Raw genomic sequence first — 343,404 nt, forward strand, 5'->3', positions numbered from 1 at the left:
ATCTTGGTGGCGACCGGCCCGACCACCGCATAGGACAGGAAGATGCCGAGGAAGGTTCCGACAAGGGCAGCGCCGATCAGGCCGCCGAGGATTTCGGGCGACTGGTCGAGCGCGCCCATCGCCTTGACCACGCCGAGCACGGCGGCGACGATGCCGAGCGCCGGCAGACCATCGCCCACCGCCACCAGCGCATGGTAAGCCTTCATCTTGTCGGACTTGATGGTCTGGATTTCCTCGTCCATCAGCGCCTCGATCTCATGCGAGCGGGCATTGCCGATGATGATGATGCGGCAGTAGTCGCAGATGAAATTCGTCAGGTCGTGGTTCTTGAGCACGGTCGGGAACGCCTGGAAGATTGCCGACTCCTCCGGATTGTCGATATGCGCCTCGACCTCGCTGCGCGACTTCGAGCGCAGTTCGCGCATCAGGCTGTGCAGCACGCCCAGCGTCTCCAGATAGTCGCGCTCTTTCGGCACCGCCTGCTTGAACGCTTCGAGGATACCCCTGCCGGTGTCCTTGACCGTCTTCATCGGGTTGGCGACGAGAAAGGTTCCAAGTGCGGCGCCACAGATGACCACCGCTTCCCAAGGCTGCATCAGCACATGCAGATGGCCGCCCATCGCCATGAAGCCGCCGAGAACACAGCCGAGCGTCACCACAAGTCCGATCAGAATGCCCACGCCAGATCCTTCCGCATCACGTCAGGCCTAACCGATAGCCCCCGTGCCTTGTGTGAGGCTTGAATCATGCAAGGTGAGGCGATTCAGCCTCGCGCAAGCAAGTCCGCATAGTCTTGCTTTTGAAGCTGCGACCGGAGGCATGTCGTGTTGAGCACTTTTACCAGCTACCAGCTCATCGCCAGGGACATCCCCAAGGCGATCGACCGCATCGAGGCGGAGCCGATCACCAAGCGCGACACCGACTACTATCTCGCGAACATCGGCAGCGTGAAATCGATCGACGATTTCGTCAAGAACGACCGGCTGTTCAAATATGCCATGAAAGCCTTCGGTCTCGGCGACATGGCTTACGCCAAGGCCTTCATGGTCAAAGCCCTGAAGGAAGGGGTGTCGGATTCCGACAGCTTCGCCAACAAACTGAGCGACAAGCGTTATGCCGAGTTCGTGTCGGCCTTCAATTTCGCCGCACTTGGCGCTAATGCCACGAGCTACAATTCGGCACAGCAGGGCGTGACCAACAATTATGGTCTCCAGGTCTCGGTCGGCCCTTCGCAGAACGGCTTCACCTACTACAAGGGCGAAACCTCGTACTACCTGAGCAACATTTCCAACGTAAAATCGATCGACGACCTGATGGGCAACGATCGCCTGCTCACCTATGCGATGGCCGCGTTCGGCCTGGACGCCGACGCCGAGCCGGCTGCGACCGTGCGGGCCATGCTGGAAGGCGGCGTCACCGACCCGAACAGCCCCGCAAACACGTCGACAAACAAGGGCTATGCGGCTTTCGTCGCGGCTTTCGACTTTGCCCAATATGGCGACCAGGCTACGGCGCGCGACGCCGTCCAGCAGGCGGTGCCGAAGGCTGTGATCGGCGGAACCGGACTGTTGCTCGTCAAGCCGACCGCGCAATACATCAAGGGCGAGGCCGACTACTACGCAGCCAACATCTCCAAGGTGAAGTCCATCGAAGACCTGCTGAAGGACAAGCGCCTGCTGACCTTCGCCATGGCTGCCTATGGGCTTGATGCATCGACCCAGACGACGAAGCAGATCCGCACCATGGTCAATGGCGGCGTCACCGATCCGTTGAGTCCCGCCAACCTGTTGACCGACAAGAGCTACGCCAACTTCGTCAGCGCCTTTGATTTTGCCCAGTATGGCGATCAGACGATCACGCGCGACGCGGTGCTGAAGACCACGCCGAAGCTCTACACGACCGAGTCCAGTCTTGGCCTCATCAAGCCGAATGCGGACGCCGTCCAGGCCGAGACCAGCTACTACCTCGCCAACATCACCAAGGTGAAATCGGTCGACGACCTGATGGCCGACAGCCGCCTTTATAACTATGCTCTGTCCGCAAGCGGGCTCGATCCGGCGACCACCAACAAGGATCTCGTCCGTGATGTCCTTGAGGGCGGTGTCCGCGATCCCGCCAGTGTCGCCAACAAGCTCTCCAACAAGGCCTATGCCAGGCTCGCCACCTCGTTGAATTTCGAGGCCTACGGCGAAGCGGCAACGACCCGCAGCCCGTCGCAGCAGCCGGTGGTCGACAAATACATGCGCCAGACCCTGGAAGAAGACGCCGGCAAGACCAATGAGGGCGTGCGGTTGGCGCTCTATTTCGAGCGCAAGGCCTCGACCATCACCAACTGGTACGACGTGCTGGCCGACACGGCCCTGGCCAGCGTGGTACGCACCGCCATCGGCCTGCCCGATTCCTTCGCTGCCGCAGATATCGACAAGCAGGCGCAGGCCTTCGACGCAAAGCTCGACCTCACCGATTTCACCGACCCGGCCAAGCTCGAGAAATTCCTCACCCGCTTCACCAGCCTTTGGGAAATCAATCATCCGACCTCGACCGCCCAGACATCGATCGGTGTGCTGTTTGCGCAGCCGACCACCGTCGGCATCTCGACCGATCTGATGATGGCCATGCAGAAACTGAGATTCTGAGAACACCATGCAGGACAGCCTTTACGTCGCCCTTTCCTCGCAGATCGCGCTTGAGCGCCGTCTCGACACCATCGCCGATAATGTCGCCAACGCCTCGACCATCGGCTTTCGCGCCACCGGCGTGAAGTTCGAGGATGTCGTCTCCGGCAGCGGCCCCAAATCGGTGTCCTTCGCCTCCTCCGGCAAGACCTATTTGTCCGGCGCGCATGGCGCGATGACGCAGACCGGCAACCCGTTCGACTTCGCCGTCCAGGGCGATGCCTGGTTCGGCATCGACACCCCGGCCGGCACCGTGATGACGCGCGACGGACGCTTTTCGATGAACGAGAACGGCGAGTTGATGTCGCTCGAAGGCCATCCGGTGCTCGACGCCGGCGGTGCGCCGATCCAGCTCGACCCGCGCGACGGCCCACCCAAGGCGGGCGCCGACGGCTCGCTGCGCCAGGGCGACAAGCTCGTCGGCGCCATCGGCCTGTTCAATTTCGATCCCGGCCCGAATTTCGTCCGCTACGGCAATTCTGGCATCGTGCCCGCGCGTGCGCCGGAGCCGGTCACCGACCGTTCCGATCTCGGCGTCGCGCAGGGCTATGTCGAGGAATCCAACGTCAATCCGGTGCTGGAGATGACGCGCCTGATCATGGTCCAGCGCGCCTTCGAGAACACGGCGGCGCTGATGCGCCAGACCGATGCCTCGACCGACGACGCCATCAAGACGCTCGGCTCCAAGTCGTAGCAGCATGTCGAGCAGCAAATCATCGATACGCGCGCTTGAACGGCAACCGGAGACAGCACCGGAAAACCGGCTGGCTGCGCTGGAGCGGATCTGGCGCCGCTTCGATGACACCGAGACGTTGCTGCGGCGCGGCGGCCGTGTTTCGGAGGTTTCGCCAACGCATTACAAGGTGCGCGGCCTGTCTGAAGTCGCCAGGCTTGGCGACCTCGTCGAACAGCGCGGCAATGCCGGCACGCGCCGCGGCGAGATCGTCAGGATCGGCCGCGACGAAGTCGTCATCGCCCCTTTCGAACGCAGCGCCGACGCCGGCATCGGCGACGCCGTGTTTCGCCGCGGCCCGCTGACGGTAACGCCGCATGCTTCGTGGCGTGGGCGCGCCATCGACGCGCTGACCCGCGTCATCGACGGCGGCCCGCCGCTGATCAGGATCGGCGAGGCTGCGAGCGGCGACGGCACAACGCCCGGCGCCATGGCGCGGCAGCGCGTCGGCACCGCCTTCACGACCGGGGTCAAGGTCATCGACATCTTCACGCCGCTCTGCCTCGGCCAGCGCCTCGGCGTCTTTGCCGGTTCCGGCGTCGGCAAGTCGACGCTGCTCGCCATGCTGGCCGGCGCCGACGCCTTCGACACCGTGGTCGTGGCGCTGATCGGCGAGCGCGGCCGCGAGGTACGCGAATTCCTCGAAGACACGATCGGCGCAGAGAGCATGGCCAAGACGGTCGCCGTCGTCGCTACCAGCGACGAGAGCGCCATGATGCGCCGGCGCGCGCCGGATACCGCCATGCGCGTTGCCGAACATTTTCGCGACCAGGGCCATCGCGTGCTGCTGGTGCTGGATTCGATTACCCGCTTTGCCCATGCGCTGCGCGAGGTAGCGACCGGCACCGGCGAGCCGCCGGTCGCCCGCGGCTATCCCGCTTCGGTTTTCACCGACCTGCCCAAGCTGCTCGAACGCGCAGGCCCGGGCGCTGAAGGCCCCGGTATCAAAGGACAGGGATCAATCACTGCCATCATCTCGGTGCTGGTCGACGGCGACGACCACAACGACCCGGTCGCCGATTCGGTACGCGGCATTCTCGACGGCCATGTCGTGCTCGACCGCGCCATTGCCGAACAGGGCCGCTACCCCCCGGTCAATCCGCTGTCGTCGATCTCGCGCCTCGCCGACAAGGCATGGAGCCCCGAGCAACGCATGCTGGTGACCAGGCTGAAGTCGATGATCTCGCGCTTCGAGGACACGCGCGACATCCGCCTGCTCGGCGCCTATCAGGGCGGCGCCGATGCCGAGCTCGATATTGCCGTGCGCCAGGTGCCGCTGATCTACGAGGCGCTGACGCAGTCGCCCAGGGATCGCGCCTCGAGCGACGCATTCTCCGACCTCGCCCGTCATCTGAAAGGCAAGCAAAGTGTCGATGCAGGAGACTGAGCTTCAGTACACCGAGCGGCTTTTGCGCGAGATGATCGCAGAGGCCAGTGCCGCCGAGGAAGCCCGGGCCAACGAAGCGAGAGCTGTCAGGGCAAAGGCCGATCTCGACAAGGCCGCCAAGGCTGAGGCCATTCTGGCCAGGGCCGCCAGGCCATTCTTGCCCAGGGTAGCCAGCGTAGTCGAGTCCACTGTGCCTCGCTTGGCCGAGCCTGCCTTGCCCAGCGTCGTCAAGCCTGAATTGCCAAGGACCCCTCGCGCCGGCCCCAAAGAAGCGATCGAGACCAGTCGTGACTCGCTTCTCGACGGGCTGTTCCCGGTCACCGAATGGCCGCAGCCGCCAAGGCCGCAATATCCCAGGCTCGACAAGAAATCCGACCGCCGCAGCGATATCGTCTTTGCCGCGCTCGGCATCACGCTTGGCCTGATCTGCGCGCTGTTTCCCTGGTATATCTTCTTCAATCAGGACCAGTTCGGCGTGCAGGCGATCAAGTTCGGCGGCAGCGGCACCAATGCAGGGCGGGTCAGCGGCGGCTCGCAGATGGAGAACAGCGGTCAGCCGCTGACGGCAAACGATGTTCCCGATGTCGACCTGTTCGCCACCGGCACGCTGCAGGACCCCGAGGACAAGACCCAGCCTCCCGGCGTCGACGAGCAGCCCTTCCCGGCGGACGCCAAATTTCGCATGGTTCATGTCGCCAATGGCCGCGCCATGATCGAGGACGATGCCGGCCTGTGGATCGTCCAGCGCGGCTCGAAGCTGCCCGATACCAGCGTCGTCTCGTCGATCGAGCAACGGGGCGGCAAGTGGGTCATGGTCACCAGCACCGACCAGGTGATCGAACTCTCCAAATAGCGGCACACCGGATTTACCCCCGAGCCGCGCAAGGTCCGCGCAAGACTGGCAGCCTAGTCTTGTACGTACCAGCCCGGAGATCCCCATGGAGCCCGTCAATCTTTTCGATCTCGCCGCCAAGCAGTCGCAATGGCTGTCGGTGCGCCAGTCGGCCATTGCCGGCAACATCGCCAACGTCAACACGCCGGGCTACACCGCCGGCGATGTCGAGCCGTTTGAGAAGGTGCTCGACCGCACGGCAGTGTCGCTGACCGCCACCCAGGCAGGCCACCTCGGCACTGCCGCCACTAATGCCGGCTTCACGGTCAAGCCAGAAGAGACGACCGGCGCCATCATGCCCTCGAAGAACACGGTCGTGGTCGAGAACGAACTGATGAAGGCCGGCGAGGTCCGCCGCTCGTTTGAACTCAACACCGCGATCGTCAAGGCCTTCCATTCGATGATGATGATGGCGGTGAAGAGCTGACCATGGACGCCTTGACCTCAGCCCTCAAGATCGCCGCGTCCGGCCTCAGCGCCCAGTCGGACCGCTTGCGCGTCGTCTCGGAAAATCTCGCCAACGCGCAGTCGACCGGCAACACCCCGGGCGCTGACCCCTATCGCCGCAAGACCATCAGTTTCGTCTCGGAACTCGACCGTGCCTCCGGTGGCACGACAGTTGAGGTCAACTCCATCGACCGCGACCCCAGCGACTTTCCCGTCGAATTCCAGCCCGGCAACGAGGCCGCCGACGACAAGGGCTACGTCAAGATGCCCAATGTCAACGTGCTGGTCGAGATGGCCGACATGAGCGAGGCCAACCGCTCCTACGAAGCCAACCTTCAGGTCATCAAGCAGGCGCGTGATCTGATCTCCATGACCATCGACCTGATGAGGAACCAGTAATGATCAGCGGCATTGGCGGTATCGGATCGCTTCCCCTCAAGCCGGAGATCGGTGGCGCCGATACCACGACCGACCTGTTCCAGGGCACCAGGGCGCCGATGGCCGGCAGCGAAATCGGCGCCACCTTCGCCGAAGCGCTGAGCCAGGCTGCTTCAAAGACCGTCAACACCTTGCACAACGCCGAGCAGGTCTCGATCCAGGCGCTCAAGGGCGACGCCGATACCCGTCAGGTCGTCGACGCCGTCATGAGCGCCCAGCAGGCCCTGCAGACCACGATCGCCATCCGCGACAAGGTCGTCTCCGCCTATCTCGAAATCAGCCGTATGGGCATCTGAGGAGACTTGCCGTGAAAGCACTCGCCATCGCAGCGACCGGCATGAATGCCCAGCAGACCAATCTGGAAGTGATCGCCAACAACATCGCCAACATCAACACCACCGGCTACAAGCGCGCGCGCGCCGAATTCTCCGACCTGCTCTACCAGGTCGACCGCACGCAGGGCGTGCCCAACCGCTCCAATTCATCGCTGGTGCCGGAAGGCGTGTCGATTGGCCTTGGCGTCAAGACGACGGCGGTGCGCAACGTCCATACCCAGGGCGAACTGACCTCGACCGGCAACAGTTTCGACATGGCGCTGACCGGCCGAGGCTGGTTCCAGATCGAGGGCGCCGACGGCGGCACACTCTACAGCCGCGCCGGCGCCTTCAACACCAACGCCACCGGCCAGCTGGTGACCGTCGACGGCGCCAATGTCATCCCGGCCATCACCGTGCCGACCGATGCCATCGAAGTCGTGGTCAACAAGACCGGCCAGGTCTTTGCCCGCATCGACGGCCAGACCGACCTCCAGCTGCTCGGCCAGCTGCAACTCGCCAACTTCGCCAATGAAGCCGGCCTGGCGCCGCTCGGCGATAATCTGTTCCAGGAAACGCCGGCCTCGGGCCCGGCCAATGTCGGCGTGCCCGGCGATCCCGGCTTCGCCTCGGTCGAGCAGGGTTATCTCGAGGCCTCCAACGTCGATCCTGTCAAGGAAATCACCGAGCTGATCTCGGCGCAGCGCGCCTATGAGATGAACTCCAAGGTCATCCAGGCCGCCGACGACATGGCCTCCGTCGTGTCCAAGAACATCAGGTAAGGTTTGATGCTCTCTCCGGCCTCCCGCTCCGCGCTTTGCCGCACCGCGCTGATGCTCGCGCTGGTAGCCGGCGGTGTGCCGGCGTTTGCCCAGGAGAGCGCAGACCAGCAGACCAGCACCCACGTCGCGAGCAGTCAGGCAACCGGCGAGATCGTTCTGATCCCCAACCGGGTCATTTATCCCGGCGAGATGATCGACACCGGCGTGCTGAAACCGGTGACGCTGCTCCCCGGAAAGCACAGGCCGGATGCGGTCGCCACGCAGGCCATGGAACTCCAGGGCAAGGTCGCCAAGCGCACGCTGCTGCCCGGCCGCTACATCCCGGCCGCCGCCATCCGCGACGCCTGGCTGGTCGAACAGGGCGCCGCCGTGCAGGTCTATTTCATCGCCGGCGACCTCACCATTTCGGCTACGGCGGTGTCGCTGCAGCCGGGTGCCGCCGGCGATTTGATCAAGGTCCGCAACACAGACAGCGGCAAGATCTTTTCCGGCACGGTGATGGCGGACGGCACCGTCCGGGTCAGCGCGTCATGAGACGCGGAGCTGCCCTTCTGCTCGCGACCGTTGTCGGCCTGCAGCCGGCGCTGGCCGACGGTCTTACGCCGAAGCAAAAGCGCGATCTTGCCGGCCAGAATGGCGGCGCCTTTGTCGATCCCGAATATGATCCGGCCACCACCAACCGCATGTTCAGGGTCTCCAACGGCCCAAGCTCTCTGCCACCCGGCCAGGTCGCATCGCGCATCAAGGACATTGCGCAGCTGCAGGCTTCGCGCGACAACCAGCTCGTCGGCTACGGCCTCGTCATCGGCCTCGCCGGATCGGGCGACAGCCTGCGCAATTCGCCCTTCACCGAACAGTCGATCCGCGCCATGCTCGAAAATCTCGGCATCGCCACCGAAGGCGGCAGCGCGCGGGCCAAGAACGTCGCCGCCGTCATCGTCACCGCCAACATGCCGCCTTACGTGCAGTCGGGCGCCCGCATCGACATCGACGTCTCCTCGATGGGCGACGCCACATCGCTTGCCGGCGGCACGCTGATAATGACGCCACTGAAGGCGGCCGATGGCGAAATCTATGCTGTCGGGCAAGGCTCGGTCATCGTTTCCGGCTTCACTGCCCAGGGCGATGCCGAAAAGCTGACGCAGGGCGTGCCGACGGCCGGCCGCGTGCCCAACGGCGCCATCGTCGAGCGCACGGTGCGCGCCGAATTCGAGGACCAGGCGCTGCTCACCTTGCAATTGCGCAACCCCGATTTCTCCACTGCCGTTCGCATCGCCGACGCCATCAACGGCTACACCTCGCAACGCTTCGGCATGCGCGTGGCGGCGGAGCGCGATGCACGTACCGTGCAGATCAGGCGGCCGAAGAATGTTTCGGCGGCGCGCTTCTACGCCGAGATCGAGAATTTGGTGGTCGAGACCGACACGCCGGCACGCGTCGTCATCGACGAACGCACCGGCACCATCGTCATCGGCAACGAGGTCAAGATCTCGCGGGTGGCGATCAGCCACGGCACGCTCACCGTGCGCATCACCGAACAGCCGAAGATCGTCCAGCCGGAACCGTTCTCCAAGGGCGTGACAGCGGAGGAACCCTTCACCACCATCGATGCCACGCGGCCTGACGCCCGCGTCAATGTGCTCGACGGACCGAACCTCGAAACGCTGGTGTCGGGCCTCAACCGTCTCGGCGTCAAGCCGGACGGCATCATTGCCATTTTGCAAGGCATCAAGTCGGCCGGCGCTTTGCAGGCCGATCTGGTTCTCCAATAGGCCATGCCGATGATCGATTTCTTTTCCCAAAAGCAGCACCGCCGAAGCGCGGCCTTGGCAGCTTGCGTCATCGCCGCCACCGTCCTTGCCGGCGGCACTGTCCGCGCGGAAGAAGCGGTGCGGCAGGTTCTGCCTGGCGGGCAACAGCCGGCGGCAATGCAGCAGCTGGTCCGCGAGAAGGTGCCCGATGAAAGCGAGATCCAGCGCTTCTGCTCCAACATCGCCGACGCCGCCCGCGACCGCCGTTACGCGCTGCAGGCCGAAGAGTTGAAGCAGTTGCAGGCTGGCATCGACCAGCGCATGAAGGCGCTGGACGACAAGCGCGCCGAATACGAGCAATGGCTGAAGCGGCGTGAAGTTTTCCTGGCCCGCGCCGAGGATGGCGTCGTCAAGATCTATGCCGGCATGAAACCGGATGCCGCGGCCGAGCGCCTGGCCATGGTCAACACTGATCTCGCCGCCGCCATCCTGATGAAACTCGATTCGCGCAAGGCCGGCGTCATTCTCAACGAAATGGACCAGAAGGCGGCAGCCACGCTCACCGGCATTATGGCCAGCGCGGCGCGAAGGGTAGACCCGTCATGAAGTCGCATATACTCGCCCTGGTCGCCACCGCTTCACTTGCCGGCTGCGCCTCCGACCCCAGGGAGATCGGCAGGGAGCCGGCGCTGTCGCCGGTTGGCGCCGGCATTACCGGCAGCGTCAATGCGCCCTACTCCTATCCCGAAACGCCACCCGCGCCAGTGAAGAAATTCTCGCTGTGGGATGATCGCCAGAGCCGGTTGTTCACCGACCCACGCGCGCTGCGCGATGGCGACATCCTCACCGTCAGGATCAAGCTCAACGACAAGGCCAACTTCAAGAACCAGAACGACCGCAGCCGCACCGCCGGGCGCAAGCTCGGCTATGACGTCAACCTCGGATGGGAAGGTGCCACCACCAGCGGCAAGGGCGACGCGGGGCTGAGCTCCACCACCGAAACCAATGCGGACGGCGAAATCAAGCGCTCGGAGAACCTCGAGCTCAACGTCGCCGCCGTCGTCACCGAAGTCCTGCCCAACGGCAATCTGATGATCCGGGGCTCACAGGAGGTGCGCGTCAATTACGAGCTCAGGGTGCTGACCATCGCCGGCATGGTGCGTCCATCCGATATCGGCGCTGAAAACACCATCTCTTATGAACGCATCGCCGAGGCGCGCATCTCCTATGGCGGCCGCGGCCGCGTCAGCGAAATCCAGCAGCCCGCTTACGGTCAGCAGATCCTCGACCAAGTCCTCCCCTTTTAGGACTGGAGAACGGCGCCGTGGCAAATGTCGAACAGGTTCAGCAAAAAAAGGGCCCGTCGCTTGTCATCCAGCTTGCGATGCTGCTGGCGATGACGGGCGCCGCGATCGGCATGGGCTGGATGTCCGGCGGCTATCTGAAGGGCGTCGGGGGACCGGTGCCGGTGCCCGCCGCGCCCGAGAACCAGTCCAACGCCGAGCAACCGAGCAAGGCGGCCGAACATGCGCCCGGCACCGGGCCGACGCTTGTCCAGCTGGCGCCGATCACCACCAATCTGGCTTCGCCTGCCGACACCTGGATAAGGCTGGAAGCGTCGGTGGTCTACGATGCGCCGCAGCCGCCGGAACTTACCGAAAGCATTCACCAGGACCTGCTTGCCATGGTCCGCACCCTGAAGATGCATCAGATCGAAGGCGCCAGCGGCTACCAGCATTTGAAAGCCGACCTCGAGGAGCGCGCCGCAATCCGCAGCGGTGGCCATGCCAAACAGGTTCTGATCAGGACATTGCTGCTCGAATGAGAAAACTCGTCCTCGCCGCCGCGATCGTCGTCGCCGCNTCAGACGTGTGCTCTTCCGATCTGCCACCGTCGGCTATATCATCCAGATGTTCGGTCTGATCACCGTGCTGTCGGTGGCGCCGGGCCTGTTGATCATGGTGACGAGCTTCACCCGCTTCGTCATCGCCTTCTCGATCCTGCGCGCCGGCATCGGCCTGCAGTCGACGCCGGCCAATCTGATCCTGATCTCGCTGTCGCTGTTCATGACCTTCTACGTCATGGCGCCGACCTTCGACCAGGCCTGGAACACCGGCGTCAAGCCGCTGATGGACAACCAGATCAGCCAGACCGAGGCGTTCGAAAAGATTTCGGACCCGTTCCGCACCTTCATGCTGCACAATGTCCGCGACAAGGACTTCGACCTGTTCGCCGATCTCGCCCGCGAACGCGGCCAGGTCGTTGCCAGGGACACCGTCGACCTGCGCATCCTGGTGCCGGCCTTCATGATCTCCGAAATCCGCCGCGGCTTCGAGATCGGCTTCCTGATCGTGCTGCCGTTCCTCGTCATCGACCTGATCGTCGCCACCATCACCATGGCCATGGGCATGATGATGCTGCCGCCGACCGTCGTTTCGCTGCCCTTCAAGATCCTGTTCTTCGTCCTCATCGACGGCTGGAACCTGCTTGTCGGCAGCCTGGTGCGCTCCTTCACCTGACCGTCCGCGCGCCGTTGGCGCCTTGCTAAAGTTTTATGCAATATATTTCCGGTTAACCGTCCCGTTTAGCCCTTTGGTAGGGACTTGCCCGCATATTGCTCGCAGATGGCGGGTGATCGGGTCTCACGATCATTGGCATGATGCCGCTCCGTCATACCGGAAAAGCCGGTATGTCAAAAACACCCTGTAAAAATCAAGGTACGAGTAGCCATGTCCAGTATCATGACGAACGCCTCGGCGCTGACCGCGCTGCAGAGCCTGAACAACACCAACAAATCCCTCGAGCAGACGCAGGCCCGCATCTCGACCGGCTACCGCGTTGCCACCGCTTCCGACAACGCCGCTTACTGGTCGATCGCGACCTCGATGAAGTCCGACAACAAGGCCAACTCGGCCGTGCAGGACGCCCTCGGCCTCGGCGCCGGCAAGGTTGACACCGCCTACACCGCCATCAACGACGTCAAGGACCAGGTCGACCTGATCAAGACCAAGCTGGTCACTGCCCGTAGCGCCTCGAAGGAAGACCAGCAGAAGATCGCGACCGAAATCAACGCCATCCAGGCGCAGATCAAGTCCTCGGTCGCCAACGCCAACTTCGCCGGCTCGAACCTGCTGCAGAACGACGCTGCCGCTGCGTCCGACCTGAAGATCGTTGCGGCTTACAACCGTACCGGCGCGACCGTCACCATCGACACCATCGACGTCAAGGCAGCCGATACGCAGGTTCTCGATGTCGCCGGCACGGGCGGCATCGTCGGCGGCCTGCTCGCCGCTGCCTTCTTCGACCCGAGCACCACGGCGGTTACCCCCGCCGCCATCGACACCGCGCTCGGCACTGTTGAAACCGCGCTTGCCAAGCTGTCCACCGGCGCTGCCTCGCTCGGCGCCGCCAAGTCGCGCATTGACACCCAGAAGAGCTTCCTGTCGAACCTGTCGGACTCGATCGACAAGGGCGTCGGCGCGCTGGTCGACGCCGACATGAACAAGGAATCGACGCGGCTGCAGGCCCTGCAGGTCCAGCAGCAGCTCGGCATCCAGGCGCTGTCGATCGCCAACGGCAACTCGCAGTCGATCCTGTCGCTCTTCCGCGGCTGATCTCTCGACATTACGACTGACACCATCCGTCGGGCCGCGCCAACAGCGCGGCCCGATTTCTTTTGCGGCTGTTGATTGTCTTGCTGAATGGCTGCCGATTTTTGCTCTTGGCCAGCGCCCTGAATGGCTTGGTTTAACAGGCCGTTAACCATATCCCGGTAGTCATGGTTAACCATTCCATGGCGGGCAGACCATACGGTCGATGGGCTTATGCCTACCCCCTTGATGAAGTTGATCCGGCGTGTTCGGGACACGCCAGTGTTTGAAAAGGGGTAAATATCTTGGCTAGCATCATGACGAACGCTTCGGCTCTGACCGCGCTGCAGAGCCTGAACAACACCAACAAGCAGCTTGAAACCACCCAGTCACGCATTTCGACCGGCTACCGCGTCGCCACCGCCAGCGACAACGCCGCCTACTGGTCGATCGCCACCACGATGAAGTCCGACAACAAGGCGCTTTCGGCCGTTCAGGACGCGCTTGGCCTCGGCGCCGGCAAGGTCGATACCGCCTACACCGCCATCACCGACATCAAGGACCAGGTCGACCTGATCAAGGCCAAGCTGGTCACTGCACGCAGCGCCAGCAAGGACGACCAGCAGAAGATCGCGACCGAAATCAAGGCCATCCAGGACCAGATCAAGTCGTCGGTCACCAACGCCTCCTATGCCGGCTCGAACCTGCTGCAGAACGACGCTGCTGCGACCTCCGACCTGAAGATCGTCGCGTCCTATAACCGCACCGGCACGACCGTCGCCATCGACACCATCGACGTCAAGGCGGCCGACACGCAGGTTCTCGATCTTCCTGGCACTGGCGGCATCGTCGGCGCTCTGCTGGCGACGACCTTCTTCGATCCCAGCACCACCCAGGTCCTCCCGGCGGCCATCGACACCGCACTCGGCGCCGTTGAAACGGCGCTTGCCAAGCTGTCCACGGGTGCCGCCTATCTCGGCGCCGCCAAGTCGCGCATCGACACCCAGAAGAGCTTCCTGTCGAACCTCTCGGACTCCATCGACAAGGGCGTCGGCGCGCTGGTCGACGCCGACATGAACAAGGAATCCACGCGGCTGCAGGCCCTCCAGGTCCAGCAGCAGCTCGGCATCCAGTCGCTGTCGATCGCCAACGGCAACTCGCAGTCGATCCTGGCGCTGTTCAAGCAGTAAGCCTGACCCGGCTTTCTCTTCCTTGAATAGGCCGCGCCAACAGCGCGGCCCTTTCCTGTATGGGTGTGTTTTGACGCATGTCGTTGACCCGGAACCGCTGCACACTTCCGGGCGACATGCTCTATCATCTTCGCACAAGCTTCGCGGTCTAGTGTTCCCACGGAATATCATGCTGGGAGCGCTTGAATCGTGCCGCAACAGATCCAGAGCATCATCTCGAATCTCAGGGCATTTGGCGTCAGGCGCCTTGCCATGCTGGCCGGCATTGCCGCATTGGTGATGGCCGTCATCGGCATCGGCTCGGTCTATCTCAACCGCCCGGCCTATGAGACGCTCTATGTCGGGCTCGATCGCTCCGACGTGAACCAGATCGGCCTGGTGCTCGGCGAAGCCGGCATCGGCTTCGACGTCGGCTCCGACGGCACCTCCGTGCTGGTGCCGGCCGGCACCACCGCGCAGGCGCGCATGCTGCTCGCCGAAAAGGGCCTGCCGACCAGCGCCAATGCCGGCTACGAACTGTTCGACAATGTCGGTTCTCTTGGCCTGACCTCCTTCATGCAGCAGATCACCCGCGTGCGCGCGCTGGAAGGCGAGATCGCCCGCACCATCCAGTCGATATCCGGCATCAAGGCCGCCCGCGTTCACATCGTCATGTCCGAGCGCGCCAATTTCCGCCGCGACGAACAGCAACCCTCCGCCTCGGTGGTCATCCGCTATTCCGGCATCGACGCCGAAAAGAGCGCCATGTCGATCCGCCATCTCGTCGCCGCCGCCGTGCCGGGCCTGTCGGCCGACAAGGTTACCGTGCTCGATTCCAACGGCAACCTTCTCGCCGCCGGCGACGATCCCTCCAACACAAGTGCTGCCCGCACGCTCGGCGTCGAGCAGACCGTCGAGGCGCAGATCGGCGACAACATCCGCCGCGCGCTGACGCCTTATCTCGGCCCCGACAATTTCCGCGCCAGCGTCAAGGCCGATGTCAACACCGACACCCGCCAGACCGAAGAGACGATCTTCGATCCGGAGTCACGCGTGGAGCGTTCCGTGCAGTCGGTGCGCGCCAACGAAAACAGCAATCAGAGGCAGGCCTCGACCCCGGCCACCGTCGAGCAGAACCTGCCCGAGACCCAGGCGACCAGCACCGATGGTCCGCAGACGTCATCGGAGAATGATCGCAAGGAGGAGATCACCAATTACGAGATCAACTCCAAGAAGATCGCCACAGTCTCGAACGGCTATTCCGTCACCAAGATGTCGATCGCCGTCGTCGTCAATCAGCAGCGGCTGATGACCATCCTCGGCAAGGACGCAACGCCCGAGCAGATCGCCAAGCGCGTTGCCGACATCCAGAAGATGGTGGCTTCGGCCACTGGCTTCGACGACAAGCGCGGCGACATCATCGATGTCTCGGCCGTCGAGTTCATCGACGGGCTCGACGGCGAGGCGGTCGAACAGCCGGGCATAATGGCGTCGATCGGAACCCATGCCGGTACGATGATCAACGCCGGCGCTTTCATCGTCGTGGTGTTCCTGGTCGCCTTCTTCGGCCTGAGGCCGATGGCCACCGCGCTGAGCGCGCGGCCGACGCCGGCACTTGCCGGTCGGAGCTTCGACGACGTCCAGCGTTCACTGCCGACACCCGAAGCCGCCAGCGCCGAACAGGCGCCGGCTGCCTTGCCCGGCAGCCGCCCAGGCCCGACTCCACTCGACGATCTTCGTCAGAAGATCAGGCCGGCGCCGCAGGAGCGGCTTGCCCGCATGGTCGACATCAATGAGGAGCGCACCGCGCAGATCCTGCGCAAATGGGCGGCCCAGGAAGCAGCGGTATAGACCATGGCCTCGGCAGCGCTTTTCGACCTTTTGCCGGATTTCGGCGCACGCAGCCAGCGTGCCGGCCAGCCCTCGCTCGCCGCCATGGCCGAGCCAAGGCCGGAGACGTCGGCGCCGCAGGCCGACATCGGCGCGCTGATCGCCGAAGCGGTCATCGATGCCGAAGCCGCCCTTGAAGCCCGCCTTGCCATCGCCCACCAGGCAGCGCTCGAGGCGCAGAGACAGGCCAACGCCGATGAAGCAAAGGCCTTTCTAGAAAGTTTCGGCGGCGATCTCGGCGCGGTCGTCACTGCCCGTATCGAGATCATGGAGGCCAAGGTCAGCGACCTCGTCGGCGCCACCATTGCGCGCATCATTGGCGGCCTTGTCAGCGACGATCTGCAGAAGCGTTCGCTGGAAACCCTTGCCGGCACGATCCGCGAAGCCGTCGGCGACAGCGAGGCGGTGCGCATCGCCGTGCGCGGACCGCTGTCATTGTTCGAGACGCTGAAGGCTTCGCTCGGCCCACGCGCGGCCAATCTCGATTTCGTCGAGGCGCCCGGCTTCGACCTTACCGTCGCCATTGACGAGGCGGTGTTCGAAACCCGCATTGCCGAATGGTCGGCCGCCTTGTCGGAGGCCCTGTCATGAGCGAGGGCCCTCTTACGAACGAGTGGACGTCATGAGCGTTGTCGAGGCCGCAGACGCCAGGCATGAGATCATCATCGTGCGGCGCAACCACGACGACCACGACGACGCCCACCATGGCGGCGTCTGGAAGATCGCCTTTGCCGATTTCATGACTGCCATGATGTGCTTCTTCCTCGTCATGTGGCTGATCAACGCCGCCAACGAGCAGACCAAGGCAGCCGTCGCCAGCTACTTCAATCCGGTCAAGCTGGTCGATCGCAACGCCAGCCGCAAGGGCCTCGAAGACCTCGGCGATGGCCCGAGCAAGGTCGGGCTGACGGCGGACGACCCGCGGGACAAGACCAGCAAGGCCGGACAGGACGGCGTCGGCGGCGCCGGTACTTCCGACAAGAAGCAATCGAAGGAATCGGCGCCGAAGACCGATCTTTCCGACGAGCATCTGTTTGCCGATCCCTATGCGGTGCTGTCGGAAATCGCCACCGACACCGGCGTCATGCAAAATGTCAGCGAGAAGGGCGATGGCGGCGCGCAGGCGTCCGGCCCGGCTACCGGCGCATCCGGTGGCCAATCCTACCGCGACCCGTTCGCGCCGGATTTCTGGTCGCAGCAGGTGGCTGCACCAGGCGCCGAAGCCACCGCCGAACGCACCAAGATCGAAGGCGATCCGCTGAAGCCGGGTGACAAGGCGGCACAGACGCAAGTGGCGGAGGTGAAGGCCGTGCCGGCCGCGCCGCCAGTGGCCGCGGCGCCGCTCGAGCCGCTGGCGAAATCCGTTTCCGATAAGCCGCTGACCAAGGCTGAAGCCAAAGCAGAGGCCAAGGCTGAAGCAGCGAAGGCCGAAATTGCAAAGGCCGAAGCCGCCGAAGCACAACCCGCACCCAAACCCGAAGCCGCGGAAAAAGCGCCGACGGCCGCCACTGTTAGAGCCGCGGCGCAGGTCAAGCAGGAACTGGCCGAGGCCTTCAAGCCAGGCGACAAATTGCATAATGGCGTCTCCGTCGAAGCCACCGACAAGGGTGTCGTCATTTCGATCACGGACCAGTTCGATTTCGGCATGTTCGAGATCGGATCGGCGGTGCCTAGGCGTGAACTGGTGCTGGCGATGGAAAAGATCGGCCGCATCGTCAACGAGCAGAAAGGCACGATCAGCATCAACGGCCACACCGACGCGCGGCCGTTCCGCAGCGACACTTACGACAATTGGCGGCTGTCCACGGCGCGCGCCCATTCCGCCTATTACATGCTGGTGCGCGGCGGCGTCGACGAGCGCCGCATCACCGAGGTCGCCGGCTTCGCCGATCGCGAGCCGAAAATTGCAGCCGACCCGATGGCGGCCGCGAACCGCCGCATCGAAATCCTGATGGCGACCGACGGATGAGGCGCGCCGCCATCATCGGCCGCGCCGTCGGGCTGCTGCTGCTGAGCGCTGTCCATCCGCCATCGGCCTTCGCCGAGGACGGCTTGCAGCCCTATCAGCTGGTGCGCTCGCTGCAGCTTGTGCAGGACCGCATCGCCGCCGGCGATCACGCCGCGCTGCCGATGCAGGCCAAGCTGCTCGAAATGGCCGACACAAGGCTGCGCGCGGCGGACGCAGATGATTTCAGCGACCCGAAGAATTTTCGCGCCTTGCTGGTCTATGGCATGAGTGGCGGCAACCCCGTCACCGTCGAGGCGGCGGTGTCGCGCGCCAAGACCGACCCGCAAAGCCTGACCATCGCCAAGGGCATTGTCGATTATCTGAACGGCCGGCAGGCGGCTGCGATCGAGGCGCTGAAGCCGATCGATCCGATGACCCTGCCCCCCGATCTCGGTGCCTTTCTGGCGCTGGTCAAGGGCTCGCTTCTCGCCACCGAGCAACCGGTCAGCGCGCTTGCGCTGCTCGACGATGCTCGCCTGCTCAGCCCCGGCACGCTGGTCGAGGAAGCAGCACTGCGCCGCTCGGTCGGCATCGCCGCCGCGCAAGGCGACGGTGCGCGTTTCGCGCTTGCCTCAACCCAATACGTCGAAGACTACCTCTATTCGCCCTATGCCAGCCAGTTCGCCGACGCCTTCGTCTCCGGCGTCATCACGCTGCACATGGCGATCAGCCAGGACAAGCTCGCCGACATCACCGCAATGATGGATCCAGAACGCGAGAAGGTGATCTATCTGCGCATCGCCCGCCGCGCCGCGATCGACGGCTTTGCCGATCTCTCCGCCTTTGCCTCGGCCAGGGCTGAACGGGGCCGCGACGGCATCCACAATCAGGACGATCCGCGCGCCCAGCTCTATTCCAGCCTGTCCACGGTAACGTCCGGCACCATCGGCGAGGTCCGCGCCAAGCTGGACAAGATCGATCGCAACCAGCTTTCGCAAAGCGACCGCGACCTGCTCGATGCCGCGCAGGCCGTGGCGGGTGAAGTCATCGCCCCGCCGGCGCCGCTGCCTGCCGAAAAGCCCGCACCTGCCGCGGCCAGGCAGGAGCCGGTCAAGACCGCGGCCGTGGAAAGACCCGACGAGCCAGAGCTGCCGCCGGTCGAAGGCGCGATGCCGGAACAGCCAGCCGTCACAACATCGAGTGAACCGGCAGCAACCGACCGACCGAAGGCGGCAAGTGAACCGGCCGCGCAGGCACCAAGCACGCCAGAGGCAAAGGCGGCGGAAACGCCTGCAGTCGCCTCGGCCAGCGATGCGGCTCCGGTCGTGCCGGCATCGGTGCCGGCCCCCGCCGCAGTAGAGCCTACCGATCCCACCGACGCCGCCATGGCGAGGACGCGTCGCCAGCTCGATTTGATCGACCAGATGCTTGGAGCAGCCCCGAAATGACCACCAATGTTGGCCAGGCCCTGCCGGCTCCCGCGCACGCCGGATCGAAGCAGTCGGCCTCAAACGCCAAGGGCGGCGACAAAAGCTTCGGCGACATGGTGCGCGGCGACGACGATGCGCCGACACCGATAGGCCAGGGAGCAATTGAGGCCGCATCGCACGAGCCGCATTGGGCCAAACGCGGCCCTGCCGGTCCCGGCAAAAGCGAAATCCCACACACCCAGTCTGGCAAAACGGGGACGAAATCCGCTGCCGGCAAGGCCGCAAAAGAACATGCCGATAGTGGCCCGGACAAACCATCCAAGGACGCTGAGGTGGCCGGACGAGACGCGGATGCAGGATCGCTGCAGGATCATTTGCCACTGGTGCTGGCGTTGCACGATATCAGGCATTTCTCAATGGTCCGGACAAGCGGGAACGGCATCGCGACGAATGGACAGACTGGGCAACCGGCGCCCGCTGGCGAGGCCATTTCTGCACAGACGTCGCCTCTGAAGAGACACCGCGCAGCGTCCGGCATTGACAACAGACTCGACACGACGACGCGATCGGAACGGGCCAAGCCCGGTACCAGCGTTTCCGCACAGGATCAGGGGCAAAAGCTGCCCGCGATCGGGCTCCAGTCCGGCAAACTGCCGCACCAGGATGGTCCGACGCCTCCTCTACCGGCGGACCAGACGGCAAGCGACGTTTCGGCACCCGCGGCAAAACGGTCCGCGCCGTCGGCGAAGTCCGTCGATGGAGCCCATTCCGCGGCATCGTCCACACAGGGAAAACAGCCGCCATTCGCTGCGCGCGTCGACATTGTCGCCGAACAGAGCTTCCCCGCGCCGGCGCATAGTCCGATAAACCAAACGACTTCGGCGCTTATCGACGCGCTGGCTTCGGATAACGGCCTGCGGCAAGCGGTTTCGACGCCGTCGACGACCGCCCAGACGGCCGGTTCTGTTGCCGTTCCGACACATATATTGAAGATCGAGCTTCACCCGGCAGAGCTCGGCATGGTCACCGCCAGTCTCAGGCTTTCCGGAGAACAACTTTCGATAGAATTGAAGCCCGAAACCCATGAGGCTTACCGCCGTCTCGCCACCGACAGCGACGCCATCGTGAAGTCGTTGCGCGGGCTCGGCTTCGATGTCGACAAGGTGACCATCCTGCAACCCTCGATAGCGATCCACGCAGCGGCCCGCAGCGATGCAGCGAACTCGCATCCAATGCCGCAAGGCCGCGACCAGTCCGCTTTTCAGCCCGGAAACTCGAGCGGCAACAATACGGGTTCGGGCGGCCACCAGTCGGGAAGAAACCGCAATGACGATGCCCAGGAATTCGGCCGCGCTGGCGCGCCTGCTCGCGAGCGTGCTGGCGACGATATGTTTATCTAGCCTCGCCACCAAGCCGGCCACCGCCGCCACCAACCCTTGCGAGCCCGAGATTTTGCGTGCCGCCGATCGCTATGGCGTGCCGGCCGGCATCCTCTATGCGGTCGGACTGACCGAGACCGGCAAGAAGGGAAGCCTGCAGCCTAATGCGTTGAATATAGAGGGGAAAGCGGTATTTCCAAGGAACCGCACCGAGGCCCTGGCCGCCTTCGAAGCAGCCCGGCGCGAGGGCAAGACACTCATCGATCTCGGCTGCATGCAGATCAACCATCACTATCACGCCGCGCATTTCCGCAGCGTCGACGACATGCTGGACCCGCGCCAGAATGTCGACTATGCCGCGCGCTTCCTGGCCAGCCTGCATGCGCGTCATGTCAGCTGGTCGATGGCCGTCGCCCGCTACCACGCCGGCCCCGACAATGACCCCGCGCAGAAATTCTATGTCTGCCGCGTCATCGCCAATATGGTCGCCACCGGCTTCGGCAAATGGACCCCGAACGCCCGCAACTTCTGCAACCATTAGGTGAATCATCTCTTGCGAACGGCTGCAAATCCACGCCCGGCGGGTGACGTGCCACGTCACCCGTTCGGCAACCAACGATACAACCTCCTGATTGCGGTTATTTCGAAACTCGAAATAACTCCCAAGAAAATAGCTACAAGAAATGATGGTTGTTCAGGATTCCCGGCACCGGTTACGGCTCTTCCCACGGGGCAGATGATCTGATTCGGAGGCGGGGCCGATGATTGTAATCGTTGACGAGCGTGAGCTCGTAACTGAAGGCTATAATTCACTTTTCGATCGTGAGGGCGTCGCCTGTGCAGGCTTCGCGTCCGGTGAATTCGGCGAGTGGGTGACATCGGCCGCCGACACGGATTTGCGATCGGTCCGAGCCTTCCTCATCGGCGACTGCCGCGAAGGCGCCATCTCGCCACGCCAGATCCGCGACCGCACCGGCGCTCCGGTTATCGCGCTCAGCGAACAGCACTCGCTTGAAAATACGCTGCGGCTGTTCGAGAGCGGTGTCGACGACGTCATCCGCAAGCCGGTCCATATCCGGGAGATCCTGGCCCGCATCACCGCCATCCGCCGCCGCGCCCATGAGGACGTCAGCTATACCGAGATCGGCGCCATGCGCATCTTCATGGACGGCCGCGATCCCGAGATCGATGGCCAGCCGTTGCCTCTGCCGCGCCGCGAACGCCGCATCCTCGAATATCTGGCGAGCAACCGCGGACGCCGCGTCACCAAGACCCAGGTCTTCAACGCCATCTACGGCATCTTCGACGAAGAGGTCGAGGAGAACGTCGTCGAGAGCCACATCTCCAAATTGCGCAAGAAGCTGCGCGAAAAGCTCGGCCAGGACCCGATAGATTCCAAGCGCTTCCTCGGCTACCGGCTGGTGTTCTGATGCCGGTCTGCGCCAGCCTCGCGCAAGACAAAAATTATATCCTCGCGACCACAGACATAGGCCCAACGATCTTGGGCATTGAGGAGACGTTTCGATGAGCCTTTACGGAATGATGCGGACCGGCGTTTCCGGCATGAACGCCCAGGCCAACCGCCTGTCGGCGACAGCCGACAACATCGCCAATTCCGACACCACCGGCTACAAGCGATCCTCGGCCGAGTTTTCGACGCTGATCATGCCGCAGGTCGGCGGCGCCTATAATTCCGGCGGCGTCAACACCACCATCCGCTCGGCCATCAGCGCCCAGGGCGTGCTGCAGTACACGACCTCGGTTTCCGACCTTGCGGTCAACGGCAACGGTTTCTTCGTCGTCCAGGACCCCAGCGGAACGCCTTTCCTCACCCGCGCCGGCGCATTCGTTCCCGACGCTCAGGGCAGGCTGGTCAACGCCGCCGGCTACCAGCTGATGGCATACAGCTACGCCAACGGCACGCCGGCAGCCACCGCCAACGGCTTCGAAGGGCTGGTTCCGGTCCAGATCTCCGACCAGGAAATGACGGCGACGCCCAGCACCACAGGCAATTTCAACGCCAATCTGCCGGCTGGCGCCACGCCGCCCGCCGGTCCGCTGCCTTCCACCAACAGCCCGACCGCCGAATACACGTCGAAGTCCTCGATGGTCACCTACGACAATCTCGGCAACAAGAAGCTGCTCGACGTCTATTTCACCAACACCGGCACCGGCGCCTGGTCGGTCTCTGTGTTCGACCAGTCCCAGGCGACGCCGGGCACATCCTTCCCCTATACGGGCGGCGCGCTGGCCACGGCCAACCTGACCTTCGACACCACCACCGGCAAGCTAACCGGCGCGGTCGACAGCATAACGATCCCCGTACCGGGCGGTGCGTCGCTCGACCTCGATTTGTCCAAGCTGACTCAGCTCGGCACCGGCTTCACGGTCTCCGAAGCCAAGGTCAACGGCAACGCGCCCAGCACGATCGAAAAGATCCAGATCGGCGAGGACGGAGTCATTTACGCCCAGTATCAGGACGGCTCGACCAAGCCGCTGTTCAAGATCCCACTGGCCGACGTCCAGAGCGCCGACAACCTCACCGCACTGCCTGGCAATGTCTATGCGCAGTCCACCGACTCCGGCACCGTGCGCATCGGCTTCGCCAATGAAGGCAAGCTCGGCAGCATCATCTCCGGCGCGTTGGAAAATTCCAACGTCGATATCGCCGAGGAATTGACCAACATGATCGCGGCGCAGCGCAGCTACACCGCTAACTCGAAAGTGTTCCAGACCGGTTCCGACCTCATGGATGTCCTTGTCAACCTGAAGAGATAAACGACGGGCGCCAGGGGAATGAACCCAAACCAGAGCAGCGCGGTGCGCGGATTTCGAATTCAAGGCCACACCGGCAAACCGGCCGGGGTGGTCTGGAATTGCAGGTTTCCGAACGCCGACGCCGCCGACAGGGCAGAGACGTCATCCCCTCCCCACTGGCCTCGTGAAAGACCCGCATGTCGCTGACTTCCGCATTGACCATAGCCCAACAGTCGCTTCAGACCACATCGAAGCAGACCAGCGTCCTTTCCCGCAATATTGCCGACGCCAGCAACCCCGACTATGCCCGCCGCACGGCGGTCGTCGTCAGCAGCGCGCCCGGCTCCCGCTCGGTCGAGATCCAGCGCGCCACCAACGCCCTGCTGTTTCGCCAGAACCTTAGCGCGCAATCGGCATGGAGCGGCCAGAGCACGCTTTACAGCGGAATTGACCGCCTCGCCGTTGCCGTCAACGGCGTCGACAACGCCTCCTCTGCCTCGACCGCGATCGGCAAGCTGCAGAACGCGCTGCAGCTTTACGCCGCTACGCCATCCAACCAGAACCTCGGCTCCAGCGTCATCGACGCGGCCCAGCAGGTGGTGCGCGCTCTGAACGACGGCACCAACGCGATCCAGGATTTCCGCACCCAGGCCGATGGCGAGATATCAACGGCGGTTAACGATCTCAACTCGCTGCTTAGTCAGTTCCAGGACGCCAACAAGGCGGTCATCTCCGCAACCCGTTCGGGTACCGACGCATCCGACGCGCTCGACCAGCGCGACGCTTTGCTGAAGAAGATCGCGGACTATGTGCCGGTGTCGACCTTCACGCGTGGCGACAACGACATGGTCATCACCACCAAGGATGGCACGACACTGTTCGAGACCATTCCGCGCTCGGTAAGTTTCACCCCGTCGGCGGGCTACACGGCCGGCACACCAGGCAACACCATCTACATCGACAATGTGCCGGTCAGCGCCGGGGCTGGCGGCAACACCAGCGCCGACGGCAAGCTCGCCGGGCTCATCACCTTGCGCGACGGCGTCGCGGCGACGATGCAGAGCCAGCTCGACGAAGTGGCGCGCGGCCTCATCACCGCCTTTGCCGAAACAGCACCTTCGCAGCCCGACCGAACCGGCCTGTTCACCTGGTCGGGTGCGCCCGCCATTCCGGCCGCCGGCACGCTGATCGACGGGCTTGCCGGCTCGATCAAGGTCAACGCCGCAATGGACTCGAGCGTCGGCGGCAATCCGGTGCTGCTGCGCGACGGCGGCGCCAATGGTGCGGCCTATATCGCCAACACTGCCGGCAACGCCTCCTATTCGCAGCTCTTGATCGGCTATGGCGACAAGCTCGACAAGCCGATGCCTTTCGACGCTGCGGCCGGCATCACCGTCACGTCCAGCGTGTCCGACTACGCCGCCAATGCCATTGGCTGGTTCGAAGGCCAGCGCCAGCAGGCCTCGAGCAACGCCGACGCCAAGGAAGCGCTGGCATCGCGCACCGCCGAGGCGCTGTCCAACGACACCGGCGTCAATGTCGACCAGGAGATGTCGCTGCTGCTCGACCTCGAACACACCTATCAGGCCTCGGCGCGCATGATGAAAACCGTCGACGACATGCTGTCGGCCCTGCTCGATGCCGTAGGATAAGCCATGAAAGCCACATCCGTCTCATCAGCCGCCCTCTCCAACGCCGCGCGCTATCAGCAGATGCGCATGCAGGCCGAACTGGTCAAAGCCACCAAGGAATCGACGACCGGCACCGTCGCCGATGTCGGTCTGGCGCTCGGCGCGCGCACCTCGCAGGCGGTCACCTTCTCGCGCGACCTCGACCGGTTGAACGTCATCATCGATTCCAATTCGCTGGTCACCGCGCGGCTGTCCTCGACGCAGGCTGCGCTTGGCCAGCTTTCCGACACTGCGCAGAATTTGCTGACCGCGCTGACCGCCGCCGGCAATTCCTCGAGCACCATCACGCAGCAAGCCGGCAAGGCCGCCGTGCAGCAGATGACCTCTATCCTCAACGCCAGCGTCAACGGCGAATATCTGTTTGCCGGCACCAACACCGACGTCAAGCCGATCGACGATTTCACCGCCGCGGGCTCGCCGGCCAAGGCGGCGTTCGACGCTTCCTTCTCGTCGTATTTCGGCTTCACGCAGGCCGATCCGCTCGCTGCCAACATCACCGCCGCCCAGATGGACGGCTTCATCACCAGCAATGTCTTGCCGCAGTTCATGGGCTCCGGCTGGCAGGCCAACTGGTCGAACGCCACCGACCAGCAGATCGTCAGCCGCATTTCGCTGGGCGAAACCACCCAAACCTCGGCCAGCGCCAATGACGACAGCATCCGCAAGCTCGCCATGGCTTCCGCCCTGATCACCGGCCTGCTGTCCGGCAATATCAGCCAGGCGGCGAAGACCACCGTTGTCGGCCGCGCCCAGGCGATGGTCGGCGAGGCGCTGGGCGGGCTAGGGCAACTGCAGGCCGAGACCGGCCTTGCCGAGAAGCGGGTCTCCGACGCCAGCGACCGCATGAAGACGCAGGTCGACCTGTTCGAGCGCCATATCCTTGATCTGGAAGGCGTCGACCCCGCCGAGGCAGCCACCCGCGTCGCGGATCTGACGCAGCATATCGAGACGTCCTTCGCGCTGACCGCGCGCCTGCAGCAGATGAGCCTGCTGAACTACCTGACCTGACAATCTCAACCGCAACGGTAGAGCCAAACGATGTACCAATTCTCCTACGCCGACATCCAGACCGACTCCGTTGCCGATGCGAAAGATCGCGAGCGGCAGCTTTTGACCCGCTCGATCGAAATGCTGGCGGCGGCGGCGGCGGTCGGCCACACCTCGATGGAGGCGGTCGAAGCGCTGCACTTCACCAACCGGGTCTGGACCACCTTCGTCGAGGATCTCGGTTCCAGCGACAATGTCCTGCCCAAGGAACTGCGCGCCAACCTCATCTCCATCGGCCTGTGGCTGCTGCGCGAGGCCGAGGACATCCGCCAGGGCCGCACCGACAATTTCGAAGGGCTGATCGAAGTGTCCCAGATCATCCGGGACGGCATTCAATGACCAACACGCTGAAGATATCGCTGAAGCCGAACGAGAAGATCTACATCAACGGCGCCGTCATCCGCGTCGACCGCAAGGTCACCGTCGAGCTGATGAACGACGTACAGTTCCTGCTCGAGAACCATGTCATCCAGGCCGACGATGCCTCGACGCCGCTCAAGCAGCTCTATTTCATCCTGCAGGTGATGCTGATGAACCCGGCCGGCGCCATCGAGGCGCGCGCCATGTTCCGCCGCTCGCTGCCCTTGCTTTTGGCAAGCTTCGAGGATGAGCAGATCAGTGGCGCGCTGAAGCAGATCGACCGCATGGTCGGCGAGGACCATATCTATGAAGCGCTGAAGGCTATCCGTGCGCTTTATCCGCTCGAACGCCGCGCACTTGGCGGCAATGACGATGTTCAGGGTGCGAAGCGCCCGCTGGCCGTGGGAGCACAATACTGATGAATGTGGACATGACGACGACGATCCCCACGGGCGCCAACCAGGGCACCCAGCAGACGTCGAAGACAGCGGTCGACTACCAGTCGTTCCTGAAGCTGTTGATCGCCGAGATGAAGAACCAGGATCCGACGAAACCGATGGATTCGACGCAGTATGTCGCCCAGCTCGCCACCTTCTCGCAGGTAGAGCAATCGGTGCAGACCAACACCAAGCTCGACCAGATCATGCAGTCCTCGGCGCTGTCGCAGGCCGATGCCTTGATCGGCCGCTCGATCACCTCGGCCGACGGCAAGACGACCGGCGTCGTGGCCTCGGTCAAGCTTGCAAGCAACGGCGTGATCGCCGTGTTGCAGAACGGCACCGAAGTGCCGGTCGGCGCGGGCGTTTCGATAAAGCCGGCCAGCTAGACAGTTCCATAGAGGCGCGCTCACATGAACGAGGCCGACGCACTCGACATCGTCCAGTACGCGGTATGGACGGTGCTTGTTGCTTCCGCGCCGGTGGTGCTGGTCGCCATGGTGGTCGGCATCGGCATTGCCCTGATCCAGGCCCTGACCCAGATCCAGGAAATCACCCTGACCTTCGTGCCCAAGATCGTCGCCATCATGCTGGTCGTGGCGCTGACCGGTCCGTTCATCGGCAGCCAGATCTCGGCCTTCACCAACGTCATTTTCGAGCGCATTGAAAACGGGTTCTAGGCAGCGCTTGCAGGCGGCTGTGTTCCGGCTAGATTGCAGGCCATGACTCAGGCAGAACTCACCGGCAGGCCATGTGCGGAATAGCCGGCGTCTGGCGCAAACGAAACCCGATCGACGCCAACGACCTGTCGGATGTCGCCAGCATGATGCAGGCGTTGGTACATCGCGGCCCCGACGATCATGACAGCTGGCACAACAATCGGCTGGCGCTCGGTCACCGCCGACTTACCATCATCGATCCCTCGCCCGCCGCCCGTGAGCCGATGCTGACTTCTTCCGGCGATGGCGTTCTCGTCTACAATGGCGAGGTCTACAATTACCGCTCGCTGCGCGAAACGCTGCAGGCGCAAGGCGTCGTCTTTCGAACCATCTGCGATGCCGAAGTGGTTCTCGAAGCCTTGCATCACTGGGGCCCCGAAAAAGCCGTGCCGCTGTTCGACGGGATGTTTTCCTTCGCCTATTTCGACGCTCGCAGCAGTGCGCTGTGGCTTGCGCGTGACCGTCTTGGAATCAAGCCGATGTCGGTGGCCGACACGCCGGAGCGAATCCTGTTCGCCTCGGAGGACAAGGCGATCCTCGCCTGCGACGGTTTTCCGCGCGACATCGACAGCCGCGAGATCACCTTGCGGCTTGCCTGGCAGAGCCGCGATTCCAGCTACAGCCTGTTCGACCGCATCGAGCGCCTGCCGCCCGCCGGCCTGTGGAAGATCACCGATGGCGTTATCGAGAAGCGCCGCTTCTGGCATGTGCTGGACGTGCTGGAGACCGCGCGCATTACCGGCGATGCATCCTCTGATGCTGAACACATGGCGACGCTCGAGGCGTTGCTCAAGGACAGCGTCGGACTTCACTGCATCGCCGATACCAGCGTTGCCACCGCCTGCAGCAGCGGTGTCGATTCCGGCCTGATAACGGCGCTGGCAAAGCGGTTCAGGCTGGAAGTCCATGGTTATGTCGTCGACCCGCAGCTCGGCCACAGCGAGGCCGAAGACGCCGAACGCACCGGCCGCCATGTGGGCGTGCCCTTGCGCCGGGTGCCGGTCGACAGGAACCGGTTTTTCGAGCTTTGGCCAAGGGTAATCTGGCATCTTGAAAGCGATGGCTGGCACGCCAGCCATGTCGCGCTGCTGGCGCTTGCCGAACGATGCCGGGCCGATGGCGTCAAGGTGCTGCTCACCGGCGAAGGCGCAGACGAATTGTTTGGCGGCTACCCATTGCAGGCCTTGAGCATGAAGAAGTGGCGTTCCTGGTCGTGGCCCCGGCGCCTGGTCCATTCGAAGCGCTCGCTCGACCGGAGATTCGAGCAACAGCGTCATGCCCCCTACAAGGTCTCGGCTGGAAGCCACTCACAAATGGATCGCAGCATGGTCCTGCGTGCTTTGTCGCCGGAGCTGAATTTTCTGCAAACCGAGATCTTCGACCGCCTGGAGCCGGTTATGCCGCCCGCGGATCGCGCCTTTCTCGGTAGTTGCCTCTACGACCTCTATTCGCATCTGCAGGACATCCTGCACCGGCACGACCGGCTGAGCATGGCGGCGTCCGTGGAACTGCGGGTCCCGTTCCTGGAAAACCGCCTGATCGACTTCGCCATCCATTTGCCGAGGCGGCAGAAATACCGCGACAAAACAGGAAAATGGCTTTTGCGAAAGGTCGCTGAAAAGCATATTCCGCGCCAGAACGTCCAGGCGCGCAAGATCGGCTTCGAGATGTCGTCGCAATTTTCGGCCGGCACGGAGACTTTGCTACGCGGCGGTTTCCTGCGCGATGCCTTGAAATGGCCCGCCGCGAATTTGGAGGACATGGTCCAGTTGGCGCGGCGCGAGCAACCGTCCAGGCTGCGGCTTGTCGGCATGGAGCTTTTCCTGCGCCTTCACGCCGGCGGCGAGACGACAGGCACGCTGACCGAAGCGTTGCATACCGCTGCGCGGGACAGAAGCTGACTTCGCGCGCGGCCGACAGCCCCGCGCAGTGGACCAATGAGAACATCGCTCTGGGTAGCGGACCATTCCCGGCTGACGTATTTTCGCCTTGCTATCCTGTTGTTGGACCATGATCTTTTTCGAAGACGCGTTCGCCCTTTTGGATGTCGTGCTCTATTTCAAACGGATGCCATGATTGTCGTCCCCGCGGACGAAACCAGCACGTTAAGGTGGGACAGGTCTGATGATCGATGACGAGCCGGACAGCGAACGCGTTTCGGCGCTGGCGCCGTTCCGGCACGGCATCTTCCGCGCCGTCTGGTCGGCCAGCCTGGTGTCGAATTTCGGTGGCCTGATCCAGGGCGTCGGCGCCGCCTGGATGATGACCACCATCGCCACGTCGCCCTATCAGGTGGCGCTGGTCCAGGCCTCGGCCACTCTGCCGATCATGCTGTTTGCACTCGTCGCCGGCGCCATCGCCGACAGCTTCAACCGGCGCAAGGTGATGCTGATCGCCCAAATCTTCATGCTGGTCGTCTCTGCACTTCTAACGCTGTTCACCTGGAACGGCTGGATGACGCCGTGGACGCTGCTTGCCTTCACCTTCCTAATCGACAGCGGCACGGCGCTCAACAACCCGTCCTGGCAGGCATCGGTCGGCGACATGGTGCCGCGCAACAAGCTGCCGGCCGCGGTTGCACTCAATTCACTGGGCTTCAACCTGACACGCAGCGTCGGCCCGGCGATCGGCGGCATCATCGTTGCCGCCGCTGGTGCGGCTGCTGCGTTCGCCGCCAATGCGCTGAGCTATATAGGTCTCATCATCGTGCTCTTCCGCTGGAAGCCGGAGCTGCCGGTCTCGACGCTGCCGCGCGAGACGCTGGGCGCCGCCATGGGCGCCGGCCTGCGCTATGTCGCCATGTCGCCCAACATCGGCAAGGTGCTGGTCAGGGGCTCCGCCTTCGGCTTCAGCGCCGGCGCGGTTTTGGCGCTGCTGCCGCTGGTGGCGCGCGACGTCGTCAAGGGCGATGCCTTGACCTACGGCATCATGCTCGGCGCCTTCGGCATCGGCGCCGTCGGCGGCGCGCTGATAAGCGTGCGTCTCAGACAATTGCTGTCCAGCGAGACGATGGTGCGGATGGCCTTCGCCGGCTTTGCCGTCTGCGCCTTCAATGCCGCCATCAGCCTCAATGCCTGGCAGACTGCGGCGGGTTTGCTCATCGGCGGCGCCTGCTGGGTGATCGCGCTGTCGCATTTCAACGTCACGGTGCAGATGTCGACGCCGCGCTGGGTCGTCGGCCGGGTGCTGTCGGTCTACCAGACGGCGACCTTCGGCGGCATTGCGCTGGGCAGCTGGATCTGGGGCGTCGTTGCCGATGCGCATGGCGCCGAAACCGCGCTGATTGCGGCGGCCATCGCGATGCTTGTTGGCGGCGCCATCGGCCTGTTCCTGCCGCTGCCGCAGCAGACGACTCTCAACCTCGACCCGCTCAACCGCTTCAAGGAGCCGCATCTCGGCCTCGACCTGAAGCCGCGCAGCGGCCCCATCGCCATCATGATAGAGTACATTATCCGCGACGAAGATGTACCCGAATTCCTCGCCACCATGGCCGAGCGCGGGCGCATCCGCCGCCGCGACGGCGCCCGCAACTGGACGCTGGCTCGGGACCTAGAAAATCCCGCAGTCTGGATCGAACACTACCACACGCCGACCTGGCTGGAATACATCCGCCACAACCGGCGCGCCACCCATGCCGACGCCGTCGTCGGCGAGCGGGTGCGGGCGCTGCACAGCGGCGACGAACCGCCGCGCGTGCGCCGCCTGATCGAGCGCCCGACGACCGCCGGCACCGCGCTGGTCTCGCCGAAGGGGCCGATCGATCACTGAGCTCGCCATAGCCGTAGCGCCGGTCAGCCGGCGCTCTGGATCATGTAGAGCTTGCGCGTGGTCTCGCGTATCAGCCACTCGCCCTTCCAGCCCTGCGGCAGGACGAGGAGATCGCCCGGACCGAGTTCCCGCACCTCGCCATCGATGCGGCTCAGTTCCACGCGCCCCGAAATGATGTGGCAGATCTCCGACGAGTCCGAACGATCGGCGGTGAAGCGGCCGGGCGTGCATTCCCAGATGCCGACATCGACAGTCCCGTCAGGCGATTGAAAGAACGAGCGCACGGCCTCGACCTGATCGCCTTCAATCGAGCTTGGCTTAGGAGAGAACGCGCCGATCTCGGCCTTGGCGAGATCGTGGAAGGTCGAAAGATCGATCAAGTCTAGCTCCATGGATAAGAGCAATTCCAGGAAAGGGGTCTGCCCCGGAATTGCGTGAGAACAAATGGCTTTAGTGGCCGGTGATGCTGTCGGCCAACGCGGCCAGCTTCGAGGTGCGCGCAAGCCCTGCCGCCTCGCGGCCATCGGCAATGCGATAAAGCTGGTACATCGAATGCACGCCCAGCCAGCGGAAGGGCTCCGGTTCCCATGGCCTGACCTTGCGGTTGACCCAGGGCAGCTTCGTCAGCTCGGTGTTTGCCCCGAGAACAAGGTCAGCCAGCGTGCGCCCCGAAAGGTTGGAGCTGGACACGCCGAGGCCGACATAGCCGCCGGCCCAGCCGATGCGGGTCGCGGGATCGAGGCCGACCGTGGTGCACCAGTCGCGCGGCACGCCGAGCACGCCGCACCAGGCGTGATCGATGCGGCATCCCTTGGTCTGCGGCAAGAGCGTCGTCAGGATCGTGTGCAGCTGGTCGATCGTGGCCTGCTGCGTCTGGCCGTTGACGTCGGTGCGCGAGCCGTAGCGATAAGGCACGCCGCGTCCGCCCATCGTGATGCGTCCCTCACGCGTGCGCTGGGCATAGCAATAGGCATGCGCCGCATTGCCGAGCAGTTCGTGCCCTTCCCAACCGATGTCGCGCCACAGGTCGGCAGGCAGCGGCTCAGTCACGATCTGCGCGCTGTTGAGCGCCAGCCAGGTCCGCTCCTCGCCGGGGATGCCTGATGTAAAACCCTCGGTCGCGCGGATGATCCTCTCCGCCTGCACCGTACCGCGGTCTGTCGTCACGCTGCCCTTGGCGATGCTTGTCACCGTCGTCTTCTCATAGATCGGCACGCCCAGCCGCTCGACGGCATCGGCAAGCCCACGCACCAGCTTGGCCGGCTGCACCCGCGCCTGGCCATGGACGACGAAGCCGCCCATGACGTTACGGATGTTGATGCGCGTGCGCGTTGAGGCGGCGTCCAGCATCTCGACGCGGTTCGGGTCGACATCCCAGGAACGGATCGTCTCGCATTCTTCGCGCACGCGCTCCAACTGCGCTGCGTTGGTGGCCACCGTCAGATTGTCGACGCGGCGAATGTCGGCGTCGATGCCTTCCTCGGTCGCGACCCGGATCACTTCATCAACGCAGCCTGCCATCGCCGCCTGCATCGCCATCACGCCTTGGCGGCTCGATGTCTTGAGATATTTTTCGCGCGACCAGCTGAAGCCGCCCGACAGCCAGCCGCCATTGCGCCCCGAAGCGCCGAAGCCGGCAAATTCGCGCTCGACGATCACGACGCGCAGCGATGGCTTCGCCTTTTTCAGATAGTAGGCGGTCCACAGGCCAGTATAGCCGGCGCCGACAATGGCGACATCGGCCTCGATGTTTCCAGGCAAGTGCGGGCGCGGAACGGGAACCGCCCCCAGATCCGCATACCAGAACGATATGTCGCCGTTGCGCTTGGCTTGCATGGAATGACTTTCAGATGGGATCAGGCCAGATGGGATCAGGTGAGTGTGGTGTCGGCGCTTGCGTCGTCCGCCAGCAGCTTGGCGTCGCTGCCGTCGAAGCAGAGCTCGACCTTGTCGCCGAGGCCAAAACTCTCGCCGGTCACCGGTGAGCGCACGATCGCGGCCGAGCCGTCGGCGAGCTTAACTTCGTATTTCGATTCCGAGCCGAGATAGATGGCTTCCGCGATCGTCCCCGACAGGCGGTTGGCGCCATTGGCAGCACTTTGGCCGGCTCTTTGGATCGCGAGCTTTTCGGGACGCAGCAGCATCACCGGACTGGCTTCTCCCGACAGCTTACGCGGTACCGTCACCGTCTCGCCGGCGATGCTCAGCGCGGTGCTGTTGCCATCGCTGCGCGCCTTGCCGCGCAGCACGGTGGAATCGCCGATGAAGCGGCCGACGAACAGCGTTGCCGGCTCGTCATAGAGCTGACGGCCGGTGCCGACCTGCTCGATGCGCCCGCGGTTGAACACGGCGATGCGGTCGGACAGCACCAGCGCCTCTTCCTGATCATGCGTGACATAGACGAAGGTGGTGCCGAGCTCGCGGTGGATGCGCTTGATCTCGAGCTGCAGCCATTCGCGCAGCTTCTTGTCGAGCGCGCCGAGCGGCTCGTCCATCAAGAGCAGCGGCGGGTCGAAGACGATGGCGCGTGCCAACGCCACGCGCTGCTGCTGGCCTCCCGACAATTCGCTGGGATAGCGATGCGCAAAATCGCCCATCTTGACCATGTCGAGCGCCCTTGCCACGCGTGTCTGCCGCGTCGCCTGGTCGACGCCGCGCAGCGTCAGCGGATAGGCGACGTTGCGGCCGACGCTCATATGCGGGAACAGCGCGTAGTGCTGGAAGACGACGCCGATGTTGCGCTTGTGCGCCGGCACGCCGACGACGCTCTTTTCCCCAACCAAAAGCTTGCCGCTGGTGACGTCGGTAAAACCGGCGATCACGTTGAGCGTCGTCGTCTTGCCCGAACCACTGGGGCCAAGCAGCGTCATGAACTCGCCGGGCTCGATGCGCAGCGACACGCCGTCCAGCGCCTTGAAGCCGCCATAGGCCTTGCTGATCGCTTCGAGATCGATCGAGGCGCCCTTGCTTGTCGGCTTCGGATTCATTGGCGTCCTTTCCGCTCGCGGCCAAGAAGGAGCATGCCGCCGGCGATCAGGATCGTGGTCGCGAAAAGCAGGATCGTGCCGACGGCCGCCACCGTCGGGTCGGCATCGCGCGTAATCGAGGCGAAGATCTGCACCGGCAATGTCTTGAGATAGGGGTTCGTGATGAACAGCGACACGACAATCTCGTCGAACGAGGTGGCGAAGGCGAACAGCAGGCCCGAGAGCACGCCCGGCGCGATCAGCGGCAGCGTCACCGTGCGAAACGTGGTCAGTGCGCCGGCGCCCAGGCTGGCTGCGGCTGTCTCCAGCCGGCGGTCGAACACTTCGAGACTGGCCGAGACCGCGATCAGCACGAAGGGCAGCGCAAGGATGGTGTGGGCCAGCACGAAGCCGAGCAGCGTCCCGACGAGCTGCGTGTCGAGATAGACGGCATAGATGCCGATCGCCAGCACCACGCCCGGCACCACCATCGGCGTCAGCATCAGCATACGCAAAAGGTTCGCCGGCCGCGCCTTCATGCGGTCGAGGCCGAAGGTGGCAAGCGTGCCGAGCACCGTCGCCAGCACCGCCACGATCGAGGCGACCTTCAGCGAATTCAGGAAGCTGTTCGACCAGTCCGGATTGGTGGCGAAATTCTGGTACCACTGCCAGGAAAAGCCTTGCGGCGGAAACGCCAGCGATTTGTTTTCGTTGAACGACATCGGCACCACGACCAGCGTCGGCGCCACCAGCCATATCGCCACCAGCAGGCAGACGAGCCCGAGAAGAACGCGGGTGAGCGGCTTCATCTCCATCAGCGCCGCCCCGCTTCCCGATGCCTGGACCGCATCACAGGTGCTGCCAGCGCCAGCAGCACGAAGGTGGTGACCAGCAGAACGACGCCCATGGCGCCGCCCCTGCCCCATTGCAGCAGGCTCAGCACCTGCGTCTGCACCAGCGTCGACAGCATGGTCGAGCGCGGGCCGCCGAGCAAAGCCGGCGTGATGTAGAAGCCGAGCGACAGGATGAAGACGATGACCGCGCCGGCATAGACGCCGGGCAGCGACAGCGGCAGATAGACGGTGAAGAACGCGCGCGACGGCCGCGCACCGAGGCTTTGCGCCGCACGCATCAGCCTGAGGTCGATGCCTTGCATCACGGAATAGAGCGGCAGGATCATGAACGGCAACAGCACCTGCGCCATGCCGATGACCACGCCGGTCTGGGTGCGGATCAGCTTGACCGCGCCGAACCCGACCGAGCGCAGCAACGAATTGATGACGCCCGAATCCTGCAGCAGGATCACCCATGACAGCGTTCGCACCACACCACTCACCCAGAACGGGATCAGCACGCAAAGCACAAGCACCAGCCGGACGCGCGGCCCGACCGCGGTCATCAGATAGGCATAGGGATAGGCCGCGATGACGCAGACCAGCGTCACCCAGGCCGAAATCACGAAAGTCCGCTGCAGCACTGTCAGGTTGACCGGCGCGCCGAAGAACCAGGCATAGTTCTGCAGCCCCCACTCAGGTTCCGACAGGCTGCGCAGCACGATGGTGAGCAGCGGATACCCGATCACCGCGACGAGCAGGATGAGCGCCGGCGCCGTGAGCGCGAACGGCCGCCATGCCCGACCCGACCGCGCATGGGCGGCGGGTTGGGCGATGGGTTCGGACGCGCTCACGGCCTGGCTCTCACTTGGCTGTTCAGTTGCCGGCCATCAGCGCCGACCACTTCTCCTGCGCCACCGGGAAGTTCTCGACCCAGAACTTGATGTTCTGCTTGTAACCCTGCTTCTGGCGCTCGGGCGTGTTGGTCAGGAAGGCGGCGACCGACGCATCGACCTTGGGCTGCGCGTCATTGTTGATCGGCGTATAGGAGGTCTGCTGCGCCAGGATCTCCTGCGCCCCCTTGCCGAGATAGGCATTGAGCAGCGCATAAGCCGCATCCGTATCCTTGACGCCGACCGGAATGGTCATCTGGTCCATCACCACCAGCCAGTCCTGCCAGGCCGGCGCATATTTGGCGCCGTTCTTCACCGCCGTCATGGCACGTCCGGTCCACATCATCAGCATGTCGGCTTCGCCAGATTCGGCAAGCTGCTGCGATTCAGCGCCGGTCTTCCAATAGATCGTGTCGGGACCGAGCTTGCGGATGACATCGATGGCCTTGTCGATGTCGGCCACCGTCATCGCCTTCGGGTCGCCGCCAGAGGCCTTCAACGCCTGCTCCAGCAGGCCGCCCGTCGGGTCGCCCGAACCGTCGAGCGCGCGCGTGCCGGGGAATTTTGCCGTGTCGAAGAAATCGGCCCAGTTCTTGGGTGGGTTATCCCCATACTTCTCCTTGTTGTACATCAGCACGACGCCGTAGTTCATGGCCGGCACCGAGCATTCGCCGACCTGGCCCTCGGGCACCTTGGAGACGTCGAGCTTGCTGAAATCAAGCTTCTGGAACAGCTTGCCGCAATAGACGTAAGGCGGCAGGTCGGCGGTGTCGACGACGTCCCAGGTGACGTTGCCGGATTCGACCTGCGCCTGCAGCTTGGCGATCTCTGTCGGCCCGTCATTGAGCAGCGTGGCGCCGGACTTTTCGACGAACTCCTTGAGCGCGGCGGCCTGGCCGTCCTGGTAGATGCCGCCATAAGAGACGAGCGTCAGCGTCTTGCCCTTGAGCGAGCCTTCCTTGACCTCACCCGCGACAGGCTTTTCCTGCGCGAACGCTGCGGTTGCCAGAACGCCGAGCGCCAGCACGGCGCCAAGGCCAAGATGTCTTGTTTTCAGCATGATTATTGTTCTCCCATTTGACCCGCATGGATTGAACCTACCTGGCTGCGAGCGGTTTCCAGGCCCTGTATTGATCGAGTTCGGCGCGCACCGAAGTCGGTGGCGCAATGATCCACATCACCTCGGCTCGGCCACTGCCGATGTTCTCTGAGCGATGTGCTGTCGATGTCGCGTATTCGATGCTGTCGCCCTCTTCCAGCACATGCCTGACATCGCCGAGCGAAACCTCGACGATGCCGCGCAGCACGACGAGCATCTCGTGCGCGTCGCCATGGGTGTAGAGCGCTGGGCCGGTCGAGCCGCCGATTTCGAACTCGCCGACATAGACTTCCATGTCGCTTAAAGGGGGACGCGAGAGCAGCATCTTGCGGCAGCCGTCGCTGGGCGGCAGGCTCGGCCGCTCGCTGCGCAGCAAGACCCCGCGCTGCCCGGCGGCACTATCCTCGAACAGCATCGCCACGCTTACACCCAGCGCCGAGGCCATCTGGTTGAGCGAGGCGGTGCTGGCGCCGGTCAGGCCGCGCTCGAGCTGGCTGATGAAGCTGGCGCTGGTCCCGGTCAGCTCGGCGAGTTCGCGCAGCGAAAGCCGCCGGCCGAGACGCAGGCTCTTCAGCCGCTGGCCCAGCATCTGATGGGCATGCGTCGCCGTCGAGGCGACGCCATTCTTGACCGGAGCCTGGTCGGTGCTCATCCCGTCTTTTTCTCCCACTGAACAATTTGTACAGTGACACTGTACACGTGGCAAGCGCCGAGTAGGGACATTTAAGATGCCGGCCGAGGCCTAGTCTTCGCCCGGTCGCGCCGCGCCTTGTCGAGTTCCTCCGCGTAGCGCCGCATCAGATGGCCCTCGGTCAAAAGCCCGACAACGGCCCGGTTGTCGAAATTCTCGACCACCGCCAGTTCCTCGGCGACGGCGCGCTGGATGGTTTCGGCGGTGGACCGGACGTTCATGGTCGGCACCAGCACCGCATGCCGGAATTTGGCCGGCGCCAGCACCGGCGTCTCACCATCGGACGGATCGCTGTGCAGTTCGGCGACGATCAGCACGCCGACATAATGCCGGCTGCTTGCGGCGCCATTCTGGCGCTGAGGCGCAGTCAGGCTTGCCGCCCCGCTTCAATTCCCCGCGAGCGTGTCGAGGTATATGAGCGATCGCTTACGCAATCGACGCAGCTGTGTTATTTTTGGCCGTCTCTATTTCCCTCAAGGAGGAGAAGATGAGTGCGCGGGGATTTTTTTCATTAGCTGTCGGCATGATTTTTTTGAGCTCGTCTGCGGTGAGCAATTCAAGCATGGATATGCCGGTTAGGTCTGTTGTGTCACACCCGATGTCTCTTTTTTTGGCGGGAGGCAATCCGGAAAACCAAAGCCGGCCGGCAAAGGAATTTATCCAGACTGCACAACAAGATGTTTGCTGTCCCGGCGGCTACCCTTGGTATCGCAATTCGACGAACACCTGCTACGGCAGCTATGAAGACTGCCACGATACCGATGGCGGCGGATGGTCCTGCAGACAGGTCAACGCCTGCTAGATTTTCTTGGGCCCACGCCTTCTTGACTGTGCCCGGTCCTCAGATCGGCTTCGGCTCGCCGGCCTCATAGAGCATGAGGTTGCGCTCGCCTATGCCGAGCGATGCCCAGCTCGCCCGCCAATCGGCGATGTGAGGCGAGCGGAAATGCGCGTCGAGCGCGGCCCTGTCGCTCCACACCTCGGTTACATGGATGAGCCCGACGTCGAGCACGTCCTGCGCGTAGGAGTATTCGATGCAGCCGGGCTCCGCACGGCTGCCCAGTATCATGCGCCGCATGGCCGGCCTTGCCTCGTCGAGCAGTTGCGCAGGCAGGCGAATGGTGCCGATGATCACCAGCATGATCTCTCTCCTCAAGGCCTCTGTCGTCCTGGCAAGTAACCAGTCCTCCCACCCTCGCGCAAGCTTGACCGGTTAGGCTCGAAGGGCTGTCGCGTGCTCGGCAGGCTTGTGATTGGGGACGATATGGCCGTCAGCGAAAGCTTAGCGACAGGAACAGTGGCCAAGAACGGCCGCGATGTCTTCTTCGCCATCGGCATCGTCATCATCCTGGCCGTGCTGTTCCTGCCGATCCCGGCCTTCCTCATCGACATCGGCCTCGCCTTCTCGATCGCACTGTCGGTGCTGATCCTGATGGTGGCGCTGTGGATCCAGCGGCCGCTCGATTTCTCGTCCTTCCCGACCGTGCTGCTGATCGCCACCATGCTGCGGCTGTCGCTCAACATCGCCACGACGCGCATGATCCTGTCGCATGGCAATGAAGGCACGCACGCCGCCGGCTATGTCATCGCCGGCTTCTCCAAACTTGTGATGGCCAGCGATTTCGTCATCGGCCTGATCGTCTTCATGATCCTGATCGTGGTCAACTTCATCGTCATCACCAAGGGCGCCACCCGTATTGCCGAAGTCGGCGCCCGCTTCACCCTGGACGCTATCCCGGGCAAGCAGATGTCGATCGACGCCGACCTGTCCGCCGGCATGATCGACGACAAGACCGCGCAGCTGCGCCGCCGCGAGCTGGAAGAGGAATCCTCCTTCTTCGGCTCGATGGACGGCGCCTCGAAATTCGTCCGCGGCGACGCCATTGCCGGCCTCATCATCACCGCCATCAACATCGTCGGCGGCATCGCCATCGGCTACATCAGGCACGGCATGGGCATGGGCGAAGCCGCCGATGTCTTCATCAAACTGTCGGTCGGCGACGGCCTGGTCACCCAGATCCCGGCGCTTATCGTTTCGCTCGCCGCCGGCCTGCTTGTGTCCAAGGGCGGCACGCGCGGCTCGACCAACCAGGCGGTGTTCGGCCAGCTCGGTGCGCATCCGCGCGCGCTCTATGTCGCGGCCTCGCTGCTCGTCCTGCTCGGCCTGATGCCCGGCCTGCCGTTCTTCCCGTTCTTCACGCTAGCCGCCGGCATGGCCGGCCTTGGCTACGTCATCCCGATGCGCGCCAACCGCGAGGCTGCCGCCGCCGAAGCGATCAAGGATCTGGAGAAGGCGAACAAGGTCGAGGAAGAGAAGAACTCGGTCAAGGCTTCGCTGACCACCGCCGAGATCGAGCTTCTGATCGGCAAACAGCTGTCGACGCGGCTGCTGGTGTCGCATCAGGAACTGGTGTTCCGCATGGCCAAGATGCGCAAGAAATTTGCCACGCAATATGGCTTCGTCGTGCCGGAAGTGCGCGTCGCCGACGATTTCGGCATCCCGCCGAAAAGCTATCAGATCAAGGTCCACGGCACCGTCGTCGCCGAATACCAGATGCGCGTCGGCGAGATCATGGTGCTGCTCGGCAACCGGGATTTGCCCGACGTTCCCGGCGAGGAAATCCGCGAGCCGGCCTTCGGCATGCGCGCCTTCTCGGTGCTCGAAACCTTCGCCGAGGATCTGAAGCGCGAGAACTATACCTTTGCCGACAACATGTCGGTGCTGCTCACCCATTTGTCCGAGGTGATCCGCAACAACCTGCCGCAGCTTCTGTCCTACAAGGACATGAAGGCGCTGCTCGAGCGCCAGGATCCGGAATACCGCAAGCTCGCCGACGAGATCTGCACCTCGCACATCTCCTATCCCGGCCTGCAGGCGGTGCTCAAATTGCTGCTGGCCGAACGCGTATCGATCCGCAACCTGCATTTGATCATCGAGGCTATCGCCGAGATCGCGCCGCATGTGCGCCGCACCGAGCAGATCGTCGAGCATGTCCGCATCCGCATGGCCCAGCAGATCTGCGGCGATCTCTCCGAGGGCGGCATGCTCAAGGTGCTGCGCCTCGGCAACCGCTGGGACCTCGCCTTCCACCAGAGCCTCAAGCGCGACGCCAAGGGCGAGGTGCGCGAATTCGACATCGACCCGCGCCAGCTGGAGGAATTCGGCCAGGACGCGACCAAGGCGATCCGCAAGCATCTCGAGGCCGGCGAGCGTTTTGTCCTCGTCACCGCGCCCGATGCTCGCCCCTATGTGCGCATGATCATCGAGCGCCTGTTCACGACGCTTCCCGTTCTCTCCCATGTCGAAATCGCCAAGGGCGTCGAGATCAAGGTGCTCGGGACGATCTCGTGAACATACTGTCGCAAGGCGTCGTCATCGCCGCCTTCCTCGCCTTCTGTCGCATCGGCGCCTGCTTCATGCTGATGCCGGGCCTGTCCAGCGCTCGCGTGCCGGTCCAGGTCCGGCTGTTCGTGTCGATCGCCGCCACCGGTGGCCTGCTCGCCTTCCTGTGGGACAAGATCTTTCCCTTCGTCGATGCGCGTCCGCAGGTGCTGGCGCCGATGATCATCTCCGAACTTTTGGTCGGCGGGCTGATCGGCGCGATGACGAGGCTCTACATGGAGGCGCTGCGCTTCATGGGTTCGGCCATCGCCATGCTGATCGGCTATGGCGGCACCGGCGGCCCCGCCATCGAGGAGCCAGAGCCGCAGGCGGCCCTCGCCGCCATCATCTCGTTTTCAGCGTTGCTGCTGCTCTTCGTCTTCGATTTCGACCACGAGATCATCCGCGCTCTGGTCGCCTCCTACACGGTGGCGCCGGTCAACGTCTTCTTCAATCCGCAGGCCGCCCTGGTCGATCTCACCGACACGGTGTCGGACGCCTTCTTCCTGGTCATCCGGCTCGGCAGCCCGTTCATCGCCTATGCCATCCTGGTCAATTTGACGATCGGCTTCGTCAACAAGCTGACGCCGCAGATTCCGGTCTACTTCATCTCACTGCCTTTCGTCATCGCCGGCGGCATGATCATCTTCTACTTCGCCATCGGCACCATGCTGTCGCTGTTCGTCGACGGCTTTGTCGATCTGACGCTGGCCAGGTGAGATGAGCACGCGCAAGGAACGGCTGAAGAAACTGGTCAAGGTGCAGGAGCAGCTGAAGGCCCTGCACGAGACGCGCCATGCGGCCTTCCTGGCGGCAGCGGCAACCGCCGAAACCGAGGCCAGGGAACTTGTCCAGCATTTCGACGCCGACCAGTCGATGGCGGTGCTGTTCCCTGACCTCTACCATCGCCGCATCGCCAATGCGCTGGTCCGGCAGGAAGCGAGCCTGGAAAGCGCCAGGCAGGAGATCACGCTCATCGCCACTGCGACGGCGCGCACCAACATGGTCGAACGTGCCTACAAGGACGTGCGCCGACAGGACGAACGCGAACGCTCCGACCGCGACCGGCTCGATCTGATCGCGCAGAGGCGAGGCGGCGAGTAGCTGCGTTCCAGTAAATGCAAGCTTTTCCGGCAGCCTGTCGACAGGCTGGCTTGCGCGCATTGCACGTTCCGCGGTTTGCCGCGATCCTAAACGCGTTTCAGCTTCGAGCGAGATGACCTCTGCAGCTGCGCAGCTCGATGTCCTACGAATAGGCTTTGGTTAGTGGCCGCTTTTTGAAGAACCGCCGAAGATTGGACAGCGTCCTTACAGCTGGTCTCTCCTCAAGCAGCAGATCAATAATCCCGTTGGCTGCGGCATCCGATCGAAAACGCTCTGCCCATTCTTCTGTCAGGCCATCGCGCTGGATCTGAATCGAAGAAGCCGGTCTCTCGGCTGGAGCTGCAACACCCATATGCTCAGCGACCGCTTCCAAAAAAGGTGTCGGATCCTCAAACATCTCCTCATAGACGACATGCTTGTGGGGCAGCCCAAGCATGTCGAGATATTTCGACCAGAACGAGTACCCATCTTCAAGAGAAATGCAGGCTCGGGAGATCTCCGCGAAATCGTAGGCGGCTTTCGCTCCCGTTCCCCTTGCTCTGTTGGTCCATTGCCTGGAAACACTGGCGCGATAGTACGAAATGGCCTGCCGGAGCCGGTCTCGCCGCTCAAGGAAAATCAACCCGATTTCGTGCTTCTTCAGCATTTCAAACAGAAAGTCTTTCTCAAACTTTTCTCGCGTTTCACGCAGATGGCCAGGGAACAGCTTGATGGCGAAACGCCCGTTTTCTGACAATCCGGCCTTGAGGACGGCGCGTTCCAGCTCGTCATAAGAGCGGGCCACGAATTTGAGATGGTCTGGATCCAGCCATTCCCCGAAACACCCCATGGAACCTGTGGCATTCGCAAGGCTTCCAAGCCATTCGGAGCCGCTTCTCGGTACGGTTAAAAGCGCAACGCCCTTCAAAAGAGTATCTCCTCCAACAGCAATGGGTTTATAACGGCGTTCCTCGCAGAACAAATCTCAATTTGCAGCTAGGCAAAGCCGAACGCCCGAAAAACAGTCGCCGGCCGGCGAGCAAGCGAACCGGCGCGCTCCTGTTCACCGGAAAGTTGCCGCAAGAAGGCGCCCGCGCCAAACTGCGGCTTGACCCGAACCTGCAAATCGCAACTGCTGATGTCGGGTGGGGGGCATACGGATGAAAGACATTTCAGTGATCATCCCTGCACACAATGCAGGGCGTTCGATTGCTTCGACGATCCGGTCGCTGGCTTCGGAAGCCGACCTCATCGAGGAAATCCTGATCGTCGACGACGGATCGACGGACGGCACCGCTGAAATCGCCGAACAGACCGGCCGGCAAAGCGGGCTTCCGGTGTTGGTCAAACGGGTGGACCGATTTCAGGCGGGCGCCGCCCGCAATGTCGGCATAAAGACAGCCGTCTCGCCATGGCTCTACTTCATCGACGCCGACGACATCCATCTGAAGGATGGGCTGCGCAACTTGCTGCGCAAGGGCACCGAGCATGGGAGCACCGGAATAGTGGTCGGCTCGTATATCAGGCGCACAGATGGCGTTGACCGGCTCATAGACGCGCCAGCCGGATATGGTCCATCAAAGCTCGAAAACGCAGGCAATTATCTCATTGACAAATGCGAGACGATCAACGTCGGCGCTGCCCTGATCAGAAGCCTGGCGATCGGCACAGTCCGCTTTCCCGAAGGCGTCGCCTACGAGGAGGACACACTGTTCTGGGCAAGGCTGTTGACCCAGGCCGGCGTCGACAAGGTGCCCAACCCGGTGCTGACCTACCAAATATCGACTGCACGGGCCGACAATCGGCTTTTGGTCCAGCCCGCTACGCAGTTTTTCATTTGGCGCAAGGCATTGCGCGAGCTTGGCACTGTTCGGATCGACGAGGATACATTGCGCAGGCGGGAAGCTCTTCTGGCCATCAAGATTGCCCGCGTCCATTACCTCCACGGCAGTTTCCGCACAGCCGAACGATTTCTCATGATCGCCAGGCCTTTGCCGAAGACCGCAAGGACGCAATGGCGGTTCTGGCGGTATCGGCTCAAGCTATGGCTCAATCGGTCGACGAGAACGCCTGAAGGGCCAGGTGGGTCGCACAAAGAGTCGCTGGATCTTCGAACGTAATCGGGCCGGCTTTCTTCAGGAGCGTGATGAACAGGTCCAAATTCTCAGCGGTTGTGGGCAGGCTATCGTGGGTGAGGATAACGCAATCCCGCTTCGCTCGAACTTCGCGAAGCGCGCTCCTGATCCACCCCTTCGGCTGGCGGTGAGGATCCCAATCGTTTGGATCCACATCCCACAGAAGGGTGCGATGCCCGAGTTCATCCGCAATCTCTGAAACGACCCGGCTCAAAGCCCCGAAAGGCGGACGAAAAATCTTCCCTCCCGGCGTGAATGCGGAAATCAGACTACCGGTGCTCTCGATCTCCTGGCGAACTTCCGTTGGTTTAAGCTCGGTCAGACGGCGATGCGAAAACGTATGGTTTCCGATCCGGTGTCCCGCATCGAAGACGCGCTGGACGATGGCCGGATGAGCGGCCACCTTTTCTCCAATCACGAAGAACGTAGCCTTGATCCGATGAAGGTCGAGCACCTTCAAAATCTGCTCGGTATGGCCGGGCTCCGGACCATCGTCGAGCGTAAGCCAGACGCGCTTCGGCAATTTCCCGGCGTCACGCTTCCGGGCGTCAAACGGTGATGAGAAGCGTGGGATTTTCATCTTGCCGGCCATGCACCCCGAAATAGTCAGGCTTCTGTTCCAATGCCCAGCCGCTGAAAGCAACTGCCTCGGCTCGGCGCATGTGGCCGTGTCTACCAAAGCTCTCCGACAAACAGGCGCGCCGCTTCCTCGTGCCCATCGGATAAGGAGGGGTCGCCGCCGAAAGCTTTGGCATGTGACGACCATGCTGCTTGCTGGCCCGGTGCTCGTGCCATGGCGATGGCTTCGACGAGCGCCCGAAAAGAGTACGCGCCGGCGATGACGACGCCGGCATCGGCCTTTTCGACCAAGGGAGCAAACCCGCACGTATCGGTGGTGATCACCGGAAGTGCATTCGCAAGGGCTTCGACGATGACCGTTCCCGTGGTTTCGATTCGGGCAGGATGAATGAGAAGATCCGCCGCAGCCATAACAGCCGGTATGTCGTCTCGGATTCCAATGATCTTTGTTCGGCCCCGGGCGTGTATTGTCACCTTCTGGATCAGGCGGCTGCCCATGCCGCTGACAGGCACGACGCCCACCACCACCCAGACCGAGTCGGGAAATGCCTCCAGCGCCGCCGTTCGCGCGTTCCGTCGGTGCGTAGATGCGGCATGCGCCTCGCCGGATCGAGATTGGGCGAAATGCGTCGAAACCGACTCTCCGGCGTTTTCCAGACGCTCTGATACTCATTTTGCTGGCGCTCGGTCAGCATGATGAGGCTGGTGCGCGAACTTGGCGAAAAGCAAAGCTGCTCCAGCCGCATCTGGGTTCGGTGGCGTGGTGAAAAAGGGCGCCACGCGCCTGTCTTGATCTTCGCGTAAGAGCGATCGCCGGAATAATAGATGTCGAGCATCGGAAGCTTGTTGAAACCGATGATCCGGTCAAACCCCTGGCGATGCGCCTTCAGCGCGGCGCCAAGCGCGATGTCCCTTCCGGGATTGGTTCGATTGTTGGTATCTACAATCTGGATCGAACAGCCGGGGTCTGCGATCGACCCGCGTATTTCCGTGGTCAGGATCGTAACCTCATGCCCCGCCGCCACGATATTCCTGGCGATAGAGAGGCAATCCCGTTGCAGCCCGCCGAAAGTCGACAGGTTGCTGATCGCTATCCCGAAGCGCATTCACCAGCCCTCGGAACGGAAGTAATCCCGGCAAAACACTATATTTGGCCCCCACAGTCGAAACGCTTTGAAAACAAGGAATGCGACAAAAACAAGAATGTAGCGTTCACGCTTTGGTGAAAAACCTCGGAGTTTTCGAGCTTGTGAGGGGCTCCGGTATGCAATGGTGGATCGCGACCAACTGCGTGAAACACGTTGGCTTATAGGTACGCTATCGGCGTGTTCACTGTTGCATCGACGTCCAGTTCGGATTTCGATGTCTGCGCAGTGTCCGGATCGACCATCGACCTTGCCAACGCTGCCAGATTGGATCGCACCTGTTCCGCGCCGTAAAGTTGGCGTGCCCGTTCCTCCGCTGCAGCGCCGATGCGGGCCGACCTTTCATGGCTGCTCATCAACTCGACCATCGCTTCGGCAAAGGCCCCTTCCTCATTGGCAAGGACCACTTCCTTGCCATCGATGAAACCGAGCCCTTCCGCTCCGATGGAAGTTGAAACGACCGGTCGGCCGTACAGCGCAGCCTCAATGATCTTGATCCGCGTGCCGCCGCCACGCTTGACCGGACATACAACAACCCTTGCCTCCGCATAGGCAGATGCAAGATCCGTAACGAATCCTAGCGTCTCTACCCCTGCGCTGGCGTCATTTATTCCAAGTTCGCGGCCGCCATCACCGGCGATGAGGAGCCGCGCTCGCGGCAGCCGTGCCCGGACCAGCGGAAAAATCTTTCCAACAAGCCAGAGGATAGCCTCGGCATTCGGTGGATACCGGGTGTAGCCGACAAAAAGAGCCGTTGGCTCTGAAGGCATCGGGGAGCGGCCGGTCATCACGGCAGCATTGGGTGCGACTTCGATGCGGGCGCCCGGCGAAAGCTCTTCGACGATTTTGCGATCATGCTCGGAACACACGAGGCCCACTGTCGCAAACCCCGCGACGAGTCTTTCTGTCCGGCGTGCGACCGCGGACACCAGGCTCAGTTTAAGGCGTTTCGCGGGAGAGCGCTCCATCTGGCGAGACCTGCCAAGGGCGACATGTTCGAGGTCATCGAAGTCGACCAGCACCGGAGGCAAATCCATCACCGTGCGGATCAGAGCCGCTGTCGACGCCAATCGATGCGCCAGGATGAGGTCAGGCTTCAACTCGCTGATCGCCTGCTCAAGCCGGGAAACTTCCGCCATACGGCTGGACCGCATCGTGACCCGGCCCTCCGTGAAACTGACTGCGCCGCGCGTCGCGGCGATCACGTCGCGGATGCCAAGATCGCGCGGCCAGCGCCGGAACCGAGACGGCAGAGCGGGCGGTGAAATCAGTATGATCCGCCCGGCAACAGACCATGACCGCCGAAAATCCTCGACGGATTGACGTTGCCGGTCTTCGTTTTCGGACCAGTGCAACGGCCACATGAAAACGAAATCGACGGAACCGATACTACCCAGCGCGTCGGCGTGACGCCGGAGCCTCTGGAAGACGCCATGGACCATCTGGTCAGGCAGGTGGGGAAAATACTCCGACACGATCAGGGTTTTGATTGATTGCGTCACTTCGAATTTGCCCGGTTGCGGAACTGAGGTTTACGGGCTCTTTGCCGAGTAAAGGCGACGCTTGTCCCTGCCGTCCAGCCACCCTGTGAAGCGCCACCATGAAAGGCGATTGTCTCGTAAAGATGGCGCTGGGAGCGGTCCCCCGTTTCCGCCGCCGTTGCAACGTGGTTTCGCAGCAAGGGGAAGAAGCTCTGCGGTCCGTAGGCAGGCGCTGCGGCTTGCAAAGCGGCGCGAGGAGTGACAAGCCTGCCGGTGAACCTGCTGTCCAGGGCCTGCAAGGCGCAACAGCTGCGCGTCGTGGCACCGGCTTTCAACGCAAGAGCCCTTATGTCAGAGCGAGCCTGTACGGTCATCATTCCAACCTACAATCGCCTGCCTTATCTGCTGAAGGCGGTCGCCTCGGTTACGGCTCAGACGTTCGGCGACTGGGAGTTGCTCATTGTCGACGACGGAAGCACGGACGACACCTTGGCCGCTATCACTGCGCTCTCTCTGGCCGAGCCACGTCTGCGCATTCTGCGAAACCCCGGCACGAGCGGACCGGCCGGCGCGCGCAACGCCGCGATTCGCGAGGCGCGCGGATTGTATATCGCGTTTCTGGACAGCGATGATCGGTGGGACGACGACAAGCTGGCGCAATTCATTGCGGCGGCCAACACCCGGCCCGACGCGATCCTGATTGGCAGCGACTATCGCATGGTCGACGAGCTTGCCGACACGTCCATGACCGCCTGCGACATGATCTTCGGTACCATGATGCCGTGGTGGGAAACCTATGATCGGACCGCATCTCTTCTGCCATGCCGGGAACTCAAGGCGGACCGTTCCCTGCTGGCCCGCTCTGATGTCGTGCTGACCACGACCATCGCCGGATACCTTTGGATTCACACCTCCTCGACGATGGTTCGGCGCGACGCGATACTGGCGGCGGGAGGGTTCGATGAAAGCCTCGCCCGCACCGAGGACATCGACCTTTGGCTGCGGCTCAACACGCGCGGATCCTTCGTCTATATCGACCGGCAATTGGCGACCTATGACGTCACTGGGCGCGATACGGCAGAAGGCGAACGCTACCAGACGCATTCAGAATCACGACATCACGACGAATACACGGAGTGGAAGCACCATCTCGCGCTCATGCTGCGCATTCGAAAACAATACCGGCTTTCTCCAGCGCTTAACGCTCTGATGGAAGACCGGCTCGACTATTTTGACAAAAATTGTGCCAGGGCCGCCTGGCGGACAGGCCGGAAAACCCTCTGGCTCAAGCACTGGATTTCGAGCCTGCGGCGGGCGATCGGGCTTGTGCGTTCCGATAGGTGAGAACGCGCGGAAATGGCTGCGGCAGGCCTGAGCCATCGAGCGGGTGTCAAGTGCCCTAAGGACCGCGGGCAAGCGTGCGCTGCGTGAGAAGCTGGTCGCCACGGTCTGCGCGGCAGCCTGACCAAGACGGCTCACCGTCGCTGCTTCGGCGTCCAGAAATTCCTTCAGCTTTTCGCCCAACAAGCTCGCCGTCGATATGTCGGACACAAAGCCGTTACTGCCGTCCTTGATCAGCTCCAGCGCGCTCGCCATGGGATGGGCGACACAGGGTAGGCCTGTGGCCATCGCCTCCAGCAGGCTGAGGGAAAAACCCTCGACTGAGCTGGCCAGGACGAAGAGGTCAAGCGCATGGTAGATCGCACGCGGATCGTTTTGCCAGCCGAGCAATTTGATCCGGTCAGCAGCTCCGGACGAGCGCACTTTGTTTTCCACTTCGGAGCGAAACCAGCCATCCCCGGCGATGATCAGAGCGACGTTGGCGGCGGGCCGACTCGCGCGAAGAGCCGAGAAAGCATCAATCAGCACGTCGATATTTTTTTCCGGCCCGAACCGGCCGACATAGCCGATCGTCCGCACATCGTTTGACAGTCCAAGCCGTTCGCGCGCTTGGCGCCTTTCATTGGCAGTCGGAGGTGCGAAGTTGGGGTCTACCCAATTGGCACAGACACGGACCTTATGGGGAGCCATGTCAAACTCTTTCGTCGCGATCTCTGACAATTCGCTCGACACGCCGATGGAGCGTTGGACGCAGGCATTCATGACCGCGCCATATCTGCGCTTCGAAAACATGGATCGCCACGCGGCCTCGCGCGGCCTGTGTTCGATGGTGTAAATTCGCCGGCCCGCGGCCTTGGCCATGAGCAACTCGACGACAGGCGTTTCCGCGAAAGCCCCCCGGCAGAAAATGATGTCATGGCCGGGATGCCTGACCAACACAGACCCCCAAAGGATGTATCTTGAGACCGGGAACCGTCTCGGTTTGACGATGAGCCTTTGATAAGAAAGGCCCTCGACAAGTTCTACATCGATTGTCTCAGGGGGAAGGAGCTCGGAAAAATAGTCGGTGTTGACGGAAATGATCTTGACGGGAAACCCAAGCGAAGCGGCGGTGTGGGCTACGTCGGCGGTATGGATATGAAGACCGCCAGGATCCCCGCTCCCGCCGACAAACAAGAGGCGTCTTCTTTTCACTTTGGTATCTCACTGAATCCGCCACTCTGGCGGTGATAAACCGCACAACGGGTGCGATAAAGGATTGGGCCGGGATTACAAGTGGGATAGCCGCCTCGTCGAACAGGCTTCGGTAAGCAGGCCTTCACCGTCCGGGGTCATTGAAGACCACCCGTGTGGACGGCCGCTATTGACGCGTAGCAGACGAGCTGACAGCATTCCGCCTCCCCTCTCCCTCGCAAGCCTGCCACAAGCTTGTTGCGGCATGGTCGCTCAGGAAACCCGGCAAAGAGGCGGACTTTCTTGGCGATTTCTCCACCCAGCGACATCGTTCTCGATGTTGCCCGAGCCGTCGACCCGGCGGATATCGAGGCTGCCCGTGCCGCGCTGGCCAAGCGGGCCAACGGCGTTGGCGGCGCCTTTTTGGTCGACATGGCGGCTTCGGTGGATACCGGCTCGATCTTGTCGCGTGCCACGGCCGACAAGGCCGCGGCAGGCGCCGATCCCGCGGGAAAATTCAAGAAGTTCGAGGCCATGGTCTTGCAGACCTTCATCCAGAACATGCTGCCCAAGGACACAGAGGGCGTCTACGGCAAGGGGCTGGCCGGCGACATATGGAAATCGCAGCTTGCCGAGCGTGTCGCCGACGTCATGGCCGAGCGCGGAGGGATCGGCATCGCCAAATCGCTGCTCGCCGACCACTACAAGGACGGCAAGCGCACCGTGCCGATCGGCCCGGTGTCAACCGGGCCGCACAAGACCGAGATCGACCAGCAGACCCGGCTGTCCACCTCGCTGGTCGAGGAATTGCAGCGCAAGGCCGCAGGGTCGATGACCGGCGACGAGACGACCATCAAAACCGAAATCAAGATCTAGACCAGGATTTTCAATGGCCGATTTTTCAAAATACTCTTCCAACCTGCCGGCGCGTACGTCCGAAGCGCCGATCCCGTTTGCACGGCCGGGCAACCTTGCCGCCATCATCGGCCGCATCGAGGAAGCGGTCGAGGAAGAGACGGCCGGTTTGAAGAACGACACCAGCTATGACCTCAAGGCCTCCAACGCCCGCAAGAGCCGCTACCTCTATGAGCTGACCCGCGCCATGAAGGGCGCCAACGAGATCGAATTCCTGGAACAGCATCGCGACAGTCTGGCGCGGCTGCGCCAGAAGCTCGCGAAAAACGAGGCTGCAATCCTCGCCCACCTCAACGCGGTCAACGAAGTCGCCACGCTGTTGAAGAACGCCATTCAGCGCGCCGAAGCCGACGGCACCTATTCGGCCGGCGAATTCGGTTGGGCGAGCTGATGATCTCGGCAACAGGCGGGAACAACCGGTGATCAAATTCATCGCTGCCGCGATCTGGATCTGCGCCGCCACGCTTGGCGCGGTGTTCTATTCGTTCCAGGCGGCCGGTGAGCGCGGCGTCGGCGAGACGCCGAAACCGATGCTGGGTGGCCTCGACTACGTCAAGACCGACATCATCTCGGTGCCGCTGATCCGCGATTCCAAGATCGACGGCTATTTCCTCACCAAGCTCGTCTACACGGTCGAGCCGGCCGAGATAAAGAAGATGTCGATCCCGGCCGAAGCGCTGATGACCGATCAGGTCTATTCCTATCTCTACTCCAATCCTCAGATCGACTTCACCAAGAAGGAAACCATCGATCTCGATGCCTTCCGCAAGGCCATACGCGACACCGTCAACGCCCGCGTCGGCGCCGACCTGGTGCATGAAGTGCTGATCGACCAGGTCAACTTCCTGACCAAGGACGAAATCCGCGACAACGCCATGCGCCGCCGCAAGGATCCGGCCACGCCGACCGAACCGGCCCCGGCGGAATCGGCCCAGGCCGAGGCGGCGAAGCCCGCTGCTGAACACTAACCTTCGTCGCAGGGCGAATGTTCTCTGCCGCATTCCTTCCGACTGAAACGAGATGACGCATCGCGCGTTGACGTTTACGTCAACTCGAAGCTATATGCGCCAAGCGACCAGATCGCGGTACGCGCGAGACAGTGACTTCGGCGGAGGCCGGTCACTGAAGCGCGGCAAAACGCAACGAGACCAGGAGAACAGTCATGAGCGTTCAGGATATTGCCGAGAAGATGAGGTCGCGCGTGGCGAGCGCCGGGTTCGAACATTCCGTGAAGTTCGATACCGGCAGCAACGGCGTCATCGTCATCGACGGCGCGACCGTCTCGACCACCGACGCGCCGACCGACTGCACCATAAAGCTGTCGCTCGACGATCTGGATTCGCTGATCGCCGGCGACCTCAACCCGACCATGGCGTTCATGTCCGGCAAGATAAAGGTCGAAGGCGATATGTCGGTCGCCATGGCGCTCAGCCAACTGATCGGCTGAGCCCTTCGCAACAACAAAACGCCGCCCTCGCTGAAATGCAAAGGACCGGCGGCGTTTGTTTTTGGACAATCAGGCGGCCAGCGACAGCCTCTGTGCCTTGAGCTTGCGACCTGCAGCCTTCAGCGTGCCATGCGCGCCGTCGAGCGCACCATCGATCAGTTCCAGCGCCAGCAGGCGGTGCCGCTCGTACGGACCAGGCATGGCGAGCGCGCCGGTCTTCTCCGCCGAGAAGCCGAAGCGGCCATAGTAAGGCGCATCGCCGACCAGCAGCACCGCGGCATGGCCGAGACGCGCGGCCTCGGCCAAAGCATGGCGCATCAGCGCCGAGCCGATGCCGGCGTTCTTCAGCGCCGGATCGACGGCGAGCGGTCCGAGCAGAAGTGCTCCCGGGCCACCCTCGCCAAGACGCACGTCCCACAGCCGCACCGTACCAGCAACCGCGCCGGTTGCATCGCGCACGACAAAAGCGAGGCCTTCGGAAGGCCGGCGGCCGCGCCGCAGCTTCTCCGACGATTTCTTGCGCCGCATCGGCCCCATGGCGCGATCGAGCAACGCTTCACGCGATGCAATGTCTGCCGCAGTTTCGGCGACGATGGGAATGGCGCCGGCCATCTCCCCCTCGGGGGGGGAGAATCCAATGCCGTCAATGTAATTTACAATGTCCATTTCCGCGATCCTTCACGAGCGGAGCTTGTTCCACAGGCGAACCCGGGCGGACGCAAACGTCCGCCTGGGGTGATCTGAAGGCCGAAGCCGTCAGATCACGTAGGATCGGAGAGGCTCGAAGCCGTTGAAGGCGACCGCCGAGTAGGTGGTCGTGTAGGCGCCGGTGCCTTCGATCAGCACATCGTCGCCGATGGTCAGCGACAGAGGCAGCGGATACGGCGTCTTCTCGTACATCACGTCGGCCGAATCGCAGGTCGGGCCGGCGAGCACGCAAGGTGCGGTCTCCGAACCGTCATGGCGGGTGACGATCGGATAGCGGATCGCCTCGTCCATCGTCTCGGCCAGACCGCCGAACTTGCCGATGTCGAGGAACACCCAGCGCACATTGTCGTTTTCGGCCTTCTTCGAGATCAGCACGACTTCCGACTTGATGACGCCGGCATTGCCGACCATGCCGCGACCCGGCTCGATGATGGTCTCAGGGATCGCATTGCCGAAATGCTTGCGCAGCGCCGAGAAGATGGCCTGGCCATAGGCCTGGGCCGCCGGCACGTCACGCAGATAGCGCGTCGGGAAACCGCCGCCCATATTGACCATCTTGAGGACGATGCCTTCATCGGCGAGCGTGGCGAACACCTTCTTGGCGTCGGCCAGCGCACGGTCCCACGCCGTCAGGTCGGTCTGCTGCGAGCCGACATGGAACGACACGCCATAGGCGTCGAGGCCGAGCGTCCTGGCATGGCGCAGCACGTCGACGGCCATCGCCGGCACGCAGCCGAACTTGCGCGACAGCGGCCACTCGGCGCCTTCGCCGTCGGTCAGCACGCGGCAGAACACGCGGGCGCCGGGAGCGACGCGGGCGATCTTGTCGACTTCCTCGACGCAATCGACGGCAAACAGCCGAATGCCGAGCTGGTAGGCGCGTGCAATGTCACGCTCCTTCTTGATGGTGTTGCCGAAGGAGATACGGTCCGCCGGCGCACCGGCGTCCATCGCCATCTCGACCTCGGCAACGGAAGCGGTGTCGAAGGACGAGCCCATCGCAGCAAGCAGGCGCAGGATTTCCGGCGCCGGATTTGCTTTCACCGCATAGTAGATCCGGGAATCGGGCAGCGCCTTTTCGAAGGCGCGAAAATTGTCGCGCACGACATCGAGGTCGACGACGAGGCAGGGGCCGGACGGACGTCGGGTGGCGAGGAAGTCGAGGATGCGCTGGGTGGCCATCGGGGTCTCTCCATTAACGCCTTGCGGCGCGCAATAAGGCTGCGGACGCGGGGCTTTCGGCCTCGCGAACACGCGGTCAAACAAAGGCGGGACGGAAATCCATGGAACCAGCCGGTGGAGACCCCGGAACCATGAAACGCCATCTCGCGGCGGTGAACCTTGGCCTTGCCCGGCCTCGGTTCGCTTTGTCTGCCTTGGCTTGGATGGGAGACCCGTCCGCACTGCCGGCAATGAAGGTGTGCCTCTTCAGTAACCCCGGTCTTTGGACGACCGGCAGAACACCAGAAAGGCCCGCACCGTCGTTGCTTCAAGGTGTCCTCGGGCTGGCGGTTGGCCGCTAGACCGACTGGAGGGGTTAGCTCCAGTTACCTTACCGATTTCCCTCACCATTCGAGGATCGGCGGACACCCACAGGCACGTGCGACTTTGGGCAAGCGCGATATAAGATCGAAAGATTTCACAATCAATAAAAATCGTATCCCAGGTTGTAAAATTTCCGGCATCGAACAATGCTGGGCCTACTGTGTACGGATATCGAACGATGCCAGGCACGCACGGCCCGCTCAACGCCTTTCTCGACCTGCGCCGCATGCCGGTCGCCAATGCGGAACTGGGGCCGCTGGCCGGGCTCAGGCTGGCGGTAAAGGACATTTACGACGTCGCCGGCTACCGCACCGGTTGCGGCAATCCGGTGAAGTTCGACGAGGCGCATGCCGCGTCCAGCACGGCACCGGCCGTGCAGATGATTCTCGACGCCGGCGCGCGCTTCATCGGCAAGACGCAGACCGACGAGTTCGCTTTCTCGCTGATGGGCCAGAACGCGCATTTTCCGTTTCCGGTGAACCCGGCCGCTCCCGATCGCGTCACCGGCGGCTCGTCCTCCGGATCGGCGGCGGCGGTGGCCGACAAGCTTGCCGATATCGCCACCGGCTCCGATACCGGCGGCTCGATCCGTGCCCCGGCGAGCTTTTGCGGGTTGATCGGGCTGCGCACCACGCATGGCCGCATTTCGCTTGAAGGCACGATGAAGCTGGCGCCGAGCTTCGACACATTCGGCTGGTTCGCCGACGACATCGAGACATATGAGACAATCGGCAAATTGCTGCTCGGCCGCGACCCGCATCCGTATCCGCTCACCCGGCCGCTTTCGATCCGCTGGCTGGACGCTTTCGTGGCCGGCCCCGCCGAGGCAGCCGAATACGCCAGGATGAGAGCGCTGGCGGCCGGCCTTGTCGGCGAGCCGGCGCCGGTGGAATACACCTTCGCCTCCTTCCCCGACGAGCTCTACTGGTGCTTTCGCCGCCTCCAGGCCGCCGAGGCCTGGCAGCAGCATGGCGCCTGGATCATTTCGGGCGAGCGCGATCTCGGGCCGGGCGTCGAGGAGCGCTTTGGTTTCGGCAGGACAATCGACGAAAAGACCGCGCGGGCCGAGGCGGTGCGCCGCCTGACCTTCCGCTCCGAGCTAGCCGCGCTGCTCGGCCAGGACGGGTTTCTTGTCCTGCCCACCGTTCCAGGCCCCGCACCTCTGGTCAAAAGCGAGCCGCAGCAGCTCCAGGCCTACCGCGAAAGGGCCTTGCATCTTTTGTGCCTTTCGGGTCTTTCAGGCTTTCCGCAAATCACCCTGCCTCTGGGCTCGGTTGACGGTGCCCCTTTCGGCCTCTCGCTGCTCGGCCCTCCCGGCAGCGACATTGCCCTGATACGGCTCGGCCGGCGAATTCTCGATGCGGCACGAAAGGCCTGATGATGGATACACTGACCCGCATGCGCGCCTTCATCGACGTCGTCGAGGCCGAAGGCTTTTCGGCGGCCGCGCGCAAGATCGGTCGCTCCAAGGCGCTGCTGTCGAAATATGTGCGCGAACTCGAGGACGAACTCGGCGCGCTGCTGCTCAACCGCACCACGCGGCAGTTCTCGTTGACCGAGGCCGGCCATACCTATTACAGCCGCGCTTCGGAAATCGTGCGCGAGGTCGACAGCCTGGCCGACGCCGTGCGCGAATCCTCCGGCGACGTGCGCGGCAGGATCAAGCTGTCGGCGGCGCGCACCTTCGCCGACGCGCCGATAGGCCAATCGCTCATCGACTTCGCCAAACAGCATCCCGACATCGTGCTCGACATCCATCTCGACGACCGTTTTGTCGATCTGGTCGAGGAAGGTTTCGATCTTGCCGTGCGCATCTCGCGCCTGGAGAACTCATCGCTGATCGCCCGCCGCCTGGGGCCGTTTTCGATCAAGCTTTGCGCCTCGCAGGAGCTGATCGCCAAGCACGGCAAGCCGACGCGCCCGCAGGATCTCGCCAACTTGCCCTGCATCGTCGACACCAATGGCCGCTCGCTTGCCAACTGGCGCTTCAGGGGCGATGGCGAGGAGTCAGTCAGTGTCAACGTATCGGGTCCGATCGAGGTCAACAGCCCGATGGCCGCGCGAGCCGCCGCCGTGTCCGGTCTGGGCTTCACCATCCTGCCGGATTTCATCGCCGCGCCCGACCTCGCATCCGGGCTGCTGGTGTCGTTGCTCGACGACCGCATCCAGTCGGGCAGCGGCATTTTCGCCGTCTACCCGCACCGTCGCTATCTGCCGGCCAAGGTCCGTGTCTTCGTCGATTTCCTGGTGCAATGGTTCAAGAACCGCGAGAGCGCTTGAGCCGGTCCTGCCGTGCCGCGGTCCCAATTTCGCCCCGTTTCTGGTAACCTCTCGAAATCTCTCCGAGGCCGATGGAACAGCGACCGAGAATGCATCTGAAACGGCACGCAATCATGCTGGCTTCGGCCCTGGCGACGACTTTTGCCTCCGTCGGAGCGGCTGGCGCGCATCCTCATGTCTTCGCCGAGGCCCGCCTCGACGTGATCCTCTCGCCGGATCACCAAAGTGTGAAAGCGCTGCGCCACCTCTGGCGTTTCGATGATCTGTTTTCGAGTACGGTGATGATGGAGTTCGACAAGAACTCCGACCTGAAGCTTGACGACAAGGAGCTGAAGGATGTCGCCGACACCGTTCATGCCTCGCTGGCCGAGTTCAATTATTTCCAGCTCGTCACCGTCGACGGCAAGGACGTGCCGATGACGCCGCCACCGCATCTTATGGCCAATTTCGAAAACGACCAGCTGATCATCCTGTTCGAATCCGAACCCAAGGTGCCGATCAAGCTCGCCGGCAAGATCGATTTCGGCGTCTACGATCCAACCTTCTACACAGCGATCGACTTCACCGAGGATAGCAACATCACGGTGGAAGGCCTGCCCTCGAACTGCACCAAGAGCGTCATCCGGCCTGATCCAGACGAGGCGATCAAGGAAAACCAGAAGACCCTGACGGACGCGTTCTTCAACGACCCGACAGGCACCGACATGAGCAAGATCTTCGCCACCAAGCTCGAACTGAATTGCCCGCCAGAAGGATAGATCCGGTGATGAAACCGTCCCTGCGTTTGGCATTCGGCCTCGTGGCCGCTGCCCTGCTGATGACGCACTTTCTCGGGCAGGCCCATGCCCAGAGCTCACTCGGCATCGGTGTCAATGACGGCATGGCGCCCACCACCGGCCCGTTCGCCCATATCCTGATGTGGATCAATCTGCGCCAGCAGGAATTCTACCGCGCATTGGCCACGGCGATGAAAGCAATGCGCGAGGACGGCAGCAAGATGTGGCTGCTGATCGGCCTGTCCTTCGCCTACGGCATTTTCCACGCCGCCGGCCCCGGCCACGGCAAGGCGGTGATCTCGTCCTACATGGTGGCCAATGAAGTGGCGCTCAGGCGCGGTATCCTGCTGTCCTTCGTCTCGGCGCTGCTGCAGGGCCTGACCGCGATCCTGGTGATGCTGCTTGCCTATTTCGTCCTGCGCGGCACCGCCATCTCGATGACCGACGCAGCCTGGTTCATGGAGATCATGAGCTATGTCTTCGTCACTTTGTTCGGCGCCTGGCTGCTGTGGCGCAAGCTCAGGCCTACGGTCCTGCGCTGGTTCGGCAAGGCGCCCGCCTACAGCCTGTCGGCAGCCCACGCCGGTCATTCCCATGGCGGCCATTCGCATGCCGCTCACAGCCACGCGGCGCATGCGCATTCGCATGCCTTGCATGTGCATCACGACCATTCGCATGATCATCACGATCACGCTGCGCACGACCACGACACACACGATCATTCCCATCACGACCACGCTCATCACGATCACGCCGCTCACGATCACCCAGCCGGCGAGGTCTGTGATACGTGCGGCCACTCACATGCGCCCGATCCGGCGCTGCTGTCGGGCGACCGCTTCGACTGGCGCACGGCCTGGTCGGCTGTAGCCGCCGTCGGCATCCGCCCCTGCTCCGGCGCGCTGATTGTGCTGAGCTTCGCTTTGCTCAACGGCCTGTGGCTCGGCGGCCTGCTGTCGGTGCTGGCGATGTCGATTGGAACCGCCATCACAGTCTCGGCGCTGGCAACGATCGCAGTCACCGCCAAGAACTGGGCGGTCTATTTCGCCGGCGACGGCCGCATGGGCAACCGCATCCACACAGTCGTCGAAATCGGCGGCGCCGCCTTCGTCTTCCTGTTCGGGCTGTTGCTGTTGTCGGCGAGCCTGTCCGGAGCTGTGTGACCTCGGCGGGTCAGGCCTGACCCGCGATCATTCCGCCCAGCTCATCCTCGATATGAGCGCGGATGATTTCATCGAAACTGTTTTCGGCGCTGAAGCCGAGGTCCCTTGCACGGCGCGCCTCGAAGCGCGTCGGCCAACCCTTGACGATCGCCCAGATCGTTTCGTCGAGCTCCTCGCGGATCAGGCTCGCCACCTCGGCGCCTGCAGTGCGCTCCAGCGCCTCGATCTGCTCGCCGACGGTGACGGCAACGCCGGGCATGGTGAGGTTGCGGCGCGGCCCGACAGCGGCACCGTCGAGCCCGGCGGCATGGATCAGGAAACCGACCGCAGAGCGCGGGCTGGCATGGGTGTGCAGCACCGAGCGCGGCACCGGCAGGATCGCCTCGTGGCCGCTCAGCGGCTCGCGGATGATGCCGGAGAAGAAACCTGACGCCGCCTTGTTCGGCTTGCCGGGCCGCACGCAGATGGTCGGCAGCCTTATGCCGATGCCGTCGAAGAAGCCGCGCCTGGAATAGTCGGCCAGCAGCGCTTCGCTCATCTGCTTCTGCGTGCCGTAGGAGGTCAGCGGCGTCGGATGAAAGTCGTCCGGGATGACATCGGGGAACGGCGCGCCGAACACCGCGATCGACGAGGTGAAGACGAGGCGCGGCGCAAAGTCTGCCAGCCGCACGGCGTCGAACAGCGCCCGTGTGCCGTCGAGGTTGACGCGGTAGCCGAGATCGAAATTCGCCTCCGCCTCGCCCGACACGATGCCGGCGAGATGGAACATGACGTCGGGGCGTGACGCCACCAGGCTCTCGGCAGCACCGGCGTCGGCAAGGTCGCCCGTATGCGTGGCGATGCTGACGCCATCCATCGCCGGCGCCTGCGGCGGCACGATGTCGTGCAGGTCGAGCCCGGTGATCTTGCGGCCGTTGAGCGTGCCGTCCTTGGCCAGCCGGTCGACAAGTTTGCGGCCGACCATGCCGGCGGCGCCAGTAATCAGGATGCGCATTTCGAAAGCCTCTTATTTGCCCTTGTTCTGGTTGCGGCCCCGCAACCAGAACACCAGAAAAAATGCCAGCACGAAGGCGATGCCGACGATGCCGGCAAGTACGGTCGAGACATTGCCGACGGCCAGCATCACGGTCGGCAAATAGAACGCCGCGATGCCGAACAGCAGCATGATCCAGGCTGCGGCAATCAGCGCGTTTCGCGTGTCGCGGTCCATCATGCCGTCCCACCACAGCGGGAACTCGTCAACTCGGATGCCAATGCCATGAAATTCCCTGTCAGTGATAATGGCCGTGATGCGGTGGCGCACCATGGTCGTGGTCATGATCGTGCTCGTCACGGCTGTCGGCGCACTGGCCGAATTCCGGTTCAACCGTGGCGTGGCTGATGCCGTGTTCGGCGGCGAGCCGCTTCTTGATGGCGCTGACCGCCTGGTGCGGATCGACGCCATCGTTGAGGCAGGCATGCAGCGTCGCCATGTTGCTGGACCCGTCGAGCGACCAGACATGCATGTGATGCACTTCGCGCACGCCGTTGACGGTGCCGGCAATGTCCTTGGCGATGAGGTCGCGGTCGAGGCTTGCCGGTACGCCTTCGAGCAGGACGTGGGCGGCTTCGCGCATCAGCGACCACGCGGTGGACAGGATCAGCAGGGAGACCAGAACCGACAGGATCGGGTCGATCGGCGTCCAGCCGGTCGCCAGGATGACCAGCGCCGCCACGATCGCCGCCGCCGAGCCGAGCAGGTCGCCCAGCACATGCAGGATGGCGCCGCGCATGTTGAGGCTGTCGCGGTCGCCGCCATGCAGCACGAAGAACGAGGCGAAGTTTACCAGAAGGCCGGCGATCGCCACCACCAGCATCGGCCCGCCCAGCACCGGCGCCGGCGTCATCAGCCGGCCCCAGGCTTCGTAGACGATCCACAACGCAATGGCGAAGATGGCGATGCCGTTGGTGTAGGCGACCAGCGTCTTGACCCGGCCGAAGCCATAGGTCAGGCGCACTGTCGCCGGCCTTCCGCCAAGATGGAAGGCGTACCAGGCAAGGCCAAGCGCGATCGAGTCGGCGAGCATGTGGCCGGCGTCGGCCAGCAGCGCCAGTGATCCCGTCAAAAGGCCGCCAAGCACTTCGGCCACCATGAAGCCGGCGGTCAGGCAGGCTGCGATCAGCACACGCTTCTTGTCGGTCGAGCCATGCACGTGGCCGGCGCCATGCCCAGCATGCGAACCATGATCATGGCTGTGCGCCATCGGAAAAAACTCCTGTTACGCGCCGAACTCGGCGCGGAAATCCTCGAGCCGCCGCTTCTGCCGGCCTTCGCCATCGAAATTGGCGGGATCGAGCCATGCCTCATAGGCTTTGCGCAGCGCCGGCCATTCCTTGTCGATGATCGAGTACCATGCGGTATCGCGGTTTTCACCCTTGACCACAAGATGCTGGCGGAAAATGCCCTCGAACTTGAAGCCGAACCGTTCCGCCGCGCGCTTTGACGGCTCGTTGCGGTTGTTGCATTTCCACTCGTAGCGGCGATAGCCGAGCCCGTCGAAAATATACTTCATGAACAGGAACTGCGCCTCGGTCGCTGCCGGCTTGCGCGAGATCAGCGGCCCCCAATAGATGTTGCCGATCTCGATGACGCCATAGGTGGGATCGATGCGCATCAGCGTCTGTCGCCCGGCGACCTTGCCGCTGGCCTTGTCGATGACGGTGAAGAACAGCGGATCCTCGCTCGCCTCGACCTTATCCAGCCATGGCTGGAAATCGGCGCGGGTTTGCGGCGGGTAGTCGGGCAGCCAGGCAAAGCGTCCATCGATGTCGGGCACGGACGACGCCTCGTACAACCCATCGCCGTGCTTTTCGGCGCTCAGCGGTTCGAGCCGGACATAGCGGCCGTCAATGGGCTTGCGCTCGGGCCGCGGACGCGCTTGCCAATCTTTGAGATTTTCCGACACGCAAAACTCCAATCCGTTTGACTTTTGTGAGCAGACGCTCACAAAACGCGACCTAACAGCAAGAACCACACGGACGGGAAAAATGCTCCACACGATTTCGGCCTTCGACCGCCTCGGCGAGGAAAACGCCTTTGCCGTGCTGGCGCGCGCCACTGCACTGGCTCAACAGGGCCGCGACATCGTCAACCTCGGCATCGGCCAGCCCGACTTCAAAACGCCGCAGCACATTGTCGAGGCCGCGATCAAGGCGCTGCGCGACGGCCACCATGGCTACACCCCGGCCAATGGCCTGCTGGCGACGCGCGAAGCGGTGGTGCGGCGCACGCTGACCACTACCGGCGTCGAAGTCTCGCCCGAGAATGTAATGATCCTGCCCGGCGGCAAGCCGACCATGTTCGCGGCCATCTTGATGTTCGGCGAACCCGGCGCCGAGATCCTCTATCCAGACCCAGGCTTTCCGATCTACCGCTCGATGATCGAGTTCACCGGCGCCGCGCCCATTCCGGTGCCGATCCGCGAGGAGAACGGCTTTGCCTTCTCGGCAGAAGAGACGCTGGCGCTGATCACGTCGAAGACCAGACTGCTAATCCTCAACTCACCGGCCAACCCGACCGGCGGCGTCACGCCGCGCGCCGAGATCGAGAAGCTGGTAAAGGGACTGCAAGCGCATCCGCAGGTCGCTATCCTCTCCGACGAAATCTACGACGTCATGACCTATGACGGCGAGACGCATTTTTCGCTGCTCAATTTTCCGGAAATTCGCGACCGGCTGATCGTGCTCAACGGCTGGTCGAAGACATGGGCGATGACCGGCTGGCGCATGGGCTGGTCGATCTGGCCGAATGGCGACAAGGGCGGGCATCTCTACGACAAGGTCCGCAAGCTGGCGGTCAATTGCTGGTCCTGCGTCAACGCGCCGAGCCAGTTCGCCGGCATCGCCGCCATCGACGGCCCGCAGGACGATGTCGACAAGATGATGTGCGCCTTCGACAACCGCAGGAAGATGGTGGTCGAGGGGCTGAACGCGCTGCCCGGCGTCTCCTGCATCACGCCCAAGGGCGCATTCTATGCCTTCCCGAATGTTTCGAAGACCGGCTGGAAGGCCAAGAAGCTCGCCTCGGCACTGCTCGAGGAGGCCGGCGTGGCGCTGATCGGCGGCCCCGATTTCGGCATTCTCGGCGAAGGCTACATCAGGCTCTCCTACGCCAATTCCGAAGAGAACATCTTGCGCGCGCTGGAGCGGATCGAGTCGTTTTTGAAGAGGTAGGCCTTCGGCTCTTCACCCACGCCCCACGAACGGCATCTTGGTCGCCATCACCGTCATGAACAGCACATTGGCATCGAGCGGCAGGCTGGCCATGTGGACGACGGCGTCGGCGACGCGCTGGACGTCCATCACCGCTTCGGCGGCGATGGTGCCATTGGCCTGCGGCACGCCGACCGTCATGGCATGCGCCATATCGGTCAGCGCGTTGCCTATGTCGATCTGGCCGCAGGCGATGTCATAGGGCCGGCCGTCGAGCGCCAGCGTCTTGGTCAGCCCCGATATGGCGTGCTTGGTCGCGGTGTAGGGCACCGAGCCCGGCCGTGGCGCATAGGCCGACACCGAGCCATTGTTGATGATGCGGCCGCCCATTGGCTTTTGCTTGCGCATGACGCCGAAGGCGGCGCGGGCGCACAGGAACGATCCGGTGAGATTGACGCCGACAATATCGTTCCAGACCTCGACCGGGATCTCGTCGATCGGCGTCGACTTGTAGCTCATGCCGGCATTGTTGAAGAGCAGGTCGACGCGGCCGAAGGCTGCGGCCACCGTCTCGAACAGATCATCGACTTCGCCGGCCTTGCTGATGTCGCAGGCAACCGCCAGCGCCTTGGCGTCCGTTTTCCCGGCCTCGGTAATGGCGGCATCGAGCACCGCTTTGCGGCGGCCGCAAAACACCGTGTTCCAGCCGGCCTTGAGCAGCGCCGTGGCGACGCTCTTGCCGATGCCGGTGCCGGCGCCGGTGACGATGGCGGTTTTCTCTGTGAGGACTGTCATGATTTTGCTCCTGCGCGCCGCGCATCCCCGGCACAGATCGGGGTGCATCCGAATGCACCGACCCATCGCAAATGAGGGCGATCATGGCAAGCCGGACACTAATGCATGTCGCTCAAAAGTGGCCCCGGTTCTGAGAGAACGACATGCATCCGGACAAAAACATGAAGCGCTTGTGATCGGTCCGACAAAAAGGGCGGTCATTGGCGACCGCCCCCTGATCTGAACCGGGCTTGGGAGGAGGAAAAGCCGATCCGACTAACTAAAATCATGCGCTTCCTCGGTAAACGAGCAGTTAACGCTTTTCCCGCCGCGGCTGCGTTGTCTACCAGCGCGGGTTCGGCGCCGTGCCTGACGGAACCGGCACCTTGGCCGCCGACACCGTCGCCTCGACATGATCGACGAGCGCATCCGGCAGGCCGAGCCGGCCGGCGAGCAGGTCGAGATAGCCGCGTTCGGCGCGCGTATCGGGGTCGATCGTCAGTCGCGACGCCGTGTAGAGCTCGAGCCTCTGCTCATCGGTCTTGGCGCCTGCGACCAGCGTATCGAGGTCGAGCGGGCTATCCAGCTCGGCCATCAGAAACTTTTCCGCTTCCGTGCCGATGCCGGCCAGACTGAGCTTGCCGGCGATCTTTTGGCGTTCCGCGTCATCGACATGGCCATCGGCCTTGGCCGCCGAGATCATCGCCCGCACCAGGGTCAGCGTGAACTCGTCCTCCCCCTGTGGCGCCTGTGAAGGATGAAAGCCGGTGTCGGCGGGCGGCGGCAGCAATTCCGGCTGGCCGGCCGCCGGCGCCTGCTCGGGTGCATTGCCGGCCTTGTAATTCTGGTAGGCCTTGTAGGCGAGACCGCCGATCGCAGCCAGTCCGCCGAGCTTCACGGCCGTGCCGGTGACCTGCCGTCCCGTGCCGGTTCCAAGCAGCACCGCGGCCAGCGCACCGGCGGCCAGCGGATTGTCCTTGGCCATCTGCACAGCCTGCCCGGCCTTGTCGCGAACGGTGCCGGTTGTGCCGGGAACTTGCGAGCCGAGCAGATCGTCGAGAAGCTTCTTGGGGTCGAACATGGTGCCTCCAGAAAAGGGCCCGCACCAACGTGGACGGGCAGGTTTTGGACGTTGCAGACGTAGGTCCCGCACACTGACATTACAATGACGGAGGCGCGCTTTGCTATCGGCGCCGGCAATGCCGCAAATCAGTGATCCGTGTGTCGATACCGGCCTCGGCTTGCGCTAATGTCGCCGCCGCATTGCCGAGGGAGGAACCTTGCTGTGACCGATCAACCTGGCCGGGAACCGGCGCGCGATCCGCAGGATCTGGAACGTTTGTTGATCGACCGGCAGTGGGCCGGAGACATTGACGGCATGGTGGCGTTGTTCCAACCCGATGCCGTCATCGACACCGGAGCAGCCGAATTGACGCGTGGCCACGAGGCGATCCGCGCTTTGTTCGAAGCCTTTGCCGCGAGCGGGCGAAAATTCCAGCGCGGCGAGCAGCGCCCGGCGGCCATCAACGGCGACCTCGCGTTGACGTCGACCAGGCTTGCCGACGGATCGATAACCTCAGAGATCGCGCGCCGGCAGGCCGACGGCACATGGCTGTGGGTGATCGACCGCTATTCTGTCGTGTGGTGATCCAGTCAGGGCGTCGGCGGCACTTAACTGCCGATATGTCCCCTGCCCTGCGCCTGCGCAAGTTCGACCTGGCGCTGGCGCTCGGCATAGCGGGTGCGATCCTCATCCGAGCGTGCCTCGTAGCAATGCGGGCATGTCACGCCGGTGGAAAAATGCGGCGACAGCCGGTCCTCCCGCGTCAGCGGATGCCGGCAGGCGCGGCAGAGTTCGGCCTCGCCTTCGGTCAACCCATGCGACACCGAGACCCGATCGTCGAAGACGAAACACTCGCCCTGCCAAAGGCTGTCTTCGGCCGGCACCTCTTCAAGATATCTGAGGATGCCGCCCTTGAGATGGAACACATCCTCGAAGCCGAGCGACTTCACATAGGCCGTCGCCTTTTCGCAGCGGATGCCGCCGGTGCAGAACATCGCAACCTTGCGGCCGTCGAGTTGGTCGCGGTGTTTTTCCACCCAGGCCGGGAATTCGCGAAAGCTCGACGTGCGTGGATCCACCGCACCCTCGAACGTGCCTATCGACACTTCGTACGCGTTGCGTGTGTCGATGACGATGGTGCCGGGGTCCGAGATCAGCGCGTTCCAGTCGGCCGGCGCGACATAGGTCCCCGCACCCGTCGCCGGGTCGAGGTCTTCGACGCCCATGGTGACGATCTCGCGCTTCAGCCGCACCTTCATGCGATGAAACGGCATTTCGGCGGCAGTGCTGTATTTGACCTCGAGATCGGCAAGACCCTCGATGGCCTCAAGATAAGCGATCAGGTCGGCTATGTCGGTTTCGCTGCCGGCGACCGTGCCGTTAATACCTTCCTGCGCCAGAAGCAATGTGCCCTTGATGCCCCGCCCGCAGCAGAAGGCGGCAAGTGGCGTGCGCAAGACCCGCAGCACCTCGAAGTCGCCCAGCCTCGCAAATTTGTAGAGTGCGGCAACGCGCACGGGTTCACGGTTGGTCATCGCCAAGCCACTAAACCGTGGTCAAAGCGGATTCAAGGCAGAGCTAAAGACACTTCGTCGGTATTCGCCCGCAGGCTCGTTGGCCGACATGTGACATCGCGGCAGGCCGGGTTTCGTGGACTCGGAATCGGCCTTCTGCTAATCGGTTGAAATCACCTAGGGAGAGACAAGCCAATGCCCAGCAAGACCGAAAAGCTCCTGTCGCTGCTCAATGGCCAGCCGGTCATTCCGGTGCTGAAGATCGCCAATGTCGCGGACGCCGTCCCGCTCGCCCGGGCGCTCGCCGCCGGCGGTCTGCCGGCGATCGAGATCACGCTGAGAACCGCCGATGCGCTGGAAGCGATCCGCCGCGTCGCCGGTGAGGTCGAGGGCGCCATTGTCGGCGCCGGCACAATTCTCGATGCCAAGCAGTTCGACGAGGCAGCGGCCGCCGGATCGAAATTCATCGTCAGCCCCGGCATCACGCGAGAGTTGCTGGCGGCGACCAAGGACAGCGACGTTCCCTTGCTGCCCGGCGCCATCACGCCCGGCGAGATCATGGCTGCCCGCGAGGCCGGCCTGTGGTTCCTGAAATTCTTCCCGGCCGAACAATCCGGCGGCATCGCCTCGCTGAAGGCCTTTGCCTCGCCGCTGGCCGACGTGAAATTCTGCCCGACCGGCGGCATCTCGGCCAAGAACGCGGCCGACTATCTCAGCCTGTCCAACGTTATCTGCGTCGGCGGCTCGTGGGTGGCGCCGGACGAGTTGGTCAAGGCCGGCAAGTGGGATGAGATCGAGGCGCTCGCACAGACCGCGAGCAAGCTCGGAAAATAACCTCCGCTACTTTGTCTTTGCGCAATTCCCAAGGGAAGCGCTCCGCGCTTTCCCGGGAAAATCACAGTGTTCCCGGAATTGCACTCGGCACAAAAACCCGCCAGCTGCGCCGACCGGGTTTGCTACGCGTTGAGATTTTGGTTCCCGCTCATGGGCTCGAACCACGATTCACGCCTTCAAAGGGCGCTGTCCTACCATTAGACGAAGCGGGAATGCAGTTTGGTGGTTAGCATTCTGTGGCGATGGAAGCCAGTGCTCGATATCTCGCTAGAAGCAAAAGCCGCACGGCTTGCCCAGCGCGGCTTCGATTTCGATATTGACCGGGTCACGCCCTACTTCGTCTGGAAGCGGGCGACCGAAAGGAATTTTACGGCATTGCCGGTGAAGCGGTTGGCATCGGCCATCTGGTTGTCCGCCTGGAAGCCTGCGGTGTAGACCTCGCTCGGCGGCGTATGCACGATGTTGTAGGCATAGCGCGGCGCTGTCGTCGGGCTGGAAACGGTGGCGATGTTGTCGCCGCTGCTCAGCGCCCAGCGCGCCGCCTGCGGTTCGGCCGCCACCACCACTGCCTTCGGTCCTGGCTTCAGGTCGCGAGCCGAAGCCCTTGCTTCCTTGCGTGTCGTCTTGACGCCGGCGCCGATCACCGAGGCTGGATCGGTACCGGCGGGACGGGCAGCAATAGCACCGCGCGGCGATGCGGCATCGACACCTGACGGATCGTTGAACGCCGAGCGAGGCTCGAGCGACGCAACCTGATAGTCGTCGGTAGCACCGGCTGTATCGGCGGCGCTGGCCTGTTCGAGAACCGCCTTGACCTCGTCCGGACGCTGCGACGGGAGCACCGAGAACGCGTCGGTTGCGGTCTGCTTGTGGGCAGCCGTATCGGCCAGCGCCAGCAGAACGCCCTTGTCCTGCGGCGCAAGCTCAGCCGGCGGCGAAGAGCGGTCGGGACGCCAGGTCGGCAACGGGACGTTGACCGCGACCTGCGCCGGAGCGGCAGCTTGATCGGCCCCCTGGTCGGCATTGCTCGCATCGGCCGTGCCGAACGGCACATTGGCCGGCGCCTGCGCCCTCGCCACCGTCTGTTCGGTGGTGGCATCGGCCACGCCGAACGGCACGGTCTCAGGTTGTTGCGCGCCGACATCGGCCTTCGGCCGCGGTGCGAAAGCGGGCAGCGGCACTTCCTTGGCGGGCAGCGCGGCGATGATCGTCTCCGGCGTGTCCTGCGGCTCCGAATCGTCAGCGCTGTCGTCGGCAAGCTGCGGAATGTTGGCGCGCTTGGCGTTCTGCGGCGACACGATCGCGATGCCAGGCAGATTGCTGCTGTTGTTGCTCGTGGCAGCCAGCACCGGCTTCACGCTTCTCGGCGGCGGCGCGGCGGTAGCGACATCGGCGCTGTCGTCGGCTTCGTCTTCACCGCCACCGCCAAAGAACGCGGACAGGAAGCCACCGGATTTCTTGGTGCTGCCGCCTGCGCTGGCCATCATGATGGCAGGAGAACCGGCGCCCTTGCGCGCCTTGTAGGAGGCGAGCGCTTGGTCATAACCCGGCAACGGCCTGCCGTCGCTCGGCACATGCAGCGTCTTGCCATTGGGGAACAGGCTGACCAGTTCCTGGCGGCTGATGCCTGGCCAATGCCGCACATTGCCGACGTCCATGTGGACGAAGGGCGAACCCGACGACGGATAGTAGCCGACGCCGCCGCCCTGCATCTTCAGGCCGATGTTACGCAGCTTTTTCAGCGGCACACCCGGAATGTAGAAGTCCATCGCCTTGCCCAGCATATGCTGGCTTTCCTTGGCGACACCGCGGCTGCGGCTGCGCAGCATCGAATTAGTCGACGGCGAGCGATAGCCGCAGACGACCTGGATATAGTCGGTGGCCCCGGCCTGCCGGTAAGCTTCCCACACCAGATCGAGCAGGCGCGGATCCATCTTGGTCGGTTCGTTGCGACGCCAGTCGCGCAGGATGATGTTGATCTTCCTGAGGCCTGCCGGATCGTAGCGGCCATTGCGCTTGTAGACGATCTCGGCCTTTTCGTGCGTGTGGAGGTGATAGAGCTTGAGCGAGCGCGTTTCAGCGCTGGCGCCGGCAGCAGTTGCGGCGAGGAAAGCGAACGCAACGATCAACGCTGCCAGCCATCTCGGCCAGACGCCCATGTGATCGCGCCGCCCGTTTCTGTGTCGTTCGACTTTGTTCAAATCAAAAGGCCTTGCAGGCTGCCGTTTGTCCCCGGATTTGTCCAAACGGATGCGTGGTTCTCACATCCGAATATCGATCCTAATGGTTAATCATCGCTTATTGAAGCCGAAATGCGGTAACACCGTGGCGATACCCCGTCAAAAATAATACACAGGATTTCTTGGTAAACTGCTGGTTTAGATCAAGATTCAGCCTTTTCCCGCTACACGATCTGTTACCGCTGGCCTTAATGCGTGAACAACGGCGTCGCATCAGCCATATTCCCGCCCCAACCCCTTATGCAGCGCCGGATGTGGCATGGCAAGCTGGTCCCGGCCTTGCGTTGGCAAGCTGTGGAATTCGGCGTTCAGGAGGCAAGGCGGTCGAGGCGGCCGGTTTCCGGGTCGATGCCGTATTCCTTGAGCTTGCGGTAGAGCGTCGAGCGGCCGATGCCGAGACGCCGTGCGACCTCGCTCATCTGGCCGTTGTAATGGTCGATGGCGAGCTTGATCATTTCGAGTTCGACATCGGCCAGCGCACGCACATTGCCACGCTCGTCCAGCGCCCTCAATGTGCCGAAACGCTGAAGCAACCTGGCCGGAGGGGCGAGCTCGGCAGCTGCAGTACCGGCGTCATCAGTCTGCGCGCCATCGCCTTGCGATCCGGTGCTCAAGGCCATGCCGGGGTCCGACAAGGACGCATCGGCGTCGAGATTGACGGTGCCGTCGACCTGCGCCCGGATCTGCGGAAATTCGTCAGTCGTGAGCACATCGCCTTCGGCAAGCACCGAGGCCCTGAACACGGCGTTTTCCAGCTGCCTGATGTTTCCCGGCCAATCATAGGCCTGCAGCATGGCCAGTGCGGCATCCGAGATGCCGTGCAGGCGATTGCCCGCCGGCGCCACCTTGTCCATGAAATGCTTGACCAGATAGGGGATGTCGTCGCGGCGGTCGCGCAGCGGCGGCACGACGATCGGGTAAACGTTGAGCCGGTAGAACAGGTCTTCGCGAAACTTGCCGTCCTTGACCTGCTGCAGAAGGTTGCGGTGCGTGGCCGAGATCAGCCTGATGTCGACCCTGACGGTGGAACGGCCGCCGACCGGATCGACCTCGCCATCCTGCACGGCGCGCAACAGCTTGACCTGCACGTCGAGCGGCAGGTCGCCGATCTCATCCAGGAACAGGGTGCCCGAATGCGCCTCGACGAACTTGCCGGTGTGCTTTTCGGTGGCGCCGGTGAACGAACCTTTTTCGTGACCGAACAGGATCGATTCGACCAGATTGTCGGGGATGGCGCCGCAATTGACGGTGACGAACGGCTTTGTGCGGCGTTCGCCGCTGCCCTGGATGGCGCGCGCCACCAATTCCTTGCCGACGCCCGATTCGCCCTCGATCAGGATCGGGATGTTGGAGGCCGCAGCCTTCTGGCCGAGGCGGATCACCCGGTCCATCGCCGGGCTGTGCGTGATCATGTCCTTGAAGGTCAGGTGGCCGCCGCGACGCCGCGACGTGCGCTTGACCTCGTCCTCGACCGCCTCGACCTTGAGCGCGTTGCCGACCGCGGTCTGCAGCCGGTCGGGAGACGCCGGCTTGACGACAAAATCGAAAGCGCCGTGGCGCATCGCCGAAACCACCGTTTCGATGCCGCCCTGCGCAGTCTGCACGATGACGGGAACAGTGATGCCGCGCTCGCGCATCGCCTTCAGCACGCCGATGCCGTCGAGGCCCGGCATGACAAGGTCGAGGATGACTGCCGAAATATCCCTCGCATTGGGTCCGTCAAGCGCGCTCAGACCGGCCTCGCCGCCATCGGCAACGATGGCGCTGTGGCCGAATTTCGTCACCGCCGCCTCGAGCAGCCGGCGCTGCACGGGATCGTCATCGACTATAAGAATGGAACCTGTCATGACTGATTTGAGTTGCCCGCCTGGGAAATTCCCATGGATCATCTTGGCACAGGGTTCTAAACAAGGTTTCAAAAAACCCGGTGAACGAATTCCTTAGGATTTGACCGGCTTGTCCTTTCCCCTTGATTCCAGAAGGTAATTGTTGATGAGCAGGATTCTCGGTCGGCAGCTTGCGGCGGTAGCGTCCGGTCAGGGCGCGGCGGAACTCGGCGACCTGCCGGAATGGAATCTCGCCGATCTTTATTCCGGCATGGAGGCGCCCGAACTGAAGCGCGACCTTGCCAAGGCGGCGGCCGATGCCGTCGCCTTCGAGAACCGCTGGAAGGGCACGCTGGCTGCGGAGGCCGAGCGCGGCAGCGCCGGCAGGCTTGGCGAGGCGCTGACAGCCTATGAGGCGCTGGAGGAACTGATCGGCCGCATCGTCTCCTATGCCGGCCTGATCTATGCCGGCAACACCGCCGATCCGCAGCGCGCAAAGCTCTATGGCGACATCCAGGAGAAGATGACCGACGCCAGCGCGCATCTTTTGTTCTTCGCGCTGGAGCTGAACCTGATCGACGACAAGGCGCTCGAAGCAGCCCTCGCCGCCGACGCCGGCTTTGCCCATTACCGCCCCTGGGTGCTCGACCTCAGAATGGACAAGCCCTACCAGCTCGAGGACCGGGTCGAGCAGCTGTTCCATGAGAAATCGATCACCGGACGCGGTGCCTGGAACCGGCTTTTCGACGAGACGATGACCGATCTGCGCTTCGACATAGACGGCGAGGAACTGACGCTGGAGCCGGCGCTGAACCGCCTCCAGGACGCCGATGGGGAGGTCCGCCGCCGCGCCTCCGAAGCGCTGGCCGCAACCTTCCGCAAGAGCCTGCGCACCTTCACGCTGATCACCAACACGCTGGCCAAGGACAAGGAGATTTCCGACCGCTGGCGCGGCTTCGAGGACATCGCCGATTCACGCCATCTCGCCAACCGTGTCGAGCGCAGCGTGGTCGATGCGCTGGCGTCGGCCGTGCGCGAAGCCTATCCGCGCCTGTCGCATCGCTACTACGCGATGAAGGCGCGCTGGCTCGGCATGGAGGTGATGAACCACTGGGACCGCAACGCCCCCTTGCCCGAGACGCCGCAGGCCGTGATCCCTTGGGACGACGCCAGGAACACCGTGCTGTCGGCCTATCAGCGCTTTTCCCCCGATATGGCGGAGATCGCCCGCGTCTTCTTCGACCGCAACTGGATCGACGCGCCGGTCAGGCCCGGCAAGTCGCCCGGCGCCTTCGCCCATCCGACCGTGCCTTCGGCGCACCCTTACGTGCTGCTCAACTACATGGGCAAGCCGCGCGATGTGATGACGCTGGCGCATGAACTCGGCCACGGCGTGCATCAGGTGCTCGCCGGCGGCCAGGGCGCGCTGATGGCTTCGACGCCGCTGACTTTGGCCGAGACGGCCTCGGTGTTCGGCGAGATGCTGACCTTCCGTTCGCTGCTCGACCAGACCACCGACAAGCGCGAGCGCAAGGCGATGCTCGCCCAGAAGGTCGAGGACATGATCAACACGGTCGTGCGCCAGATCGCCTTCTACGAGTTCGAACGCAAGGTGCATGCAGAGCGCAAGAACGGCGAACTGACCTCCGACAAGCTCGGCCAGTTCTGGCTCGAGGTGCAGGCCGAAAGCCTGGGGCCGGCGATCAAGCTGCGCGAGGGCTATGAGGTCTTCTGGACCTACATCCCGCACTTCGTCCACTCCCCATTCTACGTCTACGCCTATGCCTTTGGCGACTGCCTGGTGAACTCGCTCTACGCGGTCTACCAGAACGCCGAGCATGGCTTCCAGGATAAGTATTTCGAGATGTTGCGCGCCGGCGGCACCAAGCATCACTCGGAGCTTCTCGCGCCTTTCGGCCTCGACGCCACCGACCCCGCCTTCTGGCAGATCGGGCTTGGCGTGATCGGCGGCCTGATCGACGAGTTGGAAGCGCTCGACAGTTAATGCGCGCACCCATTGGACCGATGGCGCAGAGTGGCAGGTTCAGCAGCGGCCTCGACTTTGCTGAATCGCAGAACAGTTTAGCCGGAATGCATGTGACGGCAGCTCTGTTCTTGTTCTAAATATCTGTTCTTGAATAACTCTCCGGCGAAAATTCCGTTAGCTTTCCCGAAGCCGTATGATAGCTTTCCGACTGAAGCTCAGCCGGGCGCGCGGCTTAAGGCCGGACAGTATCCCGGCCCATGGCAGCGGTCTGACGAATGCGACAGCGACGGTTGGCAATGGGCGGAAAGCCGAACGCCGACACTCGACGACAGACCGGCTGTTCCCTGAGCCGCCGAACCACATTGGATGATCCGATCTGCCAAGGTCATGACTTGGGACGGCGGCGGACGGATCCGACTGGAGAGAGACGATGACCTTCTTTTACATTGTCCTGGCGTTCCTTGTAGGTGTGTTGGTTGGCTGGTTTATCTGGGGCCGGCTGCGCGGCGAACTTGACAGCCTGCGCGGCGATCTCGACCGCACCCGCAGCGAGCGTGACAGACTGCGCGCCGACGCCGATCGCCTGACCGGCGAACTCGACGCCTGCGGCAAGACCCGCGCCGATCTCGAACGCCGGCTGCGTGAAACATCGACTCCATCCGCCAAGCCTTCAAGTTCGGCGCCGGCCGCGCTGGTATCGACAGCGGCAACGGCCAAGTCCGCCCCGGCCGCGAAACCGACCCCCGCCAAACCCGCCGCGGCCAAACCAGCTGCGGCCAAATCCGCGGCCGCAAAACCAGCGGCCAGCAAACCTGCCGCCGCCAAGGCCGCGCCCAAAGCCGCGGCTTCAAAGCCCGCCGCCGTCCCGAAGAAGGCCGCCCCGGCAGCTGGGAAGGCCGATAATCTGCGCCGCCTGATCGGTATCGGCCCGGTCAACGACAAACTGCTCAAGGGCCTTGGCGTCACGACCTACGCGCAGATCGCCGGCTGGACCGCGGCCGACGTCAAGCGCATCGAGGACACGCTGAATTTCGACGGCCGCATCGCTCGCGAAAAGTGGGTCGAGCAGGCCAAGCTGCTTGCCGCCGGCGACGAAAGGGAGTTCGCACGCCAATTCCCGAGCGCCGGGACCGCCAACAACAGCTGATCTGTCATCGGCAACATAACCAGAAGGCGGCGCTCTCGGGCGCCGTCTTTGTTTTTGCATTCGCCACTGTCTTTGCGCCCTGCGACGCCGCTCCCTCGATTGCACGCCGCCCGGCCCCCATATAGAGCGGTTCTGGCGTCATCGACCGCAGTACCCGAGCCCCATGCCCCTGCCCTCTGCCATTTTCCGCAACGATGAAAGCGGCCGTCAGTTGGTCTTCGACCACCCGGCCGACATCATCATTGCCTATGATGCCAAGGATTTTCTGCCGGCGCTGGCGGCTGCGCAGGCGGCGAGCGATGCCGGCAAATGGCTGGCCGGCTATTTCTCCTACGAAGCGGGCTATCTGCTCGAACCGAAACTCGTGCCGCTGCTGCCTGAAGGCCGGCGCGCGCCATTGGTTTGTCTGGGTGTCTTCGATGCTCCGGCCGAAGAGGCCGTGCCGCGCAACGATGCGCCGGCCACCAATGGCCCCATCTTCGACGCCAGGGCCAGTTGGTCCGCTCAGGACTACGCCAAACGCTTCGCGCGCCTTCACGACCACATCCGCAAGGGCGATTGCTACCAAGGCAACCTGACCTTTCCGGTCCGTGCCCAATGGTCGGGCGATCCGCTTGCTGCCTTCGACGCACTGACAGGACGCCAGCCGGTCAAGTATGGCGCGCTGATTTCGCTCGGCGATCCCATCGTCTTGTCGCGTTCGCCCGAGCTGTTCTTCGAGATCAATGCCGAAGGCATGATCGAAACCCATCCGATGAAGGGCACCGCACCGCGCGGCGCGACCAAGGCCGAGGACGCGCGGTTGAAGTCCTTCTTGCGCAGCGACGAAAAGAACCAGGCCGAGAACCGGATGATCGTCGATCTCCTGCGCAATGACATCTCACTGATCAGCGAGGTCGGCACGCTGGAAGTCCCGGAACTGTTCCGCATCGAGAGCTACCCGACCGTCCACCAGATGGTGAGCCGTGTGCGGGCGAAGCTTCTGCCTGATCTCGGCATCCGCCAAATCTTTGGCGCGCTGTTTCCCTGCGGCTCGATCACAGGCGCGCCGAAAATCCGCGCGATGGAAATCCTGCACGAGCTGGAAGACACACCGCGCGACGTCTATTGCGGCGCCATCGGCTGGATCGCGCCTGGCGGCATGATGCGCTTTTCGGTGGCGATCCGCACCATATCGCTCTTTTCCAGTGGCGAGGCCGTTTACAATGTCGGCGGCGGCGTCGTCTTCGATTCGACGGCGCAAGAGGAGTATCAGGAGTGTCTGCTGAAGGCGCGCTTCGCGACGGGGACACCGCCGATTTCGAGCTGATCGAGACCATGCGCTGGGAGCCCGGCCAGGGCTTTCTGCGCTTCGAACGCCATCTCGCGCGCCTTTACGGCTCGGCGGAAGAACTCGGCTTTGCCTGCGATCCGCAGCGGATCGGCGAGGTGCTGGCGAATACTATCGGGGCGCAGCTGACGGCGCTGCGCACCCGGCTCGTCCTGCAGCGCAATGGCGAAGTGACCGCCTCGGTCCAGCCCTATGAGCCGTTCGCCGCCGACAAGGTCTGGCGGCTGCAGCTGGCACGGGTGCGGCTCTCCTCCACCGACACGCTGCTGCGCCACAAGACCGGCCGGCGGCAAGTCTACACTCACGCCCGCTCCGAATATCTGATCACCCAGGCCGACGAAGTGTTGCTCGCAAATGAGCGCAGTGAAATCTGCGAAGGCACCATCACCAACGTCTTCGCCGATTTCGGTGATGGCATGCTGATGACACCCAGGCTCGACTGCGGCCTGCTGCCTGGCGTATTGCGCGCCGAGCTGCTGGACGAAGGCCGCGCCCAGGAGGCGATCTACAGCTATGACGAGTTGAAATCCGCCAAAACACTGTTCGTCGGCAATTCTCTGCGCGGCTTGATCCCGGCAACATTGGCCTGATACGAAGCGGCTGCGAGAATAACCGCCGGCATTGGACACTTTCTAGCGAAGCATGAATTCTCGTCAGCCCACGCACACGCCCTATGATGGCTCCTCAAAGCTCTTCACCATCGGGCTGAAGCCGCTCGAGCTCGACAAGTGGATCGAGGTCGACCGGTATCTCTTCGACCATCTCGCCGAAAAGCGCCGGCTCTATGCCGAAATTCCCGACAAGGTGTTTGTCGAGGAAGACGGCACGCGCGACACCCAGCGCGAAGTGCGCGGCCTCATCGAAGCACATCTGCTGTCGACATTTCCCGGGATGTACCGGCGCACCAATGCCGGGGTTGAGGTCATTGGCGCCAAAGCCGACTCTGACGCCACCTTCCCCGATGCCCCGCTGGTCGCAGCGTCGCTGCTCGTCCAGGAAGACCTGATCCTGATGCGCCGTGACGACACGGGCTGGCGACTCGCCGCCGGCTCGCTGTGCTTCCCGTCATCCTGGTCGCTGGTCGAAAAATTCGGCCGGCCGCTGCAGCAGATCCACGCACCGGTGCCGGGCTTCGGTCCGGGCACCAGGCCGGCCGAGCTCATCAACCGCATGTTCGACGGCCTGCAGGGCCAGGCCGTCGAACGCTTCAACTGGTCGATCCAGGCCGGCGACGCGCTCTATCATCCGCTCTCCAATGTCGAGCGCATCGACCGCGCCACCAGGCGCCCCTCGCGATTTCCCGACGGCGACGTCAACACCCACGCCTTCATCCGCGTGGAGCGCCAGACGCTGCGCAAACTGCCTCTGTCGCGCGACATCCTGTTCACCATCCGCATCCATCTCGACCCGCTGAAAGTGCTGGCGCGGCATCCCGACCGGGCAACGCTTGCCGCCTCTTTCGCGGCGCAATTGCAGGCGCTGGATGAGGCTCAACTCGACTACAAGGGGATGACATCAGACCGTGACCGGCTGGTGCAACGCCTGCAAACCATGGCTCAGGAGTGACGATGGTCCGACATGTTCTGAAGCTAGCCGTCCTGCTCGGTGCATTCCTGGCGTTGCCGGCAACAGCGCATGCGGAACCGGTGACCTATGCGGGGAAGCTCGGCAACATCGACATCGTCGTCGAGTTTACCGGTGATCCGGCGACGGCTGGAGAGGCACTGGCGGCGCGCTATTTCTACCGCTCCAAGGGCGTCGATATTCCTCTGCAGGCGAAGTCGAGCAAGGGCGCCACCTTTCAATTGGCCGAGGAAGAAGCCTGCGATGCCAAGAAGTGCGGCGACGGCCAGGCTCCACCCATCGGCGCCGTCTGGCGGTTGAGTTCCGCCGACAAGGGCAAGACGCTGGAAGGCACCTGGACGGCCAAAAAGACCCTGCCGCTGAAGCTGACAAGGATCGCCAGCCGTGCCCAGACGGAGACGCCGGCGACGACGCCACGCGATCTCTATGATTTCACCGACATGACATTCTCGGGCGACGATGCGCCGATCACCATGGCGGCATCGCCCTACGACTATCTCAAGCTGGATTTCGCGCCCAAGGCAGACGCCAAGGAAGGTTGGCCGGATGCAGCCTACAACTATGTCACCGATCCGCGCACCAAATTCGCCAGGCCGCGCATCGTCGATCTCGCCGGCAGTGCGCCGATCGAAGCCGCCAATGCCTTGCTGCAGAACCGCCATTGGCATGACAGCCTCAGCGCCTTGACATGCGCGGCGCTGCAATATGCCGGTTTCCACGACGGGCCGCCGATGGAGGGCATGGACGACGATTCGCTTGGCGGCTATGAAGACACGACGTCCAAAGTTACGTCATTGACGCCGAAGCTGATGAGCTGGTCGGAATCCGGCAGCCTCTATTGCGGCGGTGCGCATCCGAACAACTATTCCGACGCCTATGTCATGGACGTGCGCCGTGGCGCCTTGCTTACCCTTCAGGACATGTTTTCCGATACGGTCGACGGCAAGCCAGGCCCCTCGCTGGCCACCTTCGTCAAGGAGAAGCGCAAGAAGCCAAGCGACCAGACCGAGGTGGATTACGAGGCCGAATGCGGCATCGACGATTTGATCGGCGACTATCTCGGCGCCAGCCTGAAGCGCGATGGCGACAGGCAGGTTCTGGTCTTCGGCCTGCAAGGTTTGCCCAACGTCATCCAGGCTTGCGGCGGCGATCTCGTTGAAATCCCGGACTCCGAAGCACAAGCGCTGCTCACGCCGGAATTCGCGAAACTGCTCGAACCGTAGGCGCATCTGCGCCGTCGGGAACTAACCTTATCCCTGCTTTTCGCTTTATTGTGACAATGATCTATGGTTTGTCGCGCGGCGGTCGAACGGCCGTTTTGGCGCGTTGCTTGAAGGAGTGCTCGATAAAATGGCGAATGAAAACTGGCCCGTTTACGGTGAAATCACCGGCCCTGTCGTGATGATCGGCTTTGGTTCGATCGGACGGGGAACGCTGCCTCTGATCGAGCGCCATTTCAAATTCGACAAGTCGCGCATGACGGTCATCGACCCGCTCGACACCGACCGCAAGCTGCTCGACGAGCGCGGCATCGCCTTCGTCCAGGAGCACGTGACCGAGAAAAACTACAAGAAACTGCTGACGCCGCTTTTGACCAATGGTGGCGGCCAGGGCTTTTGCATCAATCTGTCGGTCGATACCGGCTCGGTCGACCTGATGCGGCTCTGCCGCAAGCTCGGCGTGCTCTACATCGACACCGTCGTCGAGCCGTGGCTCGGCTTCTATTTCGACGCCAGGGCCGACAATGCCAGCCGCACCAACTACGCGCTGCGCGAAGCCTTGATCAAGGAGAAGCACGACAAGCCCGGCGGCGCTACCGCGGTTTCGACCTGTGGCGCCAATCCGGGCATGGTCTCGTGGTTCGTCAAGCAGGCGCTGCTGAACCTTGCCGGCGACCTCGGCCTCGAGTTTTCCGAACCCGCGCAGGACGACCGTGACCGCTGGGCCAAGCTGATGAAAAAGGCCGGCGTCAAGGGCATCCACATCGCCGAGCGCGACACCCAGCGCACCAAGAAGCCGAAGCCGATGAACGTGTTCTGGAACACCTGGTCGGTCGAGGGTTTCATCTCGGAAGGGCTGCAGCCGGCCGAGCTCGGCTGGGGCACGCATGAGAGATGGATGCCGAAGAACGGCAAGGAGCACAAGCATGGCTCCAAGGCTGCGATCTATCTCGAACAGCCCGGCGCCAACACCCGCGTGCGCTCCTGGTGCCCGACGCCGGGCGCGCAATACGGTTTCCTGGTGACGCACAATGAGGCGATCTCGATCGCCGACTTCTTCACCGTGCGCGGTAAGAAGGGCAAGGTGCAATACCGCCCGACCTGCCACTATGCCTATCACCCCTGCAACGACGCCGTGCTGTCGCTGCACGAAATGTTCGGCGCTGCCGGCAAGCCGCAGCCGGTCCACCATGTGCTTGACGAAAACGAACTGGTCGACGGCGTCGACGAGCTTGGCGTGCTGCTCTACGGCCATGCCAAGAACGCCTACTGGTACGGTTCGCAGCTGTCGCTGGCCGAAGCCCGCAAGCTGGCGCCCTACCAGAACGCTACCGGCATGCAGGTCACCTCGGCCGTGCTCGCCGGCATGGTCTGGGCGCTGGAAAACCCGGAGGCCGGCATCGTCGAGGCCGACGAGATGGACTACAAGCGCTGCCTGGAAGTGCAGTCCCAGTATCTCGGACCGGTCAAGGGCTACTACACCGACTGGACGCCGCTCGATAACCGTCCGGGCCTGTTTCCCGAGGACCTCGACAAAAGCGACCCGTGGCAATTCCGCAACATCCTCGTTCGATAGCGGTTCCATACCCCTGCCCCACTGCCTTGCAATCGCCCGGAAATCGGGCGATTGAAGGGATGCGGACGAGAGCAGTGTGCATCCATTTGGACGCGCGAGGGACGGCTCTGGAAACTTGAGGCCACGCACATCGTGTGCTCCAAAACGTCGTTTGACGATTGGGCCGATGCGTCAGGAGAGGATTTGATATGACGATTGCGCGCAAAATTCTTTCTGCGGGCGCGGCGGGCGCTCTTGCGACGATGCTTGCCGCCTGCACCACCGGCGGCTCCGACGGGCCACCGATCTCATCGCAGGCGCGAGGCGTCGAAGGCTCATGGCTGAACGCCGAAGGCAAGGCGGTCTCGACATTGAACGGCGGCGTCTTCACCACCGTTTCGGCGGAGACCGGTGAGAAATTCGCTGACGGCAGCTACACCAAGACCGGCGCCACCTCGGTCGAGATCAACGGAACCTCGCTGATCCGGCAGCAGCCAATCGCTTTCAACTGCCTGCTGGTGTCCATAAACCAGCTGAATTGCACCAGCTCCGCCGGGCAGAACTTCGTGCTGACCAGGCGCGGCTGAACCTTTCCCATGCGGCTTTGCGGATGGCGGCGGCGCGATGCCGCCGCCTTTTTTATGCCGGCAAACCGATGCCGGTTATCCGCCCTGATTCTTCTTGCATCGCCACAACCGCGATGTGAACATACCCGAAATGCTGGCTGTTATCCTGCAGTCGGGCAAGAGCGTTAAACGCCTTTGATCATATCCGGGAGACGAAGATGAAGAAGCTCGCCGCCATTGCCGCCCTCTCTGCCTCGACACTCGGCCTGTCGGCCGCACCATCCTTTGCCGACTACACGTTGAACATCCTGCATTTCAACGATTGGCACAGCCGCATCGAAGGCAACAACAAATACGAGTCGACCTGCTCGGCCGAGGAAGAGACCAAGGGTGAGTGCATCGGCGGCGCCGGCCGGCTGGTCACCGCGATCGCACAGGAGCGCAAGAAGCTCGAAGGCCAGAACGTGCTGCTGCTCAATGCCGGCGACAGCTTTCAGGGATCGCTGTTCTACATCACCTACAAGGGCACGGCGGAGGAGGAATTCCTCAATCAGATCAAGCCCGACGCGGTGACGCTCGGCAACCACGAATTCGACGATGGCGAGAGCGCGCTGGTGCCTTATCTCGACAAGGCGAAGTTCCCGATCGTCAGCGCCAATGTCGTGCCCAACGACAAGTCCGGCGCCGCAGGCAAGATCAAGCCGTCGATTGTGCTTGAGGTCGGCGGCCAGAAGATCGGCATTGTCGGCGCCGTGACCAACGACACACCGGAACTCGCCTCTCCCGGCCCCAACATTACCATCGAGGACGACGTCAAGTCGATCACCGCCGAGGTCGAGAAGCTGAAGGCGCAAGGCGTCAACAAGATAATTGCCGTCACCCATATCGGCTACAGGCGCGAGCGCGATGTCATCGCCAAGATCCCGGGCATAGATGTGGTGGTCGGCGGCCACAGCCATTCGCTTCTGTCCAACACCGACCCGAAGGGGGAAGGCCCCTATCCGACGATGGTCGACAACCCCGACGGCTCCAAGGTGCCTGTCGTGCAGGCCGCGTCCTATTCGAAATATCTCGGCGAATTCAAGGTCGTGTTCGACGACAACGGCAACGTCAAGGAAGCCAGCGGCGACCCGATCTTCCTCGACAAGTCGATCATCCCCGATCCGGCCGTTCTTGCCCGCATCAAGGAGCTCGGCGCGCCGATCGAGGCGCTGAAGAACAAGGAAGTGGCCGAGACCACCGAGGCCATCGACGGCAGCCGCGAAAGCTGCCGCACCAAGGAATGCGCGATGGGCAATCTCGTCTCCGACGCCATTCTCGACCGCGTCAAGGGACAGGGCGTCGAGATCGTCGTCTCCAATGGCGGCGGCCTGCGTGCTTCGATCGACAAGGGCACCGTCACCATGGGCGAGGTGCTGACCGTGCTGCCTTTCCAGAACACGCTGGCGACCTTCCAGATTTCCGGCAAGGATCTGGTTGCCGGGCTGGAAAACGGCGTCAGCCAGGTCGAGGACGGCGGCGGCCGCTTCCCGCAGGTGGCAGGTCTCAAATACTCCTTCGACAAGTCGGTCGCGCCCAATGCCGGCCGAGTCAAGTCGGTCGAGGTGATGCAGAACGGTGCCTGGGCGCCGATCAATCCGGACAAGGACTATCTGGTCGCCACCAACAATTACGTCCGCCAGGGCGGCGACGGCTACAAGGTCTTCGCCGAGAAGGCCAAGAACGCCTACGATTACGGCCCCGGCCTCGAACAGGTGGTTGCCGACTATCTCGCGGCGCACCGGCCCTATACGCCGAAGCTCGACAGCCGCATCACCGAGGTCGCGGCAACCGTAGCGGCTGCCCCGGCCGCCGAGCCGGCAAAACCAGCCGAACCGGCACCTGCTCCAGAGGAACCGGCAAAACCGGCCGAGGCTGCACCGGCGGAGCCGGCGATGCCCGCATTGCCGGCAGGCTCCGGCGACATCACCACCACGCCGCCGACTGTCCCGGCGGAAACCGCCCCGGCAACGCCGGCTCCGGCCGAACCGGCAAAACCGGCCGAAGCCGCACCTGCTCCGGCAAAGCCGGCTGACGCCGCCCCGGCCGAAGCCAGCCATGTCATCGTCGCCGGCGATACCTATTGGGATCTCGCCAAGAAGGCCTACGGCGACGGCGCCAAGTGGAAGGTGATCTCCGAGGCCAACAAAGGCTACGAACCACGCCGGCTTCCTGTCGGCGCGACCTTGACCATTCCGGCGAAGTAACCTCGCTTCGCACTTGCGACCAGCAAAACCCGTCCGGGTAACCGGACGGGTTTTTGGCTTTCAGGGTAAGGTGCGGCCACACGCGGCATTGAAAACTCGCGCCACATCGCTAGGTTCGCCCGACATCGTCGGTTTCGCGGTGTCGGGAGACCTTCATGACGCTTTCCACGCCTGTCGACCCCAAAGCCGCGAAAGCGCTCGACCCGCTGCCGGCCGGACATCCGCCGGTAAAGGCAGGCAAGATCGGCGTCATGTTGGTCAATCTCGGCACGCCGGACGGTACCGATTTCAAGCCGATGTGGCGCTATCTCCGCGAATTCCTGTCCGATCCGCGCGTCATCGAACTCAACAAGGCGATCTGGTATCCGATCCTCTACGGCTTGGTGCTGACCACCAGACCGAAGAAGTCCGGCGCCAATTACGCCAGGATATGGAACCGCGAGAGGAACGAGTCGCCGCTGCGCACCTACACCCGCGCGCAGGGCGAAAAGCTGGCCGCAGCGCTCATCGACCTACCCGATGTCGTGGTCGACTGGGCGATGCGCTACGGCAACCCCTCGACCGCGAGCGTCGCTCAAAGGCTGGTCGAGCAAGGCTGCGACCGCATCCTGTCGTTCCCACTCTACCCGCAATACTCCGCGACCACCACCGCGACCGCCAACGACCAGCTGTTTCGCGCCTTGATGAAGATGCGCCGCGCGCCTGCCGTGCGCAGTGTTCCGCCCTACTATGACGAGCCGGTCTACATCGAGGCGCTCGCCCATTCGATCGAACGGCATCTGGCAACGCTAGACTTCGAGCCCGAGGTGGTCATCACCTCCTATCACGGCATCCCGAAGCCCTATTTCGAGAAGGGCGATCCCTATCACTGCCACTGCCAGAAGACGACACGGCTGTTGCGTGAACGACTGGGGTGGGATGAAAAGAAGCTGATCATCACCTTCCAGTCGCGCTTCGGCGCCCAGGAATGGCTGCAGCCCTACACCGACAAGACGGTCGAGAAACTGGCGAAGGACGGCGTGAAATCGATCGCCATCGTCAACCCAGGCTTTTCCGTCGACTGCATCGAGACGCTGGACGAAATCGGCCGCGAGGCGGCCGAGACCTTCCATCACGCCGGCGGCGAGAAATTCGCCCACATCCCGTGCCTCAACGACAGTGCAGAAGGCATGGCGGTGATCGAGGCGATGGTGCGGCGCGAGCTGTCGGGCTGGGTCTGAGGCCGCCACGTTGCGGCGATCGACCGCCGCAGTTGCGCTATTCCATGCACTAATAATCAACGATCACCTGATTGTAACATTATTGAAACACACCTAAGTGTTTGGTGAAGTCGGTTGCATGGAATCAACGCCATGGCCGGCATCTGAGGGAGATTCAAATGGACTTCAGTGGTTTCGGTATTGCGATTGGTGCGCTTGCCTTTCTGGTATTGGTGCTTCTTATCAAAGGCATCCGGACAATCCCGCAAGGCTATAATTATACGGTGGAGCGCTTTGGTCGTTACACCAAAACACTAAGCCCCGGCCTCAACCTCATCGTGCCGTTCGTCGACCGCATCGGCGCCAAGATGAACATGATGGAGCAGGTGCTCGACGTTCCGAGCCAGGAAATCATAACGCGCGACAACGCCATTGTCGGCGTCGACGGCATCGCCTTCTACCAGATCCTCAATGCGGCGCAGGCCGCCTACCAGGTCGCCGGCCTGGAGAACGCCATCCTCAATTTGACGATGACCAACATCCGTACCGTCATGGGCTCGATGGACCTCGACGAATTGCTGTCGAACCGCGACGCCATCAACGAACGGCTGCTGCGCGTGGTCGACGAAGCGGCCCATCCGTGGGGCATCAAGATCACCCGCGTCGAGATCAAGGATATCAATCCGCCGGCCAACCTCATCGAATCGATGGGTCGTCAGATGACGGCTGAACGTAACAAGCGTGCGCAGATCCTCGCCGCCGAAGGCCTCAAGCAGTCGCAGATCCTCGAGGCCGAAGGCCGCAAGGAAGCCGCCTTCCGCGACGCCGAGGCGCGCGAACGCTCGGCCGAAGCCGAAGCGCGAGCCACCCAGGTTGTATCGGAAGCCATCTCCAAGGGCGACGTGCAGGCACTCAACTACTTCGTGGCGCTCAAATACACCGAAGCGATGGGCAAGATCGGTACCGCCAACAACAGCAAGGTCGTGCTGATGCCGATGGAAGCGTCGGCACTGATCGGCACGCTCGGCGGCATAAGCGAGATCGCCAGGGAGGTGTTCCGTAGCGAAGGCACCGCCGGCGCCGCCAGGCAGGCCGCCCGCCCTCCGGTGGTTCGCCCGAATGAGAACTGAGACCTGACGAGAACTGAGGTCGCGAGCATGATCCCGAAAAGTGGGAACCGGTTTTCGGAAAAGATCATGCTCCACAGGAAGTAGGAGCGCACTCCCATGTTCGACCGCATCATTTCCGAACTTGGTCCGTGGAACTGGATGGTTCTGGGCTTCGTCCTCCTGGTGATGGAGGTCATCGCGCCAGGAATATTCATGCTGTGGATCGGCATCGCCGCATTGGTGATCGGTGTGATTTCCCTGCTCGTCTGGGACGCAAGCTTCTGGGCCTGGGAAGTCCAGGTCCTCGCCTTCCTGGCCCTGTCGCTGGTCTCGGCCCTTGCCGGAAAGAAGCTGGTTGGTGGGCGTAATACCCCTAGCGACCAGCCGCTGCTCAACCGGCGCGGCGCGCAGTTGGTCGGCAGGATGGCAACGCTGGCCGAGCCGATCAAGGACGGTCGCGGCCGCATCAAACTCGGCGACACACTGTGGCGCGTCTCCGGTCCCGACCTGCCGGCCGGCACGCAGGTGCGCGTCGTCAGTTCGGCCGACACCGATCTGGAACTGACCGTCGAGGCCGTCTGAGCGCCCGAAGGCCCGCAGCGCATTTGGCAGCAATCGAAGCGCGCCGCGTAGGTCACCCCAACGCAATGCGGTTTTAGTTTCCTCAGGCTGCGCCGATACGCAGCAAATCGTGGAAGTGAACCACCCCAACGGGCATCCTGTTTTCCGTCACTACCAGCGCACCGATATTGTATTCGTTGAGAAGCGCGATCGCCGTTCCGGCCAGCGTCTGCGGATCGACCGTCTTCGGCGTGCGGGTCATGATGTCGTCCACGGCGATATCGGCCAGGTTTCGATGCAGATTGCGCGCGACATCACCGTCAGTGATGATCCCGACCAGCTCGCCCTTCCCGTCGACGACACAGACACAACCGACTTTCTTGTTCGACAACGTCATGACCGCTTCCGGCATCTTGGTACCGAGCGCCGCTAGCGGAATCTGATCGCCGACCCGCATGATCTCGGAGACGAGAGTCAGATTGGCGCCGAGCTGGCCGCCGGGGTGGAATGTGCGGAAATGGTCGGGCGTGAAGCCGCGCGCTTCGAGCAGCGCTATGGCCAGCGCATCGCCGACCACCAGTTGCAGCAGGGTCGATGTCGTCGGCGCCAGGCCGTGCGGGCAGGCTTCCGGCACGGACGGCAGGAGCAGCACCACGTCGGCCGCGCGCGCCAGCGCCGAGGCCGCGCCCGCGGTAATCGCAATCAGCGGGATCGAGAAGCGCCTGGAATAGGCGACGATGCCCATCAATTCTCTGCTCTCGCCGGACCATGACATGGCGATGATGGCATCGTCTCTGGCGATCATGCCAAGGTCGCCATGATTGGCCTCCGCCGGATGGACGAAGAAGGCAGGCGTGCCGGTCGAAGCCAGACTGGCCGCGATTTTAGTGCCGATATGGCCGCTTTTGCCGACGCCGGTGACTATGACGCGGCCATTGATGCGCGACACCATGTCGACGGCGCGGGCGAAAGGTTCGGCCAGTTCGTTCTCCAGCGCGGCGGCCAATGCTGCCACGCCGGCCTGTTCCGTGGCTACCGTTCTCAGCGCCGAGGCGATCGAAGCCTCCAAAGGCTTCTTTTCTTGGGATCCCGCATGCATGGCTGATGCGATTAGCGCTTTGCCGTTCGCCTGTCCAACAGAATTGCCGTCCAGCCATGTCCGACAGGCACCCCTTCAACCCTCCGTTAACCATCCCCGTTTACGGTTCGGTAAGTATGGCGCGCTTGCGCCGCGCAAGCAGTGGTGACGATGTCGCGGGCCCAACCTCAAGAGAAAAAAGGTCGAACGGGCAGAGCGTTTTGCGCTCTGCTTCTGGCGACGAGCGTGCTCGCTTTGCTGCGGCCAACTGCGCTTCATGCCCAGGAGACCGAGCTGCGCGGCGAAGTTTCGGAATCGGCGATCCTGTCCGACCAGCAGCGCCGGGCCAGGCAATTGAGCAAGGCCAACACGCAGGTCAAGCCCGCCCCTGCCGACACCGCCCCCACGGGAAACACGCCAACCGCTTATGTGCCGGCCAGCGATGGCGCCTTGCCTGATGACACCGACCCGTCACAGGCCGGCGCAAACAGCATTTTCGACCCGCCGGCGACCATCGACGATTCGTTCGCCGACAAGCCGCCAACCGTCCTGCCACGCCGCCCGTCGACGGCAAAGCAACGCGCCGACGCGGATGCAGACAAGGCCAAGGACAAAACCAAGGCTGCCGACAAGAAGAAGCCTGGCAAAGCCACGGACCAGACCACCACCGGAACGACTCCGGACGGCACTGCGGCAGGCGACGCCGATCAGGACATAGCCAACCGCCGTGTCCTCACCGTCGACGGCGTCGACCGACGAAAGCTCGACCCCGGCGCCGAGCGCACCGACGCCATCGAGGGCCTGAAGAAGAAGCTCGAGGACGACCCGTACGCGGCAACCGGCATCAAGGTCGGCTCGTTCCTGCTGCGGCCGGCGCTCGAGCAGGGCGTTGCCGTCACGTCGAACGCCGATTCCAGCGCTGGCGGCAAGTCGGCGGTGCTGTCCGAAACGGCGCTGCGTTTCTCCGCCGCCTCCGATTGGCGCGAGAATTCGGCGGTCATCGACGGCTACGGTAATTTCCGCAACACCATTTCGGGCCAGAAGATCAATGAGGCACGCGGCCGTATCCAAGGCACGTACAATGTCGACCTCGACAATGAACTGCGCGCCATCGCCAAGCTCGGCTACGAGATTGCACCGGAATCGGCCTCCGCGCCCGACGCCATTGCCGGCGTCAAATCGCAGCCGATCCGCCAGACGGTCGACGGCAGCCTCGGCGTCGAGAAGGACGTCGGCAAGATGCGCTTTGCGCTGACCGGTGCGGTCTCCCACGACATCTATGGCGACGCCAAGCTAACGGACGGCACCGTGTTGTCGCAGAAGGATCAGGACAACACGCTCTACACCGCAACGTTGCGGACCGGCTATGAAATTTCCCCGGCTCTGACGCCCTTTGCTGAGATTGAGCTCGGCCGCCGGGTATATGACCAACGGATCGACAACAAGGGCTTCGAGCGCTCTTCGACCCGGCTTGGCGCGCGCGCCGGTATCGAAGTCGACATGGGCGAGAAGCTCAAGGGTGAGTTCTCGGCCGGCTGGCTGAGGGAGGCGATCGACGACAAGAACCTGGAGGCGATTTCGGGAGCCACCATCAATGCCGACCTCAAATGGTCGCCCGAGCGCGGTACCATCATCGGCCTCACCGGGCGAACCACGGTCGAAGGCACGACGAATGCCGGTAAGAGCGGCGACATCCTCTATTCCGGCCGCCTCACCGGCGAGCGGCAGATCCGCGCCGACCTGACCGGCAACGCAGCCCTTGGGCTCGACTGGCGCAATTACACCGGCTCCGACGGCCATGACATGACGCTGAGTGCAGAGGCCGGGCTGACCTGGTGGCTGAACCGCTATGTCGGCCTCACCAGCCGCGCCCGCACCGAAAAGCTGACCAGCAATCTGCCCGGGCGCAACTACACCGCCAACAGCATCTATTTGGGGCTGAAGCTGCAGCGGTAGCTAAAAAGCAGCGCCGCGACGCTCGGACGGCTTCATCTCATCGAGCAGCGTGCGGATGACGCCGGCCATGTTCTCGTTCATGTCGCTGCGCCACAGCGCGAAGGCGACATTGGCCTCGACGAAGCCTTCCGGCGAGCCGCAATCGAAGGTGCGGCCCTGAAAGTGGTAGCCAAAGAAGGGCTGCTGCTTTTCCAGCTTCAGCATCGCGTCGGTGAGCTGGATCTCGTTGCCGGCGCCCTTTTCCTGGCTTTCGAGGATCTTGAAAATCTCGGGCTGCAGGATGTAGCGGCCGTTGATGTAGAGATTGGACGGCGCGGTGCCGGTCTTCGGCTTTTCGACCATCTCGGTGATGCGGAAGCCGTGATGCGTGTCCTCGCCGCGGCCGACAATGCCATATTTGTGGGTTTCGGCCGGATCGCATTCCTGCACCGCGATGATGTTGTTGCCGGTCTCCTCGTAGAGCTCGACCATGGCCTTCGTGCAGCTCTTCTCCGACTGCATGATCATGTCGGGCAGCAACAGCGCGAAGGGTTCGTCGCCGACCAGTTCGCGGGCGCACCAGACGGCGTGGCCGAGCCCCATCGGCACCTGCTGGCGGGTGAACGAGGTCTGCCCCGGCGCCGGCTGCAGCCGCTGCAAGCGGGCCAGCTGATCGTCCTTGCCGCGCTGTGCCAGCGTATCATAGAGCTCGAACTGGATATCGAAATGGTCTTCTATGACCGCCTTGTTGCGGCCGGTGACGAAGATGAAATGTTCGATGCCGGCCTCGCGCGCCTCATCGACGACATACTGGATGACCGGCCGGTCGACGACGGTCAGCATCTCCTTGGGAATGGCCTTGGTGGCCGGGAGAAACCGTGTGCCGAGACCGGCGACCGGGAAAACTGCCTTGCGAACTCGCTTCATGCGTCAATTATCCGTTTGAGGGCGTGCCCGGCAATCCCGCCTCGCGACATTTTCGCGCCGGAATTGTGGATTATCGGGCCATTGAGGGAAACATCAACCGGTAAAGCATCCAGGTGTCTTTTCGTTCCAGGCGCCGCCTATGGTAAACCAATTGCTAACCCGGTTCGGCGATGAATGGTCTTTCCTGAGATAGAGAAAGGGGAAAATATGTCCGTTCGCAGTGCCGCAAAACTCTTTACCAGCGTGCTGACGGCGGCCAGCCTCTCGCTCGCCTTGCTGATGCCGGCCGGACCGGCCTTCGCCGATGCCGGTTTTCGGCAATGGGTCGCCGGCTTCCGCGCCACGGCCGTGGCGGGCGGCGTTTCCGGCGGGGTCTACGACCGAGCGTTCCGGGGCATCAATGAGCCCGACCCGGTGGTGCTGGAAAAGGCACGCACCCAGCCCGAATTCACCGCACCTGCCTGGGACTATTTCGACAACCGCGTCCACGACCAGTCCGTTGCCGTCGGCCAGCAGATGGCCAGGAAATGGAAGCCGTGGCTGGAACGGATCGAGGCGAGGTTCGGCGTCGACCGCTACATCCTGCTCGCCATCTGGTCGATGGAATCGAATTATGGCGAGATCCTCAAGCGCGACGACATCATGCGCAATGTCATCCGCTCGCTGGCAACCCTCGCCTATGGCGACCCGAAGCGTTCGAAATTCGCCCGCACCCAATTGGTCGCCGCGCTGAAAATCCTGCAGACCGGCGACATCGACGAAAGCCACCTGATGGGCTCCTGGGCCGGCGCCATGGGCCAGACCCAGTTCATCCCGACCAGCTACCAGCATTATGCCGTCGACATGGACGGCAACGGCAAGCGCGACATCTGGAATTCGATCCCCGATGCGTTGGCGACATCAGCCAATCTGCTGAAGAAGAATGGCTGGCAGGGCGGCAAGACCTGGGGCTACGAGGTCACCATTCCGGCGGGCAAACTGCCGGCCGGCTCGAAGACATTGGCGCAGTGGCAGGCGCTCGGCGTCACCAGGGCCAATGGCAAGCCGTTCAAGAACGCAACCGACAAGGCGACCCTGAAAGTGCCGGACGGCCGCGGCGGACCGGCCTTCCTGATGATCAAGAACTTCTCCGTCATCAAGGCCTACAACAACGCCGACAAATATGCCCTGGCCGTCGGCCTTCTTGCCGACGAAATCGCCGGCTCTAATGGTCTGGTGCAGGACTGGAAGCGGCCTTTCACCAAACTGTCCTTCGAGGAAAGGCAGGAGTTGCAGAAGCGGCTTTCGCAGCACGGACTTTACGACGGCAAGTTCGACGGCAAGATCGGTGACGGCACGAAAACCGCCATCATGACCTATCAGGCAACGGTCGGCTTGACCCAGGACGGGTATCCGAGCATGGAAGTGCTCAAATGGCTCAGAAAGAAATAGAGCCATCGGCAGCGCCGCGCATTGCGGCGCACAAGCGATGCCGTAGCATTGATGTGTGCATGATCCGCTGCGAGGGCCATGCACCAAGGGATGGAGAGGGTGCTTGGTTTCGGCAGCGCGTATCCGTGTGATCGTTTTCCGCTTGCCGATCCTCGTTCTGGCCATCGTTGTCCTGGCGACGGGACTCGCCGGCAGTTTCCACACACCGGCTTTGGCGCAGGAACAACCGCAGAACCGCGGCTGGTCGCTGCGCGACCTTCTGTTCCCGCGCCGCAGCGAACGCATCGAGCCGCCGCTCGACGTCCGCAAGGCAAAGCCGAAGGTCAAGAAGAAGCCCCGTGCACCCGTTGAACCTTCCGCTCCGATTGTCGAGAAGACACCGGATGCCCGCGTCGTTCTGGTGATCGGCGATTTCATGGCCAACGGCCTGGCCGAAGGCCTCGAAACAGCCTTTGCCGACAATGCCAACGTCAGGATCGTCGAGCGCGCCAACGGTTCTTCGGGTTTCGTGCGCGATGATGTCTACAATTGGCCCGAACAGGTCAAATCGCTGGTCGAGACCGAAAAACCCTCCGTGGTCGTCGTCATGCTCGGCTCCAACGACCGCCAGCAGATGCGCGTCAACGATGTGCGCGAGCAGCCGCGCTCCGAGAACTGGACCAAGGAATACGAACGCCGGACCGAAGCCTTGGGAAAGGCACTGGCGGCGACCAAGGTGCCTTATCTGTGGGTCGGCATGCCAGCCTTCAAGACGCCGAAGATGACCTCCGACATGCTGGCATTCAACGACATCTACCACTCGGCAGCCGAGAAGAACGGCGGCGAATTCGTCGATGTCTGGGACGGGTTCGTCGACGAGAACGGCGCCTTTGTCTCGACCGGCCCCGACATTAACGGCCAGGCCGTGCGGCTGCGCTCCGACGACGGCATCAACGTCTCGAAAGCCGGCAAGCGAAAGCTCGCCTTCTACACCGAAAAGCCGCTGGCCAAGATCCTCGGCCTGGCAGCGCCGGGAAGCGTGGTGACGGCTGCCGCGCCGGCCGGCGCCCCGGTCGAGGCGCCGTCGCTGCCCGCCGCCCCGATCGTGGTCGACCGCACCGTTCCAATGCTGCTCAACGATCCGGCGCTCGACGGCGGGACCGAGCTTCTCGGTGCGGCGGCGGCGCCGAAAGCCAATCCGGATCTGCCCGGCGAAAAACTAATCCTCGAAGGCAAGGCGCCCGAGGCCTCGCCCGGCCGCGCCGACGACTTCTCGTGGCCGCCCAAGGCCGCTGCCGCGACGGATACGACGACGGCGATCAACCGTTAACGGGGGAGTACCGTCGACCCCATCAGCGCTTCATCGATCGAGCGCGCGGCCTGGCGGCCTTCGCGGATCGCCCACACCACCAGCGACTGGCCGCGGCGCACATCGCCTGCGGCGTAAAGCTTGTCGACGCTGGTCTTGTAGTCGCGATCGTTGGCTTCGACATTGCGGGAACGGCGGCTGTCGGTGGTGATTTTCATCTCACCGTCCAGCTCTTTCGCGACGCCCACGGCGGCCGGGCCGGCAAAGCCGATGGCGATGAAGGCGAGGTCTGCACGGATGACGAATTCGGTGCCGGGGATAGGCTTGCGCTTCTCGTCGACCTCGCAGCACTTGACGCCGGTCAGTTGGCCGTCCTCGCCGATGAATTCGAGCGTCGCCACCTGGAATTCGCGCTCCGCACCTTCGGCCTGTGAGGACGAGGTGCGCATCTTGGTCGCCCAGTAAGGCCAGACCGAAAGCTTGTCTTCCTTCTCCGGCGGCTGCGGGCGGATGTCGAGCTGGGTGACGCGCACCGCGCCCTGGCGGAAGGCGGTGCCGACGCAGTCGGACGCGGTATCGCCGCCGCCGACGACGACGACATGCTGGCCGCCGGCGATGATCGGATGCGACGGCCAGGCCACCGACTGGATCGGCTCGCCGCCGACGCGACGGTTCTGCTGCACCAGATAGGGCATGGCGTCATAGACGCCGCCGAGATCGTCGCCCGGAATGTTGGCCGGACGCGGCGATTCCGAACCGCCGCAATAGAGCACCGCATCGTATCCGGCGAGCAACTCTGCCACCGGCTTGTCGACGCCGACATTGACGCCGCAATGGAAGGTCACGCCCTCGCCCTGCATCTGCTCGATGCGGCGGTCGATATAGTGCTTCTCGATCTTGAAGTCGGGAATGCCGTAGCGCATCAGCCCGCCGGGACGGCTCTCACGCTCATAGACGCTGACCTCGTGGCCGGCGCGGCCAAGCTGCTGCGCCGCCGCCATCCCTGCCGGGCCGGAGCCGATGACAGCGACCCGCTTGCCCGTCTTCTTCTCTGGCGGATAAGGCCGGATATGGCCGGTTTCATAAGCCTTGTCGGCGATTGCCTGTTCGACAGTCTTGATGGCAACCGGAATGTCCTCGAGGTTCAGCGTGCAGGCTTCCTCGCAGGGCGCGGGGCAGATGCGGCCGGTGAACTCGGGGAAATTGTTGGTCGAATGCAGGTTGCGGATCGCATTGTCCCAGTCGCCATTGTAGACGAGGTCGTTCCAGTCCGGGATCTGGTTGTGGATCGGGCAACCGGTCGGCCCGTGGCAGAACGGGATGCCGCAATCCATGCAGCGCGCGGCCTGTTTCTCGACCTCCTTGTCCGACATCGGCAGCGTGAATTCACGAAAATGCCGGATGCGGTCGGAGGCCGGCTGGTACTTGTGCACCTGCCGGTCGATTTCGAGAAAGCCTGTTACCTTGCCCATAGTCCAGTTCCTGCTGTCCAGATGGTGCGGTTTTCGCACCCGTTAACCCCTTGAGGCAGCCGTGGCAACCTTGCATCCGAGGTCAAACTGTCGCTGAAAGTTCCGCCGGGAAGCCTGCGCCTCCCGGCAAGTCGAAAAACCTATTCCGCCGCCACGCCCATGCGCATGCGTTCCATCTCGATCAGCGCGCGGCGGTATTCGACCGGCATGATCTTGCGGAATTTCGGCCGGAAGGTCGTCCAGTCGTCGAGTATCTCGCGGCCGCGTACCGAACCGGTGAAATGGACGTGGTTCGAGATAAGCTGGTAAAGCCGTTCCTCGTCATGGGTGGTCATGTCGCCCGAGACGTCGACGCGACCCTTGTGGTCGAGGTCACCGCCATGATGCAGCAGCCTTTCCATCAGATCGTCTTCTTCCGGAACCGGCTCCAGCTCGACCATCGCCATGTTGCAGCGCGCGGCGAAATCGCCGGCCTCATCCAGAACATAGGCCACGCCGCCCGACATGCCGGCAGCGAAGTTGCGACCGGTCTGGCCGATGACGACGACGATGCCGCCGGTCATGTATTCGCAGCCATGATCGCCGACGCCTTCAACGACGGCGGCGACGCCCGAATTGCGCACCGCGAAGCGCTCGCCGGCGACACCTGCGAAATAGGCCTCGCCCTCGGTCGCGCCATAGAGGACGGTGTTGCCGACGATGATCGATTCCGCCGCGACGATCCTGGACTCCTCCGGCGGCCGGATGACGATGCGTCCGCCCGACAGGCCCTTGCCGACATAGTCGTTGGCCGCACCGACGAGATCGAACGAGATGCCGCGCGCCAGGAAGGCGCCGAACGACTGGCCGGCGGTGCCGGTCAGCTTCACCTGGATCGTGTCCTCGCGCAGGCCCTTGTGCCTGAAGCGCTTGGCGACTTCGCCCGACAGCATGGCGCCCGTGGAGCGATCGACATTGCGGATGTCGACCTCGATCTTGACCGGCTGCTTGCTTTCGAGCGCGGGCTTCGCCAGTTCGATTAGCTTGCGATCGAGTACATCGTCGATCGGGTGTTTCTGCCGTTCGGTCCAGTGCACCGCCTCATGCGGCGCGTCCGGCTTGAAGAACATCTTGCCGAAATCGAGCCCACGCGCCTTCCAATGCTGGATCATCTCGCGCTTTTCCAGCAGGTCGCTGTCGCCGATGATCTGGTCGATATGGGTGTAGCCCATCTCGGCCAGCAGCCCCCTCACCTCTTCCGCAACATAGAAGAAGAAGTTGATGACATGCTCGGGCGTGCCCTTGAAACGCTTGCGCAGAACCGGATCCTGCGTCGCGACGCCGACCGGGCAGGTGTTCAAGTGGCACTTGCGCATCATGATGCAGCCGGCCGCGATCAGCGGCGCGGTCGAGAAGCCGAACTCGTCGGCACCGAGCAGCGCACCGATGATGACGTCGCGCCCCGTGCGCAAGCCGCCATCGACCTGCAGCGCAACGCGCGAGCGCAGCCCGTTCAGCACCAGCGTCTGGTGCGTCTCGGCTAGGCCCATTTCCCACGGGCTGCCGGCATGCTTGAGCGAGGTCAGCGGCGACGCGCCGGTGCCGCCATCATAGCCCGATATGGTGATGTGGTCGGCGCGTGCCTTGGCGACGCCGGCCGCAACCGTACCGACACCGACTTCCGACACCAGCTTTACCGAGACATCGGCCGCCGGGTTGACGTTCTTCAGATCGTAGATCAGCTGCGCCAGATCCTCGATCGAATAGATGTCGTGATGCGGCGGCGGCGAGATCAGGCCGACGCCAGGCGTCGAGTGCCGGACCTTGGCGATGGTGGCGTCGACCTTGTGGCCGGGCAGCTGGCCGCCCTCACCGGGCTTGGCGCCCTGCGCGACCTTGATCTGCATGACATCGGAATTGACGAGATACTCGGCGGTGACGCCAAACCGCCCCGAGGCGACCTGCTTGATCGCCGAACGTTCGGGGTTCTTGCTGCCGCCGGGCAGCGGCAGATAGCGGTCGGCCTCTTCGCCGCCCTCGCCGGTGTTCGACTTGCCGCCGATCTGGTTCATGGCGCGCGCCAGCGTCGTGTGTGCCTCGCGCGAGATCGAGCCGAACGACATCGCCCCGGTCGAGAAGCGCTTGACGATATCGGCCGCCGACATCACGTCCTCTATCGCCACCTTCTTGCGGCCGGTCTCTTCCGCAAGCTTGATCCTGAACAGGCCGCGTATGGTCTGGGCACGGGCCGTCTCGCTGTCGATCTGCGCGGAATACTCCTTGAACGTCTCCCACGAGCCCTGACGCACGGCGTGCTGCAAGGTGGCGACGGCGTCGGGCGACCACATATGGGCTTCGCCGCGCATGCGGTACATGTACTCGCCGCCGACCTCGAGGCTGTTGCGCAGCACCGGATCGTTGCCGAAACCGTCGGTGTGGCGGCTGAGCGTCTCAGCCGCGACCTCGTCCAGGCCGACACCTTCGATCAGCGTCGCTGTGCCGGTGAAGTACTTCTCGACGAAATCCGACTTCAGCCCGATGGCGTCGAATATCTGCGCGCCGCAATAGGACTGGTAGGTGGAGATGCCCATCTTCGACATCACCTTGAGGATGCCCTTGCCGATCGACTTGATATAGCGCGAGACCACCTCGTAGGCGTCGACCTCCGCCGGCAGTTCGCCACGCTTGTGCATGTCGAGCAGCGTGTCGAAAGCAAGGTAGGGGTTGATCGCCTCGGCGCCGTAGCCGGCGAGACAGCAGAAATGATGCACTTCGCGGGGCTCGCCGGATTCGACAACCAGGCCGACCGCGGTGCGCAGACCCTTGCGGATCAGATGGTGGTGCACGGCAGCCGTCGCCAGCAGTGCCGGAATGGCGATACGGTCGGGACCCACCTGGCGGTCGGACAGGATGATGATGTTGTAGCCGCCGGCAACGGCCGCCTCGGCGCGCTCGCACAGACGCTCGACGGCGCCCTGCATGCCGGCCGCGCCCTCGCTCGACCCGTAGGTGATGTCGATGGTCTTGGTGTCGAAACGGTCCTCGGTGTGGCCGATCGAGCGGATCTTTTCCAGATCGCCATTGGTCAGGATCGGCTGGCGCACTTCGAGCCGCTTGCGGCGCGAATTGCCGACCAGGTCGAAGATGTTCGGCCGCGGCCCGATGAACGAGACAAGGCTCATCACCAGTTCCTCGCGGATCGGGTCGATCGGCGGGTTGGTGACCTGGGCAAAATTCTGCTTGAAGTAGGTGTAGAGCAGCTTCGACTTGTCCGACATCGCCGAGATCGGCGTGTCCGTGCCCATCGAACCCACCGCTTCCTGGCCGGTGGTCGCCATCGGCGACATCAACAGCTTGGTGTCTTCCTGGCTGTAGCCGAAAGCCTGCTGGCGATCGAGCAGGCTGACATCCTTGCGCAGCGCGCGCGGCTCGACCGGCTTCAGATCCTCCAGGATCAGCTGCGTGTTGTTGAGCCAGGTCTTGTAGGGATGCCTGGTGGCGATCTCCGACTTGATCTCCTCGTCGGAAATGATGCGGCCCTTGGCAAGGTCGATCAGAAGCATGCGGCCAGGCTGCAGCCGCCACTTCTTGACGATCCTCTCCTCCGGCACCGGCAGCACGCCGGCTTCGGACGCCATGATGACGCGGTCGTCGTCGGTGACGATGTAGCGCGCCGGGCGCAGCCCGTTGCGGTCGAGCGTGGCGCCGATCTGGCGGCCGTCGGTGAAGGCGACCGCGGCCGGCCCGTCCCACGGCTCCATAAGCGCTGCATGGTATTCGTAGAAAGCCTTGCGATCGGCATCCATCAGCTTGTTGCCGGCCCAGGCTTCCGGGATCAGCATCATCATGGCGTGGCTGAGGCTGTAGCCGCCCTGGAACAGGAATTCGAGCGCATTGTCGAAGCACGCCGTGTCGGACTGGCCGTCATAGGAGATCGGCCACAGCTTGGAGATGTTGTTGCCGAACAGTTCGGAATCGACCGAGGCCTGGCGCGCCGCCATCCAGTTGTTGTTGCCGCGCACCGTGTTGATCTCGCCATTATGCGCGACCATGCGGTAGGGGTGCGCCAGCTTCCAGGACGGGAAGGTGTTGGTCGAGAAGCGCTGGTGGACAAGGATCAGCGCGGTCTCGAAACGCGGATCCGACAAATCCTTGTAATAGGCGCCGACCTGGTAGGCCAGGAACATGCCCTTGTAGACAATGGTACGCGCCGATAGCGACACACAGTAGGCGCCGATATCCTTGTTGTTGTTCTCGGCGTAGATACGGCCGGAAATCACCTTGCGCAGCAGGTACAGCCTGGCCTCGTATTCCTCGTCATCTGGAATGTCCGATGTGCGGCCGATGAAGACCTGGCGATGGAACGGTTCGGAGGCCGCAATATCGGGCGCCTTCGACAGCGATGAATTGTCGACTGGCACGTCGCGAAAGCCTAAAAGCGGCAGCCCTTCTGACAGCGCCGATTCGGCGATGATCTCTTCGATATGGGCGCGCAGTGCCGCATCCTGCGGCATGAACCAGTGGCCGACGCCGTATTGGCCTGCCGCCGGCAGTTCGACGCCCTGGGCCGCCATCTCTTCGCGGAAGAAATGATCGGGAATCTGCACCAGCACGCCGGCGCCGTCGCCCATCAGCGGATCGGCGCCGACAGCGCCGCGATGCGTCAGGTTTTCGAGCACGAAGAGCCCGTCCTTGACGATCTGGTGCGACTTCACGTTCTTCATGTTGACGATGAAGCCGACGCCGCACGCGTCATGCTCGTTGCGCGGATCGTAGAGACCCTGCGCGGCCATACCGTTGCCGGTCAGGCCGTTGGTGGTTCGGCCTTCTTTGGTCAGAACGGTATTTTTAACGGCTGCCGCTTTCGTCTGCGCGGCCTGGCCGATAATCGCAGATGGCGTCAGTTCCGTCATCGTCCTGTCCTCCGTTCCGGCCCCTTGCACGTCTAGCATTTGGGGCGCTGGTCTACCTTGGGAAGCGACTGGCTTCCGCTCTCATTCTTGCGGCACGTCTTTTCGAAATCCTTGGCGGACCGTGCGGTGCACCGCCGGTTCGTATCCGGTATCGTACAGGCCACAGCCGAGCCGTCTACCCGTCGCTCGCGGCAACGGCCGGAGTGGCCCAAATGATACGCCAATCCAGCCTGACTTGTGCGACAAAATAAGACAGCACTACTGTCCTAAATTTTTATGGCAGAAATCCTGGGCGCACACAAGACCGATTCACCAAATCTTGGACGTTTGGCGACAGAAAATTACGTCAGGCCCTGTTGAAACGAAATTTCGGTCCCGGCGCTCCTTCGTGATCGCCTTTGGCTTCACCGCTTTTTCAGCCCTTGGCCCTTGCGCGTCAAACCCCGAAACGGCCATGGTCGCGCTCTTGTCGCAACCAGACTTTCTCAACCAGGCAGGGACTTTCCTGATGTTCTTTGCATCCGACAACTGGGCGGGCGTCCATTCCAACATTGCCGCCGGGCTGTCAGCCAATGCCGGCGGCTTTTCGACCGCCTATGGCGATGGCGATCTCGACCGCGCCGTCTACCAGCGTTTCAGCGAGATCTTCGAACGCGAGGTCGCGGTGTTCTTCGTCGCTACCGGCACGGCGGCCAACTCGCTGTCCCTGGCCGCTTACAACAAGCCCGGCGGCATTTCCTTTGCGCACCGCGAATCGCACATCATCGAGGACGAATGCGGCGCGCCGGAATATTTCAGCGGCGGCTCGCGTCTCCATGCTGTCGACGGCGCCCTGGGCAAGATCGATCCGCACAATCTTGAACGCGCCGTCGCCCGTTTCGCACCCGAAATCGTCCATTGGGGACGCCCGACGGCCGTCTCGATCACCCAATCGACCGAAGTCGGCACAGTGTACGGGCTCGACGACATTTCCACCATTTCGGAGATCGCCAAACGCTTTTCCCTGCCGCTGCATATGGACGGCGCCCGTTTTGCCAACGCATTGGTCGCGCTTGAGACGACGCCGGCCGAAATGACCTGGAAGCGCGGCGTCGATATCGTCTCGTTCGGCGGCACCAAGAACGGCTGCTGGTGCGCCGAAGCGGTGGTGCTGTTCGATCTAGACCGCGCCAAGGAGCTGTCCTTCCTGCGCAAGCGCGCCGCACAGCTGTTCTCCAAGTCGCGCTTCATCGCAGCGCAGTTCGACGCCTACTTCACGGACGGCCTGTGGCTGGACATGGCCCGTCATGCCAATGCCATGGCCGCGCGCCTGGCGGCTGCGATCGAGGATTCGGCAACGGCTAAGCTCGCCTGGTTGCCGCAGGCCAACGAGGTGTTCGCGGTGATGAAAAAGGCGGAAGCCGAAAGGCTGCAATCCGTCGGCGCCGCCTTTTACGACTGGCACAGGCCGCGCGGCTTCGACGGCCATGTCGGCGACGACGAGTTGCTCTATCGCTTCGTCACGAGCTTTGCCACGACTTCAGATGAGGTCGATCGCTTCGGCCAGATGATCGCCTGAACCCGCGAGACCGCGCCAATGACAAAGCCACCTCTCGGCTCAACCATGCGGCTGGTTCGCCCGGCGCCAAACGTGCTCGGCTTCTACGATGGCCGCGTTGACGGCGTTCGCGCCTGGTCGGACGAGCCGAACTGGCTGGACGACGGCGCCTATGCCCTCGGCATCTGCACCTATGCGATCGTCGATGGCTCGCAGGCGCTTGTCTACGACACGCATATTTCGCTGCCTCACGCGCGCTTCATCAGGCAGACGCTCGAAGACATGGGGGTCAGCTCGATCCGGGTGGTGCTCAGCCACTGGCATGACGATCATATTGCCGGCAATGAGGTGTTTCAGGATTGCGAGATTATCGCCAACACGCTCACCGCCTCGGCGCTCGCGAACAACCGGGCTGAGATCGAAAGCGGTGTTCCACCGATCAAGCCTCTCGTGCTGCCGAACAGGACCTTCGCAGGCAGTCTTGACCTCGCCGTTGGATCGATCGCCGTCGAACTGCGTCAGGTCGAAATCCACAGCCATGACGGCACGGTGCTGTTCATGCCCGAAACCGGCCTGCTCCTGGCGGGCGACACGCTCGAGGATCCGATCACCTATGTCAGCGAGGCGGATCGGCTGGCGCAACATCTGGTCGATCTCGAACGCATGGCCGGCTGGTCGATAGACCGCATCTTGCCCAATCACGGCTCGCTCGAAGCGATTGAGCGAGGCGGCTACGACAAAGGCCTCATCGCCGCGACGCAAGCCTACGTTCAAAAACTGCTTCGCTGCCGGCGTGAGCCTGATCTTGCGAAGCAGGATCTGAAAACCTGCGGCGCCGACATATTCGCCACGGGCGCGGTCGAGTACTTCGCGCTGTACGAGCCCGTCCACCGGCAAAACGTCGAGGCCGTTCTCGCAACCGGCACCGATCGCTAAGCAAGGAAAGGCCGCGCCAAAAGCTCGAGGCCAAGCAAGATCAGGAAAACAAGAAACCAGCGCCGGAAGGTCGCCGGGCTGATCCGCTGCCGGAGCAACTGTCCGAGCCACATGCCGAGCAAGGCCGGCGCAACCGCCAGCGACGACATGGCGACATGCCCGACCTGGAACGCGCCGTGCGAGGCAAGGCCGGCAGCGAGCGCGATCGTCGACACGGTGAAGGACAGGCCGAGCGCCTGGATCAGATCGCCACGGCTCAAGCCCAGCGCCTGAATGTAAGGTACAGCGGGCACGACGAACACGCCGGTGCCGCCGGTGACGATGCCGGTAAGGAAACCGACGATGGGCGACGACCAGCGCTCGGCTGACGCGGGAACCGTCAACTGCCGCGCCAGCAGCGTATAGACGGCATAGACGATCAGCGCCGCCCCGAGGCCGGCCGTCGTCCATTTGACATTGTCGCTGGCCAGCAGCCATGAGCCGGCCAGCGTGCCGGCGACGATGCCGACCATCATCAGCCACAGCCGCCTGAGGATCCATCCGAAGCTCGGGCCGGCAAACAGCTGCCAGATATTGGTGACGAAGGACGGCACGATCAGCAGCGAAGCCGCGGCGACCGGCGGCATGATTGTGCCCAGCAGCCCCATCGCCAACGTCGGCAGTCCCATACCGGTAACGCCCTTGACGATGCCGGCCAGCAGGAAGGTCACCGCAATGGTTGCCGTTAGGGCCAGGGAAAAATCAGCCGAAAGATCAGACATCGCCCTTCATGGGAAGACGGCGCCCGCCGCAAAAGAGCCAGAACTCTTCGGTTGGGGTGACAGAGGCTGCGGCGAAAAAAAGCGGCGCCTCGCGGCGCCGCTTTCGTCTCGGGAGGAGACGCTTTCAACCTTGGGCGTTGTGACGCCGCCGTCTTGATCACGCGGCGTTCTTGGCCTCGATCTGCTTGGCGTTGGCCGAAGAGGCGGTAATCGCGATCTTGCGCGGCTTCAGCTCCTCGGGGATGTTGCGCTTAAGGTCGACGAAAAGCAGGCCGTTCTTCAGGGTGGCGCCGACGACCTCGACATGGTCGGCAAGCTGGAAGCGGCGCTCGAACGAACGCGAGGCAATGCCGCGGTAGAGCAGCTCGGAGCCTTCGCCATTGCCCTCTTCCTTGCGCTCACCCTTGACGGTCAGCACGTTGCGGTGGGCTTCGATCGAAATCTCTTCGTCCGAGAAGCCGGCAACCGCCATCGAGATGCGATAGGCGTCCTCGCCGGTGCGCTCGATGTTGTAGGGCGGATAGGTCTGCGCGCCATCGGGCTGGGCCAGCGAGTCGAGCATGGTGAACAGGCGGTCGAAGCCGACGGTCGAGCGATAGAGCGGGGAAAAATCAACGTGACGCATGAGGTGTTCTCCTGTTGAGCAACATGTTTGCGTGTGGCCGGTGCGAAACCCTGGAAAGGCGTTTCGGGTGGACCAGCAGCCCCGACATCGGCGGCTGCATCCGACATTTGGGGAGCGCAAAAGCGCATTTCAAGGATTTTTGAAGAGCGCCAATCGAGGCGTCGATGAACGGCAGATGAACCGCTGCTTCGGCGCCCGTTCAGCCGGCCGGCGCTAGAGTGCCCCCAGGATAAAGAACCAGGCGGCGCCGGATGAAAGCGCCGCGACGAGGCCGACCGGGTGTAACGTCCCTTCCTCCCGGATCGACAGAGGCCGGAAGCACGCCGCCGCAGGCTGCTTCCGGCCTTGCTTGTCGTTCGTCCGCCCCCTTGGCGTCCTCCCTTTGCTTTTCATCCGATGGCGTCTATCACCATGCCGACGCCCCTGCCGGGTGAGACACCACGAACACGCAAGCGCCTAATGACGGATCTCTTCCATCCCACGCCAGGCAATCCGCCGCCGCAAAATGTCGGCGGCGGCTTTTTCACCACGCGCGACGGCAAGAAGATCCGCTACGGCCTGTTTGCCGCGGTCACCCGGCCGCTGAAAGGCACCGTCGTGCTGCTGCCCGGCCGCAACGAGTGCATCGAGAAATATTTCGAAACCATCCGCAACCTGACCGACCGCGGCCTCGGCGTCGCCACCCTCGACTGGCGCGGCCAGGGCGATTCCGACCGGCTGATCGCCGACCCGCAACGCGGCTATGTCCGCTCCTTCTACGATTACACCGGCGACCTCGAACAGTTCTTCGAGGATATCGTGCTGCCCGACTGCCGCGGCCCGTATTACATCCTCGCCCATTCCATGGGCGCCGTGATCGCGCTGCTCGCGGCGCCGTCGATGGTCAACCGGGTGCGTCGCATGGTGCTGATTGCGCCTTTCCTGACGGTGCCCGACTCGCCCGTGTCGGCAAAAACGGCGCGCCGCGTCTGCTCGGTATTGTGCTTTCTCGGCCTCGGTCGGCTCTACGCCGCCTGGGGTCCGCGTCCCAGGGAAACCCTGCCCTTCGCCCTCAACAAGGTGACATCGGACCCCGGGCGCTATCAGCGCAACACGAAAATCTACGAGCACTATCCGCAACTGGCGCTCGGCGGGCCGACGATCCGCTGGCTGCAGGCGGCAATCAAGGCAGGCGAAGCCATCAGCGAGCCCGACTTCATGGCCAGGATCCAGGTGCCGCTGCTGATGATCGCCGCCGGCGCCGATCAGGTCGTCTCGACCAAGGCCGTGGAAGCCTATGCCAGGCGTCTGCGTCTGGGCTCGCTGCTGATGATCGATGGCTCGAAACACGAGATCCTGCAGGAGGCCGATGTCTATCGCGAGCAGTTGCTCGCCGCCTTCGACGCCTTCATGCCCGGCAACGACGACCCGACAGCCTGATGCCGCCGGCGCTGCATGTTGCGGCGCCTTGAGCTTGCGCCTGCTGACAGCCTTCTGTCAGGAGCAGCGCCGGCAGCACACAAAGAGCTAAAGATTCTGACAGCCGGTGCCGCCCCGGAATGCTCATCTCTCCGCGTACTGAACGCCAAGGAGATGACGTCATGACCGAGAAAACCTGCGCTGCCTGCGATTGCCAGCTGGACGCCAACCCGATCCGCGTCAAGGTCGGCGGCAAGACCGTCGAGGTCTGCTGCGAGGAATGCGCGATTGCGCTGAACGAAGCCGGCGCCTCAGTGGCCGGCGCATCAGTGGCCGGCAACGGGGAAGCCTGAGCGATGCGCCCAGATCATGCAGCGGCGGCGCAATGCCTCGCACATCAGCCGACAACTCAAACCGCGACGTTCCGGCGGTCCTTGCGGACACAAGGCATCGCGGCGGCCAACTGGATCGGCCGTCAACTGGAAAGGCGCCGAAGCCGCCTTGCCTTGCTCGAAATGACCGACGAACAGCTCAAAGACATCGGTCTGTCGCGCAGCGACGCTCACTGCGAATACATGCGCCGTTTGTGGGACTGAGCCATCGCCGTTACGAAGGGCCCGACAGGTGAAGTCTCCTGACAGGTTTGGACAAGCCAATCGCCTAAATGTGCCGGAGCAGCTTTCGGTGCAAGGGTAGAATGCAACGGCCATGTCTCAGCTCACCATGTCGCAGTTCACGGTACAGACGCTTCTGGACACCGGCACCGTCGGGGTGAGGGATGTCCTCTGCAGCGGCGAATGCCGGCACAAGAGCGAAGAAGAGTGCACCGCTGCCACGCATCTTGTGTTTCCCTATCGCGGCGTCTTCGTGCGCCATGTCGGCCGCAACGATGCGGTCGCCGAAGCCAACCAGTTGTTGTTCTTCAACAACGCCGAAGGCTACCGGATCAGCCATCCCGTCGAGGGTGGCGATTCCTGCCTCGATCTCGTTGTCGAGGAGGCGCAACTGCAGGAGCTGACGCCGAAGGAGCAGTTGCGCTTGGGCAGCGCCGTGGCGTTTCGTCGCCAGCGCCGCCGCATCGACCCGCGGGCTCAGGCGCTGGTGGCGGTGCTGCGCCACAGCCTGAGCCGCAACATTGCCGAAACGCTGGAGGCCGAAACCCTGGCGCTGACGCTGGTGCGGCGCTCCCTCGGCGAGCGCACCTCGCATGCCGCCGGCGCCAGCGCTGGCCGGCAGAAGCTGGTCGATCGCGCCAAGCTCGTCCTGTCCTCGGATCTTTCGCGGCGCTGGACGCTGGCCGAGATCGCCGCTGAAGTCGGGGTATCACCGGTTTATCTCACGCAGGTTTTCCAGCAGGTCGAGGCGATGCCGCTCTATCGCTACCATCTGCGCCTGCGGCTGGCGCGCGCGCTCGACCTGCTTGGCCGCTACGACAATCTGACCACGCTCGGCCTGGACCTCGGCTTCTCCAGCCACAGTCATTTCAGCTCAGCGTTCAGGCAGGTCTACGGGCGAACGCCGGCGGAATTCCAGCGCTCGATCAAGCCGCGCTGATCGGGTCGACTATCAGCCCCGCAGGGCTGCCATTGCAGCCGCGTGAAGCTCCGGCGTTGCGGCGGCCAGGATGTCGCCGCCCTTTTCCGCCGGACCGCCCTCGAATGTGGTGACGACGCCGCCGGCCTTTTCGATGATCGGGATCAGCGCCACGATGTCGTAGGGTTTCAATCCGGGATCGGCGACGATGTCGACGCTGCCCGAGGCAATCATGGCAAAGGCGTAGCAATCGGCTCCGTAGCGGGCGAGCTGGATCTGTTTCTCGAACGCGTCGTAGCGGATGCGCGCCTCGCCCTTGAAAAGCGCCGGCGTGGTGGTGAACAAGGTCGCCTCGTCAAGCTTCGTCCTCTTGCGGGTCGACAGCTTCCGCGGCCCACCGGGGCCTTCGTAGTGGGAGCCGGAAGCGTTGGCGTAGAACAGCTCGCCGGTGAACGGCTGCGCCATCATACCGGCGACGGCGTCACCGTCGACCGTCAATCCGACCAGCGTTCCCCACACCGGCAGGCCTGAGATGAAGGCGCGGGTACCATCGATCGGATCGATCACCCAGACATGCCTTGAGGAGATGTTTTCGCTGCCATGTTCTTCGCCAAGGATACCGTGATCGGGATACTCAGCCGAGATCAGCGCCCGGATGGCGCGCTCGGCCTCGCGGTCGGCCTCGGTGACCGGGTCGAAACTGCCTTTTTCCTTGTTGGCCACCGCGCCCTGTGCGCGGAAACGCGGCAATGTTTCAGCCGCCGCCGCTTGCGCGATCCGGCGCATGAAATCGATGCTGATGTCCACGTGATTCTCCCGCATTGCAGAGTGCCAACCCGGTCTGCAGGCACTTTCCCGCCAAAACAAGCCGGTTTATCGATTTTAGAGACATCAGCGTTGCCGAAATGTCACACATCGGCGCCATCGAAACGCATTTTCACATCAGAGTGAATTAAAAAAGCGTGGGATCGATTGACATTTGTGCATCGCACAATAAATTTGTTCTCGGACAGGTTTTCCTGTCCATGCCCTCCTTGGGCGTTTCCTCCCTAGACTTCGACCGTGTCGTGCAAACGATGCGGTCTTTTTTTACGCTACGGGATGGCCAGCGCGGGATCTCATGAACAGCCGCCGCTCCGTGTCATTCGGCGGCCAGCGGCAGGTCTATGAAGTGGTGGTCGGGCATCGCCATCAGGTCGGCCGAAAAGCGCGCCATATCGTCGGCCAGCGCATCGAAGCCGGCCGATTTCTGGAACGTCCGCTCATTCATGTAGAGGCCGCGATTGACCTCGATCTGCAGCGCATGCAGATGGCGCGCCGGCCGGCCGTAATGCTCGGTGATGAAGCCGCCTGCATAGGGTTTGTTGTGCGCGACGGTGTAGCCCATGCCGATGAGCAGGCCGATCGCCGTTTCGGTCAGGGCCGCCGTGGCCGAGATGCCGAAACGGTCGCCGACGATGAAATCCGGCCGCAGGCCGCTGTCGCCCACCCTGATGCTCGCCGGCATCGAATGGCAGTCGATCAGCACGGCATAGCCGAACCTGGCATGGGTTCTGGTCAAAAGCCGCTTCAGCGTCTCGTGATAGGGTTTGTAGACCACCTCTATGCGCTGGACGGCCTCCGCCAGCGGCAGACGGCCGGAATAGATGTCGAGCCCCTCGCCCACCAGCTTGGGCACGGTGCCGAGCCCGCCGGCAACGCGCGCCGAGCGGATGTTGCAGAAGGACGGCACCGGCTCGGCGAACATGCGCGGGTCGAGTTCCCAGGGTTCGCGATTGACGTCGAGGTAGGCGCGCGGAAAATTCGCCGCCAGCATCGGCGCGCCCAGCACCACCGCGCTGCCGAACAGCTCGTCGACATAGCAATCCTCGGAGCGGCGGATGGCGTTCCGGTCGAGCCGCGCCATGGCCAGGAAGCGGTCTGGATAATAGCGGCCGCTATGCGGTGAGTTGAAGACGAAGGGAACGCGCTGCTCGGCGCCCGATCGGATTTCGAAGGGTGGAACGACCGAAAAATCTTCGGCTGCCGTCGTCAATTTGAACGAACCCGGAAACAGCAATGCATCATGATGGGAAACTGCCACCTCATCGGCCGCATGTCCAGCATTTCGGCATGTCAGGAACCCCGTCAAATCAGGATTAATGCCGCCAACGTTCACTTGATGTTTACCGTCAGGTCCTCATATACAGGATGGTTAACGGGCTTGCCGGACGGCAGGCTTGGCTGGGGTGATTCGGACGGGACAAGATGGCACGCATTCTGCTGGCGGAAGACGACGACGACATGCGCCGGTTCCTGGTCAAGGCACTGGAGCGGGCCGGCTACCACGTCAGCGATTTCGACAATGGCGCCAGCGCCTACGAGCGGCTGCGCGAAGAACCTTTCTCCCTGCTGCTGACCGATATCGTCATGCCGGAGATGGACGGCATCGAACTCGCCCGCCGCGCCACCGAGATCGATCCCGACCTGAAGGTGATGTTCATCACCGGTTTCGCGGCCGTCGCGCTCAACCCCGATTCCAAGGCGCCGAAAGACGCCAAGGTGCTGTCCAAGCCCTTCCACCTGCGCGATCTCGTCAACGAGGTCGAAAAAATGCTTCAGGCCGCCTGAAGCGCGCACAGTGTGATCTCGCCGCTTCGTCGGCGGCGCGACAAAACGAGCCTTTCTTTCCCTTTTCCGGCTATTGACGCGCTGGACCAAAAATGGTGTATGCGCGGCTTCGGATGGGCGTGTAGCTCAGCGGGAGAGCACTGCATTGACATTGCAGGGGTCACAGGTTCAATCCCTGTCACGCCCACCATCCTTTCTAACTTGGCCAAGCCCGTTTTTGGCGCACCCCTTCGACAACTTAGCCGGTAAGGCGGCCACCGCTTGTGGCAGCCGCCTCGTTCAAACGCGACGCGCTTTAGACGTGGTGCGGGCTTAGCGTCCTTGAAGGCGCAGGCTCGATGCCGTCCTCCATAAGAATATCCTTCTTGCGAGCGAACGCGACGAAGACGCCTCGTGCTGTCTCGGGTTCCACATCGCCAATCAGAGCGGCTTTGCAAGCGCGAATAGCAGCTCTCTGCTCCGGGCTGTTGCCACACCATTCGGATGCGAATTGATAGGCATCTGCGACCGTGTTGAGTTGGCGGGGAAAGCCCAATCCCACCCACACCCGGACTGGCTTTTCAAAAGGTTTCGATAGCATCATGACCTCCTTTCCTAATGCATGTCACCCAGAAGTATGCCGCGGTTCTGGGACAACGACATGCATCAAAACAAAGACTTAAAGCGTGTCGCATGAATCCGTTTCGCGACGCGCTTTAGGCAGTCACTCCTCCGCCTTCGCCACCTCTGCCCATCATCCACGGCATTGTCGTGGATACTTCCTCAAGGATTCTGGCTGCTTTCGCAAAACCGCTGAACGCGTCTCTGGCTGCGGAAAGCGGATAATCGCTATCGAAAGCTCGCTGGCAGGCCCGCAATGCGGTTTGGTGAATGGGGCCGCGCCTGTCCTTCGGCCATTCATAGAGGAACTCCAGAGCGTCCTCGAGACACGTGATTTCCTGAACAAGGTTGTCGCCGCTTTTCACGAAAACGGCGCTGTCAAACATCCGATCGTTCATATGATCCTCCAAATTGAACGAACCATTGAGTTTCATGGTTTGCGCGGTCCAGGCCAACTGCAGGCGCGCGACAGAGGCGCGCCAGTACGTCCTGCAGTGATCATCTTCGTTTCTCCGCAATCACAGCCTCCCGGCCGGAACCGGGAGGCGGACCCGCAGTTCAAAGTGTGACAGATCGACAGGATTACGCGGCTTTACGCGCGCGGTCCGTGTCTTGCGTGATCTGAGTGGCGGCCGTCGGCGTGTCGCCGACGCCGACGCCGATGCTAATGCGGCGCGGTTTCAGCTCTTCGGGAATCTCACGGACGATGTCGATCGAGAGGAGGCCATTCTCCAGTTTGGCTGCCTTGATCTTCATGTGGTCGGCAAGCTTGAACGTCTGCCTGAAACTGCGATAGGCGATGCCCTGGTGCAGCAGCTGGCGTCCGCTCTGATCATCAGCCTTCTGGCCTACCACGACCAGTTCGGGTCCATGCTGGGTCAGCTCAACCTCATCCTGGCTGAAGCCTGCGATGGCCATCGAGATACGGTAATCGTTCTCGTCGACCTTCTCGATGTTATAGGGCGGCCAGTCTGGACGCGTGCCGCTGTCGAGCATGTCNACGGTAATCGTTCTCGTCGACCTTCTCGATGTTATAGGGCGGCCAGTCTGGACGCGTGCCGCTGTCGAGCATGTCGAAAAGCCGGTCGAAACCGACGGTGGTCCGATAGAGGGTATCAAAGGTTCTCATAGCCACATCCTCCTTGAAGCAACATGGGTACAAGGACGCCGCCCCGTGCGGCGCCGCCATTTTTTGCCGAGCCTTATGGCCTTGGCGGAAATCGAATTAGGAGGCGCCCCAAATGAGTTCAAGAGCATCTCGAATTTTTTTTTAGTAGCATCCTTCGCATCGACGGAAAGCGAAATCTGAGTTTCTACGGGACCTTCCCTTCGAACAGTCGAACAGCCCCTTGAAGTACATATCCGGCGGGAAGTTTTCGCGCGATCTGCGCGACCGCATCGTCTACTGCCCCGCCGTCCCGTTTCGTATTCAAATGCCGGCCAGCAAGAACCGGGTAGCGGCCTTCCGATCCGTAAATCCACCCTGTCGGGGGCGAAACGTCCCGGCACGTGCCGGGACGTTTCTGGCTCGCGGATCACTGTGGCCGCGGATCGGGCCTGTCGGGCTTGTCATGAGGGGTGTTGTTGCCTTCACGGCACGGTGTGCCGATGCCGCAGCATTTGCCGTTGTAGGTGACACCGGGCTTGGTCTTCTCGCATTCCCTCGGCGGTGCCGTCTGACACCCTGCCAGCACCGAAACCGCGATGGCGGCGAGAAATGCGTTTCTTGAAGTGATAAACATTGACGTTCTCCTTGATGGACCGTGTTTGCTACACACCGCCTGGTCGCGGGCGGCAGCGAAATGGTTCAAGGAAAATTGGAATCAGGCCGCGCCGAGGCGGACATCACCCTTCTCAATATGGTTGAGAAACCACGCATATGTCTGTTCCAATCCATCGCGAAGCGCGTAGCGCGGGCGCCATCCCGTCGCAAACAGCCGCGAAACATCCATCAACTTGCGCGGCGTGCCATCTGCCTTGGTCGTATCGAAGGCGATATCAGCCTCGACGCCGGCGACCGATGCGACGGTCTGGGCAAGCTCGGCAATGGTGACATCCTCGCCCGAACCGACATTGACGTGGCTGTCGCCGGCATAATTCTTCAACAGCCAGACCAAGGCACCGGCGGCGTCGTCGACATGCAGGAATTCACGCCGTGGCGTGCCCGAGCCCCAGACCTCGAGGCTGTTGCCGCCGCTCAGCGCCAGTGCATGCGCCTTTCGCATCAGGGCCGGCACGACATGGCTGGACTGGAGATCGAAATTGTCGCCAGGACCGTAAAGGTTGGCCGGCATCGCCGAGATGTAGTCGACGCCATGCTGGCGCCGATAGGCCTGGCACAGTTTGAGCCCGGCGATCTTGGCGATCGCATACCATTCATTGGTGGGTTCGAGCGGACCGGTCAGCAGCGCGTCTTCCCTGATCGGCTGCGGCGCGAGCTTTGGATAGATGCAGGACGAGCCGAGAAACAAAAGCTTGCCGACCTCGCTGCGAAAGGCGCCGTCAATGACATTGCCCTGCATAACCAGGTTTTGCTGCAGGAAATCGACAGGGAACCGGTCATTGGCCAGGATACCGCCGACTTTGGCGGCCGCCATCACCACCGCATCCGGCCTGTGCTCGGCCATCCAGCGCCGCACCCCTGCCTGGTCGAGCAGGTCGAGCCTGTCGCGCGATACGGTGAGTATCTCGCAGTCCTCGCTCGCCAGCCGGCGCACGACGGCCGAACCGACCATGCCGCGATGCCCGGCGACGAAGACACGCTTGCCTTTCAGATCAAATGTCGCGTCCATGAACCTGCCTCACGCAGAACGGCTGTTCTGCCGCGTGCCGCCGGCGGTGCGCGCCAGATCGGCCTGCACCATTTCCGCCACCAGATCCCTGAAGCCGGTCGTGTGCGACCACCCCAGCCTGGCTTTGGCCTTGGCGGGGTCGCCGAGCAGCAGGTCGACCTCGGTCGGCCGGAAATAGCGCGGATCGATGCGCACCAGGACAGTGCCCGAACCGGCATCGACACCGACTTCATCGACACCCTCGCCTTGCCAGCGGATGGTGCGGCCGGTCTCGGCAAACGCCAGCTCGACGAATTCGCGCACCGAATGCGCCTCGCCGGTCGCCAGCACGAAATCGTCGGCTTCGCTGTGCTGCAGAATGCGCCACATGCCCTCCACATAGTCGCGCGCATGGCCCCAATCACGCTTGGCGTCGAGATTGCCGAGATAGAGCGTGTCCTGCAGGCCATGATGGATCGAGGCGACGGCCCGCGTAATCTTGCGGGTGACGAAGGTCTCGCCGCGTGTCGGGCTTTCGTGGTTGAACAGGATGCCGTTGGCGGCGAACATGCCGTAAGCCTCGCGGTAGTTGACCGTGATCCAGTAGGCGTAAAGCTTGGCCGCGGCATAGGGCGAGCGCGGATGGAAGGGCGTCGCCTCGCTTTGCGGGACCTCGCGCGCCTTGCCGTAAAGCTCCGACGTCGATGCCTGATAGAAGCGCACCGACTTCTCCAGGCGCAGGATGCGGATCGCCTCGAGCAGCCTGAGTGTTCCCAGCGCATCGGCATTGCCGGTGTATTCCGGCGTCTCGAAACTCACCTGGACATGACTCTGGGCGCCGAGATTGTAGATCTCGCCGGGCTGTGTCTCCTGCACCAGGCGAATAAGGTTGGTCGCGTCGGTCAGGTCGCCATAATGCAGGAAGAAACGCGCACCGCGCTCGTGCGGATCGACATAGATGTCGTCAACGCGCTCGGTGTTGAACGAGGACGAGCGGCGTTTGACGCCATGGACAATATAGCCCTTCTGCAGAAGCAATTCTGCGAGATAGGCCCCGTCCTGCCCGGTAACCCCGGTGATGAGCGCCACTTTTTCCGTCATTGCCGCTCCGTCCGCATCCAATCCCGGCAACCGAATACAGATTTGGCGCGAGAACGCAAATCCCCCATACGGGGGACAGGTTTCAGCCAGCGATTGTGTCGTTCTCAGGCACCTGCAACCGCGCAGAAATGCTTCATCCTGGCCAGCGCAAGCTCGGGATCGGCGAGCAACCCTGCCTGGTCGGCAAGGCGGAAGATGTCGGCATAGTGCAGGATGCCGCGCGCCGACTGCATGCCGCCGACCATGGCGAAATGGTCCTGATGGCCGTTGAGCCAGGCCATGAAGACGATGCCGGCCTTGTAATACTCCGTCGGCGCCTCGAAGATCTTGCGCGACAACGGCACTGTCGGCGCCATCAGCGCGTCAAATCCGGCGCGGTCGCCGTCAGCCAGTTTCGCGAGCGCCGCACTGGCGACTGGCGCGATGGCGTCGAATATGCCGAGCAAGGCGTGCGAGTGCCGCTTCCCGTCGCCGGCAATCAGTTCGGGATAGTTGAAATCGTCGCCGGTGAACATGACGACGCCTTCCGGCAACCGGTTGCGCAAGGCAACTTCCTTGCCGGCATCGAGCAGGGAAATCTTTATCCCCTCGACCTTGCCGGCATGGCGCTCGATGATGGCGACGACGGTGTCGAGCGCGGCCTCGAAATTGCCGCTGCCCCAATAACCTTTCAGTGCAGGATCGAACATGTCGCCCAGCCAGTGCAGGATGACCTTGCCGGATGCCTGGCTGAGGATGCGATCGTAGACCCTGATATAGTCGTCCGGACCCTTTGCGACCGCTGCCAGCGCCCGGCTGGCCATCATGATCGCCTTGCCGCCCTCGCCTTCAATGAAAGCGAACTGCTCCTCATAGGCGGCGATCACATCTTCGAGTGATCTCGAATTGGCCGGCGCCAGATGATCGGTGCCGGCGCCCGAGGAGAGGTCTGCGCCTTCGACGCTGCGCGCCTCGGCGATCGAGCGGCGGATCAATTCCTGCGCATTCGCCCAGTCGAAACCCATGCCGCGCTGGGAGGTGTCCATCGCCTCGGCGATGCGGAAGCCAAGCCGCCACAAATGATGCCGAAACGCCATCGTCTTGTCCCAATCGACCGCAGGCTTCGACCAGGGGTCGGTCATCGCGAAAGGATCGGCGACGACGTGGGCCGCGGCATAGGCGATGCGCGGGAAAACCGCACCGATTACGGGCTCGACCGGACTGCCCGCGAGCTTGTAGCTGACGCGGCCGCCATTCTGCGTAGGCAGGGTGATATCCATGGCAACCTCCGTTTTCGGCATCCTATAAATGGAACGTTCCAATAAATCAAGAACCTTTATGATTGCGGCGATTGAACCGGTCCAAATGCCAAGAAGGCTAAGAGTCCTTGCTAGGAACCACATTCATCACCTTTTCGACCTCCGCAAGAATCCCGATTGACTCTCGGGTGCAGAGTAATTAGAACGTTCCAATAGATTTGCCCATCTAAGCGGAGGAAACCACCGACATGGCCAGCCGGGCCAAGGCAACGATCCTGGACATCGCCCGCGAGGCTGGTGTGTCCAAATCGACGGTGTCGCTTGTGCTGCAAGGCTCAGGGCTGATCCGGCCTGAAACCGCGGTCAAGGTTCGCAAGGCGATCGAGGATGTCGGCTATGTCTACAACCGCGGCGCCGCCAATCTGCGCAAAGCCCATTCCAACGTCATCGGCATGGTCATCAACGATCTCACCAACCCCTTTTTCGCCGAGCTGGCGGTCGGCATGGAGCGCGTCTTCCAGTCGGCCGGCATCGTGCCCTTCATCGCCAACACGGCGGAGAACCCGGTGCGCCAGGAAGAAGTGCTGAAGTCGCTGATGGAACAGGGCGTCGCAGGCCTGATCGTGTCACCGGCACGCGGCACCACGCCGGGCGCCTTCCGTCGCCTCGAGATGGCGGGCGTGCCGGTCGTCTTCGCCATGCGCCGCCTGCCGGACAGCCGCATCCCGGTGATCGCTCCTGACAACCATCGCGGCGCGTATCTCGCCGCCGCCCATCTGATCGGCAAGGGCCATCGCCGGCTGGCCTTCTTCGGCGGCACCTCCGACCTGGTCGTCTATCAGGAGCGCCTGGGCGGTTTTCGTGAAGCTTGCGAAACATTGGGCATTGCCAGGCGCGACGTGCTTGTCGTCGAAGGCGAGACCAGCCGCAGGGGCGGCATCGCGTGCCTGGAAACCGCCCTTGCCATGGCCGAGCCGCCGACGGCGGCACTGTGCTTCAACGATGCCGTCGCCTTCGGCGTCATGCTGGCGCTGCGCAAGCGCGGGCTGGAGCCCGGCGCGGACTTTGCCGTCGTCGGCTTCGACGACGTGGTCGAGGCCGAGCATTATATGCCGGCGCTGACCAGCGTCTCGGTGGACACACCCGGCCTCGGCGAACGCGCCGCCCACGTCATGCTGAAGATGATCCAGTCGCGCATCACGCATGCCGAGGACCATATCGGCGCCGTCAATCTGGTCGTCAGGGACAGCTGCGGTCCCGATCGCGGCACCCAGGACACATCAGCAGGAATGGGAGACGCGGCATGAGCGTCAAATGGGGACTGATCGGCGCTAGCACGATCGCCAAACAGTTCATGATCAACGCCATTCGCGCGCAAGAGGGTGGCGAAATATCAGCGGTGATGAGCTCCAGCCCGGAGCGCGCCAAGACCTATGCCGATGAACACAACATCCCGCTTGCCGTCTCGACGCTCGATGACCTGCTCAGCGCCGACATCGACGCCGTCTACATCTCGACCACCAATGAACTGCATCTCGAACAGGCGCTGGCCGCGATCGACGCGGGAAAGCATGTTCTGTGCGAAAAGCCGCTGGCGCTGAACAGCGCCGACGCGCGCACAATGGTCGCCGCCGCCAAGGAAGCCGGTGTCGTGCTTGGCACCAATCATCATCTGCGCAATGCCGGCGCCCACCGCGCCATGCGCGACGCCATATCAGCCGGCCGCATCGGCAAGCCGATTGCCGCGCGTGTGTTCCATGCCGTCTATCTGCCGGAGAACCTGCAGGGCTGGCGCATCACCAGACCGGAAGCCGGGGGCGGCGTGATGCTCGACATCACCGTGCACGATGCCGACACGCTGCGCTTCGTGCTCGGCGACGACCCGATCGAGATTTCGGCCTTCACCCAGTCGGCCGGCATGGCCGGCAGCGGGCTGGAAGACGGTGCCATGTGCATCTGGCGCTTCAGGTCCGGTTTGATTGCCCAGTCGCATGAAGGCTTCACCACGAAGTTCGCCGATACCGGCTTCGAGGTGCATGGTTCCGAAGGCTCGCTGATCGCTAAAAATGTGATGACGCAGAAGCCGGTCGGTTCGGTGCTGCTACGCACCGCCAAGGGCGAGGAGGAACTGAGCTTCGACCGCGAAGACCTCTACGTCAGGTCGCTGCGCCAGTTCCATGCCGCTATTAGCGGCGCGGGCCAGCCCTCCGCAACCGGCGAGGACGGCGTCTGGTCACTAGCCTGCGCCGAAGCAGCGTTGCTGTCCGGGAAATCCGGCAAGGCGGTTGCCATCGAGCCGAAACTCGGGAGCGCCAAGTGAGCAAGCTCGTCTCCGCTCAGCAGGCCGCCAGCCTCATCAAGGACGGCATGACCGTGTCGGTCTCGTCGTCGAGCGGGCTCGGCTGCCCGGACGCCGTGCTCGCCGCCATCGGCGGGCGCTTCGACGCGGAAGGCCATCCGAAAAATATCACCACGCTGCACCCTATCGCCGCCGGCGACATGTATGGCATCAAGGGCATCGACCATCTGGCCAAGCCCGGTTTGTTGAAGCGCACGCTCTGCGGCTCCTATCCCTCGGGCCCCTCCTCGTCCGAGCCGCCGCAGATCTGGAAGATGATCGGCGACAATTCGGTCGCCGCCTACAATGTGCCGTCGGGCATCCTGTTCGACATGCACCGCGAGGCCGCCGCCAAGCGGCCGGGCGTGCTGACCAAGGTCGGCCTTGACACTTTTGCCGACCCGCGCCACCAGGGCTGCGCCATGAACGCGGCTGCAAGCGAGCCGATCNCCGCCGACGAGCGCGGCAACCTGACCTATGAACATGAGGGCGCCTATCTCGGCGGCCTCGAACAGGCGCTTGCCGCGCGCAACAATGGCGGCATCGTCATTGCGCAGGTCAAGCGCGTCGTCGAGAACGGCACGCTGAAGCCGCATGACGTGCGCGTGCCCGGCGTGCTGGTAGACCACATCGTGGTGGCGCCGGACCAGTTGCAGACGACGCTGACGCCTTACGACCCGGCGATTTCGGGCGAGATCTTCCGCCCGCTGTCAAGCTTTCGCAACGCCGAAATGAACATCCAGAAAGTAATCGCGCGCCGCGTCGCCATGGAATTGCGCGACGGCATGGCGGTCAACATTGGCTTCGGCATCTCGGCAAACGTGCCGCGTATCCTTCTCGAGGAAGGCCAGCACGGCAAGGTCACCTGGGTGATCGAGCAGGGCGCCGTCGGCGGCGTGCCGCTGCTCGACTTCAAGTTCGGCTGCGCTTCCAATGCCGAGGCGATCATGCCCTCGCCGCACCAGTTCATCTATTTCCAGGCCGGCGGCTTCGATGCCTCGCTGCTCTCCTTCTTGCAGATCGACCGCCATGGCTCCGTCAACGTGTCGAAACTCTCGGCCCGGCCACATGTCACAGCCGGGGCCGGCGGCTTTGTCGACATCACGGCACGGGCGAAAAAGATCGTCTTCTCCGGCTTCTTCAATGCCGGCGCAAAACTGTCGCTCGGCGATGGCGGCATCCGCATCGATGCGGAAGGCAAGGTCAAGAAGGTGGTCAACGAGGTCGAACACATCTCCTTCTCAGGCAAGCGCGCCGTCGCACAAGGGCAGGACATCACCTACATCACCGAGCGTTGCGTGATGAAGCTGACGCCGGACGGCCTGATGGTGACGGAACTTGCGCCGGGCGTCGACCTCGAGCGCGATGTGTTGGCTCAGTCCGAAACACCGCTCGGCGTCGCCAACGACCTCAAGGTGACACCGGCGGCGCTGTACCAGGATCGGCCGATCGGCCTGTCGCTCAATGGCGGCGCTTCGCTCGGAGGCGCGCATGGCTGAGCGCCTCGTCACCTTCGAACAGGACGGCGCCATCGGCATCGTCACGCTGCGCCGGCCGGAAAAATTCAACGCTCTGGACATTCCGATGCTGCGCGCGCTGGAGGCAGCGCTCGACGAAGCCGAAATGGCTGAAGGCGTGCGCGTCGTGCTGGTCCGCGGTGAAGGCAAGGGCTTTTGCGCCGGCGGTGATGTCGAGGCCTGGGCGCAAATGAGCGCCGCCGATTTCCAGGTGCAATGGGTGCGTTATGGCCACCGCGTCTTCGACCGGCTGGCCAGGCTGAGGCAGCCGACCATCGCCGTGCTCTCCGGCCATGCGCTGGGCGGCGGGCTGGAACTGGCGGTGGCCTGCGACTTCCGTGTCGCGGAAACACGGGTGAAGCTCGGCTTCCCCGAGACATCGATCGGCGTCGTGCCCGGCTGGTCCGGCACGCAGCGCGCGGTGCGCCGCTTTGGCGCGCAAATCGTACGCCGCATGGCGCTCGGCGGTGAGGTTTTCCTCGCCCCCGAGGCGCTCAGACTCGGCATCGTCGACCGCGTGGTCGAAACCGGCCAGGCGCTGGCCGAGGCCAAGGCGTGGGCCGAAAAGATCGCCGAGCGCGGGCCGCTCGCGACCGAAGCCGCCAAGTTGATGATCGCGGTGGCCGAAGGCGAGGAAAGTGCCGCCGCGACCGAGGCGCTCGCCAGCGGCTTCATTGCGCTGACCGGCGATCTCAAAGCCGGCGTCAGCGCATTCAAAGCCAAGCAGAAGCCGGCCTTTTCGAGATACTAGAGAAATCATGATGAACGCACCGCTCAACATTTCCATGCCGGCCGAGGCGTCCAAGGCGCCGAAGGCCTACAAGCTGCTGATCGACGGCAAGCATGTCGATGCTCGCGACGGCCGCACGCTTGAGCGCAACAGCCCCGGCCACGGCTTCACCGTTTCGCGCTATGCGCAGGCCGGCGAGGCCGAGGTGGAGGCGGCCATGCAGGCCGCGCACAAGGCATTCGAGACCGGCCCGTGGCCGCGCACGAAGGCGGCCGAGCGCGCAGCCATCCTGCTCAAGACGGCCGACCTGATCGAGGCCCAGCTCGAAGACATCGCCCGACTCGATGCGCTGGAATCCGGCAAGCCGATCGCCCAGGCGCGTAGCGAGATCGGCGGCGCCGTCGACATCTGGCGCTATGCCGCCTCGCTCGCCCGCACGCTGCACGGCGAGAGTTACGCCAATCTCGGCGACGCCATGCTGGGCGTGGTGCTGCGCGAGCCGATCGGCGTCGTCTCGATCATCACCCCGTGGAATTTCCCGTTCCTGATCGTCAGCCAGAAACTGCCCTTCGCGCTCGCCGCCGGCTGCACCGCGGTGGTCAAGCCGAGCGAAATGACCTCGGCCTCGACCTTCGTGCTCGGCGACATCCTGATGCAGGCCGGCCTGCCCGCGGGCGTCGTCAACATCCTGGCCGGCCTCGGCGCCGATGTCGGGGGGCCGATGGTCAGCCATCCGCTGGTCGAGATGGTGTCGTTCACCGGCTCTACCCGCGTCGGCAAGTTGACCATGGCTTCCGCCGCGCAGTCGCTGAAGAAAGTCTCGATGGAGCTCGGCGGCAAGAACGGCCAGATCGTCTTCCCCGATGCCGATCTCGAGGCGGCCGCTGACGCAGCAGTGTTCGGCGGCTTCTTCAACGCCGGCGAATGCTGCAATGCCGGCAGCCGGCTGATCGTGCATGAAGCCATCGCCGACGATTTCCTCTCCACTGTCAAGGCCCTGACCGCCAAGGTAACGGTCGGCGACCCACTTGACGACCTGACTAAGGTCGGCGCGATGATATCAGCCGATCATCTGACCAAGGTCGCGGGTTACGTCGCGGTGGCAGCAAAAGACGGCAGCAATGTCTATTGCGGTGGCGGCCAATTGGCGTCCAATGCCGGCCAGTACCTCGATCCGACCATCATCCGCGGCGTTACCGAAGACATGGCTATTGCGCGCGAGGAAGTGTTCGGCCCGGTGCTCTCCGTGCTGACTTTTGGATCGATTGAAAAGGCGTTGCACATCGCCAACAACACGCCCTATGGTCTGTCTGCAGGGGTGTGGAGCGCCAGCATCGACACTTGTATGTCGGTGGCGCGTGGTGTGCGTTCGGGGACCGTTTGGGTGAACACATTCATGGAAGGCTTTCCCGAGTTGCCATTCGGGGGCTACAAGCAGTCCGGCATCGGACGCGAACTCGGCAAACGCGCTGTCGAGGATTATACCGAGGAAAAGACAATCCAGTTTCATCGCGGCCAGCGCACCGGTTGGTGGGTCGGCTGAGTTTGGAAGAACCCGGTGGGCTTCCACCGGTCGTGTAATGCAACAAGGGAGGTAGTACATGTTGCGCAAACTGCTTATCGGAACGGCTCTTGCGACGGCCTTTGCTTTCTCGGCCCATGCCGAGGACGTCAAGGAAGTGCAGATGCTGCATTGGTGGACGTCGGGCGGCGAAGCGGCTGCTCTCAACGTCCTCAAGGGCGACCTTGCCAAGGAAGGCTATGCCTGGAAGGACGTGCCGGTGGCCGGTGGTGGCGGCGACGCCGCCATGACTGCGCTGAAGGCGATGGTCGCGGCCGGAAATTACCCGACCGCGTCGCAGATGCTCGGCTACACCGTGCTCGACTATGCGGCGGCCGGCGTCATGGGCGACCTGACCGAGACGGCGAAGAAGGAAGGCTGGGACAAGTCGGTTCCGGCAGCCCTGCAGAAGTTCTCCGTCTATGACGGCAAGTGGGTCGCTGCTCCAGTCAACGTCCACTCCGTCAACTGGCTGTGGATCAACAAGGCGGTGATGGACAAGATCGGCGGCACCGAGCCAAAGACCTTCGACGACTTCGTCGCCCTGCTCGACAAAGCCAAGGCGGCTGGCGTCATCCCGCTCGCCCTTGGCGGCCAGAACTGGCAGGAAGCCACCATGTTCGACTCGGTTGTGCTGTCGACCGGCGGACCTGAGTTCTACAAGAAGGCCTTCAACGACCTCGACGACGAGTCCCTCAAGTCGGACACGATGAAGAAGTCGTTCGACAACCTCGCCAAGCTCGTCACCTATGTCGACCCGAACTTCTCGGGCCGCGACTGGAACCTTGCCACCGCCATGGTCATCAAGGGCGATGCCCTGGTGCAGGTGATGGGTGACTGGGCCAAGGGCGAGTTCAACGCCGCCAAGAAAACGCCGGGCACCGACTTCCTGTGCTATCGCTTCCCGGGCACGGAAGGCTCGGTGGTCTACAACTCCGACATGTTCGGCATGTTCAACGTTCCGGACGACCGCAAGGCCGCCCAGGTCGCGTTGGCCACCGCCACCCTGTCGAAGAGCTTCCAGTCGGCCTTCAACGTCGTCAAGGGTTCGGTTCCCGCCCGTACCGACGTTCCGGACACCGACTTCGACGCGTGCGGCAAGAAGGGCATCGCCGACCTGAAGGCTGCCAACGAAGGCGGCACACTGTTCGGCTCGCTTGCCCAGGGCTATGGCGCGCCTCCGGCGGTCGCCAATGCCTACAAGGACGTCGTTTCGAAGTTCGTCCACGGTCAGATCAAGACCTCGGACGAAGCCGTGACCGAACTGGTCAAGGCAATCGACGACGCCAAGTAAGCCCTGGCCAGCAAGACACCTTTCCCGCTTCGGCGGGGAAGGTTCGCCTCAGGATTGGCCGGCTGGCGCAATTTCCAGGAAAAGTGTGAGCGGTTTTCCGGCCGGAATTGCGTAAAAGAAAGAGTTAGAGAGGTTCGCCGTTTCCGTGAAACGGTGAAACCCTCTTGAACACCATGCCGACCAGAGACCCGTATGCACGGGGCCGCCTTGCCTCCTGACGGCAGAGCACGGACGACCCTAACGGGAGGAGCCTCATGAGCAGTGTAGCGACGACCCAGATCAAGCTGACACCCGAGCGGTCTCGCCCCTCCGTGCGCGCGCGATTGCAGGACGCGCTGCCGAAGATCGTGCTGGCGCCGAGCTTCGCCATCACCATCGTCTTCGTCTATGGCTTTATCCTGTGGACTGTCTATCTGTCCTTCACCAATTCCAAGACCTTCCCGTCCTATGTCATTACCGGACCACGCGCGTATCTACGGCTGTGGGGCTGGACGTTCGACTCCGACCCGCCATCGAGCTGGTACACATCGATCGTCAATATGGGCATTTTTGGCTTTCTCTACATCGCCATCTGCCTGGCGCTCGGCCTGTTCCTGGCCATCCTGCTCGACCAGAAGATTCGCGGCGAAGGCGTGTTGCGGCCGATCTATCTCTACCCGATGGCGCTGTCCTTCATCGTCACCGGCGTCGCCTGGAAATGGTTCCTCGACCCGGGCCTCGGCCTCGAACAGACATTGCATCAATGGGGCTGGACAAGCTTCCATTTCGACTGGATCAAGAACAAGGATTTCGTCATCTACACGGTGGTCATTGCCGGCGTCTGGCAGGCCTCCGGCTTCATCATGGCGATGTTCCTGGCCGGCCTGCGCGGCATCGACGGCGAGATCATGAAGGCGGCGCAGATCGACGGTGCCACCACCTTCCAGCTCTATCGCCGCATCGTCATTCCGCTGCTGCGGCCAATCTTCCTGTCGGCCTTCATCGTGCTCGCCCACCTCGCCATCAAGTCGTACGATCTGGTGGTGGCGCTGACCAGCGGCGGCCCCGGTGGCTCGGCCTGGCTGCCGTCCAACTTCATGTATGAGTACACGTTCAAGCGCAACGAAATGGCTGTCGGCTCGGCCAGTGCCGTGATCATGCTGATGACCATCGTTGCCATCATCGTGCCTTATCTCTATTCGGAACTCAGGGAGAAGCCGCGATGAGCGCTGTCGCCACCCCTGCCCGCCCCGCTGCTTCCCAAAAGGCCTCCGGCGGCATGAGCACCAAGACCCTCAACCGCATCGTCATCTACGGGCTTCTGGCGCTGTTTGCGCTGTTTTATCTGATGCCGCTGTTCGTCATGCTGGTGACCTCGTTCAAGACCATGGACGAGATCCAGAACGGCAACATGCTGGCGTTGCCCACGGCGCCGACCTTCGACCCGTGGCTGAAGGCCTGGGGCGAGACCTGCGTCGGCCTCACCTGCGCCGGCATCAAGGGCTATTTCTGGAACTCGATCAAGATGGTGGTTCCAGCCGTACTGATCTCGACCATGCTCGGCGCGCTCAACGGCTACGTCTTGACCAAATGGCGTTTTCGCGGCGCCACGCTGGTGTTCGGGCTGATGCTGTTTGCCTGCTTCATTCCGTTCCAGTCGGTGCTGCTGCCGATGGCGACCATCCTCGGCAGCCTGGGACGTTTCGGCGTGAAGCTGCAGAATGCGACGGGTACGAGTTTCGGTCTCGGCAATCCGACGGTCAACCTGGTCTTCGTCCATGTCGTCTACGGCATCGGCTTCACCACACTGTTTTTCCGCAACTACTACGAGGCATTCCCGAACGAGCTGATCAAGGCCGCACAGGTCGACGGCGCCTCCTTCTTCCAGATCTTCCGCCGCATCATGCTGCCGAACTCGATGCCGATCTTCGTCGTCACCGTCATCTACCAGTTCACCAACATCTGGAACGACTTCCTGTTCGCTTCGGCTTACGCCGGCACAGGCGACTCCATGCCGATGACGGTGGCGCTCAACAACGTCGTCAACACCTCGACCGGCGTCGTCGAATACAACGTCAACATGGCGGCCGCGATGATCGCGGCTCTGCCCACCCTGATCGTCTATGTCGTCGCCGGCCGCTATTTCGTGCGCGGGCTGATGGCTGGCGCGGTCAAGGGCTGATCAATTCGGAAGGAACGACCATGGCTTTTCTGGAAATTGATGGGCTGAAGAAGCGCTTCGGGAATGTCGAGATCCTGAAGGGCATCGATGTCGAGCTCGAAAAGGGCGGCTTCCTGGTGCTGGTCGGCCCGTCCGGCTGCGGCAAGTCCACCTTGCTCAACACGATTGCCGGCCTGGAGCAGATCACCGAGGGCGAAATCCGCGTCGACGGTCGCGTCATCAACGATCTGCACCCATCCAAGCGCGACATCGCCATGGTTTTTCAAAGCTATGCGCTCTATCCGAACATGACGGTGGCCGGAAACATCTCCTTCGGAATGGAGATGCGCGGCGTGCCGGCCGACGAGCGCCAAAAGGCGATCGACAAGGTGGCCAAGGTCCTGCAGATCGGCCACCTCCTGCAGCGCAAGCCGAGCCAGCTTTCCGGCGGCCAGCGCCAGCGCGTCGCCATGGGCCGGGCGCTGGTGCGCGACCCCAAGCTGTTCCTGTTCGACGAGCCTTTGTCCAACCTCGACGCCAAATTGCGCGTCGATATGCGCATCGAGATCAAGCGCCTGCATGCCACCACCGGCACAACCATCGTCTACGTCACCCACGACCAGATCGAGGCGATGACGCTGGCGACCAAGATCGCCGTCATGCGCGACGGCGAAGTACAGCAGTTCGGCACCCCGGCCGAAATCTACAACAACCCGACCAATTTGTTCGTCGCCGACTTCATGGGTTCCCCGGCGATGAACCTGATCCCGGCGACCATTGCTACATCGGGCAATGCGCTGTCCGTCGTGTTGGAGCGCGAGGCGCGCGAGCCCATTACGCTGCCGATGGCCAATGCGCCGGCGGGCCTGTCGGCGTTCCAGGGCAAGCCGATCATCTTCGGCGTGCGCCCGGAAGCGCTGACCGATCCGGAAGGTGCGGAACGCAACGCCTCCAACATTGCCACTGCCGACCTGCACATCGAAGTGGTCGAGCCGGCAGGGTCCGATACTTTCGCGGTGACCAATCTCGGCGGCAAGGGCGTGGTGGCGCGGTTGCGGGCCGACGCCAACATCCAGCCGGGCACCAGCACGCCGCTCGCCTTCAACCTGACCAAGGCCGTGTTCTTCGATCCGGCGACCGAACACCGCATCCGCTGATCGAGATGGTCAGCCCCGATATCGTCATCATCGGCTCCGGTATCGGCGGCGCTACGATCGCCTCCGGTCTGGCGGGCAGCGGTGCCTCGATCCTGATGCTGGAGCGCGGTGAGCCCTTGACGGCAACGCCGCATGCCCGCGACACGCTCTCCATCTTCGTCGACGGCCACTACCGTCCGAAGGAGATGTGGCGCGAGGCCGGCGGTGCGGCCTTCAACCCCGGCAATTACTACTATGTCGGCGGCAATTCGAAATTCTACGGCGCGGTGCTGATCCGCTACCGCAAAGAGGATTTCGCCGCCATGGAGCACTTCGGTGGCGTCTCGCCGGCATGGCCGTTTTCCTACGATGAATTCGAGCCTTGGTATTCGAAAGCCGAGCAGCTGTTTCGCGTCCGCGGCTCGCTCGGCGAGGACCCGACCGAACCGTTCCACTCGATCCCCTATGCTTTCAAGCCGGTGCCCGACGAAGCGCCGATTGCGCGCGCCCGCGCTGAGTTGAAAGCCCTCGGCCTGCATCCGGCCTCGCTGCCGCTCGGCGTCGACATCGACACCTGGCTGAAAGAGGGCAAGACCGGCTGGGACGCATTCCCCAATACCGCCCAGGGCAAGGTTGATGCGCAGACCGGACCGCTGACGGCGGCACTCAAGGACAGCAATATCCGACTCGAAACCGGCTGCCATGTCGAATATCTCGAAGCGTCGTCCGACGGCAAAAGCATCGCTGCCGTTCACTACCGTCAGAATGGCGAGCTGAAGAAAGTCGCGCCGAAGCTGGTCATCCTGTCCGCCGGCGCGGTCAATTCCGCCGTCATCCTGCTGCGCTCGCCGTCATCAGACGGCAAAGGCCTCGCCAACAGCTCCGACCAGGTCGGCCGCAATTTCATGAACCATAATTCGAGCGCCATGCTGGCGATCGATCCGCGCCGCAGGAACGACAGCGTCTACCAGAAGACGCTGATGCTGAATGACTACTATCTCTCCGACGGCAAAGGCGGCAAGCCGCTCGGCAACGTCCAGCTGCTCGGCAAGATCGACGGCAACATGTTGAAGGCCAACGTCAAACGCGTGCCGAAATTCGCGCTCGATTACATGGCCGGTCACGCCGTCGACTGGTATCTGATGTGCGAGGATCTACCCGATCCGGAAAGCCGCATCATGGTCGACGGCAAGGACATCGTCATGCAATGGCGGCGCTCCAACATGCAGTCGCTGGACGGGCTGACCAAGCTGATGCGTGAGAACTTCCGCGCCTGCGGTTATCCCATCGTGCTGTCGCGTCCCTTCGACAAGCGCACGCCCTCGCACCAGTGCGGCACGGTGAAAATGGGCGACGATCCGGCGACGTCGCCGCTCGACCCTTTCTGCCGCGCCTTCGACCACCCGAACCTGTTCGTTGTCGACGCCAGTTTTTTGCCGAACTCTGCCGCCGTGAATCCGGCGCTGTCGATTGCGGCACAGGCGCTCCGCGTGGCCGAGCATATTCGCCGGACGGACCTCGCGGCATGACCCGCCCCGCAGCAATCGTCACCGGCGGTGCGCGCGGCATTGGGCTCGCCTGCGCCGAGGCGCTGGCCGGGGCCGGCTTCGACATTTTGATCGCCGACCTTGCCGAACAAGCGCCGGACGAACTGGCCGCCAACATCACCGCACGGGGTGCGGAGTTCGCCTATGTCCATTGTGATATCGCCAACCTCGAGGATCACACGGCCCTCGTCGACGCCGCCATACGTGCCTTCAGCCGCATCGACTGCCTCGTCAACAATGCCGGCATCGGCGCCGTGGTGCGCGGCGATCTGCTGGAGCTGAAGCCCGAGAATTTCGACCGTGCGCTGGACGTCAATCTGCGCGGCACAGTCTTCCTTAGCCAGGCCGTCGCCAAGGCGATGCTGGCGGCTCCCAGCAATCATCCGCGCTCGATCATCACCATCACCTCGGTCAGCGCCGATATGGCCTCGCCGGAACGCGCCGACTACTGCATCTCGAAAGCCGGCCTTTCGATGTGGGTGAAGAACCTGGCGCTACGGCTTGCGCCGGAAAACATCGGCGTGTTCGAACTGCGGCCGGGCATCATTCGCACCGACATGACCGCGAGCGTATCAGCTAAATACGACGCGCTTATCGACAGCGGCCTGGTGCCGGCAAAACGCTGGGGCGAAGCATCGGACATCGGCGCCGTGGTGGCGACGCTTGCCGCCGGCAAGCTCGGCTTTTCCACAGGCTCGATTATCAATGTCGACGGCGCGCTCTCCGTGCCTCGACTGTAGGTGGATAGAGTTATGACCGACTACATCATCGTAGGTGCCGGCCCGGCCGGCTGCGTTCTGGCCAACCGGCTGAGCGAGGATCCAGCGAATTCCGTGCTGCTGCTCGAGGCCGGCGGCAAGGACTGGCACCCCTACATCCACATGCCGGCGGGCTTTGCCAAGATGACCAAGGGCATCGCTTCCTGGGGCTGGTCGACTGTGCCGCAGAGGCACATGCAGGACCGCGTCTTCTGGTATACGCAGGCGAAGGTGGTCGGCGGCGGCTCGTCCATCAATGCCCAGATATACACGCGCGGCAACGCTCGCGACTACGACGCATGGGAGAAGGAAGAGGGCCTCGCGGGCTGGGGCTATCGCGACGTGCTGCCCTATTTCAAGCGCGCCGAGAACAACCAGCGCTTCGCCAACGATTTTCACGGCGACCAGGGGCCGCTCGGCGTGTCGAACCCGATTTCGCCGCTGCCGATTTGCGAGGCCTATTTCCGCGCCGGCCAAGAGATGGGCATCCCCTTCAACCCGGATTTCAACGGCGCTAGCCAGGAAGGCGTCGGCTACTACCAGCTGACCCAAAAGGACGCCCGGCGCTCATCCGCTTCGGTCGCCTATTTGAAGCCCATCCGCGCCCGCAAGAACCTGACGGTCCGAACCGATGTGCTGGTCACCCGCATCGTCGTCGAGAAAGGCCGCGCCATTGGCGTCGAGATCGTCGACAAACCCGGCGGCGAGAAGACCATCATGCGCGCCGAGCGCGAAGTGATCGTCTCGTCCGGCGCCATCGGTTCGCCGAAGCTGTTGATGCAGTCGGGCATCGGCCCGGCTGATCACCTGAAATCGGTCGGCGTGACGCCGGTGCATGATCTGCCCGGTGTCGGCTCCAACATGCAGGACCATCTCGATTTGTTCGTTATCGCCGAATGCACCGGCGACCACACCTATGACAACTACGCCAAGCTGCACCGCACCGCGTGGGCCGGCTTGCAGTATCTGCTGCTGAAGAAAGGGCCGGTCGCCTCCAGCCTGTTCGAGACCGGCGGCTTCTGGTACGCCGATCCGACCGCCGCCTCGCCCGACATCCAGTTTCATCTGGGACTCGGCTCCGGCATCGAGGCCGGCGTCGAGAGGTTGAAGAACCCCGGCGTGACCTTGAACTCGGCCTTCCTGCGCCCGCGCTCGCGCGGCACGGTGCGGCTGAGCAGCGCCGACCCGGCCGACCACCCGCTGATCGATCCCAACTATTGGTCGGACCCTTATGACCGCGCCATGTCGATCAAGGGCCTCAGGCTTGCGCGCGAGATCATGCGGCAGAAGGCGCTTGCACCTTACGTGTTGCGCGAGGTGCTGCCCGGACCATCGCTCGCCAGCGATGACGAGCTGATCGACTATGCCTGCCGCACCGCCAAGACCGACCATCACCCTGTGGGCACTTGCCGCATGGGCCATGACGATATGGCGGTGGTCACACCGGACCTGCGCCTGCGCGGCATCGAGGGCCTGCGCGTCTGCGATGCCTCGGTGATGCCGCGCGTGCCTTCCTCCAACACCAATGCGCCGACCATCATGGTCGGCGAAAAAGGCGCCGACATCATCCTCGGCCGCGAGCCGCTGCCGCCGGCGGTGTTCTCCGGCAATCGGGCCGCATAGCCACTTAGGAGAACCACCAATGATCAGACACTGCGTCTTCGTACGCTTCCGCGGCGATGTGCCCGCCACCGAGCGCACGGCAATCCACGCCGATCTCGAAGCACTGCGCTCCGTTGTCGACGGCATGGACACGGTCCATTTCAGCGTCAATGTCAGCCCGGAGCCGTTCGCGCGCGGCTTCAGCCATGCCTTCACCATCGACTTCCGCGATGCCGCCGACCGCGACGCCTATCTCGTGCATGAAGCGCATCAGCGCGCCGGCGCCCGATTGGTCGCAGCGCTCGAAGGCGGCACCGACGGGCTGATGGTGTTCGATCTCGACATTACGAAAAAGTGACCGCGCTTCTTTCGAAAGCCGGCTGACGCCTGTTCTCTTTTGCGCCCCAAGGAACATATCGTTCTCCGGGGGCGCTTAGGAGGAACGTCGTGGCTCTCACCGCGCAGCAGAAGAAAACCGTCCTCGCCTCCTTCCTCGGCTGGACGCTCGACGCTTTTGATTTCTTCCTTCTGACCTTCCTGCTCACCGATATCGCAGCCGAATTCAACACCGACGTCCCGGCAGTCTCCAAGGCGTTGTTCCTGACGCTGGCGACACGCTTCATCGGCGCCTTCTTCTTCGGCAGGCTGGCCGACAAATATGGGCGCAAGCCCATTCTGATGCTCAACATCGTCAGCTATTCGGTGATCGGCGCGCTGGCTGCCTTCTCGCCCAATCTCGGCATTTTCCTCGCGCTGCGCGCTCTGTTCGGCATCGCCATGGGCGGCGAATGGGGGTTGGGCAGTTCGCTCGCCATGGAGTCCATTCCGCCCAGTGCCCGCGGCATGGTCTCGGGCATCCTGCAATGCGGCTATCCCACCGGCTACCTTCTGGCGGCCGTGGTTTACGGCGTGCTCTACCAGCAGACGATCGGTGGTTACACGATCGGCTGGCGCGCCATGTTCCTGCTCTCCTTCCTGCCGGCACTGATCGTGCTCTTCATCCGCTCGCATGTGCCGGAATCGCCGGCCTTCGTCGAGGCGCAGAAATCCGTCAGACCTGGCCTTCTTGAAACGCTGCAGAAGCACTGGGGCGTCGCCGTCTATGCGGTCGTGCTGATGATGTTCTTCAATTTCTTCAGCCACGGCACGCAGGACCTCTACCCGACCTTCCTCAAGAAGCAGCATGGCTTCGACCCGCACACGGTGAGCTGGATCACCATCGTCGCCAATATCGGCGCCATCGTCGGCGGGTTGGCGTTCGGCGCACTGTCGGAGAAGATCGGCCGCGTCAACGCGATAACGCTCGCCTGCCTGATTGCCTTGCCCTCGATTCCGCTCTGGGCCTTCAGCTCGACACCGTTCATGCTGGCCATCGGCGCCTTCGTCATGCAGGTCGCGGTGCAGGGCGCCTGGGGAGTCATCCCGGTGCATCTTAACGAGCTGTCGCCCGGCGCCGTGCGGGCAACCTTGCCCGGCTTCATCTACCAGGCCGGCAATCTCGCGGCGTCCTATGGCGGTCCCTACCAGGCCGGCATCGCCGAGGCGTCTGGAGGCAGCTATGGCTACGCGCTGGCGCTGTTTGCCGGCGTGGTCGCCGTCTGCATCATCCTCGTCATCCGCTTCAGTCCGGAACGGCGCGGACAGGTGATGACGGTGCTCGGCTGAAGTATCAGAATCTCAGCCCAGCCTGAGGGCCACGACACCGGCGACGATGCTGAGCGCGGCGGCGCCGCGCCAGCCTGTCATCTTCTCGCCGAGCGCGAAAACCGAGATCATCATGGCAAACAGGATCGACGTCTCGCGCAACGACGCCACCGAGGCGATCGGCGCCTTGGTCATCGCCCACATGACGATCCAGTAGGCCGCGCCGCTGAGCACGCCGGTGAACAGGCCTGCCTTCCAGTCACGCGCCAGCACGGGCAGCGCCTTGGGCCCGCGAAAGATGAGGCACAGCACCAGCGCCCACGTGGCATCGCAGATGAACAGCCATGCGGCATAGCTCGTTGCCGTTGCGGCCAGCCGCGCGCCGCTGCCGTCGGAGAGCGTATAGCTGGATATGAAGATCGAAGTGCCGAGCGCAAAGCCGACCGCCCGCACATTGATCCGCTCCAGATGCGCGCCGCCGCGAAACGACATCACCAGCGTGCCGGCCGACAGCAGCAGGATGCCGAGGATGGCGAACGGCGCCGGCATCTCCTGCACCACGACAACGCCGCCGAGGGCGGTCAAAAGCGGCGCCGTGCCGCGCGCCAGCGGATAGGTCTGGGCGAAATCGCCGGCCTTGTAGGCGCCGATCAGGAAGGTCCGGTAGCCCATGTGAAAGAGCACCGAGGCGATGATAAAGGGCCATACCGCGGCCTTTGGAAACTCGACGAAGGGCAGCACGAACAGTGCGGCAAAACCCATGCCCAGCGTCATCAGCGTGATCGACAGGAAGCGATCGAGATGCACCTTGACCAGCGCGTTCCAGATCGCGTGCATGGCGGCGGCGGCAAGCACCGCGAAAAAGACGAAAAGCGTCATCGAGGGCTCACCGATCTCCCGAGCTCAAAGGCGTTTCGAGATCGATATCGATCCGGACCGGAAAATGGTCTGAAGCGATCTCGCCTATATCGGCACTGACCGAGCGCACACGGTCCGCGAACATACCGCCGACGAAGCAATGGTCGAGCCGGCGTTTTGCCACTTTCCCGTCGATCGTTTTCACATGGGTGTGGAAATCGGCAGCCGGCTCGCTAGCGACGGCAGCGGCATCAACAAAGCCGTCGAGATAAGCTGCCCCGCGATGATAGGGCGTGCTGCCGACGATGCGGCTGTATTCGGCGCTGCCCGGCTCCATGTTGAAATCGCCCATCCAGATCGCAGCTGTCGGGTTTTCCGGCTCTGCCTCGCCACTGGTCCAGTTGCGCGAAGGCTCATTGTCCGCGCCGCTCCACGGGCCGCCCTCGGACGGCGCGCGGCGATGCTCGGCCAAGAGATAGTCGATCTGCTCCAGACGCTCCTCCGCCGCGATATGGGCGAGATGCAGCGACACGACCCTTACCGGTCCGGCCGGCGTGCGGATCATGCATTCGAGCGCGGCGTTGCGCGTGTTGAGCGGCCGCAGCGTGCGGCGCATCGGCAGCGCGTGCAGCCGCGACCAGGCGATCGGCAATTTCGACAGAAGCATTGTGCCAAACTGCCGGCGGCGGTTGACGAGCCGGCCGTCGCGGCGCTCGCTGGCATCCATGTCGAAGGCCGGGCCATAGACCCAGTGGTAACCGGGTAGCAGGCGGGAAAGCAGCTCCGGCTGGTCGTCCTCATTGGTGCGCTGCCAATGCCGCTCGACCTCCTGCAGCGCGATGATATCGGCGCCGTCGACCAGCTTGGTGCAGCGCGAAAGATCGTAACGGCCATCGCCGCCGAACCCGTACTGGATGTTGTAGCTGACCAGCTTCATTGCTTATCCGGCTCAATTTGGCTTTGGCAGTAGCGGTTCGGCAGATGGGTTGCAATGTACCGGCACGACGGCGGAACTGGGCCAGCGTCTATGATGTGGTCAGCGGCTGGAACCGGCCCGCCGGCGATGCCGCCAGTTCGGCCCAGTCGATCTCTTCCTCCAGCCGGTGGTAGGCTTCGTCGCCGATCGTGCCGTTGCTGCGCAACTCCTCGAGCGTGTCGCGCTGGCGGTTGATGGCATAGAGGCGCAGCCGGTCGTATTCGGTCGCGGCCTGAGCGTCCTCCGGGTTTTCCGCAATCAGGCGCTGCGCTTCATACTGTTCGCGCACGACGGCGGCGGCCGCAGATGTCTTGCGGCTCAGCACGTCCAGTGCTGCCTGCATGATGGCGACGCGCGCTTGCGCCACCTCATTGTCGACGGTTCTATCGGGGTCGAAGTTGATCCAGCGCAGCAGCGGCTTCAGCGTCATGCCTTGCAGCANAGACGTGTGCTCTTCCGATCTCGCACCAGCCGACAATGACGGCGCCGCCGAACGTCGGCAATTCCCGCCTTGCCTCTTGGCTGCCGAAGCGGGCAAGCCACCGGATGATCGCGACGTAACTCGCCACCCAGACAAGGCGCGCGACGATAACGACGACCAGCACCGTTGCGGCGAAAAGGAATGCTTCGCCTTGCCCGTCGCCGGCCAGCCTGCCGACGATCGTGCGTGCCTGCAGGCCCATCAGCACGAAAGCCAGCACGTTGAGCACGAACACCGCCGACTCCCAGACCGAATAGGTACTGACTCGGCGTCTCGCCGACGACTGGCGCGGCGCCCTGCGCGCAATGGTCATGGCATAGACGACGATGGTGATGATGGCGGAAAGGCCGAGCCTGTCGGCGATGATCCACACGGCGAAGGTTCCGGCAAACTGCACCACCGTGCTGCTCGCCGCATCCTCGATGCGGCCGAGCGCCAGCAGCGAGACGCGGCCAAACAGATAGCCCGCGATCACACTGCCGATCGTTGCCAGCAGGATCACCGGAACGGCGTTGCTGAGCATGATGGTGCCAAGCGCGGCCGAAACCGCCAACCGGTAGATTAGCAGCGCCGTGGCATCGTTGAGCAGGCTCTCGCCCTGCAGGATGGCGGTGATGCGGTGCGGCACCTTGAACTGGCTGAGCACGGCGGATGCGGCCACCGCATCCGGCGGCGCGACGATGGCGCCAAGCGCGATTGCCGCCGCGATCGGCAGGCCGGTCATCTTCCAGCCGACGAAGGCAACCACCACGGTGGTGAAGACGACGGCGCCCAGCGCCAGCAGCGCGAGCGACAGCCGGTAGCGCTTGAGGTCGCGCAGCGACGTGTCATAGGCGGCGTCGAGAAGCACCGGCGCGATGAACAGGGCAAGCGCCAGTTCCGGATCGATCTCGATTGTCGGCGCACCGGGTACGAAGGCAATCGCGACCCCGGCCAGAGCCAGCAGGGACGGATAGGGAATTTCCAGCCGCCGCGACAGCGCCGTCAGCGCGACGGCAGCCAGAAGCAGGATTAGGGTAAGTTCGAATAGCGCCATGACCTATCGTAGCGGCGAAGTGGCATCGTGGGCAGTGGCTGGATGACAAGATGCTGTTGATTGTCCAGCGCTCGGGGTCCGGCAATGATACGGCCGTTCATCGCGCCAGCTTGAATCGACCGCCTCGGTCGCCCCAGGATGCTGCTTTGCTAGTGCAGCACCAGCATATCGCTTGATGAGAACGATATGTCGGCCTTCTCGCCGACAGCCGGCGGTGGCGTTGCCGGGCTGTTGAAGGTGTCGAGCGACACCGTGTTGCCGCCGATGCCGACGCGAACGCGAATGACTGAGCCGAGGAAGTGCACTTCGGAGATTTCGCCCGACAGGCTTGAATCGCGCCCGGGTTGGCGTCCGAGCGAAATCGCCTCCGGTCGCAGCGCCAGCGACAGCGTGTCACCGGACTTCGAGCCGTTGAGCTTGCCCATTAGCGAGACTTCCTGCGTGTTGACGCGCACCTTGCCGGACGCGGCATCGGTGACAGTGCCTTCGAGCACGTTCAGCGTGCCGACGAAATTGGCGACGAACTTGGTCGCCGGCCGGTTGTAGATCTCGAACGGTGTGCCGACCTGCTCGGCCTTGCCGCCATACATCACCGCGATGCGGTCCGAGATCGACAGCGCCTCTTCCTGGTCATGTGTGACGAAGATGGTAGTGATGCCGAGCTTCTTCTGGATCGAGCGGATTTCCTCGCGCAGCGAGACGCGCACCTTGGCGTCGAGCGCCGACAGCGGCTCGTCGAGCAAAAGCAGCTTCGGCTTCGGCGCGATGGCGCGGGCCAGCGCGATGCGCTGTTGCTGGCCGCCGGAGAGCTGGTAGGGATAGCGGTCGGCCATCTGCGGCAGCTTGATGATGTCGAGCATCTCGGCGACCCGGGAATCGATCTCTGCCCTTGCCATGCCGGCGACCTTCAGGCCGAAGCCGATATTTTGCGCCACGGTCAGGTTCGGGAACAGCGCGTAAGCCTGGAACACCATACCGACATTGCGCTGGTTGGGCTTCAGCCGCGTAATGTCCTTGCCTGCGACGACGATCTTGCCGGCGCTCGGCTCCTCGAAGCCGGCGACCATGCGCAGCACGGTGGTCTTGCCGCAACCCGATGGCCCAAGGAACGAAACGAACTCGCCCGGCTCGACATCAAGATTGAAATCTTCGACCACGGTGGTGGCGCCGAAGGATTTTCGCACATGCTGGATGGAGAGGAATGGTTCGGCCATGGCTTTTTCTTTCGATCAGTACTTTGTCGATCAGTTCGGGCGGTTCGCCGATCTCGGCGCGAAACGGGACAGGATCTGGATCAGCGACATGCAGCCCCAGGTGATGGCGAAGGCGATGATGGCAAGCGCTGCGGGCTCATAGGCGCGGTTGGCGCCAACGTTTTGCAGATAGGGACCGAAGGCGGGCCGGTTGAGCAAGCTGGCCATGGTGAATTCGCCAATGACGATGGCGAAGGTAAGGAAGGCGCCCGAGAGCACGGCGATCAGCACATTGGGCAGGATCACACGACCAATGATCGTGCCCCAACCGGCGCCAAGGATCTGCGCCGCTTCGGTCAGCGTCCTGACGTCGATGGTGCGCAGTCCGGTATCGACCGCGCGATACATGTAGGGCAGCGCCAGCATTGCATAGCCGATGACCAGCAAGGCATTTGTGCCCATGTCGGTCGCCAGGAACGGCAGCGGCGAATTCGAACCGTACATCCTGATATAGCCGAAGACGATGACGATGGCGGGAATGACCAGCGGCAGCAGCGTGATGAACTCTACGATCGGCCGCAGTTGCGGCAGGCGCAGTCGAATCCAGTAGGCGGCGGGCACCACGATCAACACGCCCAGAATGATGGTGAAGATGGCGGCAAGCACTGAGTAGCCAAAGGTCGCCTGAAAACGAGGGTCGCCAAGCACGATCTGATAGGCGTCGAAGGAATAAGCGCCGCGCCGCATGCGCAAGGAAAATTCCACCGTCGCGATCAGCGGAATGAAGAAATAGGCCGCGCCCAGCCCGAAGACGACCCAGGCCCAGAATTTTCCGGACTTCATTTCAGCCACCTCTCCGAGCGCGTCCGGAACCAGATGTAGAAGACATTGGCCAGCCCGGTGATGACGATCATGCCGAAGGCGATCGCATAGCCGAGATGGGCATTGTGCAGCACGTCACCGCGTATCTGCGCATAGAGCAGGATCGGCACGATGTTGAGTGAAGAGCCGGTCAGCGCATAGGCGGTGGCGATGGCGCCGAAGGCATTGGCGAAGAGCAGGATGACCGTGCCGAGGAAACTCGGCCAGATCACCGGGATGACCACCATGCGCCAGTATTGCGTCTGGGTGGCGCCAAGCGTCGCCGCAGCCTCGCCCCACTCCTTCTTCAAGCCGTCGATCGCCGGCGTGATGATGACCACCATTAGGGGAATCTGGAAATAGACATAGGTCAGCGTCAGGCCCCAGAACGATAGGATGTTGAAGCCGTGCGCATAAATGTTGAGGCCGAACACGGTGTTGAGCAGCACCGTGGCGAGACCGAGGCGTCCGAGCGTGGCGATGAAGGCGAAGGCCAGCGGTACGCCGGCGAAATTGGAAGCCACGCCGGAGAATGTCAGCGTCGCCGAACGTATCCACTCCGGCAGTCCGCCGCGCACGATGGCGATGGCGATGCCGAGACCTGCGAAGGCGCCGATCAGCGACGAGGAAAGGCTGACCTTGAGCGAGATCCAGTAGGCGGCGACAATCGATGGCTGCGCCAGTGCTGCTATGTTTTCGAACGTGAATTCGCCGGCATCGTTCTGGAATGCACCCAGCATCAGATAGAGCGTGGGTAGGATCAGGAACATGATGGCGAAGATGAAGAATGGCGCAACGCCGAGCCATTGCGTCGGCAGTCGCATTGCACGCGCCTCGCTGGGGGGCGCGGTCTTCCCGGCAACTGCGTGATCGGAAAGCGAGATATCTGTCATGCGCCGGCTACCGTCTCCGAGGAACACCGGGCGGCCGCGAGGCCGCCCGGTTGGTTTCAAGCCTTACTTGACGTTGGCGCCGACGACGGCATCCCAGTTCTTGGTGACGGCTTCCTTTGCCTTGCCCTGCTCGTCCAGCGTCGGGAACACCGCGGCAGCGTAAGCCTCGGCCGGCGGCAGCTTGGCCATCACGTCCGCCGGGAGCTTGCCGTTCTTGGCAAGATCGTTGAAGCGGATCGGGTGGCAATAGCCCTTCAGCCAGCCGATCTGGCCTTCGTCGGAGTAGAGATACTCCAGCCAGAGCTTGGCAGCGTTCGGATGCGGTGCGAAAGCACTGATCGCCTGCACATAGACGCCGGCAACGACACCGGTCTTGGGCACGACGACGTCGACGGGCGGATTGCCCTTCAGCGTGTCGCGACCGGCAAGTGCATTGTAATCCCAGGTCACCAGGATCGGCGTCTGGCCTTGTGCCAGGGTCGCCGGTTTGCCGATGACCGGCACGAAATTGCCGGCGGCGTTAAGCTTCTTGAAGAAGTCGAGACCAGCAGTGCCAGCAGCTTCGCCGGCAGCCGCACCACCGGAAATGCCGGCCGCGTAGACGGCCTGGATGGCCTGGTTCGAGGCGCGCGGGTCGCCGGCAAGCGCCACGGTGTTGGCGAATTCCGGCTTCAGCAGGTCAGCCCAGTCAGCAGGCGCTTCCTTGACGAGGTCCTTGTTCACCAGGAAGGATAGCACGCCATAGTAGTCGCCGGTCCAGTAACCATCGGCATCCTTGGCGCTGTCGGGGATCGAGTCCCAGGTCGACACTTTGTAGGGCTGGATCAGGCCGTCAGCCTTGGCGGTCGGGCCGAAGGACAGGCCAACGTCGATGACGTCGGGCGCCTGCGGGCCCTTGTTGTCCTTGTTGGCCTTGATCGCCTCGACCTCGTCGCCGGAGCCGGCATCGGGGTTGAGTTCGTTGATGGTGATCTCAGGATACTTTGCCTTGAAGCCGTCGATGACGGCGCCGTAGCCGCACCAGTCATGCGGCAGCGCGATGGTCGTGAGCTGGCCTTCCTTCTTCGCAGCGGCAACCAGTTCATCCATGGACTGGGCCGACGAGATAGCAGAGGTCGCCATGAGGGCGACGGCCGAAAGGGAAAGCACTTTCCCTGTGAACTTGAACATGTGTTCTCTCCGTTGAACTGGCGTCCTGGACGCCTGCGATGCGGTATCGGTTTCATATGACAGCCAGATGAAAGCTTTTTGAAACTGGCCCCCGGCGGTACGAAAAGTTAACTCTTTTTAACCGGCTGTAGCAATTAGCCTCGACTTAATTTCCCGGCTAATGGTTTATTGCCTTGCTTTTTGCCCCCTTGCCCTTCCTTTCCCTTCGTTTTTAGATCACGTCCGGCGCAGAAACCGCCTCAGACAGTGCCGGCGATAGTGTTCTCGAGCAGCGTCAGCGCCGCCTTTTTGGTCAGCCTGACCGGGTTGCCGCCGGCGGTCGGATCGACCACCGCCATGTCGGCGATCAGCCCTTTGCGCTTCTTGTCCATGTCGAGCCCCTTGATCAGGCCGGGCAGCGCATGCGGCACCTTCAATTCCTTGCGCAGCTTGATGATCGCTTTGGCAAAGCCGTCGAAGCCACCCTTGATGCCGCAATAGGCAGCGAGCCGGGCAATCCGCTCCTCGATGGAGTCGCGATTGAAGGCCAAGACATAGGGCATGAACACCGCATTCGTCATGCCGTGATGGGTGTCGTAGAGCGCGCCGATCGGATGCGACAGCGAGTGGATGGCGCCAAGACCCTTCTGGAAGGCGGCAGCACCCATGGCGGCCGCACTCATCATGTGGGCGCGCGCGACAAGGTCCTTGCCGTTGGCGTAGGCCTTGGGCAGGTTCTCGAACACCAGGCGCACACCTTCCACCGCAATGCCGTCGGCCATCGGGTGATAGCCCGGCGCGCAATAGGCTTCGAGGCAGTGCGCCAGCGCATCCATGCCGGTGCCGGCGGTGATGAAGCCGGGCATGCCGACCGACAGTTCCGGATCGGCAATGACGATTGCCGGCAAAAGCTTCGGATGGAAGATCACCTTCTTAGTGTGCGTCGCCTCATTGGTGATGACGCCGGCACGCCCGACTTCCGAGCCTGTGCCGGCAGTGGTCGGCACGGCTATGATCGGCGCGATGGCATCCGAATTGGCGCGCGTCCACCAGTCGCCGACATCCTCAAAGTCCCAGATCGGCCGCGTCTGGCCGGCCTGGAACGCGATCAGCTTGCCGAGATCGAGCGCTGAACCGCCGCCGAAGGCGATGACGCCGTCATGCTTGCCCTTCTTGAACACGGCGATGCCGGCGGTGAGGTTGGAATCGACCGGGTTCGGCTTCACCTCGGAGAACACGCCATAGGATACCTTGGCGTCGTCGAGGATTTTCAGCGTCGAAGCGACGACCGGCAGTTTCGCCAACCCCGGATCGGTGACGAAAAGCGGCCGCTTAATGCCGGTGGCAGCGAGCACCTCAGGCAGTTCCTTGATGCGCCCGGCGCCGAAGCGGACGGTGGTCGGGTAGTTCCATTTGGAGATCAGCTTGGACATGTCTTGTCTTTCAAAAAATCAGATGGCTTCGCGCAGATGGAAGGATTTCGGCCGGGTCAGATTGTCGTAGCCGAGCGCCGAAAGGGCAACGCCTTTGCCGGTGTCCTTGACGCCGGTCCAGACCAGCGCCGGATCGAGGTAGTCGCAGCGGTTCATGAACACGGTGCCGGTCTCGACGCGGTCGCCGATCGCCACCGCATGCTCGATATCGCCGGTCCAGATCGAAGCGGTCAGCCCGTAGGGGCTGTCGTTCATCAGCGCGATCGCCTCCTCGTCGTTACGCACCTTCATGATGCCGACGATCGGGCCAAAACTTTCCTCGCGCATGACGCTCATCTGGTGGTCGACGCCGGTCAGCACTTCCGGCGCCAGATAGGGCGAGCCGGCCTTGTCGTTAGCCACCTTCATATTGATGTGTGCGATTGCACCCTTGCGCAGCGCCTCGGCCTTCTGCTCGCGGATCAGGTCGGCAAAGCGCGCCTGAGCCATCGGCCCCATTGTCGTCGCCTGTTCCAGCGGATTGCCGACGGCATAATTCTTCGTCTCGGCGATGAAACCTTCGACGAACTGGTCGTAGACCTTCTCATGCACATAGACGCGCTCGATGCCGCAGCAGCACTGGCCGGAATTGTAGAAGGCGCCGTCGACCAGATTGGCCACCGCATGGTCGAGCTTGGCGTCGGGCAGCACATAGGCCGGGTCCTTGCCGCCGAGTTCGAGCCCGAGCGTCATGAAGGTGCCGGCCGCCGCCTTCTCGATGGCGCGGCCGCCGCCGACCGAACCGGTGAAATTGACATGGTCGATCTTGCCCGAGCCGAGCAGCTTCTCGGTCTGGGCATGGTTCAGCACGACATTCTGGAACACGCCCTTGGGCAGCCCAACCTTGTCGAACGCCTGCTGGAACCGTTCGCCAACCAGCAGCGTCTGCGCCGCATGTTTGAGGATAACGGTATTGCCGGCCATCAGTGCCGGCACGATGGTGTTGACGGCGGTCAGATAGGGATAGTTCCACGGCGCGATCACCATGACGACGCCGAGCGGATCCTTCTTCACATAGCGTCGGAAGCCGTCCTTCGGGTTGGATGCCGGCACGGATTTCAGCGCGGCTTCAGCGATCTCGACCATGTAATTGGTGCGTTCCCTGACGCCGCCGAACTCGCCGCCATAGCGCACCGGTCGCCCCATCTGCCAGGCGATCTCCGGCACGATCTCGTCGGTCATCGCGACCAGCGCTTCGAGCATCGCCAGCATAAATTTGCCGCGCTCGACGATCGGCGTCAGCGCCCACTTCTCCTGCGCCGCCTTGGCGCGCTCGACCGCGGCATTGATCGCCTGGTCGGTCGCGATCGGCCGCTCGGCGTAAATCGAACCATCGATGGGCGATTTGAGTTTTACGGTTTCCAAAGGATACTCCAAGTTAGCAGGCTAGGGTGCGCAGATGGCCATTGCGGCCATAGCGAAGGATGGGCTCGTCACGCGTCACCAGAACCATGTCCAACGCTCTCGCACTTGCCATCAGTATCCGATCGATGGGATCACCATGAGGCGGACCGGGCAGGTTGGATGACGCAATCAGAATGGCTGGTGAGATAGCGCTGAGCTTTGCCGACATTCGCTCGATGAATCGCTCCACGAAGTCGAGTGGTGCCAATGGCAGATTGAGCCGACCCTTGGCTACGCCGATTCCGATCTCCCATGCCGACATCGGTGAAAGATACAGACGGCCGTCATAGGCCGCTTCCGAAATCTCCCGGCTTGCGTGCGGATCGATCAGACTATCGTTGGCGACAAAGATCACCGCACATGTATCCAGAAGCAGGTTTGGCCCTTCGCTCATTTACGCACCGCAAGTTTGCCGTCACGCGCGTCAGCCTCACCGCCCAGATAGCCCCGGTCCCATGGCTCGTCATCGAAAGGTTTGGTGATATCAAATCCGGCTTCGATCGTTATTAGGCCCTTCATGAAACCAAAACCGGGGTGGCGATCCGCGCGCGCCTCCTTTGGCGCGGCAGGCACGCTACCACTGGGCGGCGCCGAAATGGGCTCTTTGCGAACGCGGCGAAATACCAGTTTCCCACTCCCTATATTGACGGATTCGGTCTCGAACCCAGCCTCAAGCCACTCCCTTGTCATGGGATTGTTGCTCGGATTGTTGCTCCACCATGCAGGGTATTGCTTCGATGCGGGCAGCGGCAGATTGAGCACTCTCTCGATTTCGGCGAACGACATCGGAACGCGATCGACATTCTGGGCAATGAGAAAGTCCTTGAGCGGCGCATATTTGGACATTGCAAACTCCTCAATGTAGCGCACTGCAGTTTACAGGTACCATATGGTACTAACTTCACCACATTGTCAACATTAAAGCTGTATAAAGTTTTAGTACCGCTCGAACCCTCTGTGCAGTTCCCAATCCGTAATGCGACGGTCGTATTCGAACTGCTCCCACTTTGCGGTGTGGACATAATGTTCGAGCACATCGTCGCCGAGCGCCTGCTTCAGCATCTTCGACTTGGCCAGCGTCTCGGTGGCGTCACGCAGCGTTTTCGGGATCTCCGGCAGGCGCGAGGCCTGGTAGGCATCGCCGACGAACGGCTTCTGCAGTTCGAGCTTCTCGTCGATGCCGGCAAGGCCGGCGGCGATCAGCGCCGCGAAAGCGAGATAGGGGTTTAGGTCGGCGCCGCCGATGCGGCATTCCATGCGGATGCCCTTGGTGCCCTCACCGCACAGGCGGAAGCCGGCGGTGCGGTTGTCCTCGCTCCACATGATCTTGGTCGGTGCGAAGGTGCCGGCCTGGAAGCGCTTGTAGGAGTTGATGTAGGGCGCCAGGAACCAGGTAAACTCCCTGGCGTATTTGAGCTGCCCAGCCGCCCATTGCTGGCCAAGCGTGGACAAAGTCCAGTCCGCCTTCTTGTCGAAGAACAATGGCGTCTTGCCATCGGCGCTCCACAGCGAATTGTGGATGTGGCTGGAGTTGCCCGCGAGCCCGTAATTGTATTTCGACATGAAGGAAATCGACTTGCCTTCGGACTCGGCAATCTCCTTGGCGCCGTTCTTCAGGATGACGTGGCGGTCCGCCATGTCGAGCGCCTCGGCATAGCGCACATTGATCTCTTCCTGGCCCGGGCCCCATTCGCCCTTGGAGTTTTCGATCGGGATGCCCGCCGCTTCCATCTCGTTGCGAAGCCGGCGCATGACGCCTTCTTCCTTGGTGGTGATGCCGATCTGGTAGTCGCCGATATAAGGCGACGCGGTGTCGAGCCCCTGCCAGTGCTTCTTGCGGGCGGAATCGTAGGTCTCGTTGAACAGGTAGAATTCGAGCTCGGAGGCGAAGTAGCCGATATAGCCGCGTTCGGTGAGCCGCTTGACCTGCTTTTTCAGCATCGCGCGCGGCGAATGCGGAAGGTCGTCATGGGTGTGGTGGTCGAGCACGTCGCAGATCACCAGCGCGGTCTTTTCCAGCCACGGAATCCGCCGCAGCGTCGCAAGGTCCGGCTTCATGACGAAGTCGCCATAGCCCTTCGACCAGCTTGCCGCCTTGTAGCCCGGCACCGGCTCCATATCGATGTCGGCGGCGAGCAGATAGTTGCAGCCATGCGTCTCGTCATGAGCAGAATCCACAAAGTACTGCGCCAGGAAACGCTTTCCCGCGAGCCGCCCCTGCATGTCGACGATGCAGGCCAGCACCGTGTCGATCTCGCCACTGGAGACCGCTTTCTTCAACTGATCGAACGAGAAATTTCCGGCCATTTCCTTTGGCACTCCAGTGCTTGGTCGTTGAGGACGAAACCATAGCCGGCTGCACGCCGGCCATGGCCATGATGGTGACGTCAGTGGCCGGTTTCGCCGACCGCCTGTTCGGCGGCCTTGATCGCTGCCTGACGTGCCGCGATGATGTCGCCCAGCGGCGGGCCCTGGAAGCGATTGCGCTCGAAGGCGAACCAGACAATCGCCGTCAGGATGAAGAAGCCGACGGTGATGTACAGCGCCCAGTCGTTCGGCGGCTGGATGCCGATGATGAAGATCAGGATCATCGACACTATGGAAAGGACCCCGAACAGCATGAAGATGCCACGGCCCAGGTTCCACGGTCCCATCTTGTCCCACTTCGGCGTGCCCCAGGCCACCATGCCGAGCACGATCGGCACGGTGAAGGACAGGAACAGGAAGATGACGGTGCACGAGACGACGATGGTGTAGGCCGAAGTGCCGGCGACCGAAACCAGCGTCGAACCCCAAACGAACAGCACCGACAGGACCGACGCCGTCCAGATGGCCGCCACTGGCGTGCGATAGGTCGGGCTGACCTTGGCCAGTGCCGACGAGCCCGGCAGGCCGCCGTCACGCGAGAAGGCAAAGATCATGCGCGAAGCCGAGGTGACGGTTGCGAGGCCGCACAACAGCTGGGCGATGAACACGACGAGGTAGACGAACTCCTTGAGGCCGGGACTGACGCGCTGGTCGAAGGCCCAGAAGAACACGTTCCAACCCTGCTTGGCGGCGTCGTCCATGTTGGGGATCATCAGCACGAAGGCGGCCAGGAACAAATAGCCGAAGACCGCCGACCAGATAACCGACATCACCATCGCACGCGGCACCGATGAGGCCGCCTTGATGGTTTCCTCGGAAGTGTGTGCCGAAGCATCGTAGCCGGTGATGGTGTAGATCGGCAGCAAGAGGCCGAGAGCGAACACCCAGGCGTTCGAGACGGACGGCCAGACGCTGGCGCCGGCCTCACCCGAGTAGTTGTGGAAGGTGAAGAGCCGGCTGAAATCCCAGGTCTCGGCGGAGAACAGGCAGACGACCGCAATCAGGATCGAGCCGAAGAAGATCAGGTAGCCCGAAAAATCGGTCAACTTCGCCGTCAGCTTGATGCCGAGATGGTTGATCAGGGCCTGGGCGCCAGTGATGATGACCAGGAAGATCATCTGATTGGTCAGCGTACCCTCGATGCCGAGCGTCGGCCCGAAGGCGCCGATGAAGAACGTCCAGGTGCCGACATTGATGGCGCCAAGCACGGTGATCAGGCCGAGCAGGTTGAGCCAGGCCGTCACCCAGCCGGTGCCGCGATTGCCGAGGATCGAACCCCAGTGATAGAGGCCGCCGGCCGTCGGATAGGCCGAGCTGATCTGCGACATGGCGACCGCGAAGGTGAGCGAAACGAAGCAGCCGACCAGCCAGCCGATGCCGATACCGATACCGCCGGCGCCCGACGTTGCCTGCGCTAGCGAATTGATGCCGCCGGACAGGATGCAGATGATGGAGAAGGAAACGGCGAAGTTGGAGAAGCGGCTTAGCCGCCGCTCAAGTTCCTGGGCGTAGCCCATGGAATGGAGGTGCTTTACGTCTTCCGCCTTGTCTGTGTCTGAATAACCCGGTGCTGCCATTGTAGTCCCCTTTGCGTTCTTAGCTGGCCGGCCCTGCCCCGGTCGGCTTGCGCCGGCCGGAGCATCTCGTCTTTGCTGTTAGCCTGCCGTCTGGCCGACGGCTGCTTCCGCGGCCGCGATCTCCGAAGCGCGGCGAGCAATGTCGGCGCCGATCGGCGGGCCCTTGAAGCGGCGCGATTCGATGCCGAACCACAGCACCACGAGCAGAACGATCAGGCCGATGGCATAGTTGATCAGGATGTCGAAGGGCGGCTGGATGCCGGCATACATCAGCACCAGAACGCCAAGCACCGTGATGACGGCGAACGGCTTGGACCAGATGCCGAGGCGGAACGGGCCGAATTCGGTCCAGCTCTTGCCCTCGGCAAGCAGGCCGGCGGCCACGGGCATGGCGTAGGACACGTAGAGGAACAATGCACAGCCAGCCGCCAGTGCGGCAAAAGCCGGCGAGTACAATGTCGCTGCGACCGCGAGCACCGCTCCGAGCCAGATTGCCGCCACCGGCGTGCGCCATGTCGGGCTGACGGTTTTCCACACCGACGAACCGGGCAGGCCGCCGTCACGCGCGAAGGCAAAGATCATGCGCGAGGTCGACGTCAGTCCGGCGAGAGCGCAGATGAAGTTCGCCAGCACGATTGCGATGGCAATGATGCTCTTCAGCAGGAATGGCGCCGGCAGATTGTTGAAGAGATTGAACCAGGCATTGGCGCCATCCTTGGCCGTCGCTGCCAGATCGGGGCTGGCCAGTACGAACGAAACGGCCATGACGAAGCCGAACACCAGCGACCACAGAACCGAATGGATCATGCCGCGCGGCACCGCCACGCGGGCATTGTGGGTCTCTTCGGACGTGTGGGCCGAAGCGTCGAAGCCGGTGATGGTGTAGAGTGGGTAGAGCAGGCCGATCAGGAAGGCGACGAGTGCCGTCCGTGCGGTCGGAACGTAGCCTGCGCCTGGATCACCGGTGTTGTTGACGAAGGTGGTGAGCCGCGAGAAATCCCAGCTTGCGCCCCAGATCAGGAACATCGCGGTCAACACGACGGCGACGACCAGAATGAGGTAGCCCGAGAAATCCGTCAGCATGGTGGTGAGCCTGATACCGAAATGGTTGATCAGCGCCTGCGCGACCGTGATGATCACAACGCCGATCACCTGCTCCTGATAGCCCCACGCGGATACGTCGTGACCGAACACGCCGGACCAGACAAGGTCCTTGAACAGCGCATAAACGCCGACATTGACCGAGGCGACGACGAAGACCAGGCCGAGCAGGTTGATCCAGGCCGTGGCCCAGCCCCAGCCGCGCCCGCCGAGAATTGACGACCAGTGGTAGAGACCGCCGGCCGTTGGGTAGGCCGAGCCGATTTGGCCAAGGGACGCGGCAACGACAAGTGCAAAGACGCCGCCGATGACCCAGCCGACAGTCGCCTCGAAGCCGCTGCCGGTCGCCATGGCCAGCGGGAAGGACGTGATGCCGCCCGCAAGAATGCAAATGATCGAAAAGGAAATTGCGAAGTTCGAGAAGCCGCTCATGCGGCGAGCCAACTCCTGGGCATAGCCCATGCTATGAAGGGTTTTTACATCCTCCGATCTTTCAGCGTCTGATTTGTCCGGTCCTGCCATTTTCGTCCCCTGTTTTTCTAGCTGGCCGATTGAACTGACTTTCCCACTGCGTGTCGCCGGGAACCCTTGGCCTCCTCGGGTTCCAGGTCAGAAAAAATGCCTGTGAGCAGATCCGCCCATTTCCGCTGCCCGGTCTCGCCGGAAATCTCGTCGTTGCGGATTTCGATCATTGCGCAGGCAAGGCCGCGCGAGCGTGCATGGCGCTCCAAAGTGAAATAGACGCGGTCGGCCGGCGAATAGGGCTCGTTGATGCCGACAGTGACGCCGGAGAGCCGCTGCAGCGCCGCTAACAGTGGCGACGCCAGCCGGCGGTCGTCATCATGGATGATGCCGATATGCCAGGGCCGGTTCTTGCCCTTGTAGACCGGGGTGAAGGAATGCACCGACACCAGCCGGGTCTCCTGCCCACGCGCCTGCCGGTCGTCGATGATCGATGCGATCGTGTCGTGGAACGGCCGCCACGACAAAGCGATGCGCTCGGCGCGCTCACTGTCCGACAGGCCGGCATTGCCCGGAATGGCCGTCCTCTCGCTGACCGGCGGCACCAGGTCCGGTGCGTCGAGCGGACGGTTGCAGTCGATGATCAGGCGCGAGATGCGGGTTTCGATGAGCGTCGCATCGAGGGCGGTCGCGATGCGGCGGGCCACCGGCAGCGCGCCGGGGTCCCAGGCGATGTGGCGGGAGAGGTCCTCGGCCGGCAGGCCAAGCGTGCCGAATTCGGATGGCAGGAAGTTGGAAGCGTGATCGCAGGTCAGCACGAAAGGGCTGGACCCGCCGGGGTTCGTCACCCCTACGGTATCAGACGATGCAAGGCTGGCGGGCCGTGCTCTCTCCATAGTCTGCCGTCCCCTGGGGAGCGCTGTATCTTATGTTACGTATTTTGCCTCATTGCGTCCCTGTGGATGATTTCATACAGTTTGTCCGGCTTTGTCAAACGCGATTTCGGGGAAGCGGTCTGGACGGGCTCAGGGGTGGGGAAAACGATGATTTCCAGCATTGCCGAACTGATTTCGGACCGCATCGGCACGATGCCGGCCGGCGAGCGCCGCGCCGCGCAGACACTGATTGCGAACTATCCGCTGATCGGGCTGAAGACGGTCGCCGAGTTCTCGGCCGCCGCCGGCGTATCGTCGCCGACCATCCTGCGCTTTGTCTCCAGGCTGGGGTTCCAGAACTATCCCGAATTCCAGTCGGCGCTGCAGGACGAACTGGCGGCGCAATTGCAGTCGCCGGCATCGCGCACGCTCAACCCGGCCTCCCCAAGCGGTGCAGTATCGCCAATGCTGGAGGCGACGCTGGACAATATGCGCGAGACCTTCAGGCATCTCTCCGACAGACAGCTTGCCGACATCGCCGCAAGGCTTGCCGACCGGCGCGGCAAGACATTCCTGATCGGCGGCCGGTTCACCGATCCGTTGGCACGCTACATGGCCGCCCATCTCGCCATCATCCAGCCCGATGTCTATCACCTTGCCGGCCAGGAGAGCATCTGGCGCGACCGGCTGATCGACATGGGCAAGCGCGACGTGCTGGTGATCTTCGACATCAGGCGCTATCAGGACAGTCTGGTCCGCTTTGCCCAGACCGCGCATCAGCGCGGCGTTCAGATCGTGCTGTTCACCGACCAGTGGCTATCGCCGATCGCCCGCTTCGCCCGCCATGTCATTGCCGGACGCACCGCCGTGCCTTCGGCGTGGGACTCTTCCGCCGCTCTGTTCGTTGTCGCCGAGACGCTGATCGGCGCCGTCACGAGGCAGCTCGAGGCCGACAGCGCCAGGCGCATCCGCGACCTCGAAAGCCTGCGCTGACACGTTCAATCCCCGCCGCAGGTGCGCAAAATTACGCAGATTTAATGTGCATGGAAGCGGCAGAATTGCCATAAAGCCATGATATTGCGGCGGCTTCGCACATACCGGGTGCGTCGCTGCGCGTTTTTTTGCTTGGCGAAACCGGTAGACGTTTTGCCAACCGGAGTGTCGATGGTCGCCTGGAAACAGATCGTTTTTGCGCTTGTGATCCTGGTCGCGGCTGTCCTCGCCTGGGCGCGATTCTTCCCGGGCGCGCCGGAGGTTCTGGCACGCTGGGGCATCGACTGGACCTATGCTTCGGCGCCCGCCACAACCGGCGCGGTCGACACGACGAAACAGGCAGGCGGTCGCAACGCTGCCGGCCGGCCGGCAAATGTCGTTGCCTTGCCGGCGGGCACGGCCACCATCAACGATCGCCTGCAGGCGATCGGCACCGGCCGCGCCAATGCCTCGGTGACGGTCAACCCGTACAGCTCCGGCCGGCTGGTTGAATTCCTCGTCCAGTCCGGTACCCGCGTCGACAAGGGGCAGATCATCGCTGTTCTCGATTCCGAGACCGAGGTGATCTCGCAGGATCGTGCCAAGCTCGCCTTGCAGGATGCCCAGGACAAGCTCGAGCGGGTGAAATCATTGAGGGCCTCCAACGCCGCGACCCCGGTCGCCGTCGCCGATGCCCAAGTGGTGCTGGCCGGCGCCAAACTGGCGCTGCAGGATGCCGAACTCGCCTTNCGGCATCCTGCCGATATCGGCCGGCAATTACGTCACCAGCCAGTCGGCGATCGCCACGCTTGACGACCGCTCCTCCATCCTGGTCGATTTCTTGGTGCCCGAGCGCTTCGCCGCCGCCGTCAAGGTCGGCGCGCAACTGTCGGCGACGCCGATCGCCAATCCGAGCAAGGCCTATACCGGCACTGTGTCGGCCATCGACAACCACATCGACGAAAAGAGCCGCACTCTGCTGGTCAAGGCTGCAATCGCCAATCCAGCGGATTCGCTGCGCGCCGGCATGTCGTTCGGCATCACCATGCGCTTCCCCGGCGACACCTATCCGGCCGTCAGCCCGCTGGCAATCCTGTGGGGTTCCGACGGCGCCTATGTCTGGCAGGTCGAGGACGGCAAGGCCAGGCGCGTTCCCGTGCGCATCATCCAGCGCAACACTGAGACGGTGCTGATCGACGCTGAGATCGAGGATGGCGACATGGTCGTCACCGAAGGCACCCAGAGCGTCAGCGAAGGCGGCGCGGTCCGCATCGCCGGCCAGGATCAGCGCGCCGCGGAAGCTGCCGAAGGCTCATGACTGCACCCGTCAGCACCGCCAGCGAAACCGGCTTCACCGCACTCTTCATCCGCAGGCCGGTTATGGCCTTCGTGCTGAACACGCTGATCGCAGTGGCCGGCCTTGCCGCTTTCTATGGCGTCGAAATCCGCGAACTGCCCGATGTCGACCGCGCCGTGGTCACCGTGTCGACGGCCTTCGAGGGTGCCGCCGCCGAAACCGTCGACCGTGAACTGACCGACACCATCGAGGGCGCGGTCGCCCGCGTCTCCGGCGTCAAGTCGATCTCGTCGACCTCTTCCTTCGGCCAGAGCCGCGTCACCATCGAGTTCAACGACGGCGTCGATTTGAACGTCGCCGCCTCCGACGTGCGCGACGCGGTCGGCCGTGTCGCCAACATGATACCGGAGACCGCCGACCCGCCGCGCATCGTCAAGGCCGATGCCAATTCCGATGCCGTGATGCGACTGGCCGTCACCTCCGACACCATGTCGGTGCAGGACATGACGGTGATCGTCCAGGACCAGATCGAGGACGAACTGGCTGCCGTGCCTGGCGTCGCCGACGTTCAGGTCTATGGCGACCGCGACAAGATCTTCCGCATCGATGTCGACCAGAACAAGCTCGCCAGCCTCGGCTTCACTGTGGCCGATCTGAGGGCAGCGCTTGCCTCGGTCGCTTTCGATTCACCAGCCGGTTCGATCACCACCACCAACCAGGATCTCATCGTCCGCACCACGGCCGATGTGACGACGCCGGAAGAATTCGAAAACATCATCATCGGCGGCACGACGCGCATCCGCGACGTCGCCACCGTCACGCTCGGTCCCGACATCGGCCAGACCTCGTTGCGCTCCGACGGCAAGACCGGCATTGGCCTTGGCATCATCCGCCAGGCGGAATCGAACACGCTGGATATTTCCACCGGAGTGAAGGCAGCCGTCGCCAAGCTGCAGGAAAACCTGCCCAAGGGCATGTCGATCAAGATCACCAGCGACGACGCAGTCTTCGTCAACGGCGCCGTGCACGAGGTCGAGATCGCGCTCGGCCTGTCGATCTCCATGGTGCTGATCGTCATCTACATCTTCCTGCTCGACTGGCGCGCGACGCTGATCCCTGGTCTGTCAATGCCGGTCGCCATGATTGGCACCATCGCCGCCATCTATCTCGCCGGCTTCTCCATCAACATCCTGACGCTTCTGGCGCTGGTGCTGGCAACCGGCCTTGTCGTCGACGACGCCATCGTCGTTCTGGAAAACATCGTGCGACGGCGCAACGAAGGCATGGGGCCTCGTGCCGCCGCCGTGCTCGGCGCCCAGGAAGTGTTCTTCGCAGTCATCGCCACGACGCTGACGCTCGTTGCCGTTTTCGTGCCGATCTCCTTCCTGCCGGGACAGACCGGCGGCCTGTTTCGCGAATTCGGCTTCGTCCTCGCCATGTCGGTGCTGCTCTCCTGCGTGGTGGCGCTGACGCTGTGCCCGATGCTGGCCTCGCGCATGTTGACCGGCGCATCGCTCCACCATGAAGGCGGTCACGGCATTGGCGCGCGCGTCGGTGGCGCGCTGAACGCGGCCTACAAGCGCGCCCTGCATGCCTGCCTCGGCGCGCCGTGGATCGTGCTGCTGGTTGCGGTGCTGTTTGCGGGCGTCGCCTTCAGCCTGTTCGGCACCATCCGCCAGGAACTGACGCCGAGCGAGGACCGCGCCGTCGTGCTGTTGCGCATCAACGCGCCGCAAGGCGTCAGCCTCGATTACACCACGCAGCAGATGCAGAAGATCGAGCGGCTGATCCAGCCGCTGCGCGATTCCGGCGAGATCGTCTCGACCTTCGAAAACGCCGGCCAGAACGGCGCCTACAATTCCGGCTTCATGGTGATGACGCTGGCGCCGTGGGACGAGCGCACGCGCAGCCAGCAGGAGATCATGGCGCAGATAAGCAAGCTGACCCGGCAGGTGCCATCCGTGCGCATCTTCCCGGTGCAGGCCAATAGCCTCGGCATTCGCGGCGCCGGCAACGGCCTGCAATTCGCGCTGGTCGGCAACGACCGCAAGGCGCTCGGCGACGCGGCGGTGAAGATCATCGCCCGGATGCAGGCCGATCCGCGCTTCCAGACGCCGCGGCTTTCCATCGACCCGACGCAGCCGCAGCTGGCGGTGGCCATCGACCGCGAGCGCGCCTCCGATCTCGGCATCGACATATCGGGTCTCGCCAACACCTTGCAGGCGATGCTCGACGGCAACGATGTCGTCGATGTCTACATCGCCGACCGCAGCTATGGCGTGAAGCTGGTCTCGACCACCAACCCGATCAATGATCCGACCGATCTGGAAAACATCTTCCTGAAGACCGCCGACGGCCGCTTCGTGCCGATGTCGACCATCGCCACGCTGACCGAGCGCGCCGTGCCGCCGTCGCTGACCCGCGAACAGCAGCAGCCTTCGGTGGCGATCACCTCGAACCTGAACGGCAATTTCGCACTGGGTGACGCGCTCGGCGTTGCCGAGCAGATCGCCGCCCCGCTGCTGCCGCCGGGCAGCCGCGCCCTGCCGCTGGCCGAAGCCGCGACGCTCGGCGAGACCAACAGCGCCATGATCACCATTTTCGGCTTCGCGCTGGTCATCATCCTCCTGGTGCTCGCCGCCCAGTTCGAAAGCTTCGTCAGCGCCGTCATCATCATGGCGACGGTCCCCCTCGGCCTTGCCTGCGCAATCTTTGCGCTGCTTTTGTCAGGCACCAGCCTCAATGCCTACAGCCAGATTGGCCTCGTGCTTCTGGTCGGCGTCATGGCCAAGAACGGCATCCTCATCGTCGAATTCGCCAACCAACTGCGCGACCGCGGCCTCGGCGTGCGCCAGGCGATCGAGCAGGCCTCGATCATCCGCCTGCGGCCGGTGATGATGACGATGATCTGCACCATCCTCGGCGGGGTCCCGCTGGTGCTGGCCGCCGGCGCCGGTGCCGAAGCGCGCATCGCGCTCGGCTGGGTCATCGTCGGCGGGCTGGGTCTCGCCACCGTCTCGACGCTGTTCCTGACCCCGGTCGCCTACCTCCTGCTCGGCCGCTTCGTCACGCCGAAGGCGCATGAGGAAGCGAGGCTAAAGCGGGAGCTTGAGGAAGCGGCGTACGCCAATGTCGAGCCGGCGGAATAGCTCCGCTTACCCTCCCCCTTGTGGGGAGGGTCGGACCGCAGGTCCGGGGTGGGGTGCAGCGCCAACTAACGTCGGTGCAGCGCTCCCGCGAATAACAGAGGTAGGAGCCAAGACCCCCACCCCGACGAAAGAGCAAAATTGCTCTTTCGTCGACCCTCCCCACAAGGGGGAGGGTAGAAAGTCACGGCCTAATAAACACCTTCCCGTTCGGCTTGGCCAGCTCCGCCGGGGCCTTCGCCATCGCCTCATCCAGCGGTAGCACCGCCGTCACGTCGGTTGACCAGCGCCCATCCGAAAAGCGCTTCTGTGCTTCCATGATCGCCGGGCCGCGCTTGTCGCGGAACTGGCGCATCCATTCGACCAGCCAGAAGCCTTCAATGTGCTTGTGTTGGAAGATCATCTGGCCGGGCTCACGGATGACAGTGGTGTCCGGATCGAGCCGTCCATAGATGATCCAGCGCGAGCGCTTCGGCATGGCGTCGAAGATCGCCGAGGCCACCGGCCCGGTCACGGCATCGAGGAAGATGCGCGGCTGCTCGGCCTTGACCACATCGCGTAGTGCTGCCTTGAAATCCGGCGCCTTCTCGTTGAGCACATGGGCAGCCCCGATCTCCTTCAACAGCGGAATCTGCTCGTCGCGGCGCACGGTGACGATCGGCCGGAACCCAGCCTCCTTGGCGAGACCCGCGATCAGCTTGCAAAGCTGGCTGGCGCCGGCGGTCATGATGAAGGCTTTTTCGCCCGTCTCCTTGACGATGTCGAACATGGCGAGCGCCGTGAGCGGGTTGACGATCATCGCCGCGCCATCCTCGTCGCGGACCGTGTCGAGCAGCGGAATGCAGCCGGCAGCTTCGGCAACTGCATAGTCCGCCCACGCGCCCCAATTGGTGACGCCGGTGGTGAAGGCGATGCGCTTGCCGATCAGGCTTTTCGCATAGGGCTCGTCGCCGCTGGCAACGACCGTGCCGACACCCTCGAAGCCGGCCGGCTGGCCCTTGGCGCGCGGCTGACCGTACTGGCCCTTGATGAACATGACGTCGGACGGGTTGATCGAGGCGAGGCTGACCTTGATTAGAACCTGGCTCGGTCCGGGCGTCGGCACGCCGATGCTGCCAAGCTTGAGGTACGGCTCCATCGCCTCCAGCGCACTGCCGGAGGGCGTCCTGGTGTAGCCGTCGCCGGTCAGCAGCAGTGCTTTCATGTCTGAGGGGATCGCCATGGCGGGGCTCCTTACAGTTTGAGGATGAGCTTGCCGGATGCGCCACGGCCAAGCACGCGCGTCACCACGGCGGCGGCATCGGCCAGCGGATAAGTGCCTTCGATGGCCGGCCGAACCTTGCCGGCGAGATGCCAGCCGACCAGCGCCTTCAGATTGTCGGCATGGACGAGCTGGTCGAGCAGCGCGAAATCGCGGGCGATAATGGCCTTCATCCGCTCAGACCTTTTCCTGCGTGTATTTCCTGAGTTCCGTACGCGCCACCTGCCGGCGGTGCACCGCGTCCGGCCCGTCGGCAAGGCGCAGGGTTCGCAGATGCGTCCATGAGCGTGCCAGCGGCGTGTCCTGGCTGATGCCTTGCGCCCCGAACATCTGCACGGCCTCGTCGGTGACCTTGAGCGCGACGCGCGGTGCGATGACCTTGATCTGGCTGATCCAGGGCGCGGCTGCGCGCGCATCGCCCTGGTCGATCATCCACGCCGCCTTGAGGCAGAGCAGCCGCGCCATCTCGATCTCCATGCGGCACTCGGCGATGATATCGAAATTGGCGCCGAGCTTGGCCAATGGCTGGCCGAAGGCCTCGCGGCGCACCGAGCGCTGGCACAGCAGCTCCAGCGCCATTTCGGCTTGGCCGATGGCGCGCATGCAATGGTGAATGCGGCCGGGGCCGAGCCGCCCCTGCGCGATCTCGAACCCCCTGCCCTCGCCGAGGATCAGGTTTCCGGCCGGCACCCTGACATTGTCGAAGCGGAGGTGCATGTGGCCGTGCGGCGCGTCGTCATCGCCATAGACCTGCATCGGTCGAAGCTTGATCACGCCCTTGGTGTCGGACGGCACCAGGATCATCGAATGGCGGCGGTGCTGCGGCTCGGCTTCGCCGCCGGTGCGGACCATGACAATGTAGATGGCGCAGCGCGGGTCCCCGGCCCCCGACGCCCACCATTTCTCACCGTTGAGTGCATAGTCGTCGCCTCGCCGTTCGCAGCGCATGGCGATGTTGGTGGCGTCGGAGGAAGCGACGTCCGGCTCGGTCATCAGATAGGCCGAGCGGATCTTGCCCTCGAGCAGCGGCTCAAGCCATGCCTGCTTGTGGTCGTCCGAGCCGTAGCGCTCCAGCACCTCCATATTGCCGGTGTCGGGCGCCGAGCAGTTGAAGGTCTCGGCGCCGAGATGCGCCTTGCCCATCTCCTCGGCGAGGTAGGCGTATTCGACCGTCGAGAGACCATAGCCGCGCTCGGACCCGGTCAGCCAGAAATTCCACAGGCCGCGCTCCTTGGCCGTCTTCTTCAATCCCTCGAGGATCTCGGTCTGCCGCGCGGTGTAGACCCAGCGGTCGCCGCCCTTGCCGACCTCACTCAAAAAATCATGATCGAGCGGCATGATCTCATCGCGCACCATGGCGGCGACACGGGCGTGGATCGGCTTCAGCCGCTCGGTCATGCCGAGATTCATGTCCGCCATCGGTCTCCAACCCTTTCACGCATCTGGGCACTTTACCCGTGGCAAGGATGACCGTACTTCGGGTAGCCTTGTCAACGCGAGCCCCTTTCGCCCCGGACCGTGAGCAGAAAAGCGCGGAGGAATTCCGATGAGCTATCTGGAAGAACTGTTCTCAGTCGCCGGCAAGACAGCGCTGGTGACGGGAGCCGCGACCGGCATCGGCCGCATGGTGGCGACCGCTTTGGTCCAAGCCGGCGCCACCGTGATGATCGCTTCACGCAAGGGCGAGGATTGCATCAAGGTCGCCGCTGAGTTGAACGGGCTCGGCGGCTCCGGCAGTGCCGAAGGCTTTGCCGGTGACGTCTCGAGCGAAGCAGGCATTGCCGCGCTGGTCGGCGAGGTCAAGGCGCGCACCGAGAAGCTGCATATTCTGGTCAACAATGCCGGCATATCCTGGGGTGCCTCCCTGGAGGATTTTCCCTATAGCGGCTGGGCCAAGGTGTTCGCCGTCAACGTCACCGCCGTCTTCCATCTGACGCGCGAATTGCTGCCGCTGCTGGAAGCCGCCGCGAGCGATGCCGATCCGGCCCGCGTCATCAACCTGGGCTCGGTGATGGGCACGCAGCCGCTGGCCGACGACGCCTATTCCTACACCGCGTCCAAGGGCGCCGTTCACCACCTGACGCGCACGCTGGCGATCGAACTCGCGGCGCGGCGCATCACCGTCAACGCCTTCGCCCCCGGCCCCTTCCAGAGCCGGATGACCGCCTTTGCCACCGGCACCGAAGAAAAGGCCAGACATGTCGGCAGCCATGTCCCCATCGGCCGTATCGGCGTGGCGGATGACATCGGCGGCGCAACGCTCTATTTGTGCAGCCGTGCCGGTTCCTATGTCACCGGCGCCATCCTGCCGATCGACGGCGGGCAGTCGGTGCAGCATGGGCTGACATTGTTCAAGGAATGAGCCGCGGTCGGCGGCAAGGGGAGGACACCGCAGTGGAACCGATCAGTCTCGATGTGCTTCTGGCCAGCGTCGGCAAGGAAGTCGGCGTCTCGCCATGGCGCGAGGTCACACAGACCATGATCGACCAGTTCGCCGACGCCACCGACGACCACCAGTTCATCCATTGCGACCCCGAGCGGGCCAAAAACGAGACGCCGTTCGGCGGCACCATCGCGCATGGCTTCCTGTCGTTGTCGCTGCTCTCGGCGATGACCTTCGAGACCATGCCGCCGCTGGAAAAGGGCAAGATGGGCGTCAACCACGGTTTCGATTCGCTGCGCTTCCTGGCGCCGGTGAAGACCGGTTCGCGCATCCGCACCCGCTTCGTGCTGGCCGACGTCAAGGTCAGGCCGTCGGGCTGGGTGCAGACGGCGCATGACGTGACCATCGAGATCGAAGGCTCGAAGAAGCCGGCGCTGACGGCGCGCTGGCTGACGCTGACGCTGATCGAGCGTGAGCCGGAGACCGCATGAGTGGCGACGCCAACGCGCTGGACCAGACGCCACTAGCGCTCTATCTCGAGGGGCACATCCCGGGTTTTGCCGGGCTTTCGGCAATCGAAAAATTCAAATCCGGCCAGTCGAACCCTACCTATCTGCTGACTGCGGCCAGCGGCCGCTATGTCCTGCGCGCCAAGCCGCCGGGCCAGTTACTGAAATCGGCGCATCAGGTCGACCGCGAATTCACGGTCATGAAGGCGCTGGCCGGCACCGCCGTGCCGGTGCCGGCGATGCTGCATCTGTCGGCGGAGGCGACGCCGATCGGCCGCATGTTCTACGTCATGGATTTTCTCGACGGCCGCATCTTTTGGGATCCGGCAGTGCCGGAGGCCGCTGGCAACGATGAGCGCGCCGCCCTCTACGATGCCATGAACGCCACCCTGGCGGCCCTGCACGATGTCGATGTCGAGGCGGTCGGGCTCGGCGATTTCGGCAAACCCGGCAATTACTTCGAACGCCAGCTGGCACGCTGGACCAGCCAGTACCGCGCCTCGGAGACCGGCACGGTCGCCGACATGGACCGGCTGATCGCCTGGCTGGAGACGCATATGCCGGCCGATGACGGCCGAAAATCTCTCGTGCATGGCGACTACCGGCTGGACAACATGATCTTCGCGCACAATGAGCCGAAAGTGCTGGCCGTGCTCGACTGGGAACTGTCGACGCTTGGCCACCCCTTTGCCGACATCGCCTACCAGTGCATGCAATGGCGCTTGCCGCACGCCTCGGGCTTTCGCGGTCTTGGCGGCGTCGACCGCGCCGCCCTCGGCCTGCCCTTGGAGGAAGCCTATGTCGCGGCGTATTGCCGTCGGCGCGGGCTGGCCGGCATCGACAATTGGAGCTTCTTCCTCGCCTTCTCCTTCTTCCGCTTGGCGGCCATCTGTCAGGGCGTCTACAAGCGGGCGCTCGACGGCAACGCCTCCAATCCCGAAAAGGCCAGGACCTATGGCGAAGCGGTGAAGCTGCTGTCGCACCTTGCCGCCAAGCTGATCGACCGAACCTGAGTAGACAATGAGATATTGTGGTCGGCGCGATTTGATGACAGATCGGATCAGTTCCGTTCCCCGACCGGGGAGCAAGCCCATACGGAGGTGGTGGCAACCGGCCTGGAAACAGTACGCAAACCGATCACCGTCTGTAGAAAGAGCATGATGCCGAAAGTGTGAAGCGGTTTTCGGACGACATCATGCTCTATCAATTTGATTAGACCCGGATTCAGATTTCAGGTCAATTCGACCTGAAATCTAGCGCGCATCGCTGGAAATGAACTTCATGTGCCGGCTGACTTGCAGGGCGATGTAGACGACCAGCGAGCATCCGATCGGAAACACGATCTCAATGAGGCCGGTGGCGACAGCCTGCGGCAATGCCAGCGCAATGTCCTTGGCTGCGGCAGTCTCGATCGTCAGCGCCGTGATCCCGCCGCCGAACACCGCGCCGGCCAAGGCACCCGCCAGCATGAAATGCAGCGAGCGAGGTTCTTCCTTGGATGCCAGCGAAGCCAGCATCCAGCCCAGCAAACCATACTCGATCGCCCGCAACATACCGAGCGTAGTGAGCGACAGGATCACGGGCTTTGCCGATACATCAAGCGCGCTCACCATCACCTTTTGCGTACCTTTGGCGATGCCCATGGCCAGCGGCCCCGAGATCATGGCGATCAGGCCGCCAAGCGAGGCTCGCACCTTGGTGATCGCCGTGCCGAGGCTGACGCCGGCGCAGACGAAGAATGACCAGGTCACGCCTTGCGCCAAGTCGATCAGAACCTGGGTTGGCGCCGGGTGCGAACCTGCCGCAAATCCGGCAGTCAGAATAAGCGCTTCCATGGCGAAGCCGATTGCGATCGCCAGCCATGCGACTATCACGACTCGCCTGAGCGCCAGCCTGGCGCCATGAGAAAGTGGATGTGCGCCCGGCAGCCCGGACGAAAGCTCTATCGCAGCCATAGAGGCCCCCCAAAACCGAAATTTCTTGCAGAGCCGCCAGATAGGCTTTGTTTGTAACGGTCCGATGTTGCCTGCGAGCGCCCATGTTACACATGCTGTGACATAGATGCTGGCGAAATAGACCAGAACGGACACGACTATTCGAGAGAAAGCTTGAGGTCGCTTTTTGATGTCCCTGGCAGCGCCCTTGCCCGTTTCCGTACAGCGTATATATTTAGCCATGCACAACCAACCAAAGGCACCGGGTCTTGCCACTGAGCGTCCAGAAACGCCGCGAAAAACAAAAAGCCGAACTGCGTTCCGAATTGCTCGACGCAGCCCACAAGCTCGTCAAGGAAGAAGGCTATGAAGGGCTGACCATCCGCAAGTTGGCCAAGCGGGTCGGCTATGCTCCGATGTCGGTCTATTCCTACTTCGCCGACAAGCAGGACATCCTGTTTGCGCTGGCCGAGGATGCCTTCGAAACACTTGCCCGCCGCATCGAGGAGCATCCTTCCGACGATCCGATCGAGGCCTTGCGTGCGGTGATGACCGAATATGCCGCCTTCGGGCTCGGCAACCCCAACGAATACCGCACCGTGTTCATGACCGAAAAGACCAAGCTGCCGGAAGGCAGAAGCTATGAGGACATGGAAGAGGCCAACCCGGCGATGAAAGCGCTGATATCCAGGGTCGAGGCCTGCGTTGCTGCAGGCAAGCTGCAGGGCGATCCGCGCGCCATCGCCACCATGCTTTGGGCAGTCGGCCACGGCACCATCTCGCTTTTGATCACGTTCCCGTTCTACCCCTTCGGCGATCCACAGGCTTTCGTGACGCGGATGTGCGATTTCACACTCGCCACGCTCAGCACCCAGAATGTGCCGCCGCTGACCGAGACCCCGGTCGACTGCTGAGCATCCCCGCCCCTCCAATTCAACGTCCGGCCTGACAGCTTCGGCTGTGTCAGTGCGACGCAATTTTCGGCATTCAAAAAAATTTGTCGTACGCGTACGTTTTCCGACTTGAAAACCCATCTCGGTGGACGTATGTGTACGTTGTATCGTACATGTACGAAAAGAATTTAACCGATGGAGACTGACATGAACAAGACCCTTCTCGCCCTCGCCACCGTGCTGGCTCTCTCCGGCTCGGCTTTCGCCGCCAACAACACACACTCGACCAAGCAGGCCGCCACCTGCGTCGACACCACGACCAATGCCAAGCTCGATTGCGCCGTGACCGGCTCGGTCGAAAAGTCCGACGTCAAGGCCAAGAGCCCGCGTCTCGGCATCGAGATCAACCCATGGATCGTGCCGAGCACGTTCTAAGTTGATCGAGCTCGACCACCGAACAGCACAACGACTAATTTAAGGGCGGCAGGATAATCCCGGCCGCCCGTTTTTTCCTCAGCGCCCCCATTTTCTCAGCGCAAGCTGGGCTTCTCCGAGTTCAAACCTGGCGTAGCCGAACGGTTATTTCTTGCGCGGTTTGCGACCCGGCACCGTCTTGGCCTTGCCGGGTCTTGCCGGCGCGCCTGGGATGGCGGTCGAGGTGATCGACACCGGATCGCTGGCCGGAAACGTGTCCTCGAGGCCTTCCTCGAGTTCCTCTTCGGCAGTCACCTCGTGATGCTGCTCATGTTCGAGTGAGCGCACGGCGGACGTCTTGCCAGCTGACTTCGGCGGCGCTTTCGACGGCATCGTATGTTCTCCCTGATGAGGGAAGCAGAACGGCTTGACCCGTCAAACGTTCCTACGCCGCCGCGTCGCTGGCTGCTTCCGACAGGAAAGTAAAGACATAGTCCGAGAAGGAACGCCAGCACTCGACCCGGAAAGCGTCGGCTGCCGTGCGCAACAGCAGGATTTCGCACTTGCCGAGAATGGTGCGCGACGCCGCGCCCACCGGAAAAGCCTCGAGCGACAAATCCTGCGGGCAGCCTGCATTCATCGCGGCGGCAGCCGCCGGGCCGGTGACGGCGAAGGCGACGTTGCGGTGCGAGATGCCGACCGCCGAATGCAATGCGGTCACCTTGGCGCAGTCGGCAAGCGGATCCTTGCCGGCTTCGTCGATCACAAACCATTCGTCCGGTCCGAGCCACAGCGCCGTGCGGCCACCCTTGGCCGCCGAGGTCTTCGGCTGCTTCGGCAAGGTCAGGCCGAGCGCCTTCGACAGCGCCGCGACGGAAGCCTCCGGCGCGCGCAGCGACATGCGCTCCGCCGGCGGCAGCACCTCGACCTTGACATCCGTTGCGGAAACGACGCGTCCAGCCAGGGCCGGGCGGCGCTCGACCGACGGCGCTGCAGCTGGGGCCGTCTTCTTTGCAGCAGCCTTAGCCATTGAGGCGCCCTCCCGTCTCGTCGAAGAACACCATGCCGGTAACCTCCACTTCGATCATCCCGTTCGGCATCGGCACATAGAGCGTGTCGCCCATCCGGTCGCGCCCGCCGGCAACCAGCGCCAGCGCGATCGAGCGACCGCAATTTTCCGACCAGTAGCTGGATGTGACGTGACCGATCATCTTCATCGGGATCGCCTGCTTCGGGTCGGCGACGATCTGCGCGCCTTCCTCAAGCACCACTTTCGGGTCCTTGGTCTTCAAGCCGACCAGCTGCTTGCGGCCCTTGGCGACCAGATCGGGCCGCGTCAAGCCGCGGATGCCGACGAAATCGGTCTTCTTCTNGCGGCCCTTGGCGACCAGATCGGGCCGCGTCAAGCCGCGGATGCCGACGAAATCGGTCTTCTTCTTGCCGACCGCCCAGTCGAGCCCGGCATCGTTCGGCGTCACCGTGCCGTCCGTGTCCTGGCCGACGATGATGTAGCCCTTTTCGGCGCGCAGCACGTGCATCGCCTCGGTGCCGTAAGCAGTCGCGCCATGCTTCTGGCCTTCGGCCCACAGCGCTTCCCAAACGGCCTGCCCGTAGTCTGCCGGCACATTGACCTCGAAGCCGCGCTCGCCGGTGAACGACATGCGAAACAGCCTGGTCGGCACGCCGCAGATCTTGCCTTCGCGCACCGACATATGCGGCAGCGCCTCGTCCGACATGTCGACGCCTTCGACCAGCGGTGCAATGATGTCTCGCGACTTCGGCCCCTGCACGGCGATGACCGCCCATTGTTCGGTGATCGAGGTCAGCCAGACATTGAGATGCGGGAACTCGGTCTGGAGATAGTCCTCCATGTGGTTCATGACGCGCGGCGCGCCACCCGTTGTCGTCGTCACATGGAAACGATCCGGCGCCAGTCGGCCGACGACGCCGTCATCATAGATGAAGCCGTCCTCGCGCAGCATGATGCCATAGCGGCAGCGGCCGGGTTCCAGCTTCTCCCACGGATTGGTGTAGAGCAGTTCCATGAACCTGGCCGCATCCGGTCCGACCACTTCGATCTTGCCCAGCGTCGAGGCATCGAACAGGCCGGCATTGCTGCGGACCGCGACGCATTCGCGGTCGACCGCCTTGTGCATGTCTTCGCGCGCCTGGGGGAAATACCAGGCGCGCTTCCACTGCCCGACATCTTCGAACACGGCGCCTTGCGCTTCGGCCCAGGGATGGATCGCGGTCTTCCGTGTCGGGTCGAACAGCGGACCGCGCGAATGGCTGACGATCGCGCCGAAAGTAACAGGCGTATAGGGTGCGCGGAACGTGGTCAGCCCGACCTCGGGGATCGGCTTGCCAAGCGTCTCGGCGGCAATCGCCAGGCCGTGCATGTTGGACGTCTTGCCCTGGTCGGTCGCCATGCCGTTGGTGGTGAAGCGCTTGACGTGCTCGATCGAGCGCATGCCTTCATGCACCGCCTGGCGGATGTCCTTGGCGGTGACGTCGTTCTGGAAATCGACGAAGGCCTTGACCGTCTTGTCCGGCCCGGCGCCGGGCGCCGCGCCCAGCATGCCGCGCGACCAGCTTTCCGACGTGTCGACCTTCGGCTTAACGCCCTTGGCCACTTTGCCGCCCGCATCCTTCGCCGCCTTGGCGCCGGCCGCATAGGCTTCGTCGATCGACGCCGAGAGCCCATCCGTACCGTTGCAGGCGCCAACCGAAACGCAGTCCTGCGCATAGATGCCCGGCACGAAGCGCTTGGTCTCGTCATTGAAGGCGACCTTGCCGCGCGACTGTGAGAACAAATGCACCGACGGCGTCCAGCCGGCCGACATCAGGATGGCGTCGACCGGAATGGTGCGGTCGCCGCCCCCATTCTTCGGCTGCACCGTCATCGAGGTCACGCGCAACTTGCCGCCGGCGCGGATCACCGCGCGGCCGAAATTGACCTCGATCCCGAGCGCCCTCGCCTCGTCGATCACAGGTCCGGTCGGATGGTCGCGCAGGTCAACGATCGCCGCCACGTTGACGCCGGCCTTCTTCAGGTCGATCGCGGCGGAGTAGGCCGAGTCATTGGCGGTGTAGACGCCGACATTTTTGCCGACCGCGACACCGTACTGGTTGAGATAAGTCCGCGCCGCCGAGGCCAGCATGATGCCGGGCCGGTCATTGTCGGCAAACACCATATGGCGTTCGATGGCGCCGGTCGCCAGCACCACGCGCTTGGCGCGTACCTGCCATAGGCGCTCGCGCGGCAAATCGTGGCCGGGGTTTTGCAGATGGTCGCTGACCCGCTCGACCAGGCCGACGAAGTTCTGCGCGTAGTAGCCGAACGCCGTCGTCCGCGACAAAACGCGGACATTGTCCATGGCGGTGAGCTTGGCCACCGCGCCTTGCGCCCAGGCATAACCGTCCTGGCCGTCGATCTTCGCCCCGCTCTCGAAGCGCAGGCTGCCGCCGAAGCTGGCCTGTTCATCGGCGAGGATGACACGCGCGCCGGTTTCGGCAGCGGCGAGCGCTGCCGCAATGCCGGCCGCACCGCCGCCTAGCACCAGTACGTCGCAATGCGCATAGCGCGACGAATAATGGTCGGGATCTGGCTTGTCAGGCGAAACGCCGAGGCCGGCCGCGGCGCGGATCTTCGGCTCGTAGAGGCTCTTCCAGGCTGCCTTCGGCCACATGAAGGTCTTGTAGTAGAAGCCGGCCGAAAACAGCGGCGATGCAATGTCGTTGACCGCGCCGACATCGAAGGCCAGCGAAGGCCAGCGGTTCTGCGACTGCGCGACCAGCCCGTCATAGAGCTCCTGCACCGTGGCGCGGATATTGGGCGCCTTGCGTGCCGCGTCGCGCTTGACCTCGACCAGCGCGTTGGGCTCTTCCGCTCCGGCCGACAGGAAGCCGCGCGGACGGTGATACTTGAACGAACGTCCCACCAGATGCACGCCATTGGCAAGCAGCGCCGAGGCCAGCGTGTCGCCTTCGATGCCGGTGTAAGACTGGCCGTCGAAAGAGAACCGCGCGGTCTTGGCCTGGCTGAGACGGCCGGCGCTTTGAATGCGGAACGCGCCGCTCATTTGGATGCCACTTCGTTGGAGTTTTTGGGCAGCTTGGACGGCTTCGGCTCGCCGGCTTTGTAAGTCATGACGAACTTGTCGGTGACGGTGTCGCGCACCGCATTGAAGAAGCGTGCGCAGCCATGGATGTGGCGCCAGCGCTCATAGATGATGCCCTTCGGGTTCGAGCGGATGAAGAAGAACTTTTCGAAGTCGTCGTCGCTCTCGCCCGCCATGTTGGCCGAGCGCGCAATATGCGCCTCGCCGGCGTTACGGAACTCGAGCTCCGGGCGCTCTTCCTCGCAATAGGGGCAGCGGATGAGAAGCATTATCGTTCGTTCCTACAATTCGCCGTGGCCGACATGCGCGCCGGCCGGTTGGTTGCAAAGCCTCTGGCCCATCGCCGCAAAAGGCGCGACGAGCCGAATGCGCTCCTCCACGCCTGCGGCGGGGCGAAACAGCTCGCGATACGCCATGTTGCCGATCGTGAGCTGAAACGGATCGGTCGTCACGATGACGCTTCGCGGCTCGAATGTGTCGTCCTCGCCGAGATCGGAGGGCCTGTTCTCCATGAAGATGACCACCTTCTGGCCACCACTCCACACGCATGCCAGAATGCCGGCGTCGATCGAAAACGGCCAATTGGCTTCGTTGCCGGCGCGGCTGATCGGCTGCGTCCGCACCTCGTCCGGTGACGGAAAATGGAACAGGTCCTGCTCCCCCGCCAGCACCAGCGGCACCGCTACAGCCAACTCCACCATCATCAGTGCGCCACCGCCGCCGCCGCTGCCTCGTCGATGAGGCGGCCGGTACGGAAGCGCTCGATGGTGAAGGGCGCGTTGATAGGATGCGGATCGTCCTTGGCAATCGTGTGGGCAAAGACATGGCCTGAGCCGGGCGTTGCCTTGAAGCCGCCCGTGCCCCAGCCGCAATTGACGTAGAGGCCGGGCACCGGCGTCTTGGCCAGGATCGGCGAACGGTCGGGCGTCACGTCGACGATGCCGCCCCACGAGCGCAGCATCTTCATGCGGGTGAAGATCGGGAACATCTCGCAGATGGCGTCGAGCGTGTGCTGCAGGATATGCAGGCCGCCGGTCTGCGAATAGGAGACATACTGGTCGGTGCCGGCGCCGATCACCAGCTCGCCCTTGTCGGACTGCGAGATGTAGGCGTGCACCGTGTTCGACATAACCACGCACGGCACCACCGGCTTGACCGGCTCCGACACCAGCGCCTGCAGGGGATAGCTTTCCAACGGCATGCGCACGCCGGCCATGTTCATGATCACCGAGGAGTGGCCTGCAGCCACCACGCCGACCTTCTTGGCGCTGATGAAGCCGCGCGTCGTGTCGACGCCCATGACCGCGCCATTGGCCGCCCGCTTGACGCCGGTGACCTCGCAATTCTGGATGATGTGCACGCCGCGCGCCGAAGCGCCGCGCGCATAGCCCCAGGCCACCGCATCGTGACGCGCCGTGCCGCCTCGCCGCTGCAAGGCGGCGCCGACGACGGGATAGCGCGCCTGCCTGGAAATGTTGAGCGGTGGGCAGAATTCCTTCGCCTGCTCAGGCGTCAGCCATTCATTGTCGATGCCGTTGAGGCGATTGGCGTGTACATGGCGCTTCAGCACCTGGATGTCGTGCACATTGTGCGCCAGCATCATGACGCCGCGCGCCGAATACATGACGTTGTAGTTGAGCTCCTGGGAGAGCCCATCCCACAGCTTCAGCGCGTGGTCGTAAATGCCGGCGCTCTCGTCATAGAGATAGTTGGAGCGGATGATGGTGGTGTTGCGACCGGTGTTGCCACCGCCCAGCCACCCCTTTTCCAGCACCGCGACATTGGTGATGCCGTGTACGGTGGCGAGATAGTAGGCGGTGGCCAGGCCATGACCGCCGGCGCCGACGATGATGACGTCATATTCCTTCTTCGGCTCCGGCGAGGACCATTGTTCCTCCCAGCCCTTGTGGCCGCGCATGGCCTCGCGGGCGATGGCGAATACCGAATATTTTTTCAACGTTCCAGCCTCGCAAATGGCGATGGGGTATTTTACGCAGCCCCGGCGCGCGAGGTGTATCACTAGCGAAACGGCGCTTCCACCCTTGCGCTGTTTGCGACGGCGCTTGCCGTTTTGCGCCGCGGTGGAAAAGACCTGCCCGGGCTGGCAGGCATGGCTGCGTTCGGACACACTGGCGATCGCGAGACTCTGGAGGACGAATATGGGCAACGCCTGGTGGAATCTGACGTTGCGTTTCCTGCTGGAACTTGCCGCCTTGCTTGGCCTCGGCTTTGCCGGCTGGAGCCTCTCCGGCGGATGGTGGCGCTGGGTCCTCGCCTTGGCCTTGCCGTTCATTGCAGCTGCGCTGTGGGGAACCTTCGCGGTGCGCGGCGACCCAAGCCGGTCCGGACGCGCGCCGGTTCCTGTACCAGGCGCAGTCAGGCTGGTGCTTGAACTGGCCATCCTGTTTGGCGGTGCAGCCGGATTCTATGCCGCCGGTCACACAACCACGGGCGTTGTCATCACGCTGCTCATCGCCATCAGCTACGCATTTTCGCTCGACCGCCTCGGCTGGCTGCTGAAGCAATAGTCCGGCGCGCCGCGCTTGTGCCGCTGCGAAGCCATTCAGCAAGTCGAGCAGGTATCGGGTGGCTAGCACCGTCCCGAACTGCGATCAACATCCCGGTTGCCGGCACAGCCGGCGCGATGAAAGGATGTAAGAAAATGTTCGTACTCACCAATAAAATAGCGATCGTCACCGGCGCCAGTTCCGGCATCGGCCGCGCCACCGCAAAACTCTTCGCCGAAGAAGGCGCCAGGGTCGTCATCGCCGCCCGCCGCCAGGCCGAACTCGATGCGCTGGTCGTCGAAATCGAGGACGCCGACGGCACGGCAGTCGCGCTTGCCGGCGATGTCCGCGACGAAGCCTATGCAAAAGCCCTCGTCGATCTCGCCGTCGAAAAATTCGGCGGGCTCGATATCGCCTTCAACAATGTCGGCTCCGTCGGAACGATGGGTCCGATTTCGGAACTGTCGCTGGACGGATGGCGCGAGACGCTCGACGCCAATCTGACCAGCGCCTTTCTTGGCGCGAAATACCAGGTGCCGGCGATGGTCGAACGCGGCGGCGGATCGCTGATCTTCACCTCGACCTTCGTCGGTCACACAGTCGGCATGCCGGGCATGACCAGCTATGCCGCGAGCAAGGCCGGACTGATCGGCCTGACGCAGGTACTGGCCGCCGAATACGGCCCCAGGGGCGTGCGGGTCAACGCGCTGATGCCGGGTGGCACCGACACCCCGTCGGCAACATTCAAGACGCCGGAATCACGCGCTTTCGTGGAAAACCTGCATGCCTTGAAACGTGTCGCTGTGCCTGAAGAGATCGCCCGCGCTGCGCTCTTCCTGGCATCGGATGCGTCGAGCTTCACCACAGGATCGGCGCTGTTTGCCGATGGCGGCGTCTCGATCACCCGGACGTGAAGCATTTCGCGGGTCATCGCCCGCGCCGATCAGCCATAGAACCCGAAACCGGACTTGCTTTTTCCACGCGATTTGGCGATTCGGTTTCGGGTGAGGAGGACGGACATGCTGCTGATCAGGACCTATGTCGCCCAGAGCGCAATCGAAGGCGTCGGCGTGTTCGCGGCCGAGCCGATCAGGAAGGGCGCCTCGATCTGGCGGCTCGATCCGGATTTCGACCGGCTGATCCCGATGGACAAATACGAGGCGGCGCCGCCGCACCTCAAGGAATTGCTCGACCGCTATGCCTATCCGAGCCCCGACCGTCCCGGCTTCATGGTCTATGAAGTCGATAATGGCCGCTTCATGAACCACGCCGAGCGGCCGAACACGGATTTTTCGCAATATGGCGGCGCCACCGCCACTCGAGATATATCAGCCGGCGAGGAAATTACCTGCGATTACGGCGAATTCTTCGAGGATTTCGCACGGCTCCATCTGGCCAGCGCCTAGTTGGCGCCCTATCTCGGGGCTGCCGTGGCAAATTGGCGGTTGTCCTTCATTTCCAGTGTGGACAGCGCGGCCTGATTCTGCTATCAGCCGCCACAATTCGTGGTGTAAAGCGCCGCGGAGGCATGTGGCTATGGCCACTTGCCTGTTGATATCAAACCCGAAAGACAGGATTGCCCGTGCAGGTACTCGTCCGCGACAATAACGTTGATCAGGCGCTTCGCGCTCTCAAGAAGAAGATGCAGCGCGAAGGCATTTTCCGCGAAATGAAGATGCGCGGCCATTACGAGAAGCCTTCCGAGAAGCGCGCCCGTGAAAAGGCCGAAGCCGTTCGCCGCGCCCGCAAGCTGGCCCGCAAGCGCGCCCAGCGCGAAGGCCTGCTGCCGATGACGCCGCGCCCGGTTGCTGCCGGCGCCGCCGGTGGTCCTGGTGGTGCTCCGCGTCCGCCGCGGTTCTGACGCCAATTTTTCGTCCTTTTCGAAGGATACTCAGAGGTGGCGCGATGCGGAATCGCCGCCACCTTTTTGTTTGGAGCGCCGCCATTCTGTTGGAGGCCGTTCCCTTGAACGCGCAAACGGCGTTCTAGATTTTGTTACGAGAATCTGTGACCCGGCCCGGAGGGGGACCTGGACGGCGAGGCTGAAGTGAGGACAGGGCAGACATGAACGCAATCGGCGTAGAGCGCAGAACCACAATGCGCGGTTTGGCCCTGGCGGCAGCCCTGATGTCCGGCCTGGTGCTTGCCAGTTGCCAGAGCGTTCCGACCGGCGAATTCAACAACATCGACAAGGCGCAAGGCTCGAGCGAGAACATCTCCTCGCTGTCGGCGGTGATCCAGCGCAATCCGCAGGATCCGGAAGGCTACAATGTGCGCGGCTCGGCCTATGGCCGTGGCGGCCAGTATCAGGCGGCGCTGAAGGATTTCGACACCGCCATCCAGCTCAACCCGAATTTCTACCAGGCCTATTCGAACCGGGCGCTGATCCAGCGCTTCCTCGGCAACCAGGCGGCCGCCCTTGCCGACTACAACCGCTCGATCCAGATTAATGCAAATTATGACGCCGCCTATATCGGCCGCGGCAACCTTTATCGCAAGGCCGGCCAGACCCAGCAGGCCTTCAACGATTTCCAGAAGGCGATCCAGCTTGATACGACGGATGCGCGCGCGTACCACAATCGCGGCCTGATCTATCAGAGCCAGGGCCAGCACAAGTTTGCCATCGAGGATTTCTCGACCGCCATCTCGCTGGCGCCGGACGCCGCCGAACCCTATAATGGCCGCGGCCTCTCCTATCTCGCCATGAATGACGAGGACAACGCCTTCTCCGACTTCAACATGGCCATCAAGCTCGACGGCAAGAACGCCGAAGCCTGGTCCAACCAGGCGCTGATCTACGAGCGCCGCGGCGACAAGGTCAAGGCCTCGAAGGCCTACCGCGAAGCCGTCCATCTCGACCCGACCTACCAGCCGGCCAAGGACGGCCTGTCGCGCACATCGGGCGCCACCGCCGGCTGAGATGCGGCCGGCGCGCCGCCATCGGCGGCGGCTTCTTCAACAACGCTCCATTCCTGATACGGTGCGCCGCGTGAGCGGTTTCTCCCCGGGAAAGCGCAGAGCCCTTCCGCTACGGATTGCGTATCCAGAAAACCCCACTATCACCCAATCTTAACCACCGGGGCAAAGCGTTAACCCCTGCCTTGATCGCGCCAAGTTTTCAGCGGAACGCTCCGGGCCATTCAACCGTTGTTGAAGGCATTTTCGAAAGGACTGACCCATGATCAAGAAAATCATCTGTGCCGCGGCACTTGCCACGACGCTGCTTGCCGTTCCCGCCAGCGCCGGCAAGCTTCAGCTCGGCACGCTCGATTGCACCATCGACGGCGGCGTCGGTTACGTCATCACGTCGAACAAGGGCGTCGACTGCACGTTCCGCCCTTATCACCATGGGCCGTCCGAGAAATACACGGGGATGATCTCCAAGCTCGGGGTCGATCTCGGCCAGACGCATCAGGGCCAGCTGGTGTGGGCGGTTCTGGCCGCCACCCGCGGCGATGACGAGGGCGACCTTGCCGGCCATTATTACGGCGTCAACGCCGAGGCGAGCGTGGTGACCGGCGGCGGCGCCAATCTGCTGGTCGGCGGGCTCGACGGCGCCTTTGTGCTGGAGCCGCTCAGCGTCCAGGCGCAGACCGGCGTCAATGTAGCGGTCGCCGTGACCTCCCTGGAGCTGATCCACTCGTTCAAATAAGCATCGGCAAATAAGTATCGACTGATCCCTCTACGCGCGGCGCGGAACAGGTTACTGTTTCGCGCCGCATGCTTTTTGGGGGATCCGCCGTGCTGAAACCAGCCATCGCCGCCGCTATCACCATCATCTGTACCGCCCAGGCCCAAGCGCAAGACCAGGGCATCGAACTCGGTGTGCTCGATTGCGCCATCGGCGGCGGCACCGGCTTCATCTTCGGCTCCAGCAAGGATCTGAGCTGCACCTTCACGCCGGCCGACAAGAGCTTTTCGCCGGAAGCCTATTTCGGCGCCGTCAACAAATACGGGCTCGACATCGGCACCACCAAGCAGACCGTCATGCAATGGCTGGTGCTGACGCCGCTGAGGAACATCTATGCGCCCGGCGCGCTGGCCGGCGACTATATCGGGGCCAGCGCCGAAGTGACGGCGGCGGTCGGCGCCGGCGCCAATCTCCTGGTCGGCGGCTCCTCGCAGGCCTTCACCCTGCAGCCGCTCAGCCTGCAGACGCAGACCGGTATCAACATTGCCATCGGCGTCAGCCAGTTTCAGCTGCGCAGCATTGAGAACTGACCGGCGCATCAAGCGGAGAGGCTTCCGGCCAATCTCGACCGTTTGCACTTCGATAAAAAGCCACTTGAGCTCAACTGCGCTTGAGGTTTTACAACTCGCCTGACTGAAACAGCGCGCATGGCCCCGCCGGAAAGCCCGACTGGCTTCTGGCGCCATGCGCCGGCATCGAGATATGCAAAGGCAGGGTAAAAGAATGACTGAAATCACCAGCAACAAGGTCGACTGGCGGGCATTGTGGGCAAGCGGCGACCTCGCGCGCTTCTGCTTCATCAGCCTCGGCATCCTGCTGCACGCCACCAACGAGACGATGGTGGCGACGGTCATGCCGGCCATGGTCGGGGACCTCGCCGGTGTGCAGTTCGTCGGCTGGTCGCTGGCCGTCTACGAGCTCGGCGCCATTGTCGCCGGCGCTGCGGCGGGGCGGCTGGTCAGCTATGTCGCTCTACGCTCCAACGTCACGGTCGCCGCCCTGCTCTATGCCGTGGGCGCCCTGATCTGCGCCACCGCGCCGTCCATGCCGGTGTTTCTTGCCGGCCGTCTGGTCGAGGGGCTCGGCGGCGGTGCGCTGGTGTCGCTGGCCTTCGTCTCGGTCGAGCGGCTGTTTAACCGCAACATCTGGCCACAGCTGTTCGGCATAATGTCGGCGATCTGGGGCGTCGCCGCGTTCAGCGGCCCGATGCTCGGCGCGATCATGGTCGAGCTCCTGTCCTGGCGCTGGGCCTTCGGCGTCTTCGTGCTGGGTGGCATTGCCATGGCATCGGCAAGCTTCATCGTCCTGAACACGCCGGAAGCGGCGAAGCCGCAGGCCGCCGCCGGCACATCGCCGCCCTTCCCCTATGCAGCACTTGGCTGCCTCGCCATCGCCGTCGTGCTGATCGCCACCGCAGGCGTCGACGTCGCCTTGCTGCGCTCGTCGCTGCTGCTGGCCCTCGGCCTCGCCGGCCTGGCGCTGTTCGTTTTCGTCGACGCCATGAAGCCGCAATCGCGACTGTTCCCGTCGGGCCTGTTCTCATGGCGCTCGCCGGTCGGCAGCGGCATGACCATGGTTGCCGCCTTCTCGGTGGCGACAGTCTCTTTTTCCATCTACGGGCCGCTTCTGCTTACCACGCTGCACGGCATCCCGATCCTGACCACAGGCTACATCATCGCCGCCGAATCGATCGCCTGGTCGATCCTGTCGATCGCCGTCGCCAATGCGCCGCTGCACCGCGAACGGCAGATCCTCGTCATCGGCGCGCTGATGATTGCAGCCGGCCTCGCGGGTTTCGCCTATGCCATCCCCGCCGGCTCGATCCCGCTGATCCTGCTCTGCGCTTTGTTGCAAGGCGGTGGCTTCGGCGTGTCATGGCCCTTCCTGACCCGCATCATCGTCGCCTCGGCCCACGACGGCGAGCAGACGATCGCCTCGGCCGCCGTGCCGACCATGCAGCGCATCGGCTACGCCGTGGGCGCCGCCATGGCCGGCATCATCGCCAATGCCAGCGGCTTTTCGGACGGGCTGAACCGCGAGGCAGCAGCGCACGTCGCCGGCTGGCTGTACCTGGCCTTCGTGCCACTTGGCATTGTCGGTTGCCTGGCGGCGTTGAAGATGGCTTTGGCGGCACGCCGGCCGCAATTGGCGACAGGCTGAGGGCACGGCGGATGGAGAATTTGGCGACAGCATTCCGCCGGCGCTGTCGGCGTCAAATGCCCTCGACCACAAGGCTGCTTGCAAGACCATGGCCCGTGCCTGATTGCGGACCGGCGGCCGCTCAGGCTTGCAAACGCTCGGCGATGAGCGCGGCGAGCCGCGCCGCCACCTCGTCCTTGCCCATCTCAGGCCATTCCTCGACGCCGTCCTCCGAGACGATGCGCACCTTGTTGCGGTCGCCGCCCATGACGCCGGTGGGGCCGACGCCGCTTTCATGCGAGACATCGTTGGCGACAATGAAATCGGCGCCCTTCTTCTTCAGCTTGGCCTCGGCATTGGCAATCAGGTCCTGCGTCTCGGCGGCGAAGCCGACAACCAGCCCCGGCCGTTGCCCGTGATGACCGACGCCGGCGAGAATGTCGGGGTTTTCGACCATTTGCAGCGCCGGTGGGCCCTGGCCCGCCACCTTCTTGATCTTCTCGCCGGCCGTGCCAGCGGTGCGCCAGTCGGCGACGGCAGCTACGAAGACCGCGGCGTCCGCCGGCAACAACTGTTCGACGGCCGCTTTCATCTCGGCCGCGGTCTCGACATGTGTCGTCACAACGCCGGCCGGATCGGCAATGCCAACCGGACCGGAGACCAGGCGTACATCCGCGCCCAGTCTTGCCAGCGCTGCCGCAATCGCATGGCCCTGCTTGCCCGAAGAGCGGTTGGCGATGTAGCGCACCGGGTCGATCGGCTCATGCGTCGGCCCCGAGGTGACGATGATCCTGCGGCCGGCCAGCGGCTTCGGCCTGCTGTCGAGCAGTGCCTCGATCACTGCCACGATCTCCAGCGGCTCGGCCATGCGGCCCTCGCCCGCCTCGTTGCTTTCCGCCATCTCGCCCTTGGCCGGGCCGACGAAGGCGATGCCATCCTTGGCGAGCGTCGCCCGGTTGCGGCTCGTCGCGGCATGCGACCACATTTTCGGGTTCATCGCCGGCGCCATCAGCACCTTCTTGTCGGTGGCGAGCAGCACCGTCGAGGCCAGATCGTTGGCATGGCCGTTGGCGAGCTTGGCCATCAGATCGGCAGTGGCCGGCGCCACTACCAGAAGGTCGGCCTCGCGCGACAGGCGGATATGGCCGACATCGTGCTCGTCATTGCGGTCGAACAATTCGCTGAAGACATGGTCGGCCGAAAGCGCGCCGACCGAAAGCGTGGTGACGAACTCCTGCGCCGCCGATGTCATCACGACGCGCACCGCCGCACCGCGCTCGCGCAGCCGGCGGATCAGGTCCAGCGCCTTGTAGGCGGCGATGCCGCCGCCGATGATCAGCAGGATGCGCTTGCCGTCGAGGGTTTTGTGCGTTTTTGTGGATTGACCTTGCTCGGGCAGATCGATGTCAAAACCTCCATGAGGCTCAACCAAGCGGCGGATTGTTGCATAGAGGGTTTCGCTCTCGGGCATGCCGGCTTCCGCCGACAGCACGCTTTTGGCAAGCGCATCACGCGCCTCTTCCTCCATCGACACCCCGCGCGCCGCAGCGCGCTCACGCAATTTCTGCTTCACGTCGTCAGCTAGATTGCGGACAGTAATGGTGCCCATGACTTGCTCCGCGACATCAATGGCGCGACTGCAACGCTAGCACCACCGTTGCTAGCGTTGCAAGCGATCAGAGCAGCTTCCACGCGATGTAAACCAGCGTCAGCGCGATCACCCACAGCGCCAGCCGGCCCGAGCGGGTGTAACGGGCTTCGGCCTTGCCGATGGCGCGCGATGTCGCCTCGTCGAAGCGGAGGCCGTGCTCCGCCATAAAATCGATCTCGCGTGACAGCCGCTCGGTGCGAGCGGCAAGATCGGGCGCCTGGCGGGCCAGCGCCAGCAGCGCCTTGGCGCCGTCGCGCGCGTCCATCAGCAGGCCGCTCGGCCCGAGATTGCCGGCGATCCACTGGCCGACCACCGGCTCGGCCGTCTTCCACATGTTGAAGGCCGGGTCGAGCGTGCGCGCGACGCCTTCGACCACCACCATGGTCTTCTGCAACAGGATCAGTTCCGACCGCGTGGCCATATCGAACAGTTCGGTGACCTCGAAGAGCAGCGTCAGAAGCTTCGCCATCGAGATGGTTTCAGCCGGCTGGCCATGGATCGGCTCGCCGATCGCGCGAATGGCCTGCGCGAAAGCCGCGACATTGTGCTGACGCGGCACGTAGCCGGCCTCGAAATGCACCTCGGCGACGCGCAGATAGTCGCGCGTGATGAAGCCGTAGAGGATTTCAGCGAGGAACCGGCGCTCCTTCTTGCCGAGCCGTCCGGCAATGCCGAGATCGACGGCGACGATATTGCCATTGGCCTCGACGAACAGATTGCCTGGATGCATGTCGGCATGGAAGAAGCCGTCGCGGAGCGTGTGACGCAGGAACGACTGGATCAGGTTGGTGGCGATCGCCTTCAGATCGTGCCCCGCCGCCGCGAGGCCGGCGATGTCGTTCATCTTGACGCCGTCGACCCATTCCATGGTCAGCACATCGCGCCCGGTGCGCTCCCAGTCGACCGACGGCACGCGAAAGCCCGGGTCATCCTTGGTGTTTTCACCAAGTTCCGAAAGCGCGGCCGCCTCGAGCCTCAGATCCATCTCGATCTTGGTGGTCTGCGCCAGCGTCTCGGTCACCTCGACGGGCCGCAGCCGGCGCGACGACGGGATGTATTTCTCCTGCAGCCGGGCGGCGAGGAAATAGCTTTCGAGATCCTGAAAGAAGCGGCGGCGCACGCCAGGCCGGATCACCTTCACCGCCACCTTGGTATCGACACCGTCATGCATGGCCTGCGCGGGATGGACCTGGGCGATGGAGGCCGCCGCGACCGGCCCGCCGAACTGCGTATAGAGTTCGCCGATCTTGCGCCCGAGCGAGCCCTCGATCGCCGCCACCGCTTCCGCCTGCGAAAAAGTGTGCATCTTGTCCTGCAGCATGGCGAGGTCGAGCGCCATGTCGTTGCCGACGACATCAGGCCGCGTCGCCAGGAACTGGCCGAGCTTGACGTAGGAGGGTCCGAGCCGGACCACCGCCTTGGCCAGCCGGTCGCTGCGCTCATAAGCGAGTGCGCGGCGGCGGGTGAAGAGCCGGGCCATGCGCCAGCCGAATTTCGGCAGGCCGCCGAGTTCGTCGCCCGGCAGTGCTGCGATCACGCCCTCGCGGACCAGCACCCAGCCGGCCCGCGCGAGCCGAAAGGCGGCGCCGACGCTGCTCATCGCCTACCCTGCTGCTGCAAACTGTGGTGCCTCAAAGCTTCCAGCCCGAATGCAGGGCGGCNGATCATGGCAGCAAAGTTCTGCTGATTGGGAAATTTGCGGATCGATTCGACCAGGTAGGAATAGGGTTCGCCCTCGCCCGTCACCATCTTGCCGATCTGCGGAATGGCGTTGAACGACCAGGCTTCGTAGACCTTGTCCAGCAGCGGCATCTCGACCTCGGAAAACTCCAGGCACAGGAACCGTCCGCCGGGCTTCAGCACGCGAAAGGCTTCCGTCAGCGCGACATCGATGCGCGGCACGTTGCGGATGCCGAATGCGATGGTGTAGGCGTCAAAGGTGCTATCGGTGAAAGGCAGTTCCTCGGCATTGGCCTCGACGAAATCGGTGTTGCCGGACAGGCCCTTTTTCTCCGCGCGGTCACGGCCGACGCTGAGCATCGAGCCGTTGACGTCGAGCACCGTGGCATGCGTGTTGCCATGGCTGGCGTCGACGATGCGGAAGGCGATGTCGCCGGTGCCGCCCGCCACGTCGAGCACTTTCCAGCCCGGACGTTTCGGCGGATTGAGCCATGTCACCATGGCATCCTTCCACAGCCGGTGCAGCCCGGCCGACATCAGGTCGTTCATCAGGTCGTAGCGGTTCGCCACCTTGTGGAAAACCTCATTGACCAGAGGCTGCTTGTCGCCTGGCCCTACCTTCTTGAAACCATAGGAGGTTTCCATGCCGCCCGCGGCCGTGGTTCTCTCAACTGACATTATTTTGATCCGTCATAAAACCGGCGGGACCATAGCCGATCGATGGTGCGGGCGCTATTGTTTAAGGCGCGGTGTTCGGCCGCGCTTCCAGGTGGTGGGCTTACGGCCTGGACTGATGAGACGGGATAACTGCATGCCTTTGAAAGCGGAACTGCACTGCCACATCGAGGGGGCAGCGGCGCCCGAACTCGTCGTCCGCCAGGCGCAGAAATACGGCAAGGACACCTCGCTTTATATCCAGAACGGCTCGTTCGTCTGGCACGACTTCACCTCTTTCCTCGCGGCTTACGACTTTTCCGCCGACCTGTTCCGCTCCGAGGAGGATTATGCCCGCCTCGCCGACCATTATCTGACCAGCCTTGCCCGCGACGGCGCCATCTATTCCGAAGTCTTCACCTCGCCCGACCATGCCGTCAGGGCCGGCCTGTCGCCCAAGGCCTACACCGATGCGCTCGGCGAAGGCATGCTGCGCGCCAAAGCCAAGACCGGCATAGAGGGCCGCATGATCGTCACCGGCGTACGCCATGTCGGCGTCGAATCGATCGAGCAGGCGGCGCGTTTTGCGGCGCGCTGCGGAAATCCGCTGGTCACCGGCTTCGGCGTCGCCGGCGATGAACGCATGGGCGAGATGGAGGATTATGTCAGGGCCTTCGAGATCGCCCGTGAAGCGGGTCTTGGCATCACCATCCATGCCGGCGAGTTGACCGGCTGGGAGACGGTGCAGGCCGCACTCGACCACATCCGCCCCTCGCGCATCGGCCATGGCGTGCGCGCCATCGAAAATCCCGACCTGGTGCGCCGCATCGCCGATGAGGGCATCGTGCTCGAATGCTGCCCCGGCTCCAACATCGCGCTCAAAGTCTACGACAGTTTCGCCGATCACCCTTTGCCTGCCCTGCAGGCGGCCGGCTGCAAGGTGACGCTGAACTCCGACGACCCACCCTATTTCTGGACCTCGCTGAAGCGCGAATACGACATCGCCGCCGAGCATTTCTCCATGAATGAAAAAGCTTTGACCGCCGTCACCAGGACGGCGATCGAAGCGGCTTTCGTCGACAGGAAGACGAAAAGCGCGCTGCTTGCCCGGCTCGATGCGAAGAGGTGACTGGTGACTGGTGACTGGTGATTGGTGATTGGTTTGCCGGCGGTTCGGCCTGTCAACGGCAATGATCGATCCATCGGGACTCGCAAACCTGCTCACTATTCACTATTCACTATTCACCATTCACTGGAGCAACCCATGCAGGGCGTCACCGTCGTCGACCACCCGCTTGTCCAGCACAAGCTGACCATCATGCGCAAGAAGGAGACGTCGACCGCCGGCTTCCGGCGGCTGCTGCGCGAGATCTCGCTGCTGCTCGGCTACGAGGTCACCCGCAACCTCGAACTGACGACGACGACCATCGAAACCCCGATGGAAACCATGGAAGCGCCGACGCTGGAAGGCAAGAAGCTGGTCTTCGCCTCGGTGCTGCGCGCCGGCAATGGCCTGCTCGAAGGCCTGCTCGACCTGGTCCCGGCGGCCCGCGTCGCGCATGTCGGCCTCTACCGCGATCACGAAACGCTGGAGGCGGTGGAATATTTCTTCAAGGCGCCGAGCGATCTCGCCGACCGGCTGGTGATCGTCGTCGATCCGATGCTGGCGACCGCGAACTCGGCCATCGCGGCCATCGACAAGCTGAAGGAGCGCGGAGCCACCAACATCCGTTTCCTTTGCCTGCTGGCGGCGCCAGAAGGCATCGAGCGCTTCACCAAGGCGCATCCGGATGTCCCGGTCTTTACCGCTTCCATCGACCGCCAGCTCAACGAGAAGGGCTACATCATGCCCGGCCTCGGCGATGCCGGCGACCGCATGTACGGAACCAAATGACGGCGGCTGGCAAGGCCAGCTGACATCCAGTCGTTTACCGCCCGTTTACGCAAAGCCGCGGTTTCGGGTTGGCGTTAAAGCGGCAAACACCATGTGCGCACGAGAATGGGCCTTCACGAAGGTCCGTTCATGCTGCGCAAGCTTCTCATTCTGGGCGTGTTCGCCGGAACGTCGGCATCGATCCCGATCGTCTATCAGTCGAACCCGCAGATTCTCGACAACCTGTTGAAGTCGACCGTCGCCGGCAAGCCGTCCGCGCAGCCTCAGCCCGAACTGAACATGGCCTCGGTTCCCGGCAAGCCGGCCGCACCGCTGCCCACCGGTCGCAAGGTCCTGGTGGCGGCCGACGAGCGCGGCCATTTCACCTCCGCCTTCAAGCTCAACGGCCGCCAGGTCGACGGCATGATCGACACCGGCGCCACTTTGGTCGCCATCAACACCTCGACGGCGCGCCGCATCGGCATCTCGCTCAACCCGTCGGACTTCAACCAGCAGGTCAACACCGCCAATGGCGCGATCAGGGCCGCCGTGGTCAACATCGATCGCCTGCAGATCGGCAAGATCAGCGTCGACAACGTCCAGGCGGTAGTGCTCGACGACAAGGCTCTGCGCACCAACCTCATTGGCATGAGCTTTTTGCAGCGGCTGGCAAAATACCAGGTCGAAAACGGCACACTGTTGCTGGTGCAGTAGCGCGTTCCGCTACCCGCGCGGCAGCACGCGCCGGATGACAGTCTTGTCGGCGGCTGGTTTCGACGCCCCGATCGTATAGGCCGAAAGCACGGCGGCTGCGGCCGCTTCGGCCTCCACTTGCGTGCGGGCGTGGACCAGCGCCAGCGGCTCGCCGGCCCGCACCTCGGCGCCGAGCGGCAGCAGCCTGGTGATGCCGACCGCATGGTCGATCCTGTCGTCCGGCCGCGTGCGCCCGCCACCGAGCCCGACCACGGCAAGGCCGATATCGCGGGTGGCAATAGCGGTGGCAAAACCGTTGCCTGTCGCCTTGACCGCAAACTCCACCGCCGCTTTCGGCAGGTATTTTTCCGGCTTCTCGACGAAATCGGCGGGACCGCCAAGGGCTGCGACCATACGCGCGAAGGCGGCTGCCGCGCGGCCGCCGGCCAGCGTCTCGGCCGCGCGCCTGAGACCGTCCTGATTGGACGACGCCAGCCCTGCCGATTGCAGCATTTCGGCGGCCAGCGCCAGCGTCACATCCTCCAGTCGCTTGTCGCGGAACCTTCCGGTGAGGAAATCGACGGCGTTGCGCACCTCGACCGCGTTGCCGGCCGCCGACGCCAGCGGCTCGTTCATACCGGTGACCAGCGCCGAGGCCTTCAGGCCGGCGCCGTTGGCGATCTCGACTAGGCTGTTGGCCAGTGCTGTCGCGTCGCGCGACTTCTCCATGAAGGCGCCATTGCCGACCTTGACGTCGAGCACCAGCGACCGCAGGCCGGCCGCGAGTTTCTTCGACAGGATAGAGGCAGTGATCAGCGGCACCGATTCCACCGTTCCGGTCACATCGCGGATCGCATAGAGCCGACGGTCGGCGGGCGCGAGATCGGCGGTCTGGCCGATGATGGCACAGCCGGTCTCGAGCACCGTCTTGCGGAAGCGCGCGATATCCGGCTGGCTGATATAGCCTGGGATGGCATCCATCTTGTCCAGCGTGCCGCCGGTATGCCCAAGGCCCCTGCCGGAGATCATCGGCACATAGGCGCCGCAAGCGGCGACGATCGGCGCCAGCATCAGCGAGACATTGTCGCCGACGCCGCCGGTCGAATGTTTGTCGGTGACCGGACCCGGCAGGTCCGACCAGTCGAGCACATCGCCGGAATCGCGCATTGCCAGTGTCAGCGCCACCGCCTCGTCGCGGTTCATGCCGTTGAAGAACACGGCCATGGCGAAGGCGCCGACCTGGCCGTCCGAGACGCTGCCCGAAGTCACGCCCGCGACGAAGGCCGAGATCTCCTGCGGGGACAGTTTCTGGCCGTCGCGCTTGCGGCGGATGATTTCCTGCGGAAGCATCAGGCAGCGCCCTTCGGCTCCGGCAACCCATCCTGGAACACATGCGCAAGGATCGTCGCCAGCCGTGCGCCGCCGATCGGCGCCATGTCCTTGGTCTCCTGGTGCGACAGTTCCGCCCCGGTCATCCCGGCGGCGAGATTGGTGATCACCGAACAGGCGGCTACGCGAAGCCCAAGGAAGCGGGCGAGAATGACCTCCGGCACGGTCGACATCCCTACCGCATTGGCGCCCATGACGCGCGCCATGCGGATTTCAGCAGGGGTTTCGAAACACGGACCGGAAAACCACATATAGACGCCCTTGTGCAGCGCCGTCCCTGTCGCCTTCGCCGCCCGTTCGATCGCCGCGCGCAAGCCGGCATCATAGGCTTCGGTCAGGCCGACGAAGCGGCGGTCGCTAGGCTCGCCGATCAGCGGGTTGGAGCCGGAGAAATTGATGTGGTCGGTGATCAGCATCACCGATCCTGGCAGCATGTCGGGATCGACCGAGCCGGCGGCATTGGTAAGGATCAGCTTGGTGATGCCGATGCCGGCAAGCACCTCCAGCGCCGGCCGCATTGCAGCAGCAACGCCGTGCTCGTAATAATGGGCGCGGCCGGACAGCATCAGCACCGGCGTGCCGGCGAAAAGCCCCGCGACCACCTCGCCGGCATGGCCAGTCACCCCGCTGCGGGGGAAACCCGGCAGGTCGGCATAAGAGATGCGCACGGCATTTTCGACCTGGTCGACAAGCCCGCCAAGGCCCGACCCCAGCACCATCGCCGTTGTCGGCGCCAACCCGTCCAGCCTTTCAACGAGGTGGTCCAGAGCTTCCTTCATATCAGCCAACTCTCACTTCAAAATGTCGCCACGAAACCCGTAGGGCAGCATGTCGCCCATGGTCACGGTCTCGACCACGCCGGTGTTGTCGCAAAGATAGAGCTTTGTGTCCGGCCGGCAGAATTCCGCCAGCCTTTGCCGGCAGCCGCCGCAGGGCGAGCATTTCGCCATGCGCGAGGCAATGACGGCGATTTCCACAATCTTGCCGCCACCCCCCATGATGTAATGGCCGAGCGCCGTGGTCTCGGCGCACCAGCCTTCCGGATAGGACGCGACCTCGATGTTGGCGCCGGTGAAGACACGGCCGTCTTCGGTGCGCAACGCCGCACCCACCGGAAACTTCGAATAAGGCGCGTAGGCCTTGGCCATGGCCTCCTGCGCGGCTTCGAACAGATCATGCGACATTCAGGTGTTCTCTCCGACGATCGTGGTCAAAACCCGGCCATTTGCGTTTTCCTGGCGCCTTTCGAGCACCAGCCGCATGTTCGACGCAGTGCTCCTGGGCGCCCGGATCAACGTTCCTTGACATAAGGCACGCCGCCGGCGCGCGGCGGGATCGCCTTGCCGATGAAGCCGGCAAGCAGGATCACGGTCAGCACATAGGGCAGCGCCTGCATGAACTGCACCGGCACCTTGCCGATCAACGGCAGCGGCGAACCCTGCAGGCGGATCGCCGCCGCGTCGAGGAAGCCGAACAGAAGGCAGGCGAACATAGCGTTGACCGGTCGCCATTTGGCAAAGATCAGCGCCGCCAGTGCGATGTAGCCCTTGCCCGCGGTCATGTCCTTCACGAAGCCGCCATTCTGCACCATCGAGAGGTAGGCGCCGGCAATGCCGGTCAGCACACCGGTGCAGATCAGCGCCCGGTAGCGCAGCCAGGCGACCGAGATGCCGGCGGTGTCGACGGCGGCCGGGTTCTCGCCGACGGCGCGCAGGCGCAGGCCGAAGCGGGTGCGAAACAACACCCACCAGGTGAACGGCACCATGGCGAAAGCGAGATACACCAGAATCGAATGGCCCGAGAGCAGCTCGGAATAGATCGGCCCGATGATGGGCACATCATGGATCGCGGCAGCACCTGGCAGAGTGATGGCCTCGAAACGCTCGCCCGGCTGCAGCGCCGGCGTGCGCCCGCCCTGCTGGAACCAGGCCTGGCCCAGAATGATGGTCGAGCCGGCGGCGACGAAGTTGATGGCCACACCGGAGACGATCTGGTTGCCGCGATGGGTGATCGAGGCGAAGCCGTGCACCAGGGCAAAGGCGACCGACATCACGATCGCCATGCCGAGACCGAGGAAGGCCGAATGGAAGACCGAAGCGGCGGCCGCACCTGCAAAGGCGCCGACCAGCATCTTGCCTTCCAGCCCGATGTCGAAAACGCCTGCGCGTTCCGAATAGAGGCCGGCGAGGCAAGCGAGCAGCAGCGGCACCGACAGGCGTATGGTCGAGTCCAGGATCTGCACGATGGCGATGAAGACGTCCATCTCAGGCGCCCTTCCCTTTGACCGCTTCGATGCCGACCGACCTTGGACTGAACGAGGCGAACAGCGCCTGGACGTAGGGCCGGAACATGTGCTCCAGCGCACCGGCAAACAGGATGACCAGGCCTTGGATGATGACGATCATGTCGCGGGAAATCGCCGGCATTTCGAAGGCAAGTTCGGCGCCGCCCTGGTAGAGCATGCCAAACAGGATCGCCGCCAGCACGATGCCGACCGGATGCAGACGGCCCATCAGCGCCACGGCAATGCCGACGAAGCCGGCGCCGGAGACGAAATCGATCGCCACATTGTGCTGGTCGCCCATCACCGGGTTCAGCGTCATCATGCCGGCCAGCGCGCCCGAAATCATCATCGCGATAATGATGATGCGGGTCTCCGAAATGCCGGCATAGCGCGCCGCTTTCGGGCTGTGGCCATAGGTGCGCATCTCGTAGCCGAGCTTGGTGCGCCAGATCAGCAGCCAGACCAGGAATGCCATGAGCAGCGCCAGCAGGAAGCAGATGTTGAACGGCGCCGAGCGGATCTTGGCGCCGAACAGTTCGATGATCCAGTTGAGTTTGGGCAGTTCGGCGCCGGCGAGGAAGTTGCGCGTCTGCGGCGCCTGCGACGCCGCCGGCTTCAACGGCCCAACCAGGAGGTAGACCATGATCGAGGCCGCGATGAAGTTGAACATGATGGTGGTGATGACGATGTGCGACCCGCGCTTGGCCTGCAGATAGGCCGGGATCAGCGCCCACAGCGCACCGACGGCGGCTCCGGCGACGATCGCCAGCGGAAAGGTCAGCCACCACGGCAGCACAGTGTCGAAGGCGAGGCAGACCACGCCCACGCCAAGGCCGGCAATATAGGCCTGGCCCTCGGTCCCGATGTTGAACAGGCCGCAATGCGCGGCCACCGCCACAGACAGGCCGGTGAAGATGAAGGTGGTGGCATAGAACAGCGTGAAGGCAATGCCGGTTCCCTTGCCGAAAGCGCCCTCGACCAGGATGACGGCGGCACGAAACGGGTTTTCGCCGACCAGCATGACGACGAAACCGGCAACGATGAAGGCCACTGACAGATTGATCAGCGGGATCAGCCCATAATCGGCCCAGGCCGGCAGCTTGGCGTAAGGCGTGCTCACTCTGCCGCCTCCTGGCGATCGACGCCTGCCATCAGCAGACCAAGCTCGCCTTCGGTCGCCTCCGGGCCGCGTTCGCCGACGATGCGCCCGGCAAACATCACCAGGATGCGGTCGGACAGCGAACGGATCTCGTCGAGCTCGACCGACACCACCAGCACCGCCTTGCCCTGGTCGCGCATGGCAATCAGCCGCTTGTGGATGAATTCTATGGCGCCGACATCGACGCCGCGTGTCGGCTGGCCGACGATCAGAACACCGGGGTCCTGCTCCATTTCTCGCGCCAGCACGATCTTCTGCTGGTTGCCGCCGGAGAAATTCGCCGTTTTCAGACGCGGATTGCCGGGCCGGATGTCATATTTCTCGATCTTGTCCTTGGCATCAGCCATGATGGCGTCGATGTTGAGGAACGGCCCTTTCAGGTAGCGCGGGTCGTCATGGTAGCCGAGGATCGAATTCTCGTTCTCCTCGAAGGCCAGCACCAGGCCGACATGATGGCGGTCCTCCGGCACATGGGCGAGCCCACGGTCGCGCAACTCGCCGGGATCGGCGGCCCCGGTCAGGTCGATCGGCTTGCCATCGAGCATCACCGAGCCGGAAACCGCGCGCCTGATGCCGGAAATCGCCTCGAGCAGTTCGGACTGGCCGTTGCCGGCGACACCGGCAATGCCGACGATCTCGCCGGCGTGGATATCGAAGGAGATGTCGTCGACCATGGTGACGCCGCGCTGGTCTTTCACCGTCAGGTTCTTGACGGCCAGCTTGACCGCGCCGGCCTCCGTCTCGCCCTTTTCGACCCGCAGCAGCACGCGCCGCCCAACCATCAGTTCGGCCAGTTCGCCGACTGTCGTCTTGCTGGTCTCGCGCGTCGCCACCATCGTGCCCTGGCGCATGACCGAGACATTGTCGGTGATGGCCATGATCTCGCGCAGCTTGTGGGTGATCAGCACCACCGTTTTCCCCTGGTCCTTCAATTGCCTGAGGATGCGGAACAGATGGTCGGCCTCGGCCGGCGTCAACACGCCCGTCGGCTCGTCGAGAATCAGGATTTCGGCGCCGCGATAAAGCGCCTTCAGGATTTCGACACGCTGCTGCAGGCCGACCGGCAATTCCTCGATGATGGCGTCGGGATCGACTTCCAGCCCGTATTCGCGCTCGAGCCGCTCCAGTTCGGAGCGCGCCTTGGCGATGCTCTTTTTCAACAGCGCATCGCTTTCGGCGCCGAGGATGATGTTTTCCAGCACGGTGAAATTGTCGACCAGCATGAAGTGCTGGTGCACCATGCCGATGCCGAGCGCGATGGCGTCGTTGGAAGTCTTGATAGACGCCGGCTTGCCGCCGACGCGGATCTCGCCGCTGTCGGCCTGGTAGAAGCCGTAGAGGATCGACATCAGCGTCGACTTGCCGGCGCCGTTCTCGCCGACGATGCCGTGGATGGTGCCGCGTGCGATCTCCAGATTGATGTCGCGATTGGCGCGAACGGCGCCAAAACTCTTGTTGATGCCGATCAGTTCGATTGCGGCTTGCGCCATGCAGCCTGTCCCACTCTTATTTTTTTATCGCTTGGTCAAAACGCCTAGCATGATGCCCCACCCGTGCCAATTGGCGGCGCAGTGGCCACTCTCGACAAATCCCGGTGCGCTTGTCAATTTCGAACGTGGCCGCAGACCTTCACATTCACTAATATGCAAGGCTCAACAGTCGCATCATGCTGCAACTGCGTGCACCAGGACCTGGGGAGTTTCGAATGATCATGCCTGTCGACCGGCTGACGACGCTGGAAATCCGCGCCGCCGAGCAGGAAAAGACCATCGAGGAACTGTCGGGCCAGATCGCCGAACAGTGGACGGCGATCGAACGCATGCAGCGCAAGCTCGATGCCCTGACCGGGCGCTTCATGGCTCTGGAGGAACAATCGGGACCCGACGTGCCGATAACCAAACCTCCGCACTGGTAGCAAGGAGAAGCCTATGGCCGGTGAAAGCGACCGCGTTGCGCGGGCGGGCGATTATGGGCTTGGCCTGATGAACGATCGCGACCGCGAACGTGCCGAGCGCGACCTGGAGATCGATCCCGCCTTCCGCGACACGGTGATGCGGCTGGCCGAGCGCATGCATGTCTTCGACGGCACGGGGCGGCCCTCGGGCGACGACGATCGCTGGCGGCTGATCTCGCAACGCATCGCCGAACTGCCGCAGATGCGTGTGGTCGGCCAGGACGAAGCGAAGCCGGTGATCGGCAGACTGGAGCGGAAGCCCTATGGCGTCGGCGTGCATTCGCTCGGTGCCCGACGCGGCGCCGTCATCGCCATCGCGCTGATCGTGGTGTTTGCGCTGGGTTATCTCTTGGGCTTGTTGTCGACCGGCGGTGCGCTTCTGCCCTGACGTCCAAGGCAATCGCATATGGACTTGCGAAGAAGGACCCGCAACGCCGAAACTGCCGATCTCCCCCCTTGCGGGGGAGATGGCCGGCAGGCCAGAGGGGGTGTGAAGGATCGCCAACCTGATTGGCCGTTAGGCCGAGGGACAGCCCCCCCTCTGCCTTGCCAGGCATCTCCCCCGCAAGGGGGGAGATTGGCAGCTCCAACGCTTCACCCCTTCTGCGCTGTCCCATCAAGATACTGCGTCAGCGCGCAGACCAGATGATAGAAGATGCTGGCCGGCACGTCCGATGCCAAGGAGCGGCCGCGTTCGTCGATGCGGTCAATCCACAGGCCGAGCGGGGCCGGATCGATGTGCCAGCGGAACAGGCGGCCGACGCGCGCCTCGATCTCCGGCTTGAGGTCGGGGCCACCAGGCCCGTCAAGCGCGATCGCCGCCTTGATCGCTTCGGCCTGTGGCCAGCTGCGCGATACAAGGTCGAGCGGCAGGCCTTGTCTTGAGACGGCGCCATAGGCAAGGCCGGTGGCGCGGTTGAGGCCGTTGGCGATGGCCGAGGCGTAGAGCTTGCGGGCAAAATTGCTCAACTCGCCCTGACCGCTGCGGGCGACGAAATCGGTGAGCAGCGAGGCCCATTCGAAATGATGGCCGGGCTCGGTCCATGTGCCCTTCTCGCCGGCGGCCGGCTTCCACCCGGCGTCGAAATATTCGCCCAGCGTCCAGCTCTCGGCATCGAAGAAATGACTGCGGAAAAGGTCGATGATGCGCGCGGCGCGGCGCAGATAGGTGCGGTCGCCGGTCGCCTCATACCAGGCGAGGAAGGCCTCGAGCAGATGCATATGCGGGTTGGAGCGCCGCTCGCCCTCGCCGTCGGATGTCTCCAGAAAGCCGGTCATGCGGCTGTCCTCGAGATGCGCGTCGAGAAACACGAAGGTCTCCTGGCCCAGCCGCAGCGCATCCGGATCGCCGCACATATGCGCGTGCGCCAGCGCCAGCAGCACGCAGGAATGGTCGTAGGCATCCTCGGTTGGGTCGGCGACGGAGCCGTCGACATTGAGCGTGCGCACCCAGCCGCCCCGGTCCGTGCGGCCCTTGCCGGCCATGAAGGCGATGCCATGGGCGATCAGGCGATCGGCAGGACCGTCCCAGCCGCGGGCCTTGGCAACGGCGAAGGCGTAGACTTGCCTCGCCGTCGTGCGCATGCGCTTGGGCTTCAACAGCGCCTCGCCGTCGAAGCCGAGCGCCTCGTGGAAGCCGCCATGACGCTCATCGACGCCTGAAGTCGACCACAGCGGCAAGGTCTCCTCGAACAGCCAGTGATGCACGCGCCGACGCCAGGCGCCGCTCTCGATGACGCGGTCGTGTGCCGGCGTAAACCTGGTTTCCAGCCGTCCCGATTTCTCCAGCTGCTCGACGATCTTCTTGACGTGCTGGCTGTGGCTGACCGGCGCGACGAAGGTGGCGTCCGCTGTCGAGACGATCGCGACGTCCTTCATGCCGATAGCCGACAAAAGCCGGCCGTCGCTTCTGATGTAGGAGTTCTCGCAATCGATGGCGACAACATCGCCGACGACGACATTGCCATTGGCATCAGCAGGGCCGACATCGAGCAGCGACTGCCAGGAGCCGAGGTCGTTCCAGCGAAAGCCGGCCGGCACCATGACGATGTCCTTGGCCCGCTCCATGATGGCGTAGTCGATCGAGTTCGACGGGATGGCGGCGTAGAGGTCGAGCGGCATATAGAGGCCGGACAGATCCGAAGTCGCTGCCTTGTAGGCCGCTTCGGTGGCCTGCCAGATGTCGGGCTGGAAGGCCGCAAATGCGTCGCGCATGGCGCCGGCGCGAAATAGGAAAATGCCGGTGTTCCAGTAGAAGGTGCCCGCACTGAGATAGCTCTGCGCAGTGGCGAGGTCGGGCTTTTCGACGAAGCGCGACACGTCGAAGACGCCGCCGCTTTCGGCTGCGACTTCGATATACCCATAGCCGGTCTCGGGCTGCGTCGGCTTGATGCCGAACACCACCAGACGGCCGGCAAGCGCTGCCTGGCTGCCCGCCTCGACGCTCTGCCAGAACTGCTTGGGCGTGGCGATTTCGTGGTCTGACGGCACCACCAGCACCAGGCTGTCGCCGAACTCCGACAATGTGCGCAGCGCGGCCAGCGCCACGGCGGCAGCCGTGTTGCGCCCGGTCGGCTCGAACAGCGGGCCACCGCCGGCGAGGTCGAGGCCGGCAAGGTCGGCATGGACACGCTCGGCATGGCGCTCGGCGGCGATCAGGAAGATCGGCGTCTCACCTTCCGGCCGCGCCGTCAGCCGGCGCAAGGTCTTGGCCAGCATCGAGCCGTCGCCGGAGAGATCGTGGAACTGTTTCGGGTTGTCCTCGCGCGACAGCGGCCACAGCCGCGAGCCGACACCGCCGCTCATGACAAAACTGACGATGCGCTCGCTCATGAAAGGTCCAATCAGAACGTCTGGTTGTAAGCGCCGACTTCGGGGCTGCGGCGCAGCACGGCGTCGACGGCCTCGAACATCTGCCGGCGGCGGTCGGACGATACCGGGCTTTCGACAACCACGACAAGCTCCGGCTTGTTCGACGACGCCCGTACCAGGCCCCAGGTGCCATCCTCGGCCACGACGCGCACGCCGTTGACGGTGATCAGCTCGGCGATCTTCTGGCCGGCAAAAGTCTTGCCGGCGCGCTGCATCGCCTGGAAGTCCGCCACCACCCGATCGACCACGCCGTACTTCACTTCGTCGCCGCAATGCGGCGACATGGTCGGCGTGCCGAAGGTCAGCGGCAGCGCGCGATAGAGATCGGCCATCGAACTTGTGGGGTTGCGGTCGAGCATCTCACAAATGGCGGTCGCGGTGATGAGACCGTCATCATAGCCGCGGCCGATCGGCGGATTGAAGAAGAAATGGCCCGACTTCTCGAAGCCGGCAACGGCGCCCAGTTCGGCGACCCGGCGCTTGATGTAGGAATGGCCGGTCTTCCAGTAATCTGTCTTCGCGCCGTTGGCGCGCAAGACGCTGTCGGTGTTGAACAGGCCGGTCGACTTGACATCGACGACGAAGGTCGAGCCGGGGTATTGGGTTGATATGTCCCGCGCGAGCATGACGCCGACCTTGTCGGCAAAAATCTCGTTGCCCTCATTGTCGACCACGCCGCAACGGTCGCCGTCGCCGTCGAAGCCCAGCCCGACATTGGCACCTGTTTCCAGCACTTTGTCCCTGATGGCATGCAGCATCTGCATGTCTTCCGGGTTCGGGTTATAGCGCGGAAAACTGTGGTCGAGCTCGACATCGAGCGGGATCACCTCGCAGCCGATGCGCTCCAGCGCCTGTGGCGCGAAGGCGCCGGCAGTGCCGTTGCCGCAAGCCGCCACGACTTTCAGCTTTCGCGCGATGCGCTTGTCGCTCACCAGATCGTCGAGATAGGTCTCGCGAAAACCGGAGACGAATTCGTAGGAGCCGCCGCCGGCGAGATCGAAGTCGCTCGACAGCACGATGTGTTTCAGTGCGCTCATCTCCTCTGGTCCGAAGGTGAGCGGCCTCGCCGCACCCATCTTGACTCCGGTCCAGCCATTCTCGTTGTGCGACGCCGTGACCATGGCGACGGATGGTGCGTCGAGCGCGAACTGGGCGAAATAGGCCATGGGCGACAGCGCCAGGCCAATGTCTTTCACCTTTGCGCCCGCAGCCATCAGGCCGGAAACCAGCGCCAGCTTGATGGCAAGCGAATAGGAACGGAAATCATGCCCGGTGACGATGTCGGGACCCGCGCCAAGACGGCGGATCAAAGTGCCCAGGCCCATGCCCAACGCTTGGACGCCGATCAGGTTCAGGTCCGGCGGTTGCGTCGAACCGGCATGGCCAAACCACCAGCGCGCGTCGTATTCGCGAAAGCCGGACGCCTTGATCAGCGCTTCGGTTTCGAATTCGAAGCTGTTGGGCCGGGCGTCGCCTACGATTTTCAGGGGCAAGGCAGCAAAGCTCCAGATGGCGAAAACACGATCTATCGAGGCTGCGACTTAGCACACAAGCCTTTAAGCCGGGTTTATCCCAACAGAACATCCTGGCTTTGCGAGAATGCCGACGAAAGCCAACGAAATGCGACAGAAGCACTGCCATTGCCGCTTGCAGGAACGGTATGTGGCAGCTATAAGCCCGCGGTCTGGTCACGGAGTGTAGCGCAGCCTGGTAGCGCACCTCGTTCGGGACGAGGGGGTCGCAGGTTCAAATCCTGCCACTCCGACCAGTCAAATCAAGCATTTTAGCATTTCCCGAAAAGTGCTCCCACCTGAAACCCTACCCGAAGCTACCGCCAATCGGCCTTCACGACGTAGCGCGTGAATTCCCGCTCGACATGGAAGACCGCCTCTTGACCTCCGTCGAGTCGCGCGCCCAACCCTCAAAGCACGACAAAACCATATGCCGGCGGACGCCCCATGCCGCTCTTTCTTGATGCGCCCGACGCTATCCTGGAGAAACTTCCCCGTGAAGTCCTTCCGATTTGCAACAAAAGAGCGTGCGGACGCGCGAAGTTGCGGTCCATGGGAGCCTCTAGGTTTGTGGGAAATGTTGCCGATTGAGCGGCGCGTGTTATAGGGTCTCGGCCAGGAGGCCGGCCTTATGTTCGATGATATCAACGAGCTCTTACACGCTGAGCGCGGCGAACGCCTGAAGCGCATGCCCAAAGCCAGGGTGATGCTCAGTGCCGGCTGTGCCGGTACTTGGTTTTGATTGGGTCGAGCAGGAATACGGTCGCGTGGACAAGCATATCGGCCTTGAATACTACATGCCGCGCCGAGCAGCGAGAAATCGGATTGTTGAACTCCGATTGATTGAAATCGGGATGACTAGACCGCTGATCAGGAAAAAGGTCGCCACGCCGACGACCGCAAAATTGATAGGTGCCGATGATGACGCTCGATACCGTCATGAAACAGACCGATATCCGCGAATTCGACCTGCTCAAGATTGACCTTGAAGGCTATGAATTGCCCGTGCTCAAAGAGGGTGTTCAAGGTTCTGCCCTGAAAACACGGCAAAGGGACTCATAGACGCGAACAGAGCGGTGGTAGTTCTGGAGTTCAATTCGTGGTGCCAGCTAGGCTTTGGCACAGTCGTTCCGAACGACTTCATCAACTGGATCTTGCAGAACTTCGCTTATGTTTACCGGGTTGAAAAGGGCACCGGTAACATGATCCGCGTGGGCAATGGCGACGGCTGGCAGTTACTGCACTCGAACCTTGTCCTGGATGCCTGCGTCTCCGCTATTGTGATCAGCAATTTTACCGATAAGCTTCCGGCACAATTCCGGGACGATGTCTTACTGCCCTACGTGTCGACGCTGAAGCAGTTCGTCACTTAGAATCAACCTTCGCGTTCGGGGACGATATTGTCGTGCACTATTCCGCAGGCAGCGGAACCGCATGAGATGGTGAAAACACCCAGATCCGAAGCCGGCGAGCCAAGTTCGCCAGCGGAATCTCAATAAAGCGGTATGACATCATGCCGATAAGAACCATCAACACAACGGTTGCGGCCACTGTTGTGGGTGAGGTGTATACTTGGGGGTATTCCCAAACTTTTAGGATGTACATCGGGTGCAAGATGGCAAAGTGCCAAAGATAGATTGAATAGGATGCATCACCTATTGCTGTTGCAATCTTGGGTGCTTGCCACCGTTTTTCAAGACAGATCATCCCATACAGCAACACCATCGAGGGAATGCCTAGAAGGAATGGCCTAGAAAAATTATAGCTCCATGGGTCGTCCAAGGTTACGTAGGTTCCATAGGCCAAGCCTGCCGCGCCAATCAACGAAACGATCAAACCATGCACCTTCCAGCCTCTGTCGGTGGCAAGGAAGACCATCATTCCGAATACAAATTCCAAAAAATAGGACGACGTGAGAAACCACGGAAGCAACATAAACATGGCGAATGCCAGAACCGCAGCGTAGACGACAGCGAAAATAAGCAGGGTTTGGCGCAAATTCCCCCAACCAACCATCATGAGAGCTGTCATGAGTGCGTAGAAATAGATCTCGTATTTCAGCGTCCACGCAACCGCCAGGGCCGGACTACCGTCAAGCAGCATGAACACGCGTTCGTAGGACAAGCCTGCATTCTCCATTGCGGACCCGGTCGTAAAGACGGCAATCGCCGAGGCAGGGAGCAGGACAATCCAATAGAGAGGATAGATTCGCGTCACCCGATTGTAGGCGAACTCGGACGCGCCAATTATGCGTCCCTTCTTCTCAAATCCCTCTGCGGCCTTCATCGCTATGACGAAACCTGATATGACGAAGAACAGAGCGACGCCCGAAAATCCGCACGCGAAGCTGAACTTGCGCGGATACTCCAGCGTTGGACCCCATAGGAAAGTGGCATGACATAGTACAACGAGACACGCTGCCACACCTCGCAGCAACTGTACGTTGTTGATCGGTATGTTTTTTTCCCTCATTCGGTAGCGTTATCATCGCAGCCATTGAACGGCCAGATGCGCAAAATTCTTCAACCGGTTTTTTATGCCATGTGACTTAATTACAGTAGAAATCTTCTATAGTCTTAAGTTTCGATAGGAAATATCGACATTTTTGACTCCAGATAGCTTTAAGATGGATATGAAGATTGAACAGCATGTACTTCGGCAACGAGACATTAGCTAAATTTTATCGAGTTTTTGCGCTACTGGCACGGATTGTTATTCCTTGCGCCTTGTTGCCCAATTTTCTCGTTGAGGGACCATTGACCGGCAAAATTCGCCGCTTTCGGATCGATCCCCAGCAGTCGAAGAAGCTTTCAGTGCAACTTTACCGGTCGGACCTGCGAGAATGATACTGGGGACGATCGTGCCGGCGGCGTTAAGCTCGAACTCGCCTTCCACCAAAGTATCGGTTCGCGCCGGTCGATGCGGCATGAGGACCGTCACGGCCTCAGGGCGGCCATCATCTCTAGGGTCGCAGAGGTTGCGGCGGCCAAAGTCGTCAAGGCCGTCGCCTATCGGATGCAGCGTCCAGCGTGAATTCTATACAAGGGACTTTATCCCCACCGCCGCGCACAGTTTTCCGCACAGGAACGACCGACATCAAGCGAACGTGAATGGAAGCGGGACATAAGGCGACTCGGCATGACAAATCAGAGCTGACCACTCGTTCGGGACGAGGGGGTTGTAGGTTCAAATCCTGCCACTCCGACCAGAAAAAACAGACACTTAGGTGTTTGTTTTTCCCAGACCCACAAGATAGCTTGAGCAAACCGGCCGCGTCGGCGTTCGCTGTCAGCATGGTGTTTTGACGCGACAACCTTCCGCGCTACCTCGATAATGGGAATGCCGCCGAGACAGCGGCCGGAACGAGGTTTGCGGAAGATGAATTTGTTTATTTCAAGCGCAGGCCGGCTGTCAGCGCTGCTCGCTTTGTCCCTGGCGGCAGGCTGCTCATCGCTGGGCAGCGCGGTGAACCCGGCGAAATACGACAGCATGACATGCGCCGAGCTCAACAACGCGGTAGGCGATACCGCGCGCGACATCTCGCAAACCGCCATCACCCGCGGCAGGGTCACCAACACCAGCGTTCCCAACTGGCTGCTCGGCGGCACGCGCGTGAAGAGCGCAGTGGCCAACCGTGAGACGGCCAGAATCGAACTGCTGAAGCAGCGGCAAGAGGCCATTGTCGCGACAAGAGCCAACAGATGTCCCAGGTCAGCGGGCTAAGCGAACTGGCCCTACCCTGACTATCTGCTCAACGTCACGCCTTAAGCACTCAGCCGGAAGCGCGTGACATCGATCGCCGCAGCCATCAGCGTCTGGGTGTAGGCGGCCTGCGGGTTGCTGAATATCTGTTCGGTCGGGCCTTCCTCGACGATCTTGCCCTGCCTCATGACGATGATGTAGTCGGCCATGGCGCGCACCACGGAGAGATCGTGGCTGATGAAGAGGTAGGATAGTTCGTGGTCGGCCTGCAGCTTGCGCAGCAATTCGACGATCTGCTTCTGCACCGAGCGGTCGAGCGCCGAAGTCGGCTCGTCCAGCACCACCAGTTTGGGCTTCAGGATCACGGCACGCGCGATGGCGATGCGCTGGCGTTGGCCGCCGGAGAATTCGTGCGGGTAGCGGTTGCGTGCGTTGGGATCGAGGCCGACCTCGAGCAAGGCCTCGACGGCGCGCTGATCGCGTTGCTTGCCTGACAGGTTCGGCTCATGCACCAGAAGCCCTTCGGTGATGATCTGGCCGACGGTCATGCGCGGCGACAGCGAGCCGAACGGATCCTGGAAGACGAGTTGCATCTCCCGCCGCAGCGGCCGCATCGCCTGGCGGTCGGCGGTGGAGATGTCGCGGTCGCCGAAGCGGATGACACCGTCGCTGGGCAACAGGCGCAGAAGTGCGCGGCCGAGCGTCGATTTTCCCGAACCGGATTCGCCGACGATACCGATGGTCTGGTTGCGCTTCAGCCGGATCGAAATGTGATCGACGGCGCGCAAAAGCAGCGGCTCGCCGGCAAGGAAGCCACCGCCGATCTTGAAGGTTACCTCGACATTCCTGCCCTCGAGCAGCACCGGTGCGTTGGCCGGCGGCGCCGCCTTGGTGCCGGTCGGCTCGGCGGCCAGCAGCATTTTCGTATAGGCATGCTGGGGATTGGCGAACAGCGCTTCCGCCTCGCCTTCCTCGACGACTTCGCCATAGCGCATGACATAGACGCGGTCGGCAAAGCGCCTGACAATGCCGAGGTCGTGGGTGATAAAGACGATGGCCATGCCGAGCTTGCGCTGCAGTTCGGCGAGGAGAACCAGGATCTGCGCCTGGATGGTGACGTCGAGCGCCGTCGTCGGCTCGTCGGCGATCAGGATGTCGGGGTCGTTGGCCAATGCCATGGCGATCATGACGCGCTGGCGCTGGCCACCCGACATTTCGTGCGGATAGGATTTCATCCGCCGCTCGGGATCAGGAATATGCACCAGCCGCAAGAGCTTGAGCGCCTCCTCGCGCGCCTCGGCAGCGTTCAGTCCGCGGTGCTTGCGGATCGGTTCGATAAGCTGGTTGCCGATCGAATAGAGTGGATCGAGCGAGGTCATCGGCTCCTGGAAGATCATGCTGATCTTGGCGCCGCGCACCTTGTTGAGGTCGGGCTTGCTCATGGTCAAAAGGTTGCGGCCGCGATAATCGACGTGACCCGTCGCCTCGCCATTGGACGCCAGCAGGCTCATCGCCGCCATCATGGTTTGGCTCTTGCCGGATCCGGATTCGCCGACCACGGCAACGGTTTCACCTGCCTTGACGTGGATGTTGATGCCCTTGACCGCTTCGACCGCGCCGTCGAGCGTGCGGAAGCGGACGCGAAGGTCCTTGACGCTGAGGATCGTTTCGGGCGTTTCCATCGCAACGGTCCTCATCTTATCGGTCCCCATCTTTATCGGTCCAATCTTCATCGGTCTCTTGGATCGAGCGCGTCGCGCAGGCCGTCGCCGACGAAGTTGAGCGCAAACAGCGTCGACACGAGGAAGAAGGCGGGGAACAAAAGCAGCCAGTTGGCGGTGCCGATGTTCTTGGCGCCGACCGAGATGAGCACGCCCCAGCTGGTCATCGGTTCCTGCACGCCAAGGCCGAGGAAGGACAGGAAGCTTTCCAGGATGATGACCTGCGGCACCAGCAGCGTCATGTAGATCACCACTGGTCCGAGCAGATTGGGGATGACATGGCGCAGCAGGATGCCGCGCTGGCCGACGCCCATGGCTTCGGCCGCCTGGACATACTCCTGCCGCCGGATCGACAGCGCCTGGCCGCGCACGATGCGCGCCATGTCGAGCCACAGCACCGCTCCCACCGCCAGGAACATCAGCACGAAGTTGCGGCCGAAGAACACCACCAGCATGATGACAAAGAAAATGAAGGGCAAGGAATAGAGCACGTCGACGATGCGCATCATCACCTCGTCGATCTTGCCGCCGGAAAAGCCGGCCGCCGCCCCGTAGAGGACGCCGATGACCACAGCGACAATGCCGGCAAGCAGGCCGATGGCCAGCGAGATGCGCCCTGCCATCAGCGTTCGCGAGAGAAGATCGCGACCGGTGTTGTCGGTGCCGAACAGGAAGTACTGCTGTTTGACCGACGCAGTCATAGTCAATTCGAGCCCGTCGCCCGATTTGCTCACTATCTTGGTATCGTCGAAGGCATCGGAGCGGTCGAGATAGCGGATGTTGCGGTCGTCGATCGGTTTGGTCGAGGTGACGGTGACGGTGACGCGACTGCCGTCCAGTTTCCACTCCTTGATGTCGACGCGCATGCGCTTGATGGCATCCTTGAGCGCCGTCTCGATCATGTCGGGCTCCGGATAGGCTGAAAAGCTTGGCGGCGTGCGCACATAGTCGGCATAGATGGTGGTGTACTGATGCGGCACGAACCAGGGGCCGAAGATGCTGATGACGCCAATGAAGGCCAGGTAATAGAGGCTGAACATGGCGGCGCGGTTGGCTTTGAGGCGCGCCCATGCGTCGCCCCAGAGCGAGCGGCCGACGACGGCCGGCGGAGCGGCGGCGGCTGTGATGTCAGTCATAGCGCACCCTCAGTCATAGCGTACCCTCGGGTCGACGACCGCGTACATGACGTCGACGATCAGGTTGAAGACGATGGTGAAGAGCGCGATCACCACCACGGTCCCCATCACCAGCGTGTAGTCGCGGTTGAGCGCGGCATCGACGAAATAGCGGCCGACACCGGGAATGGAGAAGATGGTCTCGACGATGACCGAACCGGTGAGCAGCGCCGCGGCTGCCGGGCCGGTGAAGGAAACGATCGGCAGGATGGCGCCGCGCAGCGCGTGCTTGACCACCACCGACCAGTCGGAGAGGCCGAGCGCACGCGCCGTTCGGATATGATGCGAACGCAAGCTCTCGATCATCGACCCGCGCATCAGGCGGGCAACGATGGCGATCTGCGGCAAGGCCAGCGTCAGCACCGGGCCGATCTTGTTGATCAATGCGCCATCACCCCAGCCGCCGATCGGCAACAGCTTCCAGGTCAATCCGAACACCAGCTGAATCACAGGAGCGATGACGAAGGTGGGGATAGTGCTGCCGGCGGTCGCCAGCGCAATCACCGTATAGTCGCCAAGCTTGTTCTGGTTTAGCGCGGCGATGGTGCCGAGCACCGAACCAAGCAGCAGCGCCAGGATCAGCGCGGAGGTGCCGAGCTGGACCGATATCGGCAGCCCCTTGGCAAACAGTTCGGTGACGGTGAAGTCAGGCAAATTGTAGCTCGGCCCGAAATTGCCGCGCAGGAGATTGCCGAGATAGTGGGCATATTGCAGCCAGAGCGGATCGTCGAGGCCGAACTGTGCTTCCAGATTGGCCCTGATCTCGGGACTGAGGCCCCGCTCCTGATTGAAAGGGCCGCCCGGTGCGACGCGTATCAGGAAGAACGCCATTGTCACGATGACGAACAGCGTCGGAATGGCGGTCAAAAGCCGCCGTAAGATGTATCGCAGCATCGGCGCCCCGCTTCGGCCAGAGCGACATACGTCCATGCAGACGCATTGCCACGCTCCGGCGCCAAATCTTCGCACCGGGCTTGCCGAAAATCGACCACGACTTTCGGACCGGTGCGATGACCGACCAGTCCGCCGCGCCCAAATGGGGCGCGGCGGTCCAGTCAAGGATGATTATCAGTCCTTGGAGACGAAGCGGGACGGATGGATGTCCATCACATTGTCATCGAAGCCATGCAGCTTCGAGGAAACGATATCGTGGAAGCTGTAGTAGAGAAGCGGAATGTTGCCGACGTCATCGACAAGGATGCGCTCGGCCTCAGTGAGGTCCTTCATGCGCTCTTCCGGCTTGCCGCCGGCAGCCGCGGCCTTGTCCATGGCCGCCTCATATGCCGGGCTGACGTAGTTCGAATAGTTGTTGCCGCTGGCCTTGCGGGTGATGCCGAGGAAGGTCTCGGGATCCTTGTAGTCGGCGATCCAGGCGGCACGCGCCACGTCGTAGTTGCCCTTCTGCTCGAGGAAGGAATAGTGGGTCTTGGTATCGGTGTTGAGCAGCGTGATCTCGACGCCAAGCGGCTTCAACTGTTCCTGGATGGCAACCGCGGTGTTCTTGTGGTTTTCCGAGGTGTTGTAGCGGATCTCCATCTTCAGCGGATGCTCGGGCGTATAGCCGAGTTTCTCAAGGATCTTCTTGGCGGCGTCCTCGCGGTCGATCTGCGGCATGTCGGCGTATTTGGCCATTGCCGGCGTGTAGCCGGCGATGCCCGGAGGCACCATCGAATAGCCAGGCAGCATGGAATTCTGCCAGACCTTTTCGGCCAGGAAGTCGCGGTCGATAGCCATCGAGATGGCGTTGCGCAGCTCGACATTGTCCCAGGGCGCCTTGTCGGTCTTGATCGCGTAATAATAGGTGCCGAGATACGGTCCGACGCGGACCTGATCGCCGAACTTGGTCTTGAGGTCAGCGAGCTGTTCGGTCGGCAGGTCGCCGTAGCTGTCGAGTTCGCCTGCCTCGAAGCGCTTCATCGCCGAAGAGCGGTCTTCGGTCGGGATGTAGTTGACGACGTCCATCTTGACGGTCGCGGCATCCCAGAATTTCGGATTCTTGACCAGCCTCATGTGGTCGTTGGGAATCCACTCGGCCAATGTATAGGCGCCGTTCGAAACGAGATTGCCCGCCTTGATCCAGTCGGCGCCGAGCTTGTCGATCGAGGCCTTGTTGACCGGGTAGGTAGCCTGGTGGGTCAGCATCTCCAGGAAGTATGGCGTCGGCGCCTTCAGCGTCACTTCCAGGGTGTTGGCGTCGACCGCCTTGACGCCCATGTCCTCGGGCTTGCCTTTCTTGGTGTTGACTTCCTCGGCGTTCTTCACGGGATAGAGCATGGAAGCGTATTCGGCGGCGGTCGCCGGATCCTCCAGCCTACGGAAGGAATAGACGAAGTCGTCCGCCGTCACCGGGCTGCCATCCGACCACAAGCCGTCCTTGCGCAGCTTGAAGGTGTAGACGGTGCCGTCATCCGATACCGTCCAGCTTTCGGCGGCGCCCGGGATGAGGTTCGTCTTCTGATCGTGCATGACCAGTCCCTGGAACAGGTCGCGTATGATATCGGCTTCGTAGACGGTCGAGGTCTTGTGCGGATCGACCGTCTCCGCTTCGGCGGCGCTGCCTCTGTTATAGACGGTCTCGGCAAGGGCCGGCGTCAGGAACGTGCCTGCGGCAAAGGTCATGGTCGCGGCGACAAGCGTCGCCTTCAGCATATTTTTCAGCATGAAGTCTCTCCCTGTGGCGCTGCCCATCGGCTGCGCCTTACGAGTGTTGACGCCCCGGAACCGATTTCTGGCCCCTTCGAGCGCGCCGCCGGTTCCCGTTCCGGCAGCTGGTGGCAGGAGACTAGACAGACGGAAATATTATTTCAACCGAGTCTTGCTTGACGCTAAGTGAGCATCCTCACCTTAAACCAGCCATAGCTAATCTATATTACAAGATCCAATTGGGTGCAGCTTGTGGTTGTCCTGTAATTTTGGGTTTTGCCCTCAGCAGTTGTCATTAGCGCAACCATCTGGAAACATTCCAGGAATGCAGTTCGTGGCCAAGCTCAACGACAGTACCTAAGAAGCCCGAAAATGGAAAACGTGGCGCAGGTGACGTTGCGCGGATCACTCGGCACGGTTGCATGCGGACACGATCTTTTTTGAAGCCGGACGGCGTCCCTGAAAGATCAGCCTACCTTGCCGACAAACCAGCCCAGGGCCGGCAGCAACAGCCCCTCCTCCTGCAGGACGGCACCGCCACCCAGAGCGATCGCCTCGACAAGTTGGAGATCCGGCGGCAGCCGCCAGTCGGCCGGCTTGTCGGCGAAATTGAAGACGCAGAGCAATATCTCGTCCTCGCCCTGCCGGATGAAGGCAAGGACATCGCCGTCGGTATCGAGAAAGCGGATCGGGCCCTTGACCAGCGCCAGATGCGCCTTGCGCAAAGCGAGCATCGTCCGGTAGCCGGCGAGCACGGACTTGTCGTCGGCGTTCTGGATATCGACCGCCCGAGCGCCGTGGCTTTCCGGCACCGGCAGCCAGGGTTTTCCCGAGGAAAAACCGGCATTGTCGGCGCCCGCCTCCCAGACCATCGGTGTGCGGCAGCCGTCCCTGCCTTTGACCCCCGGCCAGAAACGGATGCCGACGGGATCGCGCAGATCCTCGAAGGTCAGTTCCGCCTCCTCCAGCCCAAGCTCTTCGCCTTGGTAGAGACAGATCGAGCCGCGCAGGCAGGAGAGCAAAGCGATAGCGAATGTCGCCACCGCATCTGGATCGCCGCCCGGCCGCGTCCAGCGGCTGACATGGCGCACGACATCGTGGTTGGAGAACGCCCAGCAGACCCAGCCGTCGGCGACAGCTGCCTCGAAGGCCTCGACACAGCCGCGCACATGGGCGGCTGAGAATTGCTGGCCGAGCAGGTCGAAGGTGTAGCACATGTTGAGCTTGTCGCCGCCGGATGTGTAGGCGGCCAGCGTCTGCAGGGAACGGCCTTCGTCGCCGACCTCGCCGACACTGGCGCGGCCGTCATATTCGTCGAGCAAAGCGCGGAAGCGCCTGAGGAAGTCGAGGTTTTCCGGTTGCGTCTTGTCGAACAGGTGCTCCTGGAAGAGATAGGTGTTGGTTTCGCCGTTGGTGCCGGCGACGCTCGACGCCAGCGGCGGGTTGCTGCGCAGCCAGCGGTCGTGGACATAGTAGTTGACCGTATCCAGGCGGAAGCCGTCGACGCCGCGCTCGAGCCAGAACCGCACCGTCTGCAACAACGCGTCTTGAACCTCAGGATTGTGGAAGCTGAGGTCCGGCTGCGAGGCGAGGAAATTGTGCATGTAGTATTGCCGGCGGGTCGCGTCCCACTCCCAGGCCGGGCCGCCGAAGACCGACAGCCAGTTGTTGGGCGCGTTGCCGTCCGGCCTGGTGTCGGCCCAGACATACCAGTCAGCCTTGGGATTATCCTTGCTGGCACGGCTCTCTACAAACCATTCGTGCTTGTCGGAGGAGTGCGACAACACCTGATCGATGATCACCTTCAGGCCGAGCCTGTGCGCCTCGGCAACCAGCGCGTCAAAGTCGTCGAGCGTGCCGAACATCGGATCGACCGCCTGATAGTCGGAGACGTCGTAGCCCATATCGGCCATTGGCGATTTGAAGAAGGGCGACAGCCAGACGGCGTCGACGCCGAGCGAGGCGACGTGCGCCAGCCGTGAGGTGATGCCTGAGAGGTCGCCGCTGCCGTCGCCGGTGGTGTCCTGGAAGGAGCGAGGATAGATCTGGTAGATGACGCAGCCGCGCCACCAGTCGGCGCTCTGTTCGGGTCCCGGCTGGGCATTGTCGTCGGCCATTACGGACCCTTCCTGGCGCGGGCCTTTGCGGTCCGGCGCTCGATCATGAAACTGACACTGCGGCCGGGCAGCGGCCGCGCGAGGTCGACCGCTTGCGCTTCAACAGCCGGCTGCCATTCAAACCCTTGCCGCGCGGGCAGCGTGAAGACGCATTGGCGGCGATCGCCATTGACGATCACAGCCAGGCGGCCTTCCCCGCCATCGCCGAGCAGCATGACGAGGCGATGGCGCGAGCCATCGTTCCAGTCGGCTTCGCTGAGCAGCGCGCCGGTCTCGGTCAGCCAGGCGACGTCGGGCACATCAGAACCGTCCGGCGGCTCTCCGGTCAGGAAGCGCGTATCGGAAAGCGCCGGCACCGCGCCGCGCAGAGCTGCGAGCGCCGACACATGGGCTTCCAGCCCGACGTCGCGCCCGGCCCAGTCGAGCCAGGTGATGGCGTTGTCCTGCGCATAGGCGTTGTTGTTGCCCCCTTGCGTGCGGCCGAATTCATCGCCGGCCGTCAGCATGATGGTGCCGCGCGAGGCAAACAGAGTGGCGAGCAGCGCGAAGCGATCATGGGAACGGGCCTCGGCAATCACCTTGTCCGAGGTTTCGCCCTCGACGCCGTTGTTCCAGGACAGGTTCTCATTGTGGCCGTCGCGGTTCTTCTCGCCATTGGCTTGGTTGTGCTTGGCTTCATAAGCGACGATATCGGCCAGCGTCATGCCATCGTGCGCGGCGATGAAGTTGACCGTGCGGCTGGCGGATTGGCCCTCCCTGCCGAACACATCGGAGGAGCCGGCGAGCCTTGTCGCCAGCGCACCGACCGTGCCGGCATCGCCGCGCCAGAAGCGCCTGACGTCGTCGCGGTAGCGGTCGTTCCATTCGAGGTAAGGCGGCCGGAAATTGCCGAGCTGATAGCCATTCGGGCCGATGTCCCAGGGCTCGGCGATCAGCACCCTGTCGGCAAGGATGGGATCGGTTGCGATGGTTTCGAGCAACGGGGCTGCCGGATCGAATGCGCCATCGACGCGACCGAGGACCGGCGCCAGGTCGAAGCGGAAACCGTCGACGCCGGCTTGGCGGACGAAATGGCGCAGCGTGTCGAGTACCATGTCGCGAACGACCGGATGGTCGCAGGCGATGGTATTGCCGGTGCCGGTATCGTTGGCCAACCTGCCGTCCGGCTCGCTGCGGTAGTAGGCTTGATTGTCGAGGCCGCGCAGCGACAGCGTCGGCCCGAGCCGGTCACTTTCGCCGGTATGATTGAAGACGAGATCGAGGATGGTGCCAATGCCAGCCTTGCGCAGCACCCCCACCGTATCGCGCAATTCGGCGAGGCCGCCCGGCGCCAGCCGCGGATCGAGCGCCATGAAGGTGACTGGGTTGTAGCCCCATGCGTTGCTGAGGCCGAGCGGCGGTAGATGGCGCTCATCGATCCATGCCGTCACGGGCATTAGCTCAACGGCGGAGACGCCGATCTTCTTGAGATGTTCGACGATAGCCGGATGGGCAAGGGCTGCAATGGTGCCGCGCTGCGCTTCCGGTACGTCCGGATGCAGCCTGGTGAAGGAGCGGACGTTGAGTTCGTAGATCAGGCCGCCTGGCTGGAACAAAGGCGGCTTGGCCGGCAGCGGCTTCGGTTGAGCCCGCGCGATGGTCTTCGGCATCAGTGGCGCGGTGTCGGCGCCTTCGTTGCGCCGGGCGGCAAGCCGCCAATGATGCTGGTAGGGCCGGTCGATCTCGACGGCGTAGGGATCGGTGAGCAGCTTGTCGGGATCGAACCACAGCCCGCGCTCCGGCGCATATTCGCCGTCGGCGCGAAAGCCGTAGCGCGTACCCGCGGCAAGGCCGGCGACGAACAGCGCATGGACGCCTTCGCTTTCCGGCTGGAGTTCGAGCCGGTCGATTTCGCGGGCGCCGGTGTCGTCGAAGATCGACACCCAGAGCCGCCGCGCCGAGGACGACCAGGCGGCAAAACGGATGCCTTCGGGAGTGACCTTTGCGCCGAGTTGGGTCATCGGCGCATCCTCCACCCTCCCCCTTGTGGGGAGGGTCGCGAACCAAGTGAGCGGGGTGGGGGTCGGCGCGGGGAAAGCGCTTTACGAGCACCCCCAACCCGATCCGCTGCGCGGATCGACCCTCCCCACAAGGGGGNGGGTCGGCGCGGGGAAAGCGCTTTACGAGCACCCCCAACCCGATCCGCTGCGCGGATCGACCCTCCCCACAAGGGGGAGGGTAAAGACGTCACCACCCTCAAGTAATCACGCTCGGCTTGTTGCGCCCGGTGTGGCTCTTGATCCCGGCGATATCATCGGCAGCCGCGATCAGGTCAGCGAGCGCCTTTTGCGTGTCGAGATCATGCCGCGCTCTGTCCGGCTCGTAGCGCTCGATGTAGACGCGCAGCGTAGCACCCGACGTGCCGGTGCCGGACAAACGAAACACGACACGCGAGCCGCCTTCGAACAGGATGCGGATGCCCTGGTTCTTGCTCACCGAACCGTCGACGGGATCGTGATAGGCGAAGTCGTCAGCATTGGCGATCTTCAGTCCGCGCACGCTGGTGCCGGGCAGCGAAGCGAGCTTGGCGCGCAACTCGTCGACCAAGGCGTTGGCGCGCTCGGTTTCGACCTCCTCATAGTCATGACGTGAATAGTAATTGCGGCCGTAGGTCGCCCAATGTTCGGTGACGACGTCCTTGCAGCTTTCGCCGCGCACGGCCAGGATGTTCAGCCACAACAGCACCGCCCACAGCCCGTCCTTTTCACGGACATGGTTCGAGCCCGTGCCGGCGCTTTCCTCGCCGCAGATCGTTGCCATGCCGGCATCGAGCAGATTGCCGAAGAACTTCCAACCGGTCGGCGTTTCGTAGATGCCGATGCCGAGCTTTTCGGCGACGCGGTCGGCCGCGCCGCTGGTCGGCATCGAGCGGGCGATGCCTTTGAGGCCGTCCTTGTAGCCGGGCGCCAACTGCGCATTGGCGGCAAGCATGGCCACCGAATCCGACGGGGTGACGAAAATGCCCTTGCCGATGATGAGATTGCGGTCACCGTCGCCGTCGGAAGCCGCCCCGAAATCGGGCGCATCCGGTCCCATCATCTCGTCATAGAGATGCTTGGCGTGGACCAGGTTCGGATCCGGGTGATGGCCGCCAAAATCCGGCAGCGGCTTGTAGTTGCGGCAGGTGCCATTCTCCGCGCCGAGCCGGCGCTCGAGAATTTCCTTGGCATACGGGCCGGTGACCGCATGCATGGCGTCGAAGCGCATGCGGAAGCCGTATTTGAAATTGGCGCGGATGGCGTCGAAGTCGAACAGGCTCTCCATCAATTCGGCATAGTCGGTGACCGGGTCGATAATCTCGACCGCCATGCCGCCGGCGGTCACCGTGCCGATCTTGTCGATGTCGATCTGGTCGATGTCGGCGGTCTTGAAGCTCGAAATCGTCTTGGTCTTTTCGAAGATCGCGTCGGTCAGCTTTTCCGGCGCCGGGCCGCCATTGCCGGCATTGTACTTGATGCCGAAATCCTCGTGCGGGCCGCCCGGATTGTGACTGGCCGACAGGATGATGCCGCCGAAGGTCTTGTATTTGCGGATGACATGCGACGCCGCCGGCGTCGACAATATGCCGCCCTGCCCGACCATCACCTTGCCGAAGCCGTTGGCCGCCGCCATGGCGATGGCCTTCTGGATGACCTCGCGGTTGTAGAAGCGGCCGTCGCCGCCGATCACCAGCGTCTTGCCCTCAAAGCCCTCCAGCGCGTCGAAGATCGACTGGATGAAGTTCTCGGCATAGTGCTCCTGCTGAAAGACAGGCACCTTCTTGCGCAGGCCGGACGTGCCGGGTTTCTGGTCGAGATAGGGTTTGGTGGCGACGGTCCGGATCATGCTTCAGGCAACCCTTTTCGAAAGCAGCAGGCGGTAGAGTTCAACGTATTTGTCGGCGCTCTTGTCCCAGGAGACATCGGCCTTCATGCCCTGGCGCTGGATCTGTTCCCAGACGGCCGGGCTCGAATGCGCATCGACCAGCCGGCGGATGGCGTGCAGCATGGCGCCGCCACTATTGGGCGCGAACTGGAAGCCGGTGGCGACACCGGCCGAGATCGCTGCTTCATTGGCGTCGATGATGGTGTCGGCAAGGCCGCCGGTGCGGGCGACGACCGGCACGCAGCCATAGCGTAGGCCGTAAAGCTGGGTCAGCCCGCAAGGCTCGAAGCGCGACGGGATGACGATGGCGTCGCAGCCGCCCTGCATGGTGTGGGAAAGCCCCTCGTCATAGCCGACGACGACGCCGACACGGCCGCGATGGCGGGCGGTGGCAGCCAGCAGCGCGCCTTCCAGGCCGGCGTCGCCTGAGCCGAGGATCGCCAGCCGCGCGCCGGTGGCGACGACGCCGTCGACCACAGCCGCCAGTATGTCCATGCCCTTCTGCCAGGTCAGCCGGCTGACGACGCAGACGATCGGACTGTCGTCGCGCTCGAGGCTGAAGCGGTCCTCGACAACCGCCCGGTTGGGAAGCCGAGCCTTAAGCGTCGCGGCGGAGTAGGCCGACACCAGATGCTTGTCGGTCTCCGGGTTCCAGATGTCGGTGTCGATGCCGTTGACGATGCCGTAGAGGTCGGAAGAGCGCATGTTGATCAGGCCGTCGAGGCCCATGCCGAATTCCGGCGAGCGGATTTCCTGGGCATAGGTGGGGCTCACCGTGGTGATCGCCCAGGCCGCCTGCAGGCCGGCCTTGAGGAAGCCGACGCCGCCATAGTATTCGACGCCGTCGAGCGCCATCGCCGCGGCCGGCAAGCCGAGCTCGCCAAAAATGCCGGCGCCGAACTGACCCTGGAAGGCAAGGTTGTGAACCGTGATCAGCGACGGCACGCCGACCGCCTTGCCGTAGCGCATATAGGCCAGCGTCATCGCCGACTGCCAGTCATGGGCGTGGACGAGATCCGGCTGGTAGCCGGAAATGGCGCCGCCGGCGATATCGCCACCGACCTGGCTCAGCGCGGCAAAACGCCGCCAATTGTCGGGCCAATCGGCGCCGGCCGCATTGCCGTAAGGGCCGCCGGGACGGTCGTAGAGATGCGGCGCGTCGAGCACGAACAGGTCAAGCCCGGCGATCTTGACGGCATGGACCGAAGCCTTGCCGCCCTGCAGCAGCGGGTATTGGTAGACAGCCTTCTTTTTCTTGAAGGCGTCCATCACCTGGGGAAAGCCGGGGATGAGCGTGCGCATGGTCACGCCCTTGGCGGCCAGCGCGATCGGCAATGCGCCGGTCACGTCGGCAAGTCCGCCGGTCTTGATCAGCGGGAATATCTCGGGCGTGACCGACAGAACCTGCATGCGTTTATGGTACCCCGTCTTACAGCTTCAGCTTGTCGATCATGTCCTGCGTGACCAGGCAGATGCCCTTTTCCGAAACCCGGAAACGCTTGGCGTCGAGAACAGGGTCTTCGCCAACCACCAGCCCTTCCGGTATCCTTACACCGTGGTCGATGACGACGCGCTTCAACTTTGCGTTCCGGCCGACATGAACGTCGGGCAGCATGACGACCTCTTCCAGCGTCGAATAGGAGTTGATGCGCGCGCCGGTGAAGATCAGGCTGCGCTTCAGCGAAGCACCCGAGACGATGCAGTCGCCTGAGACCAGCGAGGAGACGGCCGAACCGCGCCGGCCATCCTCGTCATGCACGAACTTTGCCGGCGGCTTCAATTCGGCATAGGTCCAGATCGGCCAGTCGCGGTCGTAGAGGTCGAGTTCGGGAGTGATGTCGGTAAGGTCGATATTGGCTTCCCAGTAGGCGTCGACCGTGCCGACATCGCGCCAATAGGCTTCGTTCTCGGCCGTCGAGCGCACGCAGGACTTGGCGAAGCGATGCGCGATCGCCTTACCGTGCTGGACGATGTAGGGGATGATGTCCTTGCCGAAGTCGCGGCTCGAACCCGGCTCGGCCGCATCGCGGCGCAGTTGTTCCATCAGGAACTTGGTCTTGAAGACATAGATGCCCATGGAGGCCAGCGCGAATTCCGGCTTGTCGGGAATGCCGGGCGGGTCGGCGGGCTTTTCGACGAACGCGATGATGTTGTCCTTGCCGTCGACATGCATGACACCGAAGCCGGTCGCTTCCAAGCGCGGCACTTCGAGGCAACCAACAGTGACGTCGGCATTAGCGTCGACGTGCTGGCGCAGCATCAGCTCGTAGTCCATCTTGTAGATATGGTCGCCGGCCAGGATCACCATATATTCAGGGCCATAGGCCTCGATGATGTCGATGTTCTGGTAGACGGCGTCGGCGGTGCCTTCATACCACTGGGTTTCCGAGACACGCTGCGAGGCCGGCAGGATGTCGAAGCTTTCGTTTCGCTCCGGGCGCAGGAAGTTCCAGCCGCGCTGCAGGTGGCGGATCAGCGAATGCGCCTTATACTGGGTGGCGACACCGAGGCGACGAATGCCGGAATTCAGCGCATTGGACAGCGCGAAATCGATGATGCGCGTCTTGCCGCCGAAATAGACGGCCGGCTTGGCCCTGCGGTCGGTCAATTCCTTAAGCCGGCTGCCGCGGCCGCCGGCCAGCACATAGGCCATGGCATCGCGCGCCAGCGGCTGGGTTCTCTTCAAGTCTGCCATTTTTACCCTCCCAAATTACCAGTCTGGAGCATCGCCCGGTCCGCAACGAATCGACGGACCTAATCCGAAACGAGTTGACGGACCTAGCCCGCAACGAGTTCAAGCATGATCGTCGACAGCGGCGGCAAAAGCATCGTTGCCGAAATGCCTCCTCCTTCCGCCCTGGCTTCGACCACACCGCCATTGCCCTTGCCCGAACCACCGTAGTCCGAAGCGTCGGTGTTGATGATTTCGCGCCATTTGCCGACCTTGGGCAATGGCACGCGATAATTGTCGCGCGGCACTGGCGTGAAGTTGGAAATGACGGCGATCGGGTTGCCGCCGGGCGCGCTGCGCAGCCAGGCGAAGACCGAATTTTCCTTGTCGTCGACGATCAGCCAGGAGAAGCCGTCCGGCTCGCAGTCGCGCGCATGCAGCGCCGGGCGCGAGCGGTAGAGATAGTTGAGGTCGCGCACCGTCTGCCAGACGCCGCGATGCGGGTGGAAGTCGAGCAGGTTCCAGTCGAGCGCGCGCGCCTCGCTCCACTCGCGGCGCTGGGCGAATTCCTGGCCCATGAACAACAGCTTCTTGCCGGGATAGCCCCACATGAAGGCATAGAAGGCGCGCAAAGTCGCGAACTTCTGCCAGTCGTCGCCGGCCATCTTGCCGAGCAGCGTGCCCTTGCCGTGCACGACCTCGTCATGGGACAGCGGCAGCACGAAATTCTCGGAGAAGGCGTAGGTCAGGCCGAAGGTCAGGTCGTTGTGGTGATGTTTGCGGAAGATCGGCTCCTTGGCGAAATACTCCAGCGTGTCGTGCATAAAGCCCATGTTCCATTTGAAGCCGAAGCCCAGCCCGCCTTCATGCACCGGCGCCGAGACCTTCGGCCATGAAGTCGATTCCTCGGCGATGGTCATCACGCCGGGATGGTGGCCGTAGACCTCCTTGTTCATCTTCTGCAGGAAGGAGACTGCTTCGAGGTTTTCGCGGCCGCCCTTCTCGTTGGGGATCCACTCGCCGGCCTTGCGCGAATAATCGAGGTAGAGCATCGAGGCCACCGCATCCACGCGCAAACCGTCGACATGGTATTTCTCGGCCCAGAACAGCGCGTTGTTGACGAGGAACGACACCACCTCGCGGCGGCCGAAATTGTAGATCGCGGTGTTCCAGTCGGGATGAAAACCCTTGCGCGGATCGGCATGCTCATAAAGCGCTGTGCCGTCGAAATTGGCCAGGCCATGCGCGTCGACCGGGAAATGCGCCGGCACCCAGTCGAGGATGACGCCGACGCCGGCGCGGTGCGCACCGTCGACGAAACGGGCGAAGCCGTCGGGGTCGCCGAATCGCGCCGAGGGGGCATAAAGTCCGGTTGTCTGATAACCCCATGACGGGTCATAGGGATGTTCGGAGATCGGCAGGAACTCGATGTGGGTGAAGCCGGTCTCGACAGCATAGGGGATGAGCTGGTTGGCGAGTTCGTCCCATGACAGGAAGCTGCCATCATCGTGCTGCTGCCACGAACCGGCATGGACCTCGTAGATCGATATGGCTTCGCGCCGCGGATCGGCCTTTCGCCAGTAATTGCGATGCGCCTCGTCGCCCCATTCATGCGCCGGCGGCACCGCCGTCACGGATGCTGTGGCCGGGCGCAGTTCAGACTTGAAGGCGAACGGATCGGCCTTGAGCGGCAGGCGCACGCCGTCGGGGGCAATGATCTCGTATTTATAGGGGTGGCCGGCGCCGATATCGGGAATGAACAGCTCCCAGATGCCGGTGTCGCGGCGGTCGCGCATCGTGTGCCGGCGGCCGTCCCATTCGTTGAAGTCGCCGACCACCGAGACACGCCGCGCATTGGGCGCCCAGACGGCGAAGTGTACGCCGGAGGCGCCCTCGTGATCGATGAGATGAGCGCCGAGCTTGTCGAACAGCCTGAGATGCGATCCTTGGGCGATGTAATAATCATCCATCGGGCCGAGTACCGGGCCGAAGGAATAGGGATCGGTCAGCCACCAGTCGCCGCCGGCATTCTTGGCGTGATAGCGCAGCGGCTGACGCTTCTTGATCGACAGTCTGCCTTCGAAGAAACCGGCGTCGTCGCGCCGCGTGAGTTCGCCGGCGTTCTTGCCGGCCAGCGTGTATGCGGTGACGAACTCGGCATTGGGGACGAAGCAGCGGGCAACCAGGCTCTTGCCGGCATCATGCACGCCCAGGATTGCAAAAGGATCGCCATGCGTGCCTGCAACAATTGCGGCGACATCGCCGGCTGACGCCAGCCCGTCCGACCCGCTCGTCGTCGCGGTCGCGCGCGGTTTCTTCATCAGGCGGTGTCCCTCCCTGGGAACCAGTTCTTGTGCACAAGACCCATTGTCGTGGCCTCATGCAATCATATCAGGCGGGCACGTTCCAGATTTCTTTCGCATATTGGCGGATCGTGCGATCGGAAGAGAACCAGCCGACGCGGGCAACGTTGCGGATAGCGCGCGCGTACCAATCGGGGCTGTTGCGCCAGACGGCGTCGACATCGCGCTGGGCGGCGGCATAGGCGTCGAAATCCGCCGCCACCATGAACCAGTCGCTGTTGTAGAGACCGTCGACCAGCTCGCGGTAGCGATCCGGCTGGTCGGGCGAGAACACGCCCGACGATACTGCGGCAACAGCCTGCGCCAATTCAGGGGAGCCCTCGATCACGGCGCGCGGGTTGTAGCCATTGCTGCGCCGCTCGGCGACTTCCGCCGTGCTCAGGCCGAAGATGAAGATGTTGTCGTCGCCGACGCATTCCTTGATCTCGACATTGGCGCCGTCGAGCGTGCCTATGGTCAAGGCGCCGTTCAGCGCGAACTTCATGTTGCCGGTGCCCGACGCCTCCATGCCGGCAGTCGAAATCTGCTCGGACAGGTCGGCTGCCGGCATCATCACCTCGGCCAGGCTGACATTGTAGTTCGGCACGAACACCACTTTCAGCAGACCGCGCACCGACGGGTCGCTGTTGATGACCTTGGCGACGTCGTTGGCCAGTTTGATGATCAGCTTGGCATTGTGGTAGCTGGGCGCCGCCTTGCCGCCGAAGAATTTGACGCGCGGCATCCAGTCCTGCTCGGGATGCGAGCGGATCTGGTCGTAGAGCGCGATCGCTTCCAGGATGTTGAGCAGTTGGCGCTTGTATTCGTGGATGCGCTTGACCTGGATGTCGAACAGCGCCGACGGGTCGAGCTTGATGCCGAGCCGGTCGGCGACCAGATTGGCGAGCTTGACCTTGTTGGAGCGCTTGACGGCGGCGAACTTGTCGCGGAAGGCGGCGTCGCCGGCAAAGGCTTCGAGCCCCTTGATGGCGTCGATGTCGTCGAGGAAACGGTCCCCGATCGCCGCGCGGGCGAGCGCGGTGAGGCCTGGATTGCACTGGATCAGCCAGCGCCGTGGCGTGATGCCGTTGGTCTTGTTGTTGATGCGATCGGGATAGAGCTTGTGGAGATCGGCAAACACCGTCTCCTTCATCAGTTCGGTGTGCAACGCCGACACGCCATTGATCGAGTGCGAGCCGACAAAGGCCAGGTTACCCATGCGCACGCGGCGGTCGCCATTTTCCTGGATCAGCGAGATGCGGCTGATCTGCTCATTGGAAAACTGGTTGGTGGCGCGGGCCTCAAGCAAAACCTGCGCATTGATGGCGTAGACGATCTGCATGTGGCGCGGCAAAAGCCGTTCGAACAGCGGCACCGGCCAGCTTTCCAGCGCTTCTGGCAGCAGCGTGTGGTTGGTGTAGCCGAAGGTGCGCTTGGTGATGTCCCAGGCCTGGTCGAAATCCATGCCATGGACGTCCATCAGCAGGCGCATCAGCTCTGGCACGGCGATCGCCGGATGGGTGTCATTGAGGTGGATCGCTGCCTTGTCGGGCAGCGAGGCGAGATCGCCATACTGGCTGAGATGGCGCTGGACGATGTCCTGCAGCGACGCGGTGGAGAAGAAATATTCCTGCCGCAGCCGCAGTTCCTGGCCGGCCTTGTGGGAATCGGCGGGGTAAAGCACGCGCGACAAGGCATCGGCCTTGTTGCTTTCGGCCAGCGCGCCGATGTGGTCGCCGGCGTTGAACTTGTCGAGCAGGATCGGATCGACCGGCATGCCCGACCAAAGCCGCAGCGTGTTGACGCGGTTGGCGCGCCAGCCAACCACCGGGGTGTCGTAGGCGACGGCCTGGACATGCTCGGTCGGCTTCCAGACGTGACGTTCCAGCCGGCCATCCTTGGAGGTGATCGATTCCACCGAGCCGCCGAAGCCGACCTCGAAGGCACGCTCCCGCCGCTCGAACTCCCAAGGGTTGCCGTGGTCGAGCCAGGTTTCGGGCAGTTCGACCTGCCAGCCATCATGGATCTCCTGGCGGAACATGCCGTTGGCGTAGCGGATGCCGTAGCCATGCGCGGGAATGTCGACGGTCGCCATGCTTTCCATGAAGCAGGCGGCGAGCCGGCCAAGACCGCCATTGCCGAGCGCTGCATCCGGTTCGAGCCCGGCGATGAGGTCGAGGTCGACGCCCAGCGACTTGAGCGCTTCTCGCATATTGTCCATCAGGCCGAGATTGGAGAAGGCATCGCGCATAAGCCGGCCGATGAGGAATTCGAGCGACAGGTAATAGACGCGCTTTTCCTGCTGGGCGTAGGCCTCCTGCGTCGCCTGCATCCAATGATCGACGATGCGGTCGCGCACGACCTTGATCGAGGCTGTCAGCCAATCATATTGCGTGGCAACGGAGGTGCCTTTGCCGACCCGGTATTTGAGAGCCAGCAAGACTTCGTCGGCCAGCGTCTTGGGATCGGGTATTTCGAGATCGGGGGCTTTGGCTGTCATTGTTCGCGTCATACTGCCTCTCGTGATCGTGCTGCGATCATACCGGCTTTCGCTCTCAGTCCCAGCCTATCCTAGTGCATCGCAACATACGTTCAATCGATTTAGACCAGCATGCCGCCAGTTCCCCTGCGGCAATTTATCCGTCGAGCGGATCAGGCAGCGAGTGCAGCCTCCGGCGGAACCTTCGCTCCCGTCATGAAGGCGACGGCGTCGGACATGGTATATTGCTTGGGATCGATGACGCAGAGGCGGCGACCCAGCCGATGGATATGGATGCGGTCGGCAACCTCGAAGACATGCGGCATATTGTGCGAGATCAGCACGATCGGCAGGCCTCGTTTCTTGACGTCGAGGATCAGTTCCAGCACGCGGCGGCTCTCCTTGACGCCGAGTGCGGCGGTCGGCTCGTCCATGATCACCACGCGGCTGCCGAAAGCAGCGGCGCGCGCCACCGCCACGCCCTGGCGCTGGCCGCCCGACAGCGTTTCCACCGCCTGGCTGATGTTCTGGATGGTCATCAGCCCAAGCTCGGTGAGCTTGTCGCGGGCGCGCTTTTCCATTGCGGGCCGGTCGAGCATACGAAGCCAGTCGCCGAGGAAGCCGGGTTTGCGGATCTCGCGGCCCAGGAACATGTTGTCGGCGATCGACAGGGCCGGCGACAAAGCCAGGTTTTGGTAGACCGTCTCGATGCCCGCCTCGCGCGCCTCCATGGGCGATTTGAAAGCGACAGCCTTGCCTTCAAGACGGATCTCGCCTTCGTCGGGCACGGCGGCGCCGGAAATCGCCTTGATCAGCGATGATTTGCCGGCGCCATTGTCTCCGATGACGGCCAGGATTTCGCCGGGGTAGAGGTCGAAGTCGGCATTGTCGAGGGCGGTGACACGGCCATAGCGCTTGATCAGGCCGCGCGCGGTGAGGATGGGTTCCACGGTCATGCCGAAACCTTTCTGATCCATTGGTCGATCGCCACGGCGCCGATGATCAGCACACCGGTGAGCAGCACCTTCCATTGCGGATCGGCGCCCAGCATGTTGAGGCCCATCGAGACGACGCCGACGATCATCGCGCCGAAAAGCGTGCCCAGAATTGAGCCGCGCCCGCCGAACAGTGAAATGCCGCCGATCACCGTCGCGGTTATCGCCTGCAGGTTGTAGTCGGTGACGGCGGCTGACGGCGAGATCGAGCCGTTGCGGCCGATGGACACCCAGGCAGCGAAAGCGGCGATCAACCCGGCAAGGGTGTAGACCGTCATCAACACCTTCTTGGTCTGGATGCCAGACAGCTTCGCCGCCTCCTGATCATCGCCAACGGCGTAGACATGGCGGCCCCAGGCGGTGTGATTGAGCACGTACCAGAGGATCAAAACGAGCACGACCGTGGCGATGACGCCCAGTGTCAGCACCGCCGTGCCGATCTTGAAACTCAGGGCAAAGAGATGCAGCAGCGGCGCCTGGGCGTCGACGTCGGTATCGCGGATCGTCTCATTGGCCGAATAGATGAAGTTCGTCGCCATGACGATGTTCCAGGTGCCGAGCGTGACGATGAACGGCGGCAGCTTCATGTAGGCGACCAGCAAGCCGTTGAGCAGGCCGCAGGCTGCGCCGGCGGCAAGCCCGATGGGCACTGCGAGCACGGCCGGCATGCCGTAGCTGACCGCGCAATTGCCCATGATCACGGCCGAAATCACCATGATCACGCCGATCGACAGGTCGATGCCGGCGGTCAGGATGACCAGTGTCTGCGCGGCACCGAGGATGCCGACGATGGCGATCTGCTGCAGGATCAGCGTCAGCGTATAGGATGAGAAGAAACGCCCGCCAATGGCGATGCCGAAAATGACGATCGACAGGACCAGCACAATCAGCGGCACGGCCGCCGGCGTGGAGTGCAGGAAATGCTGGATCCGCTTGACGGCCGATTTGTGCTCGTCAAAGGCGGCAACGCTTGTGTCGCTGCTCGAGAGAACCTTCTCGAATTCCTGTGCTTGAGCCATGTTTCCTCCCCTGGGCTTCAGCTCCATGCCGATACCCGCTCGCGCCTGTCCGGTCTGCTGCCGGGATTATTCGCGTGACGCATCGTCCACCCGAAGCGGCCGGGGATCAAGCCCCCGGCCGTCAGCTTGTCGCTGGCTGTCAGACAGCCATCAGCCCCAGCACTTGGCGAGGCCTTTCTTGGTGTCGATCGACTTCACGCCATTGGCCGGCTTGTCGGTGACGAGGTTGACGCCGGTGTCGAAGAAGTTCTTGCCTTCGGTCGGCTTAGGCTTGGCGCCGTCCTTGGCGAAGGCGGCGATCGCCTCGATGCCTAGTGCCGCCATCTGCAGCGGGTATTGCTGCGAGGTGGCGCCAATGACGCCTTCGGTCACCGACTTCACACCGGGGCAGCCGCCATCGACCGAGACGATCAGCACCTGGCTTTCGAGCCCGACCGCCTTGAGCGCCTGGTAGGCGCCGACAGCGGCGGGCTCGTTGATGGTGTGGATGACGGTGATGGAGTTGTCCTTCTGCAGAAGGTTTTCCATCGCCTTGCGGCCGCCTTCTTCATTGCCGTTGGTGACGTCGTGGCCGACGATGCGGGCATCGTCCTCATCGCCGATCTTGTTGGGATCCTTCACGTCGATGCCGAAGCCCATCATGAAGCCCTGGTCGCGCAGCACATCCACGGTCGGCTGTGAGGGGGTCAGGTCGAGGAAGCCGATCTTGGCGTCCTTGGCCTTGTCGCCGAGGGTCGCGGCTGCCCAGGCGCCGATCAGCTTGCCGGCTTCCAGATTGTCCGTCGCGAAGGTCGCGTCGGCGGCATCGATCGGGTCCAGCGGGGTATCGAGCGCGATCACCAGCAGGCCGGCGTCACGCGCCTTCTTCACCGTCGGCACGATGCCCTTGGTGTCGGACGCGGTGATCAGGATGCCCTTGGCGCCGTCGGCGATGCAGCTTTCGATCGCCGCCACCTGGCTCTCGCTGTCGCCGTCGATCTTGCCGGCATAGGTCTTGAGGTCGACGCCAAGTTCCTTGGCCTTGGCGGTCGCGCCCTCCTTCATCTTGACGAAGAAGGGGTTGGTGTCGGTCTTGGTGATCAGGCAGGCGCCGACGCCGGCGGCCGATGCTGTCGAAGCAAACGCCATCAGGCCGAGGCCCGCCGCGGCGAACACGGTGGACTTCAATAATGCTTTGGTCACGATCTTCCTCCCATGGAACTATGCGGATGCCGCCAACCGGCATCTCGAGCGCATCCACTGAAGTTCTCCCAGTGTGGACGCGCCCTCAAATGACACCAGCGGGAGCCGCCTGTCAATAATTAAATCACTCTTATTTATTATTGACAGCTTTGCGTGGTTCACTCATTCTGCCGCAAAAGCAGTAAGAATAAACCAAGGGAGGAACAAGGGTGGAGACCGGCATTGCGAGGCACGGTTCGCCCGAGGCGGCCGCCAGCCGTCTCCACCGTGGCACCAACCAGAGCGGCATGCGCGACCACAATGAGCGGCTGGTGCTGTCGTTGGTTCGCCAGCATGGCAGCTTGGCCAAATCAGACATTGCGCGCATGACCGGGCTTTCAGCGCAGACCGTCTCGGTCATCATGCGCGAACTGGAGGAGGACAGCCTGCTGCTGCGCCAGGCGCCGTTGCGCGGCAAGATCGGCCAGCCCTCCATCCCGATGGCGCTGAACCCCGAAGGCGCCTTCTTCATCGGCCTCAAGATCGGCCGCCGCAGCGCCGAACTGGTGCTGATCGATTTCCTCGGAACTGTGCGTTCCATGCTGCAGCACTCCTACCGCTATCCGGCGCCGCGCGAGACGGTTGAGTTCGTCACCGAAGGCATGAAGACGATGCGCGCCGAACTGACACCTGCGCAGGACAAGCGCATTGCCGGGCTCGGCATCGCCATGCCGTTCGAACTGTGGAACTGGGCCGACACCGCCGGCGCGCCGCGCGACATCATGGACGAATGGCGCCATCGCGACATCCGTGCCGACATCCAGGCGCAGTGCGAATTCCCGGTCTATCTGCAGAATGACGCCACCTCCGCCTGCGGCGCCGAACTGGTGTTCGGCCAGACCGGCGGGGCGCGCGACTTCGTCTATTTCTATATCGGCGCCTTTGCCGGCGGCGGCATCGTGCTCAACGGCCGGCTGTTCGGCGGGCCAACCGGAAATGCCGGGGCGCTGGGTTCGATGCCGGTGCCGGGACCAGACGGCAAGCCGACGCAGCTCATCGACGTCGCCTCGATCGCAATGCTGGAAAAGGCGCTTAACGCACGCGGCATTGACGGCTCCTATCTCTGGACCTCGCCGCAGGAATGGGGCGAGATCGGCGCCGATCTGGACGACTGGATCGCCAGCGCCTCGCAGGCGCTTGCCTACGCCATTGTCGCGGCGTCCTCGGTGATCGATTTCGAGGCCGCGGTGATCGACGGCTGGATGCCGCTCGCTGTCCGGCGCCGGCTCGTCGATGCGATCAGGCAGGCGATCGGTACGATCGATGGCGAAGGGCTGAAGCTTCCGGTGGTGCGCGAAGGCACCGTCGGCATCCATGCCCGGGCGCTGGGCGGCGCCAGCCTGCCGCTGTCCGAACGCTTCCTCATCGGTTCGACCACGATTTCCAGGAGCATCTGAATGCTGATCGGTATTCCGTCGCTGCTCGGTCCGGAGCTTCTGGCGACATTGCGCGCCATGGGCCATGGCGACGAGATCGCGCTTGTCGACGGCAACTATCCGGCGGAAGAACAGGCAAACCGGCTGATCCGCGCCGACGGTCTTCACCTCATACCGGTGCTTGACGCCATTTTGAGCGTGCTGCCGGTGGACGACTTCGTGCCGGAAGCGCTGTTTCGTGCCTCGGTAAAAGGCGATCCCTCGGTCGCCGATCCGGTCCACCATGAAATCGAAACGATCTGCACCAGGCGCGCGCCGGGCCGCAAGGTGGTTGCGCTGGCGGGCGCCGACTTCTATGCACGCGTCCGGTCGGCATATGCGATCGTCGGGACCAGCGAACCCCGGCTCTACGCCAACATCATCATCCGCAAGGGCGTGATCTATCCGCCGGAGAACAAGAAATCATGATCCTCTGCTGCGGCGAAGCCCTGATCGACATGCTGCCGCGCACCACGACACAGGGCGAGCCGGCCTTTGCGCCCTATGTCGGCGGCGCGGTGTTCAACACGGCGATCGCGCTTGGCCGCCTCGGCGCGCCCGCCGGCTTCTTTTCCGGCCTGTCGTCGGATCTGTTCGGCGGCCAGTTCCGCGAGGCGCTCGGCGCAAGCAAGGTCAGCTCCACCTATGCGCACACCTCCCCTCGCCCGACCACGCTCGCCTTCGTGCGGCTCACCAACGGCCAGGCGACCTACACTTTCTACGACGAAAATACCGCCGGGCGCATGCTGACGACAGAGGATCTGCCGAAACTGGGCGCCGAGATCGAAGCCATGCTGTTTGGCGCCATCAGCCTGATTTCGGACCCGGCGGGTGCTGCCTACGAAGAATTCATGAAACGCGAGCACGAACGCCGCGTCATGATGCTCGACCCCAACATCCGGCCGAACTTCATCCCCGACAAAGCCAAGCACCTCCGGCGCATCCGCTCGATGATGGCGATGGCCGACATCGTGAAGCTATCGGATGAGGATCTGCACTGGTTCGGCGAGGCCGGCTCGCATGAGGACGTCATCCGCAACTGGCTGGATCGCGGCCCGAAGCTGATCGTCGTTACCCACGGCAGCGAAGGTGCCGTCGGCTACAGCAGGGAACACAAGGTCACGGTGATGCCGCATAAGGTGGAGGTGGTCGACACGGTCGGCGCCGGCGACACTTTCAATGCCGGCATTCTGGCCTCGCTGCACGAGCAAGGCCTGCTCACCAAGGCCGGGATCGGCGGCCTTTCGGAGGACGCCATCCGTCAGGCGCTGGCGCTCGGCGCCAAAGCGGCGGCGGTGACCGTGTCGCGGGCCGGCGCCAACCCGCCCTGGCGGCACGAAATCGCCTGATCCACGCTTAGTCCGCCGCCAGCCGCTGCAAGCAGCCGATCACTTTATGTTTCCGCGAGCCGGAAAGACGCACTGAATTAGCCGGATTAATAGGCGGCGAAGCCCGGATTTCCGGCATCTTGCGGCAATGCAGGGAAAGCCTGAAGTAACAGGCTGCGACGCCTAGACAACCCGTCCCGCGGCCGGTCCGGCTTTCTAGACCGGCCCAACTCTGGTACCAGCGGCCCGGTTAAGTTGTTGTTTCTGTGCGTGTCATTGTCCCCGGGGCAGCCCGCACCACACCGTTTTTGAGGCCGACATGCAGTTCATCGATCTTGGCGCGCAGCGCGAACGTATCCGCGACCGGCTGAAGGCCGCGATCGACAATGTCGTCGAGGAAGGCCGCTATATCCTCGGACCGCAAGTCACCGAATTCGAAAACAAGCTCGCAGCCTATATCGGCACCAAGCATGTCGTGGCCTGCGCCAACGGCACCGACGCGCTGCTGTTGCCGCTGTTTGCCGCCGGTATCGGCCCCGGCGACGCGGTGTTCGTGCCGAGCTTCACCTTTGCCGCGACGGCGGAAGTGGTGGCGCTTGCCAAGGCCGAACCGGTTTTCGTCGATGTGGACGCCGAGACCTACAACATCGACATCGCCAGCTTCGAGGCGGCGATCGCCATGATCAAGAAGGAAGGCCGGCTGAAGCCGAAGGCGATTATTCCCGTCGACCTGTTCGGGCTTGCCGCCGCCTACGAGGCGATCATGGCGATTGCCAAGCGCGAAGGGCTGCTGGTGATCGAGGATGCGGCGCAGTCGATCGGCGGTTCGGCCGACGGCACAATGTGCGGCGCCTTCGGCCATGTCGGCTCGACCAGCTTTTATCCGGCCAAGCCGCTGGGCTGCTACGGCGATGGCGGCGCGATGTTCACCAATGACGACGCGCTGGCCGACCAGCTGCGCTCGTTTGCGTTCCACGGTAAGGGCGAGACGCAGTATGACAATGTCCGCGTCGGCATCAATTCACGCCTCGACACGATCCAGGCGGCGATCCTGATCGAGAAACTCGCCATCCTCGAAGACGAGATGGTCGCCCGCCAGGTGGTGGCCAAGCGCTACGCCGAAGGTCTCGGCGACATCGTCAAGGCGTCACGCAATCTGGGCGGTGGCCGCTCGGCCTGGGCGCAATACGCCATCGAGACGCCGAAGCGCGACGGGTTGAGGGCGCATCTCGGCGAAAAGGGCATCCCTTCGGTGATCTATTATGTGAAGCCGCTGCACGAGCAGGTCGCCTATCGCGACTATCCGCGCACGCCGACCGGGCTTGCGGTTTCGGAGGAACTGCCGAAGCGCATCCTGTGCCTGCCGATGCATCCCTATCTCAGCGAAGCCGACCAGGACCGCATCATCGAGACGATCCGCAACTACATTGGCTCGAACTCGGCGCATGTAGCGGCGGCGTAAGTTACGCCGCGTCCGCCGCCTTCCCGCTCGCAATAAAATGCGGGTTGGCGAAATCCTCGTCGTCGCTCTGTTTGCGCTTGCCATAGGTGAGCGGCTCGCCGTCCAGCGTGCGCGTCATGCCGCCGGCGGCGCGCAGTACGGCGTCGCCGGCCGCCGTGTCCCATTCCATGGTGCGGCCGAAGCGCGGATAGATGTCGGCTTCGGCTGCGGCGAGCAGGCAGAATTTCAGCGATGAGCCGACCGAGACGATCTCGGCGGCGCCGAGATCCTTGATGAAGGCTTCGGTCTCCGGGGTGTTGTGCGAGCGGCTGGCAACGACCGCCAGCGGCGTGACCGCCCTCCTAACCGAAATCCGCCGGCGGCCGACGATACGGAAGTCGCCATCGACCTCGATTGCTTCGGCCCAGCCCGGCCGTCCAGAGAAGAACCGCCCGCTGCACGGTGCGAAGACGACGCCGATCTCCGGCACGCCGTGCCGGACAAGCGCGATGTTGACGGTGAAATCGGTCCGGCGGTTGACGAATTCCTTCGTTCCATCGAGCGGATCGATCAGGAAGAAGGCGCCATCCAGATCGGGCGGCACAATGCCTTCGGCGACCTCTTCCTCGGCCACGCAGGGAATATCGGGATAGGCCGCACGCAGGCCGGCGAGGATGATCGTCTCGCTCTCGCGGTCGGCTTCCGTGACCGGCGAGGAGTCCGACTTGCTGTCGACCGCGCAGCCGGCCTTGAAGACCCGCATCACCTCGCGTCCGGCTTCGAGCGCCAGGCGCTCGAACACGTCGAGCATCACTTCGTCGTCAGATGCCGCCGCCGCTGTCATATTGGTCTTCGGCAATGTCGCGCTCATTCAGCCAGTGTTCCAGAGCCTCTACCATCTCCTCGGCCGTCTTGCCGAGTGTCTTGAGATGGATTTCGGGATTTTCGGGAGCTTCATACGGGGAATCGACGCCGGTGAAGTTCTTGATCTCGCCATTCAGCGCCCGTGCGTAAAGGCCTTTCGGGTCGCGTCGGGCGCATTCCTCGAACGGCGTATCGACGAACACTTCGACGAACTCGCCGTCGGCCATCAACTCCCTGGCCATGCGCCGCTCGGCGCTGAAGGGGGAAATGAAGGAGACGATGACGATCAGCCCGGCATCGGCCATCAGCTTTGCCACTTCGGCGACACGGCGGATGTTTTCGACCCGATCGGCGTCGGTGAAGCCGAGATCGCGGTTGAGGCCGTGGCGGACATTGTCGCCGTCGAGAATGTAGGTGTGACGCCCCGAAGCGAACAGCTTCTTCTCAAGCAGATTGGCGATGGTCGACTTGCCCGAGCCGGAAAGACCGGTGAACCAGAATACGGCGGGGCGCTGGCTCTTGAGGTCGGAGCGGCCGCGCTTGCCGACATCGAGCGACTGCCAATGGATGTTTTCGGCGCGGCGCAAGGAATGCAGGATCATGCCGGCGCCGACGGTGGCATTGGTGATGCGGTCGATCAGGATGAAGGCGCCGGTATCGCGGTTGTCGGCGAAGGTGTCGAAGGCGATCGGCGCCCGGGTCGAGATATTGCAGATGCCGACTTCGTTCATCTCGAGCGACTTCGCCGCCTCGCGAGCGAAGTCGTTGACGTTGACGCGGTATTTCAGGTCGGTGACGGTGGCGCTGGTCTGGTCGGTCTCGGTGCGCAGTATATAGGAGCGTCCCGGCAGCAGCGCTGCCTCGTCGAACCAGACGATGTTGGCGGCGAACTGGTCGGCGACCTGCGGCCGTGCCGCCGGCGACACCAGCATGTTGCCTCTGGAGACCTCGACCTCGTCATCGAGCACAAGGGTGATGGCCTGGCCGGCCACCGCCTGGGCAAGATCGCCGCCTTGCGCGACGATGCGCTTGACCCGCGAGGCCTTGCCGGATTTGGCGACCACCACCTCGTCGCCCTGCGCGACGGAGCCGGACGCGATGGTGCCGGCAAAGCCGCGGAAGTCGAGATTGGGCCGGTTGACATACTGCACCGGAAACCGGAACGGCAGTTCGACCGCGGCCTCGTCGACCGATATGGTTTCGAGATGCTCGATCAGGGACGGGCCGGAATACCACGCCGTCTTGCCGGAGCGGCTGGTGACATTGTCGCCATAGCGGGCCGACATCGGGATCGGCACGATCGTCTGGAAGCCGAGCTCGTGCGAGAACTGCCGGTAATCCTCGACGATACGGTCGAACACCGCCTGGTTGAAATCGACGAGGTCGATCTTGTTGACGGCAAGCACGATATGGCGGATGCCGAGCAGCGAAGCGATGATCGAGTGGCGCCGGGTCTGGCGCAGCACACCCTGGCGCGCATCGATCAGCACGATGGCGAGATCGGCAGTCGATGCGCCGGTCGCCATGTTGCGGGTGTACTGTTCATGGCCGGGGGTGTCGGCGACGATGAACTTGCGCTTGGGCGTGGCGAAGAAGCGGTAGGCGACGTCGATGGTGATGCCTTGCTCGCGCTCGGCCTCGAGGCCGTCGACCAGAAGCGCGAAGTCGATGTCGTCGCCAGTGGTGCCGTGCTTGCGGGAATCGCGCTCGAGTGCGGCGAGCTGGTCCTCGAAGATCTGCTTTGTGTCGGACAGAAGACGGCCGATCAGCGTCGACTTGCCGTCGTCGACCGAGCCGCAGGTGAGGAAGCGCAGCAGCGACTTCTTCTCCTGCGCCGCCATGTATTCGCGCACGCCGTCGGTGGGAGCGAGGCTCTTGGCCAGGATATGGCGCATGCTCAGAAATATCCCTCGCGCTTCTTCTTTTCCATCGAGCCGGCTTCATCGCGGTCGATGAGGCGGCCCTGACGCTCGGAGGTGCGCGCCGTCAGCATCTCGCCGACGATGGCTTCGAGCGTGTCGGCGTCGGATTCGATGGCGCCGGTCAGCGGATAACAGCCAAGCGTGCGGAAACGCACCAGGCGGTTCTCCACCGTCTCACCGGGGCGCAATTGCATGCGATCGTCATCCTTCATGATCAGCATGCCGTCGCGTTCGACCACCGGCCGCTCCTTGGCGAAATAGAGCGGCACGATCGGGATGTTTTCCTGCAGAATGTACTGCCAGATGTCGAGCTCGGTCCAGTTCGACAGCGGAAACACGCGGATCGATTCGCCCGGCGCGATGCGGGTGTTGAAGATCTTCCACATCTCCGGCCGCTGGTTCTTCGGGTCCCAGACATGCTGGGCGTTGCGGAAGGAAAAGATGCGCTCCTTGGCGCGCGACTTCTCCTCGTCGCGCCGAGCCCCGCCGAAGGCAGCGTCAAAGCCGTATTTGTCGAGCGCCTGGCGCAACGCCACCGTCTTCATGACATGGGTGTGGATGTTCGAGCCATGGTCAAAGGGGTTGATACCGTCGCGCACGCCGTCTTCATTGACGTGGACCAGCAGGTCGAAGCCGAGCTTCTGCGCCATCTGGTCGCGAAAGGCGATCATCTCGCGGAACTTCCAGGTGGTGTCGACATGCAGGAAGGGGAAAGGCGGCTTGGCCGGATAGAAGGCCTTCATCGCCAGATGCATCAGCACGGAGGAATCCTTGCCGACGGAATAGAGCATCACCGGCTTGGAGAAGGAGGCGGCAACCTCACGGAAGATGTGGATGGACTCGGCCTCGAGCCGCTGCAGGTGCGTAAGCGCGATGTTCATGGACTGTGAGCGTTCTCTCGTGCAATCCAGACCTTGCATCAGATGGATCGGGCGTCCTTTTCAGCCGCCCGGTTCAAGCTTCACTGCTGGACACTATCGGTTCGTGCCGGCGTTCTAGCAGATCGCCACCTGATATAACAACGCTGGAAAGGCCGGCGGCCACACCGATCGGCAACGAATTTTCCATGAAAAGCCTAGAATCCGAAAATTCCTGCCCGACGGAGCGATAGCATTCAAAGGCCGGGAAAAATCTTGCCTGGACCGAAAGAAACGCCGGCCCGACCTCGTCGCACTTTCGAAAACCGCACCCAGCCGCTATACCGGCTCCTGAACCTGCGCCGGGCGGCATGCCGCAAATGCCGCCGCCAAACATTGTCCGTCGCCACGCGACCCAGCGCATTGTGAACCAGAGCATTGACCCCGATCTCCGCCATCAAGCAGCACGTTTCGCCGTCACGGATCAACGTCACCTTCTCCATTTTGTGCTTCTTTTTCCCGCCGGTACTGGGATCGGCGGTCAGCTTTTTGTTTAATGGCGGCGGCCTGTGGTCGGTGCTTCTGCTTGCGCTGAAAAGACGGCGTTTCAACATCGACCGGCCGATGACCGCGATGACGGTGGCCATCTATGCCTATTGCGCAGCCAGCGTGCTCGCCTCCATCGTCAACAATTCGATCGCCAGGGATGCGCCGCATCTGGCAGGGCTGATCACCTTCCTGTTTTTCCCGGTCTCATACGCGACCTGGAGCATCACCGAGAAAACCACGCTGACGCGCATCGTCGTGCTGGCGAGCGCCGCCGCCTGTTTTGGCGCCGTGCTGCTGGCGGTCGTGCAATATCACGGGCTGGGCATACGGGCCGAAGGCGGCGCCGGCAATCCGATCGTGTTCGCGACCGTCGCCTGCCTCAGCATGATGATGTGCCTGGCAGGCGCCTTATCGGGTGTCGAAAAGAACAGGGCGTTGCTGGCCTGCGCGACACTGGCCGGCGCGGTCGACATTGTCTATTCGGGGTCGCGGATCATCTGGCTGGCGATGCTGGTGGCCGGCATCGCGGTCCTGCTGATCAACCGTCGCAAGCTCAATAACAGAAACGCCATTCGGCTTTTGCTGATTGCGGGCGCGATCGGCATCGTCATCGCGGTCATTGGTCTCCCCATCATTTCCGAGCGCGCGGCCTTCCTGTTCAGCGACTGGGATGCGCTCGCCACGAAGGGCGACCACACGACCGCGCTCGGCTTGCGCGCAGCACTTTGGCAGATTGGGCTGAGCGCCTTCCACGACATGCCGATTTTCGGTCACGGCATTGCTGCAAGCCGTGAGCTGATAAAGGATGGATTCCACAATCAGTTCCACATGCCGTCCACGGGCTTCAGCCATTTTCACAATGGCTTCCTGACTGCATTGGTGGAGGCCGGGCTGCTTGGAGCCGTAACGCTCGCGGCTGTGTTCTTCGTTGCCGCGAGAAACGCGGCCATCGTGCTGCGCACCAGCACGGACGCGATCGAGCGGTTCGGCGCCACGATGATTGTCGTCACTGCGATCACCTACCTCATCGGCGGCCTGACCGGCATTCTGGTCGGCCACGACATCCTCGATGCCACACTGATGGTGTTCCTGGTGTCCGGGACATATCTTGCATCGGGCCGGCAACAAATGCTGCCGGAACAACAGGCACCGGCCCCGGCGCCCCAGGCAAGCCGGCCGTGAAAGTGCTGGTCACAGGCGCGACGGGTTTCATCGGCAGGCAGGTCGTCAACCAGCTGCGCGAAGCCGGGTTCGGGGTGCGCATGGCATCGCGCCACCCGGAACGGCTCGATCCCGTGAGCGATGCGGTTTTGTTGCCGGACTTCGACGCACCGGCTCAGGCATACCAGGCGCTGATGCGAGATATCACCCATGTCGTCCACTGTGCGGGGCTCAACAATGACCGCAAGGCGAGCGAAGCCGACTTCATGGCAGCCAACGCGACACTGACCGCGCAGCTGGCGCGCGCGGCCGCCTCGCGGACAAGCGGGCGCTTCATCTATCTGTCGTCGATCCGGGCAGTAGCCGGTCCCGGTTTCAGCGGAACGATCAGCGAGGCGACGCTCCCTGCCCCGCAATGCGCCTACGGGCGCTCGAAACGCGAAGGCGAGATCAAGACACTGGAAGCCTATGCGTCCAGGCCCTCCGATGCCACGGCGCTGCGCCTGCCGCCGGTCTATGGCGAAGGCATGAAGGGAAACCTGCGTGGAATGATGCGGGCTGCCGCCATTGCCTTACCATTGCCCTTAGGCGCTTTCACCGCAGTTCGTTCGCTGATATCGCGCGACGCGGTGGCTGGCGCCGTGGCGCATCTTTTGACTCGTCCCACGCCACCGCGCCCGACCTATGTCCTGGGCGATGCTTCCCCCGTTGCGATGTTCGAAATCTTGACTGCATTCAGGCACGGATACGACGTTCCGACCCGGCTCGTTCCTGTGCCGGCCTGGCCATTCAGGCTGTTCGCCACACTGCTTGGCAGAAAAGCAGCGTACGACGCTTCCATGGCGACACAGATTTGCGACCCGTCACTGCTGATCTCGGAAGGCTGGATGCCGGAAACCGACACGCTCGGCCGGATTGAGGAACTTGCACGACAGGCCCGTCAGGTCCGGTAGATTGTGCCAAGCAGGATTTTGACGTCGAGTCCGATCGAGGCTCCCCTGAGATATTCGGCATCGGTTTCGGCGCAGAGTTTCGGATCCGACATGTCGATGCCTCTCATCTGCGCAAGCCCGGTAATGCCTGGAAGTGCGGCAAGCACACCCAATTGCCTGCGGCGGTCGACCAACTCGGTTTGCGTGGGCAGGCATGGACGCGGCCCGACCAGGCTCATCTCGCCCTTCAGCACGTTCCAGAGCTGCGGCAGCTCGTCGATCTTGAATTTTCGCAGCACCTTACCGGCGGCGGTGACGGAGTTTGCCGGCGCCTGATGCGAGGGCAGAGATGGCGTTCCCACAACCATCGTGCGCAGCTTGTGGCAGGCAAACGGCACCCCGTGCTGGCCGACACGGGTTTGCGAAAACAACGCGGGTCCAGGCGACGACAGCCTGATTGCAAGCATGGCAAGCAGGACAAAAGGCGACGTCAGCGGCAAGAGAACCGCCGCGACGACCAGATCGAAGGCGCGCTTCGGTCCTTTCACGGCCATGCCGGCATGCTCCCAGGTTCAAACAACAATGCCGGCCAACGCCGGAGTCAAAATGACGGTCGGGTAGTACGCGGCCATAGGCCCACAAGGCAAGCACGACAAAGTTGGCCCGATCAGATTTGCCTCATGCTGCCGATATCGCGGTAATGGCCGCGGATCATGGCGGACCCAATCGCAGCCGCTGGCGGCAGGCTCTAAATGTTTAGTCTCAAGGTTTGATGGGTTGGATCGAGCCTGAATCGTTCGGGCTCTTTTGTCCAGATTTTGCAGATGTATTCAAAGGGCGTGAGGCCCTTGAGGGTCTTCAGTCGACGGCCGAAATTATAGGCTAAGACGAAATCGGCGAGATGCTGGCGCAGTTGGTCATGGCTCTCGTAGTAGAAGCGTTTGACGGTCGCATCCTTGATCGTGCGGTTCATGCGTTCGACCTGGCCGTTGGTCCATGGGTGCCTTGGCTTTGTCGTTCGGTGGTCGATATCGGCCTTGGCGCAAGTATGTTCGAAGGCGTGCGCCCATATGATTTCTCCCGCCGCCATGGCCTCCTTGATCAGCGGAACGGCCGAGCCGCCGGCACCTGGGGTCGTGAACTGAATGCCGTTGTCGGTAAGCACTGTGTGGATCTTGTAAGGGACAGCATCAAGAAGATGGCGCAGGAAATCGGCGGAGACCGCTGTCGTTGCCTTCTCGTGCAGCTCGACGAAAGCGAACTTCGAGGTCCGATCTATGGCCACGAACATATGCAGCTTGCCCTGCTCGGTTCGGACCTCGGCGACGTCGATATGGAAGTAGCCGATTGGATAGGCCTTGAACTTCTTCCTTGCCGGCTTGTCGCCCTCGACATCCGGCAACCTGCCTATCCCGTGACGCTGCAGGCAGCGATGCAAGGATGACCGCGACAGATGCGGGATCGTCGGTTGGAGAGCATAGAGGCAATCGTCCAGTGGCAGCAGCGTATAACGCCGAAAGGCGACGATGACCGCCTCTTCCTCAGTCGATAGCACTGTCGACTTCGGATCTCTGGGGCCAGTCGGAAGATCGGCGGCCGACGTCCGGTTCCTCCACTTCCTAACCGTCTTCTGATTGATGCCGTAGCGCTTCGCCAGCGCCCTCAGGCTCTCTTGACTATGCTGTATCGCTCGACGGATCGCCTCTGTCGTCGTGGCGCTCCCATGAAGAACCTGGCCCATAGCGCATCCTTTGATTCGGACGAAAAGTATGCGCCATCAAAGCCTGGGATCAAACACCTAGCTTGCTTGCCCGACTGTTTTCGCGACGGTTTCCCGGCGTGCGTCACTTGGAGGCTCTTCCGACTGATGAAGTCCGGCCATGACGGCGAGCGCCGAGGCTTTGTCCTGATCGCGCATGGCCGCCTGCAGCGATGTCAGCGCCGCCTGGACCTTGGACCATCCCACGACATCGGTTCTGAGGCCGAAGATCTTGGGGATATCCAGCGCGACGATCTCCTCATTGCCGCCATGCAGCACCTCGTGAAGCTTCTCGCCCGGCCTGATCCCGGTGAAACGGATCGGAATGTCGGTGTAGGGGCTTTTGCCGGCCATGCGGATCATGGTTTCAGCGACTTCGAGGATCGGCACCGGCTTGCCCATGTCGAGCATGTAGATGGCGTAGTCGTCCTTGCCCTGGCGCCGCTCGGCGTCGGCCGCCGACATGATGACGAGGTCGACGGCTTCGGCCACCGTCATGAAGTAGCGGGTCATGCGGCGATCGGTGATGGTGACCGGACCGCCGGCCTCGATCTGCGCCTGGAAGATGGTGGCGACCGAGCCATTGGAGCCGAAGACGTTGCCGAACCGCACGGCGATGAACTTGGTGCCGGAGCGACGACCGCTGGGCCCGGTGGCGTGCGTTTCGTGCAGCGAAGAGACGATCTGCTCGGCGGCGCGTTTCGTCATACCGAGCACCGAGGTCGGATCGACCGCCTTATCGCTGGAAATCAACAGGAACTGCGGCACCCCGCATTTGGCGGCAACCTCGGCGCAGACGAGGGTGCCCAAAATGTTGGTCTGGATCGCCGATTCCCAGTTTTCCTCGAGCAGCGGCACATGTTTGAGCGCGGCGGCGTGGAAGATGATGTCGGGCTTGAAATCGCTGACGACGCGGGTGATCTGGCGCCGGTCTGTGACATCGACGATGCGGCTCTTGAGCCGGACAAGGTCCTTTTCGTCAACCTGCTGGTCGAGCTGGAAAATACCGAACTCCGAGATATCGGCGACCAGAACCGCCTCGGCGCCAAGTTCCAGTGACCGCTTGACCAGGATGCGACCGATTGAGCCGGCGCCGCCGGTGACCAGGACGCGCTTGCCACCGACAAAGCCGCCGATCCGCTCCATATCGGAAGCAACTGTGGAGCGGCGCAGGATGGTTTCCATCTCGACAGCGTCGAGTACCAGCTTTCCGCCCTGGCCGAGCTCCGAAACGCCGGAGAACTGGACGACGGCGATACCGCTGTGACGGGCGACACGGACCAGTTCCGAATATTCCTCGATCTCGCGTTCGGTGCCATTGCCGAAAATCAGCATGTCGAGGCTTTTTGTGCCTCTTGCATATTCTTCGAGGACCTCGACCAGGCGGGGCCGCACGGCCACCACCGGAACGCCCTGGATCTGCGTGCCCAACGGCGCGCCGTTCTCGATGGCCATGATTCCGGCGATGGAATATTCGGCCGGCTCGGCCGTGCGTGTGAAGCGGATGATGACGTCTGCTTCGCCAAGCCTGCCGACGAACAGCGCTTGTTTGATCGCCGCATTGTTTGCGTTGCGGCTCAGGATTCGCCAGCTCGCCCCGTCGCGCAGGAACCGGTAATAGAGCCGAGGCGCCGATATGATGGTGAAGGAGACGAGGAAAAAGACGATGAACTGGCGCTCGTTGAGGCCGGTCACCGGCTGAAACGATCGAACCGCTAGCGAGACGACATAGAGCGTGACGGTCAGGATGGCGCAGCTCTTCAGGATGTTGAAGAAGTCCGGCGTGGAGGCGAAACGCCACACGGTGTTGTAGAGGCCGCAATAGCGAAACAGCATATGGCTGAGAAAAACAATACTTGCCCAGCACGCCAGGCCGGCCGTGGAGAGCGCGTCGAATGAAAGTCTCGACTGCGAAAGCCCCAGACTCAGCGCCACCGCGACCAGGACCATGACCAGATCCTGGATCATTATAATGGCGCGCCGCATCTTCGGCCGAAGTCCGGACACGACCTCTACATAGGATGTCATTGGGTAGTACTGAACTCCAGGCGCAAGGACATGGACACTAACGTGGTGCAAGAGCGACGGAAACCCGTCACCGATCACCTGTTTAGAGTGCCAATCCCCAGCCCCGCCGCTTTGTATCGCATAGCGTGGAGTTGTAGTGATCGCCAGATATTTTTTTCATGGACTGTTAGTTAAGGCATTCAGCGGTCAATCGGCTAATATTTTCGCGAGATTCTCGCAAAAAAGTCGAGCGAGTCCGGAACTAGCCAAGCCATGATGGAACGTGCTCGATCGTGCTGATGGAGCGGCGAGATCAGGAATTCGGAATTCGTCGAAGTGAAAGGAAACATAGCTGTCTTTAGGTCCCGGTCGAGCGCTTTGTTCCCACAAAGGGCAACTGCATCGTCAAACAGGCCGAAGGAGACACAAGACCACCTCTTGCGCCGATTTCAGCCAATCCGGCGCATTCCATCCAAAAGTCGTTGCGAATTTCGCGCTCGCCAGCCGCGAATTGGCCGGGCGCCGTGCTTTGGTCGGACAATCGCTGGTCGCGATGTCGCGCACCCGCGCTGTGGGCCTGCCATACCGTGCGCTTGTGTCGAGTATATGCCGGGCAAAGCCGCTCCAGTTGGTCTCGCCGGTACCGGCGAGATGATAGATGCCGTAGCCGTCAACGTCACCGCGCAGCATTGACGCCGCATGCAGGATCGAGTCGGCAATATCAAGTGCGGATGTCGGATTTCCCCATTGGTCGGCGACCACGGCGATCTCGTCGCGGTCGCCGGCCAGCCGCAGCATGGTTTTCACGAAATTCTTGCCGAACGGGCTGTAGACCCAGGCGGTGCGCAGGATCAGATGGCGCGGATTGACGGCGGCCACGGCCAGCTCGCCGGCAAGCTTGGAGGCGCCGTAGACGCCGAGCGGTGCGGTGGCGTCGGTCTCGACATAGGCGCCGTCCTTGGTGCCATCGAAGACGTAGTCGGTCGACAGATGGATTACGGGCACGCCGAGCTTCGCGGCCGCCTCGGCGACCTTGCCGGCGCCGACGGCGTTCACAGCGAAGGCAAGATCGGGCTCGTCCTCGGCCTGGTCGACGGCGGTGTAGGCGGCAGCCGACACCACGATATCCGGCCGCGCTGCCGCGAGTGCGTCGAACACCGTATCGGGCCGCGCCAGATCGAGCACTGGGCGGCCGAGGGTGACGACCTCGATGCCATCGCGCCTCTGCCCGGCCTCCAGCAGGCTGGCAGCGACCTGACCGTCGCGTCCGGTGACAACCAGCCTCACGCCGCGCCCTTCCTGCCTTCAACCTGGCCGCGCGACCGGACTTGCCCCAGCCGCTCGCCGGCGTAGCGCTGCTCGCGGATCGGTCCCCACCACCATTTGTTGTCGAGGAACCAGTCGACGGTCCTTGCAAGGCCGCTGTCGAAACTCTCCGCCGGCGCCCAACCGAGATCCCGGCCGATCTTGGAGGCATCGATTGCATAGCGGCGGTCGTGGCCGGGCCGATCGGTGACGAAGCTGATCAAATCGCGGTAGCTCCTGCCGCCGCTGCGCGGACGCCTGATGTCGAGCAGGCCGCAAATCGTCTCGACGACGCCAAGGTTGGTACGCTCGGAATTGCCGCCGACATTGTAACTTTCGCCGGGCTGGCCCTTTGTGGCGACCAGTTCCAGAGCACGGGCGTGATCCTCGACGAACAGCCAGTCGCGCACATTGGCGCCAGCGCCGTAGACCGGCAGCGGCTTTTCGTCGAGCGCGTTGAGGATGACCAGCGGGATCAGCTTTTCGGGGAAGTGATAAGGCCCGTAATTGTTCGAACAGTTGGAGAGCACGACCGGCAGGCCGTACGTCTCGTACCAGGCCCGCACCAGATGGTCGGATGCGGCCTTGGAGGCGGAATAGGGCGAGGATGGCGCGTAAGGCGTCTCCTCCACGAACATGCCGCCATCGAAGGGCAGATCGCCGAACACCTCGTCGGTCGAGACATGGTGGAAGCGGAAGCGCGCCTTCCTGTCCTCGTCAAGGCCGCGCCAATATTCGAGCGCCGAATTCAGCACCCGGTAGGTACCGACGATGTTGGTCTCGATGAAGGCGCCGGGTCCGTCGATCGAGCGGTCGACATGGCTTTCGGCGGCGAGGTTCATGACGACGTCGATCTCGTCGCGGTGGAGGATGTCGAGAACCGCCCGCTCGTCACAGATGTCGGCCTGCGCAAATTTGTAGTTGTGTGCATTCTCGATGGTGCGCAGCGAGGCCAGATTGCCGGCATAGGTGAGCTTGTCGAGATTGGTCACATGGTAGGCCGGATTGGCGCACAAATGCCGGCACACGGCCGAGCCGATGAAGCCGGCACCGCCTGTCACCAGAAAATTCATGGCGCTCTCCTCACATCGTCGCGCGTCATGCGAACACCTCGGCCTCAGCAAGCGCCGACGCCTTGAGGTCCTTGGCCGAGAGCTCGAAGGCGCCGGCCGGCGACGGCCAATCGATGCCGATATCAGGATCGTCGAAACGGATCGATCGATCATGCGCCGGCGAATAGGTGTCGGTGACCTTATACAGAACCTCGGTGTCCGGCACGAGCGTGACGAAACCGTGCGCGAAACCCTTCGGCACGAGGATCTGGTTGCCTCTCTCGGCCGATATTTCGAGCGCGACCCATTTTCCGAAGGTTTTCGAGCTGCGGCGGATGTCGACCGCCACGTCGAGAATGCGGCCTCTGATTACGCGCAGCAGCTTGTCCTGCGCGTGTGGAGGCAGTTGATAGTGAAGCCCCCGCACGACACCTGCGGCAGCCGAATAGGAATGATTGTCCTGGACGAAACGCAGATCGATGCCGGCCTCGGCAAAGGCCTCGGCATTCCAGGTTTCGATGAAATAACCGCGCGCATCGCCGTGCCGCTTCGGCACGATTTCCAGCACGCCGTCCAAACCGAGCTGCCTGACTTCCAGCACCCTATGTCTCCGTCAGCTCGGTGACACGCCGGCGCAGATAGGCGGCGTATTCGTTCTTGCCCAGGCGCGTGGCGCGCTCAAGCACCTTGTCGGCGGTCAGCCAGCCCTGCTCGAAAGCGATTTCTTCAGGACAGGCGACCTTGATCCCCTGGCGGTGCTCGATCGTGCGCACGAAGGAAGAGGCTTCATGCAGGCTGTCATGCGTGCCGGTGTCGAGCCAGGCATAGCCGCGGCCGAGCTGATGCACATGCAATTTCCCGCGCTCGAGATAGACGTTGTTGACCGCCGTGATCTCGAGTTCGCCGCGCGCCGAGGGCTTGATCGTCGACGCGATGTCGACGACCTCATTGTCGTAGAAATAGAGGCCGGTGACCGCCCAGTTGGACTTCGGCTCCCGCGGCTTCTCCTCGATCGTCAAAGCCGTGCCGCTGAGCTTGTCGAACGACACCACGCCGTAGCGCTGCGGGTCCTCGACATGGTAGGCGAACACCGACGCGCCGCTTTGGCGCTGCGCAGCAGTGCGGCAGAGCTGCGACAGGCCCTCGCCGAAATAGATGTTGTCGCCGAGAATCATCGACACATTATCCTTGCCGATGAAGTCGCGGCCGATGATGAAGGCCTCGGCAAGCCCGTTGGGCTGCGCCTGCTCGGCATAGGAGAATTCGACCCCGAATTCCGAACCGTCGCCCAGCAACTCCCGAAACACCGGCAAGTCGCGAGGTGTCGAAATGATCAAAATCTGGCGGATACCGGCGAGCATCAAGACGCTCAGCGGATAAAAAATCATCGGCTTGTCGTATATTGGCAGGACTTGCTTAGAAATCGCTAGTGTAAGCGGATACAGGCGCGCGCCGCTACCTCCTGCAAGGATGATTCCTTTCAACAAGCTCTCCTCGAATTGCCCAGGCCCCCAGCTTGACGCCCGTTGCTCGTGGCTAGGTTTCATGCAATGGCTTGTCAATCTCGGTCCTGAATTGGTGATCACCTGACAGCTGGGACAGAATTAGCTCGAATTTCTTACGAAGAACTCGCTGTGGCAACCCCGCTGAGAACGCCCAGCGCCACGACGTCAAGCGGTCTTTTTCATTTCCCGGGGGCAGGCGGTTCCATTTCGCCGCCCCACCGGGAATGTGCTTGTGGTCTGGGGAACAGAAAAGGGTCACGAGCGAATTTGCGGTTGACAGCATAGCCTACTGCAATATTACGAGCCTGACTTTCAACCAGCAAAAGTAGAATAATGAAATTTGGGTCAAGCGGTATTCGAGGTCTGGCTTCGGAATTGGCTGGAAGACCCAGCGGACTTTATACCGAGGCCTTCGCTTGGCGCTTGGTTTCCAGCGGAGTCCAGTCGAATAGCCTCGTCTTCGTCGGCCGCGATTTACGCGACAGCAGTCCGGCCATTGCCGACAACTGCATGGCGGCATTGGCCGGAAGTGGGTTTCAGCCGATTGATTGCGGTGCCATCCCGACGCCTGCTCTTGCCCTCTATGCTCAAAAACACGATGCACCGGCTCTCATGGTAACCGGTTCTCATATCCCCGCTGATCGCAATGGCATCAAGTTCTATGGCCCGCACGGTGAAATCGACAAGGCGGACGAAGCCGCGATGACGCGCTACGTGACCGAAAAGTCAGATGCATACTGCTTGCCACCTCGTCCTGAAACGGTTTGGCCAACACGTCATGACGAGGCTATCGCGACCTATCGAGAGCGCGCCAATGATGTACTCGAGCCGGGCTCCCTTTCCGGGATGAGACTCGGGGTCTATCAACACAGCTCAGTCGCGGCGGAACTGTTGGTACAGGTTCTTGAATCGTTCGGCGCTAGTGTGGTTCCCGTCGGGAAAACTGAAAATTTCGTCCCCATTGATACGGAGGCCGTTGACATAGCTACAATGGCAAAATTCAAGGGTTGGGTTCGAGAATTCAATCTCGACGCCATAGTGTCGACCGATGCGGACGCCGATCGGCCACTTGCCGTAGACGAGAACGGCGATCTGTTTCGCGGCGACCTGATTGGCCTCGCTACGGCCTTGTTCTTGAAGGCAGACACAGTCGTGACGCCCGTGACCTCCAACTCAGGCATTTCGAAAACCTTCGGTTTTGAGGTCCTGAGGACAAAGGTTGGGTCTCCATTTGTCATCGAAGCCATGGAAGCGACAAACGGTGCCGGCGGCATCATTGTTGGCTTTGAGGCCAATGGCGGTGTTCTTTTGAGGTCGGATTGCAAGCTGACCGGGAAGACATTGACCGCACTGCCAACACGGGACTCGCTGCTTCCGATCTTGGCTGTCCTCGGAACGATGGCATCGACAAGAAAAAAGCTGTCGCACTTGTGCGGGCTTTGGAGCCTTCCGGTGTGCGCAAGCGAGCGCCTTCAGAACTTTCCCCTGGAAAGTTCGCGCCGATTGATGGATCACCTCGCAACCTGGGGTGCGCTACAGCAATTTCTGTCCCCATTCGGGACTGTGGCCGAGGTCGACGAAACCGACGGACTTAGAGCGCGAACGCTCATAGGCGAAATCATACATCTGCGTCCGTCCGGCAATGCCCCGGAGTTGCGCTGCTACGCGGAGGCGGCGAATTACGACAGGGCGACAGCCATCGTGGAGCTGACGCTGAAGAGGGCGCAGGCATTCGCGTCCACAGACGAAATAGAGGTTATTTGATGAAAGTGGTTCCGGTCATCATCAGCGGTGGCGCTGGTTCGCGGCTATGGCCGGCCTCGAGGCAATCACACCCTAAGCCTTTCCTGAGGGTGGCGGATGGACATTCACTCATCCAGCATACCGCGCTGCGCGCAGCTTCAGTACAGGACGTCGTGGAGCTCGTTACCGTGACGTCCAGGGATCATTTTTTTCTTACGAAAGACGACTTCGACGAACTGGATACTATCGCTCTGCCGCGTACTTTTCTGCTTGAGCCAGAGGGCCGGGATACGGCCGCCGCGGTGGCTGCGGCAACCATCCATGCCAAGGCAACACAGGGTCTCGATGCGATTCTGTGCATATTTCCGGCGGATCATATGATTGGCGATCAGCCGGCATTTCTGAGCGCCATGAGCCGAGCCATCGAACATGCGCAGCAGGGACGTATCGCAACCCTGGGTATAGGCCCGGACAGGCCGGACACCGCATTCGGCTACATCGAGGCCGACGGCGAAAAGGTCGTCCGTTTTGTTGAGAAACCGGACATCGAGGCGGCCAAATCCTATGTGGCGTCCAAGCGTTTCTTCTGGAACGCCGGCATCTTCTGCTTCAAAGCGCAGGTCATGCTCGACGAGATGGCTTCGCATTGCCCCGCAGTGATCGACGCCGTTCTCGATAGCTACGAAAACGGTAGCTTCAGCCGCGGCGAAGGCTTTACCAATATCGAACTCTCATTCGAGCATTTCGCCTTGGCCCCGCGTATCTCCCTCGACCGTGCGGTGATGGAAAAAACGCTTAATCTTGCTGTCATCCCCTGCGAAATGGGATGGAATGACATTGGATCATGGAACGCAATGGCCGAACTGGTCGCCCCTGACGGCAGCGGTAACAGGATTCGGGGCGATGTTCACATGGTGGACACCGTGGGCAGCTACATAAGCTCGGATAAGCGAGTGATTGGCACGGTCGGCATCAGCGGCCTGGTGATCGTCGATTCCCCGGACGCATTGCTTGTCGCATCCCGTGACCACGTCCAGGACGTCAAGAAGCTCTTCGAGGTGCTCAAGGCTTCGGGACATGAGGCGCATTTGCTTCACAACACGGTGCACCGACCCTGGGGCACCTACACGATTCTGGAGGAGGGTGAGCGTTTCAAGATCAAGCGTATCGAGGTGAAGCCGGGCGGGCGCCTGAGTCTGCAGATGCACTACCACCGCTCCGAGCATTGGGTCGTGGTCAGCGGCACTGCGAAAATAGTCAACGGTGACCAAGAATTGTTGCTGACGACCAATCAATCCACCTATATCCCTTGCGGCCACAAACATCGCCTCGAGAATCCTGGCACCATCGGCTTGGTGATGATCGAGGTCCAGAGCGGCGAGTATCTCGGCGAGGACGATATCGTGCGCTTCGACGACGCATATGGTCGTACCTGACAATCCATTTCATTTGGCCCTTCATTTGGCTCGCAGGCGGGGCGGGCAATCATCGGAAACGGGCTGGGGAAAAAGACACATCGAGAGCATTGATGACCAAAACAGCTTTGATAACCGGCATTACCGGGCAGGACGGCGCCTATCTGGCGGAACTCCTGCTCGAAAAAGGCTACGAGGTCCACGGACTGGCGCGGCGATCGAGCACGGCCGACGTCAACACGACGCGCCTGAAATGGCTTGGCATCGAGAAGGACGTCCGGATCGTCGACGGTAACCTGACGGATCTGTCCGGCCTGGCGCGGACCATGCGCGACATCAGGCCGGACGAAGTCTACAATCTTGCCGCCCAATCCTTCGTCAAATCCTCGTGGCAGCAGCCGATCCTGACCGGCAACGTCACCGGAATAGGTGTGACCAATGTGCTGGAGGCGCTTCGCCTCGAGATGCCCGGGGCGCGTTTCTATCAGGCTTCGTCGTCGGAGATGTATGGTCTCATCCAGGAACCCATGCAGTCGGAAACCACCCCCTTCCACCCGCGTTCCCCTTATGCCGTAGCGAAGCTCTATGGCCACTGGATAACGATCAATTACCGCGAGAGTTTTGGCCTGCATGCCTCAAGCGGCATCCTGTTCAATCACGAATCACCGCTTCGCGGCATTGAGTTCGTAACCCGCAAGGTTACGGATGCGGTTGCGCGAATCAAGAAGGGCCTGTCCAGCGAGTTGCGGCTCGGCAATATCGATGCCAAGCGCGACTGGGGTCACTCGAAGGACTATGTCCGCGCCATGTGGCTGATGGTGCAGCAGGACCAGCCGGACGATTATGTCGTCGCCACCGGCAGGACGACGACCGTGCGCGACATGTGCCGCATTGCCTTCGAGCATGTGCGGCTCAAGGTCGATGACCATCTGGTCATCGACCCGGACTTGTTCAGGCCCGCCGAGGTCGAAACTCTGCTTGGAAATCCGGCAAAGGCAAAGCAGAAGCTAGGCTGGGAAGCGACGATCACGCTGGAAGAAATGATCCGTGAAATGGTAGACGCCGATCTCGAACGCCACACCAACCCGTCGAGACGCTGAGTTGAGCAGAGAGCTTTTTTGCCATTATGGTCGATAGGTTGATTCATCGCATCCTGATAACCGGGGCAAGTGGATTTGTCGGCCGAGCACTGGTAGGGTTGCTGCAGCGGGAAGTTGCCGGCTGCAAGGTGTTCGCGCTTGGTCAAGGCGAAGGACAGCGAAACGCGGTCGACTTGTTGGACCGGGGTGCCGTCGACGGTGTTGTTTGCGAGATACAGCCCACCGTGCTTTTCCATTTGGCGGCGGTGGCAGCGCCTTCCGATGCACGCAATGCGCCGCGACATGCCTGGGACGTCAATGTAACGGGAACGATGAACCTCGCCGAATCTGTCATGCGCCACGCGCCGAAGGCACGGTTCGTTTATGTCGGCAGTTCGGAAGCCTATGGCGCTTCGTTCCTGAGCGCGAACGGTCCGGTGACGGAAAGCGCGCCACTCCGGCCGATGACCGTCTATGGCGCCACCAAAGCTGCGGCAGACCTGATGATCGGGCAGATGGCTTATGACGGTCTGCGCGCCATTCGCTTTCGCCCCTTCAACCACACCGGCCCTGGCCAGTCCGACAGCTACGTGGTCTCCGATTTCGCACGCCAGGTCGCCGAGATCGCATCGGACAAAAGAGAACCAGTCATTCACGTGGGAAATCTGGAAGCGGAGCGCGATTTCCTCGATGTTCGCGATGTCGTTCGTGCCTATGTGAACTCCGCGATACTGGATCTGGATGCCGGACCGGGCCATGTTTACAATATCGCGTCCGGACACCCCCGCAAAATCCGGGATATCCTTGACGCGCTTGTCGCGCAGTCAGGCATCGACATCGAAGTGCGTGCCGCCCCAGAAAAACTCCGCCCGAACGACATTCCCGTAGCGTCAGGTGACGCGTCAAAGGCACGCGCCGAGTTGAATTGGCAGCCTCTGGTGCCATTCGAGCAGACAATGGCCGACGTTTTCGGATATTGGCACCAGCTATGTAACGCCCGCTGACACTGCAGCGCGCAAGAGGTTGATCAAATGTTCCGAAGCCTGTGGCAATATCGCCATTTCATCGTCTCCTCCATCAGAGGTGATCTGAAGGGCCGTTTCGTACGATCCCGTCTGGGCGGCCTTTGGTTCATCCTTCACCCACTCGCGCAGGCCGCGATCTTCTCGATCGTGCTTTCAGAACTCTTCAAGGCACGGCTTCCAGACACGGACAGCCCCGCGGCCTATCCGATCTATCTTCTGTCCGGCTTGGCCGCATGGACGCTGTTTAGCGAGATACTCACGCGCAGCATGACCGTCTTTATCGAGCAAGCACCGGTGATGAAGAAGATTGCCTTTCCGCGGCTATGCCTGCCCATAATTGTCGGTGGCACGGCGCTGATCAATCACCTGCTGCTATTGCTCGCTCTTTTCATTATCTTCATCTTCCTCGGACACCTGCCAGGCCGCGCGTTGGTCCTGTTACCGCTTGGAATCGTCCTGATTGCGGCCATCGGTTTTGGCCTTGGCGTCATCCTGGGCGTGATGAACGTATTCATCCGGGACATCGCGCAGGTCATGACAATCGTGCTGAACCTCTGGTACTGGCTGACACCGGTTGTCTATCCAGCAAATGTCCTCTCGGAAAAGTACAAACTTGTGCTCAGTCTAAACCCGATCACACCGTTGGTGGCGATCTATCAGGATGCACTACTATTCAACCGTTGGCCAAACCCGGAAAGCCTGATCATGCCGGCGATTCTAGGAATCATTAGCATGAGCTTTGCCATCGTGTTCTTTCGCCGAGCAAGCCCTGAACTCATCGACGTGTTGTAACCATGACCGTGCTAGCCGTAAGTCATTTGTCAAAACGCTATGCAAACTATGAAAGCAACCTCAAAAGGTTTGCCGGCTGGTTTGGTGCGCCTATCACACCCACCGAGGAATTCTGGCCGGTCAAGGACATTTCATTTTCCATCTCGGCCGGAGAGGCGCTAGGGCTGATCGGCCAGAATGGCGCCGGCAAGAGTACGCTCTTGAAGCTGATTACTGGCACGGTGCGGCCGACCGAAGGCACGACGCATGTGGGCGGCCGCATAAGCGCTATCCTGGAACTGGGGCTCGGCTTCAATCCAGAGTTCACCGGCCGGCAAAACGCCTTTCACGCCGGCGGGCTGATGGGCCTTTCACAAGCACGGCTGGCTGAACTCATGCCGCACATCGAGGATTTTGCCGAGATCGGAGAGTTCTTCGATCAGCCATTGCGAACTTATTCGAGCGGCATGCAGGCGCGCCTGGCCTTCGCTCTTGCCACCGCCGAACGGCCGGAGGTGCTGATCGTCGACGAAGTGCTTTCGGTTGGAGACAGTTATTTCCAGCACAAGAGCTTCGACCGGATACGCGGTTTCAGGGCCGCTGGCACGTCGATTATTCTTGTTACCCACAGCTTGGGCGACGTCAGAGCGCTCTGCGACAGGGTGATCCTGTTGGACAAGGGGCAAGTACTGAAGGACGGGCAGCCTGACGAGGTCGTCGACTACTACAACGCCTTAATCGCAACAAAGGAGAACAAGACGCTGACTGTCGAGCAGCGGCGAGAAAAGGGCGGGTGGACGTTCACTAGGTCAGGGACGTTTCAGGTAAAAGCATCGTCGCTGGACCTTCTCGATGCGGAGAGCCGCGAGCCGGTGAAGATCGCCAGCGTAGGCCAGCTTCTAGTGTTGAGACTGGTAGCAAAAGCAGAGGCGGATGTTTCTCGACTAGTGCTCGGTCTTATGCTGCGTGACCGCACCGGTCACGTCGTCTGGGGTACCAACACCTGGCACACGAAACAGGCAGTCGAGAATGTCAAGGCAGGCGATGAGATTGAATTTCAGCTGCCCTTCACCTGTACTCTTGGCCAAGGTTCTTATTCCTTCTCGCCATCGCTCACCAGTTCAGACACCCATTTGGAGAACAACTACGAATGGCAGGACAATGCACTGGTGTTCGATGTGATCAATACGAGCCAATCGTTCTTCATCGGAACGTCAGCGCTTGACGCGCAATTCGTCATCCGAGGGGCGGCCACGTGAACGGACTTGAACGAGCAATCATGACAAGCAGTTGTATGGACTGCGCCGGTATCACGAAAGTTCAGGAGGCAGGGCGCATTCTGGATATGCCAAACGGCCCAGTTCAGATCATGCACAACGGCTTGCGAGTAAAGGCGGGTGGATATCATGGTGACTGGATGGCGCAGGTTATCCGTTCACTTCGGGGGCATCATGAACCGCAGGAAGAGCTCGTCTTCCATCATATTTTACGCTACGTGCGCCACAATTCACTGATCGTCGAGCTTGGCTCCTTTTGGTGCTACTATACTCTTTGGTATCTGCAAGAAATTGCCAATTCGACTGCGATCTGCCTCGAACCTGATCCGAACAATCTTCAATTGGGTCATGACAATGCGGGCCTAAATCGGTTGGAGAGTCGCATCGATTTTCATCTGGGCTGTGTCGGCGGCGAGAGCCTCGAAAGTCTTGAGCTGCGTTGTGAATCGGATGGGCAGATTCGCGCGGTGCCATGCTTCGATATGGAAGCGGTGTCCAAATTGGCGAATGGGCGAATCATCGAAATGCTGCATATGGACGTACAAGGGGCCGAACTGCCTTTCATTCGCTCTATGTCGGCAGCAGTAGGACGCGAGCAGTTGCGATTTGTGATTGTATCGACTCACCATAGCAGCATTTCCGGTTCGCAAACCACTCATGCCGATTGCAGGCAAGCATTGCTGGATTTGGGAGCCATCATCCTGGCCGAGCATGACGTGCAGCAGTCATACAGCGGTGACGGACTGATTGCTGCGAGCTTCTTTTCAGAGGATCGCCGCATCGAGCTTCCGCTTGTGTCGCTGAACAATGCCCATCTTTCGCTGTTTCCTGAGCTCTGATGATATTCACCTCATACGCGCAGAATTTCGAAGACGTGATCTTGTGGCGCGCCCTCAAGTCCATTGAGCGCGGATTTTACATCGATATTGGCGCTCAGGATCCAGTGGTGGATTCCGTCAGTCTCTCGTTTTACGAGCAAGGTTGGCGCGGGATACACATAGAACCTACGGCCGCATACGCCGCCAAGATACGCGATGCGCGACCGGACGAGGAGGTGATCGAGGCAGCAATCGGTACGGACACAGGTTTCCTGACTCTCCATGAATTTCCGGGCACGGGCCTTAGCACCGGGGATCCTGTCGTTGCCAAGCGGCATATCGAAGCTGGATACGAAATGAAGGAGCAATTGGTTCCGCTCCTCAGCCTCCAGAACCTGTTGAACCGTCAGATCGGGAGGGAGGTTCACTGGCTCAAGATCGACGTCGAAGGCATGGAATCTGCCGTCGTTAAAAGCTGGGGGGCTTCCGCTGTGCGCCCCTGGATTGTGGTGATAGAAAGTACCTTGCCGATGTCGACGGCAAAGAGCCATGACGAATGGCACCCCCATCTCAAGCGGCTCGGATATGAATTCGTCTATTTCGACGGCCTGAACCGCTTTTATGTCAGTAAAGAGCATCCAGAACTGAAGGCCTCATTCGGGCCAGGCCCGAATATCTTCGACGAATTCGTTTTTCCTGCCTTTAGCCAATCCGGCCTACTTGTGCCGTTGAGGCAGCGCATGGAAGCCATGGAGGAGGAAAAGGCGGAGGTCGAAAATGGTTTGGATGCGGCGAATGCGGAAATCTGTTCGCTGAATGCGAGGCTTGCCGCTCTCCAGGTTGACTTACAGAACCTTGATATGGAGCGAAGGGCTGCTGAGGGGGCTGCCCGAGCGGGCTTACAGAAGCTCGATTTGGAGCGAAGGGCTGCTGAGGAGGCTTTTCGAGCGGACTTACAGAAGCTTGATGTGGAACGGAGGGCGGCCGGCGAGGCCATCCGCGCCGCATTAGCAAAGGCTCTCGAGTTCGACAGGCGCGCGCAGGAGATATACCAGAGTCGATCCTGGCGCCTAATGCGGCCCTATCGCGCTATAGGACACGCGGTAAAGAAAGGCGGGGCAGTCGGCTTGGCATCGCTGCCGAGACGAATTGCAGCCGGCGTCTTGTCCCGTTTCATTCGCCTTGTGCTCGCCCGGCCCTCTCTAAAATGGCGTATTATAGCTTTTCTGCGAAGGTATCCTGAAACCTTGCGCCATCTACAGGCATTTGCGCGATCCCGCGGTTTCATCGCTAGTCCTGCGGCGGTGCAGGATCCCGGCCCCATGGCGATGGCGGTTCCAGCATCTTACTCTCCCTCCGGCATTGCCGGTGTGTTTCTAAACGTCGCTCCCGAAGGGGTGAGCAAGCGAATTAGTTCGCGATCCAAACGGATACTAGAAATGCTCGAAACCCATCGGAAGGAGCGTCACTAGCATGCGCATCGTTATCGATATGCAGGGGGTGCAGGGGTCGAGTGCGAAGCGCGGCATAGGAAGATATACGCTAGCATTCGCGCAAGCTGTGCTCAAGAGTGACCGGGATCACGAAATCCTGATTGCGCTGAACGGTGCAGACACTGATCTCGTCTTGGATATCCGTTCGGCGTTCACTGGGATGTTGCCACAGGACAACATCAAGGTCTGGCATACCCCGAAGAAAGTCTCCGATCTATTTGACGGAGATCCGTGGCTGCGAAGATCGGCGGAAGTATTGCGCGAAGCGTTTCTGGCGAACCTACGGCCGGACGTCCTGCTCGTATCCAGCCTATTCGAGGGGCTCGACAGCAGCACCGTCACCAGCATCGGGCAGGTTACGACCCGCATTCCTACTGCCGTTATCCTTTTCGATCTGATTCCTTATCTCCATCGCTTTCCGTATCTGCAGAACCCCAGCATCGAGACCTGGTACGAAAGAAAGCTCGATCATCTCCGGCGAGCCGACGCATGGCTTGCGATTTCGGAGGCAACGCAACGCGATGCCATTAGATGGCTCTCTTTGCCGCCTGAGCGGGTCGTCAATATATCGAGTGCTGTGGATGATAACTTCAGGACCATGGATCTCTCGGAGACTGATAGAGATCGTATCAATAAAAGGTACGGCCTGTTTCGACCCTTCGTGATGTATACGGGTGGAATTGACTACAGGAAGAATATCGAAGGGCTGATTCGAGCCTTTGCGAAACTCCCAACGGATATACGCAAGGCCCATCAACTGGCCATTGTCTGCAGTATTCAGGAGGATAGCAGGGCAACGCTATCTCATCTTGCCTCCAGTCTCGGGCTGGATAGCGATGAACTTGTGTTGACAGGCTACGTCCCAGAAGACGATCTCGTCCAGCTATACAACATGTGCTCCTTGTTTGTTTTTTCATCCACCTATGAAGGTTTCGGATTGCCCATATTGGAGGCGATGCGCTGCGGCGCGGCCGTGATTGGCGCCAACTCATCGAGCATCCCGGAGGTCATAGGCTGGAATGAGGCGATGTTCGACCCAACCTCCGACGACGCCATCTCGGCCAAAATGTCGGAGGCGCTTTCCGACACCAACTTTCGCTCGAAGCTCATTGAAAATGGCGCGCAACGCGCCAAGCTCTTCTCATGGGAGGTCACTGCGTCTCGCGCCTTGGATGCGATTGAGGAGCTGCATCGCTCGACTGCCAAGAGAGCGCCGGATCCCGGCCAAAAATCCAGACCTAAACTTGCCTACTTCTCTCCGCTTCCGCCGGAAAGGAGCGGCATTGCAGGCTTCAGCGTCGAGCTTCTTCCGGAACTGGCGCGACACTACGACATCGATGTGATCGTTGCGCAGAAAGGCGTGTCAGATATCTGGGTGCGGGCGAACGTTCCCGTCCGCAGCATCCAATGGTTCGAAAAAAACGCCTCCTCCTATAATCGGATTCTGTACCATTTCGGCAACTCGATGTTTCATGAGCATATGATCGGCTTGCTCGGAAGATTTCCTGGCGTCGTCGTGCTCCACGATTTTTTCCTGAGCGGCCTCCATTCGTACCGACAGGTCCATGAAGGGATGGCGAACGCGTGGGACCGGGAACTCTTCCATTCGCACGGATATCCCGCGATCTGGGAACGCCTGCGAACGAGTGTCGATACGATCCAGAAGTATCCTTGTAGTCAGAGGACCATCGAGGATGCCTCCGGGCTGATCATCCATTCAAACTATTCCGCGAAACTGGTCCGGGAGTATTACGGAGCTTCGTCCCAGATCAATATGCGGACCGTCCCGCTCGCCCGCGCCGCTGTGAAACTCCTGTCGAAACAGGCAGCTCGAAAAGAACTTGGCATCGACGAGGATGCATTCGTTGTCTGCAGCTTCGGCATACTAGCACCGACAAAGCTCAACCATCGCCTGATGGACGCCTTGTCGGCGTCCGCCCTGTCTAGGGACAAACAATGCAAGCTTGTGTTTGTCGGTAGCAATGGGTGGCCGGAATATGCCGCGCTCCTCGAAAAGAAAAAGAGCTGGTTCACTGGAATTACGGGGTGGGTAAGCGACGAGACATACAGGGTGTACCTCGCGGCCGCCGATGTCGCCGTCCAATTAAGGACAGATTCGCGCGGTGAAACTTCCGCCGCAGTTCTTGATTGCCTGAACGCGGGGTTGCCTACGATCATCAACGCGAATGGATCGATGGCTGAGATCGATCCAGAAGCGGTGATCCAGCTTGATGATGCTTTTACCGACGAGGCCCTCACCGATGCCCTAGACCGGCTACATGGGGATGCCGGCCTGCGAAGGACACTCGCAACACGAGCGCAGAATTATGCGGCCACGCGCCATTCGCCACGGCTCTGCGCGGACATGTATGCGGACTTCATCGAATCCGTCTATGGTGGGGTAACAGTGCAAGATGTGCTCGGCGCCGTGGCGGCGCTGCCGGAAGTGCCTCGCGCTGGCGAAGACCTCGTGACGTTTGCCGAATGCGTCGACAGGACTATTCCCCGTACAGCAAGGGTGCCTAATCTGCTGATCGATATCTCCGGGCTTGTTACCGGGAAGGATCATGCAAGGAAGCAAGAGTTGATAACGACCATCAACGAACTTCTTCTTGATCCGAGCCGAGATCGCCGCGCGGAAACGATCTCTTTCGATGCCGAAATCGGCCGATTTCGTTATGCACGCGATTTCACGTTCTCCATGCTGGGGTGCCCAATCGCACTCGGGGAAGATAGCGTCGTGGACGTTCGCAACGGGGACGTTTTCGTGAACGCGGACCCGTCGATATCCGGCGGCGATGCGCGCAGGGATGCGATCGTTCTGGAATGGAAAGCGCAAGGAGTAAGTGTAGGACATACAATTGCTGAATGGAGGAAACGGGCAGTTGCTAATCCCGCGGCGCCCCCCTTTGGGGCCGGCCTCATGGTGATACGAGCGTGACAGCCCGGAATATAGAACGTGGGGCCGAACTCAGCAAATTTCCTGCGATCGTGGTCGTAATCCACGGTTGCCTGAAGACACCAAGCGGCGTAGCGGACTCTGACGCTCAAATCTGTTGTGTGTCGTGCGGAATACTTCTCTCAGTCGTGTTTTTCTAAATGGTCGCAGCTAACTCACCACTCCCTACCATCGGAAAGTGTGGGAATGCCATGCAATAGCGGCCTTGAGCGAGCGTACCAAGCTTTGGTGGTGCGAGGGAGCGAACCACTCTCCAGCCTATTTGCGTCGCATGACGTCTATGTGACTGCCTCCGACCTTGCATCCGGCGAAGCGTCAAAGGGATGGTCTGACACTGGTCAGCACGCCGCCGCGCTTGACGCACTGTACAAGCCTGAAATACTTGGCCGCGCCAAGTTCGATGACCATGTGTCTTTCATGTCAGTGGACATGACGGTTGCCCCACATCCAAACGAGGCGTTCGACTTCTGCTGGTCGGTCTGCTCGCTGGAACATCTAGGTTCACTGAAGGCCGGAATGGACTTTGTAATGGAATCCAAGGGTAAACTGAAAGGGCGGCATCGGCGTTCATACGACCGAATTCAATCTGACAGCAAATGACGGCACCATCGCGGATGGTTGGTGCGTTCTCTATAGCGAGCGCGACCTGTTGGATTTGGGGCGCCACTTGCGCAGAATGGATGCCGCTCGGCCACGGTCGATCTGGACGGTTGGCACCCATGAGCATGATATCAAAGCCGATCTGCAACCATATCATCAGAATGGACTGCAGCATCTGAAGCTTCGTTTCGAAGGCTATGTGACGACGAGCGTTCTTCTGATCGTGCAGAACTAGCCAGCAACAGTAATACGAGCCCGATTTGAAAACTTCCGCCTGTTGGCAAGCTTGCATCAAAACATCAAGGCCAGCACCCGCCAGTTGGATGGGGGTTTCACGAACCTGCCACTACGACAGGCGGGCGACTTCTTCCGAGTCAGCGGGTAGTGTGTTGAGAGTTCTGCAAATTCGCTGAGAGAGGGCGGTCATGGCAGGCTGGTGATGTTCAACGTCACCGATTCCCTGGNGAGCGGGCCTTGGTTGCGACGCTTGCGGAGATGTATGTGCAGGGCGTGTCGACCCGCAAGGTCAAGGCGATCACGGAAGAGCTGTGCGGTCATGCGTTCTCGGCTTCGTCGATCTCGGCCATCAACAAGCGCTTGGACGAGAGCCTGAAGGCGTTTGCCGAACGACCGCTTCAGGAGCCATTCCCCTACCTCATTCTCGATGCCCGCTACGAGAAAGTGCGCGAAGCCGGCATCGTGATGAGCCAGGCGGTGCTGATCGCGGTCGGCATCGACTGGGACGGAAGGCGCCAGATCCTGGCCGTGGAGATGGCCAATCGCGAGAGCCGCTCGGCCTGGAAGGACTTCCTCGTCGGCTTGAAACNTACGAGAAAGTGCGCGAAGCCGGCATCGTGATGAGCCAGGCGGTGCTGATCGCGGTCGGCATCGACTGGGACGGGCGCCGGCAGATCCTGGCCGTGGAGATGGCCAATCGCGAGAGCCGCTCGGCCTGGAAGGACTTCCTCGTCGGCTTGAAACGACGCGGTCTCAAGGGCGTCGAACTGGCCGTGTCCGACGACCATGCCGGCCTGGTCGCGGCGATCGGCGAGGTGATCCCGGAAGCAGCATGGCAGCGCTGCTACGTCCACTTCCTCAGGAACGCGCTCGATCACCTGCCCAGGAAGCACGGCGACGACTGCCTGCAGGAACTGCGCTGGCTCTACGACCGGCGCGATCTCGCCGAGGCCAAGGCCGATCNAGCAGCATGGCAGCGCTGCTACGTCCACTTCCTCAGGAACGCGCTCGATCACCTGCCCAGGAAGCACGGCGACGATTGTCTGCAAGAACTGCGCTGGCTCTACGACCGGCGCGATCTCGCCGAGGCCAAGGCCGATCTCGCCGCGTGGCTGTCCAAATGGTCCGCCCGCTACCCGCGGCTGACCACCTGGGCGGAAGAAGCCATAGAACAGACGCTGACTTTCTTCCGGCTGCCGCGTCAGCATCACAAGCACCTCAAGTCCCAACATGCTTGAACGGCTCAACGAGGAAATCCGCCGGCGCACCTATGTCGTGCGCATCTTCCCGAACGCCGAAAGCTGCCTGCGCCTGGTCAGGGCGCTGGCCGTCGAAACCAACGAAAACTGGATGGAGGCCAACCGCTATATCAACATGGATGATCTGCGCGAGCACAAGAAGCTCGCTCTACGCCAAGCCGCATGACCAGTTTCATGATCGCCCCATTTTGCAGAACTGACGCACACAACCAGTCAGCGNATCAACATGGATGATCTGCGCGAGCACAAGAAGCTCGCTCTACGCCAAGCCGCATGACCAGTTTCATGATCGCCCATTTTGCAGAACTTGACGCACACAACCTGAGCGCCAGCGTCCCCCTCCCCCTTGAGTGGAGGGTGGCCCGAAGGGCCGGGTGGGGTCCTGCGTGAACTGCAGCGACTCCCTTCGGACGACACTACAAGCAATGTCATTGCAGAGGCCCTTTCTCGGCTCGGCTTCAAAAAAAAGATCGAGCATTCTTCGGCGACCCCACCCGGCCGCTTCGCGGTCACCTTCCCCTCAAGGGGGGAGGGTTAAGCCGCCTGCGCCACCCGCTCCGACATCATGCGGTAGGAAATCGCCTCGGCCAGGTGAATGCGGCCGACGGTTTCGCTGGCGTCGAGGTCGGCCAGTGTGCGCGCCACTTTAAGCACGCGGTGATAGGCGCGCGCAGAAAAGCCGAGTTTCTCGCTGGCGTCTTTCAGCAGCGACAGGCCGGCTGCATCCGGCGCGGCGATGTCCTCGATAACAGAAGGCGAGCAATGGGCGTTGGTGGTGGCGCTGGTGACGCCCAGCCGCTCGAACCGCTCGCGCTGGATGGTGCGGGCGCGCGCCACGCGCTGGGCGACCGCCGCGCTCTTCTCCGCCCGGTCGGGCCGGATCAGGTCGGCGGCCGAGACAGCCGGTACCTCGATCCTGAGGTCGATGCGGTCGAGCAGCGGGCCTGAGATGCGCGCCTGGTAGTCGGTGCGGCAGCGTTCACCGCGCAGGCAGCGATAGCCGGGCTCGCCGGCCATGCCGCAACGGCACGGGTTCATCGCCGCTACCAGCTGGATGCGCGCTGGATAGGTGACGCGGTGGTTGGCGCGCGCGATCATGCAGTCGCCGGTCTCCAGCGGCTGGCGCAGCGCATCCAAGGTCTGCGGCGTGAATTCGGGAAACTCGTCGAGGAACAGGACGCCGTTATGGGCAAGCGATACTTCGCCCGGCCGCGCCCTGATGCCGCCGCCGACCATTGCCGCCATCGAAGCCGAATGGTGCGGGGCGCGGAACGGCCGCCGGTCGGTGAGCTTGCCTTCGCCGAGCTCGCCGGCCACCGAGGCGATCATCGAGACTTCAAGAAGTTCCTTGGGCGCCAGTGGTGGCAGAATTGAAGGCAGCCTCTGCGCCAGCATCGATTTTCCCGAGCCGGGAGGCCCGACCATCAAGATAATGAAGCTTATTAAATTCAACGGAGGTTGAAGATCGAAATCATTGTAGGGTATTAATCTCAATCTGGAGATTCCCACTGACCAAGCCGCTCGCCTATTCCTACGTCCGCATGTCGACCGATATCCAGCTGAAAGGCGACAGTTTGCGAAGGCAAACGGAGCGGTCGAAGAAATATGCCGAAGATCACGACCTGCAACTCGTCGAGGACTTCAGACTAGAGGACATCGGAGTCTCCGCATTCAAGGGGGACAACGTCTCCTCGGGCGAGCTTGGCAAGTTTCTGGGCGCTGTTAAAGCGGGCAGGATTCCGAAGGGATCTTACTTGCTTGTCGAGTCGTTTGACCGTCTGTCACGCCAAAAACTGAATGCATCGGTGGCGCTGTTCTTCGACATCACCTCAAACGGGATCAATCTCGTCACCCTGTCGGATAATCAGCTGTACAAGGCCGGGGAGGCCGAATTTACACAGCTGATAATGTCGATCGTTGTGATGGCTCGTGCAAACGAGGAATCTGAAATCAAAAGCCAGCGTTTGTCGGCTGCGTGGGGCGCCAAACGAAAAGCAATCGGCGACAAGAAACTGACCGGATTGTGCCCGGCGTGGCTTGAGCTATTGGAAGACCGAAAGAGCTTTGGCGTGTTGGAGGATCGAGCGCAGATTGTCAGGCGGATATTCGAGGATAGCGCGAGCGGGCAAGGGTCATTTGTCATCACCCGCCGACTGAACGATTTGGGCACACCAGCCTTTGGTAGGTCAAATGGTTGGGTGCAGTCCTATGTGACCAAGATTCTACAGACCCGTGCGGTTCTCGGCGAGTTTCAGCCTCACACCAAGCAGAATGGAAAACGAATTCCTTTTGGCGATCCAATCCCCGGCTACTACCCGCAAATCGTCGATGAAGAACTGTTTCTCCGAGCGCAATTCGCTAGGGGCAAACGCCGAATCGAAGGCGGAGGGCGTAAGGGGGAAGCGCTGCGCAACCTATTCACCCACCTTGCTAGGTGCGGGTACTGCGGTGCGCCTATGCATTTTCTCAATAAGGGGTTTGGGCCGGGCGGTGGAACATATCTGAAGTGCAGTCAGGCACTACGTGGCCTGGATTGCGTTTCAACCACGTGGCGCTACCCGGATTTTGAGAGGTCGTTCTTTCTGTACGTCAAGGAGATCGATCTAGGCGAGATACTCGCTGCATCGGCCACCAAATCGGATGCAATCGCCTTGGACGACCGACTGACCTCGCTGAAGGAGAAACGTAAGCAGTTAGAGGTTCAACGGGAGCGAACCTACGCTCTCATTAACCAAGCGATCTCGATCGATTTCGTGTCGGCGAAACTGAAGGAATGCGAAAACGAACTGGCTGAAGTCGACGTGCAGATGGCCGATGTCGAGCTACTGCTGTCCACAATCCGCGAACAGCAGTCGATTTCGCCTGATGAGCTGCACCGTTTGATTGACCAGCTTCAAGTGACAGAAGGTCCCGACGCGTTCGCACAAAGGACAATGCTTGCCGGCCGTTTGCGCGAAATCGTCAGCGACCTGCGATTGGATGTTGAAGGTACCAAACCCCGGTTGAAGAAGGCGGAAGCGCTCTTCGATCAGGCAGGGACCGATCCGATAGAGCGCCAGCGCAGTCTCGAAGTGATCGAACGAACCAACATTGAGGCAAAGCGATATAACCGCAGCTTCTCGGTCGTTCTTGCCGACGGCGTTTCCCGCAGGGTCGTGCTGAATAATGACGACCCAACGGATTTCGTTGCTGAAGTCACCGTGGATGCTGCAGGCAAACCGGTTGGCACGGATCGTGGCCTGAACCTACAAACACTATTCGGACGAGCATCGGAATAGTAGTGCATCGCTGATAACAGGGCACGCTGCGGGCGTGGCAATTTTCGGGCGGAACAATCGAATTGTGTGGGAGTTCGTGAGGTCCGGTTGGGATCGCATAAATAGATGGGCATCCCAGAACCGTCATTACCTCAGAACCGAATTTCCCTTCAGATCCTTTCCCTTTTCTCAGTTTCAAATCGGTCTTTTGAACCGTGCCGACGGCTATCCTCGCACGACTTCAAACACCTCAACGCAATTCCACCCATCAGACTCGATGGGTCTATATCCTTGTGAAAGAAGGCGAACGCACATGCTCCAAAGCCACTCACACACCTCTCCACCCTCTATCTCATCTCAATATGCATCCTGGTTCGATGACAGGATCGAGCAGTTCATAGAGGCTCACAGAGGCAGATTCGAACCCACCTCATTTTTCAAACAACGGAACGGGTTCTTCATCACGATCTCATTCGATCAGGGGCGTCGCAAGCAGCGGCTAGAAGGTTCCGACCTAATCGACGGACCAGGTGCCAAGTCGGTGATGGACACGTTCACAGACCTGTACAACTTGATCTGCCGTGAACTGATTGGACGGAATTACCATCGCCCTTCATTCCATGATCTCAAACCTCTAGCTATCGGTTGTCTGGACATGAATGGATCGAGATACTGGAAATCGATGGGACAGCTAGAGAACCCACATATCCACTCGATCTGGATTGTCACCGAGCAAACCAGAGATGGATTTCTAAAGTTATTTGCCGACAAAGAACGGCTTCTATCCATCAAGGAACGGTTCTCGATTCGAGAGCTAGATATCCAGCAGCTCGATCATGACCATCGAAATTCGACGGGTGACAGTCGTGCATCATCGTACATGGCGAAATTCATGGTGCACAATAATCACGAGCTTAAGGTCGCTGACGATTTCAGGGTGCTGCCAATTCAGACCGACAAAACGATCAACTAAGACAGGGTTCAGGCAGGGTGCTAAGAAGCCTGAAGGCAGGATAACTACGGGTTAGATCAGGCGAGGCCCCAAACCGAGGAATTCCGCTGAACGTCGTGACACCCTGCCAGGATTTACAGAGCTAAGAAATTCTCGGTAAACCCGGCGTGTGTGTCTTGGTGGTCGTTTCTCACCGAATAGCCTCCACGTACAACCCGCTCAGTTTTCAATCCTCATCGTCGCCATCTTCATCATCGTCATCGGGCTGCTCCTCGAGGCCGTCAACACCGACAACTTCGATCCAATCCCAATTCTTAGCTGTGACCTCGGCCGTGAACCGGTCCATCAGCGGAATCGGAACCTTGTATCCAGGCTCTAGCAGGTCAACGAGATCGCCGATTTTTACGACTTCCGCCGTGAAGGCAAAGTAGAACGCCTTGGTCTGAATTCCGCGCATATTCGAAGCAGTGACTTCCACATCGATTACGAACGGACCTTCCTGGTGGGGATCGATCATCGCAACTCCTTCGAACTCCCAGGCGCGACCATGGCGGAAATCGGCGCAATGGGTCTCAATAACGGGACTACGGTCGGGACCAATAGCAAACTGCATATCATGCCTGCCTACGATCGACGGCCGAATGGAATTTGCATCGAAGCTAATGCCATCCAGGAAGGTTCTTGGCTTGGGGGCAGGTGGGCCAAAGATCGGGTAACAGGTGAAGCGATTGTGGAGGGAGCCACCCTTGCCTACCATTCTAAGCACCAAGCTCTCGGCCTGCAAATTCCCAACGTTCTTGAGGCAGAATGTGAATGGAACTTGAGCGTAGTGAACCTCAAGGAACCGATGGACAGAGGCAGTGTATCTCGGAACAATCTTGGTCAGATAATCGCGATAACGACCATCGTAGCTATCGTCGCGGCGGAAGTTGAATGGAGAATCATCCTCCTGATTGGGGTTCTGTCGGATCACGCGAGATGCGATGACCTTCTCGGCATTTTCAGGCATTGGTTCGATCCGGAAAAGCCTTTGAGGCTGAGCCAGGCCAAAATCGAGTGAGACCTCGATCTTAGGCTGAGCCGCCTCCAACTCACGAACACGTAGCTTCAGCCGCTGAACTTCCTTTTCGCTTTCACTCGGTTCCGGGTCGAGAAGCCAGTGATCCGGAAGTCGCTGACGCCTCAAACCGTGACGGGCAGCAATCGATATCGGATTGGTGTCGTGGCTGAGCAGAAGCTTGCGATCGTTCGGTACATCCAGTGCGTGAAGTATCTGGGCGACAACACGATCATCGCCCTCATCACGATCTAGGTCCTCGAACAGTTCCCAATTGATACGTTCACATCGCGCCACCGCTATGTCGACAGCGGGAGGTCCTGCCGCGATTGTATGAGGTGCGGCGTTGTCAGCAGCAGGAGCAATGAGACGATTGAAAGCCCTGGCACGCTTGTTGAGCCGCCCATCGCGCTTTCGCTTGTCAATCTCGGCGTTGACCTGCGGAACGACCAAGATCAGGACTGGTCCTTCGGCATCAAGCTCTGCCCAAGGCAGCGCCTCTAGCGGCTTTCCTTGCAGCGCGACCATGCTGTCGATGAAAACGATCGACGAGTACTTCGTGTGATCGAACGCCGGTTCCATGCCGGAAGCGTATCGGCAATCCAGCGATTCTGCCATTGGATCATCACTGGACAACAGAGCGGGACCGACCGGGACACTGGCGAGCGCTGTTTAAGGGCTTAACGGTTTTCTCAATTTATTTTTCAAGGGTACTTGCGCTGCAATTTTGTCGCACCCATTTAGCCGCAACGCTGACAGGGAATCCTCTGCCGGCGTCCAACGGAGGGTCCATTTGCGCATGGCAGAAACGATACACGCAAAATCACAACTCGGCAAAGTCGGCCTCAGGGCCGCAAAGGAACACTCCAGCGACGTATATGTATACGCTGGACGAATAGACGAAAGAGGATACGTAGCGCTTCGCAACGAGGTGTTATTCGCCAGAAGATCGGAAAAGGCCATACTAATTCTGATCACCCCAGGCGGCTCTGACGCCGCTGCTTTCAAAATAGCTAGACTTCTCCAAACCTTCTACGACAGCTTCGATATTTTCATTCCAGCACACTGCAAAAGTGCCGGAACGATCGTTGCGCTTGGGGCCAATCGACTTTGGATGTCCCCGTTTGCGGAACTTGGACCGATAGATGCTCAGGGCCTACAACGAGATGAACTCGGAATCGTGGATTCGAGTTTGTCCACGCAAGCCTCTCTCGAAGCAGTCATGCAGGCGTCCGCGAAATTCTTCGAAACGTCTGTCGCCAATCTCGTCCTGCTCAGTCAAGGCAGTATCAGCTTTAAGCTCGCTGCGGACATTTGCGGATCAATGGCTACCGACATTGTGTCGCCGCTGGTTGCCAGAATAGATCCGGCTGTGCTTGGTCGCCAGAAACGTGCATCGGATCAGGGGATAAAGTACGGGAGCCAATTGGCTGCGACGTCGGGCAATGCTGACGAAGGTAGGGTGGTCAGCTTAGCTCAGGGCTACCCCTGTCATGATTTCGTGATCGACTTTGCGCAGGCCAAAACGATGTTCCGGCACGTCGAGCGGGCGGAAGGGACACTTCTCGCGTTGGGACACGAACTCGGTGAAGCCATACTCCGGGCATCTGAAGGGGGCATAGAAATCAAAGTCCTCCACAGAACCAAGCTTCCAAACGCAAAGGAGGCGACAAGCCACGGAATGCCAGAGATTCCCGATGGCTTTCCGGAAATGTCCGACTATTGCGGCTCTCCAGGCGAAACTTACGCTGACTGGTTGGATGAAAAGCGCCAGGCAAACGATGACCAGTCGCCGGCCGAGGAAACCGCTGAGGATCTGAAAGCGGCATAACCCCTAGTTCGAATGTGACCGAGCCTCGCCCTCCGGGCGAGGCCTTCGGCATGTCTTTTTCGATCAAAAATCAGGGGGACCCCATTATGGAAATTCTCGAAGAAGCCGTCGATCCTGAAGAAGCAATCGATCCGGGCAGCTCACCTGCGGGGTCGCACTCGCCTGTTGGTGTGAACTGGCTGACACGCAAGCTGCGCTTGTCGATCAATCGGCGGTTGGTCGACAAAACTCCATTGCACGGCAATGCGTTTACCGATGGATTTGAGCCACATCAGCTCGATGTGAAAGGTCTGCTCGGAAATGTAGTCATCGCTGGCCACGCCTACTCGGCTGAATTCAGTGGCCCGCGGTCAAACAGTAACTTCAAAGCGTCTGATCTGCTGTCGGTTGACGTTGATGGCGGGATGACGCTCGATGAAGCGATCGACGATGATTTCGTCGCAGCATATGCGACGTTTATCTACACCACCGCCAGCCACACAGAGGCCAGCAATCGTTTCAGAATTGGCTTTGCGCTGGAACGGACGATCACAGACGCCAAGGAAATGCGGGCAGCAACGCGTTCCCTGATCCTGAAATTCTCAAGCGACGGCTCGACTTCCGATCCGGCCAGGATTTGGTGCGGCAACAGGCAAGCCGAGTACCTCTACTTCGACAGAGGAATTCCTGCGGCCGTTCTGGACGATCTGATTGCCCAAGGCATGGGAGCCAATCAGTCGGACAGCGCATTCGACAGGCTTGCATCGACAAGGTCCAAGCTGACCATTGCCAACGACCTAATTGTCATGAATTCCAGAAGAATTACCGGGTTTTTGGACGATTTTCCGCGCTCGGAACCGCTGTTTTGCCCGTATCACAAGGATAGGCACCCAAGCGCGTTCGTCATTCAAAACCAGCACGGACAGAAAGGAATTCGATGCTCGGCATGTGTCCAGAGTTTCTGGTCAACCGGATACAACGACCAATACGATTTTTACAGCTTCGAAAAGGCCGCCAACGCTATCAAGCAAATTCCGGTACCAACAGCGAAGATAGATGAATTCCTTTCATCAAAAGACGCTGACGAGCATCTGTCGGCAGCCACCATCACTTTTATCGACAGGGAACACCTAGAATCCGTGCCATTCCTGCCGGGCGCGACATTCATCCGCAGTCCGAAAGGCAGCGGGAAAACAAAGCTGCTGGTTCACCTGGTGGAGCAAGAGCGCGCGCGTATACTGCTTGTTGGGCATCGGCGCACGCTGATTAAGTCTATGTGCACTAGGCTTGGCCTGGATTGCTATCTGGACGACGAGGGCGAACAACCAAGCGGGAGGCATGATCGATACGGGATCTGTCTCGACAGCCTGATGAAGATCAAGACCGACAAGCCGTATGACTACATCTTTATCGATGAGTCGGAGCAAGTGCTTGCGCATTTCCTCTCGTCAACGATGAAGGAGAAGCGCCTAGCGGTCCTTCGCAGACTAATGCACCTTGTATCCAGTGCTAACAAGGTCGTCGCACTTGATGCTGATCTGTCGTGGAACACGTTCCGGCGGATATGCGAATGGCGCAAGAAACCCGATCAGGTTGGAGACAACCACCTGATCATCAACACCTTTCGAAAAGAGCGCGGGACCATGCATATGGTGCCGACAAAGACGCAGCTTGTTGGTGAAATTCATCAAGCTGTTGCGGCAGGAAAGAGGTGCTTTGTCACCGCCAACGATAGGGGATTTATCGAAAAGCTGGAGAAAGCGATCCTCGATAAGAATCCCGAGACAAAGCTGGTCACCGTCACGTCAAATACGGTTCAAAGATCGGATGACCGTATCCAATCTTTTGTGGCCGACCCCACGGCGGAATCAACGAAATATCAGGTCGTTCTCGCTTCACCATCGCTGGGAACCGGCGTCGATTTCACTTTTGAGAACGAGAACGAACGTTTCGACATCGTTTTTGGCATGTTCAACCCACTGGTCCTCACCCACTTCGACTGTGATCAACAGCTCGCCCGTGTCAGATCGCCCAAGGCGGTGCGAGTTTTTATCAGCCCAGCAAAATTCTCATTCGAAGCCGACCTGGATACGGTGACGGCCGATGCGCTGTCATTCGAGATGATGGGCCACCTGATCAAGCACTACAATTCCCATGGCCGAGTGGAATATGAGGATCATCGAGACAACGATCCGCTGCTTCGTATTGCGGCATCGGTTCTGTCGGTTGAACGCGCATCTAAGAACGATCTGAGAAACCACTTCGTCAAATACGTGCAGAGCCAAGGCTGGAATGTCGTTAACGTCGAGAGGAACGATGCTCTTTTCGAAGAGGGTAGTTTGGCCTGGCTCGCCGGCAGCGAACTGCACAAGGAGCAAGCTGTTCGGCGACTTCTAGAAGCCACGTCACTGACCGAGGAGGAATTTGACCAAGTCGCGTCGGCAATCAAGGACGACGATCCCATTGATGACGCTCTGCGAGCGTCATATTCCCGGTCAATGATCGAGCGCTTCTATAGGGAGGAGTTGACCGAAGAACTGATCAAGCTGGACGACAATGGCAAAATGAGGAAACGCGTTCGGCTGTTCGAGCAGTTGATCAACAAAAAGCTGCTCAAGGTCAGGCTGATGATGGCGGCCGAGTGGCTTCCCGGAGATAGCCGAACCGCGGTGCTTTTGCCAACCCACACGCAAAAGGAGATGATGGCTCTGGGCATCATCGCGAAGACCCCATTCTATTCCCTTGGTGAATTCCATCTTGATGTCGAGTGCGGAAGTGACCAGCTCGGGGATTTCGTCGCGTATATGCGAAAGCATGCTCTGGCGTTTGAAACGCAGTTCGACAAGCCGGTCCGTGCCGATTTGGACGAGAAACCTATGAGTCAGGTCAAGTCGATTCTGAAGATGGCTGGGCTATCGACCGTCAAATCCAGGACAACGTCTGCATCAGGCGTCAAGACCTACCTTTATAGGATCGCCCTGGATTCGTTCGCCAAAATGAAGGGAATTGCAGATCGTCGGGGGATTGTCCAATGAACATTACAAAATTCAGATGTATATTGATTGTCTGGATCAGAAGAATGACAAGTCGGCACAATTTATGTGTTTCACCGCCTCGGATAACTTCCAATTTATATAGAAAACACATAAATTGTCCCCACTTATCCTCCTTCTTCTCCCTCCCTTTTCTTAAATTTTGGCGTGATCCTGATTGACCAACCAAGACTCACACCAAAGCCGTTGACCTTCTCAGTCGTTCGACGGGATGCCGCTGTCGATCAACAAGGAAGGAGATCACAATGGCATTCGAAGGATTGAAGCTTGTCGCTACCCCGAAGCAGGAAGCGTCGGACCCTGCATCGAAGCGTCGGCAAAGGCTAGTCATGCAGATCGACCATCAGCTGTACATGGCCGAGCCGGAAAACCAGGGTCGCAAGTTCCGTGGCCGCTGGTGGACGACCGGCATCGACGGCAAGCCCACGCTGGCGATCAAGTATGGCAAGATTCCCTTGGAGCTTGGCAAAGGCAAACATGCGATCGCCTGTGCCGATATCGCTGGCGTTATCGATGCACTTCAGAAGGCCCGAGCGGCAGCTGTCGATGGCACATTCGACAGCCAGTTGGCCAGCGTGTCCGAGCAGGTCAGGGCTCGGTTCAAGAAGGGACGCTGACTTCAGCCGGAAACCACGACCTATCCCGCCTGAAACAGCGGGATAAGTCGAACATTAGCCGGCCTTTTTCCGTCCTGGGCTCAGGGTTGACGGCACGACTTCGCCTGGCTCAGGCTCCCGAAACAGCTGTGAAATGTGGATATCGAGCGCTTTAGCAATCTTCGCCAATGTCGTGATCGTAGGGTTGCGCATTCCGCGTTCGAGATAGCCAACATATGCCCGCTCGACGCCTGAACTGTAAGCGAGATCGTCCTGAGAGATGCCGCGTCGCACCCTCAGTTGCCTCAGATTCCAAGCTACCAACGACTGGACTTCCATCGATCGGAAGCAATCATTTGGGCTTGTCCTAAACCACGTAATATAGGACCATGATGTTGATTTGGGCGACGGGGGATGCTTCTCAGCCCTTATGATCAGAATTATCTGGGGGACCACGTGGAAGCAGCAGCGCCAATCAGCACGATCGACTGCCCGTATTGCTCTGAGCCGATCAATGCCAAATCGAAGAAATGCAAACATTGCGGCGAGATCCTCGATCCGCAAATGCGGGAGATCGAGTTCCTGAAGACCCAGAGGCACGCTCCTCAGGTGTTTATGAATGCAGGTGGAGGGGCGGCAGCCGCGGCTGCGTCAGGGATTGGGACTTTGAGACGCTTTCCTCACTGGTTCCACATCCTGCTATCGATTATTACCACTGGCCTTTGGGCACCGGTGTACCTATTGATGTATCTGTTCCGAAATAAGCGGTACTACTATTGAGGGGCTGGCTCTTGGGCGATCAGTTCGGCCGTTTTCTGCTCCGCTCTGCAATTGGAACGACGCTTCCAGCGCTATTCCTTATCGCCGGAGCTTCCGCCGCCAATGCTATGGACGCACTGCCGGTTGCTGATGGCGCCTATATGAGGTCAGCCGACCTGTGCGAACAGTTTCGCAAGGGCAACGTCGACTCCATTGAGTTCTCTGTCTCCAAGAGCGGGCACTACTACGAATTCCCTGAATCCGGATGTGTAGTCGCCACCGTTGAATCTCTGCGGACAAATCGTTACGCAGTTGATGCAGACTGCATAGAAGGCGGGCATCATTCCCAAGCGTCATTCATTTTGGACGTCGAGAATCCACAAACCTTACGAATTGACGGTGAGCAGCTGATCGCTTGCGAACAGCAATCATCATCTAGCAAGCCGGCAAAAAGTGCGCCGCTCCCAGGGATTCAAATCGTTCCTTCGGGCAAAGTGATCCCCCCCAAGATTGCAAAGGCAATCCCACCGGCAAAGCTGATCCGTCAGTGGGAGGCTGCCAATGAGAACTGTCGTGGCGGCTCGGGAGATGACCCCAGGACCCTGCAGGCCTGCGACGCGAGAGAGGCACTGTCCCGCCAACTTGAGGCTGACAAATGGTGCTACGGCAAAAATGGACAGTCCGGCTATCAATACAAATGGCACCGGTGCGGCAAGGGCTCGAACCATCACTAAAGTCTCCACCCGGTCTTTGTAACTCGAGGGCCCCTGCGGACCGTCAAAACACTGGTGCCCGGTGTGGCATCCCTTACAATGTCCCGAAAGACCGCCAGGATGCATATATGCCTAGCGCCTCAGGACTTGGTTGAGCCATTTTCACGGGCTTGTTGGGAGGAGCACTTTGCCAAAAACGGAGGAAGAGCGGCTAGCCGACGGGTGGACTTCGGCAATAATCTCAACGAAAAAACTTCCGGTGCCGCCTGAAGTGTGGGCGGCCTTTCTTGCAGCTCAAGACAAGCTTCTTCAGCCATTTCGTATCCACCCCGACTTGCTGGAAAGTCCCTATTACACTCGTAAGTTCCGGCTGGACGGCATAGATATCCCCCTCCCGATTAGTATGCCGTTTGGAAACCCGATACATCGCGCTCTGGTTGAGACCGGGTTGGAATGCCATCGATGGACCGCTCGTGCAGCGTTCCCAGAGTGGGAGCGAGCGGCTGAGCTAATCCCCGGGGTGACCGAAAACGACAGATCAGCCTATGCCGGCGGTTATGCTCTGATCAGCCTGGTGCTGCTCTTCATCAAGCTCATGAATCTGTACGTTCCGAACCGAACGCTCATTTACAACCTTTATTCGACAAATGTTCGCGTTGACGCAATCGGCCGTGAAGACCTGACTGCGTCGGTCCTCGCTGTCTCGAAGCTCGTGAAGCGCTCGTTGACGTATTCCGGAGAGCCAATGAATCCGGACGTCGTGTATGAGCAGGCCCAGATTCTCCTCCATATCCTCAAAGCTGACCGAGCAGCCCACCAGCCTGCCGTCAGCAAAAACAGGGGAATTAGCTTCGAACGGCGGTGCGTTGCAGCCTTGATAGATGCCGGATTTGAAGTTCAAGAGACACCGAAGACTGGGGATTTCGGCGCGGATATCGTTGCCATGAAAGACGATTTAAGTTTCGCAATTCAGTGCAAGGACACGTCAAAGCCTGTTGGTGTGAAGGCTGTACAGGAGGCCGTTTCTGCTCGCGCACACTATGGGACCGACTATGCGGTTGTGTGCGCGAGTAGTAGCTACACCTATGCCGCCTTAGAGCTGTCGTCATCCAACAAGGTGGTTCTATGTGGATTGGAGGAACTCGCTCGAAAGCTTGATGGCCTGTGAGTCGGCAGACGTTGCCATCGGCATATTCGAAACCACTGTGCTAACGAGCCAGGAGGCTCAATCTCGCTTACGCGAGTTTTTGCTGCCAATTGCTATACCGCGTTTTCCGAATGCCCATTCTCTTTGTCGCTTTGGCCTTGCAGCAGTTCGCATAACGCTGTGACCGCGTCGTCAATCCCCTGCTCATTGCGCTTGTAGAAAACTCGTGTCCCAACCTTCGTTGCACAGACCAATTTGGTTCCGGTGAGCCAGCGCATGTGCAAGCTGACTGACTCTTGCGTGATACCAAGTCTGCCGCAGATTAGCTTGTTCGTCAGCCCGGTCTGCCGCGCGTTGGGAACGTCTGGAAAATGCAGTTCCGGCCAGTTCAGGAAATCCAGAATCTTCAGCCTGCTTCCACAGGCCAGCGCCTTGATTACGCGAGCGTCCATTGCCGTTCTCCATCACTTTGATCCGATGGGCGGCGCTTTCCCTGAGCAGGCGACTATCGACAACGGCAAGGTGCTGTTTGTGACGATATGAGTTCCTTCCTCGAGCACGCCTCCGACCGGGCTGTAATCGAGTACAACGCAGAGGCTGGACCCGTGCTGACACCAGCTGAAAAATTTCCTCTTGCGCAAATCCCCGGCACTGCACCGCACTGCGAAGCAGCAAGCAGCACCACTCGTTTTTTTTTGCGAGAGGTGCGCCCATGGAAGACCCGGAACAAGCCCCAAGAAATCATTTGACCATCAAAGTCGGTGAGACATTTGAAAGCCTCGGCTGGAGGGCCTTTGGGCATATTGGCGCTTCTAGCATTGCTAGTCGTACACGGGATCGGGCGCTATTTCGGCCTCTGGTAGAAGTTGTCGGAAGGGAACCAGACGGCGGGAGCAAGCCCGAATGCAAAAACGGGGGCAGAGCCCCCGCTGCAGATCATAACACTGTCGGCTATTTCATCGGAACGTATAGATCGATCCTGAACCGTACGCTGACGTCACGGTTACCTTGACGCCGCGACGAACCCACCGCCCGCCAAGATGCTCGATGATCCAGCGAACTAGCCGGCCGGCATATTTCTTCATTTCGTCGGTGAAACCAGCAGTGCCAACATGGCGAAGCACAAATGGCTCTGTAGCGATAACCGGCGGTCGCGAGGGAGCCGCGATCACCGCACCCATAAGCACGGCGACGCCGAGCCTAGAAGTCAGCAACTCGAAGATACCCTGTCCTATGGATGTTTTGTGGGCGTTGGCGTGGGAGCCGGGATCGAAGACGAAGTTGTTTAGGTTCGGATCGCGGCTAAGGCTGATTTGGTCCGGTTGGTAGTTGTTCGGCATAGCGCCACTCCTTTGATGAGGTTGCTCAAACTGAGCGTTTCCTTCGCGTTGATGCGTAGGCGCATCCTGCTAAGGAGAGGCGTCATATACGCGACTTGTCTCCAGGATGCAAGACGTCAAATAGGACGCCTGGCGCCTGCGCAGAACCCACGACCCAATTCTTATTAGTTGAGTCAATCACCCCCGCTCGATGGTCGGGGGCGTTCCCGGCGTCGCGCTAAAATTATGAAATTAATTTCACCTCCAGGCCGTTGCCGACTGCGGGTTCGACACGGAAGGCGGACTGGGAGATAGCCGCCATGCATCACAATCGAAATAGCCTACCGCTCGACCCTAGTGGGTCTGAGCAGTCAATTGTTGCCCTGCTCGCGCGGAAACACAGCGCTCAAGTCCTGTCGATATGGCCGAATGATCGCATCTGCGAATACCTGCTCGCTTCAGACAGCCGCCGACACACTTGGCATGCCTGGCTAGCTGCCCATGACACGATCAATGTGGTCGAGACTTATCGGTTTTTGTCCTTCGCTAACTCCCGGCAGATTCTAATAGATGCATTCGGCTCCTGCCCTCCCGGCATGATTTCCGCACTCGGCAAGTTGGGACCGTATGCAAGGTCGAAGCACGTCTATGTGGCGCTGCATCAAGCGCTTATGGCCGCTGGACCGTTGGCAAATCACGTATGTCAGGCAACGGAATTCCGGGACGACGACATTCTTTCACTAGCATCGGCCTCGACGATGCCAGTGTCGAACCGAGTTCTCCGCTCGCTGCTGAAGTGCAAAATACCCACCCCGGAGCTGGTTGAACTGCTGTGGGTGATCGCGCGGCTGTCACCCATGCACGATGAGCAGCGACTCGTTCGCGCCATTGTTCAGGGCCGCCAACCGCCTGCAATTCTGGCAAACTTCTTCAGTCTGATGCCGTTCCCCGACCCGCCGTTTGAGCAGATCGGCGCGCTGACCCCGATCACAACGGCGGAGCAGCTTCGGAAAGTCGGGAATGAGTTCGACAACTGCCTGAGAGGCGGAGACGAACTCGCATACGCTGTCGCATCAGTGCTATCGGGCCATCGTTACTTCTATGCCTGGAATGGCGATCGCCCTGCTCTCCTAGCATTCTGTAGATGCGGCCTAGCAGGGTGGATTTTGGCTGAACGGTCTGGTCCGGCTAATTCCTGCGTTCCGGAAGCTACGATGGACAAGATCGCTGAGGAGCTGGCCAGCGTCCCTAATGTCTTTGTCGGCAGACGAGGCTCAGGAATGTTGGAGTGGATTTGTGCGAAATGATCTCGGCCGCCGCCGTTGAACGTCGCCAAAAGCTAGGAAGTTTACAGGAGAAAGCCCTTGGCCGACGAGACCATCAATCTGATCGGATTAACTTCAGATATCGTTTCTGCCTACGTCAGCAATAATCCTTTGCCGGTTGCGTCATTGATCCACAGCGTGAACCTCACGCCTGCGGTTAATCCGAAGAAGTCGGTGTTTCCTGACTACATCGTCTGCCTCGATGACGGGAAGCAGGTTAAGTAGTTGAAGCGGCATCTGATCACTCACTATAACCTTATACCGGAGGCCTACCGTGAGAAGTGGGATCTTGGGCGCGATTACCCTATGGTGGACCCGAACTATGCTGCGCATCGTTCAGCCTTGGCCAAGTCGATGGGGCTTGGACCGAAAGCAATGGACCCAACAAAGCTTCATCCAAGCGGAAGGCAAAATAGGCAGACCGTATAGCACGCAAGGTCTGTGGGCGCTTCTCCGATCACACCATCATGGCTCGTCAACGAACCGGCTAGGCAGTGGCGGGGCGTCACCATCAATGCCCGGGATCAAACACTTAGACCAGGTCCGGATACGGTTCGCGTTTAGACTAGGCCGTGTCGAGAACGTTTGACGCTGGCCAGGTTTCCCACAACACGACAGGCAATCGTCGGATCGCGTCGTCGGCGAGATTCAAGTCATCGGCAACGTTGCGGGCTTGAGCCCGGTTAGGACATATGCGGACGTGTTCGCTGGTCACGTGCAATACGTTCACGTAGAGGCCTTCTCGAAACCAAACCTGCCGCGTCTCGTCAACGTAGATCACCGCGTCGGTACCCTCGCCCTTGAAGGCGAGAGATTTGAGTTTGAATCCTGCCGCCAATAGCGAAGCTGCGACGGTCAGCGGGTCGCCCATGCGCCGGCTCATGCCTTGCTCGCCCGCGCAGTGCGCTCGGCCGGCGTCGCATGCTTCCATCGATGCAGTTGCGTGCTGATCGTGTTCTTGCCGCAGCCACCCGCCGTCAACGCCGCGAGCGCGTCCTTTCGGGCGACCACGCCCTCGGTCTTCTTTGCCATCGCGTTGAGTGACGCCCAGATGAAGGCCACAGGATTTTCGATGGTCGACACGCGCTCGCGAGGACGGCCCTTCTCGGCCACCTTGATCGCCGCCTTCACCGTATCAACCTCAACCTTGAGCGCATCAAGCTTGGCGCGCAGGGTGGTCACGTCGACGACCGCAACTACAGGAGCCGACGCGGGTTTCGCCTTATCTTTCGCCTTAACTGCCTCCGGCTCGGTCTCGACGGCGGTTGCTGTTGATACAGGTCGTACGACAGGCGTAGTCATCGCGATGTACCATCGCTGCGTTTCGGCGTCCTGCCCGATGATGAAATCTGCCGGGTTCAACTTCTGACGGAACGCGTCCTTACGTGCATTGGCCTTGGTTGCGTACATGTTCAGCGCGGTCATTGGCGGGTCCTTTCGTCGATGTTCTATTGCATCCACTGGGGCATATACAACCTACAGTTGCAGATCAAGCCAATATGCTGTCAATCGATGAGAACCGAAGGATTAATCGTGTTCCCTGCGGCACAAAAGCTGATCCAAACGACGTTGATGCAAGTGGGCAAAAATTGCCTGCTACACAGCTGGGTCGTGAGCATCACGACGACGATGTCGGCCGATAGGTCGATAGGTTCGCACTACCAGAGGTGCTTCAGGACAACGTTCGGAAGCCTTATCGACCGGACGGATTCCGCCAGCATGACAAGGTCAAACAGGTTCAAGATGGCGGCCAGTCAGCAGGCGAGTGGCGAAGCTCTTGACCGTCTGAGCATGGAACCGCTTGCCCGTTGGACTGGTCGCACCGATCTCATTAAGCTCGCGAGCTATCTCTGAATACGACATGGCCGGCCATTCGGGGGGCAAGAACCTTTCAATGTGCGCAGCGAAGGCAATGGCACTTTCTCGGTTGGCCTGGGCCAGTACCTTGCCGTTCCGCCCAAGCACCGTCCCTCTTCGTTTTGCTTGTGCCAAAGCCGCCTTGGTTCGCTCCGAGATCAGCCGCCGCTCTTCCTGGGCCAGCGCAGCAAAGATATGTAGCTGGAAGTCGGTCGCATGGGGCATTTCAGCGACGACAAGCTGGACTCCCTTCTCCATCATCGATGCGATGAAGCTGACACGGCGGGAAAAGCGGTCGAGGCGGGCGATCAACAGCGATGCTCCCGCCTTTTTTGACGCCATCATCGCTTTTGCCAGTTCAAATCTCTGATCGTTCCGGCCCGATTCCACCTCGACGAACTCTGCGACCAGCGACCCATTCGCCTCCGCAAATTGCCGGACCATCTGCTGCTGAGCGTCTAGACCGAGCCCTGACCGAGACTGCTTCTTCGTGGAAACCCTGTAATAGCCGACATATTTCATGGAGCCTCGTCAAACATAAACGCTGGTTTATGTTTGACGAAGTCGGCCGAAAAGTTGCTCAGGGCAACGGCGTCACTTTGATGTTTGGTAGACGCGGATGGCTCTCGGCACGGCTTCCGCCGCTATCCAGGCACAAGGACGTTAGAGATCGCATTGCGGCTTTCGTCCAACGGAATTGTCTCCTGATAGCGAAGCTTCTGGCTCTGTTCGCGCGCCACCTGGCGAGCTAGATCATCCATCTCAGACGAGAGTGTAAGGAGCCCGCCAAACTTCTCCTCTTTGTCAAAGATGCGGCGCGAGCCGTCCGGCACGTGGAGTGTGCGGGCAAAATCCTTGTTATGCCACAGGTAGTCCAAGAAACGCTGCGTCTCGGCTAGCACCGCCAATTCATAGTAGACCGAAGTGCGCAGAACTGCCTGATTGGCGTGGTACATGATCGCCGCTATGTCGAAGCTGGGTAAGTTAATGTATTTGCCATCTTCGATCGCGTCGTTCTTAACGTTCTTGGCTAGACGAATCGACTTTTTGAGACCTCCTTGGGCATCGTTTTGATCGCGATCGTGCACCCGGCCGATGTGGAGAAACGGCAGGTTATCGACTGTCTCAGGAACCTTCTTATTCAGAATGGTGACCCCGCGATCACGCTCGTTGCCCGATGACTGATATTCGTCGGTGTCGTGCCAGTGCGAAGGAACAACGTCCACCGGCCTGGCCAATGATCCGCCGGAAATAGCAATTGCCTTGCCTCCGGAAATGTCCACGTCAGCGGCCGGGTATGCGTTGATTAGAACCTTCTCGGCTTCCTTGCGTAGGCGGGTTAGACGCCCAATGGAGGTATCCGGCGTAGGACTAGTGTAGTGACCTAAGCGGGCCTTCAGACCGGTGAGGCGATAGGTGTAGAAATCGGCATCTAGGTTCAGCAGGTCTACATCACTGACTCCACGAATATGCACGTTGAGAGGAACCGAGCCTTGGAGCCGGAACACCACTGCAAATCCAGCGGCGGTTAGCTTTTCGCTTAGCTGCTTGCCTACCCGCTCTGCAGTTTCAATACTGACTCGGGTGTAGTCTGGGCCAACCTCTTGCATCGCTCCCAATGCGTACCGCGTGTATGGCTGAGTCAGGGCTCGCCTCTGCCAGCTCTCCTCCGAAATACTTTTCTGCAGGACGTCAGATTGCGCCGCCGTGCTAAGCCGACCAAGGCGATCAACGCCTCTGCGGCGAGTGTTCAACTGTCTCAGCCGTTTTTCGATATCAATGGCCATTCACAACCTCCGAAGGATCATCCGGCCGAATGTGTAGCGGCCGTATCCATTGAAATATTCGCCCTCGCCGGACCGTGTGTCCTTGGAGAAAGTGATCTCAGCCGACCCACGGTGACCAGTCAGTTCCGGTTGACCCATCTTTGGTTCGTTGGTGTAGCTATAGAAAAGCCTAAACCCGTCTGCTTCGTCGCGGATCAGAGCCGCGCTGGTGCTGTTCGAAGCGGATTGATCAGTTTTCAGTCGGACTCGAATTCGATCCCACGTCTGGACGATTGTGATCTTGGCCTTCCACTCGAAGTTGGTTTTGCCTTCTGTGTTGATCGACTGACCCGCGCATTCCCATTCGCCCGAAAGGTCGGGAACTTTTAGGAGCTTCGAGAAAATGCGCCACCGCCAGGCAAAGCGGTCGAGGATCCAGTACAAAACGACAAACACTGTGCCGGCTCCTGCAAGAGAAAGGACAGACGGCGGAATATTCGCAGAGACACCGAATGCTTTCGCAAGGTCAACCGCCCACAGCAAGGCAAACACTACCGCAGCGGACACGCCACCAGAGATGATACCAAGGTAGTGCCCAATGCGAGATCGATTTACTCCACCTAGGACTGTATATTCATGTTCCATAATGATCCGGTTTCTTGCAGTATTCGTTCAAATCACAGCGTTGTAAAATGTGCCAACGAGCGAACGGGAGTACCCGCCGATGGGATACTTAGAACATAGCATTATTGCTGATTCGCTCCACGGGACGGAGTCGAAAATGTCTTTCGGATCGTGAAAATTGGCGATGGCACAGATTTCGATGGTGCTTTGATTGGTGGTAACCTGACCCAACGGGACCCGTAATGCGGGAGTTGAAGGGTAAGGCCTGCCACACACACTCTTCGCCGCAATCGTGTTAACGACAACTTGTTCCCGCAGCGGCATGCTTTCCCCTCTGACCCAATCGCGCATTTCTTATGGGATGTAGAGCTAGCGATTCCCGCTGACCTCCGCGACCTGCGCCCGCAGAGTAGAGTGAACCTCCAACATGGGTGGTAGAGTTTTTTGTCCTCCTTGGGCGATCAACGCTGCAATTTCGGCGGGGGGCGCTCGATCAAGAATGCCGAGCCCGAGATTGCGCCTTTTGAAGGCGTGCAGAATCGACAGGAAGGGCAGTTTCAGGTCATGCGGCCGACAGCACTCGCCATAGCGTCGATCTGACCCGCAGCTGCAAAGCTCGGTATCCTTGAACTGGGTTAGCCGATAGTAAGGGTCAGACTGCCCGAGATCGTCCGGCATAGCGTGCTGACGTCCAGGCCACCGATCAAATACCGCCAAGTGGAGATGACGGAGCACCCATACGCTGTAGAGGTCGAGCAGCGTACGCAAGTCGCCGCCAGGCGACCAAGCCTTGTCGAGCGTCGGGTGATAAGCGCACACCGAGCCATCAGGAAAATTTGTGTGTCGCGGGCCGATCCACTCGACATGCCCGTCTTGATCCCAAAAAGCCCATCCGCGCGGCTCCACCGCCGATGTTTTTGGCAAGGCGATAAGGAATATGGCTTCCCGTCCTAGGCCCTCTACCACGCGGCTGCGAGCGAGAAGCCATACTCCATAGTCATCGGGGATGAGAGTTGCGCCGGGGTATGCCCGTTGCACATTCTCTAGCTGCCCGGCGTAGTTGCCGGCGAGGCCGACGATCCGTGATTCGGCACGGGGCGCCCGTGATCGATCGGACGACCTTTGCCGTCGGGTGGACCCTTGCCGTGATCGGGCTGCGGGTCCTCCCGCTCCTTGCTGTTGCTCATTGCTTTTCTCCTGGACAGTCGTTGAGAAGGGCTGTGGATCGAGGATAACGATGCCCCCGTCCTTCACCCGCACGGGCCGGCGTGCGTCCAAACCGTCGCCAATCCGCTGCAACTCAGCCCGCACATCGTCGGCCAACGACGCTTCCATTTTGCTTGCCGATGTGCGAGTCTGTGTCACCAGCACAGGATGCATATTCGGGCGAAGCGTGTCAAGGCGTGCTGATCGCACAATTGGTGAACATGGACGAATTCGAAAAAAAGCTCGTCGGAGCGGTCCGCGAGAAGCGCGAACGTGAAGGTCTCAGTATAAGAGCACTGTCGGGGATTGTGGGGATCAGCTTCTCCACCTTGGCCCGCATCGAGCGGGGCGATGGATCGCCCGATAACAATTCCAAGATTAGGCTGCTCGAGTGGCTCGGCCCGGACGCCGACGAACACGAGCTTGGCTTTGACCGGGTGGCATTTGTCCACTTCCGAGCCGGAAAGAACGCGTCCTCCGGGACCGTACAAACCCTATTGCAGGCAGCCGTGTGTCTTCGTCAGCACTACGCTAAGGGTGACATAACAGAACCGAGCGGCGTGCCGACAGATGGGGACGTTATCGCAATGTCTAAGGAGGAACTGGAGCAGACAGCCGAAGATTTCCGAAGAGACTTGGGATTGAAGAAAAACGATCCGCTGGACCCATTCTATTTGGTCGTTGACTCCGTGACGGTAGAGAGACTGCAAGACTCATCTTGCATTCCGGGGAGAACAAAAATCACTCTTTCTGGACCGTCGCGCGCCGAATGGTCCGCGATGAGTGTTCCGTTAAATTCTGATCAAGATAGCTGGGTTGTCTTCCTAAACGACTACCATACTGTTGAGAGGCAAAGAGTAACGTTGCTTGAAGAATATTGGCACATTCTTTCCGGGCACAAGCTAACAAAAATAGCTAAGATTGCTGGATCCTTCGGTCGGACATATGACAGTGCTGAGGAGCACGATGCCTATTTCCTGGCATCGGCCACTTTGCTTCCGAGAGACGCGATTAAGCGTATGGTCTCGGATGGCAAAAGTGCCCCCGAGATCGCGTCCTTCTTCGGGACCTCACCGGAACTTGTTGAATATCGAATAAAGCGGCTCGGGCTATGGCGCGATCATATTGGAAAGAAGGTGAGCCTCACCAAACCCTAACGACGTTTACAATGCGTCTCTAGGCGGGTTCCGATCAACGAAGAGGAAGCTGCCCGCAGCGTCGAAGGCGCAATGCCACTCAGTTTCGACGCAGGCGATCGCGGGACTTGAGCATGACGCGACGCCCTGGCTAATGTTGCAGATCTAGTGTCAGCGAAGTAGCTCCGCAGACGCACCTGTCGCAGACATAGGTCACGCACTTGAAGTGGCTGTGCAGGTCACGCAGCAATCCTAGAAGGCCAGGGCGATTGGCGACACGTCGCGACAGTGCGCGATACTTAAGCTCGGACGCTTGTAGCTTCGGGAAGTGCAGCCTGATCAGACGACTGGCGTCGTCGTCACTTATGGCTATGGCAGATGCACCCTGGAAGCGTTGTTCGGGATTGAGCAGGTCAAACCCAGTGTACCCGCTCTCGTCGATTCGGAAGCACTCCAATTCGGCCTTCCTCCATTCTCGAACGACATTGTATCCGAGGCGTCAGTGTCTCACCGATCGAGCTTGATTAGAACTGTCACCCTGACGCCGCCGTCGGCCTTGCGCAAACGCAGAAACTTAGTGCATCTTCAAACCGGGGCCTATGGGGGTCGTACGTGCCTGAACGAAAGCAGAGGACGGTCTACGTTGTGGCGCGGGCCTTTCTGCAGGGCTTGGCTTTCCAACAATCGCGAACCTCCTGCCGGGGCTGTGGCCGCGATTGGAGAGGGCAGGCATCGATGCGGAAATCGCCGACGTCATTCGCTTTCATCATCCCGATTTCAACGCGGAAAGGCTTGAGACTTACCCCACAATCGAACAGCTCCTATCGGAAATGAGGGCGAACGCAGATCTCTTCGTGTCCACCCGTCCGGCAATGGGTAACTTTACCAGCGACAAGCTGGAGGATCGACGCGCCAAGCTGCTGCTGGAAATGGCGGGTTGGTTTCATAGTCTGAAAACGTCGGCCCTTAGACCGAAGCCCGGTTGGTTGCAAAGGCTGACTAACGCAATGAGAGATCAACAAGCATCGATCATCTCGTTCAACTGGGATTTAATCCTAGACGACCTGCTCTTCGGAGAATCTCTGGACAAAGGGAGCTATGGGCTAGATCGTCGCAGAAGGGGACCACGTCTTATCAAGCCGCATGGATCGCTGAACTGGTACCGAAGCGATACGGCCGGCCCGCTGGCGCCCGAGAAGAAGTTCAGTCTCGCAGGATCCGGTGCCGCAGAAGTCTTTGCCTTTAGGCCGCTGCGGGAGGTGCATTCCAAGTCCGGTCGCCAGTATATGCCGTTGATAGTACCGCCGGTTTACATGAAGCAGTTTGAGGGACCGCTCTTTCAGAGGCTATGGCAGGAAACTGTTCAAGTACTCAGCACTGCTAGCGAAGTCCGGTTTCTCGGGTTCTCTTTGGCAGAAGCCGACTTCCATGCAAGGTTCGTGCTGAGATGCGGGTTTTACAACCAAGAGCACGGCGCACTTAGGAGCGACACCCGGCGCGACGCTGCGACAGGTCGGGCAAAGGTTGTGGTAGTTGATCGATCGAGCGGGCCATTAGCCAGAATTCGCGCAACAGTCGGGTGGGATTGTGAGTTTCATGAAAAAGAAATCTCTGCCTGGATAACAGACGGAGGTCTAGGCTCTGGCTGACCGTGCCGTTCTCAATGACGGCTCGGGGGGTACTCCGGCGCACGGGGTCGCACCTCTAGCGACCTTTTCGAATTTCGACATGGTGCGCCGATACGGTCCACCAGCAACGGCTCCAAGGTAACCACCATTTCGTCGGTAAAGAAAGCTTCAGGCCTCACGCCCACCGAGAAGCATCTAGCCAAACTGGCTGATGATACGTTTCTTGATCTCTGGTCCTGGCCCAACGTGTTCAAGAAGGCAGGCAAGGAGCTATGTGACCTTCTCGTGATCTGCGGTGACGATGTGCTGATGTTTAGCGACAAGCATATCGCGTGGCCGGATGCGCCTTTCGAACTCGCATGGAAACGCTGGTACAGCCGGGCGATAGGGGAATCCGCCCAGCAGATCCGCAAGGCGGATCTCTGGCTGAAAAAGAATCCGCAAGCGATATTTGCGGATGGCAAATGCGAAAAACCCATCCCGCTGAAGTTGCCGCCGATCGGGCAAAGGCGTGTCCACGGCATCTGCGTCGCCTCCGGCGGAGAGCGGGCCGCTTCATCCTACTTCGATGACCCGGACGGTACATTCATGATTATGCCGTCCCTGCGGGGCAAGGACCATGTTGACTTCACCCTGCCGCATCATCGGGCTTTCTGCATTGGCGACGTCGATCCCGATGGTCCGTTCGTCCATGTGTTCAACATGGCAACCCTTGATTGTCGTTATGTCGGAATTCGACACGATTACCGACTTCACGAAATACCTCAACGCGCGCGCAGATCTCATTCGATCGGGAAAGTTGTCGCTTTCACCGAGTGAAGCAGAGCTGGTGGCCAACTATCTGTTGATGATGGAGCCGAACGGGGAGCATCGGTTTCCTTTGATTTCGGATGTGAAGGGTGCCGACGCTGATGCTGACACGGCGATAGCATTTGTGCAGGGCGAATATGCCTATCTCGTCCGCTCCCCGGAATATCAACGGCGATACACGGCGAACCGTATCTCGTATGAGTGGGACCGGCTGATTGGCCTTTTCACCCATGGGGTCCTGAACGACACCCAATTCCGAATCTTAGATACCGATCCCACCGTCGAACTCGCTGAACGAGCGCTGCGCATTATGGCGAGAGAAGACCGTGTGCAGCGCCGCGTGCTCGCCGAGGCGATCATCGGTGCCCGGGAAGCACTCGAAGTGCAGAAGATGGGGCGGCTTGCCCGCATCGCCGTGACACCTGATCGGTCCACAGGTGAAAAGGTCGCCTATGTCTTTCTTGTTCTCGCCGGCGTCGATGAAATGGTGCAGGAGGACTATCGCCGCGTCAGAGCAACCATGCTGCAGACATACTGCCTCGCTGCCTTGCACGACGACCGGGATCTGAAGCTTTGCGTTGGAATCGCTGTAATGGCGATCTCCGATAAGGGAGACTCGGAGGATCTCGTTTCCTATCCGCAGCAGGAGTGGACACCTGAATTGCTCGAAGACCTGCGCGTAGCTCGCGATAGTTTTGAAGTCCTGCAAAAACCCCTCGAATTGAAGACGACGGCAATTCATGCAAGCAGTTTCCCTCCAGATCCTGCGTTTGAAGGCATGAGCCGGCAGCAGCGTCGCGCGCTGGAACGTCAACGGGCGAAGCAGCAACGATCGGCGCGGCGATCGCGATGAGATGCGCGGCTATAGCCCTGCCGCTGACGATAACGACCCCGTTCTGGACGTCTCTCGTTCTCAGCGAAACGACTTCAGGTCCTGGCTGCGTAGACATCAACGACCGAAATGAGGTCGACTCCCGCAATCGGGACAGTGCAGGGGACCGTAAAATCCACGGCGAAACACTTGAATTAATGTCGCAACATCAAGCGCTGGCCACCAGATCATGCAGCTTCCCACACTTGGTTCAGTATCCTCGCTGCGAGGGCAGCTTTGTCTTGGGCCAAGAAGCGGCCATAGTGTTTGGCCACCNCACACTTGGTTCAGTATCCTCGCTGCGAGGGCAGCTTTGTCTTGGGCCAAGAAGCGGCCATAGTGTTTGGCCACCATGTCGGGCGTGTCCTGGATGGCGTAGCTCGCCTGCTCGTAAGAACCAGTCTGCTTGAGAATGTGGGGCGCAAGCACATCACGGACATTGTGCCCGGCCATCGATGGGGTTTTACTGCTACCAGGTCCTAAGATTGGAGAGGAGGGTGGTGAGGTGATCGAAGACGAATGGAAAAGGACCTCGCGGTCAATTGAGACGGCAACGCCGTGAAGCTACCTATCGGAAAAGAAATGCCGGGGAACTTCTTCCAGTTTGACGTTGCCAGCGTAGCTGAAGCGATCTCGCTAGCTGAACGATTCAGGGCCGCAGGTCGATATCGCTATTTCCGAGGTCAACGTAATGCTAAATGGCGCATGCAATCGAGTTTCGCTCGTCGCACAAAGAAGGAAAAAGAAGAAGAGATCAGGAAACTCGATGCCTTCTACAGTTGGGTACGCCACTCGCCAGAGTTACTTCCCTATCTTAAGGACGACGAGAGTATTGTTGCCACTGCGCAACACCATGAAATTGCAGCTACCATTTTCATTGATTTCAGCACGGAACCCACCGTCGCGGCATGGTTTGCCACTGACAACGCCATAGTGGGTGAGTATGGCGCAATTTTTATGGTCAATCCGGATGACGTGTCGAGCGTTTTTAAATCAATGACCGAGAGTGGGATCGTAATGCGTTTCGTCCAACCAGACATTGCGAACCTGTGGCGGTTGCAAGCGCAGCACGGCTTATTCCTCCATACTCAAACGGATGTCGACGGGATTTGGCCATTTGACCGGATCGTATTCAATCAAACCAGCGTCATTCCTACTATTGAGAGGCGAAGGATTTATCCCGATCGTCAGAGCCATCTGGAACAAATGATCGATCAGTATCGCCTGCTTGCGGAGCGGCAAGAGAATTTCAGAGACCTCGCCGACTACGGCGTTAGACGCGGAGCAATTTATGTCAGAATCGAAGATCCCCCGGACCTGACGCCGTCGGATCTTGTGGTGCCAAAATTACCCGCAGTTCTTTTGAAAACCCCAGATGAACGATGGCCCTTGATGGACATTGATTCCGCTCCGCCTGTTCTGTCACCGAGCGAGCTTCGAACTGGAGGCAAACCACTCCGGGAAGTCGTTAATATGCGTCGTTCCAGTGCAGACTTGGTGACAGTTGAGCCCGACTTTACCCGTCACGAGGGCGATTCTTTCCAAGCCTTACTTAATCGGCTCTGGACCGGGATGCGCCCGCATCCATACACGGGCAATCAAATCACCCGCGCGGTTTCCAAGTTCGCATGCCTATATCCGGCATTTCAGAAGTTCGACCTAGGGAAGGGCTTCGGCTTAGATGAACTAGCCGACTCGCTGGTCGATGACGCTATTGAAATCGAGATGGCGATAATTGGAGGAGGGTCAACTCGTGCCTATGTCGCCTCGGGGAGCCTATGGCAAACGCTAACAGAAGCCGGCCGAGACCTACTAGGTTTTTCCCAGAACCCAGGACGTGAGGCACTTATGGTGGCCCTCGATCCGTACTCTGGTGGTAGTCTGCGCTTGTACGACAAGCGCGCGCTGGTAGATCTGTTTTCAGACCAAATAGTTCCTTGGCAGATAGTCGTTGAACGATCCGTAGCCGCCTATTGGCCAACACACATCGCCACACTTGGCAGGCCTTAGTCCAACTCCTGCTGTTTTGTATGGCGGTACCATTGTCCTGGCCCGCTTCCATGCGGCATCGCAACCACCAAATAGTTTGGGGGAGTTCTGGACTTAATTCACCTCAACATGCAGATCGTCGGGCTGGCCGACAAGGCGGTGGCCGAAAGCCGCGAGCGCGTGCAGGCGGCACTGCATGCGTCGGGGCTGTCGATGCCGTCGAAGAAGGTGACGGTAAACCTGGCGCCTGGCGATCACCCCAACAAAGTCAGCCGGTTCGAGACAACGAGAATCAAGGTTCGTGAGGGATAAGTGGACGTGGTATCGAGAGAAGAGCTGTACCAACTGGTCTGGTCCGAGCCGATTATCAAGGTCGCGGAGTGGGTTCGAGGTGTCAGGCATAGGCGCAGCATCCGGACAAAGAACAGCCTTCCGGCTGTTTATAATATATTCCACTCCACGGGACCGGCTGGCATCATCCCATCCGGCCACTTCTTCTCACCCGTCCCGGATGTCTTTCCTGGAAGGCCGTTTAGGATCAGCACAGGCACCGCTTGACCCGATTGAAGCCAAGCCGCACCAGTGCCCCACGACGCGACCGAACCTCCGGCAGTCCCGAAAGCTCTCGGCTGCGCTGCCGTCCACGTCGTGGACAAAACGCCGTCATCAATATCCACATTGGCCGTTACACCACCGCCACGTATTTCGAGATTTATCACAATAACCCTCCTGCTGTTGTAACCGGCCCCCAGTCGGTAGTCTCCCAAACGGTAGCGATTTCCGGTGAGATGCAACGTTGCACATCATCGATAGCTTTAATGCCTTTCACCTTAACGCAAAGCGCGAACGCGCCTTTCAGCGATGCTAGGGCAGACACAAAATCGACGTAAACCAACACCACGACAAACGTCGCAGCAGCAAGCTTTAGGCAATCCATCATTTGATCCACAACATATTGATCAAGGTTCGTGGGGTAGTATAGGTAAGCGTAGGCGATGTACTGCGCTTTCCGCTCGCTTGCTGTGAACTCTGGGACCGATATTATAGCGCACCCGATCCTGCGGTCGTGCCAAGTTACATCCACCTTGTATTGGGGGTACTCCATTATCGTCCCCATCTTGAAAGGCTTCGATTCAAGATGGTTGCAATCCATCTTCCTGCCTACATCCTCAGCTATGGTTTGGATCATGGCCTCAGGCGACAAAGACCGACGTGGGTCATTCATGTCGTTTCGGTTGACTTGTCGCAGTTTATCCGTCCGTATCGGCTCGGGTCTCGACCGCTTCGTTGCACTAAGCTGTTTCGCCAGAAGACCGTCCTGCTGGGTTTTCTCATCCCAAGCCCCGCCGTGGTCATCCTCAGCTAGTGTCCCGCCAATGCCGCCGCCCAGAGTTCCGTGCAAAAGATCATCTAGCAACTGTCTAGGCTCAAACATAGGAATACCTAGCTTGATCACCTTCACTGCGTAATACGCAACTACCGCGTACATATCTTCGCTGACCCCCGCAGCAATGCCGCGCATAATCTCTGGAGCAGATGACGCCCCCACAGGAAAGTTTTCAAACGCTTCGACGACCTGAGCGGCAAGGGTCGCATCTTGTATGTTGAGGTACAACCTTGCACCGACACTAACCGAAAGACTGTTTCGGATCGGCACGTTTAAAATTGGACTAGCGACTAACACTGCGTTCCGGTAGATGCCAAATGCGCGATCTTCTGATGTATAGACATCGACTTGGCTTGCGCCTAAGGCACGGTCACTTCCCGCTCTCTGAAAGCCAGCCGCTAGGAAAGCGTCGCCTTTAGGGTTGCTTTCGATCTCATTTCCAGGCTTGCGCTGGTCATCTATAAGCCAATTTAGAAAGGTGTCGCTGACCAAGTCTACTGTTATAGTAAGGTCTAAACTCATCATTACCCCCAAAAATAGCACGCCGGCCGTGCTTGTACGATGATACAAGCTATTTTCGTCTTTGCATTATAAAATCGTCGACTCGAAGAAACAGTGTCTTTTCGATAGTGGGGGCAGGGCTCCGCCCTCCCGCGCTTCGGATTGCCTTCCGCCCAGCTTCACTACGTTGCAGCCGGTTCCCCCAAAGGCACCCACTCCGCCTGCACCCGCTTTTCGCCACGAGGCAGGGGTGCGGTGCACCCTGTCCTGCACCTAGACGCACCGGGGCCGCCTGCCAGGCTTTCTCAGATGACGGCCCAGCCTTAGTGGGCGACCAAAAGGGCGAGCAGCATGAACAAGGCGCCAGCGAAAACGCTCTGAGCGAACGTAATAAGGCGCTCGAATCTTGGGGATGAGGTCTTGCCGATCCAATCGTACAGGATGGGCACGGATGCAAGAATCATGATCAAGACAAGCAGGCAGACTAGAGGCTGGGGCATTGGCAGTTCTCCGATGGTCAGGAGATCCCGCCTCTCAATTGCCGCGGGAAACTCCATGACCGTTGCTAGGTCATCAAGTTTCCGGCGGCTTCCTCATGCCGAACCTGTGAGAATCACGGCCCAGCTGCTTCCGGTCTATCGTATTCCCGCTTTAAGTCGGGTGTACCTGTAGGGTGGGGTACCATGAGGAATGCTCTGCCCACCGTCTAGCCATAAGATGGTGAGGGTCATCTGTTCCGTCAAGGACTTGTACGTCTGGTTCCCCGAGGTTGCTTGCGGCGCTCCAGCCCGACCGGAAGCTTGTTCGTTCTAGGTAGACCTTGTGCTGGCCTTGGCCGCTGGGGTTGGGCGCCATGCGGAAGCCCTTCGGGTCGAACGCAACAGCGAGCAGGACGCCGTCCTGCCGCATCCTCACGATGGTTTTGGACGGTGAGTTGTCACCCATATTGGCAATCTCCCGCAGGGTGATGTGTCCCTGCCGTATAAGCAACCAGATGGCCTTCGTCTTGCGAGTGTTCTGCCGCACTGTTGGCGCCGGTGGGCGAGGGCGGCTGTTGAACAGGCCGCCCAAGATCTGGGAGAGCTTCATGATCGGCGCCCTTCGCAGCGTTATCGCGGGCGGCACCATCAAGAGCCTCAACAACATCCTTGGCGGGGGACGGGGGCGGGAGTACGCGGTCAGCGTCCTTGCCGAAATCGACAAATCAAAGGGCACCAAAAACGACCTGACGAAGTGCGCTTCGCCAGCATCATTGCCCGCCATGCGCAATGCCGCTGCCATGCGCCTTTCCATTGACGCCCGCCAGCATGTCCACATGATAGCCCGCCACAGCAAGGATTGAACGAAACCCAATGCTGCCTTCAAATCGGATACCGGCGCTACCTTGCACGGCTTCAGGAAGCTCTGCCCGGCTTCGCGGCGCAGGTCGAATGCGTCTACAAGGGCGAAACCATCACGGTAAAGCGCGACGGGTTCATTGAGACAGTGGTGCACGAGCGCAAGGATTGCCTTGGCACCCGTTCGGATGCCGACATAATCGGGGTCTATGCGCAGATCTCCGACGCCACCGGGACCGCCGCGTTAGCCACGTCGTTACGATGAATCGGACCGAACTGGACAAGGTTCGCGCCTGCGCGAAAGACGGCTCCTTCTGGAGCAAGTGGTACACAGAAAAGGGCCAAGGTCGCCTGCCTCCGCCGTGCCTGTAAACTCCACTTTGCGTCGTCACGCACGACCTCGATGTGGCGGACAATGACAACTACGACGGCTCAGCAGCACGCGAGCAGGCCGCAGACAAGGCCGACAGCATCAACGCCCGCCTGACCGGGGATATGAAGGTGGTCAACGATGAAGCAACCTAGCTCCCAGCCAGAACGGCGCCTTGCCACGTTCGGCAGGCGCTTCCACGCAGAAATGCTCAGCGCGGTCAGAATTCGAGCCGGGCTAACCGATATGCAGCTTTCGTCGGCTGTCTTCGAGGGCCAGAGCAAGGTGCGTTCAGACGTTGCCGCCTTCGAAGCGGGGCGTGCTCATCCAAGCGTTCGAATTCTGGTGCGCCTTTGTGAAGTCCTAAGATGCAGAATGGATGAAATCGCGCCGAAGCTTGACGCCAAGCCATGCCTCGATGAAGGCAAGCTAACCCTGTTCGATTTTCGGGACGAGCGGCGTACTTTCAGAAAGGGCGCGCTACTTGATTGGTGGACGCTTGGTCACGGGCGTCAGAGAGAGATGCATCGCTTGCGGCTGAATGCGACGGCGTTCCTCTCCAATCAGCCTGGTGAGCACGTCCAGCTCAGTCAAAATGCAGGAGATTGACGACCGCAGCTTATTCTTCGGCGTAGCGTCGTCGTCACCATTGCCGGAAGGGATGCGCGTTGGGCACAGCCGAGCAATCCGGTCCGCGATGTCCTGACGTTCGAACGAGCATCCTTCCCAATTATGGGCGAACTCATTTCGGATTTTCCGCAGGTGTTCGAGGTCAGTGAATTGGTCCCGCGATAGCAACCCGAGGGCATGGGCGCCCTTCGTGCGTGAGGACAGTGTACCGAGGGGCGCGTTGAAGCCGTCCAGCAACTCGCTGGAAGATTTAACGTCGACCAAGTAGGCCCGAATAAGCCACCCAAGAAGATCTTCCGCAAACGCGGCAGATGTCAGGACCAACCCGCGCTCGTCTTCATCGTGCAGCAGGTTGGTAAGCCGGTTCAAGCGGTCGTGGAAATTCTCCGGTTGCGGCACCGAGCCGGGCAACGCTGTACCGGGCTTCATTTGGCAGGCCTGATTTCTAGGACCATGTTGTCGAGCCCTCGAATAAGCACATAAATGCCCGCAGCAATCTGCGCCAAATAACCCATGTTTTCTTTATCCAGCGCGACGACACCGGCGCGATTGGAAATCGCAAATATCAGAAGCAGAACGGCAAACGCGACCTCCAGCAAGCCGTACAGCTTACGCCTATAGGTCCTCAGTCCATACAAAGCGAACGCTGCGGCAATGGCCTGTATGAGAGCCTGGAATTTCCCCTGCATTCCCCATCCGACTTCCATACCCAGCAAAGCTGTAAAGACGCTGACCACCAACCCGATACCCATAAACCAAAGCCCTAGAGTGAATTGTGGGCTCAGTTCCGGCAAACCGCTTTTATTGGTCTCGCTCTCCGACATCTAATCCCCTCGTTCCGCTCAGGGCGAAAGCGGCAGTTTCCAATGAACGTATGACGTTCCAAGCAACAGGAGGAACCACGGCAGAATTGAGAACATAACAGCCAGCGTGGCTTGCTTGAGGTAATCGTACTTTAGCGCCACGATTTCGGAGTTACGCCAAATCTGGCCCATCACGTCCCGCTTGAGAGCCGCCTCATCGAGAGCGCCGTACTTTTGAAGGTAGTCGGCTTCCGTAAGCTTGGCGATTTCCTTGAAATAGACGAAAGAGGCATGACCGCCCTTCAGGTGTGGAAACGCGCAAAGATAGAGATTGATGATTGTCCAAGCCACGGATGCGAGGAAGACAAACGCGGGCGCCCCAACCCACCAGGTCTTCAGGTCATCAATGGTAAGATTGACGGCGGCGAAGGCTACCTGTCCCGAAACGATTGCGAATAGCGCGGACACCTTCGAGTCGATTCGCGGGAAAAACCCCATGATGCGGTCGAGCTGGCGCTCCGCCACCTCCAAGCCGATTTCCTGTTTGTCGGTCACAGCGGCCACCAGAAGTTAGAGCGATAGATTGTATTGTTATCCATCGCGGTCCAAGACCGCGCTTCCCACATGTTCCGGCCATCGGTCGCCAGCTTGGACTTGTCTTCGAGCTTGTCGTAAACCGCCTTAGTAATCCACGTAGAATAGTCATGTGGCAGGGTGCACAGCTTTGCGGCCCAATTCGGAGCACGTCCAATCCACACCAGGTCGTTGGCACCGCGAATGCCCGCCGCTGCGACACGCATAGTTGAGGTGTCGATTCCAACGGTATGATGCAGGACATAGCCTTCATCAGGATACTGCTTTTTCAGTGCCGGCTGGATAAGGGATTTGCAGCACCAATTTATCTTCAGGGCCGTGCGCGCAGCCGAAGAGTTCTTCATATCGCCAACGTAGACGGCCATTACCCTATCGCCATCGTAGGCTGTTATGGACCCACCGTTGTCACGGATGATTCTGGCGGCACAGCGCAGGAAGGCCTTGTAGACTTCGGCCGAGAAAAAATGTTTGTGCGTATCAACAAGCTTAGTTGAGTCAGAAATGTCGGCGTAGAGAACCGTTGCCTCGATATCAATGCCATCATTCCCGAGTGTGAGGCTATTTTCGCCCGGTACTACCGTGCCGTCGCGTTTGGACCACTTGTCCGCAAAAATTGCAGCGACTGCCGTTTGTAGGTCATCTTTCAGTGCCACTGCCAAGTCCCCCTAGCAGAACACATAGAGATAGCTTGGGCGTTTTTAAATAACTGGCTGCGTTAGCCCACAGAATTAGTATTTCGCAAAAGCATTAGGCGTCACTTTCCGCCGCCACTTCTCCCAACCACTACCCTTGCTGCGGTCGAGCGCATAGTAGACCTCACCGCCAAATTCCTGTGCCATCCGCTCCGCCTGGAACGGCTCCTTGAACCGAAAGCCCAGATATTCACGGTCATCCTTCCTGATGAACACGTGGTGTTCTGCGCAATTCATTTCGTGCGCCCGGCTATGGGCGGGGTCATAGTTCTTCTCGCAGCAGTTCTCCCAGGGGATGACGGCTTGGTATGGGTAGACGCGGTCTAGGCAGGCGTCGGAATTGATGCCTTTGTGGCGGGCGGGCATGGTCGGCTCCTGAAACCGCCCAGCTTGTCTTTTCACGGACACCTTTTTGGTCCGGCAGCCAAACGGTGACCGAACAAAGCACAAATAGGTTGGGTGGGCAAAAGTCGACAATGCCGTCAGCATCGACGAAGGCGCTGCTGTTTAGGAACCAGAAGAGACTCCACGGGAAACACGGCGCAGTTCATAGTTGCCGAAAGCTGCGGTTTTGCATCCGCAGCCAGAGAAGCATGGCAGATGCCACGCTCCGGTAATTTTCTGGCGGTCGAGCGACAGCACGCCCTCGCACAAAAGCGAGGTGTTTCGCAGGTAGCTCGCGTCGAAATAGAGTTGGAATTCGACAGTCCTCGCGAAGACGGATCCCGTCAGAGCGAAGCTCCGAGGCTCCCTGTCTTGACGGGGAAAATCAATGCCCTTGCCGTCACCCTCGATGACGTCTGCCCCAATGCGCAGACACATGCGGAGCCGAAAATTAAAGGGCGCGCCCACATGAGTATACCCTTTGAAGCTTCCCTCCCATTCTCCTTCACCGGGAAAGCTCGAGGCATCAAGCAAAGCCGTAAGCCATGGAGGGGTATCGCGTTCAAAAATAAGCGCGCGGGGCATAACAAGACTCCCATGATTGGATGGCGGGCCGGCCCAGCCGCGATCGTACGGCAAGGCCGGGGTTTTCAGGGGCTGTCATCCTGCGGAGGGGACGGCGGGGGAGCGGCAGTGGACGGGACCCCGGGGTAGCCGCCGGGCACCGGGTTCAGCCCCGGTTTGCCGCCAAGCGAGCCGACGTTCACCGTATTGCAGCTGTTGCCGTCCTGGCAGGGCGAAATGTATTGCCCATGAGCCGGGGGGCTGTCGGTATAGTTCTGAGCCGAGGCCGGAACGACAGGGAGCCCGACCATGACGCCGACGGCGAGCATGAAATAACGCATTGTGTTCTCCGGATGATTTCGAGTTAGAAGAGGGTTGTCTTATCCTGGCCGCGCACTGCGGGGGCCAGGATGCTTGGCTGGTCAGAGGATGCGCCCGCGCAGCATCCAGAACGTCGTTCCGTTGGAGAAAACGCTCTCCGTCCAGCCCGTCGGAGCAATGGTGAGCATGTTGGCCGGCATGACGGGACCTGAGATCGTGCGCTCCTGGCACTGCTGCAGATTGGTCACGGTGACGGGGGCGTTCTGCTGATACTGTGCAGGCCGGATAGGATAGAACCAGGCGATGGCGCCTCCCTGACCGTCGGGCTGGACGCAGATCGAGGTCGCGCGGTCCGAAGGCTTGACGGGCGGGGTCTTTGCATCTCCCGGCATGTTTTCCGCTCGGCAATCCTGGGGGTGTCCCCAACAGACGGGAAGGATCTCCCCCGGGTTCTTCACAATGGAATTGAACGTCTTGTTGATTCCCCTGCCTACGGGGGCGATGTGCTTGCTCCACCAGTCCGCGTGCGCAGGCTCAAGGCCAGCAGCGAACAGAGCGGTCGAGATCACATACGCGGCAACTGCGATCGATTTGATGGTCATCTTTCTCTCCCGTTGGCTTCGGCCTACCCGACGCCTACAGTCGATAAGGCATCCAACGCCGATCGAACTTGCCGAGATTCCAAAAACAAATTTTTTCTGCCTATTAACCGACTGATTCTTATGACCAATTTTTCTTAGAGTCCGCCAGCCTCGGTGACGCGATTGTGACTGGCACTTCGCTCGACGCCTTATGGGCAGAAGGGAATCGAAAGGAGTAGCTCGGATGCAGTCTTTGGAGCACAGAATCCGCGCACTGGCTTGGAAAGCCAATCGGCGAACCCTTCCCCGTGCCGGCCGGATTAGAGAAAGTGTGCTCGACGAAGTCGCGACTCTCCGCGATTCGGGCCGATTTGCCGATGCGACTGAATTGCTGGAACGCCAGCCAGCCGAAGCTCTGGCACAAGACCCGGTAGCGCTTAATGGCATGGGGCACCTGCGGCTTGGCCTTGGTCGCGCCGAGGAAGCGTTAGCAATGTTTAGGCATGCCGAGGCAGCAGCATGTTTCGATCAGGCCAAGGCATTGATCAACCAAGGACACGCCTTGATGGCACTCCGACAATATGGCGAAGCTGAAGCGGCCTTTGAAAAAGCGAAGAGCCTTAAACCGGACTGGTTTGTGCCCTACCTCATGCTTATCTCAGCCGCTGAATGGAGGTCGACCGAGCAGGATCGTTTCAAGGTGCGAACGGCCGTTCATGCATTGAAGGGCAGTCGTCCCGACTGGTGGCGCAATGATGAGTTGTGGTCTTACCTTGTGGAAGATGCCGACTATGCCAGAATTAGGGAGTCCGACGAATTCGAGATTTTGTTTGGAGATGGACTCAGCAAATATGAAGAGGAGATAGCAAAATGAAGAGCTTTATAGTCGCATTGGCCCTTGCTGCACTCACCGTCTTTGGCCAGGCGTCGGTTGCGAGCGCAACGTTGCATGGTCCAACCGTCTGGGATCTTGGAAAATAAGCTAGAGTTTAGGCGAAAGGGCATCAAATGCTCAGGCGTGAACCCAATGCTGACGACATTCATCTGGCGGAAACCATGAAAGGGCGGCGTGCGGCCGACTTGATTGAAGCGACGGAAGATTATTTGCGCCTTGCAATGCGCGATAAGTCGGATTTACAGGAGTCCATTCGTCCACTCGTCGGTGACCGAGCCGCAGAGATCGTGGACCAGGTTATCTCCGACGCCTACTATGGGATTCTCGGCGTTTTCGGACAACCTTTGCAAGCTGACAAGATTGTTTTTCGCGGCGTCCACGGCTTGCCGATAGCCTACGAAGGCGTGTTACGCAGAACCAATCCCTTGAGACGGCCTGAGCCGGTGAGCCTTGCCTTTTGGCTTCGCGATGAAATCAAAAAGCGATTTCTTCCTCGCAACGCCAATCGTTTCGTGCCACTTGAAAATGGTGAGGGCGAAGTTGACCGGCATATTCAGACTGCGTGTGTCATCCCCGACGAATATCAGGGTTCCGACGCACTCATGCGCATCGATTTGTGGAAGGAATTGAAACCGTTTCTGAGTGTCCTTCCCCCGGAGGACCGGTTTATCGTTGAGAGTGTAAACGGCTTGCACGAAGATCTCACATTCGCACGCGCCGATGACCTCCGCGAGCGGCTGAGGCGCGCCGGCCTTACCAGTCGTGCACGGGTTGCCCAGATCATTCTTCAGATTCGCCACCCGGATGCGGGCTTGCTTCCTGCCACGAAGCTGCCGATCACTCAGTTGCAAAACCTTCAGGTTGCGGCGCTGCTCGGCGTTCACAAGAATACTGTTGGCAATCGTTTGAAGAAGGCGGAGGCTCTCATGCGCGATTTGGCTGTTGCTTCTCGACAGACCGGTTGAAGTTCCGCTTGAGCGTTGGGATCTTCCGGATAGTTGCGAAATCAAATTTTTAGAGCTTCCGTAAAGAGGAGCCTTTCGTCGTGGGTTCCCATGACGTCATCGTGTCTTTGCCAGTCGCGAGACAGCATGCATGGTGATGCCGCGAACACAGCGTTGGAGAGGATTGTTGAGCGGATTGAGCCAGCCAACGAGCAACTGACTCGGACCCTCTGGGACGCGGCGAGTTACATCGACAACGAAATCACATCTTTCGCGAGAGGGGGTCGCCCACCTCGTTGGTTATACTACTGCATTATGCCGGCACTCTAATAGGAATTGTTCCACCTCATAATCCATATGGCGGGGCGGATTAATTCATTCTCAATCAGCGCTGTTTGTCGGTCGGCAAGCCTCGCTCACGAATCGAAAAGCAGGTATTCAGACGCCGTAATTGCAGCCGGCATCAATGCGGCGCGTGCACCTCTGCCAACGGGCGAATTGGGGTACCTATAGCGATGAGTGATATCAGCGAATGGTATTGGCGCATGCGGATGGGATGCCGCCGCGCTCGGAAGATCGGGAAGCGCTCAAACGGATGGCACCCGAGCTTTTCGGACCGAACTCCAGCAACGAGCTCGATTTCGGCTACGACTTCAAGGGGCGGTTCTGGGATGGGAGCGCATTTCGACAGGAGGTTAAAAACTGGCTGCAAACGAAGGAAGACCGTCCGCTTGTCACCATTCGTGACGGAACATGCCCGCAGCAGGATTGTCCCTTAAGGCTCGCCGGCAGACCTGGCCAAATCATGAGCGGCCGATGCGACGCTGATGACGGCTCGATCGTCATTCAGGTGATGACGGTAGCCGGTGGTTGGAAGGCGAAGGCCGACGCCTTTTTCGACATGGCGCGAAAGGTCCACGGTGGCAAAGGGCGGATCAAGGATATCTCGTGTCCCCCGGTCTGCACAAGGAGGTTGCGAGCAGTAACCTGCCGTTCCGGTTCGGCCCCCGTTTCGGTCATTGGAAAAAATTGGCTGCGGATGATCGATATAGCGTAAAGTGTTTAATTAAAGCATTCTCAACGTGGTGCGCCCACCAGATTCTGCCCGGGCTGCTTCGGCGTGAACGGCAGCTTTGCGCCTCGTCGCAGACATTCAAGTAAGCTTTGTTTTCGCCGAAGAGCGGACATTGCCCCACGGATGGTCGCTGAGCGGCTTCTTAGCAAAAGCAGACGTACCCCGAGGATCTCGAGTAGAGGCCGGGTACGGGTTGGGATACTGTCGTCGAAGCGCCTAGGGAATATTGCTGCGTATCTGCTGTGCGATCGCAGCAACCTTCGTGCTAATTTCCTCAGGCGTCGCACTCGGCTGCCGGTTGGAGTCGATGGTAACTAGCTCCGCGCCCTCAAGTGCTGCGAACGCTTCGATGATCGGCATGCCCGCGCGCGGAGCGCTACACGCGGTAATGACGTAGTCGAGGTGGTGCGGATACAGTGCGTCTATGTTCTCCTTGATGATCTCCGCGCTGTCGCCTGAGCTTGCAATCCCGATGCCGCATTTTGTCCTGCCAAGCTTGAGATACGTGATCATGAATATATCAGCGGGGCTATTGGTTGTAAGGCCGCAGCCAAGAAGCCTGGCGGCTTCGTGAATGGCGGACGTCTTACCCGAACCCTTCTCGCCTTTGACGACTATCACCTTCGGCACTATTAGACCCCCGTTTTGCGAATACATAATATTGCGCTGGGCAAGAGTGAGCGCAATTTATTCACAAACGAAGGGCGCAAGGGTGGCGAAAAGTCAATAGATCAAAGTCGCAAATTGACCTTTGTAACTCAAGAACTGCCGGGCCGCATACGGCCCCAATTGCCGTCATTCCGGATCGGAGTTTGGACGATGGCGATTTCGCGTCCGAAAGCGGACGGTGGGCCATCGCCACGCGAGAACGGACTGGGCTTTCAAAATTCTTAGTTTCCTGATACTTTAGCTTTAGTGCGTCTTAAAGCCAACAAAGGTTTTTTACTCACCCACTGGCCAGAGCACGGGAGGAGCACATGCGCCGCTATGATGGTTGCCTCTGGATCGTTTCGCTCTCTCTATCGATGCTAGTCTCATCTCCCTCCTCAGCCTTCGACATTTCAGTGGGCCCTGTGAGAGTTTGTGACACCTGTGGCGGCGGTGTGGTCGGCGGAACTCGTATAGACCCGAATCTTGGTTCTGGTCCGGTTATCGGAGTAACCGTTCAGCAATTCGGCGGCGACACCCTAACGACAATTCAGAAGGCTGCCAACGACACTGCCCGGACCTTGAAAAAAGCCAATGGAGACGTTCTCGAGACGGTGAAGAAGGCTGGCGAGGACACTGTTCGCACAACATACAAGGCAGCGAACGATGCAACCGCAACTTACGTCAAGGCATGGCGTGACGTCGGTAATCAGGGAAAAGAAAGCTTCGACGATGCTGTCGACGCGGGAAAGGCAGTGGGCAACTTCGTAAAGAACCAGGCCAACGATCAGCTCACCCAGGCAGCCGCTGCGGCTAAGCGCCTTCGGGACGGAAAAGTTGTCGATGCGATGTGGGGGCTCGGCACTGAGAAACTGCAGTCAAGCGAAGAAAATTTTGCCAAAGCAACACAGGAAAGCAAGGTCGTCAACGCTGCCGCTGCCACAGCTGCTGCTGCGTACGGGGGGCCTGCTGGCGCTGCCGCCTATGCTGCCTGGTCAACTTACCGCCAGACCGGAAATGCTGACATGGCACTCCGCGCCGGGCTCCTGGCCGCGCTGACCTCGCAGACCGGCGCAATCGGTGATATGCCGACCGGTACAACCGGCGAGATCTTAAGAAAGTCGGCTGTGGCTGGTGCCGCAGGCGGCTTGGCAGTTGCCGCTGCCGGGGGAGACGAACAAGCGATCAAAGACGGATTCCTAAAGTCGGCGGGAGCCGTCATCGTTCAGGCGGGCACGGACGAGGTGACGGCCTATTCTCCGGAAGCCAAAGACGCCTTTGATACCGTTCAATGCCTATCGGCCCGAGACGTTGACTGCGTCTCCAAAACGACGTGGGCTCGAGACGCACAGGGAAAGATTCTCAATGACGAAGAGGGGAGGCCGAGGGTCGATACCAGCAAACTTGACCCTAGGAACTATATAGGCAGATGGAGCCAAATTGACCCTTCGTCGGCGGAAGGTCAAGTGAATGCGGCTATAGCGCAAGCGTCAAAACTTCCAGATACTGAGGCGATCCCTCTTCTAGACAACCAGTGGGTGCTCACTTGGACGCTAGGCAAAGAGCAGCAACTTGAGTACGCAAAGCCCACAGTCGTGCTCACTTACGTTGGAGACGATCCGCCATTTATTTCAGAAGTCAGCTATGACAAATCTATCACTGCGACCAGCTTGCAATCCGCATTAGAGGATACAAGGCCTGACACCGGTAACAAGTTAGTCGCCTACTATGCAAAACCCGCTGACCGGAATCGAGTAACCGATGCGCTCGAGAAAAACTCCATTCAATACACACGAGTTGCGTATATTGGGCCTGAACATACGAAGGCATTATCAAACGCACTAATATGCGGGCCAAATACGCGAGTAGCAGATCTGAAAAAGGTCGCGAACGCTTTAATGAATGTGGGCATCGACATAAAGTACATAGGAACTAAAGCAACAAATAGGCCAGGCCAAATCTCCATTTTAAACCTTCAGAAGAATAAGTTCACAATCAACAACAAAAATATCGCTCGCAAGCAAGTGAGCGATCTTGTAGAATGCCCAAAATCACTGAAGAACAAGTGAGTTGTCGTTGGTGCCATAGTCAGCCATGGACACTCATGTGTGCCATTTTATGTCGCCGCAATGACCTTGGCTTTCCACATATTAGCATCTCCCATCCCTGGCCCAGAAGGTGGCGAAATGGCTTCTATTAGCCGGCCTACCAAACTGCGCCGGATGAGATCGCAGGTCCATGGAACGGCTGCTTTACAAAGTCTACCTTGCCAGAAGTGACCGCCTGCAGTCGCCCAAATGACGTCGGGCATTACGCGTGACGCGCCGACCAGGCAACGTTTCTGCAACGGATGTTGTTTAGGGGCGATCTCTCAGAGAAGACCTTTCAGAGTCATCGCTGACAAAGGCCCGCAAGTCGTGCTTAGCGGAAGTTTCGCCGGGCGATCAGGGCGCGCCGTTTAATTAGCCAAAATGTCAGCACGTCGCGGCCACCGGCTAACATTATCTTTTGACGCAAGGCGGATATTCTCAGGCGGCTAGTTGCGCAAAGGCGCGGGTGCTACGCTATAGCAAACCCACGTGTAGTCCGGAGGCATCGTGGCGCGCCCAGAACGAAAGCTTGTGGCGGTTTTGGCAGCAGATGTAGCTGGCTACTCGCGTTTGATGGAGGCCGATGAGGCCGGGACTCTCTTCCATCTAAAAGCACTGCGCGCCGAAGTGATCGATCCAAAGGTCGCGCAATTCAACGGTCGGCTGGTCGGCACCGCGGGCGACAGTCTGTTGATCGAGTTTCCCAGCGCCGTGGATGCGTTGCAATTCGCGGTCGAGACGCAAGAACGCATTACGGCACGCAATACGGACATTCCCGAAGTCCGGCGCATGGCCTTTAGAATGGGTGTCAACGCCGGAGAGGTTATCGTCGATGATACGACGATCTACGGCGACTGCGTAAACGTGGCGGCCAGGCTGGAAAAGGTCAGTGAGCCCGGCGGGGTCGTCATTGGACGCAGCGTCTATGATCAAGTGAAGGGAAAGGTCCCCTATACGCTCGTCGACCTGGGCGAGCATACGATGAAGAATATTGCCGGGCCCGTGCGTGCCTACCGGGTTCAAACAGAAGAGCGGGATGAGTCAGAACCTTCAGCGTTGATTGCTTCTGGCGAGGATTTGCCACTCCCATACAAGCCATCAGTGGCGGTACTTCCTTTCACAAACATGTCCGTGGACCCCGAGCAGGATTATTTCTCGGATGGAATAGCCGAGGACCTCATCACCGAACTCAGCCGAAGCCAGAGTATGTTCGTGATCGCGCGCAATTCCTCGTTCGCTTTCAAGGGTCAATCCGTAAACATCACCGAGGTCGGAAGGAAGCTCGGTGTACGGTATGTTGTCGAAGGAAGCGTTCGAAAGGCCGCTGCACGCGTCAGGATCACTGCACAGTTGATAGAAGCGGCCACCGGCAACCACGTCTGGGCCGAGCGCTACGACCGAGACATCGAGGACCTATTCGCCGTTCAAGACGAGGTGACAGAGAGGATCGCCTGGGCACTGGTCGGTAAGGTAGGCGCTGCTGAGATTGTTCGGACCAGGCAAACGCACACGAGCCTCAGCGCATATGACGCGTTCTTGCGCGGCATCGATGCTACGAGCCGGATCACCGAAAAGGATACCATCGCTGGTGTCGAGTTCTTGAAGCTGGCTATTGGCTTGGAGCCTGATTCGGCGCGCGCGCATGCCTGGCTGGCGGACGCCTACGCCGCCCTCTCCGCTTTCAGAGCTGATGAAGAGATGAAGGCGTCGGCCATGCAGTCGGCCTTGCGGGCTATCGAACTCGGCGACGCCAGCGGATTGGCAGAGGCGGTCGTCGCCGCTCTGCATGGATGGAAAGGGGACTTCGAGGCTGCCGCGTCTCATGCGCAACGCGCGCTCGCGATGGGCCCGACAAACCCGGTCGTACTCGTCTGGGTGGGGTACATCTGCCTCTGGAGTGGTCAACTCACGAAGGCCCGCGAGATGGGCGAGCGGCTCAGACGTCTGAGTCCGCTCGAACAGCGCGACGTCCACGAGCTACTCGCATTCACTTACTATCTGCTCGGTGAATATGAGGCTTCGCTGGATTCGTTCCGCCGCTGGGACAACAACCATTATGATCGCGGATTCGCCAATCTGGCTGCGTGTTTAGGACAGCTCGGACGCGCCGAAGAGGCAAGGTCGGCTTGGGGCAGGTGCCTTGAGCGCAAGCCTGGTTTCACTCTAGCTGACTACAAGCACGGCTCTCCATATCGCCGTCAGGAGGACGTGGAGCACTGGCTAGATGGCCTGCGGAAAGCAGGCATTACGGATTGACGGATGATGACGCAGCCGTGACGCTACGACACTTGATCCGGCCCTCAGCGGTCCTTGTACGCCTCGACTATCGCTCGCCGTTTAATTAGCCACAATGCTAACATGGATCGGGCGCCGGCACTGGGTCGCTTTTTTGACGCGGACCCGTTCAGCTTCGCGCGTGGAGGAACGGCAGTTTTGCGCCTCACACAAGTCGTTCCCTGTCGGTCGTCGTAATCCTGATCCCCGCCAGGTCGAGAACTAAGGGCCATGCGGTGTGACCGCCTGAACGACAGCAACAACCGAGCTCGAACCGTTCCAAAAATAAGATTTTAATCGACGTTGGCAGCACCACATTGACGGGCTGCGTCCATCGCTCCCTGCGGAGGCGCGGGCAACTCGGCAATCACTTCCTCAAAGGCACCCGTTTCCGGGCTAATTTGATAGAATGCACCCGCGCGCAACCCCAATTGGACAACGGGCTCGGTTGAGAAGTCGCCGACGACACCGATTACCGGTTGACGGCGGCCTGTCACAGGGTCGGCTTTAAAGGCAATCAAAACCGCTCCTGCGGATCCGGTCAGCGTCCCGAGGGAAGAATTTACACCGTCGTTGGTGTCATCGTCTGGATGGTTCCAGGCAATCGCCACGCCACCTTTGCCGGTCTGCACAAAGCCGCTGAGGCGACAAGAGGCCAAGCCGTAGTCGTCAGCTAACGCGACCCCGCTACCGGCAATGGCGGAGCCGCGATTGTGCGCTTGAGCTCGGTCGCCATGCACGCAGTAGGCAACGCCGTTGGTGGCATGCGCAAACCCGTAGTAACCAGATATGTGGGCGATTCCGCCGTCGACGGTGAGGGCATAACTATGATCGCGAGCGTAGGCGACGCCAAGATTCCTTGCCTCCACATAACAGCTGTTGGTACCGACTGCGACGCCAGCCAATCCGGCCTTCGCACAACCGCCGTCGCCCACCAATGCCAGATGAAGCCCAGAAAATTCGCCCTCAGCCATTGAAGCCTTCCTTGATTTCCAGAGACTATTGGGTTGGTGCCGGCCTAGCTCAAAAGAAAATCGGGTCTCCCGACCGCAACCAAAGCCATCTGTCCGCTTATAATTGACGTCATTCCGGATCAAACTTCGGACGAAGCCGCTCGGCGCTTATAGGGCGGTTCTCGCTGCGATGGCGCCGCGCCGTTTAATTAGCCCCAATGTTAACAATGGTGGACCGCAATGTCATGCAGCTTCCCACACTTGGTTCAGTATCCTCGCTGCGAGGGCAGCTTTGTCTTGGGCCAAGAAGCGGCCATAGTGTTTGGCCACCNTCATGCAGCTTCCCACACTTGGTTCAGTATCCTCGCTGCGAGGGCAGCTTTGTCTTGGGCCAAGAAGCGGCCATAGTGTTTGGCCACCGTGTCAGGCGTGTTTTGGATGGCGAAGGCGGGCGTTATCGCTCTTCGATGTTAGTCCTATTCAATAGTAGGTAGTCCAGGATCCTGTCACCGCTTGGAGGAGCCACCGGCGCGGGTGTGGTGACGACTTGCTTCTTGCCCTTGGCATCGACGATAATCACCTTTTGCGGTGGCGCAGGAGTGGCATCGAAGAATGCAATGTCCAACGTGTTGGTCAGTTTCTGATTGCTTGAAAGTCCAGCCGACCCGGTAAGATTTGTCACCACGAACCCGGGCCGCAGGTTACCATCGTATACAACGCCGAATTCGATGGTATGGCCAAAGTCACCAGGTTTAAGATGAGGACCGACAGCGCTGCGAAGCCAATCGGCTACTCCGAGATCCCCGCGGAATGGCTTAAGCCCACTCTTATCCGCACACCAAGTCGCAGTTGTTCCGTCCTTTTTTGTGACCTTTCCCTTAAGAACCGTGGACTCCATTTTACGATCCTGCAGCGACAAACCCGCGCCCAGCTTCAGGACGTCGGCATTGTAAGGGATGACCCAATCCAATGTTGTTAAGCCAGCACCGTATTGGCGCTCAACCTTCAGAGTTATCACGTAGGAGGCAGCATAAGCTTTCAAGTTGTCATTTGACGAAATCGCATCGGCTAAATCCTGAGCTAGCTGGCAATGGATCGCTTCTTTGACCTGATAGGGCGCTACTTTGTTGACCTCCACCTGTCCTGTCGCGCATCCCGCCGCCACACATATCGAAAGTAAAGTCCATCTGCGCATTTTTCACCCCCTCAGTGCTTGAGGAATTTAAAGCTGCGCTAATATTAGAGTCAACGCACAATATTCTCCAGAAATGGAATTCAGGGGTGTAAACCGGTAAAAGTCCTGGTTGAGGAGGTTTGAAAATCAAACAAACAGCATTTGGTCTCTGTAGGTAACGCGGAAAAGTGCAGACCTTGGAAAAGGTAGCTGCAGAAAGAGCCGCCGCTTCCCGGCTTTGGCCAGTATGGCAGCGCCGAGAAGCGGACCGCCCGATTGCCGTCCCATCTCGGGCACTCGGGGATTGGCGCGAAGCGCGGTCTCGACACAGGCCGCCAGGTCACGCAGCCTCCCATACCTGATTGAGTATCCGGGCAGCCAGTGCAGCCTTGTCCTGGGGCAGGAAACGGCCGTAGTGTTTGGCCACCATATCTGGCGTGTCCTGAATTGCGTAACTTGCTTGTTCGTACGAGCCAGTCCGCTTGAGAATGTGCGTGGCCAGCACGTCACGGACGTTGTGAGGGCCGTGCGGCAAAAGGCCCGGAATTGCGCCACGGCCAGTGTAAGGGTTGTAGATTCCGTAGCGCTGGATAATCAGTCGCCACGCTTCGTAGAAGGTGTTCTGGTCGTAAGCTGCATCCCTGCTTGTCGCCTTCACCGTCTTGACGAAGAACGTTCCTGGATCGTCAGCATCCGCCATCAGGATACGCCGGTGGCGATCGACATAGGCCTCGATATGATGGTAGAGCCGGCCAAGATTTGGCAGGACCAGCCGAAACGGCTTGCTTCCGAAAAAGGATGAGTTTGCGTTCTTGAACGCTACCGATGGGATGAGGACCTCCCAGCCATTATCTCGTTCGCTCCAGCGTATTTCCCCCCGCTTCATATCCGCAAGCTGACGTTCGGAGCGCGGCAAATGCCCGCGCTGGCAAACCATCAACTGCCGTAGATTCTTCTGTCTGAGGCCGAGATGAAGTCCTAGGCGCAACACCAAGAACGACCGTATGGATTCGGCCGCCGCGCGACGATATAGCCGTTCATCTGGCATTAGCCTTAAAATCTCCTCCGTAATTTTGCGATACTCACCAACGGGGCTGTCAGCTTCCAGGACGGCCAAGATCGGTTCGAACGGATCCCGATGGACACGAGCAACTCGCTGGATTTCCTTCGCACGGGACGTCGCGTGTTTGAAGTAAACGTCACAAGCGTCATCCCAGTCGCCTAGAGCCCGATCGATGTCTTTTTGTGAGATCAAGCCAGGGACCGGCTGGACCCTCGCACCCAACTTCGGATGTTGCCGCAGCCAGCCCGTGTCCCTACGGGTCAGGGCGAGCGAAATGCGAAGCATATCCACCTCCCAGCTGGTATAGAAACCGCGCCGCCGCTCTCTCCATTGCAAATACCAATCCCAGACCGACGGGAAGACCAACATGCCGAATGAAAGGTGCTGATAGTGGACGCCATACCCACGCACCGGTCCCTTTGGATGGGCTGCAAGGGCGCCGAACATCAGCCCGAGGTGCTCAATCTTCTGCGACGTGGTTTCCTGGCTCCAAACGCCCTGCCGCTGAAGGCCAAACGCCGTGAGCGTTGACGTCTTGAAGCGGATAAGCTCGGCCATTTCCATTGCCAGCGTAGGCGGCGCATCGATCACACCCGAGAACAAGTCTGGATCTGTGAAGGACCCCTCGCCCGACTGGCGAATCTGGAAGTCTTCAGTGTCATCGCGATCGGCTAGATCGGTTTGGCCATAAGATACGCCTGGAAATCGTATTGCATAACGCTGCTTGATAGCCGCCGCCTGAAAGCGTCGGTAGTCGGTTGAGCCCGAGATGATCACGCGACGCACCCATTCCAAGATTTCTTCCTGTTCGACAGTTGGGCGCGAGTTGAAATCGTCGGGAAGATGCCATGCCAGACGCCTGCGTTCAGCCGGACCGATATCGTCGAGCATATGCCCGGTCGCTGAGTGCGCGCGGTGCGGGAGCTTCCCTTTGAAGTATCCCTCTGGGAGGCGATACCTACGTTCAATCCGACCGAGAAGCTCGAAGCTTGTCACGCTGCGAGGCACCTTGGTACCTGAAAGCCAGTGGCGGATCGTGGACTGATCGAGCGTCTCGCCTTCCTTCACCACCGCACGATGCAAGTGCCAATAGCTGTCACCATGCCGTCGCATATGAAGTTCCAGTGCTTCCCGGAAAGCTTGCGGGTCCAACCACTCCGAAGATAGCGGCGTTGGAAACTCCTCGATCTCGCGAGGTTTCATCCCTGGCTTCTGGCCTAACTGCCGCCGTTCAGGGTATGGGGAAGCAGTGGATGGCCTAGGCTGAGTTGCTACCTGCTTCGCCTTTGGAGGCTTCAACGAGGGCTGGACATCCAGTTGAGCCCTTGCCTTACAGGGCAACGCGGCCGGCCTCCTTTCCCTCTTTGGGGCATTCTTCAGTGCACGTGAGATCGCATCAAGGCCGGGCTCAATTGCCTTTCTCGCCGCGCGGATATGTTCATGATGGATGTCACATTGAAGGGCGATCACGTCCCAATCATACCCCCGGCTTCGGGTTGGTGGACGTTGGGCGGTCGTGATTAGACCTACCATGTAGGCTCGCACTCGCTCCACCTCATGAGGCGGCAACACCGGTGCGACGCGTACTCGACAAAAGTCCGACAATTTTCGGACCAACAGTTCCGGATTCAAAATTTCAGGCATGCACTTAGACGGATGGTATGAGCCGCAGTGGCAGCGAGGCAGGGCCGGCGACCCTTATCCGATTCGTTGGTAACCTAAAGAGGTTTGTGCAAAGATGCGCCCGCTCGGAGCGGTCGTTTAATTAGCCACAATGTTAACAGATTGTGGCCACCGGCCGCCGCCACTTCCAGCGCCCGCTTGGCGCTTTCCTGGCCCTTGATGTCTGAAAGGTCGGGCAGGTCGCGGGCCGAGACATGGATGCCGGGCTCGGGCCGCGACAGCACCTGCGTGCCGCGAAAATGATTGGCGATGGCAATCAGGCTGCGCGGCGCCAATATGTCGAAATCCTTGCCCGCCCAGGCCGCTTCCGGCCCGCAGCCGAACGGGCAGATCAGGCCTTTTCCCTCGGCATTGGCGCCGATCGCCGCCGGCAGCGCACCGGCGACCGTGGCAATGGTGCCGTCGAGCGACAATTCGCCCAGCACGACATAAGACGCCAGCATATCGCCCGGAATGGCGCCGAGTGCTGCCATCAGGCCGAGCGCGATCGGCAGGTCGTAATGGCTCCCTTCCTTGGGCAGGTCGGCAGGCGCCAGGTTGACCGTCACCTTCTTCGACGGCATTGACAGGCCCGAAGCGTGCAGCGCCGCCTGCACCCGCTCGCGGCTTTCGGCCACCGCCTTGTCGGCCAGGCCGACAATCTGCATGCCGACCTTGCCCGGCGCGATCATCACCTGGACATCGACCGGTACGGCCTCGATGCCCTGGAAAGCAACCGTGCGAACCCGCGCCACCATCTTGCTCTGCCCCCGGATACCGGCTCGCCTCGGCCTTGTGGTTCAGACCGCGAGCGACGTCAGGACAAGACAACCATAGATTTCAGGCCAAGGCAAGAACATTACAGGAACATGCATTCGTGGTGGTTGCAGCGCGCTGTGCCGGTTGCAAAAACGGAAGATGGTTGAGCAAAATGGAACGGCTGCTCCCCTCCTCGACCGCGTTAACAAAGGCGACTAGGCCCTTCGGCAATCTGAGGGTGTTGCTTCTAAGCGGTGATGAAGGCATCGACCGAACCTGAAAGCGATCGATCGATCGCGACCTGCGGTGGAAGCCACTCCATGACAGGATATCTGAAAGGCCAAGGCAGGGCGATCCGGCGCGAAGAGCCGCTCTCCAGAAAAATCTCGTTTACAAGGTCTATGAACCGCCCGCGGTCTCGTTCGATTCGTTTCAAAGTTTGCGAACGAATGTAATCCCGGGGAATTCGTCGCTCCTTCAGCGCTAAGACAGCCTCCGCGATGGATCGAGGATCGGGTGGAACTGTGAGCGAATAGTCGTCATCCAGATAAAGGTCTCGGCCGCCATGGTTCGGCGTCGTGACCACTGGAAGGCCCGCGAGAAGATATTCCGTGCTGGCGAACATTGGTCCTTCCAGGTGAGAGAGACAGATTCCCACGGCTGCACGATTTAGATGCGTGTTCACCTGAGCCGGTGCCAATCGGACCGGCTTGCCGGTGCCGTCAAACTCGTTGATAAAGACGTGATGCGGCGCGAGCTCCCTATGCCGATTTATTCGCGCTCTTTCCGACTCCGTCGTGGAGGATCCGCTTGAATCTCGATAGAAGACAAATGCGCAACGCTGGATGCCAAGCGACAAGTCATGGCGCTTCCACGGAGCCAGCTGCGCATTGTAGATTGCATCAAATTCTACAGGGACGTCATCGAGAGGCCTGAATATGTGTTCGGAGGTTGTTGACGTCTTGTTGTGCAGGACGGCGGCCTCGCCGGACTGGTTCAACAGATCAGCCTCTGCCTGAGTGTTGGATAGGAAGATTAGCGAGTGACGGGGGTTCTTGAGTCTATGCAGAACGGCATAGGTCCGGATGGTTTTGACGCTAGCACTGTTTTCGACGGACCAGGTTGGCGAGATGAGAAACCAGGCGCGGTGGCTGCGTGGACGGAAAGGCATATGACTTGCTAATCCGAGCGGCGTACCGGACATTCCCGAATAGGATATGAACGGATCGTCCGACAGCAAACTGGCCTGAAGAGCAGGTTGCGACTTCGCGGAAGGGTGCCCTTTTCTGAGGTTGTGGCCATGACGCAGCATGGCTCTGACAATCTCGAATTTGGTAGGAGGGCGATACCCGTGCTGTAGGGTCAACATGCGGCAATTGCGATCTTGAGTGCGGAGAAAAACTCGCTTCGATAGAGAGAAATTTGGCAAAGAAACACCGCCATTTGATCGACGGAATATCTCAGGCGATCAAATCTGGTGTACGGAGAAGCGCCTCTTGAAAGAAAACATCGTCCCAAGCGGAGCTGGTTCTCACATCGCGCTACCAACCGTATCCGTTTGCGTAGGCTGTTTCAATCAAGAGGCATTCATCGACACTGCGATCCGATCCGTAGCGGCGCAGACATACACTGCGTTCGAATGCGTGGTGGTCGATGATTTTTCGACCGACGGTTCCCGCCGAAGGATTGAAGAGTGTCTGTCCCAGCTTGGCGACAGTCGTTTCCGCTTTCTGCCCCGACTGCAAAATGGCGGGCAGTTGACAGCAATGATGACCGGGCTTGACGCGACAGCCGGGCCCCTGATCTCCTTTCTTGACGGTGACGATGCTTGGCATCCTGACTTCATAGAATGCCATGTGAGAGCGCATCTCAGCCAAACCCGTATCGCGGCAATGTCGAGCTCCGATGAGGTGGTGATAGATACGGCCGGCAACCTGCTTGCGGGCGGTCATCCCGTATTCCACCTGAACGACCCGCGATCGATGCCGAAAATGAGCGGCTACCTGCATGTCGACACCGAAGCTGACCCGACATTATTATTTATTGATCGGGGTACCGTGGGTTGGTTTTGGTCAACCACATCGGGGATGATGTTTCGTCGAGCTCCGCTTGAAATCATGCGTCCATCCGATCCGGACGAAATAAGGATATGTGCCGATGGTTATATGGCTCGTGCCGCCCATATGATCGGCGGAACCGTGAGGATTGGGCGGGCTCTTGGCAGTTATCGGCTTCACGGCGGCAATGGCTGGGCGGACGGGCGCATCCTGGGTACCGGAGTTGGCCTCGGCAGGATGTCGCCTGATACTGAAATAGCGATACGGCGGGCACTGGCCAATCGTTGGTGCGAAGTGGCGCCGGGACTGGCGCATTTAATCTCCCGCCACTCAATGCGCAGGACCTTGGTCGACCTGATCGGACTGTCTGCGGCTTTTGCATTGCTGGAAAAGAACTCCGATGCGGGTTTTCTGCTGAAAGACTGGGCAACACCACAGCGAAAATTGCAGACCAGACTTATCGGTCTCCTTCCTCCGAAACTGAGGCCTCGGCGCTTCCGGGACATAGTTTGATTTGATGAGCCGCTTGCTCGGCAGTCTTACCCGATAAAGAGCATCTTTCGATGCTTCTCTGGACCCACCAAAGTCCTCCGTAGCAACGCACACTACGCGGCCAAATTCCGCCGCTTCGCCTCTACCGCGTCCCAGAACAGGCTGGCGATATCCGCGCCACCAAAGCGTTGCACTTCGCGCACGCCGGTTGGCGAGGTCACGTTGATCTCGGTCATGTAGTCGCCGATCACGTCGATGCCGACCAGGATGAAGCCGCGCTCTTTCAGCGACGGGCCGATGCGGGCGCAAATCTCGCGTTCGCGCTCCGTCAGCTCGGTCTTTTCGGCGCGGCCGCCGACATGCATGTTGGAGCGGGAATCGTGGTCGGCCGGCACGCGGTTGATGGCGCCGACCGCCTCGCCGTCGATCAGGATGATGCGCTTGTCGCCCTTGCGCACATCCTTCAGATAGCGCTGGACGATATACGGCTCGCGTGACAGCTGGGCGAACATTTCGAGCAGTGAGGCGAGGTTGCGATCGTCTCCCTTGAGATGGAAGATGCCGGCGCCGCCATTGCCATAGAGCGGCTTGACGATGATGTCGCCGAATTCCTTGCGGAAGGCCGCGACCTCCTGGGGATCCTTGGTGATCAGCGTTTCGGGCATCAGATCGGGGAATTCGGTGACGAAGATCTTTTCCGGGCTGTTGCGCACCCAGGCCGGGTCGTTGACGACCAGTGTCTTCGGGTGAATGCGCTCCAGAATGTGCGTGGTGGTGATGTAATTCATGTCGAAGGGCGGATCCTGGCGCAGCAGGATCACATCCATCTCCGACAGGTCGGTGCGCACCTTGTCGCCCAGCGTATAATGATTGCCCTTCTCGTCGCGGAGCTTCATCTCTTCGATGCGGGCAAACACCTTGCCGCCCAGCATCGACAGCCGGTCGGGCGTGTAGTGGAACAATTGGTGGCCGCGCCGCTGCGCCTCCAGCGACAGCGCAAAAGACGTGTCGCCGGCAATCGAGACGGTGGAGACATGGTCCATCTGGACGGCGATCTTCAGGGTCATCTTTTGGTCTCCAGCGGGTCGAGCAAGTCCAGGAAAAGTGCGTAGCGGTTTTCCGTCCGGAATTGCGGCAAGGCAAGTCGCCGATATACGGAACTTGGCGGCTTCTGCCAATCGCGCTTGCTTGGCCCAGACCTTTACCGGTCGAAGACCAGCCGGGAGTAACCGAGGAAGGACAGCGCCATGGCGACCAGCGAGGCGACGGCAAGTGCCGCCAGCGGCGGCATTGCCGGCAGCGCGAACAGGATGGCGCAGTAGACGAGATAGTTGACAATGCTGGTGGCGATGCCGACGCCGCCATAGCGCGCGCCCTCCTGCGCCACGCCGCGGCTCGACGGCGAAAAGGTCAGGTGCCGGTTGATCTGCCAGGTGACGCACAGCGCAAAGCCGATCGACAGGACACGGGCGACGAAGGGACCGAGCGGCGTCACCGCCAAGAGCAGCCAGAGCACCGCGGCATCGGCGACGAAACCAACGCCGCCGGCCAGGACGAAGCGGGCGAGCCGGCTCACGGCCTCAGGCGGCCCGGGGCGTCTTGCCCGGTTCGGCCTTCGCTGTTTCGCTCGTGCGTTCGCGCCGTTCGACCCGGCCCGACGGAACCGAGAGATAGAAAATGCGTTTCTGCTCGGCGCGTCCGCGCGATACCGAATCGAGGATCAGTCCGGTCACCATCGCAAGCATCGAGAGCAGCAGCAGGCCGACCGACAGCACCCAGGTCGGCATGCGCGGCACGAGGCCGGTCTGGGCGAATTCGATCAGCACCGGCGTCATCAGGGCAAGGCTCGACGCCAGGAAGAAAATCGCGAAGGCGCCGAAGAAGCGCAGCGGCTGCGTTTCCTTCATCAGCATGGCGAACATCCACAGGATCCTGGCGCCGTCGCGATAGGTCGACAGCTTCGACGACGATCCCTCAGGCCGGCGGCCATAATCGAGCGCGATCTCGCTCACCGGCAGTTTGAGCTGCGAGGCATGCACCGACATTTCGGTCTCGATCTCGAAGCCGCCGGAAACCGCGGGAAAGCTCTTGACGAAACGCCTCGAGAAGACGCGGTAGCCGGAGAAGATGTCGGTGAAGTCGGCGCCGAACAGCCGCTTGTAGAGGCTGTTGAAGATGCGGTTGCCGAAGGCATGGCCGGAACGGCCGGCATCGTCGGTGACGCCGCGCCTGGTGCCAACCACCATGTCGCAGCGCTCGGTCTGCAGGATGTTGATCAGCAGCGAGGCATCTTCCGGCGCATAGGTGCCGTCGCCATCGGCCATCAGATAGATGTCCGCATCGATGTCGGCGAACATGCGCCGCACGACATTGCCCTTGCCCTGGCGCGGCTCGCGGACGACGATGGCGCCCGCTGCGCGCGCCTTGAGCGCGGTCAAATCCCTGGAATTGTTGTCATAGACATAGATCTCGGCCGACGGCAGCGTCTCGCGAAAGCGCCGCACCACCTCGGCGATGGTCAGTTCCTCATTGTAACAAGGCAGGAGCACGGCAATGGCCGGCTCATGGCGGACTTCGTGCGGCATTTCCGTCTCCCGACGCCCGGCGGAGCCTCCGGCCGCGCTCATATGCGGCCTCGCTCAGGCGACTTTACTATTTATTGAAGCTGTTAAGGCTAGGTTTAAGGCCGCAGTCTTTCCGACGAAGGTCATGATGATGAACGCAGCCAAGGCGGGTGCTTCCTCCTGGAAGTCCGATATGACGCTGGCGCTGCTTGCCATGCTGGTGGTGCTGGCCGTCAATGCCGCCACGGGCTTTCGCGAATTGAGCAATGCCGGCGGCGACAATGACAGCCTGCTGCGGCTGGTCGAGGTTCGCGACATGCTGGCCGGCCAGGGCTGGTTCGACCTGCATCAGTACAGGATGGGGCCGGAAGGCGGTTTCGTCATGCACTGGTCGCGGCTGGTCGACGCACCGCTCGCCGCCATCATCCTCGCCGCCTCGGCGCTGACCGGCAGCATGGCCATGGCCGAAGCGATCGCACAGGTGCTGTGGCCGTCGCTGCTGTTTTGCCTGGCGGTGTTTTTTACAGCCCGTGCGGCACGAAGCTTCGCCGGCGTCGGCGCCGTGCTGCCCGCTATCGTCATCGGCGCGGCGGCGCTGCATTTCATCGGCATTTTCTTGCCGGGTGCGCTCGATCATCACAATGTCCAGCTGACGCTGACCATGGCCAGCCTCAGCCTGCTGCTCGAGGCGCCGGCGCGTCGCTGGGCGGCGCTGATTTCCGGGCTGTGTGCGGCCCTGACGCTGGCCGTCGGCATGGAAACCGCGCCCTATGTCGCCACCATCGGCGCCTGCATCGCTTTGCTGTTCGTCGTCGATCCCGGCGGCGAACACCGGATCGCCAGGGATTTCGGTCTCGGCTTTGCCGGCGTTTCAGCCCTCGTCTTCGTCAGCACCATCCCGCCATCGGCCTGGGGCCAGGCGCAGTGCGATGCCTTCTCGGCCGTGCAATTCGTCGTCGCGGCAATCGCCGGACTGGGCCTTGCCGCCGTGACGTCGCTCAAGGTGTCCAACGGCACGGCCGGACGCCGCCTGATTTCGCTCGGCCTGCTCGCGCTTGTGCTGGGCGCCGTTGTCGCGGCGCTGTTTCCGCAATGCCTTGCGGCTCCCTACGCAAATCTCGATCCGCGCCTCAAGGAATTGTGGCTCGATCACATCGACGAGGCGCAGTCGCTGTTCAGTATTGCCGCCAGCGAGCCGGCCTCGCTGGCGGCGCGCTATGTCACGCCGCTGGTGGCGATCGCGCTGATGGCGCTTCGCCTGCGTGGGCCATGGCGCCGCCAGGACAGCCTCGTCGGCGCCTTGCTGGTCGGCGCCTTCATCGTCAGCGCCTGGCAGGTCCGCGGCTCGACATTCTCGATCGCCTTTGCCGTCATCCCGCTGTCGGCCTGGATCGCAAGCTGGCGCGAACGGGCGAGGATCAGCCCTGCGCGCAGCGTATCGCTGCGCATGGCGGCGGTCTGGGTGGTGTCGGTGAATGCCGTCTGGGCCGGTGCTGCCGCCGCGACGTCGAGCGTATTCGAGGCCAACAAGGTCTCGGTCGAGGCACAGGACACCGACAGCGATCCGTCCTGCGAGCGCAAGGCCTCCTTCGCGGCGTTGGCCCGGCTGCCGCACACCACGGTGCTTGCCATCTCCAATCTCGGCTCGCCCATCCTGGCCTATTCCGGGCACCGCGTCTTTGCCGGCCCCTATCATCGCAACATCGCCGGCGACCTGCTTGCGCTCGATGCCTTCCTCGGATCGGCGGACCAGGCGAGGACGATCGCGGCGGCTCACCACGTCGGCCTGATGGCGCTCTGCCGCGGCAGCGCCGAAAGCAAGATGCTTGCCGCCAAGGCGCCGCAAGGCTTCCTGGCCAGGCTGATGCAGGGAAGCGTCCCCGATTGGCTCGAACCGGTGGCCGAAACGCGCGGAACCCCGGTCGAACTCTACCGCGTCCGCTAAAGCATCATTCGCCAGCGAAAAATCGATTTCGCGATACGCTTCCTAAACGCTTTGCTGCCAGTCTCAGCCTAAATTTCGGGCGTCACAAACAGGGATACCGATGCAAACGACGTTTGGCACCGGGCAGGCAAGCAGGGAAAACTCGGATCTGGCGTTCACCGATGCGCTGACCGGGCTCGGCAACCATCGCCGCTTCTTCGACAAGGTCGATCGCCTGATCAGCGACCGTGCAGACGATCCCGCGCCGTTCACGGTCGGCATTCTCGACCTCGACGGCTTCAAGCCGATCAACGATCTGTTCGGCCACAAGGCCGGCGACGACATATTGATCCAGGTGGCGATGCGGCTGCGCGCCTCGATGGACAGCCACTCTACTGTCTGCCGCATCGGCGCTGACGAATTCGCCTTCCTCTACCCGATGGTGTTCTCGGAGGAGGCGGCGGCCGAGAAGTCGCGCATGATGATCGAAATCCTGTCGGCGCCCTACGATGTCGTCGAACGCACCGCCAGGCTTTCGGCCTCGGTCGGCTGCTCGCTCTTTTATTCCGGCGACGAAACCACGGAAATCCTCGTCAACAAGGCCGAAACGGCGCTCTACCACGCCAAGCGTTCGGGCCGTGGCCGCGTCGTCGTCTACACCCGCGAAATGGAAGAGGCGGCCAAGCGCGTCACCCGCATCGAACAGGCGCTGCGCCGCGCCGTCTCGGCCGGTGAGGTCGAGCCGCATTTCCAGCCCATCGTCGATCTGACCACCCGCCGCACCATCGGCTTCGAGACGCTGGCGCGCTGGACCGATCGCGACCTCGGCGTCGTCCCGCCGACCGTGTTCATCCCCATCGCCGAAGAGCGCGGCATCATCGGCCCGCTATCGCAGCTGGTGCTGCGCAAGGCGACCGAAGCGGCGCGCAGCTGGCCGAAGGACCTGTTCCTGTCCTTCAACCTGTCGCCCTCGCAGCTCGTCGACCAGAACACTGGCCTGCACATATTGTCGATCCTCGACCGCACCGGCTTCGATCCGCGACGGCTGGAGATCGAGATCACCGAAACCGGCCTGATGAACGATCCGGCCTCGGCCGAGAAGATCGTCGAGGACCTGCGTCGCGTCGGCATCCGCGTCTCGCTCGACGATTTCGGCACCGGCCAGTCCTCGCTCGGCCGCTTGCGCGAATTCCATTTCGACAAGCTCAAGATCGACCGCGCCTTCGTCTCCTCGATCCTCGACGACCGACCGTCGGAACACATCATCCGCGCCATTCTGGCCATGTGTGAAGGGCTCGGCATGGATGTCGTCGCCGAAGGCATCGAGGAGGAGGCGCAGGCCGACCGCCTCGTCCAGTTCGGCTGCGCCGGCGGCCAGGGCTATCTCTTCGGCAAACCGGTCGACGCCGACGCCACGCTCGGCTACCTCCGCGATTCCTATCGCGGCGCCCTCTACGCCAAGGCAGTCTGACCGGCGGTCTGGCCTGCGTCGAGCAAGTCAGCGGCGCGAGCCAAGATCGACTGTGGCCGCCATCTTGCGGCCTTTTGTCTGACATAAGCCAATCAAATCGCCGTTTTCGCCCTTGCTCCCCGGACTTGGCTGGATAGGATGCGCGCCGACCGGACCGGGAGATGAAGATATGATGCCATCGGCCGATTTTGCCGACCTCAGGGGAGCCTCGGTGCTGATCACCGGCGGCGGTTCCGGAATTGGTGCGGCACTGACCGAGGGCTTCGTTCGCCAGGGCGCCCATGTCGCCTTCATCGACATCGCCGATGGCCCAAGCACGCTGCTTGCCGACCGCGTCGAAAAAGAACTTGGCCGGCGACCGCTCTACCTCAAGACCGATTTGCGCGACGTCGAGGCGTTGCGCGCTTCGGCCGCCAAAGCGGCTGAGGCACATGGCGACGTCACCGTGCTGGTCAACAATGCCGCCTGGGACGAACGCCACGACGTCGCTGACGTTACCGTCGAGTTCTGGGACAACAATCTCGCCGTCAATCTGCGCCCGCATTTCTTCACCGCACAGGCGGTCGCGCCGGGCATGAAGCGGGCCGGCGGCGGTTCGATCATCAACTTCACCTCAACCTCCTATCTCATCAACCACCCCGATATGCCGGCCTACACCGCCGCCAAGGCCGGCATACTCGGCCTCACCAAAGGTCTCGCGGGCAAGCTTGGGGTCGACGGCATCCGCGTCAATGCGATTGCGCCGGGCTGGGTGATCACCGAGCGGCAGCGGGAACTCTGGGTCACCGAGGAGAAGCTCGCCGCCCATGTCGCCAAGCAATGCATCAAGCAGGTCATGCAGCCCGACGACATCGTCGGCACAGTGCTGTTCCTGGCCTCCGACGCCGCGCGTATGCTGACGGCGCAGATGTTGATCGTCGACGGGGGTTTCCTGTGAGTCCGGTGAATCAAAATCCGGCAAAAGGCACGCCGGCAGTCGCCGCCGTCGACTGGGGCACGACCCGCATGCGGGTCTGGCTGGTCGACGGGGCGGGCGGGGTGCTTGCCGAGCGTCGCGGCGATGATGGGTTGATCACCGCGCAGCAAAAAGGCTTTTCGACCATCCTCGAGGGCCATCTGGCGGCGCTCGGCGCACCTGACACACTGCCGGTCATCATCTGCGGCATGGCCGGCTCGCGCCAGGGTTGGCTGGAAGCGCCTTACGTCACCGTGCCGGCGCCGCTCAGTGCCATTCTCGCGGGGGCCGCCCGCATTCCCGGCCAGCGCCGCGACATCCGCATCGTGCCTGGCCTGGCGCAGCGCCTGGAAGATGCGCCGGACGTAATGCGCGGCGAGGAAACCCAGCTTGCCGGCGCCGGTTTGCCGGCAAAAGGTCGCCATCTCGTCTGCATGCCCGGCACCCATTCGAAATGGGTTCTGGTCGCAGACGGCGCGGTCGACGGCTTCTGCACCTGGCCGACCGGCGAGCTGTTTTCGGTGCTGGCCACTCACTCTATCCTGCGCCATTCGCTGGGCGAGAGCCCGAAGCCGGTCACTCCGGACAATCCGTTCTTCCAGGAATGGTGCCGCAAGGCTTTGGCGGAGGGCGGCGATGTCACCTCGCGGCTGTTCTCGATCCGCACCGCCGGCCTGCTGCAGAACCTCAAGGCCGACGATGCCGCCGCTTGCCTGTCCGGCCTGCTGATCGGCGGCGAGATCGCCTCGGCGGGCCGCCGCTATGGCGAAAGCACCACCGCAATCGTGCTGGTTGCGTCCGGCTCGCTAGCAGCCCTCTACCGCCAGGCGCTAGACCTTGCAGGGCTTGCCGTCAGGACGGTCGACGCCGACGAGGCGGTGCGTGCCGGCCTTATCGAGGCAGCGCGGGAAAATGGCATGATCGCCAAATGACTCACCAGAGTGGAGTGACAGCGTGACCCAGACCGCCCCCTTCCCGAAGCTCAAGCGTGGTCTTGTCGCCATTCTGCGCGGCCTCAAACCCAGCGAGGCGGTTGCCATCGGCCAGGCGCTGTTTGACGCCGGCATCGAAGCCATCGAGGTGCCGCTCAATTCGCCGGAGCCGTTTTCATCGATCGCCAGCATTGTCACCGCTTTGCCCAAGACAGCGCTGGTCGGCGCCGGCACGGTGTTGACTTCAGCCGATGTCGACGCCCTCGCCAAGGCCGGCGGGCGGCTGCTGGTCAGCCCCAACATCGATGCCGACGTCATGGCCCGCGCCATGCACCATGGCATGGTGACGATGCCAGGCGTGTTCACCCCCACCGAAGCTTTTCAGGCGATTAGGCTTGGGGCTTCGGCGCTCAAATTCTTCCCGGCAAGCGTGCTCGGGCCCAGCGGCATTTCGGCGATGCGGGCCGTGCTGCCGGCCGATACCGTGGTCGGCGCCGTAGGCGGCGTTTCCGACAAAGACTTTGCCGGCTACAAAGCCGCTGGGGTAACTGCTTTTGGTCTTGGCTCCAGCCTGTTCAAACCCGGCATGAGCGTCGATGAAGTGGCCACGCGCGCCCGGGCGGCGGTGACGGCCTGGGACGCGGCCTTCGGCGGAGCGGCATGATGGGAAACGTTTCGGTTTTTTCGGACCATGTCTGCGAACTCGGCGAGGGGCCGAGCTACGATCCCGCCACCGATACGCTGTTCTGGTTCGACATCGTCAACGGGCTTTTGCTGGAGCAGGGTGTCACGTCCGGCGCGCGGAAGGTCCATGAGCTCGCCCAGATGGCCAGCGCCATCGCCATTATCGATGACAATCGCCAGCTCATCGCCACCGAGACCGGCCTGCATGTCCGCGACGTCTCGACCGGCAAGCTGACGCTGCATACGCCTATCGAGGCCGACAATGCGCTGACCCGCTCCAACGATTCGCGCGTCCACCCTTGTGGCGCCTTCTGGGTCGGCACGATGGGCAAGGGTGAGGAGAAGGGCGCGGGTGCCATCTACTGGTTCTTCAAGGGAGAATTGCGCACGCTTTACACCGGCATCACCGTGTCGAACTCGATCTGTTTCTCGCAGGATGGAACGATCGCCTACTACACCGATACCTCGACCGGCCTGTTGATGCGCGTCGCCTGCGATCCGGCAACGGGTCTGCCGATCGGCGAGTCCAAAGTGTTCGTCGACCATCGCTCGTCCAAGGGCTTTGTCGACGGCTCGGTCGTTGATCGCGACGGCGTGCTGTGGAACGCCGTCTGGGGCGGCAAGGCGGTCAAGGCCTATTCGCCAGATGGCACATTGTTGCGCGAAATTGCCGTGCCGGCGGGGCAGTCCTCGTGCCCGGCCTTTGTCGGGGCCAAGGCCGATCGGCTGGCGGTGACCTCGGCCTGGAAAGGCAAGGACGACAAGCAGCGCAAGCTCGACCCACAGGCCGGCATGACCTTCCTGCTCGACATCCCCGTCAACGGCCGCTTCGAGCCGCGCGTGGTCATCGCCTGAGCGTACCGGTTGTCGTGCAGGCGGCGGGCGCGGGTCGATTTCGCGCAAGCCGATCGCATTGGCCGTGCGATGGTGTGGCTGCATCACCGAGAAGCTTTGACCCATGCCGCGCCCGACCTTGATCCTCGTCCACGAGCCGGAAAAGGCCTGTTTCGACAGGCTGGTCGCCGACGGCTTTCCCGCCGAGCGCGCCCTGGAAATCTCGTCTTATCTGGCGCAGTCGACCGATCTCGCTCCTGAGTTCGATCAACTGGCGCCCGCTTGTGAAAAGCGCGGCCTCGCCTTTATGCCGGTTGCACTCGACGATGCGGCAAGCGCGCTGGCGAAGGCCGATCCCGCAACCACGCTGGTCTGGACGCTGACCGACGGCATTGCCTATTTCCGCGGTGCTGCAGCGCCCGCACTTGCCAGGCTGAATGGGCTTAGAACCATCGGAGCCGACGATGCGCTGTTCGCGCTTTGCCAGGACAAGTTCCGTTCCGGCGCCGTGCTTTGCGCGCTCGGCCTGCCGGCGCCGCAGGCAGGCCTGGCCCGCGACGGCCGCTGGCTGGCCGACCCGCCAGCTTCGGAAGCCGGCTGGTTCGTCAAGCCGAACCGGCTCGGCTCCAAGGTAGGCATCTGGCCGGATTCACGCTGCAACGACCTGGCCCATGCGCTGGAGCTTAGCCGGCGGGTCTATGCCGCTTATCGCGACGATGTCGTCGTCCAGCCCTATGTCGGCGGTCGCAATGTCCGCGCCAGCTTCCTTGGGCTGCAAACGGATGCCGGGGCGGAAGCGCTCGGCGTTGCATTCGTCGACTCCGGCGGCGATTTCCAGACCATGGCGGACTCGATGGCGCTTTACGGCGACACCGGCGAGGCCGCCAAGGCGGCTGGACTATACAGCGAGCCGGTGCTGGAGGCGGTTGCCGACACCCAGCCGGCAGCCGCGGCAACCATCCGCCGCATCGCCGAGCGGCTGGTCAGCGGGCTCGGCCTGCGAGACGTGTTTTCCCTCGATTTCAGGGTCGAGGCTAACGACCATGTCCACCTCATCGAGTTCGAGGTCTGTCCCGGCCTGCCCTGCTTCGATTTCCGCGCCTATTGCCTGATGCAATGGGGCATGACGCTGGCCGATGCGGTTGCCGAGACGGCGGCGAACCGACTGAACCGACAGGCGATCTGAACGGTCGAGGGACCAGCGCGACCTACCGCGCCTTGACGGCTTTTGCTCCACCTTTAGTGTCGCGGGACAGTCCTCAGGCAAGGCCGCGCTATGAGCACACCAGCAAGCTCCCTCCATCATCACATAAGGCGCATGGCCGGGCGCGATCCGCATGAGGCGCATCGCGTCGCCACGCCGCTCGAGCTGCTGTTCGATCTGACCTTCGTCACCGCCTTCAGCCTTGCCTCGTCGCAACTGGCGCATGCCTTGGCCGAGGGCCACTACGCGGCGGCGCTGATCGGCTTCGGCTTTGCCAGCTTCGCGATCTGCTGGGCGTGGATCAATTTCTCCTGGTTTTCCTCCGCCTATGACACCGACGATTGGATCTTCCGCCTCGTCACCATGGTGCAGATGATCGGCGTGCTGGTGCTGGCCATCGGCCTGCCGCGCATGTTCGCCTCGATCGAGCATGGCGAACACCTCAACAATTCGGTCATGGTGCTGGGTTACGTCATCATGCGCGTCGCCATGATCTTCCAATGGCTGCGCGCGGCGCGGCAGGACCCTGGGCGGCGGCGTGCCTGTCTCACCTATGCCATCGCCATCGCGATCGCCCAGATCGGCTGGGTGGTGCAGATCCTGGTCGATTTCTCGCTGGAGACCAGCCTGGCTTTCGGCACGGTCCTGCTTCTCATCGAGCTTGCCGGACCGGTCATCGCCGAACGCCGGGATGGCGGCACGCCCTGGCACGCGCACCACGTCGCCGAGCGCTACAGCCTGTTCGCCATCATCGCGCTGGGCGAAGGGGTGGTCGGCACGCTGGCGACGCTGTCGGCCGCGGTCGAGGAGCAGGGCTGGAACCTCGATGCCGCCTTGATCGGCATTGCCGGAATGGGTCTCACCTTCGGCATGTGGTGGGTCTATTACATGCTGCCCTCGGGGACGGTGCTGCACCAGCACCGCAGCCGTTCCTTCGTCTGGGGCTATGGCCAGATGGTGATCGTCGCTGCCATCGTCGCCACCGGCGCCGGGCTGCATGTCGCGGCCTATTTCATCGAGCACAAGACCCATAACGGCCCGGTAGCGACCCTGCTGTCAGTCGCCATTCCGCTAGGCGTGTTCCTGGGGGCGATCTATGCGCTGTATTATTATCTCGTCCAGCGCTTCGATCCCCTCCACGTCTGGCTGCTGGCGGGAACGGCTGCGGTCGTCGCACTTGCCATCATCGCCGCCCTTGCCGGCGTCGACATGGCGGTCTGCCTCATCTTACTGACGCTAGCGCCGGCCGTCACCGTTGTCGGCTATGAGCTGTCGGGGCACCGCCATCAACTGGAGGTGCTGGCGCAGGAGGAAGCGCCGCACTGAGCAGAGCAGCTTCGCGCGTCAGATACCCTCGACCAGCACGATCTCGCCATCGGCTACTTTCTGACGGATGGCGACGGCGCGCTGGTACTCCGGCGAGTGGTAGCAATCGTGCGCAGCGCTGAGCGATTCGAACTCGATAATGACATTGCGGGCGCGGCCAGGCCCCTCGGCCTTTTCATGCTCACCGCCACGGGCAAGGAACTTCACGTCGAAACGGTCGAAAGCGAGCTTGGCGGCAGCGACATAGTCCTTGTAGCCTTCAGCGTCGCGCACATCGACGCGGGCTATCCAGTATCCCTTGGGCATTTTCTTCTCCTCGTTACGCCGCGCGCATCTCTTCCAGTATGGCCTCGGCAGCCGCGCGCCTGTCGCTTGCCGCCACGATTGGCCGGCCCACAACAAGATGGCTGGAGCCGTTGCGGATCGCCTGGCCGGGCGTCACCACGCGTTTCTGGTCGCCATGGTCGCTGCCCTTGGGCCGTATCCCCGGTGTCACCACCGCCAGGTCGGGTCCGACGATGCGGCGCACCGCTTCCGCCTCCTCGGCCGAGCAGACGACGCCGCCCATGCCGGCATGCAGCGCCTGTTCGGCGCGTCTCAGCACCAGCGTGTGCGGGTCGTATTCATAGCCGGCGTCGATCACGTCCTGCTCGTCCATCGAGGTCAGCACGCTGACCGCCAGCAGGCAGAGATCGCTGCCCCTGGCGGCCTCCACCGCGGCTCGCATCGCCTTGGGATAGGCGTGGATGGTCAGCATGGTCATGCCCATGCGCACGATGTTCTCGACACCCTTCGCCACGGTGTGGTCGATGTCGAGCAGCTTCATGTCGAGGAAGATTTTCGTGCCGCCGCTGGCCAACTCCCTGGCGAAGTCGAGCCCGCCGGCGAAGGCCAGCTGATAGCCGATCTTGTAGAAGGAGACGACGCCGTCGAGCTCCTGCACCGCCTGTTCGGCCTCTTTCACCGTCGGCACGTCGAGGCCGACGATCAGCCTGTCTCTCATGGTATGGGCCTGCATGGCTGTGGAAATCATGCCCCGGTCCGGGTCGATAGCATGCGCGAGGTTTCGATCAGCGTGCGGCATAGGTGCTCCATCGATTTGGTCAGTCTATCATCCCTGAAATTGCCGTCGCCGTCGAAGGCACTGCCGCCATCGGATACCGAGCATTCCGGCGTCACCATCTCCAGCTGGCAGCGCACCAGCACGGCGCGCAGATGGTTGATGCAGCGGATCCCGGCGAAATGTCCGTTCGAAGACGAGCACAGGCCGGCGACCTTGCCGACAAATGGCCTCACCGGCCAGCCGCCATCGAGGCGCACCCGGCTTACCCAGTCGATCGTGTTCTTGAGCAGTGGCGGGATCGAGCCATTATATTCCGGCGTCGCGATCAGTAGCCCGTCATGGGCGGCGATCAGCCGGCCGAGCTTCACGGCGTTGTCGGGAACGCCTTTTTCTTTTTCGAGGTCCTCGTCGATGATCGGCAGCGGATAGTCGGCCAGCGAAATGCGCGTCACCTCGGCGCCTTGCATGGCCAGCTCCTTCTGCGCCACATCGGCGGTCCTGCCGCTGAAGGCGCCGCTGCGCACCGAGCCGGCAAAGACGAGGATTTTCGCGATCACAGCCATTGGCCACTCTTGTTCCCGGACAGGTACAGCCAGAGGCTGCGCAAATCAACGCACTGGGTCAAAAAACGGAAACGATCGGGGGGCAAGCGCGCGAAGGTGTGCCGAGCAGCTGGGCTATTGCTAGTGGGTGACCGCAATTCTTGCACTCAGCGCGATGAGTGCAACTCCGAGCAAGGCATCTATCGGCCTGCGGACGCTGCCATATACCGACCGAACCCTTCTTGTGGAGAACATTAGCGCGACAAGCCCAAACCACGCCATCGCGACCAGCCCGATTATGGCCAGCGACACTGCCTGGACCCAGATCGGAGCCTGCATCGGCAATACCGATATGAACAGGCTCGCGAAGAACGCGGCCGTCTTCGGATTTGTAATTCCGACAACGAATCCGCTTCGCCAAGGAGCCGTGGTCTCTGCGCCACCGACGGCCAGCGGTGGCCGCGCCTGCCAAGCCGACAAAAGGATCTTGCTGCCCAGGTAACCGAGATACACGGCACCGGCGATCCGGACGGCAAGGTGAGCCCATGCAATCTGCGTCAGTACGAGGCCCAGGCCACACATCGCGAGAGCCGCCCACACCATGATCGCTGCGGCAATGCCAAGCGCCACATGGAACCCCGCGCGACGGCTGATCAGCGCATGGGAAGTCACGGCTACAAAATCGGGTCCTGGGCTCATGGCGCCGAGCAGGAAGACCGAAGCAAGGGTCAGGAATTGCGGAAGGTAGCTCATGCGATACTCCAGTTTCAGTCTCGTCGTACCGCACGCCTGCATGCCGGAGAGGCCAGGAAAGCCGCTCGCCGATTTCGAGGGTCGTTTCCCTCACCTTCACAAAACCTACAGCGCTCTTTAATATGAGCGAAATGAAAGATATTTCGGCAGCCATGAACAAAGCTAATATCAACATCACGATGGTGCGCGTCCTGACATCGCTCAGCGAGACGCGCAGCTTCACCAAAACCGCCGAGCGGCTCTGTCTTTCTCAATCGGCCATAAGCCATGCAATGAAGGCGCTGGAGGAGATCGTTGGCGCGCCCCTCGTCATACGTGATCGGCGCGGTGTCGCTTTCACCGCAACCGGCGAGGCGGCTTTGGACGCGGCGCGCGCCGCTTTGCATGCTTTAGGCCGTCTTGTCGGCCTACGGGAACACTCCATCAAAGGCAGAGTACGGCTCGCGCTGGTCAGCAGCGCCTCGGTAAAGATTGCTCCATATGCGTTGAACATTACTTCCGTCCGGCACCCGGAGCTTGCTGTCGAACTGCTCTTGGGCACGGATACCGAGGTGGCGGAGTGGGTCGATCGCGGTGCCGCCGATATTGGACTGTCCTACATCGCCGGCAATTGCCAAGCCGAGGAACTTGTCGACGACGAACTCTTTGTGGCGTCATCGCAAAAGAACTCAGTCCAAGGCGGGTCATTTCCGATCCGCGCTCTCGACGGCCAGCCATTCATTATGTCGAGCGGCGGCTGCGGACCAATGCTTGCCGAATTGTTCCAGGATTTTGGCGTTGCGCCAGTTGTCATCCTGTCGGCGAGCGATATGGCGGCGCTGCTTGCTCTGGTTGGGGCCGGGCGCGGTTTGTCGATTGCGCCAGGCCTGGCGTTTCCGGCCGATTGGCAGCGAACCGTCGCGAGGCGTCCTCTTGAGCCGCGTGCGCGTCGGCCTCTGCTGCTTCTGTTCTCCAGCAGCGCCGAAGCAACGGCCGTGCGGGCCATGTGCGCGGCGATCAGAGAGGTCGCCACGAGTTTGCGAGGCGGATAACAGTCAAGGATGTGGATCGACCCTCAATCGAGCTTCCTTCGGGAGACGTCGATCCTTTACAAGGCGCCAGAGACTTCTCCCGCCCCCAATACCAGCTAATGCGCTTCGCGCCGGTAGATCCACAGCTGCGTCGGCGGGATGTTGCGGAAGATGAAGTCGAAATGCTTGACCGTGTAATTGCCGCGGCCGGGCGGGATCGGCGACAACGGCCCATAGGTCAGCTGCACGATCGGCCGTCCAACCGGGATGCGGTCTAGCAGGCTTTCAATATAGGCGATCCGCTGTGCGACCGGAAAATTGAGCAGCGGCACGCCGGAGACGACGGAATCGAAAATCATCCCGCTCTTCTCCCCAAGCGTGGCGTTGAGATTGAAGGCATCACCCTCGATGACGTTGACGCCGGGATAGAGCTGGCGCAGATGGCGCACGAAATCGGTGGAATATTCGACCGCGTAGAGGTTTTCGGGCTTAACGCCCTGGGCGAGGATTGCACGCGTGATGACGCCTGTGCCGGGGCCGACTTCAAGCACCGGCAGGCCAGACTTCGGATTGACGATGGAAGCCATCTTGCGGGCGGTGACGGAGCTTGTCGGCACGATCGAACCGACCGACTTCGGCTTGTCGATCCAGCCTTTGAAGAATTTGAGTTCGTCGTCGAACTTTTCCGCCAGCGCCTTCCGCAATCCCGGACCACGTGCCATGCAAGTTCTCCTCAACACTCCCCGAACGCTACTTAGCAGCTAACAGGTCCAAGGCAAGGCGCGATCTGGCATAAGATGTTGATGACGTTCGGGAAGCGTGGCGGCCTTGGTTTGGGTTCAGTGCTCGCCGAAGGATTCGAAAAAGTCCTTCATGCGGGCGAAAAAGCCGCTCGACTGGGGCGAATTGTCCTTCGACGACAGCTGCTCGAACTCTTCCAGCAGCTCGCGCTGGCGGCGCGACAGGTTTTGCGGCGTTTCGACCGCGGTCTGGATATAGAGGTCGCCGACATTGGGCTGACGCAGCACCGGCATGCCCTTGCCCTTGAGGCGGAACTGGCGGCCGTTCTGCGTGCCTTCGGTCACTTTCACCTTGGTCTGACTGCCGTCCAGCGTCGTCACCTCGAACGAGCCGCCAAGGGCGGCCGTCGTCATCGATATCGGCACCTTGCAGTAGAGATCGGCGCCGTCGCGCTGGAAGAATTCATGCGGCTTCACGGCCAGGAAAATATAGAGGTCGCCCGATGGGCCGCCGCGCAGGCCCGCCTCGCCCTCATTGGCAAGCCGGATGCGGGTGCCGTCCTCGATGCCGGCCGGGATATTGACCGACAGCGAGCGTTCCTCGGTGACGCGGCCCTGGCCGGCGCATTTCGGGCACGGGTCCTTGATCGTCTGGCCGCGGCCTTGGCATTGCGGGCAGGTACGCTCGATCGAGAAGAAGCCTTGCGTCGCTCGTACCTTGCCGTGGCCATGGCACATCGAGCAGGTCACCGGCTGGGTGCCGGGCTTGGCGCCTGTCCCGGAGCATTCCGTGCATGAGATCGAGGCCGGCACGCGGATTTGCGCGGTCTTGCCGGCAAACGCTTCTTCCAGCGTGATTTCCATATTGTAGCGCAAATCGGCGCCGCGTTCGCGGCCGCCCGACGAGCGGCGCTGGCGCCCGCCCATCATGTCGCCGAAAATATCCTCGAAAATGTCGGCGAAGCCGCCGGCGCCAAAACCTTGCGCGCCGCCATTCATGCCGCCCTGCTCGAAGGCGGCGTGACCGAAACGGTCATAGGCCGCGCGCTTCTGCGGGTCCTTCAGCGTTTCGTAGGCTTCGTTGATTTCCTTGAACTTGTGCTCGCAGGAGTGATCGCCGGGATTGCGGTCGGGATGGAACTGCATGGCGAGCTTGCGGAAAGCGCTCTTGAGCTCCTTCTCGTCGGCGCCCTTTTGCACGCCCAGCGTCTCGTAGAAATCAGCTTTCATCTTTTCCCGCAGTCCGGATGCTCAACGTCTTGATGCATGTTGCGTCGTTTGCCGGCACGTTGTCTCGATTTAGGAGCGGTGATGCCCGGATGCTAGGGCCGGCGCGCTTGTGCCTGTGTTTTTCAGTGACTTTTTCGGCAAGGCCCGCACTTTTTCAGCGAGGGTTGCAAAAAAGCCCGGCTTTGCGCCGGGCTTTCCGCTTTATTTGCCGTCAACCGGTCAGGCCGACTTCTTCTTCTCGTCGTTTTCGTCGATTTCCTCGAAATCGGCGTCGACCACGTCGCTATCCTTGGCCGCGTCCGCCTTGGCGTCGGCTTCCGCCGCTTCCTTCTGCGAAGCTTCGTACATGGCCTGGCCGAGCTTCATGGATGCTTCGGCAAGCGTCTGCGACTTGGCCTCGATGTCGGCGGCATCGTCGCCTTCGGCAGCAGCCTTCAGCGCCGTGATAGCCTCCGATATCGCCGTGCGCTCGGTTTCCGAAACCTTGTCGCCATATTCCTTCAGCGACTTCTCGGAGGAGTGCACCAGCGCCTCGGCCTGGTTGCGGGCCTCGACCAAAGCACGCCGCTGCTTGTCGGTCTCGGCATTGGCTTCGGCGTCCTTGACCATCTTCTCGATGTCGGCGTCCGAAAGGCCACCAGAGGCCTGGATGCGGATCTGGTGCTCCTTGCCGGTGCCCTTGTCCTTGGCCGAAACGTTGACGATGCCGTTAGCGTCGATGTCGAAAGTGACCTCGATCTGCGGCACGCCGCGCGGCGCCGGCGGAATGCCGACCAGGTCGAACTGGCCGAGCGCCTTGTTGTCGGCAGCCATTTCACGCTCGCCCTGGAAGACGCGGATGGTCACGGCCGACTGACTGTCTTCAGCGGTCGAGAACACCTGGCTCTTCTTGGTCGGGATGGTCGTGTTGCGTTCGATCAGGCGGGTGAACACGCCACCCAGCGTCTCGATGCCGAGCGACAGCGGCGTCACGTCGAGCAGCAGCACGTCCTTCACGTCGCCCTGCAGCACGCCGGCCTGGATGGCGGCGCCCAAAGCGACGACTTCATCCGGGTTGACGCCCTTGTGCGGCTCCTTGCCGAAGAACTGCTTCACGATCTCCTGGATCTTGGGCATGCGGGTCATGCCGCCGACCAGGACCACTTCGTCGATCTCGCCAGCCTTCAGCCCGGCATCCTTGAGCGCCGCCTTGCAGGGCTCGATGGTGCGCTGGACGAGATCGTCGACCAGCTGCTCGAACTTGGCACGGGTCAGCTTCAGCGTCAGGTGCTTGGGGCCGGTCGCGTCGGCGGTGATGAAGGGCAGGTTGATTTCCGTCTGCGTCGTCGACGACAGCTCGATCTTGGCCTTTTCAGCCGCCTCCTTGAGGCGCTGCAGCGCAAGCTTGTCGTTCTTCAGGTCGATGCCCTGTTCCTTCTTGAACTCGGCCGCCAGGTATTCGACGAGACGCATGTCGAAATCCTCGCCGCCGAGGAAGGTGTCGCCATTGGTCGACTTCACTTCGAACACGCCGTCGCCGATTTCGAGCACCGAAATGTCGAACGTGCCGCCGCCAAGGTCATAGACGGCAATGGTCTTGCCATCCTTCTTGTCGAGGCCGTAGGCAAGTGCTGCAGCCGTCGGCTCGTTGATGATGCGCAGCACCTCAAGGCCGGCGATCTTGCCGGCGTCCTTGGTGGCCTGGCGCTGGGCGTCATTGAAATAGGCCGGAACGGTGATGACCGCCTTCTCGACCTTCTCGCCGAGATAGGCCTCCGCCGTTTCCTTCATCTTCTGCAGGATCATGGCCGAGATCTGGCTGGGCGACTGCTTCTTGCCGCCGGCCTCGACCCAGGCATCGCCATTGTCGCCCTTGACGATCTTGTAGGGGACAAGCTTCTTGTCCTTCTCCGTCACCGGGTCGTCATAGCGGCGGCCGATCAGGCGCTTGACCGCGAAGATGGTGTTTTCAGGATTGGTGACCGCCTGGCGCTTGGCCGGCTGGCCGACGAGACGTTCGCCGTCGCCCGAGATGGCGACGATGGAAGGCGTCGTGCGCGCGCCTTCCGCATTTTCAATGACCTTGGGCTCCTTGCCATCCATGATGGCGATGCAGGAGTTGGTGGTGCCGAGATCGATACCGATTACTTTTGCCATTTTTCTAGTCTCTCCGCTAAGCAGGCTCTCAGGACCCGTAAGGCGTTCCGACGAAAGCCCCTGTTCACAAGAAATTCCGCTCCGGCAACCGGCATTCCGGCACTGGGCGGCTTGGCGCGTATATAAGAACAGGCGGCATCGGGCGCAAGCATTCTGCGCATGGCATCCACCGCGCCGCGCTTGGCGCCTTTGAACAGCCGCCCGGCGGCCCGGATGTGCTCAAACCGCGCTCAAAACCCCAGGATCTGCGCGATCCCCCGGCGAAGCGCCCAGTCAGGGCTTCGAAACCACAAGAAAACGTCACCTATGCGTGAGAGAGGCGGCTCCTGGCTGAGGAAGGCGCCTGCCCACAGCAGACACAGGCAAAAGCGTCACGCGGCCTGCGACAGCGATTTATGCGCCTCGGCCAGGATTTCGAACGAGCGCACGCGTGCCGCATGGTCGAAGATCTGCGCGGTCACCATCAGCTCGTCTGCGCCGGTGCGGCGCACGAACGCGTCTATGCCTTGCCGGACGGTTTCGGGGGAGCCGACGACGGCGCAGGACAGCGCCTGCGAAATCATGGTTTTTGCCATCGGCTCGAGCGTCTGGTCATAGCCCTCGACCGGCGGCGGCAGGCGGCCGGCCCGCCCCGTGCGCAGATTGACGAAGGCCTGCTGCAACGAGGTGAACAGCAGTTTGGCCTCTCCATCGGTCGGTGCGGCGAAAACGTTGAGGCCGAGCATGACATAGGGCTTGTCCAGCTGTTCCGAAGGCTGGAAGCGCGAACGGTAGATCTCCAGCGCATGGTCGAGTTCGGCCGGCGCGAAATGCGAGGCAAACGCATAGGGCAGGCCGAGCATGGCGGCGAGCTGCGCGCCATAGAGGCTGGAACCGAGGATCCAGACCGGCACCTTCTGGCCTTCGCCGGGCACGGCGTGGATACGCTGGCCTTCCGCGGCCGGCTGGAAATAGCCCATCAGCTCGACGACATCCTGGGGGAAATTGTCTGACGCCTCGAGATTGCGGCGCAGCGCGCGCGCTGTTCCCATATCGGTGCCGGGCGCGCGGCCGAGGCCGAGGTCGATGCGGCCGGGGTGCAGTGCCGCCAGCGTGCCGAACTGCTCGGCAATCACCAGCGGCGCATGGTTGGGCAGCATGATGCCACCGGCGCCAACGCGGATGGTCTTGGTGCCGCCGGCGACATGGGCGATGACCACGGCGGTCGCCGCGCTGGCGATGCCCGGCATGTTGTGGTGCTCGGCCAGCCAGTAGCGCCTGTAGCCGAGCCGCTCGGCATGGCGGGCCAGGTCGAGCGAATTTGCCAGCGATTGCGAGGCGTCGCTGCCTTCGACGATCGGCGACAGGTCGAGAACGGAAAGTGCGGTCATGGGCCTCAAGCCTTTACGATGTTCAACTGCCTGACCCTGGTTTCGAAGGCGCGGTCGGGAATGACGATGTCGAGCTGGCACCAAGCAACGGGTCCAGATTCTCGAACGGGATCGCCTGCGGATGCTGGCGATGCAGCGCGCTCAGCGTGTCGAGCGACGCATCGATCGGACCGCGATAGCCGATGCGGTCGAAATAGGAATCGAGGTCGAAGGAGGCATCGTTCATCGCAGGGTCCGGCTTGACCGGCTCGATATAGGCACTCCGCCTGAAGACAACAAATGCGGGATGACGGACAGGCGCGGCAAGCTTATGGCGCGGCCTTTCCGTTCTCTTCGGCCGCTTCCTCCTCCACCACGGCCGTCTGCTGTGCGGCGAGAAAATTGCCGACATGGCTGAGGCCATCGAAATGATCGCAGAACACTTTGACGACGACCAGCAGCGGCACCGCCATCAGCGCGCCGACAAAGCCCCAAAGCCAAGACCAGAAGGCGATGGCGATGAAGATCGCCACGGCGTTGATCTCGAGGCGTCGGCCGACAACCATCGGCGTAACGAACTGGCCTTCGACGATGTCGCACAAAAGCACGAAGCCCGGCGCCAAAAGCGCGTAGGTGATCGAGTCGAAGCTGATCATCGCAATGACGCTGACCAGCACGATGGTGATCAGCGCGCCGACATAGGGCAGGAAGTTGAGCAGCGCCGCCATCGTTCCCCAGACGAGCGGGTTGGGCATGCCGAGCGCCCACAGGCCAAGGCCGATAACCGCGCCGAGACCGGCATTGATGACGGTGACGGTGAGCAGATAATGCGAGATTTCGCGCTCGACGTCATAGACGACGCGCAAGGCCCGCTTCTTCTCACTGAGGCTGGCGAAGGACTGGATGATCTTCTCATAGAACATCGTGCCTGACGCCAGCAGGAACAGCGACAGCACGAAGATGATGGTCAGGCTTGTCCCCGCCGACAGGACGTTGCTGGCGGCGGCCGACAGGACGCCGGACTGCGCCATCGCCACCTTCTGGATGCCCGGCTCCTGCGAGGTCTCCGTCATCTGTTCGATCTGATGCGAGATCTGCATGATCCTCTCGAGCGGACGCCGTAATTGCGCCAGCCGTTCGGTAAGTTGTTGGCCGATCGACGAGGTGTTGTTGAGAAGGTCGATGACCGGGCCGCTGAGCAGATAGCCGGCAACGCCGAAGACGCAGATCGACAGCACGACCAACATTGTCGCCGAAACCACTTCCGGAATGCCGCGCTTGCGCAGGAAGCGGACGATTGGTGTCAGCGTCAGCGTCAGCAGGAAGGCGAGGATGACCGGCATGAAGAAAGCACGCGCGAAATACAGCGCGTAGATGGCCATGAACAGGAAGATCCCGATGAGCAGCGAACGCATCAGATGCGTGTCGGCACGCGCCACAACTCTCGCCTCTTCGGTCTCGGCAAGGCCAGCACCCAAAGCGGCGGGTTCGGCTTTCATGATTTTCCCTCAGCGGCGCACCGCAATTGGTGCATTCCCCTGACGGAAACGCCTCTGCAAGCCCAAGGTTCCGTTAGCCGGCAAGGCCCTCAATCCGGGCCGCCCGTCGCTCAGGCGGCTGGCGCTGCGACGGCGACGCCGGGCTTGGCGGTCTCCTTGCGCACGATCGGCGCCACCTTGGTGCCGTACAGTTCGATCGCCTTCATGATCTTGGCGTGCGGCATGGCGCCGATCGCCATCTGCAGCAGGAAGCGGTCATTGTTGAAGATCTTGTGCTGGGCGACGATCTTTTCCGCCACCTGCTCCGGATTACCGACAAACAGCGCGCCGTTCGGACCACGCGACTGATCGAAATGCGCCCGCGAGGTCGGGCCCCAGCCGCGCTCGCGGCCGATGCGGTTCATCACTTCGGCCTGCGGGCCGTAGAAATCGTCGGCCGCCTGTTCAGCGGTCCCGGCGATGAAGCCGTGCACATTGATGCTGGTGGCAAGGCCCGAGGGGTCGGTACCGGCCCGCCTGGCGGCATCGCGATAAATGTCGAACAGCGGTGCAAACCGCGCCGGCTCGCCGCCGATGACGGCCAGCGCCAGCGGCAGGCCGAGCACCCCCGCGCGGGCCGCAGACTGCGGCGTTCCACCTATTGCGATCCAGATCGGCAATTTGTCCTGCAGCGGCCGCGGATAGACGCCGCGGTCGTTGATGGGCGCGCGCAGATTGCCGGACCAGGTGACCTTGACGCTGTCGCGTATGGCCAGCAGCAGGTCGAGCTTTTCGGCGAACAGCTCGTCATAGTCCTCGAGATTGTAGCCGAACAGCGGGAAGGATTCGATGAACGAGCCGCGCCCGGCCATGATCTCGGCCCGGCCGCCCGACAAAAGGTCGAGCGTTGCGAACTGCTGGAAGACACGCACCGGATCATCGGAGGACAGCACGGTGACCGCGCTGGTCAGCTTGATGCGCTTGGTGCGTTCGGCGGCAGCGGCCAGCGCCACCACCGGCGCGGACGCGGCATAGTCGGGGCGGTGATGTTCGCCCAGACCAAGGACGTCGAGGCCGACCTGGTCGGCCAGCTCGACCTCCTCGATCAGATTGCGTAGTCGCTGATGCGGGCCGATCGCGCCGGGGCCGGGCTCCGGGCTGACGTCGGCGAAAGTGTAGAGACCGAGTTCCATGGCATGTCATCCAAATGTTCTGATTTGCCGCTAGAGGTAGCGGCGAGCCGCCCCGGCCGCCAGAGGGGCGGATGGTGAACAGTGCATGTCGGTTTCGGCCGGCTTTGTTTCAGGGAAAACGCGTCTCCCGGCTGCAACAGCCTAAACTTTCATGGCTGGCATACCGTTTTGGCGCTTGAACTCTCGGTTTTCGCGCGTATGTAAGCGTCGCGAATTGACTTCAGGGAAGTGGACTTGGCTATCTACAGGGAAAAAGACATTTTCGAGCGGCGCAATGCCGCGAACGAGGCAAAGAAGGCGCTTCTGGAGCGCTTCAAGTCGAAGCCGGCGGCTGATGATCCTGCGGTTCTGGCCAAACAGGCCGAACGCAAGGCGATTCTTGAGGCTCGCGAAATACGCGAGGCCGAAAAGGCCAGGCTGAAGCAGGAAAAGCTGGCACGCGAGGCGGTCGAGAAGGCCGAGCGCGAGGCAGCAGCCGAAGCGGCGCGTATTGCGGCCGAAGAGGCAGCGCAGGCTGAAGCGAAGATCAAGGAAGCCGAAGAAAACGAGCGCATCGCCCGTTTGCTGGCCGACGAAGCCGAACGCAAGGCCAAGCGCGACGCACGCTATGCGGCGCGCAAGCAGCGTACCGGCAGGACGCCTCCGGGCTTCTCCGCCCGCTAACGCTTCGATCGAAACGATCGGACATCAGGGTCGCCTTCCAGCGGCCCTGAATGTGTTTGTGCGTCGATTTCCTTGGTTGCTTTGCTCAGGCGGCGAGCTTCAGCCCCATAATGCCGCAGACGATGAGCGCAATGCAGGCGAGCCGGATGGCCGTCGCCGGCTCGCCCAGCAGCCAGATGCCAAGCAGCGCCGTGCCGACCGTGCCGATGCCGGTCCACACCGCATAGGCCGTCCCGACAGGCAGCGTCTTGAGCGCCAGGCCGAGCAACCCGAGGCTGATGATCATCGAGGCGACAGTGAGCACCGTCGGCAGCGGCTTCGAGAAGCCGTCAGTGTATTTGAGGCCGATCGCCCAGCCGATTTCGAACAGACCAGCGAAGAACAGAAAAATCCACGACATCGGGATGCACTCCTTCCATGAGGATGGCGGGGCGTCCCGGCCGGACTTTTGAGAAAGGCGCGAGGTCGTCCTCGCCGCTTCGGTATAAGCGGCTGCGCCGGTGCGATCAACAAAAACACCGGCCGCATCGTTCATGCCGCCGGTGTCAAAATCTGCGCCGAAACGGTTGTCCGGATTTCAACCGTCCAAGATCTTCCGAGGCGGGCTTACTTTTCCTTGAGCCTCATCGCCTTGACGGGCGGCGCCTTGAGTGCCGGAGCCGCTGCGGGCTTCTTGGCGTCTTTTTTCGGCTTCCGAGCTTCCTTGCCCGCCTTCATCGCACCTTTAGCCATGATTCGCTCCTCCAGTTGCTGGGAGGCCAAGTGAAACAAGAGAAACGCCGGACTGCAAGGGGGCGGGCGTCTGTCGCCGGCGCCGTCGGGCCGCTTTCAACCGGTTTCTAATTTGCTCGTAAACCATTCCGGTCCGTGCCATGGTTGCCTTCGCACTGCAGCATCGGCCATGCCTTCGCCCGGCGATGATCAGGCAGTGCGGTCAGGACGACAATGCGAATCCGCATCGGCAGCGAGATGAGTTTCGATTTTCCGCAGGAAACGCCGCTCATCGCGATGCTCAACGTCCACTACTCCAGGGCCTCCGATCTCGAGCGCCCGGATTTCCTGACCTCCAGCCCGCCGGTGCCGATCCAGAGCTACCGCGACAGTTTCGGCAATTGGTGCAACCGTTTCGTCGCCCCGCCCGGGCGCTTCACCTTCGGCACCGATTCGGTAATCCGCGACCCCGGTACCTTCGAGATGGGCGACCTGATGGCCTGGCAGCATGAGGTTCGCGACCTGCCGTCGGACACATTGCTGTTCCTGTTGCCCAGCCGCTTTTGCGAGAGCGATCTGCTGGCCAGCGAAGCCTGGCGGCTGTTCGGGCATACGCCGCTCGGTATTGCCCGCGTCCAGGCGGTCTGTGATTTCGTCCACAACCACATCGTCTTCAGCTACGGCAATGCCCGACCGACGCGCACCGCGGCCGAAGCCTATCGCGAGCAAAGCGGCGTCTGCCGTGACTTTGCCCACCTCGCCGTCACCTTCTGCCGTGCGCTAAACATCCCGACCCGCTACTGCACCGGCTACATCAGCGACATCGGCCTGCCCAAACCTTGGGCGAGCATGGATTTCGCAGCCTGGATGGAGGTCTATCTCGGTGGCCGCTGGCATGTCTTTGACCCGCGCAACAATTCGCCACGCATCGGCCGCATCCTGATCGCGTCGGGTCGCGACGCCGCCGACGTGCCGCTGACCCACATCTTCGGACCGGGCACGCTGGCTGGTTTCAAGGTGTGGACGGACGAGATCATCGAATAGGGGCGTCTTTCCGCAAGCTGGCCTTCAACCTGAACGACCAGGCGATTCGTGCGTTGTGATGCCTGTGGAGCTCGGCGGCAGGCCGTTACATTGGGCGCCTTGGAGGGACAGCATGGCAGCGCATGGCGGGTCGAAGACGGTCATCTACGCGGCGCTCGCCGGTAATTTAGCTATTGCTATGACCAAATTCGTCGCCGCCTTCTTCACCGGCAGCTCGGCGATGCTGTCGGAAGGCGTGCACTCGCTGGTGGATACCGGCAATGGCGGGCTGCTGCTCTACGGCATGCACCGCGCCGCCCGTCCGCCGGACCGCACGCACCCGCTCGGCCATGGCCGCGAGCTGTATTTCTGGAGCTTCATTGTCGCCCTGCTCGTCTTTGCGCTCGGCGCTGGCGTGTCCTTCTATGAAGGCGTCGTCCACATCATGGCGCCTCAGCCGGTCGCCAATCCCAAAATCAACTACATTGTGCTGGGCCTCTCAATGCTGTTCGAGGGCAGCTCCTGGTACGTGGCGCTGAAGGAGTTCCGCCAGCAGAAGGGCAACCAAGGCTGGCTGCAGGCCGTGCAATCGAGCAAGGATCCGAGCGTCTACACGATCCTGTTCGAGGACAGCGCCGCCCTGCTCGGTCTGTTCGTCGCCTTCGCCGGCATATTGGCGGCCGAACTCCTCGACATGCCCGAGCTCGACGGCGTCGCCTCGATCGGCATCGCGATGATCCTCGGCGCCACCGCCATCTTTCTGGCGCGCGAAAGCAAGGGATTGCTCATCGGTGAGCCGGCCTCGCCGGAAGTGCAGGCCAAGGTGCTGGCCATCGCCCAGCAGGATCCGGCAGTGCAGCGGGCCAACGGCGTTCTCACCGTCCATCTCGGCCCGCAACAGATCGTCGCTGGGCTGAGCATCGAATTCGAGGACCATCTGACGGCGCCTGAGATCGAAGCCTGTGTCGAGCGCATCGAGGCGCTCTTGAAAAAAGAAATGCCGGAGATCACCAGACTGTTCGTCAAGCCGCAGACGACCGGAACCTGGGAGCACCGGCGCAAGCAGGTCGAGGCGGCGTCGGACTAGTTCTGGACCAGCAGTCCACCGTTGGCGCCATCGCCTGGTCCCGCTAAGATCACCCGACGGATTTCGGAGAATCAACGATGAAAATCGATGGTGGGTGCCATTGCGGCGCCATAACTTATGAAGCAGACGTCGACCCGGAAAAGACCTCTATCTGTCATTGCACCGACTGCCAGCAACTGACCGGTACCGCCTTTCGTGTCACTGTTCCCGCGCCTGAGGATCATTATAGGATCACAAAGGGCACACCGAAGGTTTATATCAAGACGGGATCGAGCGGCGCCAAGCGTGCCCAGGCGTTCTGCGGCGACTGCGGTTCCCATCTTTACGCAACGTCGGTTGGCGACGGGCCGAAGGTCTATGGGATCAGGGCGGGGACCGCGCGGCAACGCGAGGATCTCGTTCCGACCCAACAGAAATGGCACCGATCGGCCCTGCACTGGCTTCCGGAATTCGAGGGCGTAAGCATCGTAGAGGCGCAGTAGCACCTGCCTCCCGGTTAAACGCGGCCCAAACCAGCCAATAATGTGCTAGGCTAGCCATCAAACGGATGGCGGGGGATAGCAATGTCGGAAACGGACAAAGTGTTTGCCGGCTCGATTCCGGAAAACTACGACCATTACATGGTGCCGCTGATCTTCGAGCCGTTCGCCGCGGATTTGGCACGACGGGCAGCGTCCTTGTCGCCCGGCGCCGTCCTGGAAGTCGCCGCCGGTACCGGCGTTGTCACCCGCGCATTGGCTCCAAAACTGTCTCCCGGCGCAAGCTATGTCGTGACCGACCTCAACCAGCCTATGCTCGACTACGCGGCCTCGCGACAAGCTCCCGACAGTCGTATACAATGGCGTCAGGCGGATGCTCTGGCGCTGCCGTTCGAAGATGCGGCTTTCGATCTCGTTTGCTGTCAGTTCGGCGCGATGTTCTTTCCCGACCGAGCCGCCGGCTATCGCGAAGCAAAGCGGGTCCTGAAGACCGGCGGCCATTTCCTGTTCAACGTGTGGGATCGCATCGAAGAGAATGTATTCGCCAATGATGTGACGAATGCTCTTGCGGAGATTTTTCCGAACGATCCGCCCCGCTTTCTCGCCCGCACGCCGCACGGCTACAATGACATTGCATTGATCCGCGGCGAGTTGGAAGCCGCAGGTTTCTCCCGTGTGGTGATCGACACGAGGGCCGAACAAAGCCGTGCCTCCTCGCCGCGCCTTCCGGCGGTTGCCTATTGCCAGGGAACTCCGCTTCGCAACGAAATCGAGGCTAGAGGAAAACTGGAAGCCGCAACCGATCACGCCGCGTCCGTGATTGCAGCCAGACACGGCAGCGGCGAGGTTGCGGCCAAGATCCAGGCGCACGTGATCGTGGCTACGGTCTAATGCATGGCGCCCAGAAGTGTGCCGCGGTTCTGGGACAACGACATGCATCAAAACAAAGACTTTTAAAGCGCGTCGTATGAATCCGTTCAGCGCGACGCGCTTTAATCGTCGCCTTCGACGACACGTAGCCTGAGCTGCCCCGTCTTGGAATCCGCCACCCGCACTCCGGCTTCGGCCTTGGCGGGTCCGCCACCGCGCACTTCGGCTTCGCTTTCGCCAAACTCCAGCGCTTCGATCTTTTGGCCGCGCTTGGTCACCTTCGACGTCGACACCAGTATCTCGTCGATATCCTTGGCCGACTGGCCAAAATGCGTCTGCAACCGGCGCACGCGTTCGTCGACGCGCGCGACGTCTTCCATCAGCCGGATCACCTCGCCCTGGATCAGATGCGCCTGTTCGCGCATGCGGGCGTCCTTGAGGATGGCCTGGATGACCTGGATCGACAGCATCAAAAGCGACGGTGAGACGATGATGACACGCGCCCGGTGCGCCTTCTGGACCACGGCGTCGAAATTCTCGTGGATTTCGGCGAACACCGATTCCGACGGCACGAACATGAAGGCGGTGTCCTGCGTCTCGCCCTGGATCAGGTATTTTTCCGAGATATCGCCGACGTGAATTTCGATGTCGCGGCGGAAAGCCTGGGCCGCGATCTTCTGTTGTTCGGCGCCATCGGCGGCGCGGATGGCGTTCCAGGCTTCCAGCGGAAACTTGGCGTCGATGGCAAGCTGCGGCGCACCGTTCGGCATCCTGACCAGGCAGTCGGGACGGCTGCCGTTTGACAGCGTTGCCTGGAACTCGTAGGCGCCCATCGGAAGGCCGTCGGCGACGATCGCCTCCATGCGCGACTGGCCGAAGGCGCCGCGCGTCTGCTTGTTGGACAGGATCGCCTGCAATTGCACGACCTGGCCGGCCAGCGACTGAATGTTGCCTTGCGCGGTGTCGATGACCGCCAGCCGTTCCTGCAGTTTGGCGAGGCTCTCATGCGTCGATTTGGTCTGTTCGGTCATGGTTTGACCGAGCCTGCCGGTCATGGCGTCGAGGCGCTGGCCGATCGACTGGTTGAGTTCGGCCTGCCTTGCGCCGAACACGTCGGCGATGGCGCCCATGCGGCCCTGCATCTCGGCCTGGCTTTGCAAAATGCCGGCCATCCGCGCCTCGGCGTCGCGGGCGTGGTCGGCGGCTTCCGCCGCGGCGATGGTGCGCGCCTTGGCCGATCGCCACAGCGCCACGACAAGCGCCAGGAACAGGCCGAGAAACACCAGCGCGCCGAGGGCCAGTGCATGGCCGAGCGTGATCGTCGTGGCGCCAAGCCGGGCAACGGGTTCGGAAAGGATGGTGCTCAGGTCGTTCATCCCGCCAGCATAGCCGATTCGCAGACCTGGCACAGATCAAAACGTGAACGAGACCGATTCGCACCGGTTGACGCTTCTCCTGCGACGTTTTAGGTGAGGCGCCATGTCGATCAAGCCGCTCATCATCCTTCCCGATCCCATCCTGCGCCAGGTTTCCAAACCAGTCGAACGCGTCGACGCGCCTTTGCGCAAACTGGCCGACGACATGCTGGCGACGATGTATGATGCGCCGGGCATCGGTTTGGCCGCAATCCAGATCGGCGAGCCGCTGCGCATGCTGGTCATCGACCTCGCCAAGGAAGACGAGCCGCCGGCGCCGCATGTCTTCATCAATCCCGAAATCCTCGAAAGCGCCGACGCCCGCTCGGTCTACGAGGAAGGCTGCCTGTCGATCCCGGACTATTACGCCGAGGTCGAGCGTCCCGCCTCGGTGCGCGTGAAATATCTCGACCGCGACGGCAAGCTGCAGGAGATCGAGGCCGAAGGCCTGATGGCGACTTGCCTGCAGCACGAGATCGACCATCTCAACGGTGTGCTGTTCATCGACCACATCTCGAAGCTGAAGCGCGACATGGTGGTCAAGAAGTTCAAGAAGCTCGCCAAGGACAAGGCGCCGGGCAAGCTGGTGGGATAGGGAAGATGCCGCTTCGCGTCATCTTCATGGGCACGCCGGAGTTTTCGGTGCCGGTGCTGCGCGCGATTGCCGAGGCCGGGCACGAGATAGCAGCCGTCTACACCCAGCCGCCGCGCGCCGCGGGCCGCCGCGGGCTGGAACTGACACCGTCGCCGGTGCAGCGCGAGGCTGAGCGGCTGGGCATCGAAGTGCGCACGCCGCTGTCGCTGAAGGGCGAGGGCGAGCAAGCTGCTTTCCATGCGTTGCGTGCCGATGTCGCAGTCGTCGTCGCGTATGGTTTGCTGTTGCCGAAGGCTATTCTGGAGGCTCCGCGCCTCGGCTGCCTCAATGGCCACGCCTCGCTTTTGCCGCGTTGGCGTGGTGCAGCTCCCATCCAGCGAGCCATTATGGCCGGCGACGTCGAAACCGGCATGATGGTGATGCGCATGGAAGAGGGCCTGGACACCGGTCCGGTGGCACTGGTTGAAAAATGCGCCATAGAGCCCGACATGACGGCCGGCGATCTGCACGACCGCTTGATGAATATTGCTGCCACGCTGATGGTGGAAGCGCTGTCCCGATTGGAGACAAATACCCTGGCATCGACTTTGCAGGCGGCTGACGGGGTGACCTACGCCAGGAAAATCGATAAGTCGGAGACACGTGTGGACTGGACGCGCCCGGCTGCGGAGGTCCACAATCACATTCGCGGCCTGTCGCCATTTCCCGGCGCCTGGTGCGAGGCCGACATCGGCGGCCGCACGGAACGGCTGAAACTGCTTCGCTCGACGCTTTTGGAAGGCACGCTTTCTGAAAGCATGGGCGAGTCGGGAGGAATTCTCGATGACCGGCTGACGGTCGCCTGCGGGTCGGGCGCGGTCAGGCTGGTCGAAGTTCAACGGGCGGGCGGAAAGCCCGCTGCCGCGCAGGAGTTTCTGCGCGGGGCCAAGATCGAAAAAGGAATGAAGTTCTCATGAGCATGATGTCGATACGCGGCGCGACGCCGCGGGACCGCGAGGCCATACGCCTGGTCGAGGAACACGCATTCGGCCAGCAGGCGGAGGCCGGGCTGGTCGACGCTCTGGTCACCGGCGGCGACGCCGTTGTCGAACTGGTGGCGGAAGAAGACGGCCAGGTGGTCGGCCACATCCTGTTTTCCAGGCTGTTCGTCCAGAACGGCGGCAAGCAGTTCGCAGCCGTGGCGCTGGCGCCGTTGGCGGTGGAACCTTCGTTCCACGGCTCGGGCATTGGCGGTGCGCTGATCCGCGAGGCGCATATCCGCCTCAGGGATGGCGCCGAGACGCTCGCCGTTGTGTTGGGCGATCCGGCCTATTACGGCCGCTTCGGCTACAGCCATGCGCGCGCCGAAAAGTTCGAGAGCGAATATCAGGGCGAAGCGCTGCAGGCGCTGGCCTGGGGTGACGCACCCGAAAAAGGCAAACTGGTCTACGCCCAGGCCTTTACCGCACTCGCCGCCTGAACGAAGGGTGTATGCCGCGTTTTCGTCTCGATATCGAATATGACGGCAGCCTTTTCGCCGGCTGGCAACACCAGGCGGATCAGCCTTCGGTGCAGCAGGCGATAGAGCAGGCGATCGAGAAATTCTGCGGTGAGGCGGTGCGGATACGCGCCGCCGGCCGCACCGACGCCGGGGTGCATGCGACCGCCCAGGTGGCGCATGTCGACCTCGCCAAGGCATGGCCAAACGACAAGGTGCGCGACGCCGTCAACGCGCACCTGCAGGCGGCAGGCGCGCGCATCGCCATCCTGCAGGCGACGGTTGTCCCCAATGAGTTCGACGCCCGTTTCTCGGCCACCGGACGGCACTATCTCTACCGCATCCTCAACCGGCGCGCGCCTGCAGCGATGGAAAAGGGCAAGGTCTGGTGGGTGCCGAAGCGGCTCGATGCGAACGCCATGCACGAAGCGGCGAAAGTCCTGCTCGGCCGACATGACTTTACCACCTTCCGCTCGACGCAATGCCAGGCCAACAGTCCGGTGCGGACGCTGGAGCGGCTCGATGTAAGCCGCCAGGGCGACCTGATCGAAGTCAGGGCCTCGGCGCGCTCATTCCTGCACAACCAAGTGCGCTCCATGGTCGGTTCGCTGAAACGCGTCGGCGACGGCGGCTGGACCGGCGCCGACCTCAAGGCAGCGCTCGCGGCGCAAGACCGCGCCGCCTGCGGCCAGGTGGCGCCGCCCGACGGGCTTTTTCTCGTCGGTGTAGACTATCCGGAAAAGTTCTAGGCCGGAGCGGCGGTCGGCACAGTGATGCCGAGCAGCGCCACCAGGCCGAACAAGACGGCCAGAGACACCACCAACATGCCTGCGAACACGGCGCTGCCGACAGCCGCGCCCTTGCCGATCGCGGCGTTGGTCATCCGCCAGGAGAGTACCAGCGACAGCACCACCAGAACCAGCCACACCAATTCGGCAACCGGGTTGCCAGACGGCAGGAAAAGCCTGATCAGCGCTGAAGGCAGCAGCATCCAGGCAGTGATCGCCGACGCCCAGTTGCTGGCGACGACATAGTGGACGAAGCGGTCGCCGATGCCGGCGCGCGATGCGACCAGGGCAAGCACAACCAGGGGCAGCAGCCACGAGCCGAGGTCGACGGTCGCCAGGCGAATCAACATGCCCAGCCGGCCGGCGAACGCATTGGGATCGCCGATCTCGTTGGCCGTGCCGACCCAGCCGACGATCATCGCCGGCGCGGCGACGACGATGGCGAAGAAGGAATTCCAGAAGCCGTCCGCCGACAGGTCGAGCAGCCGCAAGCCGTCGGCCTTCCCGAGCATCAGCCGCCAGGCGCCGTTAAGCGATGAAGAGGTCTCGTCAACCGAAAGCATGATCAGCCCTGCTCGAACCAGTCATCGATGAAGCGCTGGTAGATTTGGGTCAGCGTCTCGAGGTCGGCCAGTGCGACGCGCTCGTCGACCATGTGCATGGTCTTGCCGACCAGGCCGAACTCGACCACCGGGCAATAGTCCTTGATGAAACGCGCATCCGAGGTTCCGCCCGAGGTGGACAGCGCAGGCTCCTTGCCGACCGTCGCCTTGATCGAGCCGCGCAGCGTCTCGATCAGCTTGTCGTCGCGCGTCAGGAAGACATGGCTCGGCCGGTCGCGCCAGATCAGCTCGTAGTCGACCGGCGTCTTGCCGGTCCGGTATTTCTTGCGCTTCGCCGCCTGGTCGAGGCGGTTATGGATCTCGGCCTGCACCGTCTCGGCAGTCCATGTGTCGTTGAAGCGGATGTTGAAGGTGGCTGTCGCCTTGGCCGGAATAACATTGGTCGCCGGGTTGCCGACATCGATCGAGGTCACTTCCAGATTGGTCGGCTGAAAATCCTTCGTGCCCTTGTCGAAGACGGGCGACAGCAAGGCGTCGACCAGGCTGATCAGGCCGCGCACCGGATTGTCGGCGAGCAATGGATAGGCGACATGGCCCTGGCGGCCGTTGACCGTGACACTGCCCGACATCGAGCCACGCCGGCCGATCTTGATCATGTCGCCGAGCGTGTCCGGATTGGTCGGCTCGCCAACGATCGCGGCGTCCCATCTCTCGCCCTTGGCCGCCGCCCAGTCGAGCAGTTTTGTCGTCCCGTTGATCGCCGGCCCCTCCTCGTCGCCGGTAATCAGCAGCGAGACCGAGCCTTTCGGACCACCCTTTTTCTCGACATGGCGCGCCACGGCGGCGATGAAACAGGCGATGCCGCCCTTCATGTCGACGGCGCCGCGGCCATACATCTCGCCCCTGGCGATCTCGGCGGCGAAGGGCGGATGCGTCCACGACGCCTCGTCGCCCGCCGGCACCACGTCGGTATGGCCGGCAAACATCAGATGCGGCCCGTTGCCGGAGCGACGCGCGTAGAGGTTCTCGATGTCGGGGGTGCCGTCTTCGGAAAACACAGGGCGTTCGACGGAAAAGCCGAGCGGCTTCAGCATGCCTTCCAGGGCAGCCAGCGCGCCGCCCTCGGCGGGCGTTACGGAGGCGCAACGTATGAGGGTCGCGAGGTTGGCGGCGGGATCGGTCGGCAGTTTCATGGGCAAAGCGATAGTCGAAAGCGAAAGGCCTGTCACGGCCAGAGATGATGACCGATCCTGCCGCCGACATTATGGTTTTCCTGTCGTATAGTGCAGGCCAACACGAGATAATCGCATGGCCAACGCCGAAAAGACCATCGTCATTGCCGGCGCCGGCAGCATCGGCTGCTATGTCGGCGGTTGCCTGGCGCTGGCCGGACGCAAGGTGGTGTTTTTGGCGCGGCCAGGCATCGCGACAGCCTTGCTGGACGGTGGCCTGCGCATCACCGATCTCGATGGTCGCGACCGATCCATCCGGCCGGAGTCCGTCACCACCGATCCCGCCGCTGCCCTCGCCAGTGCCGACGTGGTGCTGGTGACGGTCAAGAACGGCGCTACCGAGGAGATGGCGTCGCTTGTTGCCGGACATGCGCGCGGCGATGTCGTGGTGGTCAGCCTGCAGAACGGCGTCGGCAATGCCGACCGGTTACGCTCCGGGCTCGGTGGACGGACTGTGCTCGCCGGCATGGTGCCGTTCAATGTCGTCCAGTCGGCCATAGGCAATTTGCCGCTTCACGTGCATCGCGCCAGCAACGGCAAGGTCATGATCGAAGATGGCGTGACCGGCCTTGCCGGCCTTCTCGATGTCGAAGGGCTTGGCGTGGAAACCCATCCCGACATGAAAGCCGTGCAGTGGGGCAAGCTGCTGATCAACCTCAACAACGCGCTTGTCGCCTTGTCCGGCCTGCCGCTGGCGAGCGAACTTGCCGACCGCCGCTGGCGGCGAATCCTGGCCGGTCAGATCGACGAGGCCCTGGCGGCGATGAAGGCGTTACATATCGCGCCGGCACGAATCGGCGGCTTGCATCCCGTCCTGCTGCCGAAACTGCTCCGGCTGCCGGACTGGCTGTTCCGGCTGGTCGCCCGCCGCATGCTCGCCATCGACCCGCAGGCGCGCTCGTCCATGTGGGACGACCTCCAGCGTGGTCGGCCGACCGAGATCGGTGACCTGCAGGGGGCCGTCCTGAACCTCGCCGAAAAGGCCGGCACGCCGGCGCCTCTGCTGAAGCGGGTCACCGTGCTGGTGCGGCAGGCCGAGCGGGAAAAGCGCGGCTCACCCGGGCTGACGCCGGAAGCCGTCTCTGGATAGTCTACTTGCCGCGAGCCTCGGGCCTTGGCCCGCATAGCCCGAAAACAGGCGCGTGGGCCCGCCGCGTCACAGCTTTGGTGCGCGCCTCGGAGCCGGCGCTTTGCTCGCCGGGCCTGGCGCCGGCACGGGCTGCGCCGCCGGGTGGTTCTCGATCAGCGTGATCTTCTGCCAGATCTTGCGCGACAGGTTGGACGCCAGGTTCTCGACGTCGTTGACGCCGTCGATGACCACATCGTCATTGACGGACTGCGCAAACAGCGCCGCGATCTTGCCGGTGATCGACAGCATTTCCGAGCAATAGTCGAGGTAGCGCGCAAGGTCGGCGGCATTGGTGATGCGCGCCGGCGAATGCGCGGTCGGCCTGAAATTGGCGGACAATGCTGCCGGATCCTTGGTCAGCTGGTGCATGTCGATGACATGGATCAGCGATCTCAACCCATGCAACTGGCGAAACACCCGCTTGCGCTTGATGCGCTCCTCGGTGCGGATCAGCGCCAGCAGGCCGAGCACGGCAAGGATCATCATGTTGATCGTGGCTTCGATGCCTTGCACCGACTGCACCGCATCGTCGGCCTGCGAGATATGGATGAGCGGCAGGATGGTGCCGACGAACAGGAAGATCAGCGCGCCGGCGGCAACTGCGGCGACGATGGCGCCGCGCAGCCACCAGATCGGCGCTTCCAGCGCCTGCGCCGCCTTGGCCAGGTCGCGCGACAGCGACACCAGTTCGGCGGCGACGCCGCGCAGGCCGGCATCGGGAAAACGCTCGGCGACGCGCTCTTCCAGCCGCTCGGCGGTGTCGATGATCAGTTTCGGATCAAGCGTGCGGTAGCGCATGGCGAGATATCCGGTCGGCGCTCATGGTTCAGCCGGCGCGTTGCTGCGCTTGCCGTAGCGGTTCGGACCGGGGTCACCCCGGAAACACGCTAGAACGATGAGAAGAATGGGGCCGATGATAAGAGAGATCAACGCGTAATAAGTCGGCTTGCCGAAATCATGAAACCGCTTTGCGGTTACCGCAAAGCTCGACCATGTCGAGATCAGCAAAACGACCCAGAACACAAGTGCCCAGTTCTGGCTGGTTGCGGTGCCGGGTTCCAGTCTCGACAACTGGTAGAGCGGGAAAAACTGTGCAAGCACCAGCAGCAGCCCGGCGAGCACGTAGGCACTTGGGCTGACGCGCCCTGAGAGGCTGAAGAAAAGCCAGGGAAGTGGTGGTGTGTTGGGCAATCTGGAGCGCTCTGGTTGCTCGGACAGGATCAATCACGCAGCAGTTCGTTGATCGAGGTTTTCGACCGGGTCTTGGCATCGACGCGCTTGACGATGACGGCGCAGTAGAGGCCAGGGCCCGGCTCGTTGTTCGGAAAGGCCTTGCCCGGCATCGAGCCGGCGACGACGACCGAATTCGGCGGCACCTCGCCATAAAACACTTCGCCGGTGGCGCGGTCGACGATCTTGGTCGACTGGCCGATGAACACACCCATTCCGAGCACCGAGCCTTCGCGCACGATGCAGCCCTCGACCACTTCGGAGCGCGCGCCGATGAAGCAATTGTCCTCGATGATGGTCGGGCCGGCCTGCATCGGCTCCAGCACCCCGCCGATGCCTACGCCGCCCGAGAGGTGCACATTCTTGCCGATCTGGGCGCAGGAGCCGACCGAGGCCCAGGTGTCGACCATGGTGCCGCTATCGACATAGGCGCCGACATTGACGAAGGACGGCATCAGCACCGCGCCCGGCGCGACATAGGCCGAGCGGCGCACGATCGAAGACGGCACGGCGCGGAAGCCTGCCTTCTCGAAATCGACCGCGCTCCAGCCGTCGAACTTCGATGCCACCTTGTCCCACCAGACCGCCTGGCCGGGGCCGCCCTTGATGATCTCCATCGGATAGAGCCGGAACGAGAGCAGCACCGCCTTCTTCAGCCATTGGTTGACATGCCATTTGCCATCGGCCTGGCGCTCGGCAACGCGCACGGTGCCACGGTCGAGCAGGTCGAGTGAGGACTGGATGGCGTCGCGCGTTTCGCCCCGAGTCGCGGTCGAAATCGTGTCGCGCTCCTCGAAGGCCTTCTCGATCGTCTTTTCGAGGCTGGCCAGATCAGGCTTCGACATGAATTCGCTCCGTTACCACGCTGTTAAGGCCGTCGGCCTTAACCTTGTTTTGAAAGTCGCGCGGACCCTATGTTAAGGCGTATTGGGGGTCAATCGCGCGTGCGCCATGGGACGGCGCAAGTGAACTGTTGGGACGGGTAGAAAGCATATGACTCCTATGGAAAAGGCGGGATGGACGCCGCTGCCGCATTCGGACGAGGATCTGGAGCGCTCGAAAAGCGTTCCCGACACGCCGCAGACGCGCGCCGAAACCTACCGGCTGGCCTGGAACGATCCCGACTTCATGACGCGCCGGGAATTGCGCGCTGTGCGCTTGCAGCTTGAGCTCTTGAAGCCCGAAATGATCCTGGCCGAGCGCGGCATCCGCTCGACGGTCATCCTGTTCGGCGGCGCGCGTATTCCCGAGCCCGGCGGCGAGGCCTGGGCCGCCAAGAACGAGACGCAGAAGAAAAACCTCGAGGAAAACAGCAAATACTACGAGGAGGCGCGCAAATTCGCCCGCCTCTGCTCACAGCAATCGGCCACGTCCTACTACCGCGAATTCGTCGTCGTCACCGGTGGCGGCCCAGGCGTGATGGAGGCGGGAAATCGCGGCGCCGACGATGTCGGCGCGCCGTCGATCGGCCTCAACATCGTCCTGCCACACGAGCAGGCGCCGAACGCCTATGTGACCCCGGAGCTGTGCTTCAACTTCCACTATTTCGCCATCCGCAAGATGCATTTCGTCATGCGCGCCAAGGCCGTCGCGGTGTTTCCGGGCGGCTTCGGTACCATGGACGAATTCTTCGAGACGCTGACGCTGATCCAGACCGGCCGCATGGAGCGCGTGCCGGTGATCCTGTTCGGCAAGGCGTTCTGGCAGCGCGCGATCGACCTCGATTTCCTGGCCGAACAAGGCACCATCACGCCCGGCGACCAGGATATCATCGACTTTGTCGACACCGCCGACGAGGCCTGGGGGATCATCAGCCGCTTCTACAAGTTGGGGGAGTAGGGGAACCGGGAATTGAAGAACTGAAGAATTGAGGAAAAGGAGGTCCGGATCGGTCTCCCTTTCACCAGTTCTTCAATTCTTCAGCTCCTCAATTCCTCTACCCCCTCCACTATCCCCGTCAGAAACGTCGCGAGATCGTCGGTGACGAAATCGACGTCGTCCTCATTGGCCGGATCGCGTTCCCAGATCTCGGCAAAGGTCGGCTCGAAATTGCGCGGCACCACCAGCACCGTGGTCATGCCCAGTGATTTCGGCACCTCGAGGTTGCGGGCGAGATCCTCGAACATCACCGCATTGTGTCCGGTGACGGCGTGCAGTTCGGCAAACTTCTCATAGGTCTGCCGCGACGGCTTCGGCGTCAGCCCGGCGGCGACGATATCGAAAATGTCGTCGAAATGGTCGAGTATGCCGAGCTGGCGCGCGGTGCGCTCGGCGTGCCTGCGGTCGCCATTGGTGAAGATGAACTTGCGGCCGGGCAGCTGGCGGATAGCGGTGCCCAGCACCGGATCCGGCACCAGCCACGAATAGTCGATATCATGCACCTTTTCGAGAAAGTCGTCGGGGTCGATGCCGTGACGCGTCATCAGCCCGTTCAGCGTCGTGCCATATTCGAGATAGAGTTCCTTCTGCAGCTTGCGCGCTTCCTCGCGCGGCAGCGTGAGCAGTTCTCCGACATAGGCCGTCATCTTGACGTCGATCTGCGAAAACAGATTCGAATGGTGCGGATAAAGCGTGTTGTCGAGGTCGAACACCCAGTCGGTGACATGGGCGAAGCGGGCGGGATCGGGCAGCGTGGTCATGGCGTCCTTATGGCATGAAATATCTGCCGTTCGAACCCCTTTCTGATGTAGAGCTTATCCACAACCTATGTGCATCTAGAGTTGTAAAAATGGGCTCACCATTCAAATTTTAGCCATCACGGAAAGGTGGCCTTCAGGGCTTGCTGGCACAGAGACGGTTCAGTGGGAGCCAGCGATGAGTCGCATAGTCTTAAAGTCCGCCGCGGTCGCATTCGGCTCGGTAGCCATCTCGCTTTTGCTGACGCTGATCATCGTTCCCGCCATGGGTTTTCCGGTCGACCGCACTGTCTGGCTGACATCGACGGTGTGCCCGCTGGCGCTCGCCTGGATCGCCTGCGCCAGCACCTTCTGGCAGAGCGACCGACTGAAAAACGCGCATCGCGATCTCGCCCGCGCGCATGCCCAGCTCGCCGCCGCGCATCGGCGCCTGTCGGCGAAGGCGAGCCGCGACGACATGACCGGCATGCTCAACCGCGAGAGCTTCTTTGCCGCGTTGGACGGCTCGCGGCGCAAATCCGATCGCGGCGCGCTGCTGATCATCGACGCCGACCATTTCAAGGCGATCAACGACAGTTTCGGCCATCTGACCGGCGATGACGCACTGGTGTTGATCGCCAGCGCCATCGAGCGCGGCGTCCGCAGCGGCGACGTGCTCGGCCGCATTGGCGGTGAGGAGTTCGGCGCCTTCCTGGTCGGCGCTACGGAAGCCGAAGCCCGGCGCGTGGCCGAGCGCATCCGCCGTGAAGTCGAGCTGGTCCGCTTTCGTCCGGTCGACGAGCGCACGGTGCCGCTGACCGTCTCGATCGGCGGCATCACCTGTGCGCAAGATGCCGATGTCTCGGACCTGATGCGCGCCGCCGACCGCCGGCTCTACGAGGCCAAGCACCGCGGCCGCAATTTGTCGATCCTCGACCGGGACATTTCCGAAGCTGCCTAGGTGTTGGTGGTGGGGCTGTTAATGGTTCGCCAACATTGTTTCCACGCAACTGCGCCGTTTACCGGGTTGTAACTCGTTAACAGGCAAGGCTTGGCACGGGAATGGCATGTCTGGCCGGTACCTGTGCCGTTCAGGGAACGCCATGCGTGGATCGAAGCCCCCATCCAGAGACGTGTCATGAGTTTCTTCATCAGGAAAATATCGCGCCGCACCATCGTGCAGGCGCTGATTGCGATGCCGGCGCTACAGCTTTTTCGCAAGCTGCCTGACAGCGACCGCCCCCCGGCCGATCCCGACGAGATCGTCGTGGTCAATGGCTGGATCCTGAAGCGGAGCGACCTGGCATGATCTTCGACAGCTATGAGGCGTTTCGAGCCTCGGATTTCAAGCCCAAGGTCTGCATTCTCGGCTCCGGGCCGGCCGGCACCACCATTGCCAGAAAGCTCGGCGCCGCCGGCATTCCGGTCGTGGTGCTGGAGGCCGGCGCACGCGAATTCAGCGACGAGTCGCAGGATTTCTACCGCGGCTCCACGGTCGGCGATCAATATTTCGATCTCGACATCACCCGGCTGCGCTTCATGGGCGGGTCGTCGAACCACTGGGCCGGCTGGTGCCGCGTGCTCGACAAGCAGGACTTTGAGCCCAAGGCATGGGCGCCGGACACCGGCTGGCCAATCGCCCGGACCGACATCGAGCCCTATCTGTCCGAGGTGCACGACATACTCGAGCTTCCCGACTTCAAGCCCGATGTGCCGATTTCAGACGACATACGCTGGGTGCAGCTGATCAAGAGCCCGGCCGTGCGCTTTGGCGAGAAATTCTCCGACGAGCTCGACAAGAGCAAGAACATAGCGCTCGTGCTCAACACCTATGCCACCGAACTTGCCGGGGACGGCAAACGAGTGACCGGCGCCAGACTGTGGTCGAACGGCAAGGATGCCGGCGCCTTCAGCGCCGATTATTTCATCGTCTGCGCCGGCGGGCTGGAGAATTCGCGGCTGCTTCTATGGTCGAACCAGCGCTCGAATGGCGGCGTGGTGCCGAACGCCACGGCACTTGGCCGCTACTGGATGGAGCACCCGACCTTCGAGGGCGGCAATGCCATCCTGGCCGATTACAGGGAGTTCGAGGTCGATGCCGTCAACGAGGCGTTCTTCTCGCCGACGCTCGCCGCCATGGAGCGGCTGCAGATCATGAATTTCGGCATACGCCTGATCGAGACGCCCTATGCCGGCGTCAAGAGCCTGATTGCCGACCTCGCCTGCACCGCGCCCGAGGCCGCCGAATGGGTCGCCTACCAGCTCAGCCAGAACCTGCGCTGCGCCGCCCAGCTCTACGTCGCCTGGGAACAGGCGCCGCTGGCCTCCAACCATATCGAATTGTCGAAGACCGATGTCGACCGTGCCGGCGTGCCGCGCATCGAGCTGCACTGGAAGAAGTCGCCGTTGGAGCGCCGCACCATCCTCGAGGGGCTCAAGCTGTTCGGAACGACGCTGATCGAGAAGGACCTCGGCCGCGTCCGCATCATGGACTGGCTGACCAATGGCGAGGACTACCCGACGGATGAGGAACTGGCCGGCCACCATCATATGGGCGGCACGCGCATGGGCACCGATATCACCAAGAGCGTGGTCGACGCCAACTGCAAGGTGCACGGCATGGACAATCTCTATGTCGGCGGCTCGTCGGTGTTCTGCACGTCGGGCGAATGCAACCCGACGACGACGATCACCGCACTTGCCTGCCGGCTAGGCGACCATCTGACCAAAGTAATCACGGTGTGACGAAGTCATCCCCGGTGTGACGAAGTCATTACCGTCTGATTGTCAAAAAAGCGAACGGCGCGACAGGATTGCTACCGGCGCTACCCATGCCTTGGTGTCGAAACCCTCGGAAATCAGCGCCAACGAGATCTCCCTCCCCTTTGGGCATAGGCGCTAAGATAGCTTTGGCATGGACTGAAACTTGCGCTTTCGTGGTGGTTCGCGCCAGCGATATCGCAAGGCATGGAGTTTT

The 343,404-nt window shown here is 61.8% G+C and carries 317 protein-coding genes, 3 tRNA genes and 10 pseudogenes (1 of these 330 cut by a window edge); 177 read left to right on the forward strand and 153 right to left on the reverse strand.

Going from position 1 to position 343,404, the window contains the following annotated elements; all coding sequences use genetic code 11:
• Nucleotides 1-680: the 5' portion of a flagellar motor stator protein MotA gene (motA, locus tag X757_RS161680; protein WP_023671751.1), read on the reverse strand. The gene continues 196 nt to the left of window position 1, outside the view; the window shows 680 of its 876 coding nt (coding positions 1-680); it begins with the start codon at nt 678-680; its stop codon lies beyond the left edge, outside the window.
• A gap of 144 nt (nt 681-824) precedes the next feature.
• Here motA and X757_RS161675 point away from each other — a divergent pair, with 144 nt between their 5' ends.
• The 32 genes from X757_RS161675 to X757_RS161525 all read left to right on the forward strand — a co-directional run bounded on the left by X757_RS161675 (nt 825) and on the right by X757_RS161525 (nt 31,604).
• Nucleotides 825-2,636, forward strand: coding sequence for a DUF1217 domain-containing protein (locus X757_RS161675; RefSeq protein ID WP_023686338.1), 1,812 nt, complete (start codon nt 825-827; stop codon nt 2,634-2,636).
• A 7-nt stretch (nt 2,637-2,643) separates the two neighbouring features.
• Nucleotides 2,644-3,369, forward strand: coding sequence for a flagellar basal-body rod protein FlgF (flgF, locus tag X757_RS161670; protein ID WP_023671749.1), 726 nt, complete (start codon nt 2,644-2,646; stop codon nt 3,367-3,369).
• Nucleotides 3,370-3,373: 4 nt separating this feature from the next.
• The gene (fliI, locus tag X757_RS161665; RefSeq protein ID WP_023710976.1) at nt 3,374-4,795 is read left to right on the forward strand and encodes a flagellar protein export ATPase FliI; all 1,422 of its coding nucleotides are present in this window, start codon (nt 3,374-3,376) and stop codon (nt 4,793-4,795) included.
• Entirely contained in the window at nt 4,782-5,648 is an 867-nt protein-coding gene (locus tag X757_RS161660; RefSeq protein ID WP_023673646.1) for a hypothetical protein, read from the forward strand. The genes fliI and X757_RS161660 overlap by 14 nt, the downstream gene beginning before the upstream one ends.
• Before the next feature lie 85 nt (nt 5,649-5,733).
• Nucleotides 5,734-6,114 (forward strand): flagellar basal body rod protein FlgB, encoded by a 381-nt coding sequence (gene flgB, locus X757_RS161655; RefSeq protein ID WP_023683310.1) that lies wholly within the window; start codon nt 5,734-5,736, stop codon nt 6,112-6,114.
• 2 nt (nt 6,115-6,116) lie between these two features.
• On the forward strand, nt 6,117-6,533 hold the full coding sequence (gene flgC, locus X757_RS161650) for a flagellar basal body rod protein FlgC (RefSeq protein WP_023686341.1): 417 nt from the start codon (nt 6,117-6,119) through the stop codon (nt 6,531-6,533).
• A complete protein-coding gene (locus tag X757_RS161645) occupies nt 6,533-6,868 on the forward strand; it encodes a flagellar hook-basal body complex protein FliE (RefSeq protein WP_023686342.1) in 336 nt (111 codons plus the stop codon). The genes flgC and X757_RS161645 overlap by 1 nt, the downstream gene beginning before the upstream one ends.
• Nucleotides 6,869-6,879: 11 nt before the next feature.
• Nucleotides 6,880-7,668, forward strand: a complete 789-nt coding sequence (flgG, locus tag X757_RS161640; protein ID WP_023686343.1) for a flagellar basal-body rod protein FlgG — start codon at nt 6,880-6,882, stop codon at nt 7,666-7,668.
• Nucleotides 7,669-7,674: 6 nt separating this feature from the next.
• A complete protein-coding gene (gene flgA / locus X757_RS161635; protein WP_023686344.1) occupies nt 7,675-8,202 on the forward strand; it encodes a flagellar basal body P-ring formation chaperone FlgA in 528 nt (175 codons plus the stop codon).
• Complete coding sequence (locus X757_RS161630; protein ID WP_023683306.1) at nt 8,199-9,440, forward strand: flagellar basal body P-ring protein FlgI; 1,242 nt, start codon at nt 8,199-8,201, stop codon at nt 9,438-9,440. The genes flgA and X757_RS161630 overlap by 4 nt, the downstream gene beginning before the upstream one ends.
• Nucleotides 9,441-9,443: 3 nt before the next feature.
• Nucleotides 9,444-10,025 carry a MotE family protein gene (locus X757_RS161625; RefSeq protein ID WP_031195437.1) on the forward strand — a complete coding sequence of 194 codons (582 nt, stop codon included), beginning with the start codon at nt 9,444-9,446 and terminating at the stop codon, nt 10,023-10,025.
• Complete coding sequence (flgH, locus tag X757_RS161620) at nt 10,022-10,726, forward strand: flagellar basal body L-ring protein FlgH (protein ID WP_023686346.1); 705 nt, start codon at nt 10,022-10,024, stop codon at nt 10,724-10,726. The genes X757_RS161625 and flgH overlap by 4 nt, the downstream gene beginning before the upstream one ends.
• Nucleotides 10,727-10,743: 17 nt before the next feature.
• Nucleotides 10,744-11,244, forward strand: a complete 501-nt coding sequence (locus X757_RS161615; protein WP_023686347.1) for a flagellar basal body-associated FliL family protein — start codon at nt 10,744-10,746, stop codon at nt 11,242-11,244.
• An 85-nt stretch (nt 11,245-11,329) separates the two neighbouring features.
• Nucleotides 11,330-11,938 (forward strand): flagellar type III secretion system pore protein FliP, encoded by a 609-nt coding sequence (fliP, locus tag X757_RS01000000164465; protein ID WP_023807239.1) that lies wholly within the window; start codon nt 11,330-11,332, stop codon nt 11,936-11,938.
• A 210-nt stretch (nt 11,939-12,148) separates the two neighbouring features.
• On the forward strand, nt 12,149-13,033 hold the full coding sequence (locus tag X757_RS161610) for a flagellin (protein ID WP_023683303.1): 885 nt from the start codon (nt 12,149-12,151) through the stop codon (nt 13,031-13,033).
• 281 nt (nt 13,034-13,314) lie between these two features.
• Nucleotides 13,315-14,199 carry a flagellin gene (locus X757_RS161605; protein ID WP_023683302.1) on the forward strand — a complete coding sequence of 295 codons (885 nt, stop codon included), beginning with the start codon at nt 13,315-13,317 and terminating at the stop codon, nt 14,197-14,199.
• 189 nt (nt 14,200-14,388) lie between these two features.
• Nucleotides 14,389-16,029, forward strand: coding sequence for a flagellar basal-body MS-ring/collar protein FliF (gene fliF / locus X757_RS161600; protein ID WP_023725155.1), 1,641 nt, complete (start codon nt 14,389-14,391; stop codon nt 16,027-16,029).
• Between the two features lie 3 nt (nt 16,030-16,032).
• A complete protein-coding gene (locus tag X757_RS161595) occupies nt 16,033-16,659 on the forward strand; it encodes a hypothetical protein (RefSeq protein WP_023686351.1) in 627 nt (208 codons plus the stop codon).
• Between the two features lie 31 nt (nt 16,660-16,690).
• Nucleotides 16,691-18,037 (forward strand): MotB family protein, encoded by a 1,347-nt coding sequence (locus X757_RS161590; RefSeq protein ID WP_023686352.1) that lies wholly within the window; start codon nt 16,691-16,693, stop codon nt 18,035-18,037.
• Nucleotides 18,034-19,464 (forward strand): chemotaxis protein, encoded by a 1,431-nt coding sequence (locus X757_RS161585; RefSeq protein ID WP_023725156.1) that lies wholly within the window; start codon nt 18,034-18,036, stop codon nt 19,462-19,464. The genes X757_RS161590 and X757_RS161585 overlap by 4 nt, the downstream gene beginning before the upstream one ends.
• The gene (locus X757_RS161580; protein ID WP_023725157.1) at nt 19,461-20,846 is read left to right on the forward strand and encodes a flagellar hook-length control protein FliK; all 1,386 of its coding nucleotides are present in this window, start codon (nt 19,461-19,463) and stop codon (nt 20,844-20,846) included. The genes X757_RS161585 and X757_RS161580 overlap by 4 nt, the downstream gene beginning before the upstream one ends.
• On the forward strand, nt 20,779-21,366 hold the full coding sequence (locus X757_RS161575) for a transglycosylase SLT domain-containing protein (protein ID WP_373432824.1): 588 nt from the start codon (nt 20,779-20,781) through the stop codon (nt 21,364-21,366). The genes X757_RS161580 and X757_RS161575 overlap by 68 nt, the downstream gene beginning before the upstream one ends.
• Before the next feature lie 220 nt (nt 21,367-21,586).
• Nucleotides 21,587-22,255, forward strand: coding sequence for a response regulator transcription factor (locus X757_RS161570; protein ID WP_023683295.1), 669 nt, complete (start codon nt 21,587-21,589; stop codon nt 22,253-22,255).
• Nucleotides 22,256-22,349: 94 nt separating this feature from the next.
• On the forward strand, nt 22,350-23,603 hold the full coding sequence (locus X757_RS161565) for a flagellar hook protein FlgE (protein ID WP_023671890.1): 1,254 nt from the start codon (nt 22,350-22,352) through the stop codon (nt 23,601-23,603).
• Between the two features lie 176 nt (nt 23,604-23,779).
• On the forward strand, nt 23,780-25,234 hold the full coding sequence (gene flgK / locus X757_RS161560; RefSeq protein ID WP_023725158.1) for a flagellar hook-associated protein FlgK: 1,455 nt from the start codon (nt 23,780-23,782) through the stop codon (nt 25,232-25,234).
• Nucleotides 25,235-25,237: 3 nt separating this feature from the next.
• Complete coding sequence (locus X757_RS161555) at nt 25,238-26,281, forward strand: flagellar hook-associated family protein (protein WP_023671892.1); 1,044 nt, start codon at nt 25,238-25,240, stop codon at nt 26,279-26,281.
• A gap of 30 nt (nt 26,282-26,311) precedes the next feature.
• Entirely contained in the window at nt 26,312-26,659 is a 348-nt protein-coding gene (gene flaF / locus X757_RS161550; RefSeq protein WP_023671893.1) for a flagellar biosynthesis regulator FlaF, read from the forward strand.
• Entirely contained in the window at nt 26,656-27,099 is a 444-nt protein-coding gene (gene flbT, locus X757_RS161545) for a flagellar biosynthesis repressor FlbT (protein ID WP_023683290.1), read from the forward strand. The genes flaF and flbT overlap by 4 nt, the downstream gene beginning before the upstream one ends.
• Complete coding sequence (gene flgD, locus X757_RS161540) at nt 27,099-27,506, forward strand: flagellar hook assembly protein FlgD (RefSeq protein WP_023671895.1); 408 nt, start codon at nt 27,099-27,101, stop codon at nt 27,504-27,506. The genes flbT and flgD overlap by 1 nt, the downstream gene beginning before the upstream one ends.
• Nucleotides 27,507-27,530: 24 nt before the next feature.
• Complete coding sequence (fliQ, locus tag X757_RS161535) at nt 27,531-27,797, forward strand: flagellar biosynthesis protein FliQ (protein ID WP_023671896.1); 267 nt, start codon at nt 27,531-27,533, stop codon at nt 27,795-27,797.
• A gap of 71 nt (nt 27,798-27,868) precedes the next feature.
• Nucleotides 27,869-29,737 (forward strand): asparagine synthase (glutamine-hydrolyzing), encoded by a 1,869-nt coding sequence (gene asnB / locus X757_RS161530; RefSeq protein WP_023725159.1) that lies wholly within the window; start codon nt 27,869-27,871, stop codon nt 29,735-29,737.
• A 223-nt stretch (nt 29,738-29,960) separates the two neighbouring features.
• The gene (locus X757_RS161525) at nt 29,961-31,604 is read left to right on the forward strand and encodes an MFS transporter (RefSeq protein ID WP_023671898.1); all 1,644 of its coding nucleotides are present in this window, start codon (nt 29,961-29,963) and stop codon (nt 31,602-31,604) included.
• A gap of 23 nt (nt 31,605-31,627) precedes the next feature.
• On the opposite strand, the gene X757_RS161520 is transcribed toward X757_RS161525, so the two are convergent.
• The 8 genes from X757_RS161520 to X757_RS161485 form a co-directional block, all read right to left on the reverse strand.
• Nucleotides 31,628-31,996, reverse strand: coding sequence for a cupin domain-containing protein (locus tag X757_RS161520; RefSeq protein WP_081725355.1), 369 nt, complete (start codon nt 31,994-31,996; stop codon nt 31,628-31,630).
• Nucleotides 31,997-32,054: 58 nt separating this feature from the next.
• Nucleotides 32,055-33,440 (reverse strand): FAD-binding oxidoreductase, encoded by a 1,386-nt coding sequence (locus tag X757_RS161515; RefSeq protein ID WP_023725160.1) that lies wholly within the window; start codon nt 33,438-33,440, stop codon nt 32,055-32,057.
• Nucleotides 33,441-33,475: 35 nt separating this feature from the next.
• On the reverse strand, nt 33,476-34,591 hold the full coding sequence (locus X757_RS161510; protein WP_023671901.1) for an ABC transporter ATP-binding protein: 1,116 nt from the start codon (nt 34,589-34,591) through the stop codon (nt 33,476-33,478).
• On the reverse strand, nt 34,588-35,385 hold the full coding sequence (locus X757_RS161505) for an ABC transporter permease (RefSeq protein ID WP_023671902.1): 798 nt from the start codon (nt 35,383-35,385) through the stop codon (nt 34,588-34,590). Before X757_RS161505 ends, X757_RS161510 begins: the two co-directional genes overlap by 4 nt.
• On the reverse strand, nt 35,385-36,257 hold the full coding sequence (locus X757_RS161500; RefSeq protein ID WP_023671903.1) for an ABC transporter permease: 873 nt from the start codon (nt 36,255-36,257) through the stop codon (nt 35,385-35,387). The genes X757_RS161505 and X757_RS161500 overlap by 1 nt, the downstream gene beginning before the upstream one ends.
• A gap of 22 nt (nt 36,258-36,279) precedes the next feature.
• The gene (locus X757_RS161495; RefSeq protein WP_023686368.1) at nt 36,280-37,356 is read right to left on the reverse strand and encodes an extracellular solute-binding protein; all 1,077 of its coding nucleotides are present in this window, start codon (nt 37,354-37,356) and stop codon (nt 36,280-36,282) included.
• Nucleotides 37,357-37,393: 37 nt separating this feature from the next.
• On the reverse strand, nt 37,394-38,047 hold the full coding sequence (locus X757_RS161490) for a helix-turn-helix domain-containing protein (protein WP_027049833.1): 654 nt from the start codon (nt 38,045-38,047) through the stop codon (nt 37,394-37,396).
• Nucleotides 38,048-38,118: 71 nt separating this feature from the next.
• Nucleotides 38,119-38,403 (reverse strand): hypothetical protein, encoded by a 285-nt coding sequence (locus X757_RS161485; protein ID WP_023671906.1) that lies wholly within the window; start codon nt 38,401-38,403, stop codon nt 38,119-38,121.
• A 170-nt stretch (nt 38,404-38,573) separates the two neighbouring features.
• On the opposite strand from X757_RS161485, the gene X757_RS1000000167730 reads away from it, so the two are divergent.
• Complete coding sequence (locus X757_RS1000000167730) at nt 38,574-38,888, forward strand: hypothetical protein (protein WP_155921527.1); 315 nt, start codon at nt 38,574-38,576, stop codon at nt 38,886-38,888.
• A 39-nt stretch (nt 38,889-38,927) separates the two neighbouring features.
• Here X757_RS1000000167730 and X757_RS161480 read toward each other — a convergent pair whose 3' ends face one another.
• Nucleotides 38,928-39,227: a putative quinol monooxygenase gene (locus tag X757_RS161480; protein WP_023671907.1), complete on the reverse strand. Its 300-nt coding sequence runs from the start codon at nt 39,225-39,227 to the stop codon at nt 38,928-38,930.
• A gap of 123 nt (nt 39,228-39,350) precedes the next feature.
• On the opposite strand from X757_RS161480, the gene flhA reads away from it, so the two are divergent.
• The 3 genes from flhA to X757_RS161465 are packed head-to-tail and all read left to right on the forward strand — an operon-like array spanning nt 39,351 to nt 42,572.
• Nucleotides 39,351-41,438 carry a flagellar biosynthesis protein FlhA gene (gene flhA, locus X757_RS161475; RefSeq protein ID WP_023671908.1) on the forward strand — a complete coding sequence of 696 codons (2,088 nt, stop codon included), beginning with the start codon at nt 39,351-39,353 and terminating at the stop codon, nt 41,436-41,438.
• On the forward strand, nt 41,435-42,187 hold the full coding sequence (gene fliR, locus X757_RS161470) for a flagellar biosynthetic protein FliR (RefSeq protein WP_023691740.1): 753 nt from the start codon (nt 41,435-41,437) through the stop codon (nt 42,185-42,187). Before flhA ends, fliR begins: the two co-directional genes overlap by 4 nt.
• Nucleotide 42,188: 1 nt before the next feature.
• On the forward strand, nt 42,189-42,572 hold the full coding sequence (locus tag X757_RS161465) for a hypothetical protein (RefSeq protein WP_023725161.1): 384 nt from the start codon (nt 42,189-42,191) through the stop codon (nt 42,570-42,572).
• 142 nt (nt 42,573-42,714) lie between these two features.
• Here the strand turns inward: X757_RS161465 and X757_RS161460 are convergent, their stop codons facing one another.
• The gene (locus tag X757_RS161460) at nt 42,715-43,479 is read right to left on the reverse strand and encodes a Stf0 family sulfotransferase (RefSeq protein WP_023725162.1); all 765 of its coding nucleotides are present in this window, start codon (nt 43,477-43,479) and stop codon (nt 42,715-42,717) included.
• Nucleotides 43,480-43,711: 232 nt separating this feature from the next.
• Here X757_RS161460 and X757_RS161455 point away from each other — a divergent pair, with 232 nt between their 5' ends.
• Nucleotides 43,712-44,671, forward strand: a complete 960-nt coding sequence (locus X757_RS161455; protein ID WP_023686377.1) for a glycosyltransferase family 2 protein — start codon at nt 43,712-43,714, stop codon at nt 44,669-44,671.
• Here X757_RS161455 and X757_RS1000000166155 read toward each other — a convergent pair.
• From X757_RS1000000166155 to X757_RS1000000165630, 4 genes are all read right to left on the reverse strand, one after another.
• A complete protein-coding gene (locus X757_RS1000000166155; RefSeq protein WP_198024379.1) occupies nt 44,601-45,278 on the reverse strand; it encodes a polysaccharide deacetylase family protein in 678 nt (225 codons plus the stop codon). The two genes, X757_RS161455 and X757_RS1000000166155, sit on opposite strands and share 71 nt — an antisense overlap.
• An 80-nt stretch (nt 45,279-45,358) precedes the next feature.
• A complete protein-coding gene (locus X757_RS1000000165620) occupies nt 45,359-45,763 on the reverse strand; it encodes a glycosyltransferase (RefSeq protein ID WP_156933403.1) in 405 nt (134 codons plus the stop codon).
• Nucleotides 45,748-46,371 carry a hypothetical protein gene (locus X757_RS1000000165625; RefSeq protein WP_023725165.1) on the reverse strand — a complete coding sequence of 208 codons (624 nt, stop codon included), beginning with the start codon at nt 46,369-46,371 and terminating at the stop codon, nt 45,748-45,750. Before X757_RS1000000165625 ends, X757_RS1000000165620 begins: the two co-directional genes overlap by 16 nt.
• Before the next feature lie 200 nt (nt 46,372-46,571).
• On the reverse strand, nt 46,572-47,912 hold the full coding sequence (locus X757_RS1000000165630; RefSeq protein WP_023725166.1) for a glycosyltransferase: 1,341 nt from the start codon (nt 47,910-47,912) through the stop codon (nt 46,572-46,574).
• Between the two features lie 327 nt (nt 47,913-48,239).
• Between X757_RS1000000165630 and X757_RS1000000168820 the strand changes: the two are divergent.
• A pseudogene (locus X757_RS1000000168820) lies at nt 48,240-48,959 on the forward strand (glycosyltransferase); the annotation flags it as partial.
• Between the two features lie 42 nt (nt 48,960-49,001).
• Here X757_RS1000000168820 and X757_RS1000000166160 read toward each other — a convergent pair.
• A complete protein-coding gene (locus tag X757_RS1000000166160) occupies nt 49,002-50,426 on the reverse strand; it encodes a glycosyltransferase family 4 protein (RefSeq protein WP_156933381.1) in 1,425 nt (474 codons plus the stop codon).
• A 282-nt stretch (nt 50,427-50,708) separates the two neighbouring features.
• On the opposite strand from X757_RS1000000166160, the gene X757_RS161440 reads away from it, so the two are divergent.
• From X757_RS161440 to X757_RS161425, 4 genes are all read left to right on the forward strand, one after another.
• Nucleotides 50,709-51,281, forward strand: a complete 573-nt coding sequence (locus tag X757_RS161440) for a rod-binding protein (protein ID WP_023710959.1) — start codon at nt 50,709-50,711, stop codon at nt 51,279-51,281.
• A 13-nt stretch (nt 51,282-51,294) separates the two neighbouring features.
• On the forward strand, nt 51,295-51,711 hold the full coding sequence (locus X757_RS161435) for a hypothetical protein (RefSeq protein ID WP_023671919.1): 417 nt from the start codon (nt 51,295-51,297) through the stop codon (nt 51,709-51,711).
• Nucleotides 51,712-51,739: 28 nt separating this feature from the next.
• Nucleotides 51,740-52,288 (forward strand): hypothetical protein, encoded by a 549-nt coding sequence (locus X757_RS161430; RefSeq protein WP_023683275.1) that lies wholly within the window; start codon nt 51,740-51,742, stop codon nt 52,286-52,288.
• Nucleotides 52,289-52,482: 194 nt separating this feature from the next.
• On the forward strand, nt 52,483-52,767 hold the full coding sequence (locus X757_RS161425) for an SCP2 sterol-binding domain-containing protein (protein ID WP_023683274.1): 285 nt from the start codon (nt 52,483-52,485) through the stop codon (nt 52,765-52,767).
• A gap of 69 nt (nt 52,768-52,836) precedes the next feature.
• Here the strand turns inward: X757_RS161425 and X757_RS161420 are convergent, their stop codons facing one another.
• Entirely contained in the window at nt 52,837-53,379 is a 543-nt protein-coding gene (locus X757_RS161420) for a GNAT family N-acetyltransferase (protein ID WP_023686385.1), read from the reverse strand.
• A 144-nt stretch (nt 53,380-53,523) separates the two neighbouring features.
• Nucleotides 53,524-54,657, reverse strand: coding sequence for an ornithine/lysine decarboxylase (gene odc2, locus X757_RS161415; protein WP_023671923.1), 1,134 nt, complete (start codon nt 54,655-54,657; stop codon nt 53,524-53,526).
• Nucleotides 54,658-55,198: 541 nt separating this feature from the next.
• Between odc2 and X757_RS161410 the strand changes: the two genes are divergently transcribed.
• The 4 genes from X757_RS161410 (at nt 55,199) to X757_RS161395 (ending at nt 59,239) form a co-directional block, all read left to right on the forward strand.
• Complete coding sequence (locus X757_RS161410; protein WP_023725171.1) at nt 55,199-56,398, forward strand: amidase; 1,200 nt, start codon at nt 55,199-55,201, stop codon at nt 56,396-56,398.
• A gap of 2 nt (nt 56,399-56,400) precedes the next feature.
• The gene (locus X757_RS161405; protein ID WP_023725172.1) at nt 56,401-57,300 is read left to right on the forward strand and encodes a LysR family transcriptional regulator; all 900 of its coding nucleotides are present in this window, start codon (nt 56,401-56,403) and stop codon (nt 57,298-57,300) included.
• An 89-nt stretch (nt 57,301-57,389) separates the two neighbouring features.
• Nucleotides 57,390-58,058: a DUF1007 family protein gene (locus X757_RS161400; protein ID WP_023725173.1), complete on the forward strand. Its 669-nt coding sequence runs from the start codon at nt 57,390-57,392 to the stop codon at nt 58,056-58,058.
• Nucleotides 58,059-58,066: 8 nt separating this feature from the next.
• Nucleotides 58,067-59,239, forward strand: coding sequence for a nickel/cobalt transporter (locus tag X757_RS161395; RefSeq protein ID WP_373432825.1), 1,173 nt, complete (start codon nt 58,067-58,069; stop codon nt 59,237-59,239).
• 10 nt (nt 59,240-59,249) lie between these two features.
• On the opposite strand, the gene denD is transcribed toward X757_RS161395, so the two are convergent.
• From denD to X757_RS161375, 4 genes are read right to left on the reverse strand one after another with little or no spacing between them, the layout of a single operon-like run.
• A complete protein-coding gene (denD, locus tag X757_RS161390; protein ID WP_023701052.1) occupies nt 59,250-60,233 on the reverse strand; it encodes a D-erythronate dehydrogenase in 984 nt (327 codons plus the stop codon).
• A gap of 12 nt (nt 60,234-60,245) precedes the next feature.
• Entirely contained in the window at nt 60,246-60,452 is a 207-nt protein-coding gene (locus tag X757_RS161385; RefSeq protein ID WP_023701051.1) for a hypothetical protein, read from the reverse strand.
• Between the two features lie 58 nt (nt 60,453-60,510).
• On the reverse strand, nt 60,511-61,482 hold the full coding sequence (locus X757_RS161380; protein WP_023725175.1) for a cation diffusion facilitator family transporter: 972 nt from the start codon (nt 61,480-61,482) through the stop codon (nt 60,511-60,513).
• A gap of 15 nt (nt 61,483-61,497) precedes the next feature.
• Entirely contained in the window at nt 61,498-62,184 is a 687-nt protein-coding gene (locus X757_RS161375; protein WP_023701049.1) for a GNAT family N-acetyltransferase, read from the reverse strand.
• A gap of 82 nt (nt 62,185-62,266) precedes the next feature.
• Between X757_RS161375 and X757_RS161370 the strand changes: the two genes are divergently transcribed.
• Nucleotides 62,267-63,451: a pyridoxal phosphate-dependent aminotransferase gene (locus X757_RS161370; RefSeq protein WP_023683265.1), complete on the forward strand. Its 1,185-nt coding sequence runs from the start codon at nt 62,267-62,269 to the stop codon at nt 63,449-63,451.
• A gap of 12 nt (nt 63,452-63,463) precedes the next feature.
• Here X757_RS161370 and X757_RS161365 read toward each other — a convergent pair whose 3' ends face one another.
• Together X757_RS161365 and X757_RS161360 are read right to left on the reverse strand one after the other, a co-directional pair.
• Nucleotides 63,464-64,225, reverse strand: a complete 762-nt coding sequence (locus X757_RS161365) for an SDR family oxidoreductase (RefSeq protein WP_023683264.1) — start codon at nt 64,223-64,225, stop codon at nt 63,464-63,466.
• A 322-nt stretch (nt 64,226-64,547) separates the two neighbouring features.
• Nucleotides 64,548-65,285 (reverse strand): tellurite resistance TerB family protein, encoded by a 738-nt coding sequence (locus tag X757_RS161360; protein WP_023671935.1) that lies wholly within the window; start codon nt 65,283-65,285, stop codon nt 64,548-64,550.
• Between the two features lie 204 nt (nt 65,286-65,489).
• Here X757_RS161360 and X757_RS161355 point away from each other — a divergent pair, with 204 nt between their 5' ends.
• A complete protein-coding gene (locus tag X757_RS161355; protein WP_023683263.1) occupies nt 65,490-65,852 on the forward strand; it encodes a nuclear transport factor 2 family protein in 363 nt (120 codons plus the stop codon).
• A 23-nt stretch (nt 65,853-65,875) separates the two neighbouring features.
• Here the strand turns inward: X757_RS161355 and X757_RS161350 are convergent, their stop codons facing one another.
• A complete protein-coding gene (locus X757_RS161350) occupies nt 65,876-66,802 on the reverse strand; it encodes a rhodanese-related sulfurtransferase (protein WP_023683262.1) in 927 nt (308 codons plus the stop codon).
• Nucleotides 66,803-66,976: 174 nt separating this feature from the next.
• Here X757_RS161350 and X757_RS161345 point away from each other — a divergent pair, with 174 nt between their 5' ends.
• On the forward strand, nt 66,977-67,615 hold the full coding sequence (locus X757_RS161345) for a 2-dehydro-3-deoxy-phosphogluconate aldolase (protein ID WP_023725176.1): 639 nt from the start codon (nt 66,977-66,979) through the stop codon (nt 67,613-67,615).
• 138 nt (nt 67,616-67,753) lie between these two features.
• On the opposite strand, the gene X757_RS161340 is transcribed toward X757_RS161345, so the two are convergent.
• The 3 genes from X757_RS161340 to X757_RS161330 all read right to left on the reverse strand — a co-directional run bounded on the left by X757_RS161340 (nt 67,754) and on the right by X757_RS161330 (nt 71,702).
• Nucleotides 67,754-67,827 (reverse strand) — tRNA-Gln (locus tag X757_RS161340).
• A 120-nt stretch (nt 67,828-67,947) separates the two neighbouring features.
• Nucleotides 67,948-69,774, reverse strand: a complete 1,827-nt coding sequence (locus X757_RS161335; protein ID WP_023725177.1) for a DUF882 domain-containing protein — start codon at nt 69,772-69,774, stop codon at nt 67,948-67,950.
• Between the two features lie 389 nt (nt 69,775-70,163).
• Nucleotides 70,164-71,702: a sigma-54 dependent transcriptional regulator gene (locus X757_RS161330; protein ID WP_023671940.1), complete on the reverse strand. Its 1,539-nt coding sequence runs from the start codon at nt 71,700-71,702 to the stop codon at nt 70,164-70,166.
• Between the two features lie 145 nt (nt 71,703-71,847).
• On the opposite strand from X757_RS161330, the gene X757_RS161325 reads away from it, so the two are divergent.
• From X757_RS161325 to X757_RS161270, 12 genes are all read left to right on the forward strand, one after another.
• A complete protein-coding gene (locus X757_RS161325) occupies nt 71,848-73,686 on the forward strand; it encodes a M3 family oligoendopeptidase (protein WP_023725178.1) in 1,839 nt (612 codons plus the stop codon).
• 412 nt (nt 73,687-74,098) lie between these two features.
• On the forward strand, nt 74,099-74,815 hold the full coding sequence (locus X757_RS161320) for a protein in NADH-ubiquinone oxidoreductase complex (protein ID WP_023725179.1): 717 nt from the start codon (nt 74,099-74,101) through the stop codon (nt 74,813-74,815).
• A gap of 163 nt (nt 74,816-74,978) precedes the next feature.
• The gene (locus X757_RS161315) at nt 74,979-76,124 is read left to right on the forward strand and encodes an aminodeoxychorismate synthase component I (RefSeq protein ID WP_023725180.1); all 1,146 of its coding nucleotides are present in this window, start codon (nt 74,979-74,981) and stop codon (nt 76,122-76,124) included.
• Entirely contained in the window at nt 76,073-76,735 is a 663-nt protein-coding gene (locus X757_RS161310; protein WP_031244337.1) for an aminotransferase class IV family protein, read from the forward strand. The genes X757_RS161315 and X757_RS161310 overlap by 52 nt, the downstream gene beginning before the upstream one ends.
• 52 nt (nt 76,736-76,787) lie before the next feature.
• Nucleotides 76,788-77,711, forward strand: coding sequence for a DUF3445 domain-containing protein (locus X757_RS161305; RefSeq protein ID WP_023725182.1), 924 nt, complete (start codon nt 76,788-76,790; stop codon nt 77,709-77,711).
• A gap of 2 nt (nt 77,712-77,713) precedes the next feature.
• Entirely contained in the window at nt 77,714-78,952 is a 1,239-nt protein-coding gene (locus X757_RS161300; protein ID WP_023725183.1) for a hypothetical protein, read from the forward strand.
• Between the two features lie 127 nt (nt 78,953-79,079).
• Nucleotides 79,080-80,525 (forward strand): homospermidine synthase, encoded by a 1,446-nt coding sequence (locus X757_RS161295; protein WP_023725184.1) that lies wholly within the window; start codon nt 79,080-79,082, stop codon nt 80,523-80,525.
• A gap of 188 nt (nt 80,526-80,713) precedes the next feature.
• Nucleotides 80,714-81,091, forward strand: coding sequence for a hypothetical protein (locus X757_RS161290; RefSeq protein WP_023683250.1), 378 nt, complete (start codon nt 80,714-80,716; stop codon nt 81,089-81,091).
• Nucleotides 81,092-81,288: 197 nt separating this feature from the next.
• A complete protein-coding gene (locus tag X757_RS161285; protein ID WP_023725185.1) occupies nt 81,289-83,316 on the forward strand; it encodes a bifunctional UDP-sugar hydrolase/5'-nucleotidase in 2,028 nt (675 codons plus the stop codon).
• Between the two features lie 155 nt (nt 83,317-83,471).
• Nucleotides 83,472-84,536 (forward strand): ferrochelatase, encoded by a 1,065-nt coding sequence (gene hemH, locus X757_RS161280; protein ID WP_023686407.1) that lies wholly within the window; start codon nt 83,472-83,474, stop codon nt 84,534-84,536.
• Nucleotides 84,537-84,694: 158 nt separating this feature from the next.
• Entirely contained in the window at nt 84,695-85,645 is a 951-nt protein-coding gene (locus X757_RS161275) for an SPFH domain-containing protein (RefSeq protein ID WP_023686408.1), read from the forward strand.
• Nucleotides 85,646-85,741: 96 nt separating this feature from the next.
• Complete coding sequence (locus X757_RS161270; protein WP_023686409.1) at nt 85,742-86,206, forward strand: NfeD family protein; 465 nt, start codon at nt 85,742-85,744, stop codon at nt 86,204-86,206.
• Nucleotides 86,207-86,288: 82 nt separating this feature from the next.
• Here the strand turns inward: X757_RS161270 and X757_RS161265 are convergent, their stop codons facing one another.
• Nucleotides 86,289-87,284, reverse strand: coding sequence for an SIS domain-containing protein (locus X757_RS161265; RefSeq protein ID WP_023725186.1), 996 nt, complete (start codon nt 87,282-87,284; stop codon nt 86,289-86,291).
• A 150-nt stretch (nt 87,285-87,434) separates the two neighbouring features.
• On the opposite strand from X757_RS161265, the gene X757_RS161260 reads away from it, so the two are divergent.
• Nucleotides 87,435-89,219, forward strand: coding sequence for an outer membrane beta-barrel protein (locus X757_RS161260; RefSeq protein WP_031251023.1), 1,785 nt, complete (start codon nt 87,435-87,437; stop codon nt 89,217-89,219).
• Here X757_RS161260 and galU read toward each other — a convergent pair whose 3' ends face one another.
• The gene (galU, locus tag X757_RS161255; RefSeq protein WP_023671956.1) at nt 89,220-90,125 is read right to left on the reverse strand and encodes a UTP--glucose-1-phosphate uridylyltransferase GalU; all 906 of its coding nucleotides are present in this window, start codon (nt 90,123-90,125) and stop codon (nt 89,220-89,222) included. It abuts the gene before it with no gap.
• A gap of 207 nt (nt 90,126-90,332) precedes the next feature.
• Between galU and X757_RS161250 the strand changes: the two genes are divergently transcribed.
• Together X757_RS161250 and X757_RS161245 are read left to right on the forward strand one after the other, a co-directional pair.
• Nucleotides 90,333-91,556 carry a lytic murein transglycosylase gene (locus X757_RS161250; RefSeq protein WP_023725188.1) on the forward strand — a complete coding sequence of 408 codons (1,224 nt, stop codon included), beginning with the start codon at nt 90,333-90,335 and terminating at the stop codon, nt 91,554-91,556.
• Nucleotides 91,557-91,659: 103 nt separating this feature from the next.
• On the forward strand, nt 91,660-92,865 hold the full coding sequence (locus X757_RS161245; RefSeq protein WP_023710940.1) for a DUF459 domain-containing protein: 1,206 nt from the start codon (nt 91,660-91,662) through the stop codon (nt 92,863-92,865).
• Here the strand turns inward: X757_RS161245 and X757_RS161240 are convergent.
• Both X757_RS161240 and gltB read right to left on the reverse strand, forming a co-directional pair.
• On the reverse strand, nt 92,862-94,316 hold the full coding sequence (locus tag X757_RS161240; RefSeq protein WP_023710939.1) for a glutamate synthase subunit beta: 1,455 nt from the start codon (nt 94,314-94,316) through the stop codon (nt 92,862-92,864). The two genes, X757_RS161245 and X757_RS161240, sit on opposite strands and share 4 nt — an antisense overlap.
• A gap of 140 nt (nt 94,317-94,456) precedes the next feature.
• Nucleotides 94,457-99,208 carry a glutamate synthase large subunit gene (gltB, locus tag X757_RS161235; RefSeq protein ID WP_023695705.1) on the reverse strand — a complete coding sequence of 1,584 codons (4,752 nt, stop codon included), beginning with the start codon at nt 99,206-99,208 and terminating at the stop codon, nt 94,457-94,459.
• Between the two features lie 508 nt (nt 99,209-99,716).
• On the opposite strand from gltB, the gene X757_RS161230 reads away from it, so the two are divergent.
• The gene (locus tag X757_RS161230; protein WP_023695704.1) at nt 99,717-100,766 is read left to right on the forward strand and encodes a low specificity L-threonine aldolase; all 1,050 of its coding nucleotides are present in this window, start codon (nt 99,717-99,719) and stop codon (nt 100,764-100,766) included.
• Between the two features lie 18 nt (nt 100,767-100,784).
• Nucleotides 100,785-101,681, forward strand: a complete 897-nt coding sequence (locus X757_RS161225) for an MBL fold metallo-hydrolase (protein ID WP_023695703.1) — start codon at nt 100,785-100,787, stop codon at nt 101,679-101,681.
• On the opposite strand, the gene X757_RS161220 is transcribed toward X757_RS161225, so the two are convergent.
• Together X757_RS161220 and X757_RS161215 are read right to left on the reverse strand one after the other, a co-directional pair.
• On the reverse strand, nt 101,678-102,442 hold the full coding sequence (locus X757_RS161220; RefSeq protein WP_023695702.1) for a sulfite exporter TauE/SafE family protein: 765 nt from the start codon (nt 102,440-102,442) through the stop codon (nt 101,678-101,680). The two genes, X757_RS161225 and X757_RS161220, sit on opposite strands and share 4 nt — an antisense overlap.
• Nucleotides 102,443-102,599: 157 nt before the next feature.
• On the reverse strand, nt 102,600-103,067 hold the full coding sequence (locus X757_RS161215; RefSeq protein WP_023671202.1) for an Hsp20 family protein: 468 nt from the start codon (nt 103,065-103,067) through the stop codon (nt 102,600-102,602).
• 459 nt (nt 103,068-103,526) lie between these two features.
• Between X757_RS161215 and X757_RS161205 the strand changes: the two genes are divergently transcribed.
• From X757_RS161205 to X757_RS161195, 4 genes are all read left to right on the forward strand, one after another.
• On the forward strand, nt 103,527-104,486 hold the full coding sequence (locus X757_RS161205) for an alpha/beta fold hydrolase (protein WP_023725189.1): 960 nt from the start codon (nt 103,527-103,529) through the stop codon (nt 104,484-104,486).
• Between the two features lie 161 nt (nt 104,487-104,647).
• Nucleotides 104,648-104,818, forward strand: a complete 171-nt coding sequence (locus tag X757_RS1000000168430) for a hypothetical protein (RefSeq protein ID WP_023683236.1) — start codon at nt 104,648-104,650, stop codon at nt 104,816-104,818.
• A gap of 3 nt (nt 104,819-104,821) precedes the next feature.
• Nucleotides 104,822-105,061 (forward strand): DUF1127 domain-containing protein, encoded by a 240-nt coding sequence (locus X757_RS161200; protein WP_023686421.1) that lies wholly within the window; start codon nt 104,822-104,824, stop codon nt 105,059-105,061.
• Nucleotides 105,062-105,188: 127 nt separating this feature from the next.
• Complete coding sequence (locus tag X757_RS161195) at nt 105,189-106,019, forward strand: AraC family transcriptional regulator (RefSeq protein WP_023725190.1); 831 nt, start codon at nt 105,189-105,191, stop codon at nt 106,017-106,019.
• 12 nt (nt 106,020-106,031) lie between these two features.
• Here the strand turns inward: X757_RS161195 and hisN are convergent, their stop codons facing one another.
• Both hisN and X757_RS161185 read right to left on the reverse strand, forming a co-directional pair.
• Entirely contained in the window at nt 106,032-106,805 is a 774-nt protein-coding gene (gene hisN / locus X757_RS161190) for a histidinol-phosphatase (protein WP_023725191.1), read from the reverse strand.
• 334 nt (nt 106,806-107,139) lie between these two features.
• Nucleotides 107,140-108,081 carry an N-formylglutamate amidohydrolase gene (locus X757_RS161185; protein ID WP_023725192.1) on the reverse strand — a complete coding sequence of 314 codons (942 nt, stop codon included), beginning with the start codon at nt 108,079-108,081 and terminating at the stop codon, nt 107,140-107,142.
• Between the two features lie 164 nt (nt 108,082-108,245).
• Between X757_RS161185 and cpdR the strand changes: the two genes are divergently transcribed.
• Together cpdR and X757_RS161175 are read left to right on the forward strand one after the other, a co-directional pair.
• Nucleotides 108,246-108,608 carry a cell cycle two-component system response regulator CpdR gene (gene cpdR, locus X757_RS161180; protein ID WP_023671195.1) on the forward strand — a complete coding sequence of 121 codons (363 nt, stop codon included), beginning with the start codon at nt 108,246-108,248 and terminating at the stop codon, nt 108,606-108,608.
• A gap of 115 nt (nt 108,609-108,723) precedes the next feature.
• Nucleotides 108,724-108,798 (forward strand) — tRNA-Val (locus X757_RS161175).
• 105 nt (nt 108,799-108,903) lie between these two features.
• Here the strand turns inward: X757_RS161175 and X757_RS161170 are convergent.
• The 7 genes from X757_RS161170 to X757_RS161150 all read right to left on the reverse strand — a co-directional run bounded on the left by X757_RS161170 (nt 108,904) and on the right by X757_RS161150 (nt 114,339).
• Nucleotides 108,904-109,191 carry a DUF982 domain-containing protein gene (locus tag X757_RS161170; protein ID WP_031197745.1) on the reverse strand — a complete coding sequence of 96 codons (288 nt, stop codon included), beginning with the start codon at nt 109,189-109,191 and terminating at the stop codon, nt 108,904-108,906.
• Between the two features lie 112 nt (nt 109,192-109,303).
• Nucleotides 109,304-109,726 (reverse strand): DUF982 domain-containing protein, encoded by a 423-nt coding sequence (locus tag X757_RS161165; protein WP_306413578.1) that lies wholly within the window; start codon nt 109,724-109,726, stop codon nt 109,304-109,306.
• Between the two features lie 64 nt (nt 109,727-109,790).
• On the reverse strand, nt 109,791-110,204 hold the full coding sequence (locus tag X757_RS1000000165640; RefSeq protein ID WP_156933382.1) for an Hsp20 family protein: 414 nt from the start codon (nt 110,202-110,204) through the stop codon (nt 109,791-109,793).
• Between the two features lie 539 nt (nt 110,205-110,743).
• The gene (locus tag X757_RS1000000166165) at nt 110,744-110,950 is read right to left on the reverse strand and encodes a hypothetical protein (RefSeq protein ID WP_023710933.1); all 207 of its coding nucleotides are present in this window, start codon (nt 110,948-110,950) and stop codon (nt 110,744-110,746) included.
• Nucleotides 110,951-111,031: 81 nt separating this feature from the next.
• A complete protein-coding gene (locus X757_RS161160; protein WP_023701026.1) occupies nt 111,032-112,000 on the reverse strand; it encodes a GDP-L-fucose synthase in 969 nt (322 codons plus the stop codon).
• Nucleotides 112,001-112,009: 9 nt separating this feature from the next.
• A complete protein-coding gene (gmd, locus tag X757_RS161155) occupies nt 112,010-113,080 on the reverse strand; it encodes a GDP-mannose 4,6-dehydratase (RefSeq protein WP_023701025.1) in 1,071 nt (356 codons plus the stop codon).
• 104 nt (nt 113,081-113,184) lie between these two features.
• Entirely contained in the window at nt 113,185-114,339 is a 1,155-nt protein-coding gene (locus X757_RS161150; protein WP_023725193.1) for a dihydrodipicolinate synthase family protein, read from the reverse strand.
• A 227-nt stretch (nt 114,340-114,566) separates the two neighbouring features.
• Here X757_RS161150 and X757_RS161145 point away from each other — a divergent pair, with 227 nt between their 5' ends.
• The 14 genes from X757_RS161145 (at nt 114,567) to X757_RS161080 (ending at nt 130,606) form a co-directional block, all read left to right on the forward strand.
• Nucleotides 114,567-115,625, forward strand: a complete 1,059-nt coding sequence (locus X757_RS161145; protein ID WP_023725194.1) for a LacI family DNA-binding transcriptional regulator — start codon at nt 114,567-114,569, stop codon at nt 115,623-115,625.
• A complete protein-coding gene (locus X757_RS161140) occupies nt 115,622-116,638 on the forward strand; it encodes a Gfo/Idh/MocA family protein (RefSeq protein WP_023725195.1) in 1,017 nt (338 codons plus the stop codon). Before X757_RS161145 ends, X757_RS161140 begins: the two co-directional genes overlap by 4 nt.
• Nucleotides 116,635-118,155 (forward strand): acyl CoA:acetate/3-ketoacid CoA transferase, encoded by a 1,521-nt coding sequence (locus X757_RS161135; RefSeq protein ID WP_023725196.1) that lies wholly within the window; start codon nt 116,635-116,637, stop codon nt 118,153-118,155. The genes X757_RS161140 and X757_RS161135 overlap by 4 nt, the downstream gene beginning before the upstream one ends.
• Complete coding sequence (locus X757_RS161130) at nt 118,148-118,924, forward strand: enoyl-CoA hydratase/isomerase family protein (protein WP_023725197.1); 777 nt, start codon at nt 118,148-118,150, stop codon at nt 118,922-118,924. The genes X757_RS161135 and X757_RS161130 overlap by 8 nt, the downstream gene beginning before the upstream one ends.
• Before the next feature lie 10 nt (nt 118,925-118,934).
• On the forward strand, nt 118,935-120,446 hold the full coding sequence (locus X757_RS161125) for an aldehyde dehydrogenase family protein (protein ID WP_023725198.1): 1,512 nt from the start codon (nt 118,935-118,937) through the stop codon (nt 120,444-120,446).
• A 58-nt stretch (nt 120,447-120,504) separates the two neighbouring features.
• On the forward strand, nt 120,505-121,758 hold the full coding sequence (locus X757_RS161120) for an ABC transporter substrate-binding protein (protein ID WP_027049809.1): 1,254 nt from the start codon (nt 120,505-120,507) through the stop codon (nt 121,756-121,758).
• 254 nt (nt 121,759-122,012) lie between these two features.
• A complete protein-coding gene (locus X757_RS161115; RefSeq protein WP_023671182.1) occupies nt 122,013-122,963 on the forward strand; it encodes a carbohydrate ABC transporter permease in 951 nt (316 codons plus the stop codon).
• On the forward strand, nt 122,960-123,919 hold the full coding sequence (locus X757_RS161110; protein WP_023671181.1) for a carbohydrate ABC transporter permease: 960 nt from the start codon (nt 122,960-122,962) through the stop codon (nt 123,917-123,919). The genes X757_RS161115 and X757_RS161110 overlap by 4 nt, the downstream gene beginning before the upstream one ends.
• Nucleotides 123,920-123,939: 20 nt before the next feature.
• Nucleotides 123,940-125,055, forward strand: coding sequence for an ABC transporter ATP-binding protein (locus X757_RS161105; protein ID WP_023725199.1), 1,116 nt, complete (start codon nt 123,940-123,942; stop codon nt 125,053-125,055).
• Between the two features lie 5 nt (nt 125,056-125,060).
• Complete coding sequence (locus X757_RS161100) at nt 125,061-126,563, forward strand: GMC oxidoreductase (RefSeq protein ID WP_023725200.1); 1,503 nt, start codon at nt 125,061-125,063, stop codon at nt 126,561-126,563.
• Entirely contained in the window at nt 126,560-127,321 is a 762-nt protein-coding gene (locus tag X757_RS161095) for a 3-ketoacyl-ACP reductase (protein WP_023725201.1), read from the forward strand. The genes X757_RS161100 and X757_RS161095 overlap by 4 nt, the downstream gene beginning before the upstream one ends.
• 12 nt (nt 127,322-127,333) lie before the next feature.
• On the forward strand, nt 127,334-128,962 hold the full coding sequence (locus X757_RS161090) for a GMC family oxidoreductase (protein WP_023691834.1): 1,629 nt from the start codon (nt 127,334-127,336) through the stop codon (nt 128,960-128,962).
• A 19-nt stretch (nt 128,963-128,981) separates the two neighbouring features.
• Entirely contained in the window at nt 128,982-129,299 is a 318-nt protein-coding gene (locus tag X757_RS161085) for a Dabb family protein (protein WP_023725202.1), read from the forward strand.
• 89 nt (nt 129,300-129,388) lie between these two features.
• Nucleotides 129,389-130,606, forward strand: coding sequence for an MFS transporter (locus X757_RS161080; RefSeq protein ID WP_023725203.1), 1,218 nt, complete (start codon nt 129,389-129,391; stop codon nt 130,604-130,606).
• A gap of 12 nt (nt 130,607-130,618) precedes the next feature.
• Here X757_RS161080 and X757_RS161075 read toward each other — a convergent pair whose 3' ends face one another.
• The 15 genes and pseudogenes from X757_RS161075 to X757_RS161010 all read right to left on the reverse strand — a co-directional run bounded on the left by X757_RS161075 (nt 130,619) and on the right by X757_RS161010 (nt 147,311).
• The gene (locus tag X757_RS161075) at nt 130,619-131,464 is read right to left on the reverse strand and encodes an EamA family transporter (protein WP_023683217.1); all 846 of its coding nucleotides are present in this window, start codon (nt 131,462-131,464) and stop codon (nt 130,619-130,621) included.
• 7 nt (nt 131,465-131,471) lie between these two features.
• Nucleotides 131,472-132,380, reverse strand: coding sequence for an endonuclease/exonuclease/phosphatase family protein (locus X757_RS161070; protein ID WP_023725204.1), 909 nt, complete (start codon nt 132,378-132,380; stop codon nt 131,472-131,474).
• Nucleotides 132,381-132,468: 88 nt separating this feature from the next.
• Nucleotides 132,469-133,936 (reverse strand): annotated as a pseudogene (locus X757_RS01000000164485) (cation:proton antiporter).
• Nucleotides 133,937-134,085: 149 nt separating this feature from the next.
• Nucleotides 134,086-135,150: an ABC transporter ATP-binding protein gene (locus tag X757_RS161065; RefSeq protein WP_023725205.1), complete on the reverse strand. Its 1,065-nt coding sequence runs from the start codon at nt 135,148-135,150 to the stop codon at nt 134,086-134,088.
• Nucleotides 135,151-135,180: 30 nt separating this feature from the next.
• Complete coding sequence (locus X757_RS161060; protein WP_023671171.1) at nt 135,181-135,972, reverse strand: ABC transporter permease; 792 nt, start codon at nt 135,970-135,972, stop codon at nt 135,181-135,183.
• On the reverse strand, nt 135,969-136,883 hold the full coding sequence (locus X757_RS161055) for an ABC transporter permease subunit (RefSeq protein ID WP_023671170.1): 915 nt from the start codon (nt 136,881-136,883) through the stop codon (nt 135,969-135,971). Before X757_RS161055 ends, X757_RS161060 begins: the two co-directional genes overlap by 4 nt.
• Before the next feature lie 63 nt (nt 136,884-136,946).
• A complete protein-coding gene (locus tag X757_RS161050; protein WP_023671169.1) occupies nt 136,947-138,053 on the reverse strand; it encodes an ABC transporter substrate-binding protein in 1,107 nt (368 codons plus the stop codon).
• A gap of 239 nt (nt 138,054-138,292) precedes the next feature.
• A complete protein-coding gene (locus X757_RS161045; protein ID WP_023725206.1) occupies nt 138,293-139,465 on the reverse strand; it encodes an iron-containing alcohol dehydrogenase in 1,173 nt (390 codons plus the stop codon).
• A gap of 18 nt (nt 139,466-139,483) precedes the next feature.
• Nucleotides 139,484-140,869 (reverse strand): aldehyde dehydrogenase family protein, encoded by a 1,386-nt coding sequence (locus X757_RS161040; RefSeq protein ID WP_023701010.1) that lies wholly within the window; start codon nt 140,867-140,869, stop codon nt 139,484-139,486.
• A 13-nt stretch (nt 140,870-140,882) separates the two neighbouring features.
• On the reverse strand, nt 140,883-141,302 hold the full coding sequence (locus X757_RS161035; protein WP_027049802.1) for a type II toxin-antitoxin system VapC family toxin: 420 nt from the start codon (nt 141,300-141,302) through the stop codon (nt 140,883-140,885).
• Entirely contained in the window at nt 141,299-141,754 is a 456-nt protein-coding gene (locus tag X757_RS161030) for a hypothetical protein (protein WP_023671165.1), read from the reverse strand. The genes X757_RS161035 and X757_RS161030 overlap by 4 nt, the downstream gene beginning before the upstream one ends.
• 90 nt (nt 141,755-141,844) lie before the next feature.
• Complete coding sequence (locus X757_RS161025; RefSeq protein WP_023701008.1) at nt 141,845-143,215, reverse strand: glutamine synthetase family protein; 1,371 nt, start codon at nt 143,213-143,215, stop codon at nt 141,845-141,847.
• An 80-nt stretch (nt 143,216-143,295) separates the two neighbouring features.
• A complete protein-coding gene (locus X757_RS161020) occupies nt 143,296-144,852 on the reverse strand; it encodes an amino acid permease (protein WP_023691841.1) in 1,557 nt (518 codons plus the stop codon).
• Nucleotides 144,853-144,930: 78 nt separating this feature from the next.
• Nucleotides 144,931-146,475 carry an amino acid permease gene (locus X757_RS161015; RefSeq protein ID WP_023686444.1) on the reverse strand — a complete coding sequence of 515 codons (1,545 nt, stop codon included), beginning with the start codon at nt 146,473-146,475 and terminating at the stop codon, nt 144,931-144,933.
• A gap of 17 nt (nt 146,476-146,492) precedes the next feature.
• A complete protein-coding gene (locus tag X757_RS161010; RefSeq protein WP_023725207.1) occupies nt 146,493-147,311 on the reverse strand; it encodes an N-formylglutamate amidohydrolase in 819 nt (272 codons plus the stop codon).
• Nucleotides 147,312-147,458: 147 nt separating this feature from the next.
• Here X757_RS161010 and X757_RS161005 point away from each other — a divergent pair, with 147 nt between their 5' ends.
• The 3 genes and pseudogenes from X757_RS161005 (at nt 147,459) to X757_RS161000 (ending at nt 152,708) form a co-directional block, all read left to right on the forward strand.
• The gene (locus X757_RS161005) at nt 147,459-148,283 is read left to right on the forward strand and encodes a MurR/RpiR family transcriptional regulator (RefSeq protein ID WP_023725208.1); all 825 of its coding nucleotides are present in this window, start codon (nt 147,459-147,461) and stop codon (nt 148,281-148,283) included.
• Nucleotides 148,284-148,454: 171 nt separating this feature from the next.
• A pseudogene (locus X757_RS01000000164490) lies at nt 148,455-149,580 on the forward strand (efflux RND transporter periplasmic adaptor subunit).
• The gene (locus X757_RS161000) at nt 149,577-152,708 is read left to right on the forward strand and encodes an efflux RND transporter permease subunit (RefSeq protein WP_023725209.1); all 3,132 of its coding nucleotides are present in this window, start codon (nt 149,577-149,579) and stop codon (nt 152,706-152,708) included. Before X757_RS01000000164490 ends, X757_RS161000 begins: the two are co-directional and overlap by 4 nt.
• Before the next feature lie 181 nt (nt 152,709-152,889).
• On the opposite strand, the gene X757_RS160995 is transcribed toward X757_RS161000, so the two are convergent.
• Genes X757_RS160995 through X757_RS160985 form a run of 3 tightly spaced genes read right to left on the reverse strand, consistent with a single transcriptional unit; the run spans nt 152,890 to nt 155,385 of the window.
• Nucleotides 152,890-153,927: a zinc-binding dehydrogenase gene (locus X757_RS160995; protein ID WP_023725210.1), complete on the reverse strand. Its 1,038-nt coding sequence runs from the start codon at nt 153,925-153,927 to the stop codon at nt 152,890-152,892.
• 11 nt (nt 153,928-153,938) lie between these two features.
• Entirely contained in the window at nt 153,939-154,223 is a 285-nt protein-coding gene (locus X757_RS1000000168435; RefSeq protein ID WP_198024380.1) for a zinc-binding dehydrogenase, read from the reverse strand.
• Complete coding sequence (locus X757_RS160985; protein WP_023725212.1) at nt 154,144-155,385, reverse strand: acyl-CoA dehydrogenase family protein; 1,242 nt, start codon at nt 155,383-155,385, stop codon at nt 154,144-154,146. Before X757_RS160985 ends, X757_RS1000000168435 begins: the two co-directional genes overlap by 80 nt.
• 127 nt (nt 155,386-155,512) lie before the next feature.
• On the opposite strand from X757_RS160985, the gene X757_RS160980 reads away from it, so the two are divergent.
• Genes X757_RS160980 through X757_RS160970 form a run of 3 tightly spaced genes read left to right on the forward strand, consistent with a single transcriptional unit; the run spans nt 155,513 to nt 157,871 of the window.
• Complete coding sequence (locus X757_RS160980; protein WP_023671153.1) at nt 155,513-156,328, forward strand: SDR family oxidoreductase; 816 nt, start codon at nt 155,513-155,515, stop codon at nt 156,326-156,328.
• The gene (locus X757_RS160975; protein ID WP_280940371.1) at nt 156,325-156,840 is read left to right on the forward strand and encodes a MaoC family dehydratase; all 516 of its coding nucleotides are present in this window, start codon (nt 156,325-156,327) and stop codon (nt 156,838-156,840) included. Before X757_RS160980 ends, X757_RS160975 begins: the two co-directional genes overlap by 4 nt.
• The gene (locus X757_RS160970; RefSeq protein WP_023686454.1) at nt 156,837-157,871 is read left to right on the forward strand and encodes a phosphotransferase family protein; all 1,035 of its coding nucleotides are present in this window, start codon (nt 156,837-156,839) and stop codon (nt 157,869-157,871) included. The genes X757_RS160975 and X757_RS160970 overlap by 4 nt, the downstream gene beginning before the upstream one ends.
• A 240-nt stretch (nt 157,872-158,111) precedes the next feature.
• Here the strand turns inward: X757_RS160970 and X757_RS160965 are convergent, their stop codons facing one another.
• Nucleotides 158,112-159,068 carry a hypothetical protein gene (locus tag X757_RS160965; RefSeq protein WP_156932556.1) on the reverse strand — a complete coding sequence of 319 codons (957 nt, stop codon included), beginning with the start codon at nt 159,066-159,068 and terminating at the stop codon, nt 158,112-158,114.
• Between X757_RS160965 and X757_RS160960 the strand changes: the two genes are divergently transcribed.
• Together X757_RS160960 and X757_RS160955 are read left to right on the forward strand one after the other, a co-directional pair.
• Complete coding sequence (locus X757_RS160960; protein ID WP_023671149.1) at nt 159,062-159,706, forward strand: TetR/AcrR family transcriptional regulator; 645 nt, start codon at nt 159,062-159,064, stop codon at nt 159,704-159,706. The two genes, X757_RS160965 and X757_RS160960, sit on opposite strands and share 7 nt — an antisense overlap.
• Nucleotides 159,707-159,892: 186 nt before the next feature.
• A complete protein-coding gene (locus X757_RS160955; protein WP_023686456.1) occupies nt 159,893-160,120 on the forward strand; it encodes a hypothetical protein in 228 nt (75 codons plus the stop codon).
• A gap of 144 nt (nt 160,121-160,264) precedes the next feature.
• Here the strand turns inward: X757_RS160955 and X757_RS160950 are convergent, their stop codons facing one another.
• The 6 genes from X757_RS160950 to X757_RS160925 form a co-directional block, all read right to left on the reverse strand.
• Entirely contained in the window at nt 160,265-160,492 is a 228-nt protein-coding gene (locus X757_RS160950; RefSeq protein ID WP_023671147.1) for a hypothetical protein, read from the reverse strand.
• A 52-nt stretch (nt 160,493-160,544) separates the two neighbouring features.
• Nucleotides 160,545-161,129: a sarcosine oxidase subunit gamma gene (locus X757_RS160945; protein WP_023725213.1), complete on the reverse strand. Its 585-nt coding sequence runs from the start codon at nt 161,127-161,129 to the stop codon at nt 160,545-160,547.
• Nucleotides 161,122-164,181, reverse strand: coding sequence for a sarcosine oxidase subunit alpha (locus X757_RS160940; protein WP_023725214.1), 3,060 nt, complete (start codon nt 164,179-164,181; stop codon nt 161,122-161,124). The genes X757_RS160945 and X757_RS160940 overlap by 8 nt, the downstream gene beginning before the upstream one ends.
• Entirely contained in the window at nt 164,178-164,489 is a 312-nt protein-coding gene (locus tag X757_RS160935) for a sarcosine oxidase subunit delta (RefSeq protein WP_023725215.1), read from the reverse strand. The genes X757_RS160940 and X757_RS160935 overlap by 4 nt, the downstream gene beginning before the upstream one ends.
• A 12-nt stretch (nt 164,490-164,501) precedes the next feature.
• Entirely contained in the window at nt 164,502-164,924 is a 423-nt protein-coding gene (locus X757_RS160930; RefSeq protein WP_023725216.1) for a hypothetical protein, read from the reverse strand.
• Nucleotides 164,924-166,177, reverse strand: coding sequence for a sarcosine oxidase subunit beta (locus tag X757_RS160925; RefSeq protein WP_023725217.1), 1,254 nt, complete (start codon nt 166,175-166,177; stop codon nt 164,924-164,926). The genes X757_RS160930 and X757_RS160925 overlap by 1 nt, the downstream gene beginning before the upstream one ends.
• Before the next feature lie 202 nt (nt 166,178-166,379).
• On the opposite strand from X757_RS160925, the gene X757_RS160920 reads away from it, so the two are divergent.
• From X757_RS160920 to X757_RS160885, 8 genes are all read left to right on the forward strand, one after another.
• A complete protein-coding gene (locus X757_RS160920) occupies nt 166,380-166,748 on the forward strand; it encodes a YrdB family protein (RefSeq protein WP_023683195.1) in 369 nt (122 codons plus the stop codon).
• Nucleotides 166,749-166,882: 134 nt separating this feature from the next.
• On the forward strand, nt 166,883-167,641 hold the full coding sequence (locus X757_RS160915) for an SDR family oxidoreductase (protein ID WP_023725218.1): 759 nt from the start codon (nt 166,883-166,885) through the stop codon (nt 167,639-167,641).
• 105 nt (nt 167,642-167,746) lie between these two features.
• Nucleotides 167,747-168,133: an SET domain-containing protein gene (locus X757_RS160910; protein WP_023671139.1), complete on the forward strand. Its 387-nt coding sequence runs from the start codon at nt 167,747-167,749 to the stop codon at nt 168,131-168,133.
• A 176-nt stretch (nt 168,134-168,309) separates the two neighbouring features.
• The gene (gene rpsU / locus X757_RS160905; RefSeq protein ID WP_023671138.1) at nt 168,310-168,588 is read left to right on the forward strand and encodes a 30S ribosomal protein S21; all 279 of its coding nucleotides are present in this window, start codon (nt 168,310-168,312) and stop codon (nt 168,586-168,588) included.
• 203 nt (nt 168,589-168,791) lie between these two features.
• On the forward strand, nt 168,792-169,646 hold the full coding sequence (locus X757_RS160900; protein WP_023700994.1) for a tetratricopeptide repeat protein: 855 nt from the start codon (nt 168,792-168,794) through the stop codon (nt 169,644-169,646).
• Between the two features lie 259 nt (nt 169,647-169,905).
• A complete protein-coding gene (locus X757_RS160895; protein WP_023725219.1) occupies nt 169,906-170,379 on the forward strand; it encodes a DUF992 domain-containing protein in 474 nt (157 codons plus the stop codon).
• Between the two features lie 89 nt (nt 170,380-170,468).
• On the forward strand, nt 170,469-170,948 hold the full coding sequence (locus tag X757_RS160890; RefSeq protein WP_023683192.1) for a DUF992 domain-containing protein: 480 nt from the start codon (nt 170,469-170,471) through the stop codon (nt 170,946-170,948).
• Nucleotides 170,949-171,141: 193 nt separating this feature from the next.
• A complete protein-coding gene (locus tag X757_RS160885; protein WP_023725220.1) occupies nt 171,142-172,578 on the forward strand; it encodes an MFS transporter in 1,437 nt (478 codons plus the stop codon).
• 121 nt (nt 172,579-172,699) lie between these two features.
• Here the strand turns inward: X757_RS160885 and coaBC are convergent, their stop codons facing one another.
• From coaBC to ubiE, 3 genes are all read right to left on the reverse strand, one after another.
• Nucleotides 172,700-174,166 carry a bifunctional phosphopantothenoylcysteine decarboxylase/phosphopantothenate--cysteine ligase CoaBC gene (coaBC, locus tag X757_RS160880; RefSeq protein ID WP_023725221.1) on the reverse strand — a complete coding sequence of 489 codons (1,467 nt, stop codon included), beginning with the start codon at nt 174,164-174,166 and terminating at the stop codon, nt 172,700-172,702.
• Nucleotides 174,167-174,233: 67 nt separating this feature from the next.
• The gene (gene ubiB, locus X757_RS160875; protein WP_023671132.1) at nt 174,234-175,808 is read right to left on the reverse strand and encodes a 2-polyprenylphenol 6-hydroxylase; all 1,575 of its coding nucleotides are present in this window, start codon (nt 175,806-175,808) and stop codon (nt 174,234-174,236) included.
• Nucleotides 175,805-176,566, reverse strand: coding sequence for a bifunctional demethylmenaquinone methyltransferase/2-methoxy-6-polyprenyl-1,4-benzoquinol methylase UbiE (ubiE, locus tag X757_RS160870; protein ID WP_023725222.1), 762 nt, complete (start codon nt 176,564-176,566; stop codon nt 175,805-175,807). Before ubiE ends, ubiB begins: the two co-directional genes overlap by 4 nt.
• Nucleotides 176,567-176,699: 133 nt before the next feature.
• On the opposite strand from ubiE, the gene X757_RS160865 reads away from it, so the two are divergent.
• From X757_RS160865 to X757_RS160855, 3 genes are all read left to right on the forward strand, one after another.
• Nucleotides 176,700-177,671 (forward strand): adenosine deaminase, encoded by a 972-nt coding sequence (locus tag X757_RS160865; RefSeq protein WP_023683187.1) that lies wholly within the window; start codon nt 176,700-176,702, stop codon nt 177,669-177,671.
• A 135-nt stretch (nt 177,672-177,806) separates the two neighbouring features.
• Nucleotides 177,807-178,436: a uracil phosphoribosyltransferase gene (gene upp / locus X757_RS160860; RefSeq protein ID WP_023671129.1), complete on the forward strand. Its 630-nt coding sequence runs from the start codon at nt 177,807-177,809 to the stop codon at nt 178,434-178,436.
• Between the two features lie 129 nt (nt 178,437-178,565).
• On the forward strand, nt 178,566-179,129 hold the full coding sequence (locus X757_RS160855; protein WP_023683186.1) for a TIGR02281 family clan AA aspartic protease: 564 nt from the start codon (nt 178,566-178,568) through the stop codon (nt 179,127-179,129).
• Nucleotides 179,130-179,138: 9 nt separating this feature from the next.
• Here the strand turns inward: X757_RS160855 and deoA are convergent, their stop codons facing one another.
• The 6 genes from deoA to X757_RS160830 all read right to left on the reverse strand — a co-directional run bounded on the left by deoA (nt 179,139) and on the right by X757_RS160830 (nt 185,430).
• Nucleotides 179,139-180,458 carry a thymidine phosphorylase gene (gene deoA, locus X757_RS160850; protein ID WP_023683185.1) on the reverse strand — a complete coding sequence of 440 codons (1,320 nt, stop codon included), beginning with the start codon at nt 180,456-180,458 and terminating at the stop codon, nt 179,139-179,141.
• The gene (locus tag X757_RS160845) at nt 180,458-181,276 is read right to left on the reverse strand and encodes a purine-nucleoside phosphorylase (protein ID WP_023686468.1); all 819 of its coding nucleotides are present in this window, start codon (nt 181,274-181,276) and stop codon (nt 180,458-180,460) included. Before X757_RS160845 ends, deoA begins: the two co-directional genes overlap by 1 nt.
• A gap of 12 nt (nt 181,277-181,288) precedes the next feature.
• Nucleotides 181,289-181,681, reverse strand: a complete 393-nt coding sequence (gene cdd, locus X757_RS0133300; protein ID WP_023683183.1) for a cytidine deaminase — start codon at nt 181,679-181,681, stop codon at nt 181,289-181,291.
• Nucleotides 181,682-181,788: 107 nt separating this feature from the next.
• On the reverse strand, nt 181,789-182,760 hold the full coding sequence (locus X757_RS160840; protein WP_023683182.1) for an ABC transporter permease: 972 nt from the start codon (nt 182,758-182,760) through the stop codon (nt 181,789-181,791).
• Nucleotide 182,761: 1 nt separating this feature from the next.
• The gene (locus X757_RS160835) at nt 182,762-183,901 is read right to left on the reverse strand and encodes an ABC transporter permease (RefSeq protein WP_023686470.1); all 1,140 of its coding nucleotides are present in this window, start codon (nt 183,899-183,901) and stop codon (nt 182,762-182,764) included.
• Nucleotides 183,898-185,430 (reverse strand): ABC transporter ATP-binding protein, encoded by a 1,533-nt coding sequence (locus X757_RS160830; protein ID WP_023686471.1) that lies wholly within the window; start codon nt 185,428-185,430, stop codon nt 183,898-183,900. The genes X757_RS160835 and X757_RS160830 overlap by 4 nt, the downstream gene beginning before the upstream one ends.
• A 218-nt stretch (nt 185,431-185,648) precedes the next feature.
• Between X757_RS160830 and X757_RS160825 the strand changes: the two genes are divergently transcribed.
• Nucleotides 185,649-185,855 carry a SlyX family protein gene (locus X757_RS160825; RefSeq protein ID WP_198024385.1) on the forward strand — a complete coding sequence of 69 codons (207 nt, stop codon included), beginning with the start codon at nt 185,649-185,651 and terminating at the stop codon, nt 185,853-185,855.
• Nucleotides 185,856-185,868: 13 nt separating this feature from the next.
• Entirely contained in the window at nt 185,869-186,282 is a 414-nt protein-coding gene (locus X757_RS160820; RefSeq protein ID WP_023725224.1) for a hypothetical protein, read from the forward strand.
• A gap of 206 nt (nt 186,283-186,488) precedes the next feature.
• On the opposite strand, the gene X757_RS160815 is transcribed toward X757_RS160820, so the two are convergent.
• Nucleotides 186,489-188,726 (reverse strand): mannose-1-phosphate guanylyltransferase/mannose-6-phosphate isomerase, encoded by a 2,238-nt coding sequence (locus X757_RS160815; RefSeq protein WP_023725225.1) that lies wholly within the window; start codon nt 188,724-188,726, stop codon nt 186,489-186,491.
• An 11-nt stretch (nt 188,727-188,737) separates the two neighbouring features.
• Nucleotides 188,738-190,258 (reverse strand): phosphomannomutase/phosphoglucomutase, encoded by a 1,521-nt coding sequence (locus tag X757_RS160810; RefSeq protein WP_023725226.1) that lies wholly within the window; start codon nt 190,256-190,258, stop codon nt 188,738-188,740.
• Nucleotides 190,259-190,456: 198 nt separating this feature from the next.
• On the opposite strand from X757_RS160810, the gene X757_RS160805 reads away from it, so the two are divergent.
• The 3 genes from X757_RS160805 (at nt 190,457) to X757_RS160800 (ending at nt 191,649) form a co-directional block, all read left to right on the forward strand.
• A tRNA-Pro gene (locus tag X757_RS160805) sits at nt 190,457-190,533 on the forward strand.
• 664 nt (nt 190,534-191,197) lie between these two features.
• Nucleotides 191,198-191,338, forward strand: coding sequence for an FkbM family methyltransferase (locus tag X757_RS1000000166170; protein WP_198024381.1), 141 nt, complete (start codon nt 191,198-191,200; stop codon nt 191,336-191,338).
• 14 nt (nt 191,339-191,352) lie between these two features.
• The gene (locus X757_RS160800) at nt 191,353-191,649 is read left to right on the forward strand and encodes a hypothetical protein (protein WP_023702229.1); all 297 of its coding nucleotides are present in this window, start codon (nt 191,353-191,355) and stop codon (nt 191,647-191,649) included.
• 37 nt (nt 191,650-191,686) lie between these two features.
• On the opposite strand, the gene X757_RS160795 is transcribed toward X757_RS160800, so the two are convergent.
• The gene (locus tag X757_RS160795; RefSeq protein WP_023702230.1) at nt 191,687-192,748 is read right to left on the reverse strand and encodes an acyltransferase; all 1,062 of its coding nucleotides are present in this window, start codon (nt 192,746-192,748) and stop codon (nt 191,687-191,689) included.
• Nucleotides 192,749-192,915: 167 nt separating this feature from the next.
• Between X757_RS160795 and X757_RS1000000167740 the strand changes: the two genes are divergently transcribed.
• A complete protein-coding gene (locus X757_RS1000000167740; protein ID WP_156933384.1) occupies nt 192,916-193,122 on the forward strand; it encodes a hypothetical protein in 207 nt (68 codons plus the stop codon).
• Between the two features lie 532 nt (nt 193,123-193,654).
• The gene (locus X757_RS160790) at nt 193,655-193,999 is read left to right on the forward strand and encodes a hypothetical protein (protein WP_023725228.1); all 345 of its coding nucleotides are present in this window, start codon (nt 193,655-193,657) and stop codon (nt 193,997-193,999) included.
• Between the two features lie 41 nt (nt 194,000-194,040).
• Here the strand turns inward: X757_RS160790 and X757_RS160785 are convergent, their stop codons facing one another.
• The 14 genes from X757_RS160785 to X757_RS160720 all read right to left on the reverse strand — a co-directional run bounded on the left by X757_RS160785 (nt 194,041) and on the right by X757_RS160720 (nt 216,171).
• Nucleotides 194,041-195,660, reverse strand: a complete 1,620-nt coding sequence (locus tag X757_RS160785; protein WP_023725229.1) for an ABC transporter ATP-binding protein — start codon at nt 195,658-195,660, stop codon at nt 194,041-194,043.
• Nucleotides 195,661-195,707: 47 nt separating this feature from the next.
• Entirely contained in the window at nt 195,708-196,835 is a 1,128-nt protein-coding gene (locus X757_RS160780) for an ABC transporter permease (protein WP_023725230.1), read from the reverse strand.
• Nucleotides 196,836-196,844: 9 nt separating this feature from the next.
• Nucleotides 196,845-197,768: an ABC transporter permease subunit gene (locus X757_RS160775; protein ID WP_023684574.1), complete on the reverse strand. Its 924-nt coding sequence runs from the start codon at nt 197,766-197,768 to the stop codon at nt 196,845-196,847.
• Nucleotides 197,769-197,942: 174 nt separating this feature from the next.
• Nucleotides 197,943-199,535, reverse strand: coding sequence for a peptide ABC transporter substrate-binding protein (locus tag X757_RS160770; protein ID WP_023725231.1), 1,593 nt, complete (start codon nt 199,533-199,535; stop codon nt 197,943-197,945).
• Nucleotides 199,536-199,984: 449 nt separating this feature from the next.
• Nucleotides 199,985-201,634, reverse strand: a complete 1,650-nt coding sequence (locus X757_RS160765) for an alpha-glucosidase family protein (RefSeq protein WP_023725232.1) — start codon at nt 201,632-201,634, stop codon at nt 199,985-199,987.
• Nucleotides 201,634-203,634: a glycogen debranching protein GlgX gene (gene glgX / locus X757_RS160760; RefSeq protein WP_023725233.1), complete on the reverse strand. Its 2,001-nt coding sequence runs from the start codon at nt 203,632-203,634 to the stop codon at nt 201,634-201,636. The genes X757_RS160765 and glgX overlap by 1 nt, the downstream gene beginning before the upstream one ends.
• Before the next feature lie 235 nt (nt 203,635-203,869).
• A complete protein-coding gene (locus tag X757_RS160755) occupies nt 203,870-205,498 on the reverse strand; it encodes an alpha-D-glucose phosphate-specific phosphoglucomutase (RefSeq protein ID WP_023709839.1) in 1,629 nt (542 codons plus the stop codon).
• Nucleotides 205,499-205,501: 3 nt separating this feature from the next.
• Nucleotides 205,502-206,947 (reverse strand): glycogen synthase GlgA, encoded by a 1,446-nt coding sequence (gene glgA / locus X757_RS160750; RefSeq protein ID WP_023692759.1) that lies wholly within the window; start codon nt 206,945-206,947, stop codon nt 205,502-205,504.
• Between the two features lie 19 nt (nt 206,948-206,966).
• Nucleotides 206,967-208,232: a glucose-1-phosphate adenylyltransferase gene (glgC, locus tag X757_RS160745; RefSeq protein ID WP_023715696.1), complete on the reverse strand. Its 1,266-nt coding sequence runs from the start codon at nt 208,230-208,232 to the stop codon at nt 206,967-206,969.
• An 83-nt stretch (nt 208,233-208,315) separates the two neighbouring features.
• Entirely contained in the window at nt 208,316-210,529 is a 2,214-nt protein-coding gene (gene glgB / locus X757_RS160740) for a 1,4-alpha-glucan branching protein GlgB (RefSeq protein WP_023725234.1), read from the reverse strand.
• A 70-nt stretch (nt 210,530-210,599) separates the two neighbouring features.
• Nucleotides 210,600-213,062 (reverse strand): glycogen/starch/alpha-glucan phosphorylase, encoded by a 2,463-nt coding sequence (locus X757_RS160735; protein WP_023715698.1) that lies wholly within the window; start codon nt 213,060-213,062, stop codon nt 210,600-210,602.
• A 140-nt stretch (nt 213,063-213,202) separates the two neighbouring features.
• A complete protein-coding gene (locus X757_RS160730; protein ID WP_023670726.1) occupies nt 213,203-213,985 on the reverse strand; it encodes an ATP-binding cassette domain-containing protein in 783 nt (260 codons plus the stop codon).
• The gene (locus tag X757_RS160725; RefSeq protein WP_023670725.1) at nt 213,982-215,043 is read right to left on the reverse strand and encodes an ABC transporter permease; all 1,062 of its coding nucleotides are present in this window, start codon (nt 215,041-215,043) and stop codon (nt 213,982-213,984) included. The genes X757_RS160730 and X757_RS160725 overlap by 4 nt, the downstream gene beginning before the upstream one ends.
• A 150-nt stretch (nt 215,044-215,193) precedes the next feature.
• A complete protein-coding gene (locus X757_RS160720) occupies nt 215,194-216,171 on the reverse strand; it encodes a sugar ABC transporter substrate-binding protein (protein WP_084629418.1) in 978 nt (325 codons plus the stop codon).
• A 263-nt stretch (nt 216,172-216,434) separates the two neighbouring features.
• Between X757_RS160720 and X757_RS160715 the strand changes: the two genes are divergently transcribed.
• From X757_RS160715 to X757_RS160700, 4 genes are all read left to right on the forward strand, one after another.
• Nucleotides 216,435-217,661, forward strand: a complete 1,227-nt coding sequence (locus tag X757_RS160715) for an ROK family transcriptional regulator (RefSeq protein ID WP_023725236.1) — start codon at nt 216,435-216,437, stop codon at nt 217,659-217,661.
• Nucleotides 217,662-218,108, forward strand: coding sequence for an RbsD/FucU family protein (locus tag X757_RS160710; RefSeq protein WP_023684581.1), 447 nt, complete (start codon nt 217,662-217,664; stop codon nt 218,106-218,108).
• Nucleotides 218,105-219,028 (forward strand): carbohydrate kinase, encoded by a 924-nt coding sequence (locus X757_RS160705; RefSeq protein WP_023684582.1) that lies wholly within the window; start codon nt 218,105-218,107, stop codon nt 219,026-219,028. The genes X757_RS160710 and X757_RS160705 overlap by 4 nt, the downstream gene beginning before the upstream one ends.
• Before the next feature lie 298 nt (nt 219,029-219,326).
• The gene (locus X757_RS160700; RefSeq protein ID WP_023725237.1) at nt 219,327-220,469 is read left to right on the forward strand and encodes a DegT/DnrJ/EryC1/StrS aminotransferase family protein; all 1,143 of its coding nucleotides are present in this window, start codon (nt 219,327-219,329) and stop codon (nt 220,467-220,469) included.
• 1 nt (nt 220,470) lies between these two features.
• Here the strand turns inward: X757_RS160700 and cysQ are convergent, their stop codons facing one another.
• From cysQ to cysD, 3 genes are read right to left on the reverse strand one after another with little or no spacing between them, the layout of a single operon-like run.
• Nucleotides 220,471-221,259: a 3'(2'),5'-bisphosphate nucleotidase CysQ gene (gene cysQ / locus X757_RS160695; RefSeq protein WP_031196090.1), complete on the reverse strand. Its 789-nt coding sequence runs from the start codon at nt 221,257-221,259 to the stop codon at nt 220,471-220,473.
• Nucleotides 221,260-221,269: 10 nt separating this feature from the next.
• Nucleotides 221,270-223,207, reverse strand: coding sequence for a sulfate adenylyltransferase subunit CysN (cysN, locus tag X757_RS160690; protein ID WP_023725238.1), 1,938 nt, complete (start codon nt 223,205-223,207; stop codon nt 221,270-221,272).
• Nucleotides 223,208-223,209: 2 nt separating this feature from the next.
• On the reverse strand, nt 223,210-224,115 hold the full coding sequence (gene cysD / locus X757_RS160685; RefSeq protein WP_023725239.1) for a sulfate adenylyltransferase subunit CysD: 906 nt from the start codon (nt 224,113-224,115) through the stop codon (nt 223,210-223,212).
• A 414-nt stretch (nt 224,116-224,529) separates the two neighbouring features.
• Between cysD and X757_RS160680 the strand changes: the two genes are divergently transcribed.
• Nucleotides 224,530-225,822, forward strand: a complete 1,293-nt coding sequence (locus X757_RS160680) for an O-antigen ligase (protein ID WP_031251032.1) — start codon at nt 224,530-224,532, stop codon at nt 225,820-225,822.
• Complete coding sequence (locus tag X757_RS160675) at nt 225,819-226,754, forward strand: NAD-dependent epimerase/dehydratase family protein (protein WP_023725241.1); 936 nt, start codon at nt 225,819-225,821, stop codon at nt 226,752-226,754. Before X757_RS160680 ends, X757_RS160675 begins: the two co-directional genes overlap by 4 nt.
• On the opposite strand, the gene X757_RS160670 is transcribed toward X757_RS160675, so the two are convergent.
• The 7 genes from X757_RS160670 to rfbA all read right to left on the reverse strand — a co-directional run bounded on the left by X757_RS160670 (nt 226,742) and on the right by rfbA (nt 234,340).
• Nucleotides 226,742-227,287 (reverse strand): sugar transferase, encoded by a 546-nt coding sequence (locus X757_RS160670; RefSeq protein ID WP_031251034.1) that lies wholly within the window; start codon nt 227,285-227,287, stop codon nt 226,742-226,744. The genes X757_RS160675 and X757_RS160670 overlap by 13 nt on opposite strands.
• 194 nt (nt 227,288-227,481) lie before the next feature.
• Nucleotides 227,482-228,474, reverse strand: coding sequence for an IS481 family transposase (locus X757_RS160665; protein ID WP_023725243.1), 993 nt, complete (start codon nt 228,472-228,474; stop codon nt 227,482-227,484).
• 57 nt (nt 228,475-228,531) lie between these two features.
• The gene (locus tag X757_RS160660) at nt 228,532-230,520 is read right to left on the reverse strand and encodes a nucleoside-diphosphate sugar epimerase/dehydratase (RefSeq protein WP_031251035.1); all 1,989 of its coding nucleotides are present in this window, start codon (nt 230,518-230,520) and stop codon (nt 228,532-228,534) included.
• 384 nt (nt 230,521-230,904) lie between these two features.
• A complete protein-coding gene (gene rfbD / locus X757_RS160655) occupies nt 230,905-231,786 on the reverse strand; it encodes a dTDP-4-dehydrorhamnose reductase (protein WP_023725245.1) in 882 nt (293 codons plus the stop codon).
• Entirely contained in the window at nt 231,783-232,877 is a 1,095-nt protein-coding gene (rfbB, locus tag X757_RS160650) for a dTDP-glucose 4,6-dehydratase (RefSeq protein WP_023725246.1), read from the reverse strand. The genes rfbD and rfbB overlap by 4 nt, the downstream gene beginning before the upstream one ends.
• Before the next feature lie 25 nt (nt 232,878-232,902).
• On the reverse strand, nt 232,903-233,457 hold the full coding sequence (gene rfbC / locus X757_RS160645) for a dTDP-4-dehydrorhamnose 3,5-epimerase (RefSeq protein WP_023670703.1): 555 nt from the start codon (nt 233,455-233,457) through the stop codon (nt 232,903-232,905).
• Between the two features lies 1 nt (nt 233,458).
• Nucleotides 233,459-234,340, reverse strand: a complete 882-nt coding sequence (gene rfbA / locus X757_RS160640) for a glucose-1-phosphate thymidylyltransferase RfbA (protein WP_023725247.1) — start codon at nt 234,338-234,340, stop codon at nt 233,459-233,461.
• Nucleotides 234,341-234,694: 354 nt separating this feature from the next.
• On the opposite strand from rfbA, the gene X757_RS160635 reads away from it, so the two are divergent.
• The 12 genes and pseudogenes from X757_RS160635 to X757_RS1000000168830 form a co-directional block, all read left to right on the forward strand.
• Complete coding sequence (locus X757_RS160635; protein ID WP_023703166.1) at nt 234,695-236,125, forward strand: phosphomannomutase; 1,431 nt, start codon at nt 234,695-234,697, stop codon at nt 236,123-236,125.
• Nucleotides 236,125-237,540 (forward strand): mannose-1-phosphate guanylyltransferase/mannose-6-phosphate isomerase, encoded by a 1,416-nt coding sequence (locus X757_RS160630; RefSeq protein WP_023725248.1) that lies wholly within the window; start codon nt 236,125-236,127, stop codon nt 237,538-237,540. Before X757_RS160635 ends, X757_RS160630 begins: the two co-directional genes overlap by 1 nt.
• A 92-nt stretch (nt 237,541-237,632) precedes the next feature.
• Entirely contained in the window at nt 237,633-238,619 is a 987-nt protein-coding gene (gene gmd / locus X757_RS160625) for a GDP-mannose 4,6-dehydratase (protein WP_023703169.1), read from the forward strand.
• A gap of 38 nt (nt 238,620-238,657) precedes the next feature.
• Nucleotides 238,658-239,602 (forward strand): GDP-mannose 4,6-dehydratase, encoded by a 945-nt coding sequence (locus X757_RS160620; RefSeq protein WP_245271491.1) that lies wholly within the window; start codon nt 238,658-238,660, stop codon nt 239,600-239,602.
• Between the two features lie 27 nt (nt 239,603-239,629).
• A complete protein-coding gene (locus X757_RS160615; RefSeq protein WP_023703171.1) occupies nt 239,630-240,415 on the forward strand; it encodes an ABC transporter permease in 786 nt (261 codons plus the stop codon).
• Nucleotides 240,416-240,417: 2 nt separating this feature from the next.
• Nucleotides 240,418-241,653 (forward strand): ABC transporter ATP-binding protein, encoded by a 1,236-nt coding sequence (locus X757_RS160610; RefSeq protein WP_023703172.1) that lies wholly within the window; start codon nt 240,418-240,420, stop codon nt 241,651-241,653.
• Between the two features lie 158 nt (nt 241,654-241,811).
• A pseudogene (locus X757_RS1000000169645) lies at nt 241,812-242,303 on the forward strand (FkbM family methyltransferase); the annotation flags it as partial.
• Between the two features lie 206 nt (nt 242,304-242,509).
• Nucleotides 242,510-243,961, forward strand: a complete 1,452-nt coding sequence (locus X757_RS1000000165645) for an FkbM family methyltransferase (RefSeq protein WP_023703174.1) — start codon at nt 242,510-242,512, stop codon at nt 243,959-243,961.
• Nucleotide 243,962: 1 nt separating this feature from the next.
• Complete coding sequence (locus X757_RS160605) at nt 243,963-246,923, forward strand: glycosyltransferase (RefSeq protein WP_023725252.1); 2,961 nt, start codon at nt 243,963-243,965, stop codon at nt 246,921-246,923.
• 300 nt (nt 246,924-247,223) lie between these two features.
• On the forward strand, nt 247,224-247,541 hold the full coding sequence (locus tag X757_RS1000000165650; protein ID WP_156933386.1) for a hypothetical protein: 318 nt from the start codon (nt 247,224-247,226) through the stop codon (nt 247,539-247,541).
• A 465-nt stretch (nt 247,542-248,006) separates the two neighbouring features.
• A pseudogene (locus X757_RS1000000166175) lies at nt 248,007-248,359 on the forward strand (transposase); the annotation flags it as partial.
• A gap of 9 nt (nt 248,360-248,368) precedes the next feature.
• Nucleotides 248,369-249,203: pseudogene (locus X757_RS1000000168830) on the forward strand (transposase); the annotation flags it as partial.
• A 368-nt stretch (nt 249,204-249,571) separates the two neighbouring features.
• On the opposite strand, the pseudogene X757_RS160600 reads toward X757_RS1000000168830, so the two are convergent.
• Nucleotides 249,572-250,468, reverse strand: a pseudogene (locus X757_RS160600) (YifB family Mg chelatase-like AAA ATPase); the annotation flags it as partial.
• A gap of 77 nt (nt 250,469-250,545) precedes the next feature.
• On the opposite strand from X757_RS160600, the gene X757_RS1000000165660 reads away from it, so the two are divergent.
• Together X757_RS1000000165660 and X757_RS160595 are read left to right on the forward strand one after the other, a co-directional pair.
• Nucleotides 250,546-252,315 carry a recombinase family protein gene (locus X757_RS1000000165660; RefSeq protein WP_280940373.1) on the forward strand — a complete coding sequence of 590 codons (1,770 nt, stop codon included), beginning with the start codon at nt 250,546-250,548 and terminating at the stop codon, nt 252,313-252,315.
• 292 nt (nt 252,316-252,607) lie between these two features.
• Complete coding sequence (locus X757_RS160595) at nt 252,608-253,267, forward strand: hypothetical protein (protein ID WP_023725255.1); 660 nt, start codon at nt 252,608-252,610, stop codon at nt 253,265-253,267.
• Nucleotides 253,268-253,472: 205 nt separating this feature from the next.
• Here the strand turns inward: X757_RS160595 and X757_RS160590 are convergent, their stop codons facing one another.
• Nucleotides 253,473-254,921 carry a hypothetical protein gene (locus tag X757_RS160590; RefSeq protein WP_156933387.1) on the reverse strand — a complete coding sequence of 483 codons (1,449 nt, stop codon included), beginning with the start codon at nt 254,919-254,921 and terminating at the stop codon, nt 253,473-253,475.
• Between the two features lie 181 nt (nt 254,922-255,102).
• On the opposite strand from X757_RS160590, the gene X757_RS160585 reads away from it, so the two are divergent.
• The 3 genes from X757_RS160585 to X757_RS0133335 all read left to right on the forward strand — a co-directional run bounded on the left by X757_RS160585 (nt 255,103) and on the right by X757_RS0133335 (nt 259,783).
• Entirely contained in the window at nt 255,103-256,134 is a 1,032-nt protein-coding gene (locus tag X757_RS160585; protein ID WP_023725257.1) for a hypothetical protein, read from the forward strand.
• A gap of 50 nt (nt 256,135-256,184) precedes the next feature.
• Complete coding sequence (locus X757_RS160580; RefSeq protein ID WP_023725258.1) at nt 256,185-259,148, forward strand: plasmid replication protein, CyRepA1 family; 2,964 nt, start codon at nt 256,185-256,187, stop codon at nt 259,146-259,148.
• A gap of 347 nt (nt 259,149-259,495) precedes the next feature.
• Nucleotides 259,496-259,783 (forward strand): hypothetical protein, encoded by a 288-nt coding sequence (locus X757_RS0133335; protein WP_023725259.1) that lies wholly within the window; start codon nt 259,496-259,498, stop codon nt 259,781-259,783.
• A gap of 54 nt (nt 259,784-259,837) precedes the next feature.
• Here X757_RS0133335 and X757_RS1000000169515 read toward each other — a convergent pair whose 3' ends face one another.
• Entirely contained in the window at nt 259,838-260,302 is a 465-nt protein-coding gene (locus tag X757_RS1000000169515) for a helix-turn-helix domain-containing protein (RefSeq protein ID WP_306413580.1), read from the reverse strand.
• On the opposite strand from X757_RS1000000169515, the gene X757_RS160570 reads away from it, so the two are divergent.
• The 3 genes from X757_RS160570 (at nt 260,219) to X757_RS1000000168440 (ending at nt 262,402) form a co-directional block, all read left to right on the forward strand.
• Nucleotides 260,219-260,542, forward strand: coding sequence for a hypothetical protein (locus X757_RS160570; protein ID WP_031251042.1), 324 nt, complete (start codon nt 260,219-260,221; stop codon nt 260,540-260,542). The two genes, X757_RS1000000169515 and X757_RS160570, sit on opposite strands and share 84 nt — an antisense overlap.
• A gap of 11 nt (nt 260,543-260,553) precedes the next feature.
• Nucleotides 260,554-261,255 carry a hypothetical protein gene (locus tag X757_RS160565; RefSeq protein WP_156033636.1) on the forward strand — a complete coding sequence of 234 codons (702 nt, stop codon included), beginning with the start codon at nt 260,554-260,556 and terminating at the stop codon, nt 261,253-261,255.
• A 166-nt stretch (nt 261,256-261,421) separates the two neighbouring features.
• Complete coding sequence (locus X757_RS1000000168440; protein WP_023725263.1) at nt 261,422-262,402, forward strand: restriction endonuclease; 981 nt, start codon at nt 261,422-261,424, stop codon at nt 262,400-262,402.
• Between the two features lie 92 nt (nt 262,403-262,494).
• Here the strand turns inward: X757_RS1000000168440 and X757_RS160560 are convergent, their stop codons facing one another.
• On the reverse strand, nt 262,495-262,833 hold the full coding sequence (locus X757_RS160560) for a helix-turn-helix transcriptional regulator (RefSeq protein ID WP_023725264.1): 339 nt from the start codon (nt 262,831-262,833) through the stop codon (nt 262,495-262,497).
• Between the two features lie 504 nt (nt 262,834-263,337).
• Nucleotides 263,338-263,721: a hypothetical protein gene (locus X757_RS160555; RefSeq protein ID WP_023725265.1), complete on the reverse strand. Its 384-nt coding sequence runs from the start codon at nt 263,719-263,721 to the stop codon at nt 263,338-263,340.
• Between the two features lie 299 nt (nt 263,722-264,020).
• On the opposite strand from X757_RS160555, the gene X757_RS160550 reads away from it, so the two are divergent.
• Together X757_RS160550 and X757_RS01000000164520 are read left to right on the forward strand one after the other, a co-directional pair.
• Entirely contained in the window at nt 264,021-265,007 is a 987-nt protein-coding gene (locus X757_RS160550) for a hypothetical protein (protein WP_023725266.1), read from the forward strand.
• 57 nt (nt 265,008-265,064) lie between these two features.
• A pseudogene (locus tag X757_RS01000000164520) lies at nt 265,065-265,454 on the forward strand (MucR family transcriptional regulator).
• 136 nt (nt 265,455-265,590) lie between these two features.
• On the opposite strand, the gene X757_RS160545 reads toward X757_RS01000000164520, so the two are convergent.
• The 6 genes from X757_RS160545 to X757_RS160520 form a co-directional block, all read right to left on the reverse strand.
• A complete protein-coding gene (locus X757_RS160545; protein WP_031251048.1) occupies nt 265,591-265,896 on the reverse strand; it encodes a hypothetical protein in 306 nt (101 codons plus the stop codon).
• Between the two features lie 8 nt (nt 265,897-265,904).
• The gene (locus X757_RS160540; RefSeq protein ID WP_023725268.1) at nt 265,905-266,450 is read right to left on the reverse strand and encodes a hypothetical protein; all 546 of its coding nucleotides are present in this window, start codon (nt 266,448-266,450) and stop codon (nt 265,905-265,907) included.
• Between the two features lie 303 nt (nt 266,451-266,753).
• Nucleotides 266,754-267,404, reverse strand: coding sequence for a recombinase family protein (locus X757_RS160535; RefSeq protein WP_023725269.1), 651 nt, complete (start codon nt 267,402-267,404; stop codon nt 266,754-266,756).
• Nucleotides 267,405-267,526: 122 nt separating this feature from the next.
• A complete protein-coding gene (locus X757_RS160530; protein WP_023725270.1) occupies nt 267,527-268,669 on the reverse strand; it encodes a hypothetical protein in 1,143 nt (380 codons plus the stop codon).
• Nucleotides 268,670-269,293, reverse strand: coding sequence for a hypothetical protein (locus X757_RS160525; RefSeq protein ID WP_031251049.1), 624 nt, complete (start codon nt 269,291-269,293; stop codon nt 268,670-268,672).
• Nucleotides 269,294-269,641: 348 nt separating this feature from the next.
• On the reverse strand, nt 269,642-270,595 hold the full coding sequence (locus X757_RS160520) for an SEC-C domain-containing protein (RefSeq protein WP_156933389.1): 954 nt from the start codon (nt 270,593-270,595) through the stop codon (nt 269,642-269,644).
• Nucleotides 270,596-270,675: 80 nt separating this feature from the next.
• Here X757_RS160520 and X757_RS1000000165670 point away from each other — a divergent pair, with 80 nt between their 5' ends.
• From X757_RS1000000165670 to X757_RS0133355, 6 genes and pseudogenes are all read left to right on the forward strand, one after another.
• Nucleotides 270,676-271,635 (forward strand): XRE family transcriptional regulator, encoded by a 960-nt coding sequence (locus X757_RS1000000165670; RefSeq protein WP_023725273.1) that lies wholly within the window; start codon nt 270,676-270,678, stop codon nt 271,633-271,635.
• Between the two features lie 695 nt (nt 271,636-272,330).
• The gene (locus tag X757_RS160510; protein ID WP_023725275.1) at nt 272,331-273,263 is read left to right on the forward strand and encodes a hypothetical protein; all 933 of its coding nucleotides are present in this window, start codon (nt 272,331-272,333) and stop codon (nt 273,261-273,263) included.
• Nucleotides 273,264-273,488: 225 nt separating this feature from the next.
• Nucleotides 273,489-274,061 (forward strand): hypothetical protein, encoded by a 573-nt coding sequence (locus X757_RS160505; RefSeq protein ID WP_031251051.1) that lies wholly within the window; start codon nt 273,489-273,491, stop codon nt 274,059-274,061.
• Nucleotides 273,967-274,905 (forward strand): hypothetical protein, encoded by a 939-nt coding sequence (locus tag X757_RS160500; protein WP_156933390.1) that lies wholly within the window; start codon nt 273,967-273,969, stop codon nt 274,903-274,905. Before X757_RS160505 ends, X757_RS160500 begins: the two co-directional genes overlap by 95 nt.
• A gap of 576 nt (nt 274,906-275,481) precedes the next feature.
• The gene (locus tag X757_RS160495; protein WP_156933392.1) at nt 275,482-276,933 is read left to right on the forward strand and encodes an FRG domain-containing protein; all 1,452 of its coding nucleotides are present in this window, start codon (nt 275,482-275,484) and stop codon (nt 276,931-276,933) included.
• 102 nt (nt 276,934-277,035) lie between these two features.
• Nucleotides 277,036-277,194 (forward strand): annotated as a pseudogene (locus X757_RS0133355) (magnesium chelatase domain-containing protein); the annotation flags it as partial.
• A gap of 433 nt (nt 277,195-277,627) precedes the next feature.
• Here X757_RS0133355 and X757_RS160490 read toward each other — a convergent pair.
• Nucleotides 277,628-278,821, reverse strand: coding sequence for a hypothetical protein (locus X757_RS160490; protein ID WP_156933393.1), 1,194 nt, complete (start codon nt 278,819-278,821; stop codon nt 277,628-277,630).
• Nucleotides 278,822-279,887: 1,066 nt separating this feature from the next.
• Between X757_RS160490 and X757_RS160475 the strand changes: the two genes are divergently transcribed.
• Nucleotides 279,888-280,142: a hypothetical protein gene (locus X757_RS160475; protein WP_023725283.1), complete on the forward strand. Its 255-nt coding sequence runs from the start codon at nt 279,888-279,890 to the stop codon at nt 280,140-280,142.
• Complete coding sequence (locus X757_RS160470) at nt 280,139-280,402, forward strand: hypothetical protein (protein ID WP_023725284.1); 264 nt, start codon at nt 280,139-280,141, stop codon at nt 280,400-280,402. Before X757_RS160475 ends, X757_RS160470 begins: the two co-directional genes overlap by 4 nt.
• Before the next feature lie 585 nt (nt 280,403-280,987).
• Here the strand turns inward: X757_RS160470 and X757_RS160465 are convergent.
• The 8 genes from X757_RS160465 to X757_RS160440 form a co-directional block, all read right to left on the reverse strand.
• Nucleotides 280,988-281,566, reverse strand: a complete 579-nt coding sequence (locus tag X757_RS160465) for an MltR family transcriptional regulator (RefSeq protein ID WP_023725286.1) — start codon at nt 281,564-281,566, stop codon at nt 280,988-280,990.
• A complete protein-coding gene (locus X757_RS160460; RefSeq protein WP_023725287.1) occupies nt 281,563-281,961 on the reverse strand; it encodes a hypothetical protein in 399 nt (132 codons plus the stop codon). Before X757_RS160460 ends, X757_RS160465 begins: the two co-directional genes overlap by 4 nt.
• An 18-nt stretch (nt 281,962-281,979) precedes the next feature.
• Nucleotides 281,980-282,495 (reverse strand): Pycsar system effector family protein, encoded by a 516-nt coding sequence (locus tag X757_RS160455; protein ID WP_156933394.1) that lies wholly within the window; start codon nt 282,493-282,495, stop codon nt 281,980-281,982.
• Nucleotides 282,492-283,187, reverse strand: a complete 696-nt coding sequence (locus X757_RS160450) for an adenylate/guanylate cyclase domain-containing protein (RefSeq protein ID WP_023725289.1) — start codon at nt 283,185-283,187, stop codon at nt 282,492-282,494. The genes X757_RS160455 and X757_RS160450 overlap by 4 nt, the downstream gene beginning before the upstream one ends.
• 75 nt (nt 283,188-283,262) lie before the next feature.
• A complete protein-coding gene (locus X757_RS160445) occupies nt 283,263-283,592 on the reverse strand; it encodes a hypothetical protein (protein WP_023725290.1) in 330 nt (109 codons plus the stop codon).
• Nucleotides 283,593-283,733: 141 nt separating this feature from the next.
• On the reverse strand, nt 283,734-284,195 hold the full coding sequence (locus X757_RS1000000167765) for a hypothetical protein (RefSeq protein WP_156933395.1): 462 nt from the start codon (nt 284,193-284,195) through the stop codon (nt 283,734-283,736).
• Between the two features lie 65 nt (nt 284,196-284,260).
• Nucleotides 284,261-284,515, reverse strand: coding sequence for a hypothetical protein (locus tag X757_RS1000000167770; protein ID WP_023725292.1), 255 nt, complete (start codon nt 284,513-284,515; stop codon nt 284,261-284,263).
• An 81-nt stretch (nt 284,516-284,596) separates the two neighbouring features.
• Nucleotides 284,597-285,097: a hypothetical protein gene (locus X757_RS160440; RefSeq protein WP_023725293.1), complete on the reverse strand. Its 501-nt coding sequence runs from the start codon at nt 285,095-285,097 to the stop codon at nt 284,597-284,599.
• 223 nt (nt 285,098-285,320) lie between these two features.
• On the opposite strand from X757_RS160440, the gene X757_RS160435 reads away from it, so the two are divergent.
• The 3 genes from X757_RS160435 (at nt 285,321) to X757_RS160425 (ending at nt 287,972) form a co-directional block, all read left to right on the forward strand.
• Nucleotides 285,321-285,950, forward strand: a complete 630-nt coding sequence (locus X757_RS160435; protein WP_023725294.1) for a tetratricopeptide repeat protein — start codon at nt 285,321-285,323, stop codon at nt 285,948-285,950.
• A 134-nt stretch (nt 285,951-286,084) separates the two neighbouring features.
• On the forward strand, nt 286,085-286,936 hold the full coding sequence (locus tag X757_RS160430; RefSeq protein WP_023725295.1) for a hypothetical protein: 852 nt from the start codon (nt 286,085-286,087) through the stop codon (nt 286,934-286,936).
• 511 nt (nt 286,937-287,447) lie between these two features.
• Complete coding sequence (locus X757_RS160425) at nt 287,448-287,972, forward strand: hypothetical protein (RefSeq protein ID WP_023725296.1); 525 nt, start codon at nt 287,448-287,450, stop codon at nt 287,970-287,972.
• 234 nt (nt 287,973-288,206) lie between these two features.
• Here X757_RS160425 and X757_RS160420 read toward each other — a convergent pair whose 3' ends face one another.
• Nucleotides 288,207-288,620, reverse strand: a complete 414-nt coding sequence (locus tag X757_RS160420) for a hypothetical protein (protein ID WP_156033671.1) — start codon at nt 288,618-288,620, stop codon at nt 288,207-288,209.
• Between the two features lie 347 nt (nt 288,621-288,967).
• Between X757_RS160420 and X757_RS160415 the strand changes: the two genes are divergently transcribed.
• Both X757_RS160415 and X757_RS160410 read left to right on the forward strand, forming a co-directional pair.
• Entirely contained in the window at nt 288,968-290,707 is a 1,740-nt protein-coding gene (locus X757_RS160415; RefSeq protein ID WP_156933396.1) for a hypothetical protein, read from the forward strand.
• Nucleotides 290,708-291,235: 528 nt separating this feature from the next.
• Nucleotides 291,236-292,984 carry an adenylate/guanylate cyclase domain-containing protein gene (locus X757_RS160410; protein WP_023725299.1) on the forward strand — a complete coding sequence of 583 codons (1,749 nt, stop codon included), beginning with the start codon at nt 291,236-291,238 and terminating at the stop codon, nt 292,982-292,984.
• A 311-nt stretch (nt 292,985-293,295) separates the two neighbouring features.
• On the opposite strand, the gene X757_RS160405 is transcribed toward X757_RS160410, so the two are convergent.
• The 5 genes and pseudogenes from X757_RS160405 to X757_RS0133365 all read right to left on the reverse strand — a co-directional run bounded on the left by X757_RS160405 (nt 293,296) and on the right by X757_RS0133365 (nt 299,925).
• Nucleotides 293,296-293,976, reverse strand: coding sequence for a hypothetical protein (locus X757_RS160405; protein WP_023725300.1), 681 nt, complete (start codon nt 293,974-293,976; stop codon nt 293,296-293,298).
• 433 nt (nt 293,977-294,409) lie between these two features.
• Complete coding sequence (locus X757_RS160400; RefSeq protein ID WP_156933397.1) at nt 294,410-295,150, reverse strand: hypothetical protein; 741 nt, start codon at nt 295,148-295,150, stop codon at nt 294,410-294,412.
• Nucleotides 295,151-295,469: 319 nt separating this feature from the next.
• The gene (locus tag X757_RS160395; RefSeq protein ID WP_023725303.1) at nt 295,470-297,836 is read right to left on the reverse strand and encodes a hypothetical protein; all 2,367 of its coding nucleotides are present in this window, start codon (nt 297,834-297,836) and stop codon (nt 295,470-295,472) included.
• A 134-nt stretch (nt 297,837-297,970) separates the two neighbouring features.
• Nucleotides 297,971-298,612: pseudogene (locus tag X757_RS160390) on the reverse strand (magnesium chelatase domain-containing protein); the annotation flags it as partial.
• Between the two features lie 248 nt (nt 298,613-298,860).
• A complete protein-coding gene (locus X757_RS0133365) occupies nt 298,861-299,925 on the reverse strand; it encodes a glycosyltransferase (protein WP_156933398.1) in 1,065 nt (354 codons plus the stop codon).
• 184 nt (nt 299,926-300,109) lie between these two features.
• On the opposite strand from X757_RS0133365, the gene X757_RS1000000165675 reads away from it, so the two are divergent.
• Nucleotides 300,110-301,183: a glycosyltransferase family 2 protein gene (locus X757_RS1000000165675; RefSeq protein WP_023714454.1), complete on the forward strand. Its 1,074-nt coding sequence runs from the start codon at nt 300,110-300,112 to the stop codon at nt 301,181-301,183.
• A gap of 92 nt (nt 301,184-301,275) precedes the next feature.
• On the opposite strand, the gene gshB is transcribed toward X757_RS1000000165675, so the two are convergent.
• The 3 genes from gshB to X757_RS160375 all read right to left on the reverse strand — a co-directional run bounded on the left by gshB (nt 301,276) and on the right by X757_RS160375 (nt 303,747).
• Nucleotides 301,276-302,229, reverse strand: coding sequence for a glutathione synthase (gene gshB, locus X757_RS160385; RefSeq protein WP_023681307.1), 954 nt, complete (start codon nt 302,227-302,229; stop codon nt 301,276-301,278).
• A 134-nt stretch (nt 302,230-302,363) separates the two neighbouring features.
• On the reverse strand, nt 302,364-302,738 hold the full coding sequence (locus X757_RS160380; protein WP_023681308.1) for a GtrA family protein: 375 nt from the start codon (nt 302,736-302,738) through the stop codon (nt 302,364-302,366).
• A 4-nt stretch (nt 302,739-302,742) separates the two neighbouring features.
• Entirely contained in the window at nt 302,743-303,747 is a 1,005-nt protein-coding gene (locus tag X757_RS160375; RefSeq protein ID WP_023681309.1) for a glycosyltransferase, read from the reverse strand.
• A gap of 127 nt (nt 303,748-303,874) precedes the next feature.
• Between X757_RS160375 and X757_RS160370 the strand changes: the two genes are divergently transcribed.
• The 8 genes from X757_RS160370 to X757_RS160335 all read left to right on the forward strand — a co-directional run bounded on the left by X757_RS160370 (nt 303,875) and on the right by X757_RS160335 (nt 313,056).
• Complete coding sequence (locus X757_RS160370) at nt 303,875-305,671, forward strand: hypothetical protein (protein WP_023709267.1); 1,797 nt, start codon at nt 303,875-303,877, stop codon at nt 305,669-305,671.
• Between the two features lie 100 nt (nt 305,672-305,771).
• Nucleotides 305,772-307,121, forward strand: coding sequence for a bifunctional diguanylate cyclase/phosphodiesterase (locus tag X757_RS160365; RefSeq protein WP_023725305.1), 1,350 nt, complete (start codon nt 305,772-305,774; stop codon nt 307,119-307,121).
• Between the two features lie 169 nt (nt 307,122-307,290).
• Entirely contained in the window at nt 307,291-308,058 is a 768-nt protein-coding gene (locus X757_RS160360; protein WP_023703817.1) for an SDR family NAD(P)-dependent oxidoreductase, read from the forward strand.
• A 5-nt stretch (nt 308,059-308,063) separates the two neighbouring features.
• On the forward strand, nt 308,064-309,008 hold the full coding sequence (locus X757_RS160355; protein WP_023725306.1) for a 2-dehydro-3-deoxygalactonokinase: 945 nt from the start codon (nt 308,064-308,066) through the stop codon (nt 309,006-309,008).
• 22 nt (nt 309,009-309,030) lie between these two features.
• Nucleotides 309,031-309,672: a 2-dehydro-3-deoxy-6-phosphogalactonate aldolase gene (locus X757_RS160350; RefSeq protein WP_023703815.1), complete on the forward strand. Its 642-nt coding sequence runs from the start codon at nt 309,031-309,033 to the stop codon at nt 309,670-309,672.
• Nucleotides 309,672-310,547: an SMP-30/gluconolactonase/LRE family protein gene (locus tag X757_RS160345; RefSeq protein WP_023703814.1), complete on the forward strand. Its 876-nt coding sequence runs from the start codon at nt 309,672-309,674 to the stop codon at nt 310,545-310,547. Before X757_RS160350 ends, X757_RS160345 begins: the two co-directional genes overlap by 1 nt.
• A 103-nt stretch (nt 310,548-310,650) precedes the next feature.
• Nucleotides 310,651-311,712: a hypothetical protein gene (locus X757_RS160340; protein ID WP_023725307.1), complete on the forward strand. Its 1,062-nt coding sequence runs from the start codon at nt 310,651-310,653 to the stop codon at nt 311,710-311,712.
• 90 nt (nt 311,713-311,802) lie between these two features.
• The gene (locus X757_RS160335; protein WP_031196416.1) at nt 311,803-313,056 is read left to right on the forward strand and encodes a low temperature requirement protein A; all 1,254 of its coding nucleotides are present in this window, start codon (nt 311,803-311,805) and stop codon (nt 313,054-313,056) included.
• An 18-nt stretch (nt 313,057-313,074) separates the two neighbouring features.
• Here the strand turns inward: X757_RS160335 and X757_RS160330 are convergent, their stop codons facing one another.
• The 4 genes from X757_RS160330 to X757_RS160315 all read right to left on the reverse strand — a co-directional run bounded on the left by X757_RS160330 (nt 313,075) and on the right by X757_RS160315 (nt 315,414).
• Nucleotides 313,075-313,362 (reverse strand): DUF1330 domain-containing protein, encoded by a 288-nt coding sequence (locus X757_RS160330; RefSeq protein WP_023681317.1) that lies wholly within the window; start codon nt 313,360-313,362, stop codon nt 313,075-313,077.
• A 13-nt stretch (nt 313,363-313,375) separates the two neighbouring features.
• Nucleotides 313,376-314,089: an orotidine-5'-phosphate decarboxylase gene (gene pyrF, locus X757_RS160325; protein ID WP_023725308.1), complete on the reverse strand. Its 714-nt coding sequence runs from the start codon at nt 314,087-314,089 to the stop codon at nt 313,376-313,378.
• Nucleotides 314,086-314,682 carry an NADPH-dependent FMN reductase gene (locus X757_RS160320; RefSeq protein ID WP_023701964.1) on the reverse strand — a complete coding sequence of 199 codons (597 nt, stop codon included), beginning with the start codon at nt 314,680-314,682 and terminating at the stop codon, nt 314,086-314,088. Before X757_RS160320 ends, pyrF begins: the two co-directional genes overlap by 4 nt.
• A gap of 120 nt (nt 314,683-314,802) precedes the next feature.
• Nucleotides 314,803-315,414 carry a LysE family translocator gene (locus X757_RS160315; protein ID WP_023687486.1) on the reverse strand — a complete coding sequence of 204 codons (612 nt, stop codon included), beginning with the start codon at nt 315,412-315,414 and terminating at the stop codon, nt 314,803-314,805.
• A gap of 122 nt (nt 315,415-315,536) precedes the next feature.
• On the opposite strand from X757_RS160315, the gene X757_RS160310 reads away from it, so the two are divergent.
• A complete protein-coding gene (locus X757_RS160310; protein ID WP_023681320.1) occupies nt 315,537-316,445 on the forward strand; it encodes a LysR family transcriptional regulator in 909 nt (302 codons plus the stop codon).
• Between the two features lie 95 nt (nt 316,446-316,540).
• Here X757_RS160310 and pmtA read toward each other — a convergent pair whose 3' ends face one another.
• The 7 genes from pmtA to X757_RS160275 form a co-directional block, all read right to left on the reverse strand.
• Nucleotides 316,541-317,146, reverse strand: a complete 606-nt coding sequence (gene pmtA, locus X757_RS160305) for a phospholipid N-methyltransferase PmtA (RefSeq protein ID WP_023725310.1) — start codon at nt 317,144-317,146, stop codon at nt 316,541-316,543.
• A gap of 117 nt (nt 317,147-317,263) precedes the next feature.
• Complete coding sequence (gene dnaJ / locus X757_RS160300) at nt 317,264-318,394, reverse strand: molecular chaperone DnaJ (RefSeq protein WP_023681322.1); 1,131 nt, start codon at nt 318,392-318,394, stop codon at nt 317,264-317,266.
• A 219-nt stretch (nt 318,395-318,613) separates the two neighbouring features.
• Nucleotides 318,614-320,530 carry a molecular chaperone DnaK gene (gene dnaK / locus X757_RS160295; protein ID WP_023673200.1) on the reverse strand — a complete coding sequence of 639 codons (1,917 nt, stop codon included), beginning with the start codon at nt 320,528-320,530 and terminating at the stop codon, nt 318,614-318,616.
• Nucleotides 320,531-320,901: 371 nt separating this feature from the next.
• Nucleotides 320,902-321,900, reverse strand: coding sequence for an LLM class flavin-dependent oxidoreductase (locus X757_RS160290; RefSeq protein ID WP_023673201.1), 999 nt, complete (start codon nt 321,898-321,900; stop codon nt 320,902-320,904).
• 22 nt (nt 321,901-321,922) lie between these two features.
• Nucleotides 321,923-322,126 carry an arylamine N-acetyltransferase gene (locus X757_RS160285; protein ID WP_023681323.1) on the reverse strand — a complete coding sequence of 68 codons (204 nt, stop codon included), beginning with the start codon at nt 322,124-322,126 and terminating at the stop codon, nt 321,923-321,925.
• An 82-nt stretch (nt 322,127-322,208) separates the two neighbouring features.
• Nucleotides 322,209-323,378: an AI-2E family transporter gene (locus X757_RS160280; RefSeq protein ID WP_023681324.1), complete on the reverse strand. Its 1,170-nt coding sequence runs from the start codon at nt 323,376-323,378 to the stop codon at nt 322,209-322,211.
• Nucleotides 323,379-323,488: 110 nt separating this feature from the next.
• Entirely contained in the window at nt 323,489-324,550 is a 1,062-nt protein-coding gene (locus X757_RS160275) for an LLM class flavin-dependent oxidoreductase (protein ID WP_023725311.1), read from the reverse strand.
• 234 nt (nt 324,551-324,784) lie between these two features.
• Here X757_RS160275 and X757_RS160270 point away from each other — a divergent pair, with 234 nt between their 5' ends.
• Nucleotides 324,785-325,213 carry a DUF6481 family protein gene (locus X757_RS160270; RefSeq protein ID WP_023673205.1) on the forward strand — a complete coding sequence of 143 codons (429 nt, stop codon included), beginning with the start codon at nt 324,785-324,787 and terminating at the stop codon, nt 325,211-325,213.
• A gap of 85 nt (nt 325,214-325,298) precedes the next feature.
• Here the strand turns inward: X757_RS160270 and sugE are convergent, their stop codons facing one another.
• Nucleotides 325,299-325,613 carry a quaternary ammonium compound efflux SMR transporter SugE gene (gene sugE, locus X757_RS160265; RefSeq protein ID WP_023681326.1) on the reverse strand — a complete coding sequence of 105 codons (315 nt, stop codon included), beginning with the start codon at nt 325,611-325,613 and terminating at the stop codon, nt 325,299-325,301.
• A gap of 206 nt (nt 325,614-325,819) precedes the next feature.
• Nucleotides 325,820-325,945, reverse strand: a complete 126-nt coding sequence (locus tag X757_RS1000000169355) for a hypothetical protein (RefSeq protein ID WP_006200611.1) — start codon at nt 325,943-325,945, stop codon at nt 325,820-325,822.
• 213 nt (nt 325,946-326,158) lie between these two features.
• Between X757_RS1000000169355 and X757_RS160260 the strand changes: the two genes are divergently transcribed.
• The 4 genes from X757_RS160260 to X757_RS160245 all read left to right on the forward strand — a co-directional run bounded on the left by X757_RS160260 (nt 326,159) and on the right by X757_RS160245 (nt 329,404).
• A complete protein-coding gene (locus X757_RS160260) occupies nt 326,159-326,968 on the forward strand; it encodes a transglutaminase family protein (protein WP_023673208.1) in 810 nt (269 codons plus the stop codon).
• 112 nt (nt 326,969-327,080) lie between these two features.
• Nucleotides 327,081-328,034, forward strand: a complete 954-nt coding sequence (locus tag X757_RS160255; RefSeq protein WP_023696044.1) for a cation diffusion facilitator family transporter — start codon at nt 327,081-327,083, stop codon at nt 328,032-328,034.
• Nucleotides 328,035-328,111: 77 nt separating this feature from the next.
• Entirely contained in the window at nt 328,112-328,516 is a 405-nt protein-coding gene (locus X757_RS160250) for a GFA family protein (protein ID WP_023673210.1), read from the forward strand.
• Nucleotides 328,517-328,597: 81 nt separating this feature from the next.
• Nucleotides 328,598-329,404, forward strand: coding sequence for a class I SAM-dependent methyltransferase (locus X757_RS160245; protein WP_023673211.1), 807 nt, complete (start codon nt 328,598-328,600; stop codon nt 329,402-329,404).
• Between the two features lie 101 nt (nt 329,405-329,505).
• On the opposite strand, the gene X757_RS160240 is transcribed toward X757_RS160245, so the two are convergent.
• Complete coding sequence (locus tag X757_RS160240; protein ID WP_023725312.1) at nt 329,506-330,759, reverse strand: DNA recombination protein RmuC; 1,254 nt, start codon at nt 330,757-330,759, stop codon at nt 329,506-329,508.
• Between the two features lie 103 nt (nt 330,760-330,862).
• Here X757_RS160240 and def point away from each other — a divergent pair, with 103 nt between their 5' ends.
• From def to truA, 4 genes are read left to right on the forward strand one after another with little or no spacing between them, the layout of a single operon-like run.
• On the forward strand, nt 330,863-331,393 hold the full coding sequence (gene def / locus X757_RS160235) for a peptide deformylase (protein ID WP_023673213.1): 531 nt from the start codon (nt 330,863-330,865) through the stop codon (nt 331,391-331,393).
• A 5-nt stretch (nt 331,394-331,398) separates the two neighbouring features.
• Nucleotides 331,399-332,349: a methionyl-tRNA formyltransferase gene (gene fmt / locus X757_RS160230; RefSeq protein ID WP_023725313.1), complete on the forward strand. Its 951-nt coding sequence runs from the start codon at nt 331,399-331,401 to the stop codon at nt 332,347-332,349.
• Nucleotides 332,346-332,852, forward strand: coding sequence for a GNAT family N-acetyltransferase (locus X757_RS160225; protein WP_023692998.1), 507 nt, complete (start codon nt 332,346-332,348; stop codon nt 332,850-332,852). Before fmt ends, X757_RS160225 begins: the two co-directional genes overlap by 4 nt.
• Nucleotides 332,853-332,863: 11 nt before the next feature.
• Entirely contained in the window at nt 332,864-333,619 is a 756-nt protein-coding gene (gene truA / locus X757_RS160220) for a tRNA pseudouridine(38-40) synthase TruA (RefSeq protein WP_023673216.1), read from the forward strand.
• On the opposite strand, the gene X757_RS160215 is transcribed toward truA, so the two are convergent.
• Both X757_RS160215 and dapE read right to left on the reverse strand, forming a co-directional pair.
• The gene (locus X757_RS160215; protein ID WP_023673217.1) at nt 333,616-334,221 is read right to left on the reverse strand and encodes a hypothetical protein; all 606 of its coding nucleotides are present in this window, start codon (nt 334,219-334,221) and stop codon (nt 333,616-333,618) included. The genes truA and X757_RS160215 overlap by 4 nt on opposite strands.
• 2 nt (nt 334,222-334,223) lie before the next feature.
• Nucleotides 334,224-335,414, reverse strand: a complete 1,191-nt coding sequence (dapE, locus tag X757_RS160210) for a succinyl-diaminopimelate desuccinylase (RefSeq protein ID WP_023725314.1) — start codon at nt 335,412-335,414, stop codon at nt 334,224-334,226.
• 115 nt (nt 335,415-335,529) lie between these two features.
• Between dapE and X757_RS160205 the strand changes: the two genes are divergently transcribed.
• Complete coding sequence (locus tag X757_RS160205) at nt 335,530-336,543, forward strand: 2-dehydropantoate 2-reductase (RefSeq protein ID WP_023725315.1); 1,014 nt, start codon at nt 335,530-335,532, stop codon at nt 336,541-336,543.
• Between the two features lie 66 nt (nt 336,544-336,609).
• Here the strand turns inward: X757_RS160205 and X757_RS160200 are convergent, their stop codons facing one another.
• The 3 genes from X757_RS160200 to dapD are packed head-to-tail and all read right to left on the reverse strand — an operon-like array spanning nt 336,610 to nt 338,657.
• Complete coding sequence (locus X757_RS160200; protein WP_023673220.1) at nt 336,610-337,380, reverse strand: hypothetical protein; 771 nt, start codon at nt 337,378-337,380, stop codon at nt 336,610-336,612.
• 21 nt (nt 337,381-337,401) lie between these two features.
• Entirely contained in the window at nt 337,402-337,806 is a 405-nt protein-coding gene (locus tag X757_RS160195; RefSeq protein ID WP_081725464.1) for a DUF805 domain-containing protein, read from the reverse strand.
• Nucleotides 337,803-338,657, reverse strand: coding sequence for a 2,3,4,5-tetrahydropyridine-2,6-dicarboxylate N-succinyltransferase (gene dapD, locus X757_RS160190; RefSeq protein WP_023673222.1), 855 nt, complete (start codon nt 338,655-338,657; stop codon nt 337,803-337,805). Before dapD ends, X757_RS160195 begins: the two co-directional genes overlap by 4 nt.
• 148 nt (nt 338,658-338,805) lie before the next feature.
• Between dapD and X757_RS160185 the strand changes: the two genes are divergently transcribed.
• On the forward strand, nt 338,806-339,651 hold the full coding sequence (locus tag X757_RS160185) for an LOG family protein (protein WP_023681343.1): 846 nt from the start codon (nt 338,806-338,808) through the stop codon (nt 339,649-339,651).
• Nucleotides 339,652-339,731: 80 nt separating this feature from the next.
• Here the strand turns inward: X757_RS160185 and X757_RS160180 are convergent, their stop codons facing one another.
• Nucleotides 339,732-340,451 carry a pyrimidine 5'-nucleotidase gene (locus X757_RS160180; RefSeq protein WP_023687469.1) on the reverse strand — a complete coding sequence of 240 codons (720 nt, stop codon included), beginning with the start codon at nt 340,449-340,451 and terminating at the stop codon, nt 339,732-339,734.
• Nucleotides 340,452-340,626: 175 nt separating this feature from the next.
• On the opposite strand from X757_RS160180, the gene X757_RS160175 reads away from it, so the two are divergent.
• The 3 genes from X757_RS160175 (at nt 340,627) to X757_RS160170 (ending at nt 343,172) form a co-directional block, all read left to right on the forward strand.
• Nucleotides 340,627-341,388: a GGDEF domain-containing protein gene (locus X757_RS160175; RefSeq protein WP_023681345.1), complete on the forward strand. Its 762-nt coding sequence runs from the start codon at nt 340,627-340,629 to the stop codon at nt 341,386-341,388.
• Between the two features lie 177 nt (nt 341,389-341,565).
• Nucleotides 341,566-341,736, forward strand: coding sequence for a hypothetical protein (locus tag X757_RS1000000168445; protein WP_023725316.1), 171 nt, complete (start codon nt 341,566-341,568; stop codon nt 341,734-341,736).
• A complete protein-coding gene (locus tag X757_RS160170) occupies nt 341,733-343,172 on the forward strand; it encodes a GMC oxidoreductase (protein WP_023725317.1) in 1,440 nt (479 codons plus the stop codon). Before X757_RS1000000168445 ends, X757_RS160170 begins: the two co-directional genes overlap by 4 nt.
• Nucleotides 343,173-343,404 lie beyond the last annotated feature (232 nt).

It is taken from the genome of Mesorhizobium sp. LSHC412B00 (genome assembly GCF_000503035.1).
Taxonomy (GTDB): domain Bacteria; phylum Pseudomonadota; class Alphaproteobacteria; order Rhizobiales; family Rhizobiaceae; genus Mesorhizobium.

What these genes read in the sequence shown, in the direction of transcription:
- X757_RS161050 (WP_023671169.1), bottom strand. Translation starts at nt 138,053, where the DNA reads ATGTTCAAGTTCACAGGGAAAGTGCTTTCCCTTTCGGCCGTCGCCCTC.
- cysQ (WP_031196090.1), bottom strand. Translation starts at nt 221,259, where the DNA reads ATGCTCGACGTGTTCGAGCGCCTGGCGCTCGAAGCCGGACGCGAGGTG.
- flgA (WP_023686344.1), top strand. Translation starts at nt 7,675, where the DNA reads ATGCTCTCTCCGGCCTCCCGCTCCGCGCTTTGCCGCACCGCGCTGATG.
- X757_RS161320 (WP_023725179.1), top strand. Translation starts at nt 74,099, where the DNA reads ATGACCTTCTTTTACATTGTCCTGGCGTTCCTTGTAGGTGTGTTGGTT.
- X757_RS1000000169515 (WP_306413580.1), bottom strand. Translation starts at nt 260,302, where the DNA reads ATGTTTGCATTTCTTCGATTTGGCATTGATCGGCTCAGAGCAATACGG.
- hemH (WP_023686407.1), top strand. Translation starts at nt 83,472, where the DNA reads ATGACGCTTTCCACGCCTGTCGACCCCAAAGCCGCGAAAGCGCTCGAC.
- X757_RS161045 (WP_023725206.1), bottom strand. Translation starts at nt 139,465, where the DNA reads ATGTCCAAGCTGATCTCCAAATGGAACTACCCGACCACCGTCCGCTTC.
- X757_RS1000000169355 (WP_006200611.1), bottom strand. Translation starts at nt 325,945, where the DNA reads ATGGCTAAAGGTGCGATGAAGGCGGGCAAGGAAGCTCGGAAGCCGAAA.
- deoA (WP_023683185.1), bottom strand. Translation starts at nt 180,458, where the DNA reads ATGCTTCCGCAGGAAATCATCCGCCGCAAGCGCGACGGCCAGAAACTG.
- sugE (WP_023681326.1), bottom strand. Translation starts at nt 325,613, where the DNA reads ATGTCGTGGATTTTTCTGTTCTTCGCTGGTCTGTTCGAAATCGGCTGG.
- X757_RS160430 (WP_023725295.1), top strand. Translation starts at nt 286,085, where the DNA reads ATGCTCAGGCGTGAACCCAATGCTGACGACATTCATCTGGCGGAAACC.
- flgC (WP_023686341.1), top strand. Translation starts at nt 6,117, where the DNA reads ATGGACGCCTTGACCTCAGCCCTCAAGATCGCCGCGTCCGGCCTCAGC.
- X757_RS1000000168445 (WP_023725316.1), top strand. Translation starts at nt 341,566, where the DNA reads ATGAGTTTCTTCATCAGGAAAATATCGCGCCGCACCATCGTGCAGGCG.
- ubiB (WP_023671132.1), bottom strand. Translation starts at nt 175,808, where the DNA reads ATGAGCAGCGTCGGCGCCGCCTTTCGGCTCGCGCGGGCCGGCTGGGTG.
- X757_RS160970 (WP_023686454.1), top strand. Translation starts at nt 156,837, where the DNA reads ATGAGTGGCGACGCCAACGCGCTGGACCAGACGCCACTAGCGCTCTAT.
- X757_RS160255 (WP_023696044.1), top strand. Translation starts at nt 327,081, where the DNA reads ATGGCAGCGCATGGCGGGTCGAAGACGGTCATCTACGCGGCGCTCGCC.
- X757_RS160310 (WP_023681320.1), top strand. Translation starts at nt 315,537, where the DNA reads ATGAGCGAAATGAAAGATATTTCGGCAGCCATGAACAAAGCTAATATC.
- X757_RS160465 (WP_023725286.1), bottom strand. Translation starts at nt 281,566, where the DNA reads ATGAAGCCCGGTACAGCGTTGCCCGGCTCGGTGCCGCAACCGGAGAAT.
- X757_RS161520 (WP_081725355.1), bottom strand. Translation starts at nt 31,996, where the DNA reads ATGGAGCTAGACTTGATCGATCTTTCGACCTTCCACGATCTCGCCAAG.
- flgF (WP_023671749.1), top strand. Translation starts at nt 2,644, where the DNA reads ATGCAGGACAGCCTTTACGTCGCCCTTTCCTCGCAGATCGCGCTTGAG.
- X757_RS160400 (WP_156933397.1), bottom strand. Translation starts at nt 295,150, where the DNA reads ATGCGCAGATGGACTTTACTTTCGATATGTGTGGCGGCGGGATGCGCG.
- X757_RS160955 (WP_023686456.1), top strand. Translation starts at nt 159,893, where the DNA reads ATGAACAAGACCCTTCTCGCCCTCGCCACCGTGCTGGCTCTCTCCGGC.
- X757_RS161295 (WP_023725184.1), top strand. Translation starts at nt 79,080, where the DNA reads ATGGCGAATGAAAACTGGCCCGTTTACGGTGAAATCACCGGCCCTGTC.
- X757_RS160490 (WP_156933393.1), bottom strand. Translation starts at nt 278,821, where the DNA reads ATGAGTTTAGACCTTACTATAACAGTAGACTTGGTCAGCGACACCTTT.
- X757_RS161250 (WP_023725188.1), top strand. Translation starts at nt 90,333, where the DNA reads ATGTCCGTTCGCAGTGCCGCAAAACTCTTTACCAGCGTGCTGACGGCG.
- X757_RS160225 (WP_023692998.1), top strand. Translation starts at nt 332,346, where the DNA reads ATGAGCATGATGTCGATACGCGGCGCGACGCCGCGGGACCGCGAGGCC.
- X757_RS160950 (WP_023671147.1), bottom strand. Translation starts at nt 160,492, where the DNA reads ATGCCGTCGAAAGCGCCGCCGAAGTCAGCTGGCAAGACGTCCGCCGTG.
- X757_RS160370 (WP_023709267.1), top strand. Translation starts at nt 303,875, where the DNA reads ATGATGAACGCAGCCAAGGCGGGTGCTTCCTCCTGGAAGTCCGATATG.
- X757_RS161610 (WP_023683303.1), top strand. Translation starts at nt 12,149, where the DNA reads ATGTCCAGTATCATGACGAACGCCTCGGCGCTGACCGCGCTGCAGAGC.
- X757_RS160260 (WP_023673208.1), top strand. Translation starts at nt 326,159, where the DNA reads ATGCGAATCCGCATCGGCAGCGAGATGAGTTTCGATTTTCCGCAGGAA.
- X757_RS161385 (WP_023701051.1), bottom strand. Translation starts at nt 60,452, where the DNA reads ATGATGGACCGCGACACGCGAAACGCGCTGATTGCCGCAGCCTGGATC.
- X757_RS161585 (WP_023725156.1), top strand. Translation starts at nt 18,034, where the DNA reads ATGAGGCGCGCCGCCATCATCGGCCGCGCCGTCGGGCTGCTGCTGCTG.
- X757_RS161060 (WP_023671171.1), bottom strand. Translation starts at nt 135,972, where the DNA reads ATGAAGTCCGGAAAATTCTGGGCCTGGGTCGTCTTCGGGCTGGGCGCG.
- X757_RS160595 (WP_023725255.1), top strand. Translation starts at nt 252,608, where the DNA reads ATGCTCCAAAGCCACTCACACACCTCTCCACCCTCTATCTCATCTCAA.
- X757_RS161300 (WP_023725183.1), top strand. Translation starts at nt 77,714, where the DNA reads ATGGTCCGACATGTTCTGAAGCTAGCCGTCCTGCTCGGTGCATTCCTG.
- X757_RS1000000165640 (WP_156933382.1), bottom strand. Translation starts at nt 110,204, where the DNA reads ATGCTCGACAGCGGCACGCGTCCAGACTGGCCGCCCTATAACATCGAG.
- X757_RS161490 (WP_027049833.1), bottom strand. Translation starts at nt 38,047, where the DNA reads ATGAGCACCGACCAGGCTCCGGTCAAGAATGGCGTCGCCTCGACGGCG.
- X757_RS160735 (WP_023715698.1), bottom strand. Translation starts at nt 213,062, where the DNA reads ATGACGCGAACAATGACAGCCAAAGCCCCCGATCTCGAAATACCCGAT.
- X757_RS160530 (WP_023725270.1), bottom strand. Translation starts at nt 268,669, where the DNA reads ATGGCCATTGATATCGAAAAACGGCTGAGACAGTTGAACACTCGCCGC.
- X757_RS161170 (WP_031197745.1), bottom strand. Translation starts at nt 109,191, where the DNA reads ATGATGCTATCGAAACCTTTTGAAAAGCCAGTCCGGGTGTGGGTGGGA.
- X757_RS161510 (WP_023671901.1), bottom strand. Translation starts at nt 34,591, where the DNA reads ATGAATCCGAAGCCGACAAGCAAGGGCGCCTCGATCGATCTCGAAGCG.
- X757_RS160910 (WP_023671139.1), top strand. Translation starts at nt 167,747, where the DNA reads ATGCTGCTGATCAGGACCTATGTCGCCCAGAGCGCAATCGAAGGCGTC.
- X757_RS1000000165625 (WP_023725165.1), bottom strand. Translation starts at nt 46,371, where the DNA reads ATGCGCTTCGGGATAGCGATCAGCAACCTGTCGACTTTCGGCGGGCTG.
- X757_RS161645 (WP_023686342.1), top strand. Translation starts at nt 6,533, where the DNA reads ATGATCAGCGGCATTGGCGGTATCGGATCGCTTCCCCTCAAGCCGGAG.
- X757_RS160185 (WP_023681343.1), top strand. Translation starts at nt 338,806, where the DNA reads ATGACTCCTATGGAAAAGGCGGGATGGACGCCGCTGCCGCATTCGGAC.
- X757_RS161370 (WP_023683265.1), top strand. Translation starts at nt 62,267, where the DNA reads ATGCTCCACACGATTTCGGCCTTCGACCGCCTCGGCGAGGAAAACGCC.
- gmd (WP_023703169.1), top strand. Translation starts at nt 237,633, where the DNA reads ATGACCAAAACAGCTTTGATAACCGGCATTACCGGGCAGGACGGCGCC.
- X757_RS160315 (WP_023687486.1), bottom strand. Translation starts at nt 315,414, where the DNA reads ATGAGCTACCTTCCGCAATTCCTGACCCTTGCTTCGGTCTTCCTGCTC.
- X757_RS160340 (WP_023725307.1), top strand. Translation starts at nt 310,651, where the DNA reads ATGCCGCGCCCGACCTTGATCCTCGTCCACGAGCCGGAAAAGGCCTGT.
- X757_RS160610 (WP_023703172.1), top strand. Translation starts at nt 240,418, where the DNA reads ATGACCGTGCTAGCCGTAAGTCATTTGTCAAAACGCTATGCAAACTAT.
- X757_RS160930 (WP_023725216.1), bottom strand. Translation starts at nt 164,924, where the DNA reads ATGATGGTGGAGTTGGCTGTAGCGGTGCCGCTGGTGCTGGCGGGGGAG.
- X757_RS161120 (WP_027049809.1), top strand. Translation starts at nt 120,505, where the DNA reads ATGTTGCGCAAACTGCTTATCGGAACGGCTCTTGCGACGGCCTTTGCT.
- gmd (WP_023701025.1), bottom strand. Translation starts at nt 113,080, where the DNA reads ATGACGGAAAAAGTGGCGCTCATCACCGGGGTTACCGGGCAGGACGGG.
- X757_RS160275 (WP_023725311.1), bottom strand. Translation starts at nt 324,550, where the DNA reads ATGGAACTCGGTCTCTACACTTTCGCCGACGTCAGCCCGGAGCCCGGC.
- X757_RS161630 (WP_023683306.1), top strand. Translation starts at nt 8,199, where the DNA reads ATGAGACGCGGAGCTGCCCTTCTGCTCGCGACCGTTGTCGGCCTGCAG.
- X757_RS160700 (WP_023725237.1), top strand. Translation starts at nt 219,327, where the DNA reads ATGCAGTTCATCGATCTTGGCGCGCAGCGCGAACGTATCCGCGACCGG.
- X757_RS1000000165645 (WP_023703174.1), top strand. Translation starts at nt 242,510, where the DNA reads ATGATATTCACCTCATACGCGCAGAATTTCGAAGACGTGATCTTGTGG.
- X757_RS1000000167765 (WP_156933395.1), bottom strand. Translation starts at nt 284,195, where the DNA reads ATGCCCCGCGCGCTTATTTTTGAACGCGATACCCCTCCATGGCTTACG.
- X757_RS161075 (WP_023683217.1), bottom strand. Translation starts at nt 131,464, where the DNA reads ATGACGCTTTTCGTCTTTTTCGCGGTGCTTGCCGCCGCCGCCATGCAC.
- flbT (WP_023683290.1), top strand. Translation starts at nt 26,656, where the DNA reads ATGACCAACACGCTGAAGATATCGCTGAAGCCGAACGAGAAGATCTAC.
- X757_RS161030 (WP_023671165.1), bottom strand. Translation starts at nt 141,754, where the DNA reads ATGTCCAAATATGCGCCGCTCAAGGACTTTCTCATTGCCCAGAATGTC.
- X757_RS160615 (WP_023703171.1), top strand. Translation starts at nt 239,630, where the DNA reads ATGTTCCGAAGCCTGTGGCAATATCGCCATTTCATCGTCTCCTCCATC.
- X757_RS160215 (WP_023673217.1), bottom strand. Translation starts at nt 334,221, where the DNA reads ATGCTTTCGGTTGACGAGACCTCTTCATCGCTTAACGGCGCCTGGCGG.
- fliP (WP_023807239.1), top strand. Translation starts at nt 11,330, where the DNA reads ATGTTCGGTCTGATCACCGTGCTGTCGGTGGCGCCGGGCCTGTTGATC.
- X757_RS161025 (WP_023701008.1), bottom strand. Translation starts at nt 143,215, where the DNA reads ATGGCCGGAAATTTCTCGTTCGATCAGTTGAAGAAAGCGGTCTCCAGT.
- X757_RS161365 (WP_023683264.1), bottom strand. Translation starts at nt 64,225, where the DNA reads ATGACAGTCCTCACAGAGAAAACCGCCATCGTCACCGGCGCCGGCACC.
- flgD (WP_023671895.1), top strand. Translation starts at nt 27,099, where the DNA reads ATGAATGTGGACATGACGACGACGATCCCCACGGGCGCCAACCAGGGC.
- X757_RS160375 (WP_023681309.1), bottom strand. Translation starts at nt 303,747, where the DNA reads ATGCCGCACGAAGTCCGCCATGAGCCGGCCATTGCCGTGCTCCTGCCT.
- X757_RS1000000167770 (WP_023725292.1), bottom strand. Translation starts at nt 284,515, where the DNA reads ATGCGTTATTTCATGCTCGCCGTCGGCGTCATGGTCGGGCTCCCTGTC.
- glgA (WP_023692759.1), bottom strand. Translation starts at nt 206,947, where the DNA reads ATGCAGGTTCTGTCGGTCACGCCCGAGATATTCCCGCTGATCAAGACC.
- X757_RS161285 (WP_023725185.1), top strand. Translation starts at nt 81,289, where the DNA reads ATGAAGAAGCTCGCCGCCATTGCCGCCCTCTCTGCCTCGACACTCGGC.
- X757_RS160785 (WP_023725229.1), bottom strand. Translation starts at nt 195,660, where the DNA reads ATGGAAACGCCCGAAACGATCCTCAGCGTCAAGGACCTTCGCGTCCGC.
- X757_RS160730 (WP_023670726.1), bottom strand. Translation starts at nt 213,985, where the DNA reads ATGACCGTGGAACCCATCCTCACCGCGCGCGGCCTGATCAAGCGCTAT.
- X757_RS160665 (WP_023725243.1), bottom strand. Translation starts at nt 228,474, where the DNA reads ATGGGCCAGGTTCTTCATGGGAGCGCCACGACGACAGAGGCGATCCGT.
- X757_RS160585 (WP_023725257.1), top strand. Translation starts at nt 255,103, where the DNA reads ATGGCAGAAACGATACACGCAAAATCACAACTCGGCAAAGTCGGCCTC.
- X757_RS161380 (WP_023725175.1), bottom strand. Translation starts at nt 61,482, where the DNA reads ATGGCGCACAGCCATGATCATGGTTCGCATGCTGGGCATGGCGCCGGC.
- fmt (WP_023725313.1), top strand. Translation starts at nt 331,399, where the DNA reads ATGCCGCTTCGCGTCATCTTCATGGGCACGCCGGAGTTTTCGGTGCCG.
- X757_RS161115 (WP_023671182.1), top strand. Translation starts at nt 122,013, where the DNA reads ATGAGCAGTGTAGCGACGACCCAGATCAAGCTGACACCCGAGCGGTCT.
- flaF (WP_023671893.1), top strand. Translation starts at nt 26,312, where the DNA reads ATGTACCAATTCTCCTACGCCGACATCCAGACCGACTCCGTTGCCGAT.
- X757_RS160360 (WP_023703817.1), top strand. Translation starts at nt 307,291, where the DNA reads ATGATGCCATCGGCCGATTTTGCCGACCTCAGGGGAGCCTCGGTGCTG.
- X757_RS161455 (WP_023686377.1), top strand. Translation starts at nt 43,712, where the DNA reads ATGAAAGACATTTCAGTGATCATCCCTGCACACAATGCAGGGCGTTCG.
- X757_RS161575 (WP_373432824.1), top strand. Translation starts at nt 20,779, where the DNA reads ATGCCCAGGAATTCGGCCGCGCTGGCGCGCCTGCTCGCGAGCGTGCTG.
- X757_RS161315 (WP_023725180.1), top strand. Translation starts at nt 74,979, where the DNA reads ATGCCCCTGCCCTCTGCCATTTTCCGCAACGATGAAAGCGGCCGTCAG.
- X757_RS160290 (WP_023673201.1), bottom strand. Translation starts at nt 321,900, where the DNA reads ATGACCGCACTTTCCGTTCTCGACCTGTCGCCGATCGTCGAAGGCAGC.
- X757_RS160205 (WP_023725315.1), top strand. Translation starts at nt 335,530, where the DNA reads ATGGCCAACGCCGAAAAGACCATCGTCATTGCCGGCGCCGGCAGCATC.
- X757_RS0133335 (WP_023725259.1), top strand. Translation starts at nt 259,496, where the DNA reads ATGCAGATCGACCATCAGCTGTACATGGCCGAGCCGGAAAACCAGGGT.
- X757_RS160895 (WP_023725219.1), top strand. Translation starts at nt 169,906, where the DNA reads ATGATCAAGAAAATCATCTGTGCCGCGGCACTTGCCACGACGCTGCTT.
- glgX (WP_023725233.1), bottom strand. Translation starts at nt 203,634, where the DNA reads ATGACCCAACTCGGCGCAAAGGTCACTCCCGAAGGCATCCGTTTTGCC.
- X757_RS161465 (WP_023725161.1), top strand. Translation starts at nt 42,189, where the DNA reads ATGAGCACGCGCAAGGAACGGCTGAAGAAACTGGTCAAGGTGCAGGAG.
- X757_RS161125 (WP_023725198.1), top strand. Translation starts at nt 118,935, where the DNA reads ATGAACGCACCGCTCAACATTTCCATGCCGGCCGAGGCGTCCAAGGCG.
- dnaJ (WP_023681322.1), bottom strand. Translation starts at nt 318,394, where the DNA reads ATGAAAGCTGATTTCTACGAGACGCTGGGCGTGCAAAAGGGCGCCGAC.
- X757_RS160170 (WP_023725317.1), top strand. Translation starts at nt 341,733, where the DNA reads ATGATCTTCGACAGCTATGAGGCGTTTCGAGCCTCGGATTTCAAGCCC.
- X757_RS161590 (WP_023686352.1), top strand. Translation starts at nt 16,691, where the DNA reads ATGAGCGTTGTCGAGGCCGCAGACGCCAGGCATGAGATCATCATCGTG.
- X757_RS161420 (WP_023686385.1), bottom strand. Translation starts at nt 53,379, where the DNA reads ATGGCCGGCGCCATTCCCATCGTCGCCGAAACTGCGGCAGACATTGCA.
- X757_RS161555 (WP_023671892.1), top strand. Translation starts at nt 25,238, where the DNA reads ATGAAAGCCACATCCGTCTCATCAGCCGCCCTCTCCAACGCCGCGCGC.
- X757_RS160330 (WP_023681317.1), bottom strand. Translation starts at nt 313,362, where the DNA reads ATGCCCAAGGGATACTGGATAGCCCGCGTCGATGTGCGCGACGCTGAA.
- X757_RS161150 (WP_023725193.1), bottom strand. Translation starts at nt 114,339, where the DNA reads ATGGATATCACCCTGCCTACGCAGAATGGCGGCCGCGTCAGCTACAAG.
- X757_RS160555 (WP_023725265.1), bottom strand. Translation starts at nt 263,721, where the DNA reads ATGCCGAACAACTACCAACCGGACCAAATCAGCCTTAGCCGCGATCCG.
- dnaK (WP_023673200.1), bottom strand. Translation starts at nt 320,530, where the DNA reads ATGGCAAAAGTAATCGGTATCGATCTCGGCACCACCAACTCCTGCATC.
- gltB (WP_023695705.1), bottom strand. Translation starts at nt 99,208, where the DNA reads ATGACGGAACTGACGCCATCTGCGATTATCGGCCAGGCCGCGCAGACG.
- X757_RS161140 (WP_023725195.1), top strand. Translation starts at nt 115,622, where the DNA reads ATGAGCGTCAAATGGGGACTGATCGGCGCTAGCACGATCGCCAAACAG.
- X757_RS160840 (WP_023683182.1), bottom strand. Translation starts at nt 182,760, where the DNA reads ATGGACGTCTTCATCGCCATCGTGCAGATCCTGGACTCGACCATACGC.
- X757_RS160985 (WP_023725212.1), bottom strand. Translation starts at nt 155,385, where the DNA reads ATGGCGGACATGAATCTCGGCATGACCGAGCGGCTGAAGCCGATCCAC.
- X757_RS160775 (WP_023684574.1), bottom strand. Translation starts at nt 197,768, where the DNA reads ATGCTGCGATACATCTTACGGCGGCTTTTGACCGCCATTCCGACGCTG.
- X757_RS160820 (WP_023725224.1), top strand. Translation starts at nt 185,869, where the DNA reads ATGGCCGGTGAAAGCGACCGCGTTGCGCGGGCGGGCGATTATGGGCTT.
- X757_RS161265 (WP_023725186.1), bottom strand. Translation starts at nt 87,284, where the DNA reads ATGCATGCGGGATCCCAAGAAAAGAAGCCTTTGGAGGCTTCGATCGCC.
- dapD (WP_023673222.1), bottom strand. Translation starts at nt 338,657, where the DNA reads ATGTCGAAGCCTGATCTGGCCAGCCTCGAAAAGACGATCGAGAAGGCC.
- X757_RS160175 (WP_023681345.1), top strand. Translation starts at nt 340,627, where the DNA reads ATGAGTCGCATAGTCTTAAAGTCCGCCGCGGTCGCATTCGGCTCGGTA.
- X757_RS161580 (WP_023725157.1), top strand. Translation starts at nt 19,461, where the DNA reads ATGACCACCAATGTTGGCCAGGCCCTGCCGGCTCCCGCGCACGCCGGA.
- glgC (WP_023715696.1), bottom strand. Translation starts at nt 208,232, where the DNA reads ATGGCAGACTTGAAGAGAACCCAGCCGCTGGCGCGCGATGCCATGGCC.
- X757_RS1000000166165 (WP_023710933.1), bottom strand. Translation starts at nt 110,950, where the DNA reads ATGTTTATCACTTCAAGAAACGCATTTCTCGCCGCCATCGCGGTTTCG.
- asnB (WP_023725159.1), top strand. Translation starts at nt 27,869, where the DNA reads ATGTGCGGAATAGCCGGCGTCTGGCGCAAACGAAACCCGATCGACGCC.
- X757_RS160945 (WP_023725213.1), bottom strand. Translation starts at nt 161,129, where the DNA reads ATGGCTAAGGCTGCTGCAAAGAAGACGGCCCCAGCTGCAGCGCCGTCG.
- X757_RS161010 (WP_023725207.1), bottom strand. Translation starts at nt 147,311, where the DNA reads ATGGAGAGAGCACGGCCCGCCAGCCTTGCATCGTCTGATACCGTAGGG.
- X757_RS160885 (WP_023725220.1), top strand. Translation starts at nt 171,142, where the DNA reads ATGACTGAAATCACCAGCAACAAGGTCGACTGGCGGGCATTGTGGGCA.
- X757_RS161345 (WP_023725176.1), top strand. Translation starts at nt 66,977, where the DNA reads ATGCCCAGCAAGACCGAAAAGCTCCTGTCGCTGCTCAATGGCCAGCCG.
- X757_RS1000000168430 (WP_023683236.1), top strand. Translation starts at nt 104,648, where the DNA reads ATGACCGAGAAAACCTGCGCTGCCTGCGATTGCCAGCTGGACGCCAAC.
- X757_RS160780 (WP_023725230.1), bottom strand. Translation starts at nt 196,835, where the DNA reads ATGACTGACATCACAGCCGCCGCCGCTCCGCCGGCCGTCGTCGGCCGC.
- X757_RS160240 (WP_023725312.1), bottom strand. Translation starts at nt 330,759, where the DNA reads ATGAACGACCTGAGCACCATCCTTTCCGAACCCGTTGCCCGGCTTGGC.
- X757_RS160395 (WP_023725303.1), bottom strand. Translation starts at nt 297,836, where the DNA reads ATGCCTGAAATTTTGAATCCGGAACTGTTGGTCCGAAAATTGTCGGAC.
- X757_RS161070 (WP_023725204.1), bottom strand. Translation starts at nt 132,380, where the DNA reads ATGAAGCTGGTCAGCTACAACATCCAGTACGGGTTCGGCGGCGATGGC.
- X757_RS161360 (WP_023671935.1), bottom strand. Translation starts at nt 65,285, where the DNA reads ATGTTCGACCCCAAGAAGCTTCTCGACGATCTGCTCGGCTCGCAAGTT.
- coaBC (WP_023725221.1), bottom strand. Translation starts at nt 174,166, where the DNA reads ATGGGCACCATTACTGTCCGCAATCTAGCTGACGACGTGAAGCAGAAA.
- X757_RS161400 (WP_023725173.1), top strand. Translation starts at nt 57,390, where the DNA reads ATGCATCTGAAACGGCACGCAATCATGCTGGCTTCGGCCCTGGCGACG.
- X757_RS161405 (WP_023725172.1), top strand. Translation starts at nt 56,401, where the DNA reads ATGGATACACTGACCCGCATGCGCGCCTTCATCGACGTCGTCGAGGCC.
- X757_RS161100 (WP_023725200.1), top strand. Translation starts at nt 125,061, where the DNA reads ATGGTCAGCCCCGATATCGTCATCATCGGCTCCGGTATCGGCGGCGCT.
- X757_RS160445 (WP_023725290.1), bottom strand. Translation starts at nt 283,592, where the DNA reads ATGCCCGCCCGCCACAAAGGCATCAATTCCGACGCCTGCCTAGACCGC.
- X757_RS160285 (WP_023681323.1), bottom strand. Translation starts at nt 322,126, where the DNA reads ATGAACGATGCCTCCTTCGACCTCGATTCCTATTTCGACCGCATCGGC.
- X757_RS161480 (WP_023671907.1), bottom strand. Translation starts at nt 39,227, where the DNA reads ATGCTGGTGATCATCGGCACCATTCGCCTGCCTGCGCAACTGCTCGAC.
- X757_RS160440 (WP_023725293.1), bottom strand. Translation starts at nt 285,097, where the DNA reads ATGACCATCAAATCGATCGCAGTTGCCGCGTATGTGATCTCGACCGCT.
- X757_RS161215 (WP_023671202.1), bottom strand. Translation starts at nt 103,067, where the DNA reads ATGCGTCACGTTGATTTTTCCCCGCTCTATCGCTCGACCGTCGGCTTC.
- glgB (WP_023725234.1), bottom strand. Translation starts at nt 210,529, where the DNA reads ATGAAGAAACCGCGCGCGACCGCGACGACGAGCGGGTCGGACGGGCTG.
- denD (WP_023701052.1), bottom strand. Translation starts at nt 60,233, where the DNA reads ATGCGCATCCTGATTACTGGCGCCGCCGGCATGGTCGGCCGCAAACTT.
- flgB (WP_023683310.1), top strand. Translation starts at nt 5,734, where the DNA reads ATGGAGCCCGTCAATCTTTTCGATCTCGCCGCCAAGCAGTCGCAATGG.
- X757_RS161240 (WP_023710939.1), bottom strand. Translation starts at nt 94,316, where the DNA reads ATGGGCAAGGTAACAGGCTTTCTCGAAATCGACCGGCAGGTGCACAAG.
- gshB (WP_023681307.1), bottom strand. Translation starts at nt 302,229, where the DNA reads ATGACCCTGAAGATCGCCGTCCAGATGGACCATGTCTCCACCGTCTCG.
- X757_RS160865 (WP_023683187.1), top strand. Translation starts at nt 176,700, where the DNA reads ATGCCTTTGAAAGCGGAACTGCACTGCCACATCGAGGGGGCAGCGGCG.
- X757_RS160550 (WP_023725266.1), top strand. Translation starts at nt 264,021, where the DNA reads ATGCATCACAATCGAAATAGCCTACCGCTCGACCCTAGTGGGTCTGAG.
- X757_RS161055 (WP_023671170.1), bottom strand. Translation starts at nt 136,883, where the DNA reads ATGACAGATATCTCGCTTTCCGATCACGCAGTTGCCGGGAAGACCGCG.
- X757_RS161290 (WP_023683250.1), top strand. Translation starts at nt 80,714, where the DNA reads ATGACGATTGCGCGCAAAATTCTTTCTGCGGGCGCGGCGGGCGCTCTT.
- X757_RS160915 (WP_023725218.1), top strand. Translation starts at nt 166,883, where the DNA reads ATGTTCGTACTCACCAATAAAATAGCGATCGTCACCGGCGCCAGTTCC.
- X757_RS161410 (WP_023725171.1), top strand. Translation starts at nt 55,199, where the DNA reads ATGCCAGGCACGCACGGCCCGCTCAACGCCTTTCTCGACCTGCGCCGC.
- X757_RS161525 (WP_023671898.1), top strand. Translation starts at nt 29,961, where the DNA reads ATGATCGATGACGAGCCGGACAGCGAACGCGTTTCGGCGCTGGCGCCG.
- X757_RS160250 (WP_023673210.1), top strand. Translation starts at nt 328,112, where the DNA reads ATGAAAATCGATGGTGGGTGCCATTGCGGCGCCATAACTTATGAAGCA.
- X757_RS161085 (WP_023725202.1), top strand. Translation starts at nt 128,982, where the DNA reads ATGATCAGACACTGCGTCTTCGTACGCTTCCGCGGCGATGTGCCCGCC.
- X757_RS161090 (WP_023691834.1), top strand. Translation starts at nt 127,334, where the DNA reads ATGACCGACTACATCATCGTAGGTGCCGGCCCGGCCGGCTGCGTTCTG.
- X757_RS160855 (WP_023683186.1), top strand. Translation starts at nt 178,566, where the DNA reads ATGCTGCGCAAGCTTCTCATTCTGGGCGTGTTCGCCGGAACGTCGGCA.
- X757_RS160630 (WP_023725248.1), top strand. Translation starts at nt 236,125, where the DNA reads ATGAAAGTGGTTCCGGTCATCATCAGCGGTGGCGCTGGTTCGCGGCTA.
- odc2 (WP_023671923.1), bottom strand. Translation starts at nt 54,657, where the DNA reads ATGGCCACCCAGCGCATCCTCGACTTCCTCGCCACCCGACGTCCGTCC.
- X757_RS160545 (WP_031251048.1), bottom strand. Translation starts at nt 265,896, where the DNA reads ATGGGCGACCCGCTGACCGTCGCAGCTTCGCTATTGGCGGCAGGATTC.
- galU (WP_023671956.1), bottom strand. Translation starts at nt 90,125, where the DNA reads ATGAAGCGAGTTCGCAAGGCAGTTTTCCCGGTCGCCGGTCTCGGCACA.
- X757_RS1000000165620 (WP_156933403.1), bottom strand. Translation starts at nt 45,763, where the DNA reads ATGGGCAGCCGCCTGATCCAGAAGGTGACAATACACGCCCGGGGCCGA.
- upp (WP_023671129.1), top strand. Translation starts at nt 177,807, where the DNA reads ATGCAGGGCGTCACCGTCGTCGACCACCCGCTTGTCCAGCACAAGCTG.
- X757_RS160540 (WP_023725268.1), bottom strand. Translation starts at nt 266,450, where the DNA reads ATGACCGCGCTGAACATGTACGCAACCAAGGCCAATGCACGTAAGGAC.
- truA (WP_023673216.1), top strand. Translation starts at nt 332,864, where the DNA reads ATGCCGCGTTTTCGTCTCGATATCGAATATGACGGCAGCCTTTTCGCC.
- X757_RS160535 (WP_023725269.1), bottom strand. Translation starts at nt 267,404, where the DNA reads ATGAAATATGTCGGCTATTACAGGGTTTCCACGAAGAAGCAGTCTCGG.
- X757_RS161570 (WP_023683295.1), top strand. Translation starts at nt 21,587, where the DNA reads ATGATTGTAATCGTTGACGAGCGTGAGCTCGTAACTGAAGGCTATAAT.
- X757_RS161105 (WP_023725199.1), top strand. Translation starts at nt 123,940, where the DNA reads ATGGCTTTTCTGGAAATTGATGGGCTGAAGAAGCGCTTCGGGAATGTC.
- X757_RS160405 (WP_023725300.1), bottom strand. Translation starts at nt 293,976, where the DNA reads ATGGCTGAGGGCGAATTTTCTGGGCTTCATCTGGCATTGGTGGGCGAC.
- X757_RS160635 (WP_023703166.1), top strand. Translation starts at nt 234,695, where the DNA reads ATGAAATTTGGGTCAAGCGGTATTCGAGGTCTGGCTTCGGAATTGGCT.
- X757_RS160365 (WP_023725305.1), top strand. Translation starts at nt 305,772, where the DNA reads ATGCAAACGACGTTTGGCACCGGGCAGGCAAGCAGGGAAAACTCGGAT.
- X757_RS160935 (WP_023725215.1), bottom strand. Translation starts at nt 164,489, where the DNA reads ATGCTTCTCATCCGCTGCCCCTATTGCGAGGAAGAGCGCCCGGAGCTC.
- X757_RS1000000166170 (WP_198024381.1), top strand. Translation starts at nt 191,198, where the DNA reads ATGACGCTCGATACCGTCATGAAACAGACCGATATCCGCGAATTCGAC.
- X757_RS160795 (WP_023702230.1), bottom strand. Translation starts at nt 192,748, where the DNA reads ATGAGGGAAAAAAACATACCGATCAACAACGTACAGTTGCTGCGAGGT.
- X757_RS160815 (WP_023725225.1), bottom strand. Translation starts at nt 188,726, where the DNA reads ATGAGCGAGCGCATCGTCAGTTTTGTCATGAGCGGCGGTGTCGGCTCG.
- flgH (WP_023686346.1), top strand. Translation starts at nt 10,022, where the DNA reads ATGAAGTCGCATATACTCGCCCTGGTCGCCACCGCTTCACTTGCCGGC.
- X757_RS161200 (WP_023686421.1), top strand. Translation starts at nt 104,822, where the DNA reads ATGCGCCCAGATCATGCAGCGGCGGCGCAATGCCTCGCACATCAGCCG.
- pyrF (WP_023725308.1), bottom strand. Translation starts at nt 314,089, where the DNA reads ATGATTTCCACAGCCATGCAGGCCCATACCATGAGAGACAGGCTGATC.
- X757_RS160670 (WP_031251034.1), bottom strand. Translation starts at nt 227,287, where the DNA reads ATGGCCGTGAAAGGACCGAAGCGCGCCTTCGATCTGGTCGTCGCGGCG.
- X757_RS161395 (WP_373432825.1), top strand. Translation starts at nt 58,067, where the DNA reads ATGAAACCGTCCCTGCGTTTGGCATTCGGCCTCGTGGCCGCTGCCCTG.
- X757_RS160460 (WP_023725287.1), bottom strand. Translation starts at nt 281,961, where the DNA reads ATGTCGGAGAGCGAGACCAATAAAAGCGGTTTGCCGGAACTGAGCCCA.
- X757_RS161095 (WP_023725201.1), top strand. Translation starts at nt 126,560, where the DNA reads ATGACCCGCCCCGCAGCAATCGTCACCGGCGGTGCGCGCGGCATTGGG.
- X757_RS160790 (WP_023725228.1), top strand. Translation starts at nt 193,655, where the DNA reads ATGAATTTGTTTATTTCAAGCGCAGGCCGGCTGTCAGCGCTGCTCGCT.
- X757_RS160605 (WP_023725252.1), top strand. Translation starts at nt 243,963, where the DNA reads ATGCGCATCGTTATCGATATGCAGGGGGTGCAGGGGTCGAGTGCGAAG.
- X757_RS160525 (WP_031251049.1), bottom strand. Translation starts at nt 269,293, where the DNA reads ATGGAACATGAATATACAGTCCTAGGTGGAGTAAATCGATCTCGCATT.
- X757_RS160660 (WP_031251035.1), bottom strand. Translation starts at nt 230,520, where the DNA reads ATGACATCCTATGTAGAGGTCGTGTCCGGACTTCGGCCGAAGATGCGG.
- X757_RS161145 (WP_023725194.1), top strand. Translation starts at nt 114,567, where the DNA reads ATGGCCAGCCGGGCCAAGGCAACGATCCTGGACATCGCCCGCGAGGCT.
- X757_RS161565 (WP_023671890.1), top strand. Translation starts at nt 22,350, where the DNA reads ATGAGCCTTTACGGAATGATGCGGACCGGCGTTTCCGGCATGAACGCC.
- X757_RS160415 (WP_156933396.1), top strand. Translation starts at nt 288,968, where the DNA reads ATGCGCCGCTATGATGGTTGCCTCTGGATCGTTTCGCTCTCTCTATCG.
- X757_RS160335 (WP_031196416.1), top strand. Translation starts at nt 311,803, where the DNA reads ATGAGCACACCAGCAAGCTCCCTCCATCATCACATAAGGCGCATGGCC.
- X757_RS160720 (WP_084629418.1), bottom strand. Translation starts at nt 216,171, where the DNA reads ATGGCGTTTGCTTCGACAGCATCGGCCGCCGGCGTCGGCGCCTGCCTG.
- X757_RS161225 (WP_023695703.1), top strand. Translation starts at nt 100,785, where the DNA reads ATGACAAAGCCACCTCTCGGCTCAACCATGCGGCTGGTTCGCCCGGCG.
- def (WP_023673213.1), top strand. Translation starts at nt 330,863, where the DNA reads ATGTCGATCAAGCCGCTCATCATCCTTCCCGATCCCATCCTGCGCCAG.
- X757_RS160245 (WP_023673211.1), top strand. Translation starts at nt 328,598, where the DNA reads ATGTCGGAAACGGACAAAGTGTTTGCCGGCTCGATTCCGGAAAACTAC.
- X757_RS160765 (WP_023725232.1), bottom strand. Translation starts at nt 201,634, where the DNA reads ATGGCCGACGACAATGCCCAGCCGGGACCCGAACAGAGCGCCGACTGG.
- X757_RS160435 (WP_023725294.1), top strand. Translation starts at nt 285,321, where the DNA reads ATGCAGTCTTTGGAGCACAGAATCCGCGCACTGGCTTGGAAAGCCAAT.
- rfbB (WP_023725246.1), bottom strand. Translation starts at nt 232,877, where the DNA reads ATGAATTTTCTGGTGACAGGCGGTGCCGGCTTCATCGGCTCGGCCGTG.
- X757_RS161270 (WP_023686409.1), top strand. Translation starts at nt 85,742, where the DNA reads ATGTTCGACCGCATCATTTCCGAACTTGGTCCGTGGAACTGGATGGTT.
- flgK (WP_023725158.1), top strand. Translation starts at nt 23,780, where the DNA reads ATGTCGCTGACTTCCGCATTGACCATAGCCCAACAGTCGCTTCAGACC.
- fliQ (WP_023671896.1), top strand. Translation starts at nt 27,531, where the DNA reads ATGAACGAGGCCGACGCACTCGACATCGTCCAGTACGCGGTATGGACG.
- X757_RS161035 (WP_027049802.1), bottom strand. Translation starts at nt 141,302, where the DNA reads ATGAGCGAAGGGCCAAACCTGCTTCTGGATACATGTGCGGTGATCTTT.
- X757_RS161130 (WP_023725197.1), top strand. Translation starts at nt 118,148, where the DNA reads ATGGCTGAGCGCCTCGTCACCTTCGAACAGGACGGCGCCATCGGCATC.
- X757_RS161335 (WP_023725177.1), bottom strand. Translation starts at nt 69,774, where the DNA reads ATGGGCGTCTGGCCGAGATGGCTGGCAGCGTTGATCGTTGCGTTCGCT.
- X757_RS161505 (WP_023671902.1), bottom strand. Translation starts at nt 35,385, where the DNA reads ATGGAGATGAAGCCGCTCACCCGCGTTCTTCTCGGGCTCGTCTGCCTG.
- X757_RS160590 (WP_156933387.1), bottom strand. Translation starts at nt 254,921, where the DNA reads ATGGCAGAATCGCTGGATTGCCGATACGCTTCCGGCATGGAACCGGCG.
- X757_RS161350 (WP_023683262.1), bottom strand. Translation starts at nt 66,802, where the DNA reads ATGACCAACCGTGAACCCGTGCGCGTTGCCGCACTCTACAAATTTGCG.
- X757_RS161205 (WP_023725189.1), top strand. Translation starts at nt 103,527, where the DNA reads ATGACGGATCTCTTCCATCCCACGCCAGGCAATCCGCCGCCGCAAAAT.
- X757_RS161160 (WP_023701026.1), bottom strand. Translation starts at nt 112,000, where the DNA reads ATGGACGCGACATTTGATCTGAAAGGCAAGCGTGTCTTCGTCGCCGGG.
- X757_RS160345 (WP_023703814.1), top strand. Translation starts at nt 309,672, where the DNA reads ATGGGAAACGTTTCGGTTTTTTCGGACCATGTCTGCGAACTCGGCGAG.
- X757_RS160770 (WP_023725231.1), bottom strand. Translation starts at nt 199,535, where the DNA reads ATGCTGAAAAATATGCTGAAGGCGACGCTTGTCGCCGCGACCATGACC.
- X757_RS160500 (WP_156933390.1), top strand. Translation starts at nt 273,967, where the DNA reads ATGTCGGAATTCGACACGATTACCGACTTCACGAAATACCTCAACGCG.
- X757_RS160980 (WP_023671153.1), top strand. Translation starts at nt 155,513, where the DNA reads ATGAGCTATCTGGAAGAACTGTTCTCAGTCGCCGGCAAGACAGCGCTG.
- X757_RS160560 (WP_023725264.1), bottom strand. Translation starts at nt 262,833, where the DNA reads ATGGACGCTCGCGTAATCAAGGCGCTGGCCTGTGGAAGCAGGCTGAAG.
- X757_RS1000000167730 (WP_155921527.1), top strand. Translation starts at nt 38,574, where the DNA reads ATGAGTGCGCGGGGATTTTTTTCATTAGCTGTCGGCATGATTTTTTTG.
- X757_RS161000 (WP_023725209.1), top strand. Translation starts at nt 149,577, where the DNA reads ATGACTGCACCCGTCAGCACCGCCAGCGAAACCGGCTTCACCGCACTC.
- cpdR (WP_023671195.1), top strand. Translation starts at nt 108,246, where the DNA reads ATGGCACGCATTCTGCTGGCGGAAGACGACGACGACATGCGCCGGTTC.
- flhA (WP_023671908.1), top strand. Translation starts at nt 39,351, where the DNA reads ATGGCCGTCAGCGAAAGCTTAGCGACAGGAACAGTGGCCAAGAACGGC.
- X757_RS160580 (WP_023725258.1), top strand. Translation starts at nt 256,185, where the DNA reads ATGTCTTTTTCGATCAAAAATCAGGGGGACCCCATTATGGAAATTCTC.
- X757_RS160755 (WP_023709839.1), bottom strand. Translation starts at nt 205,498, where the DNA reads ATGATCCGGACCGTCGCCACCAAACCCTATCTCGACCAGAAACCCGGC.
- X757_RS160845 (WP_023686468.1), bottom strand. Translation starts at nt 181,276, where the DNA reads ATGAAGGAAGCTCTGGACCACCTCGTTGAAAGGCTGGACGGGTTGGCG.
- X757_RS161330 (WP_023671940.1), bottom strand. Translation starts at nt 71,702, where the DNA reads ATGACAGGTTCCATTCTTATAGTCGATGACGATCCCGTGCAGCGCCGG.
- X757_RS160900 (WP_023700994.1), top strand. Translation starts at nt 168,792, where the DNA reads ATGAACGCAATCGGCGTAGAGCGCAGAACCACAATGCGCGGTTTGGCC.
- X757_RS160920 (WP_023683195.1), top strand. Translation starts at nt 166,380, where the DNA reads ATGGGCAACGCCTGGTGGAATCTGACGTTGCGTTTCCTGCTGGAACTT.
- X757_RS161325 (WP_023725178.1), top strand. Translation starts at nt 71,848, where the DNA reads ATGAGCAGGATTCTCGGTCGGCAGCTTGCGGCGGTAGCGTCCGGTCAG.
- X757_RS161230 (WP_023695704.1), top strand. Translation starts at nt 99,717, where the DNA reads ATGTTCTTTGCATCCGACAACTGGGCGGGCGTCCATTCCAACATTGCC.
- X757_RS161005 (WP_023725208.1), top strand. Translation starts at nt 147,459, where the DNA reads ATGATTTCCAGCATTGCCGAACTGATTTCGGACCGCATCGGCACGATG.
- X757_RS160280 (WP_023681324.1), bottom strand. Translation starts at nt 323,378, where the DNA reads ATGAAAGCCGAACCCGCCGCTTTGGGTGCTGGCCTTGCCGAGACCGAA.
- X757_RS160995 (WP_023725210.1), bottom strand. Translation starts at nt 153,927, where the DNA reads ATGGCGATCCCCTCAGACATGAAAGCACTGCTGCTGACCGGCGACGGC.
- X757_RS161015 (WP_023686444.1), bottom strand. Translation starts at nt 146,475, where the DNA reads ATGGCAGGACCGGACAAATCAGACGCTGAAAGATCGGAGGATGTAAAA.
- X757_RS160725 (WP_023670725.1), bottom strand. Translation starts at nt 215,043, where the DNA reads ATGGCTCAAGCACAGGAATTCGAGAAGGTTCTCTCGAGCAGCGACACA.
- X757_RS161020 (WP_023691841.1), bottom strand. Translation starts at nt 144,852, where the DNA reads ATGGCAGCACCGGGTTATTCAGACACAGACAAGGCGGAAGACGTAAAG.
- X757_RS160425 (WP_023725296.1), top strand. Translation starts at nt 287,448, where the DNA reads ATGGTATTGGCGCATGCGGATGGGATGCCGCCGCGCTCGGAAGATCGG.
- dapE (WP_023725314.1), bottom strand. Translation starts at nt 335,414, where the DNA reads ATGAAACTGCCGACCGATCCCGCCGCCAACCTCGCGACCCTCATACGT.
- X757_RS160710 (WP_023684581.1), top strand. Translation starts at nt 217,662, where the DNA reads ATGCTGATCGGTATTCCGTCGCTGCTCGGTCCGGAGCTTCTGGCGACA.
- X757_RS160180 (WP_023687469.1), bottom strand. Translation starts at nt 340,451, where the DNA reads ATGACCACGCTGCCCGATCCCGCCCGCTTCGCCCATGTCACCGACTGG.
- X757_RS1000000166155 (WP_198024379.1), bottom strand. Translation starts at nt 45,278, where the DNA reads ATGGCCGGCAAGATGAAAATCCCACGCTTCTCATCACCGTTTGACGCC.
- X757_RS0133365 (WP_156933398.1), bottom strand. Translation starts at nt 299,925, where the DNA reads ATGCTGCGTCATGGCCACAACCTCAGAAAAGGGCACCCTTCCGCGAAG.
- cysD (WP_023725239.1), bottom strand. Translation starts at nt 224,115, where the DNA reads ATGAACATCGCGCTTACGCACCTGCAGCGGCTCGAGGCCGAGTCCATC.
- X757_RS161220 (WP_023695702.1), bottom strand. Translation starts at nt 102,442, where the DNA reads ATGTCTGATCTTTCGGCTGATTTTTCCCTGGCCCTAACGGCAACCATT.
- X757_RS160320 (WP_023701964.1), bottom strand. Translation starts at nt 314,682, where the DNA reads ATGGCTGTGATCGCGAAAATCCTCGTCTTTGCCGGCTCGGTGCGCAGC.
- X757_RS161275 (WP_023686408.1), top strand. Translation starts at nt 84,695, where the DNA reads ATGGACTTCAGTGGTTTCGGTATTGCGATTGGTGCGCTTGCCTTTCTG.
- X757_RS160975 (WP_280940371.1), top strand. Translation starts at nt 156,325, where the DNA reads ATGAGCCGCGGTCGGCGGCAAGGGGAGGACACCGCAGTGGAACCGATC.
- fliI (WP_023710976.1), top strand. Translation starts at nt 3,374, where the DNA reads ATGTCGAGCAGCAAATCATCGATACGCGCGCTTGAACGGCAACCGGAG.
- X757_RS161305 (WP_023725182.1), top strand. Translation starts at nt 76,788, where the DNA reads ATGAATTCTCGTCAGCCCACGCACACGCCCTATGATGGCTCCTCAAAG.
- X757_RS161260 (WP_031251023.1), top strand. Translation starts at nt 87,435, where the DNA reads ATGTCGCGGGCCCAACCTCAAGAGAAAAAAGGTCGAACGGGCAGAGCG.
- cysN (WP_023725238.1), bottom strand. Translation starts at nt 223,207, where the DNA reads ATGCGCCATATCCTGGCCAAGAGCCTCGCTCCCACCGACGGCGTGCGC.
- X757_RS161195 (WP_023725190.1), top strand. Translation starts at nt 105,189, where the DNA reads ATGTCGCAGTTCACGGTACAGACGCTTCTGGACACCGGCACCGTCGGG.
- pmtA (WP_023725310.1), bottom strand. Translation starts at nt 317,146, where the DNA reads ATGGCACGTGGTCCGGGATTGCGGAAGGCGCTGGCGGAAAAGTTCGAC.
- X757_RS161660 (WP_023673646.1), top strand. Translation starts at nt 4,782, where the DNA reads ATGCAGGAGACTGAGCTTCAGTACACCGAGCGGCTTTTGCGCGAGATG.
- X757_RS161515 (WP_023725160.1), bottom strand. Translation starts at nt 33,440, where the DNA reads ATGCAAGCCAAGCGCAACGGCGACATATCGTTCTGGTATGCGGATCTG.
- X757_RS161110 (WP_023671181.1), top strand. Translation starts at nt 122,960, where the DNA reads ATGAGCGCTGTCGCCACCCCTGCCCGCCCCGCTGCTTCCCAAAAGGCC.
- X757_RS160830 (WP_023686471.1), bottom strand. Translation starts at nt 185,430, where the DNA reads ATGGCGCAAGCCGCAATCGAACTGATCGGCATCAACAAGAGTTTTGGC.
- X757_RS161425 (WP_023683274.1), top strand. Translation starts at nt 52,483, where the DNA reads ATGAGCGTTCAGGATATTGCCGAGAAGATGAGGTCGCGCGTGGCGAGC.
- X757_RS160475 (WP_023725283.1), top strand. Translation starts at nt 279,888, where the DNA reads ATGATCGGCGCCCTTCGCAGCGTTATCGCGGGCGGCACCATCAAGAGC.
- X757_RS161065 (WP_023725205.1), bottom strand. Translation starts at nt 135,150, where the DNA reads ATGGCCGAACCATTCCTCTCCATCCAGCATGTGCGAAAATCCTTCGGC.
- X757_RS161495 (WP_023686368.1), bottom strand. Translation starts at nt 37,356, where the DNA reads ATGCTGAAAACAAGACATCTTGGCCTTGGCGCCGTGCTGGCGCTCGGC.
- X757_RS160705 (WP_023684582.1), top strand. Translation starts at nt 218,105, where the DNA reads ATGATCCTCTGCTGCGGCGAAGCCCTGATCGACATGCTGCCGCGCACC.
- X757_RS161625 (WP_031195437.1), top strand. Translation starts at nt 9,444, where the DNA reads ATGCCGATGATCGATTTCTTTTCCCAAAAGCAGCACCGCCGAAGCGCG.
- X757_RS161595 (WP_023686351.1), top strand. Translation starts at nt 16,033, where the DNA reads ATGGCCTCGGCAGCGCTTTTCGACCTTTTGCCGGATTTCGGCGCACGC.
- X757_RS161435 (WP_023671919.1), top strand. Translation starts at nt 51,295, where the DNA reads ATGGCCGATTTTTCAAAATACTCTTCCAACCTGCCGGCGCGTACGTCC.
- cdd (WP_023683183.1), bottom strand. Translation starts at nt 181,681, where the DNA reads ATGTCGCATGATCTGTTCGAAGCCGCGCAGGAGGCCATGGCCAAGGCC.
- X757_RS160200 (WP_023673220.1), bottom strand. Translation starts at nt 337,380, where the DNA reads ATGCGCTACCGCACGCTTGATCCGAAACTGATCATCGACACCGCCGAG.